Genomic DNA, 429,327 nt, shown 5'->3' with positions numbered 1-429,327 from the left:
TGCACGCGTGCGTGGATTCCGTGCCATGCGCGGCGCTCACCAGAACGTTAGGCTGGGGCGATGGATTACATCGTGACGGCTGCGCACCGCAGCGAATTTCCGCACCCGATCACCCTGCGCCGTGGCCAGGCACTGGTAGTGGGCAAACGCTATGAAGGCCCGGAGGGCTGGGACGACTGGTTCCTGTGCGAGGCCGAGGGGCAGCAGCCCGGATTCGTGCCGGCGCCGGTGATCGGCCGCGATGCGCAGGGTGGCGCGTTTGCCACGCAGGATTACTGCGCGCGGGAGCTGGATGTGGATCCAGGGCAGGTGCTGCGCGGGATGCGCACGCTCAATGGCTGGGCATGGTGCGTGCCGGAGAACGGCGAACCGGGATGGGTACCGCTGGAGAAGCTGCGCGCTGTGGAATGATCACGGTGGTTCATCCACGCATGGCGTGGATCTACTGTGGCATCGGCGAATTCATGCCGGGCGCGTGCAACATCCTCCAGTAGATCCACGCCATGCGTGGATGCGGTGCCACGCAAGCATGGCACCTACCCGGTCAGGGAATCAGGCGATGGTTTCCAGGCCGCCCATGTACGGGCGCAGGGCTTCCGGCACGGTGATGCTGCCGTCGGCGTTCTGGTAGTTCTCCATCACCGCGATCATCGCGCGGCCAACGGCCACGCCCGAGCCGTTCAGCGTGTGCACCAGCTCCGGCTTGCCGGTGGCCGGGTTGCGCCAGCGCGCCTGCATGCGGCGGGCCTGGAAATCGCCACAGTTCGAGCACGAGGAAATCTCGCGGTAGGTTTCCTGCGACGGCAGCCAGACTTCCAGGTCGTAGGTCTTCACTGCCGAGAAGCCCATGTCACCGGTGCACAGCAGCACCTTGCGGTACGGCAGGCCCAGCTTTTCCAGCACCACTTCGGCGCACCGGGTCATGCGCTGGTGTTCGGCGTCGCTGTCTTCCGGGCGGCTGATCGAGACCAGCTCGACCTTCTCGAACTGGTGCTGGCGGATCATGCCGCGCACGTCGCGGCCACCGCTGCCGGCCTCGGCACGGAAGCACATCGAGTGCGCGGTCATGCGCAGCGGCAGGCGCTCGGCGTCCACGATCTCATCGCGAACGATATTGGTCAGCGGCACTTCCGAGGTCGGGATCAGGTACCGCGTGGAGTCACCCACGGCGGTCTTGAACAGGTCGTCCTCGAATTTCGGCAGTTGGCTGGTGCCGCGCAGCGAATCGGCGTTGACCAGCAGCGGCACGTTGGTTTCCTCGTAGCCGTGCTCGCCGGTGTGCAGGTCGACCATGAACTGGGCCAGGGCGCGGTGCAGGCGCGCGATCGGGCCGCGCAGGACGGTGAAGCGCGAACCGGACAGCTTGGCCGCGGTCTCGCCGTCCAGCCAGCCGTTGCGGGCGCCCAGTTCGACGTGGTCGAGCACCTTGAAATCGAACTGGCGCGGGGCACCCCAGCGCGCCTGCTCGACGTTGTCGTTCTCGTCGGCACCGGCCGGCACGTCATCGGCCGGCAGGTTCGGAATACCCATCGAGATCGCTTCGATCTTCTCGCGCAGTTCGTCCAGCGCCACTTCCGAGGCCTTCAACTCGTCGGCGAAGGCAGCGACCTCGGCCATGATCGCCGAGACGTCCTCGCCCTTGGCCTTGGCCTGGCCGATGGCCTTGGAGCGGCTGTTGCGCAGGCTCTGCAGTTCCTGGGTCCGCACCTGGATGCGCTTGCGATCCGCCTCCAGGGCCTCCAGGGCAGACACGTCGAGCTCGAAGCCGCGGCTGGTGCGCAGGCGTTCAGCGAGGTCGGCGGGCTGGTGGCGGAGCAGGGCTGGATCAAGCATGGCAGGTGTCGTGGTGGGTGTCAGGAACGGGATTATCGCCTGTTATACGGATTTCTGCCGCCCGGTTCATTCCCGCCGTGGCAGAATCGAGCCATTCCGTACTGGTCCGGTCCATGTCTGCACCCCGCTCGTCGTCCTCCAAGTCGTTCACTGTGCATATCCCGCGCAACGCCCTGAAGATCGCCGGCATCGCCTTCGGCGTGGGCGTGCTGCTGTTCGTACTGGTGTGGTTGACCGGTCGCGACAAGGAGTTCTTCCGCGCCGACCCGGCCGCGCAGACCCCGCAGGAGACCACGCAGGTCGAGCCGCTGCCCGAACCGCTGGCGGCGGCTGCCGGTTCCAGCGACATGCCCGATGCCAAGCCGGCCCCGGTCGAGGAAGACGCCCCGAAGCTGGTCGAAACCGCCCCGCCGCCGCCGGCGCCCATCGCTGAACCGGCCCCGGCCGCGCCGACCCCTGCGCCAGCCACCACCGGCAACAGCCAGCCGATGCCGATTGCCGGCCAGTCGCCGCCGCCGACCTACCCGGCCGCCGCCCTGCGCGCGGGCGAGACGGGCAGCGTGGTGGTACGCGTGGACGTGGATGCCACCGGCTATCCGAACAATGCCACCGTGATCCAGCGCAGCGGCTCACGCGAGCTCGACCGCGCCGCGACCGATGCCGTGCGCCGCTGGCGCTTCACCCCGGCGCAGAGCAACGGCCAGCCCGTACCGGGCAGCATTGAAGTGCCGTTCGACTTCAAGACCCAGTAACTGAACGTTTCCCGGCAGGCAAACTGAACCCTGCCGGTGACGTTGACGCAACGCTGACACTTGTCGCCGCCGCCCCGCGCAACACTCTGCCCGTCGTCCATTGACGGAAGGAGTTTGCGATGACCGCCACCACCCACGAAGACCTTCACTCGCCGCAGCTGCAGCAGGAATCCGGCCCGCAGCAGAGGACCACGTCGCCCTGGATGTGGATCGCGCTGATCGTGGCGATGTTTGCCGCCGCCCTGCTCTGGCTGCGTCACGCGAACCCGGAAGACGTGGCACCTGCACCGGTCGGCGAGCGCATGCTGCCCGCCCCCGAACAGGCGCCGGTGGCCGACACGCAGGCGCCCGCCGCCCGCCAGGCCGCGCCGGCCAGCGACCCGCGCCACCCCGCTCCTGCCGTGCGCAATCGCGAGGCACGTCCGCTCGCGGGCAACATCAAGCCGACCTATCCCGCCGCCGCACTGCGCAATGGCGTCCAGGGCAGCGTGATCGCCAGCCTGAATGTCGATACCCGCGGCCAGGTCACCCGTGCAGCGATCGTTTCGCGCACCGGCGAGCGCAGCCGTGACCTGGATCGCGCGGTGTTGAGCGCCGTGCAGAACTGGAAGTTCCAGCCGGCGATGCATGAGGGCCGTGCAGTGGCCAGTGTGGTGCGGGTCCCGGTGGATTTCCGTACCGAGCAGCGTTGATCGCGGACGAGGGGTTCGTGATGTTTAGACGGAGGCTTCGGCCTCCGTCCTTTTATCTGGAGAGGCGTGCCAACCCAAGTTGGCACCTACCGGGCAATGCGATCCGCCGGGCATGGCCCGGCGCTCGCGATGCCGCTCAGGCCAGGTTGAACCCGGCGCTGCGGGCCAGGCCGTCGAAGTCCGGGAAGGAGGTGGCGACGTTGGCGATGTCGTTGATGCGCACTTCGCCCTCACTGATCTGTCCAGCAATGGCAAACGCCATGGCGATGCGATGATCACCGTGGCTTTCAATGGTGCCGCTGCCCAGGCGCACGCCGCCGTGCAGGGTGGCGCCGTCTTCGGTCTCGTCCACCTGCATGCCCAGCGCGCGCAGGCCAGTGGCCATCGCGGCAAGACGATCGGATTCCTTCACCCGCAGTTCGGCCGCGCCGCTGACCACGGTCTGGCCCTCGGCAGCGGCGGCGGCCACAAACAACGCCGGGAACTCGTCGATCATGTCCGGCACCAGTGCTTCGGGAATACGCGCGCCCTTCAGGGGGGCGTAGCGCACCACCAGATCGGCCACCGGCTCACCGCCCTGCTCGGCCGGATTCTCTTCGGTGATGTCCGCCCCCATCAGGCGCAGCGCGTGCAGCAGGCCGGTGCGGCGCGGGTTCAGGCCGACCTGCTTCAGGCGCAGCTCGGAACCGGGAATGATGCTGGCGGCGACCAGGTAGAACGCGGCCGAGGAAAAATCGGCCGGCACCACGATGTCGGTGGCGCGCAGGCGCTGGCCGCCCCGCAGGCGGGCCTTGCCCGGCGAGAACTCGATGTCCACGCCGAACGCGGACAGCATGCGCTCGGTGTAGTCGCGGGTCGGGTGTGGTTCCACCACGCGGGTTTCGCCCTGCGCGTACAGGCCGGCCAGCAGCACGGCCGACTTGATCTGTGCGCTGGCCACCGGCGAGGCGAAGTCGATGCCGTGCAGCGTCTGGCCACCATGCACGTGCAGCGGCGGTGTGCCGTCGTCCTGGGTATCGATCCTTGCGCCCATCTGCGACAGCGGGCCAGTGACGCGACGCATCGGGCGGCCGGACAGCGACTCGTCGCCGATCAGCGTGCAGTCGAACGCCTGCCCGGCCAGCAGGCCAGCCAGCAGCCGCATGCCGGTGCCGGCATTGCCGCAATCCAGCGGTGCATCCGGCGCCTTCAGACCGTCGATGCCGACGCCATGCACGATGCGCTGCGACGGGCTGGGGGTTTCGATGCGCACCCCCAGCTGGCTGAAGATGCGCGCCGTCGCGCGGGTGTCCTCGCCTTCCAGGAAGCCCTCGATATGCGAAGTGCCATCGGCCAGTGCGGCGAACATCACCGAGCGGTGCGAGACCGACTTGTCGCCGGGAATGGTCAGGCTGCCCTGCAGCGGGTGGCCCTTGCGGGCGATCCAGTGTTGCGCGTTGCTCATCGTTCGATCATTCCGTAAACGCCGGCGGCGCCGGCGATGCATCAGGGAGCGGCGGCCAGGACCACCGCAGCAGCACTCAGGGCACGGCCACCGGATAGGAGCCCAGCACCTTGATCTGCGCCGAGTGCGCTTCCAGTTCGGCCAGTGCCGCCTGCATCGGCGCGTCATCGATATGGCCGGCGAGGTCGATGAAGAAGCCGTACTCCCACTTGCCGTGGTGCGACGGCCTCGACTCGATGCGGTTCATGCTGATGCCATGGCGGGCGAACGGGCTGAGCACGTCGAACAGCGCACCGGGCTTGTCATGGATGAACACCAGTACGGACGTACGGTCGTGGCCGGAGGTCGGGAAGATGTTGCGACCCACCACCAGGAAGCGGGTGGTGTTGTCGGCATCGTTCTGGATCGGCTTGGTGACCACCTTCTTCAGGCCATACACGTGGCCGGCGCTCTCGCCGCCGATGGCAGCCGCGTCGTCGGCGTTGCGCGCGCGACGCGCACCCTCGGCGTTGCTCGACACCGGGATCTTTTCGGCCTTCGGCAAGTTGGCGCGCAGCCAGGCCGAGGTCTGCATGAACGACTGCGGATGTGCGTAGATGCGCTCGATGTCCTCGATGCGGCCGCTGCGCGACATCAGGAACTGCTGCACGCGCAGTTCCACTTCGCCACAGATCTTCAGGTTGGAGGTCAGGAACATGTCCAGGGTGATCTGGATGGTGCCCTGCCCGGAATTTTCCACCGGCACCACGCCGAAATCGGCGTTGCCCGCTTCCACTTCCTGGAACACCTCTTCGATGCTGGCCATCGGCAGGCCCAGCGCCGAGCGGCCGAAGTGCTTGAGCACGGCCTGCTGGCTGAAGGTACCTTCCGGGCCGAGGTAGCCGATCTTCAGCGGCTCCTGCTGGGCCAGGCAGGCCGACATGATCTCGCGATAGACATGCACCAGCAGCTCGTCGCTGAGCGGGCCTTCATTGCGGTCCACCACCATGCGCAGCACCTGCGCTTCGCGCTCGGGGCGATAGTAGTCGACAGCGGCGGCGAGCTTGCCCTTGGCCTTGCCGACCTGGTGGGCGAAACGCGCGCGCTCGGCGATCAGGCTCTGGATGTCGCGGTCGATCTGGTCGATCTTCGAGCGCACATCGGCCAGCGCCAGCGGCGCCAGGGTCGGCGCCGGGTTCGAGGCGGCCTTGGCCTTGCCCTTCGCCTTGGTGGGCGCGCTGTCCTTGGCCGGTTCGGCCTTCTTCGGCGCCTTCTTGCTCGATTTGCTGCTTGCCATCGGAATTCCTTGTTGCGGGGCACGCACCCGGCGGTGCGCGCCGTTCATTGCTCAACCGTGACGCTGCTGGAAATCGGCCATGAAGGCGACCAGCGCCTCGGCCCCGGCCAGCGGCATGGCGTTGTACAGCGAGGCACGGATGCCCCCGACCACCTTGTGTCCCTTCAGCGCCAGCAGGCCGGCGGCCTTGGCTTCGGCGACGAAACGGGCATCCAGTTCGGCATCGGGCAGGAAGAACGGGATGTTCATCCGCGAGCGTGCCGCATGCGCGACCTCGTTGCGGTAGAAGCCGCCAGAGCCGTCGATGGCGCCGTACACCAGTGCCGCCTTGGCGGCATTGCGCCTGGCGAATTCGGCCACGCCGCCTTCGGCCAGCATCCACTTGAACACCAGGCCGGCCAGGTACCAGTTCCAGGTCGGCGGGGTGTTGAGCATCGAATCGCGGGCGACGTGCGAGCGGTAATCGAAGATGTCCGCGCGCGGCTGGCCAGTGCGCTCGAGCAGATCGCGGCGGACGATCATCACTGCGATGCCGACCGGGCCCAGGTTCTTCTGCGCGCCGGCATAGATCACACCGTAGCGGCGTACATCCAGCGGCTCGCTGGCGATGGACGAGCTGAAGTCCGCCACCAGCGGCACATCGCCGGTATCCGGCACATCACGGAACTCGACGCCGTGGATGGTCTCGTTGGCGGTGATGTGCACATAGGCGGCGTCGGGCGAGAGCTGCCAGTCGGCGCGGGGCGGCAGCGTGCGGTAGCCGTCGGGCTCGCTGCTGGCGGCAATGTTGACGTCGACGTAGACGCCGGCCTGCTTGACCGCAGTCTTTCCCCAATGGCCACTGACCACGTAGTCGGCGCGCTGGCCGGGGCGGGCGAAGTTGAGCGGGATCAGCGCCTGCTGGGTGGTGGCACCACCGGACAGGAACAGCACCGCATAGTCGTCGGGGATATCGAGCAGGCGGCGCAGGTCGGCCTCGGCCTCGGCAGCCACGGACATGAATTCCGCGCCGCGATGGCTCATTTCCACGATCGAGGCACCAGTACCGTGCCAGTCCAGCATTTCCGCCTGCGCCTGGCGCAGGACCGATTCCGGCAAGGTTGCAGGGCCGGCACTGAAGTTGAACGCGCGCGTCATGTCACACCTGTGGGGCAAGACCCCTAGTATGCCGCAGTGCACCAGCCTTGCGGCCTTGTGTGGCAAGGGAAATTTGGTTTCATTGGAATCCATCGGCCGCCAGCATGGCGCCGGTAGCCGCCGACCCTGGTCGGCGTACGCCGTCTGGCGTCATGGCCACCGGAGGAGCGTGCCGACCAAGGTCGGCACCCACCAAGAGCGGGGAAATGAACGCCGTCCCGATGGCGCGCAGGCCATGCCCGGTCGGTTCAGATCAGCGCGCGCCGAACCAGAGCAGCAGGCTGAGCAGTGCGGCCAGCAGCAGCGCACTGACCAGCAGCCACGGCCAGCGCCGGACCTTGCGTGGCGCAGCCGGCATCACTGGCGCCTGCTCGGCCTCGTGGCTGGCGTCGTCCTCGACCGGCTGCGACCGCCGCCGCGGGTCGTGCGGCACTTCCAGCACGAAACGGTGCTGGCCATCGAACACCACCTGGTCGCCGGCCTGCAGCCAGCAATGGCGCACGGCCACGCCATTGACGCGGGTGCCGTCGGCACTGCCGAGGTCGCGCAGCAGTACGCGCTCGCCGTGCACTTCCACCCGCGCATGCTGTTCGGCGAAAGCCGGATCGTCGATGGCGATGTCGGCGTCGTTGCCGCGGCCGATCAGGCGGGCCCGCGACAGGGTGAAACTGCGGCCATGGTGGAGTCCACCGACGCCGCGCAGCAGCCGCTGCTGCTCGTCGCTGCCGTCATCGTTGTTCGGCGCAGGCGCCTGCAGCAGGCTCTCGACCTCGCCCTGCAGGACCATCTCCACACCATCCACGTATACCGCATCGCCTGCACGCAACAGCGCCATCCGGCGCACCGGCCGACCGTTCACGTGGATGCCGCGGATACCGTTGCCGACCTGCAGCCAGAGGCCGCGATCGTCCATGCAGAACTGCGCCAGCAACAGCGCGCCGTGACCGGCATCGCCCAGCCGCACGCTGCCGTTGGCCTGGCGCACGATGCGCTGCACCCCGGGCCGCAGCGGCTGGTCGGGCTGTTGTTGTTGACTGAAGTGAACAAGCAGGTTCTGCACGCGGCGCAGCCTAGCAGGTTGGCCGCCAACGAAGAAGAACCTGCGATCAGTGCTTGGCGCGGACGCCCCCGATGCGCACAATGCTCGCCCCTCTCTGATCATCCCCGCCCAGCGCCAGGAGCCTGCATGTCCACCATCGATGTCCGCCACGCCCACGCCCTGCCCGACGCACAGGCGCGCGCCGCGATCGAACAGGTCGCCGCCAAGCTGTCCGAGCGCTTCGGCCTGAAGTCGTCCTGGACCGCCGATGTGCTGAACTTCTCCGGCAGCGGCGTGGACGGCGCGATCGAACTGCAGCCGGGCGCTGTGCGCGTGACCGCCAAGCTGGGCTTCCTGCTGTCGGCAATGAAGGGCATGGTCGAAGGCGAGATCCAGCGCGTGCTGAAGGAAAAGCTGGGCTGAATCCTGGCGGCGGCCATCACGGCCGTGCAACGCCACCGCGCGCTACTCTCGGGGCAGGCCCAACTCCCACGGGAAGTGCGATGAACCACTACGAGAACGACGACCGCCGCAACGACGACGCCTCTTTCGGTGACCAGGCCGAGCGCTTCTCGCGCAAGCTCAGCGACTCGGCGCAGCAGGTCTGGCTGGCCGGGCTGGGCGCCCTCGGCCGCGCCCAGGCCGAAGGCAGCCGCTTCTTTGATGGCCTGGTGAAGGAAGGCGAAGCCTGGGAAGCCCGCCGCCGTGAACGCAGCAGCGAACAGGGCCCTGGCTGGCGCGACAACGTGGAATCGTCCCTGGATGAAGCCCGCGAGAAGGCCTCGGGCACCTGGAACAAGGTCGAGAAGGCCTTCGATGACCAGGTGCAGGGCGTGCTCAAGCGGCTGCATGTGCCCACGGCCGACGAAGTCACCGCGCTGGAAGCCCGCATCGATGCCCTGCACGCGCGCCTGGCCAGGCTGGAAAACCGGGCAGCGTCGGGTACCGACGCCCCTGCACCGGGCAGCCATCAGTCGCCGGACAGCATTCCCTGAGCGCAATTGTTGCAATGCAATAAATTTTGATTGACAATCGCGAGCAACCCGCCAATCGCTTCGGCTGCCGTTTGTTCCCTCCCCTCACGGCTTCAGGATTGGCGGGTTTTTCGTGCCCGCCGTATACAGTTCTGCGTGCTCCATCACGCTTCCTGTCAGGAACATCCTGACCCAGCCGGGCACTGCGGCCTTTACACTGTCGTTCTCCGCTTTCGCCCCTTCCGCCCTACTCCTGCATGCTCCCCTGGATCCTGGCCCTGTTGTCGGCCCTGCTTACCTGTTCCCTGGCCGTGGTCTATCTGTGGTGGATCAAGCGGCGGCAGAAGGAGATGCAACTTGGCCTGCAGGCCCTGGCGGGGATGCACTGGCGCGAATTTTCGGTACTCGTCAAGCGCATGCTGCGCGAGCAGCGTGGCCTGCGCGAGCTGGTCGATCCGGCCGAAGATGCCCGCGAGCCGAGCAGCGACTTCCTGCTCAGCGACGGTCCCAACCAGTGGCTGGTGTCATGCAAGCACGGCCTGGCCTACCGTATCGGCACTGCCGCAGTGAACGAACTGGGGGCGGCCGCGCGCCTGGCCGGTGCGAAAGGTGGCGTACTGCTCACGGAAGGCCGGATCGAGCGCGATGGCCGGGCAGCTGCCGAGAAGCAGGCGGTCGAGGTACTGGACGGCCCGCGCCTGTGGCCGCTGCTGCAGCCCTACCTGCCGGGTGACATTGAAATGCGTGTGCGCGCCACTGCCCGGCATGAAGCCCTGCGCCGCATCGCCATCGCCGGCCTGGGATCAATCACGCTGGGGCTGCTGGTCGGCCTGGGCCTGCAGGGCCTGCGCGTGGACGACGCCGCACCCACGGCCGACGCATCGATGGTGTCAGCGCCAGTCCCAGCGCCGGCCCCTGCTCCGGCCGCTACCGCTGCACCTGCCCCCGGAGCATCCCCGAGCACGCCCGCCACCGCGACCTCGTCGCCGCAGGGTGTGGCCGCGCCGGCGGCCGACCCACGGAGCAATCCCAACCCGGATGCGGCCACACTGGATCGCTACCAGGCCGATCTGGCCCGTGCGCTGGCTGGCAAGCCCGGCATCGCCAGCGGCGTCTGGCTGACCCGGCAGACGCTGGCGATCAACCGCACCGGCGAACTTGACGCCGTATGGCCGCTGGTCTGCGAGGAAGTGCTGCACTACCCCGCCCTGCGCAACGTGCGCATCCAGCTCAATGCCCGCCCCGGCGTGGACGAGCCGGTGCGCTGGCGGCAGTGCGCTACGTATTGATGGGACAGCATCCACGCATGGCGTGGATCGACCGAAGGTTCTCACCCATCACGTAATCCCAACCGGGATTTGGTCGTTGCACGCCATGCGTGGATACGCCCTAACGAGCCCCCGGCGCGAAGCGCGCGACCAGGTCCCAGGCGTCGCCGAGGAACATCTGGCGCACGCGGGTGATCGGCTGTTCGCCACGCCAGGTCAGGCGTTCGATCACCAGGCAGGCGGTACCGGGCTTTACATCCAGCAGCCTGGCGGTGGCAGTGTCCGCACCCCAGGCGCTGATGCGGTGCTGGGCGCGGGTCCACGATACGTTCTGCAGCAGCCAGCTGCCCGGCGCGGTGGTACTGAAATCGACCTCCAGCACCTCGGGTACCCCCACCGGGCTGATCAGCCGATGCTCCAGCGCCAGCGGACGACCGTCGGCCAGATGCAGGCAGCGCATCGCCAGCAGTTTCTCGCGGCCCGCCAGCTCTACCTCGCCGGCATTGCCGGGATCGGCCAGGCGCAGTTCCCGTTGCAGCAGGCGATAGGCGTACTGATGGCCGCGCGACCCGACCTCCATCGCAATGTCGGGAATCTCCAGCGCCACCTGTTCCAGGTGCGGGGGCTGACGCGCCACGAAGGAACCCGCACGACGGCGGCGCTCGATCATGCCGCTCTCGGCCAGTGCGGTCAGCACCTTGTTCACCGTCATCCGCGAGCAACCGTACTGCTCCATCAGCTCGTGCTCGTACGGTATGCGGAAGCCCGGCGCCCACTCTCCGCTGAGGATGCGGCTTTCCAGATCGCTGCGGATGCGCTGGTTGAGCGTGGCGGACTTGCTGGCCTTCACGTGATGGGGTCTCGGTGTCGGGAGGCGATCAGGCCAGCACGCCACGCAGGGCGGCGGCGAAGGCGCTGGTGATCGCCTCGCGCTGCAGGTGGCGGCCTTCGGCCACGCATTGACGGCCATGGCGCCAGACCGATCGCAGCGCGCCATTACGTGCGGCGAACACCCAGCTGTCAAGCCATGCGTCATCCTGTCGCGCCTGCAGCGCCGGGTGCGCGGCATCCAGTTCAACCAGATCGGCGCTGGCGCCGACCTGCAGGCCAGCGGCCACGCCCAGCGCCTGTGCGCCACCGTGCAATGCACCTTCGAACAGGAAGCGGCCGCTGCTGCGGGTGGCATCCGGCGCCAGTACATTGCGCCCGCGCAGGGCCAGGCGCTGGCCGTACTCGAGCAGACGCAGTTCTTCAGCCGCATCGATCAGCACATTGGAATCGGAGCCGACACCGAAGCGCCCGCCCTCGCGTGCGAACGCCTGCATCGGGAACAGGCCGTCGCCCAGGTTGGCCTCGGTGATCGGGCAGAGACCGGCCACGGCCTGGCTGGCCACGATGGCCGCTCGCTCGTCATCGGTGATGTGGGTGGCATGCACCAGGCACCACCGTGCATCGACCGGCGCATGGTCGTACAGCCACTGCACCGGGCGCTGGCCGCTCCAGGCCAAGCAGGCCTCGACTTCACGCACCTGCTCGGCAATATGGATGTGCACCGGGCCGTCAGCCAGCGGCAGCAGCGCGCACAGTTCCTCGCCGGTGACCGCGCGCAGGCTGTGCGGTGCGATGCCGAGCACCGCGTCGGGAAGCACGGCCAATGCCGGCTTTGCGGCGTCCAGCAGTTGTGCGAAGCCCTCCACGTCGTGGATCAGGCGACGCTGTGCGGGATTCGGTGCCGCGCCGCCGAAGTCGGCATGCGCGTAGAACACCGGCAACAGGGTCAGGCCGATGCCGGTCTGCTCGGCTGCCGCCGCGATCCGTGCACTCATTTCGGCGCGGTTGGCATAGGCGTGGCCCTCGGCGTCGTGGTGCAGGTAATGGAATTCGCCGACGCGGGTGAAGCCGCTTTCCAGCATTTCCATATAGGCCTGGGCGGCGATGGCCTGCACCGCGTCCGGGCGCAGATGGGCGAGGAAGCGGTACATCAGCTCGCGCCAGCTCCAGAAGCTGTCACCGTCACCGCCGCCGATCTCGGTCAGGCCGGCCATGCCACGCTGAAACGCGTGGCTGTGCAGGTTGGGCAGGCCCGGCACCAGGATGCCGACCCGGGTGTCGCCGTGCTCGGCGCCGTGCCCCGCGCTGATCGCCGCGATGCGGCCATCCTGCACCTGCAGGCGGACATCACGGGCCCAGCCGTCGGCCAGCAGGGCGTGGGCGGCATGGAAGCAGTGCGTGGAACGCGAATCGGACATGGCTGGACAACCCGAAATGGACGCCTATATTGTATAGACATATAAGCACAGCCGCGTTGTGGATGCCATGCACGTCGATACCCTCTGGTCCAACGTCCACCTGATCACCCTCGAGGGCGAAGGGCTGGGTGTCATCCGCGATGGCGTGCTGGCCTGCGCCGGCGGCCGCATCGCTCATGTCGGTCCAGCGGGCAGCGACGCCGACCTGCAGCCGACCACCCGCATCGACGGTGAAGGCCGCTGGATCTCGCCGGGCCTGATCGACTGCCACACCCACCTGGTCTACGCCGGCAACCGCGCCAACGAATTCGAGCAGCGCCTGCAGGGCGTCAGCTATGCCGAGATCGCCCGTGCCGGCGGCGGCATCGTCTCCACCGTGCGCGCCACCCGCGCTGCCACCCCGGAACAGCTGGCCGCCGAAAGCCGGCCGCGCCTGCTGGCGATGCGCGCCGAGGGCGTGACCACGATCGAAATCAAGTCCGGCTACGGCCTCACCCTGCCCGACGAGCGCAAGCAGCTGCAGGTGGCGCGTGCGCTGGGCGAGGAATGCCGGGTCAACGTGGTGACCACCTTCCTCGGCGCACACGCGGTTCCGCCGGGCCGCGAAGCGCAGGAATACACCGACGAGGTCTGCAACGTGATGATCCCGGCCATCGCCGCCGAAGGCCTGGCCGAAGCGGTGGACGTGTTCTGCGAGAACATCGCCTTCTCGCCGGCGCAGGCGCGGCAGGTCTTCGAAGCAGCGCGCGCCAACGGGCTGGCGGTGAAGATCCACGCCGAGCAGCTGAGCAACCAGCACGGCGCCGAACTGGCGGCCAGCGTCGGCGCACTGTCGGCCGACCATATCGAACATCTGGACGATGCCGGCATCGCCGCGATGGCCGCCGCCGGCACTGTCGCCGTGCTGCTGCCCGGTGCCTTCTATTTCACCCGCGATACCACCTTGCCGCCGATCGCCGCGCTGCGTGCGGCCGGCGTGCCGCTGGCGCTGGCCACGGACAGCAACCCGGGCACCTCGCCGCTGACCAGCCCGCTGCTGGCGATGAACATGGGCGCCACCCTGTTCCGCCTGACCGTGGATGAGTGCATTGCCGGCTTCACCCGTGAAGCGGCGCGCGCACTGGGCCATGGCGAGCGCATCGGCCGCCTGGCCGTGGGCCTGGACTGCGACCTGGCGATCTGGGACATCGACGCGCCCGCCGACCTGGTCTATCGCATTGGATTCAACCCGCTGCACGCGCGCGTGGTGCGCGGGCAGCCCGACCTGCCTGCCTCCTGGAGCAACACATGAGCAACACCCTGGTTCTTCGCCCCGGCCATGTCACGCTTGCCCAGTGGCGGCAGGTCTATCGCGGTGCGCCGCTCGCGCTCGACCCGGCCGCGCTGCCGGTGGTGCGCGCCAGCGCGGCGGCCGTCGCCGCCATCGTCGCCAAGGGCGCGCCGGTGTATGGCATCAACACCGGCTTCGGCAAGCTGGCCAGCGTGCGCATCGAGCGCGAGGACCTGGCTACCCTGCAGCGGAACATCGTGCTCTCGCATGCCGCCGGCGTGGGCGAGCCGATGCCGGCCAACGTGGTGCGCCTGATGATGGCGCTGAAGCTGGTCAGCCTGGCGCAGGGTGCGTCGGGCATCCGCGAGGAAACGCTGCTGCTGCTGGAAGCGATGCTGGTCAAGGGCGTGCTGCCGGTGGTACCCGCGCAGGGCTCGGTGGGTGCCTCGGGCGACCTGGCGCCGCTCTCGCACCTGGCCAGCGTGATGCTGGGCGTAGGCGAAGCCTTCATCGGTGACGAGCGCGTGCCGGCGGTCGATGCGCTGGCAGGTGCCGGCCTGCAGCCGATCGAACTGGGCGCGAAGGAAGGCCTGGCGCTGCTCAACGGCACCCAGTTCTCCACCGCGTATGCGTTGGCCGGCCTGTTCGAGATCGAGACCGTGTTCCAGGCCGCGCTGATCACCGGCGCGCTGTCGGTGGAAGCAGCCAAGGGCTCCGACACGCCGTTCGACCCGCGCATCCACGCCATCCGCGGCCAGCGCGGGCAGATCGCTACCGCCGCGACGCTGCGCGCGCTGATGCAGGGCTCGGAGATCCGCGAATCGCACCGCGACAACGATGTGCGCGTGCAGGACCCGTACTGCCTGCGCTGCCAGCCGCAGGTGATGGGCGCGGCGCTGGACATCCTGCGCCAGGCCGCGACCACGCTGGAAATCGAAGCCAACGGCGTCTCCGACAATCCGCTGGTGTTCACCGATACCGGTGAAGCGCTGTCCGGCGGCAACTTCCATGCCGAGCCGGTGGCCTTCGCGGCCGACATGCTGGCGATGGCGGTGTGCGAGATCGGTTCGATCAGCGAGCGCCGCCTGGCGATGCTGGTCGACCCGGCGCTGTCCGGCCTGCCGGCGTTCCTGACCCCGCGCCCGGGCCTGAATTCCGGCTTCATGATTCCGCAGGTGACTGCCGCGGCGCTGGTCTCGGAAAACAAGCAGCGCGCCTACCCGGCCAGCGTTGATTCGATCCCGACATCGGCCAACCAGGAAGACCACGTCTCGATGGCCGCGCACGGTGCACGCCGCCTGATGCAGATGGCAGAGAACGCCGCCAACGTGATCGGCATCGAGCTGCTGGCCGCCGCACAGGGCTGCGACTTCCACGGCCCGCTGCGCTCCAGTGCCGCGCTGGAGGCCGTGCGCGCCACCCTGCGTGCACAGGTGCCGACGCTGGAGGAAGACCGCTACTTCCATCCGGACATGGTGACCGCTACGAACCTGGTGCGCAGTGGCGCACTGGCACAGGGCCTGGCCGAGCTCCTGCCGACCGTGGAACCGCAGGCATGAACGCCCATCCCGACTGGCTGACGGTGCACGAGGGCGATGCGCCGTTGATCGTCAGCTTCCCGCATACCGGCAGCGAGCTGCCGCACGACCTGATCGGCGACTACCACTCGCCGTGGCTGGCCCGCCGCGATGCCGACTGGTGGGTGCATGAACTGTACGACTTCGTGCGTGGCATGGGCGCGACCACGGTGCGCTCGGCGATCTCGCGTTCGGTGATCGACCTCAACCGCGATCCCAGCGGCGTGTCGCTGTATCCGGGCCAGAACACCACCGGCCTGTGCCCGCTGACCACCTTCGACAACCAGCCGCTGTACCACGCCGGGCACGAGCCGGACGAGGCCGAAATCGCGCGCCGCCGCGATACGTATTTCCTGCCCTACCACGACGCCCTGGCTGCGCAGATCGCGCGCCTGCGAGCGCGCCACGGCACCGTGGTGGTGTACGACGCGCACTCGATCCGCTCGCACATCCCGCACCTGTTCGACGGTGAACTGCCGCAGTTCAACCTCGGTACCGCCGGCCCTTCGGGTGCGCCGGACACGTCCTGCGACAACACCTTGAGCGATGTGGTGGAGAACCTGCTGAAAATCAGCGGCATGAGCCAGGTGCGCAACGGCCGCTTCAAGGGCGGCTGGATCACCCGCCATTACAGCAACATCGCCGGCGGCGTGCACAGCCTGCAGATGGAGCTGGCCTGCCGTGGCTACATGCACGAACCGCTGCCGGACCAGGTGGACGAACACAGCTGGCCCACCCCGCTCGACCCCGACCACGCCGCACCGCTGCGCCACACCCTGGCGCAGGTGCTCAACGCCTGCCTTGAATTCGCTACGAACCGGAGCGCCGCATGACCCGCAACGACCCGTCCCGCACCCTCGCCGCGCCGACCGGCACCACGCTCAATGCCAAGAGCTGGCTGACCGAGGCACCGCTGCGCATGCTGATGAACAACCTGCACCCGGACGTGGCCGAGCGCCCGCAGGAGCTGGTGGTGTACGGCGGTATCGGCCGTGCCGCGCGCGACTGGGAGAGCTTCGATGCCATCGTCGAAACGCTCAAGCGCCTGGACGACGACCAGACCCTGCTGGTGCAGTCCGGCAAGCCGGTGGGCGTGTTCCGCACCCACGCCGATGCACCGCGCGTGCTGATCGCCAATTCCAACCTGGTGCCGCGCTGGGCCAACTGGGACCACTTCAACGAGCTGGATAGGAAAGGCCTGGCCATGTACGGCCAGATGACCGCCGGCAGCTGGATCTACATCGGCGCGCAGGGCATCGTGCAGGGCACCTACGAGACCTTCGTGGAAATGGGGCGCCAGCACTTCGGTGGCGACCTGACGGGCAAGTGGCTGTTCACCGGCGGCCTCGGCGGCATGGGGGGCGCACAACCGCTGGCCGCGGTGATGGCCGGCGCCTCCTGCCTGGCCGTCGAGTGCCGCAAGAGCAGCATCGACATGCGCCTGCGCACCGGTTACCTGGATACTTGGACCGACAATCTGGACGAAGCGCTGCGCCTGATCGACGAGTCGTGCAAGGCCGGCACGCCGAAATCGGTGGGCCTGCTCGGCAACGTCGCCGACGTGCTGGCGGAACTGCTCAAGCGCGGCGTGAAGCCGGACCTGCTGACCGACCAGACCTCCGCGCATGACCCGGTGAACGGCTACCTGCCGCAGGGCTGGACGGTCGAGCAGTGGGATGAGAAGCGTGTGAGTGCACCGAAGGAAGTGGAAAAGGCAGCGCGTGCTTCGATGGCCAACCACATCCGCGCCATGCTCGGCTTCCACGCGCTCGGCGTGCCGACCGTGGACTACGGCAACAACCTGCGGCAGATGGCGCTGGAGGAAGGCGTGGCCAATGCCTTCGACTTCCCCGGTTTCGTGCCGGCCTATATCCGCCCGTTGTTCTGCCGCGGCATCGGCCCGTTCCGCTGGGCTGCGCTGAGCGGCGACCCGGAAGACATCGCCAAGACCGATGCCAAGGTGAAGGAACTGATTCCGGACAACCCGCACCTGCACCGCTGGCTGGACATGGCGGCCGAGAAGATCAAGTTCCAGGGCCTGCCGGCGCGCATCTGCTGGGTCGGCCTGGGTGACCGCGACCGCCTGGGCCTGGCCTTCAACGAGATGGTGGCCAACGGCGAACTGAAGGCGCCGGTGGTGATCGGCCGTGACCACCTGGACAGCGGCAGCGTGGCGTCGCCGAACCGCGAAACCGAAGCGATGGCCGACGGTTCCGATGCGGTGTCCGACTGGCCGCTGCTGAACGCCCTGCTCAACACCGCCAGCGGCGCGACCTGGGTGTCGCTGCATCACGGTGGCGGCGTGGGCATGGGTTTCTCGCAGCACGCCGGCATGGTGATCGTCTGCGACGGCACCGAGGCGGCGGCCAAGCGCATCGGCCGCGTGCTGTGGAACGACCCGGCCACCGGCGTGATGCGCCATGCCGATGCGGGCTATGAAATCGCGATCAACTGCGCGAAGGAGAAGGGACTGGATCTGCCCGGAATCCTCGGCTGATCTCAGGGCGGCTGGCACTACCGGGAACGTGTGGTAGTGCCGGCCGCTGGCCGGCACCGCACGCTGCGTTGCCCGTGCAGCCGAGCATGGGCGCTACTGCACATGCTTGACCCAGCCTCCGACGCTGACCAACATGCGCCATCACCGCTGATGGATCGCCGCGATGTACCGCACCTTTGTTGCTGCATTGCTCTGCGCCCTCTTCGTCGTTCCGATCGCTTCGGCGCGTGGCCTCACCCCTGACCTCTCCACTCAGCTCGACGCCCAGCTGCAGGCCAACCGCGAACGCTACGGCATCGCCGGCCAAGCGGTACTGGTCGCACACAACGGCCAGGTGCTGTACCAGGGCGCCAGCGGTGAACGTGATCCCGCCACCCATGCGCCCGCCACCGTCGATTCCATCTTCGCCGCGCAGTCGATGGCCAAGCTGCTGACCAGCACGCTGGTGATGCAATTGGTCGATCAGGGCAAGCTGGATCTGGATGCACCGGCCAGCCGCTATGTGCCGGACTTGCCCGCAGCATGGCGGGCGATCCGTGTGCGCGATTTCCTCAACCACAGCTCCGGTATCGCCGAGTACTACGAGCGGGTGGACAACCGCTGGGTGAGCAGGGGCTACACCGGTGTGGCGTCGGATCTTGCCGCTGCGTTGAAGGTAGCCGCCGCGGCACCGTTGCAGTTCGCCACCGGCAGCCGCGTGCAGTACACCCAGGCCAACTACCTGGTGCTGACCGCCTTACTGGAGGCGCATTACCGCAAGCCCTACCCGGCCATCGCACGCGAACGCATCCTGCAGCCGCTGAAGATGACCAGCACCTCATGGGGCGCCACCAGCGTGCCAGCCCAGCGCGCGGCGGTGCCGTACATCGGCAAGGATGGCGCGCTGCAACCGGCCAATGAAGATCCCTGGCCCAACTACGGCTGGGGGCATGCCGACCTGCAGACCAGCGTGGGCGACATGAACCGTTTCCTGCAGGCGCTGGCGACCGGCAGGCTGCTGCGCACGGCGACCCTGGAAAAACTCTGGCAGCCGCAGAAACTGAGCGGTGGCGGCAGCAATTTCTTCTCCACTGGCTGGGACACCACCCGCAGCGACGGCTACACCCAGGTCGGCCACGATGGAGGCACCCGCGTCAGGGCGCGGCTGGCCTACAAGGACACGCTGGCCAGCGGTTATTGGGTGTTCGTGTACCTGACCAACGGCAGTGCCCGCAACGTATGGTCCAGCACGCTGGTGGAGAGCACGATGGCTGTGGCTGCGCCGAAGACGTTTCCGCATGCGGTGCTGTCCGAACGTTTGATCACTTACGCGCTGGATGATGACGCAGCCGCTGCGCAGGCGATGCGCGCCTGGTTGCGCGACGACAGCGGGGTGACGGGCGACGGGTTGGAACGTGCGATCAACGCCGGTGGTTATGCCATCCGCGAGAGTCTGGGGGCCGGCAGGGCGCTGAAGGTGTTCACGCTCAACACCGAGCTGTATCCGGATTCGGCCAACGCGTGGGACAGCCTGGCCGAATGCCATGCGGCATTGGGTCAGAAGGAAACCGCCGAGCGGCTGTATGCGAAGTCGAAGACGCTTGCGAAGCCTTCGCGATAGCCCGTTCTGTAGAGCCGCGCCCATGCTCGGCTGCTCTTCGTCGCGATGGCAGACAACCCGCGCTACGCGCGATAGCCGAGCGTGGGCTCGGCTCTACATGAACACGGCGGGCGGCCATACGCCGTCGGTGGGTGACGTGGCGCCGCCGACCTGTTAACTTGCGCGCCACTTTCGTGGTTTACAGCACTCCCGCATGTCGCTCTCGCCGTACCGCCCCACCCCGTCGCCGCTGTTCCTGGCCGTCTGCCTCGGCCTCGCTTCCACCGCCGCGGCCGCGCCGCAGGCCACCACGCTGGATGCCGTGCAGGTCACTGCCGCCGATGCCAGCGCGCAGGCGCGCGAGGCGTTGAAGCGGGTGCCCGGCGCCAGCAACGTCATCGACGTGGCCAAGGCCGACAGCCGACTGTCCACCAGTGCGGATGTGCTGGCCTACCAACCGGGCATCAGCGCGCAGTCGCCGGGCAACGAGGGCACCAAGGTCTCGATCCGTGGCTCGGGCATCAACCGGGGCCCGGGCGCGCATGCCTCAGGCATTGCGGTGTCGATCGATGGCCTGCCACTGACCGGCCCGGGCGGCACGCCGTACGAGCTGCTGGAACCGCTGTGGCTGTCGCGCGTGGAAGTCCTGCGCGGCGCCAACGGTTTCGAGCGTGGCGCGCTCGCGCTGGGCGGTGCCATCGACTACGTCAGCCGTAGCGGTCGCGATTCGGCGGGCGTGCAACTGCATTACGAAGCCGGTAGCCGTGGCTACCAGAAGCGCGGCGTCAGCTGGGGCGGCGTGAGCGGCGATGTTGATTACTTCGTGGCCTACACCGATACCGAGTTCGACGGCTATCAGCGCCATGCGCGTGGCGACGGCAAGGGTGCGATGGCGAACGTCGGCTGGCAGATCACGCCCGACCTGCAGACGCGCTTCTTCGTGCGCTACCGCGAAACCAATCACGAAACGCCCGGTCGCTTGACCCGCGATCAGATCCGCAACGATCCACATGCCGCGAATGCCGCCAACCTGGCCATTGATGCGCGCCGCCCGCAGCCGGGCAGCACCTGGGTGGGCAATGTCACCACGCTGCAGCTCGATGAGGACTCCTCGCTGCAGGCCGGGCTGGTCTACCACACGTACCCGATGGACTTGAACGAGAGCCTGTATCGCCAGCAGCTGGACTACTCCAACCTCAACGCCACGCTGGACTACCGCCATCGCCACCAGCTGTTCGGCCTGGACAGCGAAACCACGGTCGGCCTGCGCGTCACCCATGACCTGGATGCCGATGTGCGCGAGTCGCTGCGCTTTGCCAGCAACGGCTATGCCGCCGGCACGCGCACGCGTGACTTCCGCCACCATGGCACCGACAGCACGCTGCACGTCGGTAACACCCTCGCCTTCAACGACCGCCTGCGCATGCAGACTGCGCTGGCACTGATCAGCACCCGCCGCGATGTTCAGGTGACCTGGCCAAGCAGCGGCGGCCGCCTGCGCGACCACGACTGGGACTACGCACCGCGACTGGGCTTCACCTGGCAACACAGCGCCCAGACCCAGTGGTTCGGCAACCTGAGCCGCTCGGTGGAGGCGCCGCACCCGTGGTCGATGATCTGGGGCTCGAACCAGTACTTCGGGCCAGGCAATGGCCCGTCTACCGGCCGCCAGCGCGCGCCGGTGCCGATGCAGAACCAGACCGCCACCACGCTGGAAATGGGTGCGCGCGGTGATGCGGCGCTGGGTCGCTGGGAACTGACCGGCTACTACGCGCACGTGAACCACGAACTGCTGAGCGTCGAACTGCAACCGGTGCCGAACCTGTTCATCGCCGAGAACAATGCCAGCCCCACGGTTCACCGCGGCATTGAAGCCGGATTGGACAGCACGCTGTGGCAGGCAGCATCGGGCCGTCTGTCGCTGCGCCAGGCCTACACCTTCAGCGACTTCCGCTACCGCCACGATGCACGCTTCGGCAGCAACCGCCTGCCCGGCCTGCCCCGCCACGCGTATCAGGCCGAGCTGCGCTTCGATCACGCCTCGGGCCTGTACGCCGCGCTCAATACCGAATACGCCTCGCGCATTGCCGTGGACTACGCCAACAGTTACTGGGCTGACAGCCATGTGATCTTCGGCAGCCGCATCGGCTTCGACGCACCCGGTGGCCGCTGGCAGGCCTGGGCGGAGATGCGCAACCTCGGCAATCGCCACTATGCCGCCACGGTCACGCCGGGCTATGACGATGCCGGCAGGGATGTGGCCCGTTCGACACCCGGCGAAGGCCGTGGCGTCTATGCAGGTGTGCGCTGGCGATTTGACTGATTCCCGCAGGCGGCGCCGGGTGTAATCCGGCGCCGTCGCTCCCCGGGGTCAGCCGATTCGCCAGACCGGCAGGCGCTCGCTGCGCTTCCAGATGGCAGGCGCAACGCCGATCAATACCAGTGCCGCCAACCACTTCGGTGAGGTATTGAGCACGGTCGAGGTGAGCGAGCCATCGACGGGGGCGGCCACTTCCTGCCACGGGTTGTAGCCCAGGTAGAGGATGCTGCCGGCCCACCACAGCAACGCTCCGCTGATACCGAGCAGCAGCAGGGCCAGGGTGCGACAGGTCCAGCGCTGCGAGGTGGTACCCCATTCCCGCGACGCCGCGACCAGCAGGCCCACCACCAGCAGCGACACCAGGGCCACCAGGCCGATATCGACCTTGTGCCCGATACGCTCGTAGGTGCAGGCGCGGCATCGCGCCTCTTCCGCGGCAGTGGCGGCTTCGGCGCCGTCGGCCTGCCCGGCTGCGGGCTGTGCCAGTGCAGCAAACGGCAACAACACCGCGAGCAACGTCACCATGATCCAACGAAACAACGTCCTGTTCCTGCGTGCAGCGACATCCATGCGCTTGTCCTTGTCAGGGTTGGTTGAAACCGGGCCACGTTCCGGGGCCCCTGCGCCGATCATAGCGCAGGGCCGGGGAGGAACGAAAACCGCGAAGAGGGCCATGGGCGTTTTCCGAACCGGCCAGAGCCACGATCAGCGCCATCTGCAGGCGTGGCCACCTGCGCCGCTGCAGGTGCCGGCGCGCACGCACGGCTTCGCTGCCGCGGTTCATCGGCAATGCCAGTGGGCTGGGTGAAAAGCGGCGCCAGCGCTTCATGCAGCCGCCAGGGGGCGGGAGGCATGGCGGCCAGGAACGTCGGGAACCTGATACTGCATGCGGACATCCTTGCCGGGCACGCGTAGGTGGTGATAGGCGGCGTCTGGCGCGATGGTGATGATCTTCCGCTGACCTGCTGCGCGTCTCCCGCACGCGGATAGCCGGATCAAGGACGCGCGGCCGCCTTCAGCAGCTGCGCGGCCACCTGGTCGAACGGGCCGATGTCCTGCAGCGCGCGGCACATCGCCACCGCCCCCTCCACGCTGGCGATCACCAGGCTGGCCAGCTCACCCGCCGCTGCCGGGGCATGGCCTTCGGCGACGAACGCCGAGGCGAGGTGGCCGTGCCAGCGCGCGAACACCTCGGCGGCCGCGGCACGCGGTTGGCTGGCCGTGGACTCCACCGGCTCTTCCACGGCAGCGGCCAGCACCGGGCAGCCGGCGCGGAATTCTGAGCGCAGCAGACGCTCGCGCCACATCGCCAGGAACTGCTGCAGGCCCTGCGCCGCCCCACCCTCCAGCAGCGCCACCAGCAGCGCCTCGACCTTGTCGCCGGCCATGTGGGTGGCGCGCGCCAGCAGCTCCTGCTTGCCGCCGGGAAAGTGGTGGTAGGTGGAGCCCAGCGGTGCCTCGGCCAGCTTGGTCACCTCACGGATGCTGGTGGCATTGAGACCCACCCGCGCCAGCATCTGTGCCGCAGCATCCATCACGCGTTGGGGCGCATCAGAGGGTCGCGGGCTCACGGCGGGCTCCTTGCTAAGACAGTCGTCATAGACTAGCGTACCGGCCGTTCTATAACAGTCGTCATAGCCATGAATCTCTGGTTCCGCCTGCTCCACCTGCTGCTGTGCAGCCTGTTCCGGCCGAAGCTCGAAGCCCCGTTCGGGGTCTCGCGGCTGCAGTTCCGGGTACTGCCCAACGATCTGGACAGCAACCTGCACATGACCAACGGCCGCTACTGGAACATCTTCGACCTGGGCCGGCTGGACCTGATCCTGCGCATGGGCCTGGGCCGGGTGGCGCTGCGCGAGAAGTGGGCACCGATCGTCGGTGCCGGCACCATCCAGTTCCGCCGCGAGCTCAAACCGTTCCAGCGCTTCACTCTGGAAACGCGCCTGGTGGGCTGGGTCGGCTCGCGCGGCATCATGGAGCAGCGCGTGCTGATCGGCGCCGAGCAGAAGATTGCCACCCGTGCACTGCTGGTCACCGGCATCTACGACCGTCGCGCTCGCCAGTTCCTGGGCATGCCGAAGATGATGGACGCGATCGGCGTGGTCGCGCCGCCGTCGCCGCCGCTCAGTGCGGCCGCCGAGGCACTGCTGGCCGCCGATGCGGCGTTGAAGCAGGACGACGCCTGAGCCTCAGGGAGCCGCAACCGGCATCGTGCGCTGTCCGCGCGATACCACCTGGGTGCGCCCTCCCACGTGCAGCACGTATTCGAAGGACTGCCGCATGCGGCTGTACGCGCCACCCTCCGGTACGCCGTAGTTGGCGCCCACGCTGAGGGTATGCCGGCCCGGCGGCAACGGCTTGAGCATCACCCAGTAGCCGTCAGCGGCGGCCAGCCGTGAGTGTTCGTCATCGGCATCCATGCGGAAGCAGCCTTCGCTGCGGACCCGATGCCTGCGCATGTCGCCCAATGGCTGGCCATCCAGCAGCACCACCGCGCTGATCAGGTAATCGTTGTTGACCGCCGCCCCGGCCTGCAGCTCCTTGCAGGACACACGCTCATCCATCTGGTAGTGCGCCATGTTGATGATCGGCAGCAACAGGTACTTGCCCGCCGGCACCACGCATTCGCGGTGTGGACGGAAACGGCCATTGGTGCCGGCCAGGTTCCAGACCGGTCCTTCCTGGCCCAGGTCACACACACGGCCATCCGGGTCGAGGTAGGGCGCGCCCCCCTGGCCGTCAGCCCACCGCCACCAGCGGGCAGTCCACTCGGCCAATGAAACACCGGCAACGGGTTCACGCGTCAGCGGCGAAGGCGCCGCCGTGTCTGCACTGAACGCCGGCACGGCGGCCAGCAGCAAGGCCATCGTTGCGCCGCCGCGGCGCAGCCACCCCTGGATTCCCTTCCGCATCACCCACCCCATCGTCCCTGGCGGCCACGCTGCGTGGCCGACTTCGGCGCCACTGTACCTTGGCGGGCTGGATCCTGTGCAGTGCGGGTGCTGTGCCTACTCCAGCGCCATTGCGCGCCTGATTGCCGCCTCCGCCAGCGGCGCCATCATTGCATAGCCCTTCGCGGTGGGATGTACGCCATCCGCAGCCAGCGGCGGATCGAGGCCACCGGCCACGTTGGCCATCGGCGCGTAGTAGTCCAGATAGACCAGATGCTGTGCATCGGCATAGCGCTTCAACGCGGAGTTCAATGCACGCACCTTGGGCGCAGGCGTGATCCCCGGCATCCAAGGGTACTCGCTGACCGGCAGCACCGACGCGAGCACCACGCGAATGCCGTGCGCGCGTGCCAGGTCCACCATCGCGTGCAGGTTGTCTTCGATCATCGCCTGCGTGGCCGGACCAGTGTTGCCGGCAATGTCGTTGGTACCGGCCAGGATCACCACCACCTGCGGCTTCAGGGCCAGCACGTCCTGTGGGAAACGCACCAGCATCTGCGCCGTGGTCTGCCCGCTGATGCCGCGGTTGAGCCACCCCTTGCCGGGGAAGAACGCGGCGCTGCCTTCCCTGCCCCAGCCTTCGGTGATCGAGTCACCGAAGAACACTACACGCGGTTGCCCCGGCACAGCGGGGGGCACGCGTGCGTTGGCGTCGCGATACCGCTGCAGCTGCGGCCAATCAGCCAGGCGCTGCTGCATGAAACGAATCTCGTCAGGTTGCAGCTGCACTACCGGCTTGAGCAGCAACGGATTGACCGCGCTCGCTTCAGCGGCCACGGCCGGACCGGTCACGCCGATCCCCAGGGCAAGGGCGAACGTTCTGGCAAGCACGACAGGATTACGCATGCAGACTCTCCCGATTCACGCTGACAGTCTAGCGCTTCGACCTGCGATCAGCGTGCCGCTGAACGTGCCGCCACGCCGGTCACCTTGGCCGGCATCCACATGCCGGGCGTCCAGCCGCTGGCGGCCAGGATCGCCTTTGGATTGTCCTGCTGGATCAGCGCACGCACCGCATCACGCTTGTCCCTGGCCTGCAGGTAATAGGCCTTGGCAATGCGGTAGCCCACCCAATAGCCCAGGTCATAGGGCTCCTGCGAACCGGGTTTGTAGTTGTACAGCCAAGGCGACAGATCGGTGCTGTCCACATCCAGCGCGAAGGCGCTTTCAACATGCACCTCGCGGCCGCGCGTCCACGCCGCATGGCGACTGTTGCCGACGTTGCCGGAAATCAGCTCGGCGATGAACTCGGCGATGCCTTCGCCCAGCGACACCCGCAGCACCGTCGCGCGCGGGTCGCCCGGCTCGAAGTCGGTGAGGCCGGTCTGCTGGATATGGACGTACTCGTGCGCGATCACGTGCACGAACCGATCCTGCACATCGGGATTCATGAAATCCGCCGCGCACAGCGCTTCCAGGCCGATGATCACCCCGCTCTTCGAGGTCAACCCGACCGGCCGGCCACGGCCGACCGCGATGGTCACGGGCGGAAACGCGGCCTGCGGATAGATGGCCTGCAGGTTGCCAAACACCTGCACCAGGCGCTGCTTCACCGCTGGCAGCTCCGCCAGGCAACTGCGGCCGTGCGCATACACCTCCGGCTGGCTGGCCATGGCTTCGGCAATACGCTCGGGCGTCACCCGGCGCGCCTTTGCCAGTTCATCCAGGCCCGTACTGCCGTCGGCCAGGTAGCCGGCCAGCTGGGCGACACTGGGCCTGCCGCTAGTGCTGTCGTAGAGCGCGTAGAAGCGGCTGGCATCGGTGGTGAGGATCTGCGGCCCCGGCGGGGTATCCGCCTGTGCCATGCCGACCGCCCCGGCACAGGCCAGGGCAAGCAGGCAACGCAGGAAACTGGACATCGCTCCGTCCTTGGTGGAGTGCATGCGAAGCGCGCAATCTACCACTCCGCCCGCGCCTCCGCAGCGGGCACATGCAGGCCCTGCGGGGCTGTGCCAGACTGACTCTGGCACCTGCCATGGATGATGGAGCACCGCACGATGATGATCGTTCCCGCGTACTGGGCCGAAGCCCGCCTGCAGGCCCGTTTTCGTGGCCGGCCGGTGGTCGTGCGCCGCTTCGGCTGGTCCGACGAGGGCCCTGCAGAGGCGCAGGCGCATGCCGACCGCCGCGCCAACGAGGCACTCAACGCGATCCTCGCCGGCCAGGCGCTGCCGCGACGCGAAATCCGCAGCAACTACGGCGTGGAGGGCGTACCGATCCGCGAGCAGATCGTGCAGCGCGATGGCGATGTCATCATCACCCGCAACAGCTACGGCGCACTGTGCCTCAACAGCCCCGACGTGCTGTTCGCCGATATCGATCATGCGCAGCCACCGGCCGGTTGCGTGATACCGGCGATCGTCGCTGCGGTCGTGCTGCTTGCCGGTGCGGTCATCGGCACCCTGCTCTGGCACTGGCTGGTGGGCCTGGTCCTGGGCGTGGCGGCAGTGCTGCTGGTCAACGCGGCAGTGCTGATGCGGCGGAAGCAACGCCTGGCCGCCGCCGGCGGCGTTGAAGGACTTGCGTTGACGCGCGTGGACGCCTTCAGCGCACAGCACCCCGATTGGCACCTGCGCGCCTACCGCACGCCGGCCGGGCTGCGCGTGCTGGCGATGCATGCCACGTTCTCACCCGAAGACACGCTGCCGCAGGATTTCTTCAAGGCGCTGGGTACCGATCCGCTATACGCGCGCATGTGCCGGTTGCAGCATTGCTTCCGTGCACGGCTGACACCGAAGCCGTGGCGCGTCGGTCTGCGTTATCGCATCCGGCCGCCAGTGGCCGCGTGGTCAGCCGAACAGGCCAACAACCCGGACCGCTTGGCCTGGATTGCCGACTATGAAAGGAAGAGTGCCGGCTTTGCCGCGTGCACCTACCTGCGCAGCTTCGGCGACACTGCCCGCGTGCATGCCAAGGCCGAGCATGTGCGTGACCTGCATGATCGGCTGTCACGCGCGCAGGACCGGATACCGCTTGCCTGAGCGCAACGGGCGCGCTCAGTCCGCGCCCTGCACGAACGGCTGCCCGGCCAGGGTGGTGCCCAGCCGCACCGCGACCTCTTGACCGTCCTTTCTGAAGGTCGTCGCACACTGCTTTCCGCCCTTCTGGCATCCGACTTCCGGAAAGCCTTCGAGCGACTCAGGCGCGTCCTGAACCGGACCCGCCTGCCAGCCTGCCGCATCCATCAGGCGCTTGGCCTTGGCGTAGGGCATGCCGGCGACGATGCCCAGCTGCGCCAGTTCGGAGGGGAGCGCTTGAGAATAGGCCGTTGAGATCGAGGCCAACGACAGCACAGCAGCGAGGAAGATGGCTTTCATTGCACCGACCTGGAACGAGCACACAGCCTCAGCCTAGCCCATTTGAATGACGCAGGAATGTGCCGGTAACACGTCGTTACCGAGTCTCCACAGTTGAATGCAGAGCACCTCAATCCGTTTACAGGCGAACGCCAGCCGAGCACGGGCTCGGCTCTACAGGATGCAGGAAGGCCGCCCTGAGGCGGCCTTCCCGTTCCCTTACTTGGCGTTCTTCACGTAGGTATCGAACCAGTTCAGCATTTCCGCAACCAGCTGTTCGTTCGATTCCAGCGCGGTGTACCAGTGCGGCTCATTCGGCAGCATCACCAGACGGGTGGTACCGCCATTGCCACGGATCGCCTGGTACAGCTTGCGCGACTGGAACGGCTCGGTGCCCGGGTTGGCGTCGTCCTCGCCGTGGACCAGCAGCAGCGGTAGCTTGATCTTGTCGGCATAGAAGAACGGCGAGGCCTTCAGGTAGACATCCTGCGCCTGCCACACCGAGCGACGCTCGTTCTGGAAGCCGAACGGGGTAAAGGTCTTGTTGTACGAACCGCTGGTCGCCACGCCAGCCTTGAACAGCGTGGTGTGCGCGATCAGGTTGGCGGTCATCAGGCCGCCGTGGCTGTGGCCGGTCACGCCGATGCGGTTGCGGTCGACCACGCCCATGTCCACCGCCTTGTCGACCGCCGCCTTGGCATCGGCTTCCAGCTGCTCCAGGTAGGTGTCGTAGGCGTTCTTCGGATCACCCACGATCGGGAACGAGGCATTGTCGATGATCGCGTAGCCGGCCAGCAGCATCAGCCGGTACGGCTGCAGACGGGTAAAGGTCTGCTGCGAACCGGACACCTGCCCCGCCTGCGCGGCGTTGGCGAAGTCGGCCGGATAGGCGTACAGGATGGCCGGCACGCGCTGGCCTTCCTTGTAGCCCGGCGGCGTGTACAACGTGAACGACAGGTCCACGCCGTCGGCGCGCTTGTAGGTCACCAGCTGCTTCTTGATCTGGCGCACTTCCGGGGTCGGGTCGATCAGTTTGGTCAGCGCGGTGGCGGTGGACGCGAACTGCGCCTCGCCGGCCTTCGCGTCGGCCACCGCCTCACCCTGCTGGCGGATGAAGGCATTCGGCGGATCGATCACCGACTGGTGCCAGGTCAGGTAGCGGCCCGGCGTGTTGCTGAAGCCGAGGAACTGCTCGTAGGCGTCGGCACTGCTGCGGAACAGGCGCTCGCTCTTCAGCGTGCCCAGGTCCAGGCGGTCGAGGAACGGGCGGTCGCCCTGTGGCGACGCACCGCGGCCACTGAGGAACACATGGTTGCCCTCGCGGCGCACGACCTGCGCGCCATTCGGCAGGCGGGTGAACACCAGGTTGCCGGGGTTGGCGTACAGCTCGTCGCTGGACATGTCCCACAGCAGGCGGCCCTCCTGCTTCGGCTGGTCCACGTCGACGATGCGGGTCTGCATCCAGTGGCGGTTCTCGTCGTTCTCGTACTGGAACGCCACGGCCGGATCGGCGGTCCACGCGAAGCCTTCGAAGCGCTGTGCGGTACGGGTGATCTCGACCGGCTTGCCGTTGAACGGCGCCTTCAGCATCAGCACGCGATCGCGATGCGGCACGTTGACCTTCCAGTCGCCCTTGTCCAGCGCTTCGGCATAGACCAGGGTGGCCGGATCAGTGGCGCGCCAGTCGAAACTACGCGGACCTTCCGGCACCCCATGCACCGGCACGCGGTCGGCCAGCGGCAGGCTGGCAATCGGCGCGCTGCGGCCATTGCTGATATCCAGCACGGCCACGTCATTGGCAAAACGCTGGTAGGTCACCGCGTGCGAATACGGTGCCTTGATCGATTCGGTCAGCACGTGCATGCCATCGGGTGCGGCACTGACCTCGTTGAACAATGCCGGCTGGCCGACCGGACGCACGCTGTTGGCGGTGGTATCGACCACGGCCAGCTGCGACGCAGCGTAGTAGGCGAACAGCTTTTCGTCGTGCACGCTGGTCAGCGTGTCGCGGGCTTCGTAGGTACTGCTTTCGCCGCTGCTGCCCAGCGACTCCTGCGCGTCCGGGCCGGTCGGCACGCCGCCATTGGAGGGCGCCGGGCCCTGGTTGGCCGGCACCAGCTTCACCAGCAGGTTGCGGGTGCCGCCCAGCCACTGCACGGTAGAACCGAAGATCGGGTTCAGCTGCACGTTCGGCACCTGCTTCACCTGCCCGGTCGCCGCATCGCCCACCCACAACTGCACGCTGGTATCGACCGCGTTCTGGAACGCGAACTGGCTGCCATCGGCCGACCACAGCGCACCGGTGGCGCAGCCCTGCGGCAGGTTGACCTTGGTCTCCTTGCCAGTGCCGATGTCGACCAGGGTGAAGTCGGCCACGCAGGCCGGAATGCCATAGCCGCCGGGGGTGTCATGGCGGCTGCGGTTCTTGGGCTCCAGGCGCACGCCCGCCAGCTTCAGGTACGGCTGGGCAACGCGGCTGATCGATGGGTAGGTCTGCGCGGTGGTCAGCAACAGGCGCTGGCCGCCCGGAGCCACGTTCGGCGTCGGCGGCGGCGGTGCCTTCAGCACCTTGAGCAGGTGCTCCGGCGGCTTCGCGTAGTCGGCAAGCGCCGGGCCAGCGGCCAGCAGGCCGACGGTGGCAACGGCAACGGCCGCCGCCAGAGAGATTCGACGGATCAGCATCCTTATCCCCTGGGGTGTGAATGGGTACCCGGAATCGGGCATGAACCCGAATCTAGCACCGCAGGGGTTGTGGTGAATGGGCCGGAAGGGCTAGTGGCCGGATGGGGCAAAGTGCCACACCGGCAGGCGGCGGCCGCAGGCGCCTGCCAGGCATGGCCTGGCACTACTGCTGGGCATGCAGGTCCCAGGTGGCCAGGTAGTCCGGGTCGACCACGATCATGCCGCTGCTGCGCATGCAGTACTCGCCCGGTTCGGCGGGGAGGTAGTGGTCGAGCATCGGCGGCAGATAGCGCTCATGGCCGTCATTCTCGTCCGCCAGCACCACGCCTTCGTCGGCGCTGATGCGCAGCACGGTACCGGCGTACTGCTCCAGCCCCTGCACCTGGCCGTCACCGCCATAGCGGGTGACGCCCACCAGCACCACCTTGCCGATCATTTCCTCGACCTTGGCATCGTCCAAGGGCGGCAGCATGGGAGTGAATTCATCGCTCATCGGTGCACCTCCGTAGCCTGCTGGACATCGTGGATGAGGTTTCCGCTTCGCAGTGCGGGCATCGCTGGCAGCAGGGCACCTGCCCTGCCTGGACTACCCGCATGGGGAGCGCCAGCACGCCCTGAACCCGAGGGTTCGTGACACCGATGCTGCCACCACGGACGGAACGGACAGGTGAAGGCCGAGCCCGCTCGATCGGGCCGCCGGGTCGCCCCTGCACCCACGCTAGAATGCGGGCATGCGCACCGTACATGCCCTCCGCTATATCACCCCGCTACGCGAAGGCGGCTCCCTGCCCGCCGTGGTCGAGACCGACGACGACGGCATGGCCGTGCTGAAGTTCCGCGGCGCTGGCCAGGGCCCGAAAGCACTGATTGCCGAACTGATCGCCGGCGAAATGGCACGCACGCTGGGCCTGCCGATTCCGGAAATCCTGTTCGTCGAGCTGGACCGCGAGTTCGCTCGCACCGAGCCCGACCCGGAGATCCAGGAACTGATCCGTGCCAGCGAAGGCCTGAACCTGGGCCTGGACTACCTGCCGGGTGCGATCAACTACGATCCGGCGGCGATGCCGGTGGACGCCGACCTGGCCTCGCGCATCGTCTGGTTCGATGCGTTCACCAGCAACGTGGATCGCACCACGCGCAACCCCAACCTGATGGTATGGCACCGCAAGCTGTACCTGATCGACCACGGCGCGGCGATGTACTTCCACCACGACTGGGCCAATGCCGGTGACGCCTGCGAGAAGCCGTTCGTGTTGATCCGCGACCATGTGCTGCTGTCGTTCGCCAGCCGTATTGCCGAGGTGGATGCAGAACTGGCTGCGCGCCTGACCGATGCCGAAATCGAGCGCATCGTCGGCCTGGTGCCGGACAGCTGGCTGGTGGACGAACCGGCGTTCGACAGCCCGCAGGACTATCGCCAGGGCTACATTTCCTATCTCAGGCACCGATTGAAAGTGCGTGCAGTGTTCGTGCAGGAGGCCATCCGTGCCCACGCTGCACACGTATGACTATGCGGTCATCCGCGTGGTTCCGCGGGTGGAACGCGAGGAGTTCATCAACGTCGGAGTGATCGTCTCCTGCCCCGGCGCGCGCCATCTGGAAGCGGCCATCGAGATCGATCCCGGGCGCCTGCGCGCCTTCGCCCCGGCGTTGGACCAGGAGGCATTGCAGCCGTGGCTGGATGCGATCGTGGCGATCTGCCGCGGCGATGCCAGCGCTGGGCCGATCGCGCAGCTGCCGGCGCGCGCACGGTTCCACTTCCTCACCGCCAAGCGCAGCTCCGTCGTGCAGATGTCGAGCACGCATGTGGGGCGCACAGCCGATCCGGCCGGCGTGGTGGAACACCTGATGACGAAGATGGTGCGGGTCCCGGCACCATCCGAGTGACATCGATCGGGTAGAGTCGGCTCTACCCGGTAGACGCCACCCGGCCGGTGCCATCACCATTCGCGCTCGCCTGCTGGCTCAAGCTCGTTCAACGGCCAGCGGCACCATCCATACGGATGCTCACCGATCTGCGCGGCAAGACCGGCTCGAACGGGATTTGCCAGAATGTAGCAAGCGTGCCTGCGCAGCGATGCATCACTGCGGATTGCATGATCGTAATAGCCTGCCTGCCAGATTGCACCCCGGCTCCCTCGCCGTCGGTTTATTAGAAAGCTGCTGCGCGCCTTGAAGCGCTGCACGCAGTAGCCTAGCGAATGACTACGAAGTTGAGCCAGCCAGTGAATGTGATCCGGCATGATGATCCAGGCAAGTGATGCAGTCAGGCCTTCCCGATCCATCGATCCGAGGAGCTGCATGGCAAGGTGGGCATTGGCAGGGCAATCGAATACGCGATAGCGATTCCGGCACACCATGGTGATGGTGTAGACATTGCCGGCGATGGATCGCCGGCCGGCAAGCAGTTGGGGACTTGGCATGAGTTCGAGAATGCCCGCCCGCATGGATTTCCGGCATCGGTTCACTACCGATGCGGGAATCAGTGATCATCTCGATACAGCGTCCGGGATGTAGAGTCGCCTGGGTAGAGTCAACTGGGTAGAGTCGACTGTTAGTCGACTGCTTTTCTCCCCCACGCTGGAAAGCCCGCGCTTCGCGCGATAGTCGACTAACAGTCGACTCTACCCAGCCGGTTGTACCCTGTCGGCCCTATCTGGGCAGCGCATACGCCATCACGTAATCGCCGTTCGGGGTTTCCATGAAGTGATGGCCGCCGGCCATGATCACCACGTACTGGCGCCCACCCTGCTCGTACACCATCGGCGTGGCCTGCCCGCCGGCAGGCAGCGTGGCGTGCCAGAGCTCCTTGCCCGTCTTCAGGTCGATGGCGCGCAGCAGGTCATCGGTAGCGGCGGCGATGAAGATCAGTCCGCTGGCGGTCACCACCGAGCCGCCATTGTTCGGCGTGCCGATCTCGATCGGCAGGCCGGAACGAATGCCGAACGGTCCATTGCCGCGTGCACTGCCGAACGGACGGTCCCACAGCAGCTTGCCGGTACGCAGATCGATGGCACGGATGCCGCCATAGGGCGGCTGCTTGCACGGCAGGCCGGTGAACGGCAGCCGCCAGCCAGCGTTGACCTGGATGCCGTACGGCGTGCCCACCTGCGGATCGCCGGCACCCTCGCCACCGCCCCTGTCGGCACGGATCTTCTCGCGCGGCAACCAGCCCAGCCGGTCGGCTTCAGCACGTGGCACCAGCCGGTTGTAGTTGGGCATGTCGTTGTAGTTGGCCACGATCACACCGCGACGCGTGTCGATGGACACGCTGCCCCAGTCCGAACCGCCGTTGTAGCCGGGGTATTCGATGGAATGGCGATCACTGCTCGGCGGCGTGTAGATGCCTTCGTAGTACGCCTTGCGGAACTGGATGCGGCAGACCACCTGGTCGATCGGAGTGATGCCCCACATGTCACGCTCGGTCAGGTTTTGCTCCCGACGCAGCGTGTGGTACAGCGAGAACAGCTGCGTGGGAGAACGCTGTCCGGGTTCGACGCCGCCCACCGGTACCTTGCGCTCTTCGGCGGCGGTCAGCAGCTGGCCGTTGCGGCGGTCGAGGATGTACAGGTCCCCCTGCTTGGTCGGCAGCAGGAGCGCCGGCACCTTGCCTGCCGCCGTCGGGTAATCGATCAGGCTGGCCTGCGAGCCCAGGTCGTAGTCCCACACGTCCTTGCGCACGGCCTGGAAATGCCAGACCGGCTTGCCGGTGGCCACATCGAGCGCCACCAGCGAGGTCGAATAGCGATTCTGGCTTTCGGTACGCGAGCCGCTCCAGTAGTCGCCTGCGGAATTGCCCAGCGGCAGATAGACCAGCCCCAGTGCTTCATCACCGGTGGCGGTGGTCCACATGTCCGGCGTGCCGCGCGTGTAGGTCTGCTCGCGCGGCGGCAGCCCGCTGCGCTCTGGCCGGTCCATGTCCCATGTCCAGCGCAGCTTGCCGGTGATCGCGTCGTAGGCCTGGATCACGCCCGAAGGTGCATCCCGGCGCTGTCCATCCAGCACCTGGTGGCCGGTGACGATCACGCCGCGCACGATGGCCGGCGGCGAGGTGATCGACACATAGCCAGGTGGCACCTCGCCCATGCCCAGGGTGATGTCGACCTGGCCGTTGTTGCCGAAATTCGCGCAGGGGCGGCCACTGTCGGCATCCACCGCGATGATGCGGCCATCCAGCGTGCCTTCGATGATGCGGGCCGAACAGGCCGGACGACTGCCCGGTGCGGCGCTGCGGCTGCCGCTGGGCGGCGGCTCGGGCAGGGCCAGATCGGCAGCGACGTCGGCCAGCACCGCATCGGCGAAGGTCGGTGTGGCGGGTTGCTCGTAATAGCTCACGCCGCGACAGGCGGCGGTGTACGGAATCGAAGCATCCCGCACCTTCGGGTCGAACCGCCACAGTTCCTTGCCCGTGGCGGCATCGAGCGCGATCAGGCGATTGCGCGCGGTGCACAGATAGAGGCGGTCACCGATCTTCAGCGGCGTGGTTTCCGCGCCCCAGCGCTTCTTCGGCAGGTCACCGGTGCGGAACTGCCAGGCCGGCTGCAGCGTAGCCACGTTGGCCGGAGTGATCTGCTGCAGCGGCGAATAGCGAGTGGCCGCATTGCTGCGGCCCCACGCCGGCCAATCGCCCGCGGCAGGCTGGTCGGCCGGCTGCAGGCCGGTGGTATCGCGCGTGGGTTCCAGTCCGGCGCTGGCCGCGCCTTCGGGGAACGGCTGCTGCCCGTCCACTTCGCCGTGTGGCGCGAAGGCCAGGCCAAAGGCGCACACGAACACCAGCATCAGCACGCCGGCCACGCTGCGCGACAGGCGCCTGGAGACCGGTTCGCGCAGGGTCGGCGCCAGCAGTGCCAGCACGATGCCGAGCACCGTCACCAGGCCCAGCCGCGGCACCCAGCGCCAGTAGTCACTGCCCGCTTCCCACCAGGTCCACAGCAGTGTTCCGATGAACACCAGCGCATACAGCAGCGCTCCGCTGCGACGGTTGCCAAACAGCAGGAGGCCACTGGCCAGCAGGCCGAGTCCGGCGATGGCGTAGTACGCCGAGCCGCCAAGGCTGAGCAGCCACGCGCCGAGCCCGCCGATGACCAGGCCGAGCAGGACCAGCAGCAGCGACAGCACGGTGACCAGGGGATGCCGGGAGGCACGGACGGGAGCGGGAGCGGACTGCGGCGTGGCGGACATCGTCGATCTCCGGGGGCAGCATGCGCCGTTATCCCACCGCCAACGTGAAGCGCGCGCGCACGGGCGGCATCCGGATACGACGACGCCGGCACTTGGCCGGCGTCGTCGGGTACCTCAGGCTCGCGGCAGGATCAGTCCTGCGCGGCGTCCTCGCTGCTGGCAGCGGCCGGGGCGCCGTCGGTCGTGGCCGGGGCCGCCACGGCCACCTCGTCCTCGTCCTCGTCGATCGAGGCGTCCATGCGCTCCACCGCCTGCAGCTTCTCGTCCTTGGACAGGCGGATCAGGGTGACGCCCTGGGTGTTGCGGCCGACGCGGCTGATTTCCGAACCACGCGTACGCACCAGGGTGCCGCCATCGGAGATCAGCAGGACTTCGTCGCTGGAGCCCATCAGCACTGCGGCGACCAGCTTGCCGTTGCGCTCAGTGGTCTGGATGCCGATCACACCCTGCGTGCCACGCCCCTTGCGCGGGTAATCCGGCAACGGGGTGCGCTTGCCATAGCCGTTCTCGGTGGCGGTGAGGATGTACTGCACGCTGCTGTCATCGGCGCCGTCGATCACCGCATCAGCGCTGGCCGCGGCGTCCTCGACACCATTGTCGTCCTCGTTCTCGTCCTCGATGCCACCGGCACTCTCGGCCACGATCAGGCTGACCACTTCCTCGCCCGGCGGCATCTTGATGCCGCGCACGCCGGTGGCGGTACGGCCCATCGAGCGGACCTTGTCCTCACCGAAGCGCACGGTCTTGCCGTTGGAGGCGAACAGCAGGATGTCGCGCTCGCCGTCGGTCAGGCCGACGCCGACCAGGGCATCACCCTCGTCGAGGTTGATCGCGATCTTGCCGCGGGCCAGGCGGAAGGCGAACTCGCCCAGCGGGGTCTTCTTGACCGTGCCGTTCCGGGTGGCGAAGAACACGAACTGGCCATCGGCGTATTCGCGCACCGGCAGCACGGCCTGCACGCGTTCGCCCGGCTCCAGCGGGATCCAGTTGATGATCGGACGGCCGCGGGCGTTGGAACCGGCTTCGGGCAGCTGGTAGACCGGCAGCCAGAACACCTTGCCCGAACTGGTGAAGGTCAGCAGCGTGTCATGCGTGTTGACCAGCCACAGCTGTTCGATGAAGTCCTCTTCCTTGGTCGCCGCCGCGCTGCGGCCACGCCCGCCGCGGCGCTGTGCGCGGTAGGCACTGACCGGCTGGCGCTTGACGTAGCCGGCGTGCGACAGCGTGACCACCACGTCTTCCGGCGCGATCAGGTCGAGGATGTCCAGGTCCTCTTCGCTGTGGCGGATCTCGGTGCGGCGCTCGTCGCCGAACTCGGCCTTGACGTTGACCAGTTCCTCGCGGATCACCTGCAGCAGGCGGTCGGGATCTTCCAGGATGTGGATCAGCCCGGCGATCACTTCCAGCAGCTGCTTGTACTCGTCGGTCAGGCGGTCCTGCTCCAGCCCGGTCAGGCGGTGCAGGCGCATTTCCAGGATCTGGGTGGCCTGGATCTCGGTCAGCTGGTAGCCGCCCTCGATCAGGCCCACGCCCTTGGGCAGGTCTTCCGGACGCGAGGCTTCGGCACCGGCGGCACCCAGCATCGCACCGACCAGGCCGGGCTCCCACACGCGTGCCAGCATGCGCTCGCGCGCTTCGTTCGGGTTCGGCGAGGTCTTGATCAGTTCGATCATCTCGTCGATGTTGGCCAGCGCGACGGTCAGGCCTTCCAGCACGTGGGCACGGGCGCGCGCCTTGCGCAGCTCGAACACGGTGCGGCGGGTGACCACTTCGCGGCGGTGGCGGACGAACGCCTCCAGCATCTGCTTGAGGTTCATCAACTGCGGGCGGCCATCGACCAGCGCCACCATGTTGATGCCGAACACCGATTCCATCTGCGTCTGCTGGTACAGGTTGTTCAGCACAACCTCGGCAGATTCACCGCGCTTGATCTCGATGTAGATGCGCATGCCGTCCTTGTCGGACTCATCGCGCAGCTCGCTGATGCCTTCGATCTTCTTTTCCTTGACCAGCTCGGCGATCTTCTCGATCAGACGCGCCTTGTTCACCTGGTAAGGAATTTCAGTGACGATGATCGACTCGCGGCCGTTGTCGGCCACTTCGATATCGGCCTTGGCACGGATACGCACGCGGCCACGGCCGGTGCGGTAGCCGGCGACGATGCCGGCGGTGCCGTTGATGATGCCGGCAGTCGGGAAATCCGGGCCCGGGATGTACTCCATCAGGCCGTCGACATCGATTTCCGGGTTGTCGATCAGCGCGATGCAGGCATTGATCGACTCGCTCAGGTTGTGCGGCGGGATGTTGGTCGCCATGCCCACCGCGATACCGGCCGAACCATTGACCAGCAGGTTCGGGAACCGGGTCGGCATGACCGTCGGCTCCAGTTCCTTTTCATCGTAGTTGGGCTGGAAATCGACGGTTTCCTTGTCGATGTCGGCCATCAGCTCATGCGCCAGGCGCGACATGCGCGCCTCGGTGTATCGCATCGCCGCAGCGGAGTCGCCGTCGATCGAACCAAAGTTACCCTGGCCGTCGACCAGCATGTAGCGCAGCGAGAACGGCTGTGCCAGGCGCACCAGCGTGTCGTACACCGACTGATCGCCATGCGGGTGGTACTTACCGATGACGTCACCGACGATACGCGCCGACTTGAAGTAGGGCTTGTTGCTGTGCGCGTTGAGTTCGTTCATCGCGTACAGCACGCGACGATGCACCGGCTTGAGGCCGTCGCGCGCATCCGGCAGCGCGCGCCCCACGATCACGCTCATCGCGTAATCGAGGTAGCTCTTGCGCATCTCGTCTTCCAGGTTGACCTGGATGATTTCCTTGGCGGTTTCTGCCATTCGGGTTCCGTTGTCTGGTAGCGGTCCAGTCCGGCGCAGCCCTCTGCGGGAGGGGGTCGCGCCGGAACCTCGATTCAACCTGTGGATACTACCACAACGGGCTGTTTTCCGCCTGCCTTTACGGGGATTTTACCGGCACAAATCAGGAACTTAGGGGGTTGCCGGCCAGCGGCCGGCACTACCGGGGCGGCGGTCGCGCCGCCCTCCCCTGCGCCTCAGCTGCCGAAGGCGGTGCGCATGTTCTCGGCGGTCGGGTTCAGGATCACCCCGCGCTCGGTCACGATGGCGTCGATCAGCTCGCCCGGGGTGACGTCGAACACCGGGTTCCAGGCGGCAATGCCCTCGGCGACGGTGCGGGTGCCGCCCACGCCGTACAGCTCGCCCGGATCACGCTGCTCGATCTCGATCTGGCTGCCGTCCACGGTTTCCATGTCCACGGTCGAGGACGGCGCGACCACCATGAACTTGACCCCGTGGTGGCGGGCGGCGATGGCCAGCTGGTAGGTGCCGATCTTGTTGGCGGTGTCACCATTGGCGCAGATGCGGTCCGCGCCCACGATCACCCACTGCACGGCGCCGGTCTTCATCAGGTGCGAGGCGGCCGAATCGGCGATCAGGGTGGCGTCGATCCCATCCTGCTGCAGCTCCCACACCGTCAGGCGCGCGCCCTGCAGCCACGGCCGGGTCTCGCCGGCGAAGACGCGGGCGATGCGGTGCTGGGCCATGCCGGCACGGATCACGCCCAGCGCGGTGCCGAAGCCTGCGGTGGCCAGCGAGCCGGTGTTGCAATGGGTCAGCACGCCGCTGCCGGCCTCGATCAGGCCGGCGCCCAGCGCGCCCATGTGGCGGTTGGCGGCCAGGTCTTCCTCGGCGATGGCCTGCGCTTCGGCCTCCAGCAGTGCCTTCCAGTCGGCGCCGGCGGCGTGCAGGCAACGGCGCATGCGCGCCAGCGCCCACGCCAGGTTGACCGCGGTCGGGCGCGAGGCATTGAGCCGCTGCAGCGCCGGTTCCAGCTGCTGCAGGGCGTGCGCACCGTCGGCGGCCTGCACCCCGCGGGCGGCCAGCACCACGCCCCAGGCGGCGGCGATGCCGATAGCCGGCGCGCCGCGCACGGTCAACGCATGGATGGCGCTGGCGACCTCGTCGCTGTCATGGCAGACCACATGCTCGACCACGAACGGCAGCTTGCGCTGGTCCAGCAGTTGCAGGGCATCGCCGGTCCACAGGATCGGGCGGATGTGGTCATAACGGGCGTAGTCGATGTCGGAGGCAGTGTTCATGGGCCCATTGTAGGGCCACGCCCGGCAGCGTTGGAGCCCGCCCGGGCTCAATTCACCGAGAATTCGGCGCGGCAGCCGCCGTCCACCCAGATGCCGTTGCGGCTCCAGCCCCAGGTACTGCCTTCCTCGCAGGGCGTGCTCGACAGCTGCTCGGAAACGACCGCGCCAACGGAGATGCTGGCGCCGCAGAAGCGCCGCTTCTTCGACTTCGATTCGCAGGTCAGGCGACGCGGCATGTCGACAAAGCGGCCATCATCGTCGGCCACCTCGAAATCGCCCTGGCAACCGCGGCTGGTCCAGATCTCATTGCGCTTGTAGCCCCAGCCCTGCCCCTCGCGGCATGGCAGCACCGACAGCTGGCGCAGCAGGCGCACGGGGGCGCCATCCAGGCGCACCGGGCAGCTCTGCGGACGGCCATTGGATTCGCAGCGCACCACGCGGCGCACCAGCCGCTTGCCGGCGCTGTCCGCAGGCGGGGCCGCGCCCGCTGCGCGCCGGGCGCGGAACTCGGCCCGGCAGCCCAGGGTGACCCAGACGCCACTGCGGTCAGTGCCCCACTCGCTGCCACGGATGCAGCTGTTGCTGGACAGCTGGCGCACCAGGTCGACGCCGTTGGCGACCTCGATATCGCAGTGCACCCAGCCCATGTCGCGCGATTCGCAGGTCACCACTTCGCCGTCGTAGCCCACCTGCTGGGCCGACGCCGGCGACGGCAGCCAGGCACCCCAGAGCGCAATGGAGTACACCGGTGCCGCAACAACTGCGAACCACTTGACCAAAGCCTTCCCCACCAGGAATGGATGAACTGCATGCCAGTGTCCGGCATTGGCCGTGATAAGAGCATCATCCTGCTTACCGACGCAAGCGCGCAGGAGCGTCGATCCGTTCAGCCTACGGTGTTCAGAAAGGCGCGACGGTCACGCGTGGGCGAAGTCGAATGCCAGCACGTCGGCAATGCGCGGCGTGCGGTTCATCGCCATCAGCAGGCGATCGACACCCACCGCCACGCCGGCACAGGCGGGCATCGACGGCAACGCCGCCAGCAGCGCCTCATCCAGCGCCGGCTGCACCTGCCCGCGCGCATGGCGTCGCTGCTGGTCGCGCAGGAAACGGCTGCGCTGCTCGTCGGCATCGTTCAGTTCGTGATAGCCGTTGGCCAGCTCCACGGCGCCCAGGTACAGCTCGAAGCGTTCAGCCAGCGGCGGCGTACCCTCGCGGATGCGTGCCAGTGCCGCCTGGCTGGCCGGCCAGTCATGCACCACGGTCATCACCGCGTCATCGAACTGCGGCTGGATGCGGTGGGTCATCAGCAGGTCCAGCCAGTCATCGCGGGTCAACCCGACCGGGTCGATATGCACGTCGCCGAGCGCGGCGCGCAACGCAGCCTCGTCGGCCTCGAACGGGTCCACGCCGACATGCTGCTGGAACAGCTCGCGGTAGCTCAGCACGCGCAGGGTTGCACGGTGCCCGACCAGGGCCAGCGCCTGGCCGACCAGCTCGGCGGTTTCCTGCACCAACCGGTGGTGGTCCCAGCCGACCCGATACCACTCCAGCATGGTGAATTCCGGATTGTGGCGGCCACCCGCTTCGCCGTTGCGGAACACGCGGCCCAGTTCATAGCAGTCGCCAACGCCAGCGGCGAGCAGGCGCTTGAGCGGATACTCCGGGGACGTGCGCAACCAGCGACGGCGGCCACCGGCGTCGACGTGGCCGCTGAAGTCGGTATGGAAACTGTCGATGTTCGGCTCGGTGTTGCCCGCGACCGACAGGATCGGCGTCTCCACTTCCAGCACATCACGCTCGGCGAAGAAGCGGCGCACCAGCGCATTGAGCGCGGCACGCTGCCGCAGTGCACGCAGCAGGGCTTCGCTCACAGGATGCCCTCCGGGCGCGGATGGTCCAGGGGCAGGGTCAGCAGGTCACGGGTGTCGTCGATGTAGCCGCTGGCCAGGTACAGGCGGCGGGCCAGTTCGTTATGGTGGTTCACTTCCAGGCGCAGGCGGCTGACCCCACGCCCACGTGCCCGCTGCTCGCAGATCGCCAGCGCCTGCTTGCCACGTCCACGCCCACGTGCGCGATGGCTCAGGTACAGCTCGTCCAGCAGCATGAAATGCCCGCCCTGCTCCAGGCTGAAGCCCATCGCGATCACCGCATAGCCGACCACTTCAGCCGCCTCGTCCAGCCACAGCAGCACTTCACCGTTGCGCGGGTCGGCCAGCAACGCATCCACGCCGCGGCGCACGCGCGCGTCGTCGAAGTCGATCCGGTCTTCGGCGTAGAACTCGCGCATCAACGCGATCAGCCGTTCCTCGTCGGCACGGGTGGCCAGGCGGAAATCGAGCGGGGCGGTCTGCATGGGTACTCCTTTGTATTTCATGCCGGGTGCACGGGCGCCCGGCGGAATCGTCATTCGTGTTCGGCAAGGTAGGCCAGCAGGCGATCCTCATCCCAGACCGGCACGCCCAGTGCTTGCGCCTTGTCCAGCTTGGAGCCGGCCTCGGTGCCGGCAACCACGAAGCTGGTCTTCTTCGACACGCTGCCGGAGACCTTGGCGCCCAGTGCCTCCAGGCGCTCCTTGGCCACATCGCGGGTGAGCTGGGCCAGCGTGCCGGTCAGCACCACGGTCTGCCCGTCCAGTGGGCCGGCCACGATCTCCGCCAGTGCCGGCGCCTTGGCCAGGATCTCCTGCATCGCCTTCTCGGCGGCCAGCAGCATCGCACCGTGGCCCTCGGCATCCAGCCAGGCGGCCAGGCCGCGCGCGGTGTCGTCCGGCAGGCCGGCGTTGACGAACTGGCCGTGCTCCGCATCGAGCACGGACTGCGCGCTGGGAAGCGCCGCTGCCAGCTTCTCCGCACGCAGGCGGGTGATGCCGGGGATCTCTGCCTCGACCAGCAGCTGCGCCAGATCCAGCCCCTCGCGCAGCCGGGCGCTGGGCGCATGAACGTCACTGATGCGCACCTGGCCGACCTGCAGCAGGTCGTCGATGGCCTGCTGGTTGCCTGGCTGCTCGAAGAAATGGCCGAGCGAACGGGCCACTTCGCCACCGATGTCCGGCACGCGCTTGAACAACGGCCACGGCAGGTGGCGGATCAGTTCCAGGTCACCGAACCACTGCGCCAGCGCCTTGGCCGTGCTCTCGCCGACGTGCTCGATGCCCAGTGCGAACAGCAGGCGCTCAAGCGTGGCGGCGCGGCTGGCGTCGATTGCAGCGATCAGGTTGTCGGCCCACTTGGTGGCGATCTTCCTGGTGTTCCACTCGAAGCTGGCCGGCTGCGCCAACGCCTGTGCGCGCCAGCCCGGATCGTTGCCGTCCAGCCTGAGCACCGCCGTGAGCACTGCACCACTGCCCTCGGCAGGCAGGTGCGGTTTCAGCGCGGCCGCGAGCGCGGATGGGTCTTCAGCATCCAGCACCAGCTTCAGGTGCAGCAGCTGGTCGCGATTGAGGCGGTACAGATCTGCCACGCTGGTAACGATGCCGGCGTCGACCAGGGTTTCGATGTACTTGTCACCGAGGCCATCGATGTCCATCGCGCGCCGCGACGCGAAATGGGCGATGGCTTCCTTGCGCTGCGCCGGGCAGGACAACTCACCGGAGCAGCGCCACGCCGCGGCACCTTCCTCGCGCACGATCTCCGAGCCGCACACCGGGCAGCGCGTCGGCATCTGCCAGGGCGTGGTGCCCTGCGGGCGGCGGTCGAGGATGACGCTGACCACTTCCGGGATCACATCGCCGGCGCGGCGCACGATCACGCTGTCGCCGACGCGCACATCCAGGCGCGCGATCTGGTCGGCGTTGTGCAGGGTGGCGTTGGATACGATCACGCCGGCGACCGCCACCGGCGCCAGCCGCGCGACCGGCGTGGCAGCGCCGGTGCGGCCGATCTGGATCTCGATCGCTTCGACGGTGGTGCTCTGCTCCTGCGCCGGGAACTTGTGCGCGATGGCCCAGCGTGGCGCACGCGAAACGAAGCCCATCGCCTGCTGGCCAGCGCGGTCATCGAGCTTGTAGACCACGCCGTCGATGTCGAACGGCAGGCCGTCACGCTGTTCGCCGATCATGCGGTAATAACCGAGCAGGCCGTCGGTGCCTTCCACGACCTGGCACAGCGCGCTGACCGGAAAACCCCAGGCGCCGAGCTGGGCCAGCGTGCCCGAATGGGTGTCCGGCAGTTCGCCGCCCTGTACTTCACCGGTGCCGTAGGCGAAGAAGCTCAGCCTGCGCTGCGCGCTGATCCTCGGGTCGAGCTGGCGCAGCGAACCGGCCGCCGCGTTGCGTGGATTGGCCAGCACCTTGCCGCCCTGCTGGCGCGCACGTTCGTTGTAGGCCTCGAAGTCGGCGCGGGCCATGTAGACCTCGCCGCGCACCTCCAGCACGTCCGGCCAGTCCTTGCCGTGCAGGCGCTTGGGAATATCGCCGATCTCGCGCAGGTTGGCGGTCACGTCCTCGCCGGTCGTGCCGTCGCCACGGGTCGCCCCGAGCACGAAGTGCCCATCCTCGTAACGCAGGCTGATCGCCAGGCCATCCATCTTCGGCTCGGCCGAGAACCGCAGGCTGCGACGGCCCAGGCGCTCGTCGATGCGGCGCACGAAATCAGCCACCTCTTCGTCGCTGAAGGCATTGGAGAGCGACAGCATCGGCACCGCGTGGCGCACTTCGGGGAAGCGGCCGGAGGGGCGTGCACCGACCTGCTGGGTCGGGCTGTCGGCACGGGCCAGTTCCGGGTGTTCGCGCTCCAGCGCTTCCAGCTCGCGCACCATCCGGTCGTAGTCGATGTCGGGGATCTCCGGCGCGTCCAGCTCGTGGTAGGCGCGGTTGGCCTGGGCGATCTGCCGGCGGAGGACGTCGGCGCGTTCGGCGGGGCTGGGGCTCATCGGGATCCGGTGGTTCTGGGATGGCCGGGGATTCTACCGCGCCCGGCCGTCAGGCCCTGTAATGCCGCCGCTTCTGCAGCTTGCCGCCCCACCCCTGCCGGCGCTAGCGTGCGACGGTCGCCCCTCGGAATCCTGCCCGTGACCCTGCCTGCTTCCCGTCGACGCTTCCTGCAACTGGCCGGAGCCGGCCTCGCCGTCGCCGGCACCGGGCTGGCGCAGCCCGGCCATGCCCAACCCGCGACAGCCGCCCGCACCGCTGCTGCCGAAGGTGCGGTGCTGCTGAATTTCAACGAGTGCCCCTACGGGCCCTCCCCCGCGGCCCAACAGGCGGCACGCGACAGCATCGCCGGGTGCGGTCGCTACCGCTTCGCGCTGGCCGGCCAGGTACGCGATGCCTTCATCGAACAGGCGCGCATCCCCGCTGATCACGTGCGCCTCTATCCGGGCTCCAGCGAACCGCTGAACCGTGCCGCCGTGCTGTGGACCGGCCCGCAGTCGGGACTGGTGGTGGCCGACCCGACCTTCGAGACGCTGGGCGAGGTGGCCGCCGCACGAGGCGCGCACGTGCAGAAGGTGCCGCTGCGCGACGACGGTGCACATGACCTGCGCGCGATGGTCGCCGCCGCACATGCCCGGCCGACCGGGCTGCTGTATGTGTGCAATCCGAACAACCCGACCGGCTCGATCAGCGCACCGGATGAGCTCGCCTGGCTGATGGCCCACAAGCCCGCCTCCACCCGCGTGCTGGTCGACGAGGCCTACCTGCAGTACAGCGAGCAGCCCAGCCTGATCGCGCAGGTGGCACAGCGCGACGACCTGATCGTGCTGCGCACGTTCTCCAAGCTGTACGGCATGGCCGGCCTGCGCCTGGGCGTGGCAGCGGCCCATCCCGACCGCCTGCGCGAGCTGGCCGGGCTGGGCGACAATCCGCTGCCGGTGCCGGCCCTGGCCGCTGCACTGGCCAGCCTGCGCGACCCGCAGCTGATCCCGCAGCGACGCCTGCAGAATGCAAGGGTGCGGCAGGCCACCATCGCCTGGCTCGGCAAGCGTGGCTTCAGCTGCGTGCCCTCGGAGGCGAACTGCTTCGTGGTCGATGTGCAGCGCGATGGCAGCGCGTTCGCCAAGGCCATGGCCGACAACGGCGTGGTGATTGGACGCAGCTGGCCGATCTGGCCGCAGCGCGTGCGCGTGACGGTCGGCACCGAAGGCGAGATGGCCGCGTTCCGCCGGGCGTTCGCCAAGGTGGCCGGCGTACCGGCGTGACCCTGATGGTGGGGGCGAACCTTGGTTCGCCCTAGCCACGCATGGCGTGGATCGACCGTTGTGAGTGCCGACCGTTGTGGTCGGCACACCGAAGAAATGCCCTTACCAGCGCGGGGTCTTGGTCAGCGGCGGTGCCTGGTGCTGGCGATCGTAGGCGCGCAGCTCGTCACGGATGTGTGCGATGCGCTGGCGCCCCAGGGCATTGCGGCTGTCGTCCAGCACCACGCCATCGAGCAGCTCGGCCATGCGCTGCACGGTGGGCAGCATCTTCTCCCAGGCGTCCAGCGCAGTCAGCGGCGCTGGGAGCGTCAGGAAGAAGGCAATGGCCGGGGTTTCCATGGCGCGGATGTTGGCCATGTCGAAGCTGCCCGGCTTCATGATGCTGGCCATCGAGAAGATCGGGCCGCGTTCGGGGTGGCCCTCCACCAGGCGGTGGAACACGTTCATGTGGCCGAACACCAGGCCGGTCTTTTCCGCCGCCACCACGATGTCTTCACCGCGCAGCTGCTCGCCGGCCCGGGCGGCCACGAACAGCGAGACGATCTTGTCGAAGTCCTGGGTGGCGCGCTTGCCAAGGTCGCTGGCCGCGGCCGGGTCGGTGTCGGCCAGGCCAAGCTCGGCCTGCTCCCCCTCCCCGCCCATGCCCGGCTCGACGCGGCCATCGGCCACGACGACGCCATCGTCGCCCAGCACCGGCTCACGGCGCTCGCCGCTGGTCGGCTCCGCGCTTTCCACGCGGCGCCCCTGGGGCTTCTTCTTCGGACGGCCAAACAGGAAGATCGCGGCGATCAACAGCAGGCCGGCGGCCAGGATGCCGATGCGCAACAGTGCCGTGTCGGACATTCGATAGGTTCTCCGGCTAGTTCATTCAGGTAACTAGGATGGCACGTCAGGCCGCGCCCGCCAATCGCGCAGCTTCTTCCAGGTCCACGCTGACCAGGCGGCTGACGCCCGGCTCGCGCATGGTCACGCCCGAGAGCTGGTGCGCCGCCTCCATCGTCGCCTTGTTGTGGCTGACGAACAGGAACTGCACCTTCTCGCTCATTTCCTTGACCATGTTGGCCAGGCGACCGACGTTGGCTTCGTCCAGCGGTGCGTCCACCTCGTCCAGCAGGCAGAACGGCGCCGGATTCAGCTGGAAGATGGCAAACACCAGCGCCACGGCGGTCATCGCCTTCTCGCCGCCGGACAGCAGCGAGATGCTGGACACGCGCTTGCCCGGCGGGCGCGCCATGATGGTCACGCCGGTATCGAGCAGGTCTTCACCGGTCAGCTCCAGGTAAGCATGGCCGCCACCGAACAGGCGCGGGTACAGCGCCTGCACGCCGGCGTTGACGCGGTCGAAGGTGTCCTTGAAGCGGCCGCGGGTCTCGCGATCGATCTTGCGGATCGCGTCTTCCAGGGTTTCCAGCGCGGTGGTCAGGTCCGCGTGCTGCGAATCCAGGTAATCCGAACGCTGCGAAGCCTCGCCGTACTCGTGGATGGCCGCAAGGTTGACCGGCTCCAGCCGGCGCATGCGTGCGTCGATCTGATGCACGGCCTGCTCCCAGTCGCCCAGGCGCGCATCCTCGGGGAGTGCGTTGAGCACGTCCTGCAGCACGAAGCCGGCCTTTTCCACCGCCGCCTGCAGGGTGTCGGCGCTGAGCACCAGTGCCTGCTGGTCCAGCTTGCGCTGCGAAATCCGCTCGCGCTGGGCCAGCGCCTGTTCGTCGCGCTGGTGGCGGGTCTGCTCGTAGTTGCGCAGCTCGGCGTCGATGCCGTCCAGCAGCGTCCGCGCCTCGGTCAGCACGCGGTCGGCGCGCACGCGCTCTTCCAGCGCGTTCTGGTGTTCGGCCTGCAGCGCTTCGACCGGCGAGTCACCTTCGTCCAGCTGCGAGTGCAGCTCGCCCAGTCGCGAATCCAACTGCCCACGCTGGGTGCCCATGCGCTCCAGCGCCTGGCTCAACGAGGCCAGCTGCGCGCGCTGTGATTCCAGGGTCAGTGCCAGCGCATGCGAGCGCTCGCGCACCGCACGGGCGGCATCGCGGGCCAGGTCGCGGGCCTCGGTCAGCTGGCGGCGCTCGCCCTCCAGCCGCTGCCGGGTCGACTCCAGGTCACCCATGCTGCTGACCGCGTTCTCCAACCGCGAGCGCGCTTCGCGCGCCTGCTCGTTGTTGGCTTCAATCGTTTCCTGCAGCTGCTTCAGCTCGCCTTCAATGCGGTCGATGCGCGTGCGTGCAGCCTCCACCTTGCCCTGCTGGCCCTGCAACTGGCCGGCCAGTTCGGACACCGCGCGATGGGCCTGGTACAGCGCGCGCTGCGCGTCCTCGCGCTGCTGTTCGGCCGCCTGCAGCTGCTCGCGGAAACCGGCCAGCTGGTCTTCCAGTTCGGCCTCGCGGTCCTGCAGCTGTTCGATCTGCTCGCGCAGTTCCTGGATCTCACGTTCGCGCAGCAGCGCGCCCTGCTCGGCGGCACCGGAGCGCGACACGCGCAGCCAGCCCCGGCCCAGGCGCTCGCCGCTCTGGGTGATGATCGAATCGCCTTCGGGCAGGCTGGCCTGCAGCGCCTTCGCCTCGGACAGGTCGCGGGCCGCATGCAGGTGTGCCAGCAGCCGACGGATCGCCGCCGGGCCACGCACGCGTGCGGCCAGCGAGGTGGGTGCAACCTTCAGTTCGGCATCGTCGTTGGCGACCAGCGCGAGGTGACCGTCGCCCAGCTCGCCAAGCGCGTCGACCAGGCTGGCCGGGTCATCGACCAGCACGCCTTCGATCAACTGGCCGAGCGCGCTCTCCACCGCGTTTTCCCAGCCGGCATCCACGTCCAGGCGCTCGCCGACGCGCGCCGCCGAATCCAGCCCGCGCGCCTTCAGCCAGGCGACGGCCGCGCCCTGCTCCTGGCCCAGCGCGGCCTGCTGCAGGGTTTCCAGCGAGGCCAGGCGGCCGCGCAGGCCGTTGGCCTGCTTGCGCAGTTCGGCCAGTTCGTTCTGGCCATTGCGCTGCTGTTCCTGCACGGCCGCCACGCCCTGCTTGCGCAGCTCGACGTCTTCGCTCAGTTCATCCAGCGCGGCCTTCTGCGTGTCGTGCTGCAGGTGCAGCTGCTCGAAGGCTTCCTCCAGCGCGTCCACGTCCAGCCCGGCACGCTCGGCGGCCAGGGCTTCACGACGCCGGTCGGCATCGAGGATCTGCTTGTCCAGGTAGTCCACGCGCGTGCGCTCGACATCGCCGGCGCGCGAGGCCTCCGAACTCTGCGAGGTGTGCTGTTCCCAGCGCTGCTGCCAGCTGGCCAGCCGTTCTTCGGCCTCGCGCAGGCTTTCCTGCTTGATCTCGTTCTCTTCCTGCAGCTCCTCCAGCTGCGGGGTGGCAGCCTCCACCGCCTCGCGCAGCACGCTCAGCCTGGCCTCGTCGCCGCTGATGTGCTGGCCCAGTTCGGCCAGCGCCTGCTGCGTTTCATCGCGCGCCTTGTGCAGGCGCTGGGACAGCTCGCGCTGGTGCTGGATCTGCTGTTCCAGGCGCGCCAGCGTACTGCCGACCTGGTAGACCGCCGCCTGCGCGGTGTTGAGCGCGTCGGCAGCCTCTTCGCGCCGCGCGCGCGAGGTTTCGATGCGGGCTTCGGCATCACGCTGGTCGGCAATCAGCTGCTGCAGCCGCGTTTCTTCCTGCGACAATCCTTCGCGCAGCTTGGACAGGCGTCCGTCGAGGCCGCGGAATTCCAGCGCCTTCCACTCGGCGTCCTTGACCCGGCGCTCTTCCTGCAGGGCCTGGTACTGCTCGGCCTGCTTGGCCTGGCGCTTGAGGTGCTCCAGCTGCTTGCTGATCTCGTCGCGCAGGTCGCCCAGCCGGTCCAGGTTCTCGCGGGTGTGGCGGATGCGGGTCTCGGTTTCCTTGCGGCGCTCCTTGTATTTGGAGATGCCGGCTGCCTCTTCCAGGTACACGCGCAGGTCTTCCGGGCGCGCCTCGATGATCTGGCTGATCATGCCCTGCTCGATGATCGAGTAGCTGCGCGGGCCCAGGCCGGTGCCGAGGAACAGGTCGGTGATGTCGCGGCGGCGGCACTTGGTGCCGTTGAGGTAGTAGTTGCTGGTACCGTCGCGGCTGACCGTGCGCTTGACCGAGATTTCGTTGAACGAGGCGTACTCGCCGGAGATCGTGTGGTCGGAGTTGTCGAAGATCAGCTCGACCGTGGCCTGCGACACCGGCTTGCGGGCATTGGAACCGGAAAAGATCACGTCGGTCAGCGAGTCGCCGCGCAGGCGGCTGGCCGAGCTCTCGCCCATGACCCAGCGCACGGCGTCGATGATGTTCGACTTGCCGCAGCCATTGGGCCCCACCACGCCGGTCATGTTGGTCGGCAGGTGCAGGGTGGTCGGATCGACGAACGACTTGAAGCCGGACAGCTTGATCGTGGAAAGACGCATAGGGGTTCCGGACTGGGGCCGGCAAGCGGCCTGCGTTTACCCTCCAAGTCATTGATCCTGCTGGGATCGATGCCCGTGGAACGGGTGTGACGCCCTGAGTATACCGATGTGGCCGTGTTCTACGAATGGGCGTGGAACATTGTCCAGCCCCACCCCGCCGGCCGGACGTGGCCCGACGCCACGAAACGGAGCCATAAAACAAAACGGGCACCCTTGCGGGCGCCCGTTCTGCGGTGATGCCAGGCCTTGCGGCGTGGGATCAGGCTTCGGCGACGACGACGACCTTGACGGTGGTCTCGACGTCGGCGTGCAGGTGGATCAGCACGTCGTACTCGCCGATGTTGCGGAAGGCGCCTTCGCCCAGGATGACTTCGCTCTTGCTGACCGGCAGGCCGGCAGCGGTGAAGGCATCGGCGATTTCGCGGGCGCCGACCGAGCCGTACAGCTTGCCTTCGGTCGAAGCGTTGGCCGGGATGGTCACGCTCGCGCCGTCCAGCTTGGCCTTGCGGGCGTCAGCTTCGGCGTGGATGGCCTGGGCCTTGGCTTCATATTCGGCGCGCTTGGCTTCGAACTCGGCCTTGTTGCTCTCGGTGGCCGGCACGGCCTTGCCCTGCGGCACGAGGAAGTTACGGCCGTAGCCCGGCTTCACGTCGACCAGGTCGCCCAGGTTGCCGAGGTTGGTGACTTTCTGCAGGAGGATCAGCTGCATGGTATTGCTCCAGATAAGTTATTCGTTAGCGAGGCGATGCCCCGCAACAAAGGCTGTCCGAATAGCTGGCACAGCGGGGGCGGCACCGGGCCGCCCCGCCGGGCATCAGACGTCGTGGTTGTCGGTGTACGGGATCAGGGCCAGGAAGCGAGCGCGCTTGACGGCGGTCGCCAGCTGGCGCTGGTACTTCGACTTGGTACCGGTGACGCGGCTCGGCACGATCTTGCCGTTCTCGGTCAGGTACTGGCGCAGGGTGTTGAGATCCTTGTAGTCGATCTCCTTCACACCTTCAGCCGTGAACTTGCAGAACTTGCGGCGACGGAAGAACTTGGACATGGGAAGGCTCCTTAGGCGGCGGAAGCGGCGTCGTCGCCGGCTTCGTTGTCAGCGGTGGTGGTGGACTCGCCTTCTTCGTCGTCACGACGACGGCGCTCACCGCGCTCCGGCTTGTCACCCTTCTCGTCCTTGCTCTTCATGATCAGCGACTGCTCGGTGTCAGCCTCGTCACGCTTGATGACCAGGTTGCGCAGCACGGCGTCGTTGAAGCGGAAGCTTTCGGTCAGTTCGTTCAGAACGGCCTGGTCGGCTTCGATGTTCATCAGCACGTAGTGGGCCTTCACCAGGTTCTGGATCGGGTACGCCAGCTGGCGGCGGCCCCAGTCTTCCAGACGGTGGATGGTGCCGTTGCCGTTCTCGACCAGCGACTTGTAGCGCTCGATCATGGCCGGGACCTGCTCGCTCTGGTCCGGGTGGACCATGAACACGATTTCGTAATGACGACTCATGTTTTTTCTACCTTTCGGATGTGGCCTTGCGGCCGGACAGCCCCCCGCCGTTGAGACCGCGGTGGGGCAAGGGTTCCCGCCAGGGAGGCAGGAAGCCGCGCATTATGGCGCAGATGGGGTTGCCGGGCAACCGGTGGGTCACCTGGCGCCCTGAACCGGGGGCGGGCGCCCAGCCAAGCCGGGTGGGGCGCCACCAGAACGATCAGGTCCCGCCGGGCCCTCAGGCCTTGTCGGCGTCGGTGGTGAAGCTCTCGCCGCAGCCACACTCGGCGGTGGCGTTCGGGTTGCTGAACGTGAAGGTCTCGCTCAGGCCGTGCTTGCCGAAGTCGATCACCGTGCCGTCCACCAGCGCCAGGCTCTTGGCGTCGACGTAGATCTTCACGCCGTCCTGCTCGAACACGGTATCGCCCTCGCGCTCATCGCGGGCCAGGTCGGTCACGTGGCCCCAGCCGGAACAGCCGGTCTTGGTCACGCCGAAACGCAGGCCCAGCGCGCCGGGGGTCTGGGCGACGAAGCGCTGCACGCGCTCGAAGGCAATGGGGGTCAGGCTGACGGCCATGGGGGCTACTCCAGAGATACAGGGACATTATAAGGAGCCGTTGCCGCGAAAAATGCCTCGCAAGCGGAACGCTGCAACCGGTAAACTCCCGTGTTCACAGATCGAGTCGATCAGCAGAGGATTCAAGTCATGACGGTGGTCAGCGTTGAACATGCGCTTGCCGGGAAGATCCCGGAAGGCGGCGAAGTCACGGTACGCGGATGGGTGCGCACGGTGCGCGGTTCAGCGAATCTGGCCTTCGTGAATGTGAGCGACGGCTCCTGCTTCGCCCCGATCCAGGTGGTGGCCAACGACAGCCTGGGCAACTTCGACGAGATCAAGCGCCTGACCAGCGGCTGTTCGGTCATCGCCACCGGCACCCTGGTGAAGTCGCAGGGCAAGGGCCAGTCGTTCGAGATCCAGGCCAGCACGCTGGAGGTGGTCGGCTGGGTCGAGGACCCGCTGACCTACCCGATCCAGCCCAAGCCGATGTCGCCGGAATTCCTGCGCGAAGTGGCCCACCTGCGCCCGCGCACCAACCTGTTCGGGGCGGTCACCCGCATCCGCAACTGCCTGGCCCAGGCCGTGCACCGCTTCTTCCACGAGAACGGCTTCAACTGGATCAGCACCCCGATCATCACCACCTCCGACGCCGAAGGCGCCGGCCAGATGTTCCGCGTGTCCACCCTGGACATGGTGAACCTGCCGCGTGACGAGAAGGGCGCGATCGATTTCAGCCGCGACTTCTTCGGCAAGGAAACCTTCCTGACCGTGTCCGGCCAGCTCAACGTCGAGGCCTACTGCCTGGCGCTGAGCAAGGTGTATACCTTCGGTCCGACCTTCCGCGCCGAGAACAGCCACACCACCCGCCACCTGGCGGAGTTCTGGATGATCGAGCCGGAAATCGCCTTCGCCGACCTGGCCGAAGACGCGCGCCTGGCCGAAGAGTTCCTGAAGTACCTGTTCCGCGCGGTGCTGAACGAACGCAGCGACGACCTGGCCTTCATCGCCGAGCGCGTGGACAAGAACGCGATCACCAAGCTGGAAGACTTCATCAATGCGCCGTTCGAGCGCATCGACTACACCGATGCGGTCAGCCTGCTGCAGAAGTCCGGCAGGAAGTTCGACTTCCCGGTCGAATGGGGCCTGGACCTGCAGACCGAGCACGAGCGCTGGCTGACCGAGGAACATGTCGGGCGCCCGGTGGTGGTGACCAACTACCCGGAGCACATCAAGGCCTTCTACATGCGCCTGAACGACGACGGCAAGACCGTCGCCGCGATGGACGTGCTGGCCCCGGGCATCGGCGAGATCATCGGCGGCAGCCAGCGCGAAGAGCGCCTGGACGTGCTGGACGCGCGCATGGCCCAGTTCGGCCTGGACCGCGAGCACTACAGCTGGTACCGCGATTTCCGCCGCTACGGCTCGGTGCCGCACGCGGGCTTCGGCCTGGGCTTTGAGCGCCTGGTGGTGTACGTCTGCGGCCTGTCCAACATCCGCGATGCGATCCCCTACCCGCGCGCCCCGGGCAGCGCGGACTTCTAAGCCCCACACGACCACGGAGGTACTGCCCCCATGACCCTGTTCTTCGCCCTCTGTTTCGTCGGCGTTGCAGTGGCCGGGTTCAGTGCCTTCGTGATCTTCTGGCCGCTGACCCTGGTGCACGTGCGCGACCGCCATCCGGCGCTCGCCGAGCGCTTTGGCAGCGGCGCCTTCCTCAAGCCCGATGCCCTGGCCTGGCTGCTGCGCCGTGATTATCGCCAGCAACCGGACCGCTCGCTGTCCGGGCTGGCGACGCCGGCCTGGGTATCGCTGCTGACCCTGCTGGCCGGACTGGGCATGGCCGCCCTGCTCTGGCTGGCCTCGCTCTGGTAACGCATCCATGAATGACATCTCCGTCTCGCGCGACAGCTGGTGGCTGGCCAGCCTCGGCAACACCCTGATCTGGGCGCGCCTGCGCGTGCGCCCGGCCGGCACCGCCGAAGTGCTCGACAGCGATGGCAATACGCTGAGTTATGACAGCGAAGACACCGCGCGTTCGCAGCTGTTCGACGCCGAATTCGTCGAGTACGACGGCCTGGATGAGGAAGACGCGCTGGTGCGCGGCTTCAGCCTGCACGAAGTGCAGCCGCCGCAGGCCGACAGCGACGAGGGCCTGCGTGGCCGCATGATCCAGTCGCTCGGCGGGCGCGCCTGACCCTGGCATGTTCACCCCGCGCGCCTTCGCCGAGACCGACCTGCTCTGGCTGGACCGCCTGCTGGCACGCGACCCGTTCGTCACCGTGCTCACGACCGGCGGCGATGGCCTGCCAGAGCTGACCCGGATGCCGGTGCTGTACCGGCGTGACGGCGATCGCATCGAACTGTGCGGGCATTGGGCCCGCGCCAACCCGCAGTCGCGCCACCGCGGCACCGCCAAGGTGCTGGTCGATGGACCGCACGGCTATGTTTCGGCCAGCTGGTACCCGGACAAGGAGCCTGCTGCGCGGGTGCCGACCTGGAACTATGCGGTTGCCGAGCTGCGCGGCCAGCTGCACACGTTCGACGATGCCGGTGCGCTGGCTGAACTGGTCGGCGCGATCAGCGACCGTTTCGAAGCCAGCGTCGGCCAGGCCTGGCGGTTCGATGCCGCGCGCGCCGAGCACGGCCCGGAGCTGCGCGCCATCGTCGGCTTCCGCTTCCAGGTTGAACACGTACAGCTGAAGCTGAAATTCAGCCAGAACCATCCCGACGCCAACCAGCAGGCCGTGATCGCCGCACTGGACGCGCTCGCCACCCCGTCCTCCCATGAGCTGGCGCAGTGGATGCGCTGGCACCGTGAACAGTCCGCCTCCAGCGGCTGATCACCTCAGCTTCCCGCGACAGCGCGACGAGAACGGCCGCGCCTTGCCCCCACCCGACGCCAGGGATACCGCACATGAAAGACATCCACCGCCTGCTGCAGAACAACCGCGACTGGGCCGACCGCATCGCCAAGGAGGACCCTGAGTTCTTCCAGCACCTGTCCAAGCAGCAGCATCCGGAATACCTGTGGATCGGCTGCTCCGACTCGCGGGTGCCGGCCAACCAGATCATCGGCATGGCGCCGGGTGAAGTCTTCGTGCATCGCAACGTCGCCAACGTGGTGGCACACAGCGACCTGAACTGCCTGAGCGTGGTGCAGTACGCGGTGGACCAGCTGAAGGTGAAGCACATCCTGATCGTTGGCCACTACGGTTGCGGCGGCGTGCACGCCTGCCTGCACAATACCCGCGTCGGCCTGGCCGACAACTGGCTGCGTCATGTCGGCGACGTGGTGCAGAAGCACCAGGGCATCCTCGACGCGATCGAGGACGACGAGCTGAAGCACGCGCGCCTGTGCGAACTGAACGTGATCGAGCAGGTCGCCAACCTGTGCCGTTCAACCATCGTGGAGGACGCCTGGGCCCGCGGCCAGAAGCTGATGGTGCACGGCTGGGTCTACAGCCTGAAGAACGGCCGGGTCAGCGAGATGGGCATCGACGTCGGTGCACCGGAAGAGTTGAAACCGGCCTATGAAAAGGCGCTGTCCTTCGTGCCCCGCCAGGGCCGGCGCGACTGAACCCCCACGGACAACGACCATGCTCGCTTCGCCGATCAACCTGCACGCCTGGATCGAAGAGAACCGCCACCTGCTGAAGCCGCCGGTGGGCAACAAGATGATCGACAACGGCGATTTCATCGTGATGGTGGTCGGTGGGCCGAACTCGCGCACCGACTACCACTACGATGAAGGCCCGGAGTGGTTCTACCAGCTCGAAGGCGAGATGGTGCTGAAGGTGCAGGAGGACGGCGCGGTGCGCGACATCCCGATCCGCGCCGGCGAGATCTTCCTGCTGCCGGCCCGGGTGCCGCACTCGCCGCGGCGCCCGCCCGGCGGCATCGGCCTGGTGGTCGAGCGCAAGCGCCTGCCGCACGAGAAGGACGGCGTGATCTGGCACTGCGAACGCTGCAACCACAAGCTGCACGAAGAGTTCTTCGCGCTGCAGAACATCGAGACCGACCTGCCCAAGGTGTTTGCGCGCTATCACGCCAGCCTGGAGCTGCGCACCTGCAGCCAGTGCGGGCACGTGGATCCGCTGCCGGCGCCAGCGGCGGACTGAGCCAGCGAACGCTAGTTGCCAGCCTTGGTGGGCGCTTTCTTGTACGTGCGCCAACCAAGGTTGGCGACTACCGGATCACGCGGCGCTGGTGCCGGGTCGGCTGCTACCGGGCCATGCCCCAGGCGCTACACTGGCGGTCCCGTTGCAGCCTGTTGCCCGACCATGTCCGACCTGCTCAGCCGCACCCATGCCATTGCCCTGGACGCCGCCGATCCACTGCGCCCGCTGCGCAGTGAATTCCTGATTCCGCGCCATGGCGGCGGAGAGCAGACCTACTTCGTCGGCAATTCGCTGGGCCTGCAGCCGCGCGGCGCGCAGGCGGCGGTGCAGGAGGTGATGAAGCAGTGGGGCGAGCTGGCCGTGGAAGGCCACTTCACCGGGCCGACGCAGTGGTTGTCGTACCACCGCCTGGTCAGCGCGCAGCTGGCCCGCGTGGTCGGCGCGCTGCCCAGCGAAGTGGTGGCGATGAACACGCTCAGCGTGAACCTGCACCTGATGATGGTCAGCTTCTACCGGCCGAGCACGCAGCGCCCGGTGATCCTGATGGAAGCCGGCGCATTCCCCACCGACCGCCACGCGGTGGAAGCACAGATCCGCTTCCATGGCTTCGACCCGGCCGAGTGCCTGGTGGAAGTGCAACCGGACGAAGCCAACGGCACGATCTCGCTGAACGCGATCGAACGTGCCATCGCCGAGCACGGCCCGCGCCTGGCGCTGGTGCTGTGGCCCGGTGTGCAGTACCGCACCGGCCAGGCCTTCGACCTCGATGCGATCACCCGCGCCGCCCGCCTGCAGGGCGCGCGCATCGGCTTCGACCTGGCGCATTCGGTGGGCAACCTGCCGCTGCGCCTGCATGACGTGGCCCCGGATTTTGCCGTGTGGTGCCATTACAAGTACCTCAACAGTGGCCCGGGGGCGGTGGCCGGGGCGTTCGTGCACGAGCGCCACCATCGCGACACCACCCTGCCGCGCTTTGCCGGCTGGTGGGGGCATGAGGAAGCCACCCGCTTCCAGATGGCGCCGCAGTTCACCCCGGCGATCGGTGCCGAAGGCTGGCAGTTGAGCAATCCGCCGATCCTCGGCCTGGCGCCCCTGCGGGCCTCGCTGGACCTGTTCGAGCGCGCGGGCATGGACGCACTGCGCAGCAAGTCGCTGGCGCTGACCGGCATGCTCGAAGCACTGGTGCGCGCGCGCCTGCCCCAGGTGCTGGACATCATCACCCCGGCCGACCCGCAGCGCCGCGGCTGCCAGTTGTCGCTGCGCGTGATCGGCGGCCGCGAACGGGGGCGTGCGCTGTTCGAACACCTGCGCGGCATCGGCGTACTGGGCGACTGGCGCGAACCCGACGTGATCCGCATCTCGCCCACCCCGCTCTACAACCGCTACCTGGACGTGCACCACTTCGTCGAGGAAGTGGAAGCCTGGGCAGGCCTTTGAGTCGGCCCCTTTCCTGCTGCTGGACAGTTCGTTGATCGCACACGCTTCCCGCTCGTTGAGCATTATCGGTGCCGGCCTCGCCGGGTCCCTGCTGGCCATCCTGCTGTCACGGCAGGGCTGGCGCATCACCCTGTACGAACGCCGCGGTGATCCGCGCGTGGCCGACTACGAGAGCGGCCGCTCGATCAACCTGGCGTTGGCCGAGCGCGGGCGCAATGCACTGCGCCAGGCCGGCGTGGAAGACGAAGTGATGGCGCGCGCGGTGATGATGCGCGGCCGCATGGTGCACCCGCGCGACGGCGCGCCGCAGCTGCAACGCTACGGCCGCGACGACAGCGAGGTGATCTGGTCGATCCACCGCCGTGACCTGAACACCACGCTGCTGGAGCTGGCCGAACGGGCCGGCGCCACCGTGCACTTCCACCGCCGCCTGCACACCGTTGATTTCGATGCCGGCCATGCGCGCTTCATCGATGATCGCGACGACAGTCCGCACGACATCCACTTCGATACCCTGATCGGTGCCGACGGCGCAGGGTCGGCGCTGCGCGCGGCGATGAACCGGCGCGCGCCGCTGGGCGAGGACATCGCCTTCCTCGACCACTCCTACAAGGAGCTGGAGATCCCGCCGGCCGCCGACGGTGGCTTCCGCATCGAGCGCAACGCACTGCACATCTGGCCCCGTGGCCACTACATGTGCATCGCCCTGCCCAACCACGAAGGCACCTTCACCGTCACCCTGTTCCTGCCCAACCAGGGCGATCCCAGCTTCGCGACGGTCAATACCGGTGCGCAGGCCGAGGCGTTGTTCGCGCGCGAATTCGCCGATGCGCTGCCGCTGATCCCCAACCTGCGCGCCGACTGGGAGCAACATCCGCCGGGCCTGCTTGGCACGCTCACCCTGGAGCGCTGGCACCAGCAGGGGCGCGCCGTGCTGATCGGCGATGCCGCCCACGCGATGGTGCCGTTCCACGGCCAGGGCATGAACTGCGCGTTCGAGGACTGCGTCGCACTGGCCCGCCACCTGATGGACGCGGATGACCTGCAAGGTGCGTTCGCCGCGTTCGAAGCCGAGCGCAAGCCGAATGCACGTGCCATCCAGCAGATGGCGCTGGAAAACTACCTGGAGATGCGCGACCGCGTCGCCGATCCCGCATTCCTGCTGCAGCGCGAACTGGAGCAGGAACTGCAGCGGCGCTGGCCGACCCGCTTCGTGCCGCACTACACGATGGTCACCTTCCTGCACACGCCGTACGCCGAGGCGCTGCGCCGCACCGAACTGCAACGCGACATGCTGGTGGCCGCCACCACCGGCCATGATTCACTGGACAACATCGACTGGGCCGCGCTGGAAGCGCAGATCCACGCGCAGCTGCCGGTCCTGGAGGGCGCGCACTGATGGCCGACAGCTTCCTGTTCTACGACCTGGAAACCTTCGGCCAGGATCCGCGGCGCACGCGCATCTCGCAGTACGCCGCCATCCGCACCGATGCCGATCTCAACGAGATCGACACGCCGGTCAGCTTCTTCGTGCGGCCGGCCGATGACCTGCTGCCCTCGCCGATGGCCACCCTGGTCACCGGCATCACCCCGCAACAGGCGCTGGCCGAGGGCATCAGCGAGGCCGAGGCCTTCGACCGCATCAACGAACAGCTGTCGCGCCCCGGCACCTGCGCACTGGGTTACAACACGCTGCGGTTCGACGATGAGTTCGTCCGCTACGGCCTGTTCCGCAATTTCCATGATCCGTACGAACGCGAGTGGCGCAATGGCAATTCGCGCTGGGACCTGCTGGACATGCTGCGGCTGATGCGGGCGATGCGGCCCGAGGGCATCCAGTGGCCGCTGCGCGAGGACGGCGCGACGTCGTTCAAGCTCGAACACCTGGCCGAAGCCAACAACGTGCGCGAGGGCGATGCGCACGAGGCGCTGTCGGACGTGCGCGCGACCATCGGCATGGCGCGGCTGTTCAAGCAGTCGCAGCCACGGTTGTGGGACTACGCACTGAAGCTGCGCGACAAGCGCTTCGTCGGCGGCCTGCTGGACGTGGCCGCGATGAAGCCGGTGCTGCATGTTTCCATGCGCTATCCCGCCAGCCGCCTGTGCGCGGCGCCGGTGCTGCCGCTGGCCGTGCACCCGACCATCAACAACCGGGTGATCGTGTTCGACCTGGACGGTGACATCGACGATCTGCTGGCACTGCCGGCCGAGGTGATCGCGCAGCGCCTGTACCTGCGCGCCAGCGAGCTGCCCGAGGGCGTGGCACGGGTGCCGCTGAAGGAGGTGCATCTGAACAAGGTGCCGGCGCTGATCGCCTGGAACCACCTGCGCGCCGATGACCACGCGCGCCTCGGCCTGGACGTGGCCGCGATCGAAGCCAAGGTGGAACGGCTGCGCGCGTTTGCGCCGCAACTGGCCGAGAAGGCCCGCCAGGTCTACAACCAGCCCCGCGCCGCCACCGTGGCCGACGTTGACGCCTCGCTGTACGACGGTTTCCTCGGCAACGGCGACAAGCCGCTGCTTGCCCTCGCCCGCACCACCGCGCCGGAGCAGCTGGCCGCGCTGGAGGGCCGCTTCCGCGACCCGCGCCTGCCGGAACTGCTGTTCCGCTATCGCGCGCGCAACCATCCCGGCAGCCTCGCGCCGGCTGAACGCCAGCGCTGGCAGGATTACCGCCGCCAGCGCCTGCTCGGCGACGGCGGGCTGGGCGAACTCAACCTGCCCCAGTACCGGCAGCAGCTCGATGCATTGGCCGCCGAAGCGCCCGACGATGCGCGGCGCCAGGCCCTGCTGCAATCGCTGCGCGAATGGGGCCAGCACCTGCAGGAGACACTGTGAGCACCTACTTCTCGGACGCCAGTTTCAGGTTCCTGCGCAGCCTGGCACGGCACAACGACAAGGCCTGGTTCAACGACCACCGCCAGCAGTATGAAGACCACGTACGGCAGCCGTTCCTGCGCCTGCTGGGCGACCTGCAGCCGGCCCTGGCCGAGGTCAGCGAACACTTCCGTGCCGATACCCGCGGCGTCGGCGGCTCGCTGTTCCGCATCCATCGCGACGCGCGCTTCTCCAACGACAAGTCGCCGTACAAGACCTGGCAGGGGGCGCGCCTGTTCCATGAGCGCCGCCGCGAGGTGGCCGCGCCGTCGTTCTACGTGCACCTGCAGCCGGGCGAGAGTTTCGTCGGTGCCGGCCTGTGGCATCCAGAGCCGGAAACGCAGCGCCGCGTGCGCCACTTCATCCTCGACAACCCGGGCAGCTGGAAGGCCGCCGCGCATGCCCCGGCCCTGCGCAAGCGCTTCGATTTCGAGGAGAGCGAGAAGCTGGTGCGTCCGCCGCGTGGTTTCCCCGCCGACTTCGAGTTCATCGACGACCTCAAGCACCGCAACTGGGTGATGTGGCGCTCGCTGGACGACGCCACCATGACCGGCCCACGCCTGCTGTCCACGCTGGGCAAGGACCTGGCCGCGCTCGGTCCGTTCGTCGATTACCTGTGCGCCGCGCTGGATCTGGAGTTCTGATGTCGCAGGATCTTCCGCTGGCCCGCCAGCGGCGCGTGCTCGGCCGCACCGGCCTGGCCGTTTCACCGATCGGCCTGGGCTGCTCCGGCTTCTGGGGCCATCGCCGCTTCCCGGAGCATGAGGCGGCCGCCGTGGTCGAACATGCGCTCGCCCATGGCGTGAATCTGCTCGATACGGGTCACAACTATTCCGGCTTCCATGCCGAGCCGCGCCTGGGCCGCATCCTGCGCCCGTTGCTGAAGCAGTACCCGCGCGACGCGCTGGTGATCTCCAGCAAGGGCGGCACGCTGACCGGCCAGGCCGGCATCAGCGGTGCCGAGCAACGCAACTTCTCGCCCGCGGCCATCACCGCCAGCTGCGAGGCGTCGCTGCGCAACCTCGGCCTGGATCACCTGGACATCTACCAGCTGCATGGCGCCAGCGAGCACGACATCAACGACGATCTGCTGGCCGCGCTGCAGCGCCTGCGCGAGCGCGGGTTGATCCGGCACACCGGCATCAACACCCACTCGGCCTCGACCCTGCGCTGGATGATCGCCCATCCCGGCGCCTTCGATGTGGTGCTGCTGGACTACAACGCCCTGCAGCAGGACCGCGAACCGCTGATCGACCAGTTGCAGGCGGTGGGCATCGGCGTGCTGGCCGGGACCGTGCTGGCGCAGGGCCACCTGCTGCCCGCACGCCCGCGCCTGCCACGGCTGGCCGATGGCTGGTACCTGGCGCGCGCCTGGCTGAAGCCCAGCAGCCGCCAGCTGATGCGCAGTGCCCGCCAGATGCGCCGGGCAGTGGCCGCGATCCGCAGCCAGCGTCCGGCGCAGACCGCCTTCGCCTATGCATTGGGGCATCCCGGCGTGGCCAGCGGCATCCTCGGCACTACCCGCATCGGCAGCCTGGACGAGGTGCTGGCAACACGCGTGGAAGCGCTGGGCCCGACCGAGCGGCAACAGCTGGTGGAGGCCTTCGGCGACGGGCAGGGTTCGCCCAGTCAGTAAGTCTTCACCCGGTGCTGCCGCGGTTGCGGCAGTCTGGTCGCCATGAAGAAACTCTCCGCGCTTGTGGTGCTGCTGGTCCTGGCCTTGGCGGCCTGGTGGTTCGGCGGCCCGTACCTGACGGTCAACGGCCTGTCCAAGGCCATCGAGCAGCGCGACACCGCGCGCCTGGAACGTTACGTCGACTTCCCGCGCGTGCGCAGCAGCCTGCGCGCGCAGCTCAATGACTACGTGGTGCGCCAGGCCGGCCCCGAGGTGGCGGCCAGCCCGTTCGGCGCCCTGCTCTACGGCCTGGGTGATCAGCTCGGTGGCGCTGCGGTGGACACCCTGATGACCCCGACCGGGATCGGCGCGATGCTGCAGGGCCACGTGCTGTGGAAGCGCGGCCGCAATGAGTTGCAGGGCGGCGATGTGTTCGGCCCGACCGAGCCGGCGCAGCCCCTGAAGCAGGCCGAACACCATTTCGAGTCATTCGACCGCTTCGTGATCGATGTCGATCGCGGCCCCGGCCAGCCGCCGTTGAAGGTGGTGCTGGAGCCGCAGGGCCTGCGCTGGAAGGTGGTGGACCTGCAGCTGGGGCTGTCCGGCAGCCCGTGACCGGACCCGTGGCCTGACGGCAATGCCGACCAGGGTCGGCAACGGCCAGGCCCTAGCCCTCGTTGGCGACGCCGTGCGGCACGTGGCCGGCGGCCACATGCTCGCGGGCGCTGTCGATGTTGTGCTGCGAATCATCGAAGAAGATGTCGGCACCGAACGCCTGCAGGAACGGCCCCTTGTGGCGGCCCCCGAGGAAGAGCGCTTCGTCCAGTCGCACGCCCCACTCGCGCAGCGTGCGGATCACCCGTTCATGCGCCGGCGCCGAACGTGCGGTCACCAGCGCGGTGCGGATCGGTGCGCTCTCGCCGGCCGGGAACACTTCCTGCAGCGTATGCAGGGCCGACAGGAAGCCCCGGAACGGGCCGCCGCTGAGCGGTTCGCGGGCCCGTTCGCGCTCGTGCCGGCCGAACGCTTCAACGCCCTGCTCGCGCGAAATGCGCTCACTCTCGTCGCCGAAGATCACCGCATCACCGTCGAAGGCGATGCGCAGCTGGCCGGCCGGGCGACCGATGTCGATCTGGTCGGCTGCTGCGGCCGCGGTCTCGCCCGGCGGCTTGGGCAGGATGGTCGCCGCTGCGATGCCATGGCGCAGCGCGCTGCGCACCGATTCCGGGTTGGCCGACAGGAACAGATCGGTGCCGAACGGCTTCACGTAGGGCCAGGTCGGCTCGCCGGCGGTGAAGGTCGCGCGGATGATGCCCAGGCCGTAGTGCTGGATCGAGTTGAAGATGCGCAGGCCGGTGTCGGCCGAGTTGCGCGACAGCAGGATCACCTCGACCCGGGGGTTCTCCGGGCTGGCGCCCTGGTTCAGCGCCAGCAGCTTGCGCACCACCGGGAAGGCCACGCCGGGGCCGAGGATGTCGTCCTCGTGCTGGCGCTGGAACTCGGCGTAGGCCGCCACGCCATCGCTCTCGAACAGTGCGTGGCTTTCTTCGAGGTCGAACAGCGCGCGCGAGGTCACCGCGACGGTCAGCAAACGGGGGGAGTTGTCGCCCATCGGTGGGGGTCCTTCAAGCGGTCGGCACGGCCGGCCGCCTATTGTCCTCAAAAAACGAACTGTTCGCTCAGGATCCGGTCTTCCAGGTTGTGCTCCGGGTCGAACAGCAGGGTCACGCGGCGGTCCCTGGACTCGCGGATGGTCACCTCCACCACGTCGCGGGTCTCGTGCGAATCAGCGGTGACACTGACCGGACGCTTGTAGGGATCGAGCACGCGGAAGCGCACCTCGGTATCCGCCTTCAGGATCGCCCCGCGCCAACGCCGCGGGCGATAGGGCGCCAACGGCGTCAGGGCGATGGTATGCGAGCCCAGTGGCAGTACCGGGCCATGCGCGGAGTAGTTGTACGCGGTGCTGCCGGCCGGGGTGGCCACCAGCACGCCATCGCCGATCAGTTCGGCGACGCGCTCCTGGCCGTTGAGGTCGATACCGATATGCGCGGCCTGGCGGGTCTGGCGCAGCAGCGAGACATCGTTGTAGGCCAGTGAACCGGTGCTGGTGCCCGATTCGGTCAGCGCCACCATCTCCAGCGGGCGCAGGTTGGCCGGTTCGGCGCGCGCAATGCGGGCCTGCACGTCGTCGTCGCCACGGTACTGGTTCATCAGGAAGCCGACGGTACCCAGCTTCATGCCGAACACCGGCTTGCCGAGGTGCCCGTGCCGATGCAGGGTCTGCAGCATGAAGCCGTCGCCGCCCAGCGGGCACAGCACGTCGGCCTGCTCCGGCGTGTGATCGCCATAACGCGAAATCATCGCCGCGCGGGCCATCTGCGCCGGTTCGGTGGTGCTGGCCAGGAAAGCGATGCGGGGGGTGTCGCTCATCGGTGGATCCGGGTGGGGTGTGCCAGCAAGAGCATACCCGGTAGTGCCGGCCGCTGGCCGGCAACAGCAGCCGGTTGCGGTTCATGCGGTTGCCGGCCAGCGGCCGGCACTACCCGGCAATGCAGATCGGCCCCGCTTTCGCGGGGCCGTTCCGGTTCACGCATGCCAGGCATGGCCTGGCACTACTTCACTTACGCACCATGCGCGGCCAGCTGGCCCAGGCGCTGCACCGCGACCGAGACGGTCGGGTAGTCCAGGGTCTTCTGCTCGGCCAGTTCGGCCAGCATCGCCAGGGTGAAGCGCAGGCTGTTGTCATCGCGACCCATCCAGGCCGCCACCTTGGCTTCGGCGCTGCCACCCTTGGTGCCCAGCACCTGGCCTGCCAGGTTGCGGTGGTTGGCCGCCAGTTCGTCACGCAGCACGCCACGTGCCACCGCATGCCAACGGCCGTTGACCTCCAGCGCGTCGACCTGCTCGAACAGCCACGGCAGCTGCAGGGCATCGCCCAGGCGGAAGTGGACCTTGGACACGTCAACCGGCTTCAGCTTGCGGGTACGGGCCAGCTCGATGATGTCGAACGCCGGCTCCAGGAAGTGCAGTTCGGCCAGCTGCTGCGCCAGCGCGGACGGCAGGCCCTTTTCCTTCCACTCGGCCACCAGGGCTTCGTAGGTCGGACGCTGCGAATCCGGCAGCACGCCCGAAGCAACGCGGATGTCGTTGAACGGACCCTGGTAGCGGTTGACCGCCTCGGTGATGCCCGGCATCGCGCCCGGGCGCGACAGCAGCCAGCGCACGAACGAACGCTGCAGCTTCCAGATCACTTCCAGTGCGTCGATCTGCACCGACTCCGGCACCTTGCCATCGAGCGCGTCGATCTGCGCCCACAGTGCACGTGCATCCAGCGTTTCGCGGCTGATGGTGTAGGCCTTGGCAACCTCGGCGATGGAACGGCCGGTGTCTTCCTGCATGCGCATCAGGAAGGTGGCGCCCATGCGGTTGATGGTCTGGTTGGTCACGGCCGTGGCGATGATTTCGCGCTTCAGGCGGTGACGCTCCATCGCGTCGGCGTACTTCTTCTGCAGCGGGGTCGGGAAGTAGCGCTGCAGCTCCTTGGACAGGTACGGATCTTCCGGAATGTCCGAATCCAGCAGCTGGTTGAACGCCACCAGCTTGGAATAGGACAGCAGCACCGACAGCTCCGGACGGGTCAGGCCCTGGCCGCGTGCCTTGCGCTGCGACAGCTCGGCATCGGACGGCAGGAACTCGATCTGGCGGTCGAGCAGGCCCTGCTGTTCCAGGGTGCGGATGAAGTGCTGCTTGGACCCCAGGCGCTTGACCGCCATCCGCTCCATCAGGCTCAGCGCCTGGTTCTGGCGGTAGTTGTCGTTGAGCACCAGCTCGGCGACCTCGTCGGTCATCGACGCCAGCAGCTTGTTGCGCTGCTCGACGGTCAGCTTCTTGGCCCGCACCACATCGTTGAGCAGGATCTTGATGTTGACTTCGTGGTCGGAGGTATCGACGCCGGCCGAATTGTCGATGAAGTCGGTGTTGAGCAGCACGCCGGCCTGGGCAGCCTCGATGCGGCCCAGCTGGGTCATGCCCAGGTTGCCACCCTCGCCCACCACCTTGCAGCGCAGCTCGCCACCGTTCACGCGCAGCGCGTTGTTGGCGCGGTCACCGACATCGCTGTGCTGCTCGCTGGCGGCCTTGACGTAGGTACCGATGCCGCCATTCCACAACAGGTCGACCGGAGCCTTCAGGATCGCGCTCATCAGATCGTTCGGCGACAGCGCCTTGACGTTCTCGTCCAGGCCCAGCGCTTCACGCACCTGCGGGGTGATCTCGATCGACTTGAGGCTGCGCGGGTACACGCCGCCGCCCTTGCTGATCAGCTTGGTGTCGTAATCAGCCCAGCTGGAACGCGGCAGGGTGAACAGGCGTTCGCGCTCGACGAACGACGTGGCCGCGTCCGGGTTCGGGTCCAGGAAGATATGGCGGTGGTCGAATGCAGCCACCAGGCGGATGTGGCGCGACAGCAGCATGCCGTTGCCGAACACGTCGCCCGACATGTCGCCGACGCCGACTGCGGTGAAGTCCTGGCTCTGGCTGTCACGGCCCAGGGCGCGGAAGTGGCGCTTGACCGATTCCCACGCGCCGCGCGCGGTGATGCCCATGCCCTTGTGGTCGTAGCCCACCGAGCCACCCGAGGCGAACGCATCGCCCATCCAGAAGCCGTGCGCGATGGCCAGGCCGTTGGCGATGTCGGAGAAGGTCGCGGTGCCCTTGTCGGCCGCCACCACCAGGTACGGATCGTCCATGTCGTGGCGCACGACATCCACCGGCGGCACGATCTTGTTGTTGACGATGTTGTCGGTGATGTCCAGCAGGCCCTGGATGAACAGCTTGTAGCAGGCCACGCCGTTGGCGAAGATCGCATCACGGTCGCCGTTCACCGGCGGGGTCTTGGCGAAGAAGCCGCCCTTCGCGCCGACCGGCACGATGACGGTGTTCTTGACCATCTGTGCCTTGACCAGGCCCAGCACTTCGGTACGGAAGTCCTCACGACGGTCCGACCAGCGCAGGCCGCCACGGGCGACCGCGCCGAAGCGCAGGTGGGTACCTTCCACGCGCGGGCCGTAGACGAAGATCTCGCGGTACGGGCGCGGCTTCGGCAGGTCCGGCACCAGCGCCGAATCGAACTTGAAGCTGATGACATGGCCGTGCTGGCCGTTGGCATCGGTCTGGTAGTAGCTGGTACGCAGGGTCGCGTCGATCACGCCCATGAACGAGCGCAGGATGCGGTCCTCGTCCAGGCTGGACACGCGGTCCATCAGCTTCAGCAGCGCATCGCGCGCGGCCTGCATCTGCGCGTCGCGGTCACCCTTGCGGGCATCGACCACGCTCTTGAGCACCTTCAGCGTGGCGTCGTCGCCAGCAGCCAGCACATCGAAGTGGGCCTTCAACTGGGCCTGGCCGGCGGCGATGTCATCCTTGCTCTCGTGGCCGGTGGCCGGATCGAAGCGGGCTTCGAACAGTTCCACCAGCAGGCGTGCCAGCAGCGGGTAGCGCGCGAAGGTGCCTTCCACGTACGCCTGCGAGAACGGCACGCCGGTCTGCAGCAGGTACTTGCAGTAGCCACGCAGCATGGCGACCTGGCGCCAGTGCAGGCCGGCAGCCAGCACCAGCCGGTTGAAACCGTCGTTCTCGGCGTCGCCATGCCAGACGCGGGCGAAGGTCTCGCCGAAAGCCTCGTCGACGCTGGCGGCATCGATCGCGCCGGCGGTCGACTCGACCTCGAAGTCCTGCACGTACACCGGGGCGTTGTCGACCGTCAGGCGGTACGGGCGCTCGGCGATCACGCGCAGGCCCATGTTCTCCATCATCGGCAGCGCGTCCGACAGCGGAATGTCGTCCAGCTGGCGGTACAGCTTCAGGCGCAGGCCATCCCCGCCTTCGCGCGGCACGGCCTGCAGGCTCAGGCGCAGGTCGTCCGGGCCGGTCAGGGCATCGAGCTGGCTGACATCGTTGGCGGCAACCGCGGTGCTGTTGTCTTCGATGTAGCCGGCCGGCAGTGCCTTGCCGATACGGGCGGCGATGCGCAGGCCTTCGGTCTCGCCGTGGCGGGCCACCAGCGCTTCGCGCAGGTCGTCCTGCCAGTTGCGCAGCACCTGGGCCAGCTTCTGCTCCAGGTCGGCGGTATCGACGTCGAGCATCTCACCCGGCTTCGGGCGCACGATCAGGTGCACCTGCGCCAGCGGCGATTCGCCCAGCACCACCGAGCTGTCGACGTACTCACCGTGCAGTGCGTCCTTCAGCATCGCTTCGATGCGCAGGCGCACGTCGGTGTTGAAGCGCTCGCGCGGCAGGTAGACCAGCGCGGAGATGAAACGGCTGTACTTGTCGCGGCGCAGGAACAGGCGGCTGCGCACGCGCTCCTGCAGGCCCAGCACGCCCATCGCGGTGCGGAACAGTTCGTCCTCGCTGGACTGGAACAGCTCTTCGCGCGGCAGGGTTTCCAGGATGTGGCGCAGGGCCTTGCCGCTGTGGCTGGCCGGGGCCAGGCCCGACTGCTTCATCACGTGCTCGTGGCGCTGGCGCACCAGCGGGATTTCCCACGGGCGGCGGTTGTAGGCGCTGGAGGTGAACAGGCCGAGGAAGCGCTGCTCGCCGATGATCTTGCCCTTGGCGTCGAATTCCAGCACGCCGATGTAGTCCATGTAACCGGCGCGATGCACGCGCGAACGGGCGTTGGTCTTGGTCAGGATCAGCGCGTCCTTCAACCCGGACGTGGTGTTCAGGCCCTGCGCGGCCAGAGTCTTGACCGGACGGGCGGCGGACTTGTCCTTGCCGCGCATCAGGCCCAGGCCGGTGTCGTTCAGCGGCGCCAGCACCTCTTCCTTGCCCTGCTTCTCGACGCGGTACTCGCGGTAGCCGAAGAAGGTGAAGTGGTTGTCGGCGGCCCAGCGCAGGAACTCCTGCGCCTCCTTGCGCGACGCCGCGTCGACCGGCAGCTGGCGGCTGCCCAGGTCGTCGGCCAGCGCCAGCGCCTTGTCCTTCATCGGCTGCCAGTCGCGCACGATCGCACGTACTTCGTCCAGCGCCTTGTTGATGGCCTGTTCGATGGCGGCCATGGCGTCGGCCGGCTGGCGGTCGATCTCCAGCAGCATCACCGACTCGGCATCGCCCTCGCCGACCTTGACCAGCTTGCCGGCCTTGTCGCGGGTGAAGCGCAGCACCGGGTGGCCCAGCACGTGGACGCCCACGCCCTGCTCGGCCAGCGACATGGTGACCGTATCGACGAGGAACGGCATGTCATCGTTGACGATCTGCAGCACGGTGTGCGGCGATTCCCAACCGTTGGCCTTCGCGGTCGGATTGAACACGCGGACGTTGGCCTTGCCGGCCTTGCGGGCACGGGCGAATTCCAGCGTCTCAGCCGCGAGAGCGGCCCACTCTTCAGCGCTGTGGTGCGGGAACTCGTCCGACTCCATGCGCTTGTAGAAGTCAGTGGCAAAGGCCACTGCTTCGGCCTGTGCGGCCGCGGGGTAGCGCTTGCGCAAGGCCGTGTACACCGGCTCCAGGGAGAAACCAGCGGTCACTGCGACCTCCGACTCTGCTGGTTTCGTCTTGTTTTTCACGGTCTTGGCTGCGGTTTTTTGCGGTTTCATGGCAGAGCGATGCGCTTGCTCAGTTGGGAAAATGAAATTGTAGCCCTACGGCGCGAAAAGGCCTTGCTGCAGGACGGAATAAGCAGATTCGGGTTTGCTGCGGTTTAGACGCCTATTCAGTTCGCACCGGTATGGGCGTGGCGACCATTTCGGCACTGCCGGCAGGATCGGCAAAACGTGTTACCGGAAGACACACGCGGCGACGCGGATTGCATTCCACAATCCTGAACTGGACGGTATAGTCCACCGCGTGAACCCGGCCTACCTCCCCGTTGCCCTCGACGCGCGTGACCAGCGCGTGTTCGATGCCGTGCGCGACCTGCTCGCCCGGCAGGGCATGCAGATGAGCATGGAGGCGGTCGCCCAGCAGGCCGGCTGTTCCAAGCAGACCCTGTATTCGCGCTATGGCAGCAAGCAGGAACTGCTGCGCCGGGTGATGCAGCGCCATGTCGGCCACGCCACCGGGGCCATGCTTCGTGCACTCCGCGGTGACGACCTGCGTGCCAGCCTGCTCCAGTTCGCCACCGACTTCCTGGAGCATTTCAACCAACCGCACGTGGGCCAGGCCTGCCGGCTGATCGCCGCCGAGGCGTCCCAGTTTCCCGAAGAGGCGCGTACGCTTTACCGGCATGGTGCCGGCGCGCTGGCGCTTCATCTTGCTGAATGGATTGAAACCGTTTGCATGCAAGGCCAGCTCCGGCATGACGACCCGCACTTCATGGCCGAACTGCTGCTGAGCATGATCGCCGGTCAGGATTTCGACAAACAGCGCTTCCATACGCCCCATCGTGATGACGCACTGCTGCGTCGGCGCTGGGCAGAGTTCTCCGTCGACAGCTTCCTGCGCGCGTTCGCGCCACAGCCGTCGCCGGCCCCGTCTACAAACCAACCCCGGAGTTCCTCCTGATGACCGCCCCACTCCGCACCCTTGCCCTGACGTGCGCCGTTGCTGTCGCGCTGGCTGCCTGCAAGAAGCCGGAACAGCAGACGCCCCCGCCGCCGGAGGTGGGCGTGATCGACGCCAAGCCGCAGACCCTGCCCCTGCAGCGTGAGCTGGTCGGCCGCCTGTCGCCGTTCCGCAGCGCCGACGTGCGCGCGCGGGTGCCGGGCGTGCTGCTCAAGCGCGTCTACCAGGAAGGCTCGCAGGTCAAGCAGGGCCAGACCCTGTTCCTGATCGACCCGGCGCCGCTGCGTGCTTCGCTCAACGCCTCCGAGGCCCAGCTGGCCTCGGCCCGCGCCACCTACGCCAACGCCAAGGTCGCCGCCGATCGCGCGCGCTCGCTGGCCCCGCAGCAGTTCGTCTCCAAGTCCGACCTGGACAACGCTGAATCGGCCGAGCGCACCGCCCTGGCCGCCGTCAAGCAGGCCGAAGCGGCAGTGACCTCCTCGCGGATCAACCTGGGCTACGCCGAAGTGACCGCGCCGATCAGTGGCGTGGCCAACAAGCAGCAGGTCACCGAGGGCGCGCTGGTCGGCCAGGGCGATGTGACCCTGCTGACCACCGTCGACCAGCTCGACCCGCTGTATGTGAACTTCTCGCTCAGCGTGGATGAGTTGACCCAGCTGCGTGCGCAGCAGGCCAAGGGCGCGCTGGCGCTGTCCGGCGACGGCAAGGCCACGGTGGCCGTGAAGCTGGCCGATGGCAGCACCTACAGCGAGCCGGGCACGCTGGACTTCTCTTCGACCACGGTCGATCCGGCCACCGGCGCGGTGTCGCTGCGTGCGCTGCTGCCGAACCCGCAGCAGATCCTGCTGCCGGGTGCCTTCGTCAGCTTCCAGGCCAACCTGGGCGAGCGCAACAACGCCTATCTGGTGCCGCAGCAGGCCCTGCTGCGTGATACCAACGGCGGCTACGTGATGGTGGTCGGCGCCGACGGCAAGGTCGTGCGCAAGAACGTGAAGACCGATGGCGCGCAGAACGGCAACTGGCTGGTCAGCGACGGCCTGGCCGCCGGTGACAAGGTGATCGTGGCCGGCGTGCAGAAGGTCAAGGAAGGTGCACCGGCCGTGGCCAAGCCGTGGACCCCGGGCCAGGACGCCAGCGGCAAGCCGGCCGCAGGTGGCGCTGCACCGGCCGCGGCTGCGGCAGCGCCGGCCGCGGGCCAGGCACCGGCCGACGCGGCCAAGCCCGAGCAGGCCGATGCGGCCAAGCCGGCCGCCACCGATTCGAACAAGCAGTAACGGGAACCTTCCGTCATGCCTAAATTTTTCATCGAGCATCCAGTCTTCGCCTGGGTGGTAGCGATCCTGATCTCGCTCAGCGGCGTGATCGCGATCCTCAACCTGGGCGTGGAGTCCTATCCCAACATCGCCCCGCCGCAGGTCACCGTCTCGGCGACCTACCCGGGCGCCAGCGCCGATACCACGGAAAAGTCGGTCACCCAGGTGATCGAGCAGCAGCTGACCGGCATCGATCATCTGCTGTACTTCAGCTCCTCGTCCGCCTCCAATGGACGTGCGCAGATCACCCTGACCTTCGAGACCGGTACCGATCCGGACATCGCCCAGGTGCAGGTGCAGAACAAGGTCTCGCTGGCCACGCCACGCCTGCCTTCGGAAGTCACCCAGCAGGGCGTGGTGGTGGCCAAGGCCAACGCCGGCTTCCTGATGGTGGTGGCGCTGCAGTCCGATACCCCGACCATCAACCGTGACGCGCTGAACGACATCGTCGGCTCGCGCGTGCTCGACCAGGTCTCGCGTATCCCCGGCGTCGGCAGCACCCAGCAGTTCGGTTCCGAGTACGCCATGAACATCTGGCTGAACCCGGAGAAGATGCAGGGCTATGGCCTGTCGGCCAGCCAGGTATTGGCCGCGGTACGTGCGCAGAACGTGCAGTTCGCCGCCGGTGCGCTAGGTTCGGACCCGTCGCCGGAAGGCCAGCACTTCACCGCCACGGTGTCGGCCGAAGGCCGCTTCAGCTCGCCGCAGGAATTCGAGAACATCATCCTGCGCGCCAACGCTGACGGCTCGCGCGTGCTGTTGAAGGACATCGCCCGCGTCGCCTTCGGTGCCAACAACTACGGCTTCGACACCCAGTACAACGGCAAGCCGACCGGCGCCTTCGCCATCCAGCTGCTGCCGGGCGCCAACGCCCTGAACGTGGCCGAAGCGGTGCGCGCCAAGATGGACGAGCTGCAGCCCAGCTTCCCGTCCGGGGTGACCTGGTTCTCGCCGTACGACAGCACCACGTTCGTCAAGATCTCGATCCAGGAAGTGGTCAAGACCCTGTTTGAAGCGGTCTTGCTGGTGTTCCTGGTGATGCTGATCTTCCTGCAGAACTTCCGCGCCACCCTGATCCCGACCCTGGTCATCCCCGTCGCCCTGCTCGGTACCTTCCTGGGCATGTGGATGATCGGCTTCACGATCAACCAGCTGACCCTGTTCGCGATGGTGCTGGCGATCGGCATCGTGGTCGACGACGCGATCGTGGTGATCGAGAACGTCGAACGCATCATGAGCGAGGAAGGCCTGGCGCCGAAGCCGGCCACGCAGAAGGCGATGACCCAGATCACCGGCGCGGTGGTGGCGATCACCGTCGTGCTGGCCGCGGTGTTCATTCCGTCCGCCCTGCAGGGCGGTGCCGCGGGCGAGATCTACAAGCAGTTCGCGCTGACCATCGCCATCTCGATGGCGTTCTCGGCGTTCCTGGCGCTGGGCTTCACCCCGGCGCTGTGCGCGACCTTCCTCAAGCCGACGCACAACGACAACCCGAACATCGTCTACCGCACCTTCAACAAGTACTACGACAAGATCAGCCACACCTACGTGGGGCACATCACCTCGGCGGTGCGCCATGCCCCGCGCTGGATGATCCTGTTCGTGGTGCTGACCGCGCTGTGCGGCTTCCTGTTCACCCGCATGCCGGGCAGCTTCCTGCCGGAAGAAGACCAGGGCTATGCGCTGGCGATCGTGCAGCTGCCCCCGGGCTCGACCAAGGGCCAGACCAACGAAGTGTTCGCGCAGATGCGCGGCATCCTGGAAAAGCAGGATGGCTATGAAGGCATGCTGCAGGTGGCCGGCTTCAGCTTCGTCGGTTCCGGCGAGAACGTGGGCATGGGCTTCATCCGCCTGAAGCCGTGGGAGGAACGCAAGTTCACCGCGCCGGAGTTCATCCAGAACATGAACGGCGCGTTCTACGGCATCAAGGAAGCGCAGATCTTCGTGGTCAACCTGCCTACCGTGCAGGGCCTTGGCCAGTTCGGCGGCTTCGACATGTGGCTGCAGGACCGCAGCGGTGCCGGCTACGAGCAGCTGACCCAGGCGCGCAACATCCTGCTGGGCAAGGCCGCGCAGAAGCCTGAAGCCCTGGTCGGCGTGCGTCCGAACGGGCTGGAGAACGCCCCGCAGCTGCAGCTGCACGTGGACCGCGTGCAGGCGCAGTCGATGGGCATGTCGGTGTCGGACGTGTACAGCACCATCCAGCTGATGCTGGCTCCGGTGTACGTCAATGACTTCTTCTACGAAGGCCGCATCAAGCGCGTGACCATGCAGGCCGATGGCCCGTACCGCACCGGCCAGGAGTCGCTGAAGAGCTTCTACAGCCCCTCCACCCTGACCCAGAACGCCGATGGCACCAATGCGATGATCCCGCTCAACACGGTGGTCAAGTCCGAATGGGTGTCGGCACCGCCGTCGCTGAGCCGCTACAACGGCTACTCGGCGATCAACATCGTCGGCTCGCAGGCCCCGGGCACCAGCTCGGGCGAAGCGATGCAGACCATGGAGAGCATCGTCAACGACGACCTGCCGGCCGGCTTCGGCTACGACTGGTCCGGCATGTCCTACCAGGAAATCCTGGCCGGCAATGCCGCCACGCTGCTGCTGGTGCTGTCGATCGTGGTGGTGTTCCTGTGCCTGGCCGCCCTGTATGAAAGCTGGTCGATCCCGGTGGCGGTGCTGCTGGTCGTGCCGCTGGGCGTGCTGGGTGCCCTCGGCCTGTCGATGCTGCGCGGCCTGCCCAACGATCTGTTCTTCAAGATCGGCCTGATCACCGTGATCGGCCTGGCGGCAAAGAACGCGATCCTGATCGTGGAGTTCGCGGTGGAGCAGCGCGCAGCGGGCAAGAACCTGCGCGATGCCACCATCGAGGCGGCCCGCCTGCGTTTCCGCCCGATCCTGATGACCTCGTTCGCGTTCATCATGGGCGTGATCCCGATGGCGATCTCCACCGGCGCCGGCGCCAACTCCCGCCACGCCATCGGTACCGGCGTGATCGGCGGCATGCTGTTCGCCACCCTGCTCGGCCTGCTGATGATCCCGGTGTTCTTCGTGGTTGTGCGCCGCATGCTGGGCGACAAGCTGGATGAACCGTCGAAGGAGTTCATGGAACGCCAGCGGGACGCCGAGTCCGCCCACCGCCCGGATCGTTGATCCGGCGGTGCGCTGAAACGAAAAGGCCCCGGAGCGATCCGGGGCCTTTTTTTTGTCGCTGCTCTCGAATGCATGCCAACCTTGGTTGGCGCGCTTCGGGCAACGCCTCAGCGCAGCAGCGCGACCACCGCGCACACTGCCACCAGAACCAGCGCGGCCCACTGCATCGGCACGAAGAAGAAATGATGGGGCGCGACTTCACCCTTCTGCCGGGGTGCACGGTTGAGCCACAGGCCCAGCAGCACGTTCACCGCCGCGCCAATGCCAGCACCCAGCAACACCTGCGGGAGCGGGATGTTGCCCTTGGGGCCTGCGTGCGGGAAGAAATACGCCAGCAGCAGGATCGCTGCGATCGGCGTGACCAGTGTCAGGATTCCCCAACCACGATAGATCATCTGTGCAGACCGTATGGAAACGGCCTGCATTGGAACAGATCCGGCATCGTTCGGCCAAGAGCACAGAGCATCCACGCGTGGCGCGGATCTACTGGCCGCGCCGCCATTGCAGCGGCGCGGCCGTTGCGTCTCAGCGCAGCCCGGTTTCGTTGCGGGCGATGACCAGTCGCTGGATTTCCGAGGTGCCTTCGTAGATCTCGGTGATCTTGGCATCACGGAAGTAACGCTCCAGCGGCATCTCCTTCGAGTACCCCATGCCGCCGTGGATCTGCACCGCCTGGTGGGTGATCCACATCGCCGCTTCCGAGGCGGTCAGCTTGGCCACGGCCGCTTCCGTGCTGAAGCGTTTGCCCTGGCCCTTCACCCATGCCGCACGCAGGGTCAGCAGCAGCGCTGCATCCAGCTTGCACTTCATGTCGGCAATCTTGGCCTGGGTCATCTGGAAGGTACCGATCGGCGCCCCGAACGCCTTGCGCTCCTTCACGTAGTCCAGGGTCGCTTCATAGGCGGCACGGGCGATGCCGATGGCCTGCGAAGCGATACCGATGCGGCCGGCATCGAGCACGCTCATCGCGATCTTGAAGCCCTCGCCTTCCTGGCCGAGCACGTCTTCGGGCTGCGCCACGTAATCGTTGAACTCGATCTCGCAGGTGGCCGAGGCGCGGATGCCCAGCTTCGGCTCGGTCTTGCCGCGACCGAAACCGGCCTTGTCGGTATCGATGAGGAAGGCGGTGATGCCACGCGCTCCCTTGTCCGGCTCGCTCATCGCGAACAGCACGATGTACTTGGCCACCGGGCCGGAGGTGATCCAGCTCTTCTTGCCGTTGATGACGAAGGTGCCGTCGGCCTGCTTCACCGCGCGGCAGCGCATGGCGGTGGCATCGGAGCCGGACTGCGGCTCGGTCAGCGCGAACGCGCCGATGGCCGTGCCTTCGGCGATCGCACGCACATAGGTCTGCTTCTGCTGTTCGCTGCCATGGGTGAGAATGCCGTTGCAGAACAGCGAGTTGTTGACCGACATGATGGTCGAGTGGGCGGCGTCGGCGGCGGCGACCTCCACCATCGCCAGCACGTACGCAACCGGGTCCATGCCCGCACCGCCGTATTCGGTCGGCACTTCGATGCCCATCAGGCCGTTCTCGCCCAGCAGGCGGATGTTGTCCAGCGGGAACTCGCCGGTGCGGTCGTGATGCTCCGCGCTGGGGGCGATCTTCTCCTGCGCGATGCGCCGCGCCACGTCCTGCAGCATCAACTGCTCTTCGGTAAAGCTGAAATCCACAACACCCTCCCGGGTACATGAAGTTATGGGCCGCATACGGCGCGCCCAGGTGCCCCGATTGTACCGGGGCCCGGCTGTTTCCGTACGCTGCCGACTTGACCGCGGGAGGCCTTCTCGGCGAATATATCTCTATATCGCGATAGGTAGATATTTATGGATCTGGAAGACTGGTCGACCCGCCTGAAGGTGTTCGCCGATGCGACCCGCGTGCGCCTGCTGGCGCTGCTGGAGCAGGAGGAACTCACCGTGGCCGAACTGTCGGCGATCACCCGGCTCGCGCAGCCGCGCGTGTCCACCCACCTGGCGCGCCTGAAGGAAGCCGGCCTGGTCCGCGACCGCCGTGCCGGCGTGTCGGCCTACTACCGCTTCGACGAGGCCCAGCTGGACCCGGCGCAGCGCGCATTGTGGCATGCCCTGAGCAACGGAAGCGACGACCCGTTGCTGCGGCAGGACGCCGAGCGCGTTGCCGCCGTGCTGGCCCACCGCGCGTCGGACCAGAACTGGGCCGACAGCGTGGCCGGCGACATGGAGCGCCACTACTCGCCGGGCCGCACCTGGGAGGCCCTGGCGCGCACCGCGTTGCCGCTGCTGGAAACCGGCGACGTGCTGGACATCGCCTCCGGTGACGGCGTGCTGGCCGAACTGGTCGCCCCCCATGCCAAGCGCTACATCTGCATCGATACCAGCGCGCGCGTGGTCGCCGCCGCCAGCGAGCGCCTGCGCCGCCTGCCCAATGTGGAAGTGCGCGAAGGCGACATGCACGCGCTGCCGTTCAAGGACAGCAGCTTCGACCTGGTGGTGCTGATGCACGCGTTGACCTACGCCAGCAAGCCGGCGCAGGCGGTGACCGAAGCCGCGCGCGTGCTGCGCCCGGGTGGCCGCCTGCTGCTGTGCAGCCTGGCCCGCCACGAACACAAGGCCGCGGTGGAAGCCTACGGCCACGTCAACCTTGGCTTCAGCGACAAGGAACTGCGCAGGTTCGTCGACAAGGCCGGCCTGCAGGTGTCCAGCCTGGAGACGGTCACCCGCGAAAAGCGTCCGCCGCACTTCGAAGTGATTTCGCTGATCGCCAACAAGCCCTGAGCCCGAGACTGCCATGCCCGCCCTGCCCTGGTTGCATCCTGATCGTGCCAACGCCCTGCTCGACGCCCTGCGCGAGCGGATCCTGATCATCGACGGCGCGATGGGCACGATGATCCAGCGCCATGGCCTGCAGGAAGACGACTATCGGGGCGAGCGCTTCGCCGGTGGCTATGACCATGCACATGGCCCCGGCTGCGACCACGGCGCCCCCGAGGGCCATGATCTGAAGGGCAACAACGATCTGCTGCTGCTGACCCGTCCGCAGATCATCGCCGACATCCACACCGCCTACCTGGAAGCAGGCGCGGATCTGGTCGAGACCAACACCTTCAACGCCACCTCGGTCAGCCAGGCCGACTACCACCTCGAGCACCTGGTGTACGAGTTGAACAAGGCCGGGGCGGCGGTTGCACGCGCCTGCTGCGATGCGGTGGCTGCAACCACGCCCGGCAAGCCACGCTTCGTGATCGGCGTGATCGGCCCGACCAGCCGCACCGCCTCGATCAGCCCCGACGTGAATGATCCAGGCTTCCGCAACACCAGCTTCGACGAGCTGCGCGACACCTACCGGGAAGCCATCGAAGGGCTGATCGACGGGGGCGCCGACACCCTCATGGTCGAGACCATCTTCGACACGCTCAATGCCAAGGCGGCGCTGTATGCGCTGGAAGAAGCGTTCGACGCGCGCGGCGCACGCCTGCCGGTGATGATCTCCGGCACCATCACCGACGCCTCCGGGCGCACGCTGTCCGGGCAGACCGCCGAAGCGTTCCACGCCTCGCTGGCACACGCGCGGCCGCTGTCGATCGGCTTGAACTGCGCACTGGGTGCCGAGGCGATGCGACCACACGTGGAAACCCTTTCGCAGGTCGCCGACTGCCACGTCAGCGCCCACCCCAATGCGGGCCTGCCCAACGCCTTCGGCGAATATGACGAAACGCCGGAAGAGATGGCCGCCACCCTGCGCGGCTTCGCCGAGGATGGCCTGTTGAACCTGGTCGGCGGCTGCTGTGGCTCCACGCCCGCGCACATCCGCGCCATCGCCCAGGCCGTCGCCGGATTGCCGCCGCGCGCCCTGCCCGCATCCCGGGAGCAGCAGGCCGCATGAACACCCCGCCCTATACCCGCCTGTCCGGCCTGGAGCCGCTGGTCATCACACCGGACCTGCTGTTCATCAACGTCGGCGAGCGCACCAACGTCACCGGCAGCGCGCAGTTCCGCAAGCTCATCAAGGAAGGCCGCTACGAAGAGGCGGTGGACGTGGCCCGCCAGCAGGTGGCCAGCGGAGCGCAGATCCTCGACGTCAACATGGACGAGGGCCTGATCGATTCGGAAGCGGCAATGACCCGCTACCTCAACCTGATCATGTCCGAGCCGGACATCGCCCGCATCCCGGTTATGGTCGATTCCTCCAAGTGGAGCGTGATCGAGGCCGGGCTGAAGTGCCTGCAGGGCAAGAGCGTGGTCAATTCGATCTCGCTGAAGGAAGGCGAGGCGCTGTTCCGCGAACATGCACGCAAGGTGCTGCGCTACGGTGCCGCTGCGGTGGTGATGGCCTTCGACGAAAACGGCCAGGCCGACACCTGCGCGCGCAAGGTCGAGATCTGCACCCGCGCCTATCGCATTCTGGTCGACGAGATCGGCTTCCCGCCGCAGGACATCATCTTCGACCCGAACATCTTCGCCGTCGCCACCGGTATCGAAGAGCACGACAACTACGCGGTGGACTTCATCGAAGCCACCCGCATCATCAAGCAGACTCTGCCGCACTGCCATGTCTCCGGCGGCGTCTCCAACGTTTCGTTCTCCTTCCGCGGCAATGAAACGGTGCGCCAGGCGATCCACTCGGTGTTCCTGTACCACGCGATCGCGGCCGGGATGGACATGGGCATCGTCAATGCCGGTGCCATGCCGATCTATGACGAGCTGGAGCCGGAGCTGCGCGAACGCGTCGAGGACGTGATCCTGAACCGCCGCAGCGATGCCACCGAGCGCCTGCTGGAGATCGCCGAGCGCTACAAGGGCAGGAAGGGCGCTGCGAAGGCGGAGGACCTGGCCTGGCGCGAGAAGCCTGTCGCACAGCGCCTGGCCCATGCCCTGGTGCACGGCCTGGACGCTTATGTCGAGGAAGACACCGAGCTGGCCCGGCAGGCCGCCAGCCGACCGCTGGACGTGATCGAAGGCCCGCTGATGGATGGCATGAACATCGTCGGCGACCTGTTCGGTGCGGGCAAGATGTTCCTGCCGCAGGTGGTCAAGTCCGCGCGCGTGATGAAGAAGGCGGTGGCCTACCTGCTGCCCTACATCGAGGCCGAGAAGGCGCGCAGCGGCGACACCGCCAAGAGCAACGGCAAGATCATCATGGCCACGGTGAAGGGCGACGTGCATGACATCGGCAAGAACATCGTCGGCGTGGTCCTGGCCTGCAACAACTTCGAGGTGGTCGACCTGGGCGTGATGGTGCCGGCGCAGAAGATCCTGGATGCCGCCCGCGAGCACCATGCCGATCTGATCGGCCTGTCCGGACTGATCACGCCGTCGCTGGAAGAGATGAGCCACGTCGCCCGCGAGATGGAGCGCCAGGGTTTCGACCTGCCGCTGCTGATCGGCGGCGCCACCACCTCGCGCGCGCACACCGCGCTGAAGATCGACCCGCATTACAAGGCGCCGACGGTGTGGGTGAAGGACGCCTCGCGCGCGGTGGGCGTGGCCCAGTCGCTGATCTCGCGCGACCTGCGCGAGGCCTTCGTCGCCGCCAACGAGGCCGACTATGCCGAAATCCGCGCGCGCCATCGCAACCGTGGCGACGCCAAGCGCCTGGTCACGCTGGAGCATGCACGCGCGCAGAAGTTCCAGGGCGGCTGGGACAGTTACACGCCACCGGCACCGCACCAGCCCGGCCTGCATGTGTTCGACGACTACCCGTTGGCCGAACTGGTCGACTACATCGACTGGACGCCGTTCTTCCAGGCCTGGGAACTGGCCGGCAAGTTCCCGGCCATCCTCACCGACGAGATTGTCGGTACCCAGGCCAGCGATCTGTACAAGGATGCCCGCGCGATGCTCGACCGCATCGTCGAAGAGAAGTGGCTGACCGCCAAGGCCGTGTTCGGCCTGTGGCCGGCCAACAGCGTCGGCGACGACGTGCGCGTGCAGCACCCCCAGGGCGAGGCCACGTTGTACTTCCTGCGCCAGCAGGTCGACAAGCCGGCCGAGCGGCCGGACTTCTGCCTGGCCGATTTCATCGCTCCCGCCGACAGCGGCCGCCAGGACTGGATCGGTGCGTTCGCGGTCACCGCGGGCATCGGCATCGATGCCCACGTCGCGCGCTTCGAGGCGGACCATGACGACTACAACGCGATCCTGCTGAAAGCACTGGCCGACCGCTTCGCCGAAGCACTGGCCGAGCGCCTGCACCAACGTGTGCGCACCGAATTCTGGGGCTATGACCGCGCCGAGGCGCTGGACAACGACGCCCTGATCGACGAGCAGTACCGCGGCATCCGGCCGGCGCCCGGCTATCCCGCCTGCCCGGAGCACAGCGAGAAACGGCGCCTGTTCGACCTGCTGCAGGCCGAAGCAAATGCCGGCATGGAACTGACCGAGAGCTTCGCGATGCTGCCCACGGCCGCCGTTTCGGGCTACTACTTCAGCCACCCGCAGAGCCAGTACTTCGTGGTCGGCCGGCTCAGCCGCGAACAGGTCAGCGACTACGCCCGCCGCAAGGGCGTGGACCGCGCCCAGGCCGAACGCTGGCTCGCCTCCAACCTCGACTACGACCCCGAATGACACAAAAAGGGGACGGAGGGGATTAAGTCGTTTATGCATTCGCGACTTAATCCCCTCCGTCCCCTTTTTGCCTCATCATTCCGCAATGACCGTTCCCGTTGCCCGCCTCTCCAGCTTTTACCTGTTCTACTACGCGGCGCTGGGCGCGTTCACTCCGTACTGGAGCCTGTTCCTGACCGCGCGCGGCATGAGCGTGACCGCGATCAGCGTGATGATGGGCCTGTGGTACGCCACCCGCGTGATCGCACCCAGCACCTGGACTTCGCTGGCGGCGGCATCGCCACGACCGATCCGCCTGCTGCGCGTCGGCTGCGTGTTGACACTGCTCAGCTTCGCGGTGTTCCTGCTGCCGCTCCCGCAGCCCTGGATGTACCCGGCCATGGTTGTGTTCTGCTTCTTCTACAACGCGGTGATGCCGCAGTTCGAGTCGATCACCCTCACTCACCTGGGCAACGACAGCCATCGCTACGGGATGATCCGGGTCTGGGGCTCACTCGGCTTCATCGCCGTGGTCACCCTGTTCGGCTGGCTGATCGAAGGCGATGGCGCCAGCAACCACGCCGGATTGCTGCCCTGGATGATGCTGCCGCTGTTCGCCTTGCTGGCGGCCTCGGCCTTCAGCAACCACTATGCGCGCGACATCGGCAGGACCCAGGGCGATGCCAGCGGCTTCTGGCAGATCGTGCGCCGCCCGCCGGTGCTGGCCTTCTTCCTGGCCGCGTTCATGGAGCAGCTGTCATTCGGCCCGTACTACACGTTCTTTTCGGTCTACATGGACCATCACGGTTACCGCACCTCCACCCTCGGCCTGCTGTGGACCATCGGCGTCGTCTTCGAAGTGGGCGTGTTTTTCACCATCGGCCGTTTCTTCCGCCGCTATGACGCCAGTTGGATGCTGTTGATCGCGCTGGTCAGTTCCTGCCTGCGCTGGGCGGTGACCGCCCTGTTCCCCGAAAACCTGCCGGTGATGCTGCTGGCGCAGACCGCGCATGCCCTGGGCTTTGCCGCCTTCTTCGCGGCTGCGATGCAGATGCTGGCCACCTACTTCCCGGGCCGGCTCAACGGTCACGGCCAGGGCCTGCTGTACGGCTTCTCGTCCGGCGTGGGCGGCGTGCTGGGCGCACTGATCGCCGGTCAGCTGTGGAAGATCGACGACGGCAGCACGGCCTTCCTGGCCGGCAGCGGCTTCGCCCTGGTTGGCGCCCTGCTCTGTTTCTTCGCACTGAGCCTGCCGCTGATCCGTGCGCGCCGCAGCGCCCGCTGAAACGAAAACGCCGGGCACTGCCCGGCGTTTTCGTCATCCTGCGCTTCCGCTTACCAGACCAGGTCGTCCGGTACCTGGTACTGCGGATCGGCGTATGGATCTTCTTCGGCCGGCGCATTCGGATCGACCTTCAGCGCCACCGATGCGGCAAACACCGCCTCGCACTCGGCCAGCACTTCGGCGGTCACCAGCAGGTAACGGCCATTGAGCTGGACCACGCCCAGCGCACCGGCATTGAGCGCGGTCAGCTGTTCGGCGGTCACGTAGATGCGCTTGATCTTGCCGCCGTACGGGAAGTGGCGGGCAATGTCGGCCGCCTCGGCATTCAGGCTCTTGTCCTTCAGCAGTTCTTCCAGCTTGGCCTTCGCCTCGCGGCGGACGCGTGCTTCTTCCTGCTTCAGGCGCTCGGCTTCGATGCGCTCTTCCTTTTCCCGCTGCGCGCGAATGGCATAGGCCTTGGCCAGATCCATCTCTTCGGCGCTGCGCGGCTTGCGCGGGCCCTGGCCGCGGGCCTGCCCAGCAGGCTTGCCCGGGCCACCACGGCCATGCCCACGACGCTCACCGGGCGTGTGCTCGCCCTTGCCAGCGCCCTGCGGCTTTCCATTGCCGTTGCCACCCTTGCCCTGCGGGCGGCCGTCACGACGGGGGGCATCATTCTTGCGCTCGGGCTTGGGCGCAGGCTTGAAGCCCAGGCCCAGCAGCTGGTCGCGGAGGGTATCGCTCATAGAGGTCGGATCAGTAGTGCGGCGGCGGCGGTTCGCTCGCCGGATCGGAAGAATTCAATGCGTTGCGGACCTTGCCCAGGTCTTCCAGCAGCACGCGCAGCACATCGGCGTTGCGCATGCCCTGCATGCGGGCATCGGCCAGCGCATCGCTCAGTTCGGCCAGCGCCTGCTCCTGGAAGGACACGCGCATCTCCAGCTCGACCAGGCGCGCTTCCAGCGCCTGCTCGCGTTCGGTTGGCAGCAGGTCAGACATGCAGCGAGCGCCCCCGGCCGATGCCGTAATACGCCAGGCCCGCCGCTTCGACATCCGCCGGCTCGTACAGGTTGCGCCCGTCGAACACCACCGCGTCCTTCAGCTGCTCGCGCAGCTTCTGGAAATCGGGGCTGCGGAACTGCTTCCACTCGGTCACCACGACCAGTGCATCCGCGCCCTGCAGCGCTTCGTCGGCATTGCTGCAGAACACCAGGTCATCGCGTTCGCCGAAGATGCGCTGCGATTCGTGCATCGCTTCCGGATCGTAGGCACGCACCGTTGCACCGCCTTCCCACAGCTGCGCCAGCAGTCGGCGGCTGGAGGCTTCGCGCATGTCATCGGTGTTCGGCTTGAAGGCCAGGCCCCACACGGCAAAGGTCTTGCCACGCACGCCCTCATCCTCGCCCTTGTCGTAATGACGCTGGATCAGCGCGAACAGATGTCCCTTCTGCGCATCGTTGACCGCCTCGACGGCGTTCAGCAGCTTCGGCTCCAGGCCAGCCTGCTGCGCAGTGCGGGCCAGTGCCTGCACATCCTTGGGGAAACACGAGCCGCCATAACCGGCGCCCGGGTAGATGAAGTGCCAGCCGATGCGCGGATCCGAGCCGATGCCCTGGCGGACCTGTTCCACATCGGCGCCGACACGCTCGGCGATGTTGGCGATTTCGTTCATGAACGAAATCTTGGTCGCCAGCATCGCGTTGGCGGCGTACTTGGTCAGCTCGGCCGAGCGCACGTCCATTTCCACCACGCGGTCGTGGTTGCGGTTGAACGGCGCGTACAGGCGCCGCATCACCGCCACCGATTCGGCGCTGGTCGCACCGATGATGATGCGGTCCGGGCGCATGCAGTCGGCAACGGCATCGCCTTCCTTCAGGAATTCCGGATTGGACACCACGTCGAAGGCGATGTCGGCCCCCCGTGCGGCGAGCTCGGCGGCGATGGCCGCGCGTACCTTGTCGGCGGTGCCCACCGGCACCGTCGACTTGTTGACCACCACGGTCGGCACGCTCATGTGCTGGCCGATGGTGCGGGCCACGGCCAGCACGTACTGCAGATCAGCGCTGCCATCCTCGTCCGGCGGCGTGCCGACGGCGATGAACACGACCTGGCCGTGGCCGATCGCGGCTGCGGCATCGGTGGTGAACGTCAGCCGCGACGCAGCGTGGTTGGCCTTCACCATCGGTTCCAGGCCCGGCTCATAGATCGGGATGATGCCCTGGTTGAGGCCATCGACCTTGGCCTGGTCGATATCGACGCAGACCACCTGGTGGCCGACATCGGCCAGGCAGGTACCGGTCACCAGCCCTACATAACCGGTACCGAAAATCGCAACGCGCATGTCCGTGCTGGCTCCGTGGTCGCTTACGGCAGGACGCCCAGCAGCTCGACGTCGAACGTCAGAGTCGCGTTCGGGCCGATCGGGCCACCCGGGGTGCCGTTTTCACCGTAGGCGAGCTCGCCCGGGATCCAGAAGCGGTACTTCGAACCGACCGGCATCAGCGCGACGCCTTCGGTCCAGCCCTTGATCACCTGGTCCAGGCCGAACTCGGCCGGCTGGCGACCATAGGAGCTGTCGAACACGGTGCCGTTGAGCAGCTTGCCTTCGTAGTTCACGCGCACCTTGCTGCTCGGCAGCGGGCGCTCGCCGCTGCCCGGGCGGATGACCTGGTACTGCAGGCCCGACGGGGTGGTCACCACGCCCGGCTGGGTCTTGTTCTTGGCCAGGAACGCGTTGCCTTCCTCGCGGTTGGTCTGCGCGGCGGCGGCGGCCTTGGCCTGCATTTCGGCCTGCTTGCTGCCCATGAACGCCTGGATGGTGGCGGTCGCGTCAGCTTCCGTCATCTTCGGCTGACCCTTGCTCAGGCCGGTGCTGATCGCGTCAAACAGCGAGGCGACGTCGATGTCGTCCTTCAGCTGTGCCAGCGACGGGCCGACCGAGTAGGAACCGATCATCTGCGACACCTTGACGCGGTCGACCTTCGGCGGCTGCGAACCCGGCGCCATGCCCGGCACCTGCTGCCCGCTGCGGGCCATCACGACCTGGCGCAGTGCGGCATCGGTGGCCTTGGCCTGTTCCTGGGTGATCTGCGGCTGCAGGCCTTCGAACGAACGTTCCACGGCGGTGCGCAGCGCGGCCACATCGATCTCATCGGCGATCGGGGTGAACGACTTGGCGACGTCCAGGCCGATGGCGTAGCCCAGCTTCTGCTTGGGGGAATTCAAGGTTGCGGTCTCCTTGGCGGCTGCGGGGGCAGCCGGTTGTTGCGACAGAGCGACACCCGAAGTGCCCATCGCCAGAATCAGAACCGACGCCGCGGCGCCGCGCATTCCCATCTTCATTCGCTGCATTCCTGGAAGTGTCTGGGCGCCGACGTCGGCGCGAAAAGAAGCATTGTCGCACGCATGCCGTCGATGTCGAGGCATCCGTGCCGCATATCAATGCGTGGCGGCTGCGGCCAGCGCCTTGTCGATGGCGGCGGTCAGCTGCGGATCGTCCGGCGTCACCTTGCTGGCGAACTGGGCGATGACCTTGCCATCGCGGCCCACCAGGTACTTGTGGAAGTTCCAGCCCGGCGCCACGCCGGTGGCCGCGGTCAGCCGCTGGTACAGCGGCGTGGCCTCTGCGCCGACGACGTGCACCTTCTCGAACATCGGGAACTTGACGCCGTAGGTGAGCGTGCAGAAATCCTGGATCTGCTTCTCGTCACCCGGCTCCTGGCCCTTGAAATCGTTGGACGGGAAACCGAGCACGGCGAAGCCACGGCCGGCATAGCGCTTCTGCAGCGCCTCCAGGCCTTCGTACTGAGGGGTATAGCCGCACTTGCTGGCGGTATTGACCACCAGCAGCACCTGCCCGTGGTAGCGCTGCTGCAGGTTTACCTGCTGCTTGCTGGCCAGCGGGCGGTAGTCGAGGTCGAGAAGGTCGGCCGCCAGCACCTGGCTGGAGCTGGCCAGCCCGGCCACCAGCAGGGTCAGCAGGGACAGGCCGCGCAGGCGGCGCGGGGTAACGGTCGGCAGGGTCATGGAGACAGTCCGCGGTAGCCATTCACAGGGCCGGCCGGTAGCGGCCGGGAATCGGCCGAACTATAGCACCGGGCCCCGGCGCCCCTTGCTGCGGTGGGCGCCGCTGGCTTTGCGCGGCGTGGCGTTTGCCCGTCCAGTGCGGCAGCAACCGCGCAGTAATGACATAGCATGTACAAGGCTGAATGGAAGGCAGCGCCGACTCAGCCCCTCCGGAAAATTCATTTCCCTTTCCAATCAAATGGATAGGGCGATATTTCAGCGATTTGACCACCCCTGCCATCAGTTGGGCACGGCAAGGGGTTGCACGCAGGCGTGCCGGTGTTATAGTTGCATACAACACCAGTCACCTGAGACAGGGGGAAGCCATGAACACTCGGATCCGTCGCAACCTCACCGCACCTGCGGCCGCCGCTGTTTCGACCCTGATCGTGCTGGCCTGGCTGGCCGCGCCAACGCCCCCCGCCTCCCCCGACAGTCCGCAGGACGCGACCGTTTCACCGGCAGGGAATGCCGTTCCCTCCCCCCCTCCCCCGCGTCGGCTGCACAGCTCCCTGTCCATGCCGTATTTCTCGTTCGCCCAGCCGCTGACCCCACGGAGCTGAATATGAGCGACATCCAGTGGAGCGACGGCGCTCCCATCTACCGTCAGTTGAAGGAGCGCGTGATCGCCATGATGCTCGACGGAATCCTCAAGCCGGGCGATGCCCTGCCTTCGGTGCGCCAGGTGGCCGCCGACTATCAACTCAACCCCATCACCGTTTCGCGCGCCTACCAGGAACTGGCCGATGAGGGCCTGGTCGAGAAGCGCCGCGGCCTGGGCATGTTCATGACCGAACAGGCGGCCACGCAGCTGCGCAGCAGCGAGCGCGATCGCTTCCTCAATGAAGAATGGCCGGCGGTGCTGGAGCGCATCCAGCGCCTGGGCCTGAGCCTCGACGAATTGCTGCCCCAGGGGAAAGTCTGATGAATAGCACTGCAAGTGAAGCGGTCATCACCGCCCGAGGCCTGCGCAAGGCCTACAAGACCACGGTGGCGCTCGACAACGCCAGCTTCAGCATTCCAAGCGGGCGCATCGTCGGCCTGATCGGGCCCAATGGCGCCGGCAAGACCACCGCGCTGAAGGCCATTCTCGGCCTGACCTCGGTGGAAGGTGAGCTGAGCGTGCTCGGCCGCGACCCGCGCCTGCACCGCGACGAGCTGATGAACGACATCTGCTTCATCGCCGACGTCGCCGTGCTGCCACGCTGGCTGAAGGTGCGCGAAGCGATCGATTTCGTGGCCGGTGTGCACCCGCGTTTCGATCGCGCCCGCTGCGAACGCTTCCTGGCCAACACCAAGCTGCAGCCGAAGCAGCGCGTGCGCGAACTGTCCAAGGGCATGATCGTGCAGCTGCACCTGGCCCTGGTGATGGCCATCGACGCACGCATCCTGGTGCTGGACGAGCCCACCCTGGGCCTGGACATCCTGTACCGCAAGGAGTTCTACCAGCGCCTGCTGGAAGATTACTTCGATGAACAGAAGACCATCATCGTCACCACCCACCAGGTCGAGGAAATCGAGCACATCCTCAGCGATGTCATGTTCATCCGCGACGGCCGCATCGTGCTGGATGCGGAAATGGACGACGTCGGCCAGCGCTACACCGAACTGCTGGTCAATGCCGACCAGCTGGACACCGCGCGTGCGCTGAAGCCGATCGACGAGCGCAGCCTGGCGTTCGGCAAGACCGTGATGCTGTTCGACGGCGTGCCGCGCGCCCAGCTTTCCACGCTTGGCGAGACCCGCAGCCCGGGCCTGGCCGACCTGTTCGTCGCCATCATGAAGGGGACCTACGCATGAATGCCGTCAACCACCCCGTCAGCCCGATGGGCACCCTGCGCTGGCTGCTCAAGCGCGAATACTGGGAGAACCGTGGCGGTTTCCTGTACGCGCCGCTGATCGCCGGGTTGATTTCGCTAGTGATGAGCACCATCGGCATCGCCTTCGGCCTGTTCGCGCTGCACCGCGCCGCGCGTGATGGCAACCTGCACGTCGATGGCGAGAACGTGAACATCAACGGCCTGGACCTCGCGCTGCTGACCCGCGACATCAGCGCAAAAGACCTGGCCGACCTCGGCAACGGCCTCGACCTGACCCTGGTGCTCAGCTCGGCCTGGCCGTTCCTGGTGCTGGCCTTCGTGGTGTTCTTCTACTGCCTGGGCGCGCTGTACGACGACCGCCGCGACCGCAGCATCCTGTTCTGGAAATCGCTGCCGCTGTCGGACACCCAGACCGTCCTTTCCAAGGTGATCAGCGCACTGATCGTGGCCCCGCTGATCACGGTGATCGCCGGCATCATCACCATGCTCGGCTTCCTGCTGGTGATCAGCGTCGTCGCGTTGATGCATGGCGGCAGCCCGATGACGCTGATCTGGGGCCCGTCCAGTCCGCTGACCCTGGCCGCCGGCCACCTGGCCTGGATTCCGGTCTACGCGCTGTGGGCCCTGCCCACCGCCGGCTGGCTGCTGCTGTGCTCGGCCTGGGCCCGCAGCAAGCCGTTCCTGTGGGCGGTGATGCTGCCGCTGTTCGCCGGGGTCATCGTCAGCACCACCAAGGTGATGCCGCTGATCGGGCTGACCACCGGCTGGTTCTGGCAGAACATCGTCGGCCGCCTGCTGCTGGGCGGCGTGCCGGGCATGGACCTGCTGTATCGCCTCGGCGCCGGTGAAGGCGCGCGCCGCGATCTCGAATCGGTGGTCAGCCTGATGTCGCCGGCCTCGCAGCTGAAGTCGCTGGCGATGCCGGAGCTGTGGATCGGTGCCGCTGTCGGTGCCGTGTTCATCATCCTTGCCATCCGCCTGCGCAAGCGCGCCGGCGAGATCTGATCCCATCCACCTGGAGGCATCACCATGCGTTCCCTGCTCGCCTGTTCTGCGTTGTTGCTGTTGCCGCTGTCGGCGCTGGCCGCCGATGCTCCGAACTGCAAGTTCACCGCTGCCCGTACGTTGAAGCTGGAAACATCCGGCGCCAAGGCGGTGGTGTTCGAGGTGAACCAGCATGACCTGAAGGTGGTCGCCAGCAAGGGCGGTGGCCAGCTGGATGGCCGCGCCTGCGCCTCCAGCCAGGAATGGTTGGACCAGCTGGTGCTGGACCAGCGGAAGGAAGGCGACAAGCTGGTGGTCAGCCTGCGCCGCGAAGGCCGCGACAGCGGCATCAGCCTGGGCAGCAGCTATGCCTGGCTGGACATCCGTGGCAGCGTGCCGGACAACCTGCCGCTGCAGCTGAAGGTCGGTTCCGGCGATGCCAGCGTGGACAACGCGCAGTCGCTGAGCGTGGATGTCGGCTCCGGTGATGCCATCATCCGTGGCACCCGTGGCAGCATCCACGCAGCGGTGGGCTCGGGTGACCTGGACATCGACGGCGGCAGCTCGCTGAACCTGCTGTCGCTGGGCTCTGGCGACGTCAAGGCACGCAACATCGGCGGCGATGCGGTCACCGGCACGGTGGGTTCGGGTGACCTGAAGCTCAGCGATGTCCGCGGCAACGCCCGGCTGGACACCGTCGGGTCCGGCGACGTTGGGTTCAAGCGCGTGCAGGGCAACGTCGAGGTCGGCGTGGTCGGCTCCGGCGATGTCGACCTGTCCGACATCGGCGGCAGCGTGCATGTGCGCAGCCACGGCTCGGGTGACATCCAGGTCGATGGCGTGCGCGGCAGCCTGACCGTCGACCACAGCGGCAGCGGCGACGTGGGCCACCGCAACGTCAGCGGCACCGTCACCCTGCCCCGCAAAAAGTAACCGCCACCGGACCGATCGAGGACACTGCCATGAATCTGCTGCGCGTGCTGCCTGCCACCCTGCTGTGCCTGCCGCTGATCGCCTGCGGCGGCACGTCCTCCACGCCCGATACCACCGTCGGCAAAAGCGTGGCCGAGGCGACCAGCGGGGTCGGCCAGACAGTCAAGGAGGCCATGGACGATGCCCGCAAGGACATCACCCAGGGCAACATCAAGATTTCCGCCGACAAGCAGCCGCGTGCGGAGATCACGCCGGACGGGCGGCTGCTGATCGGCGGCAAGGACGTGCCGGCCGATGAGGCCCAGCGCCGGCAGCTGCTGGAATACCGCGGCCACGTCGTTGCCATTGCAATGGACGGCATGGATGTCGGCCTGGCCGGTGCCAAGCTCGGCGCCAGTGCTGCCGGAGAGGCCCTGAAGGGCATCTTCAGCGGCGACAGCGAGGGCATCGAGAAGCGGATCAATGCCGAGGCGGAGAAGATCGAAGCCCAGGCCAAGCGCATCTGCGACCGCATGCCGGCGATGCTGGCCAGCCAGCAGGCGCTGGCCGCATCGCTGCCCGCGTTCAAGCCGTACGCCACGATGGACCAGAGTGACGTCGACGACTGCGGCAAGGACACCGTGGTCCAGCGCTAGGCCTGTGACAGATCAGCGCACCCGGCCGGCAGCGGCGCCCCGCTGCCGGCCGTGACGTGCCGACCGGCTTACAATGTCGGCCCCGGACGCCCCCGAACCGAATGCCATGAAGAAGTTGTTCCTGCTGCTGGCCGCCCTGCTCTGCCTGGGCCTGGTCGGCTGTGACAAGGATTACCGCAACCACCGCGCCGAGCGCGGCAAGCCCAAGATTTCCGTCAGCGAAGGGATGGTGACCGTGCGTCGCCCGCCGGCACCGAACATCATCATCCTCGGCGATGGCACGATGAAGGTGGACGAGATCCAGATCCCGCTCGACGAAGGGCAGAAGCAGATGCTGCAGACGATGTTCGGCAGGCTGCAGGTGCTGCGCCAGAACACCCTGGTCGCCGCCCCGGCCGATCCCAACATGCAACCGGTGAAGATCCAACCGCCGGAAGGCATGGAAGTGATCCCGGCCGACCTGGTCCAGCGCATCCCCGAGTTCAAGGACTACACCGACACCTTCGGCAACATCGTCGCCGACCGTCGCTGAAAAAACGCCGCCCCCTGGGCGGCGTTTCCTCTTGTAGAGCCGAGCATGGGCTCGGCCCTACGATCGGCGCATCAACCGCCGCCGCCACCGCCCCCCGCGTGGATGCCACCGGCAGTCAGCGCGGTAGGGTCCAGCAGGCGGCGCAGTTCCGCTTCCTGCAGGCCGCTGTCTTCCAGCGCTACGTCCAGCACCGGGCGCTGTTCCTTGTAGGCACGCTTGGCAATGGCCGCTGCCTTCTCGTAGCCGATGATCGGGTTCAGCGCCGTGACCAGGATGGGATTGCGCGACAGCGCCTCGGCAACACGGTCTTCGCGCACCTTCAGCCCGGCAATCGCGCTGTCGGCCAGCAGCCGCGACACATTGGCCAGCAGGCCGATGCCATCCAGCAGGTTCACCGCGATCAGCGGCAGCGTGACGTTGAGCTGGAAGTTGCCGGTCTGCCCGGCCACGGTGATCGCGGTGTGGTGGCCGATCACCTGCGCGCAGGCCATCACGGTTGCTTCCGGAATCACCGGGTTGACCTTGCCCGGCATGATCGAGCTGCCCGGCTGCAGTGCCGGCAGTTCGATCTCGCCCAGCCCGGCCAGCGGACCGGCGTTCATCCAGCGAAGATCATTGGCGATCTTGATCAACGCCACGGCCAGCGCATTGAGCTGGCCCGACAGTTCCACCGCATCATCCTGCGCGGCCAGGCCTTCGAACTTGTTCTCGGCGCTGTCGAACTTGAACCCGGTCTGCTGCTTCAGTGCCTTGGCGACCTGCGCGCCGAAACGCGGGTCGGCGTTGATGCCGGTGCCGATGGCGGTACCGCCCAGCGGCAGGCGACGCACGCGCTTGAGGCTGTCTTCGATGCGCTCCTGCGCCGAAGCCAGCTGTGCCGACCACGCGCCGAACTCCTGCTCGAAGGTCAGCGGCATCGCATCCATCAGGTGGGTACGCCCGGTCTTGACCACCTTGCGCAGGCTGCGGCCCTTCTTGTCGAGGGTCTTGCGCAGGTGCACCAGCGCCGGCAGCAGCTGCTCCTGCGCGGCCAGCACCGCCGACACGCGCAGCGCGGTCGGAATGACGTCATTGGAGCTCTGCCCCTGGTTGACGTGGTCATTGGGATGCACCGCGGCCTTGCCGGCCTTGCCGGCACGGTTGGCCAGGGTGGCGATGACCTCGTTGGCATTCATGTTCGAGGACGTACCCGAACCGGTCTGGTAGACGTCGATCGGGAAATGCGCGTCCCAGTCGCCGGCCGCCACCTCGGCGGCAGCGGCCTGGATGGCCTTGGCCACGGTCTTCGGCAGATGGCCCAGCTCGGCGTTGACGCCGGCAGCCGCGCCCTTGACCAGGCCCAGCGCACGGATGAAACCGCGCGGCATGCGCTGGCCCGACACCGGGAAATTCTGCACGGCACGCTGGGTCTGCGCGCCCCACAGGGCATCGGCAGGCACCTGCAGCTCACCCATGCTGTCATGTTCGATCCGGAATCCCGGGGTGGCACCCTTGCTTGCAGCTTTGCTCATTGCATCAACTCCGCACTACTTCAGTTGGGGAAAGGGAAGCGGCGGCTGGCAGGGTGTCGCTTCCCGGGCTGGCGGCTGCGCCAACAATACTCCGTTGCCCGTAGCGTGGGATGACGAGGACGGGCCAGAACGTTCCGTCTGCACGGCCGTTCTGCGTGCGCAAGGGTACTGCCGGCCGCTGGCCGGCAATCCATGCAGGGCGTGGCCGGGCGTGGTCGCCGGCCAGCGGCGGGCACTACCTCACCGGCACGTCGTAGAATATCGGCCCCGCCGCTCGCCCCAGCCCTGCCGACATGTCCGATTCCGCCCTGCTCGCCCTGTCCCCGCTCGATGGCCGCTATGCCGGCAAGGTCGACGCCCTGCGCCCGATCTTCTCCGAGTACGGCCTGATCAAGGCCCGCATCACGGTCGAAGTGGAGTGGCTGCTGGCCCTGGCCGCCGAGCCGGGCATCGTCGAGCTGGCCCCGTTCTCCGACGCTGCCATCGCCCGCCTGCGCGCGCTGGCCGCCCGCTTCAGCCCGGCCCAGGCCGCGCGCGTGAAGGAGATCGAGCGCACCACCAACCATGACGTCAAGGCGGTGGAGTACTTCATCAAGGAACAGCTGAAGGATGACGCCGAGCTGGCGCCGGCGCTGGAATTCGTGCATTTCGCCTGCACCAGCGAAGACATCAACAACCTCAGCTACGGCCTGATGCTGGAACAAGCCCGCCGCGAGGTGCTGCTGCCGACCCTGGACGGCATCGCCAGCACCCTGCGTACCCTGGCCCATGCCCAGGCCGGCCAGCCGATGCTGTCGCGCACCCACGGCCAGACCGCCTCGCCGACCACCCTGGGCAAGGAACTGGCCAACGTGGTCGCCCGCCTGGAGCGCCAGCGCCGGCAGATCGCTGCGGTCGAGCTGACCGGCAAGATCAACGGCGCGGTCGGCAACTACAACGCCCACGTGGCCAGCTACCCGGACGTGGACTGGCCGGCCTTCGCCGAGCGCTTCGTGACCGGCCTGGGCCTGGTGTTCAACCCGTACACCACGCAGATCGAACCGCACGACAACGTCGCCGAGATCGGCGATGCCGCACGCCGTGCCAACATCATCCTGATCGACCTGGCGCGTGACATCTGGGGCTACATCTCGCTGGGCTACTTCAAGCAGCGCCTGAAGGAAGGCGAAGTCGGTTCGTCGACGATGCCGCACAAGGTCAACCCGATCGATTTCGAGAATGCCGAAGGCAACTTCGGCATCGCCAACGCGCTGTTCGAGCACTTCAGCGCGAAGCTGCCGATCAGCCGCTGGCAGCGTGACCTGACCGATTCCACCGTGCTGCGTGCACTGGGCACCGCGTTCGGCCACAGCCAGGTGGCGCTGGATTCGCTGGCCAAGGGCCTGGGCAAGCTGGAAGTGAACCCGCAACGCCTGGACGCCGATCTGGACGCAGCCTGGGAAGTGCTGGCCGAGGCCGTGCAGACGGTGATGCGCCGCCACGGCCTGCCGAACCCGTATGAGCAGCTGAAGGCGCTGACCCGCGGCCAGGGCATCACGGCCGAGTCGATGCGTGCGTTCGTGCAGGGGCTGGAGCTGCCGGCGGATGCGAAGCAGCGCCTGCTGGAGATGACCCCCGGCAGCTACACCGGTCTGGCCGAGGCGCTGGCGAAGAAGATCTAAGGGGTTCCTTTGCGGCGGCGGCCGCGGGCGCTGCCTGCGGCAGGCAACGGCAACGGCAACGGCAATAGCAACGTCAAGAGCGGCTCTGGATTGCTGCTAGCTGGGCGGGCCGGGAGGGGCCAGCGGGACACGCCGTAACCCCCCCTCCGGGGTCCGGCCCAGCCGCTGGCGGCTGTGCGTTCGGGCGCTTGCGAAGCAGTGCTTCGCAAGCAAAGCGCCCTCACCCCTGGGGGCTCGATGGCGCCATCCATGGCGCCAACGGTCCCGCTGGCCCCTCCCGCCCCACCTCTGACAGATTTCCGGTGACGGATCGAAGAGCGTGGGGTTGTCGGGGCGGAATTTGAAAGAGGGACGCGGCTTCGCCGCGTCCCTCTTTTGCTTTGGCATGAGCAAGCGCAGCGCGCGACCCGCTGTTGCCTTTGATCTTCTTCTTCCATTCCGTGGCGGGCCACGCAGGAAACTGCCAGGGGCCGGGCGGGTGGGCTGCGCGGGGGTGTCCGCCGCATGGATGCGGCGGCCAAGCTTACAGGGACGTACTTGCAGCGTCCCCCGCGCAGCCCACCCGCCCGGCCAAACCCGGCTTTTGCTTTCAGCGACCAACCCAGACCCCGCCACGAGGGGCTCCGCCGTTGGCCGGACACCCCGCGACAAACCACCGCACGTGCGCAATCCCGACGAACGGCGGACAATGGAACCCTTGGCGGCCCGCCACGCCGCCCCTCCCGCTTTCCGCTGCAAGGAATCCCCCATGGCCGCCCGCAAGTCCTCCGCCCCCCTGATCGAAGTCACCGCCCGCCCCGGCCAGCCGCTGGGCATGGCGCCGGCCACCTTCCTGCGCGACTTCTGGCAGAAGCGCCCGCTGCTGATCCGCAAGGCCTTCCCCGATTTCCAGACCCCTGTGCAGCCGGAAGACCTGGCCGGGCTGGCCTGCGAGGAAGGCGTGCTGGCGCGCCTGATCGAGCATGACAAGACCCAGGACGGCTGGCGCGTGCGCACCGGCCCGTTCCAGGAAGACGTGTTCCCGGCCCTGCCCGACCACGACTGGACCCTGCTGGTGCAGGACGTGGACAAGTGGGACCCCGACGTACGCGCCCTGATCGAGCATTTCAGCTTCCTGCCGCGCTGGCGCATGGATGACGTGATGATCAGCTTCGCCGCCACCGGCGGTTCGGTCGGCGCCCATGTCGACCAGTACGACGTGTTCCTGCTGCAGGCCCACGGCCATCGCCGCTGGCAGATCGATGCCAGCGAATCGATCAAGGGCAGGCAGCCGCCGCTGGGCTTCCGCCCGGACGTGGAGCTGAAGCTGCTGAAGGTGTTCAAGCCCACCCACGACTGGGTGCTGGCGCCGGGCGACATGCTGTACCTGCCGCCGAACGTGCCGCACCACGGCGTCGCCGAAGACCCCTGCCTGACCTTCTCGTTCGGCATGCGTGCACCGTCGTCGGCCGAGCTGATCAGCGACTACCTGGACACCCTGATCGCCGATGCCGACGAAAACATCCGCTACCAGGATGCCGACCTGAAGGTACCGGCCGACCCGAACGAAATCGACACGGTGGCGATGGCACGGGTGATCACCGCCCTCAACGCCATCCGCATGAACGACCCGGACAAGCTGGGCGACTGGTTCGGCCGATTCATCACCACCTACCGCGCCGCTGGCGAAGTGATGGCCCACCAGGCCGCGCCAGCACCGGAAGAAGTGGTCCAGGCGCTGGCCTCGGGCCTGCTGCTGCAGCGTCACCCGTGGGCACGCCTGGCCTGGCGCCGGGCCAAGCGCGGTGCCAGCCTGTACGTCAGCGGCCAGGACTTCGCGCTGCCGGTGAAGGACGCCCAGCGCCTGGCCGGCGCCGAACAGCTCGATGCCGCCGCCTATCGCGGCCTGTCCGACAAGGGCCGTGCCGTGCTCCAGCAGCTGCTGGTCGGCGGCGTGTTCCAACTGATCGATCCCAGCGAAATGCATGGCGCCGAAGACGAGGACGACGGCGAGGATGCCGTGGTGCTCGGCGAGGTCGTCGAAGGCGGTGACCGCGTGGATGCGATCGACGCCGACGCGGTGTCCGACGATGTCCACACCGTGACCGTGCACGACGACGGCATCGAAGTCATCGTCAACTTCGAGGATGACGAGGAAGACGACAGCGACACGGGCCGTGCCTGAGCCCTCGCCATGATCCGGATCCAGCAGGTCAGCCACGCCGATGCCCACGCCGCCATCCACGACGTGCGCCAGCGCGTGTTCGTGCAGGAACAGGGCATCGCAGCGGCGCTGGAACGCGATGCGCTGGACCCGGTCAGCGCCCATGTGCTGGCGCTGGACGCTGATGGCCAGCCGGTGGGCACCGGCCGGTTGGCCCCGGATGGCCGCATTGGCCGCATGGCGGTGTTGGCCAGTCATCGCAGCCAGGGGGTCGGCCAGGCCCTGCTGGAGGCCCTGGTTGAAGCCGGGCGCCGGCTCGGCCTGGCTGAGCTGCACCTGCACGCCCAGCTGCCGGCCCGCGATTTCTATGCCCGCCAGGGCTTCCTGCCGGAAGGCGAGGTGTTCGAAGAGGCCGGCATCGGCCACCAGCAGATGCGCCGCCGGCTGGGCGCGGCCAGCGCGATCGACAGCCGCGCCGAAGCAGTGGCCATCACCACCGCCATCGTCCACCGCGCCCGCCGCCAGCTGTGGCTGCACAGCCGCCAGCTGGACCCGGGGCTGCTCGACGCGCCGCCGGTGCAGGCCGCCCTGCGCCGCTTCGTCACCGCCCGTCACGACAAGCAGCTGCGGGTGATCGTGCATGACGCCGCCGCGATCGCCTCTGCGGGCGCACCACTGCTCGCGCTGGCCCAGCGCCTGCCCAGCGTGATCCAGTTCCGCGAGGTCAGCGATCCGGTCGACCGCGCCCTGGCCTCGGCCTGCCTGCTCAACGATGCGGGCGACTTCTACTTTCGTCTGATCGGCCATCGCCTCGACGGCGAGGCCGGCATCGCGCTGCCGGCACGTTCGCAGCCGTTCGAGCAGCAATTGCAGCGTGTCTGGGACCGTTCGCGCGATTGCAGCGAACTGCGCGCGCTCGGCATCTGAGCCGGCGCCGCTGACCCAACCTGTCTGGAACCGGCACCGGCGGACGTGGGATGCCCGCGGTGGTGCCCCTTCGTGTCCCGTTGGGGGTACAATTTGGCTGTTTGAACGCGCCCGCGCAGGGCTATTCATCTTCCTGCCGGGTCCTTCTGAAGCCATACCCCACAAAGCGAATCAACACCCTCCATCGTGGACAATCAACTGAAGCAGTTTGCGCAATCTTCGCAACTCGCCGGCGGCAACGCCTCCTATGTCGAGGACCTGTACGAGCAGTACCTGGTCTCCCCGGATAGTGTCGATCCCAAATGGAAAACCTACTTTGACGGCTTCAAGGGCCGCGAAGCAGGTGACATTCCGCACTCGGCCGTCATCTCCCACATCGCGGACGCGGCCAAGGATGCGCTGAAAGCTGGCACCGGCACCGGTGCGGGCGACGAGCGCGAGCGCAATGTCGGTCGTCTGATCACCGCCTACCGCTCGCGCGGCCACCTGGACGCCCGCCTTGATCCGCTGGGCCTGGCCGCGCCGGTCAACACGCCCGACCTGGGCCTGGCGTTCCACAGCCTGTCCGATGCCGACCTCAACAGCGAGTTCAGCACCGGCGGCGTCGGCGGCCAGCCGCGCATGAAGCTGCGCGACCTGCTGGCACGTCTGAAGGCGACCTACACCGGCTCGATCGGTGCGGAGTTCATGCACATCTCCGAGGTCGAGCAGCGCCAGTGGATCTACAAGAAGCTGGAAGCCGCCGGTGGCAACTACCAGCTGGACGCTGACACCCAGCGCCGCACCCTGGAGCGCCTGACTGCGGCCGAAGGCCTGGAGCGCTACCTGCACACCAAGTACGTCGGCCAGAAGCGCTTCTCGCTGGAAGGCGGCGATTCGCTGATCCCGATGATGGACACCATCATCCGCAACGCCGGCAAGGATGGCGTCAAGGATGTTGTGATCGGCATGGCCCACCGTGGCCGCCTGAACGTGCTGGTCAACACCCTGGGCAAGAACCCGCGCAAGCTGTTCGACGAGTTCGAAGGCAAGTTCGAGCACGACGAGCACGCCTCGGCCGGCGACGTGAAGTACCACATGGGCTTCTCCGCCGACGTCGCCACCGATGGCGGCCCGGTGCACCTGGCGCTGGCGTTCAACCCGTCGCACCTGGAAATCGCCGACCCGGTCGTGGCCGGCTCCGTGCGTTCGCGCCAGGAGCGCCGCAAGGACACCGCGCGCAAGCAGGTGATGCCGATCCTGATCCACGGCGACGCGGCCTTCTCCGGCCAGGGCGTGGTCATGGAACTGTTCCAGATGTCGCAGGCCCGCGGCTTCGCCGTCGGCGGCACCGTGCACATCGTGGTCAACAACCAGGTCGGCTTCACCACCTCCAACCCGCTGGATACGCGTTCCACGCGTTATGCCACCGACGTGGCGAAGATGATTGCCGCCCCGGTGCTGCACGTGAACGGCGATGACCCGGAAGCGGTGGTGTTCGCCGCACAGCTGGCCTTCGAGTTCCGCCAGACGTTCGCCAAGGACGTGGTCATCGACCTGATGTGCTACCGCCGCTGGGGCCACAACGAGGCCGACGAACCGGCGATCACCCAGCCGCTGATGTACCAGGTGATCCGCAAGCACCCGACCACCCGCGAGATGTACGCCGAGCAGCTGGAAAAGGCGGGCGTGATCGCCGCCGGCGCCGGCAAGGCGATGGTCGATGCCTACCGCGAGAAGCTGGACGCCGGTGAAGTGACCACCGAGCTGGCCAAGGTCGAGAAGACCCCGCCGAGCAGCCCGCTGTTCGTCGATTGGCCGAAGCTGCTGGAAGGCAAGCTGTCCGACCCGGTCTCGACCAAGGTCGAGAAGAACAAGCTGGTCGAGCTGGCCAAGCTGATCAACACCATTCCCGATGAAGTGCAGCTGCACTCGCGCGTGGCCAAGGTCTATGACGACCGCCGCAAGATGGCCGCCGGCGAGATCCCGGGCGACTGGGGCTTTGCCGAGAACCTGGCCTACGCCACCCTGCTCGACGAAGGCCATGCGCTGCGCCTGGTCGGCCAGGACGTCGGCCGCGGTACCTTCACGCACCGCCACGCGATCCTGCACGACCAGAAGACCGACAACTACTACATGCCGCTGCGGCAGCTGGTGGATTCGCCGGAGAAGGCCACCGTCATCGATTCGCTGCTGAGCGAAGAAGCGGTGATGGCCTACGAGTACGGCTTCTCCACCACCGATCCGAACACGCTGTGCATCTGGGAAGGCCAGTTCGGCGACTTCGCCAACGGTGCCCAGGTGGTGATCGACCAGTTCATCGCCGCCGGTGAAGCCAAGTGGGGCCGCATTTCCGGCCTGACCCTGCTGCTGCCGCATGGCTATGAAGGGCAAGGCCCGGAACACAGCTCGGCGCGCCTGGAGCGCTTCCTGCAGCTGTGCGCGCTGGAGAACATGCTGGTGGTGGTGCCGTCGACCCCGGCCCAGGCCTTCCACATGCTGCGTCGCCAGCTGCACATGACCACCCGCAAGCCGCTGGTGGTGATGTCGCCGAAGTCGCTGCTGCGCCACAAGCTGGCCGTGTCGACCCTGGACGAGCTGGCCAACGGCGAGTTCCAGCACCTGATCGGCGACGCCAACGCAGACGCCAAGAAGGTCAAGCGCGTGGTGCTGTGCTCGGGCAAGGTCTATTACGACCTGCTGGAGGACCAGATCAAGCGCGGCCAGGACGACGTGGCGATCATCCGCGTGGAGCAGCTGTATCCGTTCCCGCGTGCGCTGCTGGCGGCCGAACTGAAGAAGTACGGCAAGGCCACCGACGTGGTGTGGGCGCAGGAAGAACCGCAGAACCAGGGCGCGTGGTACCAGATCCGCCACCACCTGCAGTTCTGCCTGGCCGATGGCCAGAACCTGCACTACGCCGGTCGCGCACGTTCGGCCTCGCCGGCTGCCGGTCACATGGCTGACCACGTCCGCGAGCAGCAGCAGCTGATCGCCGACGCACTGGTCAACCCGTTCAACGACCAGGTCGCTGAATAACTCTCCCCCCTATTTAGAAGACAAACCAGGAAGCTCCCGCATGGCCACCGAAGTCAAAGCCCCGGTACTGCCCGAATCCGTCGCCGACGGCACCATCGCCACCTGGCACAAGAAGGTGGGCGACGCCGTCAAGCGCGACGAAAACCTGCTTGACCTGGAAACCGACAAGGTCGTCCTGGAAGTGCCGTCGCCGGTCGACGGCGTGCTGAAGGAAATCAAGTTCGCCGAAGGCTCGACCGTGACCTCCAGCCAGGTCGTGGCGATCATCGAGGAAGGCGCCGTTGCGGCTGCTCCGGCCCCGGCCGCCGAGGCCGCTCCGGCCGCTGCTCCGGCCGCCGCTGCTCCGGCTCCGGCTCCGGCCGCTGCTGCTGCGCCGGCCCCGGCCGCCAAGTCGGCCGCCGATGCGCTGCCGCCGGGCGCCCGCTTCACCGCCATCACTGAAGGCGTGAACCCGGCCGATGTCGACGGCACCGGCCGTCGCGGCGCGGTCACCAAGGAAGACATCGTCAACTTCGCCCGCAACGGCGGCGCCGGCAAGGCCGGTGGCGCACGCCCGGAAGAGCGCGTGCCGATGACCCGCATCCGCAAGCGCATTGCCGAGCGCCTGATGGAGTCGAAGAATTCGACCGCCATGCTGACCACCTTCAACGAAGTCGACCTGTCCAAGGTGTCGGCGGCGCGCAAGGAACTGCAGGACGAGTTCGTCAAGGCCCACGGCATCAAGCTGGGCTTCATGAGCTTCTTCGTGAAGGCCGCCGCCAACGCGCTGCAGCGCTTCCCGCTGGTCAACGCCTCGATCGACGGCGACGACATCATCTATCACGGCTACTCGGACATCTCGATCGCCGTCTCGACCGAGAAGGGCCTGGTCACGCCGGTGCTGCGCAACGTCGAGCGCATGTCGTTCGCCGACATCGAGAAGACCATCGCCGACTACGCCAAGAAGGCCCGTGACGGCAAGCTGGGCCTGGAAGAACTGCAGGGCGGCACCTTCACCGTGACCAACGGCGGCACCTTCGGTTCGCTGCTGTCGACCCCGATCATCAACCCGCCGCAGAGCGCCATCCTGGGCATGCACGCCATCAAGGAGCGTCCGATCGCCCAGAACGGCCAGGTCGTGATCGCGCCGATGATGTACTTGGCGCTGTCCTACGACCACCGCATCATCGACGGCAAGGACTCGGTGCAGTTCCTGGTGGACATCAAGAACCAGCTGGAAAACCCGGGCCGCATGCTGTTCGGCCTGTAAGAAACCTCCCGCCCCTCCGCGCCTGCGCGGAGGGGTTCTGGTAATGCATCAAGGAATAATTCAATGGCTGAACAATTCGACGTCGTCGTCATCGGTGCTGGCCCGGCCGGTTACCACGCTGCCATCCGCGCGGCCCAGCTGGGCCTGAAGACCGCCTGCATCGACGCAGCGCTGGGCAAGGACGGCAAGCCGGCCCTCGGCGGCACCTGCCTGCGCGTGGGCTGCATCCCGTCCAAGGCGCTGCTGGATTCCTCGCGCCAGTACTGGAACATGGGCCACATCTTTGGCGACCACGGCATCAGCTTCAAGGATGCCAAGATCGACGTCGAGGCGATGGTTGGCCGCAAGGACAAGATCGTCAAGCAGTTCACCGGCGGCATCGCCATGCTGTTCAAGGCCAACAAGGTCGCCACCTACTACGGCTTCGGCCAGCTGCAGCCGGGCAACGTGGTCAAGGTGAAGCAGCACGACGGTTCGGAAGTCGAGCTGAAGGGCACCAACGTCATCATCGCCGCCGGCTCGGATTCGATCGAGCTGCCGTTCGCCAAGTTCGACGGCGAGACCATCGTCGACAACGTCGGCGGCCTGGACTTCACCGAAGTGCCGAACCGCCTGGCGGTGATCGGCGCCGGCGTGATCGGCCTGGAACTGGGCAGCGTGTGGAAGCGCCTGGGCGCTGAAGTCACCATCCTGGAAGCCATGCCGGAGTTCCTGGCGGCTGCCGATGCCGAAGTGGCCAAGGCGGCTGCCAAGGAATTCAAGAAGCAGGGCCTGGACATCAAGCTCAATGCCAAGGTCTCCAAGACCGAGATCACCGGCAAGGGCAAGAAGAAGGAAGTCATCGTCACCTACACCGACGCGGAAGGCGAAAAGACCCTGACCGTGGACAAGCTGCTGGTGGCCGTGGGCCGTCGCGCGGCGACCAAGGGCCTGCTGGCCGAAGGCACCGGCGTCAAGGTCAACGAGCGCGGCCAGATCGAAGTCGATGCGCACTGCCACACCGGCGTCAACGGCGTGTGGGCGGTCGGCGACTGCGTGCGCGGCCCGATGCTGGCACACAAGGGCTTCGAGGAAGGCATCGCGGTGGCCGAGCTGATCGCCGGCCTGCCGGGCCACGTCAACTTCGACACCATTCCGTGGGTCATCTACACCGAGCCGGAACTGGCCTGGGTCGGCAAGACCGAAGCCCAGCTGAAGGCCGAAGGCATTCCGTACAAGGCCGGCAGCTTCCCGTTCGCCGCCAACGGCCGTGCCGTGGCGATGATCGAACCGGCAGGCTTCGTGAAGATCCTGGCCCATGCCGAAACCGACCGCATCCTGGGCATGCACCTGGTCGGCGCCAACGTTTCCGAGCTGGTGCACGAAGGCGTGCTGACCATGGAGTTCAGCGGTTCGGCCGATGACCTGGCCCGCATCTGCCACGCCCACCCGTCGCTGTCGGAAGTGGTCCACGACGCGGCGATGGCGGTCAGCAAGCGCGCCATCCACAAGGCGAACTGATCGTCCGGTAGTGCCGGCCGCTGGCCGGCATCACCCGGATATGAAAAACCCCGCCTCGGCGGGGTTTTTTGTTGCCCGTTTCCCTGTAGCGCCGAGCACGGGCTCGGCGCTACACCTTTCCAGCAGGCTTCTTCGGTGGATCCTCACAGACCCTGTGCTGCACCACCGTATCGCCGGCCTTCCATTGCTTGACCACCCGGCAGCGCGCCTCGGCTTTCGGCGCAGGGGCCGCCGCGGCATTGGCTTCGTCAGCCGCAGCGCTCTGCTCGCGCTCCAGCCACGCCGACGGGGGTGCCGGGGGTGCCGGGGGCGCGGCCAGCACCGGGCCTGGCAACAGGACCAGACCGGCCAGCAGCGCCCTCCTCATGCGGGAACCGCCCGGCCACCGAGCAGGCGCGCCGGCAGCATGAACAGCGCGCGCAGGAAGGCGAACAGCGCCGAGAAGGTGATGCCGACCAGGCGGAACGGCAGGCTCAGCAGCCACACGAACGGCCAGGCGATCAGGGCCAGGATCGCCAGCGGCCAGCACAGCACGAACAGCAGGCACCACACACCGAGCGCGAACAGGGTCTTCATCACGGTCTCCTTGGGGCGGCACCCTGCCGCCTGCACACACCTTGGCGCCCTGCCTGCGCCGCCGGCAAACGGTTTGCGACGAAACCGGGCTGGCGGCGATGAAACCGGTGGTGGGGAAACCGGAGATTGATCAGGTTGCCGGCCAGCGGCCGGCACTACCGAGCCGAGTCACGCCGGCACGGCCCCCGGACGGCCGTGGGCCACCTGGAAGCGCGCCGCGGTGCGCACCGCGGCATCCGGGCGCAGCACGCTGTCGGCGAAGCGCAGTTCGGCGTCCAGCGTCTGCCGGTTCAACTGCAGCCTCCACCAGCCGCGGCGGTCGCCGTCGAAGTAGCGGATGTGCGGGTTCTGCACTATCGACGGACCGTAGTACGGCCCATACGGCGTATCGTCACCGCCGCTGCTGATCGCCGGGGCGATGAATTCGGTGGCGACGACCGGCGCACCGGGGGCATCGAAATCCAGCTTGAGGTCGTTGACGAAGGTGGAGTGCCAGTCGCCGCCAAGCACGATGGCATTGCACTGCCCGCCCGCCTGCATCGCCTGCAGCAGACGCCTGCGTGCGGCTGGATAGCCATCCCAGGCGTCGTTCCAGAAGCGCTCGCGCGGCGTGCCGCCGCCCAGCCGAAGCTGCGCCATCAGCAGCTGCTGCACCACCACGTTCCAGCGCGCGCCCTGTGCGGCGGCCATCGACTGCGTGAACCACGCTTCCTGGCCGATGCCGAGCATGCTCATGCGTGGATCGAGCGCCGCCTCGCAGCGTGGTGACTCGCCCACACCACAGGGATTGGCCGGGCGGAACTGACGGCAGTCCAGCAACGTCAGCTGTGCCAGGTCGCCATAGCGCAGGCGCCGATGCACGCGCAGGCCGCCGTTGCCCGCAGGCGTGCTGCGCATCGGCAGGTGTTCGTAGAACGCACGGTAGGCTGCCGCGCGGCGCACGATGAAATCCTCCGTCGAGACGCCGGGCTTCTCCGGATGGATACCAGAGTAATCGTTCTGCACTTCGTGGTCGTCCCAGATCACCGCGAAGGCATGCGCGGCATGGGCCGCCTGAAGATCCGGATCGAGCTTGTACAGCGCGTACTGGTCACGGTAGCGCTGCAGGCTGATGGTTTCACCGCTGAAGCGCGCCGCATCCAGTGTTTCGCCGCGCGCATTCTGCAGCGGGCTGTACTCGTACAGGTAATCGCCCGCATGCAGCACCAGGTCGACATCGCTCTGCGCGATATCCCGCAGTACCGGGTAATAGCCGCTGTTCCAGGCCTGGCAGGTGCACAACGCCAGCCGCAGCTGCTGCAGCTGGGTTTCCAGCAGCGGTGCGGTACGGAAGTGGCCAACCGGACTTTCCTCATCACCGTCGCAGGCGAAGCGGTAGTAGTAGTCGCGGCCCGGACGCAGGCCGTTGACCTCCACATGCACCGAATGCGCGAGCTCGGGCACCGCCGCCGCAACACCACGCTGCACCAACCGGCGCATCCGGGCGTCTTCGGCCACGAACCAGCGCACCGGCACCGCCCGCGACGGCATGCCACCGCCGTTGAGCGGGTCCGGCGCCAGCCGCGTCCACAGCACTGCACCCTGTGGATCCGGATCGCCAGCGGCGACGCCGAGGGTGAACGGATCACGCCCCAGCCGCGGCCGTGGGCCCGCCGTGGCCAGCCCCGGCATCGCCGCCAGCGCGATCGCCGCCCCCGTTCCCTGCCACGCCATGCGCAGCAGGCGACGACGGCTTTCCGGATCCACCGGCCCGCGCATCAGAAGCGCACGGTGGCGGTGGCCATCACCTGCCGCGGCGCGCCGACCTGCATGGTCGCCAGGCTGCGGGTCGGGTCGGCGGCGTAGGTGCCGTTGGTGTTGATCGAAGACAGGTAGCGCTTGTCGGTCAGGTTGGTCAGGTTCAGCGCCACGGTCAGGTTCTGCGCCGGGCCGAGCGCGCCGAAGTCATAGGCCACCGAAGCATTGACCAGCCAGTAGCTCGGCACCGACACATCGTTGGTGTAGGTCACGTAGCGCTTGCCGACGTGGTTGGCCGACAGGCGCATGTCCCACGGGCCCGGGGTCCAGGCCAGGGTGCTGGCGAACATCCATTCGGGAGTGTCGACGGTCTTCTTGCCGCGGGTCGGCACCACGCCGTTGTTCACATAGTCGTTGTCGTAGGTGCTGTCATTCCAGGACAGCGCGTTGGACCAGGCCAGGTCCTGCATCGGCTTCAGCTGCAGGGTCGCCTCGGCGCCGCGGCTGGTCACCGAACCAACGTTGGAGAACAGCGCCGGGCAGCCGAGGATGCCCACGCACTGGGCGATCGCCAGCAGGCGGTTGTCGAACTTGACGTCGTACACCGCAACCGAGGCTTCATAGCCCTGGCCGTAGCCGCGCCAGCCCAGCTCGAGGGTGCGCGACTGTTCCGGCTTCAGGTTCTGCGCGCTGGCATCGAACGCGGCCTGTGGCACGTTGAACGGGCTGCCCACGCCCAGCGCATAGGCAGCGACGTTCTTTGCGAACGAACCGAAGATCTCGTTGCCTTCGTTGAGCTTGAAGTTGAAGCCGGCCTGCGGCAGGAAGCCCTTCTTCGAGGTCAGGCTGCTGTTGTTGGCATAGTTGCCCAGTGGCGTGCGCACGCGGGTGCGGGTGTGCGGCGATTTCGCGCCGATGTCGATGGTCAGGCGGTCGTCGAACAGGCGGAAGCGGTCCTGCACGTAGAACTGGCGGGTAATGGTGGTGTAGCGCTGGTGCCACACGCGCTGGTCCGGGTTGCGCAGGAAGAAGTCGTCGGTGACCGGGCCGTCGATGTAGTAGAAGTTGCGCTGAACGCTGTGACCGTTGTCCTCGTACCACAGGCCGGCTTCCAGTTCGTGGCCACCGACGTTCCAGGTGAACGCCGAGGTCACGCCGGTACGGTCGATCGCATACTCGGTGGTGCGGATCGAGATCGGGATCTCGCGGAGGGTACCCGGGTTGGACGGATTGGACGGGCTGAACCAGTGGCCCTGGCCACGGTTGCTGTGGTTGTAGACGTTGACCTTCAGCCGCATCGCCTCGTTCAGGCCGAAATCGCCGGCAATGCTGGACAGGTCATCGTTGCGCAGGCCGTGGCCGGAGTAGTACGCATCCCACGGACTGTTGACGCCACCGCTGAATGTCCCGCGTGCCGCGGCGACGGCGCGATCCCAGTCCGGCGCGTAGTTGTCCCAGTCCCAGCCGAGGCGATCGATCATTTCCAGCGACAGGTCCTGGTAATCGGCCTCGACGCGGCGCGAGGCGTTGAACAACGCGGTGATCCTGCTGTCCGTTCCGAAGTTGTAGGTGGCCTTGCCGTTGAACTGCTTCAGCTCCTGCGAGCCCTTGCCCTTCCACTTGTCACCTTCCGAATACACGCCGGACAGGTAGGCGGCAAAGCCCTGGTGCTCGCCGGTCTCCAGGCGCGCATAGCTGCGCCGCGCGCTGTCGCTGCCGAAGCCCTGGGCCAGCACCACGCCGTACTCGGTGGACGGATCGATCGAATAGAACTGGAACACGCCACCGAGGTTGCTGGTGGACGGCGTGCCAAGCGCACCGATGCCGGTGGACACTTCGGCCCCGCCCAGGTTCTCGCTGATCACGGCACGGCTGATGTGCAGGCCGTTGCTGTTGCCATAGGCCATGTTGCCCAGCGGGATGCCATCGAGCGTGTAGCCCAGGCGGTTCTGGTTGAAGCCACGCAGGCTGATGGTGGTGGACCATTCGTAGGCGCCGGTGGCATCGGCCGACTCGAAGTGCACACCGGGCTTGCTGGCCAGCAGCTTCAGCGGGTTGGCACCGGGCGGCAGGATCTTCATGTCCTCGGCGGTCACACGCTGCACCTGGCGGGCTTCGCCGCGGCCGATCACCGAGATTGAATCGAGGGTGGTGGCCGACGCTGCGTCGGCAGCAGGAGCATTTTCAGCGGCAGCCAGCGACGGCAGCCAGGCACAGACCAGCAGGGCCAGCAGATTGCGGCGAAGCGGAGCGTGGGACGGCATGGGGGCGGATTCCTTGGGCACGCTGGACGCCGAAGGGCGGCGTCGAAGGGCAGCAGCGGCGGAATCGTAGAAGCGTCGCGTTACATGTCATTTACACGCCACAGACGGGCGCTCGGCGTTTCGAATGGTCTGCCGGCCGGCGGGTGGTTGCCGGCCAGCGCCCGGCACGACCGTTACTCGAACGAACCGACCGAATCGTGGGCCAGGTTGTCAAAGCGGGTGTATTCGCCGAAGAACTTCAGCTTGCACGAACCGGTCGGGCCACCACGGTGCTTGCCGATGATGATCTCGGCCAGGCCCTTGTCCGGCGAGTTTTCCTTGTTGTAGTAGTCGTCGCGGTAGATGAACACGATCATGTCCGCGTCCTGCTCGATTGCGCCCGACTCGCGAAGGTCGGCCATCACCGGGCGCTTGTCGGTACGCGTTTCCAGCGAGCGGTTGAGCTGTGACAGCGCGATCACCGGTACGTTCAGTTCCTTGGCCAGGCCCTTCAACGAACGCGAGATTTCCGAGATCTCGGTGGCGCGGTTTTCGCTGTTGCCCGGCACGCTCATCAGCTGCAGGTAGTCGATCACGATCAGGCCGAGATCATGCTCGCGCTTCAGGCGGCGGCACTTGGAGCGCAGCACTTCCGGCGACACGCCCGGCGTATCGTCGATGAAGATCTTGGTTTCCTTCAGCATCTTGATCGCGCTGGTGACGCGGCTCCAGTCCTCGTCTTCCAGCTGGCCGGTACGCAGGCGCTGCGCGTTGATGCGGCCGTTGGAGGAAATCAGGCGCATCGCCAGCTGCGATGCCGACATTTCCATCGAGAACACCGCCACGCCCTTCTTCGACTTGATCGCCGCGTACTCGGCGATGTTCAGTGCGAAAGTGGTCTTGCCCATGGCCGGGCGTGCCGCGAGGATGATCAGGTCGGTCGGCTGCAGGCCGGCGGTCATCGCATCGAAATCGGTGTAGCCGGTCGGCAGGCCGGTGATGTTGCCGCCGTTCTCGAAGCGGTTGCGCAGTTCCTCGAACGCATCCTTCAGCGCACCGGGCATGGCCACGAAATCGGTACGGCCACGCGCGCCCTGTTCGGCAATGGCAAACACGCTCTTTTCCGCCGAGGCCAGCAGCTCGCTGCTGTCGCGGCCTTCGGGCTGGAAGCCATCGTTGACGATATCGGTGCCGACCTGGATCAGCTGCCGCAGCACCGCCTTGTCACGCACGATCTCGGCATAGGCCACGATGTTGGCGGCCGACGGCGTGGTACTGGCCAGCTCGATCAGGTAGGCACCATCACCCACCAGTTCCATCTTGCCCTGCGACTCGAACCACTCGCCCAGCGTCACCGCATCGAACGGACGCTCGCGCTCGGACAGCTCGCGGATCGCGCGATAGATCATCTGGTGGTCGCGGCGGTAGAAATCGCCCTCGGTCAGCTGGTCATTGACCCGGTCGTAGGCCTCGGGCGCCAGCATCAGGCCGCCCAGCACCGCCTGCTCGGCTTCCACCGAATGGGGCGGTACCCGCAACTGGTCGATGCGCGACTCGTCGCGATCGCGATCGAAGCCATCACCGCGCTCTCTGCGGTTGGAACGGAAGCCGGGACGAGCGGACATGCTGCGGTGTTTCCTGCAAAAGTGGGCCAGACGAGTGTAGGCATGCGCCGACCCCGGCGACCATGGACAAGCCTGTGGATAAGCCGTGGAGAAACGGGGGATATCCGCCGGCGCCTGGCCAGACTGGCGTGGGGGCGTCGCACTGCCTGCGACGGGCGCCCTTGCGGCACCCGAGCGGGACATTATCGCAGATCAACGTCCCGGGGTCGGAGCCCGTCGCTGCGCGTCAGGATCCGACCCCCAGGCGCGGCCGGGTCGTCCGCAGGCGTCAATCGCCCTTGGCGTGCACTGCGATCAGCGCCAGGAAGCGGTCAACATAGCCCTGCAGGAACTTCTGCGTGCCTTCGTTGTGGATCGTGCCGTCGGCATCGATCAGGCCGTCCTTGAAGTGGATGAAGGCCTCGGGCTGGCCAAGCACGTGCATGTCCAGGAAGGCCAGGCTGTTGCGCAGGTGCTGCTGGGCCACGGCGGTGCCGATCTGGCCGATGGATGCACCGATCACCGCCGCCGGCTTGCCGGCAAACGCGCTGTCGCCATAGGGGCGCGATCCGATATCGATGGCGTTCTTGAGCACGCCGGGCACCGACCGGTTGTACTCGGGCGTCACGAACAGCACCGCGTCGGCAGCACGCACCTGGTCCTTGAGCCGGGTGCCCTGCGGCGGATAATCGGCGTCGAAATCCTGGTCGTACAACGGCAGATCGCCGATCTGCACGTACTGGAAGCGCGCGCGGTCACCGGCGAGCTTTTCCAGCGCATGGGCCAGCTTGCGGTTGCAGGAGTCCTTGCGCAGGCTGCCGACGAACACTGCGATGGTGGGGGTGGACATCGGGACATTCTCCTCACGGTGCGGAACGCCCAGCCTAGCCCCCGGGCACGTGCGGGCCGGTGAAGATCAGCGCCTCGCAATGCCTGCGCGCACGTCGCGCCAATGCGCCTGCCAGGCCTGGAACATCAGCACGTTCCACAGATGGGTATGCCACTTGCGCTGCCCCGCCAGGAACTGCTGCCACAGTGGCTGCACCGCCGACGCCGACAACACGCCCTCGCGCTCCAGCCGCGACGGCTGCAGCAGGTCCTCGGCCCACGGGCGCAGGTCGCCCTTCAGCCAGTCGCTGACCGGTGCGCCGAAGCCACGCTTGGGGCGGTGCACCATCGAATGCGGCACATAGCGCCCCAGCACGCGCTTGAGCAGCACCTTGCTGGTCGTCTCGCTGCGCTTGAAGCCCAGTGGCAGCGACCAGGCGAACTCGGCCACGCGCCAGTCCAGCAGTGGCGCGCGCGCCTCCAGGCTGACCGCCATCGAGGTACGGTCGACCTTGCACAACAGGTCGTCCGGCAGGTAGGTCACGAAATCGGCCAGCATCATTGCATCGGCCGGCGTACCCGCGCCGTGCAGCGGATCGGCCAGGTCGTAGAAGCTGCCGGCCGCCTGCGCACCGGGTACCGCCGCCGCCGGGTCGCGCCAGCGCGAAATGCGGTTGCGGTAGACGTCGCCGATGCCACGCGCGCCGGTCTCGGCCAGCAGCGCGGCCAGGCCGCCGGTCCGCGAGGCCTCGCCCTGCTGCTGCGCGCGTGCCCCCATCCAGCGCCGCAGCGGCCCCGGCACGCGGCCGAGCATCTGCCAGTTGCGCAGCGCGCGTACATAGCGGGTGTAGCCGAAGAACAGCTCATCGCCACCGTCGCCGGACAGCGCCACGGTCACCCCCTGCCGCGCCAGCCGGGCGACCAGCGCGGTCGGCACCTGCGAAGCGTCGGCGAAAGGTTCATCGAACATCGATGGCAACTGCGGCACCACCGCCAGCGCGTCGGCGCCGCTGACGTACAGCTCGGTGTGATCGCAGCCCAGGTGCGTGGCCAGTTCGCGGGCAAGCGGTGCCTCATCGTGCCCCGAACCGGTGAAGCCGATGCTGAAGCTGTGCACCGGCTGCCCGCTCTGCGCCTGCATCAGCGCCGCCACCAGCGATGAGTCGGTGCCGCCGGACAGGAACACGCCGACCGGCACGTCGGCCACCATGCGCAGCGCCACCGCGTCGCGCAGCAATGCGTCCAGCTGTTCCTCGGCCTCCTCGATGCGGCCCTGGAACGGTGCGGCCAGCGCGGCCTGCATGCGCGCACGCGCGTCCCAGTACGGGCGCTGCGCCTGCTCCGGGCGATGTGCGGCGGCCCCTGCAGCGACAGCGGCCGCGTCCAGGCGCAGCACGCGGCCCGGCATCAGCTTGTAGCAGCGCTGGTGGATGCTGTGCGGCGCCGGGATGTAGTCCAGCCGCAGCAGCAGGGTCAATGCATCGCGATCGATGTCGTTGTCGAACGCCGGGTGCTGCCACAACGCCTTCAGTTCCGAACCGAACACCAGCGTGTCGCCGGCCCAGCCGTAGTACAGCGGCTTCTTGCCGACGCGGTCGCGCGCCAGCCACAGGCAATGCTGCTGGCGGTCCCACAGCGCGATGGCGAACATGCCGTTGCAGCGCTGCAGCGTGTCTTCCACGCCCCACTGCAGGATCGCCGCCAGCAGCACTTCGGTATCGGAGTGGCCGCGGAAGGTGTGTCCCAGCGGCTCCAGCTGTTCACGCAGGGCGGCGAAGTTGTAGACCTCGCCGTTGTACGCCATCACGTAGCGGCCGTCGGCCGAGGCCATCGGCTGGTGGCCCAGCGGGGACAGGTCGAGGATGCTCAGCCGGCGATGCGCCAGCGCGATGCCGGCCTCGGCATCGACCCAGCTGCCGCCATCATCCGGCCCGCGGTGGTGCAGCGCCTGGCCCATGGCCAGGGCCTGCGCCTGCAGTGCCTCGGCCGACGCCAGCGGCGCCGGCAACAACATTCCCGCCAATCCACACATGCATCAGGGTTCCTGCGCCAGGTCGAGGGCGGCGCCAATCACCGCATTGTCGCTTGGAAGCCCGAACATTGCTGCCCCCGCCAGCGGCGTGTAGGTGTCGGCGCCACAGACCCGGCGCAGCGGCAGGTGACCCAAGCCGGCCTCGACCAGCGCCGTGACCACGCCCTCACCCACTCCGCCGCTGTGGCGACCTTCGTCCAGCACCAGCACCCGCCGCGCGCTGGCGGCCTGGGCGGCGATGAAGCCGGCATCCAACGGTACCAGCCAGCGCAGGTCGACCACCCGCACCTGCCAGCCCAGCTGCTGTTCGATGGCCCGCGCCGCGCGCAACGCCATCGGCACGCCATTGCCATAGGTGTAGATCACCAGGTCTCCGGCCTCCGGTGCGTAGACCCGGCCCTCGCCCGGCACCAGCGCCTGGCCCTGTGCCGGGTAGTCGAACAGCCACTGGCCATCCCCCGCTTCGTGCAGGTCCTTGCTCATGTACAACGCGATCGGCTCCAGGAATACCGCCACGCGCCCATCCACCCGCGCCAGTGCGGCCAGCGTGCGCAGCATCATCACCGCGTCGTCGCCGCGCGAGGGGCAGCCCACCACCAGGCCGGGAATGTCGCGCAGCGCGGTGACCGAGTTGTCATTGTGGAAGTGGCCACCGAAGCCCTTCTGGTAGCCCAGCCCGGCCACCCGCACCAGCATCGGGTTGCGGAACTGGTCGTTGGAGAAGAACTGCAGCGAACACGCTTCGCCACGCACCTGGTCGATGGCGTTGTGCAGATAGGCCAGGTACTGGATCTCCGGAATCGGCAGCATGCCCAGGTTGGCCAGGCCCTGCGCCATGCCCAGGATCATGGTCTCGTCCAGCAGGGTGTTGAACACCCGGCGTGGGCCGAAGCGGCGCAGCAGATCCTTGGTGACGGTGTAGACACCGCCCTTCTGCGCGACATCCTCGCCGAACAGCAGGCTCTGCGGATACTTCGCCAGCAGTTCCTGCAGGACGTGGTTGATCTGGATCGCGAGGTGGCGTGGCGGCTGCCGTTCGGGCAGGGCCTGCGCACCGCCATACAGCGCTTCGCGCGTCGCGGCGGGCACCTCGCGCCGCGCTTCGGCCTGCACCGCAGCCGGCGTGTACGGCGCAAGCGGCGCCATCACCGCCTGCAGCGACTGCAGCTTCGGCCGTCCTTCGGCCTCGGCGGCGGCGGCCATGCAGCGCGCACGCATCGTCTCGTAGGCGGTCTCGACGGCTGCCGCATCCATCCAGCCCGATTCCAGCGCGATCTGCGCCGAGCGCAGCAGCGGATCCTGCGCCTCGGCCGCGCACAGCTCCGGCAACGGGCGCCATTCCACTTCGAAGTCGGTGCCGGCGTGACCCATCAGGCGCGTGGTGCGCAGATGCAGGAAGGTCGGCCGCCGGGTGCGCCGGCAATGGTCCACCGCGGCCTGCACCTGGGCATGCCCCACGGCCAGGTCAAGGCCATCGGCGAAGAAGTAGTCCAGCCCCGGCTGCCGGCCGAAACGCTCGGCGATCCAGCCCTCCGGCGTCTTCACCGAGATGCCCAGGCCATTGTCCTCGCAGACGAACAGGACCGGTGCCGGCAGCTTCTGGTAAGCCGACCACATCGCGGTGTTGAATGCGGTCTGTGCCGTGGCATGGTTGGCCGAGGCATCGCCGAACGAGCACAGCACGATGCTGTCGGCCGGAATGGGAAGCGCGTGGCCCAGGCGCCTGCCACTCTCGAGGGCCAGTGCGGTGCCCAGCGCCTTGGGCAGGTGCGAAGCGATGGTCGAGGTCTGCGGCAGCACCCACAGCGGCTTGCTGCCCCACACCTTGTGCCGGCCCCCGCTGGCCGGATCGTCGGCGCTGGCGGCGAACGAAAGCGCGGCATCGCGCAACGGATCGATGCCCGGCACCTGGCGCGAACGCTCGGCCATGAAGGCACCGGAGCGATAGTGCAGGAACGCTGGATCGGTATGCCGGCAGGCCCGCGCCAGCAGCGCGTTGCCTTCATGGCCGGACGAACCGATGGTGTAGAAGACCTTGTTCTGCACGCGCAGGACGCGGGCCATCAGGTCCAGCTGGCGGCTGGCCAGCTGCGAATCGAACAGTTCACCGAACGCCGCGGCGCTGAGCGTGCTGCCCGGCAGGATCGGCGCGTCCGGCGCAGGGCGCGCGCGCGCGGTACCCCGCCAGCCACGCACCGCCTCGAGGAAATTGGCGTCGCACACCTCGGCGCGGTTGAGCACGCGCATGCGCGCGGGAATCGGATCCGGGACCACAGCAAACATCGAACACCCTCCGTGTCGTTGTTGCATTCCGCCGGGCGTGCCCGGCACTACGCTGCGGGCATCACGCGGCCTCGAATCGCGCGCGTACCTCGGCGGTCACCGCCGGCATCGGCAGGAAGCGGGGTTGCCCACGCACCCGCTGTAGCCAGGCGCGCACCTCGGGGAACGGCTCCAGGCTGATGCCACCCTCGCCTGCCACATCGGTGTAGGCGAACAGTGCGATATCGGCAATGCCGTAGCCGCTGCCGGTGAACCAACGTGCCTGGCGCAGGTGCTGTTCCATCACCGCCAGCGCGCTGGCGGCACGTTCGTGCAACCGTGGCAGTTCGGCGCGGCGCGGTGAATCCGCCGGGGTCCAGCCACGGATGAAACGCGCTACTGCGACGCACGGCTCGTGCGTGTACTGCTCGAAGAACATCCAGCTCAGCGCCTGCGCGCGCTCCCATCCATCGCTGGGCAGGTACGGCGTGCCTTCGGCCAGCCAGAACAGGATCGCATTGGACTCGGTCAACACACGTCCATCGTAGCGGACGATCAGCGGCACCTTGGCATTGGGGTTCAGCGCAAGGAACTCGGGGGTATGGGTCTGGCCATGGGCGCTGTCCACCTCTACCCAGCGGTAGCGGCTGCCGAGCTGCTCCAGCAGCAGGCGGACCTTGTGGCAATTGCCTGACACCGACATGCCGTGCACCGTCAACGGGACCCGCTCTTCCACCATTGCCTGCTCCCTCGTATCCGGCCGGCGGCCGGCTGCGTGCAGTCTGGCAAGCACGCCGATGAATGCCAAGCGCGGGTGCAGCATGGCAACGCGGTCGTGCCGGCCGCTGGCCGGCAACCTCGATGCAGCTGGTAGTGCCGGCCGCTGGCCGGCATCCTCGATGCAGCTGGATCCAAGCGATTGCCGGCCAGCGGCCGGCACTACCAGGCCACGCTCAGCGCGCGCGTTGCCGCCACTGCTCGCGCGACTGCCCCCAGATCTGCATCGGCTTGTCGTTGTAGGGCGCGGGCAGCTCCCCCATGCGCAGCAGGGTGCTGCCCAGCTTTCGCGCCACCGCCCGCGAGTTGTCGTTGTTCTCGGCGATGGTGTGGATCACCTCATCCCACCCGAGCGTGTCGAACGCCCAGTCGATCGCCGCGACCGCCGCCTCCGGCGCGTAGCCCCTGCCCCAGCTGGCATGGCGGATGCCCCAGCCGACTTCGGTACCTGGCCAGTCCTGCGGCTGCCACGGTCCCATCCGCCCGATCCATTCGCCACTGGCTTTCTCGATCACGCTGAACATCGAGAAGCCGAACAGCTGCCAGGCACCGGCCAGGCTGCAGAAACCGCGCCAGGCCACCGAGGGGGGCTGCACGCCGCCCAGGGTACGCATCGTGGCCTCGTCGGCGCAGAACGCCAGATACGGTTCGTAGTCTTCGCGCAGCAGCGGGCGCAGGATCAGCCGCTCGGTTTCGATGCGCAGGTCGAAGATGCTCATGCCGACTCCATGTCGAAGGGAACGTCCATGATGGTGGATTGCCCCGCCGTGCGGATGAACACCACCGGCTGCAACAGAACGGGCCGGCATGTGCCGGCCCGTCGGGTACTGCGGTTGCCTGGGATTACTGGCGCGTCGCTGCGGCGGTGGCACCGGCTGCGGCGGTCTGCGTGACCAGCTGACCATCGACCACCGGCAGGCGATCGCTGGCCGGCTTGTTGTCCATGCGCACGGTCTTCTCGGCGCCGTCGTAGCGATAGGTCACGTTGTAGCCCTTCACCACATCATTGGTGCCCATGGCGATGCGGCTGCCCGGCTTGCTGGCCATGCGCATGGTGCCGGTGGTGCCGTCCTCGTTGCGATAGGTCACGTTGTAACCGGTGACACGGCTCGACTCGGAGGTTGCGGTCTCGGTGTGGCACTGGCGCTCGGTGCGATTGACCACGCGGCCGCCCACGTGGCGCTTGTCGATCTGGTTGCCGATGAAGCCACCGGCCACCGCACCGGCTGCGGTCGCGGCCTTCTTGCCGTTGCCGCCACCGACCTGGTTGCCGAGCAGGCCACCGACCACCGCGCCAACCACGGTGCCGCCGACGTTGCCATCACGTTCCGGCAGGCGTTCCTGCACCGTCACGTCCTGGCAGACCTCGTGCGGGGTCTGGGTGGTGGAGGTCTCGCGCACCGGATCGGTGCCGATCACGGTGGCATAGGCCTTCTGCTTCTCGGTGATCGGGTCGACCTTCAGCACGTCGGCGTACTCCAGCCCGCGCGGCGCGGACGGGGCCAGCGTGTCACCACGTGCGCCATCGTCGGTGGCGTTGCCATCGACCAGGCGCGACTCGCCATTGGGGGTTGCGGCGCTGATGGAATCGGGCGAGCGGTCGCCACTCTTCATGAAGGCGGCGGTGGCGATGCCACCGACCAGCAGCGCGCCCGCTGCGACCAGGACAGTTGTAGTTGTGCTTTTCATGACCTGCTCCTTGCGGACCATCCGCAACGTTCTCGAGGCAGATTGCAGCACGCGCTGCCTGAACGGAATCTCCACATTTCCTGCTCATTCCTGTAACCCATTCAGCATCGGGAAATGCTGGGCCCGTGGTAGCGTTTGCATATTCCCCACGAGGATTCCCGCCATGGCCAACCCGATGCTGCTGCCGGTACTGCAATGGGCGCGCCGGCTGCGCTACCCCACCCTGTTCAAGCTCACCGCCGGCCTGTTCGTGCTGACCTTGTTCATCCCGGACCCGATCCCGTTCGTCGATGAGCTGGTGCTCGGCTTCGGCACGCTGCTGCTGGCCAACTGGAAGAATCGCAACACGGCCACGCAGCCCCCGCTGGAGCAGCGTTGAACCTGCTGGTCGACAGCCACTGCCATCTCGATGCCGGCGAGTTCGACAGTGACCGCGCCGCCGTGATCGCACGCGCGCAGGCCGCAGGCGTGCGCCTGCAGGTCGTGCCCGCGGTGACCGCTGCCAGCTGGCCGAAGCTGCGCGAGGTCTGCCGGCAGGCACCGGGACTGCACCCGGCCTATGGCCTGCACCCGATGTTCCTGGCCGAGCACCAGCCTGGGCACCTGCCGCTGCTGCGCGAGTGGATCGCGCGCGAACGCCCCTGCGCGATCGGCGAATGCGGCCTCGACTTCTTCGTCGAAGGACTGGATGCCGAGGCCCAGCAGGCGTATTTCATCGGCCAGCTGGAACTGGCCCGTGAATTCGACCTGCCGGTGATCGTCCACGCGCGACGCGCGGTGGATGCGGTGATTGCCGCGATCCGCCGCATCGGCGGCCTGCGCGGCGTGGTGCACAGTTTTTCCGGCAGCCCCGAACAGGCCGCGCAACTGCACAAACAAGGCTTCCTGCTGGGTCTTGGCGGTCCGCTGACCTATGAGCGTGCCCAGCGCCTGCAGCGGCTGGTGCGCGACATGCCACTGGAACAGCTGCTGCTGGAAACCGACGCACCCGACCAGCCCGACGCGGGCATCCGTGGCCAGCGCAATGAACCGGCGCGCCTGGCAACCATCGCCCGTCACGTAGCTGCACTGCGCGGGATGGAGCTGGAGGCAGTGGCCCGGATCACCACGGAAAACGCACGGCGGCTGTTCGCGCTGCCGGCAATGTAACGGGTAGGTGCCGGCCGCTGGCCGGCACCAGCGCTGATTCGATCATTCCGGAGTTGCCGGCCAGCGGCCGGCACTACCATCACGCCTCGGCGCCATCCTCGACCACTTCAGCCTTCGCCTTCTTCGGCTCCAGCAGCATCTCCAGCGCCTTGCCCACCGCGGCGAAGGCGAACGCACCGGTGATGTGGGTCGCCGCGCCCAGGCCAGCACCGCAATCCAGCTTCAACGCCGCATCGGCGCCCAGGTTCGGCCGGATGCCGCAGACACTGCCATCGGCCTGCGGATACTTCACGTTCTCCAGCGAATACACCGCCGGCACGCCGAAATAACGCTTGGCGTTCTTCGGGAAGTTGAACTCGCTGCGCAGCTTCTTGCGGATCAGCGCCAGCATGGCATCGTGCTCGGTGCGCGACACATCGCGGATGCGCACCAGGGTCGGGTCGGTGCGCCCACCGGCGGCGCCGACGGTCAGCAGCGGCAGCTTGCGGCGGCGGCACCAGGCAATCGTCTCGACCTTGACCCGGAAGCTGTCGCAGGCGTCGATCACCAGATCGAAACCACGATCCAGCAGCTCGGCCATGTTGGACACGGTCAGGAACGCCTGCACCGCGTCGACCCCGATGTCCGGGTTGATCGCACGGCAGCGCTCGGCCATCGCCTCGGCCTTGTTGCGACCGTAGTTGCCTTCCATCGCCGGCAGCTGCCGGTTGGTGTTGGAGACGCAGATGTCATCGGCATCGATCAGGGTCAGGTGGCCGACCGCCGAACGGGCCAGCGCCTCTACCACCCACGAGCCGACGCCCCCCATGCCCACCACCGCCACGCGGCTGCCCTGCAGGCGCTCGAGTGCGCCGACGCCATACAGCCGTTCGATGCCGGCAAAGCGTTGTTTTACCTGTTCGTTCATCAAGCTATTTTAACGTGCAGGCGCCGGCGCCTGCGTGTGCCGGCATCGAACCCACCGTTGCATGTCCGGAGAGCCCGCATGAACGCCAGCCCGCCACGCCGCCTGTCCGCCGCCCACCGCTACCTGTTCGTGCTCTGCCTGGGCCTGCTGATCGGCCTGATAGCCACGGTGATGGTGAGCCGGGCCCTGCAGGCCCGCCGCGATCCGTTTCCGGGCAGCCTGATGCAGGTCATGCAGCGGCAGACGCAGTTGCTGCAGCAGGCCCAGCAGCAGAACCGCTGCACCCTGGCCGACAGCGTGCCGCGGCTGCAGGCGCTGCGCCTGCTGTCCAACGACCTGGACCTGGCCTTTCCGGGGCTGAAGGACAGTGCGCAGTTCCAGCAGCACGCCAGCCAGCTGCGCGGCAACCTCAACATGGCCCTGGCCTCGCCGCCACGCGACTGCAAGGCGCTGGCCCAGGTGGTCGAAACCCTGCAGGCGGACTGCCGCGCCTGCCATCAGGATTTCCGCTGAGCCGCATTCATCCTGCAGCCGGGCAGCACGCGCACGGTTGGCGCGTTGTTCACGTTCGAAAGGAGAGGATTCGTCCACCCTGCTGCACGACGCAGTACCACCCAACCCACCCGCCTTCACGGCCAGGAGACGCCCCATGAAGATCCAGCTCATCGCCGCCAGCGCCATCGCTACCCTCGCGCTGGCTGGCTGTGCCACCTCGCCCGGTTACAGCGGCGGTGGTTACAACAACGGCTACAACAACGGCGGCTACGGCAACAATGGCGGTTACAACCAGGGCCGTTGCGCTGACTGTGGCATCGTCACCCGCATCAACACCGTGCCCTCGGGCCGCACCGCGCCCAGCGCGACCGGCGCGATCCTCGGCGGCATCGTCGGCGCCGTGGCCGGCCATGAAATCTCCGACCACACCGGTGGCAGCCGTGGCAACAAGAACATCGCCGCCGCCGCAGGCGCGGTCGGTGGCGCCCTGGCCGGCAACCAGATCCAGAAGAACGTCACCAGCGATACCTACGACATCAGCGTGCGCATGGATGATGGCCGCACCATCGTGGTCAACCAGCGCGATCTGGGTGGCATCCGCGAGAACACCTACGTGCGCGTGGTCAACGGCAAGGTCATCCTGCGCTGACCTGCTGCGGGCCACCGGCAACGAAAAAGGCCCGCTTGCGCGGGCCTTTTTCGTGCCGACGGGCGGCGGGTATTACACCGGCTGCACCTTGTCAGCCTGCAGGCCCTTCTGGCCCTGCACGACTTCAAAGCTCACAGTCTGGCCTTCCTTGAGGCTCTTGAAGCCCTGGGTCTCGATGGCGCGGAAGTGCACGAACACGTCCTCGCCATTCTGCCGGCTGATGAAGCCGAAGCCCTTCGCATCATTGAACCACTTTACGGTACCGGTCTCGCGCTCAGCCATCTCACTAACTCCCTTTGACTCTCTCTTGTTGTTGGAAACGCCTGGTGGGCGGCTGACAAGCAAGGGGGAAGCGAGGTGCATCGATGCAGCGGATCGGGAAGATCTTGCTTCATCAGGCCACGATCCACGGTGACCTTGCCAAGCTCAGCGACTGCAACTTAACCCGCCCAAAACGAAAAAGCAACTGGCAAAATCTTTCACTGTCAACCCCAAAACGACCACCATACGGGACAGCATGGGACTCTCATTCATCTTGTATCTGCTAGCGGTCATTTTTGTCCTGATCGGCATCGCCGGCATCGTCCTGCCTGCGCTCCCGGGCATCCCGCTGGTCTTCATCGGTCTTCTGCTGGCCGCGTGGGCCGACGGCTTTGCCCATGTCGGCTGGCCTACCCTGGTCGCGTTGGGCATGCTGACCGTGTTTTCGCTGCTGGCCGATGTGCTGGCCACGGTGGTCGGCGCACAGCGCGTCGGCGCCAGCCGCAAGGCGCTCTGGGGAACCTTTGCCGGCAGCATCGTCGGCCTGTTCTTCATGCCGATCGGCCTGTTCGCCGGACCGCTGATCGGCGCCCTGCTCGGCGAGTACTGGCACACCCGCGAACTCGGCCGCTCGACCAAGGTCGGCCTGGCCACCTGGCTCGGCATCCTGCTGGGGCTGGCGCTGAAACTGGCGGTGGTGATCGCGATGCTGGGCCTGTTCGCATTCGCCTGGTTCTTCTGAGGCGGACCGCCTTCACGCCACACGCACGCGGTGACCGTGCATAAACCGTGGGGCTGGCCGTGACCCGGTGCAGCCGCCACACTGTGCGATTCCCGAATTCACCGAAGGGCCTGCTGCAATGACCCTCCCCACGCTGTTTCCCCGTCTGGCGCCGCTGGCGCTTGCCCTGGCCAGTGCACCGCTGGCTGCGCAGGAGTTCGCGCCCAGCACAGACACCTCGCCGGCTGCCTGCGCGGCGATCACCACCGATGCGGCCCGCCTGGCCTGCTATGACCGCCTGTTCGGGCGTACCCCGGAGGCCACCGCCGCCGCCGATGCGGCCGCCGAAGCGGCGGCGCAGGCACGCCGCGAAGAGCGGCAGACCGCCGCCGTGAGCCAGGGCGAGGAGAAGCTGCGCGAGCGGGTCAGCGACCTGTTCCGCCCGGCGACGCCGGACAGCGCACTGGCCAACGCCGGCCGCGGTTCGCTGCTGGACAGCCGCTGGGAACTGGCCGAGGACTCCAAGCTGGGGCCGTTCCAGCTGCGTGCCTACAAGCCGGTGTACCTGCTGCCCGCGTTCTGGACCAGCGACCGCAACACCATGCCGCACTCGCCGAACCCGGCCAACAGCGTGACCACGCCGCAGGTACTCGACAGTGCCGAGCTGAAGTTCCAGATCAGCTTCAAGACCAAGATCGCCGAGAACCTGTTCGGCGACAACGGCGACATCTGGGCCGGCTACACCCAGAGTTCGCGCTGGCAGGCCTACAACAGCGAGGATTCGCGTCCGTTCCGCGAGACCAATTACGAGCCGGAAGTGATGATGGTATTCCGCAACGGCTACTCGATCGGTGGCTGGCGCGGACGGATGACCGGCATCAGCCTCAACCACCAGTCCAACGGACGGGCCGATCCGCTCTCGCGCAGCTGGAACCGGGTCATGCTCAACGTCGGCCTGGACCGCGAGAACTGGGCACTGGTGCTGCGCCCGTGGTACCGCATTCCGGAGACCCGCAGCGAAGACAACAATCCGGACATCGAGGATTACATGGGCCGTGGTGACGCGACCCTGACCTGGAACCGCAACGGGCATGAAGTCTCGCTCATGGCGCGTCATTCGCTGCGCACCGGCAACCGCTCGCACGGCGCGCTGCAGCTGGACTACGGCTTCCCGATCAGCAACCTGCTGCGTGGCCACGTGCAGATCTTCGATGGCTACGGCGAGAGCCTGATCGACTACAACCACAAGGCCACCTATGTGGGCGTGGGCGTATCGCTGCTGGAATGGTTCTGATGGCCGTGACGATCTGGCACAACCCCGCCTGCAGCAACTCGCGCGGTGCATTGAAGCTGATCCGCGACGCAGGCTTCGACCCGGTGGTGATCGACTACCTGGACAGTCCTCCCGACGTGGCCATGCTGCGCCAGGTACTGGCCGAATCCGGGCTGGACGCGCAGGCGCTGGTGCGCAGCAAGGAAGCCCAGTTCGCCGAACTGGGCCTGGACGGTGCCGATGAAAACGCCCTGCTGGCAGCGATGGCCGCACACCCGCGGCTGATCAACCGCCCGGTGGTGCGCACGCCCAAAGGCACCCGCCTGTGCCGCCCACCGGAAACGGTGCTGGAGATCCTGTAACGGAAAAGGGGACGGAGGGGATTAAGTCGTTTGTGCACAAACGACTTAATCCCCTCCGTCCCCTTTTCTGGTTACCGCCAGTCGGTGATGCCTTCGCGGCGGTACACCTCTGCGAACGCCGGGCGCGCCTTCATTGCCGTGGCATGCGCCTTGAGCGCCGGCCAGGTGTCGCTGGGCCGGGGCATGTTGCGTGACCAGCGCATCAGCATCACCAGCATGTAGTCAGCCACGCAGGGCGCGGCGCCCAGCAGGTACGGGCCGTGCGCCTGCAGGTGCGTGGCCACGTGCTGCCATGCATGTTCCAGGCGCTGGCGCGCCATCTCGCGGCTGGCATCGATGTTCGCTTCGCCGGCCACTTCGTGCGGATAGAACCAGGCCCGGTAGGCCGGCTGCAGCGTATTGGCGCACCAGAACATCCAGCGGTAGGCATCACCGCGCTCGGCTGTGCCCAGCGCAGGCAACAGGCCGGCCTCGGGATGACGGTCGGCCAGGTACAGCGCGATCGCCGCCGCTTCGGTCAGGACCTGGCCATCGATCAGCAGCGTCGGCACCACGCCAGCAGGGTTCAGTGCCAGGTACTCGGCCGACTTGTGCTCGCGTGCGTCGAAATCCAGCAGCACCAGTTCGTGCTCGATGCCGAGTTCGATCAGCAGCCAGTGCACCACCAGGGCGGCGGTGCTTGTCGAACCATACAGCGTGGTGCTCATGCGGCGGATCCTGTGCGGGTGGACCGGCCGATTATGCGCCTCGCCGATGAGCGCTGCTCAGCCGCAGCTGCTCATGCAGCTATCGCGGCGCTCGCCACAGGACATCACCGGCGCGCGCAGCGTGCAGTCATGCGTCTTCAGTTCGCAGGCGCGGCGCAGGTCCGGGTTGTCCACGTCCTTGCAGCGCTTGTCCGGCGCCGGCACCACCTGTTGCTCGCAATTGCTCTGGCGGCTGCCGAGGGAGTCATTCTGCGCCATGCAGCTGCGGTAGCTGGCCTGGCACTGCATGCGGCATTGTGCCGATGCAGGGAAATCCGCGCCTTCGTACGACGCCGGGGTGCTGCAGCCGGCCAGGGCCAGCAGCACGCCGGCCACGATGAATCGATGCAGGGCCATGGACACGTCCTGTGTGAGGGTGTGCCGACCGTAGCAGAGCCCGGGCTACAGGCGCGTTAATCCTGCCTCCAGATACAACAACGGCGCCACACGGGCGCCGTCGTCTGGATCGAAGCGGGCGGACTTACTCCACCACCACCGGAATCTTGCCGATGCGGGCCTGCCATTCGCGCGGGCCGGTCTTGTGCACCGATTCACCGGTGGAATCGACCGCCACGGTCACCGGCATGTCCTGCACGGTGAACTCGTAGATCGCTTCCATGCCCAGGTCGGCGAAGCCAACGACCTTGGCCGCCTTGATCGCCTTCGACACCAGGTAGGCCGAACCACCGACGGCCATCAGGTAGGCCGACTTGTGCTTCTTGATCGCCTCGATCGCGGCCGGGCCGCGCTCGGCCTTGCCGACCATGCCCAGCAGGCCGGTCTGTGCCAGTACCTGCTCGGTGAACTTGTCCATGCGGGTCGCCGTGGTCGGGCCGGCCGGGCCCACCACTTCGTCGCGCACCGGATCGACCGGGCCCACGTAGTAGATGAAACGCCCCTTCAGGTCGACCGGCAGTTCCTCGCCCTTGTTGAGCATGTCGACCATGCGCTTGTGCGCGGCGTCGCGGCCGGTCAGCAGCTTGCCGTTGAGCAGCAGGGTCTGGCCCGGCTTCCAGCTGGCCACGTCCTCCGGGGTGATCGTGTCCAGGTCCACCCGGGTGCCCTTGGACGCGTCATAGGTCAGCTTCGGCCAGTCTTCCAGCGACGGCGGGTCCAGCATCACCGGGCCGCTGCCATCCAGGGTGAAGTGCGCATGGCGGGTGGCCGCGCAGTTCGGGATCATCGCCACCGGCAGGTTGGCCGCGTGGGTCGGGTAATCCTTGATCTTGATGTCGAGCACGGTGGTCAGGCCACCCAGGCCCTGCGCACCAATGCCCAGCGCGTTGACCTTCTCGTACAGCTCCAGGCGCAGCTCTTCAATGCGGTTGGACGCGCCGCGGGCCTGCAGCTCGGTGATGTCGATCGGTTCCATCAGCGCTTCCTTGGCCAGCAGCATCGCCTTTTCGGCGGTGCCACCGATGCCGATGCCGAGCATGCCCGGCGGGCACCAGCCGGCGCCCATGGTCGGCACGGTCTTCAGCACCCAGTCGACGATGGAGTCGGACGGGTTGAGCATCGCGAACTTGGTCTTCGCTTCCGAACCACCGCCCTTGGCGGCGACGATCACGTCGACGGTGTTGCCCGGCACCACCTTGACGTTGACCACGCCCGGGGTGTTGTCCTTGGTGTTGATGCGCTTGCCGGCCGGATCGGCCAGCACCGAGGCGCGCAGCTTGTTGTCCGGGTGCATGTAGGCGCGGCGCACGCCTTCATTGGCCATGTCTTCCACGCCCATGGTGGCGTCATCCCAGCGCACGTCCATGCCGATTTCCAGGAACACGGTGACGATGCCGGTGTCCTGGCAGATCGGGCGGTGGCCTTCCGCGCACATCCGCGAATTGATCAGGATCTGCGCCATCGCTTCCTTCGCGGCCGGCGACTCCTCGCGGTCGTAGGCGGCGGCAAGGTTCTTGATGTAGTCGACCGGGTGGTAGTACGAGATGTACTGCAGCGCGTCGGCGATGGACTGGATGAGGTCTTCCTGCTTGATCGATGTCACGGCTTGCTCGCTTGCTCGAGGCTGGCGGGGGTAATCCGCCCATTTTACCCCCTCCCCCGGCCCCGGGGTGGTAGTGCCGGCCGCTGGCCGGCAAGATTCCCCCGACGCTCTGTCACGCCACGCGCCGCTGCGGCGTCCTTGCCCCCATGAACGCCGAAACCGCCTTCCAGACCCACCGTCCGCGCCTGATGGCCCTGGCCTACCGCCTGCTCGGCAGTCGCGCCGACGCCGAAGACGTGGTCCAGGACGCCTGGTTGCGCTGGTCCGGCGCCGATCCGGCCAGCGTCCGCGACCCCGAGGCGTGGCTGGTCACCACCACCACCCGGCTGGGCCTGGACCGGCTGCGCGCGGCCAGGCGCGAGCGCGTGCACTACGTCGGCCCGTGGCTGGCCGAGCCGCTGGCGGTCACGCTGGAGCCCGACCCGGCACCCGGACCGGCGCAGCTGCATGCGCTGGCCGACGACGTCTCGGTCGCCTTCCTGACCCTGCTCGAACAGCTCGGCCCCGAGGAACGCGCCGCGTTCCTGCTGAAGGAGGCCTTCGATCACGACTACCGCGAAATCGCCGACCTGATCGGCCACAGCGAAGCCAACTGCCGGCAACTGGTACACCGTGCCCGGCAGCGCCTGCACGCCGGACGGCCGCGCTTCAACGCCGATGCCAGCCAGCACCGGCAGCTGCTGGCGCGCTTCATGGACGCCTCGCAGCGCGGCGACAGCGAGGCGATCCAGGCCCTGCTGCACGCCAACGCGCTGCTGGTCTCCGACGGTGGCGGCGTGGTTACCGCCGCGATCCGCCCGCTGCGGGGCGCCGAGCGCATCGGCCGCCTGTTCTGGGCCATCGCCCGCCGCGGCGCGGCGCATCCGGCGCAGCTGGGCTACGTCAACGGCGAGCCGGCGATCCTGCGTTTCCACGGCGAGCGCCTGCACTCGGTCACCACCATCGAAGTGGTCGACGGCCGCATCGCCAATGTCTACAGCGTGCTGAATCCGGAAAAGCTGCCCACGGTTGTCACGCGCGATGGTGCTGCGGCGTCCTGGGAGTGAAAGGCGGCCATCGTGGCCGCCCTGGAGCCCACGATGTCCAACCACACCTCTCCCCGCGTTCCCTACATCCGCCTGGCCGCCGAGGCCTTCAAGGGCCTGCTGGCCACCAGCCAGGCCGTGCATGACAGCTCGATCGATCCGACCCTGATGGAACTGGTGTTCCTGCGCGTGTCGCAGCTCAACGGCTGCGGCTACTGCATGGACATGCACGGCACGGCCCTGCGCAAGGGCGGCATCGAGCCGCGCAAGCTGGACACCCTGCCGGCCTGGCACGAAAGCCGCTTCTTCGATGCGCGCGAGCGCGCGGCACTGGGCTGGGCCGAGGCGCTGACCCGGCTGACCGACGGCGCACCGTCGCAGGCCGCGTTCGATGCACTGGCACCGCACTTCGATGAGAAGGGCATCAGTGACCTGAGCATGGGCATCGCGGTGATCAATGCCTGGAACCGCCTCGGTGCGGGGTTGCTGCCGCCGCTGCCGTAACGGGGGCCTGGCCGGGCTGCCGCCCGGGACCCGCAGAGGCAACGCCCAGAGCACCATCAAAAGCCGGCGCTACTGTGGGTTGGCGGGGTGGGTCCACGCCACGCGTGGATGCGGGAGGGTCGATCCCTTTGCGTGGCAAAGGGATCTGACCCCGGTGCCGGCCACGCGGCTGCACTGACCCCCTCTGCACGTAGCAGGCGCGCACAATACGCGCATGCCTGCTACCCCCACCGCTGGCGCTGCCGCCGCGAAGAAACCCAGCCTGCGCCAGCGCTTCAAGGCGATGCGCAACCTGCCGCCGTTCCTGCGCATGGTGTGGCAGACCAGCCCCGCGCTCACCCTGGCCAGCCTTGGCCTGCGGCTGATCCGGGCGCTGCTGCCGGTGGCGATGCTGTACGTCGGCAAGCTGATCATCGACAGCGCCCTGCACCTGAGCCAGCACGGTGCCGGCTTCCCGCCACTGGGCGAGGCGCTGTCCAGCGGATTGCTCAATCCACTGCTGGGCCTGCTGGCGCTGGAATTCGGCCTGGCCATCGCCTCGGACCTGCTCGGCCGGCTGGTCAGCTATGCCGATGCGCTGCTCTCGGAACTGTTCGCCAACGCCACCAGCATCCGGCTGATGGAACACGCCGCGACGCTGGATCTGGAGGACTTCGAGGACCCGGACCTGCAGGACAAGCTGGACCGTGCACGGCGCCAGACCATGGGCCGGATGAACCTGATGAGCCAGCTGTTCGGCCAGGTGCAGGATGCGATCACCGTGGCCAGCCTCGCCATCGGCCTGCTGGTCTATGCGCCGTGGCTGATCCTGCTGCTGGCGCTGGCACTGGTGCCGGCCTTCATCGGCGAATCGCACTTCAATGCGGCCGGCTACAGCCTCAACTTCCAGTGGACGCCCGAGCGCCGCCAGCTCGACTACCTGCGCCAGTTGGGTGCCAGCGTGGAAACGGCCAAGGAAGTGAAGATCTACAACCTGCACCGCTTTCTGGTGGAGCGCTACCGGCGCCTGTCGGTGGCGCTGTTCCTGGCCAACCGCGCACTGGCCCGGCGCCGCGCGTTCTGGGGCACGCTGCTGGCCGCGCTCGGCACGCTGGGCTATTACACCGCCTACGCCTACATCGCCTGGCGCACGGTGCGCGGCGACTTCACGATCGGCGACCTGACCTTCCTCGCCGGCAGCTTCCTGCGCCTGCGCCAGCTGCTGGAGGGCCTGCTGATCGGCTTCTCGCAGGTGGCCAGCCAGGCGCTGTACCTGGATGACCTGTTCTCGTTCTTCCAGATCCAGCCGGAGATCCACTCGCGCGAAGGGGCGGTGCGCGTGCCGCAGCCGATCCGCCAGGGCTTCGTGTTCGAGAACGTCGGCTTCCGCTATCCCGATGCCGAACAGTGGGCGGTGCGCCACCTGGATTTCCAGCTGCACGCCGGCGAAGTGCTGGCCCTGGTGGGAGAGAACGGCGCCGGCAAGACCACCCTGGTCAAGCTGCTGGCACGCCTGTACGAACCGGACGAGGGCCGCATCCTGCTCGATGGCCGCGACCTGCGCGACTACGACCTGGACGACCTGCGTGCCAACCTCGGGGTGATCTTCCAGGATTTCGTGCGCTACAACCTCAGCGCGGGCGAGAACATCGGCGTCGGCCAGGTCGAGGCGATGGACGACCAGGCGCGCATCGCCGACGCGGCACGGCGTGGCATGGCCGAGGAAGTGATCGACGATCTGCCCGGTGGCTACGCGCAGCAGATCGGCCGGCGCTTCAAGCAGGGCGTGGACCTGTCCGGCGGCCAATGGCAGAAGATCGCCATTGCCCGCGCCTGGATGCGCAACGCGCAGGTGATGATCCTGGACGAGCCCACCGCCGCGCTGGATGCGCGCAGTGAGTTCGACGTGTTCCAGCGGTTCAGGGAACTGGCGGATAATCGCACCGCAGTGCTGATCTCCCACCGTTTTTCCTCGGTACGCATGGCCGACCGCATCCTGGTGCTGGCCGATGGCCGCATCGAGGCCAGCGGCACCCATGAGCAGCTGATGGCGCAGGGCGGCCGCTACGCCGAACTGTTCGAGCTGCAGGCGGCCGGTTACCGCTGAGAACGCCTCTCGTTCCGCCCAATGAGAACCTGTCTCATTTGAGATAGAATCACCTCCGACGACTTTCGATAGATACGCCCATGTCCTCCGCTTTTGGCGCCGAAACGGTGCTTGAGGTCCGCCACTGGACCGACGCCTACTTCAGTTTCACCACCACCCGCGACAGCGGCTTCCGCTTCGAGAACGGCCAGTTCGTGATGATCGGCCTGGAAACCGAGGCGCGCCCGTTGCTGCGTGCGTACTCCATCGCCAGTGCCAACTGGGAAGAGCAGCTGGAATTCTTCAGCATCAAGGTGCAGGACGGCCCGCTGACCTCGCGCCTGCAGCACATCAAGCCGGGTGACAAGGTGCTGGTCGGCAAGAAGCCCACCGGCACCCTGCTGATCAGCGACCTGCACCCCGGCAGGAATCTGTACCTGCTGGGCACCGGCACCGGCCTGGCGCCGTGGCTGTCGGTGATCAAGGACCCGGAAACCTATGAGCGCTTCGAGAAGGTGATCCTCTGCCACGGCGTGCGCTACGAAAAGGACCTGGCCTATCGCGATTACTTCGAGAAGGAACTGCGGGAGCACGAGTTCCTCGGCGACATGATCGGCGACAAGCTGCTGTACTACCCGGCCGTCACCCGCGAGCCGTTCGCCAACCAGGGCCGCCTGACCTCGCTGATGGAAAGCGGCCAGATGCAGCGCACCCTCGGCCTGCCGGAACTGAGCCCGGAAAACGACCGCGCGATGATCTGCGGCAGCCCGCAGATGCTCGCCGACCTCCGTACCGTGCTCGACGCCCGGGGCTTCCAGGTATCGCCGCGGATCGGCCAGCCGGGCCACTACGTGTTCGAGCGCGCGTTCGTCGAGAAATGATGCTGCAACGGGAGTGCCGGCCAGTGGCCGGCGCTTCCTGGCCCACGGGGTTGCCGGCCAGCGGCCGGCACTACCTCACAGCAGCGCTTCAATCTCGCCGCGCAGCTGCTCCGGCCGGGTGGTGGGCGCATGCCGCGACACCACCTGCCCCTGGCGGTCGACCAGGAACTTGCTGAAATTCCACTTGATGCGGGCACTGCCGAGCAGGCCGCGTTTCTGGCGTGACAGCCATGCCCACAGCGGATCGGCGCCTTCACCGTTGACCTCGATCTTCTCCGACAGCGGGAAGCTGACCGGATAGTCCAGCGAACAGAACTGGCGGATCTGCGCGGCGTCACCGGGCTCCTGCGCGCCGAACTGGTTGCACGGGAAGCCGATCACCACCAGGCCACGCTCGCGATACTCCTGCCACAGCTGCTCCAGCCCGGTGTATTGCGGGGTGAAGCCACAGCGGCTGGCGACGTTGACCAGCAGCAACGGATGGCCCTGGTAGCGGGCCAGGGCGTGCGGCTGGCCGTCGAGGTCGCGGAAGCTGAAATCGTAGGCAGTGGTCATGGCAGCAGGCCGTGGGCGGAGAATGCATGGTACCCGCGCCCGGCCCCGGCAACATGCCTTTTGACACAAGTGCGGGCGGCGCCGGCCGGGTTACCCTCGGGCCCTTGTTTGCCTTACCGGAGTTCCTGCCTTGACCACCCGCCTTGCCCTTGCCGTGGCCATGTCCCTCGGCCTTGCCCTGCCCGCCTTCTCGGCCGGCGCCGCCACCCCGGCTGCCAGCACCGCCGCCCAGCAGGCCAACCCGTTCTTCGCCGAAAGCCCGCTGCCGCTGCACTTCCCGCAGTTCGACAAGATCAAGGACAGCGACTTCGCCCCGGCCTTCGATGCCGGCATGGCACAGCAGCTGAAGGAAGTGGAGGCGATCGCCAACAACAAGGCCAAGCCGACCTTCGACAACACCATCATCGCCCTGGAAAAGAGCGGTGATGTGCTCGACCGCGCGACCACCGTGTTCTTCAGCCTGGTCGGCGCCGACACCAACGACACCCGCAAGAAGCTGCAGGCCGACTACTCGGCCAGGTTCGCTGCGCACAGCGATGCGATCGCGCTGAACGGCAAGCTGTTCGCCCGCATCCAGGCGCTGTACGACAGCCGCTCCACCCTGGGCCTGGACGCCGAAGGCGTGCGCCTGGTCGAGAAGTACTACGACAACTACGTGCGCGCCGGCGCCAAGCTGTCCGAGGCCGACAAGGCCAAGCTGAAGGACATGAATGCCGAACTGGCCAACCTGGGCACCAAGTTCAGCCAGAACGTGCAGTCGGAAGTGAACGCTTCGGCGATCACCGTCGACGACGTCAAGGAACTGGCCGGCCTGTCCAAGGAGCAGATCGCCGCCGCCGCCGAAGCCGCCAAGGCCCGTGGCCAGGACGGCAAGTACGTGATCACCCTGCTCAACACCACCGGCCAGCCGCCGCTGACCAACCTGGCCAACCGCGCCCTGCGCCAGAAGATCTATGAAGCCTCGGTCAGCCGTGGCAGCCGTGGTGGCGAGTTCGACAACACCGCGCTGGTCTCGCGCATCATGCAGCTGCGCGCGGACAAGGCCAAGCTGATGGGCTTCCCGAACTTCGCCGCCTACAACCTGACCAACCAGACCGCCAAGACCCCCGAAGCGGTCAACGCGATGCTGGGCAAGCTGGCCCCGGCCGCAGTGGCCAACGCCAAGCGTGAGGCCGCCGACCTGCAGGCGATGATCGACCAGGAACAGAAGGCGGCCGGCAAGCCGACGTTCAAGCTGGAACCGTGGGACTGGGCCTTCTACAGCGAGAAGGTGCGCCAGGCCAAGTACAACTTCGACGAGTCGCAGCTGAAGCCGTACTTCGAACTGAAGAACGTGCTGGAGAACGGCGTGTTCTACGCGGCCGGCCAGGAATTCGGCCTGACCTTCAAGCAGCGCACCGACCTGCCGGTCTACCACGACGACGTCACCGTCTACGATGTGTTCGACGCCGATGGCAGCCAGCTGGCGATCTTCATCTTCGACCCGTATGCACGTGCGTCCAAGCGTGGCGGTGCGTGGATGAACTCGTACGTCTCGCAGTCGAAGCTGACCGGCTTCAAGCCGGTGGTGGCCAACCACCTGAACATCCCGAAGCCGCCGGCCGGCCAGCCGACCCTGCTGACCTGGGATGAAGTGAGCACCACGTTCCATGAGTTCGGCCACGCACTGCATGGCATGTTCTCCAACGTGAAGTACCCCTACTTCTCCGGCACCTCGGTGCCGCGTGACTTCGTCGAGTTCCCCTCGCAGGTCAACGAAATGTGGGCGGACAACCCGGTCATCCTGAAGAACTATGCCAAGCACTACCAGAACGGCAGCGCGATGCCGCAGGCCCTGCTGGACAAGGTGATTGCCGCCTCGAAATTCAACCAGGGCTTTGCCACCACCGAATACCTGGGCGCGGCGATGCTGGACCAGAACTGGCACCAGATCGGCCCGGACCAGGTGCCGGCCGCCAAGGACGTGATGGCCTTCGAGCGCGCCGCGCTGGAGAAGGACGGCATCTACTACGCGCCGGTGCCGCCGCGCTACAAGACGCCGTACTTCAGCCACATCATGGGCGGCTACTCGGCCGGCTACTACGCCTACATCTGGTCGGAAGTGCTCGACGCCAACACCCAGAAGTGGTTCAAGGACAATGGCGGCCTGAGCCGCAAGAACGGCGACCACTTCCGCGCCACGCTGCTGTCCAAGGGCGGCAGCGTCGATGCGATGCAGCTGTTCCGCGATTTCGCCGGCCACGAGCCGCAGATCGAACCGCTGCTGGAAAAGCGTGGCCTGACCGGCGCTGGCAACTGATCGCCCGCGTACCGGCCTGAAACGGAAACCGCCCGGGAGACCGGGCGGTTTTTTTTGTTGTGATTGGGGTCAGAGCCCTTTTCTGCGAAAAGGGATCTGACCCCGGGGTCTCCGCCCCCGCGCTGGCTTCAGCGCGGCGCCACGTACCCACCCGGTACGCCTTCCGGCGACAGCACCAGCTGCCACAACTGCGCATGGCGGCAGCGGAAGGTGGCCATCGACCCGGCCAGGTAGAAACGCCACATGCGCCGGAAGTGCTCGTCGTAGCGCGCATCCAGCTGCGGCCACGCCGCTTCCACGTTACGCCGCCAGGCCTGCAGGGTCAGGTCGTAGTCGGTGCCGAAGTTGTGCCAGTCCTCCAGCACGAAACGGCCTTCGAACGCCCGGGTGATCTGCACCGCCGACGGCAGCATCGAATTGGGGAAGATGTAGCGCGCGATCCACGGATCGGTGCGATGCCGCGAGATGTTGGTGCCGATGGTATGCAGCAGCAGCAACCCGCGCGGCGACAGGCAGCGTTTGGCCACCTCGAAGAAGCTTGCGTAATTCTTGTCCCCGACGTGCTCGAACATGCCGATCGAGAAGATCGCATCGAACGGCTCATCCAGTTCACGGTAGTCCTGCAGGCGGATCTCGATCGGCAGGCCCGCGCACAACTGCCGCGCGAACTCGGCCTGCTCCTGCGAAATCGTCACGCCCACGCCGCTGACACCGTAGCGCTCGGCCGCGAACTTCAGGGCTTCGCCCCAACCGCAGCCGATGTCCAGCACGCGCTGGCCCGGGCGCAGCCCCAGCTTGCGGCAGACCAGATCAAGCTTTGCTTCCTGCGCGGCATCCAGGTCACCGGCATGGCGCCAGTAGCCGCAGCTGTAGACCAGCCGCTGGCCCAGCATGGCCTGGTAGAGATCGTTGCCGAGGTCGTAGTGGCGGCGGCCGACCTCGTAGCTGCCCTGCCCGGCCTGCAGGTTGAACAGGCGCGCCTTCAGCGCATCGGCCACTTCGCGCCAGCCGTGCACCCGTTCGTCCAGGTGCGCCTGCATCAGGTGGACCAGGAATTCATCCAGGACGTTGGCGTCCCACCAGCCGTCCATGTAGCTCTCGCCGAGGCCGAGCGAGCCCTGGCCCATGACCCGCGCGAAGAAGCGTGGGTCATGTACCTGGATGTCTTGGGGCTGGGTGCCGCCGATGCGGACCCCGGCTTGGTGGAGCAGGCCGGCGACCCGCTCCTGCAACCCTGTATCCACGCCACCTCCTCGACTGCGGTCAACCGCGTGCGAACAGCTCCACGTAGTCCTTGGCCACGTGCGGCAACAGCACCGCCGCCGGTACGTCGGCGGTCTGGGTGCCATCCGAGTATGGCCCCACCTGGTACGGCGGGAACACAAAGCGCAGCGCGGTGATCTGCCCCTTGTCGTTGGTCAACGGCTGGAACTGGCTGAAATTGTCGGCCTGCGGCCCGGTACCGTCGGCGATCATGCGTGACGCGTTGCGCAGCGATTCCTGCAGCTGGGCCGGATCCATGTCCTCGCCGCTGAGGCGGGTGGCCACGCGTTCGCGCAGCTGGTCGGCGACGAAATCGCTGATCGCCTTCCAGCCCTTGGCGTCGGCCACCAGCTTTTCGGCACTGAGCATCTGCTGCTGCTGCGGCAACCACACAAAGCGCGCCACCAGCGGCTCGCCGTGGGCGCCACCGGTATAACGGCTGCCATCGGCACTGACCACCACCAGCTGCGGGGTTTCCAGCAGCTTCTCGAAACTCAGCGACAGTTCGTAGGGCATGGTCGGCTTGTCGTTGCCCAGCCCGTCCAGCGCCTGCTGCAGGTCACTGCGCGCACTGGTCGCATAGCTCTGCAGCGCGCGGGCCAGGCCCGGATAACGGTCGATGCCCGCCGGGTAACTGATACCCACCACTTCGCGCTCGTTGTTCTCGATCACGTCGCGCAGGTCCAGCGCTGCTTCCGTGGCCGGCGTTTCGCCCGCGGCCGTCGCCTCGGCGGCAGGAGCCGCGTCGGTCGCCGGTGCCGGCTCGCTTTCACGCTGGCAACCGGCCAGCAACAGCACGCCCACCACGCCGGCCAGCACGCTGCCGTGCAATGGCCGGTTGTTTCCAATCTTCATCGGGATCCCCTGTTCATGTTTGTACATCATCGCCTGCCCTGGCTGAAGCGTGACCCGCTGGCATTCAGCCAGCGAGCAGGTCGTGGTACTCCTCGTGCCGCTGCAGGAAGGCCTCGGCATAGGAACATGCCGGCACCACCTTGTACTTCTGCTCACGGGCGAAACGCAGTGCCACACGGGTCAGCTCACCGGCGATGCCGCGGCCAGCGATCGGCTCGGGCACCTCGGTGTGGGTGATGACCATGCGCTTGCGCTTGATCTGGTAGTCCAGCACCGCCAGCTGTCCTCGCACACGGGCGGTGAAGCGGTGGTTGGCCAGGTCATGTTCGACCTCGTAGGCCAGACCGGGGGGCGTGACCGAAGCCATGGAACTGTCTCCTGCGGCGACTGCGTGGATGGTGCGCAGCCGGGCGCCATGATCGCGTGAAGCCTGAACAGGGGCAAGTCCAGTCCATTCACGTCAGTTTTCGACCCTCAAGCTGGAGGGCCGCCGGCCGCTATCGCCTGTGGAGGGATACGGCCGGGCTGGCACGACCCTTGCGATCCTTGACCCTGCGCACCACCGTGGAGCTTCCCATGCACGCCAGCAATTCCCATACCGATACCGACCGCGCCCTGCTGGAGGGCCTGCTGCAACTGGCGGTGGAAGGGCAGACCGAGGACCAGGATTTCCAGCGTATCGGCGAGGAAGTGTTCGCCCGCCTGCTGGATACCTACGGCCAGCAGACGGCGGTCTGAGCCCGGGCCGGCTGCCGCCTTGCGCGGGGTCGGATCGATGGATCCGACCCCGGCTTCCTCAACCGCCGCCGAGGCGGAAGGTCGGGTTGGAGAGTTCGCGCAGGAAGTGGTTGAAGATGCTCGGCTGCATGGCCAGCATGAAGATCACGCCGAACGCCGCGCCCGCCAGGTGCGCGCTGTGGTTGATGCGGTCGCCGCCGCGCTTGTCCATCCAGATGCTGTAGCCGACGTAGAACGCGGCATAGATGATCGCCGGTGCCGGGATGAAGAACACCAGGATGATCGACCACGGCTTGATCAGGATGAAGGCGAACAGCACCGCCGACACCGCCCCGGACGCTCCGAGGCTGAGGTAGTTCGGGTTCTTCTGGTTCTTCAGGTAGCTGGGCAGGATCGAGACCAGCAGCGCACCGATGTAGAACGCCGGGTAGGTCAGGTAGCTGCCGGTCAGCTGCACCATCACGCTCTCGATGAATCCCCCGAAGAAGAACAGGGTGATCATGTTGAAGATCAGGTGCGACCAGTCGGCGTGGATGAAGCCATAGGTCACCAGCCGGTCGTACTGGCGGTGACGGTCGATAGCGGGCGGCCACAGGATCAGGCGGTCGGCCAGCTTGCGGTTGTTGAACGCCATCCACGACAGGATGGCGGTGACGGCGATCAACAGCAGATTGACGGGGGTCATGTCAGGCTCAGGCCCTGCGGTAGTTGTCGACCATACGATAGCGTTTCGCGTACCAACCGAAGGCCAACGCCGCGACGAAGGCGAAGCCGGCGAAGAAGAACATCAGGAAGGCCGCCTCGCTCAGCCCTGTACCGGCGATCTGGTGGGTCACGGTGTCGTTGCGCACGGCGGCGTTGGACAGCAGCACCCACAGGTTGCCGATGGTGGTGGTCAGGTTCCAGAAGCTCATCACCACGCCCTTCATGGCCTGCGGCGCCTGGCTGTAGGCGAATTCCAGGCCGGTGGCCGAGACCAGCACCTCACCGAAGGTCAGCAGCGCGTACGGCAGCATCTGCCAGAAGATCGACATGGCGTTGCCGCCGTCCATCACCACCTGGATGCCGCCGACCACGATCCAGGCCAGGCCGCTGAAGGCGATGCCGGCGGTCATGCGGCGCAGTGCGGTCGGCTCGAAGCCGAAGCGGCGCAGCGCCGGATACAGCACCAGATTGTTGAACGGAATCAGGATCATCACCAGCAGCGGGTTCAGTGCCTGCATCTGCGAGGCGGTGAACCAGCTCGGCATCTGCATCTGCTGGCCCTGCAGCACCCAGGTCGAAGCCTTCTGGTCGAACAGCGAGAAGAACGGCGTGGTCAGCGCGAAGATCACCAGCACCCGCAGCACCGAGCGCACGCCCTCCACGGCTTCGGCCGGATGCTGGCCACGGGCGCGGTCCAGCTGCAGCCAGGTGCCGCCGCCGATGCCGGCGAGGATGGCCACCAGCGCCAGGCACAGGCAGATCACGATGCCCAGCGAGCCGACCAGGGCGAACGAGGCCGCCGCCAGCACCAGGCCAAGCACGGCGATCACCAGGCCCGGGCGGCCCTGGCCGGCCACGCGTGCGGTCAGCGCCGTGCGCACCACGTTGGCGAACGAATGCGGATCCTTCGGCGGCAGCGGCACCAGCACGTAACGCTTGCGGCCCAGCCAGAACACGAAGGTGGCGATGAACATCAGGATGCCGGGGATACCGAACGCCCACTGCGGGCCCCAGTTCTTCAGCACCAGCGGGATCAGCAGCGAGGCGAACAGCGAGCCGAAGTTGATGATCCAGTAGAAGGCGTCGAAGACGATCTTGGCCAGGTGCTTGTTGCTCTGGTCGAACTGGTCACCCATGAACGAAGCCACCAGCGGCTTGATGCCGCCGGCACCGAGCGCGATCAGGCCCAGGCCGAGGAAGAAGCCCTCGCGGCTGTTCTCGAACAGCGCCAGGCACAGGTGGCCGGCGCAGTAGACCAGGCTGAACCAGAGGATGGTGTGGTACTTGCCGAAGAACCGGTCGGCCAGCCAGCCACCGAGCAGCGGGAAGAAATACACGCCGATCATGAAGCTGTGCATGATGTCCTTGGCTTCACCGGCACGGCCTTCCGCAGTGATTTCCTGCAGCAGCAGCGAGGTGATCAGGAACTGCACCAGGATGTTGCGCATCCCGTAGAAACTGAACCGCTCGCAGGCCTCATTGCCGATGATGTACGGAATCTGGCGCGGCATCTTTCCTTGGCCGGCGATGGGGGCGACTGCGTCGTGGCTCATCCTGTAGGGCATTCCTGCAAAGCGAAAGGCGCAAGGTTACCGGAACCGGGGCGCGCCAGGCACGCTGCAGGGCTGCATGACAACGGTGCCAATCCGTGGCAGGCGATCCCGGCCCTGCCGGAAGTCACGGCACCTGCACGGCAAAAGCGTAAACTTATCGTTATGCGCCCCCTCGCCCACGCCCGCCTCCTGCTCAGCTGTTTCGCGCTGCTGCTGGCGTTGCAGGCACAGGCACGCCCGCAGGCAGCGGCCACCGCCGCCAGCGGCAACGGCTCACGGCAACTGACCGTGGCCGCACTGGAACTGCCCAGCCGTGACGATGCGCAATGGAAGCAGCGCCGTGAGCAGGTCGCACAACTGCTGACCGAACTGCAGCCGGACGTGATCTCGGTGCAGCAGGTACTGCAGCAGCAGGGCCGCAATCCGGCCTGCTGGCTGGCCAGCCGGCTGCGCTACAGCTGCGACTTCGTCACCGCCGATCCGCCCAGCCAGCCGCTGCGGCATGGCAACGCAATGCTGACCCGGCTACCGGTCAGCGAAGACGGGGTGACCCTGCTGCATCCTCCTGGCACCTTCAGCGCGGCCGGCATGATGCGGCTCAAGCTGGGCGAGGCGCTGGTCAATGTCTATGTGGCGCGGCTGCGCCCGGAGCCGGACGAGGCCACCGCCCGCCAGCACCAGACCAGCGACCTGATGACCTGGATCGGCGCCACCGCCGAAGGCATGCCCAGCCTGATCGCCGGCGACTTCTCTGCAGCGACCGTGGAACTGGTGCGCAGCACGCCGGGATTCCAACCGGCCCGGCGCAATCCTGGCGGCCGGCCCGAGGCGGCCGCGGCCAATGGCGGGGGCAGCACCGGCCACGGACTGGATGTGCTGTTCCAGGTCAAACATTTCGACGGGATCCGCCAGCAGCCGATCCTGCTGCCGGCCGACGGCGACCTGCCCGGGCTGCGCCTGGGCGTGATGGCCACGTTGCGCCTGCAAGGCAATACGGCCACCGCGGAATAGGTAGTGCCAGCCGCTGGCCGGCTCCCCCGGTACCGCACGGTTGCCGGCCAGCGGCCGGCACTACCGAACGACTGCTGCAACAGAAAAGGCCGGGGTCTCCCCCGGCCTTTTCCGTTCATCCCGTCACTGCGATCAGGCGATCGCTTCCTGGTAACGGCGCTCGACTTCGTTCCAGTCGATGACGTTGAAGAACGCGCCGATGTACTCCGGGCGGCGGTTCTGGTACTTCAGGTAGTACGCGTGTTCCCACACGTCCAGGCCGAGGATGGGGGTGTTGCCTTCCATCAGCGGGCTGTCCTGGTTGCCGGTGCTCTCGACCACGACCTTCTTGTCGGGGGTCACGCTCAGCCACGCCCAGCCGCTGCCGAAACGGGTCAGCGCGGCCTTGGTGAAGGCATCCTTGAACTTGTCGAAACCGCCCAGGTCCTTGTCGATGGCCTTGGCCACGTCGCCCACCGGGTTGCCGCCGGCATTGGGCGCCATCACGGTCCAGAACAGCGAGTGGTTGGCGTGGCCACCACCGTTGTTGCGCACCGGGCCCTGCAGGTTCTCCGGCAGCGACTTGAGCTTCTTCACCAGCTCTTCGACCGGCAGGTCAGCGTACTCGGTGCCTTCCAGCGCCGCGTTGACGTTGTTGATGTAGGTCTGGTGATGCTTGGTGTGATGGATTTCCATCGTCGCCGCGTCGATATGCGGCTCCAGCGCGTCGTAGGCGTAGGACAGCTTGGGCAGGGTGTAGGCCATGATGCATCTCCTGATTGCGAGGGCACCCGACGTTGTCGGGCGGTGCGCGGTGAATGATGGGGACAGACCGCAAGATTACCAAGGGGGATGTAAAGGAAATTGCGTCCTGCCAGTGAGTACGACGGCAATTGTTACGCAGCAGTGACGCGGCACCTCCTCATGCACCATGCAGCGCGCAGGCGCTACAGTGCATGCACCACCCTCGCCCGCCCCAGCCCATGCGCAACCCCCGGCTGCTGATCACCGCCATCGCCCTGCTTCTGCTCGGCCTGGTCGCCAACCATTTCCTGCAACGGCCACCGGCGCCGCAGTTCGCGCCCGACCTGCAGGGCACGCCCACCGCGCGCGCTACCGCGCCCGCCTCGACCAGCGGGGCCAGCGGCCTGCCCGCGTTCCTGCCTGCCGAAGCACGCGCGACCATCGCCCTGATCCAGCGTGGCGGCCCCTTCCCCCACCGCCAGGACGGCAGCACCTTCGGCAACCGCGAGCAGCAGCTGCCGCAGCGGGCACGCGGCTACTACCGCGAATACACCGTCGACACCCCCGGCGCACGCACCCGCGGCACGCGCCGCATCGTCACCGGCGGCGATCCGCCGGAAGCGTGGTACTACACCGACGACCATTACGCGTCATTCCGCAGCTTCACCGTACCGGCCCAGGGAGCGCAGTGATGAGCCATGATGATTTCGGCCTCGGCCTGCATGACATCAACAATGCCGGCGTGTATGCCATCGACAGCGACGACATCGGCGCACTGGCCGCCGCGATGCGCGATGCCGGCCTGAAGGTGATCCGCATCGATCTGGAAAACGTCGCCGACAAGCGCACGCTGCTCGCCCGGTTGGCGGCGCAGCTGGATTTCCCCGCCGGTTTCGGCGGCAACTGGGATGCACTGTCGGACAATCTGCGCGACCTGCAGTGGCTGCCGGCCGCCGGCTATGCGCTGTTCCTGGCCGACGTGGATGCGCTGCGCGCCGGCGCAGCGAAGGACTTCGACACCCTGCTGGACGTGATGGACGAGACCAGCCGCGACTGGCTCGGCCGCGACGTGCCGTTCTGGGTGTTCCTGTCGCAGAGCGCGTAAGGGCAACGCCCTGATGGAGGCCGACCCTGGTCGGCATGGGCGTGCCGCCCATGGATCATCCACGCATGGCGTGGGTCCACCCGGCGCAGCTGGATGCACAGTAGATCCACGCCCTGCGTGGATGCGCCGTCCTAGCGGCTGCCGTTGTCTTCCTGCAGTTCCTTCTTGAACGGGATGTCCGGCGGCGGTCGTGCCACGGCCGGCTGGTCCTGCATGTTGGGGTTGGTCAGGCCACAGCCGCCACCGGCCTGCAGGATCGAAATGACGCAGGAGATCCTGGTGTTGGTGCCCGGCAATGGAATCTCCATGGCCTTGACCCCCTTGCGCACCCACTCGGCCAGCAACGATTCCTGCGGTACCCAGTACTTGTCGAACGAGGTCGGCGTGTAGTCGTACGGCGGGCGCTTCAGCCAGGTGCCGGACTGCGCGATGCGCTCCTTGCTCCAGCCATCGTTGGCACCACCGGGCGCGCCGCGCTCTGCATGGCCGTCGCCCTCCTGGCCGGGTACACGCACGCTGCCATCGGCATTGAACAGGCCATTGCCCCGGCCGGCGGCGCTTGCCTGGCGGGCACCGTCGCTGCTGCCCTCGCGGTTGCGGCTGGATGCCCCCCAGTCATCGCCCTTGGCAGGTGTCGCCCAGTTGCCGGGATCGGGGGCAGGACGTTCGCCTGCGGCTGTCGGCGTACTGCTGGAGGCCACCGGTCGCGTGCTGCGGCTCGCCTGCGCCGCGCTGCCCTCGGCCGCAGCGGCGGGTGTCGACGTGGCGCTGCCGCTGGAGACGGCGGGCGCCACGGCCGGTGCCGAGGGCACCTGACGTTCCCGTACCTGCACGTCGCGTCCGCTGGGCGCGCGTACGGCCGGCTCACGTCCGGCCACCGCCGCCATCCGCACCTGCGGATCGGCCACGGCCTGCACTTCGCGTTCGCGCACCTGCACGTCCCGCTGCGGCACGCGCACCTGCACTTCAGCGTTGCGCAGCGGTTGGGGCGCGACGGGCGCGTCAACCGTGCTGACTTCGCGTTCGCGCACCTGGATGTCACGCACCTGCGGTGCGCGCACGGCCAGCTCCGGGGTGCGCACTGCGGTCGGTGCCGGAGGCGCCTGCACCGGTTGAATGCTGCGCTCGCGCACGCTGGGCGTGTTGTCGCGCGGTACGACGCTGACCTCGGTGCGGGGCACGCTGACCGGCGGTACCACGAAATCCGTGCTGGCCTGCGCCACTTCGGTGGCCTGCACCGGTGAAGGCGGCGGCGCGGCAACCGGCGCCGGCTCGGCTTCGGCCGGCGGCGGCGGAACGCTCGCGGCAGGTGCCGACGCGGGGGACGCGCTGGCGGCTTCGGCCGCCAGCGGACGCGGCGCAGGCGCCGTCGCAGCGCCCGCCTCCTGCCCGGCCGCAACCTGACCGGCCGGTACGGCCTCGGCGGCCTCGGCACCCGGCTGGTCGCCGCCGCCCTCCTGCGTGGCGCGGCCGACGAATTCCACCTGCACGCGCTCGCCTTCGGTGCCCTCGTCCTGCGGCGCGCTGGTACGGATCACCGCCACCCACAGCAACAGCATGAAGAACAGCAGGTGCAGCAGCGCGCTGGCCACTGCCGAGAGCCAGCGCATCCAGCGCTGGTCGCGCGGCGCGGCGTCCCAGTCCTGCCAGAACAAGCGGCGCAGCGCCTGCCACGGCGACAGCTGCGGCGATTGACCGGGTGGCCCCGGCAACGGCCGGGGCAGCAATACCGCGATCACGTCGCGCGCGTGGTGCGGCCGCGGCAGCGGCCCCAGCGAGCGCAGCCACAGCGCCCAGCCATAAGGCAGGCGCGTGGTCTTCTCGAGGACGGCGCGGGGCTGCTGGCGCGCCAGCAGCAGATTGATGAGTTGCTCGGCCCGGGTCAGAGGCACGCGTCGGCGATCAGGCGACGTTGTCGCGCGGGATGTACGGCGCGTGGCCGCTGTCGTGGTCGGTCGCGTCGCGCACGGCGGTCACGCCGGGTACGCGGCCCATCAGCGTCTTTTCGATGCCCTGCTTCAGCGTCACATCGGCCATGCCACAGCCCTGGCAGCCACCGCCGAAGCGCAGCAGCACCACGCCATCGGCCGAGACTTCCTGCACGGCGACCTTGCCGCCATGCGAGGCCAGCTGCGGATTGACTTCGTTCTCCACCACCCAGTGCACGCGCTCGACCAGTGATGCCGCATCGCCGGGTGCTTCACCCTTGATGCGCGGCGCCTTGATGGTCAGCTGCTGGGTGCCGGCGGTGCCGGCGACGATGTCGATCTCGGCGCCATCAAGCCAGCCTACGCTGCCGGCATCGACATACAGGGTGAACCCATCGCAGTCCACTGCCCACTCGTCACCCAGCAGGTCGGTCGGTTCGGCAAATTCGAGCCGGGCGTCGGCGCGCGGCGTGCCGGGGTCGACCGCGCTCAGGCGCACGCCCATGCCGGGCACGCCCTCGCGTTCGATCAACTTGCGGAAGTGGGTCTGGGCAGTGTCGGAGATCTGGATCATCAGGCTATTCTAGCCAAGTAAGCGTCAGCCGCTCATTCGGTTTATACACCGTCCGGCGCATTGTTCAGTCAACACGAGGTGGAGATTCCCATGGCCGACCTGATTCCACTGGCCCAGGCCCGTTGCGTGCCGCGCAAAGGCAGCGACCACAAGCTCGGCGAAGCCCGCCTGGCCGAACTGCTGCCGCAGGTTCCCGGCTGGGAGCTGAGCGAGGGTGGCCAGGCCCTGTCGCGTACCTTCCGCTTCAAGGACTACTACGCCACCATGGCCTTCGTGAACGCGCTGGCCTGGATCGCCCACCGCGAGGACCACCACCCGGACCTGGGCGTGCACTACGACCGCGCGGTCGTGCGCTTCTCCACCCACGATGTGGGCGGGCTGAGCGAGAACGACTTCATCTGCGCGGCCAAGACTTCGGCCCTGACGGAGCAACTGCCATGAACGTACGTTTGCTGAGCCTGTCCCTGATCGCTGCGACCGGCCTGGCCGGCTGTGGCGCGTCCGAACCGCCGGCACCGCCACCGCCCGCGCCGACCGAAGTCGCAGCGGTGAAGACGCCGCCGCCGCAGTACCCGCTGGAACTGGCCTGCATGGGCGTGGGTGGCACCAGCACCTTCAAGGTGACCATCGGTACCGACGGCAAGCCGAGCGAGGTCGCCCTGCTCACCGGCGCCGGCAACCCGCAGCTGGACGAACTGGCCAGGACCGCGGTGCAGGGCTGGCAGTTCAAGGCCGCGACCCGCAACGGCCAGCCGGTACCGGCCACCATCCAGGTGCCGGTCAGCTTCAACCCGCCGCAGCCGAAGCCGGACCAGTGCTTCGCCATCGAAGAGCGCCTGCGCCGCGGCGGCTGATCGCGCGCACCCGACGAGGCCCGCCGACGCCCGCCTCGCCCCCGCCGCCCCGGCCCTGTCCGGGGCGGTTGTCTGTTGACCAGGACCGCGTCGGTAGATGCTGCAGATCCCCCCCGAAAACATCTGGATCGCACTGGCGGTCACGCTGGCCGCAGGCCTGGCCACCGCGATCGGCAGCCTGCTGGTGCTGTTCTCGCGCCGCCCCAGCCCGCGCCTGCTGGCGTTCGGCCTGGCCTTTGCCGGTGGCGCGATGGTCTATGTGTCGCTGTCGGAAATCCTCAACAAGTCCATTGCCTCGTTCGCCCTGGCCTATGGCGAGCGTACCGGCTTCACCTACGGCACCCTGGCCTTCCTGCTGGGCGTGATCGTGATCGTGCTGATCGACCACTTCATCCCCAACCCGCATGAGAGCCTGGACAAGCAGGATCCCGCGTTCCGCGAGAACAGCCGCGAGTACCTCAAGCGCGTTGCCCTGCTGACCTCGATCGCGATCACCGCGCACAATTTCCCCGAGGGCCTGGCGACGTTCTTTGCGACGCTGGAAAGCCCGTCGGTGGGCATGCCGCTGGCCTTCGCCATCGCCATCCACAACATTCCCGAGGGCATCGCGATCGCGGTGCCGGTGTATTTCGCCACCCAGAACAAGGCCTATGCGTTCACCGCCAGCCTGCTGTCGGGCCTGGCCGAGCCGATCGGCGCAGCGATCGGCTACCTGCTGCTGTCCGGATCGCTGTCGCACGCCACGTTCGGCTGGGTGTTCGGCCTGATCGCCGGCGTGATGGTGTTCCTGGCGCTGGACGAGCTGCTGCCGGCGGCCAAGCGCTATGCCAAGGGCCACGAAACCGTATACGGCCTGGTGGCCGGCATGGGCACCCTGGCGATCAGCCTGGTGCTGTTCAAGTGGTGAACGACCCAGAGGGGCGCATCCACGCATGGCGTGGATCTACCCAAACAAGGTAGCGGGCGGGCCTGCCCCGGCGCTACCCGGTCATTGTCAGCGCAGCCGATCCAGCGCCTCGACCAGCTCCTCCGCCAGCGGCGCGTTCAGCACATACGGGCTCTTGCCGTCATCCAGCGCGAACTCCAGCGATGCCGCGTGCAGGAACAGGCGCTTCAGCCCGATCTGCTCGCGAAGCCGCTTGTTGACTGCAGGATCGCCGTACTTGTCATCGCCGGCCACCGGATGCCCCAGATGCTGGGCATGCACGCGGATCTGGTGGGTCCGGCCGGTCTCGATGCGCACCTCGCAGTACGAATGGCCGCCGCGGCGCTCCAGCACCCGGAAGTGACTGATCGATTCCTTGCCGATGGCGTTGACCTGCACATGGCGTTCGCCGCCCTGGCGCAGGCCCACGTGCAGCGGCGCGTCGACCGTCATCACCCCGTCGGGCATGCGCCCGGCCAGCAGGGTCAGGTAGCGCTTGCGGATGCCGGCGCCGTGGTCTTCACGCAGCAGCGCCTGCAGTTCGCTCAGCGCCGAGCGCTTCTTGGCCACGATCAGCAGGCCCGAAGTGTCGCGATCCAGCCGGTGGACCAGTTCCAGGGTCTGCCCGGGACGCAACGCGCGCAGGGTCTCGATCGCGCCGAAGCTGATGCCACTGCCACCATGGCTGGCCACCCCCGAGGGCTTGTTCAGGGCCAGCAGGCGCGCGTCCTCGAACACGATGGCCTGCTCCAGGCGGCGCATGAACGCCTCAGGCGGACCGGCCTTGTCTCCCTCCTCACTGAGACGGACCGGCGGCACGCGCACCTCGTCACCGGCCTCCAGCTTGCGCTCGGCCTTGGCGCGGCCGCCGTTGACCCGCACCTGACCACTGCGCACCAGCTTGTACACCAGGCTGCGCGGGGCGCCCTTCAGCTGGCCGAGCAGGAAGTTGTCCAGGCGCTGGCCGGCGCGGTCGGCGGGAACGGTGATCATGCGCACGGAAGGCTTGTCGCCAGCGGGCTTGGTGGGGTCTTGGGCGGTCATCAGGCTGTTTATTCTGTTACACTCGGGGGGCGAGATAAGGGATTGATTTCGTTGGAAGTTACTCAGGGCCAGAAGCCCAGCTTCCGACGAATCCGGCACAGTGCGCGACCACCGCCCGCGGGGCGGCCATGTTAGCGGCTCACCGGCCTTCCCGGCCATCGCCGGATGCCTGACACGCAACCGTGCTGAACATGTCCCGCGTGGCGCTCCAGCCTGGCTGACAGCTGCCTGCGGCCCTGCAACACCCAAAAACCATAAGAGTGAAGCGCTCCCGCGGCCTGCCGTGGTGTCGTAGCGCTGGAAACCCAAGCCGCCCTCCCCGCGCTTGCGCGAATGGGCGGCGAGCCGTGTCCAGAGGCGAAACCCCATGGCGTTCCGCGCGGTAGCCGCTTGCGAGGAACGCAACAATGAAGCGAATGCTGATCAACGCCACGCAGGCTGAAGAGCTGCGTGTTGCCATCGTGGATGGCCAGTCGTTGTATGACATCGACATCGAACAGCCGTCGAAGGAACAGAAGAAGTCCAACATCTACAAGGGCCGGATCTTCCGCATCGAGCCCTCGCTGGAAGCGGCCTTCGTCGAGTACGGCGGTGGCCGCCATGGCTTCCTGCCGCTGAAGGAAATCTCCCGCGACTACTTCCAGGCCGGTGTCGACCACAACAAGGCTGGCATCCGCGAGCTGCTGAAGGAAGGCCAGGAGATCGTCGTCCAGGTCGACAAGGAAGAGCGTGGCAACAAGGGCGCCGCCCTGACCACGTTCATTTCGCTGGCCGGCCGCTACATGGTGCTGATGCCGAACTCGCCCAGCGCCGGCGGCGTGTCGCGCCGCATCGAGGGCGAAGACCGGGCCGCGCTGAAGGACGCCCTGGACAAGCTGAACATCCCTGACGACATGGGCGTGATCATCCGTACCGCCGGCGTCGGCCGCGATGCGGAAGAACTGCAGTGGGACCTGGACTACCTGCTCAATGTCTGGCGTGCCATCGCCGAAGCCGCACTGAGCAAGCCGGCCCCGTTCCTGATCTACCAGGAATCGCGCCTGATCGTGCGCGCCCTGCGTGACTACCTGCGCGCCGACATCGGCGAGATCCTGGTGGACACCGAGGAGATGTACGAGCACGCCCGTGAGTTCATGCAGCAGGTGATGCCGCAGACCCTGCGCAAGCTCAAGCACTACAAGGACGACATCCCGCTGTTCAACCGCTTCCAGATCGAATCGCAGATCGAAGGCGCTTACGAGCGCAACGTGCGCCTGCCGTCGGGCGGTTCGATCGTGGTCGACCAGACCGAAGCGCTGACCGCAGTCGACGTGAACTCCTCGCGCGCCACCAAGGGCAGCGACATCGAGGACACCGCCTTCCAGACCAACCTGGAAGCGGCCGAGGAAGTGGCCCGCCAGCTGCGCCTGCGCGACCTGGGCGGCCTGGTGGTGATCGACTTCATCGACATGGCCTCCAACAAGCACCAGCGCGAGGTCGAGAACCGCCTGGCCAACGCGCTGAAGTACGACCGGGCCCGCGTCCAGGTCGGCCGCATCTCGCGCTTCGGCCTGCTGGAAATGAGCCGCCAGCGCCTGCGCCCGAGCCTGGGTGAATCCAGCCAGATCGTCTGCCCGCGCTGCGACGGCCACGGCCGCATGCGCAGTGTCGAGTCGCTGTCGCTGTCGATCATCCGCGTCGCCGAAGAGCATGCGATGAAGGAGAACACCGGGCAGGTGCTGGTCCAGGCCCCGGTGGAGATCGCCAATTACCTGCTGAACGAGAAGCGCAGCGCGCTGCGCGAGATCGAGCAGCGCCACGAGGCGCCGATCGTGATCGTCGCCGACGAGCAGCTGCATACCCCGCACTACACCGTCACCCGCCTGCGCGAGAACGAGCTGGGTGAAGAGAGCAGCAAGCCCAGCTACCAGCGCGGCACCCCGCGCAAGCTGCCGGTGCACGCCCTGACCAAGGGCCAGCTGAACATCCCACCGCCGGCGGTGACCCAGGTCAAGCACACCTCCCCCGCCCCGGTGCGCGAGGAAGTTGAACCGGCCAAAGCAGCTCCGGCCCCGGTCGTCGCCGCACCGGCGGCACCCGCCCCCAGCGGCGGCGTGATTGGTTGGCTCAAGCGCGTGTTCGGTGGCGAGCCGGCCCCGGCGCCGGCACCGGTGGCTCCGGCCGCCCGCCAGCAGCAGGACGGCGGCCGCAAGGACCGCCACAAGGATCGCAACAAGGACCGCAAGGACCGTCGCGACGACACGCGTGGCAATGGCGGCAACGGCAACGCGCAGCCGCAGAAGGACGGCGGCAACCGCAAGGACCGTGGTGAGCAGCGCAAGGACGGCCGTAACGGCAATGCCCAGCAGCCGCCGCAGCAGGGCAAGCAGAAGGAGCCGCAGCAGCAGAACAAGCCGCGCAACGACCAGCAGGGCCAGGGCCAGAACCAGAACCAGCAGCCGAAGCTGAAGCAGCCCAAGCAGCCGCGCCAGCAGCAGGAAGGTGACAAGCCGGCCGAGAAGCCGCAGCGCGGCGGCGTCGAGGCACCGGCGGAGAGCGTGACCGCGGCGGCAGCCGTGGCCGCGACGACCATCGCCACCAATGCGGTGACCGCGCAGGAAGCGACCGCGCCGGTGGCGCCGGTGGCTCCGGCAGCGGCCGCTCCGGCGGACGCCGCCGCATTGGCCGACACCGCTGCCAACGCCGGCAGCGAGGCCGAAGCCGTTGCGGTGACCGGTGACGAGGCGGTGGCTGACACCCATGGCGAGCAGAACGGTGAAGGCGCAACCCGCCGCCGCCGCGGCCGTCGTGGTGGCCGTCGCCGTCGCCGTGGTGGTGCTGAGAACACGGCCGGCAGCGATAGCCTGGGCGATGACCAGGACGACGCTGACGACGGTGATGACGCCGAAGGTGCCGAACCGAACCTCGACAACGGTGCGGGTGCTGCTTCCGCCGCGTCTGCACAGCCGACCCGCTCGCAGCCGGAATTCGACTTCGATGACGACGTCGAGCCGACCGCCTCCGACGCCGGGAAGCCGGTCCGCGCCGCTGCCGCCGTTGCCGCTGCGCCGGTCGCGGTGGTGAGCAGCGCGGTGGTGGAAACCGCTGCACCGGCCGTGGCCGAGGTGCAGGCCCCGATCGACAGCGCCGCCAAGGCCGAACCGGCATCGCCGGTGCAGACCAGCATGCTCGATGCCATCGACGCTGCGACTCCGGCCCAGCCGGTGGCCGCTGCGGCGCCGGTGATCGAAGCCAAGCCGGTCGTGGTTGAAACCGCGCCAGTGGCTGAAGCCGCGCCGGTCATCGAAGCGACGCCGGCAGCGGTCGAGGCTGCGCCGGTCGTGGAATCGAAGCCGCAGATCGCTGAAGCCGCTCCGGCGGTCGAAGCGCCGCCGGTGGCCGTTGCGGCTGCGCCGGCGGTCGAGGCCAAGCCGGTTGTCGAGCCGGTCGTGGTCGCCGAACAGCCGGTGGCTCCGGTGGCAGTTGAAGCCGCGCCGGTGGACGCTGCGGCGCCGGTCGCCGATGCGGTGGTGACGCCGTCGGTCGATCCGGTCGCCGATGGTCACGCCGATGCCGCCGCCCAGGCGGCCGAGGCCAAGGCCGACGAAGAAGACGAAGAAGCCGCCAAGCGCACGCCGCCGGCGAACTGATCGCGGCTTGATCGCGTAAAACGAAACGGCGGGGATCGATGATCCCCGCCGTTTCCGTTTGTGGCGCTGGTCGTATCGCACCCACCCGGGTTGGCAACGACCACAGCACCCCTGCGTCAGGGCTTCGGCGCGAACTGCAGGCGCGTCCACACGCCGTAATGGTCCGAGGCCCAGCGACCGCTGTCATCAGGCTGGTCGAACAGGAGCTTCGCTTCGCGCGCGACCATCCGGTCCTGCTGGAAGAAGATGTGGTCGATCCGCGACGGCACCTGGTAATAGTGCCGGTTCAAGGTGCTGACCCCGGCCAGGTCGGTGTTGACGTGCACGCTGCCGTAGCTGTCGCCGTAGTGGCTGCGCAGCTCGCTCAGGTCGCCGGCATCCACCAGCGCGTTGAAGTCGCCTGCAATCACTACCGGTGCCCCGGCCGACGTGGCGGTGATGAAGCGCAGCAGGTCCTCGACCTGTGCGCGGCGGATGCGTTGGCCGCTTTCGTCATTGCGTTCGTTGAGATGGGTGGCATAGACGTTGACCGCCTTGCCGTCCACATCGATGCGCAGATGGGCAACGGTGCGGTAGTCTTCCCGCGGCTGCAGCAGGTGCTCGCCCTGGGCCAGGACCGGGCGCCGGCTCAGCAACGCATTGCCATAGCGCTTCGGTGCACCCACCGGATCGGTGGAGACGAAGATGTACCTGTAGCCGAGCTGGCTGGCCAGCCACTGCGCCTGGTTGCGCACGTTGCGGCGCTGGATCACCTCCTGCAGGGCGATGGCATCGGGCTGCAGGCGCTTGAGTTCGGCCAGGATGGTGCGGCGGCGGCTCGGCCAGTCCTCACGGTCATGATGCAGGTTGAAGGTCACCATGCTCATGCCGGGCGCGTTGGCGGCCTCGGCCGCCGTGGCCGCCTGCGGCCCGTCCGCCAGGACCAGTCCCGGCAGCGCCAATGCAACCGCCAGCCCCAGGGCGCGCATCGTCGTGCGCGCCCTTGTTCCCTGCTGCTTCATGATTACTGCCCCTTGCGCTCGGCGCGGCGCACCGCGCCCGGCACCTCGATCTCGACCCGCGCCGGCAGCTGGTGCACGTGCAGCTCGTTGTTGACCCACTCGGCCGTTTCGCCGTTGATGGTCGCCGCGCCCGGCTCACCGGCATACGGCCATGGCAGCACCACGCCGCCGACCGGTGGCACCAGGCCCGGCTGCACCTCCAGCACCAGCTGCTTGTCACTGCGCTGCAGGCGGTAGTTCAGCTGGCCCTGCGGCGTGCGCAGGCCCTGCACGGCAACACCGTCGCCCTGCAGCCAGGCGGTCGGGACGCCTGCGGCCAGTACCAGCGCATCATCCATGTCGCGGCTGTAGGCAAACATGTCCAGTGCCGAACGCACGAAGTCCGAGGCGACCCAGGCATGCGGCAGGTCACCGACGAAGAACGGCTTGCGCGGCGTGCGCGAAACCACTTCGGCCCACTGGTTCCAGGCTTGCGGCGCACGGTCCCTGAAGAAGAACTCGGTCGCCTGCCAGGCGCGATCGCGCCTGCCCAGGCGAACGAAGGCGGCCACGTTGCGCCATTCGTACGGCGTGTAGTCCTTCCACTCGCGCTTGCCATCGCGGCGGGCTACGAATTCCTTCCAGTAACGCTCGAAGGTCGCCTCCAACGCCTGCTGCGGCAGGCGGCCCTGCTCGCCGCCCGGCGCCAGCGCGATGGTGGTCGAGGTCGCGTCGAAATCGCCCAGCTCGGCCGAGCCCGGCAGGTAGTCGATGTTGTGCTGCTGCATCGCCGACAGCAGTGACGCCTGCAGGTCATCACGGAACTGGTCACGCGACTCGGCGATCTGCATCGCTTCGACCTTGCCCAGCTGGGCCGCCAGCGTTGCCGCGTCCTTGTAGCCGCGCAGGGCCCAGAAGTTGTCCCAGTACGAATGCATCGGCTTGGCCGAATAGCCTTCGTGGCTGATCGAGGCCGGCATCATCCCGTAGAACGCCGGATTGCGCGCACGGTTCTCTTCGGTACGCTCGCTGGCACGCAGCTGCTCCATGTAGGTGTAGGCGCCCTGCACGTGCGGCCACATCAGCTCGGCGAAGGTGCTGTCGCCGGTATAGCGCCCATATTCGGCGATGCTGTAGATCAGCTCACCGTGGCTGTCATTCTCCGGCACCGGGTCGCTGCCGCGCGCATCGACACAGCACGGCACCTTGCCGTTCTCGAACTGGAACGGCGCATACCAGTTGATGTAGTCACGTACTGCGTCGCTGCGGCCCATGCGCAGCAGGCCTTCGGAAATCATCGCGCCGTCGCGGATCCAGCTGCGCGCGTACGAGCGCGTGCCCGGCTGCAGGCGCGGGCCAACCCGCGAGATCAGCATGTGCGCCACGGCGGTGCGCAGGGTGTCGACCAGGGCCTGGCCGGCCGCCGGCACCTGCAGCGAGACCACGCCCAGCTTCTGCCGCCACTGTTCGGCCACCTGCGCCTGGGCCTTGGCCACGTCCAGCGACTGCGGCGCCCAGCTCCCGGTCTGCGGCAGTACCACTGCCACTTCGCGGCTCTGGCCGGGTTCCAGCTTGATCGTATACAGCAGCGCACCGGACGCCATGCCGGTACTGTCCTTCACCGCCGTGCTGGCCGGGTATTTCCCGGAGGCCAGGTGCATCGCGTCGAGCTTGCCATCGAACGTGCTGGCGAAGCGGGCATCGGGCACCTGCAGTGGATAGATGCGCGGCTCGCCGTTGATGCGCACCAGCTGCTCGCCCACGTCCAGCGCGTCGATGCGGCTGAAGCCGCCCACCGTGTTGAGGAACTGGGTCGGCGGGTTGACCTGCCAGGGGCGGATCGCCAGCGCGAGCGTGTATTCGTGGGCGACCTTGTCCGGATTGCTCAAGCGGTAGCGGCCGATCAACTGCGCGCGCTCCGGCGTGCCCTGCACGAAGCTGGTCACCGCCAGGCCGGCCTTCTCGTGCACCCAATCGACGTTGGCGATCGGAAGATAGTGGTCCTGCAGCGACTGGGTGATGGCAACCTTGGACCAGTCCAGCAGCTTGCCGTCGAGGCGGATGAACGGCTCGATGCTGAAGCTGCCCTTGGCCGGTTCCAGGGCACCGTCCTCGCTGATCAGCGCCTGTTCCTGTCCACCGTCCAGGCCCAGCAGGGTCCAGTACGGCTGTTCGCCCACGTAGGCGCGCGGCAACGAACCGCGTGGCAGGTCGGCCGCCACCGAGGACAGGAACGCGTTCGGCGTGGCGGCAAAGGCCAGCGGCTTGAGCGTGATGTCACGGATGCCGTAACGCCAGTTCGGGCCATCGAGCAGATCGAAGCGCACGTACCGCGCATCGGTGTCCGGCAATGCCAGCCAGTCGCGGCCACCGGCAGCGCCGGTCACCTCGCGCACGGTGCGCCAGTCGCGGCCATCCTCGGAGGTCCGCACGGTATAGCGGCTGGCTTCCAGATTCGGCAGCCAGTCGATCACTGCACCGCCGATCTCGCGGCTCTTGTGCAGGTCCAGGCTGATGGTCTGCTGCTTGACCCCGCCGCTGATCCAGAACGTATCGCTCTTGCCGTCGATCATGCGGTCCTGCAACGCGGTGGCGGTATCGGCGATCACCGACGGCGCCAGCGCCGAATCATCCTGCGCTGGCAGGCCCTGCAGGGTCAGCCTGTCGAAGCACACCGTGCCGCGCCCGCCGACCTTGCTGTAGATCGTGAACTCGACCGCAGCGCTGCGCGCCATCTCCTTTTCGGGCGAGGGCCCCCACGCCTTGTCGATCTGGCGACGGCGGTATTCGACTGGCGACCATGCCTTGGGGAAACGGTAGCCCGGGCGGTTGACCCACCAGACATTGTCGCCGCTGGCGTCGATCAGCTTGAACTGCAGGTCGTTGGCCGGCGAGTCACCGCGCAGCTGGAAGCCGAAGCGGTAGTTGACCGGGTACTCGATGTTCAGCGCACGGCGGATGCCGACGTAGCCGGAGACTTTGTGGAAATCGTAGTCCAGGCACAGGGCACGGCCGCCACCGGCACCACTGACCGGCCGCAGCGATCCGCTGACCTGGTCGGACAGCACCAGTTTCCAGGCGCCGATGTCGTCGAAGTCGTCCAGCACCTTCGGTGCCGGCAGCACCGGAGGTGCGGCGATCGCCAGGGAGGTCCACAACAGGCCCAGTCCAACGGCGATCACGCGCTTCATCCCTTGACGCTCCCCAGCAACAGACCTTGGATGTAGTACCGCTGCAGCACCAGGAACAGCGCCAGCACCGGAACCACGGTAACCACCGCGCCCGCCATCATCATTTCCACGTCCATGATGTGCTCGCGCGAGAGGGTGGCCAGCGCCACCGGCAAAGTGTAGTGCTCCTGGTCGGTCAACACGATCAGCGGCCACATGAAATCGTTCCATGCGCCCATGAAGGTGAAGATGGCCAGCGTCACCAGCACCGGCTTGAGCATCGGCAGCACGATCTGGAAGAAGATGCGCAGCTCCCCTGCCCCGTCGATGCGCGCCGCTTCAAGCAGCTCGTCCGGAATCGAACGCGCGTACTGGCGCACCAGGAAAATGCCGAACACGCTGGCCAGCGCCGGCACGATCACGCCGCCGAAGCTGTTGACCAGGCCGAGCTGCTTCATCAGCAGGAACAGCGGCAGCATCGCCACCTGCGCCGGAATCACCAGCGCCGCCATCAGCACCTGGAACAGGCGCTCGCGACCGACGAAGTTGAGCTTGGCGAAGGCATAGCCCGCCATGGTGTTGAGCAGCAGCGAACCCACGGTGATGCCCAGCGACACCAGCAGGCTGTTGGCGAAGTTGCCCCCCATGCCGGTGCGCGCGAACAGCTCATGGTAGTTGTGCGTGGTGATGCTCGAAGGCAGCAGTGGCGGCGGGAAATGGCTGGCCTCGCCCTGCGGCATGAACGAGACCGAGACCATCCACAGCAGCGGTGCCAGGCTGACCAGGGCCAGCACCAGCAACGCACCATTGATCATCCACGGGTACCAGCGCGACTGGCCGATTTCACGACTCATACCAACTGCCTCTTGCGGCCGAAACGCAGCATCACGGTGGTCACCGCCAGGATGATCAGGAACAGCAGGAACGCCACCGCGGAGGCGCGTCCCAGGTTCCACCACTTGAAGCCTTCCTCGAACATGAAATACAGCACGCTGACGGTGCTCTGCAGCGGGTCGCCGCGGGTCATGACATACGGCTCGGCGAACAGCTGGAAGTAGCCCGACACGGTGATCACCCCGACCACCAGCAGCACCGGGCCGAGCATCGGCAGGGTGATGTGCAGGAACTGCTTCCAGCGCGAGGCGCCGTCGATGCGCGCGGCCTCGTACAGGTCATGCGGGATCGCCTGCAGGCCGGCCAGGAAGATCACCATGTTGTAGCCGAAGTTCTTCCACACCGCGAACAGCATGATGGTCGGCATGGCCCAGTTGGGATCACCCAGCCAGTCGATCGGACTGATGCCCAGGTGGCCCAGGCCGTAGTTCACCAGGCCGTAGCTGGTGTGGAACAGGTAGCGCCAGATCACCGCCACCGCCACCAGCGTGGTCACCACCGGCGCGAACAGGGCCGTGCGGAACAGGGCCTTGAAGCGGGCGGCCGGCGCATTGAGCAGCATCGCCGCGCCCAGAGACACGCCGATCGACAATGGCACGCCGATCAGCACGAAGTAGGTGGTGTTCCACAGCGACTTCCAGAACATCGGCGTCTGCAGCAGGTCGATGTAGTTGCCCAGGCCGACGAAGCGCAGGTTGCTGCTGTCGGCCAGCGCGTACAGGTCGAAGTCGGTCACGCTCAGCGCAAGCGCCGAGGCCACCGGCAGGCCGAAGAACACGCCCAGCACGATCAGCGAGGGGCCGGCGAAGATCCAGCCGGCCAGCGAAGTACGTTTCATTGCGGGCTCCCGGCGGCCACGGCGCTGCTCGAGTGCGGCGGCGGCGCGCGCTCCTGCAGGCGTTGTTGTTCATGCATCCAGCGGCGCTTGGCCAGCACCTTGTCCACGCGCTGGTCGAGTTCTTCGACGGCCTTGTCCTGCGGCAGGCCACCGCGCACCACCTTCTCGGTGACGATGCGCATTTCCTGCACGATGCGCTCCCATTCGAGCACCTTCGGCGTCGGCTTGACCCGCTCCAGCTGATCACGGAACGCGGCAGCCAGCGGATCGCTGGCCAGCGACGGTGCGTTCCAGGCACTGCGACGCGGCGGCAGGTCGCCGATGATTGAATGGAAGCGCGCCTGGATCTGCGGGCGCGACAGGAATTCGATCAGCTTCCAGGACGCTTCCTTCTGCTGCGATTTGCGGAAGATCACCAGGCTGGTGCCGCCGGCGATGCCCGCGCCCGGACCGTCCGGCCCCGGCAGCGCGGCAGTGCCCCACTGCCCTTCCAGTTCCTTCGGCTGCAGCTTCTTGAACTCGCGGATGTTCCAGGGGCCGGAAATGTAGAACACGTTGAAGCCGCGGAAGAACTCATCCCAGACGTTGGAGATCTGCGTCTCGGACATCTTCGGCGCCCAGCCCTGCTCGAACATGTTGGCGTAGAAGGCCAGCGTGCGGCGGAATCCCGGGCTGGCGAAATTGCCGCGGGTATCGTCGTCGCGCAGCAGTGGATCCGGCTGCTGCAGGGCCAGCGACAGCTGCTGCTCGAACTCGTTGATCGGCATCAGCACCGCATAGCGGTTGGGCCCCTGCATGCGCTTGATCGCTGCCATCTGCTCCTCCCACTCCGCCCACGTGCGCGGCGGGTGGTCGTAGCCGGCCTTGGCCAGCAGGTCCTTGCGGTAGTAGATCAGGCGCGTGTCGACATACCACGGTACGCCCACCAGCTCGCCGTGGATCACGTTGGTGTCCCAGATGCCCTGGAAGTAGTCCTTCGGGTCGACCACGGCCGAGTGCTGCACGAACGGCTGCAGCGGGGTCAGTGCATCCAGCTCGGCGAACTCCGGCACCCAGGTGTTGCCGAGCTGGCACACATCCGGCAGGCCATCGGCCGCGAATGCAGTCAGCAGTTTCTCGTGCGCGGCCGTCCATGGGATGTTCTGCACATCCACCTTGATGCCGGGGTTTTCAGCCTCGAATTCGTGGATCAGCTCGCTGACCACCTCCGCTTCGCGACCCATCGCCCAGAAGCGTACGGTGGTGGTGCCCGTCTCGGGACGGGCGCAGCCGGCCACCGCCAGCGCGGCCAGGGCAGGCAGCGCCCAGCGGCGCAGGCGGTCGGTCCAGTTCGGCATCAGGTTACTTGCCCTGGCCTGTGGTGCGGTTGGCATTGTTCTTCTGTTCCTGCGCGGCAGCCGCGCGTGATTCGGCGATACCCACCGCGCGTGCTGCCGCGGCCTTCTCATCCTTCTGCAGTTCCAGGGGCTGGAACGACCCTTCCGGCGCCAGCCAGCCGCCACTGAACCCGGCCCGCTCCAGGCCCTTGCGGATGTACGGGTTCTTCTTCATCACTTCCCACACGAAATCATCGCGGTAGTTGGCGATCATGGTCAGGATCGGGCCCTGGTCGATGGCGATGTAATCGCTGGCGACCCAGCCACGATCCGGGATGACGCGGCCGGTCTTGATCGGGATGTCGTAGTTGAAACTGGGGTTGAACGAATCCAGGAAGCCGTAGCTGGAATAGATGTAGTCGCCGTAGCGCTTGTGCATCTCCAGCGTCGCCGGAATCACCTGCTCCGGTGCGAACACCACCGATGCGATCGCGGCGGTGGGGGCGATGGTGCCGTCATCGAAGTTCTCGCGCAGGCCGGCGCCGCGCGAGGAGTAATGGCGGAACTGGCGCTGCTCGCCGCGGTACTCCTGCGTGGTGTTCTGCGGGCCATCACTGGCGGTCAGGCCCCAGACGTTCTCGCCATAATCCTTCCACTGCATCGGGTTGGCGATGGCGTATTCGCGCTGGGCCAGCGCGGCCGAGCGGCTGTTGAGGAAATAGGTGCTGCCGCGCTCGCGCATGTACGCGTCCTGGATGTCGCGGAAGTCGATCCAGACGTGGCTGTACTGGTGGCCGAACAGCGGGCCGAAGGACAGGTATTCCTGGCCCTGGTAGACACCCCAGTCGTTGTCGTAGGTGCGCGTCCAGACCGTCCACGCGTCCGGGCTGACCGGATGCGTGGGCGAACCCAGGGCGAGGATGTAGACCATCATCGCCTCGTTGTAGCCCATCCAGTCGTGGTCGATGAAACCGCTCTCCGGGAACCAGCCCATCGAGATCAGCGGCGCACGCTGCTGCAGCCACGGCCAGTCGACCTTCTTGTACAAGGTATCGGCGATCTGGCGGATTTCCTTCTCGCGCGGATCGTCACCGTCGTAGTACGACTGCGCGAACAGCACGCCCATCATCAGCAGTGCGGTATCCACCGAGGACAGTTCGACCCAGCTGTCGTAGCGACGGCCTTCCTGCATGTCCAGGAAGTGGTAGTAGAAGCCCTTGTAACCGGCCTTGCCGGTGCGCTGCGGGCCCATCGGCACGTCGCGGAAGAATTTCAGGGTGGTCAGCGTGCGGTCGATCGCCTGGTTGCGGCTGACCCAGCCGTTCTCGATGCCGATCGGATAGGCGGTCAGCGCGAAGCCGACCGAGGCGATGCTGGCGAACGGCCGCGATGGGTAGCGGTCCGGGGTCAGCCCGTTGACCTCGTTGGTGGTATCCCAGAAGAACTGGAAGGTGCGGCGCTCGATGTCATCGAACAGCGGCGGCAGCTCCGGCTTCATCGGCCGCGGCGGTGCGTCGGCCTCGATCAGGATCACCGGCGGGCGGGGCTTGGCAGGTTCCTGCTGGGCCGGCTGGCAGGCGGCCACGGCCAGGCTCAGCGCTGCGGCGGACAACAGATGGCGTGCCTGCATGGCGCGGTTCCTCCGGTGGTCTGATCGATGGGAAAGCATACCGTCCAATGATCTGAAATCGTTTACAAGGTGTGTGCTTAAAAAACCACGGAAAACGTGGCCTGACACCGCGATCATTGCCCACGCCGCTGCCCCCTGGCCGGCAGCGGCGTGGGCAATGGACCGGCACGGGGCCGGCCATTGCCGTTTTCACCGATGCCGCCAGCAAACCAGCGGCATCGGGTCATGCATCACCGCCCGGGCTTAGAAGCGGAAGCCCACTTCGGCCTTGACCTGGCGCGGAGTACCGATGATGTCGCCGGTCTCGTTGTAGCTGGCCTGCAGCTTGCCGTTGGTCTTGACGTAGTTGTAGGTGGAGAAGTTGTCGAAGTTGAACACGTTGATGATGTCCAGGCGGGCGTACAGCTCGGTGTTGCCCGCCAGCTTGAACGTCTTCGTCGCCTGCAGGTCGACCGAGCGGTAGCCGAAGATCTTGCCACCCACCAGGAACTTGCCGGTGGCGTTGGGCACGGCCGCCTGCGGAGTCGGCAGGGTGTAGCCGCTGGCCTGCATCACCGGGTACCAGTCGTTGACGGCGGTCGGGGTGGCCAGGGTGATCTTGCCGCCGAAGGTGATGCCCCAGAAGCCCGCGTACGAACCGGTCACCACCAGGCGGTGGCGCGGTGCGCCGTTGGAACGGATGGTCGGGTAATCACCGATCAGGCCGCGATCAAAGGCGTACTTCTCGTTGATGTCGCGGTTGTGGCGCGCGGTCGTCCAGGTATAGGCGATCGAGGTGCCCCAGCCGCTTTCCTTGGTGAACGGCTTCTGCGCCGACAGCAGGACCTGGGTGGCACGGGTCTTGATGCCCTGCTGGCCGATGATCAGGCTGCCGAAGCCCGGTACGTTGCAGCTCCAGGCCTGGCTCAGGCCCGGGGAGGTGCCACCGCACAGGCGCGGATCATCGAAGAACTGGCCGGTCGGATAGCGGTTGCCCAGGGTGAAGGCGAAGCCGTCGTAGCTCAGGGTACGAGCGATGGTGGCGTCGGTCAGCCAGTCGCCGATCTGGTTGCTCATGCCCAGGCTGAACTGGTCCGAGTACGGCGCCTTCAGCTTGTTGTTGAGCAGGTCCACTTCCAGGCCGGCATTGCTGGTCGCGCCGACCAGTGCCTGCAGGTTGCCGATGCCGTTGAGCAGATTCGGGTTCCAGTCATAGCAGGCGGCCTGGCCGTTGATGCAGGCGCCGGTGGCCGGGTTGCGGAAGTAGATGGTCGGCTGCGGCAGGGCCAGCTTGGTGGTTTCCAGCTGCAGGTTGTCGAACAGGTCACGGTCGTAGGAACGGCCGGCACCACCGTGGATCACGTGCTGCTCGTCGGCATTGATGTCATACGAGAAGCCCAGGCGCGGCTGCCAGGCATCCTTGAATGCCTTGCGGTTGTGACCGTTGCTGATGTAGTCGCTAATGTCCAGGCCGCCCAGTGCCAGCGAATCGGCATAGGTCTGGCCGGCGGGGGCGCGCGGATCCTGCGAATAGATGGCGTCGACCACCTGCTGCGGGGTCACGAAGTCCAGGTAGGACGGGGTCTTTTCGTAGTCCCAGCGCAGGCCGATGTTCAGCTGCAGGTGGTCGTTGACCTGCCAGTCGTCTTGGATGAACACGCCGTACTGCTTGGACTTCGAACGCACTTCGCCGGACACGCCGGTCACGCCGGTGACCGGCTTGACGAACTGCGCCTTGTACGGAATGGAATCGGGGAAGTCCGGATCGCCCAGCGAGTAGGTGAAGGTCGGGTTGATCTGCGCCGCATCGGAAGCGTACAGGTCGATCTGCTTGTACTTCACGCCCATCTTGATGGTGTGGTCGCCCGCCCACTGGATGCCATCCAGGGTCAGGTTGTCTTCGATCGACCAGCCCTTCTGGCCCTTCACCTGCGAATCCAGTGCCGAGGCGCCACCGATCTTCACGATGGTGCGGTCTTCGGGGCCGTCCGGTGCGGTGTAGGTGATGCCGTTGGCCAGCGTCAGCGGGGTCGGGTTGTTGAACGAGTCTTCGTGGGTGACCATCAACTCGTTGTAGTAGCGCTCACCGCTGTGGTTCCAGCGCAGGGCGTAACGACGGTCGGTGTTGACCACTTCACGGCCGGCTTCCGGCGAGGTCTGGCCACTGAACTGCGACTGGGTTTCGTCGCGGTCCTGGAAGGTCAGCTCGATGCGATCGTTGTCGGTCGGCTCGAAGTCAATCTTGCCGAAGATCAGGTCCTGCTGGAACGGCTGGCTGGCCGGGCCAAGGCCGGCGGCGCCGGCCGGCGGCAGCAGGCCGGCAGCGCCGGTGACCGCGCCATCCGGCGCGATGGTGACCGGCAGGTCGAAGCGCTTCGCTTCGTAGGTCACGAAGAAGTGCGCCTTGTCCTGGATGATCGGGCCGCCCAGGGCGAAGCCGTATTCCTTCTCGGCCGAGACCATCTTCTCCTTGCCACCCTGGCGCTCGGCCGGGGTCTTGGCACGCATGTCTTCATCGGTGTAGCGGTAGAACGCCTCACCCTTGAACTCATTGGTGCCGGACTTGGTTGCAGCCGTCACCGCGGCGCTCGACACCTGGCCGTACTCGGCCTTGTAGTTGCCGCTGATGACCTTGTATTCGCCGATGGCCAACTGCGGGAACGGGTTGCCGGCGCTGCCGGACTGGCCGGCCACGCCGCCGCCCTTGACGTAGCTCTTCTGGCCCACGCCGTCGATGTACACGTTGGTGCCATCGGCATTGGTAGCGCCGCCGCGCAGCGAGGTGTTGCCCTTGGCGTCGCGGGTGAAGATCAGGCCCGGCACCGCGTCGGCGAACTCCAGGAAGTTGCGCGACACCTGCGGGGTGGTCTGGATCTGCTGCAGGCTGACGGTCTTGCCGACTTCGGAGGTGCGCACTTCCTGCAGCAGGGTCGGCGCAACAACGTTGACGGTGTCCAGGTTGGTGGCTGCGGTCGAACCCGGGGTGCTGCTGGCGGCACCGGCAAAGTTCAGCGTCGCGGTCGAGGCCACGGTGACGGTGACCTTCTGGGTCTGGCCGTTGGCGACCACGTTGTAGGTGCCCGGATCCAGGCCCATCAGCGAGTAGCTGCCGTCGGCGCGGATGGTGCCACGGCGGACGGTACCGGTGGCCACGTTGGTGGCGGTCACTTCGGTGCCTGCCTGGGCGCCGGCAACCTGGCCGCGCAGGCTGGCGTTGGCCGACTGCGCCATGACGTTGGGGGCGGCAGCCAGCATCAGGCAGCTGACCAGTGCGGTGCTCAGCAGCCGGCGCGCCGGCATGCGGAAGGTGGTATGCATCATCAACTCAATCTCCGGGTGGCGGTAACCGCTTGCGCGGTCCCTGCGATCAGTCAAAAAAAAGAAGGAACGCCTCTGGCTTCAACGGCCGGATGGCGGAGTGGTGGAATCGCGAACTATCAAGCGGGGAACCAGGGTCTGCTTGTCCCCTGTCCCATCCGTGGAGGTGCCGTCCATCAACTGCATCAGACGCGTCATGGCCCGGTCGCCGAGCTCGGCGATGCTGACCTGCATGGTGGTCAGCGACGGGTGGACGAAACGCGCCAGTGGAATGTCATCGAAACCTGCCAGGGCAACATCGGCCGGCACACGGACCCCTGCCTGCGTGAACGCATACAGGCAGCCCAGGGCCATCATGTCGTTGGCAGCGAACACGGCATCGGGCAGCGCTCCGGCTGCCAGCAACTCCTGACCGGCGCGATGGCCGGAAGCTTCGTCGAAATCACCGGGCAGCTCGATGCCCTCGGCGCCACTGCCGAATGCCACCAGCGCGTCACGGAAGCCGCGCAGGCGCTCGCGCGCGTCGAAGTTGAGGTCCGGACCAGAAATGAAGGCAATGCGGCGGTGGCCGGCATCCAGCAGGTGGCGGGTCATCGCCATGGCGCCGGCGTGGTCGTCGATGCTCAGCACCGGGTGGTCCTGCCCGGGCAGGTAGGTGTTGATCAGCACCGTGGGCAACGACTGCGGCAGGTTGTCGGTCAGGAAGCCCGGGCTCTCGGCATAGGGCGAGAGCACCAGCAGGCCGTCAACGCGGCCGCGCATGGCGCGCAGGGCAGCGCCCTGCTGTTCCTGGTCGCCGTGGTAGCTGGACACCAGCAGGTGCTGGCGGCGGTTGCGGGCCACGCCGTCGATACCGCGCATCAGCTCGGAGAAGAATTCGCCGTACAGGTCCGGCAGCACCACGCCCACCGTATTGGTGCGGCGGCTGCTCAGGCTGCGGGCGGCGGCGTGCGGGGTGTAACGCAGCCGTGCGGCGACCTCCAGCACAAGCTGGCGGACCGGTTCGGCGACATTTTCATGCCCGTTCAGCGCGCGGGAAACCGTGGCCACGGAGACCCGGGCTTCGCGTGCGACGTCTTTGATTGTGATAGCTGCCTTGTTCACGAAGCCGCCCTCCACGGCTTGGACCTACCAGCATTGGCGCGGAATGTAAGCGTTTCCATCTGGGCTTGTAAACAGTCCGTTAGGCGAATGTCCCGAAATGGACATGAAAATCTGTCCGTGGCGCGGCCCGCAGGGACCGGCCATGACAGTGCGGGACAAGGGCTCAGCCCTGTTCTGACGGGGTCTGTGCGCGGATAGACAGCGCGTGGATATCGGTGTCCATCATCGACCCCAGCGCGGCATAGACCGCGCGATGCCGGGCCAGCGGCCCCAGTCCGGCGAACCGCTCACTCACCACATGGACGTTGAAGTGGCCGCGCCCGTCGCGGGCACCGGCATGGCCGGCGTGGCGATGGCTGTCGTCCTCGATCTCAAGAATGGTGGGAGCCAGTGCCTGCTGCAGCGCGTCACGGATCCGCTCGATCCGTTCCGTGCTCACGGCAGGACCTTGCGGAACGGCCGCACCTGCACGTGGGTGTAGACGCCTGCGGCGACGTACGGGTCGGCATCGGCCCAGGCCTGGGCCTGTGGCAGCGACTCGAACTGCGCAATCACCACCGAACCACTGAACCCGGCCGGGCCCGGGTCTTCACTGTCCACCGCCGGGCACGGCCCGGCCAGCAGCAGGCGTCCCTCGTCGCGCAGCGCGTGCAGCCGCGCCAGGTGTTCCGGCCGCGCCTGCAGCCGCTGTGCCAGCACATCCTGGCCGTCATACCCTTCGATCACATACCACACCGGCATTTCCTCGCGTGCGTTGTCGGTGCGCCGATTCTAGCCAATGCCGGCCCGCTCCCGGCCCCGGCTGGACACTGGCGCGGCAAAGGCTTACCCTAGTGTCCATTGCACGTGGCTGGATGCAGCAGCCCGTCGGTTTTTGCGGCCAACGCAGCCCCCGACGATCGTCCCGCTGCTTCAAACCGGACCACCCGGCCGGGCCACGTAGACGACCTCCCCGTAGTTCCGTCGCTGCCGTCTCCTGCGGCGCGTCCTGCTGTTTGATATGTGTGGAATCGCGCCGATCCCGGCGTGTCTGGTGCCCTGGGGCTCCGTGGCGTTGGCCCGGCGAACCCGGTGCCGCGACTGGTCCGTTGCAATCCTGATGTCCATTAGATGACTTCCGAACTCGCGCTCGACGCGAACCCGCCAACCCGGCCGCCCGCCCCCCAGCAGCAGGAAATGCCGCTGGCCGTGGTGCATGGGCAACCGGTCCTGCAGATCCCGCAGGACCTGTACATCCCGCCGGATGCGCTGGAAGTCATCCTGGATGCCTTCGAAGGCCCGCTGGACCTGCTGCTGTACCTGATCCGCCGCCAGAACCTGGATGTGCTGGACATTCCCGTCGCCGAAATCACCCGGCAGTACGTGGAATACATCACCGTGATGCGCGAGCTGCGCTTCGAGCTGGCTGCCGAGTACCTGGTGATGGCCGCGATCCTGGCCGAGGTGAAGTCGCGCATGCTGCTGCCGCGCCCGGTCAGCGAGGAAGGCGATGAAGCCGACCCACGCGCCGAGCTGGTGCGCCGGCTGCAGGAGTACGAACGCTTCAAGCAGGCCGCCGAGGACATCGACGCCCTGCCCCGCCAGGACCGCGACACCACGGTGGCGCACGCCTTCATGCCCGAGCGCGCCACGGTGAAGCTGCCGCCGCCGGTGGATCTGAAGGAAATGCTGCTGGCCCTGCACGACGTGCTCAAGCGCGCCGAGCTGTTCAGCGGCCACGCCATCAAGCGCGAGGCACTGAGCGTGCGGCAACGCATGGGCGAGGTACTCGGCCGCCTGGAAGACGGCAAGTTCTATCGCTTTGAAGGGCTGTTCACGGCCGAAGAAGGCAAGCTGGGCGTGCTGGTCACGTTCCTGGCGGTGCTGGAGCTGGCCAAGGAACAGCTGCTGGACATCGTCCAGGAAGAACCGCTGGCGCCGATCTACGTGAAGTCGCTGGCGGCCGGCAACACCAATGCCCCGCTGCAGTTCAGCAGCGAGTTCGACGACAACGACGCCGCCAATGCCAATGAGTGAGCGCTGACTGCCGATGGATCAATCGCTGATCGACCGCATTGTCGAGGGTGCCCTGCTGGCTTCCAGCCAGCCGCTCACCCTGGCCCAGCTGAAGGACCTGTTCCCGGAGGAGGAGCCGGCGCCGCCGGGTAGCATCGAACGTGCGCTGGAACGGCTGCGCGAGGCCTGCGAAGGACGCGGCGTGGAACTGGTCGAGGTCGCTTCGGGCTTCCGCTACCAGGTCACCAGCGAAGTGCATGGCTGGATCAGCCGGCTGTGGACCGAACGCAAGACCCGCTACACCCGTGCCACCCTGGAAACCCTGGCGCTGATCGCCTACCGGCAGCCGATCACCCGCGGCGAGATCGAACAGGTGCGCGGCGTGGCGGTCAGCAGCAACATCATCCAGGCACTGGAAGAACGCGAATGGATCCGCGTGGTCGGCCACCGCGACGTGCCCGGCAAGCCGGCACTGTTCGGCACCACCAAGGGCTTCCTGGACTACTTCGGGCTGAAGCGGCTGGACGAACTGCCGCCGCTGTCGGAACTGAAGGACCTGGGCGAGCTGGAACCGCAGCTGGCGCTGGACCGCGATGCTCCGGCCGTTGCCGGTGCCGACGGTCCGGACGTCTCGGCCGACGGCGCTGCCGCCAACGACGACGCCGGCCTGGCCGGCAGTGACACCCCCGATTCCGCCGATGCAGCGCCTGCGTCGGCCACCGATGAGCAAGCACCTTCGCCCCTCGATGATGGGCACCCCGATTCCGCGCCGGGCGAGCGCGCGGTGCCCCTGAACGAACGCGAAGACAACGCCGTCGCGATGACGACCGTGGCTGTTGACCAAGCCGATTCCGAACCAGAGGCCGACCTCGAAACCGTCGGCCGGAGCAAAACTGATGAGTGACACCCCCCGTAACAAGCTCTCGCTGAAGCGCGAAGCCACCTCCGAACAGTTCAAGCTGGAAGAGCGCCTGCACAAGGTGCTGGCCCAGGCCGGCCTTGGCTCGCGCCGCGCGCTGGAACAGCGCATCGCCGAAGGCCTGGTCAAGGTCAACGGTGAAGTCGCGCAGACCGGCATGTCGGTCAAGAGCGGCGACAGGATCGAACTGGACGGTCGCGGCTTCGTCGCCACCGCGCTGGCCGAACCGTCGCGCGTGCTGGTCTACAACAAGCCCGAAGGCGAAGTGACCACCCGCGAAGATCCAGAAGGTCGCCCGACCGTGTTCGAATCGCTGCCGCCGCTGAAGGGCGCGCGCTGGATCGCGATCGGCCGCCTGGACATCAACACCACCGGCCTGCTGCTGGCCACCACCGACGGTGAGCTGGCCAACGCCATGATGCACCCGTCGTTCGAGGTCGAGCGCGAGTACGTGGTGCGCGTGCGTGCACCGGAAGGCGAGGAAAAGGTCTCCGACGCCATCGTCGACCGCCTCAGCCGTGGCGTCGCGCTGGAGGACGGCCCGGCCAAGTTCGACGAGATCGAACGCATCGGCGGCACCGATTCGCACGACTGGTTCCGCGTCGTGGTGAAGGAAGGCCGCAACCGCGAAGTGCGCCGCCTGTGGGAATCGCAGGGCTGCCAGGTCAGCCGCCTGAAGCGCACCCGCTACGGCAAGGTCAGCCTGCCGCGCGAACTGGCCCGTGGCCATTCGGTGGAACTGAGCACCCCGCAGGTTGAAGCCCTGCGCGCGCAGCTGAAGCTGGAAGAAGGCGCACCGTCGGCGCTGACGCTGCAGCCGGTGATCGGCCAGCGCCGCGCCGCCAAGACCACCGTGCGCGTGCGCGAAGGGGGCCGCGGCAACGCCTACGTCAACGGCCACAACACCGCTGACGAAGGTCGCGAGCTGCGCCGTTTCGACAACGTCCGCGAAGATCGCGGTCGTGGCCGCGGTGGCAAGGGCGGTGGCTTCAAGGGTGGCCTGACGGTCAGCGGTGAAGCGGCGGCCAAGCAGTCGCAGAAGCCGTTCAAGCAGCGCGCCCCGAAGAACGATCGCTCGCTGCCGGAAGGCAACCCGGCCGCGTTCCGCACCTGGTACGTGCCGGATGGCGTGAGCACCGGCCCGAGCGGCCATCGCAACGCCGGTCCGGGCGCGCGTGGCCCGGGTGCCCGTGGTCCGGGTGCTGGCGGCCAGGGCCGTCCGTACGGCAAGCCGAAGGGCCCGGGTGCTGGCGCCGGTGGCGGCCAGGGCCGTGGCGGTTTCGGTGGCGAAGGCCGTGGTGGCGCAGGCGGCCAGGGCAGGCCGGCCGGTGCGGGCAACCGCTCGCAGGGCCAGGGCAACAAGCATCCGTATGGCCATCCGGGCAACGCTCCGAGCTTCCCGTCCGACCACGCCACGCCGGGCTTCAACCCGTACGGCAGCCCGAAGCCGGCGCAGGGCGCCCGTCCGGGCGGTCGTGGTCCGGGTGGTGGCAACCGTGGGCCGGGGGGCAATCGCGGCCCCGGCGGTCCGGGTGGCAACCGTGGCCCGGGCGGCCCCGGTGGTAACCGCGGTCCCGGCGGCCCGCGCCGCAGCGGCCCGCGCGGCGGCTGATCGTTGGCCACGCTGACATGAAAAACCCCGGCTCCGGCCGGGGTTTTTCTTTACCTGGCAGGTCGCCCCCCGGGTGGATCCACGCCATGGGCGGACGCAAAGCGAGAACTAGAAATTCTTTGAAAACGAGCTGTTTGTGTCACGCGTCGCTGCATGACGCGCGAGGCCTAACTATCGTGCCTGTGTCATCCACACTACACACAGGAGCCGCAATGGCTTGGCACACCTCCGAATCCGTCCTGGGGCTGGGCACTGCCACCAACCGGTGGTGGAACACCATTTATGGGCCTGCCGACAAGGTTGAGGTTTCAGGCATCTATCGATGCCTGGGCTGCAAGCGCGAGGTCACCTGCAACAGGAACGATCCCTTCCCGCCCCAACCCAAGCACGTGCATACCCCGCAACAAGGCCCGATCCGTTGGAAGCTCAACGTACGCACCAACACCGAAGGCACCTGACAGCACCTTCGGCAAGAAAAAGGGGACGGAGGGGATTAAGTCGCTTTCGCCCCTTTGAGGCAAAAGCGACTTAATCCCCTCCGTCCCCTTTTTGTTGTCAGCGCCGGCTGATGGTGAAGGCGGCGCCGTCCACGCCCAGGTCCCAGCCCTTGCCGGTGCCAGACAGGGCCAGCGAGATGTCGCCCTTGGTCATCACCTGCGCATTGCTGGATTTCACCGCGCCGGCATGTGCACCGACCGAGGCGTAGGTGCCCAGCAGCTCGTTGACGCTCACCGCGCCGGTGAAGCTGCCACGGCCATTGGTGATCTTCGACTTGCCCACGGTCAGGCCGCCGCCCTTCACTTCAATGCGCACCGGCAGGCTGGCGCCGTTGCTGCAGCTGACGGTGCCGTTGCCCGACGCGGTCTTGTAGATCAACGACCAGCCGGACAGGTTGTAGCGCAGCTGGCAATCGAGGTTGCCGGCGGCGTGCGCGGCCGGGGCCAGCGTGGCAGCGGACAGGGCCAGCAGCAGGGCGAAGGGCTTGTTCATGGCGGGACTTCCAGTTCGATCGACTGCCGGCGAATCTAGCAGCGCGCACGTGCACGTTGGATGCAGGCGCGCGCGCTGCGTGGCAGGCATTCAACCGCCGTCGTGCTGTATCAGGCCTGCTCGTCCAGGTGGAAGGCATCGGCATCGAGCATCGCCGGGAAACGCGCGCGGTGGGCGGCCAGCGCCTCGGCCGAGATGGTGGTGGTGACCACCTGTTCGCGCTCGCGGATCTCCACCTGCGGCTGGCCGAGGAAGTCGATCACCGCGCTGTCGCCGGCGTAGTGCAGCTGGTTGCCGTCCATGCCAACGCGGTTCACCGCCGCCACGAAGCACAGGTTCTCGATCGCGCGCGCGCGCAGCAGGGTCTTCCACGCATAGGCGCGCGCCGACGGCCAGTTGGCCACGAAAATCTGCAGGTCGAAATCCAGCTGCTGCGGGCGTTCGGCGTTGTAGCGGTTGCGGCAGAACACCGGGAAGCGCAGGTCGTAGCAGACCTGCGGATTGATCCGCCAGCCCTTCCATTCCACGCTCAGGCGCTCGCGGCCAGCAGCATAGCGTTCGTGCTCGCCGCCGTAGCGGAACAGGTGGCGCTTGTCGTAGTACTGCAGCTCGCCCTCGGGCGTGGCAAACAGCAGGCGGTTGTACACGCCCTCGCCGTCGCGCAGCTGCACGCTGCCGATCACCGCCGCGTCCAGCGCCTTCGCTTGTTCGCGCACCCAGGCCACGGTCGGGCCATCCATGCCTTCGGCCTGGGCGATGGCGTCATTGGAGAAGCCACTGGTGAAGGTCTCCGGCAGGATCACCAGGTCGGTGGTGCCGGCCAGCGGTGCGAGCAGCGCGCCGTAGTAGGCGCGGTTGCCGGCCGGATCGTGCCAGCGGGTGTCACCCTGGACGAGGGAAATGCGCAGGTCATTCATGTCCACGCCTCCGCTCACAGCAGCCGCAGGCGTTCGATCGCCGCGTCCATGGTCGCTTCGTTCTTGGCAAAGCACAGGCGCACCAGGCGCTGGCCGGCCGGCGGAGTTTCGTAGAACGGCGACAGCGGAATGGCGGTGACGCCCTTCTCGATGGTCAGCCACTTCACGAACTCATGGTCGGGCAGGTCGCTGATCGCCGAGTAGTCCACCAGTTGGAAGTAGCCACCCGGCACCGGCAGCGCCTTCAGGCGGGTACCGGCCAGCTGCTCGCGGAAACGGTCGCGCTTGGCCTGGTAGAAGGCGCCCAGTTCCAGGTGGTGTTCGGGTTCGTCGCGGATCATCGCGGCGAAGCCGTACTGGGCCGGGCCGAAGCTGGTGAACGTGTTGTACTGGTGCACCTTGCGGAATTCAGCGGTCAGCAACGGCGGCGCCACGGCGTAGCCGATCTTCCAGCCAGTGCAGTGGTAGGTCTTGCCGAAGCTGGAGATGACGAAGGTGCGCTCGCGCAGTTCCGGATAGCGCAGCGCCGACTCATGGCGGCGACCGTCGTAGATGATGTGCTCGTACACCTCATCGGAGATCAGGTAGATCTGCGTGCCGCGCAGCAGCGCGGCCAGCGCCTGCATGTCAGCCTCGTCCAGCATCGCACCGGACGGGTTGTGCGGGGTATTGACCATCAGCATGCGGGTGCGCGGGGTGATCGCCGCGCGCACGCGGTCCCAGTCCACGGCGAAGGTCTGCGGGTCCAGCGGCACGTGCACGGCGGTGGCCCCGGCCAGCTCGATCGCCGGCTCGTAGCAGTCATAGGCCGGGTCGAGCACGATGACTTCCTCGCCGGCACGCACCACGGCGTGGATGGCATTGAAGATGGCCTCGGTGGCGCCGCTGGTGACGGTGATTTCGGTGTCCGGGTCGATGGTGGCGCCGTACAGGTCCAGCGACTTCTGCGCGATGGCTTGGCGCAGCGGCGCCACGCCGGTCATCGGCGGATACTGGTTGAGGCCGGCCGCCATCGCCTTGGCGGTCTCGTCGATCAGGCGCTGCGGCGCGGAAAAGTCCGGGAACCCCTGGCCCAGGTTGACCGCGCCGTGTTCGGCGGCGAGCTGGGACATCACGGTGAAGATCGTGGTACCGACCTTGGGCAGCTTGGTGGTGGGTTGCATCGGCCTGGGCTGTGGGGGAACAGACCTGCGAGTTTACGCAATCCGCGCGTCGGTAGTGCCGGCCGCTGGCCGGCAACCTCGGCTGGCAGGTGGCGAAATTGCCGGCCAGCGGCCGGCACTACCCGCGGCATTCGCCGCTACAATTGCCGCCGCACTCCGGCATGAAGACCCCTGCCCCTTGAACACCCCTGCATTGCTGGCCGCCAGCGGCCTGAGCTTCTCCCGCAATGACGAGCCGGTGTTCGGCCCGCTGGAGTTCCATGTGGACGCCGGCGAGGCCCTGCTGGTGCAGGGCGGCAATGGCGCCGGCAAGACCACCCTGCTGCGCGTGCTGGCCGGCCTGGCCCGGCCCGGTGCCGGCCAGGTACGGATCGACGGCAAGCCGGCCAGCAATGCCGAGCGTGCGCGCTACGTGGCCTACCTCAGCCATCTGCCAGCGCTGAAGCCGGACCTCGGCACGCTGGAGAACCTGCACTTCCTGTGCGGCCTGCATGGCCGGCGTGCCCGGCAGATGCCCGGCAACGCACTGGCGATCGTCGGCCTGGCCGGCTACGAGGACACCCTGGTGCGGCACCTGTCGGCCGGGCAGAAGCGGCGGCTGGCACTGGCGCGCATCTGGCTGTCGCCAGCGCCGCTGTGGCTGCTCGACGAGCCCTATGCCAACCTCGACCTGGAGGGCATCACCCTGGTCAACCGGATGATTTCGGCGCACCTGCGCGCCGGTGGCGCTGCGCTGGTCACCACCCACGGTGCCTATGCCGCACCGCCGGTGCGCACCCGCCAGCTCGACCTCGGCGGTGCCGCATGATCGCGCCGGGCACCGAACCGGGCCTGTGGCAGACCGCAGGCGCCCTGCTCAAGCGCGACCTGCGCCTGCTCTGGCGCCGCCGCGGCGACGCGCTGCAACCGCTGCTGTTCGCGGTGCTGGTAGTGGTGCTGTTCGCCCTGGCCCAGGGCCGCGAACCACAGCTGCTGGCCGCCACCGCCGGTGCAGTGCTGTGGCTGGCCGTGTTGCTGGCCGGACAGCTGTCGCTGGATTCGCTGTTCCGTTCCGACGCCGAAGACGGCTCGCTGGAACAATGGCTGCTGGCGCCGGTGCCGCTGGCCTGGCTGGTGCTGGTGCGCGTGCTGCTGCACTGGGCCACCACCGCGCTGCCGCTGATCGTGGTCAGCCCGCTGCTGGCCGAAATGCTGCATCTGCCGCATGACCAGCTGCCGATGTTGCTGGCATCGTTGCTGCTGGGAACGCCGTTGCTGAGCCTGATCGGGGGCGTGGTCGCCGCGCTGACCGTCGGCATCCGACGCTCTGGTATTCTCGTGGCGCTGCTGTCGTTGCCGTTGTACGTGCCGGTGCTGGTGTTCGGCGCGGGCAGCCTGGCGGCAGCCGGGCGCGGGCAGGATCCGGTCGGTGCGCTGCTGATGCTGGGCGCTGGCCTGCTGATCGCGCTGGTGCTGGCGCCGCTGGCCACTGCCGCTGCAATACGCATTTCTCTGAGTTGACCGAGCTGAGAGCCAATCCACCCCTGCTGGATAGCCGCCACGCATGAATCCGATTGTCCGCTGGTTCCACCAACTCGGTTCGCCTCCCACGTTCGATCGTTTCGCTGCCCGCTGGTCGCGGGTGTTCTACCTGGTTGCGGTACCGGTGCTGCTGGTCGGCATGTGGCAGGCGCTGCTGGTGGTGCCACCGGAAGCCAAGCAGCTGGACAGCTTCCGCATCCTCTACATCCACGTGCCCAGCGCCTGGATGAGCCTGTTCGTGTTCGCGCTGATGGCGCTGTATGCGGCCATCGCACTGATCTGGCGGATCAAGGTCTGCGAGATCCTGGCCATGGCCTGCGCGCCGATGGGCGCCGGCTTCACCCTGATCACCCTGTTGACCGGCAGCATCTGGGGCAAGGGCACCTGGGGCACCTGGTGGGACTGGGACCCGCGCATGACCAGCGAGCTGGTGCTGCTGTTCCTGTACCTGGGCGTGATCGGCCTGTACCACGCCATCGAGGACCGCCGCAGCGCCGCGCGCGCGGCCGGCCTGCTGGCCATCGTCGGTGTCAGCCTGCTGCCGGTGATCCGCTACTCGGTGGACTGGTGGGGCGGCCTGCACCAGCGCCAGTCGATCAGCGTGTTCGGTGAATCGGCCATCAGCAGCGCGATGATCGCGCCGCTGTGGTGGATGGTGATCGGCACCAAGTTCTGGTTCGCCGGTTCGGTGCTGGCCAAGGCCCGCGCCGACAATCTCGACCGCGAGGCCGGCAAGGCCTGGGTCGGTGGCCGCGTCGATGCCCAACGCCCGGCCCCGGAGGCACAGCCATGACCCACCTGCCCTATGTAATCGGCGCCTACGCCGTGTTCGTACTGGTACTCGGCGCCGATGCCATCGGCTCGTGGCTGCGCCTGCGCGTTGCGCGCCGGCTGGCACTGGCCCGCCAGCAGCGCCAGCAGACCCGCGCCGGCAGGCCGGACGCAGCGACGCCGTTGTCGACGGAGCTGGAACGATGACCCCGGTACAGCGTCGCCGCCTGGTGTGGGTGCTGCTGGCCCTGCTCGCCTCCGGCCTGGCCACCGCACTGGTGGCGATGGCACTGGAGCGCAACATCGCCTACCTGTACACGCCTTCGGAAGTGCTGCGCGGCGATGTCGATGCACAGTCGCGCTTCCGCCTCGGTGGCATGGTGGTGAAAGGTTCCTTCAACCGACCGGTCGGCTCGCTGGAGGCACGCTTCGAGGTGACCGACGGCGACGCGCGGCTGGCAGTGACCACGTCGCGGATCCTGCCGGACATGTTCGCCGAAGGCACGGCGGTGGTCGCCAGCGGCCGCCTGCAGGACGGCACCTTCGTCGCCGACGAAGTGCTGGCCAAGCACGATGAGAAGTACGTGCCGAAGGAAGTGGCCGACAAGATGGGCGACGCCCATCGCAAGCACGACGTGCCGGTGACGGCACCCGAGGTGCGCTGAGTGCTGCCCGAACTGGGTCAGATCCTGCTGTTGTGCGCATTGCTGGCCTCGCTGCTGCAGGCCGGCCTGCCGCTGGCCGGTGCGCATCGCAACAATGCGGCCTGGATGGCGGTGGCACGGCCGGCCGCCGTCGCGCAGCTGCTGCTGCTCGCCGGCGCTTTCGCGGTACTGACCGCCGCGTTCGTGCAGCAGGATTTTTCGGTGCGCTACGTGGCCGAGAACTCCAATTCGCTGCTGCCGATGATGTACCGCTATTCGGCGGTCTGGGGCGCGCACGAAGGCTCGCTGCTGATGTGGGCGCTGGTGCTGGCGTTGTGGACCGGCGCGGTGGTGCTGTTCTCGCGACAGCTGCCCACGCCGGTGCTGGCGCGCGTGCTGGCGGTGATGGGCGTGGTCAGCGTCGGTTTCCTCGCCTTCCTGATCTTCACCTCCAATCCGTTCCTGCGCCTGAACCCGGCACCGCTGGAAGGCCGCGATCTCAACCCGCTGCTGCAGGACCCGGGGCTGATCATCCACCCGCCGATGCTGTATATCGGCTACGTAGGCTTCGCGGTGCCGTTTGCATTCGCGGTGGCGGCACTGCTGGAAGGCCGTGTCGACGCACGCTGGCTGCGGTGGACGCGGCCGTGGACGAACGTCGCGTGGGGCTTCCTGACCCTGGGCATCGCACTGGGCAGCTGGTGGGCCTACTACGAGCTGGGCTGGGGCGGCTGGTGGTTCTGGGATCCGGTGGAAAATGCCAGCTTCATGCCTTGGCTGGTCGGTGCGGCACTGATCCACTCCCAGGCCGTCACCGAAAAGCGCGGCACTTTCGGCAGCTGGACCCTGCTGCTGGCGATCGCCGCCTTCGCGCTGTCACTGCTGGGCACCTTCCTGGTGCGCTCGGGCGTGCTGACCAGCGTGCATTCGTTCGCCGCCGATCCGTCGCGCGGCCTGTTCATCCTGGTGTTCCTGTCGGTGCTGGTCGGCGGCAGCCTGCTGCTGTACGCGCTGCGTGCCCGCCAGCTGAGCGTGGATGCCGATGACCCACGCCGCGGCTTCACCGCTGCCTCGCGCGAGACCCTGCTGCTGGCCAACAACCTGCTGCTGGCCACCGCCTGCGCGATGGTGCTGCTCGGCACGCTGTACCCGCTGCTGGCCGACGCGCTGTCGCTGGGCAAGATCTCGGTCGGCCCGCCCTACTTCGGCAGCCTGTTCCTGCTGCTGATGGCGCCGATGATCCTGCTGCTGCCGTTCGGCCCGCTGGTGAAATGGCAGCGTGACCAGCCCTCGCGCGCCTTTGCGCTGCTGGCACCGTGGCTGGGCCTGGCACTGCTGCTGGGCGCGCTGGCCTGGTGGCGGGCGCCACAGAACGGCTGGAAGGCCGGCATCGGCGTGGCCGCAGCGGCCTGGGTTGCACTCGGCACCGCACGCTTCGTCTGGCAACGACTGCGCGGCAATGGCCGCTTCACCGCCGAAATGCTCGGCATGATCGTCGGCCACGCCGGCATCGCCGTGTTCCTGGCTGGCGCGCTGCTGGTGGAGGCACTGAACGTGCAGCGCGAAGTTGCATTGGCACCGGGCCAGCAGCTGGTGGTCGGCCGCCACGAAGTCCGCTTCGAAGGCGTGGACCATCGCGAAGGCCCGAACTTCATCGCCGACCGTGGCCATCTGCGCGTCTACCGCGACGGCCGCGAGCTGGCCCTGCTGCACCCGGAGAAGCGCCAGTACGCCAGCGGCGGCCAGGTGATGACCGAGGCCGGCATCGATGCACGCTTCGACGGCGATGTCTACGTGGCATTGGGCGAGCCGCTGGGCAACAATGCATGGGCGGTCCGGGTCCACATCAAGCCGTTCGTGCGCTGGATCTGGCTGGGCGCGCTGTTGATGGCCCTGGGCGGATTCATCACCGCCGCCGACCGCCGTTTCCGTCGTCCGTAGGAGTTTCCATGTCCGAGTCCCCCGCCCCTCGCCCCTCCCGCCCGCTGCCGCCGGTAGCCATCGTGATCGGCGTGCTGTTCTTCTTCGGCCTGCTCGGGCTGATGATCTATGGGGTGATGAAATCGGGCGACCCGCAGCGCGACATACTGCCGTCGCCGCTGATCGACAAGCCGGCACCGGCGTTCGCGCTGCCGGTGCTGCACGATCCGGAGATGATCGTGCACAGCGACGACCTGCGCGGTGCGCCGTACCTGCTGAATGTGTGGGGCAGCTGGTGCGCGGCCTGCCGCGAGGAACACCCGGTGCTGACCCGCTTTGCCGAGAGCAAGCGCGTGCGCGTGATCGGCTACAACTGGAAGGATGATCCGAAGGACGCGCTGCACTGGCTGGAACAGCTCGGCAACCCGTTCATGGTCGTGCTCAGCGACGTGGAAGGCCGCACCGCGATCGACTGGGGCGTGACCGCCGCGCCGGAAACCTTCCTGGTCGACGGCAGCGGCATCGTGCGCTGGAAATACAGTGGTGCGATGACCCAGCGCGTGGTCGACGAGAAGCTGATCCCGGCACTGCAGAAGATCGAGAAAGCGCAGGGCAGTGCCGGCAACACCCTGCATACGGCGCCCTGAACCCATGCGCTGGCTGCTGGCGTTGCTGCTTCTGATGCTGCCGCTGGCCGCGCTGGCCCAGCAGCCACTGCACGACCCGCAGCCGCTGCAGTTCCGCGACGGCGCCGAAGAACGCCGCTTCCACGACCTGGCCGCGCAGCTGCGCTGCGTGCAGTGCCAGAACCAGTCGCTGGCCGACTCCAACGCGCAGATCGCCCAGGACCTGCGCCGGGAGGTGCTGCAGTTGATGCAGCAGGGCCACGACGACGCACAGATCAAGCAGTTCCTGGTCGCCCGCTATGGCGACTTCGTGCTCTATCAACCGCCCCTGCAGCCGGGTACCTGGCTGCTGTGGGGCGGCCCCTTGCTGGTGCTCGGCGCCGGCGCGCTGGTGGTGCTGCGCATCGTCCGCCGCCGTGGCCGGGACGTCACGGCCGCACCGGCCGGCAGCACCGATGAAGGAGACGGATGGTGAGTGCCTGGCTACCGCTCGTGGCCGGTCTGGTGGCAGCGCTGACGGCCGCGCTGGTGCTGTGGCCACTGCGCGGCCAGGGTCGCCGTGGTTTCGCGCTGGGCGTACTCGCACTGGGCGTGGCCGGCGCCTGCCTGTACCTGCTGGTCGGTGACCCGCGTGCCGCGCAGGTGCCGCCGACGGCCTCGGTGGCGACGCTGCGCGATGGCGTGCAGGCCCTGCAGGATGCGCTGAAGGATGACCCGCAGCGGGCCGATGGCTGGGCCCTGCTGGGCCGTTCGCAGGCCGAACTCGGCAACGTGGCCGCCGCAGCGGATGCCTTCGCACGCGCCGCCGCACTCGCCCCGGAAGATCCCGGCGTGCTGGTGGAAGCCGCACAGGCGCGTGCGCAGGCCGATGCCGGCAAGCAGTTCGATGACACCGCGATGGCCTGGCTGCAGCAGGCGCGTGCACAGGCACCCGATGCCGAACGTGCCAGCTGGCTGCTCGGCATCGCCCTGCGCCAGCGCGGAAAGAACGCCGAGGCCGCTGACGTGTGGAGCGACCTGCTACCCCGGCTCGAACCGGGCGCCGCGCAGGCGCTGCAGGCGCAGATCGCCATCGCCCGCGAGGCCGCCGGCCAGGCGCCCGATACCGGCGCGGCGCCGCCGGCGCTGCTGCAGGTGCGCGTGTTGCTGCCTGCGCTGAAAGGCACTGAGTGGCCCGCCAGTACCCGGGTGTTCGTGATGGCCCGCGCCGTGGGTGGACCGCCGATGCCGGTGGCCGCACGCAAGCTGCCGCTGGCCGGTTTTCCGGACCCGGTCGATCTGAGTGATGCCGACAGTCCGATGCCGACCGCGCCGCTGTCGGCCCATCGCGAAGTGGAAGTGCTGGCGCGCATCTCGCGCTCCGGCAGCGCCAACCGCAGCGAGGGCGACCTGCAGAGCGTGCCGGTGAAGGTGAGCCTGCCGCATGAGGGCGTGGTGGAGCTGCGCTTCCCATAACGCGCCGCGGTAGTGCCGGCCGCTGGCCGGCAACCACGCAGGCGCATCAGGATTCATGAGGTTGCCGGCCAGCGGCCGGCACTACCTGCATCGCCGATGGAAACCAGCGTGTCGCCAGCTCCACATGCCGCCCCGCTAGAATGCCTGCATGACCGAATTCATCCCGCCCGGCACCCGCTTCCACGCCCTGCCCTCACCCTTTCCGTTCAAGCGCGGCGGCGCCCTGCACGGCGCACGCGTGGCCTACGAAACCTGGGGCACACTGGCGGCCGATGCCAGCAATGCGATCCTGATCGTGACCGGTCTGTCGCCGGACGCGCATGCGGCGGCCAACGAGGCCAACCCCGCACCCGGCTGGTGGGAAGCGATGGTAGGCCCCGGCAAACCGATCGACACCCATCGCTGGTTCGTGGTGTGCGTGAATTCGCTGGGCAGCTGCAAGGGCTCGACCGGCCCCGCCTCGCTCGATCCGGCCCGCGGTAAGCCCTATCGCCTGGACTTCCCCGAGCTGTCGATCGAAGACGGCGCACGCGCCGCCATCGAGGTGGTGCGGGCACTGGGCATCACGCAACTGGCGTGCGTGATCGGCAATTCGATGGGCGGCATGACCGCGCTGGCCATCCTGATGCTGCATCCGGGCATCGCGCGCAGCCACATCAACATTTCCGGCAGTGCGCAGGCGCTGCCATTCTCGATCGCGATCCGTTCGCTGCAGCGCGAGGCGATCCGCCTGGATCCACGCTGGAACGGCGGCCACTACAACGATGCCGAGTACCCGGAGTCCGGCATGCGCATGGCGCGCAAGCTGGGCGTGATCACCTACCGCTCGGCGCTGGAGTGGGATGGCCGCTTCGGCCGCGTGCGGCTGGATTCGGACCAGACCGATGATGATCCGTTCGGCCTGGAATTCCAGGTGGAGAGCTACCTGGAAGGCCATGCACGACGCTTCGTGCGTTTCTTCGACCCCAACTGCTACCTGTACCTGAGCCGCTCGATGGACTGGTTCGACCTGGCCGAGTATGCCGACGGCGACGTGCTGGCCGGGCTGGCGAAGATCCGTGTGGAGAAGGCGCTGGCGATCGGCGCCAACACCGACATCCTGTTCCCGGTACAGCAGCAGCAACAGGTTGCCGATGGCCTGCGGGCCGGCGGTGCCGATGCGCACTTCATCGGCCTGGAATCGCCGCAGGGCCACGACGCCTTCCTCGTCGACTTCGAACGTTTCGGCCCGGCCGTGCGCGGCTTCCTCGACGCGCTGTAAGTGGCCTGGCGGCGCAACCTCGCGCTGGCCGCGTTCGGCGCGCTGGCCGCATTGATGGTCAGCGGTGTGCTGCCGCTGTGGCTGGGAGGCTGGTGCCTGTTGGCCAGTGCGGTGTCGTTCGGCCTGTATGGCCACGACAAGCGCGCCGCGCAGCGCAAACAGTGGCGGATTCCCGAGCGCACCCTGCAGCTGCTGGCCTTTGCCGGCGGTTGGCCGGGGGCGCTGCTTGGCCAGGCGCTGTTCCGCCACAAGCACCGCAAGGCTGCGTTCCAGTGGGTGTTCTGGCTCTGCGTGCTGGCCAACGTGGCCTCGATCGCGGTGATGCTGCGCGAGCTGTCGCGGTAACCACCCGCTGAGGTAGTGCCGGCCGCTGGCCGGCAATTCCGTATCCGTATCAAGTGCCACGAGGTTGCCGGCCAGCGGCCGGCACGACCGTTCACGCTTCGCGGACCAGCGCCCCATCACGCAACCGGTACTGCGCGTCGACCACGCCGTCGGGCAGATCGTCGTGGGTGATCATCAGCAGGCTGCGTCCGTCCAGCAGGCCGGAAAGGTCCTGCAGCAGCGCGCGCGCCGTATCCACGTCGAGCCCCTCGGTCGGTTCGTCCAGCAGCAGGATCGGCGCAGCGCGCAGCAGCGCGCGCGCCAGCGCCAGCCGCCGTGCCTGGCCGGCCGACATCGTCGCGCCGTTCTCGCCCACCCACGCCTGCAGGCCACCGTTGCGCTCGGCCCATTCCCCCAGGCGCACGCGGCGCAGCACTGCCCACAATGCGGCGTCACTGGCCTCGGGATCACCCAGCCGCAGGTTCTCGGCCACGCTGCCGGCAAACACCGGCGCGTTCTGTGGCAGCCACGCAAGCTGTCGGTGCCACTCGGCCTGGGCCACGTCGCGCAGGTCGCGGCCACCATAGGTGATTCGCCCGTGCTGCGGATCCCACAGCCGCAGCAGCAGGCTGGACAGCGTGGTCTTGCCGCTGCCGCTGTCGCCGCGGATGGCGATGCGTTCCCCCGGTGCCAGGGTCAACTGCAGGCCGGACAACACCGGCCGCGCGGCACCCGGCCACTGGAAATGCACGTCATCCCAGTGCACGCGCGCCGCCGGCGGCACCGGCTGCGGTACCTGGGGATCCTCCACCGCCGGAGGCTGCCCGACGATGGCCTGCAGGCGATCAGCGGCGATGCGCCCGGACTGCAGCGACTGCCAGGCCAGGCCCATGCCGGCCCACAATTCAATCAGCGCCACCGTCAGGAACACGAGGCCCGCAGCCATCTCCGCTGCAATGCGCTGCTGTTCGGCTGCGTGCAGGGCCAGCGCCAGCATCGCCACCAGGCCCAGTCCGGCAACCAGGCCGTGCAGGGTCGAGGCCGCGATCAGGCGCCAGCGGCGGCGGCGATCACGCGAGGCCAGCTGCTTGGCCGCCACGCGCACCTTCAATTGCCACGCCGCGTCGGCGTGCAGCGCGGCCAGATCGCCGGCGCCCTCCAGCCCTTCAAAGGCCGCGGTCCGCAATGCGGCGCGATGCGCGGCGCGGTCGGCCTCTTCATCGTCACGCCCCCGCACGCCCAGCCATGGCACGCCGAAGGCGATCAGCACCGCCAGCACCGCCAGCAGCAGCGCCGCCGACGGCAAGATCAGCGCCGCCGATGCCACCGCGACCAGCGACAGCGCGGCCAATGCCAGCAGTGGCCCGATTGCACGCACCAGCAGGCCGTCCACTTCGCCGATGTCGCCCAGCAGCCGGGCCAGCAGTTCGCCGGTGCGGGTGGCACCCAGCCGCGCCGGTGCCAGTGGCAGCGCGCGGCGGAAGAACCACACGCGCAGATCGCGGGCGATGCGCAGGGTGGCATCGTGGCCGATCAGCTTTTCGAAGTAGCGCGACACGATGCGCGCCATGGTCAGGCCGCGGATGCCCGCCGACGGCGAGAAGAAATTGAAGCCCTGGCCGAGGCCGGCCGCACCGGCCAGCGCGGCCGCAGTGAGGAACCCACCGGACAGGCCCAGCAGAGCGGTGCCGGCCAGCATCGTGGTCCACAGCAGCAGGACGGTCAGCAGCAGGCGCGGGCGATGGCGCAGGAACACCGCACGCAGCGTATCGGGTGAACGGCTCATGCGCGCACCGCCTGTGCTGGTTCCAGCAGACGCCCTTCCGGCAACAGCAGGCAGCGGTCGGCCCAGGCGATCACGTCCGGGCTGTGGGTGGCAACCACCACGCTGCGGCCACGCGCATAGGCCGCCAGGCTGCGCAGCAACGCGGCTTCGGTGTCGGCATCCAGGAACGCGGTGGGCTCGTCCAGCAGCAGCACCTGCGGGTCCCGCAGCAACAGCCGGGCCAGGCCGATACGGCGCGCCTCGCCACCGGACAGGCCGAAGCCGCGCTCGCCGATCACCGTGTCCAGCCCCTGCGGCAGGCGCTGGGCAAACTGCACTACCTGCGCGGCCTCGGCGACCGCGCGCAGGCGCGCCTCGCTGGCACCGGGATCGGCCAGGCGCAGGTTGTCGGCGATGCTGCCGTGGAACAGGTACGGCCGCTGGCTGGCATAGGCCACCTGTACGCCCGGCCGCACCTGCAGCTTGCCGGCACGGGGTGGCAACCACCCGGCCAGCGCCTCCAGCAACGTGCTCTTGCCGGAACCGCTGCGACCGACCAGCGCCAGGCGCTGGCCCGGTTCCAGCAGCACGTCCAGATCCTGCAGCACATCATGCGGCGCCCCCAGCGGGCGCAGTACCAGCCCTTGCGCCTGCAGCGGCGGCAACGCGGCCTCGGCCGGCTCCACCGCGAGCGGCACAGCCTCGCTTTCGATCAGGCCCTGCTCGTCCGGCAGCGACTGCAGCAGGCGTTCCACTTCGGCGGCGGCGGCCAGTGCATTGGCGCGGTCGTGGTAGTGCGCGGCCAGCCGGCGCAGCGGCGCGTAGAACTCCGGCGCCAGCAACAGGCAGAACAGGCCCGCGCCCAGTGTCGGCACCGCTGTGTGCAGCGACATCATGCCCAGGTAGCTCAGGCCCAGGTACAGCGCCACCATCGCCACGCTCACCGAGGCGAAGAACTCCAGCACCGTAGACGACAGGAAGGCGATGCGCAGCACCTTCAGGGTGCGCACGCGCACGCCTTCGGCGGCGGCCTCCACGCCGGCCAGTTCGGCGTCACCGCGACCATACAGGCGCAGCAGGCCCAGGCCTTTGATGCGATCGGCGAAATGGCCACTCATCCGCGCCAGCTCCCCCAACTGGGCGCGGCCAGCGGCTTCGGCGCCCCACCCCACCAGCATCATGAAGAACGGCACCAGCGGCGCGGTGAACAGCAGGATCAGCGCCACCACCCAGTCAACCCAGGCGACTGCGGCCAGGATCAGCAGCGGCACCACCACCACTTCGGTGCGCACCGGCAGGAACCCGCTGTAATAGCTCTCGATCGCATCACCGTGATGCAGCATCAGTTCGCCCAGTTCGCCGGTGCGGCGCTGGCGCAGCCACAGTGGTCCATGGCCGAGCAGGCGCGCGAACACGCGCTCACGCAGGGCCAGCCGCGCGGCATCGGCCACATCGCCGGCGGCCGCCTGGGTGGCGCTGCCCAGCAGCGTGCGCAGCACCAGGATCACCGCCAGCCCTGCCAGCACCGGCAGCCCCGAGGCCAGCGGCGCGCGCTCCACCAGCACCTGCTGCACCAGCCAGGCGATGGCAGCCGCCTGGCCGATCAACAGGGCGCCGGACAGGCTGATGCACATCGCCGCCAGGCGCTGGCGGCCGCGCGCGGGCCGTGCCAGATCGGCCAGCCATGCACTGCGGGCGCGCCGCTGGCGGGTCGTTTCGGCGTCCTGGGACAGGCCGTCAGGGGTCGGTTCGGCGGCGCTCAAGGGGTCTTCACGGCAAACAGGGGAGACACGGCATTGTAGGCGCAGGCAACCGCCCACCCCTGCGGCCGGCGGTCGCAGTCTTCATCAGGTTGGCATACGATCAACCGGGGCACCTGTTCATACATTGATCTGGATCAAGGCTGTTTGAAGTAGTCGGTCACATCATTCACGTCGTAGACCACCCTTCCCGCCACCTGCAACGGCACTATCCAACGAGGTAGCCAGGCCATGATTGATCAGACAGTCGTAGAACTGTCGCGGCTGCAATTCGCGCTGACCGCGATGTACCACTTCCTATTCGTACCGCTCACCCTCGGCCTGTCCTTCATGGTGGCCATCATGGAGAGCGTGTACGTGATGACCGGCAAGGAGATCTGGCGCAGGATGACCCTGTTCTGGGGCGTCCTGTTCGGCATCAACTTCGCCATGGGCGTCGCCACCGGCATCGTCATGGAATTCCAGTTCGGCATGAACTGGTCGTACTACAGCCACTACGTGGGTGACATCTTCGGTGCGCCGCTGGCCATCGAAGGCCTGATGGCCTTCTTCCTGGAAGCGACCTTCGTCGGCCTGTTCTTCTTCGGCTGGAACCGTCTGACCAAGGTCAAGCACCTGATGGTGACCTGGCTGATGGCGCTGGGTACCAACCTGTCGGCGATCTGGATCCTGGTCGCCAACGGCTGGATGCAGAACCCGACCGGTGCGGTGTTCAACCCGGAAACCATGCGCATGGAAGTGGTCGACTTCATGGCGGTGGTGTTCAACCCGGTGGCGCAGGCCAAGTTCGTGCACACCGTCAGCGCCGGCTACGTGACCGGTGCGGTGTTCGTGATGGCGATCAGCGCCCTGTTCCTGCTGCGCAACAAGCACAAGGACCTGGCCCGTCGTTCGTTCGCGGTGGCCGCAGCGTTCGGCCTGCTGTCGTCGCTGTCGGTGGTGGTGCTGGGTGACGAGAGCGGCTACGCCGCCAGCGAACACCAGAAGATGAAGCTGGCCGCGATCGAAGCGATGTGGGAGACCGAGCGTGCGCCGGCCGACTTCACCGCCTTCGGCATTCCCAACCAGACCACCCACCAGAACGATTACGCGGTGAAGATCCCCTACCTGATGGGCCTGATCGCCACCCGTTCGTTGAACCAGCCGATCCCGGGCATCCTGGAGCTGGTCGAGCGCGCCGAACACCGCGTGCGTGGTGGCCAGCTGGCCTACGGTGCGCTGGAACGCCTGCGTGCCAACAAGAACGACCACGAAGCGCGCGAGATGTTCGACCGCCACTGGCAGGACCTGGGCCACGGCCTGCTGCTCAAGCGCTACCGCGATGACATCCTCAACGCCACCCCGCAGGAGATCTCGCAGGCAGCGATGGACACCGTGCCGCGCGTGATGCCGCTGTTCTGGACCTTCCGCGTGATGGCCGGCCTGGGCTTCTACCTGATCGCCTTCTTCGCGCTGGCGTTCTACTACTCGTGCCGCAACAACTTCCAGGACAAGCGCTGGTTCCTCAAGCTGGCCCTGTGGACGCTGCCGGCACCGTGGATTGCGATCGAGTGCGGCTGGTTCGTCGCCGAATACGGCCGCCAGCCGTGGGCGGTCGATGGCGTGCTGCCGACCTTCTATGCGGCATCGGGCCTGGCCCTGCATGAAATCGTGCTGACCCTGGCCGGCTTCACCGCGATCTACACCGCACTGATCGTGGTCGAGATCAAGCTGATGCTCAAGGCGATCCGCAAGGGTCCGGACGAACTGCTGCCGTCGCTGCAGTCGCCCCAGCCGCATGCTTCCCACAATGCCTCGGCGCCCGCCGCCGGCCAGGCCTGAGGCAGGAGAACCAAGATGGACTTCATTCTTCTGGACTACACCACGCTGCGCGTGATCTGGTGGCTGCTGCTCGGCATCCTGCTGATCGGTTTTGCCGTGATGGACGGCTTCGACCTGGGCGTGGGCACCCTGCTGCCCTTCGTCGCCCGCAACGATGCCGAACGCCGCCGGGTGATCAACACCATCGGCCCGGTCTGGGAAGGCAACCAGGTGTGGCTGATCCTGGGCGGCGGTGCGATCTTCGCCGCCTGGCCGCCGCTGTATGCGGTCAGCTTCTCGGGCTTCTACCTGGCGATGTTCGTGATCCTGTTCGCGCTGATCCTGCGCCCGGTCGGCTTCAAGTTCCGCAGCAAGATGCCGAGCGAGCGCTGGCGCAACACCTGGGACTGGGCGCTGTTCATCGGCGGCTTCATCCCGGCGCTGATCATGGGCGTGGCGGTGGGCAACGTGGTGCTGGGCGTGCCGTTCCACTTCGATGACAGCATGCGCATCTTCTACACCGGCTCGTTCTTCGGCCTGTTGATGCCCTTCGCGCTGCTGGCCGGCCTGCTCAGCGTGTCGATGCTGGTCGCCCACGGTGCCGCCATGCTGGTGCTGAAGACCGATGGCCCGGTGGCCGAGCGTGCCGCCCGCTTCGGCAGCATCGCGGCGATCATCGCCTTCGTGCTGTTCGCGGTGGGCGGCGCCTGGGTGGCCTTCGGCCTGCCGGGTTACCAGATCACCTCGCAGGTGGTTACCGATGGCGCCACCAATCCGTTGCTGAAGACCGCCGAACTCGGCGCCGCCGGTGGCTGGATGCGCAACTACAGCGCGATGCCGGCCACGATCCTGGCCCCGCTGCTCGGCCTGGCCGGCCTGCTGGCCAGTGCGGCGCTGCTGCGGGCCCGTCGCGGCGGACTGGCGTTCATCGCTTCAGGTGCGGCCATCGCCGGCATCATCCTGACCGTCGGTTTCGCCATCTTCCCGTTCCTGCTGCCGTCCTCGAGCCAGCCCACCTCCAGCCTGACCGTGTGGGATGCCTCGTCCAGCCACCTGACCCTGTGGATCATGCTGCTGGCCACGGCGGTGTTCCTGCCGATCATCCTGGCCTACACCACCTGGGTGTACCGCGTGCTGAAGGGCAAGACCACCACCGAAGAGATGGGCAACAACCCGAACGCCTACTGATTGCCGGTGTGCCGGCCGACCGCCGGCACACCCTTGAACTAAGGAGATTGACCATGTGGTACTTCGCCTGGATTCTCGGTGCCGGTCTCGCCTCGACGGTGGCCATCCTCAACGGCATGTGGTTCGAAGCCCGCGAGCAGAACCGCATCGAGAAGGAAAATCGTCGCTGAGCTGTAAAAAAACCTTGCCGCCCTGGCCTTCACACGGTATCTTAGGCGGCTCCTTCGGGGTGTAGCTCAGTCTGGTAGAGCGCTACGTTCGGGACGTAGAGGTCGCAGGTTCGAATCCTGTCTCCCCGACCACTTCGGTGGTCGCATTGAAGCCTGGTGAAGTCATCCAGGCTTTTTTGTTCCCTGAAGTGACACCGCTTCGGCAGTGTGAAGGAACAGCATTTACCCCTTGCCGCCACCGGGGTGAATCGCTAGAATAGGCGGCTCCCTTCGGGGTGTAGCTCAGTCTGGTAGAGCGCTACGTTCGGGACGTAGAGGTCGCAGGTTCGAATCCTGTCTCCCCGACCACTTCGGTGGTCACCAAGAAGCCTGGAAGACGTCACTGTCCTCCGGGTTTTTTTGTATCAGCCGCCAGGCCGCCCGCATGACGGGACCTTGCCGGAGCGCGCACGTACAATGGCCGCGCTGCCGGCTTGCCTGCAGCCACTCCCCCACCTGCCGCTTCGGCGTAGACCGATGCCGGCGCTGCATGCCATTGCCCGGGCATGCGACACCTGCAAGGACCACCGATGAGTTCCTCCCCTTCCGATTCGCCGTCGCTGCTGCACGGGCGCGTGCTGGCTTTCGCCGCCATCCTGCTGGCCGCGATCAACCTGCGCACGGCAGTCACCTCGATCACGCCACTGCTGGACGTGCTCGGCCAGCAGTTCGGCTTCGGCACTACCATGACCGGCGTGCTGGGCATGCTGCCGACCGCCTCGTTCGCGCTGTTCGGCGTGGCCACGCCGGCGCTGGCGCGGCGCCTGGGCCTGGAACGCACCACGCTGCTGGCGATGGTGATGGCGATGGCCGGCCTGCTGCTGCGCTCCAGCGCCGGCAACGTCGGCACGCTGCTGCTCGGTTCGGTCGTGGCGCTGGCCGGCATGGGCATCGGCAACGTGGTGGTCCCGCCGCTGGTGAAGCGCTACTTCGCCAACAAGGTCGGCACCATGAGCACCCTGTACATCAGCGTGCTGCAGCTGGGCACGATGCTGCCGGCATTGCTGGCGGTGCCGGTGGCCAATGCGGCCGGCTGGCGGGTCTCGCTGGGCATGTGGGCGCTGCTTGCGCTCGCCGCTGCACTGCCATGGCTGCTGCTGGCCAGGCGCGCACCGGCGCCGCAGGCCGACGCCACCGATCCGGCCGCGCAGCCACACGGCAGGGTCTGGCGCACGTCGCTGGGCTGGAGCATGACGCTGATGTTCGGCATGACCTCGCTGATGACCTATTCGATGTTCACCTGGCTGCCGCGCATCGTGGTCGAGGCCGGCGGCACGCCCGCGTTCGGTGGCGTGATGGTGGCGGTGTTCTCCGCGTTGGGGCTGCTGCCGTCGCTGGTCATCCCGTCGATGGCGGTGCGCATGCAGAACCCGTTCCCGCTGGTGCTGATCGGCTATTCCTCGTTCGTGATCGCGTTCGCCGGCCTGCTGCTGGCACCGATGAAGGCACCGCTGCTGTGGGCCTGCCTGCTCGGCGTGGGTCCGTCCACCTTCCCGCTGGCACTGACCCTGATCAACCTGCGCACCCGCACCCCGACCGGTTCGGCCGCGCTGTCCGGCTTCATGCAGGGCGTGGGCTACAGCTTCAGCTGCCTGGGCCCGTTCCTGGTCGGCTGGCTGCACACCGTCAGCACGGGCTGGACCCTCCCGTTCAGCTTCCTGTTCGGCTGCGCCACGCTGATGCTGTGCGCCTCGTGGGTGGCCTGCAAGCCGCGCAAACTGGAAGATCTCTGGTAACCGGCCGGGGCCGCCAGACGGTCCCACCTACCGCTCGTCAGCCACCCGGGGAATTTTGACGCCGGGCTGACAATTCCGGGCGGATAGTGCCCACGAATGCCCATCCTTGCCGCGTGCCGGCATCGGGCATGGGGGCGGCACCGCCGCCCAGGCCACCACTCGGTGTGCGGGGGACTCTCGTTTCAGACAAGACATTGCAGGTCGCTGTCCGGGTTGTATCCGTCTTCGCTGGGCGGGAATGCACGAAGGGAGTGACGCGGGCCACGGCCACGCCAAAAGCTGGCATGTGATGTGCGTCACATTTTTCAGGTTGTCTGGTTTGGAAGCCAAGGGGGTCCCCAATGGTTGTCCACCGTCGGCTGGCGCTCTGCGTCGGCCTTGCCTGTACCGCGCTGGCCTGGGCCAGCAGCGCTGCTCCACCGAGCGGCCGCGAGGCGGCCCTGGCCGAGATCGGCCACTACCGCGACCAGGCCCGCTGGCTGGATGCCCTGGGCGCGATCGAGCGCGCCAGCCAGCAACAGCCCGATGACGACCTGCTGTTCAAGCTGCGCGTATTGACGCTGGGCGACATCGGCAACGCCTGGCGCGCGTGGGAGCTGTACCAGCAGCGCCCGCAACTGTTCGATGCCGCCCAGAAGCAGCGCCTGGAAGGTGACTACCTGGCCAAGCTGGTGGTCTGGAGCCTGGCCTACAGCAGCAGCGAGGACAGCCGCCTGCAAGAGGCCGAATCGACCCTGGCCCGCATGCAGCGCTACCTCGGCGGCGAAGGCACCCCACCCTCGCAGGCACCACTACGCATCCGCATGGACCGGCTGATCCTGCTCAACCGGCTGGGCCGCCATGCGCAGGTGCGCGAGGAAGCACGGGCGCTGCAGGCCGAAGGCCACACCCTGCCCGACTACGTGCTGCCCGCCGTCGGCGATTCGCTGATGGGCACCCTGCACCCGGAGGAAGCCATTCCGGTACTGCAGGCGGCAGTGGCAGGCGACCCGACGCGCGATGCCTCGCATTCGGAGCTGGCCTATGCCTATCTGGAAAGCGAACAGCAGGAAAAGGCCATCGACCTGTTGCAGGCATGGCGCGACAAGGAACCGGCGTGGCGCTGGAGCAACGGCAAGGCACCGTACGCGAACTGGTCGCGCTACGAGGCCGATCTCAACCTGGCGATGGTGCGCGCCTACAGCGGTGACCTGCGCACCGCGCAGCACGACCTGGAATCGATGGTCGACATCGCACCGGGCAACGGCGGCCTGCAGAGTGCGCTGGGCAGCGTCTACATGATGCGCGGCTGGCCACGCCGGGCGCTGCAGCGGCAGCAGATGGCACACGCGCTCGACCCGCGAGACATCGAACCGCGGCTGGGCATGGAAGAGGCCTATGTCGCCCTGCAGCGCGACGACCTGGCGCGGCCGCTGCACGATGACCTGGTCGCGCGCTACCCCACCCAACCGGCGGTCGAACGCATGGACCAGGCCTGGCGCGCGCATCGCGGCTGGCAGCTGAAGGCCTGGACCGACATCGGCCGCAGCTCCGGGGGCGGTGGCACCTCGCCACTGGGCAACGACGACCGCCACTACGGCATGGAAGTGGAGACACCGCTCCTTGATGACCGCTGGCGGTTGTTCGCCCTGGCCGACCGGCGCTCGACCGACTTCCAGGACCAGCGCATCGATCCGCTGTGGCTGGGTGCGGGCGTGCGTTACCGCTTCGGGCGGCTGGATGCGGAAGCGGCGGTGCTGCGCGCCAACGACCACATCGGCGACACCGGCCTGCGCTTCGGCGTCGGCTGGCAGTTCAACGATTCCTGGCACGCCGGCCTGGTGGTCGCACGCAATGACCCGGAGGCCTCGATGCAGGCGCGTGCGGCCGGCATCACCGCCGACAGCGTGAGCGCACAGGTGGACTACCGGCGCAGCGAGCTCACCCACTGGACGTTCGGCGCGAGCCGCTTCCGCTATGACGACGGCAACCATCGCGAGCTGTTCGGCACCAGTGTCCAACAGCGCCTGCTGACCCGCCCGCGCTGGCTGATCGATGGCCTGGCCAGCGCCTACACCAGTCGCGGCAGCCGCGACGATGCGCCCTACTTCAACCCGAAGCGCGACCGCATGGTCGAGATCGGGCTGCGCATCGACCAGCAGCTGTGGCGGCACTACGAGCGCCACTTCCGGCATCGCCTGACCGTCTCGCTGGGCGACTACTGGCAGGACGGTTTCGGCAGTGCACTGGTACCGACGGTGTCCTACATGCACGAGTGGCAGCTGGGTCCCGGCCGCGTGTTCGAGTATGGCGTGCGCTGGTCACGGCCGGTCTACGACGGCCACCGCGAGCGCCACATCGGCTTCGAAGCCGCATTGCGCTGGGGAGACTGACATGGACCGCATCCTGCGACTGATCGTGCTCCTGCTGCTGGCCATTGCGCCATCGGCCCCGGCGCAGCAGGCCCTGGATCTCGATGCGATCGACAACGGCCTGCTGATCCTCAGCTACCACGACATCCGCGACCAGGTCGCCGCCAAGGGCGATGCCGACAGCTACGCGGTGAGCACGCAGAACTTCGCCGCGCACCTGGACTGGCTGGGCGCACACGGCTACCACCCGGTTTCGCTGTCGCAGCTGATCGAGGCCTCGCAGGGCCGCGCCACGCTGCCTCCCAAGCCGGTGCTGCTGACCTTCGACGATGGCCTGCGCAGCGTCTACGACAAGGCCTTCCCGCTGCTGCAGGCCTACCGCTACCCGGCGCTGGTGGCGGTGATCACCGACTATGTGGACATGGCACCGGGCCGCACCATCGACTACGGCTACCGCCGGTTCGGCCACGATGACTTCGTGACCTGGGCGCAGCTGAAGCAGATGCACGACAGTGGCCTGATCGAAGTGGCCAGCCACACCGATGACCTGCACCACGGCGTGCTTGCCAATCCGCAGGGAAACTCCACGCCCGCCGTGGTCACCCGCATCTACACCCCGGCCACGCGCAGCTACGAGAGCGAGACGCAGTATGAGCAGCGCCTGCGCACTGATCTTTCGCGCAGCGTGCAGCGCATCCAGCAGCACCTGGGCGTGCGCCCGCGCGCCATCGTCTGGCCATATGCCGCGTACAACCAGTTGAGCAACGACATTGCCGAGCAGCTGGGCATGCCGGTCTCGTTCGACCTGGAAGGCCGCAGCACGCCGGTGGCCACCGACCTGCACGGGCTGGCACGGTTGCTGGTGAGCAACAACCCGACCGTGGAGGGCCTGGCCTACGAACTGCGCCGTGACGTCGCGCTCGACGGCATCCGCGCCCTGCAGATCGACCTGGATGATGTCTACGACGCGGATCCGGCGCAGCAGGCACGCAACCTCGACGCGCTGGTCGAGCGGGTCAAGCGCATCGCGCCCACCCACGTCTACCTGCAGGCCTTCGCCGACCCGGACGGCAACAACACGGCCGACGCACTGTACTTTCCCAACCGGCACATGCCGATGCGCGCGGACCTGTTCAGCCGTGTTGCCTGGCAGCTCAAATCGCGCGCGGGCGTGAAGGTCTACGCATGGCTGCCGGTGCTCGGCTTCGAACTGCCCGACCCGGCGCAGCGCAAGGCGCTGGCGATCCGCAACGGCGATGCCGACGGCATGTACCGGCTGGACTTCACCAACCCGAAGGCACGCCAGATCATGCTCGACATCTACGAAGATCTGGCGGTCAATTCCTATTTCGAGGGGCTGCTGTTCCATGACGATGGCTACCTGCGCGACACCGAGCTGCCCGCGCTGGCCGCCGGTGCCGACGGCAGCGCGCGTACCCAGGCCCTGATCGACTTCACCCTGGCCCTGCGCAACAGCGCGCAGCGCTGGCGGCCGAAACTGGCAACGGTGCGCAACCTGTATGCCGAACCGGTACTTCGTCCGCAGAGCGAAGCCTGGTTCGCGCAGCGCCTGGACCTGTTCAACCGGGCCTACGACCAGACCGCGCTGATGGCGATGCCCTGGATGGAAGGCAGCAGGCAGCCGGAACGCTGGCTCGACCAGCTGCTGGCCGCAGTACGCGCGCACGACCCGCAGCTGCAGCACACGCTGTTCGAACTGCAGACCGTCGATTGGCGCAGCGGGCAGCCGATTCCCGCCGAACGCCTGCGTGCGCAGATCCGCCAGCTGCAGGCGCAGGGCGTGCACCACTTCGCCTGGTACCCGGACGACTTCATCGGTGACCAGCCTTCCACCCACGATGCCCGTGCGGCGATGTCCGCCGGCAACTTCCCGTACCCGGAGAAGTGACGTGGACATGCATCCGCTGCTGCAGGTTCTGTTCCAGTTCGCCTTCTACTACCCGATGGTGATGGCGTTCTTCTGGATGTCCGGCGGCCTGTACTACTACTTCCGGCGTGAACGCCACTCGCGCCCGCGCAACGATCCCCCGTTGATGATCGCTCCTCCCTTCGCCACCCTGCTGGTGCCCTGCCACAACGAAGCGGAGAACCTGGACGACACGCTTGCCGCGGCGCTGGCGCAGCGCTACCCCGCCGACTATGAGGTGATCGCCATCGACGATGGCAGCAGCGATGACACCGGCGCGCGGCTGGATGCCCTGGCAGCGAAGCACCCGCGGCTGCGCGTGCTGCACCTGGACCGCAACCTGGGCAAGGCCAATGCGCTGCGCATGGGTGCGCTGGCCGCGCGCTCGGAATACCTGGTCTGCATTGATGGCGATGCCATGCTGGAGGAACATGCGCTGCACTGGATGGTCTGGCATCTGGTCAGCGGCAACCGGGTCGGTGCAGTCACCGGCAACCCGCGCATCCGCAACCGCTCCACCCTGCTTGGCCGCCTGCAGGTCGCCGAGTTCTCCTCCATCATCGGCATGATCAAGCGCGCACAGCGCGTCTATGGCCGCATCTTCACCCTCTCCGGGGTGATCGCCGGCTTCCGCCGTACCGCCCTGCACCAGGTGGGCTGGTGGTCGGATGACATGGTGACCGAGGACATCGACATCAGCTGGCGCCTGCAGCGCGCGCACTGGGACATCCGCTACGAGCCCAATGCGCTGTGCTTCATCCTGATGCCGGAAACACTCAAAGGCCTGTGGCGGCAGCGGCTGCGCTGGGCGCAGGGCGGCGTGGAGGTGATGCTGCGCCACGCCCGCTCGCTGCTGCACTGGAAAGAGCGGCGCATGTGGGGCGTGCTGCTGGAGTACGTGCTGAGCGTGATCTGGGCCTACACCATGCTGTTCATCGTGCTGCTGTGGGCGCTGGGCAAGTTCATCGAGCTGCCACCGCAGCTGCACATCGCCACCCTGCTGCCGGAGTGGCACGGCGTGATCCTGGCGATGGTCTGCCTGCTGCAGTTCGCCAGCAGCCTGATCATCGACCGGCGTTACGAGACACAGATTGGACGCAACTACTTCTGGGTCATCTGGTACCCGATGGCGTACTGGCTGATCAGCCTTTCCACCACCCTGGTGGCGCTGCCGAAGACGCTGCTGCGCCGTCGCAGCAGGCGCGCCACCTGGACCAGCCCTGACCGGGGGATCCGATGAACGCGCACCACCCGTCCAACCGCTTCGACTCGCGGATGATCCGCAAGCCGCATCGCCAGCCACGCTTCCAGCGCACCGCCTGGGGATTTGTCACCCTGGCGTTCTGGGGCTTCTACTTCTACCTGTGGGCGCCACTGGTGACCCTGCTGTCGTGGTTGATCGGCGGCCAGCTGGCCTGGCGGCAGCTGTACGAACGACAGGGCCAGTTCGACCCGTACGTGCTGGTCGCGCTGCCATTGCTGCTGCTCTGCGCCAGCGTACTGCTGATCACCTGGGCCGAGTACAACCGCGCCCGCTTCCGTGGCCGCGAACGTCGCCAGCCAAGGCCACTGGCCAGCCTCAACGAAGTCGCGGCCGATCTGGGGGCCAGCGCAGGACTGGCCGAACGACTGATGGGCTGCAAGGCCGCCACCCTGCACATGGATGACCACGCACGGCCGGTCGGCATCCGCCGCGAGGTGGTGTAGCCGACGACCTGGCAGCTGCCGCCCTTGGTCGGCGCTCGGGCCCGGTGGGTGCCGACCTTGGTCGGCACGGGGGTCTACCGCGAAGAGCATTCACGCAGGGCGTGGATCTACTTGCGCGTCTGCCCTTCACCGCGCACGACAAATCGTTCGACGGTGAGTGCTTCCAGGCCCATCGGGCCATACGCATGCAGGCGCGTGGTGGAGATGCCGATCTCGCTGCCCAGGCCCAGCTGGCCACCATCGGAGAAGCGCGACGAAGCGTTGACCATCACCACCGCCGAGCGCAGCGCGTTGACGAAGCGCTCGGCATGGCTGGCGTCTTCGGTCGCGATCACTTCGGTGTGGTCGGAGGTATAGGTGCGGATGTGCGCGATGGCCGCATCGAGATCATCGACCACGCGCACCGCCAGTACCAGATCGAGGAATTCGGCGGCATAGTCCTCTTCGGTGGCCGCCGTGCTGCCAGGTAGCAGCGGCTGTGCCTGCGCATCGGCGCGCAGCTGCACGCCGCGCTCGCCCAGCGCCTGCGCTACGCGCGGCAGGAACGTTCCGGCGACCTCGCGGTGCACCAGCAGCGTTTCCAGGGAATTGCACGCCGCCGGCCGGCTGCACTTGCCATCCACCAGCAGATCGAGGGCCTTGCCGGGGTCGGCACTGGCATCCACGAACAGGTGGCAGACGCCCTTGTAGTGCTTGATCACCGGCACCCGTGCATGCTCGGCAACGAAGCGGATCAGGCCTTCGCCGCCGCGCGGGATCGCCAGATCGATCAACTCGTGCAACTGCAGCAGTTCCAGCATCGCTTCGCGGCGCAGATCGGTCAGCACGGTCACTGCCGCCGCCGGCACACCGTTGGCGTTCAGGGCACCGGCCAGCGCCTGGGCGATGGCGGTGTTGGAATGGATCGCCTCGGAGCCCCCGCGCAGGATCACGCCGTTGCCCGCCTTCAGGCACAACGCCGCGGCTTCGGCGGTGACGTTCGGGCGGGCCTCGTAGATCATCGCGATCACGCCCAGCGGCACGCGCACCTTCTGCACGCGGATGCCGTTGGGACGTACGTCATCACGGGTCACCTGGCCGACCGGGTCAGGCAGCGCGGCCACCTCGCGCACCGCCTCGGCCATCGCGAACAGCCGCGGCGGGTCCAGTGCGAGGCGGTCGAGCATGGCACTGCCAACGCCCTTGTCGCGCGCGGCGGCGAGGTCGCGTGCGTTGCCGGCCAGGATCAGTCCGGCATTCACCTCCAGGGCCTGCGCCATCGCCAGCAGCAGCGTGCGTCGCGCCGCACTGTCCAGGCCGGCAACGATCTGCGCTGCATCACGGCAGGCGCGCGCCTGGGCTTCGATTTCGCTCATCGGGGTGTCCTTCAAACCGGTCATGGCAGCACCAGGTCGTCACGATGGACGACGCTCCCACCGTAGTTGTAGCCGAGCACGGCCTGGATGTCGCGCGAATGATGGCCGGCGATGCGGCGCACATCGTCGGCCGCGTACTGGCTGACCCCGCGGGCCACGCAGACGCGGCCCTGCGGCGCGTTCCAGCAGACCTGCACCATGTCGCCGCGCCGGAATGCCCCCTCCGCAGCGGTGATGCCACCGGGCAGCAGCGAGGCCCCCTTCTCGCGCATCGCCTGTGCCGCACCGGCATCGACGACGATCGCGCCTTCAGCCAACGGCGCGTGCCGCAGCCAGTGCTTGCGGGCGGCCTCACGGCTGCGTGCGGCATGGATGCGGGTACCGAACAGGCGGTCCTGCGCCAGCGCGCGCACCACGTCGCTGCTGCGGCCGTTGAACAGGTAGGTCTCGATCCCGAGGCGGCCCGCCTTGGCAGCTGCCTCCAGCTTGGTGCGCATGCCGCCGGTGCCGGCGCGCGAGCCGGCACCGCCGGCCATTGCCAGCACATCGTCACTCAGTTCCGGCACATCGTGCAGTGGCCGCGCGTCGGCCACCGTGCGCGGGTCGGCGCTGTACAGGCCGTCGATGTCGGTGGCGATGAACAGCGCATCGGCATCGACCAGCGCCGCCACGGTAGCGGCCAGGTTGTCGTTGTCGCCGAGCTTGAGTTCATCCACCGATACGGTGTCGTTCTCGTTCACCACCGGCAGTGCACCCAGCCGCAGCAGTTCGCTCAGCGTGGCGCGCGCATTGAGGTAGCGGCGGCGGTTGCGCAGGTCGTCGTGGGTCAGCAGCACCTGCGCCACGGGGCGCTCGAAGAAGCGCTGCCAGAGCCCGATCAGCTGGGCCTGGCCGAGCGCGGCCAAGGCCTGACGCGCCGCCATCGCCGCACCCGGTTCATCGGCCCGTGGCAGGATCGCGCGCCCTGCGGCGACCGCACCGGACGACACGATCACCACCTCGCGCCCGGCCGCTACATTGGCCGAGACGAACTGCGCCAGGCCCAGCGCATGGCGCGGCGACAGGCCGCCACCATCGGCCGCCAGCAGGCTGCTGCCGACCTTCAGCACCGCGCGCCGCCACGGCGGCAGCGCCTGTTGCGGGAACGGCGAAGCGACGTTGGCAGCGTGCAGGGTCATTGGTCAGGCTCTCAGCGGATGTTCCATTCGTGCACGGTCAGGTCGGAGGCCTGCATCGTCACCAGCGGGTCGGTGGCGACGATGGCCTGCGCCTGCGCCAGGCTGTCCACGTTGCACAGCACGTAGGCGCCACCGCTGCCATCGGCGAAGCCGCCGGTCAGCTGCAGCTTGCCCTGTGCCTGCAACGCATCGAGGAAATCGCGGTGCGGTTGCACCGCCGCGGCATTGAAGTCCGGACGGCGCATCGCCAGCACCAGGTAGACGGTGCCCGCCATCAGGCCAGCGCCTGCCAGCGTGCGTGCAGTTGCTCCAGGCGCAGATCGGCCGCCGAGCCGGGCGACACGCGCGCAGCCAGGCTGCCTTCCGGCGTGCGCCCCTGCCCTGCACTGTCGGCACCTGCCGCTGCCGCCTTGTAAGCCTCGCGGAACGGCACACCGGCCACGGCCGCTTCCACCGCCACGTCGGTGGCGTACATGCCCGAGTCGATCGCTGCGCGCAGCCGGTCGTCGCGCCATTCCAGGTTGGCCAGCAATGCCGGCAGCAGCTCCAGCGCGGCCAGGCCGCGGCCGAAGCCATGGAAGATGGCGCCCTTGGACGATTGCAGGTCGCGGTGATAACCCGAGGGCAGCGACAGCAACTGCTCGATCTCGGTGCGCGCGGCAGCAACGCTGGCGTGGGTGGCGCGCATCAGCTCGATCACGTCCGGATTGCGCTTGTTGGGCATGATCGAACTGCCGGTGGTGTACTGCGCCGGCAGCGCGACGAAGCCGAACTCGGCGCTGGTGAACAGCGACAGGTCCCAGGCGATGCGGCGCAGGTCCAGCGTGGCGCCACCGAGGGCTTCCAGCGCTGCCAGCTCGAACTTGCCGCGCGACAGCTGCGCATAGATCGGCGAGATCTGCATGCGCGCGAAGCCGAGCGCCGCCGTGGTGTGCTCGCGGTCCAGCGGCAGGTTCACGCCATAGCCGGCAGCGGTACCCAACGGATTGGCGTCGACCAGCGCAAGGGTGTCGCGGGCGCGGATGGCGTTGTCGATGAAGGCCTCGGCCCAGCCGGCCCACCACATGCCCGCCGAGGACACCACGGCGCGCTGGATGTGGGTGTAACCGGGAATCGGCAGGGCCTTCTCGGCCTGCGCACGGTCGAGCGCGACCTTGGCCACTTCCGCGCTGAGCTGCGCCACGCGCTGCAGCTTCTCCTTCAGCCACAGACGGGTGGCCACCAGGATCTGGTCGTTGCGGCTGCGACCGGTGTGGATCTTGCGGCCGGCATCGCCGAGACGCTCGGTCAGCCGTGCTTCGATCGCTGAGTGGCCATCTTCGTACTGCGTATCCAGTATGAAGCGGCCCTCACGGAAGTCCTGCGCCAGCACGTCCAGTTCGCGCAGCAGGCCGGCCAGCTCATCGGCGCTGAGGATGCCGATGTGCTGCAGGCCCTGCGCATGCGCGGCGCTGGCGGCAATGTCGTGCAGGAAGAACTCGCGGTCGAGGATCACGTCGTCGCCGGCGAGGAAGGTCTGGATCTGGGCGTCGACGGCGACGCCGGGCTTCTGCCAAAGAAGGTCTGCCATGGGGGCTCCGGAAGGCGTGTTCAGTGCGGGATCGACGTCAGTTCGTCGATGCCCAGCGCAAGGTTGAGGTTCTGCATGGCCTGGGTGGCCGCGCCCTTCAGCAGGTTGTCCAGGGTTGCCACCACGACCACCCGCTTGCCGCCCGGCGCGAGCGTGAAGCCACCGACCTGGGCACCGTGTCGGCCGGCGATACGGCTGACCCACGGCGCTTCATCCACCACTTCGATCAGGGGTTCGCCGGCATAGGCCTGCTGGAAACGCTCGACGATCTGTTCGCGGGTCTGCACGCGGTTCAGCCACAGGTTGGCGGTCAGCGTGATGCCCCGGAAGTGCGGCGCGACGTGCGGCATGAATTCCACGGCCACGCCCAGCTGCACCGACACCTCGCGCTCGTGCACGTGGTTGGTCAGCGCGTACGGCATCAGGTTGTCGGCCAGCAGTTCGACGTTGTTCTTGTCCGACGGCGTGGTGCCGGCGCCGGAGTAGCCGGACACACCGAAGCACTGCGGCGGGCCGGCCAGCAGGTCCAGCAGCGGATGCACCGCCAGCTGCATCGCCGTGGCATAGCAGCCCGGGTTGCTGATGTGCTTCTGGCCGGTGTAGCGGCCGCGGGTCAGCTCCGGCAGGCCGTAGTACCAGCCGTTGTCGAAACGGTAGTCGGCCGAGAGATCGACGATGACGGTATCCGGCTTCGCTGCTTCCAGCGCGGCCACGAACGGCGCGGCCAGGCCGTTGGGCAGGGCCAGGATCACCGCGTCCACACCCTTGGCCGCCACCGCGTCGGCGTCCAGGTTCTCGTACTGCAGATCGCCCTGGAATTCTGGGTGATGGTCGGACAGGCGCTGCCCGGCGCGCTCGCGCGAGGAGACGAAGGCCAGTTCCAGCCGCGGATGAGCGGCCACCAGCTTGATCAGCTCGGCGCCGGTATGGCCGCGGGCACCGACAATGCCCAGGGTGAAGGTCGAATCGTTCATGCGTGGCTGTCCAGGCGGTACTGCAGGTGGCGCTTCACGCCCTGCCATTCCGCATCGATGATGGAGAAGATGACGGTGTCGCGCGGCGTGCCGTCGGCGTGCCGCTTGTGGTTGCGCAGCACGCCATCCTGCTTGGCGCCGAGGCGGGCGATGGCGGTGCGCGAGGTGAGATTGAACCAGCTGGTTTCCAGCACCACGCTGATGCAGCCCATCACCTCGAACGCATGCTGCAGCAGCAACAGCTTGGCTTCGGTGTTGGCACCGGTGCGCTGCACGCGCGGCGTGTACCACGTGTAGCCGAGGCTGAGCCTGGGCACGCTGGCATCCATGTCGTAGAAGCGCGTGCTGCCGATGATGACGCCGGCCGCATCGCGGATCACGAACGGCAGCACCTTGCCTTCGCTCTGTGCCTGCAGCGCCGCCTGCACATAGGGCTCGACCTGCTGCGGCGACGGCACCTGGGTGTACCAGAGCTGGTCAAGGCCACTGCCTTCGAGCGCATCGCGCAGGCCCGGCACGTGTGCAGGCTGCAGCGGCTGCAGCGTCACGTGCTGGCCGCGCAGGGTGGGAACCGCGTTCCAGGCGTCAGGAGGCCTCATCGCTCACCCCAGCAGGCTCGGCGCGCGCTGGGCGCAGTGGTCGACATAGGTCTTGATGCGGTCGATGCCATCGGCACCGAACCAGAACACCTTCCAGTGATCCTGCTTGTAGCAGCCATCGGATTCGGCGTAGTAGAAATGATTGATCGGATTGCCATGGCGCGAACGCCAGAACAGCTGCGGGGTTTCCTCCAGCATCACGTTCCAGACCGCACGGCCCAGGCCTTCGCCCTGCGCATCGTCGAGCACGGCGAACTTGTCCAGGTACACGCCCTCGGCCTCGTCGGTGAGGATCACGGCGGTGCGGTAGTTCTCGCTGACATAGGCACGCAGCAGCCGGGTCTTCTCGAAGTAGTCCGGCACCAGGGTGCGGCCGAAGCTGGACTCGATCAGGCCCTTCAGGCGCGGCAGGTCCAGTTCGTCCCAGGCGGTGGCGCGCAGCACCTTCTCGCCCTTGCGCACCAGCGTGCCCGAGCCCTTGTGGGTGAACAGTTCCTTGGCCAGGTCGGCCGGCCGGGTGATCGATACCGACGATTCCAGCGGCAGGCGATCAAGCAGATCCTTGATCTGCTCGATCTTCACCTTCATGCCGCCATGAATCCATGGCTGCGCGATCAGGTGGTCGTACTCGGTGGACAGGTTGATCGAATCGATCACGTTGCCCTGCTCGTCCAGCAGGCCACCGGTGCCGGTCAGGAAGATGATCTTGTACGGCTGCAGTTCCTGCACCAGTTCATTGGCGGCGAAGTCGGCGTTGACGTTGAGGATCTGCCCGCCCGCGGTTTCGCCCAGGCTGGTGATGACCGGGATCGAGCCGGCGCGCAGGCTGGCCTCGATCGGGGCCAGGTTGACCTTCTTCACCTCGCCGACCAGGCCGTAGGTGTCCACGTCCAGGTACTCGGCCTCGAACACGCCACCGGTGATCGAGGTGGCACGCGCACCGTTCTGCTGCAGCGCTTCGACCAGGCGCAGGTTGGACTGCTGGAACACCCGTCGCACGATCGCCAGCGCTTCCGGCGAGGTCACGCGCAGGCCGTTGACGGTCTGCTTCTCGATGCCGGCGGCCGACAGCTCGGCGTCCAGCTGCGGACCGGCGCCGTGCAGCACGATCGGGGTCAGCCCGACTTCCTGCAGGAACGACAGCGAGGAGGTCAGCGCGTCGAGGTCGTCGCGCAGCACTGCGCCGCCGACCTTGACCACGGCGAAGCGCTTGGCATCCAGCTGCGAGAAGCGCTTGAGGTACTGGCTGATCTCCTTCGCGCTGGCCATGCTGGAGAGCAGGCGCACGATGGTCTGGCGGGTCTGGCGGTGAGGCTGGAGGGCAGGAGACATTTCGGTTTCGTCACAGGCGGCGGTCGCCGCGTTGCAGGTCCACCCGGCCGGGGCCGGGCGGCGTTGTAGGGTCGATCAGGCGCCGGCGGCGATGATCCGGTGCACGGCGTGGGTATAGCGCTGCAGCTGGTCCAGCGTCACGAACTCGTCGGCGGTGTGGGCCTGGGCGATGTCGCCCGGGCCGAACACCAGCGTGGTGTAGCCAGCGGCCGAGAACAGCGACGCCTCGGTCCAGAAATCCACGGCATTGCCGATCGGCAGCTCCAGCGCATCGGCCACGTCACGCGCCAGCAGGCGGCGGTTCTCGGCTTCGGCGATGTCACCGGCAGGCAGGCTCGGGCCACGGAAGGTCTCGGTGAACACGGCAGCGTCCGGCTCGGCGAAACCGGCGAAGGTCGCCAGCAGGCCATCGATGTCCATCGACGGCAGCGGGCGGAACCCGAACCGCACTTCGGCAGCCGGTGCGATCATGTTGGCCTTGATCCCGCCTTCGACGCGGCCGATGTTGAAACGCAGGCCGGTCAGTCCACCAAAGCGCGCCGAGGCCAGCGATTCCACATGGTCCAGCGCGCGGTTGCCCCAGCGCATGGCCTGGTGCAGCGCGCTGGCGGCCGCATCCTGCTTGCCCGAGGCGTGCCCGGCACGGCCGGCGAACTGCATCAGCACCGAACTGATGCCACGGTGCGCGAGCACCGCTTCGCTCATCGTCGGTTCGGCCACCAGTACCGCTTCATACGACAGTCCACGGGCCAGGAAGGCGGCGATGCAGCGCGGATCATTGGCCTCCTCGTCGCTGGAGAACAGGAACGCGGCATCACCGTCGCTGGCATTGGCCGCGGCCACCAGCGCCGCGGCCGCGCCCTTGATGTCGCACACGCCGAGGCCGACCACGCGGTCATCCAGCCGGCGCATCACGTGCGGGTCGGCACTCCAGTGCGGCGAATCGGGCACGGTATCCAGATGCACGTTGAACAGGTACTTCGGCGTACCACGCACGGCGTACAGGCTGACCGCACCGGCGCCATGGTCGATCACCTCGACATTGAAGCCGGGCAGGTTCGCGCGCAGGTAATCGAAGATGCCACCGGTGGTGATCGCACGCGGCGGGTTGCGGGTGTCGAAGGACACCAGGGCCTGCAGGTGATCGAGCGTCTGGTCAAGCATGTGTCTGAATATCCGTAGGGTTCGAAATCGGTAGTGCCGGCCGCTGGCCGGCTCCGCAATGATCCAGCCGTGCCACGAGCCGGCCAGCGGCCGGCACTACCCTCCATCGACGTTGCGAGGCGCCGGCCAGCGGCCGGCCCCCCGTCACAGGTCAACCGCGATTGACCTGCGCATAGACAGTGGAGCTCATCCCGAACAGCTTGATGAAACCTTCAGCCTCCTCCACGCCCCAGTCGGCCGACTGCGCGTAGGTGGCGCCCTTGGTGTTGAGCAGGTGCGGCGACTTCACGGCCACCGCATCGACGCGGCCACCACGGGTTTCCAGCACCACTTCACCGTTGACCTTGGCCTGCGAGGACTTCAGGAAGGCTTCGATATCGGTCTTCAGCGGGTCGTGGTAGAAGCCTTCGTACACCAGCTCCACCCACTTGCGCGCCACGTCCGGCTTGAAGCGGTTCTGCTGCTTGGTCAGCACCGCATCTTCCAGCGCGCGGTGTGCGGCCAGCAGCGAGACCAGGCCCGGGGCCTCGAACACGATGCGGCCCTTCAGGCCGATCACGGTGTCGCCGGTGTAGACGCCGCGACCCACGCCGTACGGGGCGAACAGCTTGTTGAGCTGGGCCAGGATCTGGTCGCCCGGCAGCGCCTTGCCATCCAGTTCGACGGCTTCGCCCTCAACGAACTTCAGGGTGACGGTCAGCGCCTGTTCCGGCCACTCGCTGCGCGGTGCGCACCAGCCGCGCGCGCCCTCGCCCGGGGCTTCCCACCGGTCGATCTCGCCGCCGGACATGGTCAGGCCCAGCAGGTTCTCGTTGATGGTGTAGGCCTGCTGCTTGGCGCGCACGCCGAAGCCACGCTCTTCCAGGTACTTCTGCTCGTAGGCGCGGGTCTGGGTGTGTTCCTTCTGGATCTCGCGGATCGGCGCGATGATCTGGTAATCGCCCAGCGCCTTCACGGCCAGGTCGAAGCGGACCTGGTCGTTGCCCATGCCGGTGCAGCCGTGGGCGATGATGTGGGTACCCAGTTCGGCGGCACGCTTCAGCGCGGCATCGACGATCAGGTAGCGGTCCGAGACCAGCAGCGGGTACTGGCCCTGGTAGCCTTCGCCGGCCCACACGAACGGCTTGACGAAGCCTTCCCAGATGGCCGGGCCACCGTTGACGGTGACGTGGCTGGCCACGCCCAGTTCGGCGGCGCGCTTTTCGATGAAGTCGCGCTCCTCATCATCCACGCCGCCGGTGTCGGCGAACACGGTGTGCACGTTGTAGCCACGCTCCTGCAGGTACGGCACGCAGAAGCTGGTATCCAGGCCGCCGGAGAAGGCGAGAACGACGTCTTTGTTGCTCATGGGGGTCAGGTCCACTTGGGGGATGAGAATTCGGTAGAGCCGACCATTGGTCGGCCGAAATGTTGGATGCGCCGCTGCGGGAGCAGCCGACCAGCGGTCGGCCCTACCCCTTGTGCGATCTAGCGCCCGGCAACCGCCGCCATGATCGCCTTCTGCACGTGCAGGCGGTTCTCGGCTTCGTTGATGGCGATGCACTGCGGCGAATCCATCACCGCGTCGGTGGCCTTCACGTTGCGGCGCAGCGGCAGGCAGTGGCTGAACACACCGTTGTTGGTCAGCGCCATCTTCCGTTCGTCGACGATGAAGTGCTTGAACTGGTCACGGATCGGCTTTTCCGGCTCCCAGTTGCCGAAGAACGGCAGCGCGCCCCAGCTCTTGGCGTAGACCACGTCGGCGCCGGCGTAGGCGCTGTCGATGTCATGGCTGATCTTCAGCGAACCGCCGCTCTCGGCCGCGTTCTGCTCGGCCCAGCCCATGTAGCGCTCGTCGAGGATGTAGTCGGCCGTCGGGCACAGCAGGGTCACGTCCATGCCCATGCGGGTGGCGATGGTCAGCGCCGAGTTGGCCACGGCGGTGTTGAGCGGCTTGGGATGGTAGGTCCAGGTCAGCACGTACTTCTTGCCACGCAGGTCCTGGGTGCCGAAGTGCTCCTGCAGCGCCATGATGTGGGCCAGCTCCTGGCACGGGTGGGTGATGGTCTCCATGTTGATGACCGGCACCGGCGAATACCTGGCGAAGCTGTTGAGGACGATGTCCTGGCGGTCGTACGCCCAGTCCTGGAATTTCGGGAACGCACGCACGGCGATGATGTCGCAGTAACGGCCCAGCACCTTGGCCACTTCCGCAATGTGCTCCTCGGTATCGCCGTCCATCACCGTGCCGAGGTTGAACTCGATCGGCCACGCATCCTTGCCCGGCTGCAGCACCACCGCATGGGCGCCGAGCTGGAACGCGCCCAGTTCGAAACTGGTGCGGGTGCGCATGGACGGGTTGAAGAACACCAGCGCGATCGACTTGCCCTTGAGCTGGTCGCCGAGCTTGTTGCGCTTGAACAGCGCCGCCTGGGTCAACAGCGCATCAAGATCGCTGCGGCTCCAGTCCTGGGTGTTCAGGAAGTGCTTGGGGGACATCATCTTTCCTTGCGTGGCGGCGCCGGGTTCGACGCGGTGGAAGGGAAAACAGGAAGCAAAGGTGAAGCGAAAAGGTTGCAGTTGCAGCTTTCAGAACGCGGAAACGAAAAAACCCAGCCGGCGGGCTGGGTTTTTTTCGGACGAACAGCAAAAAGCTCCGGTTACCCAGCGAGAATGTGGGGTTCCGGTCGACGCGCACGCGAGGTCATGCCCGACGCCTGTCGGGCTGCGCTGCTGTCGTGCTGGAAGTCGGTGAGCTTCATGGCCGGATATCTTTGCATGCGACCGGGGCCGGCGCAAGGGGCCCGGGTCGCAGAATCAGGGATTGCTGGCCGTGCCCTGCTCAGGGCCGACCCACGGGGTGATCGACACCCGGATCTTGAGCCGGTTGCCGGGGTCTTCCGGCAGCCGCGAGCGGTACTTGGTACCCTTGTAGACGTAATCCACGTCATAGGCGATGGGGCGGCGGAATTCACGCCCCACCGGCACGATGCGGCAGTCGCGGGTCAGCATCGGCCCGTTGCTGGCCGGGGCCGGGGCGGGCGTCTCGGCAGCGGGGTCCTCGGAAACCTCGTCATCGCTGCGCTTGAACATCGAGCGCACCGAGTCCCAGAAGCGGCTGATCCGGCCCTTGTCCTCGACCGGTTCCTCCCCGGTCACGTTGACCGGGGCCAGAGTGCGGGTCGACACCGGCTCGCAATGCTCCTCGGTGCGGGTCGCGCGCAGGGTCTGGAACACCGGTTCGACATTCAGCACCTGGGCGTAGTCGAACTTCACGTTCTCCACGATCACCACCCGGTTGCGGGGCTCGGCCTCCTGCGCCAGCACCACGGCGGGCAGCGCCGACAGGCAGGCCAGGGTCAGCAACGCGGTGGGTTTCATTGGCGACGGGAGCAAGGACACGGCAATAGTGTAGGCAGTGGCGAGCGCAAGGGGCTGAACATTACCCGTCCACGCCGCTCCTGCCCACCCCACCCTGGAACAACCGGCGTCCACCGGTGGCAACCGGTGCCCCCAAAGGGACGCGACACGTTCTAAAATCACAGGCTTGTCCCCCAGTCACAGCCCCATGACCCTGCGCCTGCACAACAACTTGACTCGCCAGCTCGAACCGTTCACCCCGCTCGACCCGGCCTGTCCGACCCTGTATGTGTGCGGCCCGACGGTCTACAACTACGTGCACATCGGCAATGCCCGTGGCCCGGTGGTGTTCGGGGTGCTGGCCGACCTGCTGCGGCGCCGTTTCGGCGCACTGCGCTACGCCCGCAACATCACCGACGTGGACGACAAGATCAACACCGCCGCGCGCGAGCAGGGGGTGCCGATCAGCACCATCACCGACCGCTTCGCCGCCGCCTACCGTGAAGACATGGCCGCGCTGGGCGTGGTGCCGCCGGACATCGAGCCGGAAGTGACCGCGCACATGCCGCAGATCATCGCCATGATCGAGCAGCTGATCGCCAATGGGCATGCCTATGCCGCCGAGGGCCACGTGCTGTTCGCGGTGGCCAGCTTCGACGGCTACGGCAAGCTTTCGCGCCGCGACCCGGACGAAATGCTGGCCGGTGCCCGCGTCGACGTGGCGCCGTACAAGCGTGACCCGGGCGATTTCGTGCTGTGGAAGCCGTCCAGCGACGACCTGCCCGGTTGGGAATCGCCGTGGGGCCGGGGCCGTCCGGGCTGGCATATCGAATGCTCGGCGATGGCCGCCGCCCACCTGGGCGAGACCATCGACATCCACGCCGGCGGCGTCGACCTGCAGTTCCCGCACCATGAGAACGAGATCGCGCAGAGCGAATGCGCCCACGGCGGCAGGATCTTCGCCCGCTTCTGGCTGCACAACGGCATGCTCAACTTCGGCGGCGCCAAGATGAGCAAGTCGCTGGGCAACATCGAGCGCGTGCACGACCTAGTGCGCCAGCATCCGCCGGAAGCGCTGCGCCTGGCCCTGCTGTCGGCCCACTACCGGCAGCCGCTGGACTGGTCCGATGCACTGATCGAGCAGTCGGTGCGCACCCTGGACCGCCTGTACGGCACCCTGCGCGAACTGGCATCGGTCGAGGCGGTCGTAGCGATCCCGGCCACGGTCGAGGCCACCCTGGATGATGACCTCAACACGCCGCAGGCGCTGGCCGAAGTGGCCCGCATCGCCGCCGATGCGCGCCGGGCCACCGACCCGGCCGAGCAGGCACGCCTGAAGGGTGAGCTGCTCGGTGCCGGCCTGGCGCTGGGACTGCTGCAGGCCGATCCGGCACAGTGGTTCGGCACCACCGCCAGCGATGACGGCGACGATGCCCGCATCCAGGGCCTGATCGATGCGCGTGCCGCCGCCAAGAAGGCGCGCGACTTCGCCCGTTCCGACGCCATCCGCGACCAGCTGGCCGCCGAAGGCATCGTGCTGGAAGACACCCCGCAGGGCGTGCGCTGGTCGCGCAAGCGCGGCTGACGACCCGCCCTGCCCCGTGGCCGGTCCGCCGGCCACGCCCCACCGTAGAGACTGTTGTGACCGACTCCCCGTTCCCGCTTGAACCCACCGCCGCCGAGGCCCAGGCCGCCATCGCCGAGGAATTCGGCTTCTTCGGCGACTGGTCCGAGCGCTACCAGTACCTGATCGACCTCGGCCGCAAGCTGCCGCCCTTCCCTGAAGACTGGAAGACCGAACAGCATCGCCTGCTCGGCTGCCAGTCGATGGTCTGGATCGTGCCCGAAGGCAACGCGCAGTCGCTGCGCTTCCATGCCATCAGTGATTCGGCGATTGTCTCCGGCCTGATCTTCCTGGCCCTGCGCGTGTACTCCGGGCGCTCGGCGCAGGAGATCCTGGACACCGAGCCGAGCTACATCCAGGACATCGGCCTGGCCCGCCACCTCTCGCCCACCCGCAGCAACGGCGTGGCGGCGATGCTGGCCTTCATCCGCGAGACCGCGCAGGCCCAGCTGCAGCGCGACCCTTCGTGAGCGAGCCTGCCACGGCCGAAGACACCGCGCTGGGCCTGCTGTCCCGGCCCGGTTTCGCCAGGCTGCTGGCGTACCGCATCTTTGCGATGCTGTCCTACCAGGTGGTCGCGGTCACCGTTGGCTGGCACATCTACGAAGTCACCCGCAATCCGTTCTCGCTGGGCCTGATCGGCCTGGCCGAGGTCGTGCCGTTCTTCTGCGTGGCCCCGTTCGCCGGTTACCTGGTGGACCACCTGCCGCGCCGCCGGCTGGGCATGGTCGCCTGCTGCGGATTGATCGCCACCGCCCTGGTGCTGACCAGCGTGGCCATGGGCTGGCTGCCGATTGACGGCGTGTGGCCGATCTATGCGGCCATCGCACTGACCGGCATGGTCCGCGCCTTCCTGTCGCCGATCTACAACGCCTTGTTCGCGCGCGTTCTGGCCCGTGACCAGTTCGCCCGTGGCGCCGGCCTGGGCGCGGTGGTGTTCCAGGCCGGCATGATCGCCGGCCCGGCACTGGGCGGCGTGCTGGTCGGCTTCGGTGGCAAGGGCCTGTCCTACGCGGTGGCCACCGCCTTCGCGCTGGTGGCGATGGCCTGCCTGGCCACGCTGAAAGTGGAAGAACCGGTGCATGCCGGCCCGGCCGCCCCGATCTTCAAGAGCATCGCCGAAGGCGCGCGCTTCGTGGTCGGCAACCGGATCATGGTCGGCGCAATGGCGCTGGACATGTTCTCGGTGCTGCTGGGTGGGGTGGTGGCGATGCTGCCGGCGTTCCTGCACGAGATCCTGCACCACGGCCCGGAAGGCCTGGGCATCCTGCGCGCCATGCCGGCGCTGGGCTCGGTGTGCGTCGGCCTGTGGCTAGCGCGCCACCCGCTGCACCGCAATGCTGGCCGCGTGCTGTTGTTCGCGGTGGCCGGGTTCGGCCTGTGCGTGATCGGCTTCGGGCTGTCGCAGCACTTCTGGCTGTCGGCGCTGATCCTGCTGTTCTACGGCGCCTTCGATGGCGTTTCGGTGGTGATCCGCTCGACCATCCTGCAGCTGGCCACGCCGGAAGAGATGCGCGGCCGCGTATCGTCGATCAACGGCATCTTCATCAGCTCGTCCAACGAGCTGGGCGCGTTCTATGCCGGCACGATGGCAAAACTGCTCGGCCTGGTCCCGGCTGTGGTACTGGGTGGGTTTGCGGTGCTGAGCGTGGCCGGGATCACCGCGTGGAAGAACCCGACGCTGCGGAAACTGAATTTGCGTGATCTGCAATGACTCCGCGGAGAGCGCATTCGGCGGCGCCGGGCGTTTGGCTGGGGCCGTTGCTCTCCGTCGATGATTGGGCTTGTCACCTTCTTTTCGCGAAAAGAAAGTAACCAAAGAAGCGCTCCACCATCCGCGAGCCGGTGCTGCGTACCGGTGCCCTGTGCGCCTCGGTGAATCAGGGGACGGCGCGGAGAGCCAGCCGACTAGCAGTCGGCTCTACAGGATAGAGCGACCTCTTCGCCCCTGATTCCCCTGCGGTGCTCGGCTCCCTACAAGGCGGACCCAACAAGGGTCACCACTGCCCGTGCCAGCCACGGTCGCGTACCAACGATCCGCCAACAAAAACCCGGCCAAGGCCGGGTTTTCTGCATGACCAGACAACGATCAGGAATCAGTCGCCCTGCTGCTTCTGCAGGTGCTCCCAACGCTCCTGGGCGTCGATGGTGCGCTCGGCGGTCAGGCGCGCTTCCAGGCGCTCCAGGCCGATTTCTTCGCCGGTGTCGACGCAGTAACCGTAGTCGCCGGCTTCCAGGCGCTTCAGGGTGCTGTCGATCTTGCCGATCAGCTTGCGGTAGCGGTCGCGGGTACGCAGTTCCAGCGAGTTCTCGGTCTCGCGGGTCGCGCGCTCGGCTTCGTCACCGATGTCACGCACTTCCTCGCGCAGGTTCTCGATGGTCTGCTTGGACTCCTCCACCAGATCCGCGCGCCAGTTCTGCAGGCGCTGGCGGAAGTATTCCTGCTGCAGCGGGCTCATGTATTCCTCTTCCGAGGACGGCTTGTAGCCAGCCGGGAGGATCGGGCGGCCGGTGGCCTCGTCGGTCTTGTATTCGACCACCTTGTACTTGCTGCGCGGGGCCGGTGCTGCCGAGCGGGCGGCGACGGCCACGGCAACCTTGCCGACAGGGCGCGACACGGTCTTCGGGGCGGAATCGGATTTCACGGCGGATTTGGCAGGCGATTTCGAAACGGGCACGGGATTCTTGGATTGCGGGGCCTTCGCAGCGGCAGGGGCGGCGGCCGGGGCCGGCTTGGAAGCCGGTTGGGCTGCTGCCACTGCCACGGTCTTGGCCGGGACAGGCTTGGCCGGAGCCGCCTTGGCGGCAGGCTTCGGTGCGGACTTCACTACAGGGGCCGGAGTCGGCTTTGCGGCCGGCGCGGCGACATTCTTGGCAACCTTCTTTGCAGCAGCGGGCGTGGCGACCGGCTTGGCCGCTGGCACCTTCTTCGCCGCCGGCTTGGCGACCGGCTTGGCTGACGCCTTCTTCACCGTCGCCTTCGGCGCCGGCTTGGCGGCTGCTTTGCTGACCACCGGCTTGGCGGCGGCCTTCTTTGCCGGCGCGGCCTTGCTGGTGGCCTTCTTCACCACTGGCGCCTTCTTGCCAGCAGCAGGCTTGGCCTTGGCGGGCGCGGCAGCGGCCTTCTTTGCCACCGGCTTGGTTGCCTTGGCCGGCGCTTTCTTTGCGGTGGCCTTCCTGGCCGCCGGTTGCGAGGACGCTGCCTTGCTGACCGGCTTGCTGGCCGGCTTCTTGGCAACGGGCTTTGCCGCCAACTTCTTCACAACAGGCTTGGCGGTTTTCTTGGCGGCCGTTGCGGCCTTCTTTGCAGTTTTTTTAGCAGCCACGAAACGCTCTTCCTTGGATTTCCCGGGGCCCGGGAAAGCGGGCCTTTATAGCCTACCCGACCCGCAGCAGCAACCTTGGCACCCTGCTCCATTCAGTCCTGGAGCCAAGGCGCCCTGGAGGGCAGTCCGACGAACACGGACCGCCTTGCGCGGTACGGAACCTGGCCAGCACCCGACGGTGCTGGTACCGGTCGCAGGCCATCGGCGACATGCGACCAACGGCCCATCCTGCACAAATGCGGCCTTCATGCCAACTGGCATAAGATGACTGGGTGATCTCGCGCCTGCTCATCGCCCTGCTGCGCTTCTACAAGCGCTTCATCAGCCCCATGCTGGGGCCGCGCTGCCGTTTCGTGCCGAGCTGTTCTGAATACGCGATGGACGCCATCTCGCGGCACGGCCCGCTGCGCGGCAGTTGGCTGGCTGCGCGCCGGCTGGGCCGCTGCCATCCGTTCCATCCCGGCGGCTTCGATCCCGTGCCCGAGTCCCCCAACGCCCCCTCTTGCCGTTGCACAGGAAAACACTGACATGTCCTCCACCCTCATCACCAACGCCCGCATGGTCAACGAAGGCCGCACCTTCGATGGTGACCTGCGCATCGAGAACGGCCGCATCGCGCAGATCGGCAGCGGGCTCGCGCCGCGCGACGGCGAGCAGGTGGTGGACGCGGCCGGACGCTGGCTGCTGCCCGGCATGATCGATGACCAGGTGCACTTCCGCGAACCGGGCCTGACCCACAAGGGCGACATCGCCAGCGAGTCGGCGGCGGCCGTGGCCGGTGGCCTGACCAGCTTCATGGACATGCCCAACACCAACCCGCCGACGCTGGATTCGACCATCCTGGAAGCCAAGTACGAACTCGCGCGCGGCCGTGCCTGGGCCAACTATGGCTTCTACCACGGCGCCAGCAATGACAACCTGGAGGCGATCCGCGCGCTGGACCCGAAGAAGGCCCCGGGCGTCAAGGTGTTCATGGGCGCGTCCACCGGCAACATGCTGGTCGACAATCCGGAAACGCTGGACGCGATCTTCCGCGAATGCCCGACCCCGATCATCACGCACTGCGAAGACACGCCGATGATCGATGCCAACCTGAAGGCCTTCCAGGAGAAGTACGGCGACGCGCTGACCCCGGACATGCACCCGGACATCCGCTCGCGCGAGGCCTGCATCAAGTCGACCCGCCTGGCGATGTCGCTGGCACGCAAGCACGGCACCCGCCTGCACGTGCTGCACATTTCCACCGCCGACGAGCTGGCGCTGTTCGAGAAGGGCCCGCTGATCCGTGCCGACGGCAGCCGCAAGCAGATCACCGCCGAAACCTGCGTGCACTTCCTGCATTTCGCGCGCCCGGACTATGCGACCAAGGGCAACCTGATCAAGTGCAACCCGGCGATCAAGGAAGTGTCCGACCGCGAGGCGATCACCGCTGCGCTGGCCGACGACGTGCTGGACGTGCTGGCCACCGACCATGCACCGCACACCTGGGAAGAGAAGCAGAAGCCCTACGCGCAGGCGCCCTCCGGCCTGCCGCTGGTGCAATATGCGCTGGTGGCCGCGCTGGAGCGCGTGCACGAAGGCAAGCTGACCCGCGAGCAGGTGGTGCAGAAGTTCGCGCATGCCCCGGCGCAGCTGTTCGATGTGGAGGAGCGCGGTTTCCTGCGCGAGGGCTACTTCGCCGACCTGGTGCTGGTCGAGGACGTGCCGTTCACGGTCAAGCGCGAGGACGTGCTGTCCAAGTGCGGCTGGTCGCCGTTTGAAGGCACCACCTTCCGTTCGCGCATCGCCTCCACCTGGGTCAACGGCCAGCTGGTGTGGGACGGCAGCAAACTGGTGGGCGAACCGGCCGGCCAGCGCATGACCTACGACCGCTGATGCGTTCGGCACTTCTGATCGGGGCGCTGCTGGCCACGCCCCTGTTTTCCGTACCCACGCTGCACGCGCAGGATGGCATCGGCCGCCTGATCGACAGCCGCGTGGTGTTCCCGGCCAGTGCGTCGCAGGGCGCGCTGGTGATCGGCAAGGTTCCCGCCGGCAGCCGCGTGCAGTACGCCGGCCGCCAGCTGCGGGTGAGCGGTTACGGCAGCGTGGTGTTCGGCATCGGCCGCGACGAGAAGGGTCCGCTGCGCGTGCAGGTGCAACGGCCCGACGGTGGCAGCGAGACCGCGACCATCGCGGTGACGCCGCGCGACTGGCCGACCGAGCGGGTCAACGGCGTGCCACCGAAGACGGTCAATCCGCCGCCGGCGATCGCCGAGCGGATCAAGCGCGAACAGGCGCAGGTGACCGCCGCACGTTCGCGCGACGACGACCGCACCGACTTCACCCAGACCTTCATCTGGCCGGTACAGGGCCGCATCAGCGGCCGCTTCGGCAATGCGCGGGTGTACAACGGCCAGCCCGGCGCCGGTCACTCCGGCATGGACATCGCGGTGCCGACCGGCACCCCGGTGAAGGCGCCGGCTGCCGGCATCGTCACCTTCGCCGGCCCGGACCTGTATCTGACCGGTGGCACGCTGCTGCTTGATCACGGCTTCGGGGTCAGTTCCAACTTCCTGCACCTGTCGCGCATCGACGTGAAAGTCGGCGACCGCGTGGAACAGGGCCAGGTGATCGCCGCGGTCGGCGCCACCGGACGCGCCACCGGGCCGCACCTGCACTGGGGCATGAACTGGTTCGATACCCGTATCGACCCGTTGCTGGTGCTGGAACGCAAATAACGGTAGTGCCGGCCGCTGGCCGGCAACCTCATCCTCTTCGGCGCCTGCTGGATGCCGGCCAGTGGCCGGCACTACCCGGTACGTTGGATCAACCGCGCGCCGCCCACCACACGCGCAGCAGGGTGCGCACCGGGGTGGCTTCGATCGGCTTGCCCGCGGCCTGCGCCGCCAGGCGTGCACGCGCCAGGCTGGACCACACGCGGCGCGCGCGCGGGCCGGGCACGCGGGTGCCCCACCCCTTCAACAGGTGCTGCGCCCAGCGCTGCGCGGCCGTACTGGAATCTTCATCCAGCAGGCTGCGCGGCACACCGGCCACGCCGGCATCCTGCAGGCGCTGGGCCAGGGTCTGCAGCTGCACCGCACGACCGGCACCGGTGCGCGGCTTGTCCGCGAACAGCGCCACTTCCACCGCAGCCACGGCGTCAGCGTAATGGGCCAGCGCGCGCTCGGCACCGGCCACGTCCAATGCAACGGTGCGCGCCTCGACCAGATCCGGCAGCGCCTCGGCCAGCTGCGCCCACGGCGCACGCACCGGCTCCAGCAGGCGGCCCAGCGGGTGGCGCGAACGGTGTGCCGCCCAGCTGCGCAGTTCCTCGCCCCACCACGCCAGCTTGGCGTCGGCCGGCAGCGGATCGCCGCTGGTGTTGAGCATGTCGTCGAACTCCTGCAGCAGCGCAAACCACGCCACTGCCAGCTCGCGTTGTGATTCGGCCACGAACGGGGCGGCCACCGACCATTCCGGCCAACGGCTGCGCCACTTGTCGAGGAAACTGTCCAGCGCGGTACTGCTCACTACGGGGTTCCTTACGGCTGGGCCGGGGCTGCCGGCCGGGTCGGCCAGAGACTGGCCAGTTGCAGAAGTTCGGCGTTCTCGACCAGCACGTCGGCCTGCCAGGCCAGCGGGTCGTCACTGTGCAGGCGGTAGCCCCACAGCGCCGCCACCGACGGCATCGCGGCCGCGCGTGCGGCGATGATGTCACGCTCGTCGTCCCCCACGTAGACGCAGTCCTCGGCGGCAACGGCAATGGCCTGCGCGGCATGCAGCAGCGGCAGCGGATGCGGCTTGCGCTCGGCCAGGCTGTCACCGCCCACCAACACGGCGCAACGCTGCTGCCAGCCGTGCTGCGGCAGGATCAGGCGTGCCAGGTACTCGGGCTTGTTGGTGACGATGCCCCACACCGTGCCGGCGTCATCCAGCGCGGCGAGCATGCCGGCCACGCCATCGAACAGCACCGCGTGCTGGCCGATCAGCGCTTCGTAGCGCTGCAGGAATTCCGGGATCAGCGCATCGCGCGCGGCGGCATCCAGGTCCGGGAAGGCGGCCCCGACCATCGCGCGCGAGCCCTTGGAGACCACCGGGCGCAGCACCGCCGGATCGACCGGTGCACGGCCACGTTCGGCCAGCATCGCGTTGCAGGTGGCGACGAAATCCGGTGCGCTGTCCAGCAGGGTGCCGTCCAGGTCGAACAGCACCGCGCGCGGAAAGCCGGCGGCGGTCATGCCGGCTTGACCGCGTAGGCCAGGTAGTTGATGTCGGTGCGGCTGCTCAGGCGGGCATGGTTGCGCCACGGCTCGTAGGCCATGCCGCTGACGTCCACCAGCTGCAGGTCGGCTTCGCGCAGCCAGCGCGCCAGCTCGGCCGGCTTGATGAATTCCTGGTAGTGGTGGGTGCCCTTGGGCAGCAGCCGGGCCACGTACTCGGCGCCGACGATCGCCACCGCGAACGCGGCAGCGGTGCGGTTGATGGTCGACAGGAACAGATGCCCGCCCGGCTTCAGCAGGCGCTTGCAGGCCTCGATGATCGCGCCGGGATCGGGCACGTGCTCGAGCATTTCCATGCAGGTCACCACGTCGAAGCTGGCGGGCTGCTCGGCGGCCAGATCCTCGGCCGCCTGCACGCGGTAATCGACCTGGGCGCCGCTTTCCAGCGCATGCAGTCGCGCGACCTTGACCAGTTCCGGGGCCAGGTCGATGGCCGTGACGTCGGCACCGGCCTGGGCCAGCGCTTCACTCAGCAGGCCACCACCGCAGCCGATGTCGAGCACGCGCGCGCCACGCAGCGGCACGCGGTCGGCCACGTACTGCAGGCGCACCGGGTTCAACGCATGCAGCGGCTTCTGCGGGCCGTCGGCATCCCACCAGCGGTTGGCCAGTGCGGCGAACTTGTCCAGCTCGGCCTGATCGAAATTGGAGGAAGCGTGGGGGGCAGTCATGGGGATGTCCTTGCGGCGCCAGGGATCAGGCGCGGATATGGCGGATGCGCTCGCGCCACTGGCGCGCGTTGGCGATGATGCCCGGCAGGTCCATGCCGACCAGTTCGCGCTGCACCAGCTTCGGCTTGCCGGCAATCCAGACGTCGCTGACCTGCTGGCGGCCGGTGGCGTACACCAGCTGCGACAGCACGTTGTGCAGCGGCTGGGTTTCCAGCGCAGACAGGTCGACGCAGACCAGGTCGGCCTGCTTGCCGACTTCGATCGAACCGATGCGGTCACCGAAGCCCAGCGCGCGGGCACCGCCCAGCGTGGACGCGCGCAGCGTGGTCGCCGCGTCCAGCGCGGTGGCGTCGTCGGCCACGGCCTTGGCCAGGATCGCCGCAGTGCGGTTCTCGCTGAACATGTCCAGGTCGTTGTTGCTGGCGCAGCCATCGGTGCCGATCGCCAGGTTCACGCCGGCGCGCTGCAGGGCACAGGCCGGGCAGAAACCGGACGCCAGCTTCAGGTTCGATTCCGGGCAATGCACCACGCTGACGCCACGCTCGGCGCACAGGTGGATTTCCGCTTCGGTCAGCTGGGTCATGTGCACCGCGATCAGGCGGTCGTTGACCAGGCCGAGCCGATCCAGCCGCGCCAGCGGGCGCTGGCCGTGCAGCTTGATCGAATCGTTGATTTCCTGTGCGGTCTCGTGGGTGTGCAGGTGCACCTGCATGTCGAGCTGGTCGGACAGCATCCGCACCCGCTCGAAGTTGGCATCGTTGACCGTGTACGGCGCATGCGGCGCGAACGCGGTGCCGATCAGCGGATCGGTGCGCCACTGGTCGTGCAGTTCGCCGGCCTTGGCGAAGTACTCGTCGTCGGTCTTGGCCCAGGCGGTGGGGAAATCGATGATGACCGCGCCGACCAGCGCGCGGAAACCATGCTTCTTGTAGACCGCGGCCTGCACGTCGCCGAAGAAGTAGTTCTCGTTGGCGCAGGTGGTGCCGCCGCGCAGCATCTCGGCGATGGCCAGGGTGGTGCCGTCGGCGACGAACTCAGGACCGATCACGGCCGCTTCCACCGGCCAGATGTGCTGCTGCAGCCAGGTCATCAGCGGCAGGTCGTCGGCGACGCCGCGCAGCAGGGTCATCGGGTTGTGCGTGTGCGCGTTGACCAGGCCCGGCATCAGCGCAGCCTCGGGGCGGCTGACCACCTGCGCAGCGCGGAAGCGTGCGCGTGCTTCCGCACGCGGCAGGATGGCGACGATCTCGCTGCCACGCACGGCAACGGCGTGGTCTTCCAGCACCACCGCATGCGGCTCGATCGGAACGACATAACCGGCTTCGATGAGCAGGTCGCAGGCTTCGGGGAGGTGCGGGCTATCGCTCATGCGGGCTCACTGGCTGGGGGGCGGCGAGGTACTTCTGGGGACACACCCCTGAGTCAGGGGCTGCCGCGAAGCGGCGGGGTCTGGAGACTCGTGAAGCGGGGCCCATGATCTGCCGAAGCAGATCACGGGAGCGCCAGCGCGAATGCGATGGCGCGTACCCGGCCAGCGGCCGGCACTACCGTAAGGTCGGCCTATGGCCGGAACCTTACTTGACGCGTGCGGAGTATTCGCCCGAACGGGTATCGACGCGGATCACTTCGTCCTGGTTGACGAACAGCGGCACGCGCACCACGGCGCCGGTTTCCAGGGTCGCCGGCTTGCCGCCGCCGCCCGAGGTGTCGCCACGGACGCCCGGATCGGTTTCGGTGATCTTCAGCTCGACGAAGTTCGGCGGCTGCACGAAGATCGGCTCGCCATTCCACAGGGTGACCACGCAGGACTCTTCGCCCTTCAGCCACTTCTCGGCGCCGCCCATGCCGGCCTTGGTGGCCTGGACCTGCTCGAAGGATTCCGGGTCCATGAAGTGCCAGTATTCGCCGTCGCTGTACATGAAGTTCATGTCGGTATCGACGACGTCAGCTGCATCCAGCGAGTCGGTCGACTTCATGGTGACTTCCTGGGTACGGCCGTCCTTGATCAGGCGGTACTTCACGCGGGTGAAGGCCTGGCCCTTGCCCGGCTTGACGTATTCGGTGTCGATGATGACGGCCGGTTGGTTGTTGACCAGGATCTTCATCCCGTTCTTGACGTCGTTCATGCCGTAGCTGGCCATGCGTAAACTCCTGTGTGGCAAAAACGCCGCGGGTGCGGCGAGCCGTTAGAATGGAAAGCCCACCGGATGCCGGTGGGCGACTGTTTTTCTGCCCCCATGATAACCGCAGGCCCCCTCTCCATGCAGCTTTCCGCCTTCCCCCGGCCCCAGTCGCCCGGTGCGCCCGCGCGCTGGCAGCAGCTCTGGCGCCAGGCGCTGCGCGACCCGCACGCCCTGCTGGCCCGGCTGCAGCTGGACCCGGCGGCACTGGGCGTCTCGGAAGCGGCCATGGCCCAGTTCGCGCTGCGCGTTCCGGAAGGCTTCGTGGCCCGCATGCGCCCCGGCGACGCGGCCGATCCGCTGCTGCGCCAGGTGCTGCCGATCGACGAGGAAATGCGTCCCGCGGCCGGATTCAGCTTCGATGCGGTGGGCGATGGTGCAGCCAGGAAGGCCACCGGCGTCATCCAGAAGTACCGCGGCCGTGCCCTGCTGGTCGCCACCGGCAGCTGCGCGATCAACTGCCGCTACTGCTTCCGCCGCCATTTCGACTATGCCGCGGAGAACGCCGCCAAGGGCGGCTGGCAGGAAGCGGTGGCCGCCATCGCAGGCGATCCGGACATCGACGAGGTGATCCTGTCTGGCGGCGACCCGCTGTCGCTGGCCACGCACAAGCTGGTCGAGCTGACCGACGCCCTGCGCGCCATCCCGCATATCCGCCGCCTGCGCATCCACACCCGGCTGCCGATCGTGCTGCCGGAACGCGTGGACGAGGAACTGGTCTCCTGGCTGGGCAGCCTGCCGTGGCCGCTGGCGATCGTGGTGCATGCCAACCACGCCAATGAGTTCGATGCCAGCGTGGACGCGGCGATGGCCCGCCTGCGCGGCCTGGGTGCCCAGCTGCTGAACCAGGCGGTGTTGCTGCGCGGGGTCAATGACAGCGTGCAGGCCCTGCAGGACCTGAGCGAGCGCAGCTTCGCCGCCGGCGTGCTGCCGTACTACCTGCACCAGCTGGACCGGGTCGAAGGCGTGGCCCACTTCGAAGTGGACGATGCCCGGGCCAAGGCGCTGATCGCCGGCCTGACCGCACGCCTGTCCGGTTACCTGATTCCCAAACTGGTGCGCGAACTGCCCGGCGATCCGAGCAAGCGCCCGGTGTAATTCCGCAGGGGGTCAGATCCCTTTTCCTGCGGAAAAGGGATCTGACCCCGACACAACAACCGTCGGTCAGAGGCCCGATTCGATCATCCGCACCACTTCGGTGGCGGTCACCGGGTGGCTGAGCCAGTAGCCCTGGCCGAGGTCGCAACCGCGCTGCGCCAGCAGTTCGTACTGCGCCTGCTGCTCGATGCCCTCGGCCACCACGGTGATGCCCAGCGCGTGGGCCATGGCGATGATCGCCGTGGTCAGGGCCAGGTCGTCGGGATCGCGCTGCATGTCGGCCACGAAGCTCTTGTCGATCTTCACGCCGTCAACGGGAACCTGGCGCAGGTGGCTGAGCCCGGAGAAGCCGGTGCCGAAATCGTCCAGCCAGACCTTCACGCCGGTGCGGTGCAGCTTGTCCAGCAGCTGCGCGGCGACCATCTCGTCACCGATCACCGCTGTTTCGGTCAGCTCCAGATGCAGGCGCGACGCCGGCAGCCCGGACTCATGCAGGCATTGCGCGACCAGTGCCGGCAGCTCACCACCGCGCAGCTGGCGTGGCGACACGTTCACCGAGACGAACAGGTCGTCGCCGGCCGCGCCACGCGGCCACTGCGCGGCCTCCATGCACGCCGCGCGCAGCACCTTCGGGCCGATGATCTCGATCAACCCGCTCTGCTCGGCCACTTCGATGAACACCGACGGCGGAATCGTGCCCAGGGTCGGATGCTGCCAGCGCAGCAGCACCTCGACACCGACCATCCGCCGGTCGCGCATGCGGAAGATCGGCTGGTAGGCCAGGCGCAGCTCGCCGCGCTCCCAGGCCCCGCGCAGCTCCTGCTCCATGTGCACGCGGCGCTCGACCGCATGGTCCATCGCCCGGCTGTAGTAGCGATAGCAGTTCTTGCCGGCCATCTTCGCCTGGTACATGGCGATGTCGCCGTTCTTCAGCAGCGTGGTGGCATCGGCCGCGTCGTCCGGGAACAGGGTCACGCCGATCGAGGTCCCCAGGAACAGCTCCCTGCCCTGCACCACCAGCGGTTTGCCCAACTCGCGCACCAGCACCTCGGCCAGCAGGCGCGCGTTCGCGGCCACGTCGCCCTCGCCGACCAGGATCACGAACTCGTCGCCGCCGAAGCGCGCCAGCAGTGCCTCATCGCCGCCGGCTTCGGTCACCGCGCGACCGATGCGCTGCGCGAACTGCAGCAGGGCTTCGTCACCGGCCTCATGGCCGAGGGTGTCATTGACGCGCTTGAAATCATCGATATCGGCAAACAGCAGGCCCAGCCGATGATTGGACGCGCGCGCCGCCATCAGGCGATGGTCCAGCGCCTCGCGGAACGCCAACCGGTTGGTCAGCCCGGTCAGCGCGTCGGTATAGGCCATGCGCCGCACCTCGCGGTCATGCCGGGCGATGGCGTCGCGCATGCGGGCAAAACCACGCACCAGCTCGCCGACCTCGTCATTGCGGGTGTTCTCGGCCAGCGGCGCCTGGTAGTCGCCCGCCTCGATGCGGCGCGCCGCCGCGGCCAGGTCCCGGATCGGCGCGACCAGGGTACGCTGCACGTACACGATCACCGCCACCCCGATCACCACCAGCAGGCCCAGCATCAGCAGCAGCCAGCCCAGGTGGCGGCTGCCGACCTGCTGCAGGCGTTCGCCGAGGGTGGCATTGGCCGCCTGCTCGCGCTGCTGCACCTCGTCCAGCGCCATGCCGACCCGCACGCCACCGATGCGCTGGTTGCCGACCATGATCGGCATGGTGTTGTCCAGCACCTTGGGCGACTCCTGCACCACCAGCGCCTGCGCCCCTGCGGCCTTCGGGGCCAGCGGGTCGGTCATCGGCTGGCCGAAGCCGGAGACTTCGATCGAGCCGTCATGCACCAGCCGGCCACGCTCGTCAAACACCAGCACATAGCGCACGACCGGCTGCCGTGCCGTGCCGCGCACCAGCGCACCGACCTGGTCCAGGTCGCGGTAGTACAGCGGATTGGCCAGTGCATCGGACAGCTCGCGCGCCATGGCCTCGCCACGGCTGCGCACGCTGCGGTCGAACAGTTCATGGATGACGCCGCCGCTGAGGTTGCGCACCTCGCCCTGCATCGCCGCCTGCCGCCCCAGCAGCACCGCCAGGATCGCCACCACCACGACCATCGCCCCGCCCATCGCGAGCAGGAACCGGGCCTGCATTCCCGAGCCGAGCCACTTCATTCCACTTCCATCCGCACGCGCGTCAATCCTTGTTTCAATTCATCCAGCCGCTGCTGCGCATGCGCATCGACGCGGTGGAAACCCGAAGTGCCGAAAAACCGATGCAACGCCCCCTGCGCCTGCGGGTCGCTGGCCGCCTGCAGCAGGACATCCCGCAGCCGCTCACGCACCGCCGGATCCAGGTCGGCGCGGACCATCTCCACCGCCCGCGGGTAGGGTTCGGTGCGCAGCAGCTCGCGGAAGTCGCGCCGGAATGCCGCTGGCACCCGTCGCTCGTCGTTCCAGTCCACGCTGCTCACCGCCCCTGCCTCGACCATGCCCTTGTGCACGAACGTGGCGATGTTCAACTCGCTCCGCGCGAACACGTACCCCACACTGTCCCGGCCCGGCACGTCCCACACGCCGGCCAGGATCTGCGGCGCCAGCCCCTGCTGCAGCAGCGTCATCACCGGCACCAGGTAGGCGCTGGTCGACGCTGTGTTCTGCAGCGCCAGGCGATGCCCGCGCAGCCCCTGGAGCTGCTGGATCGGACTGTCGCGGCGCACGAAGAACACCGTCTGGTACTGGCGCACGCCATTGCGCTCGGTCAGCAGCAGCGGCCGTGCGCCACTGCGCTGGCCCAGCGCCACTGCCGTGCCCGACGTTTCCGTGACCCAGTCGACCCGGCCCCGCCGCAGATAGCTGGCCATCTGCTGTGGATCGCGTGCCATCAGGATCCGCCCTTCGGTGATGCCGACGTCATGCATGCGTGCCACCACATAGTCCAGCAAGGGCTGCAGCTGCTCGTAATGCGCCTGCGGATCATCACTGATCCGGCCCAGCACCAGCACCGGATCCGGTGCTGCATGCACCGTCCCGGCCAGCAGGATCATCACCAGGCTCAGCAGTCCCCTCTGCACTGCCCTTCGCAGACCCGACACAGGCTTCATCCCCCCTGGGTATCCGGACAGACTACCCGAAAAAATGAGAACGTCGTCAGCTGTCCTTGTTGCCCGCCTGCGCCAGTCGCGCCATGCGCTGGGTGTCGGCGAGGATGCCGCGCAACAGGCGCACTTCCTGCTCGCTCGGCTCGCTGCGCAGGAACAGCCGGCGCAGCTTGCGCATCGCCGATTCCGGGGCCCGGCCCTTGTGGAAATCGATCTCGTCCAGTGTGTCGCCAAGCTGGGCGAAGAAACTCTCCATCTGCTCGTGGCTGGCCGCCTGTTCGCGGAAGCCCGGTTCGGCCCCGGCCGCCGGCTGCGCGCCCAGCAGCTGCATGCGCGTTTCGTAGGCCAGCACCTGCACCGCGGCCGCCAGATTGAGCGAGCTGAACGCCGGATCGGAGGGGATGTGCACCGCCGCGTGGCAGAGTTGCAGCTCTTCGTTGGTCAGCCCGGTGCGCTCACGGCCGAACACCAGCGCCACCTCGGCCCCCTCGCCCGCCTTGGCTACCGCCCGGGCGGCGGCATCGGCCGGCAGGTACTCCTCCAGCTGCACGCGGCGGGCACGGGCGGTACAGCCCAGCACCAGGCGGCAATCGGCCACGGCCTCGGCCAGGGTGGCCACCACCGGGGCGTCGCCGAGCACGTCCTCGGCACCGGCCGAGCGGCGGAAGGCCTCCTCGTCCAGCGGTTTTTCGGGGGCAACCAGGACCAGGCGGGCCAGGCCCATGGTCTTCAGCGCACGGGCGGCGGCGCCCATGTTGCCGGGGTGCTGGGTACCGACCAGGACGAATCGGAGGCGGGTGGCGGCGGGAAACTGGGACATGAACAGGGAAAAGGTCGAGCTGGACGATGACCAATGGTAAACTGTGCGGCCGGCCACTGCGCCGGACCCGCTCTTTTCCCCCGCCAGTCCATCTCTTCTGCCTTTCCGGGAGCCCACGCCATGCAGAAACCCGCCGTCACCGTCATGGTCAAGGCCGCCCGCCTCGCCGGCAACGTCCTGTTGCGCAACATCAACAAGCTCGAGGCACTGAACGTGGTGCAGAAGGGCCGGATGGACTACGCCAGCGAAGTGGATGCGGACGCGGAAAAGGTGATCGTCAAGGAACTCAAGCGCGCCTACCCGGACTACGGCATCTTCGGTGAGGAAGGTGGCGTGCAGGGCGAGCGCCGCCAGATGTGGGTCATCGACCCGCTGGACGGCACCAGCAACTACCTGCGCGGCGTGCCGCACTACTGCGTGTCGATCGCGCTGGTCGAGAACGGCGAGCCGACCGACGCGGTCATCTTCGACCCGCTGCGCAATGAACTGTTCACCGCCAGCCGTGGCGCCGGTGCCGTGCTCAACGACCGCCGCATCCGCGTGGCCGAGCGCAAGGACCTGGAAGGCACCATGATCCACACCGGCTTCGCCCCGCGCGAGCGCAGCCGCGCCAGTGCCCAGCTGAAGGCGGTCGACGCCCTGCTGGTGCACGGCGAGGACATCCGCCGCACCGGCTCGGCGGCGCTGGACCTGGCCTACGTGGCCTGCGGCCGCGCCGACGCCTACTTCGAAGCCGGCGTGAAGGCCTGGGACATCGCTGCCGGCCTGCTGCTGGTCCGCGAGGCGGGCGGCAAGGTCTGCGACTTCAAGGGCGCGACGCTGGGCCGCATGGACAACCGTGGTCCGGAGACCCACCAGATCGTGGCCGGCAACCTGAAGGTGGCCGAGTCGCTGCAGAAGGTGCTGGTGAACACTGGCTACGCGGCGGAGTTCGACGCGAAGTTCTGAGATTCCGTGTAAAGCGGTTCATGGAGACGGCACCTGCGAGGGTGCCGTTTTCGTTTGCGCGGACGGAGAGTCGTTTCCGCGACCGCGGAGGGGTGTCACTTTCTTTGCGCGCAAAGAAAGTAACCAAAGAAACGCTCCGCCAGCCGCGAGCCGTCGCTACGCGACGGTTCCCTGTGCTTCTCGGAGAATCAGGGGACGGCGCCGAACTCGCTGCGCTCAAACACCGGCGCCTCTTCGCCCCTGATTCCCCTGCGATGCTCGGCTCGCTCAAGGCGGACTGGAAGGTCAAGATCAACAGCAAGAGCATCCACGCATGGCGCGGATCTACTGGGGGCAGCTTTTGCCTTTGACGTTGGGTCCGCCTTGAGCGAGCCGAGCACCGCAGGTCCGGCGAGGGCGAAGAGGTGCGGGTGTCTGAGCGCAGCGAGTTCCCGCACCGTCCCTCGACGGACCGAGGAGCGCAGGGTACCGGCGTGCGCAGCACGTCGGCTCGCGCCCCGGCGGCGTGTTTCTTTGGTTACTTTCTTGATGGCGCACATCCATGTGCGCCACCCTACGGGCCGGCTACGCCGTTCCACGCTGCTCCTGCAGCGTGGTGCACGAGCAAAGAAAGTGATACCCCTCCGCGGTCGCGGAAATGACTCTCGCCGGGTCGTACCCGGCGCCACCCATGCGTGGGCGCGCAAACAAGAACGCCCGGCACGGAGCCGGGCGTCTCTCACTCCTCTGCAAGCCGAGGCTTACGCCACCGTCGACGCCCGCAGCGCGGCAATGCGCTCTTCCAGCGGCGGATGGCTCATGAACAGCTTCTTGGCCGTCGAACCGGAAATGCCGAAGGCGGCGATCTGGGTCGGCAGCGTGCTCTGGCCGTGGTTGAGCTGCAGGCGCTCCAGCGCGGCGATCATCTTCTGGCGGCCGGCCAGCGAGGCACCGCCAGCATCGGCGCGGAACTCGCGGTGGCGCGAGAACCACATCGAGATCATGGTGGCGAACAGGCCGAACACCATCTCCAGCACGAACACGATGATGTAGTAGGCGAAGCCACGGCCGCCGCCTTCGCGGTTGCCCGACAGCGCGCTGTCGATGATGCCGCCGACCACGCGGGCCAGCACGATCACGAAGGTGTTCAACACGCCCTGCAGCAGCGCCATGGTGATCATGTCGCCGTTGGCGACGTGGGCGATCTCGTGGCCCAGGACCGCTTCGGCCTCGTCCTCGCTCATGTTGTGCAGCAGGCCGGTGGACACCGCCACCAGCGCGTTGTTGCGGTTGGCACCGGTGGCGAAGGCGTTGATCTCCGGGCCGTCATAGACCGCCACTTCCGGCATGCCGATGCCGGCCGCCTTGGCCTGGCGCTCGACGGTGGCCAGCAGCCAGCGTTCGGTCGGGTTGCGCGGTTCGGTGATCACCACCGCACCGGTGGAGCGCTTGGCCATCCACTTGGACAGCAGCAGCGAGATGAAGGAGCCACCGAAGCCGAAGATCGCGGCCATCACCAACAGGCCGCTCATCTGGCTTGGATTGACCCCGAGCAACGACATCACGATGCTGGCGAGAATCAGGACCGCGAAGTTGGTCGCCAGGAACAGGGCAATGCGGGTAAACATGGGAAAATCCGGCTCGGAAGGGGTCGATACCGGTCAATTTGCGGCGTGGTCAGCTTGAATTCAAGCGCCAACCTGACCGACGATTCAGCCAGCATGACCTCCCCCATTCCCTGCGGTCGTTTCGCGCCCTCGCCGACCGGCCTGCTCCACCCCGGATCCCTGCTCGCCGCCTTCGGCAGCTGGCTGCTCGCGCGCCATCATGGCGGCCTGTGGCGGCTGCGCATCGAAGACGTCGATCCGCCGCGCACCGTGCCCGGGGCCGCCGCGTCACAACTGCAGGCGCTGGCCGCATTCGGCCTCGCCCACGACGGCCCGGTCCTGTGGCAGAGCGCGCGTGGAGAGGCCTACCAGGCTGCGCTGGACGTACTGCTGGCCAGCGATCTGGCCTTCATCTGCCACTGCAGCCGCAGCGAGCTGGCCGCCAACGGCGGCATCCATCACCGCTGCGTTGCGCGGCAACCGCGACCGGACCCTGCCGTCCGCTTCCGCGTGCCCCCGGGCAGCGTCGTGCACTTCGATGATGGCCTGCGTGGCCCGCAGCGACAGGACGTGCATGCCGACGTCGGCGACTTCGTGCTGCGCCGCGCCGACGGTTGCTGGGCCTACCAGTTGGCCGTGGTGGTCGATGACGCCGCGCAGGGCGTGAACGAAGTGGTGCGCGGCGCCGACCTGCTCGACTCCACAGCGCGGCAGATCCTGTTGCAGCAGGCATTGGGGCTGGCGGTGCCGCGCTACTGGCACCTGCCGCTGCTGCTCGATGCCACCGGCCACAAACTGTCCAAGTCGCTGGCATCGCTGCCGGTGGACAGCACACAGCCGGTGCCGGTACTGCGCGCGCTCTGGCAGCTGCTGGGCCAGGCACCGGAAGCACTGCAGCATGCGCACGACCTGGACACGCTGCTGGCCACGGCCCAACGGCGTTTCGACCCGACGCGGCTGCCGCGCACCGACATCCTGATGGGAACGGGCCTGCCGCCGGCCGGCGCACTTTCCGCGCCGATGTTGCAGAATCCCCCTTCCCCCACCTGATACCCGGACAGCACTCCATGACATCTCGCGTCGCACTGGTCACCGGCGGAACCGGCGGCATCGGTACCGCCATCTGCCAACGCCTGGCCGACCAGGGCCACCGGGTCGCCACCAACTACCGCGACGAGGCCAAGGCCCGCGCCTGGCAGCAGGCGATGACCGAGCGCGGCTACCACGTGGCGATCTTCCCGGGCGATGTCTCCGATCCGGACAGTGCCGAAGCGCTGGTGCGCGCGGTCGAGGCCGAGCTGGGCCCGGTCGAGATCCTGGTCAACAACGCCGGCATCACCCGCGATACCACGTTCCACCGCATGCGCGCGGACCAGTGGCACGATGTGATCAACACCAACCTCAACTCGGTGTTCAACGTCACCCGTCCGGTCATCGAGGGCATGCGCCGCCGCGGCTGGGGCCGGGTCATCCAGATCAGCTCGATCAACGGCCTGAAAGGCCAGTACGGCCAGGCCAACTACGCGGCGGCCAAGGCCGGCATGCACGGCTTCACCATCTCGCTTGCCCGCGAGAACGCCGGCTTCGGCATCACCGTCAACACCATTTCGCCCGGCTACGTGGCCACCGACATGGTGATGGCGGTTCCGGAGGACGTGCGCGCCAAGATCATCGCCGACATCCCGACCGGGCGCCTCGGCAAGCCCGAGGAAATCGCCTATGGCGTGTCCTTCCTGGTGGCCGACGAAGCCTCGTGGATCACCGGCAGCAACTTGGACATCAACGGCGGCCACCACATGGGCTGGTAAGCCGCGCAGGGGGCCTGGCGGCCACTGCTGCCGGCCCCTGCCACAGGCCATGCTGCGCAGCACGCAAACCCTTGCTGCGCAACATGATCGAGCCTGAAAGCCAAGCCTGGCGGGGGCTGGGGCGGTTGCAACGGCTGCTGCACTGCGCCATGCTGCGCACCTACTGTGACGAGTGACCGCTTCAATGGCTGCGACCCGCATCATCAAGAAGTATCCGAACCGCCGTCTCTACGACACCGAGATCTCCAGCTACATCACCATCGAGGACGTGCGCCAGCTGATCCTGGACGGCGAGGACTTCGAAGTCCGCGACGCCAAGAGCGGCGACGACCTCACCCGTTCGGTCCTGCTGCAGATCATCGCCGACCAGGAGCAGGACGGCGAACCGATGCTGTCCACCCAGCTGCTGAGCCAGCTGATCCGCTTCTATGGCGATTCCCTGCAGGGCTTCATGGGCAACTACCTGGAGCGCAGCATGCAGGTTTTCCTCGACCAGCAGCAGCAGTTCCGCCAGCAGATGGGCAACCTGCTGGGCCAGACCCCGTGGGCGATGATGAACCAGCTGACCGAGCGCAACCTGGAGCTGTGGCAGGAATTCCAGCGCAGCATGGGCAGCGGCTTCGGCGGCCCGCGCCCGGGCGGCACCGGAACGGGAACCGGCACCGGCAACAAGCCCGGCGAACCGGGCACCGGCACCGGCGGCAAGACCCGCCGCTGAGCTGCAGCACCGGCGGGAACGAAAACGGCGCGCCCCTGGCGCGCCGTTTTGCTTGGAACCATGCCAACGATGCGTCAGCGTTTCGCCCTGCATGCGGTACACACCCGCTCGACCTTGTAGCCCTTCGCCTTCAGCTTCTCGACCACGCCATCACTGCCCAGCAGGTGCAGCGTGCCGACCACCACCAGCGTACCGCCCTGCCCGGCCTGCAGGTACGGCTGCAGCTTGGGTATCCAGGCATCATTGCGCCCGGTGTTGATGCGCTGGTACAGCTGCGGATACTGCTGGCGCATTTCGGCGGCCATCTTGGTCCACAGCAGGCGCTCGTCGCCGCGGCGCCATGCATCATGCAGCAGCCGCGCCTGCTCATCGGCCTTGCCGGCCTGGTCCAGCGCTTCGGCCAGCATCTGCCGCTGCTCCTGCACGGTCATCCCGTCGAGCATGCCGATCTGGGTATCGATGTCCTCCAGGCCCGCCGTCTTGCGGCCCGTCTTCTGCGCACGCTCCATGAAGTGGCGGTCCAGGCCCAGCGCCGGGTCCAGGCCCAGCTTCTGCATCTGCCCGACCGAAATGCTCAGGCCGACGAACCAGGGCTTCATGCCCTGCATCTGCGCCAGCGGCAACTGGTTCTGGGCAGCGAAGGCCTGCAGCTTCTGCCAGGTCGCCGCATCCAGATCACGCTTGAGCTCGCTGCCATCGGTGCGGGTCGCGGCCTGCACCATGCGGCTGGCCAGCTGTGGCGACTGCATGTCTTCCGGCGACAGCTCGAACACCACCCGCTGCGAGGCCTCGAAGGCCTGTTCGACATCGGGCGACAGCGGGTAGTCCTGCGGTTTCAGCAGGTGGAACGACCCCAGCAGGTACACGCGGGCATCGCCCGGGCCGGTGACTTTCCACAACAGCGGCACGGGCGGCTTGGCCGCCGTTGCGGTCGCGGCCGCCGCGGGGGCGGCCTGGGCATCGCGGGCGGCGGCCAGGGGGGCGACCGCGCAGGCCGCCAGCAGCAGCGCGGCACGGAACAGGTGGTTGATCGGCATCGTCAGCCTTCTCCTTCAGGCAGGTGGTAGGCCTTTTCGCCGGCTTCCACGCGCAGGTCCAGCCGGTTCTCCGGCGGTGCCAGCGGACAGGTGGCGTAGGCGGTGAACGCGCACGGCGGGTTGTAGGCATGGTTGAAATCGATGCGCAGCGTGCCGTCGGCGGCAGGTGCATCGGTATCCAGGTAGCGGCCGGCCGGATAGCTGCCGTGGCCGCTGGTGCGGTCGGCGAAGATCAGGAACAGCGGCTGCCCGGGCGCACCGATGGCTTCCAGGCGCCAGCTGCGACCGTCGCGCTCGAACTCGACCGCGCCAGCGTTGGGCATCTCGGTGGTCAAGCCGGTGATGTCGACGATGGGGATCGTCTTGCCCGGCGGATGCGCGATGAAGCGCGCCTGCACCTGCCAGTCCGCCCCGCCCGGCCAATACTGCAGGCCGGCAAAATCACGGCGCGCCGCCGCATCGGCGTGCTTGACCCGCAGCGCATCACGCGGCCCGCGACGGATGATGCTGAGCTGGCCCTTGCCGCCATCGAACGCCAGCAGTGTCGGCTGCGCGTCCTTGTCGGTGTCGACGCGGATGCGGCCGCGCACCGGCTGGCCCTCATGGCTGACGTCGACGCCGGTCTCTGGGGTGAACCACCACTGCGTGCCCTCGCGGCGCAGCAGGCCCAGCTTGTCCGGTCCGACCGCCAGGCGGATGCCATTGGTCGCGCCGCTGCCGACGAAGTGCGACGTGTTCTGCAGCCAGTGCAGGCCCACCAGCGCCGTCCAGCCATCGGGCCGGGTCAGGTCCTGGTAGCGCGCCACGCGCCATTGCTGCTGCGCGGCCGCGTAGGCCGGATCTTCAGTGACCGCTGGCGCCGCCGGCGGCGCCGGGCTGCAGGCGGCCAACATCCAGGCGGCCAGCAGGCCCGCCATTCCCCGATAACGCATCGATGCTCCCCTCAACGTCCGCGCAGGAACCAGCGGTCGATCTCCGCCAGCGAAAAACGGGCCCAGGTGGGCCGGCCGTGGTTGCACTGGCCGGACCGCTCGGTGATCTCCATGTCGCGCAGCAGCGCGTTCATTTCCGGCACGGTCAGGCGCCGGTTGGCGCGCACCGCGCCATGGCAGGCCATGGTCGACAGCAGTTCGTCGCGGGCACTGGCCACGCGGCGGCTCTGCCCATGCTCTCGCAGGTCCGTCAGCACGTCGCGCAGCAGCCCTTCCGGTTCGGCATGCGCCAGCAGCGCCGGAATGCTGCGCACATGCAGCGAGCCGGGGCCGGCACGGGTCACCTCGAAGCCGAGCGCCGCCAGGGTTTCGGCTTCGCTTTCGGCGGTATCCGCCTCGCGCTCGCCCACCGCCAGGGTGATCGGCACCAGCAGCGGCTGCGACTGCAGGCCGATGCCATCGTGCGCGTTCTTCAGGCGCTCGTAGCCGATGCGTTCGTGGGCCGCATGCATGTCGACCACGATCAGGCCTTCGGCGTTCTCGGCCAGGATGTAGATGCCGTGCAGCTGCGCGATCGCATAGCCCAGCGGCGGCACGCCCGCATCGGCGCTGGTCACCGGCAACCCGTTCTCGCTCGGCATCGGCGGCAGTGCCACTGCACGTTCGGCGCCTGCCGGCGTGGCATACAGCGCCGCATAGGCAGCCGGCGCGTCGGCCACCTGCAGGCCCAGCGGCTGCTGCGGTCGCCATCCGGAAAAGCCACCACCGCCTCCACCGGAGCCAGCCCCGGGTGCCGGGCCGCGCACCAGCCCGAAAGCGGAGGCGCCCGATGCGGAGGCGCCCGATGCGGTGGGCACGGCCGTGGCATCCACCGGCTGCGCAGCACCGGCACCGATCTCCTGCGCCGACATGCCCGCGCGGGTATCGGCCAGTGCATCCTTCAACGTGCGATAGACGAAGTCATGGACCAGCCGCGAATCGCGGAAGCGCACCTCGTGCTTGGCCGGATGCACGTTGACATCGACGCGGGTCGGGTCCAGCTCGAGGAACAGCACATAGGCCGGCTGGCGGCCGTGGTACAGCACGTCGCCGTAGGCCATCTTCACCGCGTGGGCCACGCTGCGGTCACGCACCGAACGGCCGTTGACATACAGGTACTGCTGGTCGGCGCTGGCGCGCGAATAGTGCGGCTGCGCGATCCAGCCGTGCAGGCGCAGGCCGGCGCCGCTGTGGTCCACGCGCACCGCCTGGTTGGCGAAATCCTCGCCCAGCGTTTCGGCAAGGCGCGCGTCGGAATACAGATCGCCCGGCTTGTAGCGGCGCGAGGCCTTGCCGTTGTGCGACACGCGCAGTTCGACATCCGGCCGCGCCAGCGCCAGCGACCGCAGCCATTCTTCGATATGGCCCAGTTCGGTGCGCTCGGCGCGCAGGAACTTGCGCCGCGCCGGCACGTTGTAGAACAGTTCGCGCACTTCGACGGTGGTGCCCGGCGCATGCGCGCGGGGCGTCACCTCGCCGATCTTGCCGCCTTCGATCTGCAGCGCCGAGCCGTGCTCGTCGTGCGCGCGGCGCGAGCACAGGGTGAAGCGGCTGACCGACGCGATCGACGGCAGCGCTTCACCCCGGAAGCCGAGCGTGGCCACCGATTCGAGATCGTCCAGGTCGGCGATCTTGCTGGTGGCATGCCGCGACACCGCCAGCGGCAGTTGTTCCGGCGCGATGCCGCTGCCGTTGTCACGGATGCGGATCAGGCGCACGCCGCCCTCTTCAAGATCGATATCAACGCGGCTGGCGCCCGCGTCGATCGCGTTCTCGACCAGCTCCTTGACCACCGACGCGGGCCGTTCGACCACTTCGCCAGCGGCGATCTGGTTGATCAGGATGTCCGGCAACGGCCGGATCGGACGCGGGCCGGGCGCACTCATGGGTGGTGGTGGGCAGCAGACTTCATGGGTCGATGATAGCGGAGGCTGCGCACGTAGAGTCGACTGCTCTTCGCCAGGCACCGCCCCCGCGCTGCACGCGTAGTCGAGTGACAGTCGACGCTACAGAAAGCAGTAACCCGCCGTCGGCGGGTTATTTGCTGCCGCCGGCCATGGTGCCGGCCGCGTCGATCTCGGCCTGGGCGCGGGCGGCGTACAGCGTACCCGGCGGCGGCTGGCGGCTGAAGAAGGTGTGCACGCCATCCAACACGGCGCCCGCGACCTTGCGCTGGTAGGCCGGGTCCATCAGGCGGCGCTCTTCATCCGGATTGGAGATGAACGCGGTTTCCACCAGCATCGCCGGCATGTCCGACGTGCGCAGCACGGCGAAGTTGGCGCGCTCGATGTTCGGCTTGTGGTTGTTGCCGATCCGCTTCAGGCCACCCAGCACATGACCGGCCGCGTCTTCCGACGCCTTCATGTAGCCGCTCTGCGCCAGATCCAGCAGCACGTTGGCCAGGGTGCCCTCGGTCTGCTGCAGCCGCACGCCGCCGACCAGGTCGGCCGCGTTTTCCTTGTCGGCCAGCCAGCGGGCGCGCTGCGAAGACGCACCCTTGGTCGACAGCACGTAGACCGACGAGCCGGTGGCGGATCGGTTCTCGGCCGCATCGGCGTGGATCGAGATGAAGATGTCGGCCTTGTTGGCGCGCGCCTTCTGCGCACGCATCGGCAGCGGGATGAACACGTCGCTGTCGCGCGTGAGGTAAGCCTTCAGGCCCGGCGTGGCGTTGACCTGCCGGGCCAGTTCGCGCGCCACCGCCAGGGTGACGTCTTTCTCACGCTTGCCGGTCGGGCCGATCGCGCCCGGGTCCTGGCCACCGTGACCGGGATCGATCGCCACCACCAGGTGGCGCATGCCCGGCTGCATGCGGATGCGCGAGGCATCGCTGGGCATGGCCGGACGCGGCGGCTCGACCGGCGTCGGCGCCGGTGCCGGTGCCGTGGACGGCGGCGTGGTTACCACCGCAGCGGTGCGCTGGCCGGCGAGGATCGCGGCCGGGGACGACGAAGGGCTGCTGCTGGCCGTGACCCCGGCCGCAGCGACCTGGGCCGGCGCGGTGGACGGTGCCGGCGTCGGCGTGGCCGGTGCGGCGGCCGTGGCGCTGGCCTGCTGCTGGACCTGCGCGGTCAGCAGGGCGGTGGCACGTGCGGCATCGGTACGCGACGAAGCGTTGGCAACCGGGCTGGACGCGGCCGGAGCGGATGCGGGCGCAGCCCCCGCAGCAGGCGCCTGCGAGTGCACGGCCGGCGTTGCCGCCGGGCGGCTGGCGGCCACGGCCGGGCCATCACCCGGCCATTCGATCACCAGCTTGGATTCGTTGCCCTCGCGCTGCATCTGCGGGCGGAACGGCGCCACCGATTCGGCGAGGTCGAAGACGACACGGAACGTTCCCGGAACCGGCTGCCCGGTACGCACCGCCGTGACCACGCCTTGCGCGGCCGGCATCTTCAGGTTGCGAATCGCGCTGGAGTCGGGGAAATCGACCACCAGTCGGTTCGGGCTGGCCAGCGACAGGGTCTTGTAGCCGCCACTGCCCACCAGCGAGATCTCCGCGCGGGTGCCGGTGGCGCCGGTATTCAGCAGCACCTGGCGGACTTCGCCCGCCCACGCACTGACGCTCGCCAGACCCAGTCCGACGGCGGCACAGATGGCGATGAGACGGTTCCCCGGGCGCATGGCTCAGGATTCAATCACCGCGCTGAACGGAATGCAACACCTTTTTCCTTAATAATCCGTAACCTGCCGATGTTTGTTCTCGTCAGCCGACAGAAATGGCCTGCAAGTCACCACCGCTGGGCAGCCGCGTGAGCCATTCACGACCCACGTCGCTGGCCCCAGTGAGACGGACGCGACGCCCCGTTCCTTCGATCTCCAGCGCCACCACCAGGTCGGTTGGCGGCAGCGCACCGGCGCCCCGCTCGGGCCATTCGACCAGCCACAGCACCGCGCTGCCTTCGTCCAGGCCGAGGAAATCCAGCTCACCGGCCTGGCCGATGCGGTACAGGTCCAGGTGCCAGGCCTCGCCACCGGTGGCTAGCGGATAGCGCTCAACCAGGGTGTAGGTGGGGCTGCGGATGGCGCCCTGCACGCCCAGCGCGCGCAGCAGCGCGCGGGCCGTGGTGGACTTGCCGGCCCCCAGGTCGCCGCGCAGTTCGACCAGCGCCTGCGGCGGGCGGGTCGCCGCCAGCCACTGCCCGAGCAGTTCGGTGGCATCGCTGTCGGCAAGGAAGAAATCGGTCATGGCGAGAGTTCCGGGTTGGCCAGTCGCCGCAGCGGCGCCAGCAGGTCAGTAGGAAGCAGGCCACGCGCACCGTCAGCGGCAGCCCTGTCGCCGGCCAGTGCGTGCAGCAAGGCACCCGCAGCAGCCGCGTCGAACGCTGCCAGGCCCTGCGCGCGCAGGCTGGCGATGATGCCGGTGAGCAGGTCGCCCATGCCACCGACGGCCATGCCGGGGTTGCCGGCGGCAATCAACCGTGGCCTCTGGCCAGGCGCCGCCACGATGCTGCCGGCCCCCTTCAGCACGACCACCGCGTGGAAGCGCTCGGCGAGCGCCTGCGCTGCGGTATAGCGGTCGGACTGGACATCGGCGGTGCTGCAACCGAGCAGCCGCGCGGCCTCCCCCGGGTGCGGCGTGAGAATGGCAGCGGGCAAGGCGCGCGGGTCCTGTGCCAGCAGGTTCAGGGCGTCGGCATCGAGCACCAGGGGGCGGGGGCTGGCCAGCACGCGCGCAAACAGGGCGCGTGCCCATTCGTCCTGGCCCAGCCCGGGTCCGATCGCCACCACCTTCGCCTTGTCCAGCAAGGCCGGCAGTGCATCGCCGTCTTCCAGCGCATGGGTCATCGCTTCGGGCAGCCGCGCCAGCAGCGGCCCCACGTGGTCGCGGCGGGTCCCCAGGCTCAACAGCCCAGCACCTGCGCGCAACGCGGCTTCGGCCGCCATCGCGATGGCGCCGCCGCTGCCATGGTTGCCGCCCACGCACAGCACGTGCCCGGATTCACCCTTGTGGGTATTGGCACGGCGCGGCGGCAACAGGGCCGGCAGGCGCGCCTGCGTCCAGTGCTCTGCAGCGGGTGCCACGCCCTGCCAGGCGGCGGCAGGCACCTGCAACGGCGCCAGGTGCTTCTGCCCGCAATGATCCAGCGTGTCACCGGTGTACAGCCCGCGATGCGCCACGATGAACTGCAGGGTCAGCGCCGCACGTACCGCCACGCCCGGCACCGCCCCCCGGTCGCCGTCGACGCCGCTGGGGACATCCAGCGCCAGCACCGGCGCCGCCTGCGTAGTGAGCGCGACAATCAGCGCCTGCGCCGAACCCTCTGGCGCGCGATCGAAGCCCAGCCCGAACAGGGCATCGACCCAGATATCGGCCTGCGGCAGCGCACCGTCGAAATCGATGACCGAGCCGCCTGCGGCGCTGAAGTCCGAGGCTGCACGCTGTGCCAGCGCAGTCGATGGCGGCCTGCCCGGTAGGGCGACCACCCTCACCTCGCGCCCGGCCTGCAGCGCGTGGCGGGCCAGCACAAGGCCGTCGCCGCCATTGTTGCCCGCACCGACCACCACGCCGATCCGCTGCGCCTGCGGCCAGTGCTGCAACAGGCACTGCCAGGCGGCCTGGCCGGCCTGTGACATCAGGTCCCAGCCGCCTTCGGCGGCCAGCGCCGAGGCCTGCGCATCGAGCGCACGCGCGGCAGCGGAATCGAACAGATCGGCAAGGTTGGCCATGCAGGGATTTTATACTGGTGCACATGTCCCCCGCCCCCGCCACCGCCCCCGTCGATCCGGCCCAGGCCGTGCAGCGCATCCGCGCACTGGCCCGCGCGCATGGTTTCCAGCGCTGCGGCATCGCCGGCATCGAGCTGGGCGAGGATGAAGCGCACCTGGCCGACTGGCTGGGCCAGGGCCTGTACGGCACGATGGACTGGATGGCGCGCCACGGCACCCTGCGCGCACGCCCCGCCGAACTGTTGCCCGGCACCGTGCGGGTGATCTCGGTGGGCATGGACTACAGCCACAAGGACGACACCGAGGCCTGGGCGACGCTGGCCGACCCGGGCCGCGCCTACGTGGCGCGTTACGCCCTTGGCCGCGACTACCACAAGCTGATGCGCAACCGCCTGCAGAAGCTGGCGACGCAGATCAACGACGAAGTGGCGCCACTGGGCTACCGCGTGTTCGTCGATTCGGCCCCCGTGCTGGAGCGCGCACTGGCCCGCAACGCCGGTCTCGGCTGGATCGGCAAACACACCTGCCTGATCGACCGCCATGGCGGTTCCTGGTTCTTCATCGGCGAGATCTACATCGACATCCCGTTGCCGATCGACACGCCGGCCACCGCGCACTGCGGCACCTGCACGCGCTGCATCGATGTCTGCCCCACCCAGGCCATCACCGGCCCGCAGCGGCTGGACGCGCGGCGCTGCATTTCCTACCTGACCATCGAACACGACGGCGCCATTCCCGAAGACATGCGACCGTTGATCGGCAACCGCATCTACGGCTGCGACGACTGCCAGCTGGTGTGCCCCTGGAACAAGTTCGCCAAGCGCACCGACGAAGCCGATTTCCGCGCGCGCAACAACCTCGATAGCGCGCGGCTGGACCAGCTGTTCGCCTGGGACGAAGGCGAGTTCCTGCGCCGCACCGAAGGCAGCCCGATCCGGCGCAGCGGCCATGAGCGCTGGCTGCGCAACATCGCCGTGGCGCTGGGCAATGCACCGTCCTCGGCCGAAGCGCTGGCCGCATTGCACACCCGCGCCGATGATCCCTCGCCGCTGGTGCGCGAACACGTGCAATGGGCGCTGGACCAGCACACGGTGCGCTGACGTGCGATCCTGAAGCCCCGGTCCACCTGCAACACGCCGTTCCCATGCAGCCACGCAACAACGACATCTTCACCCCCAGCCAGCTCAACACCCTAGCGCGCGACCTGCTGGAAGGCAGCTTCCCGGCGATCTGGGTCGAGGCCGAACTGGGCAGCGTGGCGCGTCCTGCCTCCGGGCATCTGTATTTCACCCTGAAGGACGCGCGCGCGCAGCTGCGCGCGGCAATGTTCCGGATGAAGGCGCAGTACCTGAAGTTCGTGCCGCGCGAAGGCATGCGCGTGCTGGTGCGCGGCAAGGTGACCCTGTACGACGCGCGTGGCGAGTACCAGATGGTGCTGGACCACATGGAGGAAGCCGGCGAAGGCGCGCTGCGCCGCGCGTTCGAAGAGCTGAAGGCACGGCTGGAAGCCGAAGGCCTGTTCGACCCGGCACGCAAGCGCCCGCTGCCGGCGCACGTGCAGCGCCTGGCCGTGATCACCTCGCCCACCGGCGCCGCCGTGCGCGACGTGCTGAGCGTGCTCGGCCGCCGCTTCCCGCTGTTGGAGGTCGACCTGCTGCCGACCCTGGTGCAGGGCAGCAGCGCCGCGGCGCAGATCACCCGGCTGTTGCAGGCTGCCGACGCCAGTGGCCGCTATGACGTGATCCTGTTGACCCGCGGCGGCGGTTCGCTGGAAGACCTGTGGGCGTTCAATGACGAAGCCCTGGCCCGTGCGATCGCCGCCAGCCGCACGCCGGTGGTATCGGCGGTGGGCCACGAAACCGACTTCAGCCTCAGCGACTTCGCCGCCGACCTGCGCGCACCGACGCCATCGGTGGCGGCCGAGCTGCTGGTCCCGGACCAGCGCGAACTGGCGCTGCGCCTGCGCCGCACGGCCGCGCGCATGGTGCAGCTGCAACGGCATGCGATGCAGCAGGCCATGCAGCGCGCCGATCGCGCCCTGCTGCGCCTGAATGCCCAGAGCCCGCAGGCGCGGCTGGATCTGCTGCGCCGCCGCCAGCTGGATCTGGGCCGGCGCCTGCATGCCGCGTTCAACCAGCAGCAGGAGCGCCGTGCCGCGCGCCTGCGTCACGCGTCTGCGGTACTGCGTGGGCATCATCCGCAGCGCCAGCTGGACGCGATGCAGCGTCGCCTGGCCGCCCTGCGTGGGCGGCCCCAGGCAGCCCTGCAGCGGCGGCTGGAACGTGACGCGCTGCGCCTGCGCGGGCTGGCCCGCTCGCTGGAAGCGGTCAGCCCGCTGGCCACCGTGGCCCGCGGCTACAGCATCCTGACCCGCAGCGACGATGGCACGCTGGTACGCCAGGTCGATCAGGTGCGGCCCGGTGACGCGCTGCAGGCCCGCGTCGGCGACGGCGTGATCGACGTGCAGGTCAAGTAGAGGGGGGTTCGGCAGGGCTGCGCCCTGCACCCGCGGTGGTGCCGGCCGCTGGCCGGCAGCTTCAACAGCCAAAGCGGCTCTGGATTGCTGATGGCTTGGCGGGACGGCCGGTAGATCCACGCCTGGCGTGGATGAAATCTGTCAGATCGCGAATCAATTCGGGGTCAGAGCCGTTTTCCCAGGGAAAACGGCTCTGACCCCAGGAGCATTTCCGACAGACCGCAGCACACTGTCGAAACCCGCCTCTGCTGTTGCTGTTGCCGGCCAGCGGCCGGCACTACCTAGCGCGGGGACAACACACCCTACTTTGCCTGCTCGCAGAACTTCTGCCGGTACTCGAGCGCCTTCGGCATCAGCGCCTGCAGGTTCTGGATGCGGGTGCCCGGATTGGGATGGGTGGAGGCGAACTCCGGCGGCGACTGGCCGCCACTGGCCTGGCCCATGCGCTGCCACAGCGGCACCGCCTCGCGGGGATCGAAGCACGCCGCTGCGGCCAGCATCAGCCCCACTTCGTCGGCCTGGGTCTCGTGGCTGCGCGCATAGGGCAGCAGGTAGCCGTAGCCCATCGCCGACATCATCATCTGTTGCTGCTGCGCATCCATGCCGCTGGCGGCGCCGGCCACCTGGCCGATCTGGGTCAGCTTCTGCTGCGCCATGCGCTGCGCACCGTGACGCAGCAGCGCGTGGGCGATCTCGTGGCCCATCACCACCGCCATCGCGTCGCGCGTGCGCGCCACCGGCACCAGCCCGGTATAGACCGCCATCTTGCCGCCGGGCAGGCAGAACGCATTGGCCTGTTCGGATGGAATAACGTTGACCTCCCACTGGAAGTCACGTGCGAAATGCGCCGGCTCGACGCCGTGCTCCTGCGCCAGTGCGGTCTCCACCACATCGACCTTGGCGATCAGGCGCTGGGCGATGTCGCGCACATCGCGCGCGATCGGCGCGTTGGGGTCCATCGGCGGCTCCTCCGAGAGGATCTGCTGGTACGCCTGCAAGCCCAGCGCAGTCTCCTGGCGGGCGTCCAGGCTGCTGTCGATCATCACCTTCTCGCCGGTGTAGGGATCGACCGTGCGGTTGGAGAACCAGTAGAACACCGCATAGCCGGCCGCCAGCAGCAGCACCCACCAGCGGATATTGCCGAACAGGCCGCGACGCTGCGGGCCTTGCGGCGAGCGGGAAAAGGGATCATTGCGCATCAGGGGTCGTCCAGCAGGCCCCGCCGGCCGGCGGGCACGGCGCAATCTTAGTGCGCGGGCGCCAGCAGCGGGTGAAGCCCGGTGCCGCTCAGATGCCCCGCACCAGGCGGAAACCGATGCGCGCGCTGGTGGTGTCCGAATCCTGGGACTGCCGCCACGCCGCACGGGTCTGCTCGGGCGCGTTGGCCCAGTTGCCGCCCCGGATCACCCGCGACCGGCAGCCCGGATTGAACCAGGCGACACCATCGGACGGCGCACGCCGGTAGCTGGCATGCCAGCAGTCGGCCACCCACTCGCTGAGATTGCCGGCCATGTCATGCAAGCCGAAGGCATTGGCCTGGAAACTGGCCACCGGCGCGGGCCCCCACCAGCCATCGCCATAGCCGACGAAGGCGTTGTGCCAGTGCCGCCCCGAAGGCGAGACATCCTTGCTGCCGGTGAAGTTGCCAGCGCCGGGCGGCGGCGTGCCGGCGTCGCCCCATGGATAGCGGCCACTGCTGCCGGCGCGCAGCGCATACTCGAATTCGGCCTCGCTGGGCAGGCGGTAGCTGCGGCCGGTCTGCTCGGACAGCCACGCCGCGTAGTTTTCGGCATCACGTACGCTCACATGCATCACAGGCGAGTTTCCCAATGCGCGGCCACCGTCATAGTCCGAACGCCAGTCCACCCCGCTCCGACGGATGAAGTTGCCGCTGCGTTCGTCATAGACCACCGAATGGCCGCGCCGGGTCGCGCGCGGGCGCGCATTGGACGCCTTCACGTAGCGCTCGAAATCACTGACCGTGATCTCGGTGATCGCCATCGCAAAGCCACGATCGAAGCGCACGTAATGCGAGGGCCGCTCGGCATCGCTCGCGCCCGGCTCGGTATCGCCCGCGCCCATCTGGAAGCCACCGTGCGGCACCACCACCATCTGCGGCCCACGCCCGCCATCGCGCATGGCGTCGCTGAACACCTGCCCGGGGCGGAAGCTGCCGTAATGGGTGGCCAGGTCGATGCGTTCGCGCAGCTGGGCCACCACCGCATCACCCGGCAGGGCGATGCGCAGGGCCTCGGCCAGCTTCTCGCGCGCCGGCTTCAGGCCCTGCGGCGTCGCCAGGTCGCGCAGGCCATCGTCGCGCAGCTGCAGCAGCGCCGCCGCGCGGATCTGTTCGATGCGCTCGAACGCGTCGGCGATGGTCGGTGACGAATCGCGGACCTTGCTGGCCTCGGCCAACCACGTCCCCGCGCTGGCGAAATCGCGCACGCGCGCCGCCTCCTCGGCACGGCGGATCAGGCCACTCTCGGCCGCCGCCAGGCCCTGCCGTGCCCGGCTGTTGTGTTCATCCAGCGCCAACGCCTCGCGGAAGTTGCCGATCGCACCGTCACCGTCCTCGCCGATGCGCCCCGAACGCAGGTCCTCCTCGCCGGCGCGGTTGTAGGCGACCACGCGCTGGGCGCGCTCAACCCGGGCCTGCAGCGCACGCACCTGCTCGTCCTTCGGCGCCAGGGTCAGCAGCACCAGCGCCTGGCGGCTGGCCTCGGCCAGCGCTTCACGCTGCTTCAGCGGCCGCACCAGCAACGCATCGGCCTGCTTCTGCAGCCGCTGGCGGGCACGTTGCAGGCCCAGCCGGGCCTGGCGGTCGTCCGGATCTTCCTGCTGGACCGCCAGCCACAACGGAATGGCGGCATCGGCGTCCTCGTAAAGGTGGTCCTTGGCAAACGCCTGTTCGGCCGCACGCCGCAGCTGGGAAAGACTGCGGCCCTGCCGGTCCACCCGGGGAGGCGTCCACTGCTGCACATCCTCGGCGGCATCCTCACCGGCAATGGTGACGCTGCCCTGCCCGTTCCCCGGGGTCGCGTCCGCCTGCGAAGCTTCCTGCTGCCGCGCGTCTTTGCCAGCCACCGGCCCCGGCTCCGGGGTCGCCGAGGGCGATGGCGTGCAGCCGGCCAGGACCACGGCCAGGGCGGTGCACAGCACGGACGACAGCGGAAAACGCAAGCAGGGTCTCCTTCGGCACGGATGCGCACCGACGTTAGGCTATTCTCCCCTGCCTGAGCAAACCCGAGTAGTAGGCCCTGACCCGTGGCAACCTGGATCACCACCCCCGCCGAGCTGGATGCGTATTTCCAGCAGCGCCCGGCCCGCATCGGCCTGGATACCGAATTCATCCGTGAACGCACCTTCTGGCCGCAGTTGGCACTGGTGCAGATGGCGGTCGGGCAGGACATCCTGCTGATCGACCCGCTGATTCCCGGCATGACCGAGGCGCTGGCGCCCTGGCTGGCCGATGAATCGATCATCAAGGTGATGCACAGCGCCAGCGAAGACCTGGTCGCCTTCAAGTGGGCGTGCGGCGTGTTGCCGCGACCGTTGTTCGACACCCAGATCGGTGCCGCGCTGGCCGGCATCGGGGGCGGCATGGGCTACCAGAAGCTGGTGGCGGAAATCACCGGCGTGGCGTTGGCCAAGGGCGAAACCCGCTCGGACTGGATGCGCCGTCCGCTCTCGGAATCGCAGTTGCAGTACGCCGCCGACGATGTCGAGCACCTGTTCGCGCTGCACGACGCCATCGACGCCAAGCTGCAGGCGCTGGGCCGCCAGCAGTGGCTGTACGACGACGGCGAGCGCCTGCTGGCCAGCGTCGCCAACGACGAGGACCGCTGGCCACACCTGGCGATGCGCTCAGCGCAGTTCCTCGATGCCGCTGCGCAGCGCCGCCTGCTGCGCCTGCTGCGCTGGCGTGACGTGCAGGCACGCAGCAGCGACCGACCGCGTAGCTGGATCCTGGACAACGAACTGGCCGCCACGCTGGCACGCACGCCACCGGCCGATGCCGCTGCGCTGGCCGCGCTGTTCGAACAGTTCCCGAAAGCGCCGCGCAAGCTGGCGGGCGCCGTGTGGCAGGCGCTGGACACGCCGCTGGCCGATGAGGCCGAGGCTCCGCTGGCGCTGCCGGCCAACGACAGCAACAAGCAGGCATTGAAGAAGCTGCAGGACGCCGTTGCCGAGCGCAGCCGCGAGCTGGGCCTGCCGGATGGCGTGCTGGCCTCGCGCAAGCATCTGGAAAGCTACCTGGAGCGCCGCCAATGGCCGGCCGCGTTGGCCGGCTGGCGCCAGCAGGAGCTGGAAGCGCAGCTGCATGCGCTGCTGCCGGCACGCTGAAGCAGCGGGCGCGGCGCCGGATTGCATTCCCGCCGCCGTCGAACGCAACAAAATGGGCGGCCCGGATCACCGGGCCGCCCTGCGCACTCCAGCAGTGCGAGGGTGGGACCGCCCACCCTCGCGGCAACGCCTTACCAGTTCATGTTCAACGAGACACCGACGGTGCGCGGTTCGTTGTAGACCGCGGCCATGTAGTTCTCGATCACACCCTTGAGGTTCTTCTCATTGGTGATGTTGCGCGCGAACAGCGCCACTTCGTAGGCACCATAGTTGCCCGAATAGCCGATCTTCAGGCCACCCTCGAAGTCACCCTTGGAGTTGAACTCCTTGCTGTCGTACAGCACGAAGCTGGTGTAGCCCTGCTTGTTCCAGTCGGTGGACACGAACAGGGTGCCCGCGTCGCTGACCGGGACGTCATAGCGGGCGGCCAGGTTGACGTTGTACTTCGGCGCATTCGGCAGCGGGTTGCCGTCGATCTGCGCGAAGGTGTTGGCACCGACCTTGATGGTCGGGTCATTCACCGTGCACACCACCTGGCCGTTGAGGCCGCAGACCTGCGCGTAGACGCGCTTGTCCTTGATCTCGCTGTGCAGCAGGCTCAGGCCGGCGCTCAGGGTCAGGTTCGGGATCGGGCGCAGTTCCATGTCCGCTTCGAAGCCGTAGGCCTTGGCCTTGTCGGCGTTGAACAGCACGCCATTGCCGTCCGAATCGTTGCCGTTGAGCTGGATGTCATTGACGGTGTAGGTGAACGCGGTCGCGTTCAGGCGCAGGCGGTTGTCCCACAGGCTGCTCTTCACGCCCGCTTCCCAGGACAGGATGGTCTCGGAATCGGCGGTGGTGAAATCGGCATTGAACACCGCCGAACGGCCCTGGATGGTCGGGCCACGGAAGCCGCGCGCGACCTTCGCATAGACGCTCACATCCGGGGTGATCTGATACATCGCGCTCAGATCCCAGCTCGGGGTGGTGTCGGACATCCTGACGTCGGTGCGGCCCTTGTAGGTGACCACGCCGGCGGCAGTGTCAGCCGTCTTCAGCAGGCGGGTGTGCTTCTCGTCCCTGGTCTGGCGCAGGCCGGCGGTAACGGTGAACTTGTCGGTGAAGGCGTAACTCAGCTGGCCGAAACCGGCCCAGGAGGTGTTCTTGTTGCGCAGGCGCACCCAGTTGTTCGGATTGCGCGCGGCACCCTTCAGGAACCAGGCGCGCTGGTAGAAGTCGGTGGTGTCGCTGCCGTTGAAGTAGAACGCACCGGCCTGCCACTGCAGGGCGCTGTCGTCATGGCTGGCCAGGCGGAATTCCTGGGTCCACTGGTCCAGGTCGCGGATGCGGCCCATCGACTGGCCGTAGCCGTTCGGCACGCCGTTGACCGGGAAGTTCACCGCAGCGCCGCCGTCGGTGTCGCCACGGCTGTAGCCGGAGGTGGTCTCATAGGCGGTGATCGAGGTGAAGTCGATCGCACCGAAGTCGTAGCGTGCCTTCACCGAACCGCCGTAGGTCTTGTAGGCCTGCGGGTTGTTGTCGGCTTCGTCGTAGGCGACCTGGTCGCGCGGCACGTCGGTCTTGTTCGAGCCCTTGGTCAGCGCGCCGCGCAGGAACAGGGTCGAGGTGCCTTCGTAGTCACGGGCATGGGCCGAGGCCAGGATCGAGAACTGGTCGCTCGGGGTCAGCAGCAGCTGCGCACGCACGTTGCGGTCATCGAAGCCGCCCATGGCGTTCTTCTTCGGGCTGACCGTGCCGTCGGCGCTCGGGCCCTTGTAGGTGTTGTCGACGTAGTCGTCGCGGTGCTGGTACAGCGCCGACACGCGGAACGAGGCGATGTCGTTGACCGGGCCGCCGAAGCCGCCGTCGATCGACACGCTGTTGTAGGTCGCGTAGCTGGCGCTGACGCGGCCGGTGTAGTCCTGGGTCGGCTTCAGCGTGTCGAACTTGACGATGCCGGCGGTGGTGTTGCGGCCGAACAGCGAGCCCTGCGGGCCGCGCAGCACTTCCACCTGGTCCACGTCATAGACCGGGTTGGACTTCAGCACCACGTGTTCCAGCACCACGTCGTCCTGGATGATCGACACCGGCTGCGAGGCACCCAGGTAGAAGTCGATGTTGCCCAGGCCACGGATGTAGAAGCGCGGGAAGATGCGGCCGGTGGTGGTTTCCGCATACAGGCTCGGCACGCGGCCGGACAGCGCCAGCAGGGTGTCGTCGCCGCCGGCGGTGAAGTCGCGCATGCGCTCGCCCTGCACCACGCCGACCGAAACCGGCACTTCCTGCAGGTTCTGCTCGCGGTGTTCGGCGGTCACGGTGATCGTGTCCAGGCCGGTCGGGGTCGGTGCACTGTCCTGCGCGGCGGCACCGAAGCTGCCAACCAGGGCCAGGCCGGCACAGGCCAGGGCCAGCGGATGGCGGCGGAAGGAAACGAAGGAAGACGACAGACCCGACGGGCGGCGGGAATCGGAATGGGAGGGCATGGAATGCTCTGAGGAGGCGTCCGTGCGGCCTGCGCGAGCCGGGCGGCAAAGAGGAGGAAAACTGCGCAAGCGGCCATTATCCCCCAAATTGTTACGATTTCGTTGCGCGGCATCCGGGCCCGGCAAACCGGACGGTTTCGGCACAGTTGCGCGTGCTCACGCCACGTCGCCCGGCACATCCCGGGTCGGCTTGGCAAGGCGCAGCCAGTTGGCTACACTGAAGCCCTGCCGTGGGGCCATAGCTCAGCTGGGAGAGCGCGTCGTTCGCAATGACGAGGTCAGGAGTTCGATCCTCCTTGGCTCCACCACTCATAAGAAGACCCGCAGATCGTCGCGATCTGCGGGTTTTTTCTTTTCAGCGCCTCCGGCTCAGGCCGGCTCCTGGTCTCCATCCTTGCGTTGCGGGCCGCGCGAGTGCGCGTCGCGCACCTGTTGATCGCGCTGCCCCGGCCGCTGCTTGGCCACATCGTCCTGCTTCCTGTCCTGGCGGCTTTCCTGGATGCCCTGCTTCGGGTCCTGATCCTTGCGTTGCTCGTTCACCGAAAACTCCCTCGCCGGCAGCAGGCCAACGTTGCCACCACGCTAGAGGTTGCCGGGTGAGCCGCAGGTCAGCCCCGTGCCAACATCGTGTGGAGGAGCGGCTTGCCGCCACTGCCCCGCGCAGCCAGAATCCGGGGCACCACGCTCACCGGTACGCCATGCCCTCCCCCGCCCAGCACGCAGCCCACGCGTTGCCGATGCGCCTTGATGCAACCGACGGCAGCATCCAGCTCGGCAATCTGCCGACGCTGATCGGCCCCACCCTGTCCCGGGATGAAGCGAGCGTCGCCTTCGCCGCGCTGGTGCGAGGGGAGCGCGATGTCGGCACCGGTTATCACTGGCTCAGCCTGCATCGGCTCAGCCTGGGCGGTGCACCCGCTGGCATCAGCCTGTGCTTCCACGGGCAACAGCTCGACATGGTGGCGATCGGTGTCGATCTGCCGGGTGCGACACGGGAAGACGGCTGGCCGACCCAGGCCGCGATCGATGCCGAAGTCGCTTTCATGCGCCGCACCTTGGCCACGGCGCTGGGGCGCAAACTGGCAGGTGGCCGCGCCCGGTTCGACTGGGGCGAAGCCTGGGCCCGTTTCGATCCGAAGGGCTTCATGGCCAGCAGCGGAATCCGCTACGCGCCACGCTCGTGACGCCGCTCAGGTACGGGTGATCGACACCCCGCCCTCCACGCGCATCGCGGTACCGGTAACGAAACTGCTTTCATCACTGGCCAGGAACAGCGCCGCGTTGGCGATCTCCTCGGGCTCGGCCATGCGCTTCAGTGCGTGCAGCGAGCGCACGAAGTCGCGGGCATCGCCGGTCGGTGCGGCCTGCCGGCCCATTTCGGTATCGGTACCGCCGGGCAGCAGCACGTTGCTGCGCACGCCCCGCGCCCCGTATTCGGCGGCGATCACCTGGCTCAGGCCGATCAGCCCGGCCTTGCTCGACGCATAGGCCGCCATGCCCGGGAAGCCCACGGTATGGCCAACAAAGGTGCCGACAAACACCAGCGAGCCGCCGCCACGTGCCAGCAATGCCGGCAACTGCGCGCGTGCCGCGTGGAAAGCGGCATCGAGATTGGTCGCCATCACGTCGCGCCAGGCCTCTACCGGGAACTCCGCCGCCGGTGCGCCGGGACCGAGCATGCCGGCATTGTTGAGCGCGATGTCCAGGCCTCCGAATGACTGCCGGGCCAGATCGACCAGCGCCTGCGCCGTGCCCGGCTCGGCCACGTCGGCGGCATGCACCACGACCTCGCCGCCGGCGGCACGGATCTGCTCGGCCAGTTCCTGCAGCGGTTGCAGCCGCCGCGCGTTGAGCACCAGTTTCGCGCCTTCGGCAGCGAAGCGCAGCGCACTGGCGCGGCCAATGCCGGCGCTGGCACCGGTGATGAGGGCGATCTTGTTGTTCAGGCGCATGGTCGTGGTACCGGGTGTGAAGTGGCCACCACGATGCCGCGCCTGTGGCCGGCCAACACTCCGTTTCAGGGCCAGGCAGAGGGGTGCAGGAAACGGAGTTTCCGCAGAAGCGGCACGTGCCAGAATCCGCCCATGGACAGCACCACCGCCACCGCCCTCGATGCCCGTGTCGAACGGGTCTGCCGCCACCTGCAGGCCAGCCTCGATGAGCCCTCGCTGCAGGAACTGGCCGGCATCGCCGGCTGCAGCCCGACCCGGCTGCACCGCCTGTTCAAGCAGGCCACCGGGCTGACCCCGAAGCAGTACGCCGCCGCGCTGCGCGCCGATCGCCTGCGCAGCGGGCTTGAGCAGCATGAACGCATCACCGATGCCTTCCACGATGCCGGCTTCGGTTCCAGCGGGCGCTTCTACGAAAACGCGCCGCGGCTGCTGGGCATGACACCGAAGCAATGGCGTGCCGGTGGTCGCGGCGAAGTCATCCACTTCGCGCTTGCCGAGAGTTCGCTGGGCAGCGTGCTGGTGGCCAGCAGTGCCACCGGCGTGGTCGCGATCCTGCTCGGCGACGATCCGGAGACGCTGCTGCAGTCGCTGCAGCAACGCTTCCGCCAGGCCGAACTGGTCGGCGCCGACCGGGGCTATGAGCAGCTGGTGGCACAGGTGGTAGGCCTGGTCGAGGATCCCTCGCGAGGCGCGACACTGCCGCTGGATATCCGCGGCACCGCCTTCCAGCAGCGGGTATGGCAGGCACTGCAGCAGATTCCGCGAGGACAGACCGCCTCGTATGCCGATATCGCAGCGCGCATCGGCGCGCCCCGCTCGAGCCGCGCCGTGGCCCGCGCATGCGCGAGCAATCCATTGGCGGTGGCGGTGCCCTGCCACCGCGTGGTCCGGCGCGACGGCGACCTGTCCGGCTACGCCTGGGGTGTGGCACGCAAGCGCGAACTGCTGCGCCGGGAAAACGCGGCACACGGCTGACACGACCCGGCCGCCCTCCCCTTGCTCGGCACAGCCGCAAGGCCCTCAGTCCAGCTTCACCACCAGCTTCCCGAAGTTGCGCCCCTGCAGCAGCCCGAAGAACGCCTCCGGCGCATTCTCCAGTCCGTCCACCACGTCCTCGCGGTACTGGATGCGGCCTTCGCGCAGCCACTGCAGCATCTCGCGTTCGAACTCCGGCCACAGATGGTTGAAGTCGTGCACGATGAAGCCGCGCACGGTCAGGCGCTGGCGCAGGATCTGGCTGAACAGCGCCGGCAGGCGGTCGGGGCCGGGCTGCGCGACGCCGCGCTCGTTGTAGGTGGCGATGGTGCCGCACACGGGAATGCGGGCGAAGTTGTTGAGCAGCGGCAGCACCGCATCCAGCACATGGCCGCCGACATTCTCGAAGTACACATCGATGCCCGCTGGCACCGCGTCACGCAGCTGCTGGGCGAAATCAGCGGCGCGATGATCCAGCGCTGCATCCACGCCCAGCGTCTGCAGGTAGCTGCGCTTGGCCTCGCCACCCGCGATCGCCACCACCCGCGCGCCCTGCAGCTTGGCCAGCTGGGCCACGGTGGCGCCCACCGGCCCGGTCGCGGCGGCCACCACCAGCGTCTCGCCCGGCTGCAGGCGGGCGATTTCATGCAGGCTGGAATACGCGGTGAAGCCCGGCATACCGTACACGCCCAGCGCGGTACTCAGCGGCAGGCCGGCCGGATCCAGCCGGCGCCCCAGTGCCGTGGCCGGCAACACTGCATGGGTCTGCCAGCCACCGGGCGCAAGCACCCGCTCGCCCACTGCCACGCCCTCGGCACGGGACTGCAGCACCTCGGACACCGTCTGCCCCTCCATCACCGCGCCCACCGCCACCGGCGCGGCATACGAGGGGCCCTCGTCCATGCGTCCGCGCATGTACGGGTCGAGCGACAGGTAGCGGTTGCGCAGCAGCACTTCACCCTCGGCCAGTGGCGGCAACGCGGCCTGCTCCAGGCGGAAGTTGGCCGCACGCGGTGCGCCCTGCGGACGCGAGGCCAGCACGATACGGGAGGTGGTCGATGAGTCGGACATGGCGAACGTCTCTGCTGTGGGCAGCATCGGGAAAGGAAAGCCGACACTACGCCGCAGCGTCGCCCCATGGCGGCCACGAAAACAGCGTTCCATCGACCGGCGTGGCCATCGCCGCGTGCAGGCCTTGCCCGTGCAGCTTTGCCGATCAGCATGGCCCGCTGATTTCTGCCGCAGGTGACGATCACCACGCCCCTGCGCCGGGTGAATCGGCCTGCAGGGCCCTGCCCTCCGTGCCGCGACGGAGGATCAAGCACTTGCACCTGCGCAGACGGCAATGTGAAGGTTTTTTGCCAAAATGCTTGCCGTAGGCGGCCGACCTCCGTAATATGCGCGTCCTTGGCAGCGACCTCGCTGCAACGAAACACGTGGCCGAGTAGCTCAGTTGGTAGAGCAGGGGATTGAAAATCCCCGTGTCGGCGGTTCGATTCCGTCCTCGGCCACCATGTTTGAGGACCTGCAGAAATGCAGGTCTTTTTTTCCGGAAATCGCAATGGCGGTTGCCGCACAATTTGGCCGAGTAGCTCAGTTGGTAGAGCAGGGGATTGAAAATCCCCGTGTCGGCGGTTCGATTCCGTCTTCGGCCACCATCTTTCGAGACCTGCAGAAATGCGGGTCTTTTTTTTGCCCGTGGCGTGCGCCCGGTTGACGGAACATTTACACCGGCCTACGCCGCGACACCTACGCTCAGGGCTCCTGCCTGGAGTCCATCGATGCTGACGCGCCCTGCCCTGCTCGCATTCCTGCTGCTGGCCGCCTGCCCGGCCCTCGCCGCCGAACCGGTGCGCGCGGTCGACCATCTGGACATCGATCGCTATGCCGGCCAGTGGCACGAGATTGCCCACCTGCCGGTCTCGTTCCAGAAGCAGTGCGTCGGTGACATCACCGCCAATTACGGGCTGCGCGGCGACGGCCGCATCAGCGTCACCAATGCGTGCCGCAAGGGCGACGGCGAACGGGTGGTCGCCGAAGGGGTGGCTCGGCCGGTGGCCGGTCATCCCGGGCAACTGCAGGTCCGCTTCGTCCCGGACTGGCTGAGCTGGGTGCCGCTGGTCTGGGCGGACTACTGGGTGCTCGCGCTGGACCCGGACTATCAGTGGGCACTGGTCGGCGAACCCGGCCGCAAGTACCTGTGGATCCTCTCGCGCCTGCCGGAAATGGAGCGCGGCCGGTTTGAACAGCTCAAAGCCACGGCCGAATCGATGGGGTACGACCTCGCGCCGCTGCGCCTGATGGCCCCGCTGCGCGATTCCGCGGCTGACTGAACCGCCCTGCATCGGGCGCATCGCACGCGGCCGATCCGGCATTTCGCACGCCCGGCCGCCATCTTCACGCGCTACCCTCTGCGACGGGTCGCCTTGGGCGATCCACAAAACCATACGCCGTAGTATGCTTACCCCAACGCACCCCCTGCAGAGGACTTGCGCCCATGCTCCACCGTGTCCGTACCGTCTTGATCGTCCTGTTCACCCTCGCCCTTGCTGCCTGCAGCAACGGCATCGTCAAGCGTGTCTCGGAACCGGCGGCCAGCCTGCAGCAGTTGACCGTGCGCGCCGACGGCAGCTGGACCGTGGCCCTGCGCCTGCAGAACTACAGTTCGATGCCGATGACCTTCGATGACGTCGCACTGGCACTGACCGTGGGCGACAGCGCAGCTGGCACCCTGCAGGTCAAGCCCGGCATTTCCATCGGCGGCACCTCCGCCGACGTCATCAATGTCGACCTCGTGCCCAGTTCGGCCGCGCGCCTGGTGGTGGCCGACGCGCTGGCCGGCAACCGCACCCTGGCCTATGGCCTGAAGGGAACGGTGGCAGCCACCCCGCAGGAAAAGAAGCAGCGCAGCTTCGACATCAGCAGCCGCAGCACCCTCAACCAGGCCCCGGGCCTGCCGGGCGTGCTGCGCTGACGTTCGCCTTCCGTTGCGGCGCCCCCGCGCCGCGCCCCCGCCCTGATCCAATCGAGACGTACCGATGAGCAGCTACACCGCCCCGCTTTCCGACCTTCGTTTCGCCCTGCACGGCGTGCTCAAGGTCGAACCCCTGTTCGCCCGGCTGGGCTTCACCGACGCCACCGCCGACGTGGTCGACGCCGTGCTGGAAGAAGCCGGCCGCTTCAGCGCCAGCGTGCTGGCCCCGCTCAACAGCGTGGGCGACGAGATCGGCTGCTTGCTCGACCAGGCCACCGGTGAAGTGACCACCCCGCCCGGCTTCAAGCAGGCCTACGACCAGTTCGTCGATGGCGGCTGGACCGGCCTGACTGCTTCGCAGGAGCTGGGTGGCCAGGGCCTGCCGCACACCCTGGGCGTGCCGCTGAACGAAATGATCAATGCTGCCAATCTGGCGTGGGGCAACTTCCCGCTGCTGTCGCACGGCGCCATCGAAGCGCTCAAGCAGCACGGCGAAGCCTGGCAGCACGACGCGTTCCTCAAGCCGCTGATCGAGGGCCGCTGGACCGGCACCATGTGCCTGACCGAGCCGCATTGCGGCACCGACCTGGGCCTGCTCAAGACCAAGGCCGAGCCGAACGCCGATGGCAGCTATGCGATCACCGGCACCAAGATCTTCATCACCGCCGGCGAGCACGATCTGACCGACAACATCGTGCACCTGGTGCTGGCCAAGCTGCCTGACGCCCCTGCGGGCGCCAAGGGCATCTCGCTGTTCGTCACCCCCAAGTTCAAGGTCGACCGCGAAGGCAACGTCGGCGAGCGCAACGCACTGCGCTGCGGTTCGATCGAACACAAGATGGGCATCAAGGGGTCGGTCACCTGCGTAATGAACTTCGATGGGGCACAGGGCTACCTGGTCGGCCAGCCGCACAAGGGCCTGCAGGCAATGTTCACCATGATGAACACCGCGCGCCTGGGCGTCGGCCTGCAGGGCATCGGCCTGTCCGAGCGCGCCTACCAGAACGCGCTGAAGTACAGCCGTGAGCGCCTGCAGTCGCGCGCCCTGAGCGGGGCGAAGTTCCCGGACAAGGCAGCCGACCCGATCCTGGTCCACCCGGACGTGCGCCGCATGCTGCTGACCGTGAAGTCGCTGGTCGAAGGCAGCCGCCTGCTGGCCCTGCACGCGGCCACCCTGATCGACGTCGCCCACCACGCCGAGGATGCCGCCGAGCGCGAGCGCGCCGACACCCTGGTGAGCTTCCTGACCCCGATCTCCAAGGCCTGCCAGACCGAATGGGGCATCGAGAACACCTACAACGCCCTGCAGTGCTTCGGTGGCCATGGCTACATCCGCGAACACGGCATGGAACAGCTGGCCCGCGATGCCCGCATCACCACGCTGTATGAAGGCACCACCGGCATCCAGGCGCTGGACCTGATCGGCCGCAAGACCGCGTCCAGCCAGGGCGCCGGCCTGAAGCTGATGCTGGCCGAGATCGAAGCGTTCGCCAAGGAACACGAGGGCAACGAAGCGCTGGCCGAGTTCATCGGCCCGCTGCGCGCCAAGGCCGCCGAATGGGGCACGCTGACCCGCGACGTGCTGCAGCGCGCGGCCGCCAACCCGGACGAACTGGGCGCCGCCAGCTACGACTACCTGTTCTATTCGGGCTACGTGGTGCTGGCCTACTGGTGGGCCCGCAGCGTGGCCGCCGCCGATGCCAGCGCACACGGCGCCGCGTTCGCCCAGGGCAAGCGCGAAACCGCCCGCTTCTACTTCGCCCGCGTGCTGCCGCGCACGCTCAGCCACGCCGCAGCGATCCAGGCTGGCGCCGCCCCGCTGATGGCGATGGACGACGAGCGCTTCGGCGCCTGAGCCGGGCTTCGCCCGGCACCTGTGGTGCCGGCCGCTGGCCGGCAACCGCAACAGCCGGCTTCCTGCGGGATGGCGAGGTGGGTCCAATTGCGGGGGACGGCGCACGCCACCGGACCCACCCCGCCTTCGACAGATTTCCGCTGCTGTAGATCCACGCCACGCGTGGATGAGAACCCCTGAAACCCTTCTGGAGAAGAGCCCCCTTTTGTTAAAGGGGGCGCGCCGACAGGCGCGGGGATTAGGAAGAATGCGCGGGCAACCCAGCGCGCCGACGGCGGGCTGGGTTGCTAAAGGGGGCGCGCCGAAGGCGCGGGGAATAGGAGGAATGCGTGGACCTGAATGTTGACGATTTGCGTATCGCCGACAGGCGATACACAAATCGTCAACATTCAGGTATAAGCTGTTCTCCCGATGGAGACAGACACTACACGCTTGGGTCTGATCGAAGCCGGAGCTCCGTTTTCTGCTCCGGGCGCCGAAGCATCGCCCAACGCCACGACGCTGCATCGCCCCGGCTCGGTCCGGCTGCTCTCGCTGGATGCCCACGGACGCGTACTGGACTGGATCACCTGGCAGGATGCGGCCTGCCTCTACGCCCGCGAAGCGGTGGCCTGGACGCTCGGCGATCCCTGCCTGCACATCCACGGCGGCACCAACCGCTTCAGCGGCCTGCAGAGCGGCATGGACCTGCACCCGATCATCGCCGCCCGCGGCCACGCCCGCTCGCGCGCGATCGACCCGACGCCGAACCTGACCAACCAGGCCCTGTTCGCCCGCGACGCCCATCTGTGCATGTACTGCGGCCAGCAGTTCAGCCGCCCCACGCTCACCCGCGACCATGTCATGCCGCTGTCCAAGGGCGGCCTGGACTGCTGGGAAAACGTGGTCACCGCCTGCTTCCACTGCAACTCGCGCAAGAGCGACCGCACCCCGCAGCAGGCCGGCATGCCCCTGCTGGCGGTGCCCTACCGGCCCAGCTGGATCGAGCACCTGATCCTGTCCAACCGCAACATCCTGGCCGACCAGATGGCCTTCCTGAAGGCACAATTGCCCAAGCGGTCGAAACTGAGCACCTGAACGCCTGAAAATGCAACCCTCACCGTCCTGTCACGGGCGGCGGCGTTTGCTTGCCCCACCCCCGTTTGAGGGCGAAAATGGGCATTCAGAAAAAGTGCGAACATGATGATCGACTCTGCCCGCTATCCCCGCCTCGCGCGCATCCAGACACCGGATGACCTGCGCACGTTCGACGAATCCGAATTGAGGGCGGTCGCCGACGAACTGCGCGCCTACCTCATCGAATCGGTGGGCAAGAGCGGCGGCCACTTCGCCGCCGGCCTGGGCGTGATCGAACTGACCGTGGCCCTGCACTACCTGTACCAGACCCCGGTCGATCAACTGGTCTGGGACGTCGGTCACCAGACGTACCCGCACAAGATCCTGACCGGTCGTCGCGACGAGATCCACACCGTCAAGCAGAAGGACGGCATCGCGCCGTTCCCGAAGCGCGAGGAAAGCGAGTACGACACGTTCGGTGTCGGCCACTCCTCGACCTCGATCTCGGCTGCACTGGGCATGGCCATCGCACGCCAGTCCGAAGGCGACGACCGCAAGATCGTGGCGGTGATCGGTGACGGTGCGATGACCGCGGGCATGGCGTTCGAAGCACTGATGCATGCCGGCGGCATGGAGCCGGAACCGAACCTGTTGGTGATCCTCAACGACAACAACATGTCGATCTCCGAGGCGGTCGGTGGCCTGACCAAGATGCTGGGCCGCGCCACCGGCAGCCGCACCCTCAACGCACTGCGCGAAGGCGGCAAGAAGATCCTCGGTGACAAGAAGAACAACCCGGCGCGCTTCGTGAAGCGCTGGGAAGAACACTGGAAGGGCATGTTCGTCCCCTCCACGATGTTCGAGGAAATGGGCTTCCACTACACCGGCCCGATCGACGGCCATGACATGCCGGCCCTGCTGTCCACGCTGAAAACGCTGCGTGCCTCCAAGGGCCCGAAGCTGCTACATGTGATGACCACCAAGGGCAAGGGCTACGAGCCGGCCGAAGGCGATCAGATCGGTTACCACGCCGTCGGCCCGTTCGACCCGGACAAGGGCCTGGTGGCCAAGGCCGGTGCCAAGAAGCCGACCTACACCGATGTATTCAGCGACTGGCTGTGCGATGCCGCCGCCGCCGAGCCGCGCCTGTACGGCATCACCCCGGCGATGCGCGAGGGCTCCGGCCTGGTGCGTTTCAGCAAGGAGTACCCGCAGCGCTATTTCGACGTGGCGATCGCCGAGCAGCATGCGGTCACCCTGGCCGCCGGCATGGCCACCCAGGGGGGCAAGCCGGTGGTGGCGATCTACTCGACGTTCCTGCAGCGCGCGTACGACCAGCTGGTGCACGACGTGGCGATCCAGGACCTGGACGTACTGTTCGCGATCGACCGCGCCGGCGTGGTCGGCCCGGACGGTGCAACCCATGCCGGCAACCTCGACCTGAGCTTCCTGCGCTGCGTGCCGAACCTGGTGGTGATGGCACCGTCCAACGAAGCCGAGTGCCGGCAGATGCTCAGTACCGGCCTGCAGCATCCCGGCCCGGCCGCCGTGCGCTATCCGCGTGGCACCGGCACCGGCGTCGCCGCTGGCAACGACCTGTCCACCCTGCCGATCGGCAAGGGTGAGCTGCGCCTACAGGGCAGCCGCATCGCCCTGCTCGCCTTCGGCAGCACCGTGGCCGCCGCTGAGCAGGTCGGCCGCGAACTGGGCCTGAGCGTGGTCAACATGCGCTTCATCAAGCCATTGGATCGGGAACTGGTGCTGTCCATCGCTGCCCAGCACGAGGGCCTGGTCACGATCGAGGACAACGTGGTGGCCGGCGGCGCCGGCTCCGGCGTAGGCGAACTGCTGAATGCCGAAGGCGTGCTGCGCCCGATCCTGCACCTGGGCCTGCCCGACAGTTACCAGCACCACGCCAGTCGCGAAGACCTGCTGGCCGAGGCCGGCATCGACGCGGCAGGCATTCGCGCCGCCGTGCTCAAGCGTTGGCCGCAGCTGGCCGTTGGCACGCCGCCACTCAGCGCGGCAGGCTGAGGCCGATCAGGAACCCACGCATGACGGTGAAGGTGCGGCCGAGGGCCTGCACCTTCTACGGTGGAAGCAGGTAGTTCCACGCCACGCGGGAGGGCGGCACTCCCCAGGCCTGCCTCGGCAGGCACCCCACGCTCAGCCGTAACTGACCGCTTCGACGAATGCGCCGCTGGCTTCCACGCGCACGGCCGCACGCTGCCCGGTGTCGACGAAGTGCAGGCGGGCCAGGGTCTCGGCGAAGTCATAGGCACGGGCGCCATCGCGGAACTCGATCGGCTCCGGCCTATCCGGATGCAGCACGCGCCACTGGCGCTGTTCGCATTGCAGGCGGATCAACATGCAGCTCACTCCTTGAGGCAGCGTATCGATGGCGGCGACGCCCCTGCCGGTAACGGCGCGAGGCACGCAGGGATCAGGGCATATGGGATGCCCTGATCGCGGACAATACGGCGTTCAAAATGTGAGCTGTATCAGATTATTCTGATTTTTACGGGCTGAATCCGTAAAGCTCAGTTCACCTGGATCAGTTCACTTGGAACTGTGCCCGGCAACCGTCACTGACCCAGATGCCGCGGCGGTCCCAGCCCCAGGTCTGGCCTTGGATGCAGGCGCTGCGCGAATCCTGGCGGATCAGGCGCACACCGCGGCGGATACGCGCATCGCAATATTCCTGGCGATGGCCGTTGGAATGGCAGGTGACCACATCACCGCCGCCCCATCCATTGCCATTGCCATTGCCCCAGCCGCCGCCATTGCCGCCCCAGCCGCCACCGCGGCGGTACTCACCTACGAATTCAGCCCGGCAGCCCTGCGTGACCCACACGCCATTGCGCGACTGGCCCCAGGTCTCGCCTTCCACGCACGGTGAGCCGGACAACTGCCGGATCAACCGCGCGCGACCGTCCAGGCGGCACTCGTTGCTGCGGTTCTTGACCGACTCGCAGCGCACGATGCTACTGCCGTCGCGGCCGCCGTAGCGGTCGTCGTCATAGCCGTAGCCGTAGCTCTGCGCCTGGGCGCCGCCGGCCGCCGCCAACATCGGCAACAGGGTGCAGGCCAGGGTGCGCCAGGTGACTGCCTTGCCCATCGAAATCTCCAGATGAATACGATGGCGCAAGCATCGGGGATTCGCGGCCCGGCGCACAGTAGGGCCGGCGCCGGCAGTTTTTCCCCATTCAAACAACTCAACCGTGGCTGACTGCGCCACGGCCGCTGCTGTCACTCTCCGACGTGAAGCGCGTCCACCGTGTTGCCGAGCGCCTCGACCCGCACCGTGCTGCGCTGGCCGGTTCGGCGGTGATGTTCCAGGGCAAGCGCGGCGGCGGCGTCAAAGGCGTCGGCACCCCGGGCATAGGCGGTGGCATCGCGCAGCTGGGGATGCAGCACGGACCATCGCTGGGCCGAGCATTGGACGGTGATGACCATGGGAAGCTCCTGTGGCTGGAAGGGGGCGTGGCAGGCCGATGGGGGGCCCGCCGGTACACCATCAGGCTAGCGATCGCCTCGGAGTCGGCCTATCAGATTTGTACGAAAATGCCGCGCCCTCGGGTCGTCCCTTCACACCCTCACATCCCTGAGCCCGTTTAGCCGGTTCATTCCGTGATCCTTGTCACGGAGTCAGCCTGGCTTCACACTACCGTCATCAACAGGGGCCCCTTCCACATGCGCACCTTCTTCTCGCACCAGCGTTCGACGTTGCTGAAGTTCTATTTCGTGGCCAGCTATCTCGTCCTGATCGAAGAGCTGATCCGCGCCGCCGTGCATTGAGCGCTTGCTGGCCCGGCAGCCGGAAAGCACACTGCGGCTTTAGGCACGGAGCCCGCCGGATGAAAGCGCTGTTTCTGATCCCCGCCCTGCTGGTCCTGGCCGCATGCGCCAGCCCGGACAAGGCACCCCCGCGTGCCGACGACGGTGCGGCATCGACCTCGATGCCGACCGTAGGCGGTGATCGCGACGCCCACGGCTGCATTGGTTCCGCGGGCTACCAGTGGTGCCAGCACACCCAGCGCTGCGAGCGCCCATGGGAGCTGGCACAGGCGCAAGGCCTGGCCAACACGGCCGAGGCGATCGACGCCTATTGCGCCACGCCGGCGACGCCGGCACGCAAGTGAGCACGAACAGTCATGGCTGAATTGAGTCCCCTGCCCGACCTCGCCCGCGGCCGCTACCGCCACTTCAAGGGCGGCGAATACGAGGTGATCGACATCGTACGCAGCAGCGAGACGCTGCAGCCCATGGTGCTGTATCGCGCCCTGTACGGCGACGGTGGCCTGTGGGTGCGCCCCTACCCGATGTTCATCGAGCAGGTAGCCGGCGAACACGGCACGCAGCCGCGCTTTGCCCGCATCGACGACTGATCCGGTGCAAGCCGCGGTGACCTGGAGTGCCCGATGAATCCCTACGTCTATCTTGCCGCTGCCATCGTGCTGGAAGTGATGGCCACGTCGCTGCTGAAAGCCTCCGACGGCATGAGCCGGCTGTGGCCAACCGTCGGCGCGCTGGCCGGCTATGGGCTGTGCTTCTACCTGCTGTCGGTCACCATGAAGTCGGTGCCGACCGGCGTTGCCTACGCGATCTGGTCCGGCGTCGGCATCGTGCTGATCTCGCTGATTGGACTTGTGGTGTTCAAGCAGCGCCTGGATGCACCGGCGCTGGCCGGCATCGCGCTGATCTGCGCCGGCGTGCTGGTGATCAACCTGTTCTCGCGCAGCAGCGCGCACTGAGTGCACGCTGCCGCGCAACACGCACTAGCTGACCTTCCTGGCCACGCTCATGCCGATCAGGAACAGCACCACGGCGATGATGATGCCGGCCCAGAACAGGAACTTGGCGATGCCGACAGCGGCACCGGCAATGCCGCCGAAGCCGAGCACGCCGGCGATGATGCCGATGACGGCGAAGATGATGGCCCACTTGATCATGTCAGTCCTTTCCCCACAGGGAATGCAAACGGTGTGATCAGGCTAGGCCGCAGCCGATGCGGCAGTCGTGAACAGGCCGCGTGCGCGGCGTGAATCAACGCGGGCGGAAACGCAGCAATGCCACCGCAAAAGCCAGGAACACACTCCCCACCAGCCGCTCGAACCAGCGCCGCGCGAACGGCGTTGCGAGCCAGCGACGCAGGCCGTGCCCGCCGGCCGCGTACATCACGTACCAGAACAGTTCGCAGGCCGCGAAGGTCGCCACCAGCACGCTGTACTGCACGGCCTGGCCACGTGACGGGTCGACGAACTGCGGAAGGAACGCCGCGGCGAACAACAGCAGCTTGGGGTTGCTCAGGCCAACCCACAGGCCGCCACGGAACACCGTCCCCGCGCCATGTACCGGCGCCAGCGTGACTTCTGCATCGTCGGCCCCTGCGGGCGCTGGCCGGCCGCTGTCACGCCACGCCTTGATGCCAAGCCAGGCCAGGTAGGCCACGCCGAGATAGCGCAGCACCTCGAACAGCCTCGGTGAGGAGTGCAGCACCGCGCTCAGGCCTGCAGCGGAGGCGGCCAGCACCAGCAGCATCGCCAGCAGGCAGCCGGCCATGGCCGGCACGCTGCCGCGGAAGCCCAGCCCGACGCTGCGTCCCAGGATGTGCAGCATGTTCGGCCCGGGCGTCCCGCACAGCACGAAGACCGTGACCAGGAACCACCACCAGGTATGCAGGGCCATGCCGGTTTCCACTTCAGAAGACGGTGCCAGCATACGGCGCTCGCCCGCGATGCGGCACATACAGCATTCGGCGGATGTGGCGGTTACAGATACCGGCGCCCCTGCACGGCAACGCCACCGCCATCTGTGCTGCAATGGCCCCTTCCGGCATGGAGCAGTGCATGAAGACCCTCGGCCTGATCGGCGGCATGAGCTGGGAAAGCTCGGCACAGTACTACCGGCTCATCAACGAGGCGGTGCGTCATCGCCTCGGTGGCGCGCATTCGGCGCAACTGCTGCTGTGGTCGGTGGATTTCGCCGGCATCAAGCAGTTGCAGCACGACGGCCGCTGGGACGTGCTGGGCGACCACATGCTGGACGCCGCACGGCGGCTGCAGGCCGGTGGCGCCGAGCTGCTGGTGATCTGCACCAACACCATGCACACACTGGCGGAGCGGATCGAAGCGCAGTGCCCGTTGCCACTGCTGCATATCGCCGACCCCACCGCCGCTGCGATCCGCCAGGCAGGCCTCCGCAGGGTAGGCCTGCTGGGTACCGCGTTCACCATGGAGCAGGCCTTCTACCGCGACCGCCTGCAGGACCGCTTCGGCCTGCAGGTGCTGGTTCCGGAAGCCGATGACCGCCGCATCGTGCACGACATCATCTACCAGGAACTGATCGCCGGGGTGGTCAGCGCACACTCGCGGCAGGTCTACGCAGGCGTGATCGCGCGCCTGGTCGCACGCGGTGCCGAAGCGATCATCCTCGGCTGTACCGAAATCATGTTGCTGATCCGCGCCGAGGACAGCCCGGTGCCGCTGTTCGACACCACCACCCTGCACGCCCGGGCAGCGGTGGATGCGGCACTGGCCTGAGCCGCGCGCTCAGCCTTCGCCCTGCACTTCCAGCGCGGTGATGAGCCAGTCCACCACCGCCTGTGAATCACACAGGAAGAAAATGGCATCGCCCGACCGCGCTTCGGTCAGCAGCCGATAGACCGTGATCGCCACCGCCGACTGGTTGGCGATGAACACCTCCGGGCTGCGCGGCCCTTCGCTGTGCCCCGCGACGGCATGCAGTGCCTTGCGCGCAGCCACGGTTGCGGCCGGGTCTGCGCTGCGGGCCAGTTCCGGCCCGCGCAGGCCCCACGCAATGAACACATGCTTGCCCTTGAACGTGGTGTCCAGGACACGCACCTGCCCGGCCTCTGCGCCAGCCGAGCGATGAATGACGGTACTGCTGATCAACGCAACCCCCTGTGGTCGTCGTGGTCCGCGCATCCTCCTCCACACGCCGGCCGCACGCCAGTGACGGCAGCCACAGGCTGTGCCGACACACGTGGGAAACATGTAAGAAGGTGTAAGCCGATGCGATCGGATGTGCAGCGATGATAAGGGATGTAAGGCCCTGAATGGGTTCGTGCGCACTACTAAATCCCTACTGAGCCGACGTCGGAACGATCCGTTCCGGAGGCCTCGGGCTGGTCCATCCTTGCGGCCCGTTCCCCCGCCGAGGTTCCCATGACCCATCGCCTGCTGCTCCCGATCACCACCGTCACGCTGGCCCTGCTGCTGGCCGCCACCACAGTGGCCGCCCAGGATGACGACAGCGAACACATCCCGCCGCTGCGCTGCGAGTCGCAGTTCAACAAGACCGAACAGTGCCCGATCGAGGGCCGCATGCGCCTGGCCAGGCAGCTGTCGGTCACCCGCTGCGTGGAGGACCAAAACTGGGGACAGAGCCGTCGCATGCTCTGGGTCACCGCTGGCTGCCGTGCCGAGTTCGTCGCCGATGGGCACGGACGCGGGCGCTGGCCGGAGCGCGGCCGGGGCCGTGACCGGGATGACGATGGCGAGCGCCTGGTCTGCGAGTCCTACGAGCAGAAGGACAGGGAATGCCGCATCCGAGTGCGCCGCGAGGTGCGCCTGGTCAAGCAGAAGTCGGTGACGCCGTGCGTCGAGGATCGCAACTGGGGCTGGGACCGCCGCGGCGTGTGGGTCAGCGACGGCTGCCGTGCCGAGTTCCGTGTGTATTGATGGCCGACCACACGCTGGCAGTGGCGGATACGCAGATACGGCCGAGGTGATCGATAGACTGGGCGCACCCAGCCCAGGAGCCTTCGATGGCACCACCCGATCCTTCCTTGACGACGCTGCATATCCGCGAAGCAATGCCCGCCGACGTTCCCGCGTTGATCGCGCTCGACAGCGTTGCGGCCCACGATCCGCGGCGCGCACGGCAGATCAGCGACTGGCAGGCCAGCGGTGGCGTGCACGTGGCCGAACGGGCCGGCCAGCTGGCCGGTTACCTGGTCATCCACCATCACTTCTTCGGCGAAGCCTTCGTCGAGATGCTGATGGTGGCGCGCGAACAACGCAACCAGGGCGTCGGCGCCGCCCTGCTGCGCCATGCCGTCGCGCTGCAGGGGCAAGGCAAGCTGTTTACTTCGACGAGTGCTTCCAATACCGGCATGCAACGCCTGCTCGCCGCCTCGGGTTTCATCGACAGCGGCATCGTGCATGGACTGGACGAGGGCGATCCGGAACTGGTCTATCGATTCGCTGAGGACTGATCATCGCCATCGGCCGCACGCACAAAAAAGCCCACGCATCGCTGCGCGGGCTTCTTGATTCATCACAGTGGTCGGGACGGCCGGATTCGAACCGACGACCCTCTGCCCCCCAGGCAGATGCGCTACCAGGCTGCGCTACGCCCCGACTGATGCTGCGATGTGCCCGCCAGTGCGGCGGGCCGTGAAGTATAGCGGATTACGAGGGAAATGGGGTCAGCGGCGCAGCAACTGCAGCACTTCTTCCAGCTCCATGCGCACCTGCTTGATGATCTGGTTGCTCAGCGCCGATTCCTCGCGGGCATCGGGGCCGTCCAGGCGCAGGCGGGCACCACCGATGGTGTAGCCCTGTTCGTACAGCAGGCTGCGGATCTGTCGCACCATCAGCACGTCATGGCGCTGGTAGTAGCGGCGGTTGCCTCGGCGCTTGGCCGGCTCAAGGCTGGGAAACTCGGTCTCCCAGTAGCGCAGGACGTGCGGCTTGACGTCGCACAGCTCGCTGACCTCACCAATGGTGAAGTAGCGCTTGGCCGGGATCGGCGGTAGTTCGCGGTTACTGCCCGGATCCAGCATAAGCTTCCACCCTCTCCTTGAGCTTCTGGCCCGGACGGAAGGTGACCACCGTACGGGCGGAAATCGGAATTTCCTCGCCGGTCTTGGGGTTGCGACCCGGGCGCTGGTTCTTGCGCCGCAGATCGAAATTACCGAAGCCCGACAGCTTCACCTGACGTCCCTGTTCCAATGCTTCACGCAGCACATCGAAAAACGCGTCGACGAATTCCTTGGCTTCCCGCTTGTTCAGACCGACTTCGTCGAACAGCTTTTCCGCCATCTCCGCCTTGGTCAATGCCATTGCCTGCTACCCCCGAGTGCTGCCCGCTCAGCCGCGGATCCGGGCGTGGTGTTCACGCTCGATGGCAGTGACCGCCTCGGCCACCACCGCATCCACGTCGCGGTCCGTCAGAGTGCGCGACTTGTCCTGCAAAATCAAGCCCATAGCGAGACTCTTGAATCCCGGCTCGACGCCCTGGCCGACGTAACGGTCGAACAGGTTGAGGTCGCGCAGCAGCGGGCCGGCGGCCTGGCGGACGGTGGCCGCCAGGTCCGTCCACGCCACCTGTTCAGGCACCAGGAAGGCCAGGTCGCGGCGCACCGCCGGGAAGCGCGACAGCTCGCCGGCACGCGGCAGGCGACGCGCAGCCAGCGGCTCCAGATCGAGCTCGAAGGCATAGACATCGGCCTCGATGTCCATCGCCTTGGCCAGACGCGGGTGGATCTGGCCGATCCAGCCGATCGCCACGCCCTCGCGGAACACCTCGGCCGAACGCGCCGGATGGCCGTAGGCACGGTCCGACGGACGGAACTCCAGCTGCGCGCCACTGGCGGCCGCCAGCGATTCCAGGTCGCCCTTCAGGTCATGGAAATCGACCTTGCGGGTCGGCAGGCCCCACTGCACCGCCTGAGCCTCGCCGCAGACCGCAGCGGCCACGCGCAGGGTTTCCAGCGGTGCCGGCCGGCTTTCGCCAGTCGACGCCCCGCCAGCCTGCTGGGCGAACACCCGGCCGATCTCGAACAGGCGCACGCGACCGAGCTGCCGCGCTGCATTGCGGCCCAGCGTGGCGACCAGGCCCGGCAGCAGCGACGGGCGCATCACCGCCAGTTCGGCCGACAGTGGGTTGGCCAGCGGCACCAGGCCGTCGCGCAGCTGCCACTGGGCCAGCAAGGCGTCGTCGACGAAGGCGAAATTGACGGTTTCCTGCTGGTCACGGGCGATCAGCTGGCGACGCACGCTCAACGCGTCCAGCTGGGTTTCACTGGGCATCGCCACGCGCGAGGCACCGCCCGGCAGCGTGGTCGGGATCTGCTCGTAACCGTGGATGCGGGCCAGTTCCTCGATCAGGTCCTCTTCGATGGCGATATCGAAACGACGGCTCGGCGCGGTGACCTGCCAGCCGTCGGCGCTGGCGACCACGTCCATGCCCAGCGCGCGCAGGATGCGTTCGACTTCGGCATCCTCGATGGTGATGCCGAGCACGCGGGTGATCCGCGCGCGGCGCAGCAGGATCGTCGCCGGCTGCGGCAGATCGGCCTCGCGCACCGCCTCGGTGACCGGTGCCGGGGTGCCCCCGGCCAGGTCCAGCACCAGGCGGGTGGCGTACTCGATCGCGGTGCGCGGCAGTGCCGGATCGACGCCACGCTCGAAACGGTGCCCCGCGTCGGTGTGCAGGCCGAGCTTGCGTCCACGGCCCATGATCGCGGCCGGGGCGAAGTGCGCGGCTTCCAGGAACACGGCCGTGGTGGCGTCGGTGACGCGCGTGTCGAAGCCGCCCATCAGGCCGGCCAGGCCAACCGCACGATCGGCGTCAGTGACCACCAGGAAGCTGTCGTCCAGCGCGGCATCGCGGCCATCGAGCAGCTTCAGGCTCTCGCCCGCGCGCGAACGGCGCACGGCGATGCTGCCCTGCAGGGTGCCCAGGTCGTAGGCATGCATCGGCTGGCCGAGTTCGAGCATCACGTACTGGGTGATGTCGACCAGCAGCGAGACCGGGCGCACGCCGCTGCGGCGCAGGCGTTCGGCCATCCACAACGGGGTCCTGGCCGCGGCGTTGACGCCTTCGATGACGCGCCCCAGGTAACGCGGCGCCTCGGCGCCCGCGTCGAGCTGGATGCTCAGCTCGCGGCTGCCGACCGCCGGAATGGCATCGGCGGCGAAGTCCAGCACTTCACTGCGGGTAGCGGCGGCGACATCGTAGGCAATGCCGCGCAGGCTGAAGCAGTCGGCGCGGTTCGGGGTCAGCTTGATCTCGATGCTGGCGTCCGGCAGGCCGAGGTAGGCGACCAGGGCCTGCCCGACCGGGGCGTCATCGGGCAGCTCCAGCAGGCCGGAGGCATCGTTGTCCAGGCCCAGTTCCTTGGCCGAGCACAGCATGCCGTTGGACTCGACGCCGCGCAGCTTGGCCGGCTTGATCTTCAACTCGCCGATCTGCGCACCGACCATCGCCAGTGGCGCGACCAGGCCCGGGCGGGCGTTCGGCGCACCACAGACGATCTGCAGCAGCTCGCCCTGCCCGGCATCGACCCTGCACACCTGCAGGCGGTCGGCTTCCGGATGGCGCACGGCCTCGACGATGCGTGCCACGACCACGTGATCGAGGCCTTCGCCCAGCGCGGTCACGTCTTCCACTTCCAGGCCGATGGCGGTCAGCACCGCACTCAGCTCATCACGCGAAGCGCGGGTCGGGACGTGGCTGCGCAGCCAGTTTTCGGAGAATTTCATGGTGTCATCCTGGTGGGCCCGGCGCATGCGCCTGGGCCTGCGAATTTGGGAGCAGTCGTTTCAGGAGCAGCCGGGCATGGCCCGGCTCTACAGGGTTGCGGCTTACGCGAACTGTTTCAGGAACCGCACATCGTTCTCGAAGAACGCGCGCAGGTCGTTGACGCCGTAGCGCAGCATTGCAAAGCGCTCCACGCCCATGCCGAAGGCGAAGCCGGTATAGCGCTCCGGATCGATGCCAACGTTGCGCAGCACGTTCGGATGGACCATGCCGCAGCCCAGCACTTCCAGCCAGCGGGTGCTGCCATCGGGCTGCTGCCAGGCGATGTCCACTTCCGCGCCCGGTTCAACGAACGGGAAATAGCTGGGGCGGAAGCGCATCTCGAAATCGCGCTCGAAGAAGGCACGCACGAACTCGGCCAGCGTGCCCTTCAGGTCGGCAAAGGTCGAATGCTCGTCCACCAGCAGGCCTTCGACCTGGTGGAACATCGGCGAGTGGGTCTGGTCGCTGTCGCTGCGGTACACCTTGCCGGCGGCGATCATGCGCAGCGGCGGCGCGTGGTCGCCCATGTAGCGCACCTGCACGCCTGAGGTGTGCGTGCGCAGCAGGCGGCCGTCGCCGAAGTAGAAGGTGTCGTGCATGGCGCGCGCCGGATGGTGCGGTGGGAAGTTCAGCGCCTCGAAATTGTGCCAGTCGTCCTCGATCTCCGGCCCTTCCGACAGCTCGTAGCCCAGCCGGCCGAAGATGCCGGTGATGCGCTCCAGGGTGCGGGTGATCGGGTGCAGGCCGGCGCGCTCGCCGTTGCGGCCCGGCAGGGTGATGTCGATGGCTTCGGCCGCCAGGCGCGCATCCAGGGCCGCGTCTTCCAGCAGCGCCTTGCGCTCGCCCAGCGCGCGGGTCAGCGCGTCGCGGGCCTGGTTGATCGCTTCACCGGCGGCCTTGCGCTCGTCGGCCGGCAGGGCGCCGAGCTGCTTGAGCTGCGAGGTGATGCTGCCGCTCTTGCCAAGCAGGGCCACGCGCAGCTGTTCCAGCGCATCGGGGCTCTGTGCGGCGGCCACATCGGCCAGCGCCTGGGTGGTGAGGGATTGGATGTCGCTCATGGGGGGCCGGAACTCCAGTCGATCTGCCATCGCGATGCGCGAAGGGCCGACCCCTGTCGCCACCGCCGTCCCCGCGCTGCCGCTGTGGCCGCGCCGGGACCCAAATAAGAATGGGGAAGGACTTGCGCCCTTCCCCATGCATTGCCTTGACCTGACACCGTTCCGAGTGAACGGTTACGGCATCGGGAAGGACTTATGCCGCCAGCGCGCCCTTGGCCTTTTCGGCCAGCGCGGCAAAACCGGCTGCGTCGTGCACGGCGATGTCAGCCAGGACCTTGCGATCCAGGGTGATGCCGGCCTTCAGCAGGCCGTTCATGAAGCGGCTGTAGCTCAGGCCGTTGATGCGGGCAGCCGCATTGATGCGGGTGATCCACAGCGAACGGAAGTTGCGCTTCTTCTGCTTACGGCCGATGTAGGCGTACTGCTGTGCCTTGATGACCGCCTGCTTGGCAACGCGGAAGACCTTGCGACGGGCGTTGTAATAGCCCTTGGCGAGATCCAGAATCTTCTTGTGGCGGCGACGCGCCTGTACGCCACGCTTAACTCGTGCCATTTTTCAGTTCCTCAGAGGTAAGGGAGCATGCGGTCCAGACGGCCTGCGTCTTCTGCACGGACATGGCCCGTCTGACGCAGATTACGCTTACGCTTGGTCGCTTTCTTCGTGAGGATGTGGCTACGGTTGGCGTGGCCGCACTTGTACTTGCCCGAGGCGGTCTTGCGGAAACGCTTGGCCGCTGCCCGGTTGGTCTTGATCTTGGGCATTGCAATGTCCTTGATGGGATTTGACCCTGGTTTCTGACTGATCTGGCGGCGGCCTGGGCCGCTCTTTCCGTCCTGCCATGATCGGCGTACGACCCGTCCTGGGTGGGTCGAGCCGGGCATGATACAGGCAAAACCGCCTTGCTGCCAGCCCCTGCCCCGCTTTCACCGGCAACCCGCGGCCTGCCGGAAAAGCAAAGGGACGCCAGCGGCGTCCCTCTACCCTGAACCATTCAGCCAGGCGCCCCGGAAGGCGGCCCGTCAGGCCTCAGGTCTTCTTCTTCGGCGCGATCATCATGACCATCTGACGCCCTTCCAGGCGCGGACGGGATTCAATGACGATGTCCTCGCCCAGATCGGTCTCGATCCGGTTGGCCATTTCACGGCCCAGTTCCTGGTGGCTCATTTCGCGGCCACGGAAGCGGATGTTGACCTTGATCTTGTCACCATCCTCGAGGAACCCACGCATCTTGCGCAGCTTGATCTGGTAGTCGCCCTCGTCCGTGACCGGACGGAACTTCACTTCCTTGATCTCGACCTGCTTGGTCTTCTTCTTGGCCTCGCTGGCCTTCTTCTGCGCTTCGAACTTGAACTTGCCGAAGTCCATGATCTTGCAGACCGGCGGGTCGGCCTGCGGCTGGATCTCGACCAGGTCCAGGCCTTCATCTTCGGCCATGGACAGCGCTTCGTCGCGCGACAACACGCCGATCATTTCTCCGTCACTGCCGATCACGCGGACGCGCGGCACACGGATTTCCTGATTCTTGCGGTTCTGTTTGTTGTCAGGGGTGCTGATATTACGTTCTCCCAAGGGTATCGAACCGGCCCGGGTGCCTGTGCCCCCGGACCGGACCTTTGCTTACGCGCCCTCGGCGTGGAGCCGCTCGATGAAGGCCTGCAGGCTCATGCTGCCCAGGTCTTCGCCAGAACGCGTACGCACCGCCACAGCCCCATTCTCCTTCTCGCGGTCACCGATGACCAGCAGGTAGGGCACGCGCTGCAACGTATGCTCGCGGATTTTATAGCCGATCTTCTCGTTACGCAAATCCGAGCTGACGCGGAAGCCTTGCTCCGCAAGGGTTTTGGTCACGCCCGAGACGTAATCGGCCTGGGCGTCGGTGATGTTGGCCACCACCACCTGGGTCGGCGCCAGCCAGGTCGGGAACTGGCCGGCATGGTGCTCGATCAGGATGCCCAGGAAGCGCTCCATCGAGCCGACGATGGCGCGGTGCAGCATGACCGGGTGCTTCTTCTGGCTGTTCTCGTCCACGTACTCGGCGCCGAGGCGGCCCGGCATCATGAAGTCGACCTGCATGGTGCCCAGCTGCCAGGTGCGGCCGATGGCGTCCTTCAGGTGGTACTCGATCTTCGGGCCGTAGAAGGCACCCTCGCCCGGCAGCTCCTGCCATTCCACGCCACAGCTGGACAGCGCCGAGCGCAGGGCGCCTTCGGCCTTGTCCCAGGTGGCGTCATCGCCAAGGCGCGATTCCGGGCGCAGCGCGATCTTGATCTGGATCTCGTCAAAGCCGAAGTGCCTGTAGACCGCCAGCGCCTGCTGGTGGAACGCGGTCACTTCCGACTCGATCTGGCTCTCGGTGCAGAACACATGGCCGTCGTCCTGGGTGAAGCCGCGCACGCGCAGGATGCCGTGCAGCGCGCCGGACGGCTCGTTGCGGTGGCAGGAACCGAACTCGCCGTAACGGATCGGCAGGTCGCGGTAGCTGTGCAGGCCCTGGTTGAACACCTGCACATGGCCAGGGCAGTTCATCGGCTTGACCGCGTAGGTGCGCTTCTCCGACTCGGTGAAGAACATGTTGTCCTGGTAGTTGTCCCAGTGGCCGGACTTCTTCCACAGGCTCACGTCCAGGATCTGCGGGCAACGCACTTCGCCGTAGCCGCTGCTGCGGTAGACCTTGCGCATGTACTGCTCGACCACCTGCCACAGTGCCCAGCCCTTCGGGTGCCAGAACACCAGGCCCGGCGCCTCTTCCTGCAGGTGGAACAGGTCCTGCTGCTTGCCGATGCGGCGGTGGTCGCGCATCTCGGCTTCCTCGATGCGCTTGATGTACGCCTCGAGCTGCTTCTTGTCGGCCCAGGCAGTGCCGTAGATGCGCTGCAGCTGTTCGTTCTGGGCATCGCCGCGCCAGTAGGCACCGGAAATGCGGGTCAGCTTGAAGGCCTTCAGGAAGCGGGTATTCGGTACGTGCGGGCCGCGGCACATGTCCACGTATTCCTGGTGGTAGTACATGCCCATCGCCTGGATGTCATCGGACATGTCCTCGATCAGGCGCAGCTTGTAGTCCTCGCCACGGGCCTTGAAGATCTCGATCACTTCGGCGCGCGGGGTCATCTTCTTGATGACGTCGTAGTCCTGGGCGATCAGTTCACCCATGCGCTTCTCGATCGCGGCCATGTCGTCCGGGGTGAACGGGCGCTCGGAGTAGATGTCGTAGTAGAAGCCTTCGGCGATCACCGGGCCGATGACCATCTTCACATCCGGGTACAGCTGCTTGACGGCATGGCCGACCAGGTGGGCGCAGGAGTGGCGGATGATCTCCACGCCCTCCTCGTCCTTGGCGGTGATGATGCGCAGGCTGGCATCGTGATCGATGACGTCGCTGGCATCGACCAGCACGCCATCGACCGAACCGGCGATGGTGGCCTTGGCCAGGCCGGCGCCGATCGACTGGGCGACGTCCATGACGCTGACGGGGTTTTCGAACTCGCGGCGGCTGCCGTCGGGGAGGGTAATGTTGATCATCGCAGTGGCTTCGTGCGGGGCCCGCGGGGCGGGCTGGAAAGCGTTCCCGGGCCGTTGCCCGGGCAATAAAAAAGCGCCGCGAGGGCGCCTGCAACACAGGGCCTTCGGGGGCAGGTCAACAGTGGGCGGGGGTAGTGCTCATGTCGCACGCTCGGCCGGCGCTGGGCGCGGGCCACCTTGTTCCGGTCAGGGTTCTGCGGTGATCTTAAACCAGCGCACGGGAAAGCCCAAGGGCTGCCGTACGGCCCGCTGAATGGCGAGTGCTGGCGGCGTGAAAACGCAATGATTACCATGTCCGCGCAGCCCGCCCCGTGCCAGCCTGCCCGCTTTCCCCAGGACCTCGTGATGCGCCACCCGCTCCGACCGGCCCCCGCCGGCCCCGCCCGTGCCCCGCGTTCGCCGGCCCGCTGCCACGGCGGCCGCCCGCGATGATCACCGTCGGCCTCTCCACGCTGGGCTTCTGCAGCCTGGGCATGCTGGCGGCGATGTTCTCGGCACTGGCCTTCTATGCCGCCTCGCCGCACTGCCGCTGGCCCCGCCTGCGCCGCGCCGGCCGGCTCGGCCGCCAGATCGGCGTGGTCGCCGCTGCGGCCGCATTGTGGTTGTGGATGGCCGAGCTCGGCGTAGCCGCGGGCCTGGTGGCGATGCTGTGCACCTGGATGCTGGCCGCGATGCTGCTGCCGGCGCTGGCCGCCTGGCATCGCCCGGGCACGGGGTCACCCTGATGTGGCCGCGCGCCTTTGCCGGCATCATCGCTGGCTTCCTGCTCGCAGCCGCCGTCACCGGCCTGCTGGCCTGGCTGCCACCGGGCCCGTGGCAGCGCGCGCTGGTGCCGACCCTGATTGCCTTCATCCCGTTGTGGATGCTGGCCGCCCTGTGGGCGTTCAGCTTCCGCAGCGCACTGCGCGCCTGGCTGGTGCTGGGCGGCAGCGCCGCCGTTGGCTTCGCCGTGCTCGCGCTGCTGCGCCTGACCGGCGCGGTGCAATGAGATCCCTGCCATGAAGTTCAGTTCGCAGACCCTGCGCACGTTCACCACCCTGCACACCTGGGTCGGCCTGGTCGCCGGCTTCGGCCTGTTCGTGGCCTTCTACGCAGGTGCGCTGACCCTGTTCCATCACGACCTGCCGCTGTGGCAGACCCCGGGCGCAGCCACGGCGTTGCCGGCCGGCCTGGATGACGCGCAGTACCTGCTGGAAGACGTGCTGGCGGCCCATCCGGAAGCGCGCCGCCACGTGGGCATGACGTTCCCCGGCGCCGAGCACCCGCAGCCACTGGCGTACTGGCAGGCCGACGACGGCAGCTGGCGCTATGCCTGGCCGGGCCAGATCGCCGGCAGCCCAGCCCCGCCGCAGACCGGACTGGCCGAACTGGTCAACGAACTGCACTACAGCCTCGGCCTGCCGGTGGCCGGCGTCTACGTGATGGGTATCGTCAGCCTGCTGTATGGCATGGCGCTGCTGAGCGGGCTGGTGATCCATCTGCCGAAGCTGTTCGGCGACCTGTTCGCGCTGCGGCCGGGCCGCAACCTGAAGCAGCTGTGGCAGGACGCGCACAATGTGATCGGCGTGCTCAGCCTGCCCTTCCACCTGATGTTCGCGGTCACGGGCGCCCTGCTCTGCCTGGTGTTCGTGCAGATGGCCCTGCTCAATCCGCTGATCTACGACGGCAAGGCCCTGCAGGCGGTACCGACGGCGATGGACACCGCGCCGGTGCGCGAGGCCAGTGGCATTCCGGCGCCGCCGGGCAGCCTGCGCGTGCTGCATGCGCGCGCACTTGAAGTCGCCCGCGCACAGGGCGTGGCCAACTTCGAGCCGGCCTACCTGAAGCTGGCCAACGCCGGCGACGCCAACGCCACCATCGAGATCACCGGCGAGGCCAGTGGCACCCTCGGCCCGCTTGGCGCCGTGGCGTTGGATCTGGCCAGCGGCGACCTGCTGGCTTCCCAGCTGCCGGGCCAGCGCGATGCCAACCACGCCACCCTCAGTGCCGCCTATGCACTGCACTTCGGTGAGTTCGGCAACGGCGTGGTGGTCTGGCTGTACTTCCTGCTCGGCCTCGGCGGTGCGTTCCTGTTCTACTCCGGCAACCTGCTGTGGATCGAGTCGCGGCGCAAGCGTCGCCAGCCGCACCAGCCGCGTGCCGGTGTGAACATGGCGCGGGCCACGGTCGGCGTCTGCATCGGCCTGTGCGTGGCGATCTCGGTCGCGTTCATCACCGCACTGGTGCTGGAGCGGCTGGCACCGTCGGCCGTCGACCATGGCATCCGCTGGGCCTGCTTCGGCAGCTGGGCGGCCTGTGCGCTGTGGGCCGCGCTGCGTCGCCCGGCGCAGGCCGCACGCGAACTGCTGTGGGCCGCGGCGATCAGCACCGCGCTGGTGCCGGTGCTGCACGGCGCGCTCAATGGCGACTGGCTGTGGCGCGCGGCCGCGCGGGGGCACTGGCCCCTGTTCTGGGTCGATGCCATCGCGCTGGCGATGGCCTTCGGCTTCGCCCGCCTGGCCGTGGCCAGCCAGCGGCGCGCCCGCAACGGCGACCCCAACAGCGTCTGGGCCAACTGAGCTTTCGCCGGGCATGGCGCGGCGCTACCGCTGCGGGTGTTCTTCGCCCGGGTAACGACTTATTTCGATCAGGTTGCCGTCCGGGTCGCGGACGTACACCGATTCGATCGGTCCCAGCGCACCGGTACGAGCGACCGGCCCCTGCTCCACCGCCACGGCATGCGCCCGCAGGTGTGCCAGCACATCGGCCGTCGCCGAACGCGTGACCAGGCACAGGTCGGCACTGCCCGGCGTCGGCCGCAGCGCGTGCGGTTGCAGCGGTGCGCTGGCCGGATGCAGGTTGATTTTCTGCTGGCCGAACTGCAGCGCGGTGCGACCGGCACCGAAGCGCACGATCTGCATGCCGAGCACGCGCTGGTAGAAATCACAGCTGCGCTCGATGTCGGCAACGGTGAGGACCAGGTGGTCCAGGCGTTCGAGAGGGATCATGCGCAAAGCGTAGCGCCGCCGGCGTCGTCGCAATGTGCGGTGTCGGGCCGATGGCGTTGCCGCTTGGCGCCGGGCATGGCCCGGCGCCACCAGTGACTCAATCGCCGACGCGCGCCTTCTGCCACGGGCCGAGCATGGCGTTGAGCAGGCTGGCCTGCCCGTCGTCGCCGGTCAGTTCCCACATGAACACCCCGGCCAGGCCCTGCTCGCGGGCGAACCGGGCACGCAGGCCGATCGAGCGCGGATCTTCATAGCTGATGAAGATCTTCTGCGCGGCGTTGTACAGCCACGGGCTCTGCGCCTGCGGTTGCCAGTGCTTGGTCCAACCCGGCTGGTCGAGATAACGCGCCTTGATCACGCGCCAGTCGCCGGCATCGGCGGGTGCGCTGTAGGGCTGATACAGGCCATCCGGCGCATCACCGGTAACCTTGAAGCCGCGCCCGTAGAAAGGCACGCCCAGCACCAGCTTGTCGGCCGGCACGCCGTGCTCGCGGTAGTACTGCACCGCACCGGCCACGTTGTTCCAGCGCCGCAGTTCCGGCGCCAGCGGATCGGCCGGCACTTCATGCAAGGGCGCATTGAAGGTCGACACCGAAGAGAAGCCGGTGCCCATGTCGTAGCTCATCAGGTTGATGAAATCCAACACCTTGGCCAGCGCCGGCAGGTCGTAACTCGCGGCCGGATCGTAAGGACCGTCGGTCTGCAGGCGTCCAGCGGCCAGCGCGGCAGTCAGCAGCATCGGCTGTCCCGCCTTGCGGCCGCGCGCGTCGAGTGCCTGGCGGAACGCCTGCGCGAGCAGGGTCAGGTTGGCGCGATCCTGCGGGCGGTGCGCCAGCTCCTTCGGCCCGCCACTGACCGGAAATTCCCAGTCGATGTCGACGCCGTCGAAACTGCCCGCGTGGCGATCGAAGAACAGCGCCATGCACGAGTCGACCATGCGCCTGCGGCTGGCCTCGGTCAGTGCCGCATCGGAGAACCCGCCTGCGCCCCAGCCCCCAATCGAGATCAGCGTGCGCAGGTGCGGATGCGCCCTCTTGAGCTCGGCCAACGCGGCGAAGTTCTTCGGCGCTTCCGCGCCGACCGTGCAGCGCCCGTCCTCGAGGGTGGAGAACGCATAGAACAGGTGCGTCAGGCGCTCGGCCGGAATGCTCGAGACCGGATAGCGCTCGGCCGAACCGCCCGGGTAGTAAGCGCCGAAGATCGGCGGCTGTGCGGGCCGCGCATGCGCGGCGATGGGCAAGGCACCGGCAATCAGCACGGCAAGGACGGCCACGGTCTGGCGGAACATGGGATCTCCCGGTTCGAAGGCGCAGCCACGTTAGCAAACGGATGGGGCGGCGGGACGCATGTCGCGTCATGTCGTCCCGTGGACAGGCGGCCACCCATGAAAGCTGTCACAGGCTTGGCCAGCCAGCGGCAAACGCCGATCACGACAGGACAACAATGCGACCCGCGCAGGCGGTCAGGGCACAGGTTCTCACCGGCTCACGGTAACCACCACCCGCACCTGCACTACGTGCACCGGGGCCGTGGAGCCGAACCAACCTGGCGTTGGCGGTCTCGTCAGGCGTGTAACCCTCCGGTCGACGAGCCTTGTGGCACAAGCGCTTCAGAATTCTTCAGGCTGGCTTCCAGCACTTCAGATGGTCCGCAGGCCCAATCGGGGCCCCTTTCGATGGAGCCCGATGATGCGTTCGATCCTGTCCGTCCTGACCCTGCTGCTCTGCGTCACCTGTGGCGCGCCCCTCGCCGCCCGCGCCACGCCACCGGACCCGGCCCGGTTGGTGGCGCTGGAGCGTGCGATCGCCAGCGACGAGCTCAAGCAGATCCGCAGCGTGCTGCTGCAGGTCGATGGCAAGGTGGCCTATGAAGGCTACTTCAACGGCGCAGACGCCGAGACCCTGCATGACGTGCGTTCGGCTAGCAAGAGCGTGACCGCGCTGCTGGTCGGCGCCGCCATCGGCGAAGGGCGATTGGCCGGGGTCCAGGCCAAGGTCTACGACTCGTTCCCAGACTTCACCGCACGCCACCAGGTCGACCCGCGCCTGCGTGCCACCACCGTGCAGGACCTGCTGACCATGAGCAGCCTGTGGGAATGCGATGACGAGAATCCATTCTCGGCTGGCCACGAAGAACGCATGTACGTCAGTGAGAAGTGGCTGGACTTCGCGCTGGCGCTGCCGGTGAAGGGCTTTGCGCCGTGGATGCAACGGCCGGAGAACAGCCCGCATTGCCGTGCGTTCGCCTACTGCACCGCCAATTCGTTCGTGCTCGGCGCCGTGCTTGAGCGGGCCACTGGCCAGCCCCTGGCCGACTACGCCGCGCGTGTGCTGGAGCAGCCGCTGGGCATCACCCGGAGCCAGTGGAATCGTTCGCCGGAGGGAATCGGCATGGGGGGCGGCGGCACGCGCTATCGCACGCGCGACCTCGCGCGCATTGGGCAGCTGGTGCTCGACGGTGGCCGCTGGCAGGGGCGGCAGCTGGTACCGAAGGACTACATCGAGGCAATGATACGGGCGCAGGCAACTACCGCGGATGGCAGTGACTACGGCTACCAGTGGTGGGGCCTGAAGCTGGACGTCCAGGGCTCAGCCCGCACGGTGTGGGCGATGTCCGGCAATGGCGGCAACTATGTGTTCGTGATGCCGGAGCAGCGCGTGGTCGCGGTGGTCACCAGCCAGGCATTCAACCGCAGCATTGCGCATCCGCAGTCACGACGGATCCTCACCGAGTTCCTGCTACCGGCGTTGCACTGAGCGTGGCCAGGTCGGCGGGGCGCCAGTCTGCGGCCAGCACCTGCGCGCGCTGGCGGGCAATGTCGGCATCAAGTCGGTCAAGAAGCGCCGCCCAGCCCGGGGTGTCATGCAGCAACACGAACAGTGGCGTGGCGCGCAGCCACGCCACATCGCGGAAGCCGTCATCAGCGGCCCGGTGCAGAGCTGCTACGGCGTCGTTGGCGCGCCCGTCGGCCTGCAGCAGCAATGCCTGCTCCAGCGCAGCGTCGGGCCAGCCATCGCCGTCCTCGGCGGCGAGCCTTTGAAGTCGCTCAGCAATCCATGCAGGGTCCACCGGCTGCGGCCCGTGCAACACCGCCAGCACCTGGCCCAGCGACTGCCGGGGACGCAGCTGGCGGCCACGCTCGAAAGCCTCGCCGGCGGCAGCGTGGTCGCCGGCCAGCAGCGCCAGTTCGCCCTGCAGGCGCAGCAGCTGCGGATGCGGCGTGCCACGTGCGAGCGCTTCGTCCAGCACCTGTCGCGCCTGTTGCGGTGCCCCCGCCACGTACAGGCTGCGCGGCCAGGCGATGTTGGAGAAAACGTTGTCCGGGTAAAGCTGGAAGTTGCGCGCATGGCGTTGCGCAGCCACCTGGGTGAAGCCCAGCAGCTCCAGTTCGCGCGCAACCTGCACCTCCCGGAAGCGCACGCGCTCGGGCGCTTTCAGCGACAGGTTTCCGCGCAGCGCGGTCACCAGCTGGCCGCGCTCCTGCTGCAGGTAAGCCAGCGACGCGCGGCTGCGCTCGTCGTCCGGGTCCAGTTCGATGGCACGCACGTAGCCGTCGATGGCCAGGCGCATGTTGCCCGCGCAGTCCTGCGCATAGCCCCACAACGCATGGGCGGCCGCATCGCGCGGCGCGCGCTGGCGCTCGTGCTCGGCCAGGGACATCGCTTCGCTCAGCTGCCCGGCCGTACCGTTGAACAGGCACCCCTGCGCCGACAGTGCCCGTGACAGGCCACGCCGCGCCGCCGTGGAATCGGGGTCGGCCTGCAATGCCTGCCGATACAGCTGGATGGCCCGTTCGTTGTTGCTGGCCTGGCCGATACCGGCGTAGTAGTCGGCGCGCTGCAGGAACGACTGTCCACCGGCCTGCGGCGGCGGCGGTGACCACGGCAGCAGCGCCGCCGCCACGCCCAGCGCCACGGCAGCCGCTGCGCCCCAGCCGAAGCGGTGATACCCGCCTGGTCGTGCCGCCGGTAAGGCGGCGGGCAGCGGCGGTGCGCACAGCTGATAGCCACGGCCGCGAACCGAACGGATGTAGCGCGGGCGCCGGCTGTCATCGCCCAAGGCCTGCCGCAACAGCTTGACCCGCTGGCTGACCGCATCTTCGCCGACCACCGCCGGTGCCCAGACCTGCGCCGCCAGCATGTCGAAATCCACGACGTCGGTGCCGTGTGCAAGCAGCACGTCCAGCAGGGTCCAGCTGAGGCCGCTGACCGGCAACGTCTCACCGTTGCGGCTGACGCGCTGCGCCGGGCGATCGATGTCCAGGTCGAGCAGGCGCAGGGTATCCATGGCCGAAGCATAGCGGTTGGAAAGCGCCGGCGGACAGGCAAAGAAAAAGCGGGCCGGAGCCCGCTTTTTCATTTTGCGAAAGCGTGAGGACCAACGGTCCTCACCCACCGCACAATCCGCCGTACCGATTACTCGGCGCTGACGGCGTCGCCTTCTTCCACGGCCTTCATCGACAGGCGGATACGGCCCTGCTTGTCGACTTCCAGCACCTTGACCTTGACCACATCGCCTTCCTTCAGCACGTCGCCGACCTTCTCGACGCGATCGCTGGAGATCTGCGACACGTGGACCAGGCCGTCCTTGCCCGGCAGGATCGTGACGAACGCACCGAAGTCCATGATCTTGGCGACCTTGCCTTCGTAGATGCGGCCCGGCTCGACGTCCGAGGTGATCTGCTCGATGCGGGCCTTGGCGGCCTGGGCAGCGATGGCATTGACCGAAGCGATGACGATGGTGCCGTCATCCTGGATGTCGATCTGGGTGCCGGTTTCCTTGGTGATGGCCTGGATGGTCGAACCGCCCTTGCCGATCACTTCACGGATCTTGTCCGGGTGGATCTTGATGGTCAGCAGGCGCGGCGCGTAGTCCGACAGCTCTTCACGCGGCGCGGTCAGGCCGTGGGCCATTTCGCCCAGGATGTGCAGGCGGCCAGCCTTGGCCTGCTGCAGGGCCTGCTTCATGATCTCTTCGGTGATGCCTTCGATCTTGATGTCCATCTGCAGGGCGGAGATGCCCTCAGCGGTACCGGCCACCTTGAAGTCCATGTCGCCCAGGTGATCTTCGTCACCCAGGATGTCGGACAGGACGACGAAGCGCTCGCCTTCCTTGACCAGGCCCATGGCGATACCGGCCACCGGTGCCTTCACCGGCACGCCGGCGTCCATCAGGGCCAGCGACGAGCCGCAGACCGACGCCATCGACGAAGAACCGTTCGACTCGGTGATTTCCGAGACGACGCGGATGGTGTACGGGAACGATTCCAGCGACGGCATGACAGCCAGCACGCCACGCTTGGCCAGTCGACCGTGGCCGATTTCGCGGCGCTTCGGGCCCATCATGCGGCCGCACTCACCCACCGAGAACGGAGGGAAGTTGTAGTGGAACAGGAAGTTTTCCTTGTACTCACCGGCAACGGCGTCGATGACCTGACCGTCACGGGCGGTGCCCAGCGTGATGGTCACAATGGCCTGGGTTTCGCCACGGGTGAACAGCGAGGAGCCGTGGGTACGCGGCAGCACGCCGGTCTTCACGGTGATCGGGCGGACGGTGTCCAGCGCACGGCCGTCGATGCGGACCTTGGTGTCCAGCACCGAGTCACGCATGGTGCGGTATTCCAGTTCGCCGAATTCCTTCGACAGCTCGGCCGGGTTCCAGCCTTCGGCGGCCACGCGGCCGGCCAGGGCTTCGAACACGTCCTTCTTGATCGCCGAGATGGCGTCACGGCGCTGCAGCTTGTCACGCACCTGGAAGGCTTCGCCCAGGCGCGGGCCGATGGCTTCCTTCAGGGCGGAGATCAGCGCGTCGTTCTTGGCCGGGGCTTCCCAGGTCGACGGCTTGGTGCCGGCTTCGACGGTCAGTTCGTTGATCGCGTTGATGACCTTCTGCATTTCGCGGTGACCGAAGGTCACGGCGCCCAGCATCACTTCTTCGGACAGCAGCGCGGCTTCGGATTCGACCATCAGCACGGCGTTGGAGGTACCGGCGACGACCAGTTCCAGCTGCGAGTCAGCCAGTTCGCTGACGGTCGGGTTGAGGATGTACTCGCCGTTCTTGTAACCGACCTTGGCAGCGCCGATCGGACCCATGAACGGGGTGCCGGCCAGGGCCAGGGCAGCCGAGGCACCGATCAGGGCCGGAATGTCACCGTCCACGTCCGGGTTCAGCGACATCACCGTGGCGATGATCTGCACTTCGTTCTTGTAGTCTTCCGGGAACAGCGGGCGGATCGGACGGTCGATCAGACGCGAGATCAGGGTTTCCTTCTCGGTCGCACGGCCTTCACGCTTGAAGAAACCACCCGGGATACGGCCGCCGGCGTAGAACTTTTCCTGATAATCGACGGTCAGCGGGAAGAAGTCCTGGCCTTCGCGCGCGCTCTTGGCGGCGACGGCGGTGACCAGCAGTACGGTGTCGTCCATCTTGACGATGACGGCGCCGCTGGCCTGACGGGCGACTTCGCCGGTCTCAAGCGTGACGGTGTGCTTGCCGTACTGGAAGGTTTTGGTGATTTTTGCCACGGAGGGTGTCCTTGGGGATGCTGTCTGCGAATTTGGACCGTCGGCGACCCTTGCCGCCAGCGGGTGGCCGGATCGTTCCGGCCTGAATCGGGGATTGCGGTACTACAAAACAAAACCGCGGCGCATCGCTGCGCCGCGGGGGATTCGTTGCTTAGCGACGCAGGCCAAGCTTCTCGATCAGGGCCTTGTAGCGCTCGACGTCCTTCTTCTTCAGGTAGTCGAGCAGGCTGCGACGGCGGTTGACCATCTGCAGCAGGCCGCGGCGGCTGTGGTGGTCCTTCTTGTGGGTCTTGAAGTGGCCGGTCAGCAGTTCGATGCGGGCGGTCAGCAGGGCCACCTGGACTTCCGGGGAGCCGGTGTCAGCGGCGCTGCGCTTGTTGTCTTCAATGACCTTCTGGGTGTCGATCGACATTTTCTTTTTTCTCTGTGATGCGTGGCCGGCAGGAACGCGCTTCGCGCACCGCCAGGCTCGCCGTGGACTACAAGGATGAAACCTGCGCGGGGCAGGCTGCCGGAAAACGGCCGCGAAATTGTAACGGCCGGGGGCTTCCGGGACAAGGACCGGGGCTGAACCGGCAGGCCCGGGTCAGAGGTTGAAACGACGCTGCGGGGCCAGCAGGCCACTCTCATCGACCTGGCCCAGGCCCTGGACAGCATCGTCCGGTCCAAACACGGCCACCAGGCCACGGGGCCAGGACAGGTCGCGCTGGCGCTGGCCGACGCAGAACCGGTGGGCCTGCTCGGCATCGAGGTCGACCCGGGGGTATTCCGCCAGGCCGGCCGCCAGCGGCAGCAGCAGCGCGTCCATGCCCGCCTCGTCCCCGGCCTCGGCCATCGCCCGCAGCTGGTCCAGGGTGACCATGGCCGGCTCGCGGAACGGCTCGACCCACAGCCGGCGCAGCGCACTGATATGGGCGCCACAGCCCAGGCGTTCCCCGAGGTCGCGGGCCAGGCTGCGGATGTAGGTGCCGGAGCCACAGGTCACGCGCAGCCGCAGTCGTTCCGGCTGCTGCTCGAGTACGTCGATGGCGTGCACCTGCACCTCGCGTTCGGGCGCCTCGATGACATCACCGCGGCGGGCCTTCACATACAGCGGTTCACCGCCCTGCTTCAGCGCCGAATAGATCGGGGCACGCTGGCGGATGTTGCCGGTCAAAGGCGCCAGCGCCGCCTGCAGGGCTTCGGCGCTGATTGCCGGCACCGGGCGCTGCAGCAGCACCTGGCCTTCGGCATCGTCGGTATCGGTGGTCTGGCCGAGCACGATCTCGGCATCGTAGGCCTTGGCCGACCCCAGCAGCAGGCCAGCGATCTTGGTCGCCTCGCCGAAGCACAGTGGCAGCAGGCCGGTGGCGAGCGGGTCGAGGCTGCCGGTGTGGCCGCCCTTCTCGGCGCGGAACAGGCGGCGCGCCACCTGCAGGGCGGCGTTGGAGCTCATGCCGGTCGACTTGTCGAGCAGCAGGATGCCATCCAGGCGGCGGAACTGAATTCGGGTCATGACAGGATTGTGTAGCGCCGAGCCATGCTCGGCTTCCGCAGCGAGGCGCGAGATCAAAAGCAGCCGAGCATGGCCCGGCGCTACAGGAACTTTATTCGTCGTCGCTCTCGCGACGCTTCTCGGCGGCCAGCGTATCGGGCAGGTCGCGCAGGATGTTGTCGATGTGCTCACCACGGTCGACCGAGTCGTCGTAGTGGAAGTGCAGTTCCGGCACGTGGCGCAGCTTCATCGCACGCGCCAGGTCCATGCGCAGTCGGTAGCCCAGCTCCTTCAGCCCGGCCACGGCCTCGGCGGAGCGCTCGGGCATCAGCGCGGTGACGAACACCTTGGCATGGGCCATGTCACGGGTGATTTCCACGTCGGACACGCTCACCGAGGGCAACCCATGCTCGCGCACGGCGTTGTGCACCAGGGTGCCGAGTTCACGGCGCAGCTGGGCGGAGACACGGTCGGTTCGATGGAAAGTCTTGGGCACGAGGAGCTCTTGGTTCAGTTGTCGCCCGACCAACGGTCGGGCGCTACATCTACATGGTACCCGACCGTGGGTCGGGTTCTACAGCATGGCAGGGCCCGACCGGGCTCTACCAGGGTAGGGCCCGACCGCTGGTCGGGCCACCGTGCAGCATTACAGGGTGCGCGGCACTTCGATGCGCTCGAAGCACTCGATCTGGTCGCCCGGCTTGACGTCGTTGTAGGCCTTCACCGCGATACCGCATTCGGTACCGTTGCGGACTTCCTCGACGTTCTCCTTGAAGCGGCGCAGCGATTCCAGTTCGCCCTCGAAGATCACCACGCTGTCGCGCAGGACGCGGATCGGCTTGTTGCGCTTGACCACACCCTCGATGACCATGCAGCCGGCGACGGCACCCAGCTTCGAGCTGCGGAAGACGTCGCGGACCTCGGCGATACCGATGATCTCTTCGCGGATTTCCACGCCCAGCAGACCGGAAGCCACCTGCTTCACCTGGTCGATCACGTCATAGATGATCGAGAAGTAACGCAGGTCGACACCGTTGGATTCGATGATGCGACGCGCCGAAGCGTCCGCACGCACGTTGAAGCCGATGACGGTGGCCTTCGACGCGGCTGCCGAGTTGGCGTCCGACTCGGTGATGCCGCCCACGCCGGAGTGGATCACGTTGATGCGGATGTCGTCGTTGGACAGCGCGACCAGTGCCTGGCTCAGGGCCTGCACCGAACCCTGCACGTCGGCCTTGATGACCAGGTTGAGGACCTGCTGGCCCTCGCCCTTGCCCAGGGTCGCCATGATGTCTTCCATGCGGCTGCCGGCAGTAGCGACCAGGCGCGATTCACGGCGCTTGGTCTCACGCTGCTGGGCCACGTCCTTGGCCAGGCGCTCGTCCTCGACCACCACGAAGTCGTCACCCGCTTCGGGCACGCCGGACAGGCCCAGGACCTGCACCGGAATGGACGGGCCGGCGAACTCCGGCTGCTTGCCGGTCTCGTCGAACAGCGCACGCACGCGGCCGTACTGGATGCCGCACACCAGGTAGTCGCCCTTCTTCAGGCGGCCCTGCTGCACCAGCACCGTCGCGACCGGGCCGCGGCCCTTGTCCAGCGACGATTCGATCACCACGCCGGAGGCGCGGCCTTCATCGACCGCCTTCAGTTCCAGCAGTTCGGCCTGGATCGAGATGGCGTCCAGCAGGTCGTCGATGCCCAGGCCGGTCTTGGCCGAGATCTCCACCATCTGGGTGTCACCACCGAAGTCTTCGGCCACGACCTGCTCGGACAGCAGTTCGTTCTTGACCCGCATCGGATCGGCGTCGGACTTGTCGATCTTGTTGATCGCCACGATCAGCGGCACACCCGCCGAACGGGCGTGCTGGATCGCTTCCTTGGTCTGCGGCATGACGCCGTCATCGGCGGCCACGACCAGCACCACGATGTCGGTCAGCTTGGCGCCGCGCGCACGCATCGAGGTGAAGGCGGCGTGGCCCGGGGTGTCCAGGAAGCTGATCACGCCCTTGGGCGTGTCCACGTGGTAGGCACCGATGTGCTGGGTAATGCCGCCCGCCTCGCCGGTGGCGACCTTGGTGCGGCGGATGTAATCCAGCAGCGAGGTCTTGCCGTGGTCGACGTGGCCCATGATGGTGACCACCGGCGGACGCTGGGTGGCCTCGCCCTGGTTTTCACCGGCCGAGGCCAGCAGTGCGTCTTCGGCGTCGTTGTCGTTGGCACGGATCGCCTTGTGGCCGAGTTCTTCGGTCACCAGTGCGGCGGTGTCGTGGTCGATGGACTGGGTGATGGTCGCCATCACGCCCATCTTGAACAGCGCCTTGACCACCTCGCCGCCCTTCAGCGCCAGCTTCTGCGCCAGGTCGGCCACGGTGATGGTGTCGCCGATCGCCACTTCACGCACCACCGGTGCGGTCGGACGCTCGAAGGCGTGCGGACCGGCATTGTTGCCACCGCGCGACATGTCGCGACGGCCACCGGCCTGGTTGCGGCCGCCCGGACGACCCCGGGTGTTGCTGTTGTTGCTGTTGCCACGACGCGCACGATCGGCGGCCGACAGGTGCATCTGGCCGGCGAAACGGTCACCCGGGCCACGCTCGTTGCGCGGCGCGCTGCGGTTGTTGCGGTCGTCGTTGCGCGGCGGCGGCGGTGCACCACGCGGCGCAGCCGGGGCTGCGGCCGGGGTACGCGGCGGGCGCGGCGCGGTTTCGTCGATCGGAGCACGCTTGGGCTTGCTGGCAGCCAGCGTCTCGGCCGCCTTGGCGGCAGCCGCAGCTTCCTCGGCGGCCTTCTTCTCGGCCTCGGCGCGTTCCTTGGCGGCGGCCTCTTCCTCACGGGCACGGACGATGGCTTCGTCGCGCAGACGATCTTTTTCGGCCAGGGCCTGCTGTTCGGCGAGGTTGCGCGCGCGCGACTCTTCCAGCTTGCGCAGGATGTCGGCGCGCTCTTCGTCCGGCGTCATGGCGCGAGCACCATCCTTGACGTAGGTCCGCTTCTGGCGCACCTCGACATTCACGGTCGTCTTGCTGCGACCGGAATTGACCGTCACTTCCTGCTGCTTCCGGCGGTTGAGCGTGATCTTCTTTGCAGACTGATCGGTCTCTTCCGGGGCCTGCTCGGGCTTGCCGTGCGAACGACGAAGGAAGCCCAGGAGCTTCACCTTCTCGGAGCTGGTCACGACCTGGTCGGGACCGCTGAACTTCATGCCGGCACCGGCCAGCTGTTCCAGCAGTTTTTCGACCGGCGTGTTGACCAGTTCGGCAAGCTTGCGGATGGTGGTTTGCTGCGACATTCGGATCCTATGATCTTGTGGGCGCCCCCCCGCATCTGGAGGTGGCGCGGATTCTACGCCCTGAGCGGCTCAGGGCCCTGTTCATTGCCGGCTCATTCGCCGCGTTCCAGTCGGGCGATCTCCTCGGCACGGGCGGCCAGGATCAGCGCAGCGGCGCGCGCCTGATCCAGTCCTTCGATGCCGAAGTCCATGACCTCGTCGGCGGCCAGGTCGGACAGATCCTCGCTGGTACGCACGCCGTGGCCGGCCAGCGCGTATGCGGTGGCTTCGTCCATGCCCTTCAGGGACAGCAGGTCCTGCGCCGGCTGGCCGTCTTCAAGGCCTTCTTCGACTGCCAGGGCCTCATTGAGCAGCGCATCGCGGGCACGAGCGCGCAGCTCTTCGACGATGTCCTCGTCGAAACCTTCCACGGCCAGCAGTTCGCCGACCGGAACATATGCGATTTCCTCGACGGTGCCGAAGCCTTCGCTGACCAGGATGCCGGCGATTTCCTCGTCCACTTCCAGCTTGTCCATGAACAGCTGGCGGGCGGCAGCCTGCTCGGCCTCCGACTTGGCGGTGACCTGGTCCTGGGTCATCACGTTGAGCTGCCAGCCGGTCAGGCGGCTGGCCAGGCGCACATTCTGGCCACCCTTGCCGATCGCCTGGGCCAGGCGGTCTTCGGCAACGGCCAGGTCCATCGAGTGCTTGTCTTCATCGACGATGATCGACTGCACTTCGGCCGGTGCCATCGCGTTGATGACGAAGTTGGCCGGGTTGTCGTTCCACAGCACGATGTCCACGCGCTCGCCATTGAGCTCGTTGGACACGGCCTGCACGCGCGAACCGCGCATGCCGATGCAGGCACCGATCGGATCGGTGCGCTGGTCGTGGGCCAGCACGGCGATCTTGGCGCGGTCGCCCGGGTCACGTGCACAGGCCTTGATTTCCACCAGGCCCTGGCCGACTTCCGGCACTTCCAGCTTGAACAGCTCGATCATGAATTCCGGCGCGGCGCGGCTGATGAACAGCTGCGGGCCACGCGGCTCGGAACGCACTTCGGCCAGGTAACCACGCACGCGGTCACCGGCGCGCAGCACGTCGCGCGGGATGCCCTTGTCCTTCGGAATGAAGCCTTCGGCGTTGCCACCCAGGTCGACATAGATGTTGCCGCGCTCGGCGCGCTTGACCACGCCGGTGATCAGTTCACCCACGCGGTCCTTCCACGCATCCACGACCTGCTGGCGCTCGGCTTCGCGCACGCGCTGGACGATGACCTGCTTGGCCGCCTGGGCAGCGATGCGGCCGAAATCCGGGTTCTCGATCTGCTCTTCGATGAAGTCGCCGACCTCGACGCCCTCGGCTTCGTCAACGGCGTCCATCAGGCGGATCTGGCGGTCGGGCGATTCCATGACCACGTCATCGGCCACCACTTCCCAGCGGCGGAAGGTCTCGTAGCTGCCATCCTTGTGGTCGATGACCACGCGGGTCAGCACTTCCTCGTCGGGATAGCGCTTCTTCGCTGCCGAGGCCAGGGCGGCCTCGATGGCATCGAAGATCACTTCACGCGGCACGCCCTTCTCGTTGGCGACTGCGTCGACTACCAGCAACAGTTCCTTGCTCATTGGCTCACTCCGCGCGCGGCTTCTTTGCCGCCGGCTCGTTGGAAGAAGAATTCGTGTTCGGCTTCGGACGCTTCGGTGCCGGACCGGTCGGCTTGCTCGGGGCCAGCCCCAGCGCCACCCAGTCGGGCATGATCCGTGCCTTGTCGATGTTGTCGGCCGACACGACCACTTCGGCCTTGTCGACGATGAACGTGATGGTCCCCGCCGCCTCGTCGGTCGCCTCGATACGACCCTGCAGGCGACGACGGTTGTCCTGCGGCAGCTTCAGCGTGACCTTGGCCGATTCGCCCTGGTGGCGGGCAAACTGCTCCAGGTTGAACAGCGGCCGGTCCACGCCCGGCGAGGACACTTCCAGCGTGTAATTGCCGCTGATCGGGTCCTCGACGTCCAGCTGCGCCGACACTTCGCGGCTGACCCGCTCGCAGTCGTCGACATTGATGATGCGCTCGGGCTGTTCAGCCAGCGGCACGTCGATGTAAAGGCGCAGGGTCGCACCGCCGGGGGCCGGCAGATACTCAACGCCCAGCAGCTCCAGGCCCAGCGACACAACGGTCGGGGCGAGCAGATTCGCGATGTCGGTTGCCTTGTCGCTCACAGCCTGCCTTGATCTCTATGGTTGGGTGCCGGCCTTGGCCGGCGTGGAAACATGACGCCCCGGAAACGACAAAGGGCCCGCTGGGCCCCTTTTCCGGAAAGACTCCGGTGACTGGATTCCGGTTGCAACCCGCATGGCCTGCCGGTTGCGGCCCTCCTTCCGGATCTGGCCTCCCGCCGGGAGGCCGCCTTCAGGGGTACTGCTAGGCCGCTGATGATAGCGGCTGCACCGCGCTGGTGCAAGGTGCGGACCCGGGGTCAGATCCCTTTTGCCGTGGAAGAGGGATCTGACCCCGATCACGCGGAAACGACGCAGACCCCAAAGAAAAACGCCTCCGAAGCAGGGCTTCGAAGGCGATTCCTTTACTTGGTAGCGGGGGCAGGATTTGAACCTGCGACCTTCGGGTTATGAGCCCGACGAGCTGCCAGACTGCTCCACCCCGCATCAGAAGCGGAATTATGAGCGATTGCTTCGAAACATGCAAGCGATCCCTCATTCATCAAACCGGTTGGCGCCGATCCGACGTTGGTAGCGGGGGCAGGATTTGAACCTGCGACCTTCGGGTTATGAGCCCGACGAGCTGCCAGACTGCTCCACCCCGCACCGGAAGTACTTGAACTGCTGCCCCACCCTTTCGAGGGAGGCTGCCGCAACGATGTTCTGGCTGAACCGCTGCAGTGACAACTCAGGCTGCGCATATTACACGAATCGCGCAGCTTTGTGTCAACTTTTATGCAAGATGCGCAAATGCCTGCTGGCACCAGACCATGATCGGGTTCCAGGCCAGGCCCAGCGCGAGCAGCGCCAGGGCATTCACGCCCAGCACCACGCCCAGCACGCGGTCGTTGCTGCGCGGCATGGCCTCGCCCACCGGCTCATCGAAGTACATGACCTTGATGACGCGCAGGTAGTAGAAGCAGCCGACCACGGCGCACAGCACGCCGAGGATGGCCAGCCACAGCAGGCCGCCGTTGACGGCCGCGCCCAGCACCGCCAGCTTGGTCCAGAAGCCCAGGAACGGCGGGATGCCGGCCAGCGACGCCATGATGCACAGCACCAGGCCGGCCATCCACGGGTTGCGGGCGTTCAGGCCCTTGAAGTCCTCGATGTTCTCGGCTTCAAAGCCGGCACGCGACAGCGCGATGATCGCGCCGAAGGCCGCGGTGGACATGATCGCGTAGGCCAGTGCGTAGAACAGCGCGGCCGCGTAGCCCTGCGAACCGCCACCGGCGATGCCCATCAGCAGGAAGCCGATGTGCGAGACAGTGGAGAACGCCAGCATGCGCTTGAGGTTGCTCTGCGCGATGGCCATCAGGTTGCCGATGACCAGCGATACCGCGGCCAGGCCGGCGATCAGCAGCTGCAGTTCGGTCGACAGCGGACCCACGCCCATTTCCAGCAGGCGGTAGGCCATGCCGAACGCGGCCAGCTTCGGCGCCGAGCTGATGAACAGTGCGATCGGTGCCGGGGCACCCTGGTACACGTCGGGCAGCCACATGTGGAACGGCGCGGCACCCAGCTTGAAGGCGACGCCGGCGATCATGAACACCGCACCGGTGATCAGCAGCACGCGCTCTTCCGAGTGCGGGATGGCCTCACGGATCACATCCAGGTGCAGGCTGCCGGTGGCGCCGTAGATCAGCGACATGCCGTACAGCAGCAGGCCCGAGGCCAGCGAACCCAGCACGATGTACTTCATCGCCGCTTCCGAGGCCAGGCCGCTTTCGCGGTTGCTGGCGACCAGGGCGTAGGAGCACAGCGCCAGCAGTTCCAGGCCCAGGTAGACCATCAGCAGGCTGCCGGCCGAGACCAGGATCATCATGCCGGCGGTGCCGAACAGGATCAGCACCGGGATCTCGCCCTGGAACAGGTCGCGGTCACGCAGGTAGCGCCAGCCGTAGACCAGGGTCAGGCCGCTGAGCAGCACGATCCCGGTCTTCATCACGTCCGCGGCGGTATCGCGCACGAACATGCCATGGAAGACCTCGCCCTGCCCGCCCACGCCGGTGGCCAGCATGAACAGCACCACGGCCAGCGCAGCGAGCGAGAACAGGTGGGTGACGATCTTGTTCCGGTTGCTGACGAACAGGTCGAGGATCATCAGGGCGAAGGCGCTGCCGATCAGCACCAGCTCGGGAGCGAGCGGTGGCAGGTCAGCGGCGGTCAATGGCAGCAGCGGCGAGGTGGTCATCATCAAATCCTGGAATTACAGCAGCTTGCTGGATGCGATCTGCATCGCCAGCTTCGCGATCGAGGGCTCCATCAGGTCGGTCAGCGGCTTGGGGTAGATGCCCAGGGCCAGCACGCCGATGGCGAACACGCCCAGCACCAGCCATTCGCGGCCGTTGATGTCCTTCAGTTCGGCAACATGGCTGTTGGCCACTTCACCGAAGAAGATGCGCTTGTACAGCCACAGGGTGTAGGCGGCACCGATGATCAGGGTGGTGGCCGCGCCCAGGGCGATCCACGGATTACGCTGGAAGGCCGACAGGATGACCATGAACTCGCCAACGAAGCCGCTGGTACCCGGCAGGCCCGCGTTGGCCATGAAGAACAGCATCGCGAAGGTGGCGAACCACGGCATCACGTTGACCACGCCGCCGTAGTCGGCGATGCGGCGGCTGTGCATGCGGTCGTACAGCACGCCGACGCAGGAGAACATCGCGCCGGACACGAAGCCGTGCGAGATCATCTGCACCATGGCGCCCTGCAGGCCCAGGCGCGCGGCATCGGCGTTGCCGGCTTCACGCACCAGCCACAGCGCGATGAAGGTGCCCAGGGTGACAAAGCCCATGTGCGCGATCGACGAATAGGCGATCAGCTTCTTCATGTCGTCCTGCACCAGGGCGACCAGGCCGACGTAGATCACCGCGATCAGCGACAGTGCAATCACCAGCCAGGCCCACTCCTGCGACGCGTCCGGGACGATCGGCAGGTTGAAGCGCAGGAAGCCGTAGCCACCGATCTTCAGGGCGATCGCGGCCAGGATCACCGAACCGGCGGTCGGCGCTTCCACGTGGGCGTCCGGCAGCCAGGTGTGGACCGGGAACATCGGCACCTTGACCGCGAAGGCGATCAGGAAGGCGAAGAAGATCCAGGTCTGCTCCTTGGCCGACAGCGGCAGCGCGTACAGGTCGGCCAGCTGGAAGCTGCCGCCCTTCATGTACAGGTAGATCAGCGCCACCAGCATCAGCACCGAGCCGAGGAAGGTGTACAGGAAGAACTTCAGCGCGGCGTAGATGCGGCGCGGACCGCCCCAGACACCGATGATCAGGAACATCGGGATCAGCATCGCTTCGAAGAACACGTAGAACAGCATCGCGTCCGTCGCGGCGAAGATGCCGACGGTGACGCCTTCCAGGATCAGGAAGGCCGCCACGTACTGGTTGACGCGCTTGTCGATGGCGCTCCAGGCGCCGATCAGGGCAAGCACGCTGACCAGGGTGGTCAGCAGGATCAGCGCCACGGCAATGCCGTCCACGCCCAGGTTGTAGCCGATCTTGTACGCCGGGATCCAGGCATGGGTCTCGACGAACTGCAGACCATCGACGCCTGCGTTGTAGCCGCTCAGCAGCGAGAGGCTCGCCACGAACGTCAGCACCGCTACGCCCAGCGACGCCCAGCGGGCGGTCTGCGCATCACGGATCGCAAGGATCAGGGCACCACCGATGATCGGCAGCCAGATGAGGACACTGAGTAGAGGCCAGTTCGACACGTCTTCTTATTCCGTACAGGTCATCAACGCAGGTAATGCATCAGCACGCCCAGCAGGGCAATCAGGCCGATGATCATCGCGAAGGCGTAGTGATAGAGGAAACCGGATTGGGTACGACGCAGCACGCCGGCTGCGACGTCCACAACACGTGCCGAGAGATTGACCACGCCGTCGACGATGTTGCTGTCGATCCAGCGCGAGACCTTGCCCAGCTTGACGCTGCCACCGGCAAAGCCATCGATCCACAGCTTGTCGAAGCCGTACTTGTTTTCCAGTACCGACACCAGCGGAGCGAACGTCTTGCGGGCCTTGCCCGACAGGTCCGGCTTCCACAGGTAGAACAGTGCGGCCAGCAGGAAGCCCGCAACGGTCAGCATGAACGCCGGAGCCATCATGCCGTGCAGCGCGAAGGCGACCGGGCCATGGAACTCCTCGCCCAGGAAGCCGATGGTGTTCTTGGCCGGATCGTAGAAGTCGACGATGCCGGTGAAGAACGTGTGCGCCTGGCCCTTGATGGCATCGTGCGCGTGGTTGCCGGCCCAGTCGGTGCCGTACAGCATCGGGCCGATGCTGAAGAAACCGATGGCGATCGACGGGATGGCCAGCAGGATCAGCGGCAGGGTCACCACCCACGGGGTTTCGTGCGGCTCGTGCGGACCGTGGCCATGGCCGTGGTCGTCATGATGCGCATCGCCGTGGTGGGCGTCGGCGGCGTGGTGATCGTCATGGCCGTGGCCATGGGCGTGGTCATCATGCGCGTCGCGGAAACGCTCCTTGCCGTGGAAAGTCAGGAACAGCAGGCGGAAGCTGTAGAAGCTGGTGACGATCACGCCACCCAGCACCGCCCAGTAGCCATAGGTGGCCACCCAGCTGTTGGACAGGTGCGCGTGCAGCTCGGCGGCCTCGATGATGGTGTCCTTCGAGTAGAAGCCGGAGAAGAACGGCGTGCCGACCAGCGCCAGGGTACCGATCCACATGGTGATGAAGGTGATCGGCATGTACTTGCGCAGGCCGCCCATCTTGCGCATGTCCTGCTCGTGGTGCATCGCGATGATGACCGAGCCGGCGCCCAGGAACAGCAGGGCCTTGAAGAAGGCGTGGGTCATCAGGTGGAACACGGCGGCCGAATAGGCCGACACGCCCAGCGCAACCGTCATGTAGCCCAGCTGCGACAGGGTCGAGTACGCGACCACGCGCTTGATGTCGTTCTGCACGATGCCGATCAGGCCGGTGAAGAACGCGGTGGTGGCACCGATGAACAGCACGAAGTTCAGCGCGGTCTGCGACAGCTCGAACAGCGGCGACATGCGGGTGACCATGAAGATACCGGCGGTCACCATCGTCGCGGCGTGGATCAGTGCCGAGATCGGGGTCGGGCCTTCCATCGAGTCCGGCAGCCACACATGCAGCGGGACCTGGGCCGACTTGCCCATGGCACCGATGAACAGGCAGATGCAGATGACGGTGGCGATCGACCAGATCACCGGCTCGTTCAGCAGCTGCATGCCCAGCAGCGTGCCGTCCCAGATCTGCAGCTGGGCGCGCGGGTCGGCCAGCATGCCGGCCTGCGAGAACACCTGCGAGTAGTCCAGGGTGCCGAACACCCACAGCACGCCGGCGATGCCCAGCAGGAAGCCGAAGTCACCGACGCGGTTGACCAGGAAGGCCTTCATGTTGGCGAAGATCGCGGTCGGGCGCTTGAACCAGAAGCCGATCAGCAGGTACGACACCAGGCCCACCGCTTCCCAGCCGAAGAACAGCTGCAGGAAGTTGTTGCTCATCACCAGGGTGAGCATCGAGAAGGTGAACAGCGAGATGTAGCTGAAGAACCGCTGGTAGCCCGGATCGTCCTGCATGTAGCCGATCGTGTAGATGTGGACCAGCAGCGACACGAAGGTCACCACCACCATCATCATCGCGGTCAGCTTGTCGACCATGAAGCCGACGTGCGCCGAATACTGGCCCACTTCGAAGAACGTGTAGATGTTCTGGTTGAACGGCTGCGCACCGCCCCACAGCAGCTGGTAGAGCGTGTACATCGACAGGCCGCAGGCCACCGCGACGCCGAGGATGGTGATGGTCTGCGCGCCGAAGCGCTTGACCTGGCGACCGAACAGGCCGGCGATGATGCTGCCGAACAGCGGTGCGAGCACCACTGCGATCAACAGACTCTTGGAGAGAGTGATTTCCATCTGTGGATCAGCCCTTCAACGAATCGACTTCGCCGACATTGATCGTGCGGCGTGTACGGAACAGGGTCACCAGGATCGCCAGGCCGATGGCGGCTTCCGCGGCGGCGACGGTCAGGATGAAGAACACGAACAGCTGGCCGGACGGATCGCCCAGCTGACGCGAGAAGCCGACGAAATTGATGTTCACCGACAGCAGCATCAGTTCGATCGACATCAGCAGGACGATGACGTTCTTCCGGTTGAGGAAGATGCCGGCCAGGCTGATGGCGAACAGCACCGCGCCCAGCGCGAGGATATGGCCAAGGGTGATCACGGCTGGGTCTCCTCGCCGGCGACCGGCTTGCTGTTGCTGTGCACGACCGGTGCTTCGGCACCCATCTTGACCATGCGCAGGCGCTGGCCGGCCTTGACCATGGTCTGCTCGCCCGGGTTCTGGCTCTTCACGCCGGTACGGCGACGCAGGGTCAGCATCACGGCGGCAACCACGGCCACGGTCAGGATGACGGCGGCGAACTCGAACGGCAGCAGGTACTCGGTGAACAGCGTGCGTGCCAGCCAGGTGATGTTGGAGCTGTCGGCGGCGACCGCAGCGGCGTTGTCGGCCGGGAACGGCGTGACCGAACGCGCCTTGACCCCGATCAGGATCAGCATCTGCGCCAGCATCGCGACCGCGACAATCAGGCCGACCGGCAGGTAGCGCACCCAGCCCTCACGCAGCTTGGTGGGGTCGATGTCCAGCATCATCACCACGAACAGGAACAGCACCATCACCGCGCCGACGTAGACCAGCACCAGCGCCACACCGAGGAACTCGGCGCCCACCAGCAGCCACACGCAGGCGATGGAGAAGAAGGTCAGCACCAGGCAGAGCACGGCGTGAACCGGGTTGCGCACGCTGATCACCGCACCGGCCGAAACCGTTGCCGCGATGGCGAACACCCAGAAAGCGATATTTACCCAATCCATCTCTCGACCTCAGCGGTAAGCGGCATCGGCGGCGCGACGCTCGGCGATCTCGGATTCGAGACGGTCGCCCAGGGCCAGCAGCTGCGGCTTGGTAACGATGTTTTCGCCACGATTCTCGAAGTGGTACTCGAGGATGTGGGTTTCGACGATCGAGTCCACCGGGCAGCTCTCTTCACAGAAGCCGCAGAAGATGCACTTGAACAGGTCGATGTCATAGCGCGTGGTGCGGCGGGTGCCGTCCTCGCGCTTGGCCGAGTCGATGGTGATGGCCAGCGCCGGGCACACCGCTTCGCACAGCTTGCAGGCGATGCAGCGCTCTTCGCCGTTGGGATAACGGCGCAGCGCGTGCAGGCCACGGAAGCGCGGCGACTGCGGGAACTTCTCCATCGGGTACATCATCGTGTACTTCGGCTTGAAGCTGTACTTCAGCGTCAGCCAGAGGCCCGCCAGCAGTTCGAGCAGCAGCAGGCTCTTGAAGTAATGGGTAATCCTGTTCATCACTTTAGACGCCCTTTTGAATCACGCCGAAGAACACCATGACGGCGGTAACCGCGATCCACAGAATGGCCAGCGGGATGAAGACCTTCCAGCCCAGGCGCATGATCTGGTCGTAGCGGAAGCGCGGGAAGCTGGCACGGAACCAGATGTAGGCACTGGCGAAGAAGAACACCTTGACGAACAGCCACGGCGCGCCCCCCTTCCAGATCCAGTCGACCAGCGGCGAGACATCGCCGAAGTTGACCCAGCCCTGGACCGGGCTCAGCCAGCCGCCGAGGAAGAAGATCGAGATCAGGAAGCTGATCAGGATCATGTTCGCGTATTCGGCCAGGAAGAACAGGGCGAAGGCACCGCCGGAGTACTCGACCATGTGGCCGGCGACGATTTCCGACTCGCCTTCCACCACGTCGAACGGCGCGCGGTTGGTTTCAGCCACGCCCGACACCCAGTAGATGACGAACAGCGGGAACAGCGGCAGCAGGAACCAGTCGAAGAAGCCGGAACTGCCGGCCTGCGCCATCACGATGTTGCTCAGGTTCAGGCTGCCCGAGGCGATCATCACGCCGACCAGGGCGAAGCCCATGGCGATTTCGTAGCTGATCATCTGCGCCGAGGCGCGCATCGCACCCAGGAACGCATACTTCGAGTTGGATGCCCAACCGGCCAGGATGATGCCGTAGATGCCCAGCGAGGTCATCGCCAGCAGGTACAGCAGGCCGGCGTTGGCGTTGGACAGCACGATCTGCGAATCGAAGGGCACCACCGACCAGGCCGCGAAGGCCGGGGCCAGGGTGATCAGCGGGGCCAGCAGATAGATCGCCTTGTTGGCGCTGCTCGGCTGGACCACTTCCTTGAACAGCAGCTTGAAGACGTCGGCGAAGGCCTGGAAGATGCCCATGCCCACGTACATCGGGCCGTGGCGGACGTGCATCCAGCCGATCAGCTTGCGTTCCCAGACCACGTAGAAGGCCACCGAGATGATCACCGGAACGGCGATCACCAGGATCTTCAGGATGATCCAGATCAGCGCGCCGATGTCACCGAGGCCCAGCAGCCACTGGTGCAGCGGGTCGACCGCGTTCAACAGCAATTCGTTCATGCAGCCACCACCGATACGCGAGCGGCACCCAGCGGCGCGGTCGCGCCGTGGCCCGATTCAATCCAGACCGAACCCGCAGCGACGCGGGCGTCGACCACCACCGGCAGGGTGGCCTTGCCGGCATCGGTGCCGACCTTGGCCATCTGCCCTTCCTGCAGCTGCAGGCGAGCGGCATCTTCAGCGTTCAGCACGATGCGCGGGGCGTTGTTGAGCGGATGCGACTGCAGCGCCGGGGCGCGACGGACCACCGCATCGGTGCGGTAGATCGCGGCGGTCGAAGCCACTTCCAGGCCTTCGCCGGCAACCACCGGCTGCGCCGAAGCGGCAACGGTGACCGACACCGGGGCCAGGCTGGCACGCAGGCCGGCCAGGTCGGTGAAGTCGAAACCGGCCAGCGCCATGTCGCCGCCCAGGGCACGCAGCACGCGCCAGCCCTCACGGGCCTCGCCCGGCAGCTTGCCGCCGGCACGGGCGGACTGCTCGCGACCATCAAGGTTGGTCAGGGTGGCGTCGATTTCCGGCAGCGCACCGATCGGCAGGATCACGTCGGCGACGTCGCGGGTCGAGGCACAGGCGAACTGGCTGAAGGCCACCACCTGGGCGCCGACCAGCGCCTTGCGCGCGGCAGGGGCATCGGCAAAGTCCAGGCCCGGCTCCAGGCCGTACACCACGTAGGCCTGGCGCGGCTGCGCCAGCATCGCGGCGACGTCCTTGCCGGCCGGCAGCACGCCGGCGCGGGTCAGGCCAACGGCGTTGGCGCCCTGCGGGATGCGGCACAGCTTGGCACCGGTGGCGGCGGCGAACTCACGCGCGGCAGCGCGGATCGCGGCAGCCTGCGGGTGGTTTTCGGCGATGCCACCGACGATCAGCACGGTGTTGTTGCCGCCCTGCACTGCCGAACGCAGCTCGGCGTTGGCCAGCGCGTCGACGAACTTCGACGGCGCAACGATCTGCTTGCCGGCGATGCTGAAGGCGAAGTCGAAGTCCACCGGGTTGACGACGTGGATCTTCGCGCCGTTGGTGGTCTGCGCCTTGCGCAGGCGGGCGTGCAGCAGCGGCAGTTCGTGGCGGATGTTGCTGCCCAGAACGACGATGCGGTCGGCGCCTTCGATCTCGGCCAGCGGCAGGCCGAACACTTCGGCGGTTGCGGCGTCGGAGAAATCGCGGTTGTTGATGCGGTGGTCGATGTTGCTCGAGCCCAGGCCCTTGGCCAGGCGGGCCAGCAGCGCACCCTCCTCGTTCGAGGTGGACGGATGCACCAGCACGCCCAGGTTGTCGCCCTGGTTTGCCTTGAGGATCTCGGCGGCTGCGGCCAGGCCTTCGGCCCAGCTCACTTCCTTCCACTCGCCATTGACCTTGCGCAGCGGCTTGACCGCACGGTCTTCGCTGTACAGGCCCTGGTGCGAGTAGCGGTCACGGTCGGACAGCCAGCACTCGTTCACCGCTTCGTTGTCGCGCGGCACGGTGCGCAGCACTTCGCCGCGACGCACGTGCAGGAACAGGTTCGACCCCATCGCATCGTGGTAGCCCAGCGATTCGCGCGCGGTCAGTTCCCACGGGCGGGCGCGGAACTGGAACACCTTGTTGGTCAGCGCGCCGACCGGGCAGACGTCGACGACGTTGCCGGACAGCTCGGTGGTCAGCGGCTTGCCGTCGAAGGTACCGATCTGCAGGTTCTCGCCGCGGTACATGCCACCCAGTTCATAGGTACCGGCAACGTCGGCGGTGAAGCGGACGCAGCGGGTGCACTGGATGCAGCGGGTCATCTCGGTGGCGACCAGCGGGCCCATGTCCTCGTCCGGCACCACGCGCTTGCGCTCGTTGAAGCGGCTGACCGAACGGCCATAGCCCAGCGAAACGTCCTGCAGCTCGCACTCGCCGCCCTGATCGCAGATCGGGCAGTCCAGCGGATGGTTGATGAGCAGGAACTCCATCACCGAGCGCTGGAACTTCAGTGCCTTCTCGCTGCGGGTGGCGACCTTCATGCCGTCCATCACCGGGGTGGCGCAGGCCGGCGCCGGCTTCGGCGACTTTTCCACGTCCACCAGGCACATGCGGCAGTTGGCGGCGATCGGCAGCTTCTCGTGGTAGCAGAAGCGCGGAATCGGAATGCCGGCCTTGTCGGCCGCCTGGATGATCATCGAACCCTTGGGCACGACCAGCGACTTGCCATCGATCTCGATGGTCACGTGATCCGGTGGCACGTTCGGGTTTACGGGTTGCGCGCTCATGCGGCGGCTGCCTCCACCTTCTTGCCGTCAACCATCGAATGACCGTTGACGATGTAGTACTCGAATTCGTCCCAGAACTGGCGCAGGAAGCCCTGGATGGGCCATGCAGCCGCTTCACCGAACGCACAGATGGTGTGGCCTTCGATCTGCCCGGCCACCGCCTTCAGCTGGTGCAGGTCCTCCATCGTGGCCTTGCCGGCGACGATGCGCTCCAGCACGCGGTGCATCCAGCCGGTGCCTTCACGGCACGGGGTGCACTGGCCACAGGATTCCTTGTGGAAGAACTGGCTGATGCGGCAGGCGAACTTGACGCAGCACACGCTGTCGTCGAGCACCACGATCGCACCCGAGCCCAGGCCGGAGCCCAGCGCACGAATGGTGTCGTAGTCCATCGGCAGGCCCTTCAGCTCGGCCGCGGTCAGCACCGGCATCGAAACGCCGCCCGGGATCGCGCCCTTGAGCTTGCGGCCCGGACGCAGGCCACCGGCCATTTCCAGCAGGTCGTCGAAGGTGGTGCCCAGCGGCACTTCGAAGTTGCCGCCGTTCTGCACGCAGCCGGACACCGAGAAGCACTTCGGGCCGCCATTGGCGGTCAGGCTCAGGCCCTTGAACCACTCCGGACCGTTGCGGATGATCGCCGGAACCGAACCGTAGGTTTCGGTGTTGTTGATCGTCGACGGCTTGCCGTACAGGCCGAAGTTGGCCGGGAACGGCGGCTTGTAGCGCGGCTGGCCCTTCTTGCCTTCCAGCGATTCCATCAGCGCGGTTTCTTCGCCGCAGATGTAGGCGCCGGCGCCCAGCGCGCCGTAGATGTCGATGTCCACGCCGCTGCCGAGGATGTTCTTGCCCAGCCAGCCGTTCGCATAGGCGTCGGCCAGGGCCTGCTCGAAGTGCTCGAACGGCTCGTGGTGGAATTCACCGCGCAGGTAGTTGTACCCCACGGTCGAACCGGTGGCGTAGCAGGCGATCGCCATGCCCTCCACCACCGAGTGCGGGTTGTAGCGCAGGATGTCGCGGTCCTTGCAGGTGCCCGGCTCGGATTCGTCCGAGTTGCAGAGGATGTACTTCTGCATGTTGCCCTTGGGCATGAAGGACCACTTCAGGCCGGTCGGGAAGCCTGCGCCACCGCGGCCGCGCAGGCCCGAGGCCTTGACCATCTCGATGACCTGCTCCGGCGGGATCTTCTCTTCGAGGATCTTGCGCAGGGCGGCGTAGCCACCGGTCTTCAGGTAGCTTTCGTACGACCACGGGGTGTCGTAATGCAGGGTGGTGTAGACCACCTGGTGCGGCAGCGGCGCCGGGCCGACCGGACCCTTGGATTCGTGGTGATGTGCCATGCCCTTACTCCAGCCCGTCCAGCAGCTCGTCGACCTTTTCCAGGGTCAGACGCTCATGGTAGTGACCGTTGATGACCATCATCGGCGCGCCGCCACAACCGGCCAGGCACTCTTCCTCGCGCTTGAGGTAGACGCGGCCGTCCGGGGTCGATTCACCGTGCTTGATGCCCAGCTTCTTCTCGCAATGGCGGACGATGTCCTCGGCGCCATTGAGCCAGCAGCTAATGTTGGTGCAGATGGCCACGTTGTTGCGGCCCACCTTCTCGGTCTCGAACATCGAGTAGAAGCTGGCGACCTCGTAGGCCCACACCGGCGGCAGGTCGAGGTACTTGGCGACGGCGGCGATCAGCTCGTCGGTCAGCCAGCCCTGGTTCTGCTCCTGGGCCGCATGCAGGCCCTGCAGCACGGCAGAGCGCTTGCGGTCCGGCGGGAACTTGGACAGCCAGTGATCGATGTGAGCGCGGGTCTTGTCGCTCAGCACCACCATCGGGTCGACGTCGCGCGCCGCCTCGAAATTACCTGTCGCCTTCATCGGCCGACCTCAGCGAAATGCATAACGTGAAATTCCAGAAACTGCGGCGCCGGCTTGCGCCGGCTGCCTGCAGCGGGCGTTGGCGTGGCGGACGGCATTACCGGTCAACCTCGCCGAACACCAGGTCGTAGGTACCGATCATCGCCACCACGTCGGCCAGCATGTGACCGCGTACGATCGAATCGATCGAGGACAGGTGGGCGAAGCCCGGTGCGCGCAGGTGCACGCGGAACGGCTTGTTGGCGCCATCGGAGACCAGGTAGCAGCCGAATTCGCCCTTGGGCGCTTCCACGGCCGCATAGGTTTCACCCGCCGGCACGCAATAGCCTTCGCTGAACAGCTTGAAGTGGTGGATCAGCGCTTCCATGTCGTCCTTCATGTCCTCGCGCTTGGGCGGAGCGACCTTGAAGTTCTTGACCATGACCGGGCCGGGGTTGGCCTTCAGCCACGCCACGCACTGCTTGATGATGCGGTTGGATTCGCGCATTTCGGCGACGCGGACCAGGTAGCGGTCGTAGCAGTCGCCTTCCTTGCCCAGCGGGATGTCGAAATCGACGGCATCGTACTTGGCATACGGGCGCTTCTTCCGCAGGTCCCAGGCGATGCCCGAGCCACGCAGCATCACGCCGGTCATGCCCCACTGGTGGGCCAGTTCCGGAGTGACCACGCCGATGCCGACGGTACGCTGCTTCCAGATGCGGTTGTCGGTCAGCAAGGTTTCGTATTCGTCGACGCGCTTGGGGAACTCGACGGTGAAGTTTTCCAGGAAGTCGAGCAGCGAGCCTTCGCGCGAAGCATTCAGCTGCTTCAGCGCCTTGCCCTTGTGCCAGCGTGATTCCTTGTACTTCGGCATGTGGTCCGGCAGGTCGCGGTAGACGCCGCCCGGACGGTAGTACGCCGCATGCATGCGCGCGCCGGAGACCGCTTCATAGCAGTCCATCAGTTCTTCGCGCTCGCGGAAGGCATACAGCATCACCGCCATCGCACCCAGGTCGAGCGCGTTGGAGCCCAGCCACATCAGGTGGTTGAGGATGCGGGTGATTTCGTCATACATGGTGCGGATGTACTGCGCACGCTCCGGCGCTTCGATGCCCATCAGGGTCTCGATCGCGCGCACGTAGGCGTGCTCGTTGCACATCATCGACACGTAGTCGAGGCGATCCATGTAGCCGATCGACTGGTTGAACGGCTTGGACTCGGCCAGCTTCTCGGTGCCACGGTGCAGCAGACCCACGTGCGGGTCGGCACGCATGATGGTTTCGCCGTCCATTTCCAGGATCAGGCGCAGCACACCGTGAGCGGCCGGGTGCTGCGGGCCGAAGTTCATGGTGTAGTTGCGGATTTCCTGCCGGCTTTCGGCGGCGTTGCTGGCGAACGCTTCGCCGGCCTGGTGTACGTGGCTCACTTCACTGCCTCCTGCGCGCGCTCACCGGCTGCGGTCTGCAGACGGGCGTCGTCACGGATCACGCGCGGCACGCCGACACGCGGCTCCACCGAGGTGACCGGTTCGTAGATCACGCGCTTCTTTTCTTCGTCGTAGCGGACTTCGACATTGCCGATCAGCGGGAAGTCCTTGCGGAACGGATGGCCGACGAAACCGTAGTCGGTCAGGATCCGGCGCAGGTCCGGGTGGCCTTCGAAGATCACGCCGTACAGGTCGAACGCTTCGCGCTCGAACCAGTTCAGGCCCGGCCACACGCTGGTCAGCGAGGACACCACCGGCAGCGCTTCGTCAGGGGCGAAGCAGCGCAGGTGCATCATCAGGTTGTGCTGGTACGAACGCAGCTGGGCGACCACGGCGAAACGCTGGGTCGGCATGTGCTGCGGGCGGGCACCGTCGGCACCGTTTTCCTCGGTGGGGAACTCGCCCCACGCGAAGCGGCCCTGGGCCTTGCCTTCGACGCCACGGCTGAAGCCCTGCGAGGACACGTCGGCGGTGTCCCATTCGTCGGAGCCATAACCGAGGTAGTCGACGCCGCACAGATCCACGGCCTGCTCGAAACCAAACTCGTCACGCAGCGCCAGGGCGGTGGCGTGCCACTCGGCGGCAGGCACTTCCAGCGTCACTTCGCCGCGGGGTTCGACCACGATGACCTTCGCACCAGCGAAACGTGCGGAGAGTCGGTCGATGAAGGATGCTTGCTCTGCCATGGGGGCTTGGCGCGCTCTTGTCAGGTGAAGGGGTCAGCGGGCGATGGTCTGTGTACGCCAGATCTTCTTCTGCAGCTGCAGGATCCCGTACACCAGCGCCTCGGCGGTCGGCGGGCAGCCCGGGACGTAGACGTCCACCGGCACCACGCGATCACAGCCGCGCACGACAGAATAGGAGTAGTGGTAGTAGCCACCGCCGTTGGCGCAGCTGCCCATCGAGATGACCCACTTCGGGTCCGGCATCTGGTCGTAGACCTTGCGCAGCGCCGGGGCCATCTTGTTGACCAGGGTACCGGCCACGATCATCACGTCGGACTGGCGCGGCGACGGGCGGAACACCACGCCGTAGCGGTCAAGGTCCAGGCGCGCGGCGCCGGCGTGCATCATCTCGACCGCGCAGCAGGCCAGGCCGAAGGTCATCGGCCACATCGAGCCGGTGCGCGCCCAGTTCAGCAGTGCGTCGACGCTGGTGGTGACAAAGCCCTTTTCCAGCAGCGGGTTGTCGCCTTCCGGCCGCAGGATGTCATCAACCCGGCCTTCCGGCGACGGGTTGTTCATGAGGCCATCGAGAGTCTGAATCACTCCCATTCCAGCGCTCCCTTCTTCCAGACGTAAATGAAACCGAGGAACAGCATGCCGACGAACAGGCCCATGGTGACCAGCGAACGGGCGCCCAGCTCCATGAAGACCTGGGTCCACGGCACGATGAAGATGATTTCCAGGTCGAAGACGATGAACTGGATCGCGATCAGGTAGTAGCGCACATCGAACTTCATGCGCGCGTCTTCGAAGGCCTCGAAGCCGCACTCGTACGGCGAGAGCTTTTCCAGATCGGGGCGGCGGGGACCGAGGAATCGACCAACCAGCATCAGCGTAACGCCGATACCGGTGGCAACGATCAGAAACAGCAGAGAAGGCAAATATTCGGCCAGCACAGCGATTCTCTCTTGCCTCTGCCGCCGCGCCTGCAGGCGCTTTGGCATGGGGGAGTGGACGGGAACCTGCCTGGCGCCTTGCGCGCCAGACGAACCCGCTTTACTTACAAATGGTGCCCAAGAGGGGACTCGAACCCCTACGACTTGCGTCGCTACCACCTCAAGGTAGTGCGTCTACCAATTCCGCCACCTGGGCAAACGATCACATCAGACTATCTTCCCGATGCGCCGCGTATTGTAACCGGCTTCAGTGTTTCTGGGAGCCTTCCGAAGGCTTTTCTTCACCAGAAACCGAAGATTCCGCCTGAGCCGGCACATTCGCCGCCGGAACCGGGGCGGCCGGGACCGGATCGGCCTTCGGAACGGCCGGCAGTTCGCCCGCCGGAGCCGCCGGCGCGCTGGCCGCCGGGGCGGACATCAGGCCCAGGTCCTGGTCGGCCGCCGGACGGGTGCCGTGACCGGCATACCAGGCCATGAAGAGACTGATGCCGAAGAACACGACTGCCAGCCACTTGGTCGACTTGGACAGGAAGTTCGAGGCGCCACGCGCACCGAACACCGTGCCCGAGGCGCCGGCACCAAAGCCCGAACCCGCCGCCGCACCCGAGCCACGCTGCATCAGGATCAGCGCGATCATGGCCACAGCGACCAGCACGTAGACGACATTGAGGATCAACATCAGCATTGGAAACCGCCCTCGGACAATACTTCTAGGATTAGTTCGCGGCCGCCGCCCGTGCGATGGCCAGGAAGTCCGCGGCCACCAGGGAGGCACCGCCGACCAGCCCACCATCGACATCCGGCTGCGCGAACAGTTCCCCGGCATTGTCGGGCTTCACGCTACCGCCGTAAACAATGGGCAGTGAATCCGCAATTCTAGCATCGATGCGCGCGACTTCGCCACGGATGAACGCGTGCACCTGCTGCGCCTGCTCCTTGCTGGCGGTACGCCCGGTACCGATGGCCCACACCGGCTCATAGGCGACCACGGCCTGGGCGAAGCCGGCCGCGCCGGTCAGTTCCAGCACCGGCGCCAGCTGGCTGGCGATGACCGCTTCGGTCTGCCCGGCCTCGCGCTGCTCGAGGGTTTCCCCCACGCACAGCACCGGCACCAGCCCAGCGTGCAGGGCCGCGGCGAACTTGCGCGCGACCAGTTCGCTGCTCTCATGATGGTACTGGCGGCGTTCGGAATGACCGACCAGGCCATAGCGGGCCCCCACCTCGACCAGCATGGCGGCGCAGACCTCACCGGTGTAGGCGCCCTTCTCGTTGCTGCTCACGTCCTGCGCGCCAAAGGCCAGGCCGGTCTGGCCGAAGTCCTCGACCAGCTCGCCCAGGTACGGCAGCGGCGGCAGGATCACCACATCCACCCCATCCACCGGCAGCCCGGCAGCCACCTGCCCCAGCAGTTCATTGGCGAATTGACGGCTGCCATGCAGCTTCCAGTTTCCGGCGACGATCTTGCGGCGCATGAGCGGGTGGCTCCTGTGTGAAGTCAGCCGATCATGATACCCGTTACGGCAAAAATCCGTTTCCGTGTAAGCGGTTACATCGATTTTCAGCCAACGGCGCAGCCCCTCGTGGCGGGGGTTTGGTTGGGATGGTCGCGGAAAGCCCGGTTGGATGGGTGGGCTTGGCCGGGCGGGTGGGGATGGCGGGGGACGCCGTAACCCGTCCGTTCTGGCCGTGGACTTGCCGGCCAGCGGCCGGCACTACCGCGGCTGCAGGGCGCCGCCCTGCAAAGACAAAGGCCGCCTTTCGGCGGCCTCGCGTCTCATTACTTCAGCTTGATCTCGCGCAGGCGTTCCTCGAGGAAGCCGTGGGCGGTGATCGGCTCCGGATACCGGCTCGGGTTCTCCGGGGTGATGCACGAGGGCAGCACGTCGATCAGGAAGTCCGGGTTCGGGTGCAGGAAGAACGGCACCGAGTAGCGCGGCTGGCGCGCCAGTTCGCCCGGGGGGTTGACCACGCGGTGGATGGTCGACGGATACACGTGGTTGGTCAGGCGCTGCAGCATGTCGCCGATGTTGACCACGATGGTGTCCGCGTCCGAGGTGAACGGCACCCACTCGCCATCATGCGACTGCACCTCCAGGCCGGCGGCACTGGCGCCGACCAGCAGGGTGATGAAATTGATGTCGCCATGGGCGCCGGCGCGCACGTTCGGAATGTCGTCGGTGGTGATCGGCGGGTAGTGGATCGGGCGCAGGATCGAGTTGCCGAAGTTGGTCTTGTCGGCGAAGAAGTTCTCCGGCAGGCCGATGTGCAGGGCCAGCGCCGACAGCACGCGCGAACCCAGGTTGTCCAGCGCCTGGTACAGGCCGTAACCGCGCTCACGGAACCCCTCGACCTCGGTCGGCCACAGGTTCGGCGCCATCACGTCACGGTACTTGGAGTCGTCGGCGATCTCGCGACCGATGTGCCAGAACTCCTTCAGGTCGAAATGCTTGGAGCCCTTGGCGGTTTCCACGCCGAACGGGGTGTAGCCGCGGGCGCCACCGCTGCCAGCGACGTGGTACTTGCGCTTGACCTCTTCCGGCAGGGCGAAGAAGGCCTTGAAGGCATCGTAGGCCGCGTCGATGTCGGCCTGCGGAATGCCGTGGTTGCGGATGCCCGCGAATCCCCATTGGCGGTAGGCCGCGCCCAGCTCGGCCACGAAGGCCTCGCGGTCGCTGTCAAAACGGGTGATGTCGAGGGTGGGGATCTGGCTCACAGCGGTTCCTGGCTTGTCGTTGGGTCTGGGGGGCCAGCGCATTCATGGCCCGCCTGAACATTGTGACAGATCGCCCGGAGGACGCCACTTCGATACGAAGAAACAAACCGATACAATGCGCGACCCGCGCGTGGCGCAACGCGGCCATCACGTTGCCGCCGCTCCCCGTTCCCGCGCTCCCCGAACCCGCCCCGCCATGCCCGCCGCTGTCTCCGCCGCCCCTGCCGTCGAAGGTCCTGCCCAGCGCTGGCGCCGGCTGGCCTGGTGGTCGCTGTTCATCGCCGGCAATGCGGTCCTGGCAGCGGTGATCGCGCTGGGCAACGTGCCACTGCGTGACAATCCGGGCGGTGCCACGGGCCTGGCCTATCTGGCGATCGCCCTGCCCGGCCACCTGCTCGCGTTCGGCGCGCTGGCCGGCCTGCTGCCACTGCTGCTGGGCCTGTGGCCGCGCCGGGCGCGCACGTTGAGCGTCAGCGCCGTACTGCTGCAGGGGCTGTGGCTGTGCCTGCTGCTGGTCGACGCCAAGGTCTTCACCCTGTACCGCTTCCACCTCAATGCCATGGTCGTGAACATGGTGTTCGGCGGCGCCCTGCAGGACCAGGTCGCCCTGTCCTGGAAGACCTGGCTGCAGGTCGCGCTGCTGGTCGGCGCGGTCTTCACCGCCGAAGGCCTGCTGGCCTGGGCATGCTGGAAGCTGCTGCCGGCGGCATCGCATCGGCGCCGGGTGCTGCAGGCCTGGGCGGCGGTCGCGCTGCTGATGGGCGGTGGCCAGCTGGCCACGGCCTACTACGACGCGCGCGGCGACCGCGATGTGATCGCACAGTGGAACTACCTGCCGTGGGCACAGCCGATCACGGCCAAGAGTTTCATGCGGCGCCTGGGCGTGGTCAGCCAGCAGCAGGCCGGCCTGCCCGACCCGCGCCACGCGCAGCTGCTGTACCCGCTGCATCCGCTGCGCTGCCAGAGCCCACATCGCCCGAACGTGCTGATGGTGGTCCTGGAATCGCTGCGCCACGATGCGCTGACACCACAGCTGATGCCCCATACGTCGGCGCTGGCGCAGGACGCGCGCGTGTTCGACCACCACTTCAGTACCGGCAATGCCACCCGCTACGGCCTGTTCGGGCTGCTCTACGGCCTGCCCGGCGGCTACTGGCCGAGCATGCTGGACGAGCAGCGTGGTTCGCAGCTGTTCCAGGTGCTGGGCCAGCAGGGCTACGACCTGCACCTGTACGGCAGCGCGCCGATGTACAGCCCGGAATTCGATCGCACCGTGTTTGCCGATGTGCGCGACCAGCTGCACCAGGGGCCATCGGCGCTGAAGTCCGACGGTCGCGACCGCGCGATCGTCGGCGCGCTGCAGCAGGACATCCGCGCCAGCCAGGCGGCAGACCACCCGTGGTTCGGGTTCGTGTTCCTCGACTCCACCCACGCGCCCTACCACATGCCCGAGGGCTATCCGCCGGTGGCCACACCGATGGCCGCCGACATCGACTTCCTCAAGTTCGGCCCGGAGCATGACCCGACGCCGGAGCTCAACCGCTACCGCACCGCCGTGCACTATGCCGACAGCCTGATCGGATCGCTGCTGGACGACCTGCGCGCGCAGGGCCTGGCCGAGGACACCATCGTGCTGGTCACCGGTGACCATGCCGAAGAGTTCAACGACCTCGGGCTGAACTACTGGGGCCACAACGGCAACTTCTCCGACTACCAGCTGCAGGTGCCGTTCGTGCTGCATTGGCCGGGCAAGGCCGCTGGCCACGACGCACGCACCAGCTCGCACGAAGACTGGGTGCCAACACTGATGCGCCACGCGCTGGGCTGCGAGAACGCACTGGCCGACTACAGCACCGGACAGGACCTGCTGGCCGAGCCACAGGGCCAGCGTGCGCTGGTGGTCGAAAGCTGGTCGCAGCGCGCGGTACGCCATGGCGATGCGATCTATGTGTTCGACAAGTTCGGCAACGCCACCGCCCTGGACCTGCACTATCGCCCGCTGCCGCAGCAGGTGCCCGATGCCGCCGCCGTACGTACCGCATGGGAAGCGCTGACCCGCTTCCGCAATCGTTGACCTTCAAGGATCGATCCCGCATGAACCGTCCATTGCGCATCCTGCACACCGAAGCCGCCAAGGGAATGGGCGGGCAGGAGATCTACATCTTCCGCCACATGCAGGTGATGCGCGCGCGCGGCCACGAGGTGGCCCTGCTGTGCCAGCCCGAAGCCCGCCTGGCTACGCTGGCCCGCGATGATGGCTTCACTGTCCACACCCTGCGCATGGGCGGCCTGCTGCGCCTGCTGCGTGGCATCTGGTCGGTCTCGCGGCTGGTGCGCCGCGAGCGCTACGACGTGGTCAACACCACCAGCCGTCGTGACGCGCTGATCGCTGCCGCCGGCGCCCGCCTGGGCGGCACGCCGCTGGTGGTGCGCTCGCGCCACCTGATGAGCCCGGTCAATTCGCTGCTGACCTATACCGGCCTGCCGCACCGGGTGCTGACCGTCAGCAGCTTCGTCAAGCAGCTGCTGACCGAGCGCGGCATTCCGGCCGAGCGCATCGGTATCGTGCCGCCCATCGCCGTGCCGCCGCGCTGGAGCGAGATCCGCAAGGCCGATCCCTGGCAGTGCCTGCAGGAGGTGCGCGCAGACGTGCGTGCCGAACTCGGCTTCGGCGAACAGGACATCGTGGTCGGCTGCGTGGCGGTGCTGCGCGAGCCCAAGGGCCACGCCGACCTGCTGCAGGCCATGGTGCCGCTGTGCAGGACGCATCCGAACCTGCACCTGGTGGTGATCGGCGATGGCCAGCCGGTCATGGATCGGCTGCAGGCGATGCGCGACGAACACGGGCTGCAGCAACAGGTGCATCTGCTGGGCTACCGCGATGGCGCCTGCCGGCTGATGGCCGGTTTCGACATCTTCGCGCTGGCGTCGCACAAGGAAGCGGCCGGTACCGTGTTCCTGGAAGCGGCCTATGTCGGCGTGCCGATCGTGGCCACCCGCGTTGGAGGCGTGCCGGAGATGGTGGTCGATGGCAGCAATGCGATCCTCACCCGGCTGGGCGACAATGCAGCCCTGACCGGTGCCCTGCGCCTGTTGGTGGACGATCCGGAACGGCGCCGGCAGATGGGCCGCGCCGGGTGGGACTGGATGCGCAGCGCGCACCGCTTCACCCCCGACGGCCACGGCGAGACCACCGAACACTATTACCACCAGTGGCTGAAGGAGCTGGGACATGGCTGATGCCCGAACCGTACCGGTGCTGATGCACCACCACGTCAGCCCGTCGCCGGGCATGATCACCGTGTCGCCGGAGAATTTCGAAAGCCAGATCGCCTGGCTGGCCGGCAACGGCTGGACTTCGCTGACACTGGACCAGTACGCCGGTTTCCTGGCCGGCCGGCCGGTGCCGCGCAAGTCGATCGTGATCACCTTCGACGATGGCTACCTGGACAACTGGGTGTATGCGCACCCGATCCTGCAGAAGTACGGGATGCACGCGGTGGTGTTCGTGGTCACCGGCTGGATGGGCGAAGGCCCGCAGCGGCCGCATGCGGGGATGGCCGGCGCAACGCTGCCCCCCACGCCCGACCACCGCGGCTGCGAAGCGGCGATCTACGAGCAGAACCGCAGCGACGACGTGATGATGCGCTGGAGCGAAGCGCGCGCGGCCATTGCCGCTGGCACTTTCGAAGTGCATTGCCACACCCATACCCACACCCGCTGGCTGCGCCGCGACGACCTGGACCGCGCGCAGCGCCGTGCCGGCCTCAGCCGGGACCTGGCAGTCTCGCGCGAGGTCCTGAAGGAAAAGCTGGGCGAGGTGTCGGACACGCTGTGCTGGCCCTACGGCGATTTCGACCAGGATCACATCGAGGTGGCCCGCGAGCAGGGCTTCCGCTACCTGCACACCACCCACCCGTTCGGTCGCAACGTGGTGGGCGGCGACCCGGAACGCATCTACCGCTTCGCGATCCGCAACCGCCCGGCCAGCTGGCTGCGCAAGCGCATCGCGCAGAGCTACAACCCTCTGATCGCGCCGCTGTTCAATGGCTTCAAGGCACGCCAGAAGAAGATGGTGCCGGGCCCGTAAGCGTTACGCTGCCCTGTCGCTTGAACGAAAAACGCCCCGGCTTTGCGGGGCGTTTTCCGTTGGCTGAAGGTGCGGCCACCTCAGGCTGCGGCTTCACGCACCGCTGCGGACAGGCGATCCAGCGTGTCCTGCATCAGCGCTGCGTCATCGGCCTCGACCGTGACCCGCACCACCGGCTCGGTGCCGGACGGGCGCAGGAACGCACGGCCGCGACCGGCCACCGACTGCTGCGCGACGACCAGTGCGGCCTGCACGCTGTCGGCCTGCACCGTGGCCTTGGCCGAGACATTGCCCAGCCGCACGTTGACCGTCTTCTGCGGCACCCGCACCAGCCCCTTCAGCGCCTGGCGCAGGGTCTGGCCGCTGTTGCGCAACGCCACCAGCACCTGCAGCGCGCTGACGATACCGTCACCGGTGGTGGCGCGGTCCAGGCACAGCAGGTGGCCGGAGGCCTCCCCGCCGAGCACGCCACCGCCTTCGATCAGCGCCTGGTGCACGTAGCGATCACCGACATTGCTGCGCACGAACGGAATCTGCAGGTCGGCGAACGCCTTCTCGATGCCATAGTTGCTCATCAGCGTGCCGACCACCGGGCCGCGCAGGCGGCCTTCGTCCTTCCAGGCACGGGCCAGGATGTACAGCAGGTCATCGCCGTCGACCGGATTGCCCTGGTCGTCGGCCATCAGCACGCGGTCGCCGTCGCCATCGAAGGCGATGCCGAGATCCGCGCGGGTTTCGCGGACCTTGGCCGCGAGGTTGTCGATATGGGTCGAGCCCACGCCGGCATTGATGTTGACGCCATTGGGCTCGGCACCAATGCCGATCACCTCGGCGCCCAGTTCGCGGAACAGCAGCGGTGCGATCTGGTAAGTGGCACCGTGCGCGCAGTCCAGCACCAGGCGCACGCCGCGCAGGTCGAACGCGCGCGGTACGCTGGCCTTGCAGAACTCGATGTAGCGGCCGACCGCCTCGCGCGCGCGCGCGGCCTTGCCCAGCTTTTCCGATTCGGCGGTGGTGAACGGAACGTCCAGCGCCGCTTCCAGGGCCAGCTCGGTGGCATCGTCGAGCTTCTCGCCCTGGGCGGAAAAGAACTTGATGCCGTTGTCGTAATGCGGGTTGTGCGAGGCGCTGATGACGATGCCGGCATCCACGCCGAGCGTACGGGTCAGGAATGCCACCGCCGGGGTCGGCATCGGCCCCAGCAGCTGCACGTCGGCACCGGCGGCGACCAGGCCGGCTTCCAGCGCCGCCTCGAACATGTAACCGGAAATGCGGGTGTCCTTGCCGATCACCACGATCGGCCGCCGCCCATCCTGGCCGCGCTGGGCGACCAGGACGCGACCCAGGGCGTTGCCCAGGCGCAGCACGAAGTCGGCCGAGATCACGCCCTGGCCGACCCGGCCTCGGATGCCATCAGTACCGAAGTACTTGCGGCCTCCCATCAAGCCACCTCCGGCGCCGGCTGGCGACCCAGCATCGCCAGCAGGTCGGACAGGCGGTCGCGCATTTCGCGGCGGTCGCAGATCTGGTCGATGGCACCGTGTTCGAGCAGGAACTCCGAGCGCTGGAAGCCCTCCGGCAGCTTCTCGCGCACGGTCTGCTCGATCACGCGCGGGCCGGCGAAGCCGATCAGCGCCTGCGGCTCGGCGATGTTGATGTCGCCCAGCATCGCGAAGGAGGCCGAGACGCCACCGGTGGTCGGATGGGTCAGCACCGAAATGTACGGCAGGCCGGCTTCACGCAGCTTGCCCAGCGCGGCCGAGGTCTTGGCCATCTGCATCAGCGAGAACAGGCCTTCCTGCATGCGGGCGCCGCCGCTCTGCGAGAAGCACACGTACGGCGCACCGATCTCGACTGCGGTTTCGGCAGCCAGTGCGAAGCGCTCGCCGACCACCGAGCCCATCGAGCCGCCCATGAAGGCGAAGTCGAAGGACGATGCCACCAGCGCGCGGCCCTTGAGCAGGCCGCGCATGGCGATCAGCGCGTCGTACTCGCCGGTGTTCTTCTGCGCGATCTTGATGCGCTCGCTGTACTTCTTCTGGTCCTTGAACTTGAGCAGGTCGGTCGGCCCCAGGCGCGCACCGATCTCGGTGGTGCTGTCGGCGTCGAACAGGGCGGCCAGGCGCGCGCGCGCACGGATCGCCATGTGATGGCCGCACTTCGGGCAGACTTCCAGGTTCTCTTCCAGTTCCGGACGGTACAACGCGCTGCCGCAGTTGCTGCACTTTTCCCACAGGCCCTCGGGGACGCTGCGCTTCTTGCTGGGGGTGTTGTCGGTGCGGATGCCGGACGGCATCAACTTGCTGAGCCAACTCATGCGGGAGGACACTTCCGTTCAGGGCGGCCCAGGGGCCGCAAAGGCGGACAGTCTAGCTCCGCTTTCCCCGCCCGTGCACCCCCTTGCCAGCGGCGGGGCAGCCGGAAAAAACCATGCTGGGACGTACGTTTAGGTGCTGGGCGGTGCCCGCCGCTGGCCGGCAGCCCTTGCGTGCAGACCGATGGGTAGTGCCGGCCGCTGGCCGGCAGCCCTTGCACGCGCGCCCTCAGGAGGATGCCGGCCGGCGGCCGGCACGACCATTACGCGTCCAGCGCCTGCCGCAGCGGGGCCAGGAAAGAACGGGCACGCTGCGCGGCCTCTTCAGCCGAGCCCGCTTCGGCCAGCGCCGCCACCAGCGCGCTGCCCACCACCACGCCGTCCGCCTGCCGGGCCATGGCTGCGGCACTGGCGGCATCCTTGATGCCAAAGCCCGCCACCACCGGCACCGACGCACGCGCGCGCAACGCCTGCAGGCGGGCACTGGCGGCATCACTGTCCAGGCGCTCGGACGCGCCGGTGACACCGGCAAAGCTGACGTAGTAGAGATAGCCACGGGCCAGCGCCAGCAGCTTGTCGGCTCGTGCCTCGCTGGTGGTCGGCGACGCCAGCAGGACCAGCGCAAGGCCGGCGGCGTCGAACGCCTGCTGTGCGTCGCCCGCCTCTTCCGGCGGCAGGTCGACCAGCAGCACGCCGTCGACGCCGGCGTCGACGGCGGCCTTGGCGAAGGCCGCGTAGCCGTGGATCTCCACCGGGTTCAGGTAGCCCATCAGCACCACCGGGGTCTGCGCATCGCGCTCGCGGAACTGCGCCACGGCCTGCAGGACGTAGCGGCTGCCTGCACCGCGGGCCAGCGCGCGCTCGGAGCTGCGCTGGATGGTCGGGCCGTCGGCCATCGGGTCGGAGAACGGCACGCCCAGTTCAATCACGTCGGCGCCGGCCTCGACCAGTGCGTGCATGACCGGCACGGTGGCCTCCAGCGAGGGATCACCGGCCGTGACGAAGGGGATCAGCGCCTTGCGCTGCTGTTCGCGCAGACGCTGGAAACAGGCATCGAGTCGGGCTACGGACATTTCAGGCACATCCTTCAATCAGTTCAATCGCATCGCTGGTTCCCCAGTACATCCGGGTAACCTTCCCTTCAAACAGTTCCACGCGGATACCCAGGTCCGAACCGGGGTCCTGCCAGGTGAGGTACTCGCCCTGGTCACCGTCGTAGGCATGCGGGCTGGATACCGGCGGCTTCGGGAACTGGGCCATGGCCTGGGCGCGGGTCATGCCGACGCGCAGGCCGAACGGACCGGGCTGCGGCGTGGGCGCGCCGCTCTCCGGATCCCGTCCGAGGTCGAAACGGACGACGCGATCTTCATCGGTCATCATCGACACGCCAGGCGGCAGCCCCTTGCCGTCGTAGTACTCGCAACTGCCGCCCATGGCTTCGACGGCGCCCTGTGCCGTCCACGGCCCGACGGCCTGCAGATCGCTCATGTGCTGGCCGATCAGCACCTCGCCGGCATGGTCCAGCGCCACTGAGGCCACCGCGGGCGCATCATCGCCGTCCGTGCCTTCCACCGGTGGCGGATCGACAATCGGCGTGCGTGCGATCGGGTCGAGGTCGTCGTTGGCGGCCGGCTGCTGTGCCGGCTGCGTGGTGGCCCTGGCGGCCGGCGCCAGCACTGGCGGTTCCGGCGGCTGGCACGCGGCCAACCCCAGCGCCAGCAGCAGCACGCCACTGTTGCGCAGCAACGCGCTCACAGCACCAGCCCTTCGCGCGCGGCGATGGTGTGCACGTCCTTGTCGCCACGGCCGGACAGATTGCACAGCACGATCTGGTCACGCGGACGCTCGCGCGCCAGCTTGATCGCCTGTGCCAGCGCATGGCTGGACTCCAGTGCCGGCAGGATGCCCTCGGTATGCGCCAGCAGGTGGAACGCCTGCAGCGCTTCGTCATCGGTGATGCCGAGATAGCGGGCGCGGCCGGTGTCGGCCAGGAACGCGTGCTCCGGGCCGACGCCCGGATAGTCCAGGCCGGCCGACACCGAGTGGGTTTCGATGATCTGGCCGTCGTCGTCGCACAGCACATAGGTGCGGTTGCCATGCAGCACGCCCGGGCGACCGGCAGCGATCGATGCGGCGTGGCGCCCGGTGCTGATGCCGTCACCGGCGGCCTCGGCACCGACGATCTCGACCTGGCGGTCGTTGAGGAAGGCATGGAACAGGCCGATGGCATTGCTGCCGCCACCGACGCAGGCGGTGATCGCATCGGGCAGGCGGCCATACTCGGCCAGCATCTGCTCGCGTGCTTCGCGGCCGACGATGGCATTGAAGTCGCGCACCATGCGCGGATAGGGATCCGGGCCGGCGACCGTACCGATGATGTAGAAGGTGTCCTGCACGTTGGTCACCCAGTCGCGCATCGCTTCGTTGAGCGCATCCTTCAACGTGGCCGAACCGGAAGTGACCGGCACCACCGTCGCGCCGAGCAGCTTCATGCGGTAGACGTTGATCTTCTGCCGCTCGATGTCGGTGGCGCCCATGTACACCACGCACTCCAGGCCCAGCCGCGCGGCAACGGTGGCGCTGGCCACGCCGTGCTGGCCGGCACCGGTCTCGGCGATGATGCGCTTCTTGCCCATCCGCGCCGCCAGCAGCGCCTGGCCGATGGTGTTGTTGATCTTGTGCGCGCCGGTGTGGTTCAGGTCTTCGCGCTTGAGCAGGATCTGCGCACCGCCCACATGGTCGCTCAGGCGCTGGGCGTGGTAGATCGGGCTCGGCCGGCCCACGTAGTGGGCCAGGTCGCGGTCGTAGGCTGCCTGGAACGCCGGGTCCTGGCGGGCCTGGTCATAGGCCTGGGCCAGTTCCTGCAGCGGGCCGACCAGGGTTTCGGCGACGAAGCTGCCACCGTAGCGGCCGAAATGGCCCTGGGCATCCGGGAAGGCGTGGTAGTCGGCAATGGGGGAGGCAGACATGGAAGCGACCGCTGGTTCGAGACAGGTGGATACTCTAGCGCACGGTTCATGACCGGAAAATGGATATTATCTGGCGCATACCGTCAGGAAATCTCACATGAGCCGTTCCCTGCTGCCACCGCTCAATGCGCTGCGCGCGTTCGAGGCCACCGCCCGTCTCGGCGGCGTTGGCCGCGCCGCGCAGGACCTGCATGTCACCCACGGCGCGGTCAGCCGGCAGCTGAAACTGCTGGAAGACCACCTCGGCCTGGCACTGTTCCAGCGCGCCGGTCGTGGCCTGCGCCTGACCGCTGCGGGCACGCGCCTGCAGGCAGCGTGCAGCGACGCGTTCGGCGGCATCGAAGACTGCGTGCGGGAACTGCGGCGACCGGCGGCGGCCCCGGCGCTGGTGCTGGGCTGCAGTGGCAGCGTGCTGGCCCGCTGGATGATCCCGCGCCTGCCCGCGCTGCAGGCCGCCCTGCCCGGCGTGCGCCTGCAGTGGTCGGCACTGGATGGCAGCTTCACCGAGGCGCAGGCAGCGCTGGATGCGGTGCTGCTGCTGGCCCAGGGGCCGTGGCCGCGCGGTTGGCAGGTGCGTGAGCTGGCGCCGGAACGGGTTGGCGTGGTGGTGGCGCCATCGCATCCGGCTGCGCAGCGCCTGCGACATGTACCGCCCTCGGCACTGCTGCAGGAGACGCTGCTGCACACCAGCTCACGACCGCAGGCGTGGCCAGCGTGGGCGCAGGCACAGGGTCTGGACGTGTCGAAGCTGCAGTTGGGCAGCGCGTTCGAACATCTCTACTACCTGCTGGAAGCCGCCGTGGCCGGGTTGGGCCCGGCGATCGCGCCCGAGCCACTGGTGGCCGAGGACCTGGCGGCGGGCCGACTGATTGCCCCGTGGGGATTTTCCGCCACCGGTGGCTTCTGGGTGCTGGCACGGCCGGATGGACCGGCAGATGCGCGCGTGGACGCGCTGGCCGACTGGGTGGCCGCGCAACTGCGCTGACAACAAAAAGGGGACGGAGGGGATTAAGTCGCAAGTGGCACAAACGACTTAATTCCCTCCGTCCCCTTTTTTCAGCTGGCAGTCGGGGTGGCCAGTCGCTGCTGCAGGTCTTCGCGCAGACGCGACAGCTCGACTTCGGCCTGCTGCCGCTGCTGCATTCCTTCGCGATGGATGCTGCGCACTTCCTCGACCGTGGCGATCAACTGGTCGTGCACGTGGCGCAGCGTGGCCACGTCGATCACGCCGCGCTGGTTGCTGCGTGCGGTATCGACCGAGGCCTGGCGCAGCAGGTCGGCGTTGCGGCGCATCAGCTCGTTGGTGGCATCGTCGATGGCGGTGGACAGCTCGACCGCGGCCTTCTGCTCACCCAGCGAAAGCTGGATGGCAAACTGGCGCTTCCACGACGGGATGGTGATCTCGCGCACCGTGTTGAACTTCTCGATCAGCTGCAGCGCGTTGGCCTGGATCAGGCGGATCATCGGCAGCGACTGGTCGGCCGCATGCTGCATCAGCTGCAGGTCGGACACGCGCTTTTCGAGGAGGCGGATCGCGTTGTCGACTTCGCCCTGGCGGATGCGCTGCTGCGGATCCTCACTGCCCTGCCCGGCCTGTTGCTCGGCCTGCAGTTCGGCCAGACGCTGCTTGCCGGCCGCAGCATACAGGCCCAGCGCATGGCGTTCTTCGCGGACGATGTCGTGCATGCGGTCGAACTCGCCCACGCGCTTGCCCATCAACGCCTGCTGCACACCGACATCACCCAGCAGCTGCTCGATCTGCGCATTGGTGTCGCTGAACTTCTGCACCAGCTCGCCCTTGGATACGCGCAGGCGGTCGATCAGGCCACCGATCACCGGCACCTTCGACCGCTGCGCGAAGCCGTCCAGCTTCAGGCTGCGCGCGATGCGCACCACTTCGCCCAGTTTCTCGCCGCTGGCATCGAGGTCACGATTGCGCACCTGGTCCAGCAACTGGCTGGAAAACGCTGCGGTGCGCGTGGCCGCTTCGCGACCGAAGACCTGCAGGTTGCCCGGGCGCAGGTCATCCAGCTCCAGACGGATCTCGGCGATGCGCGGCAGATCCTCGCGGACCAGGCCAAGCGCCTGCAATACGCCTTCATCGAGCGGAGCGGCGGTGGTCGTGCCGGGCACGAGGGCACCGGGGGTCTGGCTGTCCTGGGTCATCGGGCAGTCTCCTTGCAGTTGGGTAAGCGGCAGCGGCGGCCGGCTCAAGGCAGTCTAGCCTGAGCCGCCGCGACCTCGTCATCGATCTGTGCGTGCAGCGTGGCGGCCTTCGCCGCCAATGTGGCGCCGGCCGCGGCCTGGCCCGCCGCGGCGGCCTGCCGCCAGGCTGGCAACAGGACGTCATGGATGCGCGCGAAGCGTTGCAGCAGCACATTGTCCTGGTCCTGCAGGAGCTGCCACTGGCCGGCCTCGAGACGGCGCAGCGTGGCCAGCCGGCGCAGATGATCGAGCCGTTGCGACAGCGCGGCCTGGCCGGCGATATCCAGCGACGCCAGCCGCAGCGCTGCCAGCTCGACCCAGGCGTCCAGCGCTGCGGCCGCCGCTGAATGTCCGGCAATGGCCATGGCCCGCAGCTGCAGCTGCCGCTGCAGCTGCTGGGCCTGCTCGCGCGCCTGCAGGGCCAGCACGCCCAGTTGCGACTGCAGCGCACGTGCTTCCGCCTCGCGATCGACATCGCGCCCCAGCAGGCGGCCCCACCAGCCCGCCTGCCGCCGGATCTGCGCCGGGTTATCGGCCTGCAGGGCCAGCGCGATGCGTGCCAGTGCGGCCACCAGGCCTGCGCCCGCGCCCGGCGGCAACGGTGTTTCGCGCCGCGCCAGCGCCTGCAGCAACGGCGCACCATAGGTGGCCAGCACGGCGACATCGGCCGTGTCCGGCAAGCTCGGTGGCGGCAGTGGCGCCTGCATGGTCACGGCAGCGGCGGCGGCTTCGGTGTCGGTGCTGGAATCCCCTCACTGTCGTCCGGCGGCAACGACTCGCCGTAGAAGTGACGCATCAGGGCCTCATCCAGCGCGCGCTCCTCCGGCGTCGTGGCACGGCGCACACGCGCACGCTGCGCCACCGCACTGTTCGGCACCCCACGCTCGACCTGCTGCCGCGCCCAGCCGGCGAACGCGGCCAGGGTCTGCGACACCTGTGCCTGCTGCGCCTGCGATGCCGCCAACAGTTCCACCAACGGTGCCAGGCCAGCCTGCAGGTCGTCGGCCAGGACCGTCGTCGGCACACTGGCGGCTGCCGCGACCGGCACCGGCGCGGCGGCCGGACGTGTTTCAGAAAGACGATGCAGGGCCTCCAGCAACGCCGGCCACGGTGCCGGGTCGGCAACGGCAATCGCTTCCGGCGCCGACGGTGGAAGCTGCAGGGCGGTGGCGATGTCGGCCAGCTGCGCGACCACGCGCCCGCCGACATCGCTGTCGTCGGCCCCCATGGCCTTGTTGCGCAGGAAGTCGCGCTTGATCTGCGCCCAGCGTTGCGCCTGCGTGTCGTCCAGCACGCCGCGCAGTTCGGCCAGCTTCAACAGGTTTTCTTCGGCGCCGGTAGTCAGCAGCTGTGCCTCGCCCAGGTAGTGGTCGGAGATCAACTGCTGCAGCTCGTCCTCGTTCATCACCGGCGAGATCTTCTCGGCCAGCTTGTTCATGTTGCGGTAGCTCCCCTGCAGCCGGAACGGCGGCTCGGTGCGGTAGCGGTCGTCCTGCGCGGCACTGGCGATGTACTGCTGGTTGACGCGGTAGACCACGTCGCGCACGCGCAGCATGCGCTGCAGCGTGGCGGTGATTTCGTTGATCTCCGCGCTGCTGTAGGCGTGGCTGAGGCCGTTGGTCGAGACCTCCTTGCCCATCGCCCGGTCGACCAGCGTGTACAGGTCAGCCATGTCGCGCGTAGCCAGCGGCGCCAGCACCGGGTTGGAGGTCAGGCTGTTCTCGATGTAGCTGAGGGTAAAGGCCGCCTCCATGCCACCGAGCACATCACCCAGGTTGTAGATGTCGGCACGGTTGGCCAGCATGTCCGGGATCTTGAACACCTCGCCGGACTCGGTGTACGGGTTGCCGGCCATCACCACGCAGAACTTCTTGCCACGCATGTCGTACGTACGGGTGCGACCGCGCCACACACCCTCGATACGGCGGGTGCCATCGCACAGCGAGATGAACTTCTGCAGGAACTCGGGATGGGTGTGCTGGATGTCGTCTACATACAGCATGGTGTTGTTGCCCATTTCCAGCGCCAGGTTGAGTTTCTCCAGCTCCTGCCGCGAGGTCGCGTCCGGTGCCTGGGCCGGGTCCAGCGAGCGCACCTCGTGACCCAGCGCCGGGCCGTTGATCTTCATGAAGACCAGGCCCAGGCGGTGCGCCACGTATTCCATCAGCGTGGTCTTGCCGTAGCCGGGCGGCGAAATCATCATCAGCAGGCCCATCAGGTCGCTGCGCTTGTTCTCGCCGACCGTACCCATCTGCTTGGCCAGGTTGTCACCGATCACGCCCAGGTAGACATCGTTGATCAGCTTGTTGCGTACGAACGAGGACAGCGGCCGCGCCTTGAACTCGGAAAGCCGCAGGGTCTCGCGCTCGCGGCCGATGATGCCCTGGCGCAGCGCCTGATAGGCATGGAACGCTGGCACGAAATGACGCAGGTGCTGCTTCAGGCGCGCCAGGAAATCATCCAGCGATACCACCAGCGTGCCGTTGCTGATGCGGGCGTGTTCACCCAGCAGGCCACTGACCTCCGCCTGCAGCGCGGCGTCGCTGGCACGGGTGCGCAGTTGACGCTGCACCAGCAGCAGTGCTGCAGCCTCGTCGACATAGCCGGCATGCGGGGCATGCGCCGGCATCCGCGCCAGCGCCCGCAGCCACTGCCCGGCCAGCGCCCAGCGCGTGGCCAGCGGATCCTGGCTGCGCTGCAGGGCGCGTTCGACCGCCTCGCGTTGCCCGGCCTGTTCCAGCTGCCGAGCCAGTGCCTCCAGCAGCGCTACCGCATGGCGGCTGCTGCTGAACACCGGCTCGCCGGCCGCCAGTTCCTCGCCCAGATAGGCGGCCGCGGCCTCTGCGGCATCGGCATCGAACGGCAACGCGTGGGATTGCGCATACGCCAGCAGTGCCTCGGCCATTTCCGCACGCAACGCCAGGCGCCCTTCGTCGGACCCCAGCAGCCGTGCCAGCGCTTCAGCCCCCATCTGGCGGGCCGGCCATTGCGCCACCGCTTCGTGCCGCTGCTCGGCAGCCCAGAACAGTACCGCCAGCGCACGCACCCGCGGTGCATGGCGCAGGCTGCCGGCCGCCTGCTGCAACGGCAGCAACGCACGCAGGATCAGCGCGGCATCATGGTCATGGATGCCGCGCTCGTAGCCTTCGCGGTAGCGCGGTGCGGCGAACGCACGCACGCGCTGGTCCAGTGCTTCGGGCGTGGCGACGTCGTGCTGCAGCGTGGCCAGATCAAGGCCGTCGCTCCCCTCCTGCGCGGCCATCAACAGGCTGCCGGCCAGATACTCGCCGCGATACAGTGCAGGTGATTCGGAGTCCAGGGTGACCGGCCAGAACGGCTTCAGCGCATCCAGCTCCGGATCGTGCAGGGTCTCCAGGAAGTCGGTGCCGGTCAGATGGATCGCCAGCGTGTCACCACGCGGCAGCAGGGTCAGGTCCAGTGCCTGGGTGTTGACGCTGAAGCGATGACGCGGCCCCAGCCGCACCACGTTGCCGCCTGCTTCGTACAGATCACTGCGGTCACGCAGCTGACGCACCGCCTGGTCACGCACACCCTTCAGGCGTGCTTCGATGTCGTCGGCCTTGACGTTGTCATGCAACGCGCGCAGGCGTTCGGCCAGCTCACGCAGCTTGAGGATCAGCGGATCGCCGGCAAAGAACGCATTGAGCTCATCGGCGGTGGCGAAGCGCTCGGTGCGCTTGGCCAGGCCATCGAGGATGCGGCTGGCTGCATCCAGCACCGAACGTGCCTTGCGCTGGCGGTCATCCAGCAGTGCCTGCTTGTGCGTTTCGAAGGCTTCAACCAGCTCTTCGCGCTTGCTCAGGATGTCGCCGAGGAACTGCTCGTGTTCGCCGAACTGGCTCTCCAGCTCCTCCAGCTGCACCAGCAGGCGAGACAGCTGCTCGTCGGCACGCTCCGGATCCGTGGCCAGCGCCAGCGCGCTGGTGATCGACTGCGAGAACAGCGCGAACTGCGCGGCGAACTGCGCCACGGCCTCGGCCGAACCGAGCGACCTGCGGCGCTGATCGGCACGCGCGCGGGCCTGGTTGAGGCGACCGTACAGCACCGAAATGGACTCGACCACGCGGGTGCGGGCGGTGGCATCGTCCACCTTCAGGCCGGCCATCAGTTCGGACAGCATATCCAGATCGGCCGCCATCCCGCGCAGCCCTTCCAGCTGCTCATCCAGCTGGCGGGCACTCTGCGCCTGCTGCGCAGCTTCATCCAGGGCCTGCAGGCGCGTGGTCAGCGGCATCAGCGCGGCATCGCCGGCGAGGAAGTCACCCGTGGCGGCGCCGACATGATCCTGCGCCTCCACCAGCTCGGCCGTCATCGTCTCGATACGCGCGGTGTCGATGTAGCGCAGCTCGCGGATGGTCAGCAGCCGTCCGCGCAATGCGGTGATCGCATTGAGGGCCTCGACGAAGGCCTGCACCTCGTTCCAGTTCTGCGGCTGCAGCCGGCCCAGCAGCGCCTTGTGCGCGGCCTCTGCCTCGACCATCGCCTGCGCCGACTGCTGGCGGATCGACTGCACCTTCTCGTACTCGTCCAGCACCGATTCGCCGGTGGCGCTGATCTGCCGCAGCAGCGCCTCGGCGCCATCGCAGGCCGCGTCACCCAACCAGTGGTGGGCATCGAACAGGCGCCGGGTGTCGGCCACCAGGCGCTGGTAGCGCTGCACCGACACGTCCTGGCCATCAATCTCGCGCGCCAGGTTGAACAGGTTGGAAATGCCGCGCACCAGTTCGGCGTTGCCGATGCGGCCCATGAAGGTGTTGCCGGGCGGTCGGCTGGCGGCAAACTCATCACTGCTGAACGGGGTCTGCCAGACCTGCATCGGATGGATGCGGGTCGGTTCGCTGCCTTCGGCATGGAACAGCACCATGCGCCCGTCCTGCATCAAGGCGTAGCCATGGCCGAACACCGGGTTCTGCAGCACGCGCTGGATGGTGTTGTAGACGAACAGCGCCGAGCGCCCACCTTCGCGCTCATAGAAGATGTACAGCACGTCCTCGCCATTCGGTGAACGGATGCTGCGCTTGAACTGCATCCCGGCCATCGAGGCGTCGAATGCCTTGTGCTCGCCGCCCTGCAGGTAATAGCCACCCGGGAAGATCACGCCGTGGTCTTCGGGCAGCTGCACGCAGGCCTGCACGATCGCATCGTTGCGCACGATGCCGCCGGTCAGCGTGTTGTAGATCAGGCCGCGCCACTCTGTCTCGCGGTATGGCAGCACCTTCAACAGCACCAGCGAACCGACCCGGGCGAACTCGAACTGGGCATCGTCCAGCGACTGCGTGCTGTCCTCGACCGGTTCGCTGTAGATGCCCTGCCCGGTCTCGGTATTGTTCTCGACCTTGATGGTGAGGTCGCCGCCGGTGGTCTCCACGAACAGGGTGTCGAGGATGTTCAGGTGCGAATGGCGGCCGTTGACCGCGAGGTCGCGGGTCGCTCGGGTCCATTCGAAGTCGAACGGCGGCGGCAGTGCGATATCGCGCTCGCCGCGCGCATCCAGATAGGTCAGTTCGCCATCGCGCGACAGCGCCCAGCGGAACACGCGCACGTCGCTGCTGCGCTCGCCGATCTGGAACGAGGCCAGCAGCTTGTCGCCCACCACGATCAGCTGCAGCAGGCGTGCGTGCTTGTAGTAGGCATACAGCTCGTTGAAATCGTGCACGAAGCCCGGCTGGTCGAGGAAGCTGCCCTTCAGCTCCAGGGCAGCGACGTCGTAGCCGTCGCTGCCCTGCACCAGCCGGTACAGGCCGAACACATCTTCGATGCGGGTCTGGGTCTTCAGCCCGATGAATACGTTGTAGCCGAACAGCAGGCGGTCCGGGCCCACCTGCACGATGTCACGGCCGACGCAGTTGTTCTCGCTGCGGATACGGAAACGCCCGACCACTTCCAGGCGGCTGTCGCCGAACTCGGCCAGGCGCTGGCGGTTGAGCGTCTCGGCCAGGCCCTGCAGGCGCTGGCCCTGCTCGGCCAGGCGACGCCGCAGGACTTCATAGGCGCCACCCTGGGCAACGGCCTGGTCGACGGTGTTGCCGCCGGCCTCCGGCGCGGTGGATTCGGCGGACGGATGGGTTTCAGACATCAGCAGGCTTCCGGCTCACGGGCGGACGGCCGCGGTTGCGGCCGGCGCGGGCGGGCGGTGGCCGCAGCGGCCACCGCCCGATGCATCAACGGGCGCTGTCGACCACCGTGGCCGACACGGTCGGCACCGCGTCGGCATCCTCGGCGATCTGGCGCGGTGCCGGTTCGGCCACGGCCACGCCCAGGTAGCGCTGCATCAGCTCCTGCACGATCGGGCTCTTGCCGGCAAAGCCTTCGATCGACTTGCCCAGCGACACCGCCTTGACCAGGTTCTCGAACATGCCGCCGTCGCCACCGACCAGATCGATATCGGCGTTGCGCAGCGCGCTGGCGATGACGTTGGCGTTCTCGCGCGAGACTTCCTTGCCGGCTTCGATCGAGGCCAGCGCCTGCTTCAGGCTGTTGTCCAGCATCATGCGGAACTCTTCGTGGCCACGTGCCTGGTCGCTCAGCGAAGCGATGGCTTCGAACTTGCGCACCAGGCCTTCGGCCTCGGCCAGCAGCTTCTTCTGCACCACGCCGGCCTCGGCGTTGCCCAGCGATTCGGTGGCGGTGGCACGGGCCAGGCCCATCTTCTCCTCACCCTGCGCCTGCGCCTGCAGGGTCTCGGCCAGCACGCGGGCTTCGTTGCTGCCCTGCTTCAGGCTGGCTTCGGCCTTGGCTTCGATCACGCGGGCCTCGGCGATGCCGACCTTCTCGATGGCCAGTGCCGAAGCTTCACGCACCTGCGCTTCGGCCAGGCCCGGCGCAGCCTGCTCGGCGCGCAGCGCGTCGGCCAGCAGGCGCTTGGCTTCGGCCTGCTTGCCGGCCGCTTCGTGTTCGGCCTGGGCCAGCGTGGTCAGTTCCACTGCGCGGTGCTTGGAGGCGGTTTCGCGCGCCTGCGCTTCCTTCACTTCGCGCACCAGCGATTCCTGTGCCTTGGCCTCGGCTTCCAGGATCAGCACCTGCTTCTGGCGGTCGGCCTCGGAGACCTCGCGCACTTCCTTGATGCGCTCTTCCTCCTGCGCCACGGTCTTGTCGATGGAGATGCGTTCGCGGGTGATGTTGGCCACGTCCATCTTGCCCTGCTCGACCACCTTGTCGCGCTCCACGCCCTGCAGCTGCACTTCGCGGTCGGTGGTGACCTGCTCAAGCTGGCGTGCGCGCTCCACGCGCTCGGCCTCGATGGCCACGGCACGCTGGCGGTTCTGCTCGGCCACTTCCACTTCGCGCAGGCGGTTCTGGTCGCGGATCTCGATCAGCTGCTGTGCTTCGATGCGGGCGTTCTCGGACAGCTGGCGCTGCTCTTCCTGCACCTTGGCGGTCTCGGCCTCCTCGCGCGCGCGGATGGTCTCGATCTCGCGCTTCTGGCGTGCTTCGGCTTCGGCCTGCTGGCGTTCCAGCGCCAGCAGCGCTTCACGCGCTTCCACGTTCTTCTTGGTGATGGCGAGCTTCTCGTTCTGCTCCAGCTCGTTGGTCACCACGTTCTGCGCGGCGGTCAGCTCGGTGATCTTGCGGATACCCTGCGCGTCAAGGATGTTGAACTGGTCCAGCAGCGCCTTCGGGGTCTGCTCCAGGTAATCGATCGCCACGTCTTCCAGCACATAGCCGTTGAGGTCGTTGCCGATCACCGCGATGATCTCGTCGCGGAACTCCTGGCGCTTCTCGAACAGTTCGGTGAAGTCGAACTTCTTGCCGACCGTCTTCAACGCTTCGGAGAACTTGGCGTTGAACAGCTCATCGACAGCATGCTTGTCCGACGCACGGTCGGCACCGATGGCCTTGGCCACGCGCAGCACGTCGGCCTGGGTCTCGTTCACCCGCAGGTAGAAGGCCACGGCGATGTCGGCACGCATGTTGTCGCGGCAGATCAGGCCTTCCTTGCCACGGCGGTCGATCTGCAGGGTGATCAGGCTGATCCGCATCAGCTCGGCGCGGTACAGCACCGGGATGATCAGCGCACCGGTGAAGTGCACCTTGGGCGTGGAGCTCATGTCGTTGACGATCAGGGCCACGCCCTGGTCGACCTTGCGGTAGAAGGCCTTGAACAGCCCGGCCACGCCCAGCAGCAGGACGAGCAGGCCGCCGGCGACGGCCAGGAACGGTAAGAGGGATGCCAACGTCATTGATGAGTCTCCTTGTTGCCCGGAAGCAGGTTGTCCTGGAAATCGAGGGCGATCGCATCGGCGCGGACCACCCGGTAATAGTGTTGTTCGGCCACGTGCTCGACCAGCACGATGCGCTCGCCACGCTGCAGTTCGAGGTCGCTGCGGATCTGCAGCACCAGCCCGGCGCCGCCATCATCGACCGTGGCATGACCGCTGCGTGCGTCGACCTTCGGCGATGCGACCACGCCGGCCCGGCCCAGCAGCGATGCCTGCGGCACCGGCCGCAGGCGCAGCAGGAAGCGCCGGACCGGGCGCAGGATCAGCGCGGTGAGCGGTACCGCTGGCAGCGGTGCCAGCACCGCCACGAGCGTACCCAGGCCCCAGCGCAGCAGGTCCGGCAGCGGCAGCAGTACGAACAGATGGATGAAATAGGTGATGAGCCAGCCGAACAGGCCCAGCAGGGTGACCACCACCATGATCGGGACGCCACCCAGGCCCCAACGCGCCAGCATGGCCGACAGGCCACTGAGATCGGTCCCCGCCTCGAGCGCGCCGTCGGCGCCGAGATCGCCAAAACCGTCATCGACCAGGCCGAACGCCGCAACCGCCCAATACATCACCGACACCAACAGCAGAATGCTGTACGGCAGCGTCGGGTAACCGAGTACGACGGTGAGAAACTCCTGCATCGCTTGCCTTCCTGGGCTGTGGGCGGCGGCCGCCCGTTCGGGGCGCGCCGAGCGCGTCCCGTCGATCCCCGCGCCAGCCCTCATGGCAGGCGCGCTTGGGACCATCCTATGTGAAGAGTGCGTGCAGGCTCAAATCCAGGTCCAAATCACGACAGATAGTGACGCCAATCACTCCAGAACCGCGCAATCGGCCCGACGCACTTCTTCGACAAAGGTGCGCATCCTGTAGCCGTCCTTGATCCCCGGCTCCAGCTCGATGCCACTGGAGACATCCACGCCCCACGGCAGGGTGGCCAGCACCGCGTCGTAGACGTTTTCCGGGTTCAGGCCGCCGGCAAGCAGGAACGGCCGATGCAGGCCGGTCGGGATCCGTCCCCAGTCGAACGCCACGCCGGTGCCGCCACCGCCGCCCGGCGCGTGGCTGTCGAACAGGAAGCCCGCGGCGCTGGGGTAGCGCAGCTGCAGGGTGCGGGCATTGATCTCTTCACGCCCGCCCATGGCGATCGCCTTCAGGTAGGGCATGTTGAAGCTGCGGCAGAAGCTCTCGTCTTCTTCGCCATGGAACTGCAGCAGGGTCGGGCGCACCGTGCGCAGCACCTCGCGCACCTCTTCCTTGCTGTTGTTGCGGAACAGCGCCACCACGTCGACCATCGGTGCGATCGCCTGGCGCATCGCGCGTGCCTCGGCCGGGGCGACCCGGCGGCTGCTTTCACGGGCGAAGATGAAACCCACCGCGTCCACGCCCAGTTCGCCGGCCAGGCGGACGTCGCCGGCCCGGGTCATGCCACAGAACTTGATGCGCGTGCGGTAGTAGGAGCGGCTCATAGCGTGACCTCGGCGGGCAGATGCCAGTTGTCGGGGTACAGGGGCCCAAGGAACACCAGGCCCTGCGGCGGTGCGGTGGGACCGGCTACGGTGCGATCGCGCCCGGCCAGCAGTTCGGCGATCCATTCCACCGGCTTCTCGCCACTGCCCACCAGGATCAGCGATCCGACGATATTGCGGACCATGTGATGAAGGAATGCATTGCCCTGCACGGCGACCTCGATCACCTCGCCCTGGCGGGTGACCTGCAGTGACTGCAGTTCGCGCCGCGCATGCAACGCCTGGCACTGCACCGAGCGGAACGCGCTGAAGTCGTTCTCGCCGAGCAGGGCCTGGCCGGCAGTATGCATCAGCGTCTCGTCCAGCGCGCGGCGCTCCCAGCTGAGCGTCTGCCGCTGCAGCGCCGGCCGCACCTCGCGGTTGAGCAGGCGGTAGCGGTAGCGGCGCGCACGCGCCGAGAAACGGGCATGGAAGTCGTCGGCCACCGGCACGCACCAGCGCACCGCGACTGAGCGTGGCAGGCGGGTGGTGGTGCCCAGCATCCAGGCGCGCGGATCACGCGCCACGTCCGTATCGAAATGCACGACCTGGCACTGGCCGTGCACGCCGGCGTCGGTGCGGCCGGCACACACCACCTGTAGCGGCGCGTCTGCGACCGACGACAGCGCCTGCTCAAGGCTGGCCTGCACGCTGGGGCCACCCTCGCCCAGGTTCTGCCAGCCCCTGAAATCGCTGCCGTCGTACTCGACGCCAAGCGCGTAACGCATGTGCTACCTCGATGTTGCGGGTGGGGCGGCGCTCAGGCCGGGTCGCGTTCGGACCAGACCGCCAGTTCGTTGCCACCAGGCTCGACGAACTGGAAACGGCTGCCCCCGGGGAAGGAAAACACCGGCCGCACGATCTCACCGCCAGCATCGCGCACCGCCGCTTCGATCGGCGCAAGCTGGTCGGCGTACAGCACCAGCAGCGGCGCACCGCTATCGCTGGCACGCTGTGGCTGGCCGCGGAAGAAGCCGCCCTGCAGGCGGCCGTCGTCGAAGGCGGTGTAGTCGCTGCCGTAGTCGACGAACGACCAGCCGAACGCCTTCTCGAAAAAGGCGCGACTGGCCGCAGGATCCGTCGAGGCGAATTCAACATAGTCGATGCGGCGCTCGCGGCTCATGGCAGGGGCCTTGTGGGCGGAATCGGTCACGGCAGCCGGGCCAGCAGTTCGCGGGCCTGGGCCTGGCAGTGCAGGTCACCGCCGTCGGCGACTTCCTGCAGCAGCGTACGCGCGGTCTGGGCATCGCCCAGGTCGAGATAGGCGATGGCCAGTTCCAGGCGCTCCTGCCCGGCCCGCGGTGCCCAGCCGGCATCAGCGGCCGATGCAGCAGTGCCTTGTTCATGCACCGGTGCGGCCGGCGCGTCCTCCGGCACCGCAGGCGCATCCTCGCTGCCAGGATGCTCGGCCGGCAGGTCGAACACGCCGCGGAACTGCGGCTGCTGCTCGGCGTGCAGCGCGTAGTCCGGCACGGCCACCTCGTCAGCGGCCGCGTGCGCGACCGGCTCATCCTGCACGGCGTCGGCCGGCACGGAATCGTCCTGCGTGGCCGCCGGCTCATCCCAGCGCGGCAGCTCGGTCACTGCCTCGGGCAGCGCCACCACCTCGTCATCGCGCAGCGTCTGCGCCTGCCAGTCCGCCTGTGCGTCCAGGTCGGCAGCGGAGGCGGCAGCCACTTCATCCTGCGCCGCGCGCTCGGTCGCCCAGGCCGGCATCGCCGGCTCCTGGCGGCCCCCCTCGGTCGCCACCGAGGACCATGAGGACTGCTCGGCCAGTGTATCCAGCGCGGCGCCCGCCGGAACCGCAGCGGCCAGGCCGGCGGCATCGTCTTCTTCGCGCAGTGGCGGCAGCGGCGACGGCTTGCTTCGACGCAGCAGCCAGGCCGCGCCGGCTGCCAACAGCAGCACCGGCAGCCCCAGCCAGTACCACGGTGTTGCCGCATCGCGGGCACCCGGTGCCTGCGCCAGGCGCTGCTGCGCGGCGGCCAGGTCGTTGTCCTTCATCGCGATCAGCGACTGCTGCTGTTCCTTGAGTTTTTCCAGGTCGGCCACGCGCTGCTTGAGCTCGCCGATCTCGGCATCGCGGGTCGCGATGTCCTCGCGTGCCTGGCGCAGTTGTTCGTTGCCCAGCATGTCACCCTCGCTGCCGGCTGCAGTGCCGGTGGTTGTGCCCGCATGCGCGGCGTCGGAGGCCAGCGCCGGAGCGATTTCAAGTCGTGCCCCATTGGCCGCAGCCGGGGAAGAAGCGTTCGCGGTCGCCGCCGTGGCGGCCGGGGCGACGCTGCCCGCCGGTTGCGGCACGGTGCGCGCCTGCCGCCACTGTGCGGCATGCTCACGCACCAGCGCGGCGGCCTCGGCGGCATCGACGGCCGCCAGTGCATCGCTACCGGGCATGCGCAGCACGGCGCCCTGTCTGAGCAGGTTGACGTTGCCGCGGATGAAGGCTTCCGGGTTGGCCCGCAGCAGGGCGATCATCGCGCGGTCGCGGCTGACCTGGTTGCCACGGGCCACCGCGCTGGCGATCTGCGACAGGGTCTGCCCGCGCTGGACGGTGACGCTGCCATCGGCCGCCGGCGCCGTGACCGGCGCAGCCGCTGCACGGGGGCGCGGCGCGGGCACCGGCGCAGCGGCGGTGGACGGTGCAGGCGCGCGGGCGTCGTCCGCAGGGGCAGGCGCCGCGGTCGGCTCGCGCGCGATGGTGTTGGACAGGCTGCCGGCCGGCGCGACGATTTCCGGTTCGGCCACCGCCAGTGCACTGGAGGGTGCATCGACCAGCGCCGAGTACTCGCGGACCAGCCGGCCCTGGCCCCAGTCGGCCTCGATCAGGAAGCTCAGCGACGGCGTCTCGACCGGCGTCTGCGAGGTCACCCGCACCACTGCCCTGCCCTGCGCGTTGCGGGTCAGCTCGAACTGCAGTTCGCTGACCAGCCCGGTCGGGCGCTGCAGGCCGACGCGTTCGAAGGTGACCGGAGAGGCCAGCGCGACACGCAGGTTCTCCAGCTCGGACGGATCGGCCGAGACCACCGGGATCTCGGCCAGCAGGGGCTGGCCCGGCTTGGACAGGACGCGGATGTCGCCCAGGCCCAGGGCCAGCGCCGAACTGCTGGCCAGGGCCAGCAGCGCAGTGGATAGATAGAGGAGCGGGCGCTTTGCGCCCCTGGCCCGTTTATTCATGGGCGACACTATAAAGCGTGCGGACCGCGGTCCGCATCCATCGAGGGGGACCTTCGGTAGTGCCGGCCGCTGGCCGGCAGACACGCACGCCCCCATCACGGCAATGCCGGCCAGCGGCCGGCACTACCGGTGAGGTAACCGCTGTGATCAACGCTGTTCGGCGGCGACCAGTTCGGCCAGCTGCACCGCGTTCAGGGCAGCGCCCTTGCGCACGTTGTCCGACACGATCCAGAGGTTGAGGCCGCGCGGGTGCGACAGGTCCTCGCGGATGCGGCCGACGTACACCGCGTCGGTGCCCGAGGCATGGGTGACCGGGGTCGGGTAGCCACCGGCCTCGTGGCGATCCACCACTTCGACGCCCGGCGACTGCTCCAGCAGCGCGCGCGCTTCGGCCACGGTGACCTTGTCGCGGGTCTCGATCGCCACCGACTCGGAGTGGCCGTAGAACACCGGCACGCGCACTGCGGTCGGGTTCACCAGGATGCTGTCATCGCCGAGGATCTTGCGGGTCTCCCAGATCAGCTTCATTTCTTCCTTGGTGAAGCCGTTGTCCTGGAAGTCATCGATGTGCGGGATCAGGTTGAAGGCGATCTGCACCGGGAAGCGCTGCGGATCGATCTCCTGGAAGCTCAGCAGCTGGCCGGTCTGCTTGCCCAGTTCCTCGGTGGCCGAACGACCACCGCCGGACACCGACTGGTAGGTGGAGACGTTGATGCGCTCGATGCCGTACTTGCGGTGCAGCGGCGCCAGCGCCACCAGCATCTGCATGGTCGAGCAGTTCGGATTGGCGATGATGCCGCGCGGACGGTTGGCGACCTGCTCCGGATTGACCTCGGACACCACCAGCGGCACGTCATCGTCGTAACGGAAGGCCGAGGAGTTGTCGATCACCACCGCGCCGGCGGCGGCGAACTTCGGTGCGTATTCCTTGGACACGCTGCCACCGGCCGAGAACAGCGCGATCTCGACGCCGGTCGGATCGAAGGTAGCCAGGTCCTGAACCTTGACCTTCTGGCCGTTGAACTCGATCTCGCCGCCGGCCGAACGCTCGGAGGCCAGGACGCTCAGGGTACCGACCGGGAAATCACGCTCGGCCAGGATCGACAACATGGTCTCGCCAACGGCGCCGGTGGCACCGACGACGGCGACGTGGAAACTGCGCTGTGCATTGCTCATGAGGGAACTCTCACGAAAACGGGAATGGGGAAAAACACGCACGACAGCTGGGTTCGGGGAACCTCCTCAAGCGGGGCGCGCGGAGGTTCCCTATCGTTTCCCGGTTTTTTTGCCCAGCGTCACGCGCGCGGCCATCGCCGCGTCAGCGTTGATCGCGCTCGGCATCCGCGACGGGCCGCCGTCCAGGCCGAGCCCGGCAAGCAGATTATCCACGGCCAGCTGTACCATCGCCGTGCGCGTGGCCAGCGAGGCACTGCCGATGTGCGGGGTCAGCACCACGTTGCGCAGCGCCAGCAGTTCCGGGCGCACCTTCGGCTCGCCCTCGTACACGTCCAGGCCAGCGGCAGCCAGGCGCCCGTTGGCCAGCGCGTCGGCCAGCGCGATCTCATCGACCAGGCCACCGCGGGCGATGTTCACCAGCGTTGCCGACGGCTTCATCTTCGCCAGCGCGGCGGCATCGATCAGGTGGTGCGAGGCCGGGGTATAGGGCAGCACCAGCAGCAGGTGGTCGGACTGTGCCAGCAGCGTGTCCAGGTCCACATAGGTCGCGCCCACTTCCGCTTCGGTCGCCGCCGGCAGCTGCGAACGATTGTGGTACAGCACCTTCATGCCGAAACCGTGTGCGCCGCGGCGGGCGATGCCCTGGCCGATGCGGCCCATGCCAAGGATGCCCAGCGTGCTGCCGTGGATATCGGCACCGAGCATGGTCTGGAACGACCACTGCTGCCACTGGCCGTCGCGCAGCCAGCGCTCGGATTCAGTGATGCGGCGCGCGGTGGCCATCAGCAGCGCGAAGCCGAGATCGGCGGTGGTTTCTGTCAGGACATCGGGCGTGTTGCTGGCCAGGATGCCGGCCGCGCTGAGCGCGTCGACATCCAGGTTGTTGTAGCCGACGCCGACATTGGCGATCACCTGCAACTGCGCGGCGTCGGCCACCTGGGCCGCACCGATGCGCTCGTTGAGGGTGATGATCGCGCCGTCGGCGCGGGCCAGCTGTCCGGCGATCTGGTCCGGCGACCAGGCGGTGACGGTGTCGGTGCCGCGCAGCTGCACGCGATCGCGCAGCGGCGCGATGGCCGCGTCGATCAGCGGCTGGCTCACCCACACGGTCGGCCGCGTGTCAGCCATCGATCTGCCCGGGAATGCGCGGGGTGATCGTGCCGACATCGCCGCACTGCGCGCGGTGGCGCAATGCCTGGTCCATCAGCACCATCGCCACCATGGCCTCGGCGATCGGGGTGGCGCGGATGCCGACGCAGGGGTCGTGGCGGCCGGTGGTGACCACCTCGACCACGTTGCCAGACGTATCCAGCGACGGGCCCGGCAGGCGCAGGCTGGAGGTCGGCTTCAACGCGATCGAGGCGACCACTGGCTGGCCGGTGGAGATGCCACCGAGGATGCCGCCGGCATGGTTGCTGGCGAAGCCCTGCGGGGTCAGCAGGTCGCGGTGTTCGGTGCCCTTCTGCGCGGCGCTGGCGAAACCGTCGCCGATCTCCACGCCCTTCACCGCGTTGATGCTCATCAGCGCGGCAGCCAGCTCACCGTCAAGCTTGCCGTAGATGGGTTCGCCCCAGCCCGGCGGCACGTTGTCGGCCACCACGTCCACGCGCGCACCGACCGAATCACCGGACTTGCGCAGCGCATCCATGTACGCCTCCAGCGCTGGCACCTGTTCGGCGTGCGGCCAGAAGAACGGATTGTCTTCCACGGCCGACCAGTCGAAACCGGCCGGGGTGATGTCGCCCAGCTGTGACAGGTAGCCACGCACGGTGACGCCGAAGCGCTCGGCCAGCCACTTCTTGGCGATCACGCCGGCGGCCACGCGCATGGTGGTCTCGCGCGCCGAGGAACGGCCACCACCGCGCGGGTCGCGGATGCCGTACTTGTGCCAGTAGCTGTAGTCGGCATGGCCCGGGCGGAACTGCTGGCCGATGCTGGCGTAATCCTTGCTGCGCTGGTCGGTGTTGCGGATCAGCAGCGCGATCGGGGTGCCGGTGGTCAGGCCCTCGTACACGCCCGACAGGATCTCGACCTCGTCGGCCTCGCGCCGCGCCGAGGTGTGCCGGCTCTTGCCGGTGGCGCGGCGCTGCAGGTCGTGGGCGAATTCGGCCGCGTCCAGCGCCAGCCCCGGCGGGCAGCCATCGACCACGCAGCCGATGGCCGGCCCGTGCGACTCGCCGAACGTGGTGACGGTGAACAGCTTGCCGAACGAATTGGAGCTCACGGGCGCTGCGCCGCCAGTTCGGTGATGCGTGCGCTGTGGGCGATCAGCTCGCGGCATTCGACCGCGAAGATGCCCATCTGGCCGACCTTGAATTCGATCCAGGCGAAATCGACTTCCGGCAGCAGCTTGACCAGATGCTGTTCGGATTCGCCCACTTCGCAGATCAGCAGGCCGTCTTCGCTCAGGTGCAGCGGCGCGTCACGCAGGATCTTCAGCACCAGGTCCAGGCCATCGTCGCCGGCACGCAGGCCCATTTCCGGCTCGTAGGAGTACTCCTGCGGCAGGGCATCGGTCTCGTCGTTGGTGACGTACGGCGGATTGGTGACGATCAGGTCGTAGTGGCGGCCGGTCAGGCCGTTGAACAGGTCCGACTTGATCAGGGTGACGTTGTGCGCCTGCAGGCGCTCCTTGTTTTCTTCGGCCAGCGACAGTGCATCGTCGCTCAGGTCGACGCCGTCCACTTCCCAGTTCGGGTAGTAGTGGCCCATGGCGATGGCGATGCAGCCCGAACCGGTGCACAGGTCCAGCGCACGGCTGACATCGCGGCCGGCCAGCCACGGCTCGAAGCCGCATTCGATCAGTTCGGCGATCGGCGAGCGCGGTACCAGGGCGCGCTTGTCGCTCTTGAAGCTCAATCCTGCAAACCAGGCCTCACCGGTCAGGTAGGCGGCCGGGATGCGTTCATCGATGCGGCGCTGGAACAGCTCCAGCACGCGCAGCTTTTCGGCCTGCAGCAGGCGCGCCTGGCCGTAGGCCGGGCCCAGATCGTGCGGCAGGTGCAGGCTGTGCAGCACCAGCTGGGTCGCCTCGTCCAGCGCGTTGTCATAGCTGTGCCCGAAGGTCAGCCCGGCTTCGTTGAAACGGCTGGTGCCGTAGCGGATCAGATCGATGATCGTGTGGAGTTCGGCGGCCGTTTCAGCGGTCATGGCGGTACTGCGGGCAAAGTGGCCCCCGATTATAGGGGCTGGCGCCGGCGGCGGCATCCGTTGCGGCGGAAACGATCCGGCCTCACCCGGTATGATGGAGCCCATTTCGCGCGGGAGCCCCCATGTTCAATCGCAACGCCGGCATCATCCTGCTGATCGCCCTGGCGGCGGGGCTGGGCCTGCTGGCCGCCCAGCAGGTGTTCGCGCCGAAGCCGCCGGCCAACGCCCCGGCCACCGAAGCCATCACCCTGTACCCCACGCCGCGAGAGCTGCCCGACTTCAACCTGGCCCAGTCCGACGGCACCCGCCTGATCCCGGGCGAGCTGAAGGGCCACTGGACCCTGGTGTTCCTCGGCTTCACCTTCTGCCCCGACGTCTGCCCGACCACCCTGGCCGAACTGGCCGGCGCCCAGAACCAGTGGGAAGCCCTGCCCGACAGCCTGCGCCCACGCGTGCTGTTCATCTCCGTCGACCCGGACCGCGACAGCGCCACCCGCCTCGGCGAATACGTGCACGGCTTCCACAAGGACACCCTGGCCGCCACTGCTGACATCCCCTCGCTGGAGCGCTTTGCCACTTCGCTGGGCTTCGTGTTCCAGAAGGTGCCGGGCAAGCATTTCGACGAGAACCCCGAGGACTACACCGTCGAGCATTCGGCCAGCCTGGCCGTGCTCGACCCGCAGGGCCGCCTTGCCGGCCTGGTACGCCCCCCGTTCAACGCGCCGGCGATCGCCCGCGACCTGCAGAAGCTGACCGAGAAAACCGCCCCATGAGCCTCACCACCGCCCTGACGTACGCCCTGCCCCACCGCCTGCTGTCTTCGATGGCGCGTTCGCTGGCGTACTCGGACGATCCGCGCGTGTCGCGCTGGCTGATCGACACGGTCACCCGCAAGTTCAACGTGAACCTGGACGAAGCGGCCAACCCGGACCCGCGCAGCTATGCGACCTTCAACCAGTTCTTCACCCGCGCGTTGAAGCCGGGCGCCCGCGTGGCCGACGCCGATCCGCGCAGCCTGGTGATGCCGGCCGACGGCAGGATCAGCCAGCTCGGCAGGATCGAGGCCGGCCGCATCTTCCAGGCCAAGGGCCAGTCGTTCACTGCCGCCGAACTGCTGGGCAGCGCCGAGGATGCCAAGCCTTACAACGATGGCCTGTACGCCACCGTGTACCTGTCCCCGCGCGACTACCACCGGGTACACATGCCGTGGACCGGCACCCTGCGCGAGACCGTGCACGTGCCGGGGCGTCTGTTCAGCGTCGGCCCGGCGGCGGTCAACGGCGTGCCTCGCCTGTTCGCACGCAACGAGCGCCTGGTCTGCCATTTCGACACCAGCTTCGGGCCGATGGCCAGTGTGATGGTGGGTGCGCTGCTGGTGTCCGGCGTGGAAACCGTCTGGAGCGGCGAGGAGATTCCGCACTACGGCGATCGCATCACCCGCAAGGACTACCGCGGCCAGGGCATCCGGCTGGAGCGTTTCGCCGAGATGGCGCGCTTCAACTACGGCTCGACGGTGATCGTGCTGCTGCCGCCGGGCGTGGCCGAGTTCGCCCCGCACCTGGACGCCGAAAGCCCGGTGCAGCTGGGCCAGGCGCTGGCGAAGCTGCGCTGAGGCTTCGGGAGTGCCGGCCGCTGGCCGGCATCTCCGTTGATCCAACGCGTCGGGCATTGCCGGCCAGCGGCCGGCACTACCGGTGCGCGCGTTACTGCAGGGCCGGGGCCGGGCCGACGTCCATGCCGTCGTAGTCCTCCACGCCCTTTTCCTTGGCCAGCGCTGCGAATTCCTGGTTGCGGCGATCCAGCGACGCTTCGTCGTGGATCTCCACGCGCTCCACGTGCAGCACGTGGAACGGCGCGTCACCCTCTTCCGGCTCCTGCTCGAACAGTTCCACGAAGGTGTAGCCCTGCGCCTGCAGGTGCCCGGCCAGTGCCTGCAACGGCTCAGCGGTGGAGTGCACGAAGAAGTACCCCCACAGCAACGGGCCGTTGATGTCCCAGTCGGTGTTTTCGCGGAGGTTGGCGAACAGGTTGCGGGTGTCTTCGAGATCCATGCGGGTTCCAGGGGTCGGGGGGATTACTTGTCGCAGCCCTGCAGCTTCAGCGTCTGGCCATGGCGCAGGCTGTAGGCCGGGGCCTTCAGGCCATTGGCGCGGGCCAGCGTCGGCACGTCGCACTGGAACTTCGCCGCGATGGCACCCAGGGTTTCACCGCGGCCCACCTTATGGCTGCGCACCGGCTTTGGCCGCGCAGCCGGTGCCGGGCGTGGCGTCGACACCGGCGCCACCGGCGCGGTCGGCACGCTGGTGGAGGCCGCCGCATCGGCCACCGGCACCACGCCCCCCACCGCCACGCTGCCGGTGTAGCTGGCAGCCGTCGGGCGCTTGATCGCAGCATTCAGATCGGCGGTGATCAGGGTGCGGGCCAGGTCGGCACGCGGGCCACTGATGCAGTTGCGCTGGTACAGGCCAGCGATGCGGGTGGTGGCGTTGATCAGGGTGCCGGCCGGGATCCAGCCATCGGCTTCATAGCGCGGGTTGAGGTTGCGCAGCGCGCGCATGTAGCCGTCGCGGGTGCCGTGGCTGCCCAGGCAGATGGTCAATTCGTAGATGGTGGTGGACTTGGCCAGGCGCAGCGTGGCCGGCTGCGCGCTGATCTTCGGGAACTCCACGCCATACTGCTGCGGGTGCAGGAAGATCCAGGCCGCGGCAATCACCATCGGCACATAGTCCTTGGTTTCGCCCGGGAACTGGTTGTAGACGCTGTCGGTCCAGAAGCTCTGGCCGGCGCTCTGCTTGAACACGCGTGCGGCACGGCCTTCGCCACCGTTGTAGGCGGCCACCGACATTTCCACGTTGTTGTTCAGTTCGCGCAGGCGTTCGTTGAGGTAGCTGGCGCTGGCCTCGGCGGCACTGCGTGCATCGAAGCGGGTGTCGAACCCGGTGCCGTCCGGGCCGAGGCCGAAGCGGCGGCCGGTGGCCGGCATGAACTGCATCAGGCCGGCGGCGCCGGCGCGCGAGGACGCATGCACGCGGCCGTTGGATTCCTTGGCCATGATGCCGAACAGCAGTGCTTCGGGCAGGCCGCGCTTTTCCCACTCCGGCCACATCACCGCGCGCAGGTTCTGGTAGTTCTCGTAGCTGGTCAGCAGCGCCGGGCGCATGTCGGTCAGCCAGCGGCGGATGCCGGCCTGCACCGCCGGGTTGTATTCGACCATGCTGTCGAAGGCGTGCCGCTTGTCGTTCAGCAGCGCGGCAGCGCGCGCGGCCTCGGGCACGTCCGCGGTGAGCGGGCCGATGTGGTCAGGGTCGGCTTCCAGGCGGTCACCGCCCTCGTCGGCCACCTCATCGCTGGCGGCCGCATCGGCGTCGTGCTTGAGCAGGCGCTTGTAGCTGGCCAGCAGGGTGCCCATCTGGCAGCCCTTCTGCTTCACGCAGTCGTTGAGGACATCTTCCATGTCCTCCAGCGCGGCATCGGCCTCGTTGCTGCCCTTGGGATCGGCGTTGGAGACCAGCAGCAGGGCGTCGCTGTAGCGCTTCTCGGCGGCGGTCATGCGCTGCTGCAGCGCATCCACCTTCACCTTGTCCCGGGCCGAAACCCGCTGTGCGTGGGCGTCGGGCGCCAGGGAAACCAGGCCGGCCAGGGCCAGCAGCGGCCAACCGCGGGAAATCAGGACAGGAACGGGCATTGATGGCACTGTGTGCGAAACAGGCAGGCAGAGTAGCGGCGCCGCCAAGGTCCGGGCAAGCCGACCTTCGGACCGTCACTGCCGGCGGTTAACATTGGGCTATTCATCACAAGGGCTGGACCATGGATCCGATTCTGCTCGGCAAAGGCATTACCGACGATATTGCCGTCACCCTGCTGCCGAAACTCGGCAACCGCCACGGCCTGGTGGCCGGCGCCACCGGCACCGGCAAGACGGTGACCCTGATGACGCTGGCCGAGGGGTTTTCGCGACTGGGCGTGCCGGTGTTCCTGGCCGATGTGAAGGGTGATGTGTCCGGCCTGGCGGTGCCCGGCAGCGGCGCCGAGAACCTGCTGCAGCGTGCCGCCGAGATCGGCGTGGCCGACTACGCGCCAGCCGCCAGCCCCGCCATCTTCTGGGACTTGTACGGCAAGCTCGGCCATCCGGTGCGCACCACGGTCAGCGAGATGGGCCCGACTCTGCTGGCGCGCATCCTCGAATTGAACGACACCCAGGCCGGCGTGCTCGATATCGTGTTCAAGCTGGCCGACGACCGCGGCCTGCTGCTGCTGGACATGGACGACCTGCGCGCCCTGCTCGGCCTGGTCGCCGAGGAGCGCAAGGACATCTCCACCGAGTACGGCCTGGTCAGCGCGCAGTCGATCGCCGCGATCCAGCGTTCGGTGCTGCGCCTGGCGCAGGACGGTGGCGAGCATTTCTTCGGCGAACCGGCGCTGGAGCTGGCCGACATCATGCGGGTCAACCACGACGGCCGCGGCGTGATCGGCATCCTCGCCGCCGACCAGCTGGTACTCAAGCCCAAGCTGTACTCCACCTTCCTGCTGTGGCTGCTGTCGGAGCTGTTCGAGCAGCTGCCGGAAGTAGGCGACCTGGACAAGCCGAAGCTGGTCTTCATCTTCGATGAGGCGCACCTGCTGTTCGATGATGCACCGCCGTCGCTGGTGCAGCGCATCGAGCAGGTGGTGCGGCTGATCCGTTCCAAGGGCGTGGGCGTGTACTTCTGCTCGCAGTTCCCCGACGACGTCCCGGGCAACATCCTCGGCCAACTCGGCAACCGCGTGCAGCACGCGCTGCGTGCGTTCACCCCGCGTGACCAGAAGGCGGTGAAGACCGCGGCCGAGACGTTCGTGCCGAACCCGAAGCTGGACGTGGCCAAGGTGCTGAGCCAGCTCGGCACCGGTGAGGCACTGGTCTCCACGCTGCAGGACAAGGGCATCCCGATGCCGGTGCAGCAGACCCTGATCGCGCCGCCGCGCTGCAGGATGGGCCCGATCACCGAGGCCGAGCGCGCCCAGGTGCGTGCCGGCAGCCCGGTCGGCAGCCGCTACGACACCGCGGTCAACCGTGAATCGGCCGCCGAGCTGCTGGCCCAGCGCGCGCAGAAGAGCGTCGAGCAGGCCCAGGCGCCGGCCGCGCGCAGCCGCGAGCAGGACGACGCACAGGAAGGCGGGTTCGGCCAGGCGATCAAGGACGCGATCTTCGGCACCAAGCGCCGCCAGGGCATGATCGAAACCATGGCCAAACAGACCACGCGCACCGTCGGTACCAAGCTGGGCAACCAGATCGTGCGCGGCATCCTCGGCGGCATCTTCGGCGGCAAGCGCTGATCTGCCACGGCCGGGGTCAGAGCCCTTTCCGCTGGAAAGGGTTCTGATCCCGCTCCCCGTTCGTCATCCAGAAAAGAAGTCGTATTGCATGTCGCGTTGGCGCCCCCCCGCAGAAAAGAGCACCGCCCTGATCACCGCCTCCGGGCATGCGCGGCTGAAGGCCGAACTGGACGAGCTGTGGCGCGTGCGCCGCCCGGAGGTGGTGAAGGCGTTGGCCGCCGCCGCCGCAGAAGGCGACCGTTCCGAGAACGCCGAATACACCTACCGCAAGAAACAGCTGGGCGAGATCGACCGCCGGGTTCGCTACCTGACCAAGCGGCTGGAATCGCTGCGCGTGGTCGATACCACGCCAACCGATCCACAGGCGGTGTTCTTCGGTGCGTGGGTGGAACTGGAGAACGTGGACAGCGGCGATACCAGCCGCTACCGCATCGTCGGGCCGGATGAAACCGATGCCGGCCTGGGCTGGATCAGCATCGATTCGCCCCTGGCCAGGGCACTGCTGAAGAAGCGGCTGGACGATGAATTCTCGGTGGAACTGCCCGGCGGCCAGTTCACGTTTGCGGTGATCGGGGTGGAGTACGCGCCGTTGTAGAGTCGACTGTCGGTCGACTACCGCGCGAAGCGCGGCACAGACCTCCGCAGCCGGACGGCAAACGCACCGCGATCCTCATCGCCGCTGATGACTCGCCGGAACCACCTGTCAGGCGTTCACGGCCTCGGAACGAAGCGCAGTCGACTGACAGTCGACTCTAGATGGCCCCGTGCAATGGTGGCGGGTACGTGCGCCCCGCGCGCAGCGGGCGGAAGTAGTCGGCATTGCGATAGAAGGCGGAATCCTGCACGTCGTGCCAGCCCGGGATTCCAGCCAACGGCAGCGGACGCAGCTGCAAGGGATCGGTCACTGCCCGGCCCTCGGCGATGGCCGCGGTCACCGCGTCAACACAGGCCGCATCGTCAACACAGGCCGCATCGGCATCGCTTTGCACCACCACGCACTTGCCCACCAGCAACCGCCCCGGCAGCAGTGCCTGCTCCATCAGCGCATGCCCGAACACCGCCACGATGGCGATGTCGCCGCTGTGCCACCGCATCGGCTCGAACACTGCAGGCCAGTCATGCCCATCCCATGCGCGCAGCATCGTGCCATCGCGCACACGCACGATCACGCCGGTCTCGTCGAACTGGGTCAGGGCGGCCTGCGCACGGTTGCGCTGGCCGGGTGGCATGGCCTCGATATGCCGGCACTGCTGCACGTTGAGCGCACGTTTCAGCTGCGGGTAGGCAGCCCACACCAGCGCATTGAACAGGTCGTGCCAGTTGTCGGCGCGGGTGGCGATGCGCCCCCGCGCGATGCGGGTTTCGTAGTGCAGCCCATCGGCCAGCAGCGCGGCATCCTGTTCGACCAGGCGCGTGCCCGGCACGGCCAGGCGTGCATCCAGCGCCGCGACGGATGGCCATGCAGTGGCGTCCAGCAGGTCACGGAAGCCCTGCAAGCCGGCGAACAGCGGATGCTCGAAACGCCGTGCCGCCACCGCCGCACGTGGCGGCGGGACGAAGCGCCGTGAACCGCCGCCGTCACCGGTGGCGGTCGGCGCGAGGGTCACAGCACCTTGAGGTCGAATGCCGGGCGGGTAGCGGCGGGCAGCGCGTCACCGTACAGGTCGTGCTCGTCGCTCTCGGTGATTTCCACGTCGACGAACTCGCCCACGCGCAGCGGCACCTGGTCGGCGTTCTGGATGTGCACCAGGCCATCGATCTCCGGCGCATCGGCCCTGGAACGGGCCACGGCGATATCGCCTTCGATGGCATCGACCAGGCACTGCTGCACGGTGCCGATCCTGGCCTCCAGGCGTGCGGCGGAGATCTGCGCCTGCTTCTCCATGAAGCGGGCCAGACGCTCCTGCTTCACTTCCTCCGGCACCGCATCGGGCAGATCGTTGGCGGTGGCCCCCTCGACCGGCGAATAGGCGAACGCGCCGACGCGATCCAGCTGCGCTGCGTCGAGGAACGACAGCAGTTCTTCGAACTCGGCCTCGGTCTCGCCCGGGAAGCCGACGATGAAGGTCGAACGCACGGTGATGTCCGGCGCGATACGGCGCCAGTTCTGCACGCGCTCCAGGGTCTTCTCGACCGCGCCGGGGCGCTTCATCAGGCGCAGGATGCGCGGGCTGGCATGCTGGAACGGGATGTCCAGGTACGGCAGGATCCGGTTCTCGGCCATCAGCGGCACGATCTCGTCCACGTGCGGGTACGGGTAGACGTAGTGCATGCGCACCCATGCATCGAGTTCGGACAGGCCTTCGCACAGCGCCTTCAGGCGGGTCTGGTAGGCCTTGTTGCGCCACATCTTCTCGGCGTACTTCACGTCCACGCCATAGGCCGAGGTGTCCTGCGACACCACCAGCAGCTCACGCACGCCGCCACGCACCAGGCGCTCGGCTTCACGCAGCACCTCATCCACCGGGCGCGAGACCAGCTTGCCGCGCATCGACGGAATGATGCAGAAGCTGCACGTGTGGTTGCAGCCTTCGGAAATCTTCAGGTAGGCGTAATGGCGCGGGGTCAGCTTGATGCCGTAGTCGGGCACCAGGTCCACGAACGGGTCGTGCTTGGGCGGCAGTGCTTCATGCACCGCCTCCATCACGCTCTGGTAATCCTGCGGACCGGACACCGCCAGCACGTTCGGGTACGCCTCGCGGATCTGCTCCGGGCGCTTGCCCAGGCAACCGGTGACGATGACCTTGCCGTTCTGGTTCATCGCCTCGCCAATGGCATCCAGCGACTCGGTCACCGCCGAATCGATGAAGCCGCAGGTGTTGACCACCACCACGTCGGCCGAGTCGTAGGACGGGACGATGTCGTAACCTTCCGAGCGCAGCTGGGTGAGGATGCGCTCGGAATCGACGAGGGCCTTCGGGCAGCCAAGGCTGACGAAGCCGACTTTGGGGTTCAGCTGGGACATGGAATCGCGGGACTCTGGGGGCCTGGGCCCCTGCCGGCGTGGCAGGGGTTCCTGGGGGCCGGGGCCTGAAAGGGCGCCAGTATACCGGGGTTGGCGGCCATGCTCTGAACGGCCAGCCGCCCGATCACGCACAGCCGCTGACATCGTGCTAACCGGCACAGCACCGACAATGCAGCTCTGTTCCCAGCAACGAGGAAGATGACGATGGCCGAGTGGATCACCCTGGATACGCATCACGGCCCGGTACGGGCCTGGCAGGCCCTGCCGGACGGCACCGCGCGTGGCGGCCTGGTGGTGGTGCAGGAAATCTTCGGCGCCAATCCGCACATCCGCAGCGTGGCCGAGCGCTTCGCGGCCGAAGGCTATGCGGTGCTGGCGCCTGCGTTCTTCGACCTGCTGGACGGCACCGACGCCGATCCGGACGCCCTGCCGTACGACGCCGAGGGCGTGAAGCAGGGCCTGGAACGGGTCGGCGCACTGGGCATGGAGCGGGCGCTGGAAGTGGTCCGGGCCGCCGCAACCCGTCTGGCCCCTCATGGCAAGGTCGGCACGGTCGGCTACTGCTGGGGCGGCACGGTGGCGTTGCTGTCGGCACTGCGCCTGGGGTTGCCGTCGGTCAGCTATTACGGTGGGCGCAACGTGCAGTTCCTCGACGAAGCGCCCAAGGCCCCGGTGATCTTCCACTTCGGTGCGCAGGACCGCAGCATCCCGCCGGAAGCGGTCCAGGCCCACCGTGAGAAACTGCCGCAGATGGCCACCTACGTCTATCCGGCCGACCACGCCTTCAACCGGGAGGTCGGACATGCGTATGATCCAGACAGCGCCGCCCTGGCGCTGCAACGCACCCTGGACTTCTTCTCGGAGCATCTTGGATGAGCGAATTCGAACTCGATTCACGCCTGGCCACCGATAGCGTGCTGGTGGCGGAAGGACCGTTGTCGCAAGTGCGGCTGATGAACGACGAACGATTCCCCTGGCTGGTGCTGGTACCGCGCCTGGCCGGGGTGACCGAGTGGATCGAGCTGGATGGCGAGCAGCAGGACAAGCTGCGCACCGAGCTCAACCGCGCCTGCAAGGCCCTGAAAGGCTCCGACGGCGTGGAGAAGATCAACATCGGGGCGCTGGGCAACATCGTGCGCCAGCTGCACTTCCATGTGATCGGCCGCCATGACGGCGATCCGGCGTGGCCGGGCCCGGTCTGGGGCAGCGGCCCGGCGCATCGCTACGAGCCGGCGGCGCTGGACCAGCATGTCGCCTACTGGAAGGAACGGCTAGGATATCCGGCCCAGTCCTGAGCGTTTGCCGACCCGATGCGATTCAACCTCGTTGCCGCCGTCCTGCTGATCCTAATCGGCCTGTTCATGCTCGCCAGCAACCTCGGCTGGACGCATCTGAACCTGTCCAAGCTGCTGCTGACCTGGTGGCCGGTGGCACTGGTGGGCGTCGGCATCGCGATGCTGTTCGGTCGCGGCAAATAAGCAAAGGCGGCGCAAGCGCCGCCCTCTGCCCTGCCAGGAAGCCGAGCATGGCTCGGCTCCATAACCGATCAGGTCCGCGGCAGGGTCACGCCGGTCTGGCCCTGGTACTTGCCGCCTCGATCGCGGTACGAGGTCTCGCAGACGTCATCGGCGGCCGCCTGGAAGAACAGCATCTGCGCCACGCCTTCATTGGCATAGATGCGCGCCGGCAGCGGCGTGGTGTTGCTGAATTCCAGGGTGACGTGGCCTTCCCATTCCGGTTCCAGCGGGGTCACGTTGACGATGATGCCGCAGCGCGCGTAGGTGCTTTTGCCCAGGCACACCACCAGGGTGTCGCGCGGGATGCGGAAGTACTCCACCGTGCGCGCCAGCGCGAAGCTGTTCGGCGGGATGATGCACTCGTCGGCGGTGATGTCGACGAAGCTGCCCGAGTCGAAATGCTTGGGGTCGACAATCGTCGAGTTGATGTTGGTGAACACCTTGAACTCGCGCGAGCAGCGCACGTCGTAGCCATAGCTGGACGTGCCATAGCTGACGATGCGCTGGCCGTTGGCCTGCTTGACCTGCCCGGCCTCGAACGGCTCGATCATGCCGTGCTGCTCGGACATGCGGCGGATCCAACGGTCACTCTTGATGCTCATGCTTTGTCCTGGGGTACGAGGGGGCGCGAGGATTCTAGCAGGGGCCCGGCCTCGGCCGGCGGCCCCTGCCCCGGCGCTTACAGCAGCGACGACAGGATCGGGATCGAGGCCCGCGGACGCTTGCCGACCTCCTCGATCAGGCGCTGCGCGGCGTGGCGGTAGGCCTGGGCCGGCGCCGAATCCGGCTGGGCCACCGTGATCGGGGTGCCTGCGTCGCCCTGTTCGCGGATGCCGATCTGCAGCGGCAGCGACCCCAGCAGCGGCACGCCGTACTGCGCGGCCATGCGCTCGCCACCGCCTTCGCCGAACAGGTGCTCGATGTGCCCGCAGTTGCTGCAGGTGTGCACGGCCATGTTCTCGACGATGCCCAGCACCGGCACCTCGACCTTCTCGAACATCTTCAGCGCCTTCCTGGCGTCCAGCGTGGCGATGTCCTGCGGCGTGGTGACGATCACCGCTCCGGCCAGCGGAATCTTCTGGGTCAGGGTCAGCTGGATGTCACCGGTGCCCGGCGGCAGGTCGATCAGCAGGAAATCCAGGTCATCCCACAGGGTGTCATTGAACAGCTGGGTCATCGCCGAGGTGGCCATTGGCCCACGCCAGATCATCGGCGTGTCCTCTTCGATCAGGTAGCCGATCGACATGGTGTCCACGCCGAACGCGCGCAGCGGCTCGATGCTCTTGTTGTCCGGGCTTTCCGGGCGACCGGACAGGCCCAGCATGGCCGGCACGCTGGGGCCGTAGATGTCTGCGTCGAGCACGCCCACGCGCGCGCCAAGCTGCTGCAGCGCCACGGCCAGGTTCACCGCGGTGGTGGACTTGCCGACGCCGCCCTTGCCCGAACCGACCGCGATGACATTGCGGATGCGGGCATGCGGCGTAAGTCCCTTCTGGACCTGGCTGGCATGGGGACGGCGGGGGGAACTGTTCACAACGAGCACCGGCAGGGTCAAGGGGATAACCCAACATCATACAAGCTGGACGCAACCTGACTGAAATTCAGGATTGCGACGGATTCGTGCACAGATTGTTAAGTTCATGTTACGTTCGATGAGCACTGTTTTTGAGCTGCGGAGCCCGCTGTTCCGGCCCGCGCGATGGCGCATGCGCAGTGCCGTTTTTGTTTTTGCTCTCCATTGGAACTTCATGAAACACGTCAGCAATACCGCACGTCGCAACACGCTCGCCGTCGCCCTGATTTCCGCTCTGATGGCCGCCGCCCCGGCAATGGCCCAGGACAAGGCGACCAACCTGGACAAGATCACCGTCACCGGCTCGCTGATCCCGCAGACGCAGATCGAAACCCAGACCCCGGTGATGTCCATCACCGCCGAAGACATCCAGACCCGCGGCTTCAGCAGTGTTGCTGAAGTGCTGCAGCAGTCGTCGCTGACCACGGGCGGCCTGCAGGGTGGCCAGACCTCGGGTGCGTTCACCCAGGGCGCCGAAGCGGCCGGCATGTTCGGCCTGAACCCGGGCTACACCAAGTACCTGATCAACGGCCGCCCGATGCTTTCGTATCCGGCGCTGTACAACGGCAGCGAGTCGTTCAACAACATCAGCGGCATTCCGATCGACATCGTCGAGCGCATCGAGGTCCTGCCGGGCGGCCAGTCGTCGCTGTACGGCTCGGACGCGATCGCCGGCGTGGTCAACATCATCCTGAAGGAACGCATGGACGGCGGCACGATGTCGATCCGTGGCGGCACCTACACCGAAGGTGGTGGCAGCAACATCCGCTTCAGCGCCGCCAAGGGCTTCAACGCATTCGACGACCGCTTCCACGCGCTGGTCAACGTGCAGATCGAAAACGGCAGCCCGATCTGGGGCTACCAGCGTGACATCACCAAGCAGAACAACCCGGTCGGCTACACCGCGCAGCTGCCGTCGAACGACTTTGCCGTCATCGGCAACGCCGACAACAAGCTGTACATGATGGACCCGACCCGCTGCGGCAACGTCGCAGGCCTGTACGACGGCACCACCACCGTCGGCAAGCGTGCATCGGGCGAATCGTGCGGCTCGGTGTACAGCGCCGGCTACAAGACCCTGAAGAACGGCAAGAACAGCGGCCAGTTCTACTCGTCGATGACCTTCGACGTGAACGACAACTTCCAGCTGTTCGCCGATGTGCTGTACAGCAAGGAGAAGACCGAGTTCACCTCCGGCTCCAGCGCCCTGTGGTGGGGCACCAAGTCGGTGATGGGCGGCTTCTACGACCAGGGCCTGGGCAAGGTCGTGAACCTGCAGCGCGCCTTCGCGCCGGAAGAAATCGGCCCGGGCCACTACAACAACATCCTGAACTCCGATGAGAGCCGTTCCTACCAGGTCACCCTGGGCGGCAAGGGCATGGTCGGCGATTGGGACTACAGCGCCAGCTTCACCCGCGGCGAATACCGCCTGGACCAGAACCGCTTCGCACGCTGGAAGGACAAGATCGAAGGCTTCTTCGGCGACACCGTGCTGGGCCCGCGCCTGGGCACCACCGCTGATGGCTTCGGCATCTACAACCCGGACTACACCGCGTTCTACTCGCCGATCACCCCGGACCAGTTCGCCAGCTTCACCGGCTATGGCACCCATCGCAGCAAGACCTGGCAGAACCTGGGTCGCGTGCAGGTGACCAACGGTTCGCTGTTCTCCCTGCCGGGCGGCGACGCCGGCCTGGCCGTGGTGCTGGAAGGCGGCAGCGAAGGTTGGGACTACTCGCCCGACCAGGCCTTCGTCGATGGCAACGCCTGGGGCGCCACCGCCGTGGCCGGTGCCGGCCACCGCAGCAACTACGCGGTGACCAGCGAACTGCGCATGCCGGTGTTCGAATCGCTGACCATCAGCGCCTCGGGCCGCTACGACGCCTTCAAGATCGCCGACAAGACCGTCGACAAGGCCACCTACAGCATCGGCCTGGAATACCGCCCGGTTGAAAGCCTGCTGCTGCGCGGCAAGTACGGCACCGCATTCCGCGCGCCGACCCTGTCCGATGCCTTCCAGGGCATGAGCGGCTCGTTCGCCTCCGGCCAGAACGACTACTACCGCTGCAGCCAGATGGGTTACGCGCTGCGTGACGAAGCCTGCTCGTTCTACAAGACCACCTCGGTGTACAGCGAAAAGTCCGGCAACCCGGACCTGAAGCCGATCACCGCCGACGTGTGGAGCGCGGGCGTGGTGTGGGCCCCGGTGAGCAACTTCTCGCTGTCGGTCGACTACTACAACTGGAAGATCAAGAACGAGGTCAAGACGCTGAGCACCGACCAGCTGCTGCTGGCCGAGTACCAGTGCCGCAACGGCCTGCCGAACAACACCTCGGCCAGCTGCCAGAACGTGACCGACTGGGTGTCCCGCGACGCCGGTGGCAACCTGACCCGCGTGTACACCCCGAAGCTCAACGTGGCCAGCCAGAACCTGGAAGCGGTGACCGTCGGTGCCAAGTACCAGCAGGACCTGGGCCGCTTCGGTTCGCTGATGTTCTCGGGCAACTACACCAACATGCTGAAGCGTGAAGTGGTGCCGCTGCCCGGCGCGCAGAAGCTGGATCTGCTGAGCGATCCGTACAACATGTGGTACTACGACAACTTCGCCAAGGTGCGCGGCGATGTGTCGGTGGGCTGGGCCATCTCCAAGTTCACCACCACCGTGTACGCCAACTACGTCGGCAGCACCCCGAACTACCTGGCCTACACCGGCCGCAGCTATGACTACGTCCACGCCTCCGGCGCCAAGGCCGGCAAGTGGGGCTCGTACACCACCTACAACATGAGCCTGAACTACCAGGCGCAGGACGATCTGACCCTGTCGCTGATGGTCAACAACGTGTTCAACAAGCTGCCGGAAGGCCAGCGCTACAACTACCCGGGCAACGAATCGACCCCGTTCAACGACGGCTTCTACAGCGTCTACGGCCGTCAGATCTCGGCCCAGGTCAAGTACGACTTCTGATCCCGTCGTATTCCGGACTGCGTGTCTGGACCAGGCCCCGCTTCGGCGGGGCCTTTTTTTTGGCCGGCCGCGCGCGATGCAGCGGAGCACCGCCCGTCGCCGACCACTCCAGCCTGAATGCATGGCTAATGCACCTCCCGGAGCGCCGGGGACGGACCTCACCGCCCCATATGAGAAAAAAACATAAGAAATCAATGACATGGCAAAAGGCTGATACTCAACCCGGGTTTGCCGAATCCGCCATTATGACGAGAGCATGAATGGTTGACAGGCCAAGTTAAGTCTGTGTTAACGTTGGATCGTCGGCTTGTGAAGCCGGTGAGACGTGGGCAACGCCCACCAGGGACGGCGGCGGCTGCGACAGGCGCCGACCGAGGTTTGATTCATCAGGGGATCCACATATGACCATCCGCAAGGCACTCATCCGCCACCCGCTGAGCTTTGCGCTCACCACGGCCCTCCTGGCAACCGGCATCGCCCCCGCGTTCGCCCAGGAAGCCGGCAACGAGGCAGGCGGCAAGAACAGCAGTGCCACCAATCTTGATCGCGTCTCGGTCGTTGGCTCGCGCATCAAGCGCGCCGACGTCGAGGGCCCGGCACCGGTCACGGTGATCACCCGCACGGATATCGACCGTGAAGGTTTCCAGACCGTTGGCGACATGCTGCAGACGTTGACCCAGAACACCACCTCGTCCTTCACCGGCGACCTGGCGGTGACCGGCTTCACTCCGAACGCACAGGTGGTCAACCTCCGCAACCTGGGCCCCGGCTACACGCTGACCCTGGTGAACGGCCGTCGCCCGGCGCAGTACCCGCAGCCGTACAACCGCGACAACAATGTCGCCAACATCAACTCGATCCCGAGCAGCATCGTCGAGCGCGTGGAAGTCCTGACCGGCGGCGCCTCGGCCATTTACGGCTCTGACGCCGTGGCCGGCGTGGTCAACATCGTGCTGCGCGAGCATTACGACGGCAACCTGGTCCGCCTGACCACCGGCACCACCGCAGAAGGCGGCGGCGACACGGTCAACCTGGAACTGACCGGCGGCCGTACCGGCGATCGCTGGAGCGCGGTTTGGGCCCTGCAGTACAGCGATCGCGAGGCTGTCTACGCCAACCAGCGCAAGTTCCTGTCGGATCTGCGTGAGGGCCCGCTGGGTTCGACCGCAACCCCGGGCCTGTCGCTGATCGCGATCCGCGGCCTGGCCTCGGCCAATGGCCGGGTCAACCAGAACGCCTACTATCCGGGCCAGGCCAAGTGCGATGCACTGGGCTTCACCACGGTGACCACCGCCGCCCGTGGCACCTACTGCGGTTCGTACGACAGCAACGCGGCGCGCTCGATCTCCAACCAGCGCCAGTTCTACTCGGCCTACGGCTACGGCACCTTCGACTTCACCGACACCACCCAGGGCTGGGCCAGCGTCAACTATTACACCACCAGCGCCAAGGCCAGCGCCGGCACGGAGTTCTGGGGCACCTCGGGCGACAAGTTCAACATCCTGTCCAATGGCACCACCAGCGCGTACTACTACGATGCCGGCCTGCGCGACATCGTGCAGTTGCAGCGTGTCTTCACCGCCGCCGAACTGGGTGGCAATGAAGCGGCCAGCACCAAGTACGACGAATACACCTACGACTTCGCTGCCGGCGTGCGTGGCACCTTCGCCGACCGCTTCGACTGGGAAGCCACCGGTGGCTACGGCTACTACAACTACAAGATGGACCGCCCGCGCCTGCTCGCGAAGTCGGTGCATGACTACTTCCTGGGACCGGTGCTGGGCTACAGCAACGCCACCGGCACCGGTGCAGGCGTCTACCCGATCCACCGCCTGAACCTGGATCGCTGGTCCTCGCCGATCACCCCGGAGATCTACCAGTCCTTCGCGACCCGCGTGATCAACCGCTCCGAAACCAGCGTGGCGAATGCCGCCTTCAACGTCAGCGGCGACCTGTTCGAACTGCCGGCCGGCGCTGTTGGCTTCGCCAGCGTGCTGGAATGGAACCGCCAGAAGATGGACATGGTGAGCGACCCACGCACCGACCAGCTGCGTCCGATCGACGGCCAGACCATCTACAACCTCACCAGCTCCGGTGAGACCCACGGCACCCGCGACCGCTACGCCGTCGGCGCCGAGTTCCGCGTGCCGATCTTCAGCAACCTGAGCGTCAACGCTGCGGCGCGCTATGACAAGTACGACGACATCTCGTCGGTTGATGCATCCACCACTTACAACCTCGGCCTGGAATTCCGCCCGTTCAGCAACCTGCTGCTCCGCGGCAGCTATGCCACCAGCTTCCGCGCGCCAGACATGCAGCTGATCTACGCCGGCGGTGCCGCGTCCTACACGACCGAACTGGACGAATACTCCTGCCGCTCCGGTACCGGTCCGGGCGCTGCCCAGGGCCCGCGTACCCGCACCCAGTGCAACACGCCGACGAGTGACCCGACCAAGTACTCGGTGCAGACCCTGGTGGCCGGCAACCCGAACCTGACCGAGGAAAAGGGCAAGTCGTGGGGCGCAGGCTTTGTGTGGGACGTTACGGATGGCATGTCGCTGACGGTCGACTACTACCGCATCCGCCTGGAGGACGCCGCCGCCCAGCTGAGCAACGACTACCTGCTGCGCGCTGAGGCGGCCTGCCGCCTGGGCACCGCCAGCGACGGTCGCGCGGTCCCCAGTGCTTCGGTCTGCCAGAACGTGCTGGGCCTGATCACGCGCACCAACCTGCCCGGCTCGCCGGACGATGGCCGTATCCAGCGCATCAACAACGCCTACATCAACACCGCACTGCAGGACACCAGCGGTATCGATGCAACCTACAAGTACGCGCTGGACACCGACCGCTGGGGCCGTTTCAACGTCGACCTGGGTTACTCGCTGACGCTGACCAACAAGTACAAGCAGACCGCCGACGACGACCTGATCGATTACCGCGACCTGCCGCCGGAGTACTTCAACCCCGAGCGCAGCCGCGCCCGCGGCAGCCTGACCTGGACCAAGGGCGACTGGGCCACCACCGTGTTCGGCACCCGCTACGGCTCGGCCTTCAGCTATGCCGAAGCTGATGGCACCAACAGCGCGGGCGGTGCCTACTCGCGTCGCCTGGCGCCGTACTTCCTGTGGAACCTGAGTGTGGGCAAGAAGTTCGGCGAGAACGTGCTGGCCACCTTCCAGGTCGTCAATGTGTTCGACAACCAGTATCGCAAGGACAACAGCAACACGACGTACCCGTTCTACAACCCGTTCATCGGCGCAGACCCGCTGGGCCGTCGCTTCTACGTGAGCCTGCAGTACAAGTTCTGATCCTCGCTGCATGAGGTAGGAACGCATGGGAAAGCCCGGGTCTGAACCGGGCTTTCCTTTTTTGAACCGGCCGCAGCTACCGCTGGCCAGGACAAGGACCCCTGATCATGAAGAAGACCTCGCTGTTGACGCCGTTGGCCCTGGCGCTCGCCGCCGCCCTCCCCGCTGCCTTGCCGGCCGCCGCTGCGGGCGCGGCGACGCCCTATTCGATCGAAGACTTCGCCAGGCACGCCAGCTACAGCTCGGCCAGAATCTCACCGAGCGGCGCCTACCTGGCTATCAGTGTCGATCTGGGCGACCAGGACGTGCTGACCATCCTGCGCACCAGTGACCTGAAGGTACTCAAGGTCAACCAGCTGCCGGACAAGAAGAGCGTGGGCAGCTTCCACTGGATATCGCCGGAACGGCTGATGTTCAACGCGGTGAAAAAGCAGGGCGGCTACGCCCAGCCCTTCCCCACCGGGGAATGGTTCGCGGTCAACGCCGACGGCAGCCAGGCCCGCCCGGTGATCTTCTACGGCACCCGCGATGCCACCCAGCGCAGCAAGAGCGTGGGCAACGAATCCTATTCGTTGCTGGACACGCTGCGCGGCGATGACCAGAACGTGATCATGCAGGTCCGCTACCCGCGCTCTTCCGAAGGCGCAGGCACCCAGGTGGTGAGCGTGGACACCATCAGCGGCAGGCGCACGCCCTTGGCGCGCGCACCCAAAGAGAACTGCGACATCGCACTGGATGGCGCCAAGGAACCGCGCTTCGCGGTCTGCAGTTCCAGCCGCGATGAGAGCGGCGAATATGATGAGCGCAGCGAGCTGTACCGCCGCGACGGCACCACCTGGACGTTGATCAACGCCTCCAAGTCCGACGGCCAGCATCTGCGCGTGCTGCGCACCAGCGCCGACGGTACCGTCTACGCCGAACAGGATGATGGCAAGGTCCCATCGGCAATCGGCACGCTGGACACCGGCAGTGGCCAGTTCCAGAAGCTGTTCCAGGATCCTGTCAGCGAAGTCTCGCAGATGATGTGGAGCACTGATGACAAGCGCCTGATCGGCGTGGTCAACCAGGCCGGCAGCCCCAAGGTCACCCTGCTGGATGAGGATCACCCCGATGCCGCGCTGTACCAGTCGCTGGCCCAGGCATTTCCCGGGCAGATGGTGCAGTTCTCCAGTTCCACCGAAGATGGCAACCGCATCCTGGTGTCGGTTTACAGCGACACCAATCCAGGGGAGCTGTACCTGTTCGACCGCAAGACCGGCCAGGCCCGTTTCCTGCTGCAGGGCCGCGACTGGCTTGATCCCAAGCGCATGGCCAGCGTCACCCCGTTCACCGTCAAGGCACGGGACGGCCAGCTGCTGCATGGTTACCTGACCGTCCCGCAGGGGGCGCAGGGCAAGCGCCTGCCAATGATCGTCAACCCGCACGGCGGCCCGATCGGCCCGCGCGACAACTGGGGCTTCAATCCCGAGGCGCAGCTGCTGGCGAGCCGTGGCTATGCCGTCCTGCAGGTCAACTTCCGTGGCTCTGGCGGCTATGGCAAGGCCTTCGAGAACGCGGGTCACCGGCAATGGGCCGACGGCATCCAGAACGACATCCTCGATGCCACGCATTGGGCCATCGACCAGGGGGTGGCTGACAAGGACCGCCTGTGCATCTATGGCGGCAGCTTCGGTGGCTACTCTGCACTGATGGCGCCCATCCGTGAGCCAGGCCTGTTCAAGTGTGCTTTCGGCTACGTCGGGGTATACGACGTGGACATGCTGTTCAAGAAGGGCGATATCCCGCAGCGCGAGTCCGGTCAGCGCTATCTGCGCCGCACTCATGGCACCGACGTGGCCGAATGGAACAAGGTCTCGCCCGCCCGCCGGGCCGGTGAGGTCAGGATTCCGGTATTCCTGGCCGCAGGTGCCCGCGACATGCGCGCCGTGCCCGAGCAGACCGAGCTGATGGCCAAGGCACTCACCGATGCCGGCAACCCTCCGGAAGGCGTGATCATCCAGTCCGGTGAAATGCATGGCTTCTACGACGTTCCGGCCCGGGTAAATCTGTACTCGAAGATGCTCGACTTCTTCGGCCGGCATATCGGCACGCCCGCACGCTGAACGAACCGGGGCAGCACGCCTGCCCCGTGTTTCCTTTGGCACAATGACCTACGCCGCATGTCCCGAAGCGCGCTCCGGCCGATGATTGGGGGCACGCGGTCCCCTTGCTGCCATCACGGATTGATGAACATGAAACTGCATTGGCTTTCGCCACTCCCTCTCCTGGTCGCGTTGGCCTCGCCGGCCATGCTGGCGGCGGCGCCTCCAGCGCCTCCCAGGGCCCCGCTGCCCAGCGATCCAACCGATGATCCGCTGATGATCAGCGCGGGCTTCCTGAACGGTCATCCCGACCTGCGCTTCCGCATGCTGGGCATGGAAAAACAGCGCGCCAACGACCTGCCCGCTGCATTTGCGTTCTTCCAGCGCGCCGGTTTCTACGGGGACAAGGTCTCGCAGGCAAGGGTCGCTGAAATGCTGTGGAACGGCACTGGCACGGAGGTCGACCGCCCGCTGGCCTACGTCTGGATGGACCTGGCTGCCGAGCGTGGCTACAAGGGCTTCGTCGAACTGCGCGAACGCTACTGGGCCGCGCTGGATGAACACCAACGCAACCAGGCCATCGGCCAGGGCGAAGCGGTGTATGCACGGTTTGGTGACGCTGCCGCCGAGCCACGCCTCGCATTGGCAATGCGGCGTGAACAGAAGCGCATGACCGGCAGCCGCACCGGCTTTGCGGGCAACGTCAAGATTCTCGTGCCGGGCCCGAATGGCACCACTGAACAGATTGATGGCAGCAAGTTCTACGACACCCGTTACTGGGACCCGCAGCTGTACCGGCAATGGCAGGACAGCATCTGGTCGACACCGCGGGTGGGACGCGTGGAGATTGGCAACGTGGCCCCGGTTTCCACCGAAAACCAGGCGCGTAGCCGAATCCCCGATGTTGCTCCACAGGTTGACGCCCCCGAGCCGGTGACCGGGGACGAACCGCCCCAGCCGACCCCTGGCCTGCGCTGAGGGCGCACCGCCGCCCCCAACGGACCATGCCGATCCTGCCTGCTGGCGACCGACCACCGCCAGGGCAGGCCGGCTTGCCATTGACCATGACCTTCGACACCCTTGCAGGTCTGGCCGGCGGCGTATCGTTCGGCCCACGGCCGCACCTGCGGCCACTCCCTGACTCACTCGGCCCGGAGGCCATTCAAGTGACCCGTACTCCCAAGATCGTGCTGCTGACCCTGGCCGTTTCGGCCGCGCTGGTCGGCTGCGGCAAGACTGAAGCCCCGGCCAAGGACGCCGCCGCCTCCGCCCCGGCCACGGCCGAAGCCACCACCTATAAGCTGGACGAGAGCAAGCTGCCGGCCTACAACGCCTTCCAGCCGAGCGACCTGGACACCACCAAGGACGCCTGCACCGCCTTCGGCGACTACGTCAACAGCAAGTGGCTGGCCGCCAATGAAATCCCGGGCGACCGCACCAGCTGGGGCGCGTTCACCATCCTCGACGAGCGCTCGGTGGCCGTGCAGCACCAGCTGGCCGAACAGGTCGCGCAGGTCAAGAACCCGAACCACATCGAGAAGATTGTCGGCGACCTGTGGGCCACCGGCATGGACGAAGCCAAGATCAACGCACAGGGCATCGAGCCGCTGAAGGCCGACCTGACCGCGATCGACGGCCTGCAGGACAAGGCGGCCATCGCCGACTACCTGCGCACCAGTGCCGCCAAGGGCGACAACCTCCTGTTCGGCTTCGGTGCCGAAGCCGACTTCAAGAACTCGGCCGTGAACATGGCCTACGCCAGCCAGGGCGGCCTGGGCCTGCCGGATACCACCTACTACACCGACGCCAAGAACGCCGACAAGCTGAAGGCCTATCAGGCGCACGTGGCCAAGGTGCTGGAACTGTCCGGCGTCGCCGCTGCCGATGCCGCCAAGCAGGCGGAAGAGGTCGTCAAGTTCGAGACCCGCCTGGCCAAGGCCTCCAAGTCGCGCGTCGAGCTGTCGCGCAATGTCGAGCTGTACTACAACCCGGTCACCCTGGCCGACGCCGACAAGCTGACCCCGAACTTCAGCTGGACCGAATTCTTCAAGTCGCAGGGCGTGGCCGCACCGGAGAAGTTCTCGCTGGCCATGCCGGCCTTCCATGAGGAAGTGAGCAAGGCGCTGGGCGACACCGATCCGTCGGTGTGGCGCGCCTACCTGCGCTTCCACACCGTGGACAGCGCCTCGCCGTACCTGGCCGACGCGTTCGTGCAGGAGAACTACGAGTTCTACGGCAAGACCCTCAACGGCCAGAAGGAACAGAAGCCGCGCTGGAAGCGCGTGCTGGGCACCATCGAGAATGACGCCGGCGAAGCCTTCGGCCAGCTGTACGTGAAGGTGGCCTTCTCGCCGGAAGCCAAGGCGAAGATGGAAGAGCTGGTGAAGAACCTGGCTGCCTCGCTGAAGGACCGCATCCAGGGTCTGAGCTGGATGAGCGAGGAAACCAAGGCCAAGGCCATCGCCAAGTGGGAAACCTTCACCCCGAAGATCGGTTACCCGGACAAGTGGCGTGACTGGTCGGGCCTGCAGACCCAGCGCGACAGCTTCCTGGGCAACGTGCGCGCGGCCAACGAGTTCAACTACAAGTTCAACCTGTCCAAGATCGGCAAGCCGGTGGACAAGACCGAGTGGGGCATGACCCCGCAGACCGTCAACGCCTACTACAACCCGCTGCAGAACGAGATCGTGTTCCCGGCCGCCATCCTGCAGCCGCCGTTCTTCGACCCCAAGGCCGACGACGCGCTGAACTACGGCGGCATCGGTGCGGTGATCGGCCATGAGATGACTCACGGTTACGACGACCAGGGTGCGCGCTTCGGGCCGACCGGCAACATGGAAGACTGGTGGACCCCGGCCGACAAGAAGAACTTCGAAGGCCTGACCGGCAAGCTGGTCAAGCAGTTCGACCAGTACAAGGTCGACGGCCAGGCGGTGAACGGCCACCTGACCCTGGGCGAGAACATCGCCGACCTGGGCGGCCTGGCCACCGCCTACGACGCCCTGCAGAAGGCCACCGCCGGCAAGGAAGATGCCAAGGTCGACGGCTTCACCCGCGACCAGCGCTTCTTCTTCAACTGGGCCACCGTGTGGCGCACCAAGTACACCCCGGAAAACGCCAAGGTCCGCCTGGCCACCGACCCGCACGCCCCGGCGCAGTTCCGCGCCATGGGTGCGCCGTCGAACCTGCCGACCTTCGCTGCCGCGTTCCAGTGCAAGGCCGGTTCGCCGATGGCCCGCACCGGCGAGCAGCAGGTGGTGATCTGGTAAGCCACGGCTGACGCTGCGGCAGACCTGCAAGGGCCCGGGACTTCCCGGGCCTTTGCTTTTTTGCGATGCCCGCCGTCCACGCAAGGCGTGGCACCCCTGCCGACCACGCCGTGACGCGTGCATGTCGCGCGCCTCCCCGCGCCCGGTGGCAGCGCCGCGCGATGCCCGGCAGACGGCGCGTGATGTGTGCATGCCGCGCCCATGCCCGGCTTGCTATAGTGCGCGCGCCCTCAATCCATCACGGATTCGTTCCACATGCCCAATTTCCGTCCGCTTGCCATCGCCCTGGGCATCAGCCTGGCGACCCTGGTCCCGACCCACGATGCGTTTGCTGCCGCCAAGAAGAAGGCCGCTCGCGCCCCGGCCGTCAGCGCCCAGTGCAGCGACTTCTACGACGCCACCAATGCAGGCTGGCTGAAGGCCAACCCGGTGCCGCAGACCGGCGCCACCACCGCGCTCGGCCAGCTGGTCGAGCGCAGCCGCCAGCAGCAGCGTGAACTGCTCGACGCCGCGATGAAGTCGCCGCAGGGCAACGTGCAGAAGCTGCTGGGCGACTTCTGGGCCAGCGGCCTGGACGAGGCAGCGGTGGAAGCGGACGGCTCCAACCCGATCGCGCCGCTGCTGACCCGCATCAATGCCATCAAGAAGGCCAAGGATGTGCCGGCGTCGATCGCCGCGCTGCACCAGGTCGGCATCCCGGTGGCCTTCAACTTCGGCCCGGACGTCGATCTGAAGGCACTCGATCGTCACATCGGCTACTTCATGCAGGGTGGCATGGGCCTGCCGGATCCGGCGTTCTATACCCGCACCGACGCCGACACCGTGGCCCTGATGGGCCGCTACCGCACCTACGTGAAGCAGATCCTGGCACTGACCGGCACGCCGGCGGCCGAGCTCGATGCCGAGTCGCAGTCGGTGATCGCACTGGAGACCGAGCTGGCGCGCAACGCGCAGTCGCTGGCCGGGATCAACAACCCGTTCAACAACTACGCGCCGATCTCCACCAAGGAGCTCAACAGCCGCTACCGCAACCTGCAGCTGGACGCGTTCCTGAAGGCCCAGGGCGTGGACGACGACCTGGTTTCGCTGGCCGACCCGGGCCTGTTCAAGCAGCTCGATGGCATGGTCACCAAGCTCAAGCCGGACCAGTGGAAGGCCTACCTGCGCTGGCGCGTGGGCGACTCGATGGCGCCCTACCTGTCCAAGGCCTACCGCGACGCGGAGTTTGAGTTCCGTGGCCGCGTGCTGCGTGGCGAAACGCTGCCGCCGCCGCGTTGGGAAGATGTGCTGGAGGCGATCAACGTGGCTGCCGGTCCGATGCTCGGCCGCGAATACGCGGCCCGTTACCTGTCGGCCGAAGACCGTCGCCAGGCCGCATGGATCGTCGACAAGGTGCGCGAAGTGCAGATCGAGGCGGTCAAGAACAGCAGCTGGATGAGTGCCGAAGCCAAGACCGAAGCGCAGGCCAAGCTGGCCGCGCTGAAGATCGAGATCGGCACCCCGCTGCGTGATCTCGACTACAGCGTGCAGCCGATGGGCCGCGGTTCGTTCGGCGGCAACATGCTGATCGCGTCGACCTGGCGCCACCGCGAGGAAATGAAGCGCATCGGCAAGGGCAACGCCGACCGCCGCTGGGACGTGCTGCCGCAGCAGCCGTCGCTGGCCTACGATCTGGCGCAGAACCGCCTGATCGTCACCGCGGCGATCCTGCAGGGCCCGGTGTTCAACGCCAAGGCCGATGCCGCCGACAAGTTCGGCAGTTTCGGTGGCCTGGTCGGCCATGAGCTGACCCGTGCGATCGATGCCAAGGGCGCACTGGTCGATGCCAAGGGCGAACTGCGCAGCTGGTGGACGCCGGCCGACAAGACCGCCTGGACCCTGCTCGGCAACCGCGTCGCCGCGCAGTACAGCGCCTACGATTTCCCGGGCGTGAAGGGTGCCAAGGTCAACGGCACGCTCACCCAGGAAGAGAACCTGGCCGACATCGCCGGGCTGGAACTGGCCTGGGCCGCATACACCGCGCAGGAGCCGAAGGCCAAGCCGGCACAGCAGCAGGGCTTCTTCCGCGCCTGGTCGGCGTTGTGGGCGCAGCAGCTGTCGCCGAACGAGGCCGCGCGCCGCTTGACCGCCGACATCCGCGCGCCGGGCCTGTGGCGCAGCAATGGCACGCTGGCCAACCTGCCGGCGTTCGGCGCCACCTTCAGCTGCAAGGCCGGCCAGCCGATGCAGCGCAGCGAAGCCGAGCAGATCAAGGTCTGGCGCTGAGCCTTCAGCGGCCGTGGTAACGCAAAGGGCGCCTTCGGGCGCCCTTTTTTTTGCGGGTGCAGCACGATCCCGGGTTAACACCGGGCATGCTATCGCTGCGGCTTCGTCCATCGCGGAGCCCCGACATGGCACACAAGAACACGATCTGCCTCTGGTACGACAACGACGCGCTCGAGGCCGCCACCTTCTATGCCGGCAACCTGCCCGACAGCGCGGTGACGGCCGTGCATCATGCCCCGGGCGACTATCCGGACGGCAAGGAAGGCGACGTGCTGACCGTTGAATTCACGGTCTGCGGCATCCCCTGCGTCGGGCTCAACGGCGGACCTGCGTTCAAGCACAGCGAAGCGTTCTCGTTCCAGATCCAGACCTACGACCAGGCCGAGACCGACCGCCTGTGGGATGCGATCGTCGGCAATGGCGGACAGGAGAGCCAATGCGGCTGGTGCAAGGACCGCTGGGGCATCTCGTGGCAGATCAGCCCACGCATCCTGATCGAAGCGGTGACCAGCCCGGACAAGGCGCTGGCCAAGCGCGCCTTCAACGCGATGATGCCGATGAGGAAGATCGACATCGCCACCCTCCAGGCCGCCATCCAAAAAGGGGACGGAGGGGATTAAGTCGTTTCTCCCCACCGCTGCTGACCCCGTGCGAATTGCGACTTAATCCCCTCCGTCCCCTTTTTTGAGGTGCTGATGTCCTGGGATGCGATCATCATCGGCGGTGGCCACAATGGCCTGGTCTGCGCGGCCTACCTGGCACGCGCCGGAAAGAAGGTGCGGGTGCTGGAGCGTCGTGGCGTTCTCGGCGGTGCTGCGGTCACCGAGGAGTTTCATCCAGGCTTCCGCAACTCGGTGGCGTCATACACCGTGTCGCTGCTGCAACCGAAGGTGATCGACGACCTGCAGTTGCATGCGCATGGGCTGCGCATCATCAATCGCCCGGCCAACAACTTCCTGCCATTGCCCGACGACCGCTACCTGCTGTCGGCACCGGGCCGCACCCAGGCCGAAGTCGCCAGATTTTCCGAGCGGGATGCGCAGCGCCTGCCCGCCTACGAAGCGCGCCTGGAGATGTTCGCCGACGTGCTCCGCGCATGGGCCCTGCGTGCACCGCCGGATCTGGGCGTGGCCGGGGGTTGGCGTGCCCTGCCCGCACTGTGGCAGATGGGCCGCCTCGGCCGCGAGCTGGCGGTGCTGGATCCATCGCTGCGGCAGGAACTGCTGGACCTGTTCACGCTGTCGGCGGCCGAGTACCTGGACCGCTGGTTCGAGAGCGAGCCGATCAAGGCCCTGTTCGGCTTCGATGGCATTGTCGGCAACTATGCAAGCCCGTATACACCGGGCAGCGCCTATGTCCTGCTGCACCATGTGTTCGGCCAGTGCAATGGCCTGAAGGGTGCGTGGGGCCATGCGATCGGCGGCATGGGCGCAATCAGCCAGGCCATCGCCGCCGCTGCACGCGCGGCTGGCGCGGAACTGCAGGTGGACGCCGGCGTGCGACGCGTACTGGTTGAACACGGCAGTGCCGTGGGAGTGGAACTGGCCAACGGTGAAATCCTGCGTGCACGCGCGGTGATCGCCAACGTCAATCCGAAGCTGTTGTACGAGCAGATGCTGGCCCCGGCACAGGTACCGGACGCGACCCGCGAACGCATGGCGAACTGGCGCTGCGGTTCCGGCACGTTCCGGATGAACGTGGCGCTGTCGCGGCTGCCGGACTTCCGCGCCCTGCCCGGCCCCGGCGATCACCTCAGCGCCGGCATCATCATGGCACCCAGCCTGGACTACATGGACCGCGCCTGGCTGGATGCGCGCCGCGACGGCTGGTCGCGCGAACCGATCGTGGAGATGCTGATTCCCAGCACGCTGGACGCTTCGCTGGCGCCGGTCGGCCGGCATGTGGCCAGTCTGTTCTGCCAGCACGTGGCACCGGTGCTGCCCGATGGACGTCACTGGGATGATCACCGCGACACCGTAGCCGATCTGATGATCGCGACCGTCGACCGGTATGCACCGGGCTTCGCCGACAGCGTGCTTGGCCGACAGGTGCTGTCGCCGCTGGACCTGGAACGCACGTTCGGCCTGGTCGGCGGTGACATCTTCCACGGCGCACTGAGCGCCAACCAGCTGTTCTCGGCACGGCCGATGGTCGGCCAGGCCGGCTATCGCGGCGCCCTGCCGGGGCTGTACCTGTGCGGTTCGGGCACACACCCCGGCGGTGGCGTCACCGGTGCGCCGGGACACAACGCGGCGCAGGTGGTGCTGCAGGATCTGTAGAGACGTGCCGACCGACGGTCGGCACCTACCCGCGTGGGAGAAGGCGTGCCGACCAACGGTCGGCGCCTACAACGTCAAATGATCCTTCCGATCATTTGACGCTGCGCAGATGGTTGGGGCGCTTCGGTGGGCCGGGCGGGCGGCGCTTGAACGGCGGCTGCCCACGCCAGTAACGGATCAGCAACCAGCCGAACAGCATGCCGCCCAGGTGCGCGAAGTGGGCCACGCCCGGCTGCCAGCCGGTCATGCCCAGCACCAGTTCGCCCACGCCAAACAGGATCACGAAGGTGCGCGCCTTCATCGGGATCGGCGGGAACAGCAGCATCACCCGCTGGTTCGGGAACAGCATGCCGTAAGCCAGCAGCAGGCCGAACACGCCGCCGGAAGCGCCCAGCACCGTGGCAGGGTTTTCCAGCAGCGTACCCACCAGCAGCTGGCAGACACCGGCACCGGCCACGCAGACCAGGTAGTACAGCAGGAAGCGCTTCTCGCCCCAGGTCTGCTCCAGCGGCGCGCCGAACATGAAGACCGCCAGCATGTTGAAGAACAGGTGGCCGAAGCTGCCATGCAGGAAGCCATAGGTCAGCAGCTGCCACGGCTGGAAGTTGCCGCCGGGGGAGAACGCGTCGAAGCCCTGCTGCAGCGGTTGCAGCATGAACGGCTCGAAGGTCTGCATGCCGAGCAGGAACGGCTGCTGCAGCAGGAACAGGATCGCGTTGGCGATCAGCAGGGCCTTGGTGACGGTTGGCAGTCGCGGGAACATGGGAGCACCGGCATGGAACGGCCTCCATCATAGCCGCAGCACCGTGTGATGTTGGCGCGCCCCCGGGATGCCCTGTTCAGTCGCCAGCGATGCTCAGCCGGGCCCCCACACAGCAGCATCCAGCGCCGCCGCCGGATCGGCCGCCGGCATCCGCACCCGGCCGTTTTCCACCTGCACGCCCTCGGCACGCAAGCGCTGCGACTGCTCGCGCCAGCCGGCCGACCCTTCCGCCATGGCGATGCGCCCATCCGAGCGCAGCACACGGTGCCAAGGCAGGTCGGGATCGTCGTTCTGGCCCAGGATGCGCGCGGTCAGGCGCGCACGCCCGGGCAGGCCAGCGCGCATCGCGACCTGGCCATAGCCCATCACCTGCCCCGCCGGGATCGCGCGGATCACCGCCAGGATGCGCGCACGCGCCTGCTCCGGGGTCAGCGCCGCAGCCGGGTCACCAGCAGCACGCCGATCAGCACCAGCACGGTGCCGGCGATCTGCGCCGGCCCCATCGGTTCGTCGAGCAGCCATAGGCTCATCACGATGGTGGAAACAGGGCCCAGCATACCGACCTGTGCGGCCAGCGACGAACCCACGCGCTGCACCGCCAGCATGATCGCCAGCACCGGCAGCACCGTGCACACCGTGGCGTTGACCAGCGACAGCCACTGTACCGGCGCCGGTGCCTGCCACAGCAACGGCAGCGGATGGGTCACTGCGAAATGCAGCAGCACCAGCACGCTGGCCACGCAGCTGGCATAGGCGGTCAGCCGCACCGCACCGATGCGCGCGACCACCTGCCCGCTGCCGAACAGGTACAGCGCATAGCTGAGCGCACTGCCCAGCACCAGCAGGCTGCCGACGATGATCTGGCCGCCTTCGCGCTGCAGGTCGTGCCCGAAGGCCAGCAGCACGCCGAGGTAACTCAGCACCAGCGCACCGATCTGCCAGCGGCCCGGCCGCTGGCGCGCCAGCAGTACGTTGATCAGCAGTACCAGGGTCGGGTTCAAGTACAGGATCAGCCGCTCCAGGGTCACGCTGATGTACTGCAGGCCCTGGAAGTCGAGCAGGCTGGACAGGTAGTAGCCGGTAAAGCCCAGCCACAGCACGCGGGCACGGTCGGCCCAGGACAGCGGCTCGGCCCGGCGCGCGGCCCACAGGGCCATCAGCGCGAACAGCGGCAGCGCCATCAGCATGCGCAGCGCGAGCAGCGTGGTGGCATCGACGCCATGGCGCAGGCCGAGCTTGACGATGATCGCCTTGCCCGACGCGGCAATGGCGCCGATCGCGGCGAGGCCGATGCCGCCCAGCGCAATGCGCGGGGAAGCAGTGGCGATGCGGGAAGCGGGAGTGGACATCAGGACGACGGCGGGCCGCGCAGGGCGGCCCGGTAAGGCGTGGGGACGCCCATTGTCGCATGGGGGCGCCCGCTGCCCTGTAAAGCCACAACGGCCCGGCTCAGCGCATCAGCACCACTTCCTCGGCCGAGGTCGGGTGGATCGCCACGGTGTCGTCGAACTGGGCCTTGGTCGCGCCCATCTTCACCGCCACGGCAAAGCCCTGCAGGATCTCGTCGGCCGCTTCGCCCAGCAGGTGGATGCCCACCACGCGTTCTTCCGGGCCGGCACAGACCATCTTGAACAGGCTGCGCTGGGTGCCGTTGGCCAGCGCCTGCAGCATCGGGCGGAAGCGGCTGTGGTAGACGCTCACCTGGTCGAAACGCCGGCGCGCTTCTTCCTCGCTCATGCCCACCGCGCCCAGCGGCGGATGCGAGAACACCACGCTGGCCACGTTCTCGTAATCCATCTTCGACTGCGGGCGGCCCCCGAACAGCCGATCCATCAGCCGCCGCGACGCGGCCACCGCCACCGGGGTCAGGCCGACCTTGCCGGCGATGTCGCCGACCGCGTGCACGCTCGGCACACCGGTGGTCTGCCACTCGTCCACCTGCACCTGCTCATGCTCGCCAATGCCGATGCCGAGCGCTTCCAGACCCAGCCCCCGGCTGTTGCCGCGGCGGCCGGCAGCGAAGAACACCGCATCGAACACACTGTCCATCGGGCCGTCATGGCCGAACGCACGCACGCGCTCGCCATCGCGCTGCAGTTCGCGCAGGCGATAGCCGAAGTGGATCCGCACGCCCTGCTGTTTCAGGTTCTCGGCCAGCTGATCGGTCAGCTCGTAATCGAAGCGCTCCAGCAGGCGCTGCCCCCGTACCAGCAGGCTTACCCGGCTGCCCAGTGCCTGCAGCAGCCCGGCCAGTTCCACCGCGATGTAACCGCCACCGATGATCGCGACCTCGGCCGGTGCCGCGCGCAGATCGAAGAAATCATCGGAGACCAGGCCCAGTTCCGCGCCGGGAATATCCGGGCGCAGCGGGTGCGCGCCGGTGGCGATCAGGATGTGCTCGGCGCTGTAGCGCACGCCGTCGCTGCAGGCCACGGTATGCGCGTCGAGCAGATGGCCGCGCGCCGGAATCCGTACCACGCCGGTTTCATCCAGGCGCTTGTGGTAGCTGGTGTGGATGTTGCTGATGTAGGCCTGCCGATGGATCACCAGTTCCTTCCACGACAGCGCCGGGCGTGCCTCGACATCGAAGCCCATCGCGTTGGCCAGGCCGATGCGCTCGTGCAGGTCGGCCGCCAGCCACATCGCCTTCTTCGGCACGCAGCCGACGTTGACGCAGGTGCCGCCCAGTTCACCCGGCTCCAGCAGCGCCACGCGCCGGCCATGCTGGGCCGCGCGGATCGCACCGGCCAGGCCGGCGGAGCCGCCGCCAAGGACGATCAGGTCGTAATCATAGGGTGCAGTGCTCATCGGAATCGCTCGGTCGGTAGGGGCAGGATCGATCACCAGCGCGCGGCCGCAGGACGTGATCGGCGATCCGCTGGCCACCACCGGTGCTCATGCTGATGCCGAGCATGCCATGCCCCGCGGCAAGCCTGGCGTGAGGACGCACGGGGCCGCGACCGATCAGCACAGCGCATGCGCGCCCATCGCTCAGCCCTGCTCCGCCCTGCGCCGCATCGGTGGCCACTGCCGGTAGGTCATCGCGCGCCACAGCCATTCCATCGGACCAAAGCGGAAGCGCGCCAGCCACGCGTGCGAAACAGCCACCTGCGCTGCGAACACCAGCAACGCGAACAGCAACTGCACGCTGCGCGGCATCCGCTCGAACCCACCCAGGCCATAGTGGTAGAACAGCCAGGTACACAGCAACGACTGGGCCAGGTAGTGGGTCAATGCCATGCGCCCGACCGGCGCCAGCCATCCCAGCCGCGCGCGCCAATGCACGATCCACGCCAGGTAACCCAGGCACATCGGCAGCCCGCCGATGGTCACCAGTGCCATCGCTGCGGTCACCGGCAGGTCGTAGGCGCCCGGTGCCAGATACGGCTTCCAGGCAACGCCGAGCAGCGTGACCGCCAGGCCCAGCGGCAGTGCCACCCAACGCAGCAGCGCGTACAGCCGTGGGAAGCGCTCGGGTGAAGCCAGTGCGCCGCTGGCGGTGAACCAGCTGCCGATCAGGAACATGCCCAGCACTTCCGGACCGGTGATCAGCAGCGCGCCCATCGACGATCCGAACTCGTGCAGGCGCTGCGTGGTGGCCTGCATCCAGCTGCCGTGGCCGTAGACCAGGCGCTGCTGCGCGATGGCCTGCTGTGCTTCGGCGAGCATCTTCTGCACATCCTCCGCCGAAGCCATCGACACCATCGCGCCCACCAGCAGCATCATCGCCACGCCGCCCAGGTAGACCGTCACGCCCATCCACGGCAGCCAGCTGCGCGGCGCCTCGCGGCAGGCCAGCAGCGGCAACGAGACCAACGCGTACATCACCAGGATGTCGCCGGACCAGACCAGCAGCGCGTGGCACAGGCCGATCAGCAGCAGGCCAGCGCTGCGGCGCAGGTAGAACGGCGTGAACGCGCGCCCGGCCACCTCGGCGCGCTGCGCCATCACTGCGAAGCCGGCGCCGAACAGCAGCGAGAACAGGGTGAAGAACTTGCCCTGTACGAACACATAGACCAACGCATCGGCCCAGGAGTCGATGCCCTGCCAGTGCGTGTCGATGCCGGTGAAGGCCAGGTCCAGCGGGCCGCTGAAGGCCTCGATGTTCATCAGCAGGATGCCCAGCAGTGCCGCGCCGCGCAGTACGTCCAGCACCGCGATGCGTTCGCCGGAGGCCATCGGCTGCAGGGAAGGAGAAACAGCGTTCACGGGGCGTCCGTCGGGCAGGTCCGCCATTATGCCGCCGGCCCGCGCGGCATGGACGCCCGCGTCGTGGCCCGGAAACACAACGGCCCGCCGAAGCGGGCCGTCGCTGCCATCACGATCGCGCTGCGATCAGTGCTGGTGACCACCATCGCCATGGACGTGGCCGTGGTCCAGCTCTTCCTTGCCGGCTTCGCGCACGTCGACGATTTCGACGTCGAAGTGCAGGTCCTTGCCGGCCATCGGGTGGTTCAGGTCGACGTCGACGACGCTCATGCCGACCTTCTGCACGGTCACCGCACGCGGGCCGAAGTTGGTCTGCAGCACCACCTGCTGGCCCGGAGCCAGCTTGGTGTTGCCGAAGTGCTTCTTCGGCACGCGCTGGGACAGGCCCTCACGGCGCTCGCCGTAGGCGTCGGCCGCCTTGACGTCGACGTTGAACGTCGCGCCGGCTTCCTTGTCCATCATGGCGTTTTCCAGGCCCGGGATGATGTTGCCGTGGCCGATCAGGATCGCCAGCGGCTCGCCGCGGTCCTTGGACGATTCGATCGGCTCCTGGCCGACTTCGGAAACGGTGTAGTGGAAGCGGACAACGCGGTCTTTTTCGATCTTCATGCGCAACTCTGTCTGGATCTGCCGGAGGCAGGCGGGTTGGGGCGGGTTGTCGCCCGACGGGGACGCCGCCATCATGACGGCCAATCCAAGGTGGCGCATTATCCGGAGATCATGCACATCACGCCAGTTTCGTCCGGCCCGCGCCGGTTCCTTGCCCCGGCCCTGCTGCTGGCCCTGCCCCTGCTGATGACCGCCTGCGGCGGCGGCAAGGCCACCCGCCCGGCGCCGCCGCCGCCGACGGCGAACTGGCCAAAGACCGTGCCGGACAACCCCGAGGCCGCCAACTCGGTGCTGATGCGCGCCATCAGCCTGGTCGGCACGCCCTACCGCTATGGCGGCAATACCCCGGACTCGGGCTTCGACTGCAGCGGCCTGGTCGCCTATGTCTACCGCGAGATGCTGGACCTGCGGCTGCCGCGCACCTCGCGCGACCTCGCCGCGGTACAGGGCCCGAAGATCGATCCGCAGCGCCTGGCCACCGGCGACCTGGTGTTCTTCGGCAGCCGCGGCAGCGTCACCCACGTCGGCATCTATGTGGGTGAAGGACGCTTCGTGCACGCGCCGAGTACCGGCGGCACGGTGCGCCTGGACTCGCTCAGTGGACCTTACTGGAAGGACCACTACACAGGGGCGAAACGCGTCCTTCGCTAAAATGAACAGGCGATATGTTCAAAACTGTGACGAGAATCACCATGCAACTAACGAATTACTAACGGAATTTTTAACTTATCCGCGCTTTTACAGGGCATGATGCCCCATCGTTTTTTTCCTGTGACCGACGCGTGACGACTGACGACCTGAAAAGCGAAGGCCAGACTTCCGTATCTTCACGTGGTGCCCGCCCGCTGCTGCTTGGCCTGGCACTGTGCCTGACCAGCCTTCCGGCCTGGTCGCAGACGGTTCCGAACCGTTCCGATGCACCCGCGGCCCCGGTGGCCGAGAGCACCGCCCGACCGGCCGCCAAGGCCGAGGCTGCCGCTCCCCAGCGCAGCCGCGTCGATGCCGCCGCCAGCGCCACGCTGGCCGCGCTGCTGCCGCACCTGGCCGCCAACGACACCATTCCGCTGATGGACCGCTCGGCCGTGGTGGCCGGTGACCTCAGCCGCCTGCTCGCCAATTACGACACCAGCAGCGCCGCCAATGGCAGCGTCGTCGGCACCGCCGCGGACAACGGCAAGGTGCAGTCGCTGCTGCGCCGCGCGATGACCCTGCTGGGTACCCCCTACCGGTGGGGTGGCAGCAATCCGGACAGCGGCTTCGACTGCAGCGGCCTGGTCGGCTACGTGTTCCGCTCGGCCCTGGGCATCGAGCTGCCGCGTGTCTCGCGCGAGATGGCGCACGATGACAACGCCGAGCTGATCAACGACCGCACCGCGCTGGCGGCCGGTGACCTGGTCTTCTTCGGCCGCAAGGGCCGCGTCGACCACGTCGGCATCTACGTGGGCGACGGCCGCTTCCTGCACGCACCGAGCTCGGGCAAGGACGTGCGCGTGGACACCCTGCTCAGTGGCTACTGGGGCAACAAGTTCATGCAGGCCCGCCGGGTCGACCTCTGACCGGCTGGCGCCACGGCGCCGCCTGATACGCAAAGCACAGCCGCTGCCCCGCAGCGGCTTTTTTGTTGGGCCCGCGTAATGGTGGGTCGCTGCCGACCTGGGTCGGCACCGCCCTCATCCACGCATGGCGTGAATCTACTGACCTCTGGTGGGGGCTGACCTTTGGTGGGTGCCGGCCTTGGTCGGCACCGCCTCCATCCACGCATGGCGTGGATCTATCAGGCCCGGCTTGACCGCCACCGCGCCAGCCAGCTCCCAGACAAGAAGCCCGCCGGTTTACGGCGGGCCTTTCATCTCCACGCAACCTCAGCCGCGTGGTGGTGTCGGGTCGGGGTCGTCCACGCCCACGTTGCTGGACGGGTTGTCATACACCGCCTGGTCCAGCAGCCCGGTCTCCTTGGCCACGATCACCGGCACCAGCATCTGGCCCGTCACGTTCGTCATCGTGCGCATCATGTCCAGGATGCGGTCGATGGCGTACAGGTAGCCGATGGTCTCCAGCGGCAGGTTCGCTGCGCTCAGCACCACCGTGGCCATGATCACTGCGGTCCCCGGCACGCCGGCCGTACCGAAGCTGCCCAGCACCGAAGCGATCAGCACCACCACGTACTGCTCCGGGGTCAGCGGCACACCGCTGTACTGCGCGATGAACACCGCGCACAGCGCCGGATAGATCGCGCCGCAGCCGTCCATCTTGATGCTGGCGCCCAGCGGCACCGCGAACGAACCGTAGTCCTTGTTGACGCCCAGGTTGTGGGTGATCGAACGCAGTGCCACCGGCATCGCGGCGAAGCTGGACGAGCTGACGAAGGCCACCTGCATGCCCGGCGCCGCGCCGCGGAAGAACTTCAGTGGGTTCAGGCCGTGCGCCAGCAGCAGCGCGCTGTAGACCACCACGATGTGCAGGGCGCAGGCCACGTACAGGGCCAGCACGAAATGGCCCAGCGGCAGCAGCTTCTCGAAGCCATAGCTGCCGACCAGGCCGGCGATCAGGCCGAAGGTGCCGATCGGGGTGACTTCCAGCACGAAGCGGGTCACCTGGATCATGATGTCGCTCATCTGCCCGACCAGCTTGCGCGCCTCGGTCACCTTCTCGCCGAGCTTGACGATGGCAAAGCCGACCAGCCCGGCGAAGAAGATCACCGGCAGGATCGAGCCACGACCGGCCGCCAGCACGGTCTCACCGGCCGCGTTGACCTTGGTGCCGATGCCGGACAGCGCGTAGAAGACATTGGCCGGCACCACGTCCAGCAGCACCTGCACCACGCTGGGCACTTCACGCGGCACGTAGTTGCTGGCCATCGTCAGCTGCAGGCCACCGGCGCCGGGCTGCAGCACGGTGCCCACGCCCAGCCCGACGCACACCGCCAATGCGGCGGTGATCACGAACCACAGGAAGGTACGGCCACTGAGCGCGGCTACCGACTTCTGCCCGTGCAGCGACGAGATCGCGTTGATGACCGCGAAGAACACCAGCGGCACGGCGATCATCTTGATCAGGGTGACGTACAGCTCGCCGAGCGGGCCGAACCACGTTTCCGCGGCGGGGCCGAGCGCCCAGCCAGCCAGCGCACCGAGCACGAAGCCACCGACCACGCGCTGCCAGAATGGAATCCGCAACCAGGCAGAGACCAGCTTCATAGGCAATCCAGAAGGAAGGAAGGGATGCTGGCACGATAGCCCAACGCGGCCTGCGGAACGACCGCCCGACCGGCAAATCAGTGTGTCATCGGCGTGCCTTGCGAGGGCGGGCATAATGAATGTCCCGTTACAGTTTGTGAGATCCCAGCGTCCATGCGCCGTTCTGTCTCCCTGTTGGCCGCCTGCGCCACCACCCTGCTGCTCGGCGCCTGCGCCAGCACCTCCCCTGCCTCCGCCCCGGCCGGCCTGAAGGTCGCCGTCGACCCGGTCGCCCACCCGGCCGGCGAAACCCCGCAGTGGTGGTACCGCAGCGGCGCCGCCCAGGCCGCCGCCAACGGCGCGATGTCCGGCAAGGCCAGGAACGTCATCCTGTTCCTCGGCGACGGCATGAGCCTGACCACCGTGGCCGCCTCGCGCATCTACGAGGGCCAGCAGAAGGGCGGCTCGGGCGAAGAGAACCTGCTGTCGTGGGAGCGCTTCCCGGCCACGGCGTTCAGCAAGACCTACAACACCGATTCGCAGACCCCGGATTCGGCCGGCACCATGACCGCCATCACGACCGGCGTGAAGACCCACATGGGCGCAATCGGTGTCAGCGCCGGCAGCCGTACCGACTGCGCCGACAGCCTGTCCAAGGGCCTGCTGACCTGGCTGCAGCTGGCCGACAGCGCTGGCCTGGCCACCGGCGTGGTATCCACCGCGCGGCTGACCCATGCGACCCCGGCCGCCACCTACGCGCACTCGCCGGAGCGCAACTGGGAAAACGACACCGACCTGACCGAGGCGGCCAAGGCCGCGGGCTGCAAGGACATCGCCCAGCAGCTGCTGTCGACCTCGCGCTACGGCCGGGGCCCGCTGGTTGCCCTGGGGGGCGGCCGCGGTGAGTTCACCACCGTCGAAGAGCGCGATCCGGAGTACGACGACAAGGTCGGCCAGCGCCTGGATGGTCGCAGCCTGGTGCAGGAATGGCAGCAGGCGCACCCGCAGGGCGCCTACGTGTGGAACAGCAAGCAGCTGGCCGCCGCCGCCAATGCACCGGCCATCCTCGGCCTGTTCGAGCCGGACCACATGCGCTACGAATACGAGCGCCCCCAGGATCCGGGCGGCGAGCCGAGCCTGGCCGAACTGACGGCGGCAGCGATCAGGAATCTGTCGAAGCATCCGGAAGGCTACGTGCTGATGATCGAAGGCGCGCGCATCGACCACGCCAACCACAGCGGCAACGCCTACCGTGCACTGACCGAGACCGTGGCGCTGTCCGACGCGGTGCGCGTGGCCAACGAGCTGACCTCGGCCGACGACACCCTGATCATCGTTACCGCCGACCACTCGCACACGCTGAACTTCGTCGGCTACCCGGCGCGCGGCAACCCGATCCTGGGCAAGGTGAAGGACAAGGGCGGCGAAGATGGCGCCGGCAAGCTGGACTACGCGCTGGATGGCACCGGCCAGCCGTACACCACGCTGAGCTACGCCAATGGCCCGGGCCACACCGGCAGCAGCAACCAACAGCCGGCCGGCCCGAAGCGCTACCCGCACAACCCGAGCAGCTTCGAACCGGCCAACGGCCGCCCGAACCTGCGCGAGGTCGACACCGAGCATCCGGACTACATGCAGGAGGCGCTGGTGCCGATGAAGTCCGAGTCGCATGGCGGCGAGGACGTCGGCATCTGGGCGCGCGGCCCGGGCAGCAAGGCGATCCGCGGCACGCTGGAACAGAACGCGATCTACCACATGATCGTACAGGCCACCCCGGCCCTGCGCGAGCGCCTGTGCCAGGCCGGCACCTGCGATGACAAGGGCGTGCCGGTACAGCTGCCGGTGCCGACGGCATTCGAACGCAAGGCCGAGGCCAAGTGATCGTGCGGCAGGCCCGCCCTGCCCCTGCCAGCGGCCGCTTCGCGCGGTCGTTGGCCCTGCTTGGCGTGCTGGTCAGTACCAATGCAGCGGCACAGGCACCGGCATGCCAGCTGCTGACCGACGAACACGGGTTGTGGCCGCTGCCCGGCTGCGAGGTGGTCGATCATCGGCCGAAGATCAGCGCCGGCACGTTGAAAGACCTGAACTACGACGACCACGGCCTGGCCGTGGTGTACGCCGACCACGGCTTCCACTACGTCGACCGCAAGGGCCGAAGCCTGCCGGTGCTCACCTGGGACAACGGCCCGGAAACACCGCAGGAAGGCCTGCTGCGCGGCCGCATCGGCAAGCGCATCGGCTACTTCGACCTGACGTTCCGCCAGGTGGTACCCGGCACGTTCGATTTCGGTTGGCCGTTCCAGGAGGGCGTGGCCGAGGTCTGCAACGGCTGCCGTCGTGGCACGCCGGATGCCGATGGCCACACGCCGATGGAAGGCGGAGAGTGGTTCCGCATCGACCGCTCGGGCCGCCGGGTGAAGTAGTTTTTTCGGCAGGGCTGCGCCCTGCACCTGCCGAAGCCGAAGCCGAAGCCAAATCAAGATCAAAAGCGGCTCTGGTTTTCTGTGAGTTGGGCGGAGCGGTGTGGGTGGTCAGGACACGCCGTAAACCCGTCCATGGGGGCTCGATGGCGCCATCCATGGCGCCAACGGTCCTGCCCACCCACACCGCCCCACCCCCGACAGATTTCCGGTGACGGGTGGACCATCCACGCTTTGCGTGGATCGAATCTGTCAGATATCGAATTGAATCCGGGGTCAGATCCGTTTTCCGCAGGAAAACGGATCTGACCCCATGAGCAACCCGACAGTTCGCAGGAAACTGTCGAAGGCGGGGTGGGTCCGGTTGCGGGAGTGTCCGCGGCATGGATGCCGCGGCCAAGCCCCCATGGATGGGTTTACGGCGTCTCCCGCAACCGGACCCACCCCGCCAACCTTCAGGAAACCAGCTTCTGCCGTTGCTGTTGCTGTTGCTCTGGCCCGTAGCGGGTGCAGGGCGCAGCCCTGCCAAGTAAACCCCACCCTATACTTGCCGCCGTGACTGCCTTCCCCGCCCCTGTTGCGCTGGATGTGCCGCTGCTGGTGGGCTACAGCGGCGGTGTCGACTCGACCGTGCTGCTGCACTGGCTGTGGCACTGCGCACAGCTTTCCGGCACGGCACTGCGTGCGGTGCACGTGCACCATGGCCTGCAACCGGCCGCCGATGACTGGGTCCTGCATTGCGAGCAGCAATGCGCAGCACTGGGCATCGAACTGGCCGTGCATCGCGTGCAGGTCGACAACCGCGCAGGCCTCGGCCTTGAGGGCGCAGCGCGGCAGGCCCGGCGTGCGGCGTTCGCGGCCGAGTTGCGCGACGGCGAAACGCTGACACTGGCACAGCACCAGGACGACCAGGCCGAGACTTTCCTGCTGCGTGCGCTGCGGGGGTCCGGCGTCGATGGCCTGGCCGCGATGTCGGCACACAGCCACCTTGGCCAGCATCCGCTATGGCGGCCGCTGCTGGCGGTCCCGCGCAGTGCACTGCTCGACTACGCGCGCCAGCACGCGCTGCCGTGGATCGAAGACCCCAGCAATGGCGACGACCACGCCGATCGCAACTTCCTGCGCCTGCAGGTGCTGCCGCTGCTGCGCCAGCGCTGGCCGCATGCCGCTGCGGCGCTGGCGGGCAGCGCGGCGCACTGCGGGCAGACCCGCCAGCTGCTCGATGAGGAGGACGCCGAGCTGATCGCGCACCTGGAAGTGGCACCGCGCGTGCTGTCGCTGCCATTGCTGCGCCAGGTCTCGCCCGGGCGCGCCGCGCGGGTGCTGCGTGCCTGGGTGGTCGGCCACGGCGCCGCCCCACTGCCGGCGAAGGTGCTGCAGCAGGGACTGGACGAACTGCTGCCGGCCGGCAACGATCGCCAGGCCCGGCTGCGCTGGCGCGATCATGCCATCCGGCAATGGCGCGACCATGCCTATCTGCTGCCCGCGCAGCTGCCGGCGCTGCCCCGCCGGTGGCAGGCCGACTGGGATGGGCATGCCCCCCTGGCGTTGCCTGATGGCGGCCAACTGCGACTGCAGGGCGCCGCCGGCTTCGAACGGCCACTGCAGGTCCGGGCACGCGTGGGCGGTGAGCGCATCCTGCTGCCCGGTCGCCCGCATTCGCATGCGCTGAAGGACTGCCTGCAACGCGAACACCTTGCCCCCTGGCGGCGCGCCCAGCTGCCGCTGCTCTTCGATGGACCACAGCTGCTGGCCGCCGCCGATGTGGTCATCGGCGCGCCGCTGCAGGTCTGGTTGCAGGCCCATGGCGCGCAGCTGCTGTGGCGTCCCGGCGGCTGGTGAATTGACCCCCGCGCGCGGCCCGTCCACACTTGCCGCATGGCCAAGAAGTCCCCCGAAAACGCCTCCCCGGTCGCCCAGTTCGAGCAATCGCTCGAATCGCTGGAACAGCTGGTGGAGCAGATGGAAACCGGCGAGCTGAGCCTGGAAGCCTCGCTCAGTGCTTACGAACGTGGCGTCGGTCTGTATCGCCAGTGCCAGCAGGCGCTGGAGCAGGCCGAACTGCGCGTGCGCCTGCTCAGCGATCCGGCGCAGCCGGAAGCATCCGAGCCTTTCGATCCGCCCAGCCATGACGGCTGAGGTTCTGTTCGCGCGCTGGCGCGACCGTATCGAAAGCCAGCTCGACGCCGCCCTGCCCTCGCCTGCCGAAGCACCGCAGCGCCTGCACCAGGCAATGCGCTATTCGGTGCTGGGCGGCGGCAAGCGCATGCGCCCGCTGCTGGTGTACGCCAGTGGCCACCTGTTCGGCGCGCAACCGGAACACCTGGACGCGGCGGCGATGGCCGTCGAGCTCATCCACGCCTATTCGCTGGTGCATGACGACCTGCCGGCGATGGACGATGACGCCCTGCGCCGCGGCAAGCCGACCACCCATGTCGCCTTCGACGAAGCGACCGCCATCCTGGCCGGCGATGCGTTGCAGGCCCGCGCCTTCGGCCTGCTAGCCGACGCGCCACTGCCGGCCACGCTGCGCGTGGCGTGCCTGCAGACCCTGGCCCACGCGTCCGGCCCCTCGGGCATGTGTGGCGGCCAGGCGCTGGACATCGATGCCACCGGCCAGCAGCAGACCCTGGCGGCACTGACCCGCATGCATGCACTGAAGACCGGCGCACTGATCCGCGCGGCGGTGCGCATGGGTGCGCTGTGCGGCCAGGCCCACGAACCGCAGCTGGCCCAGCTCGACAGTTTCGCCGATGCACTCGGCCTGGCCTTCCAGGTCCGCGATGACATCCTCGATGTCGAAGCCAGTTCCGAACAGCTGGGCAAGACCGCCGGCAAGGACCAGGCGCAGGACAAGAGCACCTTCCCCGCGCTGCTTGGCATGGACGGTACGAAGGCCCAGCTGCACGAGCTCGCAGCGCGCATGCAGGCGATCCTGGCCGGATACGGGGAAGAGGCCGATGCACTGCGTGCGCTGGCCACGCTGGCGGTCGAACGCGATCATTGATCGCTGCTCGCTCGCCGGCCCCCCGTCGCTCCCCGCACATGAAAACGCCCGGCAATGCCGGGCGTTTTCAGTTCCGCATGCAGCCGGTCTTACTTGATCAGGCGCAGGGTGAACGGGTAGCGATAGGCTTCGCCGTTGTTGGCCTTGACTGCGGCAATGATGCAGAACACCAGGTTGACGAGGCCCACGATCGGCGCCAGGATGCCGCCGATGATCACCACCATCAGGATGATGCTGATGACCATCGCGATGGTCACGGTGATCTGGAAGTTCAGCGCTTCCTTGGCCTGGTCGGTCACGAAAGCCTTGCTGGCGTCATCCTTGTTGATCAGCCAGATGATCAGGGCGCCGATGAACCAGGTGAAGATGCCCAGCAGGTGCGCAGCCAGCGCCATGGTGCGCTGGTCGGCCGGGGCACCCGTGGTTGCCGGCGGCGGCGGGACGTTATCGAATTCGCTCACGACAAAACTCCTTTTCATTGGGTGGTCTTGACCCACCAGCACCAAGCTGGTTGCGTCAGGCGGGCATAGCTTACGCCATCAACGCCATCAATCATTACCCGCGATGGTCATCCGCCCCAGCAGGATCGAGCCGGTCCGGATGTGCGAGCGCGGGTCGACGTCGCTGCCGACCGCCTCGATGCTGCTGAACATCTCGCGCAGGTTGCCGGCAATGGTGACGCCGTCCACCGGGTACTGGATCTCGCCGTTCTCGACGCGGAAACCGCCGGCGCCCCGCGAGTAGTCGCCGGTCACCCCATTGACGCCCTGCCCCATCAGTTCGGTCACCAGCAGGCCATCGCCCATCTGCCGGGCAATCTCTTCCAGCGAGCCGGCATTGGCCGCCAGCTGCAGGTTGTGCACGCCGCCGGCATTGGCGGTGGTCTGCAGGCCCAGCTTGCGTGCCGAATAGCTGCCCAGCACGTAGCGCTGCAGGACGCCGTCGCGCACCAGTGCCGAGGCACGGGTCGCCACGCCATCGCCGTCGAAGGCGGCCGAACGCAGGCCACGCCGCAGGTGCGGCAGTTCGTCGATCTGCATCCATTCCGGGAACAGGCGCTGCCCCACGCTGTCCAGCAGGAAACTGGCCTGGCGGTACAGCGCGCCGCCGGACACCGCCGACAGCAGGTGGCCGACCAGGCTGCGCGCCACTTCCGGGGCGAACAGCACCGGCATGCTGCCGGTGGCCAACGAACGCGGCTGCAGGCGGGCGATGGTGCGCTCGGCGGCACGACGCCCGACCCGGCCCACCTCCTCCAGATCCTCGCGGGCCAGTGCGCTGGTGTACCAGCCATCACGCTGCATGCCGTCGCCCTGCCCGGCAATCAGTGCACAACCGATCGAATGGTGGGTGCCGCGCTCGCGGCCGATGAAGCCATGCGAATTGGCGTAGACCGACAGGCTCTGCATGCTCGACACCGAAGCGCCATCGGAATTGCGGATCTGCGCGTCGGCCTCGCGCCCCGCGTTCTCGCAGGCCAGCGCCAGGTCCACCGCCTCATCGGCCTGCAGCGCCCACAGGTGCCAGCCGTCCAGGTCGGGGAAGTCGGTGGCCATCAGCGCGGCCTCGGCCAGGCCGGCGGCCGGGTCGTCCTCGGTGTGCCGGGCGATCGCGCAGGCCTGCTCGACCGTGGCGGCCAGGCTGGCCTCGTTCAGGTCACCGGTGCTGGCGCTGCCCTTGCGCTGGCCGAAATAGACGGTCACCGCGATGCCACGGTCGCGGGTGGACTGCACGGTCTCCACTTCGCCAAGGCGGACATTGACCTCCAGGCCACGATCCTCGCTGCAGCTGACCTCGGCCTGGCTGGCGCCCAGCGCGCGGGCACGGTCGAGCAGCTGCTGGGAGAGGTCGGCCAGCCGTTCCAGCCGGGCCGGGCTGTCGTCGCCGACGGCCACTTCAGGGGCGATCACGTTCAATGCTTTATCCTGTACGGGTTGGGCCCGGCATCACGCCGGGCGACTTTTTTTGAGATCAGGTAGGGACGATGCGCGGACGCGACGAAGAAACCGGTGAATTCCACGACAAGAGCCGCAGCCAGAACCGGCGCGAAGCGCTCGACGTCCTGGCCCTGGGCGAGAAGCTGGTGTCGTTGACTCCGGCCCAGCTGGCGCGCCTGCCGATCCCGGAAGACCTGCTGCCGCATATCGCCGAGTGCAAGCGCATCACCGCCCACATCGCCCACAAGCGCCAGCTGGCGTTCCTGGCCAAGCACATGCGCCGCGAGGACGAGGCAACGCTGGACGCGATCCGCGATGCGCTGGACGCCAACAGCGAGACCGGCCGCCGCGAAGTGGCGATGATGCACCGCGTGGAGGACTGGCGCGACCGCCTGTTGGCCGACGGCGACAAGGCGCTGGCCGCCCTGCTTGACGACTACCCGCAGGCCGACCGCCAGCAGCTGCGCACCCTGGTACGCAACGCGCAGACCGAAAAGGCGAAGAACAAGCCGCCGCGCGCCTACCGCGAGATCTTCCAGGTGCTGCGCGCGCTGATGCTGCCGGCGGCGCTGGGCCTGAAGACGACGGGCGACGAACACGCCGGCGATCCGGTCGACGAGGCCGACGAGGACTGAGTCCGCGCCGGCCCGGGCGGTGGCCGCGGCCATCGCCACGCTCAGGCCTGCGTACCGCCGACGGTGATGCCCTCGATCAACAGCGAGGGCTGGCCGACACCCACGGGCACACTCTGCCCGTCCTTGCCGCAGATGCCCACGCCCTCGTCCAGGGCCAGATCGTTGCCGACCATGCGCACCTTCTGCATGGTTTCCGGGCCGTTGCCGATCAGGGTCGCTCCCTTCACCGGGGTGGTGATGCGGCCATCCTCGATCAGGTAGGCCTCGGTGGCCGAGAACACGTACTTGCCGCTGGTGATGTCGACCTGGCCACCACCGAAGTTGACCGCGTACAGGCCCTTCTTCACCGAACGGATCATCTCCTGCGGGTCGTGCTCGCCGGCGCGCATGTAGGTGTTGGTCATGCGTGGCATGGTCAGGTGCGCGAACGATTCGCGGCGCCCGTTGCCGGTCGGGGCCATGCCCATCAGCCGCGCGTTGAGGCTGTCCTGCATGTAGCCGACCAGGATGCCGTCCTCGATCAGCGGGGTGCACTGGCTCGGGTGGCCTTCGTCGTCGATGTTCAACGAACCGCGGCGACCGTCCAGGGTGCCATCGTCGACGATGGTCACCCCGGGCGCGGCGACGCGCTCGCCGATGCGGCCGGCGTAGACACTGGTGCCCTTGCGGTTGAAATCGCCTTCCAGGCCGTGGCCGACCGCCTCGTGCAGCAGCACGCCCGGCCAACCCGGGCCCAGCACCACCGGCATCATGCCGGCCGGCGCCGGCACCGCGTCCAGGTTCACCAGCGCCTGGCGCAGTGCTTCCTGGGCCAGGGCTTCGGGGCGACCGCTGGCAAACAGATCTTCATAGCCATAACGGCCACCGCCACCGGCGTAGCCGGACTCGCGACGGCCGTTGTGCTCGACGATGACCTGCACGTTCAGGCGTACCAGCGGACGCACATCGGCGGCCAGCACGCCGTCGCTGCGGGCGATCAGCACCGTATCGACGCCGCCGGACAGGCTCACCATCACCTGCTTCACGCGCGGGTCGGCGGCACGCAGGTAGCCATCCAGGCGCTTGAGCACCTCCACCTTGGCCTCGTTGCCGATGCCGTCGATCGGGTCCAGCGCCGGATACAGCGCGCGCGCATTGCCGCGCAGCAGCGAACGTCCGGTCTGCGCACCGCCCTCGCGCGAGATCGCGCGCGCCGACTGCGCCGCCGCCAGCAGCGCATCGGCATGGATGTCATCGGAATAGGCGAAGCCGGTCTTCTCCCCGGAAATCGCCCGCACGCCCACGCCCTGTTCGATGGAATGGGCGCCGTCCTTGACGATGCCATCTTCCACGCTCCAGCTCTCGCGGCGGGCGTGCTGGAAGTAAAGGTCACCGAAGTCGACACCGGGGCCGAGCAACTGCCCGAAGGTGCGCTCCAGGCCGGCGGTATCCAGGCCGCCGGGGCGCAGCAGGCGGTCTTGGGCAAGCGTCAGGGCGATGTCAGTCATGGTCTCGATCTGGGGGTGCGGGGGCGCTCAGGCAAGCCCCGTGGACAGGAAGCCGCGCTCAGCGCGAACGCGGCAGGTCGGTGACGGTCGGCGGGATGGCTGGCGCCGGGCTGGGCGTGGGCGGCGGCGGGGTCTTGTCGCGGCTGCGCTCGATCACCTCCACCTTCGGTTCCTTCCACGGGCCGGTCACCTTGTAGGTACGGGCACCGATCTCGCCCAGCGGCTTGGACAACACCGCATTGGTGGCTGCACCCAGCGCGGCCCCCACCGGGCCACCGGCCACCGCACCGACCACGGTGAGCAGGTTGCCCGCGCGCGGGTTGACGTCGATGGTCTGGTCGAACTGCTGGTTGCGCAGGTCGGCCTGGCCACGGATGGTGATGTTGGCCGCCGGGCCTTCGATCAGCACCTTGTCGGTGCGCGCCATGCCCTGCCCGAACTGCATGCTGCCGTCGATCTGGTTGAATGCGAAGCCCTTGGAGAAGAAGTCGCGGAAATCGAACATCAGGCGCCGCGGCAGCTGCGCGACGCTGAGCAGGCCCAGCACGCGTCCGGCGCCCGGCTCCAGCTCCAGCAGCTGGCCATTGCGCGCATGCAGGTCGAGGCTGCCCTGCAGGTTACCCAGCTGGAAGTCCGACGGTCCCCCGCTCCAGGCCGCCTGCAGCTGCGCCTGGCCGGAACCGCCGCGCAGCTGGCCGCCGTAATCGAGGTTCTGCATCAGCCCGCCCAGGTCCTCGCTGCGCACCTGCGCGGTCAGTTCGGTTCGGGCGCCGCCCGTGCGGCCGAGCCAGCGGCCGGTGATGTCGATTTCCTGGTCCGGCGCGCGGAAACGCAACGCGTCCACGTTCAGGCCGTTGGCCAGCGGCCGCGTGCGCAGCACCGCCTGGCCCAGCACCACCTTGCCGAACTTCAGGTCGGCGATGTCCAGCGCGAACGGCGGCAGCTTGGCCGGGTCCATGTCATTGGCACCGGCCTGTACCCGCGCCGGCGCGGCCGCCGCACCCGGTGCCGCCGGCAGTGACTGCCAGTGCACGCGGTCAAGCTGGCCGCTGATAGTGCCACCGTCGGCGTTGGGCACGGTCAGGCGGCCGGCCAGCGACGGCCCGTCCAGGCGCACGTCCAGTGCCTGCGGCCCCGGGTGCAGCTGCAGCCGGGTCTGCTCGAACACTCCGCCGATCAGCTTGAGCTGGCCGACCTGCACGTCGACCGCGCGCAGCGGCATCGCGTCGTCGTCACTGCCACCGCGCGCCAGGCTGATCCACTCCAGCGCATCCAGGGTCGGGCTGCGGCCATTGACCGTCAGTCCGCTCGCCGGCGGCTCGCGGTCGACATGGTCGCTGCCCAGCGTGACCTGCACACCGGTCTGGTTGTTGTGGCTGCGCGCGGCCAGGGCCAGGCGCTGGCCGAAGGCCACGTCGATGCGGCCGGCGCCCATCGGCAGCTGCGCGGCCACCGTGGTCGCCAGCGGCTCGGAGGCCGGCTTGTCCAGCGGCGCCGGCAGGTCGAGCCGGGTGCCGACCAGGTCCGAGCTCAGTCGCAGCTCGCTCGGCGGCGCAGGGGCGCCTGGCGCCACCTTGGGCAGGTTGACGCCGATGGTCCAGGCCGAATTGCCGGTGATGTAAGGCTTGAGCCAGGCCATCTCGGGCGCACGGTCAATCAGCACGCCGGCATCGAGGCGGGCGCTCAGCTGTGACTCGAAGGCGCGCGTGCTGTCATGCACGTAACCGCCGGCACGCAGGCTCAGCCGTCCCTCCTGGCCGAGGTGGCGCACCGCCAGTTCTTCGGCGCCGAAACCGCCGTTGCTGTAGCGCGCCTGCCCGTGCATGTTGTCAAAGGTCAGCTGGAAGCGCTTGTCGACCAGCGTCACCCCGGCCAGATCGACCGTGCCCTGCAGGTGGCCCTCGCCTTCATCCTGATGCAGCGGCTGCAGCAGGTCGAAGGTCACATGGGCCGGACCGCTGGCGACCAGATTGTCCAGCGTATCGCCGTAGTCCTTGTGCAACGGGCTCTGCCGCAGCATCGCCAGCAGCTTGCCGGCCTCGCTCGGCGCGTCGGCACGCACGTACAACGGCTGGTGCCCGAAGTCCGGAATGCCCGCTTCGAATCTCTGCACCGCCACGCCGGCAAGATCACCCCGTCCACGCATGTCGAAGCCGGGGCCGATGAAGGCGATGTCGGCGTCGACCTGGCTCATCAGCGGCCAGTCGTGCTGGAAGCGGATGTCGCCATTGGTGATGTGGCCGGTGGCCTCGAAGCGGCCATCATTGTTGTCGAACGGCCAGTCGTCCAGGTCGCCGGTGACCAGGCCGACGCCATTGCGCACCTGGCCACCGGCCAGCGCCATGTCCAGCCAGTCGGTGGCGCCCTTGCTCATCTTGGAATGGATCCAGAAGCGCTTGGCCGCCGTCATCGGCACGTCGTCCAGCTTCGCGGCCAGCTGCAGCCACGGCCGCGTGCCATCGCCCTGGAACCAGACCCCGCCGCGCACGTCGGCCGCGTAGTCGGTACCTTCCACACGCATCGCCGGCGTTCCGATCCGCCAACCACCGCCCTCGTCGCGCCAGCCCACGATCTGGCCGGCCAGGTGCAGGTCATGGCGCACGCCGAAGCCGGTCGGCCAATCGAACTGCAGCTGCCGTTGCGGTTGCAGCTGCAGGCTGAAGCCGTCGGCGTCGCCTTCAAAGCGCCCGCCCAGGCCGCGCAGGCCGGGCGAGTTGCCCACGCTGGCGAAACCCAGCGACTCTAGTTCCCCCTGCGCCCACAGGGGGCCATCGCGTTCGCCCGACAGCTGCAACGCGCGCACGTCCAGCTGCGGCCTGGACAGGAACAGCCAGCGGCGCAGACCCGGCTCAAGGCGATCACTCAGGGCCAGCGCACGCAGTGCGATGCCGGCCTGCACGTCGCCGGAACGGACCCGCAGCTGTTTGCCGACCTGCAGCTGCAGGCCATCGAGGCGCTGCTCGCCGTCTTCATTCTTCAGCCGCAGCCGCGGTACCTGCAGCGCCCAGCCCTCGGCCTGGCGCTGCCAGCGCAGGCGGGCCTGCAGTCGCTGCAGCTGCAGCTGCGGCGCCGCCATGCCGGGTATCGGTGCGCCATCGATGCGCACGTCGCGCAGGTCCGAATCCGTGGTCAGCGCCACCGGCGCGAAATCGCGCAGGGTCAACCACAGGTTCAACTCGCCCTTGCCCTCGCGCAGGCGCACGCCGCCAGCCGCCAGCAAGGGCGCCCAGGCGTGGAAATCGACCGGGTCGGCGCCCAGCCAGGCCTCGCCGTTGCCGCGCGCGCGGTCCACGTCCAGCACCGCGGTCAGCGGCAGCGCTTCGGGCTGCGCCCAGGCGCGCACGCCCACGCGCAGCCGATCCCCATTGACCCGCAGGCGCAGATCGATGCGCGGCAGCGTGCTGTCGATGCCCAGCGCCGGCGCGTGCACGCTCAGGCGGCCACCGATCACCTGCAGCTCGCCCAGCCGGCGCAGTGCATCGAGCGGATCACCGCCGTTGTCGGACTGCGGCAGCCCGCGCACCGACCAGCGGCCGTGTTCATCCTGCTGCAGGTCCAGCGCCAGGCCGCGCAGGCGCAGCTCGGTCAACGAATGCCCGGGCAGCAGCCCGCTGTACATCGACACCAGGACTTCGGCCTCGCCGATCGGCAGGCCCTGCCCGGCGCCGATGCGCAGGCCCTTCAGCTGCAGCAGCGGTCCACGCCGGGTCCAGGCGGTCTGCAGCTGGTCGAAACGCACCGGCTGGCCGGCACGCTCGCTCAGCCAGGCGGCAATCTTCTCCGGATGACGCTCGGCCAGCGGCAGCAGCTGGCTGAGCGTGCCCACCAGCAGTGCAAGCCCGACCAGGCCCACCGCACAGGCGGCAATGAAATGACGGCGGATCCTTCGCAGTCGCAGGCGCGGCGGCGCGCTCATCGGCCACCGCCGGCCTGCGGCCGGCGACGATCAGAGCAGAACGACATCGAATTGCTCCTGCAGGTACTGCTCGTCCGCCTGGAAGCGGATGCTCTTGCCGAGGAATTCCTCCAGTTCGGCCACCGCCGCGGACTCCTCGTCGGTAATGCGCGCGACCACCTTGGTCGACGCGATCACCAGCAGGCGCGCGGCATCGAACTGTCGCACCGCGCGGGTGATCTCGCGGAAGATCTCGTAGGTCACCGTCTCGGTGGTCTTGATGCTGCCGCGGCCACTGCACTGCGGGCACGTTTCCGACAGCTGGCGCTCCAGGCTTTCCACCGTGCGCTTGCGGGTCATCTCCACCAGGCCCAGCGGCGAGAAATCATAGACCGTGGTCTTGGCGTGGTCGCGCGCCAGCGCCTTTTCCAGCGTGCGCAGCACCTGCCGGCGATGCTCGGCATCATCCATGTCGATGAAGTCGATGATGATGATGCCGCCCAGGTTGCGCAGCCGCAGCTGCCGCGCCACCGCCTGCGCAGCCTCCAGGTTGGTGCGGAACACCGTTTCTTCCAGGTTGCGCTGGCCGAGGAACGAACCGGTATTGACGTCGATGGTGGTCATCGCCTCGGTCTGGTCGATCACCAGGTAGCCACCGGATTTCAACGGCACCTGCTTGTCCAGCGCGCGGCCGATCTCGTCCTCCACCCCGAACATGTCGAAGATCGGGCGATCGCCGGAATACAGCTCCAGCTTCTCGGCCAGCACCGGCATGTACTTGGCGACGAAGGCCTGCAGCTGGCCGAAGGTCTCCTTCGAGTCCACCTTCACCTTGTCCACGTCCTTGCGGATCAGGTCGCGCACCGAACGCAGCGGCAGGCTCAGGTCTTCATAGATGATGCTGCACGAGGGCGCTTCGCGGCCACGGCGCTCGACCACGTTCCACACGCGCGACAGGTAGGCGATGTCCTCGGCGATGGCCTCGGCCGGCTGGCCTTCGGCGTTGGTGCGCACGATGTAGCCGTAGCCGCCGTGCTGCGCCGACAGCTCGGTCACCAGCGCCTTCAGGCGGGCGCGCTCGGCTTCGTCCTCGATGCGCGCCGACACGCCCACCACCTTGGACTGCGGCAGCAGCACCATGTAGCGCGAAGGAATGCTGATCTGCGTGGTCAGGCGGGCGCCCTTGGTGCCGATCGGGTCCTTCACCACCTGCACCACGATGTCCTGGCCGTCGCGCAGCAGCTCGACGATCGGCACGCTGGCCGGCGGCGGCAGCGTGGTGTTCTCGGTGTCGGCACTGGCCACCGGCGCCGGCCGCACCACGTCGTTGGCGTGCAGGAACGCGGCGCGCTCCAGCCCGACCTCGACGAAGGCGGCCTGCATGCCGGGCATGACCCGCTGCACCTTGCCCTTGTAGATGTTGCCGACCACGCCACGGCGCCAGCCGCGCTCGATGTGCAGTTCCTGCAGCATGCCGTTCTCGATCACCGCGACCCGGGTCTCGCGCGGGGTCACATTGACCAGGATTTCCTCAGACATCGGCAGCCTCCCTGGCGGCATCGGCAATGGGGGCTGGCACGCCACAACGCGCCAGCAGACGATCGGTGTGCAGCAGCGGCAGCCCCATCACGCCGGAGTAGCTGCCGGAAAGATGTTCGATCCAGCGCTCGGCCCCACCTTGGATGGCGTAGGCGCCGGCCTTGTCCAGTGGCTCGCCGCTGGCGACATAGGCGGCAATGCTGGCGGCGTCGATCGGGGCGAAGGTCACCTCGGAAATGACCAGCTCACTGTCCAGGCCGCCCGCGCCGACCACCACCACCGCGGTCATCACCTGGTGGGTGCGCCCGGCCAGTCGCGCCAGCATCGCCCGCGCGTCGGCGGCATCGACCGGCTTGCCGAAGACCTCGCCGTCCAGCACGACCTCGGTATCCGAACCGAGCACCCGCGCTTGCGGGTCATCGGCCAGCACTTGGGCCAGCCCGGCGCGCGCCTTGTCGGCGGCAACCCGGCACACATACTGTTCGGCGCTTTCAGTGGCCGCGCGCTGCTCGACGACCTCCAGGTCAAGGGCCTGGAAGGGGCGTCCGAGTCGGGCCAGCAGCTGGTTGCGTCGGGGGGAGCGGGAAGCAAGATAGAGCATCGGCACAGCATAACCTGAGGCCACCGCCTGAATCGTCGGCAACCCGTTACGGAACCGCTGCAACCCCGATCAGGCTCACAGCGCGTTCATCGCTACGACACCACCCTCACCGCCACAACAAGGAGATCCCATGCGCCTGACCGCCACCCCGCTGCTGCTCGCCCTGTCCCTCGCCCTTGGAACCTCGATGACCGCCCATGCCGCTCCGCCGTCGCCGCCGATCGCCGCCCCGGCCGAAGGCACCCTGCTGAACATCTCGGCCAACGCCGAGGCCACCCGTGTACCGGACGTGGCCACGCTGTCCGCCGGCGTGGTCACCCAGGCCGCCGACGGCAACAGCGCCATGCGCCAGAACGCCCAGCAGATGGACAAGGTGCTGGCCGCGATCAAGGCCGCCGGCATTGCCGAGCGCGACGTGCAGACCAGCGGCGTCAGCCTCAATCCGCAGTACCGCTACGCCGACAACGAAGCGCCGAAGATCACCGGCTACCAGGCCAGCAACACGGTCAGCCTCAAGGTGCGCGACATCGCCAAGCTCGGCAAGGTGCTGGACGCGCTGGCCGCGCAGGGCGCCAACCAGATCAACGGGCCCAGCTTCGAGATCGACCAGCCCGAGCCGGTCTATGACGAAGCCCGCCTGGCCGCCCTGAAGAAGGCCCAGGCCCGCGCCCAGACCTACGCCAGGTCGCTGGGCCTGCAGGTGCGCCGCATCGTCAGCATCTCCGAGAACAGCAACGGCGGTTTCCGCCCGATGCCGATGATGCGCACCATGGCGGCCGGTGCGGCGATGGACAAGGCCACCCCGGTCGCGCCGGGTGAATCCACCGTCTCGGTCAACCTGGACGTGGTGTTCGAACTGGGCCGCTGACCGCGTCTGCCCTGGCCGACAGAGGCGGGTCCCGCTGGGGCCCGCCTTTTTCATGCGTTCCGACGGCGCTGGCTGAAGGCCAGCCCAACACCCCTGCCCCTGCCTCTATGCAGTGGCGGCCCGGCCGCGCTACTGATGCAGTGCCAGCCGCGTGCGGCAACCCCGCCACGGACCCTGGTGCGTTGAGGACTTCGTCACTGGCATGGAGGTGGATCATGGTTCGTACGTACCCCGTTGCATCCCTGCATTTCGACCCCGCCCGGGTGGCCGCCTGGAGCGCGGCGATCGCCCTGCACCTGCTGGCCTTCCTGTTGCTGCTCATCCCTGCGACCTACCAGGCCGTGCAGGTCCCGCGTGAAAAGACGCCGGTCCGGCTGATCGAGAAGATCCCGCCCCCGCCGACGCCGCCGGTGCCGGTCCCGCCCAAGGAGATCGTCCAGGTGGTGCCGAAACCGCGAACGCAGCCGGTGATACCGCCACTGCCCGCGCCCACCGCGACCGTGGAGGAGACCCAGGGCATCGCGCTGCAGGCCGCCGAACCGGCTCCGCCGCAGCTGGCGCCCAGCATCGACGCGTCCACCCCGTTGGCCGGCGCCCAGCTGCAGTATCGCAGCGCCCCTCCGCCGGCCTACCCGATCCAGTCCCTGCGCAACCACGAACAGGGCACGGTGCTGTTGCGGGTGGAAGTGGACAGCCATGGCCAACCGGTCGCGGTCAGCGTCGAGCGCAGCAGTGGCTCGCGCAACCTGGACCAGGCCGCCCGCCAGCAGGTGCTCCGGCACTGGCGCTTCGAGCCCGCCCAGCGTGACGGCATGGCCGTTCCGGCCATCGGCCTGATACCGGTGCAGTTCTCGCTGCCCGACTGAGCCCCACCACCGGCCCGGCCTCGCGCCGGGCCGCCTGCCCCGGGGCTTGCGTCCGGAATGCGGACGGGGCGGGACCAAGCGTTACTGATTAAGCAAAATTTCACGACTTCGTCACCTGCAGGAAACCTAGATTGGCGCGTCCCGGCATCGATCCGGCGACAGCCCTCAACGCTACGGTTTTCCAGTTAGGAGAGAAGCTGTGAAACACCCGATCCAACGGCCCGCCAGCCGCCGCCGCAGCACCCTGGCATCGTCCATCACCCACATCCTCACCGGCGGCGCCCTGCTGCTGGCCGGCGCCGTCGCTTCCTCCTCCGCCTTCGCGCAGGAAAAGGCCACCAACCTCGACCGCATCACGGTCACCGGCTCCAACATTCCGCGCACCAACACCGAGACACCGTCGCCGGTGCAGGTGGTGACCCGCCAGGAAATCGACCGCACCGGCAAGACCTCGCTGGCCGAGTACCTGCAGACCATCACCGCCGATGGCGCCGGCTCGATTCCCAAGACCTTCGGCAACGGTTTCGCCGGCGGTGGCGCCGGCATCTCGCTGCGTGGCCTGGGTGCCGGCTCGACGCTGGTGCTGTTGAACGGCCGCCGCATGGCCACCTATGGCCTGGCCGATGACGGCCAGAAGGTCTTCACCGACCTCAGCACCATTCCGCTCGATGCCGTCGAGCGCGTGGAAGTGCTCAAGGACGGCGCCTCGGCCATCTATGGCTCCGACGCCATCGCCGGCGTGGTCAACATCATCCTGCGCAGCGACTTCCAGGGTGCCATCCTGCGTGGCTCCTACGGCCTGTCCGGTGACAGCGATGGCGACGCGAAGAAGGCGACCCTGACCGCCGGTACCGGCGATCTGGCCACCGACGGCTGGAACGCATTCTTCAGCCTGGACGTCGGCAAGACCGACGCGATCAAGATCAGCGACCGCAAGAACCGCAAGTGGATCGGCACCGGCGACACGCGCCCGTGGGGCTATGACAAGACCGCCCAGTTCCTGGGCGGTGCATATACCCGTGGCGGCACCTCCGGTGGTTCCGGCCCGAACGGTTCCTACCTCGACGCCACCGGCCACCTGGTGCCGCTGCCGGGCTGTACCGGCCTGACCACCATCGGTGGACAGACCCCGGCCAGCATCGCCGCCGATGGCTGCCTGTGGGATCCGGCGCAGCAGTACCGCGACCTGATTCCGGAAGAGAAGTACGTCAACGTGTTCGGCCGCGCCAGCTTCGCCTTCGGTGAAGGCGGCGAGATCTACACCGAGATCGGCTACTCGAAGAAGGAAACCATCTTCAGCAACACCCCGTCCGGCGTGTCGGGCGGCTGGGGCTACCCGGGCGGCCCGGTCAACGCCAACAGCGGCGACGGCGCGACCGTGCTCGGCCCGAACCACCCGGACAACCCGACCCCCGGCACCGCGCGCCGCGTGCGCTACTCCGCCTGGGATGTCGGCCCGCGCGTCACCGACAACACCAATGAGTTCAACCGCTTCCTGGTCGGCGTCAAGGGCAACTGGGGTGACTGGACCTACGACACCGCCTACCTGCACTCGGGCACCGACCTGACCAACAAGCGCACCGGCTTCCTGCGCTACAGCGCCGTTCGCTGTGCGCTGGGCAATGCCAACTGCGCCGGTGGCGTGTGGCGCATCGGTGACGATGCGGGCAAGAACTCGCAGGCCCTGTACGACTACATCTCGCCCACGATCAGTGCCCGCGCCAAGTCCAGCCTGGACATGTTCGACTTCACCGTCTCGCGCAGCCTGGCGGACCTGAAGGGTGGCCCGCTGGGCCTGGCGATCGGTACCGAATGGCGCAAGACCAGCAACAGCCTGACCCCGCAGACCTACACCGACCAGGGCGACATCATCGGCCTGGGCTACTCGGCCTATGACGGCACCCAGAACGTGTATGCCGGCTACGTCGAACTGTCGGCACCGGTGCTGGAACAGCTGGAACTGTCCGGTGCTGTGCGCTATGACAAGTACGAAAGCGGTGAAGGCAAGGCCACGCCGAAGCTGGGCGTGAAGTGGACCCCGGCCGACTGGATCGCCCTGCGCGCCAGCTACGCCGAAGGTTTCCGCGCGCCGAACCCGGCCGAGAACGGTGACGGTGGCCTGGCCGCCTTCTCCACCGCGGTCGACCCGGTGCGTTGCCAGATCAGCGGTGGTGCGGCCAGCGAGTGTGGCGCCAACTCGGTGGCGATCATCACCAAGCCGAACAAGCTGCTGAAGCCGGAAGAGTCCAAGAGCTACTCGGTCGGCATCGTGCTGCAGCCGACCTCGACCACGTCGATGACCGTCGATGCCTGGCAGATCAAGCGCACCAACGAGATCGTGCAGGGCAGCACCTCGGCGGCGATCCTCGCCGGCAACGTGCTGCGCGACAGCAACAATCTCAATGGCGTGGCCAACAGCGGCACGATCCTGGCAGTCAACACCGGCTACGTGAATGCCAGCTCGTCGCGTGTCCGCGGTATCGATACCGACATCCGCCAGACCTTCGAGATCGGCCCGGGCCAGCTCGAGCTGGACCTGCAGTGGAGCCACATCCTGAAGTTCGAGCGCACCGAAGGCGGCGACACGGTTGATTACGTGGGTACCCACGGCAACTGCGACGTCACCAACTGCATCGGTACCCCGAAGGACAAGGTCAACTTCGGCACCACCTGGAAGCAGGGCCCGTGGAGCGTCAGCGGCATCGTCAACTACATCAGCAAGATGGACAACACCGACAGCCGCGGTGGCAGCTACCTGGCCTTCTACGCTGACGGCACGCCGGTGACGAAGATCTCCTCGTTCACCACGATGGACCTGTCCGGTCGCTGGAGCATCAACGACTCGTTCGAACTCAACGCCTCGGTGGCCAACGTGTTCGACCGCATCGCCCCGCTCGACCCGACCACCTACGGCGCAGTGAACTACAACCCGATGCACTTCTCCGGTGCGCTGGGCCGTTACTACACCGTCGGCTTCAAGTACACGTTCAAGTAAGTCCGGTTGCAGTGTCACCCTCGAAGGCCCGGGCCATTGCCCGGGCCTTCGTCGTTCCGGCACGGACGCGCGCCAGCGGGCCAGGCCTTTCTTGCAGGCCTGTTCACAGGTACACGGCTACCGTGTCCCTGCGGCATCGCCGCCGCAGGGGATCTCCATGGCCGCAACATCGCAACGGCTGGGCCTGCCCGCGCTGACCGCACTGGTGGTCGGCTCGATGGTCGGCGCCGGCATCTTTTCGCTGCCGCAGAACGTCGCGCGCAGTGCCGGTCCGGCCGCCGCGCTGATCGGCTGGGCCGTCAGTGGCGCCGGCATGCTGATGCTGGCCTTCGTGTTCCAGGCCCTGGCCAACCGTCGGCCGGATCTTGATACCGGCATCTACGCCTACGCGCGCGAAGGCTTCGGCAACTACATCGGCTTCTCCGCGGCGTGGGGCTACTGGGTGGCCTCGGTACTCGGCAATGCCAGCTTCTTCGTGCTGATCTTCAGTGGCCTGGGCCACTTCATGCCGGTGTTCGGTGAAGGCAACACCCCGGCCGCCGTGGCGGCATCGTCCGTGCTGCTGTGGACCGTGCACCTGCTGGTGCTGCGCGGCCTGCGCACGGCCGCCATCGTCAACGGCCTGGTGACGGTGGCCAAGCTGCTGCCCATCGCACTGTTCCTGGTCCTGGCCGCAGGCGCGTTCCGCATGGACGTGTTCCGGGCCGATTTCCTCGGCACGCCCGCCCTCGGCGATCTCGGCCAGCAACTGCGCGGCATGATGCTGGTCACCGTGTGGGTGTTCATCGGCATCGAAGGCGCCAGCATCTACTCGCGGCGCGCGGCTCGGCGCGCCGATGTCGGCCGTGCCACCGTGATCGGTTTCCTCGGGGTCTGGCTGCTGCTGGTGCTGGTCAGCCTGCTGTCGATGGGCGTGCTGTCGCAGGCGGAACTGGCCGGGCTGCCCAACCCATCGATGGCCTACGTGCTGCGCGCCATTGTCGGCGAATGGGGCGCGACGGTGATCATCATCGGTTCGATCATCTCCGTGCTCGGCGCATTGCTGGCCTGGGTGCTGCTGTGCGCCGAAGTGCTGTACGCCGCCGCCGGTGATGGCACCATGCCGGCCTTCCTCGGCCGCGAGAACGCGCGTGGCGTGCCGGCCAATGCACTGTGGCTGAGCAATGGCCTGATCCAGTTGTTCCTGCTGCTGGTGCTGGTCAGTTCGGGCAGCTACACCGGGCTGGTGCTGCTCGCTGCGTCGATGAGCCTGGTGCCCTACTTCCTGTCCACGGCATTCGGCGTACAGCTGGCCTGGCGCGGGCAGGCCTACGCCGATGAGCCCGGTGTGCGCTGGCGTGATTTCGCGGTCGCATTGCTGGCCAGCGCCTACGCGCTGTGGCTGGTGTATGCCGGCGGCCTCGACAATCTGCTGTTGTCGGTGCTGCTGTACGTGCCCGGCGTGGTGCTGTTCGCACTGGCCCGGCGCCAGCGCGGCGAGCCGGTATTCACGCGTTGGGAATGGGTGCTGTTCGGCGCGATCCTGGCGGTGGCGATCGCCACGCTGGTGGCGTTCTGCAAGGGTGACCTGAAACTGTAGAGCCGAGCCGATGCTACGAAACAGAGCAGCCGAACATGGGTTCGGCGCTCACGGCTTCGCCAGCATGCCGATATCCTGCATCCAGCGCTCGGCCAGCCGCGGCCACGCCGCGACCGGTGCATCCTTCATGCGCAGCCCGAATGCATGGCCGCCGCGGGCAAACAGGTGCATTTCCACCGGCGCGCCCGCGTCGATCAGGGCACGGTAGTAGGCCAGTGATTCGCGCACGTCATCGGTGCGATCGTCGGTGGCCTGCGCGATGAACGTCGGCGGCACCTTGTCATCCACGGTGATGTCCTTGACCAGCGACAACCCCTTTCCGTGCCCCGCCCACAGGTGCCCGGAATACATCACCATCGCGAAATCGGGGCGGCTCGGCTGCTCATCCGCGGCATCGACCGGCGCGTAGCTGCGCAGCGCGTGCGTGCTCAGTCCCGCCACCACGTGACCACCGGCGGAAAAGCCGATCACCCCGACCCGCTTCGGATTGATGGACCAGCGCTCGGCCTGCGCGCGCAGCAGGCCCATTGCGCGCTGTGCATCCTGCAGGGCCATCGGCACCTTCGGAATGTCGCGGCAGTTGCACTCGGGATCCCAGTTCGGGCCGGAGGCGGGCACGCGGTACTTCAGCAGTGCACAGGTGACGCCCTGCGCGGTCAACCAGTCGCAGATCTCGCTGCCTTCCAGGTCCATCGCCAGCACCCGGTAGCCTCCGCCGGGCACCACCATTACCGCGGTGCCATTGGGCGGCCCCTTCGGCGCAAACACGGTGAGGGTCGGCACGGCCACGTTCTGCAGCATCTTCCAGTGTTCGCCACTGGCTTCAGAGGTCACGTCGCTGACCTGCTCGGGGCCTTTCAGTTTCGGCGGCACCATTACCCTGCCCTGCGGCCACAGCGCAAATTCGGTGGCGCCCTGTGGCGGATGCCAGGTGGGCGGCGCGACCTCCGCTGCGGCGCACGACACGATCGCAAGCAGCAGAGAACCCATGAACAGGCGTGCGCGCACAATCAACATCTCTGGTCGATGACACTGCATTGTAGAGTCGAGCCATGCTCGACTGACGCAGCTCGACGCCACAAACGGCAAAAAAAAACCTGCATCTCGCGATGCAGGTTTCTCAAGGTGGCGCCCGAAGTTGGACTCGAACCAACGACCCCCTGATTAACAGTCAAGTGCTCTAACCGGCTGAGCTATTCGGGCAGACGACTAGTATAACGCCTCTTCACGCGCGATGGTAGGGGTGATTGGCAATCATTGCGGCGGCGCGATAAAGCTGCTCGGCCACCACCAGGCGCACCAGCATGTGCGGCAGCGTCAGCGGCCCGATCGACCACTTCTCGTCGGCCAGCGCGGACACCTCCGGCGAATGCCCTTCCGGGCCACCGATCAGGAACGCCAGGTCCCTGCCCTGCCCGCGCCAGTGTTCCAGGCGCTGCGCCAGCTGTTCGGAGCTCAGTTGCCGCCCTGGCACATCCAGCGCCACCACATAGGCGTTCTTCGGCAGCGCGGCGATCACACGCTTGCCTTCCTCTTCGGTGGCGCGCCGCGGATCACGCCCCTTGCCGCGCAGGCCGGGCTCGATCTCCACCAGCTCGAACGGCAGCCAGTGCGACAACCGCTTCTGGTATTCGGCGAAGCCCTGCGCGACCCAGCTGGGCGCGCGTTCACCGGTGGCGATCAGGCGGGCTTTCATCAACGGTCCTCCAAAACGTCGACGGCGCCATCGGCGCCGTCGAAGGGATGCATCAACGTGCGGCTCAGGCCACTTCGTCGTCGCTGGATGGCGGCTGGTCGCCGACGGTCCACAGGCGCTCGAGGGCGTAGAACTCACGCACGCGCGGCAGCATCACGTGGACGATCACGTCGCCCAGATCGACCAGCACCCATTCGGCTTCGCGCTCGCCTTCGACACCCAGCGGCATCACGTCGAGGTTCTTGGCGAAGCGCACGACTTCATCGGCGATCGACTTGACGTGGCGGGTCGAAGTACCCGAGACGACGATCATGTAATCGGCAACGCTGGACCGGCCGCGCACATCGATCTCGACCAGGTCCTTGGCCTTCAGGTCTTCGGTGGCTTGGCGGACGCTGGCCAGCAGTTCCGGCACGGACGGCGGCGGGCTGGGCAGATCGACCTTGATGGTCTGGGGCTGGGTCTGGTTGCTCAAAGTGGATCGACTCGGTAAACGTGGGGGCGATTATACGGGGATGGCGCGGCCGCGCCATTCACGCTGTGGCCGGGCGGTACAGGCCGTGTGCAGCGACATAGTCGGCCACGGCCGGCGGCAGCAGCGCGCGCCAGGGGCCACCGGCGGCGATCTGCGCACGCACGGTGCTGGCCGATTCTTCGCGCAGCGGGTGGTGCAGGCGCAGGATGCGCCCGGCCGGGCTGGCGAACAGGGCCTGCTCGTTGTCGGACCAGCGCCCTTGCAGGGCACGCCCCAGCGCGCCGTCGACCGCCCCCTGCAGGGGGCTGCCCGGCCGTTCGGCCACGACGAAGTGGGCCAGCCCGAACAGGGCCTCCCACTCGTGCCAGGCCGACAGGCCCAGCAGGCTGTCGGCGCCGACCAGCCAGGCCAGTGGCCGGCTCGGGCCCAGCTCGGCACGCAGTTCGCGCAGGGTGTCGACGGTATAGGACGGGCGACCGGGAAAGCGGCTGGCACGGTCCAGCTCGCGATGGTCCAGCAGAAGGCCGGGTTCATCGCCGATGGCCAGAGAAAGCATGGCAAAGCGCTGTTCAGCGGTTGCGCCCGGCACCGCGCGATGCGGCGGATCGGCCGCCGGCAGCATGCGCACGGCCACCTGCAGTTCGTCGCGGGCGGCCCGCGCGATCGCCAGGTGCCCCAGGTGCACCGGATCGAAGGTGCCCCCGTAATAGATCCGCAGGCTCATCGCTCAGGCCCGTGCCAGCAGGCGCACGGCACGCGGCTCGGCCACCGCCACCAGCAGGCGCTCCAGCGCCAGCCAGGCATCGCCGTCGGCCCGCCCCTTGGCGATGCGATCGACCAGCCCGGCTTCGGCCACGAAGCGCTCCCAGCGCTTGCCTTCCGGGTGACGTTGCAGCGCGCGCTTGTAGGGCGCCTGCCGCGATTCCCAGATGCCACGCGATTTCATCTCGGCGGCCAGGTTGCCGCCACGCGCCTGCACGCGCGCGAGGCCGGCACCCGCCAGCAGTTCGCGGATCACGATCGGCATCAATGCAGCCACCGCCTCGCCTTCACCGCGCAGGCCGGCCAGCATGCGCAGCACGGCCGGTGGCTGGCCGGAGAACGTCGCCTCCACCAGCCGGAACACGTCGTAGCGGGCGGCGTCAGCCACCAGCGACTCCATCCGTTCCACATCCAGCGGCTGGCCGTCGGCCAGCAGCGCCAGCTTGTCGATTTCCTGGGCCGCGGCCAGCAAATTGCCTTCCACCCGCTCGGCCAGGCGCTGCACGGCGGCGGGATCGGCACGCAGGCCCTTGCCGCGCAGGCGGCGTTCGATCCAGTCCGGCAGTTCGTGCGGCTTGATCGCCCAGGCCACCGACAGCACGCCGGTGCGGCTGACCGCCTCGGCCCACTTGCCCTGATGGGCCTTGCTCCATTCATTGGCAGTGATCATCAGCACCACGTCCGGCGCCGGGTTGGCGCAGAACTGGCTGATCACCTCGGCACCGTCCTTGCCCGGCTTGCCGCTGGGCAGGCGCACCTCGACCAGGCGGCGGGCACTGAACAGGCTGGGCGCGTTGAAGCTGGCGTCGAGCTGGTTCCAGTCGAAGTCACGGCCGTCGGCGTCGAACACCTCGCGTTCGCCGATGCCCGAGGCGCGCGCGCGCGCGCGGATGGCATCGGCCGCCTCCAGCACGCGCAGGGTCTCCGGGCCTGCGATCAGGTACACCGGCGCCAAGGGGGTGTCAGCGCCCTGGCTGGCCAGCTGCTCCGGACGCAGTTCCATCGTCGCTGCCGCTCAGTGCTTGGCGTCGGCGGCCGGCACGGCCGGCACCGCACCCTCGATCGGCTTCGGCTTCGGCGCGGACAGGCTGCCCCCCTTGTCGAGCTCGGCGCGGACCACGCTGTCGATGCGGCGGATGATCGAGGCGGACATTTCCCGGCGCAGCTCCGTGGCCAGGATTTCGCGTTCGGTGGTGGTACCGGTAGCGTCGGTCGGCGGCGACACGTAATCGCGCGACAGCTCAATCACCTGCTGCGGCACCAGCTCGCTGCCATCCTCGCGGCGGAAGATGAAGATCACCGCGTAGCGCAGGCTGTATTCCTGTGCGCGGCCCTGCGAGTCGATGGCGATCGGCAGGTCACCCCAGCGCTCGGACAGCACCTGCAGCTGGGCACTGGGCTCCTTGCTGTCTTCGTCGGCGAGCCTGGCGCCGGAGGCCAGCAGGCTGCGGTTGAGCAGCTTGACCAGTTCGCTGTACGGAGCGGTGGACACCACCTTCACCGGGGCGGTGTCGGTCGGCAACATCAGCTTGTTGCGCAGATGGAAGCCGCAGCCGGCAAGGCCGAGGACAAGAACGAGGGCAAGCAGGATTCGGGTCATGGAGACAGTCTGGCGGAGCCGGGCGATCACGGCAACACACAGCCTGCCCGAAGCCGCGTGAATGCAGGGCCATCAACCGCCTGGCCCTGCACCGGAAAGGCACCGTCCGCCACGCGGGCGGACGGTGCGGGGTACATCAGGCGGCGACGATGTTCACGATCTTGCCCGGCACGATGATGATCTTGCGCACCGTCAGGCCTTCCATGAACTTGGCCGCGTTGGGCTCGGCCAGGGCCAGTGCCTCCACCTGCTCGCGCGCGGCGTCGGCCGCGACCTCGATGGTGCCACGCAGCTTGCCGTTGACCTGCACCGCCAGGGTCAGCGCATCGCGCACCAGCGCGCTGCTGTCGGCCTGCGGGAACGGCTGGTCTTCCAGCAGCGTCTCGCCGTGGCCCAGTACCTGCCACAGGGCGTGGCTGGCATGCGGGGTGATCGGGTTCAGCAGCAGCACGATGGCCTGCAGCGCTTCCTGGCGCACCGCGCGGCCCTGCTCGCTGGCGTCCTCGAACTTGGCCAGTGCGTTCATCAGCTCCATCACCGCAGCGATCGCGGTGTTGAAGCTGTGGCGGCGGCCGTAGTCGTCACCGACCTTGCCGATGGTTTCGTGGGTCTTGCGGCGCAGCGCCTTCTGGTTGGCGTCCAGCGCAGCAACGTCCAGCGCCGGGGCGGCGCCGTCGGCGGCATGCTTCTGCACCTGGGCCCAGAGGCGGCGCAGGAAGCGCGCCATGCCGTCCACGCCGGCCTCGTTCCACTCCAGCGACTGCTCCGGCGGCGCGGCGAACATCGAGAACAGGCGCACGGTGTCGGCGCCGTACTTGCCGACCATCGCCTGCGGGTCCACGCCGTTGTTCTTCGACTTGGACATCTTCTCGGTACCGCCCACCACCACCGGCTGGCCATCGGCGATCAGGGTGGCACCGGTGATGCGGCCGCGCTCGTCGCGCTGCACTTCCACATCGGCCGGGTTGATCCAGTCCTTCGAACCGTCCGGGTTCGGGCGGTAATAGGTTTCGGCGATCACCATGCCCTGGCACAGCAGGTTGCGTGCCGGTTCGTTGCTGTCCACCATCCGCGCGTCGCGCAGCAGCTTGTGGTAGAAGCGGAAATACATCAGGTGCAGGATCGCGTGCTCGATGCCGCCGATGTACTGGTCGACCGGCAGCCAGTAGTTGCCGCGCTTGTCGACCGCATCACGGGCACCCGGCGAGGTGTAGCGGGCGTAGTACCAGCTCGACTCCATGAAGGTATCGAAGGTATCGGTCTCGCGCTCGGCGGCGCCGCCGCAGTCCGGGCAGGTGGTCTTGCGCCATTCCGGGTCGGTCTTGATCGGCGAACCGGTGCCGGAGAACGCCACGTCCTCCGGCAGCACCACCGGCAGCTGTTCTTCCGGCACCGGCACTGCGCCGCACTTGGCGCAATAGATCACCGGAATCGGGCAGCCCCAGTAGCGCTGGCGGCTCACGCCCCAGTCGCGCAGGCGGTAGTTGACGCGGCGCTGGCCCTGGGCCTTGCGCTCGAAACGTTCGGCCAGCGCTTCGAAGGCGCCCTGGAAGTCCAGGCCGTCGAATTCGGCCGAGTTGACCAGTTCGAAGGCACGGCTCTTGTCGCTGTACCAGTCCTGCCAGCGGCTGCCGTCCCAGTTGCGCTCTTCTTCAGTGCGCGGGTCCTTCAGCGCGATGACCTGCTTGATCGGCAGGCCATACTTGTTGGCCACTTCATTGTCGCGCTGGTCATGGCCCGGCACCGCCATCACCGCGCCGGTGCCGTAGCCCATCAGCACGAAATTGGCGACCCACACCGGGACCGGCTCGCCGGTGACCGGGTGCAGCGCGCGCAGGCCGGTGTCCATGCCGCGCTTTTCCTGGGTCTCCAGCTCGGCCTCGGACACACCGCCCTGCTTCAGGTCGGCCAGCAGCGCGGCCAGTTCCGGATTGTTCTTCGCCGCGTGCAGCGCCAGCGGGTGTTCGGCGGCGATCGACACGAAGGTCACGCCCATCACCGTGTCCGGGCGGGTGGTGAACACGCGCAGCGGGTCCAGCGCGCTGCCGTCGACATCGCGCACGTCGAACTGGATTTCCAGGCCTTCGGAACGGCCGATCCAGTTGCGCTGCATGGTCTTGACCGATTCCGGCCAGCCGTCCAGCTCGTCCAGGCCATCCAGCAGCTCCTGGGCGTAGTCGGTGATGCGCAGGAACCACTGCGGGATCTCGCGCTTCTCGACCAGGGCGCCCGAGCGCCAGCCGCGGCCGTCGATGACCTGCTCGTTGGCCAGCACGGTCTGGTCGACCGGGTCCCAGTTCACCACGGCATTGCGACGATAGGCCAGGCCCTTGCGCATCAGGCGGGTGAACATGCGCTGCTCGTGGACGTAATAGTCCGGGCGGCAGGTGGCGAACTCGCGCGACCAGTCGATGGCATAGCCCAGCGACTTCAGCTGGCTGCGCATGTGGTCGATGTTCTTGTAGGTCCACGCCGCCGGCGCGGTCTTGTTCTTGATCGCGGCATTTTCCGCCGGCAGGCCGAACGCGTCCCAGCCCATCGGCTGCAGCACGTTGTGGCCGGTCATGCGCTTGTAGCGGCTGATCACGTCGCCAATCGTGTAATTGCGCACGTGGCCCATGTGCAGCGCACCGGACGGGTACGGAAGCATCGACAGGCAGTAGTACTTCGGCTTGTCCGAAGTCTCGTCGACCTCGAAGGCACGGGTGGCGTCCCAGTACTGCTGGGCGGCGGATTCAACCTGCTGCGGGTCGTAGGCGTTGGTTTCAGCGCTGGTCATGGAACACGCGGATGCGGCGGCAAAGCGGTACAGCGTACCGCAGTGCGGCAAACGTCTCCAATCCTGCCCGCCGGAGAGCAGCGCCGCCGCGCTGCCGGGGCCGTCTCAGCGCAGGCGCGACAGCGGCAGGGCCGCAGCCAGCCAGACCGCCCAGCAGGCAAACGCCAGCCGTTGGGCCAGCGGCGCCGGCAGTACGCCCTGCAGGGCAAACGCCGCCAGCGCGGCCAGCACGCCGCAGCCCAGCGCCAGGACGCCCAGAGCGCGGCCATGCGCCTGGCGCAGACCGGACACGGCCAGCAGCACGCTGCCGGCGACGAAGCCCAGTACCCAGATCATCCAGGCACTGGCATGCAGCTGGCTGGCCGGCCCATGCAGGTCGTCCACGTCCAGCGGCAGCGCGCCCATTGCGGCAAACGCCAGGCCGGCCAGCAGCAGCATCTGGCTGCCGACCCGCGGCGCCCAGCCGGCCCCGGTCGGCAGGGTGCGCCGCAGGCGTTCAGCCACCCCCGCCGCCAACAGTCCGGGCAGCACGAAGCCGACGAGATTGAAGGCCAACGCATGCGGCACCCCGCGCGCGCCCAGCAGCGCCACCGGGTGGCGGCCCTGGGCATAGCCGTCCAGGCCAGCACCAAAGCCGGCCACGGCAAGGACGAACGCGACTGCAGCAAGCAGCCCCAACCACCGATCAAGCCGGACCACAGACATCGCGCGCAAACACCCGGAACAGGAATGGACCACCGCATTGTCGCGGCAGCGGCACGAAGCGCCAAGCGGTCGTGCGTTTCAGCATCGGCAGGTGGGTGAGCCACGCGCGGTACTGCGTGCCGCGCCCCTGGGCCGTCACCGCGGGCCTGTGGGCCCGCCGCGCGGGTGCTCGGGATGTGATGGCAGGGTTGAGACCGACATCGATCGTCACCATAGAATCGGTCTCCAGAGACCAAGCGATGCCTCCCCCATGACCGAGACGACCTACGTATTCGACGCCACCACTGCGACCTTCGAGGCCGAAGTCCTGCAGAAGTCGCTGCAGACGCCAGTGCTGGTCGACTTCTGGGCCACCTGGTGCGGGCCGTGCAAGACCCTGGGCCCGATGCTGGAAAAGCTGGCCGCCGAGTACAACGGCGCCTTCGAGCTGGCCAAGGTCGACGTCGACAAGGAACAGCAGATCGCGGCGGCCTTCCAGATCCGGTCGGTGCCCACCGTGTTCCTGGTCAAGGGCGGCCAGCTGGTGGATGGATTCCCCGGCGCGATTCCGGAAGGCCAGCTGCGTGAGTTCCTGGCCCAGCATGGCGTCGTGCCGGCCGATCTCGGCGATGCCGCCCCCGAAGACGACACGCCGCTGGACCCGCAGGCGCAGGTCGACGTGCTGCGCGCGCAGATCGCCGCCGAACCGGACAAGGATGAGCTGAAGCTCGACCTCGCCCTGGCCCTGCTGCAGATCGGCGGCGTCGACGAGGCTGGCACCCTGATCGACGGCCTGCCGGCCAATCTGGCCACCGACGACCGTGCCGTGCGCGCGCGCGCCCGTCTGGCCTTCGCCGCCGCGCTGAAGGACGCCCCGCCGGCCGAGGTGCTCGACGCGCGCATCGCCGCTGATGGCAAGGATCTCCGGGCCCGCCACCTGCGCGGCGTGCAGCTGCTGCTGGGCGGCCATGACGAGGCCGCGCTGGCCCAGTTCCTGGAAATGCTGCGGATCGACCGCGGATTCGAGGAAGGCCTGCCGCGCAAGGCCCTGATCGACGCCTTCAATGTGATCGCCGACGAGGACCTGGTTGGCCAGTACCGCCGCCGCATGGCGTCGCTGCTGTTCTGAACAGGAGCCCGCTCCGTTCAGAATCCCTGCACTGAACGCGGGCAATAATGCGCGCGCTGGCGGCCATGCGGCCGCCACGATCCGTTCGGGGGGATGAGGTCGGGGCCATGGGGTCTTGCAGCTGCACCCCCGCATTGCCGGGATTGCAAACTGTGACCGTCGTCCGCTCTCTGTCGTTCGCCAAGCGTTTCACGGGCGCCCTGCTGTGCGCCCTCTTCGCGCTGCCCGCCCTGGCCGGCGCCCAGGACTGGAACTACCGGGTCCGCCCCGGCGATACCCTGTGGGACCTGGGCGGGCTGTACCTGAAGCCTTCGGTACGCTGGCAGCAGCTGCAGCAGCACAACCGCATCGACAATCCCTACCAGTTGCCGCCGGGCCAGCTGCTGCGCTTCCCGATCAGCTGGCTGCGCACGGAGCCGGCGCCGGCACGGGTGCTGTCGGTGCGCGGCAAGGTCGAACTGTCCGGCGCCGATGGCAGCGCGACCCGCGCGCTCCGGGCCGGCGAGCAGCTGCACATCGGCGACACGGTGGAAACCGAAGGCGATTCCAGCATCACCCTGGAGTTCGCCGACGCCTCGCGCCTGCAGCTGCGCGAATACTCGCGGCTGCGGCTGGACCAGTTGAGCCGCTACGGCCACACCGGCATGGTCGATACCCGCCTGCGCCTGCAACAGGGGCGGGCCAGCAACCGGGTGACGCCGGCGCGCGGCCCCGCCTCGCGTTACATCATCGATGCGCCCACCGCGACCAGCAGCGTGCGCGGCACGGTGTTCCGGGTCAGCGCCGGCGATGCCGGCCACGTCGGCGCCACCGAGGTGCTGCAGGGCAAGGTGCAGGTCGGCAACCTCCGTGGCCAGCGCCTGGTCCAGCCAGGCCAGGCCACCCGCAGCAGCAGTGTCGACGCGGCCCCCACCGCTGCCGTCGCCCTGCTGCCGGCACCGCAGCTGCGCACCGGCGAGCTGCGCCTGGCGCCACTGCCGACCCTGCTGGCCTGGGAGCCGGTCAGTGGCGCCACCCACTACCGGGTGGAAGTGGTGCAGGCGGCAATGCCGGAGATCCTGCTGTTCGCTGCCACCACCGCCGACACCCGGCTGGCGATCGGCGACCTGCCACCGGGCCAGCTGCGCATCCTGCTGCGCGCGGTCGATGCGCAGGGCGTCGAAGGCCTGGACGCCAGCGCCGATTTCGAGCTCAACGACCAGCCACCGCCGCCGCTGACCGTGTCGCCGCTGCATGGGCAGACGATCAACAGCGACCGCCCGCGTTTCCGCTGGAGCCAGGCCCCCGGGGCGCGCAGCAGCGTGCTGCAGATCGCCGCCGACGCCAGCTTCATGCAGCCCCTGCAGGAACAGACCAGCACCGGCACCGACCTGCGCCTGGCACAGCCGCTGCCACCGGGCCAGTACTACTGGCGGGTGGCCTCGCGCGATGCCAACGGCCACCAGGGTCGCTACGGCCAGGCGCTGCCACTGCACCTGAGCGATGAGCCAGTGGACCCGGCACTGCAGCCGCCCGAAGCCGCGCATGGCGAACTGACCCTGCGCTGGCAACCGGGCAGCGCAGGCCAGCGCTATCGGGTGCAGGTGGCGCGCGGCGCGGACTTCAAGGCGCCGCTGGTCGACGAGACGGTGTCCGAGCCACAGGTCAGCTTCAGGCGCCCGTGGAGCGGCACCCTGCACGTGCGCGTGCAGTACATCGACGATGACGGTCACGCGGGCGCGTTTTCCCCTGCCCAGCAGATCCCGCTGCCCTGCCGCCTCTGCTACGGTGCCGGCGGCGGTGCCCTGCTGCTCTGGTTGTTGTTGTGAGGCGTTCGCCGCTGCCGTGGTCGAAGCGGATCCTGCTGGCCCTGCTGGCCGGCGTGCTGACCCTCGTCGCCAGCCAGGGACAGTGGCTGTGGCGGCAGGACGAAGCCGCCTATGACACGCTGGTCGGCACCTGGGATTACCGCCCCGACCCCAGCGTGCTGATCGTGGCCATCGACGAAGGCAGCCTGCAGCGCATCGGCCAATGGCCCTGGCCGCGCTCGGTGCACGCGCGCCTGCTGGACCGGCTGACCGATGCCGGTGCCGAACGCGTCGCGCTGGACCTGATGCTGTCCGAACCGGACCGGCGCGACAGCCGCCAGGACGATGCGCTGGCGGCCGCGATCCGACGCAACGGCCGGGTGGTGCTGCCGGTGCTGGCCGCACCTGCGGCCGGCGACCGCATGGCCGAGGAGATGCTGCCGATTCCCCAGATCGCCGCCAGTGCCGCCGCCATCGGCCATACCGATGTGGAGGTGGATGGCGACGGCGTCGCCCGCGGCGTCTATCTGCGCGCCGGTATCGGACGGCCGCACTGGCCGGCGCTGGGCCTGGCACTGGCCGATCTGCCTGCCGGCGCGGTACGTGGCCTGCCCGATCCCGACCCGGACGTGGGCTCGCCCTACCAGTGGCGCCGCGACGATTACGTGCGCGTGCGCTACGCCGGCCCGCCCGAGCGGCTGCCACAGGTGTCCTATGCGGACGTGCTCGATGGGCACGTGGACGCCGCGATGCTGCATGGCCGCCGCATCGTGGTCGGCATGACGGCCAGCGGCATCGCGCCTCGCCTGCTGACCCCGACCACCCGCGAGTTCTGGATGAGCGGCAGCGAATACCAGGCCAACATCGCCTCGATGCTGCTGCAGCACAAGCAGATCGACGTGCTGCCGCACGCCTGGCAGCACGCCATCAGCGGCGTGCTGGTGGCGCTGTGCGTGATCCTGCTCGGCCTGCGCCTGCCGTGGCTGGTCGCGCTGTGTTCGCTGCCGATGCCGCCCCTGCTGAGCTGGCTGCTGCTGCGCACCGGTGACCTGTGGTGGGCACCGGCCAGCGCGATGCTGGGCGTGGCGCTGGCACTGCTGGTCTGGGCGGTGTGGCGGATCTCGGCCTGGCACCGCCAGGCCAACCGCGATGCCCTCACCGGGCTGGGCAACCGCCTGCGCTTCGAGCAGTCGCTGCAGCAGGAATGCGATGCGGCGCGGCGCACTGGCAAGCCTCTGAGCCTGGCCCTGATCGACGTCGATCACTTCAAGCGTCACAACGACCGCCACGGCCACCAGGTGGGCGACCGCGTGCTGCGCGATGTCGCCCGCCTGATCGGCGCGCATGCGCGCCGCCCGCGCGACATGGCGGCGCGCTACGGGGGCGACGAGTTCGCGCTGGTGTTGCCGGATACGCCGGCCGAAGGCGCGCGCCAGGTGGTCGAGGACCTGATTGCCTGCGTGCGTGCCCTGCCGGCGCCAGGCGATGACGGCAACGACGCCGTGACGCTCACCATCGGCGTGTTCACCCGTATCCCCGACGGCGAACTGCAACCGCACCATTTCGTCGAAGGCGCCGACACCGCCCTGTACCAGGCCAAGGCCAACGGCCGCGACGGATACACGATCGACGGCGGGGCATGACATCCCGGCCCCGGGTGCAACATACGCCTGCGAATGGTTAGACTGGGCGCCCCCGCCCTGTGCTCCCGGATCTGCATGAACGCCCGCCTGTTCCGCGTCGGCATCAACCTCTGGCCACCGTTCCTGTTCACCGGCATCCACGTCACCCGGATCACGCCCGACTACCGGCAGATCGACGTGGAACTCCGGCTGCGGCCCTGGAACCGCAATTACGTGGGGACGCATTTCGGCGGCAGCCTGTTTGCGATGACCGATCCGTTCTGGATGCTGGGCCTGCTGCACATCCTCGGCCGTGACTACTACGTGTGGGACCGGGCCGGTGCGATCGATTTCCTCAAGCCGGGCCGGGGCACGGTGCGCACCTCGTTCCGCATCGACGACGCACTGCTGGCGGAACTGCGTGCCGAAGCCGCTGGCGGCGAGAAGGTGCTGCGCTGGTTCAGCAATGACGTGGTGGATGAATCCGGTGAAGTGGTCGCCCAGGTACGCAAGCAGGTCTACCTGCGGTTGAAGCCACACGTACGCTGATCCAGAGCGCCGGCGCTATCCTCTGCCTCCCTGCCATGGAGGCTCCGATGCGCCCGTATGCGCTTGCCACACTGCTGATCCCCCTGCCCTTCACCGCCCACGCACTTGACCTGCCACCGGTGCAGTATCCGACGCTGCCGGCCCAGGCGGCCCATGCCGCTGGGTTCGTCCCCCAGGGCTGGACACTTGAATCAAGTGTCGAAGGCGATCTCGACCAGGATGGCCGCGCGGACCTGGTACTGGTGCTGCGCCAGCAGGAGCCGCGCAACATCATCGAGCACGATGGCTTCGGCCCCTCGCCGTACGACAGCAACCCGCGCATCCTCGCGGTGGCGTGGTCGCGCCCGTCCGGCTACGTGCTGGCGGTGCAGGACCACCAGCTGATACCCCGTCCCGACAATCCGGTGATGAGCGACCCGCTCGAAGACGGCGGCGTCAGCATCCAGCGCGGCACCCTGAAGGTCGCACTGTTTTCATTCGCCAGCGCGGGAAGCTGGTCAATGGGCACGACCGTTTTTACCTTCCGCTGGCAGGACGATGCCTTTGCGCTGATCGGCTACGACCAGAACTCGGTGATGCGCAATTCCGGGCAGACCGAATCGGTGAGCGTGAACTTCTCCACCCGCAGGGTAAAACGGAGCGAAGGCAGCATCGAGGACGACAAGGACAGCGTGCGCTGGGAGCCGCTGCGCAGCCGCCGCCACTGGACGCTGCAGACCGTCGGTGATGGCTGGGCGTTCGATCCGCTGGCGGGCAGCGACTGAGCCACTGGTCAGTCGCGCACAGCAGCGCCCGGGGCGTTCTCCATCACCAGCGGCACCGACAGCCACGGGCTCTCGTCGCTGCTGCGCGCCGGTGAACGCCGCGGCACCTGCAGGCGGCGGCCATCGGCCGACAGCTGCGGTGCCCGCACCGGTGAGCGGAACCGGTCCGGCAGGTGCTGCAACGCATCCACCGGGTCTTCGGCCTGCTGCCGCAACCAGCGCTGCGCGCCGATCAGCCGCACCATCGCCGCAGCATCCTGGGGCCGCGACGCGTACGCGGGATAGACCGGGCCGGCGATATCGGTCAGCACGCACCCCATGAGATTCGACAGGCAGCCGAAGTCGTGCTGCGGCGGCGCAGGCACCGGCAGTGGGCGGTCCGCTTCCAGCGCGGCCGTGGCCGCGGCTCCACAGGCCCAGCCCATGTTGCCGGCGGCGCGTGCCAGGGTGCTGTTGCGATCCAGTACCAGCACACCGCCGAATGCCTGCGCCGAGGTTTCGATCGCCGCCCGGGCCATCGCGTACTCGCCCTGCATCGCCCGGCACAGGCTCTGTTCGGGGGCCAGCATCGGCCGCATCGCCTGCTCGCATTCGGCCGGCAGCGGGTGGTCGGCCGGCAGTTCGACCAGCATGTCGGCCAGCAGCTGGGCATTGGCCTGCACCAGGCTGGCGCCGACGATGCTGTCCACCAAGTAGCTGCCGCCGGTCAGCAGCCGGCGCCCCAGCTGCAGGCCGCGGCAACTGCCGCGCAGGGCGCCGTCGATATCACCCTGCACGAACGCCAGCGCGCGTGCGCTGGTGGCATCGATCATCAGGCCATAGGTCGGCAACGGCACCAGGATGGCCTCGCCCCGGGGCTGGAACGGCGATGCGAAGTGGTCCGCATCGGCCAGCTGGTCCAGGCGCGCATGCAACTGCTGGTGGCCCGCGTGGGCATCGATGAAGCGTTGCGGATCGGCGCGCACCTGACGCAGGCAGTCGCTGGCGGTCGGTCCGCAGCTGGCCGCCGGCCGCGATTGCAGCGCGTGGTGATCCTCTGCCAGCTGCGGACGGGCGACGTTTTCGCCGCGCTCATCTGCCTCCCAGCGTCGCACATCCCCCGCCAGCGCCTGTTCGCGCTGGCGCGTGTCGAGATCATCGAACGCGAGCGTCCACAGCAGCGCGAAGCCGTTGTGGCCCGGGGTTGGCAGGCGCGCCTGCAGGCGCTGCTGGGCCTGCAGCCGCGATTCCGGCACCGGCCACATGCGCGAGGCGCCCCACACCACGATGGCCAGCACCAGCAGGCCGGCCACGGTCCAGCCCAGTCCGCGCAGAATCTTCAACACAGCTTCCCTTCCATGTGTCGTTGCCGCAGTCGATTCCCCAGCGTAATCGACCGGCCGTGGCCGCTACAATGCGCGCATGTCGCTCGAAGCCCCCGCCCTGGTCCCTCGCCCTTCCCTGCAGCGCCTGTTCCTGACCGGCCTGCTGACCCTGCTGCCGATCTGGCTGACCTGGGTCGTGGTCAAGTTCGTGTTCGTGCTGCTGTCGGGCATTTCCAGTCCGCTGGTGGTGCCGCTTTCCGAGCAGATCGCGACGAGCTTCCCGCATTACCTGGGCTGGGTGCGTGCCGAGTGGATCCAGGACACCATCGCCCTGCTGGCCACCCTGCTGGTGATCCTGGCGGTGGGCGTGGCCAGCCGCCGCGTGCTCGGCCAGCGCCTGCTGCGCTGGGTCGGTGCGGTCATCAAGCGCATTCCGCTGGCCAGCATCATCTACGACAGCGCCAAGAAGCTGCTGGACATGCTGCAGACCGAGCCGGGCAGTACCCAGCGCGTGGTGCTGATCGACTTCCCGCACCGCGACATGAAGTCGGTCGGGCTGGTCACCCGCGTGATCAAGGAACACGGCACCGACCGTGAGCTGGCCGCGGTGTACGTGCCAACCACGCCGAACCCGACCTCGGGCTACCTGGAAATCGTGCCGGTCGAGCTGCTGACGCCAACCGACTGGACCGTCGACCAGGCCATGAGCTTCATCATTTCCGGCGGCGCGGTCGCGCCGTCCAGCGTACCGTTCACCCGCGCCGGCGAACGCGCCGAATGACCACCGCGCCGATCGAGCGCCCGCTGCAGGACCGTGCGGTGCTGCTGTTCATCGTGCTGGCCGCGTTCTTCTGCGGCAATGCGGTGCTGGCCGAGCTGATCGGGGTGAAGATCTTCGCGCTGGAAGACACGCTCGGCATCGCCCCGCTGAACTGGAACCTGTTCGGCCAGACCGGCTCGCTCAGTTTCACCGCCGGCACCCTGCTGTGGCCGGTGGTGTTCATCATGACCGACACCATCAACGAGTTTTTCGGCAAGCGCGGCGTGCGCTTCATCTCGTGGCTGGCCGTGGTCCTGATCGCCTACGGCTTCCTGTTCGCCTTCGCAGCGATCTCGCTGGCGCCGGCCAGCTGGTGGGTCACCTCGATGGACGGCCACGGCGTGCCGGATTACCAGGCCGCATTCGCGGCGGTGTTCGGCCAGGGCATGTGGACCATCGCCGGTTCACTGGTGGCCTTCCTGCTCGGCCAGCTGATCGACGTGGCGGTGTTCCATCGCATCCGCCAGGCCACGGGCGAGCGCCACGTATGGCTGCGTGCGACCGGATCGACCGCGATCTCGCAGGTGGTGGACAGTTTCGTGGTGATCTGGATCGCCTTCGTGCTCGGCCCGCAGCACTGGCCAACCTCGCTGTTCCTGGCCGTCAGCAGCGTCAACTACATCTACAAGATGGGTTTTGCGATCGCGCTGATTCCGCTGCTGTACCTGATGCGGCGGGCGATCACCCGCTATCTGGGCGCCGACCGGGCCGCCGCGCTGCGCGCCGCGGCCGCGGCTGACTGAAGCCCCAGCGGCGAAAAGCTGACTGCGCCTTCACGCTGGCCGTACGCGGCCGGATCGTGCAAGCTCCACGGTCTGTGTTCCACGGAAGCTCCTGATGCCGCATCCCACCCGCGTCCTGGCCGCCGCCATCGCCGCGTTGTTCCTGTTCAGTGCCGTGCCGTCGGCCGAGGCAGCGAAGAAGAAGGCCAGCCGCCCTGCCGCCGCGCAGACCCGCCAGGCCGCCAAGCCCAAGGCCAGGCCCGCGCGCGCCACCGCGCCGGCCCGCGGCAGTTCGGCGCGCCGCGCAGCGCCGCGTCCGGTCGCACCGGCCCGCGCCGTGCCCAAGCAGGTGCAGCTGGAGCGCCTGTACGATGAATACTGGGATGCCTCGATGCGGTTGAACCCGCTGCAGGCCACGTTCCAGGGGGAATCGCGCTACAACGACCAGCTGCCCAACATCCTGTCCGCCGCCTGGCGCCAGCAGTCGCACGACTTCACCACGCAGTGGCTGGGCAAGGTCGAAAAACTCGGCAGTGACGGCCTGCAGGGCCAGGACCTGCTCAGCTACGAGATCTTCGTGCGCGACGCGCGCGCCTCGCTGGCCGCCGAACGCTACCCGAGCTGGATGATGCCGATCAGCCAGTACTACAACATCGGCAGCATCATGGCGATCCTCGGTTCCGGTGCCGGCGCGCAGCCGTTCAACACCGTGCAGGACTACGACACGTGGTCGCGCCGATCGCTCGGCATTCCCGAGTTGTTCGACCAGGCCATCGACAACATGCGCCAGGGCATGAAGGCCGGCGTGGTGCAGCCGCGCGACCTGATGGAAAAGGTGCTGCCGCAGCTGGATGCGGTGATCAAGCCGACCGCCGAAGAGAGCATCTTCTGGTCGCCGATCCGTACCATGCCGAACACCATCACGGCCGAGGACAAGGCGCGCATCAGCGCCGAGTACAAGCGCATGATCGAGCTGCGCATCATGCCGGCCTACCGCGCCCTGCGCGGCTTCATCGCCACCGAATACCTGCCCGCCACGCGCGCCAGCAGCGGGCTGGGCGCATTGCCTGATGGCCAGGCCTGGTATGCCAACCTGATCGTGCAGACCACGGCCAGCGAACAGTCCGCCACGCAGCTGCACGCGCTGGGCGAACAACGCGTGCAGGAGCTGCAGGCGCAGATCGCCACGGTGATGAAGGACGCCAGGCTGCGCGGCACACCGACCAAGCTGCTGCGCAGCATGCGCAACGACCGCCAGTTCCAGTACGGCGATGCCAACGCGCTGATCAACCGCTACCGCCAGGTGCAGCAGCAGGTCAACGCACGCCTGCCACAGGTGCTCGATACGCTGCCCAAGTCGACGCTGGACGTGCGCGCGGTGGAACCGGAGCGTGCGCTGACCGCCGCCGCGGCGGCCTATCAGCCGTCTGCGGCCGGGCAACCGGGCGTGCTGTACGTGAACACCCGCGACCTGCCCAGCCGCAAGCGCTGGAACGTGCCGGTGCAGTACCTGCACGAAGCCATTCCCGGCCACCACGTGCAACTGGGCCTGCAGCAGGAGCTGGCCAAGCTGCCGCGCTTCCGCCGCCTCGGTGGCGATCTCGCCTTCGTCGAAGGCTGGGGCCTGTACGCCGAAACGCTGGGCGAAGACCTGGGCATCTACACCGATCCCTACGACCGCATCGGCTACCTGTACTCGCGCCTGCTGCGTGCCGCCCGCGTGGTGGCCGATACCGGCGTGCACGCCCAGGGCTGGAGCAAGCAGCAGGCCGTCAGCTACGTGCAGAAGACCGTGGACATGAGCAGTGACGACGCCAACGCCGAGGTGGAGCGGATCATGGCCCAGCCCGGCCAGGCGCTGTCCAACGTCGCCGGCCTGACCACCATCGTCGCCCTGCGCGATAAGGCCAGGGCACGGCAGGGTGCAGCCTTTGACCTGCGCCGCTTCCACGCCGAACTGCTGAAGGACGGCTCGATGCCGCTGGACGTGCTGGACCGCAAGATGGAACGCTGGATGGCACAGCCGGCCACCGCCACGCCCGCCCCTTCACCCTGACCCCTGCGGAGCCACCATGCGCCCTGCCGTCGCCCTGTTCGCCGCCGTGCTGGGACTGCTGCCTCTGGCCGGTACCGCCGCGCCGGTGCTGACCCCACCGGACGCCGGCGTCGACGGCCTGATGCAGGCCTACGATGGCCAGGTGCCCGGCGCCGCAGTCCTGGTGCTGCACGACGGGCAACCGGTGTTCCGCCGTGGCTACGGCCTGGCGGTGGTGGAGGACGGCACCGCCGTCACCCCCGCAAGCAACTTCCGGCTGGCCTCGGTCAGCAAGCAGTTCACCGCTGCGGCGGTGCTGCTGCTGGTGGAAGACGGTCGGCTCGGGCTGGACCAGCCGGCCCGGCGCTGGCTGCCCGAACTGCCGCCGGCTGCCGCCGCTATCACGATCCGCCAGCTGCTCTCGCACACCAGCGGCCTGCTCGACTACGAAGACCTGATGGATCCGGCCGACAGCCGCCAGGTGCACGACGCCGATGTACTGGCCCTGCTGTCGCACCAGGACCGCCTGAATTTCGCGCCCGGCACGCAGTACCACTACAGCAACAGCGGCTATGCGCTGCTGGCACTGATCGTCGGCCGCGCCTCCGGCCAGGATTTCGCCGCCTTCCTGCAGCAGCGCATCTTCCGCCCACTGGGCATGGCCCACACCGTGGCCCACCAGGACGGCATCGACACCGTTGCCGCGCGGGCCTACGGCTACAGCTGGCTCGAGGGCCGCTGGCAGCGCACCGACCAGAGCACCACCAGTGCCGTGCTCGGTGATGGCGGCATCTATTCCTCGCTGGACGACCTGGCCCGCTGGGATGCGGCGCTGTACGACGACCGCCTGCTGTCAAAGGCCTCGCGCCGCGCGATGTTCAGCCCGGCCACGTCGACGCCCGAACCGGATGTGCCGCACTACGGCTTCGGCTGGCGCCTGAATGGCCCGGTGCAATGGCACAGCGGTGAGAGCATTGGCTTCCGCAACGTGATCGTGCGCCATCCGGAAAAGCACCTGACGGTGATCGTGCTGACCAACCGCAACTCCCCCGAGCCCTATCCGCTGGCGCAGAAGATCGCCCAGCGCTGGCTGGACGTGCTGCAATGACCGCTGCAATGGACATCGAATCCGACGCCCTGCTGGGCATCCACCACGCCGCACTGATCTGCAGCGACTACGCGCGCTCGAAGGACTTCTACGTGCGCATCCTCGGCCTGCGCGTGCTGGCCGAGAACCATCGCGCCGCGCGCGATTCCTGGAAGCTGGACCTGGCCCTGCCCGACGGTGGCCAGCTGGAACTGTTCTCCTTCCCCTCGCCGCCGCCCCGTCCCAGCCGCCCCGAAGCGCAGGGGCTACGCCACCTTGCGTTCCGGGTCGCCACGCTGGAGCCGTTCATCCAGCGCCTGTCAGCGCATGGCGTGGCGTGCGAACCGATCCGCGTGGACGAATACACCGGCCGCCGCTTCACCTTCTTCGCCGACCCCGACGGCCTGCCGCTGGAGCTGTACGAAGTGGGTTGACGCCCTGGGGGTCAGATCCCTTTTCCGACGGAAAAGGGATCTGACCCCATCGCCGCCACCGGAAACGTCATCCACGCATGGCATGGATCTGTGTCGACCAAGGTCGACACCTACCCACAGCCGCAGAAATCTGTCAGAGGTGGGGCGGTGTGGGTGGGCAGGACCGTTGGCGCCATGGATGGCGCCATCGAGCCCCCAGGGATGGGTTTACGGCGTGTCCTGCCCACCCACACCGCCCCGCCATCCCACGGAATCCCGCCGCTGCCGTTGCGGTTGCTGTTGCGGTTGCCGTTGAGGTTGCCGGCCAGCGGCCGGCACTACCGCAGGTGCAGGGCGCAGCCCTGCAAAGACCCTCTTCCCCATACCCCGCCGAATGGGTATACAGTCGACCCGTACCGGCACCGTGCCGGAATGAACCCTGGGAGGGGACCATGCGCAACACCTTCAAGATCCTGCTGCTGGCACTGCCGCTGTGCCTGGCCGCCCTGTCGGCGCAGGCCGCCGACGGCGCCGCCGGTCGCTGGAAGACCATCGACGACAAGACCGGCAAGGTGAAGTCGATCGTCGAGATCACCCAGGCCGCCAACGGCACGCTGAGCGGCAAGGTGGTCGACATCCTGCACTCGGACAAGGGCCCGAACCCGGTCTGTGACGGCTGTGAAGGCGCCAACAAGAACAAGCCGGTGAAGGGCATGACCATTCTCTGGAACCTGAAGCCCGACGGTGCCAACAAGTGGTCCGGCGGCACCATCCTCGACCCGGCCAACGGCAAGACCTACAAGTCGAAGATGGAACTGCAGCCTGGCGGCACCCGGCTGGACGTGTCCGGCTGCATCGCCTTCATCTGCCGCGCGCAGACCTGGCAGCGCGAGTAAGCACCCGCCCGCGCTTCATTCCCGTGACCCGGCCCCGGCCGGGTCACGCCGTTGCGGGCGTGCGATAATCTGCGGTTCCCCTTGGATCCACCCCGCGACCATGACCCGTACCGCGCTCGTCACCACCGCCCTGCCCTACGCCAACGGCCCGCTGCATCTGGGCCACCTGGTCGGCTACATCCAGGCCGACATCTGGGTGCGTGCGCGGCGAATGAGCGGCGGCAAGACCTGGTTCGTCTGCGCCGACGACACCCACGGCACGCCGATCATGCTGGCCGCGGAAAAGGCCGGGGTCACCCCCGAAACCTTCATCGCCAACATCCAGGCCAGCCACGAACGTGACTTCGCTGCCTTCGGCGTGGCCTTCGACCACTACGACTCGACCAACTCGGCGGCCAACAAGGCGCTGACCGAGCAGTTCTACCTGAAGCTGGAAGCGGCCGGCCACATCAGCCGCCGGTCGGTGGCGCAGTTCTATGACCCGGCCAAGGGCATGTTCCTGCCCGACCGCTACGTCAAGGGCATCTGCCCGAACTGCGGCAGCCCCGACCAGTACGGTGACAACTGCGAAGTGTGCGGCGCGACCTATGCGCCGACCGACCTGAAGGAGCCGCGTTCGGTCATTTCCGGCGCCACGCCGGAAATGCGCGATTCGGAGCACTTCTTCTTCGAGGTGGGCCACTTCGACGCGTTCCTGCGCGAATGGCTGGCCGGCGATGTCGCCCTGCCGGGGGTGAAGGCCAAGCTGGGCGAGTGGCTCAACGCCGAAGGTGGCCTGCGCGCATGGGACATCTCGCGCGATGCGCCGTACTTCGGTTTCCAGATCCCCGGCCAGCCGGGCAAGTACTTCTACGTCTGGCTGGATGCGCCGATCGGCTACCTGTCCAGCTTCCAGACCCTGTGCGGCAAGCTCGGCGAGGACTTCGACGCGCACCTGCGCGCCGGCACCGCCACCGAGCTGCACCACTTCATCGGCAAGGACATCGTCAATTTCCACGGCCTGTTCTGGCCGGCGGTGCTGCACGGGACCGGCCATCGCGCGCCGACGCGCCTGCACGTGAACGGCTACCTGACCGTGGACGGCGCCAAGATGAGCAAGTCGCGCGGCACCTTCGTGATGGCCCGCACCTTCCTCGACGCCGGCCTGGAACCGGAGGCGCTGCGCTACTACTACGCCGCCAAGTCCGGCGGTGGCGTCGACGATCTTGACCTGAACCTGGGTGACTTCATTGCCCGCGTCAACGCCGACCTGGTCGGCAAGTTCGTCAACCTGGCCAGCCGCTGTGCCGGCTTCATCAGCAAGCGCTTCGACGGCCAGCTGGCCGCGCAGCTGCCCGACGCGGCGCAGTACCAGCGCTTCGTCGACGGCCTGGCGCCGATCCGTGAAGCCTACGAGCGCAACGACCCGGCCGCGGCGATCCGCCTGACCATGACCCTGGCCGACGAAGCCAACCGCTACATCGACGACGTCAAGCCGTGGGTCATCGCCAAGCAGGAAGGCGCCGACGCGCAGCTGCAGGCCGTGTGCAGCCAGGGCCTGAACCTGTTCCGCGTGCTGGTCACCGCATTGAAGCCGGTGCTGCCGGCCACCGCCGCGCAGGCCGAGGCCTTCCTGGCCGCGCCGGTCAATGACTGGACCGAACTGGCACAGCCGCTGCTGGGCCACCGCATCACCGACTACACCCCGCTGTTCACCCGTATCGACCCGAAGAAGATTGACGCCATGATCGACGCCTCCAAGGACACCCTGCAGCCGGCCGCCGCGGCCGCTCCCGCCGCCAGGACCGAAGCGGTCAAGCCGGCCGCACCGGCACCTGCTAAGGACGAAGCCAAGGGCGCCGACGCCCCGGCCTACATCGGCATCGATGATTTCGCCAAGCTCGACCTGCGCATCGGCAAGGTGCTGGTGTGCGAGTTCGTGGACGGTTCGGACAAGCTGCTGCGCTTCGAACTGGACGCCGGTGAACTGGGCAAGCGCCAGATCTTCTCCGGCATCCGTGGCAGCTACGGCGAGCCGGAAAAGCTGGTCGGCCGCAGCGTGGTGTTCATCGCCAACCTGGCCCCGCGCAAGATGCGCTTCGGCCTGAGCGAAGGCATGATCCTGTCGGCCGGTTTCGACGGTGGCGCGCTGGCGCTGCTGGACGCCGACAGCGGCGCGCAGCCGGGCATGCCGGTGCGTTGATGCCTGCAGCGGGCGTGGCAAGGGCCGCGCCGGCCGGTGCCCATGGCCAGCGGAGGCAACGTGATGGAAGGCGACGGAATGGAACTTGCGCTGTTCGACTTCGACCACACCGTGACCACCTGCGATACCTATGGCCGTTTCCTGCGCCGTGTGGCCACTGCCGAACAGCTGGCGCAGGCGTGGTGGAAGGTCGGTCCGTGGCTGGCGGCGTACAAGCTGAACCTGATCTCGGCCGAACGCATCCGCGCACGCGTCACCCGCCTGACCTTCAGCGACCGCCACAGCGATGACATCGCCACGCTCGCGACCGGCTTCTCGCGCGAGGTCCTGCCCGAGGTGGTGCGGCCGGAGATGCTCGAGCAGATCCGCTGGCACAAGGAACAGCAGCACACCGTGGTGATCGTGTCCGGCTCGCTGGACCTGTACCTGCGGCCGTGGTGCGAGCCGCTGGGCCTGCAGCTGATCTGCAACCGGCTGGAAAGCCAGGGGGGGCGCCTGACCGGCCGTTACGCCGGTGGTGACTGTGGCCCGCGCAAGGTCGAGCACATCCGACGCCAGTTCGATCTGTCGCGTTATGTGCGCATCCATGCCTACGGCGACAGTTCCGAAGACAAGCCGATGCTGGCGCTGGCGCATGAGCGCTGGTTCCGTGGCAAACCCCTGAAGTGACCCTGACGCGCAGCCTTTCGCCACGCATGAGCCTGATCCCGCCCCTCACCGAACGCCTCGACCGCCTGCTGCCGCAGACCCAATGCGGGCAATGCGGCTATGACGGCTGCCGCCCCTACGCGCAGGCGATGGCGCGCGGTGAGGCCGGCGTGGACCGCTGTCCGCCGGGCGGCGATGCCGGTGCACGCGCGCTGGCCCAGGTGCTGGGTGTCCCGGCACTGCCCTTCGACCGTTCGCGCGGCGAGCACAAGGCGCCGCAGGTGGCGTTGATCGTGGAAGCCGACTGCATCGGCTGCACCAAGTGCATCCAGGCCTGCCCGGTGGATGCCATCGTCGGCGGTGCCAAGTACATGCACACGGTGATCGCCGAGCTGTGCACGGGCTGCGAACTGTGCATTCCGCCGTGCCCGGTGGACTGCATCGAGTTACTGCCCCTATAACAGGGGTCAGATCCCTTTCCGCAGGAAAGGGATCTGACCCCATCCCGCAGTTACGGCACCGCTGCCGTCACCACGATCTCGACCTTCCATTCGGCGTGGGCCAACTTGGCCTCGAAGGTTGCGCGGGCGGGAGTCGCACCCTCGACCACCCACTCGTCCCACGCCTTGTTCATGCCCTCGAAATCGGCGATGTCGGCCAGGAACACTTCCGCGCGCAGCACGTGCTGGCGGTCGCTGGCGACCAACGCCAACAACTTGTCGATCTCTGCCAGCACCTGACGGGTCTGCCCGGTGATGTCCTGGCTGGTGTCTTCCGGGATCTGGCCGGAGAGGTAGGCGACCTTGTTGTACACGGTCATTTCGGACATGCGCGGTCCGACGTCGTAACGCTCCATCATGGGCGTGGCTCCTGCGGGTGATCAGGCCTGCATTGTCCTCCAAACCGGTCAACGATGGGTGCAGGGGCGAGCGGCCACGCAGCCGCACTACCGCACTCCGACACAGCCGCTGGTCAAATGGCGGCAACAGGCGCAGGATGCGCCACGCCCCGCGTTGACACCGCACTCGCCCTCCCTGACGCACCCTTGCGCCGATGACCGCCCCCACCGAATCCACCGCTGCTCCTTCCACGCCCACCTGGAAGCGGGTCGCCACCATCGTCATCCCGTTGCTGATCCTCGCCCTGGCGCTGCACGGCCTGGCCAGCGAGTTCGATGAGAACGGCTACCGCGCCATCCGCCACGCCTTCCGCGAGCTCAGCGGCACCCAGATCGCACTGACCGTGGTGCTGGGGCTGGCCAGCTACGCCTGCCTGATCGGCTTTGATGCCATCGGCCTGCGCCGCAGCGGCATCCGTGTGCATCCGGCCCGCATCGGCATCACCGCTTTCCTGGCCCACACCCTTGGCCAGACCGTGGGCTTTGCCGCGCTGACCGGTGGCGCGGTGCGCCTGCGCGGCTATCGCACGGCCGGCCTCGATCTGGCGCAGATCGGCCAGGTGGTGCTGATGAGCACGCTCGGCTTCGTGTTCGGTGCGTGGCTGCTGATCAGTGTGGCGCTGTGCATGGAACCGGCGGCGGCGGCGCTGGCATTGCCACTGGATCCCGATGCCGTGCGCATCGTCGGCATCGTCGCCCTGCTCGCCTATGTCGGCACGGTGCTGCTGGTCGGCCGCAATGGACGGCAGTTCAGTGTGTTCGGCCATGCGTTGTGGCTGCCCGACCGCCGCACCATGCTCGGCGTCACCGTGCTCAGCGTGATCGAACTGGTGCTGGCCAGTGCCGCGTTCTACGTACTGCTGCCGGACTCCACGCCAACCGGCCTGCCCGGCTTCGTCGGCCTGTACCTGGTCGCGGTGCTGGCCGGCCTGGTCTCGACCGTGCCGGCCGGCCTGGGGGTGTTCGAGTGGAGCCTGCTGAAACTGTTGCCGCAGGTGGCGCCAGCGGCGGTACTGGCGGCGGCGCTGATCTACCGCGTCACCTACTACGTGCTGCCGCTGGTGCTGGCCACGCTGCTGGCGCTCGCACCCGCGCTGCGGCAGCCGCTGCAGGCCAGTGCCGGCGCGACCCGGGCCGGCTGGAACGCACTGCGCCCGTGGCTGCCACAGATCATCGCACTGGCGGTGTTCAGCATCGGCGCGGCGCTGGTCATCGACGGCACACTGCCGACGCCGCGCCGTCACCTGGTGAACGCCTCGCTGCCGATCCTGGAAACCTCGCACCTGATCGGCAGCCTCAGTGGCGTGGCGCTGCTGCTCATCGGCCAGGGCCTGGCCCGGCGCAGCCATGCGGCCTGGATGCTGGCGATGGCGGTGTGCGTGGTCACCCCGCTGCCGCTGTGGCTGCGCGGTGGCCAACCGCTGATCGCCGTCTCGGCCGTACTGGTGGCGATGGCGCTGTGGGCTGCACGGCGCGAGTTCTACCGCCAGGGGGCACTGCTGGATGAAGCCTGGTCATGGCCATGGCTGCGCAACCTCGGCCTGGTGCTGGTGGCGGTCACCTGGCTGCTGTTCTTCACCTACAGCCATGTCGAATACCAGAACGAGCTGTGGTGGCAGTTCGCGCTGTCCGGCAACGCGCCGCGTGCGCTGCGTGCCCTGCTGGTGGTGGCCATCGCGCTGGTGATGTTCGGCCTGGCACGGCTGCTGCACAGCACGCGCAGCCCGCTGCCAGCCGCCGATGAAGCAACGCTGCAATCGCTGGCGCCGGTCCTGGCCGGTGCCACCGACACCCAGGCCTGCCTGGTGCTGACCGCTGACAAGGCGGTGCTGCGCGATGATGCCAGGCAGGGCTTCGTGATGATGCAACGCTACGGCGGCTCGCTGATCGCGATGGGCGATCCGGTCGGTCCCCCCGACGTGGCGCGCGCGCTGATCTGGCGCTTCCGCGAGGAAGCCGACCGGCTTGGCCTGCGCCCGGTGTTCTATCAGGTGGGCGAGACCTACTGGCAGACCTATCTCGACCTGGGCCTGGGCCTGGTCAAGCTGGGCGAAGAAGCGATGGTGCCGCTGCACGACTTCGGCCTGGAAGGCCGCGAACGCGCCGACCTGCGCCAGGCCTGGAACCGCGGCAAGCGCAGCGGCCTGTCGTTCCGCGTCGCGCCGGTGGAGGAAATCCCCAGCCTGCTGCCACGCCTGCACGCCATCTCCAACGCCTGGCTGGAAGACAAGGCCGGCGACGAAAAAGGCTTCTCGCTCGGCAGCTACGACCCGGATTACCTGGTGCGCTTCCCGGTGGCGCTGGTGGAGGCCGAAGGCCAGATCGTGGCATTCGCCAACCTGTGGCAGGCGCCGGCCGGTGCCGAGCTGTCGGTGGACCTGATGCGCCACGTCAACGAAGCACCGAAAGGCACGATGGACTTCCTGTTCATCGAGCTGTTCCTGTGGGGCCGGGCGCAGGGCTATGCGCGTTTCTCGCTGGGCATGGCGCCGCTGTCCGGGCTGGCACAGCATCGGCTGGCCGGCCGTTGGAACCGCCTGGCCGGCCTGCTGGCGCGGCATGGCGAACGCTTCTATGGGTTCAGTGGCCTGCGCCGCTTCAAGTCGAAGTTCGACCCGCAGTGGCGGCCACGCTATCTCGCGGCCCCCGGCGGCATGCACCTGCCGGCGGCGCTGCTGGACGCCACGCGCCTGATCTCGCTGGACCCGCGGCGCAACTGACGCGCCATACCGCCGGGCATGCCCGGCACCACCTGCCGCCCGGTGGGTGTCGACCTTGGTCGACACGTCGGCGACAGCCGTCGGCATGGCTTGACGCTACGTGCCGCCCTTGAGGATCACTTCGGCCAGGCGATCGTAGTCACCACCGAAATGGTGGTCACCCGGCAGCTTCACCTTCTTCACGCCGTCATTGGCCGGCAGGTCCGGGCACAGTGCGTCCTCATCCTTGTCGCCGTACACGCACAGCGTTTTTTCCGCCGGCAGCCTGGCCACTTCCGGCGCGATCGGCAGGCCATCGCCGCCGCCGCCCAGCCAGTTGCTGACATGGAACTCGAAGTCGGCCTTCTTGCCCACCGACAGCAGCACGATACGCTCCAGCGCTTCACGGGTGCCGGCGTCGAGCTGGTTGATGGTGGCCGGCAGCACGTCGGCGCCCTGCGAGAAACCGATCAACATGACCTTGTCGCGGTGCCACTGCTGGCGGTAGTGGTCGATGATCTTCTGCAGGTCGGCGGCGAAGCCTTTCGGCGTGCGTTCGCTCCAGAAGTAGCGCAGCGAGTCGATGCCGACCACGGCCACGCCGTGCTCGTTGAGCGACGACGCCACGTCCTTGTCCAACCCGGCCCAGCCGCCGTCGCCGGACACGAACACGGCCAGCGTGTCACCGTTGCCACTCGCCGGCACTTCCACTATCGGCAGGCCCTTCAGCGCGGCCGGTGGCGGTGCCAGGCTGACACCCGCCTGCGCACCGATCACGCGGGCCGCGGCGACCAGGCCCGGCGATGCATCACCGCGCGCGGTGCGCTTGAATTCGCGCGCCATCGCCACCTGCTGCACGAACTGGCTGGCCTCGCCCACCTTGCAGCCGTGGTCACCGGCTGCACTCAGCCAGGGGAAGTTCAGTTCGGCCGGCTGCAGCAGGTTGTGCTTCACGCCATCGCCGCAGACCATGCGCTCGTGGGCGTGGTCCGGGCAGAAGCCGGTGGTCAGCAGGCCGGCGAACACCTGCGTATCGGCCTGCGCAGCCAGCGCATAGGCCATTTCAGCGCCTTCGCCATCGCCGCCAACCAGCGGCAGGTGGTACCCGGGCAGATGCAGCGAGGCCTGCAGCCAGCGCGAGAAATTCTCGACATCGCCGGAACCGAACGAACAGGTCGGGTTGCCTTCGCGCTTGAGCACGCCGCGCAGGTGCGCGATGTCCACGGCGGCGACCATCGCGCCATCGGCACGCAGGGCCTCGATCGGCAGACGACTGGTATCGCCACCGGGAGTCGGTTCGTGGAACCAGATCACCACCCGCTGCGGGGTACCGGCCGGCATGTGCACCGGAATCTGCTCGAACCGCCCATGGCTGAACTGCTGCACGGCCGCTGCCGCTGTTGCCGGCAGCGCCGCCAGCGCCAGCACCACACCCATTGCCCTGCCCAGCCCTGCACGCTTCATGTCGCATCCCCGATGGAATGCGCACACGATACGCTGCCTCCACGTGCACGGCACGTACCGGTGCAGGCCGTTGGGGTTTCAGCAGGCAGCGGTGCGCCGGCTGCGACGGTACAGGGCCAGCGCCAGGTACAGCAGCCAGCCCACGATCACCACGATCACGGCCTTCTGCCCCAGCCCACGGGGCGGACCGCCGCGCCACAGCACGTGCAGCCACAACAGCACGAAAGCCAGCCAGGCCCAGCCCCAGAGCAGGCCGGCGGCAGAGTGCCAGCCCGGTTCGCGGCGCAGGTACCAGGCCTGCAGCAGCATGCCGACGCTGGCGCAGAGGAATGCGGTGTTGGCCGCCAGCCCATGGATGAACGGCGCCAGCAGTGGCGTGGCGTCGGGCAGCCAGCTGTCACCGATGGCGACCGTGGCCAGGCCCAGCGCCGAGACGGTGAACAGCAGCGGCGCCGCCGCGCTGCGCCGCGGGCCGATGCTGCCGCGATACAGGGCGATGCCGAGCAGGGCGATCGCCACTGCCAGCACGCAGTAGGCCGCGCGCAACGCCAGTCCCCAGGGCCCGTGCAGGTAGAGGCTCAGCGTGGCCCGCACCCAGTCCAGGTCGGTGCGGACGAACTGGGTCCACAGCGCGGTCGCCAGGAACAGCAGCAGCGCCACCGTCGCCAGCAGCGCCGCCGGACGCGCGCGGCTCATGGGGACGCCTCCGGGTGCCGTGCCTGCCACTCGGCCAACGCCTTTCGATAACGCTGCAGCTCGTCGGCATACAGATCCAGCACGCACAGCGGGCAGCCGCTGCCGCAGCATTCGTTGGGACCGGGCTCTTCGGGTGGCTGCGGACGGGGATCGGGATCAGGGACGGACACGGTGGGAAGGCAATCGGTGGAAACGGGCGCCAGTGTAGCGGGCGGACTCAGCGGTCCAGCTGGCGGCGCAGGTTGTCGCGGGCAGCCGCATCCAGGCGTTGATGGAAGAAATCACTGAGGAAGATGCGGGGTGCACGCAGCAGTCCCTGCAGGAAACGACGGCGGCCGGCCCGGTACAGGAAGCCTGGCACCACGCCCTTGTACTCCTCGGCCACGCCACGGTCATAGGCGGCGAACACCGGCTCGGGCGCTGCCAGGATCGCCATGTCGCAGTCCAGGAACAGCGCCGCCTCGGCATCGACATCATCCGGACCGAGCTCGCCATGGCGGGCGGTCAGCAGGATCAACTGCTCGACCCGGGCGGCATCGACGGTCGCCAGTTCCGGCGCCTGCGCGATCACCTGCAGCGCCAGTTGCGCCGAACGCGCCTCGTTGTCCTTGCGTCCCGCCACGTAGATCGCGTCGTGGTAGAGCACGGCCAGGTAGACCTCGGCCGGGTGCTGCCAACCGGGGCCGTCGGCGACCTCCTGGCAGTGCTGCAGCACCGCGCGCACGTGGCCGAAGTGATGGTAGGCGCGCGGTGGCGTTGCATAGCGGTCCTGCAGCGCCTGCCACTGTGCCGGAGCAAGCGTCAGTGGGGAGAAATCCATGCCCCGATCATCCCGCCTGCGTCGGCGGCGGGCAAGCGGGCGGTTTTTTCACCAGCCGCTCACAATGCTTGCCCGGCCTGGCCTGGACGCGGTTGTCCACAGCTTTGTCGAGCACTGGTCCACACCGGTTGTGGATGAACATCCGGCCCGACCAGCGGTCACCGCAGCGGTGCGTGTACAGGTCTACACTCGCCCTCAGGCGGAAGCGCCCGCCGCTGCCGGGAACCGTCATGTACTGTCCTGCCGCCCGATCCGTACTGCTCGCATTGGCCGCCTTGGCCGCATCCCCTGCAGTCGCGCAGGAGCGTGCGGCGACCGCAGCCCCCGTGGTCGCGGCCAGCCCTGTCGCGCCGACGATTCCGACGCCGCCGCAGGTGTTCGCGATCCCACCGGCGATGCACGACATGCTGCGCACGCAGGTGATCAATCGCAGCTACTCGCGCGAGCAACGCCTGCAGGCCCTGGTGGAGATGATCTTCGACCGCCATGGCCTGGACCTGCAGTACGACGCCGACGCGACCCTCACCGTCAGCGAAATCTGGCAGCAGCGACGCGCCAACTGCCTGGCGTTCACCCTGATGTTCGTCGCGCTGGCCCGCGAGGCCGGCATCCAGGCGCGCGTGCAGGAAGTCGGCCAGGTGGTGTCGTGGTACCAGGACCAGGCACAGGGGCTGGTCTACAGCGTGGGCCACGTCAATGCCGGGGTCGGCTTCGCCGACCGCTTCGCCACGGTCGACCTGGACCGCAACGTGCTGTACGACCGCCGCGGGCCGCTGCCGATCAGCCAGGCACGGGCCTTGGCTCACTTCTACAACAACCGTGGCGCCGAACGCATGGCCAGCGGCGATCTGACCGGCGCACGTGCCTTCTTCAACACGGCGCTGGCGCAGGACGCCGGCTTTGCCGCCACCTGGAACAACCTGGGCGTGCTGGAGAACCGGACCGGCAATACGGCCGCTGCGCGCCGGGCACTGGAAACGGCGCTGCGCCTGGACGGTCGCCAGGATGCGGCACTGACCAACGCCAGCGCGCTGTACCGCAAGCTGGGCATGAACGTGCAGGCGCAGGCGCTGGAGCAGCGGTTGCAGTCGGTGCAGCGCGAGGACCCGTTCGCGCAGTACATGCTGGGCGCCGAAGCCGAGCGAGCCGGCCAACTGGACCAGGCGATCCGCCACTACCGGCAGGCCGTGCGCCTGTACGACACCGCGTATCAGTTCCACTTCGGGCTGGCGCGGGCCTACTTCCTGGCCGGCCAGCTCAAGCGCGCCGATCGTGAGCTGCTGCGCGCGCAGGAACTGGGCGGGGCGCCGCAGCAGGCACGCTACCAGGCCAAGCTGGACAGCCTGGCCCGCTGGCGCGCGCAGCAGCAGGCCAGGCGCTGACGGCCGGTCAGGCCTTCTTGAGGAAACAGGTCTTCAGGACCAGGCCCTTGATCTTGTCCGAGTTGCCTTCGATGTGCTCGGCATCGTCCTCGACCAGGCGGATGTTGCGGATCACGGTGCCCTGCTTGAGCGGAATCGAGGAGCCCTTCACCTTCAGGTCCTTGATCACGGTGACGGTGTCGCCGGCCTGCAGGGTGTTGCCGTTGCTGTCCCGCACGACCAGGGTGGAACCGGCGCTTTCCTCGGCGGTCCATTCGAAACCGCAGTCGGCGCAGATCCACAGCGCGCCATCGGCGTAGGTGTTTTCCAGCGTGCACTGCGGGCAGGCGGGGGCAGAAGACATCAGCAAGTACCTCAAAGTGAATCAACAGCCGCCATTGTAACCGCCCGGCTCCCCGGGCCTTTGCGCGCGGCGGCCGGCGGGCCTGCCTGCGCCGGCACCAGAGGCTGCGGAAACTTGCAGTCGGCGGCGAACTGCAGCAGAGTGCGCGGCCCCTGATCGCCCCCGGAACTCCCCATGCGCCTCGGCATCGACTTCGGTACCAGCAACTCCGCCGCCGCCATCGTGCATGAGGGGAAACTGCTGCCGATCCGCTTCGGCGACGCCGAGCAGTTCCGTACCAGCGTGTATTTCCCCGGCGTGGTACCCGACCCGGACGATTTCCAGCTCGATGACGGCCAGGAACACCAGCTGCAGCAGATGATCGACAGCGCCGCGCGCGCCGCCCGTGCCGCCGGCCAGCAACGCACGCCGCAGGCGCTGCGCCGCGAAGCCCTGCGCGCCCTGCGCCGCGAATGGATGGAAGCCCGCGCCGGCAAGGAACGCAGCGCCAGCGACCTGCTGCAGAACGCGGTCTATGGCGACGACGCGCTGGACGCCTATTTCGAGGAACACGAAGGCAACCTGGTGCAGAGCCCGAAATCGATGCTGGGCTACAACCTGCACCCGCGCGCGAAGCAGACCATCACCGGTATCGCCGCGCACATCCTCGAACACATCCGCCTGACCGCCAGCGCCCAGCTCGGCCAGCCGCTGCGCGCCGCCCTGCTCGGCCGTCCGGTGCAGTTCCGCAGTTCGATCGGCGCAGCCGGTAACGACCAGGCGCTGGACATCCTGCGCGACGCCGCCACCCAGGCCGGTTTCGACCAGATCGATTTCCTCGAGGAACCGGCTGCGGCCGCCATGCATTACCACGCCGAAAGCCGCGAGCGGCACCAGGCGGTGATCGTCGACATCGGTGGCGGTACCACCGACATTGCCCATGCCGAAGTCGGCGGCGATGACGCGCCGCGCATCCACCGCGCCTGGGGTATCGCCCGCGGCGGTACCGATATCGACCTGGCGCTGAGCCTGTCCAGCTACATGCCACTGTTCGGCCGCGGCGTCACCCGCGTGCCCGCCCACCACTACGTCGAAGCGGCCACCGTGCAGGACATGACCCGCCAGCGCGAGTTCCGCCAGCACAAGTACGATCACGTCGACGCCCCGTGGGGTGCGCGCCTGCAGGCCCTGCAGGACACCGGCAACACCGCCCGCCTGTACCGCGACGTCGAGCGCGCCAAGATCGCGCTCAGCACCGCCAGCGAGCACCGCAGCACGCTGGACTACATCGACCGCGACCTGCATGCCGACAGCAGCGCCGACGGCCTGGCCGCCGCCGCGCATGGCTACCTGGAGCAGATCCGCGAACTCCTCGCCCAGGTCCGCAGCGACATCGGCGGCGACCCGGACGCGGTGTTCCTGACCGGCGGCATGTCCCGCGCCGGGTACCTGCGCCAGGCGGTGGCGCAGGCCTTCCCGGGGGCCCGCGTTGTCCATGGGGAGCCCTCGTTGGGCGTGGTCCAGGGCCTTGCTCTGGCGGCAGCTAGCCGGGATTAACAAAACGTTACGGGGTCTAAGTTACCCTTGGTCGGCTAGAACCACCGCTGCACCTTCCACTGGCCACGCCGGTGTGTGTCCACAGTGCAGCCCGGCCCGTCCTGCGGGCCTAGCGGCCATGCCTTCCTGGCTCGTTCATGGTCCGCGTACTACCGGAGCCGCCATCGAGACCCGCTTTGGGCACCCGCCAGGCCCCCGTGGCCTTACAACCTGACGCAGCACCTGCACCCATCGACTGCCGCCGTTGTGACGCGGTCTGTTGCCGGTTGCCGGTACTGCTGCAGCCCGGCGACCACGTGCCCGGCCAGTTCCTGTCACGCGACACCCACGGCCGTGCCGTGATGGCGCGCAACGAGGAAGGCTGGTGCGCGGCGATCGATCCCTATCACCTGCGCTGCACGATCTATTCGCAGCGCCCGGCGATCTGCCGCCAGTTTTCGATGGGTGGCGATGACTGCCGCCGCGAGCGGCAGGACTACCTGCGCCAGGCCGACGCCTGGGCGCTTTCCTCCCCTTCCACCTGACAGGAGCAACCATGCCCCGCAAGGCAAAGACCCCCGCGAAGGCCAGCAACAGCATCCGCAGCGAACGCAAGGGCGCGGCCGCCAGCACCGTGGTCAGCAGCGATTCGATCGCTTCGGACCTGGCAGCGTTCCGCAAGGCCGGTGGCAAGATCGAAGTCCTCGGCACCACCTGGGCGCTGAAAAAAGCCAGCTGACCCCGCTCCGACCGCGGCGGCGCTGCCGCCGCGGCCTGCCGGACCGCGCTCAGCGATCCAGGCGCACCTGCACACTGCCCGAATGCGACTGGATGCGGATGTCACCATCGCCGCTGCCCAGGCGCGTGTCCAGATGGCTGCCCGGCCCGTAGCGCGGGCGCTCCACCTGGCCGGCATCGCTGTTGATCGAGCCACTGAAGCTGTTCACCGACAGCTGCGCCGAGACCGTGCGTGGCAACCGCAGGTTGACCGACGCACTCACCGATTCAACGTTGATGCGACCGCCCGGCGCCAACCCGGCCGCCGACAGGTCGATGCTGCCCGATACGGTTTCCACCGCCAGCCGCTGCACCCGGCCGGCATCGACCTCGACCCGTCCGGACACGGTCTGTGCGCCGATGTCGCCGGACACGCCGCCGCCTGCGTCGATACGGCCACTGACCGTGTTCACATCCAGCTTCGGCGTCTGCAGGCGGGCGCTCACGCTGCCGCTGACCGTGTTGAGCTTGCTGTCGCCACTGCGGCCCGCCGCGCTCAGGCTGCCGCTGACGGTGTCGGCCTGCAGCCGACGCACGTCGATGCCACTGATGTCCTGGCTGGCACTGACCGTGCTCAGCAGCAGCTCCACCGAGCGCGGCACGTTCAGCACCAGCGTCGCGCCGCCATTGTTGCTGCGGCGCGGATACTCGATCTCCCAGCGCACGCGGTTGGCACTCTTCTCCTGGCGCAGCTGCAGGCCGTCGCTGAGCGTGCCGGTGAGCTGCACGTCGTTGCGGTCCCAGCCACGCACGGTCACCTTGCCGGCCACGTTGCTCAGTTCGATGCGGCCGCCCGCAGCCAGGTTGTGACGCTCGTCGATCCGGGTGTCAGCCAGGGCCACTACGGGCACCAGCAACAGTGCCGCACAGCAGGTCATCAGGGTTCGGGTCATGGGGGTCTCCTCAGGTCGTCAGGCCGGACTCGGCGGCATAGGCCGCCTGCCGGGTCAGTTCCAGCCGCAGCGCGTAAGTGCGCCTGAGCTGTCCAAGCAGGTGGGGCGCTCGCGGGTCCTGCGCCAGCGCGGCACGGATCTGCGCCGCGCTTTCATCCAGTTCGTGCAACGCCGGCTGCCATTCCGGCGCGCGGCCATCGGGCAGCGAGGCGACGGCCTGCTGGTACTGCTCGGTCATGGCCGCCGCCTGCAGCTGCAGGGTGGATGGCACCGGCGCGTCTGGCTGCGCATGGCGCCAGGGTGCCACGGCGTAGACCGCCAGGCTGGCCGCCAGGGCAGCGCCGACCGGCAGCCACCAGCGGCGCCGCGAGCGCGTTGGCAGGGCCACCACGTTGTCCGTTGGCGCAGGTGCTGCCTGCGGTTCACGCGGCGGAAGCCGGGCCGACAGGCGTGCCCAGCCATCGGCGGGCACATCGCGCTCGCTGGGCAGCGCGCGCAACCGTGCCACAAGGTCGTGGTCGGAATCGTGTTCGTGTGTACTCATGTCATGTCTCCCAGCCGTGCGCGCAACAGGCCGCGCGCACGATGCAACTGTGCCTTCGAACTGCCGACGGCCATCTGCAGCTGCTCGGCGATTTCCTGGTGTTTCCAGCCTTCGATGTCGTGCAGTACCAGTACCGCACGGGCCCTCGGCGGCAACGTCGCGAGGGCGCGCTCCAGGTCGCGCTCGGTACCGGCACAACGGTCGTGCACCGCCAACTCCTGCAGGCCGCCGTCGACTTCGTCCAGGCTGTCGTGGTCCTGCCCGGCAGCGCGCCCGCGCAGTTCCATCAGTGCGGCGTTGACGCCCAGACGGTGCAGCCAGGTCGACAGGCTGCTTTCGAACCGGAACCCCGGCAGCGCCTTCCATGCCTGCAGGAACGCTTCCTGCAGGGCATCTTCGGCACGTGCCTGCTGGCCGCCACACAGCCGCCACAGCACGGCGAACACGCGTGGTGCATGGCGCCGGTACAGATGTTCGTACGCTGCGGTATCGCCGGCGGCCGCCGCCCGCACCAGGGCGGGTTCGTCGATGGCGTCGTGGGCGGCAGGCGGTGCTGGCATGGTGGTGTCGAGCATATCGCTTGGATGCGGCGGCCCGGGAAAAGGTTTAGAGCCGATCGTCGCGGCGGGCGATGCAACCTTTTCGGCGGCTGCTGCATCCATGGAAGGTCCTTCGCGAAAACGTCGTCCGGGAGTCCTGCCATGTCCAGCCCTGCCTGCGCCGCCCTGCTGGTGATCGCCACCTGCGCCGTACTCCAGGCATTGGGGCTGTCAGTGCAGCTGCGCCCGGACCACGGCCGCGCCTGCCTGCAGCAGCATCGCCAGGCGCTGGTCTGCCTGGCCTGGACCCCGGCGGTCGAATCCCCTGCACGCGCCGGGTAACATCGGGGGCCGTTTCTCGCTCTGTCGTCGCCCCATGATGTTGTCGCTGAAGGATCACCTGCCCCCCTGGACCCACCCCTGGCTGCATGACGTGGGCATCGCCGTGAAGATCCTGCTGACCCTGCTCGCCGCGTGGCTGCTGCGGGTGCTGGCGCGGCGCCTGATCCGTCGTTTCGCCGAGCACTACACGCTGCCGCCCGAGATGGCGATGGGCGCCCGGCGGATCAGCAGTTTCGTGGTCTATTTCAGCGCCCTTCTGTACATCCTCAGCCTGCTTGGCGCG

At 67.6% G+C, this 429,327-nt stretch carries 386 protein-coding genes, 10 tRNA genes and 1 pseudogene (1 of these 397 running past the window's edge); 180 read left to right on the top strand and 217 right to left on the bottom strand.

What is annotated here, in order from left to right; translation table 11 throughout:
• Window positions 1-60: 60 nt before the first annotated feature.
• On the top strand, window positions 61-411 hold the full coding sequence (locus tag LRM18_RS02230; protein ID WP_270950480.1) for a ligand-binding protein SH3: 351 nt from the start codon (window positions 61-63) through the stop codon (window positions 409-411).
• Window positions 412-552: 141 nt separating this feature from the next.
• On the opposite strand, the gene serS is transcribed toward LRM18_RS02230, so the two are convergent.
• Window positions 553-1,833, bottom strand: coding sequence for a serine--tRNA ligase (gene serS / locus LRM18_RS02225; protein ID WP_270950478.1), 1,281 nt, complete (start codon window positions 1,831-1,833; stop codon window positions 553-555).
• A 113-nt stretch (window positions 1,834-1,946) separates the two neighbouring features.
• Here serS and LRM18_RS02220 point away from each other — a divergent pair, with 113 nt between their 5' ends.
• The gene (locus LRM18_RS02220) at window positions 1,947-2,585 is read left to right on the top strand and encodes an energy transducer TonB (protein ID WP_270950476.1); all 639 of its coding nucleotides are present in this window, start codon (window positions 1,947-1,949) and stop codon (window positions 2,583-2,585) included.
• A gap of 119 nt (window positions 2,586-2,704) precedes the next feature.
• On the top strand, window positions 2,705-3,277 hold the full coding sequence (locus LRM18_RS02215; protein WP_154330858.1) for an energy transducer TonB: 573 nt from the start codon (window positions 2,705-2,707) through the stop codon (window positions 3,275-3,277).
• A 136-nt stretch (window positions 3,278-3,413) separates the two neighbouring features.
• On the opposite strand, the gene aroA is transcribed toward LRM18_RS02215, so the two are convergent.
• The 4 genes from aroA to LRM18_RS02195 all read right to left on the bottom strand — a co-directional run bounded on the left by aroA (window position 3,414) and on the right by LRM18_RS02195 (window position 8,194).
• The gene (gene aroA / locus LRM18_RS02210; RefSeq protein WP_270950473.1) at window positions 3,414-4,721 is read right to left on the bottom strand and encodes a 3-phosphoshikimate 1-carboxyvinyltransferase; all 1,308 of its coding nucleotides are present in this window, start codon (window positions 4,719-4,721) and stop codon (window positions 3,414-3,416) included.
• A 76-nt stretch (window positions 4,722-4,797) separates the two neighbouring features.
• Window positions 4,798-5,997, bottom strand: a complete 1,200-nt coding sequence (gene pheA / locus LRM18_RS02205) for a prephenate dehydratase (protein WP_049471406.1) — start codon at window positions 5,995-5,997, stop codon at window positions 4,798-4,800.
• Between the two features lie 51 nt (window positions 5,998-6,048).
• Complete coding sequence (serC, locus tag LRM18_RS02200; protein WP_150828172.1) at window positions 6,049-7,134, bottom strand: 3-phosphoserine/phosphohydroxythreonine transaminase; 1,086 nt, start codon at window positions 7,132-7,134, stop codon at window positions 6,049-6,051.
• Between the two features lie 253 nt (window positions 7,135-7,387).
• Entirely contained in the window at window positions 7,388-8,194 is an 807-nt protein-coding gene (locus tag LRM18_RS02195) for an FHA domain-containing protein (RefSeq protein ID WP_057493181.1), read from the bottom strand.
• Window positions 8,195-8,320: 126 nt separating this feature from the next.
• Here LRM18_RS02195 and LRM18_RS02190 point away from each other — a divergent pair, with 126 nt between their 5' ends.
• From LRM18_RS02190 to LRM18_RS02180, 3 genes are all read left to right on the top strand, one after another.
• On the top strand, window positions 8,321-8,596 hold the full coding sequence (locus LRM18_RS02190; RefSeq protein WP_005417302.1) for a polyhydroxyalkanoic acid system family protein: 276 nt from the start codon (window positions 8,321-8,323) through the stop codon (window positions 8,594-8,596).
• A gap of 80 nt (window positions 8,597-8,676) precedes the next feature.
• Window positions 8,677-9,168, top strand: a complete 492-nt coding sequence (locus LRM18_RS02185) for a phasin family protein (protein ID WP_049471412.1) — start codon at window positions 8,677-8,679, stop codon at window positions 9,166-9,168.
• Between the two features lie 236 nt (window positions 9,169-9,404).
• Window positions 9,405-10,436: a restriction endonuclease gene (locus tag LRM18_RS02180; RefSeq protein ID WP_270950438.1), complete on the top strand. Its 1,032-nt coding sequence runs from the start codon at window positions 9,405-9,407 to the stop codon at window positions 10,434-10,436.
• Window positions 10,437-10,536: 100 nt separating this feature from the next.
• Here LRM18_RS02180 and hutC read toward each other — a convergent pair whose 3' ends face one another.
• Both hutC and LRM18_RS02170 read right to left on the bottom strand, forming a co-directional pair.
• The gene (gene hutC, locus LRM18_RS02175; RefSeq protein ID WP_074724833.1) at window positions 10,537-11,265 is read right to left on the bottom strand and encodes a histidine utilization repressor; all 729 of its coding nucleotides are present in this window, start codon (window positions 11,263-11,265) and stop codon (window positions 10,537-10,539) included.
• Window positions 11,266-11,293: 28 nt separating this feature from the next.
• Entirely contained in the window at window positions 11,294-12,664 is a 1,371-nt protein-coding gene (locus tag LRM18_RS02170; protein WP_270950433.1) for a formimidoylglutamate deiminase, read from the bottom strand.
• 67 nt (window positions 12,665-12,731) lie between these two features.
• On the opposite strand from LRM18_RS02170, the gene hutI reads away from it, so the two are divergent.
• The 6 genes from hutI to LRM18_RS02140 all read left to right on the top strand — a co-directional run bounded on the left by hutI (window position 12,732) and on the right by LRM18_RS02140 (window position 21,910).
• Window positions 12,732-13,955: an imidazolonepropionase gene (hutI, locus tag LRM18_RS02165; RefSeq protein ID WP_270950431.1), complete on the top strand. Its 1,224-nt coding sequence runs from the start codon at window positions 12,732-12,734 to the stop codon at window positions 13,953-13,955.
• A complete protein-coding gene (gene hutH, locus LRM18_RS02160; protein WP_270950429.1) occupies window positions 13,952-15,493 on the top strand; it encodes a histidine ammonia-lyase in 1,542 nt (513 codons plus the stop codon). The genes hutI and hutH overlap by 4 nt, the downstream gene beginning before the upstream one ends.
• Window positions 15,490-16,344 (top strand): N-formylglutamate deformylase, encoded by an 855-nt coding sequence (gene hutG, locus LRM18_RS02155; RefSeq protein WP_150828165.1) that lies wholly within the window; start codon window positions 15,490-15,492, stop codon window positions 16,342-16,344. Before hutH ends, hutG begins: the two co-directional genes overlap by 4 nt.
• Window positions 16,341-18,008, top strand: coding sequence for a urocanate hydratase (gene hutU, locus LRM18_RS02150; protein WP_270950427.1), 1,668 nt, complete (start codon window positions 16,341-16,343; stop codon window positions 18,006-18,008). Before hutG ends, hutU begins: the two co-directional genes overlap by 4 nt.
• Window positions 18,009-18,171: 163 nt before the next feature.
• A complete protein-coding gene (locus LRM18_RS02145; protein ID WP_270950425.1) occupies window positions 18,172-19,608 on the top strand; it encodes a serine hydrolase domain-containing protein in 1,437 nt (478 codons plus the stop codon).
• A gap of 193 nt (window positions 19,609-19,801) precedes the next feature.
• Complete coding sequence (locus tag LRM18_RS02140; protein WP_270950423.1) at window positions 19,802-21,910, top strand: TonB-dependent receptor; 2,109 nt, start codon at window positions 19,802-19,804, stop codon at window positions 21,908-21,910.
• A 48-nt stretch (window positions 21,911-21,958) separates the two neighbouring features.
• On the opposite strand, the gene LRM18_RS02135 is transcribed toward LRM18_RS02140, so the two are convergent.
• The gene (locus LRM18_RS02135; RefSeq protein WP_329849411.1) at window positions 21,959-22,477 is read right to left on the bottom strand and encodes a hypothetical protein; all 519 of its coding nucleotides are present in this window, start codon (window positions 22,475-22,477) and stop codon (window positions 21,959-21,961) included.
• Window positions 22,478-22,902: 425 nt separating this feature from the next.
• Window positions 22,903-23,478, bottom strand: coding sequence for a TetR/AcrR family transcriptional regulator (locus LRM18_RS02130; protein ID WP_270950420.1), 576 nt, complete (start codon window positions 23,476-23,478; stop codon window positions 22,903-22,905).
• 69 nt (window positions 23,479-23,547) lie between these two features.
• Between LRM18_RS02130 and LRM18_RS02125 the strand changes: the two genes are divergently transcribed.
• The gene (locus tag LRM18_RS02125) at window positions 23,548-24,093 is read left to right on the top strand and encodes a thioesterase family protein (protein ID WP_270950418.1); all 546 of its coding nucleotides are present in this window, start codon (window positions 23,548-23,550) and stop codon (window positions 24,091-24,093) included.
• Between the two features lie 3 nt (window positions 24,094-24,096).
• On the opposite strand, the gene LRM18_RS02120 is transcribed toward LRM18_RS02125, so the two are convergent.
• The 3 genes from LRM18_RS02120 to LRM18_RS02110 all read right to left on the bottom strand — a co-directional run bounded on the left by LRM18_RS02120 (window position 24,097) and on the right by LRM18_RS02110 (window position 26,717).
• Window positions 24,097-24,819 (bottom strand): hypothetical protein, encoded by a 723-nt coding sequence (locus LRM18_RS02120; RefSeq protein WP_270950416.1) that lies wholly within the window; start codon window positions 24,817-24,819, stop codon window positions 24,097-24,099.
• 96 nt (window positions 24,820-24,915) lie between these two features.
• Window positions 24,916-25,704, bottom strand: a complete 789-nt coding sequence (locus tag LRM18_RS02115; protein WP_154330871.1) for an SGNH/GDSL hydrolase family protein — start codon at window positions 25,702-25,704, stop codon at window positions 24,916-24,918.
• 47 nt (window positions 25,705-25,751) lie between these two features.
• Complete coding sequence (locus tag LRM18_RS02110) at window positions 25,752-26,717, bottom strand: DUF2268 domain-containing putative Zn-dependent protease (protein ID WP_206632428.1); 966 nt, start codon at window positions 26,715-26,717, stop codon at window positions 25,752-25,754.
• 138 nt (window positions 26,718-26,855) lie between these two features.
• On the opposite strand from LRM18_RS02110, the gene LRM18_RS02105 reads away from it, so the two are divergent.
• Window positions 26,856-27,839: a hypothetical protein gene (locus LRM18_RS02105; protein ID WP_270950412.1), complete on the top strand. Its 984-nt coding sequence runs from the start codon at window positions 26,856-26,858 to the stop codon at window positions 27,837-27,839.
• A gap of 15 nt (window positions 27,840-27,854) precedes the next feature.
• On the opposite strand, the gene LRM18_RS02100 is transcribed toward LRM18_RS02105, so the two are convergent.
• The 3 genes from LRM18_RS02100 to LRM18_RS02090 all read right to left on the bottom strand — a co-directional run bounded on the left by LRM18_RS02100 (window position 27,855) and on the right by LRM18_RS02090 (window position 31,329).
• A complete protein-coding gene (locus tag LRM18_RS02100) occupies window positions 27,855-28,175 on the bottom strand; it encodes a hypothetical protein (RefSeq protein ID WP_270950410.1) in 321 nt (106 codons plus the stop codon).
• A gap of 198 nt (window positions 28,176-28,373) precedes the next feature.
• The gene (locus LRM18_RS02095) at window positions 28,374-30,836 is read right to left on the bottom strand and encodes a prolyl oligopeptidase family serine peptidase (RefSeq protein ID WP_270950409.1); all 2,463 of its coding nucleotides are present in this window, start codon (window positions 30,834-30,836) and stop codon (window positions 28,374-28,376) included.
• Between the two features lie 163 nt (window positions 30,837-30,999).
• Window positions 31,000-31,329, bottom strand: coding sequence for a hypothetical protein (locus LRM18_RS02090; protein ID WP_049465874.1), 330 nt, complete (start codon window positions 31,327-31,329; stop codon window positions 31,000-31,002).
• A gap of 238 nt (window positions 31,330-31,567) precedes the next feature.
• On the opposite strand from LRM18_RS02090, the gene LRM18_RS02085 reads away from it, so the two are divergent.
• Both LRM18_RS02085 and LRM18_RS02080 read left to right on the top strand, forming a co-directional pair.
• Window positions 31,568-32,344, top strand: a complete 777-nt coding sequence (locus LRM18_RS02085) for a HipA family kinase (RefSeq protein ID WP_053460795.1) — start codon at window positions 31,568-31,570, stop codon at window positions 32,342-32,344.
• Window positions 32,322-32,723, top strand: a complete 402-nt coding sequence (locus tag LRM18_RS02080; RefSeq protein ID WP_150828153.1) for a DUF3037 domain-containing protein — start codon at window positions 32,322-32,324, stop codon at window positions 32,721-32,723. The genes LRM18_RS02085 and LRM18_RS02080 overlap by 23 nt, the downstream gene beginning before the upstream one ends.
• A gap of 53 nt (window positions 32,724-32,776) precedes the next feature.
• Here LRM18_RS02080 and LRM18_RS02075 read toward each other — a convergent pair whose 3' ends face one another.
• The 8 genes from LRM18_RS02075 to ligA all read right to left on the bottom strand — a co-directional run bounded on the left by LRM18_RS02075 (window position 32,777) and on the right by ligA (window position 45,021).
• Window positions 32,777-33,283 carry a transposase gene (locus LRM18_RS02075; RefSeq protein WP_210241069.1) on the bottom strand — a complete coding sequence of 169 codons (507 nt, stop codon included), beginning with the start codon at window positions 33,281-33,283 and terminating at the stop codon, window positions 32,777-32,779.
• Window positions 33,284-33,488: 205 nt separating this feature from the next.
• Window positions 33,489-36,017 carry a membrane-bound PQQ-dependent dehydrogenase, glucose/quinate/shikimate family gene (locus tag LRM18_RS02070; protein ID WP_270950404.1) on the bottom strand — a complete coding sequence of 843 codons (2,529 nt, stop codon included), beginning with the start codon at window positions 36,015-36,017 and terminating at the stop codon, window positions 33,489-33,491.
• A 131-nt stretch (window positions 36,018-36,148) separates the two neighbouring features.
• Window positions 36,149-38,863, bottom strand: coding sequence for a DNA gyrase subunit A (gene gyrA, locus LRM18_RS02065; RefSeq protein ID WP_057493202.1), 2,715 nt, complete (start codon window positions 38,861-38,863; stop codon window positions 36,149-36,151).
• A gap of 215 nt (window positions 38,864-39,078) precedes the next feature.
• Window positions 39,079-40,143, bottom strand: coding sequence for an S-methyl-5-thioribose-1-phosphate isomerase (gene mtnA / locus LRM18_RS02060; RefSeq protein ID WP_164687865.1), 1,065 nt, complete (start codon window positions 40,141-40,143; stop codon window positions 39,079-39,081).
• A 47-nt stretch (window positions 40,144-40,190) separates the two neighbouring features.
• Window positions 40,191-40,922 carry a DUF3011 domain-containing protein gene (locus tag LRM18_RS02055; RefSeq protein WP_049465856.1) on the bottom strand — a complete coding sequence of 244 codons (732 nt, stop codon included), beginning with the start codon at window positions 40,920-40,922 and terminating at the stop codon, window positions 40,191-40,193.
• A gap of 138 nt (window positions 40,923-41,060) precedes the next feature.
• Complete coding sequence (gene epmA / locus LRM18_RS02050) at window positions 41,061-42,017, bottom strand: EF-P lysine aminoacylase EpmA (protein WP_064238842.1); 957 nt, start codon at window positions 42,015-42,017, stop codon at window positions 41,061-41,063.
• Window positions 42,014-42,499: a GNAT family N-acetyltransferase gene (locus LRM18_RS02045; RefSeq protein WP_040007425.1), complete on the bottom strand. Its 486-nt coding sequence runs from the start codon at window positions 42,497-42,499 to the stop codon at window positions 42,014-42,016. Before LRM18_RS02045 ends, epmA begins: the two co-directional genes overlap by 4 nt.
• A 50-nt stretch (window positions 42,500-42,549) precedes the next feature.
• On the bottom strand, window positions 42,550-45,021 hold the full coding sequence (ligA, locus tag LRM18_RS02040) for an NAD-dependent DNA ligase LigA (protein ID WP_270950506.1): 2,472 nt from the start codon (window positions 45,019-45,021) through the stop codon (window positions 42,550-42,552).
• A gap of 132 nt (window positions 45,022-45,153) precedes the next feature.
• On the opposite strand from ligA, the gene LRM18_RS02035 reads away from it, so the two are divergent.
• On the top strand, window positions 45,154-46,278 hold the full coding sequence (locus LRM18_RS02035) for a pyridoxal phosphate-dependent aminotransferase (protein WP_049465848.1): 1,125 nt from the start codon (window positions 45,154-45,156) through the stop codon (window positions 46,276-46,278).
• 102 nt (window positions 46,279-46,380) lie between these two features.
• Here the strand turns inward: LRM18_RS02035 and zipA are convergent, their stop codons facing one another.
• The 6 genes from zipA to LRM18_RS02005 form a co-directional block, all read right to left on the bottom strand.
• A complete protein-coding gene (gene zipA / locus LRM18_RS02030; RefSeq protein ID WP_053504747.1) occupies window positions 46,381-47,121 on the bottom strand; it encodes a cell division protein ZipA in 741 nt (246 codons plus the stop codon).
• Window positions 47,122-47,167: 46 nt separating this feature from the next.
• The gene (smc, locus tag LRM18_RS02025; RefSeq protein WP_270950396.1) at window positions 47,168-50,671 is read right to left on the bottom strand and encodes a chromosome segregation protein SMC; all 3,504 of its coding nucleotides are present in this window, start codon (window positions 50,669-50,671) and stop codon (window positions 47,168-47,170) included.
• 259 nt (window positions 50,672-50,930) lie between these two features.
• Window positions 50,931-51,380, bottom strand: coding sequence for a 50S ribosomal protein L9 (gene rplI / locus LRM18_RS02020; protein ID WP_043398478.1), 450 nt, complete (start codon window positions 51,378-51,380; stop codon window positions 50,931-50,933).
• 105 nt (window positions 51,381-51,485) lie between these two features.
• Window positions 51,486-51,716 (bottom strand): 30S ribosomal protein S18, encoded by a 231-nt coding sequence (gene rpsR / locus LRM18_RS02015; protein ID WP_002804494.1) that lies wholly within the window; start codon window positions 51,714-51,716, stop codon window positions 51,486-51,488.
• A gap of 11 nt (window positions 51,717-51,727) precedes the next feature.
• Complete coding sequence (gene rpsF / locus LRM18_RS02010; protein WP_006452997.1) at window positions 51,728-52,165, bottom strand: 30S ribosomal protein S6; 438 nt, start codon at window positions 52,163-52,165, stop codon at window positions 51,728-51,730.
• Between the two features lie 220 nt (window positions 52,166-52,385).
• Window positions 52,386-52,724, bottom strand: a complete 339-nt coding sequence (locus LRM18_RS02005; RefSeq protein ID WP_049428383.1) for an iron-sulfur cluster assembly accessory protein — start codon at window positions 52,722-52,724, stop codon at window positions 52,386-52,388.
• Between the two features lie 129 nt (window positions 52,725-52,853).
• Between LRM18_RS02005 and asnS the strand changes: the two genes are divergently transcribed.
• From asnS to LRM18_RS01945, 12 genes are all read left to right on the top strand, one after another.
• Window positions 52,854-54,248, top strand: a complete 1,395-nt coding sequence (asnS, locus tag LRM18_RS02000; RefSeq protein ID WP_057493207.1) for an asparagine--tRNA ligase — start codon at window positions 52,854-52,856, stop codon at window positions 54,246-54,248.
• Between the two features lie 30 nt (window positions 54,249-54,278).
• Window positions 54,279-54,578 carry a hypothetical protein gene (locus LRM18_RS01995; RefSeq protein WP_005417403.1) on the top strand — a complete coding sequence of 100 codons (300 nt, stop codon included), beginning with the start codon at window positions 54,279-54,281 and terminating at the stop codon, window positions 54,576-54,578.
• A gap of 7 nt (window positions 54,579-54,585) precedes the next feature.
• On the top strand, window positions 54,586-54,900 hold the full coding sequence (locus LRM18_RS01990; protein WP_049465843.1) for a hypothetical protein: 315 nt from the start codon (window positions 54,586-54,588) through the stop codon (window positions 54,898-54,900).
• 7 nt (window positions 54,901-54,907) lie between these two features.
• Window positions 54,908-55,546: an FMN-binding negative transcriptional regulator gene (locus tag LRM18_RS01985; protein ID WP_270950076.1), complete on the top strand. Its 639-nt coding sequence runs from the start codon at window positions 54,908-54,910 to the stop codon at window positions 55,544-55,546.
• A 74-nt stretch (window positions 55,547-55,620) separates the two neighbouring features.
• The gene (can, locus tag LRM18_RS01980; protein ID WP_049465839.1) at window positions 55,621-56,283 is read left to right on the top strand and encodes a carbonate dehydratase; all 663 of its coding nucleotides are present in this window, start codon (window positions 55,621-55,623) and stop codon (window positions 56,281-56,283) included.
• A 19-nt stretch (window positions 56,284-56,302) separates the two neighbouring features.
• Window positions 56,303-56,824 (top strand): 3-hydroxyanthranilate 3,4-dioxygenase, encoded by a 522-nt coding sequence (locus LRM18_RS01975; RefSeq protein ID WP_164687862.1) that lies wholly within the window; start codon window positions 56,303-56,305, stop codon window positions 56,822-56,824.
• 162 nt (window positions 56,825-56,986) lie between these two features.
• Complete coding sequence (kynU, locus tag LRM18_RS01970; RefSeq protein WP_103281819.1) at window positions 56,987-58,261, top strand: kynureninase; 1,275 nt, start codon at window positions 56,987-56,989, stop codon at window positions 58,259-58,261.
• Window positions 58,262-58,292: 31 nt separating this feature from the next.
• The gene (locus LRM18_RS01965; protein ID WP_049465833.1) at window positions 58,293-59,660 is read left to right on the top strand and encodes an NAD(P)/FAD-dependent oxidoreductase; all 1,368 of its coding nucleotides are present in this window, start codon (window positions 58,293-58,295) and stop codon (window positions 59,658-59,660) included.
• Window positions 59,660-61,099: an exodeoxyribonuclease I gene (gene sbcB, locus LRM18_RS01960; protein ID WP_182068144.1), complete on the top strand. Its 1,440-nt coding sequence runs from the start codon at window positions 59,660-59,662 to the stop codon at window positions 61,097-61,099. Before LRM18_RS01965 ends, sbcB begins: the two co-directional genes overlap by 1 nt.
• A complete protein-coding gene (locus tag LRM18_RS01955; protein ID WP_049408575.1) occupies window positions 61,096-61,782 on the top strand; it encodes a DUF2461 domain-containing protein in 687 nt (228 codons plus the stop codon). Before sbcB ends, LRM18_RS01955 begins: the two co-directional genes overlap by 4 nt.
• The gene (locus tag LRM18_RS01950) at window positions 61,782-62,774 is read left to right on the top strand and encodes an aldo/keto reductase (RefSeq protein ID WP_154330886.1); all 993 of its coding nucleotides are present in this window, start codon (window positions 61,782-61,784) and stop codon (window positions 62,772-62,774) included. Before LRM18_RS01955 ends, LRM18_RS01950 begins: the two co-directional genes overlap by 1 nt.
• A 42-nt stretch (window positions 62,775-62,816) precedes the next feature.
• Entirely contained in the window at window positions 62,817-63,368 is a 552-nt protein-coding gene (locus tag LRM18_RS01945; RefSeq protein WP_270950067.1) for a DUF2939 domain-containing protein, read from the top strand.
• A gap of 52 nt (window positions 63,369-63,420) precedes the next feature.
• Here LRM18_RS01945 and LRM18_RS01940 read toward each other — a convergent pair whose 3' ends face one another.
• The 3 genes from LRM18_RS01940 to LRM18_RS01930 all read right to left on the bottom strand — a co-directional run bounded on the left by LRM18_RS01940 (window position 63,421) and on the right by LRM18_RS01930 (window position 70,354).
• Window positions 63,421-64,365, bottom strand: coding sequence for a 5'-nucleotidase (locus LRM18_RS01940; protein ID WP_019660382.1), 945 nt, complete (start codon window positions 64,363-64,365; stop codon window positions 63,421-63,423).
• Between the two features lie 47 nt (window positions 64,366-64,412).
• Window positions 64,413-65,186 (bottom strand): NAD kinase, encoded by a 774-nt coding sequence (locus tag LRM18_RS01935; RefSeq protein ID WP_049465824.1) that lies wholly within the window; start codon window positions 65,184-65,186, stop codon window positions 64,413-64,415.
• Between the two features lie 191 nt (window positions 65,187-65,377).
• Entirely contained in the window at window positions 65,378-70,354 is a 4,977-nt protein-coding gene (locus tag LRM18_RS01930) for an NAD-glutamate dehydrogenase domain-containing protein (protein WP_053504756.1), read from the bottom strand.
• Between the two features lie 250 nt (window positions 70,355-70,604).
• Here LRM18_RS01930 and LRM18_RS01925 point away from each other — a divergent pair, with 250 nt between their 5' ends.
• From LRM18_RS01925 to LRM18_RS01915, 3 genes are read left to right on the top strand one after another with little or no spacing between them, the layout of a single operon-like run.
• Window positions 70,605-71,261 (top strand): TetR/AcrR family transcriptional regulator, encoded by a 657-nt coding sequence (locus LRM18_RS01925; RefSeq protein WP_270950061.1) that lies wholly within the window; start codon window positions 70,605-70,607, stop codon window positions 71,259-71,261.
• The gene (locus tag LRM18_RS01920) at window positions 71,261-72,535 is read left to right on the top strand and encodes an efflux RND transporter periplasmic adaptor subunit (protein ID WP_049465818.1); all 1,275 of its coding nucleotides are present in this window, start codon (window positions 71,261-71,263) and stop codon (window positions 72,533-72,535) included. Before LRM18_RS01925 ends, LRM18_RS01920 begins: the two co-directional genes overlap by 1 nt.
• A 15-nt stretch (window positions 72,536-72,550) precedes the next feature.
• A complete protein-coding gene (locus LRM18_RS01915; RefSeq protein ID WP_053504758.1) occupies window positions 72,551-75,724 on the top strand; it encodes a multidrug efflux RND transporter permease subunit in 3,174 nt (1,057 codons plus the stop codon).
• A 107-nt stretch (window positions 75,725-75,831) separates the two neighbouring features.
• Here LRM18_RS01915 and LRM18_RS01910 read toward each other — a convergent pair whose 3' ends face one another.
• Both LRM18_RS01910 and LRM18_RS01905 read right to left on the bottom strand, forming a co-directional pair.
• Complete coding sequence (locus LRM18_RS01910) at window positions 75,832-76,119, bottom strand: hypothetical protein (RefSeq protein ID WP_053462550.1); 288 nt, start codon at window positions 76,117-76,119, stop codon at window positions 75,832-75,834.
• Window positions 76,120-76,249: 130 nt separating this feature from the next.
• Window positions 76,250-77,398, bottom strand: a complete 1,149-nt coding sequence (locus tag LRM18_RS01905; RefSeq protein WP_154330889.1) for an acyl-CoA dehydrogenase family protein — start codon at window positions 77,396-77,398, stop codon at window positions 76,250-76,252.
• Window positions 77,399-77,551: 153 nt separating this feature from the next.
• Here LRM18_RS01905 and LRM18_RS01900 point away from each other — a divergent pair, with 153 nt between their 5' ends.
• The 4 genes from LRM18_RS01900 (at window position 77,552) to LRM18_RS01885 (ending at window position 83,534) form a co-directional block, all read left to right on the top strand.
• Window positions 77,552-78,481: a metalloregulator ArsR/SmtB family transcription factor gene (locus LRM18_RS01900; protein WP_049465810.1), complete on the top strand. Its 930-nt coding sequence runs from the start codon at window positions 77,552-77,554 to the stop codon at window positions 78,479-78,481.
• 13 nt (window positions 78,482-78,494) lie between these two features.
• A complete protein-coding gene (locus LRM18_RS01895; protein WP_064238848.1) occupies window positions 78,495-79,589 on the top strand; it encodes a homocysteine S-methyltransferase family protein in 1,095 nt (364 codons plus the stop codon).
• The gene (metH, locus tag LRM18_RS01890; RefSeq protein WP_270950047.1) at window positions 79,586-82,270 is read left to right on the top strand and encodes a methionine synthase; all 2,685 of its coding nucleotides are present in this window, start codon (window positions 79,586-79,588) and stop codon (window positions 82,268-82,270) included. The genes LRM18_RS01895 and metH overlap by 4 nt, the downstream gene beginning before the upstream one ends.
• An 85-nt stretch (window positions 82,271-82,355) precedes the next feature.
• A complete protein-coding gene (locus tag LRM18_RS01885; RefSeq protein ID WP_270950045.1) occupies window positions 82,356-83,534 on the top strand; it encodes an MFS transporter in 1,179 nt (392 codons plus the stop codon).
• Window positions 83,535-83,584: 50 nt separating this feature from the next.
• Here the strand turns inward: LRM18_RS01885 and LRM18_RS01880 are convergent, their stop codons facing one another.
• From LRM18_RS01880 to LRM18_RS01860, 5 genes are all read right to left on the bottom strand, one after another.
• Window positions 83,585-84,259 carry a DUF2058 family protein gene (locus LRM18_RS01880; protein WP_049464358.1) on the bottom strand — a complete coding sequence of 225 codons (675 nt, stop codon included), beginning with the start codon at window positions 84,257-84,259 and terminating at the stop codon, window positions 83,585-83,587.
• 10 nt (window positions 84,260-84,269) lie between these two features.
• A complete protein-coding gene (locus tag LRM18_RS01875) occupies window positions 84,270-84,512 on the bottom strand; it encodes a SlyX family protein (protein ID WP_005410256.1) in 243 nt (80 codons plus the stop codon).
• Window positions 84,505-85,854, bottom strand: a complete 1,350-nt coding sequence (locus tag LRM18_RS01870; RefSeq protein ID WP_049464354.1) for a UDP-glucose/GDP-mannose dehydrogenase family protein — start codon at window positions 85,852-85,854, stop codon at window positions 84,505-84,507. Before LRM18_RS01870 ends, LRM18_RS01875 begins: the two co-directional genes overlap by 8 nt.
• Window positions 85,855-85,877: 23 nt before the next feature.
• Window positions 85,878-86,855, bottom strand: coding sequence for an FKBP-type peptidyl-prolyl cis-trans isomerase (locus tag LRM18_RS01865; protein WP_032962085.1), 978 nt, complete (start codon window positions 86,853-86,855; stop codon window positions 85,878-85,880).
• A gap of 96 nt (window positions 86,856-86,951) precedes the next feature.
• On the bottom strand, window positions 86,952-87,539 hold the full coding sequence (locus tag LRM18_RS01860; RefSeq protein WP_049464346.1) for a glutathione peroxidase: 588 nt from the start codon (window positions 87,537-87,539) through the stop codon (window positions 86,952-86,954).
• 365 nt (window positions 87,540-87,904) lie between these two features.
• Here LRM18_RS01860 and LRM18_RS01855 point away from each other — a divergent pair, with 365 nt between their 5' ends.
• The 7 genes from LRM18_RS01855 (at window position 87,905) to LRM18_RS01825 (ending at window position 92,482) form a co-directional block, all read left to right on the top strand.
• Window positions 87,905-88,141 (top strand): hypothetical protein, encoded by a 237-nt coding sequence (locus tag LRM18_RS01855; protein ID WP_074724860.1) that lies wholly within the window; start codon window positions 87,905-87,907, stop codon window positions 88,139-88,141.
• Window positions 88,142-88,143: 2 nt separating this feature from the next.
• Complete coding sequence (locus LRM18_RS01850; RefSeq protein ID WP_006453095.1) at window positions 88,144-88,503, top strand: GntR family transcriptional regulator; 360 nt, start codon at window positions 88,144-88,146, stop codon at window positions 88,501-88,503.
• Window positions 88,503-89,378: an ABC transporter ATP-binding protein gene (locus LRM18_RS01845; RefSeq protein WP_053460829.1), complete on the top strand. Its 876-nt coding sequence runs from the start codon at window positions 88,503-88,505 to the stop codon at window positions 89,376-89,378. The genes LRM18_RS01850 and LRM18_RS01845 overlap by 1 nt, the downstream gene beginning before the upstream one ends.
• On the top strand, window positions 89,375-90,403 hold the full coding sequence (locus tag LRM18_RS01840; protein WP_270949968.1) for an ABC-2 transporter permease: 1,029 nt from the start codon (window positions 89,375-89,377) through the stop codon (window positions 90,401-90,403). The genes LRM18_RS01845 and LRM18_RS01840 overlap by 4 nt, the downstream gene beginning before the upstream one ends.
• Before the next feature lie 24 nt (window positions 90,404-90,427).
• Window positions 90,428-91,315: a DUF4097 family beta strand repeat-containing protein gene (locus tag LRM18_RS01835; protein WP_019660403.1), complete on the top strand. Its 888-nt coding sequence runs from the start codon at window positions 90,428-90,430 to the stop codon at window positions 91,313-91,315.
• Between the two features lie 29 nt (window positions 91,316-91,344).
• Window positions 91,345-91,950 (top strand): hypothetical protein, encoded by a 606-nt coding sequence (locus tag LRM18_RS01830; protein ID WP_270949963.1) that lies wholly within the window; start codon window positions 91,345-91,347, stop codon window positions 91,948-91,950.
• Between the two features lie 106 nt (window positions 91,951-92,056).
• Entirely contained in the window at window positions 92,057-92,482 is a 426-nt protein-coding gene (locus LRM18_RS01825) for a hypothetical protein (protein ID WP_032953534.1), read from the top strand.
• 71 nt (window positions 92,483-92,553) lie between these two features.
• On the opposite strand, the gene LRM18_RS01820 is transcribed toward LRM18_RS01825, so the two are convergent.
• Window positions 92,554-93,993 (bottom strand): class II fumarate hydratase, encoded by a 1,440-nt coding sequence (locus LRM18_RS01820; RefSeq protein ID WP_270949957.1) that lies wholly within the window; start codon window positions 93,991-93,993, stop codon window positions 92,554-92,556.
• A gap of 293 nt (window positions 93,994-94,286) precedes the next feature.
• Between LRM18_RS01820 and purB the strand changes: the two genes are divergently transcribed.
• The 6 genes from purB to lpdA all read left to right on the top strand — a co-directional run bounded on the left by purB (window position 94,287) and on the right by lpdA (window position 104,491).
• Window positions 94,287-95,654: an adenylosuccinate lyase gene (gene purB / locus LRM18_RS01815; protein WP_074724862.1), complete on the top strand. Its 1,368-nt coding sequence runs from the start codon at window positions 94,287-94,289 to the stop codon at window positions 95,652-95,654.
• Between the two features lie 748 nt (window positions 95,655-96,402).
• Window positions 96,403-97,818 (top strand): cupin domain-containing protein, encoded by a 1,416-nt coding sequence (locus LRM18_RS01810; protein ID WP_270949955.1) that lies wholly within the window; start codon window positions 96,403-96,405, stop codon window positions 97,816-97,818.
• Between the two features lie 9 nt (window positions 97,819-97,827).
• The gene (locus LRM18_RS01805) at window positions 97,828-98,724 is read left to right on the top strand and encodes a GNAT family N-acetyltransferase (RefSeq protein WP_049467628.1); all 897 of its coding nucleotides are present in this window, start codon (window positions 97,828-97,830) and stop codon (window positions 98,722-98,724) included.
• Window positions 98,725-98,910: 186 nt separating this feature from the next.
• Entirely contained in the window at window positions 98,911-101,742 is a 2,832-nt protein-coding gene (locus LRM18_RS01800; protein WP_270949952.1) for a 2-oxoglutarate dehydrogenase E1 component, read from the top strand.
• Window positions 101,743-101,782: 40 nt separating this feature from the next.
• Window positions 101,783-102,991, top strand: coding sequence for a dihydrolipoyllysine-residue succinyltransferase (gene sucB / locus LRM18_RS01795; RefSeq protein WP_053506474.1), 1,209 nt, complete (start codon window positions 101,783-101,785; stop codon window positions 102,989-102,991).
• A 63-nt stretch (window positions 102,992-103,054) separates the two neighbouring features.
• Window positions 103,055-104,491 (top strand): dihydrolipoyl dehydrogenase, encoded by a 1,437-nt coding sequence (gene lpdA / locus LRM18_RS01790; protein WP_049467622.1) that lies wholly within the window; start codon window positions 103,055-103,057, stop codon window positions 104,489-104,491.
• 109 nt (window positions 104,492-104,600) lie between these two features.
• Here lpdA and LRM18_RS01785 read toward each other — a convergent pair whose 3' ends face one another.
• The 11 genes from LRM18_RS01785 to LRM18_RS01735 form a co-directional block, all read right to left on the bottom strand.
• Complete coding sequence (locus LRM18_RS01785) at window positions 104,601-104,858, bottom strand: hypothetical protein (protein ID WP_082591249.1); 258 nt, start codon at window positions 104,856-104,858, stop codon at window positions 104,601-104,603.
• Window positions 104,855-105,067, bottom strand: a complete 213-nt coding sequence (locus LRM18_RS01780; protein ID WP_014647705.1) for a hypothetical protein — start codon at window positions 105,065-105,067, stop codon at window positions 104,855-104,857. The genes LRM18_RS01785 and LRM18_RS01780 overlap by 4 nt, the downstream gene beginning before the upstream one ends.
• Window positions 105,068-105,235: 168 nt before the next feature.
• Window positions 105,236-106,825 carry an alkaline phosphatase D family protein gene (locus tag LRM18_RS01775; RefSeq protein WP_270949944.1) on the bottom strand — a complete coding sequence of 530 codons (1,590 nt, stop codon included), beginning with the start codon at window positions 106,823-106,825 and terminating at the stop codon, window positions 105,236-105,238.
• Entirely contained in the window at window positions 106,825-109,068 is a 2,244-nt protein-coding gene (locus tag LRM18_RS01770) for a TonB-dependent receptor (RefSeq protein ID WP_154330903.1), read from the bottom strand. The genes LRM18_RS01775 and LRM18_RS01770 overlap by 1 nt, the downstream gene beginning before the upstream one ends.
• 173 nt (window positions 109,069-109,241) lie before the next feature.
• Window positions 109,242-110,672, bottom strand: coding sequence for a replicative DNA helicase (locus tag LRM18_RS01765; RefSeq protein WP_014647708.1), 1,431 nt, complete (start codon window positions 110,670-110,672; stop codon window positions 109,242-109,244).
• 268 nt (window positions 110,673-110,940) lie between these two features.
• A complete protein-coding gene (locus LRM18_RS01760) occupies window positions 110,941-111,501 on the bottom strand; it encodes an NAD(P)H-dependent oxidoreductase (protein ID WP_049467617.1) in 561 nt (186 codons plus the stop codon).
• Window positions 111,502-111,567: 66 nt separating this feature from the next.
• On the bottom strand, window positions 111,568-113,511 hold the full coding sequence (gene asnB / locus LRM18_RS01755) for an asparagine synthase (glutamine-hydrolyzing) (RefSeq protein WP_270949916.1): 1,944 nt from the start codon (window positions 113,509-113,511) through the stop codon (window positions 111,568-111,570).
• Between the two features lie 3 nt (window positions 113,512-113,514).
• On the bottom strand, window positions 113,515-115,794 hold the full coding sequence (locus tag LRM18_RS01750) for a thiamine pyrophosphate-dependent enzyme (protein ID WP_270949914.1): 2,280 nt from the start codon (window positions 115,792-115,794) through the stop codon (window positions 113,515-113,517).
• A 61-nt stretch (window positions 115,795-115,855) separates the two neighbouring features.
• Window positions 115,856-116,512: a glutathione S-transferase family protein gene (locus LRM18_RS01745; RefSeq protein WP_270949912.1), complete on the bottom strand. Its 657-nt coding sequence runs from the start codon at window positions 116,510-116,512 to the stop codon at window positions 115,856-115,858.
• A 214-nt stretch (window positions 116,513-116,726) separates the two neighbouring features.
• Window positions 116,727-117,269, bottom strand: a complete 543-nt coding sequence (locus tag LRM18_RS01740; protein WP_053460845.1) for a GNAT family N-acetyltransferase — start codon at window positions 117,267-117,269, stop codon at window positions 116,727-116,729.
• Window positions 117,270-117,393: 124 nt separating this feature from the next.
• Window positions 117,394-118,239 (bottom strand): glycine zipper 2TM domain-containing protein, encoded by an 846-nt coding sequence (locus tag LRM18_RS01735; protein ID WP_049466688.1) that lies wholly within the window; start codon window positions 118,237-118,239, stop codon window positions 117,394-117,396.
• A gap of 163 nt (window positions 118,240-118,402) precedes the next feature.
• Between LRM18_RS01735 and LRM18_RS01730 the strand changes: the two genes are divergently transcribed.
• Window positions 118,403-118,618, top strand: a complete 216-nt coding sequence (locus LRM18_RS01730; protein WP_270949909.1) for a DUF6116 family protein — start codon at window positions 118,403-118,405, stop codon at window positions 118,616-118,618.
• Window positions 118,615-119,388, top strand: a complete 774-nt coding sequence (locus tag LRM18_RS01725) for a TatD family hydrolase (RefSeq protein ID WP_270949907.1) — start codon at window positions 118,615-118,617, stop codon at window positions 119,386-119,388. The genes LRM18_RS01730 and LRM18_RS01725 overlap by 4 nt, the downstream gene beginning before the upstream one ends.
• Before the next feature lie 79 nt (window positions 119,389-119,467).
• Here LRM18_RS01725 and LRM18_RS01720 read toward each other — a convergent pair whose 3' ends face one another.
• Window positions 119,468-120,295: a tRNA threonylcarbamoyladenosine dehydratase gene (locus tag LRM18_RS01720; RefSeq protein WP_164081822.1), complete on the bottom strand. Its 828-nt coding sequence runs from the start codon at window positions 120,293-120,295 to the stop codon at window positions 119,468-119,470.
• A 78-nt stretch (window positions 120,296-120,373) separates the two neighbouring features.
• Here LRM18_RS01720 and LRM18_RS01715 point away from each other — a divergent pair, with 78 nt between their 5' ends.
• Together LRM18_RS01715 and LRM18_RS01710 are read left to right on the top strand one after the other, a co-directional pair.
• Window positions 120,374-120,808 (top strand): cytochrome c, encoded by a 435-nt coding sequence (locus LRM18_RS01715; RefSeq protein WP_074724871.1) that lies wholly within the window; start codon window positions 120,374-120,376, stop codon window positions 120,806-120,808.
• 136 nt (window positions 120,809-120,944) lie between these two features.
• Window positions 120,945-121,439 carry a glycine zipper 2TM domain-containing protein gene (locus LRM18_RS01710; protein ID WP_005417545.1) on the top strand — a complete coding sequence of 165 codons (495 nt, stop codon included), beginning with the start codon at window positions 120,945-120,947 and terminating at the stop codon, window positions 121,437-121,439.
• A gap of 72 nt (window positions 121,440-121,511) precedes the next feature.
• Here the strand turns inward: LRM18_RS01710 and LRM18_RS01705 are convergent, their stop codons facing one another.
• Window positions 121,512-121,721 (bottom strand): cold-shock protein, encoded by a 210-nt coding sequence (locus tag LRM18_RS01705; RefSeq protein WP_014647720.1) that lies wholly within the window; start codon window positions 121,719-121,721, stop codon window positions 121,512-121,514.
• 235 nt (window positions 121,722-121,956) lie between these two features.
• Here LRM18_RS01705 and LRM18_RS01700 point away from each other — a divergent pair, with 235 nt between their 5' ends.
• The 3 genes from LRM18_RS01700 (at window position 121,957) to arsC (ending at window position 124,056) form a co-directional block, all read left to right on the top strand.
• Entirely contained in the window at window positions 121,957-122,442 is a 486-nt protein-coding gene (locus LRM18_RS01700; RefSeq protein WP_270949890.1) for a DUF456 domain-containing protein, read from the top strand.
• 118 nt (window positions 122,443-122,560) lie between these two features.
• Entirely contained in the window at window positions 122,561-123,715 is a 1,155-nt protein-coding gene (locus LRM18_RS01695) for a phospholipase A (protein ID WP_270949888.1), read from the top strand.
• A complete protein-coding gene (arsC, locus tag LRM18_RS01690) occupies window positions 123,715-124,056 on the top strand; it encodes an arsenate reductase (glutaredoxin) (RefSeq protein ID WP_270949886.1) in 342 nt (113 codons plus the stop codon). The genes LRM18_RS01695 and arsC overlap by 1 nt, the downstream gene beginning before the upstream one ends.
• Before the next feature lie 71 nt (window positions 124,057-124,127).
• Here the strand turns inward: arsC and LRM18_RS01685 are convergent, their stop codons facing one another.
• From LRM18_RS01685 to LRM18_RS01675, 3 genes are all read right to left on the bottom strand, one after another.
• A complete protein-coding gene (locus LRM18_RS01685; protein ID WP_053460851.1) occupies window positions 124,128-124,763 on the bottom strand; it encodes a glutathione S-transferase family protein in 636 nt (211 codons plus the stop codon).
• 57 nt (window positions 124,764-124,820) lie between these two features.
• Complete coding sequence (locus LRM18_RS01680) at window positions 124,821-125,159, bottom strand: hypothetical protein (protein WP_074724874.1); 339 nt, start codon at window positions 125,157-125,159, stop codon at window positions 124,821-124,823.
• Window positions 125,160-125,283: 124 nt separating this feature from the next.
• A complete protein-coding gene (locus LRM18_RS01675; protein WP_154330910.1) occupies window positions 125,284-126,801 on the bottom strand; it encodes a fumarate hydratase in 1,518 nt (505 codons plus the stop codon).
• Between the two features lie 146 nt (window positions 126,802-126,947).
• Between LRM18_RS01675 and LRM18_RS01670 the strand changes: the two genes are divergently transcribed.
• The 4 genes from LRM18_RS01670 (at window position 126,948) to LRM18_RS01655 (ending at window position 131,276) form a co-directional block, all read left to right on the top strand.
• Window positions 126,948-127,847, top strand: a complete 900-nt coding sequence (locus tag LRM18_RS01670; protein ID WP_270949882.1) for an RNA polymerase sigma-70 factor — start codon at window positions 126,948-126,950, stop codon at window positions 127,845-127,847.
• Between the two features lie 33 nt (window positions 127,848-127,880).
• A complete protein-coding gene (locus LRM18_RS01665; protein ID WP_049466804.1) occupies window positions 127,881-128,330 on the top strand; it encodes a carboxymuconolactone decarboxylase family protein in 450 nt (149 codons plus the stop codon).
• A gap of 214 nt (window positions 128,331-128,544) precedes the next feature.
• Complete coding sequence (locus LRM18_RS01660; protein ID WP_057495276.1) at window positions 128,545-130,416, top strand: ABC transporter ATP-binding protein; 1,872 nt, start codon at window positions 128,545-128,547, stop codon at window positions 130,414-130,416.
• 80 nt (window positions 130,417-130,496) lie between these two features.
• Window positions 130,497-131,276, top strand: coding sequence for a ferredoxin--NADP reductase (locus LRM18_RS01655; protein WP_049466808.1), 780 nt, complete (start codon window positions 130,497-130,499; stop codon window positions 131,274-131,276).
• Between the two features lie 75 nt (window positions 131,277-131,351).
• Here LRM18_RS01655 and LRM18_RS01650 read toward each other — a convergent pair whose 3' ends face one another.
• Window positions 131,352-131,831, bottom strand: coding sequence for a glutathione peroxidase (locus tag LRM18_RS01650; RefSeq protein ID WP_154330913.1), 480 nt, complete (start codon window positions 131,829-131,831; stop codon window positions 131,352-131,354).
• Window positions 131,832-131,961: 130 nt separating this feature from the next.
• Here LRM18_RS01650 and LRM18_RS01645 point away from each other — a divergent pair, with 130 nt between their 5' ends.
• Window positions 131,962-134,130, top strand: coding sequence for a M3 family metallopeptidase (locus tag LRM18_RS01645; RefSeq protein ID WP_064238869.1), 2,169 nt, complete (start codon window positions 131,962-131,964; stop codon window positions 134,128-134,130).
• 128 nt (window positions 134,131-134,258) lie between these two features.
• Here the strand turns inward: LRM18_RS01645 and cfa are convergent, their stop codons facing one another.
• From cfa to LRM18_RS01630, 3 genes are read right to left on the bottom strand one after another with little or no spacing between them, the layout of a single operon-like run.
• On the bottom strand, window positions 134,259-135,374 hold the full coding sequence (gene cfa / locus LRM18_RS01640; protein WP_270949877.1) for a cyclopropane fatty acyl phospholipid synthase: 1,116 nt from the start codon (window positions 135,372-135,374) through the stop codon (window positions 134,259-134,261).
• 19 nt (window positions 135,375-135,393) lie between these two features.
• Window positions 135,394-136,275 carry a DUF3298 and DUF4163 domain-containing protein gene (locus LRM18_RS01635; RefSeq protein WP_053462553.1) on the bottom strand — a complete coding sequence of 294 codons (882 nt, stop codon included), beginning with the start codon at window positions 136,273-136,275 and terminating at the stop codon, window positions 135,394-135,396.
• Window positions 136,276-136,312: 37 nt separating this feature from the next.
• Complete coding sequence (locus LRM18_RS01630; protein ID WP_019660442.1) at window positions 136,313-136,615, bottom strand: GNAT family N-acetyltransferase; 303 nt, start codon at window positions 136,613-136,615, stop codon at window positions 136,313-136,315.
• A 209-nt stretch (window positions 136,616-136,824) separates the two neighbouring features.
• Here LRM18_RS01630 and LRM18_RS01625 point away from each other — a divergent pair, with 209 nt between their 5' ends.
• On the top strand, window positions 136,825-136,986 hold the full coding sequence (locus LRM18_RS01625; RefSeq protein WP_164687841.1) for a hypothetical protein: 162 nt from the start codon (window positions 136,825-136,827) through the stop codon (window positions 136,984-136,986).
• 58 nt (window positions 136,987-137,044) lie between these two features.
• Here the strand turns inward: LRM18_RS01625 and LRM18_RS01620 are convergent, their stop codons facing one another.
• Both LRM18_RS01620 and LRM18_RS01615 read right to left on the bottom strand, forming a co-directional pair.
• Complete coding sequence (locus LRM18_RS01620) at window positions 137,045-137,671, bottom strand: rhomboid family intramembrane serine protease (RefSeq protein ID WP_150828126.1); 627 nt, start codon at window positions 137,669-137,671, stop codon at window positions 137,045-137,047.
• A gap of 7 nt (window positions 137,672-137,678) precedes the next feature.
• Window positions 137,679-139,244: an oligopeptide:H+ symporter gene (locus LRM18_RS01615; RefSeq protein ID WP_270949873.1), complete on the bottom strand. Its 1,566-nt coding sequence runs from the start codon at window positions 139,242-139,244 to the stop codon at window positions 137,679-137,681.
• Window positions 139,245-139,406: 162 nt separating this feature from the next.
• Between LRM18_RS01615 and LRM18_RS01610 the strand changes: the two genes are divergently transcribed.
• Window positions 139,407-140,255, top strand: a complete 849-nt coding sequence (locus LRM18_RS01610) for an endonuclease/exonuclease/phosphatase family protein (protein ID WP_270949871.1) — start codon at window positions 139,407-139,409, stop codon at window positions 140,253-140,255.
• 132 nt (window positions 140,256-140,387) lie between these two features.
• On the opposite strand, the gene LRM18_RS01605 is transcribed toward LRM18_RS01610, so the two are convergent.
• Complete coding sequence (locus LRM18_RS01605) at window positions 140,388-140,999, bottom strand: superoxide dismutase (RefSeq protein WP_005410310.1); 612 nt, start codon at window positions 140,997-140,999, stop codon at window positions 140,388-140,390.
• 218 nt (window positions 141,000-141,217) lie between these two features.
• Between LRM18_RS01605 and LRM18_RS01600 the strand changes: the two genes are divergently transcribed.
• Both LRM18_RS01600 and LRM18_RS01595 read left to right on the top strand, forming a co-directional pair.
• On the top strand, window positions 141,218-141,670 hold the full coding sequence (locus tag LRM18_RS01600; RefSeq protein ID WP_270949829.1) for a ribonuclease domain-containing protein: 453 nt from the start codon (window positions 141,218-141,220) through the stop codon (window positions 141,668-141,670).
• Entirely contained in the window at window positions 141,670-142,083 is a 414-nt protein-coding gene (locus LRM18_RS01595; protein WP_049466827.1) for a barstar family protein, read from the top strand. The genes LRM18_RS01600 and LRM18_RS01595 overlap by 1 nt, the downstream gene beginning before the upstream one ends.
• A 131-nt stretch (window positions 142,084-142,214) precedes the next feature.
• Here the strand turns inward: LRM18_RS01595 and LRM18_RS01590 are convergent, their stop codons facing one another.
• Together LRM18_RS01590 and LRM18_RS01585 are read right to left on the bottom strand one after the other, a co-directional pair.
• Window positions 142,215-143,975 (bottom strand): hypothetical protein, encoded by a 1,761-nt coding sequence (locus tag LRM18_RS01590; RefSeq protein WP_270949825.1) that lies wholly within the window; start codon window positions 143,973-143,975, stop codon window positions 142,215-142,217.
• 10 nt (window positions 143,976-143,985) lie between these two features.
• Entirely contained in the window at window positions 143,986-144,585 is a 600-nt protein-coding gene (locus LRM18_RS01585; RefSeq protein ID WP_053460863.1) for an NfuA family Fe-S biogenesis protein, read from the bottom strand.
• A gap of 90 nt (window positions 144,586-144,675) precedes the next feature.
• Here LRM18_RS01585 and LRM18_RS01580 point away from each other — a divergent pair, with 90 nt between their 5' ends.
• The 3 genes from LRM18_RS01580 to zupT all read left to right on the top strand — a co-directional run bounded on the left by LRM18_RS01580 (window position 144,676) and on the right by zupT (window position 146,346).
• On the top strand, window positions 144,676-145,026 hold the full coding sequence (locus LRM18_RS01580) for a 4a-hydroxytetrahydrobiopterin dehydratase (RefSeq protein ID WP_049466833.1): 351 nt from the start codon (window positions 144,676-144,678) through the stop codon (window positions 145,024-145,026).
• The gene (locus LRM18_RS01575) at window positions 145,023-145,439 is read left to right on the top strand and encodes an energy transducer TonB (RefSeq protein WP_049466835.1); all 417 of its coding nucleotides are present in this window, start codon (window positions 145,023-145,025) and stop codon (window positions 145,437-145,439) included. Before LRM18_RS01580 ends, LRM18_RS01575 begins: the two co-directional genes overlap by 4 nt.
• Window positions 145,440-145,536: 97 nt before the next feature.
• Window positions 145,537-146,346, top strand: coding sequence for a zinc transporter ZupT (zupT, locus tag LRM18_RS01570; protein ID WP_074724880.1), 810 nt, complete (start codon window positions 145,537-145,539; stop codon window positions 146,344-146,346).
• An 87-nt stretch (window positions 146,347-146,433) separates the two neighbouring features.
• On the opposite strand, the gene LRM18_RS01565 is transcribed toward zupT, so the two are convergent.
• Entirely contained in the window at window positions 146,434-147,408 is a 975-nt protein-coding gene (locus tag LRM18_RS01565) for an RluA family pseudouridine synthase (RefSeq protein WP_103281840.1), read from the bottom strand.
• Between the two features lie 407 nt (window positions 147,409-147,815).
• Here LRM18_RS01565 and LRM18_RS01560 point away from each other — a divergent pair, with 407 nt between their 5' ends.
• Window positions 147,816-151,037: an Rne/Rng family ribonuclease gene (locus LRM18_RS01560; protein ID WP_270949814.1), complete on the top strand. Its 3,222-nt coding sequence runs from the start codon at window positions 147,816-147,818 to the stop codon at window positions 151,035-151,037.
• A 116-nt stretch (window positions 151,038-151,153) separates the two neighbouring features.
• On the opposite strand, the gene LRM18_RS01555 is transcribed toward LRM18_RS01560, so the two are convergent.
• The 10 genes from LRM18_RS01555 to LRM18_RS01510 form a co-directional block, all read right to left on the bottom strand.
• Window positions 151,154-152,038, bottom strand: coding sequence for an endonuclease/exonuclease/phosphatase family protein (locus tag LRM18_RS01555; protein WP_270949813.1), 885 nt, complete (start codon window positions 152,036-152,038; stop codon window positions 151,154-151,156).
• Between the two features lie 2 nt (window positions 152,039-152,040).
• Window positions 152,041-155,208 (bottom strand): discoidin domain-containing protein, encoded by a 3,168-nt coding sequence (locus LRM18_RS01550; protein ID WP_270949811.1) that lies wholly within the window; start codon window positions 155,206-155,208, stop codon window positions 152,041-152,043.
• Window positions 155,205-156,041 carry a carbohydrate ABC transporter permease gene (locus LRM18_RS01545; protein WP_057493560.1) on the bottom strand — a complete coding sequence of 279 codons (837 nt, stop codon included), beginning with the start codon at window positions 156,039-156,041 and terminating at the stop codon, window positions 155,205-155,207. The genes LRM18_RS01550 and LRM18_RS01545 overlap by 4 nt, the downstream gene beginning before the upstream one ends.
• A complete protein-coding gene (locus LRM18_RS01540) occupies window positions 156,038-156,919 on the bottom strand; it encodes a sugar ABC transporter permease (protein WP_005410323.1) in 882 nt (293 codons plus the stop codon). The genes LRM18_RS01545 and LRM18_RS01540 overlap by 4 nt, the downstream gene beginning before the upstream one ends.
• Complete coding sequence (locus LRM18_RS01535) at window positions 156,916-158,256, bottom strand: sugar ABC transporter substrate-binding protein (protein WP_049465030.1); 1,341 nt, start codon at window positions 158,254-158,256, stop codon at window positions 156,916-156,918. Before LRM18_RS01535 ends, LRM18_RS01540 begins: the two co-directional genes overlap by 4 nt.
• A 4-nt stretch (window positions 158,257-158,260) precedes the next feature.
• A complete protein-coding gene (locus LRM18_RS01530; RefSeq protein ID WP_049465028.1) occupies window positions 158,261-159,865 on the bottom strand; it encodes a glucoamylase family protein in 1,605 nt (534 codons plus the stop codon).
• Window positions 159,866-160,108: 243 nt separating this feature from the next.
• Complete coding sequence (locus LRM18_RS01525; protein WP_049414530.1) at window positions 160,109-163,165, bottom strand: TonB-dependent receptor; 3,057 nt, start codon at window positions 163,163-163,165, stop codon at window positions 160,109-160,111.
• 78 nt (window positions 163,166-163,243) lie between these two features.
• The gene (locus LRM18_RS01520) at window positions 163,244-164,281 is read right to left on the bottom strand and encodes a LacI family DNA-binding transcriptional regulator (RefSeq protein ID WP_049465024.1); all 1,038 of its coding nucleotides are present in this window, start codon (window positions 164,279-164,281) and stop codon (window positions 163,244-163,246) included.
• Window positions 164,282-164,429: 148 nt separating this feature from the next.
• Window positions 164,430-164,705, bottom strand: a complete 276-nt coding sequence (locus LRM18_RS01515) for a BolA family protein (protein ID WP_064238880.1) — start codon at window positions 164,703-164,705, stop codon at window positions 164,430-164,432.
• The gene (locus LRM18_RS01510) at window positions 164,702-165,001 is read right to left on the bottom strand and encodes a YciI family protein (protein ID WP_064239671.1); all 300 of its coding nucleotides are present in this window, start codon (window positions 164,999-165,001) and stop codon (window positions 164,702-164,704) included. The genes LRM18_RS01515 and LRM18_RS01510 overlap by 4 nt, the downstream gene beginning before the upstream one ends.
• Window positions 165,002-165,376: 375 nt before the next feature.
• Here LRM18_RS01510 and LRM18_RS01505 point away from each other — a divergent pair, with 375 nt between their 5' ends.
• The 4 genes from LRM18_RS01505 (at window position 165,377) to LRM18_RS01490 (ending at window position 169,250) form a co-directional block, all read left to right on the top strand.
• Window positions 165,377-166,282, top strand: a complete 906-nt coding sequence (locus tag LRM18_RS01505) for a ScpA family protein (protein WP_005417635.1) — start codon at window positions 165,377-165,379, stop codon at window positions 166,280-166,282.
• Window positions 166,283-166,295: 13 nt separating this feature from the next.
• Complete coding sequence (scpB, locus tag LRM18_RS01500) at window positions 166,296-167,165, top strand: SMC-Scp complex subunit ScpB (RefSeq protein WP_049465020.1); 870 nt, start codon at window positions 166,296-166,298, stop codon at window positions 167,163-167,165.
• Window positions 167,158-168,792 carry a pseudouridine synthase gene (locus tag LRM18_RS01495; protein ID WP_053460875.1) on the top strand — a complete coding sequence of 545 codons (1,635 nt, stop codon included), beginning with the start codon at window positions 167,158-167,160 and terminating at the stop codon, window positions 168,790-168,792. The genes scpB and LRM18_RS01495 overlap by 8 nt, the downstream gene beginning before the upstream one ends.
• Window positions 168,793-169,004: 212 nt before the next feature.
• Window positions 169,005-169,250 carry a hypothetical protein gene (locus LRM18_RS01490; RefSeq protein WP_053091662.1) on the top strand — a complete coding sequence of 82 codons (246 nt, stop codon included), beginning with the start codon at window positions 169,005-169,007 and terminating at the stop codon, window positions 169,248-169,250.
• A 97-nt stretch (window positions 169,251-169,347) separates the two neighbouring features.
• Here the strand turns inward: LRM18_RS01490 and LRM18_RS01485 are convergent, their stop codons facing one another.
• The 3 genes from LRM18_RS01485 to LRM18_RS01475 form a co-directional block, all read right to left on the bottom strand.
• Window positions 169,348-169,782, bottom strand: a complete 435-nt coding sequence (locus LRM18_RS01485; RefSeq protein ID WP_005417639.1) for a hypothetical protein — start codon at window positions 169,780-169,782, stop codon at window positions 169,348-169,350.
• 110 nt (window positions 169,783-169,892) lie between these two features.
• Complete coding sequence (locus LRM18_RS01480; RefSeq protein ID WP_270949764.1) at window positions 169,893-170,699, bottom strand: amidohydrolase; 807 nt, start codon at window positions 170,697-170,699, stop codon at window positions 169,893-169,895.
• 14 nt (window positions 170,700-170,713) lie between these two features.
• Window positions 170,714-171,862: a pyridoxal phosphate-dependent aminotransferase gene (locus tag LRM18_RS01475; protein WP_049465014.1), complete on the bottom strand. Its 1,149-nt coding sequence runs from the start codon at window positions 171,860-171,862 to the stop codon at window positions 170,714-170,716.
• A gap of 178 nt (window positions 171,863-172,040) precedes the next feature.
• Here LRM18_RS01475 and ccmA point away from each other — a divergent pair, with 178 nt between their 5' ends.
• The 11 genes from ccmA (at window position 172,041) to LRM18_RS01420 (ending at window position 180,405) form a co-directional block, all read left to right on the top strand.
• A complete protein-coding gene (ccmA, locus tag LRM18_RS01470; protein WP_049465012.1) occupies window positions 172,041-172,670 on the top strand; it encodes a heme ABC exporter ATP-binding protein CcmA in 630 nt (209 codons plus the stop codon).
• Complete coding sequence (ccmB, locus tag LRM18_RS01465) at window positions 172,667-173,362, top strand: heme exporter protein CcmB (RefSeq protein ID WP_270949759.1); 696 nt, start codon at window positions 172,667-172,669, stop codon at window positions 173,360-173,362. Before ccmA ends, ccmB begins: the two co-directional genes overlap by 4 nt.
• Window positions 173,363-173,405: 43 nt before the next feature.
• Window positions 173,406-174,176 carry a heme ABC transporter permease CcmC gene (gene ccmC / locus LRM18_RS01460; RefSeq protein ID WP_053505423.1) on the top strand — a complete coding sequence of 257 codons (771 nt, stop codon included), beginning with the start codon at window positions 173,406-173,408 and terminating at the stop codon, window positions 174,174-174,176.
• Window positions 174,173-174,361, top strand: a complete 189-nt coding sequence (ccmD, locus tag LRM18_RS01455; RefSeq protein WP_057493567.1) for a heme exporter protein CcmD — start codon at window positions 174,173-174,175, stop codon at window positions 174,359-174,361. Before ccmC ends, ccmD begins: the two co-directional genes overlap by 4 nt.
• The gene (ccmE, locus tag LRM18_RS01450; protein WP_270949755.1) at window positions 174,358-174,819 is read left to right on the top strand and encodes a cytochrome c maturation protein CcmE; all 462 of its coding nucleotides are present in this window, start codon (window positions 174,358-174,360) and stop codon (window positions 174,817-174,819) included. Before ccmD ends, ccmE begins: the two co-directional genes overlap by 4 nt.
• Window positions 174,820-176,739, top strand: coding sequence for a heme lyase CcmF/NrfE family subunit (locus tag LRM18_RS01445; RefSeq protein WP_270949753.1), 1,920 nt, complete (start codon window positions 174,820-174,822; stop codon window positions 176,737-176,739).
• An 8-nt stretch (window positions 176,740-176,747) separates the two neighbouring features.
• Window positions 176,748-177,365, top strand: coding sequence for a DsbE family thiol:disulfide interchange protein (locus LRM18_RS01440; protein ID WP_049465004.1), 618 nt, complete (start codon window positions 176,748-176,750; stop codon window positions 177,363-177,365).
• A gap of 4 nt (window positions 177,366-177,369) precedes the next feature.
• Window positions 177,370-177,819, top strand: a complete 450-nt coding sequence (locus LRM18_RS01435) for a cytochrome c-type biogenesis protein (RefSeq protein WP_074724890.1) — start codon at window positions 177,370-177,372, stop codon at window positions 177,817-177,819.
• A complete protein-coding gene (locus LRM18_RS01430) occupies window positions 177,813-178,799 on the top strand; it encodes a cytochrome C biogenesis protein (protein ID WP_270949749.1) in 987 nt (328 codons plus the stop codon). The genes LRM18_RS01435 and LRM18_RS01430 overlap by 7 nt, the downstream gene beginning before the upstream one ends.
• Before the next feature lie 148 nt (window positions 178,800-178,947).
• A complete protein-coding gene (locus tag LRM18_RS01425) occupies window positions 178,948-180,060 on the top strand; it encodes a homoserine O-acetyltransferase (RefSeq protein ID WP_270949747.1) in 1,113 nt (370 codons plus the stop codon).
• Window positions 180,061-180,405, top strand: a complete 345-nt coding sequence (locus LRM18_RS01420) for a DUF1294 domain-containing protein (RefSeq protein ID WP_049464997.1) — start codon at window positions 180,061-180,063, stop codon at window positions 180,403-180,405.
• A 91-nt stretch (window positions 180,406-180,496) separates the two neighbouring features.
• On the opposite strand, the gene cydC is transcribed toward LRM18_RS01420, so the two are convergent.
• Entirely contained in the window at window positions 180,497-182,170 is a 1,674-nt protein-coding gene (gene cydC / locus LRM18_RS01415) for a thiol reductant ABC exporter subunit CydC (RefSeq protein WP_270949744.1), read from the bottom strand.
• The gene (cydD, locus tag LRM18_RS01410) at window positions 182,167-183,912 is read right to left on the bottom strand and encodes a thiol reductant ABC exporter subunit CydD (RefSeq protein ID WP_270949742.1); all 1,746 of its coding nucleotides are present in this window, start codon (window positions 183,910-183,912) and stop codon (window positions 182,167-182,169) included. Before cydD ends, cydC begins: the two co-directional genes overlap by 4 nt.
• Before the next feature lie 228 nt (window positions 183,913-184,140).
• On the opposite strand from cydD, the gene LRM18_RS01405 reads away from it, so the two are divergent.
• The 10 genes from LRM18_RS01405 to pgaD all read left to right on the top strand — a co-directional run bounded on the left by LRM18_RS01405 (window position 184,141) and on the right by pgaD (window position 194,827).
• Window positions 184,141-185,730 (top strand): cytochrome ubiquinol oxidase subunit I, encoded by a 1,590-nt coding sequence (locus LRM18_RS01405; protein ID WP_270949740.1) that lies wholly within the window; start codon window positions 184,141-184,143, stop codon window positions 185,728-185,730.
• A gap of 15 nt (window positions 185,731-185,745) precedes the next feature.
• Window positions 185,746-186,897, top strand: coding sequence for a cytochrome d ubiquinol oxidase subunit II (cydB, locus tag LRM18_RS01400; protein ID WP_049464989.1), 1,152 nt, complete (start codon window positions 185,746-185,748; stop codon window positions 186,895-186,897).
• Window positions 186,898-186,950: 53 nt separating this feature from the next.
• A complete protein-coding gene (cydX, locus tag LRM18_RS01395) occupies window positions 186,951-187,067 on the top strand; it encodes a cytochrome bd-I oxidase subunit CydX (protein ID WP_005410354.1) in 117 nt (38 codons plus the stop codon).
• A 55-nt stretch (window positions 187,068-187,122) separates the two neighbouring features.
• Window positions 187,123-187,199, top strand: a tRNA-Pro gene (locus LRM18_RS01390).
• A 139-nt stretch (window positions 187,200-187,338) separates the two neighbouring features.
• Window positions 187,339-187,415, top strand: a tRNA-Pro gene (locus LRM18_RS01385).
• Window positions 187,416-187,636: 221 nt separating this feature from the next.
• Window positions 187,637-188,842, top strand: a complete 1,206-nt coding sequence (locus LRM18_RS01380) for an MFS transporter (RefSeq protein ID WP_049468153.1) — start codon at window positions 187,637-187,639, stop codon at window positions 188,840-188,842.
• A gap of 341 nt (window positions 188,843-189,183) precedes the next feature.
• On the top strand, window positions 189,184-191,214 hold the full coding sequence (pgaA, locus tag LRM18_RS01375) for a poly-beta-1,6 N-acetyl-D-glucosamine export porin PgaA (protein ID WP_270949705.1): 2,031 nt from the start codon (window positions 189,184-189,186) through the stop codon (window positions 191,212-191,214).
• 1 nt (window position 191,215) lies between these two features.
• Window positions 191,216-193,102, top strand: a complete 1,887-nt coding sequence (gene pgaB / locus LRM18_RS01370; protein WP_270949703.1) for a poly-beta-1,6-N-acetyl-D-glucosamine N-deacetylase PgaB — start codon at window positions 191,216-191,218, stop codon at window positions 193,100-193,102.
• Between the two features lie 7 nt (window positions 193,103-193,109).
• Window positions 193,110-194,360, top strand: a complete 1,251-nt coding sequence (gene pgaC, locus LRM18_RS01365) for a poly-beta-1,6-N-acetyl-D-glucosamine synthase (RefSeq protein WP_176422008.1) — start codon at window positions 193,110-193,112, stop codon at window positions 194,358-194,360.
• Window positions 194,357-194,827, top strand: coding sequence for a poly-beta-1,6-N-acetyl-D-glucosamine biosynthesis protein PgaD (gene pgaD, locus LRM18_RS01360; protein WP_049468144.1), 471 nt, complete (start codon window positions 194,357-194,359; stop codon window positions 194,825-194,827). Before pgaC ends, pgaD begins: the two co-directional genes overlap by 4 nt.
• 107 nt (window positions 194,828-194,934) lie before the next feature.
• Here the strand turns inward: pgaD and LRM18_RS01355 are convergent, their stop codons facing one another.
• The 11 genes from LRM18_RS01355 to LRM18_RS01305 form a co-directional block, all read right to left on the bottom strand.
• Window positions 194,935-196,206, bottom strand: a complete 1,272-nt coding sequence (locus LRM18_RS01355) for a glutamate-5-semialdehyde dehydrogenase (protein ID WP_270949700.1) — start codon at window positions 196,204-196,206, stop codon at window positions 194,935-194,937.
• Entirely contained in the window at window positions 196,203-197,360 is a 1,158-nt protein-coding gene (gene proB / locus LRM18_RS01350) for a glutamate 5-kinase (RefSeq protein ID WP_270949698.1), read from the bottom strand. The genes LRM18_RS01355 and proB overlap by 4 nt, the downstream gene beginning before the upstream one ends.
• Window positions 197,361-197,371: 11 nt before the next feature.
• Entirely contained in the window at window positions 197,372-197,635 is a 264-nt protein-coding gene (locus LRM18_RS01345) for a YciI family protein (RefSeq protein WP_053505935.1), read from the bottom strand.
• Window positions 197,635-198,930 carry an argininosuccinate lyase gene (argH, locus tag LRM18_RS01340; RefSeq protein WP_270949693.1) on the bottom strand — a complete coding sequence of 432 codons (1,296 nt, stop codon included), beginning with the start codon at window positions 198,928-198,930 and terminating at the stop codon, window positions 197,635-197,637. Before argH ends, LRM18_RS01345 begins: the two co-directional genes overlap by 1 nt.
• Window positions 198,931-198,950: 20 nt before the next feature.
• Window positions 198,951-199,904, bottom strand: a complete 954-nt coding sequence (argC, locus tag LRM18_RS01335) for an N-acetyl-gamma-glutamyl-phosphate reductase (RefSeq protein WP_270949691.1) — start codon at window positions 199,902-199,904, stop codon at window positions 198,951-198,953.
• Window positions 199,901-200,503 (bottom strand): GNAT family protein, encoded by a 603-nt coding sequence (locus tag LRM18_RS01330; RefSeq protein ID WP_270949689.1) that lies wholly within the window; start codon window positions 200,501-200,503, stop codon window positions 199,901-199,903. Before LRM18_RS01330 ends, argC begins: the two co-directional genes overlap by 4 nt.
• 3 nt (window positions 200,504-200,506) lie before the next feature.
• Window positions 200,507-201,835: an acetylglutamate kinase gene (locus LRM18_RS01325; RefSeq protein ID WP_064238899.1), complete on the bottom strand. Its 1,329-nt coding sequence runs from the start codon at window positions 201,833-201,835 to the stop codon at window positions 200,507-200,509.
• Between the two features lie 75 nt (window positions 201,836-201,910).
• On the bottom strand, window positions 201,911-202,999 hold the full coding sequence (locus LRM18_RS01320) for an acetylornithine deacetylase (protein ID WP_150828108.1): 1,089 nt from the start codon (window positions 202,997-202,999) through the stop codon (window positions 201,911-201,913).
• A 151-nt stretch (window positions 203,000-203,150) separates the two neighbouring features.
• Complete coding sequence (locus LRM18_RS01315) at window positions 203,151-204,347, bottom strand: argininosuccinate synthase (RefSeq protein WP_049468128.1); 1,197 nt, start codon at window positions 204,345-204,347, stop codon at window positions 203,151-203,153.
• A 119-nt stretch (window positions 204,348-204,466) separates the two neighbouring features.
• Window positions 204,467-205,477, bottom strand: a complete 1,011-nt coding sequence (locus LRM18_RS01310; protein ID WP_270949685.1) for an N-acetylornithine carbamoyltransferase — start codon at window positions 205,475-205,477, stop codon at window positions 204,467-204,469.
• A 318-nt stretch (window positions 205,478-205,795) separates the two neighbouring features.
• Window positions 205,796-206,359, bottom strand: coding sequence for a hypothetical protein (locus LRM18_RS01305; protein WP_053460905.1), 564 nt, complete (start codon window positions 206,357-206,359; stop codon window positions 205,796-205,798).
• A 187-nt stretch (window positions 206,360-206,546) separates the two neighbouring features.
• Between LRM18_RS01305 and cysS the strand changes: the two genes are divergently transcribed.
• From cysS to LRM18_RS01290, 3 genes are read left to right on the top strand one after another with little or no spacing between them, the layout of a single operon-like run.
• Window positions 206,547-207,923 carry a cysteine--tRNA ligase gene (gene cysS, locus LRM18_RS01300; RefSeq protein ID WP_049468122.1) on the top strand — a complete coding sequence of 459 codons (1,377 nt, stop codon included), beginning with the start codon at window positions 206,547-206,549 and terminating at the stop codon, window positions 207,921-207,923.
• Window positions 207,924-207,979: 56 nt separating this feature from the next.
• Complete coding sequence (locus LRM18_RS01295) at window positions 207,980-208,432, top strand: SufE family protein (RefSeq protein ID WP_053460907.1); 453 nt, start codon at window positions 207,980-207,982, stop codon at window positions 208,430-208,432.
• Window positions 208,429-209,676: an MFS transporter gene (locus LRM18_RS01290; protein ID WP_154330941.1), complete on the top strand. Its 1,248-nt coding sequence runs from the start codon at window positions 208,429-208,431 to the stop codon at window positions 209,674-209,676. Before LRM18_RS01295 ends, LRM18_RS01290 begins: the two co-directional genes overlap by 4 nt.
• Window positions 209,677-210,058: 382 nt before the next feature.
• Here LRM18_RS01290 and dksA read toward each other — a convergent pair whose 3' ends face one another.
• Window positions 210,059-211,288, bottom strand: a complete 1,230-nt coding sequence (dksA, locus tag LRM18_RS01285; RefSeq protein WP_270949680.1) for an RNA polymerase-binding protein DksA — start codon at window positions 211,286-211,288, stop codon at window positions 210,059-210,061.
• Between the two features lie 329 nt (window positions 211,289-211,617).
• Here dksA and yidD point away from each other — a divergent pair, with 329 nt between their 5' ends.
• From yidD to LRM18_RS01270, 3 genes are read left to right on the top strand one after another with little or no spacing between them, the layout of a single operon-like run.
• A complete protein-coding gene (yidD, locus tag LRM18_RS01280) occupies window positions 211,618-211,815 on the top strand; it encodes a membrane protein insertion efficiency factor YidD (protein ID WP_229302008.1) in 198 nt (65 codons plus the stop codon).
• Window position 211,816: 1 nt separating this feature from the next.
• On the top strand, window positions 211,817-213,163 hold the full coding sequence (locus LRM18_RS01275) for a dihydroorotase (RefSeq protein ID WP_046988151.1): 1,347 nt from the start codon (window positions 211,817-211,819) through the stop codon (window positions 213,161-213,163).
• Window positions 213,163-214,008 (top strand): M23 family metallopeptidase, encoded by an 846-nt coding sequence (locus tag LRM18_RS01270; RefSeq protein WP_053460910.1) that lies wholly within the window; start codon window positions 213,163-213,165, stop codon window positions 214,006-214,008. Before LRM18_RS01275 ends, LRM18_RS01270 begins: the two co-directional genes overlap by 1 nt.
• An 88-nt stretch (window positions 214,009-214,096) precedes the next feature.
• On the opposite strand, the gene LRM18_RS01265 is transcribed toward LRM18_RS01270, so the two are convergent.
• From LRM18_RS01265 to efp, 5 genes are all read right to left on the bottom strand, one after another.
• Window positions 214,097-214,801: a phytoene synthase gene (locus tag LRM18_RS01265; RefSeq protein ID WP_049468111.1), complete on the bottom strand. Its 705-nt coding sequence runs from the start codon at window positions 214,799-214,801 to the stop codon at window positions 214,097-214,099.
• Between the two features lie 11 nt (window positions 214,802-214,812).
• The gene (locus LRM18_RS01260; protein ID WP_150828102.1) at window positions 214,813-215,508 is read right to left on the bottom strand and encodes a phosphoglycolate phosphatase; all 696 of its coding nucleotides are present in this window, start codon (window positions 215,506-215,508) and stop codon (window positions 214,813-214,815) included.
• A complete protein-coding gene (gene ubiG / locus LRM18_RS01255; protein WP_032956138.1) occupies window positions 215,505-216,221 on the bottom strand; it encodes a bifunctional 2-polyprenyl-6-hydroxyphenol methylase/3-demethylubiquinol 3-O-methyltransferase UbiG in 717 nt (238 codons plus the stop codon). Before ubiG ends, LRM18_RS01260 begins: the two co-directional genes overlap by 4 nt.
• 25 nt (window positions 216,222-216,246) lie before the next feature.
• Window positions 216,247-217,590: a TRZ/ATZ family hydrolase gene (locus LRM18_RS01250; RefSeq protein WP_057493590.1), complete on the bottom strand. Its 1,344-nt coding sequence runs from the start codon at window positions 217,588-217,590 to the stop codon at window positions 216,247-216,249.
• Between the two features lie 205 nt (window positions 217,591-217,795).
• Window positions 217,796-218,362 (bottom strand): elongation factor P, encoded by a 567-nt coding sequence (efp, locus tag LRM18_RS01245; RefSeq protein WP_005410381.1) that lies wholly within the window; start codon window positions 218,360-218,362, stop codon window positions 217,796-217,798.
• 120 nt (window positions 218,363-218,482) lie between these two features.
• Here efp and epmB point away from each other — a divergent pair, with 120 nt between their 5' ends.
• Window positions 218,483-219,499 carry an EF-P beta-lysylation protein EpmB gene (gene epmB, locus LRM18_RS01240; protein ID WP_270949614.1) on the top strand — a complete coding sequence of 339 codons (1,017 nt, stop codon included), beginning with the start codon at window positions 218,483-218,485 and terminating at the stop codon, window positions 219,497-219,499.
• Window positions 219,500-219,565: 66 nt separating this feature from the next.
• Here the strand turns inward: epmB and LRM18_RS01235 are convergent, their stop codons facing one another.
• From LRM18_RS01235 to LRM18_RS01225, 3 genes are read right to left on the bottom strand one after another with little or no spacing between them, the layout of a single operon-like run.
• Window positions 219,566-221,692 (bottom strand): EAL domain-containing protein, encoded by a 2,127-nt coding sequence (locus tag LRM18_RS01235; protein WP_049468098.1) that lies wholly within the window; start codon window positions 221,690-221,692, stop codon window positions 219,566-219,568.
• Complete coding sequence (locus LRM18_RS01230) at window positions 221,689-222,621, bottom strand: phosphate/phosphite/phosphonate ABC transporter substrate-binding protein (RefSeq protein WP_080355555.1); 933 nt, start codon at window positions 222,619-222,621, stop codon at window positions 221,689-221,691. The genes LRM18_RS01235 and LRM18_RS01230 overlap by 4 nt, the downstream gene beginning before the upstream one ends.
• A gap of 46 nt (window positions 222,622-222,667) precedes the next feature.
• The gene (locus tag LRM18_RS01225; RefSeq protein WP_053460917.1) at window positions 222,668-223,438 is read right to left on the bottom strand and encodes an RNA methyltransferase; all 771 of its coding nucleotides are present in this window, start codon (window positions 223,436-223,438) and stop codon (window positions 222,668-222,670) included.
• A gap of 120 nt (window positions 223,439-223,558) precedes the next feature.
• Between LRM18_RS01225 and LRM18_RS01220 the strand changes: the two genes are divergently transcribed.
• The gene (locus LRM18_RS01220) at window positions 223,559-224,386 is read left to right on the top strand and encodes an inositol monophosphatase family protein (protein WP_049468091.1); all 828 of its coding nucleotides are present in this window, start codon (window positions 223,559-223,561) and stop codon (window positions 224,384-224,386) included.
• A 740-nt stretch (window positions 224,387-225,126) separates the two neighbouring features.
• Here the strand turns inward: LRM18_RS01220 and htpX are convergent.
• The gene (gene htpX / locus LRM18_RS01215; RefSeq protein ID WP_049466767.1) at window positions 225,127-225,993 is read right to left on the bottom strand and encodes a protease HtpX; all 867 of its coding nucleotides are present in this window, start codon (window positions 225,991-225,993) and stop codon (window positions 225,127-225,129) included.
• Between the two features lie 93 nt (window positions 225,994-226,086).
• Between htpX and gluQRS the strand changes: the two genes are divergently transcribed.
• From gluQRS to phaR, 3 genes are all read left to right on the top strand, one after another.
• Window positions 226,087-227,022, top strand: a complete 936-nt coding sequence (gene gluQRS / locus LRM18_RS01210) for a tRNA glutamyl-Q(34) synthetase GluQRS (RefSeq protein WP_270949607.1) — start codon at window positions 226,087-226,089, stop codon at window positions 227,020-227,022.
• Window positions 227,023-227,039: 17 nt separating this feature from the next.
• A complete protein-coding gene (locus tag LRM18_RS01205; protein WP_049466763.1) occupies window positions 227,040-227,780 on the top strand; it encodes a beta-ketoacyl-ACP reductase in 741 nt (246 codons plus the stop codon).
• Window positions 227,781-227,964: 184 nt separating this feature from the next.
• Window positions 227,965-228,498 carry a polyhydroxyalkanoate synthesis repressor PhaR gene (gene phaR / locus LRM18_RS01200; RefSeq protein ID WP_041864232.1) on the top strand — a complete coding sequence of 178 codons (534 nt, stop codon included), beginning with the start codon at window positions 227,965-227,967 and terminating at the stop codon, window positions 228,496-228,498.
• A gap of 74 nt (window positions 228,499-228,572) precedes the next feature.
• Here the strand turns inward: phaR and LRM18_RS01195 are convergent, their stop codons facing one another.
• From LRM18_RS01195 to LRM18_RS01170, 6 genes are all read right to left on the bottom strand, one after another.
• Window positions 228,573-229,535, bottom strand: coding sequence for a TraB/GumN family protein (locus LRM18_RS01195; protein ID WP_064238909.1), 963 nt, complete (start codon window positions 229,533-229,535; stop codon window positions 228,573-228,575).
• Window positions 229,536-229,537: 2 nt separating this feature from the next.
• A complete protein-coding gene (locus LRM18_RS01190; RefSeq protein WP_057493595.1) occupies window positions 229,538-230,467 on the bottom strand; it encodes a DUF1684 domain-containing protein in 930 nt (309 codons plus the stop codon).
• A gap of 11 nt (window positions 230,468-230,478) precedes the next feature.
• Complete coding sequence (mutL, locus tag LRM18_RS01185; protein ID WP_049466756.1) at window positions 230,479-232,392, bottom strand: DNA mismatch repair endonuclease MutL; 1,914 nt, start codon at window positions 232,390-232,392, stop codon at window positions 230,479-230,481.
• Between the two features lie 151 nt (window positions 232,393-232,543).
• Window positions 232,544-234,127: an N-acetylmuramoyl-L-alanine amidase gene (locus LRM18_RS01180; RefSeq protein ID WP_270949595.1), complete on the bottom strand. Its 1,584-nt coding sequence runs from the start codon at window positions 234,125-234,127 to the stop codon at window positions 232,544-232,546.
• Window positions 234,128-234,209: 82 nt separating this feature from the next.
• Entirely contained in the window at window positions 234,210-234,692 is a 483-nt protein-coding gene (tsaE, locus tag LRM18_RS01175; protein WP_053460923.1) for a tRNA (adenosine(37)-N6)-threonylcarbamoyltransferase complex ATPase subunit type 1 TsaE, read from the bottom strand.
• Window positions 234,689-236,173, bottom strand: coding sequence for an NAD(P)H-hydrate dehydratase (locus tag LRM18_RS01170; protein ID WP_270949591.1), 1,485 nt, complete (start codon window positions 236,171-236,173; stop codon window positions 234,689-234,691). The genes tsaE and LRM18_RS01170 overlap by 4 nt, the downstream gene beginning before the upstream one ends.
• A gap of 23 nt (window positions 236,174-236,196) precedes the next feature.
• Here LRM18_RS01170 and queG point away from each other — a divergent pair, with 23 nt between their 5' ends.
• Together queG and xseA are read left to right on the top strand one after the other, a co-directional pair.
• The gene (queG, locus tag LRM18_RS01165) at window positions 236,197-237,273 is read left to right on the top strand and encodes a tRNA epoxyqueuosine(34) reductase QueG (RefSeq protein ID WP_270949589.1); all 1,077 of its coding nucleotides are present in this window, start codon (window positions 236,197-236,199) and stop codon (window positions 237,271-237,273) included.
• A gap of 44 nt (window positions 237,274-237,317) precedes the next feature.
• Window positions 237,318-238,649 (top strand): exodeoxyribonuclease VII large subunit, encoded by a 1,332-nt coding sequence (gene xseA / locus LRM18_RS01160; RefSeq protein ID WP_057493599.1) that lies wholly within the window; start codon window positions 237,318-237,320, stop codon window positions 238,647-238,649.
• Between the two features lie 302 nt (window positions 238,650-238,951).
• Here the strand turns inward: xseA and LRM18_RS01155 are convergent, their stop codons facing one another.
• Both LRM18_RS01155 and LRM18_RS01150 read right to left on the bottom strand, forming a co-directional pair.
• Window positions 238,952-239,848, bottom strand: coding sequence for a M48 family metallopeptidase (locus LRM18_RS01155; RefSeq protein ID WP_049466747.1), 897 nt, complete (start codon window positions 239,846-239,848; stop codon window positions 238,952-238,954).
• Window positions 239,849-239,936: 88 nt separating this feature from the next.
• Window positions 239,937-241,829 carry a formylglycine-generating enzyme family protein gene (locus LRM18_RS01150; RefSeq protein WP_164081867.1) on the bottom strand — a complete coding sequence of 631 codons (1,893 nt, stop codon included), beginning with the start codon at window positions 241,827-241,829 and terminating at the stop codon, window positions 239,937-239,939.
• Window positions 241,830-241,913: 84 nt separating this feature from the next.
• On the opposite strand from LRM18_RS01150, the gene rnd reads away from it, so the two are divergent.
• The gene (gene rnd, locus LRM18_RS01145; RefSeq protein WP_270949582.1) at window positions 241,914-242,993 is read left to right on the top strand and encodes a ribonuclease D; all 1,080 of its coding nucleotides are present in this window, start codon (window positions 241,914-241,916) and stop codon (window positions 242,991-242,993) included.
• A gap of 131 nt (window positions 242,994-243,124) precedes the next feature.
• On the opposite strand, the gene LRM18_RS01140 is transcribed toward rnd, so the two are convergent.
• On the bottom strand, window positions 243,125-245,455 hold the full coding sequence (locus tag LRM18_RS01140) for a TonB-dependent receptor (RefSeq protein ID WP_270949580.1): 2,331 nt from the start codon (window positions 245,453-245,455) through the stop codon (window positions 243,125-243,127).
• Window positions 245,456-245,687: 232 nt separating this feature from the next.
• Here LRM18_RS01140 and LRM18_RS01135 point away from each other — a divergent pair.
• Window positions 245,688-245,763 (top strand) — tRNA-Ala (locus tag LRM18_RS01135).
• A gap of 61 nt (window positions 245,764-245,824) precedes the next feature.
• Here LRM18_RS01135 and LRM18_RS01130 read toward each other — a convergent pair.
• Window positions 245,825-245,995: a hypothetical protein gene (locus LRM18_RS01130; RefSeq protein WP_164687808.1), complete on the bottom strand. Its 171-nt coding sequence runs from the start codon at window positions 245,993-245,995 to the stop codon at window positions 245,825-245,827.
• 158 nt (window positions 245,996-246,153) lie between these two features.
• On the opposite strand from LRM18_RS01130, the gene LRM18_RS01125 reads away from it, so the two are divergent.
• Window positions 246,154-246,639, top strand: a complete 486-nt coding sequence (locus LRM18_RS01125) for a hypothetical protein (RefSeq protein ID WP_053460930.1) — start codon at window positions 246,154-246,156, stop codon at window positions 246,637-246,639.
• Window positions 246,640-246,645: 6 nt separating this feature from the next.
• Here LRM18_RS01125 and LRM18_RS01120 read toward each other — a convergent pair whose 3' ends face one another.
• Window positions 246,646-247,407 (bottom strand): SDR family oxidoreductase, encoded by a 762-nt coding sequence (locus tag LRM18_RS01120; RefSeq protein WP_197639020.1) that lies wholly within the window; start codon window positions 247,405-247,407, stop codon window positions 246,646-246,648.
• Between the two features lie 132 nt (window positions 247,408-247,539).
• Here LRM18_RS01120 and LRM18_RS01115 point away from each other — a divergent pair, with 132 nt between their 5' ends.
• Window positions 247,540-248,382 carry a methylated-DNA--[protein]-cysteine S-methyltransferase gene (locus LRM18_RS01115; protein ID WP_182067560.1) on the top strand — a complete coding sequence of 281 codons (843 nt, stop codon included), beginning with the start codon at window positions 247,540-247,542 and terminating at the stop codon, window positions 248,380-248,382.
• 45 nt (window positions 248,383-248,427) lie between these two features.
• Here LRM18_RS01115 and LRM18_RS01110 read toward each other — a convergent pair whose 3' ends face one another.
• Window positions 248,428-249,453, bottom strand: coding sequence for an NADP-dependent oxidoreductase (locus LRM18_RS01110; protein ID WP_206633156.1), 1,026 nt, complete (start codon window positions 249,451-249,453; stop codon window positions 248,428-248,430).
• A gap of 367 nt (window positions 249,454-249,820) precedes the next feature.
• On the opposite strand from LRM18_RS01110, the gene LRM18_RS01105 reads away from it, so the two are divergent.
• From LRM18_RS01105 to dxs, 7 genes are all read left to right on the top strand, one after another.
• Window positions 249,821-249,896 (top strand) — tRNA-Phe (locus LRM18_RS01105).
• Window positions 249,897-249,964: 68 nt separating this feature from the next.
• Window positions 249,965-250,040, top strand: a tRNA-Phe gene (locus LRM18_RS01100).
• A gap of 123 nt (window positions 250,041-250,163) precedes the next feature.
• Window positions 250,164-250,715 carry a lipocalin family protein gene (locus tag LRM18_RS01095; protein ID WP_270949570.1) on the top strand — a complete coding sequence of 184 codons (552 nt, stop codon included), beginning with the start codon at window positions 250,164-250,166 and terminating at the stop codon, window positions 250,713-250,715.
• 164 nt (window positions 250,716-250,879) lie between these two features.
• Window positions 250,880-251,356: an LEA type 2 family protein gene (locus tag LRM18_RS01090; RefSeq protein ID WP_049466943.1), complete on the top strand. Its 477-nt coding sequence runs from the start codon at window positions 250,880-250,882 to the stop codon at window positions 251,354-251,356.
• A 64-nt stretch (window positions 251,357-251,420) separates the two neighbouring features.
• A complete protein-coding gene (locus LRM18_RS01085) occupies window positions 251,421-253,211 on the top strand; it encodes an acyl-CoA dehydrogenase C-terminal domain-containing protein (RefSeq protein WP_270949567.1) in 1,791 nt (596 codons plus the stop codon).
• Window positions 253,212-253,622: 411 nt separating this feature from the next.
• Window positions 253,623-254,288 (top strand): HNH endonuclease, encoded by a 666-nt coding sequence (locus LRM18_RS01080; RefSeq protein ID WP_032956174.1) that lies wholly within the window; start codon window positions 253,623-253,625, stop codon window positions 254,286-254,288.
• A gap of 105 nt (window positions 254,289-254,393) precedes the next feature.
• Window positions 254,394-256,301: a 1-deoxy-D-xylulose-5-phosphate synthase gene (dxs, locus tag LRM18_RS01075; protein ID WP_049466971.1), complete on the top strand. Its 1,908-nt coding sequence runs from the start codon at window positions 254,394-254,396 to the stop codon at window positions 256,299-256,301.
• Window positions 256,302-256,433: 132 nt separating this feature from the next.
• Here dxs and LRM18_RS01070 read toward each other — a convergent pair whose 3' ends face one another.
• The 3 genes from LRM18_RS01070 to LRM18_RS01060 all read right to left on the bottom strand — a co-directional run bounded on the left by LRM18_RS01070 (window position 256,434) and on the right by LRM18_RS01060 (window position 257,723).
• On the bottom strand, window positions 256,434-256,637 hold the full coding sequence (locus LRM18_RS01070; RefSeq protein WP_005417823.1) for a hypothetical protein: 204 nt from the start codon (window positions 256,635-256,637) through the stop codon (window positions 256,434-256,436).
• 184 nt (window positions 256,638-256,821) lie between these two features.
• The gene (locus LRM18_RS01065; RefSeq protein WP_270949549.1) at window positions 256,822-257,385 is read right to left on the bottom strand and encodes a DUF3011 domain-containing protein; all 564 of its coding nucleotides are present in this window, start codon (window positions 257,383-257,385) and stop codon (window positions 256,822-256,824) included.
• A 131-nt stretch (window positions 257,386-257,516) separates the two neighbouring features.
• Entirely contained in the window at window positions 257,517-257,723 is a 207-nt protein-coding gene (locus LRM18_RS01060; RefSeq protein WP_049466948.1) for a hypothetical protein, read from the bottom strand.
• Window positions 257,724-258,124: 401 nt separating this feature from the next.
• On the opposite strand from LRM18_RS01060, the gene LRM18_RS01055 reads away from it, so the two are divergent.
• From LRM18_RS01055 to LRM18_RS01045, 3 genes are read left to right on the top strand one after another with little or no spacing between them, the layout of a single operon-like run.
• Window positions 258,125-258,409, top strand: coding sequence for a hypothetical protein (locus LRM18_RS01055; protein ID WP_270949546.1), 285 nt, complete (start codon window positions 258,125-258,127; stop codon window positions 258,407-258,409).
• Between the two features lie 12 nt (window positions 258,410-258,421).
• On the top strand, window positions 258,422-258,655 hold the full coding sequence (locus LRM18_RS01050; RefSeq protein ID WP_053460935.1) for a DUF1653 domain-containing protein: 234 nt from the start codon (window positions 258,422-258,424) through the stop codon (window positions 258,653-258,655).
• Window positions 258,656-258,688: 33 nt separating this feature from the next.
• On the top strand, window positions 258,689-259,021 hold the full coding sequence (locus tag LRM18_RS01045) for an SMR family transporter (RefSeq protein WP_057493607.1): 333 nt from the start codon (window positions 258,689-258,691) through the stop codon (window positions 259,019-259,021).
• 24 nt (window positions 259,022-259,045) lie between these two features.
• Here LRM18_RS01045 and LRM18_RS01040 read toward each other — a convergent pair whose 3' ends face one another.
• Both LRM18_RS01040 and LRM18_RS01035 read right to left on the bottom strand, forming a co-directional pair.
• Window positions 259,046-259,219 (bottom strand): DUF1328 domain-containing protein, encoded by a 174-nt coding sequence (locus LRM18_RS01040; RefSeq protein WP_049466953.1) that lies wholly within the window; start codon window positions 259,217-259,219, stop codon window positions 259,046-259,048.
• 94 nt (window positions 259,220-259,313) lie between these two features.
• A complete protein-coding gene (locus LRM18_RS01035; protein ID WP_049466973.1) occupies window positions 259,314-259,955 on the bottom strand; it encodes a LysE family translocator in 642 nt (213 codons plus the stop codon).
• 161 nt (window positions 259,956-260,116) lie between these two features.
• Here LRM18_RS01035 and LRM18_RS01030 point away from each other — a divergent pair, with 161 nt between their 5' ends.
• Entirely contained in the window at window positions 260,117-260,809 is a 693-nt protein-coding gene (locus LRM18_RS01030) for an aspartate/glutamate racemase family protein (RefSeq protein ID WP_270949539.1), read from the top strand.
• 9 nt (window positions 260,810-260,818) lie between these two features.
• On the opposite strand, the gene LRM18_RS01025 is transcribed toward LRM18_RS01030, so the two are convergent.
• Window positions 260,819-261,214 carry a hypothetical protein gene (locus LRM18_RS01025; RefSeq protein ID WP_053460937.1) on the bottom strand — a complete coding sequence of 132 codons (396 nt, stop codon included), beginning with the start codon at window positions 261,212-261,214 and terminating at the stop codon, window positions 260,819-260,821.
• A gap of 240 nt (window positions 261,215-261,454) precedes the next feature.
• On the opposite strand from LRM18_RS01025, the gene LRM18_RS01020 reads away from it, so the two are divergent.
• Window positions 261,455-261,970 carry a DUF3011 domain-containing protein gene (locus LRM18_RS01020; protein ID WP_270949534.1) on the top strand — a complete coding sequence of 172 codons (516 nt, stop codon included), beginning with the start codon at window positions 261,455-261,457 and terminating at the stop codon, window positions 261,968-261,970.
• An 86-nt stretch (window positions 261,971-262,056) separates the two neighbouring features.
• Window positions 262,057-262,506, top strand: coding sequence for a GNAT family N-acetyltransferase (locus tag LRM18_RS01015; RefSeq protein ID WP_270949532.1), 450 nt, complete (start codon window positions 262,057-262,059; stop codon window positions 262,504-262,506).
• 68 nt (window positions 262,507-262,574) lie between these two features.
• Here the strand turns inward: LRM18_RS01015 and LRM18_RS01010 are convergent.
• From LRM18_RS01010 to thrS, 9 genes are all read right to left on the bottom strand, one after another.
• A tRNA-Pro gene (locus tag LRM18_RS01010) sits at window positions 262,575-262,651 on the bottom strand.
• Between the two features lie 68 nt (window positions 262,652-262,719).
• Window positions 262,720-263,076: a MerR family transcriptional regulator gene (locus LRM18_RS01005; RefSeq protein ID WP_005410431.1), complete on the bottom strand. Its 357-nt coding sequence runs from the start codon at window positions 263,074-263,076 to the stop codon at window positions 262,720-262,722.
• The gene (locus LRM18_RS01000) at window positions 263,057-263,356 is read right to left on the bottom strand and encodes an integration host factor subunit alpha (protein ID WP_005410432.1); all 300 of its coding nucleotides are present in this window, start codon (window positions 263,354-263,356) and stop codon (window positions 263,057-263,059) included. The genes LRM18_RS01005 and LRM18_RS01000 overlap by 20 nt, the downstream gene beginning before the upstream one ends.
• 27 nt (window positions 263,357-263,383) lie before the next feature.
• Window positions 263,384-265,780, bottom strand: coding sequence for a phenylalanine--tRNA ligase subunit beta (pheT, locus tag LRM18_RS00995; RefSeq protein ID WP_270949512.1), 2,397 nt, complete (start codon window positions 265,778-265,780; stop codon window positions 263,384-263,386).
• A gap of 102 nt (window positions 265,781-265,882) precedes the next feature.
• On the bottom strand, window positions 265,883-266,878 hold the full coding sequence (locus tag LRM18_RS00990; protein ID WP_049466965.1) for a phenylalanine--tRNA ligase subunit alpha: 996 nt from the start codon (window positions 266,876-266,878) through the stop codon (window positions 265,883-265,885).
• 193 nt (window positions 266,879-267,071) lie between these two features.
• Window positions 267,072-267,431, bottom strand: coding sequence for a 50S ribosomal protein L20 (rplT, locus tag LRM18_RS00985; RefSeq protein ID WP_005410435.1), 360 nt, complete (start codon window positions 267,429-267,431; stop codon window positions 267,072-267,074).
• 11 nt (window positions 267,432-267,442) lie between these two features.
• Complete coding sequence (gene rpmI / locus LRM18_RS00980) at window positions 267,443-267,640, bottom strand: 50S ribosomal protein L35 (RefSeq protein WP_005410436.1); 198 nt, start codon at window positions 267,638-267,640, stop codon at window positions 267,443-267,445.
• Between the two features lie 265 nt (window positions 267,641-267,905).
• Entirely contained in the window at window positions 267,906-268,433 is a 528-nt protein-coding gene (gene infC / locus LRM18_RS00975; RefSeq protein ID WP_074725076.1) for a translation initiation factor IF-3, read from the bottom strand.
• Window positions 268,434-268,496: 63 nt separating this feature from the next.
• The gene (gene thrS, locus LRM18_RS00970; protein ID WP_164687804.1) at window positions 268,497-270,398 is read right to left on the bottom strand and encodes a threonine--tRNA ligase; all 1,902 of its coding nucleotides are present in this window, start codon (window positions 270,396-270,398) and stop codon (window positions 268,497-268,499) included.
• A gap of 428 nt (window positions 270,399-270,826) precedes the next feature.
• Between thrS and LRM18_RS00965 the strand changes: the two genes are divergently transcribed.
• Genes LRM18_RS00965 through LRM18_RS00955 form a run of 3 tightly spaced genes read left to right on the top strand, consistent with a single transcriptional unit; the run spans window position 270,827 to window position 272,956 of the window.
• Window positions 270,827-271,123 (top strand): hypothetical protein, encoded by a 297-nt coding sequence (locus tag LRM18_RS00965; protein WP_088475979.1) that lies wholly within the window; start codon window positions 270,827-270,829, stop codon window positions 271,121-271,123.
• On the top strand, window positions 271,123-271,386 hold the full coding sequence (locus LRM18_RS00960; protein ID WP_049469462.1) for a hypothetical protein: 264 nt from the start codon (window positions 271,123-271,125) through the stop codon (window positions 271,384-271,386). Before LRM18_RS00965 ends, LRM18_RS00960 begins: the two co-directional genes overlap by 1 nt.
• A 10-nt stretch (window positions 271,387-271,396) precedes the next feature.
• Window positions 271,397-272,956: a PepSY-associated TM helix domain-containing protein gene (locus LRM18_RS00955; protein WP_270949428.1), complete on the top strand. Its 1,560-nt coding sequence runs from the start codon at window positions 271,397-271,399 to the stop codon at window positions 272,954-272,956.
• 24 nt (window positions 272,957-272,980) lie between these two features.
• On the opposite strand, the gene LRM18_RS00950 is transcribed toward LRM18_RS00955, so the two are convergent.
• Both LRM18_RS00950 and LRM18_RS00945 read right to left on the bottom strand, forming a co-directional pair.
• A complete protein-coding gene (locus tag LRM18_RS00950; protein ID WP_154330965.1) occupies window positions 272,981-273,385 on the bottom strand; it encodes a VOC family protein in 405 nt (134 codons plus the stop codon).
• A gap of 97 nt (window positions 273,386-273,482) precedes the next feature.
• On the bottom strand, window positions 273,483-274,673 hold the full coding sequence (locus LRM18_RS00945) for a glycoside hydrolase family 18 protein (protein ID WP_270949426.1): 1,191 nt from the start codon (window positions 274,671-274,673) through the stop codon (window positions 273,483-273,485).
• A gap of 400 nt (window positions 274,674-275,073) precedes the next feature.
• Here LRM18_RS00945 and LRM18_RS00940 point away from each other — a divergent pair, with 400 nt between their 5' ends.
• Window positions 275,074-276,141 carry a serine hydrolase gene (locus LRM18_RS00940; RefSeq protein WP_154331498.1) on the top strand — a complete coding sequence of 356 codons (1,068 nt, stop codon included), beginning with the start codon at window positions 275,074-275,076 and terminating at the stop codon, window positions 276,139-276,141.
• Here LRM18_RS00940 and LRM18_RS00935 read toward each other — a convergent pair.
• From LRM18_RS00935 to LRM18_RS00800, 28 genes are all read right to left on the bottom strand, one after another.
• Complete coding sequence (locus LRM18_RS00935) at window positions 276,110-277,672, bottom strand: winged helix-turn-helix domain-containing protein (RefSeq protein ID WP_270949422.1); 1,563 nt, start codon at window positions 277,670-277,672, stop codon at window positions 276,110-276,112. The two genes, LRM18_RS00940 and LRM18_RS00935, sit on opposite strands and share 32 nt — an antisense overlap.
• A 128-nt stretch (window positions 277,673-277,800) precedes the next feature.
• Window positions 277,801-279,909 (bottom strand): polyribonucleotide nucleotidyltransferase, encoded by a 2,109-nt coding sequence (gene pnp, locus LRM18_RS00930; RefSeq protein WP_049469447.1) that lies wholly within the window; start codon window positions 279,907-279,909, stop codon window positions 277,801-277,803.
• A 151-nt stretch (window positions 279,910-280,060) separates the two neighbouring features.
• Entirely contained in the window at window positions 280,061-280,321 is a 261-nt protein-coding gene (rpsO, locus tag LRM18_RS00925; protein ID WP_005417886.1) for a 30S ribosomal protein S15, read from the bottom strand.
• Window positions 280,322-280,495: 174 nt separating this feature from the next.
• Entirely contained in the window at window positions 280,496-281,404 is a 909-nt protein-coding gene (gene truB / locus LRM18_RS00920; protein ID WP_049469444.1) for a tRNA pseudouridine(55) synthase TruB, read from the bottom strand.
• A 91-nt stretch (window positions 281,405-281,495) separates the two neighbouring features.
• A complete protein-coding gene (gene rbfA, locus LRM18_RS00915) occupies window positions 281,496-281,879 on the bottom strand; it encodes a 30S ribosome-binding factor RbfA (protein ID WP_049469441.1) in 384 nt (127 codons plus the stop codon).
• 150 nt (window positions 281,880-282,029) lie between these two features.
• On the bottom strand, window positions 282,030-284,675 hold the full coding sequence (gene infB / locus LRM18_RS00910) for a translation initiation factor IF-2 (protein WP_053460943.1): 2,646 nt from the start codon (window positions 284,673-284,675) through the stop codon (window positions 282,030-282,032).
• Between the two features lie 92 nt (window positions 284,676-284,767).
• Window positions 284,768-286,279: a transcription termination factor NusA gene (gene nusA, locus LRM18_RS00905; protein WP_270949404.1), complete on the bottom strand. Its 1,512-nt coding sequence runs from the start codon at window positions 286,277-286,279 to the stop codon at window positions 284,768-284,770.
• A gap of 4 nt (window positions 286,280-286,283) precedes the next feature.
• The gene (rimP, locus tag LRM18_RS00900; protein WP_019660578.1) at window positions 286,284-286,874 is read right to left on the bottom strand and encodes a ribosome maturation factor RimP; all 591 of its coding nucleotides are present in this window, start codon (window positions 286,872-286,874) and stop codon (window positions 286,284-286,286) included.
• A 367-nt stretch (window positions 286,875-287,241) separates the two neighbouring features.
• Window positions 287,242-287,318: transfer RNA gene (locus tag LRM18_RS00895), tRNA-Met, on the bottom strand.
• Window positions 287,319-287,400: 82 nt separating this feature from the next.
• Window positions 287,401-287,477 (bottom strand) — tRNA-Met (locus LRM18_RS00890).
• Window positions 287,478-287,604: 127 nt separating this feature from the next.
• On the bottom strand, window positions 287,605-289,065 hold the full coding sequence (nuoN, locus tag LRM18_RS00885) for an NADH-quinone oxidoreductase subunit NuoN (protein ID WP_032957446.1): 1,461 nt from the start codon (window positions 289,063-289,065) through the stop codon (window positions 287,605-287,607).
• A gap of 15 nt (window positions 289,066-289,080) precedes the next feature.
• Window positions 289,081-290,589 carry an NADH-quinone oxidoreductase subunit M gene (locus LRM18_RS00880; protein ID WP_019660580.1) on the bottom strand — a complete coding sequence of 503 codons (1,509 nt, stop codon included), beginning with the start codon at window positions 290,587-290,589 and terminating at the stop codon, window positions 289,081-289,083.
• 23 nt (window positions 290,590-290,612) lie between these two features.
• Window positions 290,613-292,781 carry an NADH-quinone oxidoreductase subunit L gene (nuoL, locus tag LRM18_RS00875; protein WP_182067568.1) on the bottom strand — a complete coding sequence of 723 codons (2,169 nt, stop codon included), beginning with the start codon at window positions 292,779-292,781 and terminating at the stop codon, window positions 290,613-290,615.
• A 7-nt stretch (window positions 292,782-292,788) separates the two neighbouring features.
• Entirely contained in the window at window positions 292,789-293,094 is a 306-nt protein-coding gene (gene nuoK, locus LRM18_RS00870; RefSeq protein ID WP_005417921.1) for an NADH-quinone oxidoreductase subunit NuoK, read from the bottom strand.
• Window positions 293,091-293,747, bottom strand: a complete 657-nt coding sequence (locus tag LRM18_RS00865) for an NADH-quinone oxidoreductase subunit J (protein ID WP_049470676.1) — start codon at window positions 293,745-293,747, stop codon at window positions 293,091-293,093. Before LRM18_RS00865 ends, nuoK begins: the two co-directional genes overlap by 4 nt.
• A gap of 9 nt (window positions 293,748-293,756) precedes the next feature.
• Entirely contained in the window at window positions 293,757-294,245 is a 489-nt protein-coding gene (gene nuoI / locus LRM18_RS00860) for an NADH-quinone oxidoreductase subunit NuoI (RefSeq protein WP_005417924.1), read from the bottom strand.
• 4 nt (window positions 294,246-294,249) lie between these two features.
• Window positions 294,250-295,344 (bottom strand): NADH-quinone oxidoreductase subunit NuoH, encoded by a 1,095-nt coding sequence (gene nuoH, locus LRM18_RS00855; protein WP_014037948.1) that lies wholly within the window; start codon window positions 295,342-295,344, stop codon window positions 294,250-294,252.
• Entirely contained in the window at window positions 295,341-297,575 is a 2,235-nt protein-coding gene (nuoG, locus tag LRM18_RS00850) for an NADH-quinone oxidoreductase subunit NuoG (protein ID WP_049470674.1), read from the bottom strand. The genes nuoH and nuoG overlap by 4 nt, the downstream gene beginning before the upstream one ends.
• The gene (gene nuoF, locus LRM18_RS00845) at window positions 297,572-298,912 is read right to left on the bottom strand and encodes an NADH-quinone oxidoreductase subunit NuoF (protein WP_005417934.1); all 1,341 of its coding nucleotides are present in this window, start codon (window positions 298,910-298,912) and stop codon (window positions 297,572-297,574) included. The genes nuoG and nuoF overlap by 4 nt, the downstream gene beginning before the upstream one ends.
• A 4-nt stretch (window positions 298,913-298,916) precedes the next feature.
• Window positions 298,917-299,444, bottom strand: coding sequence for an NADH-quinone oxidoreductase subunit NuoE (gene nuoE, locus LRM18_RS00840; RefSeq protein ID WP_014647867.1), 528 nt, complete (start codon window positions 299,442-299,444; stop codon window positions 298,917-298,919).
• Between the two features lie 97 nt (window positions 299,445-299,541).
• Window positions 299,542-300,849, bottom strand: a complete 1,308-nt coding sequence (locus LRM18_RS00835; RefSeq protein ID WP_049470672.1) for an NADH-quinone oxidoreductase subunit D — start codon at window positions 300,847-300,849, stop codon at window positions 299,542-299,544.
• On the bottom strand, window positions 300,846-301,595 hold the full coding sequence (locus LRM18_RS00830; protein WP_014647869.1) for an NADH-quinone oxidoreductase subunit C: 750 nt from the start codon (window positions 301,593-301,595) through the stop codon (window positions 300,846-300,848). The genes LRM18_RS00835 and LRM18_RS00830 overlap by 4 nt, the downstream gene beginning before the upstream one ends.
• 33 nt (window positions 301,596-301,628) lie before the next feature.
• Window positions 301,629-302,183, bottom strand: coding sequence for an NADH-quinone oxidoreductase subunit B (locus LRM18_RS00825; protein ID WP_005417936.1), 555 nt, complete (start codon window positions 302,181-302,183; stop codon window positions 301,629-301,631).
• The gene (locus tag LRM18_RS00820; protein ID WP_005417937.1) at window positions 302,174-302,530 is read right to left on the bottom strand and encodes an NADH-quinone oxidoreductase subunit A; all 357 of its coding nucleotides are present in this window, start codon (window positions 302,528-302,530) and stop codon (window positions 302,174-302,176) included. The genes LRM18_RS00825 and LRM18_RS00820 overlap by 10 nt, the downstream gene beginning before the upstream one ends.
• Window positions 302,531-302,641: 111 nt before the next feature.
• A tRNA-Leu gene (locus LRM18_RS00815) sits at window positions 302,642-302,726 on the bottom strand.
• Window positions 302,727-302,777: 51 nt separating this feature from the next.
• Window positions 302,778-303,215, bottom strand: a complete 438-nt coding sequence (gene secG, locus LRM18_RS00810; protein ID WP_014647871.1) for a preprotein translocase subunit SecG — start codon at window positions 303,213-303,215, stop codon at window positions 302,778-302,780.
• Window positions 303,216-303,246: 31 nt separating this feature from the next.
• Complete coding sequence (gene tpiA / locus LRM18_RS00805) at window positions 303,247-304,002, bottom strand: triose-phosphate isomerase (RefSeq protein ID WP_064238927.1); 756 nt, start codon at window positions 304,000-304,002, stop codon at window positions 303,247-303,249.
• Between the two features lie 305 nt (window positions 304,003-304,307).
• Window positions 304,308-305,285, bottom strand: a complete 978-nt coding sequence (locus tag LRM18_RS00800; protein WP_049470666.1) for a 2-oxoglutarate and iron-dependent oxygenase domain-containing protein — start codon at window positions 305,283-305,285, stop codon at window positions 304,308-304,310.
• A gap of 154 nt (window positions 305,286-305,439) precedes the next feature.
• Here LRM18_RS00800 and LRM18_RS00795 point away from each other — a divergent pair, with 154 nt between their 5' ends.
• From LRM18_RS00795 to LRM18_RS00785, 3 genes are read left to right on the top strand one after another with little or no spacing between them, the layout of a single operon-like run.
• Window positions 305,440-307,317 (top strand): sulfatase-like hydrolase/transferase, encoded by a 1,878-nt coding sequence (locus tag LRM18_RS00795; RefSeq protein ID WP_270949309.1) that lies wholly within the window; start codon window positions 305,440-305,442, stop codon window positions 307,315-307,317.
• Window positions 307,318-307,337: 20 nt separating this feature from the next.
• The gene (locus tag LRM18_RS00790) at window positions 307,338-308,483 is read left to right on the top strand and encodes a glycosyltransferase family 4 protein (protein ID WP_049470661.1); all 1,146 of its coding nucleotides are present in this window, start codon (window positions 307,338-307,340) and stop codon (window positions 308,481-308,483) included.
• Window positions 308,476-309,333, top strand: a complete 858-nt coding sequence (locus tag LRM18_RS00785) for a polysaccharide deacetylase family protein (protein WP_103281881.1) — start codon at window positions 308,476-308,478, stop codon at window positions 309,331-309,333. Before LRM18_RS00790 ends, LRM18_RS00785 begins: the two co-directional genes overlap by 8 nt.
• An 80-nt stretch (window positions 309,334-309,413) precedes the next feature.
• Here LRM18_RS00785 and glmM read toward each other — a convergent pair whose 3' ends face one another.
• The 5 genes from glmM to trpB form a co-directional block, all read right to left on the bottom strand.
• Complete coding sequence (glmM, locus tag LRM18_RS00780) at window positions 309,414-310,775, bottom strand: phosphoglucosamine mutase (RefSeq protein ID WP_270949304.1); 1,362 nt, start codon at window positions 310,773-310,775, stop codon at window positions 309,414-309,416.
• Window positions 310,775-311,650 (bottom strand): acetyl-CoA carboxylase, carboxyltransferase subunit beta, encoded by an 876-nt coding sequence (gene accD / locus LRM18_RS00775; protein WP_005410473.1) that lies wholly within the window; start codon window positions 311,648-311,650, stop codon window positions 310,775-310,777. The genes glmM and accD overlap by 1 nt, the downstream gene beginning before the upstream one ends.
• A gap of 260 nt (window positions 311,651-311,910) precedes the next feature.
• Complete coding sequence (gene trpA / locus LRM18_RS00770) at window positions 311,911-312,720, bottom strand: tryptophan synthase subunit alpha (RefSeq protein ID WP_270949264.1); 810 nt, start codon at window positions 312,718-312,720, stop codon at window positions 311,911-311,913.
• Window position 312,721: 1 nt separating this feature from the next.
• On the bottom strand, window positions 312,722-313,402 hold the full coding sequence (locus LRM18_RS00765) for a hypothetical protein (protein ID WP_206632471.1): 681 nt from the start codon (window positions 313,400-313,402) through the stop codon (window positions 312,722-312,724).
• Entirely contained in the window at window positions 313,399-314,616 is a 1,218-nt protein-coding gene (gene trpB / locus LRM18_RS00760) for a tryptophan synthase subunit beta (protein ID WP_032957499.1), read from the bottom strand. The genes LRM18_RS00765 and trpB overlap by 4 nt, the downstream gene beginning before the upstream one ends.
• A 97-nt stretch (window positions 314,617-314,713) precedes the next feature.
• Here trpB and LRM18_RS00755 point away from each other — a divergent pair, with 97 nt between their 5' ends.
• Window positions 314,714-315,601 (top strand): LysR family transcriptional regulator, encoded by an 888-nt coding sequence (locus LRM18_RS00755; RefSeq protein WP_164687793.1) that lies wholly within the window; start codon window positions 314,714-314,716, stop codon window positions 315,599-315,601.
• Window positions 315,602-315,672: 71 nt separating this feature from the next.
• Here LRM18_RS00755 and LRM18_RS00750 read toward each other — a convergent pair whose 3' ends face one another.
• From LRM18_RS00750 to prmB, 13 genes are all read right to left on the bottom strand, one after another.
• The gene (locus LRM18_RS00750; RefSeq protein ID WP_182067573.1) at window positions 315,673-316,782 is read right to left on the bottom strand and encodes a toxic anion resistance protein; all 1,110 of its coding nucleotides are present in this window, start codon (window positions 316,780-316,782) and stop codon (window positions 315,673-315,675) included.
• Between the two features lie 44 nt (window positions 316,783-316,826).
• A complete protein-coding gene (locus LRM18_RS00745) occupies window positions 316,827-317,528 on the bottom strand; it encodes a hypothetical protein (RefSeq protein ID WP_270949254.1) in 702 nt (233 codons plus the stop codon).
• A 2-nt stretch (window positions 317,529-317,530) separates the two neighbouring features.
• Complete coding sequence (locus tag LRM18_RS00740; protein ID WP_270949252.1) at window positions 317,531-322,918, bottom strand: DNA repair ATPase; 5,388 nt, start codon at window positions 322,916-322,918, stop codon at window positions 317,531-317,533.
• 85 nt (window positions 322,919-323,003) lie between these two features.
• Window positions 323,004-325,022 (bottom strand): hypothetical protein, encoded by a 2,019-nt coding sequence (locus tag LRM18_RS00735; RefSeq protein WP_053460957.1) that lies wholly within the window; start codon window positions 325,020-325,022, stop codon window positions 323,004-323,006.
• Window positions 325,019-325,693, bottom strand: coding sequence for a hypothetical protein (locus LRM18_RS00730; protein WP_270949250.1), 675 nt, complete (start codon window positions 325,691-325,693; stop codon window positions 325,019-325,021). Before LRM18_RS00730 ends, LRM18_RS00735 begins: the two co-directional genes overlap by 4 nt.
• A gap of 168 nt (window positions 325,694-325,861) precedes the next feature.
• The gene (locus LRM18_RS00725; protein WP_049414718.1) at window positions 325,862-326,518 is read right to left on the bottom strand and encodes a phosphoribosylanthranilate isomerase; all 657 of its coding nucleotides are present in this window, start codon (window positions 326,516-326,518) and stop codon (window positions 325,862-325,864) included.
• A complete protein-coding gene (gene truA, locus LRM18_RS00720) occupies window positions 326,515-327,285 on the bottom strand; it encodes a tRNA pseudouridine(38-40) synthase TruA (RefSeq protein WP_064238937.1) in 771 nt (256 codons plus the stop codon). Before truA ends, LRM18_RS00725 begins: the two co-directional genes overlap by 4 nt.
• Before the next feature lie 32 nt (window positions 327,286-327,317).
• A complete protein-coding gene (locus LRM18_RS00715) occupies window positions 327,318-327,680 on the bottom strand; it encodes a VOC family protein (RefSeq protein ID WP_049470645.1) in 363 nt (120 codons plus the stop codon).
• 26 nt (window positions 327,681-327,706) lie between these two features.
• Complete coding sequence (locus LRM18_RS00710; RefSeq protein ID WP_270949244.1) at window positions 327,707-329,731, bottom strand: FimV/HubP family polar landmark protein; 2,025 nt, start codon at window positions 329,729-329,731, stop codon at window positions 327,707-327,709.
• Between the two features lie 147 nt (window positions 329,732-329,878).
• A complete protein-coding gene (locus LRM18_RS00705; protein ID WP_057493228.1) occupies window positions 329,879-330,907 on the bottom strand; it encodes an aspartate-semialdehyde dehydrogenase in 1,029 nt (342 codons plus the stop codon).
• A gap of 90 nt (window positions 330,908-330,997) precedes the next feature.
• On the bottom strand, window positions 330,998-332,035 hold the full coding sequence (locus LRM18_RS00700) for a D-glycerate dehydrogenase (RefSeq protein WP_053460963.1): 1,038 nt from the start codon (window positions 332,033-332,035) through the stop codon (window positions 330,998-331,000).
• Window positions 332,028-333,131, bottom strand: a complete 1,104-nt coding sequence (gene aroC, locus LRM18_RS00695; protein WP_154330979.1) for a chorismate synthase — start codon at window positions 333,129-333,131, stop codon at window positions 332,028-332,030. Before aroC ends, LRM18_RS00700 begins: the two co-directional genes overlap by 8 nt.
• Complete coding sequence (prmB, locus tag LRM18_RS00690; RefSeq protein ID WP_049470635.1) at window positions 333,128-334,057, bottom strand: 50S ribosomal protein L3 N(5)-glutamine methyltransferase; 930 nt, start codon at window positions 334,055-334,057, stop codon at window positions 333,128-333,130. The genes aroC and prmB overlap by 4 nt, the downstream gene beginning before the upstream one ends.
• Window positions 334,058-334,179: 122 nt before the next feature.
• Here prmB and LRM18_RS00685 point away from each other — a divergent pair, with 122 nt between their 5' ends.
• Complete coding sequence (locus LRM18_RS00685; RefSeq protein ID WP_149901963.1) at window positions 334,180-334,830, top strand: SCO family protein; 651 nt, start codon at window positions 334,180-334,182, stop codon at window positions 334,828-334,830.
• Entirely contained in the window at window positions 334,827-335,669 is an 843-nt protein-coding gene (gene asd, locus LRM18_RS00680; protein WP_049470630.1) for an archaetidylserine decarboxylase, read from the top strand. The genes LRM18_RS00685 and asd overlap by 4 nt, the downstream gene beginning before the upstream one ends.
• Window positions 335,670-335,760: 91 nt before the next feature.
• Here the strand turns inward: asd and LRM18_RS00675 are convergent, their stop codons facing one another.
• Together LRM18_RS00675 and LRM18_RS00670 are read right to left on the bottom strand one after the other, a co-directional pair.
• A complete protein-coding gene (locus LRM18_RS00675) occupies window positions 335,761-336,108 on the bottom strand; it encodes a ribonuclease E inhibitor RraB (RefSeq protein WP_053460967.1) in 348 nt (115 codons plus the stop codon).
• A 23-nt stretch (window positions 336,109-336,131) separates the two neighbouring features.
• Complete coding sequence (locus LRM18_RS00670) at window positions 336,132-337,742, bottom strand: transglycosylase SLT domain-containing protein (RefSeq protein WP_049470625.1); 1,611 nt, start codon at window positions 337,740-337,742, stop codon at window positions 336,132-336,134.
• Between the two features lie 122 nt (window positions 337,743-337,864).
• Between LRM18_RS00670 and LRM18_RS00665 the strand changes: the two genes are divergently transcribed.
• Both LRM18_RS00665 and greB read left to right on the top strand, forming a co-directional pair.
• On the top strand, window positions 337,865-339,370 hold the full coding sequence (locus LRM18_RS00665; RefSeq protein WP_103281887.1) for a helicase HerA-like domain-containing protein: 1,506 nt from the start codon (window positions 337,865-337,867) through the stop codon (window positions 339,368-339,370).
• Between the two features lie 88 nt (window positions 339,371-339,458).
• The gene (gene greB, locus LRM18_RS00660; RefSeq protein ID WP_049470619.1) at window positions 339,459-339,965 is read left to right on the top strand and encodes a transcription elongation factor GreB; all 507 of its coding nucleotides are present in this window, start codon (window positions 339,459-339,461) and stop codon (window positions 339,963-339,965) included.
• Window positions 339,966-340,122: 157 nt separating this feature from the next.
• On the opposite strand, the gene LRM18_RS00655 is transcribed toward greB, so the two are convergent.
• Window positions 340,123-340,977, bottom strand: a complete 855-nt coding sequence (locus LRM18_RS00655) for a DUF3025 domain-containing protein (protein WP_270949229.1) — start codon at window positions 340,975-340,977, stop codon at window positions 340,123-340,125.
• Window positions 340,974-342,335 (bottom strand): 30S ribosomal protein S12 methylthiotransferase RimO, encoded by a 1,362-nt coding sequence (rimO, locus tag LRM18_RS00650; RefSeq protein WP_049470615.1) that lies wholly within the window; start codon window positions 342,333-342,335, stop codon window positions 340,974-340,976. The genes LRM18_RS00655 and rimO overlap by 4 nt, the downstream gene beginning before the upstream one ends.
• Window positions 342,336-342,539: 204 nt before the next feature.
• Between rimO and LRM18_RS00645 the strand changes: the two genes are divergently transcribed.
• Genes LRM18_RS00645 through LRM18_RS00635 form a run of 3 tightly spaced genes read left to right on the top strand, consistent with a single transcriptional unit; the run spans window position 342,540 to window position 343,813 of the window.
• Complete coding sequence (locus tag LRM18_RS00645; protein WP_053460970.1) at window positions 342,540-343,211, top strand: dienelactone hydrolase family protein; 672 nt, start codon at window positions 342,540-342,542, stop codon at window positions 343,209-343,211.
• Window positions 343,208-343,630: an HIT family protein gene (locus LRM18_RS00640; protein WP_014037994.1), complete on the top strand. Its 423-nt coding sequence runs from the start codon at window positions 343,208-343,210 to the stop codon at window positions 343,628-343,630. Before LRM18_RS00645 ends, LRM18_RS00640 begins: the two co-directional genes overlap by 4 nt.
• A gap of 15 nt (window positions 343,631-343,645) precedes the next feature.
• Window positions 343,646-343,813, top strand: coding sequence for a DUF5668 domain-containing protein (locus LRM18_RS00635; protein WP_005418011.1), 168 nt, complete (start codon window positions 343,646-343,648; stop codon window positions 343,811-343,813).
• Between the two features lie 68 nt (window positions 343,814-343,881).
• Here LRM18_RS00635 and dcd read toward each other — a convergent pair whose 3' ends face one another.
• Window positions 343,882-344,454, bottom strand: a complete 573-nt coding sequence (dcd, locus tag LRM18_RS00630; protein ID WP_014037995.1) for a dCTP deaminase — start codon at window positions 344,452-344,454, stop codon at window positions 343,882-343,884.
• Window positions 344,455-344,531: 77 nt separating this feature from the next.
• Window positions 344,532-345,386, bottom strand: a complete 855-nt coding sequence (gene apbC / locus LRM18_RS00625; RefSeq protein WP_049470685.1) for an iron-sulfur cluster carrier protein ApbC — start codon at window positions 345,384-345,386, stop codon at window positions 344,532-344,534.
• Window positions 345,387-345,600: 214 nt separating this feature from the next.
• Here apbC and LRM18_RS00620 point away from each other — a divergent pair, with 214 nt between their 5' ends.
• The 8 genes from LRM18_RS00620 to LRM18_RS00585 all read left to right on the top strand — a co-directional run bounded on the left by LRM18_RS00620 (window position 345,601) and on the right by LRM18_RS00585 (window position 361,592).
• On the top strand, window positions 345,601-348,390 hold the full coding sequence (locus LRM18_RS00620; protein WP_049470610.1) for a TonB-dependent receptor: 2,790 nt from the start codon (window positions 345,601-345,603) through the stop codon (window positions 348,388-348,390).
• 401 nt (window positions 348,391-348,791) lie between these two features.
• The gene (locus tag LRM18_RS00615; protein WP_049470608.1) at window positions 348,792-351,698 is read left to right on the top strand and encodes a TonB-dependent receptor; all 2,907 of its coding nucleotides are present in this window, start codon (window positions 348,792-348,794) and stop codon (window positions 351,696-351,698) included.
• 107 nt (window positions 351,699-351,805) lie between these two features.
• Entirely contained in the window at window positions 351,806-353,800 is a 1,995-nt protein-coding gene (locus LRM18_RS00610) for a prolyl oligopeptidase family serine peptidase (RefSeq protein WP_064238945.1), read from the top strand.
• A 255-nt stretch (window positions 353,801-354,055) separates the two neighbouring features.
• Window positions 354,056-354,757 carry a sel1 repeat family protein gene (locus LRM18_RS00605; RefSeq protein ID WP_049470603.1) on the top strand — a complete coding sequence of 234 codons (702 nt, stop codon included), beginning with the start codon at window positions 354,056-354,058 and terminating at the stop codon, window positions 354,755-354,757.
• 188 nt (window positions 354,758-354,945) lie between these two features.
• Complete coding sequence (locus tag LRM18_RS00600; RefSeq protein ID WP_049470601.1) at window positions 354,946-357,048, top strand: M13-type metalloendopeptidase; 2,103 nt, start codon at window positions 354,946-354,948, stop codon at window positions 357,046-357,048.
• Window positions 357,049-357,303: 255 nt separating this feature from the next.
• On the top strand, window positions 357,304-359,313 hold the full coding sequence (locus LRM18_RS00595) for a M13 family metallopeptidase (protein WP_270949184.1): 2,010 nt from the start codon (window positions 357,304-357,306) through the stop codon (window positions 359,311-359,313).
• A 125-nt stretch (window positions 359,314-359,438) separates the two neighbouring features.
• Window positions 359,439-359,933 (top strand): VOC family protein, encoded by a 495-nt coding sequence (locus LRM18_RS00590; RefSeq protein ID WP_270949182.1) that lies wholly within the window; start codon window positions 359,439-359,441, stop codon window positions 359,931-359,933.
• 75 nt (window positions 359,934-360,008) lie between these two features.
• Window positions 360,009-361,592, top strand: coding sequence for an NAD(P)/FAD-dependent oxidoreductase (locus tag LRM18_RS00585; protein WP_206632458.1), 1,584 nt, complete (start codon window positions 360,009-360,011; stop codon window positions 361,590-361,592).
• A gap of 91 nt (window positions 361,593-361,683) precedes the next feature.
• Here LRM18_RS00585 and LRM18_RS00580 read toward each other — a convergent pair whose 3' ends face one another.
• The 7 genes and pseudogenes from LRM18_RS00580 to LRM18_RS00550 form a co-directional block, all read right to left on the bottom strand.
• Window positions 361,684-362,355: a rhomboid family intramembrane serine protease gene (locus tag LRM18_RS00580; RefSeq protein ID WP_014647919.1), complete on the bottom strand. Its 672-nt coding sequence runs from the start codon at window positions 362,353-362,355 to the stop codon at window positions 361,684-361,686.
• A 93-nt stretch (window positions 362,356-362,448) separates the two neighbouring features.
• Window positions 362,449-362,877, bottom strand: a complete 429-nt coding sequence (locus tag LRM18_RS00575) for an MGMT family protein (protein ID WP_258026955.1) — start codon at window positions 362,875-362,877, stop codon at window positions 362,449-362,451.
• Window positions 362,784-363,704, bottom strand: a complete 921-nt coding sequence (locus LRM18_RS00570) for a DMT family transporter (protein WP_270949171.1) — start codon at window positions 363,702-363,704, stop codon at window positions 362,784-362,786. The genes LRM18_RS00575 and LRM18_RS00570 overlap by 94 nt, the downstream gene beginning before the upstream one ends.
• A gap of 100 nt (window positions 363,705-363,804) precedes the next feature.
• Complete coding sequence (gene gorA / locus LRM18_RS00565; protein ID WP_064239673.1) at window positions 363,805-365,163, bottom strand: glutathione-disulfide reductase; 1,359 nt, start codon at window positions 365,161-365,163, stop codon at window positions 363,805-363,807.
• A pseudogene (locus LRM18_RS00560) lies at window positions 365,144-365,323 on the bottom strand (hypothetical protein); the annotation flags it as partial. The gene gorA and the pseudogene LRM18_RS00560, both read right to left, overlap by 20 nt.
• Window positions 365,324-365,346: 23 nt before the next feature.
• Complete coding sequence (locus tag LRM18_RS00555) at window positions 365,347-366,591, bottom strand: DUF418 domain-containing protein (RefSeq protein WP_270949167.1); 1,245 nt, start codon at window positions 366,589-366,591, stop codon at window positions 365,347-365,349.
• Window positions 366,592-366,690: 99 nt separating this feature from the next.
• A complete protein-coding gene (locus LRM18_RS00550) occupies window positions 366,691-367,173 on the bottom strand; it encodes a peptidylprolyl isomerase (RefSeq protein WP_014647924.1) in 483 nt (160 codons plus the stop codon).
• A 111-nt stretch (window positions 367,174-367,284) separates the two neighbouring features.
• On the opposite strand from LRM18_RS00550, the gene LRM18_RS00545 reads away from it, so the two are divergent.
• Both LRM18_RS00545 and LRM18_RS00540 read left to right on the top strand, forming a co-directional pair.
• Window positions 367,285-367,824 carry a C40 family peptidase gene (locus LRM18_RS00545; RefSeq protein ID WP_014038010.1) on the top strand — a complete coding sequence of 180 codons (540 nt, stop codon included), beginning with the start codon at window positions 367,285-367,287 and terminating at the stop codon, window positions 367,822-367,824.
• 131 nt (window positions 367,825-367,955) lie between these two features.
• Window positions 367,956-368,729 carry a C40 family peptidase gene (locus tag LRM18_RS00540; RefSeq protein ID WP_053091670.1) on the top strand — a complete coding sequence of 258 codons (774 nt, stop codon included), beginning with the start codon at window positions 367,956-367,958 and terminating at the stop codon, window positions 368,727-368,729.
• Between the two features lie 306 nt (window positions 368,730-369,035).
• Here LRM18_RS00540 and LRM18_RS00535 read toward each other — a convergent pair whose 3' ends face one another.
• Window positions 369,036-370,370 (bottom strand): dicarboxylate/amino acid:cation symporter, encoded by a 1,335-nt coding sequence (locus LRM18_RS00535; RefSeq protein WP_005410518.1) that lies wholly within the window; start codon window positions 370,368-370,370, stop codon window positions 369,036-369,038.
• A gap of 153 nt (window positions 370,371-370,523) precedes the next feature.
• Here LRM18_RS00535 and LRM18_RS00530 point away from each other — a divergent pair, with 153 nt between their 5' ends.
• From LRM18_RS00530 to LRM18_RS00510, 5 genes are all read left to right on the top strand, one after another.
• Window positions 370,524-372,230 (top strand): alkaline phosphatase, encoded by a 1,707-nt coding sequence (locus LRM18_RS00530; protein ID WP_053460981.1) that lies wholly within the window; start codon window positions 370,524-370,526, stop codon window positions 372,228-372,230.
• Window positions 372,227-372,772, top strand: coding sequence for a WG repeat-containing protein (locus tag LRM18_RS00525; protein ID WP_270949125.1), 546 nt, complete (start codon window positions 372,227-372,229; stop codon window positions 372,770-372,772). The genes LRM18_RS00530 and LRM18_RS00525 overlap by 4 nt, the downstream gene beginning before the upstream one ends.
• A gap of 552 nt (window positions 372,773-373,324) precedes the next feature.
• A complete protein-coding gene (gene tilS / locus LRM18_RS00520; protein ID WP_270949123.1) occupies window positions 373,325-374,611 on the top strand; it encodes a tRNA lysidine(34) synthetase TilS in 1,287 nt (428 codons plus the stop codon).
• 36 nt (window positions 374,612-374,647) lie between these two features.
• Window positions 374,648-374,908, top strand: a complete 261-nt coding sequence (locus LRM18_RS00515) for an exodeoxyribonuclease VII small subunit (RefSeq protein ID WP_005410522.1) — start codon at window positions 374,648-374,650, stop codon at window positions 374,906-374,908.
• Window positions 374,898-375,776 carry a farnesyl diphosphate synthase gene (locus LRM18_RS00510; protein ID WP_270949097.1) on the top strand — a complete coding sequence of 293 codons (879 nt, stop codon included), beginning with the start codon at window positions 374,898-374,900 and terminating at the stop codon, window positions 375,774-375,776. The genes LRM18_RS00515 and LRM18_RS00510 overlap by 11 nt, the downstream gene beginning before the upstream one ends.
• Before the next feature lie 89 nt (window positions 375,777-375,865).
• On the opposite strand, the gene LRM18_RS00505 is transcribed toward LRM18_RS00510, so the two are convergent.
• Together LRM18_RS00505 and pmbA are read right to left on the bottom strand one after the other, a co-directional pair.
• Window positions 375,866-376,237 carry a DUF4870 domain-containing protein gene (locus LRM18_RS00505; RefSeq protein WP_336297071.1) on the bottom strand — a complete coding sequence of 124 codons (372 nt, stop codon included), beginning with the start codon at window positions 376,235-376,237 and terminating at the stop codon, window positions 375,866-375,868.
• A gap of 87 nt (window positions 376,238-376,324) precedes the next feature.
• Window positions 376,325-377,692 (bottom strand): metalloprotease PmbA, encoded by a 1,368-nt coding sequence (pmbA, locus tag LRM18_RS00500; protein ID WP_270949093.1) that lies wholly within the window; start codon window positions 377,690-377,692, stop codon window positions 376,325-376,327.
• 68 nt (window positions 377,693-377,760) lie between these two features.
• On the opposite strand from pmbA, the gene yjgA reads away from it, so the two are divergent.
• Window positions 377,761-378,348: a ribosome biogenesis factor YjgA gene (yjgA, locus tag LRM18_RS00495; protein ID WP_049467839.1), complete on the top strand. Its 588-nt coding sequence runs from the start codon at window positions 377,761-377,763 to the stop codon at window positions 378,346-378,348.
• Between the two features lie 41 nt (window positions 378,349-378,389).
• Here yjgA and tldD read toward each other — a convergent pair whose 3' ends face one another.
• The 4 genes from tldD to LRM18_RS00475 are packed head-to-tail and all read right to left on the bottom strand — an operon-like array spanning window position 378,390 to window position 385,870.
• Window positions 378,390-379,835, bottom strand: a complete 1,446-nt coding sequence (gene tldD / locus LRM18_RS00490; protein ID WP_049467842.1) for a metalloprotease TldD — start codon at window positions 379,833-379,835, stop codon at window positions 378,390-378,392.
• A gap of 58 nt (window positions 379,836-379,893) precedes the next feature.
• Window positions 379,894-383,751 (bottom strand): YhdP family protein, encoded by a 3,858-nt coding sequence (locus tag LRM18_RS00485; RefSeq protein ID WP_270949089.1) that lies wholly within the window; start codon window positions 383,749-383,751, stop codon window positions 379,894-379,896.
• A gap of 30 nt (window positions 383,752-383,781) precedes the next feature.
• Window positions 383,782-385,269, bottom strand: a complete 1,488-nt coding sequence (gene rng / locus LRM18_RS00480; protein ID WP_019662105.1) for a ribonuclease G — start codon at window positions 385,267-385,269, stop codon at window positions 383,782-383,784.
• Entirely contained in the window at window positions 385,262-385,870 is a 609-nt protein-coding gene (locus LRM18_RS00475) for a Maf family nucleotide pyrophosphatase (RefSeq protein ID WP_049467849.1), read from the bottom strand. The genes rng and LRM18_RS00475 overlap by 8 nt, the downstream gene beginning before the upstream one ends.
• A gap of 130 nt (window positions 385,871-386,000) precedes the next feature.
• On the opposite strand from LRM18_RS00475, the gene LRM18_RS00470 reads away from it, so the two are divergent.
• From LRM18_RS00470 to arcD, 4 genes are all read left to right on the top strand, one after another.
• Window positions 386,001-386,738 (top strand): SIMPL domain-containing protein, encoded by a 738-nt coding sequence (locus LRM18_RS00470; RefSeq protein ID WP_049412455.1) that lies wholly within the window; start codon window positions 386,001-386,003, stop codon window positions 386,736-386,738.
• 215 nt (window positions 386,739-386,953) lie between these two features.
• Window positions 386,954-387,604: an energy transducer TonB gene (locus LRM18_RS00465; protein ID WP_164689036.1), complete on the top strand. Its 651-nt coding sequence runs from the start codon at window positions 386,954-386,956 to the stop codon at window positions 387,602-387,604.
• Between the two features lie 199 nt (window positions 387,605-387,803).
• Window positions 387,804-390,599 (top strand): TonB-dependent receptor, encoded by a 2,796-nt coding sequence (locus LRM18_RS00460; protein ID WP_053460991.1) that lies wholly within the window; start codon window positions 387,804-387,806, stop codon window positions 390,597-390,599.
• A 157-nt stretch (window positions 390,600-390,756) separates the two neighbouring features.
• Complete coding sequence (gene arcD / locus LRM18_RS00455; RefSeq protein WP_154330997.1) at window positions 390,757-392,178, top strand: arginine-ornithine antiporter; 1,422 nt, start codon at window positions 390,757-390,759, stop codon at window positions 392,176-392,178.
• 48 nt (window positions 392,179-392,226) lie between these two features.
• On the opposite strand, the gene LRM18_RS00450 is transcribed toward arcD, so the two are convergent.
• The 10 genes from LRM18_RS00450 to LRM18_RS00405 form a co-directional block, all read right to left on the bottom strand.
• Window positions 392,227-393,195, bottom strand: coding sequence for an alpha/beta hydrolase (locus tag LRM18_RS00450; protein WP_270949077.1), 969 nt, complete (start codon window positions 393,193-393,195; stop codon window positions 392,227-392,229).
• A 109-nt stretch (window positions 393,196-393,304) separates the two neighbouring features.
• Window positions 393,305-393,381, bottom strand: a tRNA-Asn gene (locus LRM18_RS00445).
• Window positions 393,382-393,403: 22 nt separating this feature from the next.
• On the bottom strand, window positions 393,404-393,874 hold the full coding sequence (gene rlmH, locus LRM18_RS00440) for a 23S rRNA (pseudouridine(1915)-N(3))-methyltransferase RlmH (RefSeq protein WP_014647944.1): 471 nt from the start codon (window positions 393,872-393,874) through the stop codon (window positions 393,404-393,406).
• 64 nt (window positions 393,875-393,938) lie between these two features.
• Window positions 393,939-394,349 (bottom strand): ribosome silencing factor, encoded by a 411-nt coding sequence (gene rsfS, locus LRM18_RS00435; protein ID WP_005410536.1) that lies wholly within the window; start codon window positions 394,347-394,349, stop codon window positions 393,939-393,941.
• A gap of 58 nt (window positions 394,350-394,407) precedes the next feature.
• Complete coding sequence (gene nadD / locus LRM18_RS00430) at window positions 394,408-395,073, bottom strand: nicotinate-nucleotide adenylyltransferase (RefSeq protein ID WP_057494617.1); 666 nt, start codon at window positions 395,071-395,073, stop codon at window positions 394,408-394,410.
• Between the two features lie 3 nt (window positions 395,074-395,076).
• On the bottom strand, window positions 395,077-396,114 hold the full coding sequence (gene holA / locus LRM18_RS00425; RefSeq protein ID WP_057494618.1) for a DNA polymerase III subunit delta: 1,038 nt from the start codon (window positions 396,112-396,114) through the stop codon (window positions 395,077-395,079).
• A gap of 12 nt (window positions 396,115-396,126) precedes the next feature.
• Window positions 396,127-396,711: an LPS assembly lipoprotein LptE gene (gene lptE / locus LRM18_RS00420; protein WP_053460994.1), complete on the bottom strand. Its 585-nt coding sequence runs from the start codon at window positions 396,709-396,711 to the stop codon at window positions 396,127-396,129.
• A 136-nt stretch (window positions 396,712-396,847) separates the two neighbouring features.
• Entirely contained in the window at window positions 396,848-399,490 is a 2,643-nt protein-coding gene (gene leuS, locus LRM18_RS00415; protein WP_154330999.1) for a leucine--tRNA ligase, read from the bottom strand.
• A gap of 105 nt (window positions 399,491-399,595) precedes the next feature.
• Window positions 399,596-400,195, bottom strand: coding sequence for a DUF998 domain-containing protein (locus LRM18_RS00410; protein ID WP_064238957.1), 600 nt, complete (start codon window positions 400,193-400,195; stop codon window positions 399,596-399,598).
• A complete protein-coding gene (locus tag LRM18_RS00405; protein ID WP_270949028.1) occupies window positions 400,176-400,409 on the bottom strand; it encodes a hypothetical protein in 234 nt (77 codons plus the stop codon). The genes LRM18_RS00410 and LRM18_RS00405 overlap by 20 nt, the downstream gene beginning before the upstream one ends.
• A gap of 36 nt (window positions 400,410-400,445) precedes the next feature.
• On the opposite strand from LRM18_RS00405, the gene trxA reads away from it, so the two are divergent.
• From trxA to LRM18_RS00380, 5 genes are all read left to right on the top strand, one after another.
• The gene (gene trxA, locus LRM18_RS00400; protein ID WP_164689039.1) at window positions 400,446-401,303 is read left to right on the top strand and encodes a thioredoxin; all 858 of its coding nucleotides are present in this window, start codon (window positions 400,446-400,448) and stop codon (window positions 401,301-401,303) included.
• Between the two features lie 107 nt (window positions 401,304-401,410).
• A complete protein-coding gene (locus LRM18_RS00395; RefSeq protein ID WP_057494621.1) occupies window positions 401,411-403,111 on the top strand; it encodes a FecR domain-containing protein in 1,701 nt (566 codons plus the stop codon).
• Window positions 403,108-404,733 (top strand): CHASE2 domain-containing protein, encoded by a 1,626-nt coding sequence (locus LRM18_RS00390; protein WP_064238960.1) that lies wholly within the window; start codon window positions 403,108-403,110, stop codon window positions 404,731-404,733. Before LRM18_RS00395 ends, LRM18_RS00390 begins: the two co-directional genes overlap by 4 nt.
• Before the next feature lie 75 nt (window positions 404,734-404,808).
• Window positions 404,809-405,261, top strand: a complete 453-nt coding sequence (locus tag LRM18_RS00385; protein WP_049468590.1) for a DUF4442 domain-containing protein — start codon at window positions 404,809-404,811, stop codon at window positions 405,259-405,261.
• Between the two features lie 47 nt (window positions 405,262-405,308).
• A complete protein-coding gene (locus tag LRM18_RS00380; protein ID WP_270949018.1) occupies window positions 405,309-406,025 on the top strand; it encodes a hypothetical protein in 717 nt (238 codons plus the stop codon).
• Window positions 406,026-406,033: 8 nt separating this feature from the next.
• On the opposite strand, the gene LRM18_RS00375 is transcribed toward LRM18_RS00380, so the two are convergent.
• Complete coding sequence (locus tag LRM18_RS00375; RefSeq protein WP_057494623.1) at window positions 406,034-407,350, bottom strand: hypothetical protein; 1,317 nt, start codon at window positions 407,348-407,350, stop codon at window positions 406,034-406,036.
• 76 nt (window positions 407,351-407,426) lie between these two features.
• On the opposite strand from LRM18_RS00375, the gene LRM18_RS00370 reads away from it, so the two are divergent.
• From LRM18_RS00370 to rnfB, 9 genes are all read left to right on the top strand, one after another.
• Complete coding sequence (locus tag LRM18_RS00370) at window positions 407,427-408,110, top strand: DUF502 domain-containing protein (RefSeq protein WP_049427719.1); 684 nt, start codon at window positions 407,427-407,429, stop codon at window positions 408,108-408,110.
• A complete protein-coding gene (locus LRM18_RS00365) occupies window positions 408,107-408,892 on the top strand; it encodes a queuosine precursor transporter (RefSeq protein WP_053461001.1) in 786 nt (261 codons plus the stop codon). The genes LRM18_RS00370 and LRM18_RS00365 overlap by 4 nt, the downstream gene beginning before the upstream one ends.
• 94 nt (window positions 408,893-408,986) lie before the next feature.
• Window positions 408,987-410,927 (top strand): DUF885 family protein, encoded by a 1,941-nt coding sequence (locus tag LRM18_RS00360; protein ID WP_206632447.1) that lies wholly within the window; start codon window positions 408,987-408,989, stop codon window positions 410,925-410,927.
• 16 nt (window positions 410,928-410,943) lie between these two features.
• Entirely contained in the window at window positions 410,944-412,014 is a 1,071-nt protein-coding gene (locus LRM18_RS00355) for a serine hydrolase domain-containing protein (RefSeq protein ID WP_154331004.1), read from the top strand.
• A gap of 8 nt (window positions 412,015-412,022) precedes the next feature.
• A complete protein-coding gene (locus LRM18_RS00350) occupies window positions 412,023-412,427 on the top strand; it encodes a VOC family protein (RefSeq protein WP_057494626.1) in 405 nt (134 codons plus the stop codon).
• A gap of 431 nt (window positions 412,428-412,858) precedes the next feature.
• Complete coding sequence (locus LRM18_RS00345; RefSeq protein WP_206631744.1) at window positions 412,859-413,302, top strand: DUF2147 domain-containing protein; 444 nt, start codon at window positions 412,859-412,861, stop codon at window positions 413,300-413,302.
• 100 nt (window positions 413,303-413,402) lie between these two features.
• Complete coding sequence (gene metG / locus LRM18_RS00340; protein WP_064238965.1) at window positions 413,403-415,484, top strand: methionine--tRNA ligase; 2,082 nt, start codon at window positions 413,403-413,405, stop codon at window positions 415,482-415,484.
• Window positions 415,485-415,562: 78 nt separating this feature from the next.
• Window positions 415,563-416,153, top strand: coding sequence for an HAD family hydrolase (locus LRM18_RS00335; protein ID WP_049465076.1), 591 nt, complete (start codon window positions 415,563-415,565; stop codon window positions 416,151-416,153).
• Between the two features lie 26 nt (window positions 416,154-416,179).
• Entirely contained in the window at window positions 416,180-416,593 is a 414-nt protein-coding gene (rnfB, locus tag LRM18_RS00330; RefSeq protein WP_049465097.1) for an Rnf electron transport complex subunit RnfB, read from the top strand.
• Between the two features lie 50 nt (window positions 416,594-416,643).
• Here the strand turns inward: rnfB and LRM18_RS00325 are convergent, their stop codons facing one another.
• Entirely contained in the window at window positions 416,644-416,991 is a 348-nt protein-coding gene (locus LRM18_RS00325) for a RidA family protein (RefSeq protein WP_049465077.1), read from the bottom strand.
• A 194-nt stretch (window positions 416,992-417,185) separates the two neighbouring features.
• Between LRM18_RS00325 and mprF the strand changes: the two genes are divergently transcribed.
• Window positions 417,186-419,750, top strand: coding sequence for a bifunctional lysylphosphatidylglycerol flippase/synthetase MprF (mprF, locus tag LRM18_RS00320; protein ID WP_270948996.1), 2,565 nt, complete (start codon window positions 417,186-417,188; stop codon window positions 419,748-419,750).
• A gap of 96 nt (window positions 419,751-419,846) precedes the next feature.
• On the opposite strand, the gene LRM18_RS00315 is transcribed toward mprF, so the two are convergent.
• The 4 genes from LRM18_RS00315 to LRM18_RS00300 all read right to left on the bottom strand — a co-directional run bounded on the left by LRM18_RS00315 (window position 419,847) and on the right by LRM18_RS00300 (window position 422,709).
• The gene (locus LRM18_RS00315; protein WP_281058447.1) at window positions 419,847-421,193 is read right to left on the bottom strand and encodes an AcvB/VirJ family lysyl-phosphatidylglycerol hydrolase; all 1,347 of its coding nucleotides are present in this window, start codon (window positions 421,191-421,193) and stop codon (window positions 419,847-419,849) included.
• 78 nt (window positions 421,194-421,271) lie between these two features.
• Window positions 421,272-421,889, bottom strand: coding sequence for a DUF998 domain-containing protein (locus LRM18_RS00310; protein ID WP_270948994.1), 618 nt, complete (start codon window positions 421,887-421,889; stop codon window positions 421,272-421,274).
• The gene (locus LRM18_RS00305) at window positions 421,886-422,059 is read right to left on the bottom strand and encodes an oxidoreductase-like domain-containing protein (protein WP_074724965.1); all 174 of its coding nucleotides are present in this window, start codon (window positions 422,057-422,059) and stop codon (window positions 421,886-421,888) included. Before LRM18_RS00305 ends, LRM18_RS00310 begins: the two co-directional genes overlap by 4 nt.
• Before the next feature lie 47 nt (window positions 422,060-422,106).
• Complete coding sequence (locus LRM18_RS00300; protein WP_053461010.1) at window positions 422,107-422,709, bottom strand: hypothetical protein; 603 nt, start codon at window positions 422,707-422,709, stop codon at window positions 422,107-422,109.
• Window positions 422,710-422,939: 230 nt separating this feature from the next.
• On the opposite strand from LRM18_RS00300, the gene LRM18_RS00295 reads away from it, so the two are divergent.
• Entirely contained in the window at window positions 422,940-424,091 is a 1,152-nt protein-coding gene (locus tag LRM18_RS00295) for a tetratricopeptide repeat protein (RefSeq protein ID WP_270948989.1), read from the top strand.
• A gap of 7 nt (window positions 424,092-424,098) precedes the next feature.
• Here the strand turns inward: LRM18_RS00295 and LRM18_RS00290 are convergent, their stop codons facing one another.
• Window positions 424,099-424,434, bottom strand: a complete 336-nt coding sequence (locus tag LRM18_RS00290; RefSeq protein ID WP_010482882.1) for a zinc ribbon domain-containing protein YjdM — start codon at window positions 424,432-424,434, stop codon at window positions 424,099-424,101.
• A gap of 174 nt (window positions 424,435-424,608) precedes the next feature.
• On the opposite strand from LRM18_RS00290, the gene LRM18_RS00285 reads away from it, so the two are divergent.
• The 3 genes from LRM18_RS00285 (at window position 424,609) to LRM18_RS00275 (ending at window position 426,688) form a co-directional block, all read left to right on the top strand.
• Window positions 424,609-425,970 carry an Hsp70 family protein gene (locus LRM18_RS00285; protein ID WP_270948984.1) on the top strand — a complete coding sequence of 454 codons (1,362 nt, stop codon included), beginning with the start codon at window positions 424,609-424,611 and terminating at the stop codon, window positions 425,968-425,970.
• Between the two features lie 230 nt (window positions 425,971-426,200).
• On the top strand, window positions 426,201-426,494 hold the full coding sequence (locus LRM18_RS00280; protein ID WP_053462562.1) for a YkgJ family cysteine cluster protein: 294 nt from the start codon (window positions 426,201-426,203) through the stop codon (window positions 426,492-426,494).
• Between the two features lie 11 nt (window positions 426,495-426,505).
• Entirely contained in the window at window positions 426,506-426,688 is a 183-nt protein-coding gene (locus LRM18_RS00275) for a hypothetical protein (protein WP_005410566.1), read from the top strand.
• Window positions 426,689-426,737: 49 nt separating this feature from the next.
• On the opposite strand, the gene LRM18_RS00270 is transcribed toward LRM18_RS00275, so the two are convergent.
• The 3 genes from LRM18_RS00270 to LRM18_RS00260 are packed head-to-tail and all read right to left on the bottom strand — an operon-like array spanning window position 426,738 to window position 428,738.
• A complete protein-coding gene (locus LRM18_RS00270) occupies window positions 426,738-427,619 on the bottom strand; it encodes a DUF4097 family beta strand repeat-containing protein (protein ID WP_049465089.1) in 882 nt (293 codons plus the stop codon).
• Between the two features lie 10 nt (window positions 427,620-427,629).
• Window positions 427,630-428,163, bottom strand: coding sequence for a hypothetical protein (locus tag LRM18_RS00265; protein WP_270948928.1), 534 nt, complete (start codon window positions 428,161-428,163; stop codon window positions 427,630-427,632).
• Window positions 428,160-428,738 carry an RNA polymerase sigma factor gene (locus LRM18_RS00260; RefSeq protein ID WP_053506545.1) on the bottom strand — a complete coding sequence of 193 codons (579 nt, stop codon included), beginning with the start codon at window positions 428,736-428,738 and terminating at the stop codon, window positions 428,160-428,162. The genes LRM18_RS00265 and LRM18_RS00260 overlap by 4 nt, the downstream gene beginning before the upstream one ends.
• 126 nt (window positions 428,739-428,864) lie before the next feature.
• On the opposite strand from LRM18_RS00260, the gene LRM18_RS00255 reads away from it, so the two are divergent.
• Together LRM18_RS00255 and LRM18_RS00250 are read left to right on the top strand one after the other, a co-directional pair.
• Window positions 428,865-429,044 carry a hypothetical protein gene (locus LRM18_RS00255; protein WP_049465095.1) on the top strand — a complete coding sequence of 60 codons (180 nt, stop codon included), beginning with the start codon at window positions 428,865-428,867 and terminating at the stop codon, window positions 429,042-429,044.
• 34 nt (window positions 429,045-429,078) lie between these two features.
• Window positions 429,079-429,327, top strand: the 5' end (the start) of a protein-coding gene (locus LRM18_RS00250; RefSeq protein WP_080355517.1) for a mechanosensitive ion channel family protein. 345 nt of this gene lie beyond the right edge of the window; only the first 249 of its 594 coding nucleotides appear in the window; its start codon is at window positions 429,079-429,081; its stop codon lies beyond the right edge, outside the window.

The organism is Stenotrophomonas sp. PI_27 (genome assembly GCF_027854495.1).
GTDB classification, from domain to species: domain Bacteria; phylum Pseudomonadota; class Gammaproteobacteria; order Xanthomonadales; family Xanthomonadaceae; genus Stenotrophomonas; species Stenotrophomonas pavanii.
The sequence above is the reverse complement of the archived record's forward strand: the minus strand, read 5'-3'. Positions and strand labels throughout refer to the sequence as shown.

Coding starts and splice junctions, on each gene's coding strand:
- LRM18_RS01685 (WP_053460851.1), bottom strand. CDS start 124,763: ATGAGCACCACGCTGTATGGTTCGACAAGCACCGCCGCCCTGGTGGTG.
- LRM18_RS01985 (WP_270950076.1), top strand. CDS start 54,908: ATGTTCACCCCGCGCGCCTTCGCCGAGACCGACCTGCTCTGGCTGGAC.
- accD (WP_005410473.1), bottom strand. CDS start 311,650: ATGAGTTGGCTCAGCAAGTTGATGCCGTCCGGCATCCGCACCGACAAC.
- purB (WP_074724862.1), top strand. CDS start 94,287: ATGTCCGATTCCGCCCTGCTCGCCCTGTCCCCGCTCGATGGCCGCTAT.
- LRM18_RS01845 (WP_053460829.1), top strand. CDS start 88,503: ATGAATAGCACTGCAAGTGAAGCGGTCATCACCGCCCGAGGCCTGCGC.
- LRM18_RS00270 (WP_049465089.1), bottom strand. CDS start 427,619: ATGACCCGAACCCTGATGACCTGCTGTGCGGCACTGTTGCTGGTGCCC.
- LRM18_RS01615 (WP_270949873.1), bottom strand. CDS start 139,244: ATGAGCCACGACGCAGTCGCCCCCATCGCCGGCCAAGGAAAGATGCCG.
- LRM18_RS00790 (WP_049470661.1), top strand. CDS start 307,338: ATGAACCGTCCATTGCGCATCCTGCACACCGAAGCCGCCAAGGGAATG.
- LRM18_RS00960 (WP_049469462.1), top strand. CDS start 271,123: ATGTGGCCGCGCGCCTTTGCCGGCATCATCGCTGGCTTCCTGCTCGCA.
- LRM18_RS01945 (WP_270950067.1), top strand. CDS start 62,817: ATGAAGAAACTCTCCGCGCTTGTGGTGCTGCTGGTCCTGGCCTTGGCG.
- LRM18_RS00555 (WP_270949167.1), bottom strand. CDS start 366,591: ATGGCGGACCTGCCCGACGGACGCCCCGTGAACGCTGTTTCTCCTTCC.
- LRM18_RS00595 (WP_270949184.1), top strand. CDS start 357,304: ATGCCCAATTTCCGTCCGCTTGCCATCGCCCTGGGCATCAGCCTGGCG.
- LRM18_RS00575 (WP_258026955.1), bottom strand. CDS start 362,877: ATGGCTGCTCGACGAACCGATGGGGCCGGCGCAGATCGCCGGCACCGT.
- LRM18_RS01220 (WP_049468091.1), top strand. CDS start 223,559: ATGCAGAAACCCGCCGTCACCGTCATGGTCAAGGCCGCCCGCCTCGCC.
- LRM18_RS00950 (WP_154330965.1), bottom strand. CDS start 273,385: ATGATCCCTCTCGAACGCCTGGACCACCTGGTCCTCACCGTTGCCGAC.
- thrS (WP_164687804.1), bottom strand. CDS start 270,398: ATGATCAACATTACCCTCCCCGACGGCAGCCGCCGCGAGTTCGAAAAC.
- LRM18_RS01770 (WP_154330903.1), bottom strand. CDS start 109,068: ATGCCGTCCCACGCTCCGCTTCGCCGCAATCTGCTGGCCCTGCTGGTC.
- LRM18_RS00785 (WP_103281881.1), top strand. CDS start 308,476: ATGGCTGATGCCCGAACCGTACCGGTGCTGATGCACCACCACGTCAGC.
- LRM18_RS02230 (WP_270950480.1), top strand. CDS start 61: ATGGATTACATCGTGACGGCTGCGCACCGCAGCGAATTTCCGCACCCG.
- LRM18_RS02215 (WP_154330858.1), top strand. CDS start 2,705: ATGACCGCCACCACCCACGAAGACCTTCACTCGCCGCAGCTGCAGCAG.
- kynU (WP_103281819.1), top strand. CDS start 56,987: ATGTCCGACCTGCTCAGCCGCACCCATGCCATTGCCCTGGACGCCGCC.
- LRM18_RS00260 (WP_053506545.1), bottom strand. CDS start 428,738: ATGCTCGACACCACCATGCCAGCACCGCCTGCCGCCCACGACGCCATC.
- ccmC (WP_053505423.1), top strand. CDS start 173,406: ATGAATCCGATTGTCCGCTGGTTCCACCAACTCGGTTCGCCTCCCACG.
- sbcB (WP_182068144.1), top strand. CDS start 59,660: ATGGCCGACAGCTTCCTGTTCTACGACCTGGAAACCTTCGGCCAGGAT.
- hutI (WP_270950431.1), top strand. CDS start 12,732: ATGCACGTCGATACCCTCTGGTCCAACGTCCACCTGATCACCCTCGAG.
- nusA (WP_270949404.1), bottom strand. CDS start 286,279: ATGAGCAAGGAACTGTTGCTGGTAGTCGACGCAGTCGCCAACGAGAAG.
- LRM18_RS01670 (WP_270949882.1), top strand. CDS start 126,948: ATGAACGCCGAAACCGCCTTCCAGACCCACCGTCCGCGCCTGATGGCC.
- pgaB (WP_270949703.1), top strand. CDS start 191,216: ATGGACCGCATCCTGCGACTGATCGTGCTCCTGCTGCTGGCCATTGCG.
- sucB (WP_053506474.1), top strand. CDS start 101,783: ATGGCCACCGAAGTCAAAGCCCCGGTACTGCCCGAATCCGTCGCCGAC.
- LRM18_RS00745 (WP_270949254.1), bottom strand. CDS start 317,528: ATGCAGGCGCCACTGCCGCCACCGAGCTTGCCGGACACGGCCGATGTC.
- ccmB (WP_270949759.1), top strand. CDS start 172,667: ATGATCGCGCCGGGCACCGAACCGGGCCTGTGGCAGACCGCAGGCGCC.
- LRM18_RS01305 (WP_053460905.1), bottom strand. CDS start 206,359: ATGAAACCCACCGCGTTGCTGACCCTGGCCTGCCTGTCGGCGCTGCCC.
- LRM18_RS02095 (WP_270950409.1), bottom strand. CDS start 30,836: ATGCTGATCCGTCGAATCTCTCTGGCGGCGGCCGTTGCCGTTGCCACC.
- LRM18_RS01750 (WP_270949914.1), bottom strand. CDS start 115,794: ATGTTTGCTGTGGTCCCGGATCCGATTCCCGCGCGCATGCGCGTGCTC.
- LRM18_RS00830 (WP_014647869.1), bottom strand. CDS start 301,595: ATGGCAGAGCAAGCATCCTTCATCGACCGACTCTCCGCACGTTTCGCT.
- LRM18_RS00705 (WP_057493228.1), bottom strand. CDS start 330,907: ATGAGCAATGCACAGCGCAGTTTCCACGTCGCCGTCGTCGGTGCCACC.
- LRM18_RS01530 (WP_049465028.1), bottom strand. CDS start 159,865: ATGCAGGCACGCCATCTGTTGTCCGCCGCAGCGCTGAGCCTGGCCGTG.
- LRM18_RS00325 (WP_049465077.1), bottom strand. CDS start 416,991: ATGATGGAGCGTTACGACGTCGGACCGCGCATGTCCGAAATGACCGTG.
- lptE (WP_053460994.1), bottom strand. CDS start 396,711: ATGACCCGAATCCTGCTTGCCCTCGTTCTTGTCCTCGGCCTTGCCGGC.
- LRM18_RS01435 (WP_074724890.1), top strand. CDS start 177,370: ATGCGCTGGCTGCTGGCGTTGCTGCTTCTGATGCTGCCGCTGGCCGCG.
- xseA (WP_057493599.1), top strand. CDS start 237,318: ATGCAGCCACGCAACAACGACATCTTCACCCCCAGCCAGCTCAACACC.
- LRM18_RS01915 (WP_053504758.1), top strand. CDS start 72,551: ATGCCTAAATTTTTCATCGAGCATCCAGTCTTCGCCTGGGTGGTAGCG.
- LRM18_RS01680 (WP_074724874.1), bottom strand. CDS start 125,159: ATGGCCCTGCATCGATTCATCGTGGCCGGCGTGCTGCTGGCCCTGGCC.
- LRM18_RS01345 (WP_053505935.1), bottom strand. CDS start 197,635: ATGGCGGGCACCGTCTACCTGGTGCTGGCGATGCGCCGTCCGGACTTC.
- trpB (WP_032957499.1), bottom strand. CDS start 314,616: ATGTCTGCCTCCCCCATTGCCGACTACCACGCCTTCCCGGATGCCCAG.
- pheA (WP_049471406.1), bottom strand. CDS start 5,997: ATGGCAAGCAGCAAATCGAGCAAGAAGGCGCCGAAGAAGGCCGAACCG.
- LRM18_RS01525 (WP_049414530.1), bottom strand. CDS start 163,165: ATGATGCATACCACCTTCCGCATGCCGGCGCGCCGGCTGCTGAGCACC.
- hutU (WP_270950427.1), top strand. CDS start 16,341: ATGACCCGCAACGACCCGTCCCGCACCCTCGCCGCGCCGACCGGCACC.
- LRM18_RS00675 (WP_053460967.1), bottom strand. CDS start 336,108: ATGGATCTCGAAGACACCCGCAACCTGTTCGCCAACCTCCGCGAAAAC.
- LRM18_RS01630 (WP_019660442.1), bottom strand. CDS start 136,615: ATGGCTTCGGTCACGCCCCCCGGTCTGGCCTACGAGGTCGAACATGAC.
- gluQRS (WP_270949607.1), top strand. CDS start 226,087: ATGACCTCCCCCATTCCCTGCGGTCGTTTCGCGCCCTCGCCGACCGGC.
- rng (WP_019662105.1), bottom strand. CDS start 385,269: ATGTCTGAGGAAATCCTGGTCAATGTGACCCCGCGCGAGACCCGGGTC.
- rnfB (WP_049465097.1), top strand. CDS start 416,180: ATGAGCCTGATCCCGCCCCTCACCGAACGCCTCGACCGCCTGCTGCCG.
- LRM18_RS00865 (WP_049470676.1), bottom strand. CDS start 293,747: ATGGATTGGGTAAATATCGCTTTCTGGGTGTTCGCCATCGCGGCAACG.
- rlmH (WP_014647944.1), bottom strand. CDS start 393,874: ATGAAAGCCCGCCTGATCGCCACCGGTGAACGCGCGCCCAGCTGGGTC.
- LRM18_RS01990 (WP_049465843.1), top strand. CDS start 54,586: ATGAATGACATCTCCGTCTCGCGCGACAGCTGGTGGCTGGCCAGCCTC.
- LRM18_RS00310 (WP_270948994.1), bottom strand. CDS start 421,889: ATGAGCCGCGCGCGTCCGGCGGCGCTGCTGGCGACGGTGGCGCTGCTG.
- LRM18_RS00535 (WP_005410518.1), bottom strand. CDS start 370,370: ATGAAGCTGGTCTCTGCCTGGTTGCGGATTCCATTCTGGCAGCGCGTG.
- LRM18_RS01120 (WP_197639020.1), bottom strand. CDS start 247,407: ATGCGCCTGAACAACAAGATCGCCCTCATCACCGGTGCCAGCGCCGGC.
- zipA (WP_053504747.1), bottom strand. CDS start 47,121: ATGTCCGACACGGCACTGTTGCGCATCGGCATCCTGGCCGCCGGCCTG.
- nuoH (WP_014037948.1), bottom strand. CDS start 295,344: ATGAACGAATTGCTGTTGAACGCGGTCGACCCGCTGCACCAGTGGCTG.
- LRM18_RS01490 (WP_053091662.1), top strand. CDS start 169,005: ATGGCTTGGCACACCTCCGAATCCGTCCTGGGGCTGGGCACTGCCACC.
- aroA (WP_270950473.1), bottom strand. CDS start 4,721: ATGAGCAACGCGCAACACTGGATCGCCCGCAAGGGCCACCCGCTGCAG.
- LRM18_RS01540 (WP_005410323.1), bottom strand. CDS start 156,919: ATGAAACGTACTTCGCTGGCCGGCTGGATCTTCGCCGGCCCCTCGCTG.
- LRM18_RS01235 (WP_049468098.1), bottom strand. CDS start 221,692: ATGAAGTGGCTCGGCTCGGGAATGCAGGCCCGGTTCCTGCTCGCGATG.
- LRM18_RS00405 (WP_270949028.1), bottom strand. CDS start 400,409: ATGGTGACGATCGATGTCGGTCTCAACCCTGCCATCACATCCCGAGCA.
- LRM18_RS00275 (WP_005410566.1), top strand. CDS start 426,506: ATGCCCCGCAAGGCAAAGACCCCCGCGAAGGCCAGCAACAGCATCCGC.
- lpdA (WP_049467622.1), top strand. CDS start 103,055: ATGGCTGAACAATTCGACGTCGTCGTCATCGGTGCTGGCCCGGCCGGT.
- LRM18_RS01040 (WP_049466953.1), bottom strand. CDS start 259,219: ATGATCAAGTGGGCCATCATCTTCGCCGTCATCGGCATCATCGCCGGC.
- arcD (WP_154330997.1), top strand. CDS start 390,757: ATGGCCGCAACATCGCAACGGCTGGGCCTGCCCGCGCTGACCGCACTG.
- LRM18_RS00735 (WP_053460957.1), bottom strand. CDS start 325,022: ATGACGTTGGCATCCCTCTTACCGTTCCTGGCCGTCGCCGGCGGCCTG.
- LRM18_RS02085 (WP_053460795.1), top strand. CDS start 31,568: ATGCGCACCGTACATGCCCTCCGCTATATCACCCCGCTACGCGAAGGC.
- LRM18_RS01715 (WP_074724871.1), top strand. CDS start 120,374: ATGAACGCCAGCCCGCCACGCCGCCTGTCCGCCGCCCACCGCTACCTG.
- LRM18_RS01055 (WP_270949546.1), top strand. CDS start 258,125: ATGAAAGCGCTGTTTCTGATCCCCGCCCTGCTGGTCCTGGCCGCATGC.
- queG (WP_270949589.1), top strand. CDS start 236,197: ATGTCCCCCGCCCCCGCCACCGCCCCCGTCGATCCGGCCCAGGCCGTG.
- LRM18_RS01180 (WP_270949595.1), bottom strand. CDS start 234,127: ATGCGCCCGGGGAACCGTCTCATCGCCATCTGTGCCGCCGTCGGACTG.
- LRM18_RS00290 (WP_010482882.1), bottom strand. CDS start 424,434: ATGTCTTCTGCCCCCGCCTGCCCGCAGTGCACGCTGGAAAACACCTAC.
- tpiA (WP_064238927.1), bottom strand. CDS start 304,002: ATGCGCCGCAAGATCGTCGCCGGAAACTGGAAGCTGCATGGCAGCCGT.
- pgaA (WP_270949705.1), top strand. CDS start 189,184: ATGGTTGTCCACCGTCGGCTGGCGCTCTGCGTCGGCCTTGCCTGTACC.
- LRM18_RS01090 (WP_049466943.1), top strand. CDS start 250,880: ATGCTCCACCGTGTCCGTACCGTCTTGATCGTCCTGTTCACCCTCGCC.
- dcd (WP_014037995.1), bottom strand. CDS start 344,454: ATGAGCATCAAGAGTGACCGTTGGATCCGCCGCATGTCCGAGCAGCAC.
- LRM18_RS00570 (WP_270949171.1), bottom strand. CDS start 363,704: ATGTCCACTCCCGCTTCCCGCATCGCCACTGCTTCCCCGCGCATTGCG.
- LRM18_RS01060 (WP_049466948.1), bottom strand. CDS start 257,723: ATGGTCATCACCGTCCAATGCTCGGCCCAGCGATGGTCCGTGCTGCAT.
- pheT (WP_270949512.1), bottom strand. CDS start 265,780: ATGAAATTCTCCGAAAACTGGCTGCGCAGCCACGTCCCGACCCGCGCT.
- asnB (WP_270949916.1), bottom strand. CDS start 113,511: ATGTGTGGATTGGCGGGAATGTTGTTGCCGGCGCCGCTGGCGTCGGCC.
- LRM18_RS00380 (WP_270949018.1), top strand. CDS start 405,309: ATGCGCCCGTATGCGCTTGCCACACTGCTGATCCCCCTGCCCTTCACC.
- LRM18_RS00605 (WP_049470603.1), top strand. CDS start 354,056: ATGATCAGCGCGGGCTTCCTGAACGGTCATCCCGACCTGCGCTTCCGC.
- secG (WP_014647871.1), bottom strand. CDS start 303,215: ATGCTGATGTTGATCCTCAATGTCGTCTACGTGCTGGTCGCTGTGGCC.
- LRM18_RS00730 (WP_270949250.1), bottom strand. CDS start 325,693: ATGCAGGAGTTTCTCACCGTCGTACTCGGTTACCCGACGCTGCCGTAC.
- LRM18_RS00945 (WP_270949426.1), bottom strand. CDS start 274,673: ATGTTCCGCCAGACCGTGGCCGTCCTTGCCGTGCTGATTGCCGGTGCC.
- LRM18_RS01655 (WP_049466808.1), top strand. CDS start 130,497: ATGTCCTCCGCTTTTGGCGCCGAAACGGTGCTTGAGGTCCGCCACTGG.
- LRM18_RS00550 (WP_014647924.1), bottom strand. CDS start 367,173: ATGAAGATCGAAAAAGACCGCGTTGTCCGCTTCCACTACACCGTTTCC.
- cydX (WP_005410354.1), top strand. CDS start 186,951: ATGTGGTACTTCGCCTGGATTCTCGGTGCCGGTCTCGCCTCGACGGTG.
- LRM18_RS01895 (WP_064238848.1), top strand. CDS start 78,495: ATGCCCGCCCTGCCCTGGTTGCATCCTGATCGTGCCAACGCCCTGCTC.
- LRM18_RS01030 (WP_270949539.1), top strand. CDS start 260,117: ATGAAGACCCTCGGCCTGATCGGCGGCATGAGCTGGGAAAGCTCGGCA.
- trxA (WP_164689039.1), top strand. CDS start 400,446: ATGACCGAGACGACCTACGTATTCGACGCCACCACTGCGACCTTCGAG.
- metG (WP_064238965.1), top strand. CDS start 413,403: ATGACCCGTACCGCGCTCGTCACCACCGCCCTGCCCTACGCCAACGGC.
- nadD (WP_057494617.1), bottom strand. CDS start 395,073: ATGAGCCTGCGGATCTATTACGGGGGCACCTTCGATCCGGTGCACCTG.
- LRM18_RS01225 (WP_053460917.1), bottom strand. CDS start 223,438: ATGTCCCAGTTTCCCGCCGCCACCCGCCTCCGATTCGTCCTGGTCGGT.
- LRM18_RS00265 (WP_270948928.1), bottom strand. CDS start 428,163: ATGAGTACACACGAACACGATTCCGACCACGACCTTGTGGCACGGTTG.
- LRM18_RS01125 (WP_053460930.1), top strand. CDS start 246,154: ATGCCCTCCCCCGCCCAGCACGCAGCCCACGCGTTGCCGATGCGCCTT.
- LRM18_RS01320 (WP_150828108.1), bottom strand. CDS start 202,999: ATGCTTGACCAGACGCTCGATCACCTGCAGGCCCTGGTGTCCTTCGAC.
- LRM18_RS01560 (WP_270949814.1), top strand. CDS start 147,816: ATGAAGCGAATGCTGATCAACGCCACGCAGGCTGAAGAGCTGCGTGTT.
- nuoI (WP_005417924.1), bottom strand. CDS start 294,245: ATGAACAGGATTACCCATTACTTCAAGAGCCTGCTGCTGCTCGAACTG.
- ubiG (WP_032956138.1), bottom strand. CDS start 216,221: ATGACTGCCCCCCACGCTTCCTCCAATTTCGATCAGGCCGAGCTGGAC.
- LRM18_RS01535 (WP_049465030.1), bottom strand. CDS start 158,256: ATGCCGAACTGGACCGACCGCCTGCGCCGCTGGGCGCTGCCTGCCCTG.
- ccmE (WP_270949755.1), top strand. CDS start 174,358: ATGACCCCGGTACAGCGTCGCCGCCTGGTGTGGGTGCTGCTGGCCCTG.
- LRM18_RS01855 (WP_074724860.1), top strand. CDS start 87,905: ATGAACACTCGGATCCGTCGCAACCTCACCGCACCTGCGGCCGCCGCT.
- trpA (WP_270949264.1), bottom strand. CDS start 312,720: ATGTCCGTAGCCCGACTCGATGCCTGTTTCCAGCGTCTGCGCGAACAG.
- dxs (WP_049466971.1), top strand. CDS start 254,394: ATGATCGACTCTGCCCGCTATCCCCGCCTCGCGCGCATCCAGACACCG.
- LRM18_RS01810 (WP_270949955.1), top strand. CDS start 96,403: ATGGCCGCCCGCAAGTCCTCCGCCCCCCTGATCGAAGTCACCGCCCGC.
- LRM18_RS02105 (WP_270950412.1), top strand. CDS start 26,856: ATGATGATCGTTCCCGCGTACTGGGCCGAAGCCCGCCTGCAGGCCCGT.
- LRM18_RS00610 (WP_064238945.1), top strand. CDS start 351,806: ATGAAGAAGACCTCGCTGTTGACGCCGTTGGCCCTGGCGCTCGCCGCC.
- gorA (WP_064239673.1), bottom strand. CDS start 365,163: ATGAGCACTGCACCCTATGATTACGACCTGATCGTCCTTGGCGGCGGC.
- can (WP_049465839.1), top strand. CDS start 55,621: ATGAAAGACATCCACCGCCTGCTGCAGAACAACCGCGACTGGGCCGAC.
- LRM18_RS00510 (WP_270949097.1), top strand. CDS start 374,898: ATGACGGCTGAGGTTCTGTTCGCGCGCTGGCGCGACCGTATCGAAAGC.
- LRM18_RS01440 (WP_049465004.1), top strand. CDS start 176,748: ATGTCCGAGTCCCCCGCCCCTCGCCCCTCCCGCCCGCTGCCGCCGGTA.
- LRM18_RS01190 (WP_057493595.1), bottom strand. CDS start 230,467: ATGCGTTATCGGGGAATGGCGGGCCTGCTGGCCGCCTGGATGTTGGCC.
- LRM18_RS02185 (WP_049471412.1), top strand. CDS start 8,677: ATGAACCACTACGAGAACGACGACCGCCGCAACGACGACGCCTCTTTC.
- LRM18_RS00335 (WP_049465076.1), top strand. CDS start 415,563: ATGGAACTTGCGCTGTTCGACTTCGACCACACCGTGACCACCTGCGAT.
- LRM18_RS01575 (WP_049466835.1), top strand. CDS start 145,023: ATGAACGTACGTTTGCTGAGCCTGTCCCTGATCGCTGCGACCGGCCTG.
- mutL (WP_049466756.1), bottom strand. CDS start 232,392: ATGAGTGCGCCCGGCCCGCGTCCGATCCGGCCGTTGCCGGACATCCTG.
- LRM18_RS00355 (WP_154331004.1), top strand. CDS start 410,944: ATGCGCCCTGCCGTCGCCCTGTTCGCCGCCGTGCTGGGACTGCTGCCT.
- hutH (WP_270950429.1), top strand. CDS start 13,952: ATGAGCAACACCCTGGTTCTTCGCCCCGGCCATGTCACGCTTGCCCAG.
- LRM18_RS01740 (WP_053460845.1), bottom strand. CDS start 117,269: ATGAGCATCTTCGACCTGCGCATCGAAACCGAGCGGCTGATCCTGCGC.
- hutG (WP_150828165.1), top strand. CDS start 15,490: ATGAACGCCCATCCCGACTGGCTGACGGTGCACGAGGGCGATGCGCCG.
- argC (WP_270949691.1), bottom strand. CDS start 199,904: ATGAACGATTCGACCTTCACCCTGGGCATTGTCGGTGCCCGCGGCCAT.
- nuoF (WP_005417934.1), bottom strand. CDS start 298,912: ATGGCACATCACCACGAATCCAAGGGTCCGGTCGGCCCGGCGCCGCTG.
- LRM18_RS01115 (WP_182067560.1), top strand. CDS start 247,540: ATGGACAGCACCACCGCCACCGCCCTCGATGCCCGTGTCGAACGGGTC.
- rpsR (WP_002804494.1), bottom strand. CDS start 51,716: ATGTCCAAGTTCTTCCGTCGCCGCAAGTTCTGCAAGTTCACGGCTGAA.
- LRM18_RS00990 (WP_049466965.1), bottom strand. CDS start 266,878: ATGAGCGACATCCAATCCCTCACCACCCAGGCGCTGGCCGATGTGGCC.
- LRM18_RS01600 (WP_270949829.1), top strand. CDS start 141,218: ATGCGCAACCCCCGGCTGCTGATCACCGCCATCGCCCTGCTTCTGCTC.
- LRM18_RS02180 (WP_270950438.1), top strand. CDS start 9,405: ATGCTCCCCTGGATCCTGGCCCTGTTGTCGGCCCTGCTTACCTGTTCC.
- LRM18_RS01380 (WP_049468153.1), top strand. CDS start 187,637: ATGAGTTCCTCCCCTTCCGATTCGCCGTCGCTGCTGCACGGGCGCGTG.
- LRM18_RS01850 (WP_006453095.1), top strand. CDS start 88,144: ATGAGCGACATCCAGTGGAGCGACGGCGCTCCCATCTACCGTCAGTTG.
- LRM18_RS01605 (WP_005410310.1), bottom strand. CDS start 140,999: ATGGCCTACACCCTGCCCAAGCTGTCCTACGCCTACGACGCGCTGGAG.
- LRM18_RS02075 (WP_210241069.1), bottom strand. CDS start 33,283: ATGCGGGCGGGCATTCTCGAACTCATGCCAAGTCCCCAACTGCTTGCC.
- LRM18_RS00620 (WP_049470610.1), top strand. CDS start 345,601: ATGAAACACGTCAGCAATACCGCACGTCGCAACACGCTCGCCGTCGCC.
- rplI (WP_043398478.1), bottom strand. CDS start 51,380: ATGCAGCTGATCCTCCTGCAGAAAGTCACCAACCTCGGCAACCTGGGC.
- cydC (WP_270949744.1), bottom strand. CDS start 182,170: ATGAGCCGTTCACCCGATACGCTGCGTGCGGTGTTCCTGCGCCATCGC.
- LRM18_RS00640 (WP_014037994.1), top strand. CDS start 343,208: ATGAGCGAATTCGAACTCGATTCACGCCTGGCCACCGATAGCGTGCTG.
- arsC (WP_270949886.1), top strand. CDS start 123,715: ATGGCCGTGACGATCTGGCACAACCCCGCCTGCAGCAACTCGCGCGGT.
- LRM18_RS01195 (WP_064238909.1), bottom strand. CDS start 229,535: ATGCCGATCAACCACCTGTTCCGTGCCGCGCTGCTGCTGGCGGCCTGC.
- pgaD (WP_049468144.1), top strand. CDS start 194,357: ATGAACGCGCACCACCCGTCCAACCGCTTCGACTCGCGGATGATCCGC.
- ccmD (WP_057493567.1), top strand. CDS start 174,173: ATGACCCACCTGCCCTATGTAATCGGCGCCTACGCCGTGTTCGTACTG.
- smc (WP_270950396.1), bottom strand. CDS start 50,671: ATGCGTCTTTCCACGATCAAGCTGTCCGGCTTCAAGTCGTTCGTCGAT.
- nuoL (WP_182067568.1), bottom strand. CDS start 292,781: ATGGAAATCACTCTCTCCAAGAGTCTGTTGATCGCAGTGGTGCTCGCA.
- LRM18_RS01910 (WP_053462550.1), bottom strand. CDS start 76,119: ATGATCTATCGTGGTTGGGGAATCCTGACACTGGTCACGCCGATCGCA.
- mtnA (WP_164687865.1), bottom strand. CDS start 40,143: ATGAACACTGCCTCCGACATCGACTACGCCCGTTATGACCACATCCGC.
- LRM18_RS00410 (WP_064238957.1), bottom strand. CDS start 400,195: ATGTCTGTGGTCCGGCTTGATCGGTGGTTGGGGCTGCTTGCTGCAGTC.
- LRM18_RS02170 (WP_270950433.1), bottom strand. CDS start 12,664: ATGTCCGATTCGCGTTCCACGCACTGCTTCCATGCCGCCCACGCCCTG.
- LRM18_RS02220 (WP_270950476.1), top strand. CDS start 1,947: ATGTCTGCACCCCGCTCGTCGTCCTCCAAGTCGTTCACTGTGCATATC.
- LRM18_RS02190 (WP_005417302.1), top strand. CDS start 8,321: ATGTCCACCATCGATGTCCGCCACGCCCACGCCCTGCCCGACGCACAG.
- leuS (WP_154330999.1), bottom strand. CDS start 399,490: ATGACCAGCGCTGAAACCAACGCCTACGACCCGCAGCAGGTTGAATCC.
- yidD (WP_229302008.1), top strand. CDS start 211,618: ATGCTGGGGCCGCGCTGCCGTTTCGTGCCGAGCTGTTCTGAATACGCG.
- LRM18_RS01930 (WP_053504756.1), bottom strand. CDS start 70,354: ATGAAACCGCAAAAAACCGCAGCCAAGACCGTGAAAAACAAGACGAAA.
- LRM18_RS01745 (WP_270949912.1), bottom strand. CDS start 116,512: ATGGTGGAAGAGCGGGTCCCGTTGACGGTGCACGGCATGTCGGTGTCA.
- nuoN (WP_032957446.1), bottom strand. CDS start 289,065: ATGACCACCTCGCCGCTGCTGCCATTGACCGCCGCTGACCTGCCACCG.
- LRM18_RS01785 (WP_082591249.1), bottom strand. CDS start 104,858: ATGAGGAGGGCGCTGCTGGCCGGTCTGGTCCTGTTGCCAGGCCCGGTG.
- LRM18_RS00300 (WP_053461010.1), bottom strand. CDS start 422,709: ATGGATTTCTCCCCACTGACGCTTGCTCCGGCACAGTGGCAGGCGCTG.
- LRM18_RS01430 (WP_270949749.1), top strand. CDS start 177,813: ATGGTGAGTGCCTGGCTACCGCTCGTGGCCGGTCTGGTGGCAGCGCTG.
- glmM (WP_270949304.1), bottom strand. CDS start 310,775: ATGGGAGGCCGCAAGTACTTCGGTACTGATGGCATCCGAGGCCGGGTC.
- rpmI (WP_005410436.1), bottom strand. CDS start 267,640: ATGCCCAAGATCAAGACCAACCGGGCAGCGGCCAAGCGTTTCCGCAAG.
- rpsO (WP_005417886.1), bottom strand. CDS start 280,321: ATGTCGATCGACACCCAGAAGGTCATTGAAGACAACAAGCGCAGCGCC.
- LRM18_RS00585 (WP_206632458.1), top strand. CDS start 360,009: ATGTCCTGGGATGCGATCATCATCGGCGGTGGCCACAATGGCCTGGTC.
- LRM18_RS01260 (WP_150828102.1), bottom strand. CDS start 215,508: ATGACCGCCGCCGGCTTTCCGCGCGCGGTGCTGTTCGACCTGGACGGC.
- LRM18_RS01275 (WP_046988151.1), top strand. CDS start 211,817: ATGTCCTCCACCCTCATCACCAACGCCCGCATGGTCAACGAAGGCCGC.
- LRM18_RS01885 (WP_270950045.1), top strand. CDS start 82,356: ATGACCGTTCCCGTTGCCCGCCTCTCCAGCTTTTACCTGTTCTACTAC.
- LRM18_RS00315 (WP_281058447.1), bottom strand. CDS start 421,193: ATGAAGCGTGCAGGGCTGGGCAGGGCAATGGGTGTGGTGCTGGCGCTG.
- LRM18_RS01555 (WP_270949813.1), bottom strand. CDS start 152,038: ATGAAGCAGCAGGGAACAAGGGCGCGCACGACGATGCGCGCCCTGGGG.
- LRM18_RS02100 (WP_270950410.1), bottom strand. CDS start 28,175: ATGAAAGCCATCTTCCTCGCTGCTGTGCTGTCGTTGGCCTCGATCTCA.
- LRM18_RS01050 (WP_053460935.1), top strand. CDS start 258,422: ATGGCTGAATTGAGTCCCCTGCCCGACCTCGCCCGCGGCCGCTACCGC.
- LRM18_RS01650 (WP_154330913.1), bottom strand. CDS start 131,831: ATGACCACTGCCTACGATTTCAGCTTCCGCGACCTCGACGGCCAGCCG.
- LRM18_RS02005 (WP_049428383.1), bottom strand. CDS start 52,724: ATGGCCGTCAGCCTGACCCCCATTGCCTTCGAGCGCGTGCAGCGCTTC.
- cysS (WP_049468122.1), top strand. CDS start 206,547: ATGACCCTGCGCCTGCACAACAACTTGACTCGCCAGCTCGAACCGTTC.
- LRM18_RS01110 (WP_206633156.1), bottom strand. CDS start 249,453: ATGTCCGACTCATCGACCACCTCCCGTATCGTGCTGGCCTCGCGTCCG.
- LRM18_RS00545 (WP_014038010.1), top strand. CDS start 367,285: ATGCACATCACGCCAGTTTCGTCCGGCCCGCGCCGGTTCCTTGCCCCG.
- LRM18_RS00515 (WP_005410522.1), top strand. CDS start 374,648: ATGGCCAAGAAGTCCCCCGAAAACGCCTCCCCGGTCGCCCAGTTCGAG.
- LRM18_RS01760 (WP_049467617.1), bottom strand. CDS start 111,501: ATGTCCACCCCCACCATCGCAGTGTTCGTCGGCAGCCTGCGCAAGGAC.
- LRM18_RS00385 (WP_049468590.1), top strand. CDS start 404,809: ATGAACGCCCGCCTGTTCCGCGTCGGCATCAACCTCTGGCCACCGTTC.
- truB (WP_049469444.1), bottom strand. CDS start 281,404: ATGACCCGAATTCAGTTCCGCCGCCTGGATGGCATCCTGCTGCTCGAC.
- LRM18_RS01620 (WP_150828126.1), bottom strand. CDS start 137,671: ATGACCCCCGTCAATCTGCTGTTGATCGCCGTCACCGCCATCCTGTCG.
- LRM18_RS01950 (WP_154330886.1), top strand. CDS start 61,782: ATGTCGCAGGATCTTCCGCTGGCCCGCCAGCGGCGCGTGCTCGGCCGC.
- LRM18_RS01935 (WP_049465824.1), bottom strand. CDS start 65,186: ATGAGCGACACCCCCCGCATCGCTTTCCTGGCCAGCACCACCGAACCG.
- LRM18_RS01665 (WP_049466804.1), top strand. CDS start 127,881: ATGTCCAACCACACCTCTCCCCGCGTTCCCTACATCCGCCTGGCCGCC.
- LRM18_RS01405 (WP_270949740.1), top strand. CDS start 184,141: ATGATTGATCAGACAGTCGTAGAACTGTCGCGGCTGCAATTCGCGCTG.
- LRM18_RS00295 (WP_270948989.1), top strand. CDS start 422,940: ATGTACTGTCCTGCCGCCCGATCCGTACTGCTCGCATTGGCCGCCTTG.
- LRM18_RS00470 (WP_049412455.1), top strand. CDS start 386,001: ATGCGCCTGACCGCCACCCCGCTGCTGCTCGCCCTGTCCCTCGCCCTT.
- LRM18_RS01095 (WP_270949570.1), top strand. CDS start 250,164: ATGCTGACGCGCCCTGCCCTGCTCGCATTCCTGCTGCTGGCCGCCTGC.
- LRM18_RS01940 (WP_019660382.1), bottom strand. CDS start 64,365: ATGGGCGACAACTCCCCCCGTTTGCTGACCGTCGCGGTGACCTCGCGC.
- LRM18_RS01625 (WP_164687841.1), top strand. CDS start 136,825: ATGCACGCCAGCAATTCCCATACCGATACCGACCGCGCCCTGCTGGAG.
- LRM18_RS01875 (WP_005410256.1), bottom strand. CDS start 84,512: ATGTCTGACCTGCTGCCAACCGAACGCGAGCAGGCGCTGGAAGCGCGC.
- LRM18_RS01495 (WP_053460875.1), top strand. CDS start 167,158: ATGAGTGACACCCCCCGTAACAAGCTCTCGCTGAAGCGCGAAGCCACC.
- truA (WP_064238937.1), bottom strand. CDS start 327,285: ATGCGTTACGCGCTTGGCGTCGAGTACGACGGCAGCGATTTCAGGGGC.
- LRM18_RS01550 (WP_270949811.1), bottom strand. CDS start 155,208: ATGAAGCGCGTGATCGCCGTTGGACTGGGCCTGTTGTGGACCTCCCTG.
- LRM18_RS00750 (WP_182067573.1), bottom strand. CDS start 316,782: ATGACCCAGGACAGCCAGACCCCCGGTGCCCTCGTGCCCGGCACGACC.
- LRM18_RS01015 (WP_270949532.1), top strand. CDS start 262,057: ATGGCACCACCCGATCCTTCCTTGACGACGCTGCATATCCGCGAAGCA.
- LRM18_RS02110 (WP_206632428.1), bottom strand. CDS start 26,717: ATGTCCAGTTTCCTGCGTTGCCTGCTTGCCCTGGCCTGTGCCGGGGCG.
- LRM18_RS00935 (WP_270949422.1), bottom strand. CDS start 277,672: ATGGATACCCTGCGCCTGCTCGACCTGGACATCGATCGCCCGGCGCAG.
- LRM18_RS01700 (WP_270949890.1), top strand. CDS start 121,957: ATGGGACTCTCATTCATCTTGTATCTGCTAGCGGTCATTTTTGTCCTG.
- LRM18_RS01000 (WP_005410432.1), bottom strand. CDS start 263,356: ATGGCATTGACCAAGGCGGAGATGGCGGAAAAGCTGTTCGACGAAGTC.
- LRM18_RS00345 (WP_206631744.1), top strand. CDS start 412,859: ATGCGCAACACCTTCAAGATCCTGCTGCTGGCACTGCCGCTGTGCCTG.
- LRM18_RS01870 (WP_049464354.1), bottom strand. CDS start 85,854: ATGCGCGTTGCGATTTTCGGTACCGGTTATGTAGGGCTGGTGACCGGT.
- LRM18_RS00825 (WP_005417936.1), bottom strand. CDS start 302,183: ATGGGAGTGATTCAGACTCTCGATGGCCTCATGAACAACCCGTCGCCG.
- LRM18_RS01485 (WP_005417639.1), bottom strand. CDS start 169,782: ATGAACAAGCCCTTCGCCCTGCTGCTGGCCCTGTCCGCTGCCACGCTG.
- nuoE (WP_014647867.1), bottom strand. CDS start 299,444: ATGAAGGCGACAGGTAATTTCGAGGCGGCGCGCGACGTCGACCCGATG.
- LRM18_RS01610 (WP_270949871.1), top strand. CDS start 139,407: ATGCGCCCCCTCGCCCACGCCCGCCTCCTGCTCAGCTGTTTCGCGCTG.
- LRM18_RS01820 (WP_270949957.1), bottom strand. CDS start 93,993: ATGAGCAAAGCTGCAAGCAAGGGTGCCACCCCGGGATTCCGGATCGAA.
- htpX (WP_049466767.1), bottom strand. CDS start 225,993: ATGTTTACCCGCATTGCCCTGTTCCTGGCGACCAACTTCGCGGTCCTG.
- LRM18_RS02045 (WP_040007425.1), bottom strand. CDS start 42,499: ATGCAGACCGCCCCGCTCGATTTCCGCCTGGCCACCCGTGCCGACGAG.
- LRM18_RS02140 (WP_270950423.1), top strand. CDS start 19,802: ATGTCGCTCTCGCCGTACCGCCCCACCCCGTCGCCGCTGTTCCTGGCC.
- LRM18_RS01545 (WP_057493560.1), bottom strand. CDS start 156,041: ATGAGTCGTGAAATCGGCCAGTCGCGCTGGTACCCGTGGATGATCAAT.
- LRM18_RS02115 (WP_154330871.1), bottom strand. CDS start 25,704: ATGCGTAATCCTGTCGTGCTTGCCAGAACGTTCGCCCTTGCCCTGGGG.
- LRM18_RS01140 (WP_270949580.1), bottom strand. CDS start 245,455: ATGCCCTCCCATTCCGATTCCCGCCGCCCGTCGGGTCTGTCGTCTTCC.
- metH (WP_270950047.1), top strand. CDS start 79,586: ATGAACACCCCGCCCTATACCCGCCTGTCCGGCCTGGAGCCGCTGGTC.
- LRM18_RS01085 (WP_270949567.1), top strand. CDS start 251,421: ATGAGCAGCTACACCGCCCCGCTTTCCGACCTTCGTTTCGCCCTGCAC.
- LRM18_RS00755 (WP_164687793.1), top strand. CDS start 314,714: ATGAGCCGTTCCCTGCTGCCACCGCTCAATGCGCTGCGCGCGTTCGAG.
- LRM18_RS01880 (WP_049464358.1), bottom strand. CDS start 84,259: ATGAGCGATACCCTCCGCGACCAGCTGCTGGGCCTGGGCTTCAAGCCT.
- LRM18_RS01775 (WP_270949944.1), bottom strand. CDS start 106,825: ATGCGCGGGCCGGTGGATCCGGAAAGCCGTCGTCGCCTGCTGCGCATG.
- LRM18_RS01920 (WP_049465818.1), top strand. CDS start 71,261: ATGACCGCCCCACTCCGCACCCTTGCCCTGACGTGCGCCGTTGCTGTC.
- holA (WP_057494618.1), bottom strand. CDS start 396,114: ATGGAACTGCGTCCGGAGCAGCTGGCCAGCCAGGGCGCTGACACCCCC.
- LRM18_RS00580 (WP_014647919.1), bottom strand. CDS start 362,355: ATGTTCCCGCGACTGCCAACCGTCACCAAGGCCCTGCTGATCGCCAAC.
- LRM18_RS00590 (WP_270949182.1), top strand. CDS start 359,439: ATGGCACACAAGAACACGATCTGCCTCTGGTACGACAACGACGCGCTC.
- LRM18_RS00360 (WP_206632447.1), top strand. CDS start 408,987: ATGCCGCATCCCACCCGCGTCCTGGCCGCCGCCATCGCCGCGTTGTTC.
- LRM18_RS01580 (WP_049466833.1), top strand. CDS start 144,676: ATGGCCGACCTGATTCCACTGGCCCAGGCCCGTTGCGTGCCGCGCAAA.
- LRM18_RS01355 (WP_270949700.1), bottom strand. CDS start 196,206: ATGACCGGTTTGAAGGACACCCCGATGAGCGAAATCGAAGCCCAGGCG.
- LRM18_RS01825 (WP_032953534.1), top strand. CDS start 92,057: ATGAAGAAGTTGTTCCTGCTGCTGGCCGCCCTGCTCTGCCTGGGCCTG.
- asnS (WP_057493207.1), top strand. CDS start 52,854: ATGACGGTGGTCAGCGTTGAACATGCGCTTGCCGGGAAGATCCCGGAA.
- LRM18_RS02120 (WP_270950416.1), bottom strand. CDS start 24,819: ATGCGGAAGGGAATCCAGGGGTGGCTGCGCCGCGGCGGCGCAACGATG.
- LRM18_RS01005 (WP_005410431.1), bottom strand. CDS start 263,076: ATGCTGGATCCGGGCAGTAACCGCGAACTACCGCCGATCCCGGCCAAG.
- LRM18_RS02090 (WP_049465874.1), bottom strand. CDS start 31,329: ATGAGCGATGAATTCACTCCCATGCTGCCGCCCTTGGACGATGCCAAG.
- LRM18_RS01835 (WP_019660403.1), top strand. CDS start 90,428: ATGCGTTCCCTGCTCGCCTGTTCTGCGTTGTTGCTGTTGCCGCTGTCG.
- LRM18_RS01270 (WP_053460910.1), top strand. CDS start 213,163: ATGCGTTCGGCACTTCTGATCGGGGCGCTGCTGGCCACGCCCCTGTTT.
- LRM18_RS01070 (WP_005417823.1), bottom strand. CDS start 256,637: ATGTTGATCCGCCTGCAATGCGAACAGCGCCAGTGGCGCGTGCTGCAT.
- LRM18_RS01995 (WP_005417403.1), top strand. CDS start 54,279: ATGACCCTGTTCTTCGCCCTCTGTTTCGTCGGCGTTGCAGTGGCCGGG.
- LRM18_RS02125 (WP_270950418.1), top strand. CDS start 23,548: ATGAATCTCTGGTTCCGCCTGCTCCACCTGCTGCTGTGCAGCCTGTTC.
- LRM18_RS02070 (WP_270950404.1), bottom strand. CDS start 36,017: ATGTCCGCCACGCCGCAGTCCGCTCCCGCTCCCGTCCGTGCCTCCCGG.
- LRM18_RS01065 (WP_270949549.1), bottom strand. CDS start 257,385: ATGGGCAAGGCAGTCACCTGGCGCACCCTGGCCTGCACCCTGTTGCCG.
- LRM18_RS01830 (WP_270949963.1), top strand. CDS start 91,345: ATGAATCTGCTGCGCGTGCTGCCTGCCACCCTGCTGTGCCTGCCGCTG.
- LRM18_RS01035 (WP_049466973.1), bottom strand. CDS start 259,955: ATGGCCCTGCATACCTGGTGGTGGTTCCTGGTCACGGTCTTCGTGCTG.
- LRM18_RS00370 (WP_049427719.1), top strand. CDS start 407,427: ATGTCGCTCGAAGCCCCCGCCCTGGTCCCTCGCCCTTCCCTGCAGCGC.
- LRM18_RS01900 (WP_049465810.1), top strand. CDS start 77,552: ATGGATCTGGAAGACTGGTCGACCCGCCTGAAGGTGTTCGCCGATGCG.
- LRM18_RS01475 (WP_049465014.1), bottom strand. CDS start 171,862: ATGCAACCCACCACCAAGCTGCCCAAGGTCGGTACCACGATCTTCACC.
- rplT (WP_005410435.1), bottom strand. CDS start 267,431: ATGGCACGAGTTAAGCGTGGCGTACAGGCGCGTCGCCGCCACAAGAAG.
- pgaC (WP_176422008.1), top strand. CDS start 193,110: ATGCATCCGCTGCTGCAGGTTCTGTTCCAGTTCGCCTTCTACTACCCG.
- LRM18_RS01045 (WP_057493607.1), top strand. CDS start 258,689: ATGAATCCCTACGTCTATCTTGCCGCTGCCATCGTGCTGGAAGTGATG.
- prmB (WP_049470635.1), bottom strand. CDS start 334,057: ATGACCGCTGAAACGGCCGCCGAACTCCACACGATCATCGATCTGATC.
- LRM18_RS01765 (WP_014647708.1), bottom strand. CDS start 110,672: ATGTCCGCTCGTCCCGGCTTCCGTTCCAACCGCAGAGAGCGCGGTGAT.
- tldD (WP_049467842.1), bottom strand. CDS start 379,835: ATGACTGACATCGCCCTGACGCTTGCCCAAGACCGCCTGCTGCGCCCC.
- LRM18_RS01025 (WP_053460937.1), bottom strand. CDS start 261,214: ATGCGCGGACCACGACGACCACAGGGGGTTGCGTTGATCAGCAGTACC.
- LRM18_RS00465 (WP_164689036.1), top strand. CDS start 386,954: ATGGTTCGTACGTACCCCGTTGCATCCCTGCATTTCGACCCCGCCCGG.
- LRM18_RS01710 (WP_005417545.1), top strand. CDS start 120,945: ATGAAGATCCAGCTCATCGCCGCCAGCGCCATCGCTACCCTCGCGCTG.
- argH (WP_270949693.1), bottom strand. CDS start 198,930: ATGGCAGACCTTCTTTGGCAGAAGCCCGGCGTCGCCGTCGACGCCCAG.
- LRM18_RS01860 (WP_049464346.1), bottom strand. CDS start 87,539: ATGACCCTGCCGACCGTTACCCCGCGCCGCCTGCGCGGCCTGTCCCTG.
- LRM18_RS01720 (WP_164081822.1), bottom strand. CDS start 120,295: ATGAACGAACAGGTAAAACAACGCTTTGCCGGCATCGAACGGCTGTAT.
- rimO (WP_049470615.1), bottom strand. CDS start 342,335: ATGTCCCAGCTGAACCCCAAAGTCGGCTTCGTCAGCCTTGGCTGCCCG.
- epmB (WP_270949614.1), top strand. CDS start 218,483: ATGCAGCTTTCCGCCTTCCCCCGGCCCCAGTCGCCCGGTGCGCCCGCG.
- LRM18_RS00450 (WP_270949077.1), bottom strand. CDS start 393,195: ATGTTGATTGTGCGCGCACGCCTGTTCATGGGTTCTCTGCTGCTTGCG.
- greB (WP_049470619.1), top strand. CDS start 339,459: ATGTCGCGTTGGCGCCCCCCCGCAGAAAAGAGCACCGCCCTGATCACC.
- LRM18_RS01595 (WP_049466827.1), top strand. CDS start 141,670: ATGAGCCATGATGATTTCGGCCTCGGCCTGCATGACATCAACAATGCC.
- LRM18_RS01325 (WP_064238899.1), bottom strand. CDS start 201,835: ATGTCTCCTGCCCTCCAGCCTCACCGCCAGACCCGCCAGACCATCGTG.
- LRM18_RS02145 (WP_270950425.1), top strand. CDS start 18,172: ATGTACCGCACCTTTGTTGCTGCATTGCTCTGCGCCCTCTTCGTCGTT.
- LRM18_RS00665 (WP_103281887.1), top strand. CDS start 337,865: ATGGATCCGATTCTGCTCGGCAAAGGCATTACCGACGATATTGCCGTC.
- LRM18_RS00700 (WP_053460963.1), bottom strand. CDS start 332,035: ATGGCTGACACGCGGCCGACCGTGTGGGTGAGCCAGCCGCTGATCGAC.
- nuoG (WP_049470674.1), bottom strand. CDS start 297,575: ATGAGCGCGCAACCCGTAAACCCGAACGTGCCACCGGATCACGTGACC.
- LRM18_RS01250 (WP_057493590.1), bottom strand. CDS start 217,590: ATGAGCGATAGCCCGCACCTCCCCGAAGCCTGCGACCTGCTCATCGAA.
- LRM18_RS01330 (WP_270949689.1), bottom strand. CDS start 200,503: ATGAGGCCTCCTGACGCCTGGAACGCGGTTCCCACCCTGCGCGGCCAG.
- LRM18_RS01310 (WP_270949685.1), bottom strand. CDS start 205,477: ATGTCCCCCAAGCACTTCCTGAACACCCAGGACTGGAGCCGCAGCGAT.
- cydB (WP_049464989.1), top strand. CDS start 185,746: ATGGACTTCATTCTTCTGGACTACACCACGCTGCGCGTGATCTGGTGG.
- proB (WP_270949698.1), bottom strand. CDS start 197,360: ATGACCCTGCACGCTGCCAACGTCGCTTCGCCGTTCCCGCAACAGGCG.
- LRM18_RS00365 (WP_053461001.1), top strand. CDS start 408,107: ATGACCACCGCGCCGATCGAGCGCCCGCTGCAGGACCGTGCGGTGCTG.
- LRM18_RS01705 (WP_014647720.1), bottom strand. CDS start 121,721: ATGGCTGAGCGCGAGACCGGTACCGTAAAGTGGTTCAATGATGCGAAG.
- LRM18_RS01505 (WP_005417635.1), top strand. CDS start 165,377: ATGACTTCCGAACTCGCGCTCGACGCGAACCCGCCAACCCGGCCGCCC.
- phaR (WP_041864232.1), top strand. CDS start 227,965: ATGGCTGCGACCCGCATCATCAAGAAGTATCCGAACCGCCGTCTCTAC.
- LRM18_RS00615 (WP_049470608.1), top strand. CDS start 348,792: ATGACCATCCGCAAGGCACTCATCCGCCACCCGCTGAGCTTTGCGCTC.
- scpB (WP_049465020.1), top strand. CDS start 166,296: ATGGATCAATCGCTGATCGACCGCATTGTCGAGGGTGCCCTGCTGGCT.
- mprF (WP_270948996.1), top strand. CDS start 417,186: ATGACCGCCCCCACCGAATCCACCGCTGCTCCTTCCACGCCCACCTGG.
- LRM18_RS00795 (WP_270949309.1), top strand. CDS start 305,440: ATGCCCGCCGCTGTCTCCGCCGCCCCTGCCGTCGAAGGTCCTGCCCAG.
- LRM18_RS01155 (WP_049466747.1), bottom strand. CDS start 239,848: ATGCGCAATGATCCCTTTTCCCGCTCGCCGCAAGGCCCGCAGCGTCGC.
- LRM18_RS01635 (WP_053462553.1), bottom strand. CDS start 136,275: ATGTACAAACATGAACAGGGGATCCCGATGAAGATTGGAAACAACCGG.
- LRM18_RS01080 (WP_032956174.1), top strand. CDS start 253,623: ATGGAGACAGACACTACACGCTTGGGTCTGATCGAAGCCGGAGCTCCG.
- LRM18_RS00800 (WP_049470666.1), bottom strand. CDS start 305,285: ATGCGCTGGCCCCCCAGACCCAACGACAAGCCAGGAACCGCTGTGAGC.
- LRM18_RS01975 (WP_164687862.1), top strand. CDS start 56,303: ATGCTCGCTTCGCCGATCAACCTGCACGCCTGGATCGAAGAGAACCGC.
- LRM18_RS01480 (WP_270949764.1), bottom strand. CDS start 170,699: ATGAATGACCTGCGCATTTCCCTCGTCCAGGGTGACACCCGCTGGCAC.
- LRM18_RS00350 (WP_057494626.1), top strand. CDS start 412,023: ATGGACATCGAATCCGACGCCCTGCTGGGCATCCACCACGCCGCACTG.
- LRM18_RS01315 (WP_049468128.1), bottom strand. CDS start 204,347: ATGAGCAACAAAGACGTCGTTCTCGCCTTCTCCGGCGGCCTGGATACC.
- rpsF (WP_006452997.1), bottom strand. CDS start 52,165: ATGAGTCGTCATTACGAAATCGTGTTCATGGTCCACCCGGACCAGAGC.
- infB (WP_053460943.1), bottom strand. CDS start 284,675: ATGTCGCAGCAAACCACCATCCGCAAGCTTGCCGAACTGGTCAACACG.
- LRM18_RS01565 (WP_103281840.1), bottom strand. CDS start 147,408: ATGACCGCCCAAGACCCCACCAAGCCCGCTGGCGACAAGCCTTCCGTG.
- LRM18_RS00670 (WP_049470625.1), bottom strand. CDS start 337,742: ATGCCCGTTCCTGTCCTGATTTCCCGCGGTTGGCCGCTGCTGGCCCTG.
- LRM18_RS00740 (WP_270949252.1), bottom strand. CDS start 322,918: ATGTCTGAAACCCATCCGTCCGCCGAATCCACCGCGCCGGAGGCCGGC.
- LRM18_RS01585 (WP_053460863.1), bottom strand. CDS start 144,585: ATGATCCAGATCTCCGACACTGCCCAGACCCACTTCCGCAAGTTGATC.
- tsaE (WP_053460923.1), bottom strand. CDS start 234,692: ATGACCGATTTCTTCCTTGCCGACAGCGATGCCACCGAACTGCTCGGG.
- LRM18_RS00725 (WP_049414718.1), bottom strand. CDS start 326,518: ATGAGCCGCTCCTACTACCGCACGCGCATCAAGTTCTGTGGCATGACC.
- LRM18_RS01730 (WP_270949909.1), top strand. CDS start 118,403: ATGGCCAACCCGATGCTGCTGCCGGTACTGCAATGGGCGCGCCGGCTG.
- LRM18_RS00395 (WP_057494621.1), top strand. CDS start 401,411: ATGGGGTCTTGCAGCTGCACCCCCGCATTGCCGGGATTGCAAACTGTG.
- LRM18_RS00965 (WP_088475979.1), top strand. CDS start 270,827: ATGATCACCGTCGGCCTCTCCACGCTGGGCTTCTGCAGCCTGGGCATG.
- LRM18_RS00955 (WP_270949428.1), top strand. CDS start 271,397: ATGAAGTTCAGTTCGCAGACCCTGCGCACGTTCACCACCCTGCACACC.
- gyrA (WP_057493202.1), bottom strand. CDS start 38,863: ATGGCAGAAACCGCCAAGGAAATCATCCAGGTCAACCTGGAAGACGAG.
- LRM18_RS02135 (WP_329849411.1), bottom strand. CDS start 22,477: ATGGATGTCGCTGCACGCAGGAACAGGACGTTGTTTCGTTGGATCATG.
- LRM18_RS01840 (WP_270949968.1), top strand. CDS start 89,375: ATGAATGCCGTCAACCACCCCGTCAGCCCGATGGGCACCCTGCGCTGG.
- serC (WP_150828172.1), bottom strand. CDS start 7,134: ATGACGCGCGCGTTCAACTTCAGTGCCGGCCCTGCAACCTTGCCGGAA.
- LRM18_RS00485 (WP_270949089.1), bottom strand. CDS start 383,751: ATGAGCGCGCCGCCGCGCCTGCGACTGCGAAGGATCCGCCGTCATTTC.
- asd (WP_049470630.1), top strand. CDS start 334,827: ATGAGCCTCACCACCGCCCTGACGTACGCCCTGCCCCACCGCCTGCTG.
- LRM18_RS00710 (WP_270949244.1), bottom strand. CDS start 329,731: ATGAATAAACGGGCCAGGGGCGCAAAGCGCCCGCTCCTCTATCTATCC.
- LRM18_RS00255 (WP_049465095.1), top strand. CDS start 428,865: ATGTCCAGCCCTGCCTGCGCCGCCCTGCTGGTGATCGCCACCTGCGCC.
- LRM18_RS00530 (WP_053460981.1), top strand. CDS start 370,524: ATGCGCCGTTCTGTCTCCCTGTTGGCCGCCTGCGCCACCACCCTGCTG.
- LRM18_RS00635 (WP_005418011.1), top strand. CDS start 343,646: ATGCGATTCAACCTCGTTGCCGCCGTCCTGCTGATCCTAATCGGCCTG.
- LRM18_RS01780 (WP_014647705.1), bottom strand. CDS start 105,067: ATGAAGACCCTGTTCGCGCTCGGTGTGTGGTGCCTGCTGTTCGTGCTG.
- LRM18_RS00645 (WP_053460970.1), top strand. CDS start 342,540: ATGGCCGAGTGGATCACCCTGGATACGCATCACGGCCCGGTACGGGCC.
- LRM18_RS01425 (WP_270949747.1), top strand. CDS start 178,948: ATGACCGAATTCATCCCGCCCGGCACCCGCTTCCACGCCCTGCCCTCA.
- LRM18_RS00715 (WP_049470645.1), bottom strand. CDS start 327,680: ATGAGCCGCGAGCGCCGCATCGACTATGTTGAATTCGCCTCGACGGAT.
- LRM18_RS00285 (WP_270948984.1), top strand. CDS start 424,609: ATGCGCCTCGGCATCGACTTCGGTACCAGCAACTCCGCCGCCGCCATC.
- LRM18_RS00940 (WP_154331498.1), top strand. CDS start 275,074: ATGCGTTCGATCCTGTCCGTCCTGACCCTGCTGCTCTGCGTCACCTGT.
- LRM18_RS01695 (WP_270949888.1), top strand. CDS start 122,561: ATGACCCTCCCCACGCTGTTTCCCCGTCTGGCGCCGCTGGCGCTTGCC.
- LRM18_RS01205 (WP_049466763.1), top strand. CDS start 227,040: ATGACATCTCGCGTCGCACTGGTCACCGGCGGAACCGGCGGCATCGGT.
- LRM18_RS01230 (WP_080355555.1), bottom strand. CDS start 222,621: ATGAAGCCTGTGTCGGGTCTGCGAAGGGCAGTGCAGAGGGGACTGCTG.
- LRM18_RS01865 (WP_032962085.1), bottom strand. CDS start 86,855: ATGAAGATGGGAATGCGCGGCGCCGCGGCGTCGGTTCTGATTCTGGCG.
- LRM18_RS01020 (WP_270949534.1), top strand. CDS start 261,455: ATGACCCATCGCCTGCTGCTCCCGATCACCACCGTCACGCTGGCCCTG.
- LRM18_RS00685 (WP_149901963.1), top strand. CDS start 334,180: ATGTTCAATCGCAACGCCGGCATCATCCTGCTGATCGCCCTGGCGGCG.
- zupT (WP_074724880.1), top strand. CDS start 145,537: ATGCTGCAGATCCCCCCCGAAAACATCTGGATCGCACTGGCGGTCACG.
- LRM18_RS01735 (WP_049466688.1), bottom strand. CDS start 118,239: ATGAAAAGCACAACTACAACTGTCCTGGTCGCAGCGGGCGCGCTGCTG.
- LRM18_RS01660 (WP_057495276.1), top strand. CDS start 128,545: ATGCCTGCTACCCCCACCGCTGGCGCTGCCGCCGCGAAGAAACCCAGC.
- efp (WP_005410381.1), bottom strand. CDS start 218,362: ATGGCCAGCTACGGCATGAACGACGTCAAGAACGGGATGAAGATCCTG.
- LRM18_RS01170 (WP_270949591.1), bottom strand. CDS start 236,173: ATGGCCAACCTTGCCGATCTGTTCGATTCCGCTGCCGCGCGTGCGCTC.
- LRM18_RS01805 (WP_049467628.1), top strand. CDS start 97,828: ATGATCCGGATCCAGCAGGTCAGCCACGCCGATGCCCACGCCGCCATC.
- serS (WP_270950478.1), bottom strand. CDS start 1,833: ATGCTTGATCCAGCCCTGCTCCGCCACCAGCCCGCCGACCTCGCTGAA.
- yjgA (WP_049467839.1), top strand. CDS start 377,761: ATGCGCGGACGCGACGAAGAAACCGGTGAATTCCACGACAAGAGCCGC.
- LRM18_RS00475 (WP_049467849.1), bottom strand. CDS start 385,870: ATGCTCTATCTTGCTTCCCGCTCCCCCCGACGCAACCAGCTGCTGGCC.